This is a genomic window from Microbacterium sp. LWH13-1.2 (assembly GCF_038397735.1).
Lineage (GTDB): Bacteria > Actinomycetota > Actinomycetes > Actinomycetales > Microbacteriaceae > Microbacterium.
In genome coordinates, this window is record NZ_CP151635.1 from 454,926 (window position 1) to 907,839 (window position 452,914).

Below are 452,914 nucleotides of genomic sequence, written 5' to 3' on the forward strand. Positions count from 1 at the left end.
GTGACGCGCTCAACTCCACCGACCTCGCCCAGGGCGTCAGCGTCGAGGTCGGAGAGACCCAGGTCGCCGTCGACGTCACGATCGTCGCCGAGTACCCGGCCGCACTGCACAAGGTCGCTGACGACGTGAGAGCGGCGATCTCCCTCGCGATGGCCGAATACGTCGGCAAGCAGGCAGTCGAGGTGAACGTGACCATCAACGACGTGCACATCCCGGCTGACGACGAGACCACTGATGACGCGGCGGTCGACGGCGGTGCGGAGGCTCGTGTCCTGTGACTCCTCGAGGTCTGGACGAGTGATCGGATCAGCGCCTCATGAACCTGCGATCGGATCGGGCATCCCATCCGATCGCAGGTTCGCTCCGAATCTATTCGGGGGCATGGAAAAAGGAGTCGACGCATGGCTGGGGAACCATTTCGCTCTGCTCTCGAGCAGGCCGACGATCGAATCGTCGCCGGACGCGCGATGGACGGCGACGTCGGCGCGTTCGCGGTGCTCGTGCGCAGGTACACGCCGATGATGCGCGCCTACACGCACAGGATGCTGAACGCCTCCGCCGACGTCGACGACATCGTTCAGGAGACTTTCGTGACCGCGTGGCAGCGGTTCTCGGAACTCGACGACCCGGCGAAGGTCAAGAGCTGGCTGATGAGGATCGTGAGCCGCAAGGCGGTGGACCGCATCCGCGCGGTGCGCCCGACACTCGACGTGGATGACATGGAGCAGGCTGCTCCCTCGAAGGACTCGCCTGCGCGGGTCGTCGAGGCGCGCGAGGGAGTGGCGGCGCTGGGAGCAGCGCTGCAGGAGCTTCCTGCCGCGCAGCGCGAGTGCTGGGTGCTCCGCGAGATGGGCGGGTACTCCTACGACGAGATCGCCGCGGAACTGGGCATCTCGGTCTCGACCGCCCGCGGCCTTCTCGCCAGAGCCCGAAAGTTCATGATCGTGCGGATGGAGGCGTGGCGATGACTGAAGAGCAGGAGACTCCCGACGTGCGTCAGCTCGGTCTCGAGCCGAGCGATCTCGACGGGCACACGCTCGAAGAGCTGACCGACTATCTCGAGGCGGGCCGGCTGCCGGCCGACCCCGCCATCGAGGGCTCACCCGGATGCCAGCTCGCGCTCGACGCGCTCGAGCGTCTGCGCGGGCTGGGCGGGCAGCTGATGGAGGCGGATGCAGCGGCGATGCCGGAGGTCGACGACAGCTGGGTCGACCGCATCCTCAACGGGATCGCTCTGGACGCCCGTGCCGGTCGTCGCATCCCGTTCGACGAGCCGGAGGCGGGTATCGACTTCGGGATCACCGAGGGAGCCGTTCGTGGCCTGATCCGCTCTGCGGAGAACGCCGTGCCCGGCATCCTCGTCGGTCACTCGACCCTCGACGGCGACGTCACAACCGTGGGTGCGCCGATTCGGATCGCGATCGAGGTGAACGCGCTGTACGGCGCGTCGATCCCCGTGGCGGTCGAACGGCTGCGCCAGGAGGTGGGCGAGCGCGTGCACAGGCACACCGATCTCGTTCTGACCGGAATCGACATCACGGTGCGTGACGTCCAGAGGCTCAGCGACGCGACGGAGGAGAAGTCATGACGACCACAGCGCGGCACGAGGAGCTCGCGGAGCGTGTGGAGGCAGCGGTGCTCGCGACGCCGGGCGTCCGCAGCCTCTACCGCGCCGGTTCGCTGATCTCGAATCTCGTCGGAACGAGCGCGGTCGCGCTCGGAATAAACCGCTCCGACGAACCTCTCGTCGCGGTGCGGATCTCCGGCGACGCCGCGCAGGTCGAAGCGTCGCTCGGGATCGAATACTCGGCGGGCGCCGTCGACACGCTCCGCGAGGTGCGTGCGGTGGTCGAGCGGACCCTCACCGCTGACGGCCTGGCGCTCGCCGACATAGTGCTCACGATCGCGTATGTCCATCCTCGGGAGGCATCGTCGGACTGAGTCCGCGTGAGCACGGGAGGCGCCGATCTTGGGTGAAGATCGGCGCCTCTGGCGTGCGCGGGTGTGCCGCCTGTGCGCGTCAGGCGATGGCGCGCAGACCGTCGACGAGCGGTGTGGTCGGCCGGCCGATGAGACGGGCGAGAGTGCCGTCGGTGTCGGCGAGTGCGCCGGAACGGATGCCGGAGTCCAAGGCGACCACGAAGCCGGCCGTGCCCTCGTCGAGACCCGCAGCCAGAAGACCGGCGCGCTGCTCGTCCGCCGTCAAGGGCTGGTAGGACACGTCGCGCCCGGAGATCTCGGCGATCGCCGCGGCGAGGTCGTCGTAGCTCCAGGCGACGTCTCCGCCGAGCTCGTAGACCTCGCCGATGTGGCCGTCCTCGAGCAGCACGACGGCTGCGGCTTCAGCGAAGTCCTTGCGGCTCGCGGAGGCGACGCGGCCATCGCCGGCTCCGGATGCGAGAACGCCCGTCTCGGCGGCGCGGGCGAAGTCGGCGGCGTAGTTCTCGGTGTACCAGTTGTTGCGCAGGATCACGAAGGGAAGCCCCGAGGCCTGGATGAGCTCATCTGTCGCCTTGTGCTCGGGGGCGAGGACGAGGTCGCTCGTCGTCGCCTTCGGAGCGCTGGTGTAGACGAGCTTCGCGACTCCGGCGTGCGTGGCGGCGTCGATGACGGCCTTGTGCTGTGCGACGCGCTGTCCCACCTCCGAGCTCGAGATCAACAGGACGGAGTCGACGCCGTCGAGAGCCGCCGCGATCGAGGCAGGATCGGTGTAGTCGAGTCGCGCGACCGGCACGCCGAGATCCTGGGCCTTGGCGACATCGCGGACACCGGCGACGATCGACTGCGGGTCCGCGCCGCGCTCGAGGAGGCTGGCGATGACGAGGCGTCCGAGGTTTCCGGTGGCGCCGGTGACGAGGATGGTCATGGGGTGTCCTTTCGTAGGTGACATGACCCACAACCGCGGGGTGTGAGCGGAACATTCCGAAACGCCGGTACCCACTTTGAAGTAAGGTACATACATGACGGTTAGTTATGCGCAGATCCGGGAATCCATACCGCAGATCTTCGAGCCCGGCTGCAGCACTCGCGTGATCCTCGACCATGTCATGAGCAAGTGGGGTGTGCTCGTGCTCTCCTCTCTGTCAGACGGGACCCGTCGCTGGGGCGAGTTGCGCCGCGAGGTCGGCGGCATCAGCGAGAAGATGCTCGCCTCCACCCTGCGCACCCTGGCGGACGACGGGCTCGTGCGCCGCGAATCCTTCCCGACGGTGCCCCCGCACGTCGAGTACAGCCTGACTCCGCTCGGCCGTGACCTCATGCAGCGGATGCTGCCGCTCGTCGAGTGGGTCGCCGAGCACGCCGATGACATGATCGATCGGGGCTAGCTCGACGGATTCCGTCGCATCTCGGCGCAGGTGACCACGAAATCCGTCGGTGGAAGAAAAGGATTGACGCGATATACGTGGTGGCCGTATGTTCTGAGCATGTCAGCTACGACGCCGATCCATCTTGAACGCCCCGACGGCAAGGGGCTCGCATCCGGTTCGCTGGGGCTGTGGGGTTCCACCGTCATCGGGCTCGCATCCACCGCACCGGTGTACTCGCTCGTCGCCACGCTCGGCTTCGTGGTCCTGGCCGTCGGAGCGCAGGCGCCGATCGCCTTCATCATCGCCTTCGTGCCGATGCTGCTCATCGCTTTCGCCTATCGCGAGCTGAACAACGCCGTGCCCGACTGCGGGACCACGTTCACCTGGGGGACCAAGGCTTTCGGACCGTGGGTCGGCTGGATGGGTGGATGGGGCGTCGCGGTCGCCGGAATGGTCGTGCTCGCGAACCTCGCGCAGATCGCGTCGGTCTACTTCTGGTCGCTGATCGGATTCGATCTCGAGAACAACGACTGGCGGATCATCCTCGTCGCCGTGCTCTTCATCGCTGCCATGACCTGGGTGAGCTGGCGCGGCGTCGAGATCGGCGAGCGCATCCAGAACATCCTGCTCGGGATCCAGTATCTGGCTCTCGCCATCTTCGTGGTCGCCGCCCTCTGGCAGTTCTTCGCGGGCTCGGCGCCGAACCCGACTCCCTTCGACATGGAATGGCTCAACCCGTTCGGCTTCACCTCCTGGTCGGGGTTCACCGAGTCGATCCTGCTCGCCCTGTTCATCTATTGGGGCTGGGACACCTGCCTCGCGCTCAACGAGGAGACGAGAGACCCGAAGAGGATCCCGGGCCGTGCGGCCCTGCTGACCACCGTCATCCTTCTGTTCACCTACGTCGGCGTCACGATCGCCGCCATGATGTACGCGGGCCTGGGCGACACGGGCACCGGGCTCGGCAACGAGGCCAACGCCGACGACTTCTTCCTCGCGATCAAGGACGGGCTCCTCGGACCCTTCGGCTGGGTGCTGGTGGTCGCCGTGATCATCTCGGCGATCTCCTCGACGCAGACGACGATCCTGCCCACCGCGCGCGGCACCCTGGCGATGGGCGTCTACCGCGCGCTGCCCGCCAAGTTCAAGGACGTGCACCCGACCTACAAGACGCCGTCGTTCTCGACGATCGTCATGGGCGTCGTCGCGTCGGCGTACTACGTCGGCATGACCCTGATCAGCGACAACATCCTGCAGGACTCGATCCTGTCGCTGGGGCTTGCGATCGCGTTCTACTACGCCATCACCGGTTTCGCCTGCGTCTGGTACTTCCGCAAGGACCTCACCACCTCGGCGAGGGACTTCTTCTTCAAGGGACTGTTCCCGCTGCTCGGCGGTCTCATGCTGACGGGCGCGTTCGTGCAGTCGGCGATCGACATGTGGGACGTGGATTACGGCTACACGGTGCTCTTCGGCATCGGCGGCACCTTCGTGATCGGCATCGGATCGCTCGCCTTCGGTCTCGTGCTCATGTTCCTTTGGTACCTCTTCCCGCGGTCGAAGCGGTTCTTCCGAGGCGAGAGCCTGAACCGCGACACCCAGGTGATGGTGCCGGACGAGCCGGGCGACTTCATCCGCTCGATCGACGGCGGCATCTGATCGCTTCGAAGCGGCGCACGGGTACGCCCTAGGCTTTATCCGTGCGCATCCGGCTCGACATCGCCTACGACGGCACCCACTTCCGCGGGTGGGCCAAGCAGCCGACCCTGCGAACAGTGCAGGGGACTCTCGAAGCCGCGCTCGCCCGCATCGTCGGCTCCGACGTGCAGTTCGTCGTCGCGGGCCGCACGGATGCGGGCGTGCACGCGCAGGGACAGGTCGCCCACGTCGACCTCGATGACGAGCAGTGGGCGCGCATCGAATCGCGACAGGGACGCACGCCGCAGGACCCAGCGGCCTCCATCGCCCGCCGCATGCGCGGAGTCCTGGGTGCCTACCCCGACGCGACCGTGACGCGCTCATCGATCGCCCCTGAGGGATTCGACGCCCGCTTCTCCGCGGTCTGGCGTCGTTACCGCTACCGACTCGCAGACGAGGCTGCCGGGTTCGACCCGCTCCGTCGGCACGACACGACGACGCACCGAGGGATCCTCGACGAGCAGGCGATGGATGCTGCCGCACGCACGCTGATCGGACTTCACGACTTCGCGGCATACTGCAAACCGCGCGAAGAGGCGACGACCATCCGGACGCTGCTGGACTACCGCTGGGCTCGTGACGCCGACGGGGTGCTCGTCGCCGAGGTCAAAGCCGACGCCTTCTGCCACAGCATGGTCCGAGCGCTGGTGGGTGCATGTGCCGCGGTCGGCGAAGGCCGCCTCGACGTGGCCGACCTGGTCGTGCTTCGCGAGCAGCTCACGAGGACCAGCGACTTCAAGGTCCTCGCCGCCAGAGGGCTGACGCTCACCGAGGTCGGGTACCCCGCCGACGACCTGCTCTCGACCAGGGCCGAGCAGACGCGCGCTCGCCGCGACAGCACGAGCGCATGACGCGTCAGGGTGCGGGTGCGGTGTTCGTCGAGGTCTCCTCGAGGGCGTGGTCGTTCTGGCGTGCGCTGGTCGACACCTGCATCGGCCTGATCGTCGGCACGCTCTACGCATTCGTCGGCATCATCGTGGTCGGCATCGTGGGGGAGGAGGCGCTGTCTTCGCTCTACTGGCAGGTCGACCTCGACCCGCTGTTCAGGGCGAGCATGGGCGTCTTCCTGCTCGCGGCCGCGGTGCTGGCGGTCGTCGTGCCCTTCGTCGTCGTCGCAGAACGTTTCGCCGCCCTCCGCACCGTCGAAGCGGCGGCGCGTGAGAACCCGGATGCCGTGCCGCAGCGTTCCCTGCGCCTCGCGCTGCAGACGCCGCCCGCCGCGCTCCTGCAGACGACCGGCACGGTGCTGTTCTGGTGCCTGGCGGGGCTCGGCGGCATCTTCGCGCTGGGGGTGTTCTTCACCGAGGATCTCCGGGAGGACTGGGAGAGCTGGGTCGCACTCCTCGTCATCGCCGTGCTCGCCTCCGGCGCCGCAGCGGTGCGGCGGCTCGGCAGACGCCTCGTCGAGCGTGACGTGGCGCGCATGAACATGCAGTGGATCCGGTGGAAGAGGCTCGTCCCCGCCGCGGAGAAGAGCGATGCAGACCGCAGGGATGCCGCGATGCGCGCCGTCGTGCCCGGCTGGCTCACGGTTCCGAGCGCGCGGGCGCTCGGTCGGATCGCGAGCGTCCTGCTGACCGCGACCCTCATCTCACTCGCGGCGTTCATGCTCTCGGTCTTCATGCGGCAGCAATGCCGCACTTGCGACCCGGTCTACTGGGACGAGCCGATCGAGAACGGCATCGATGTATTGAGCCTGACCAGCGGCGCGGCGATCGCGGTGTGCGCGGCCCTCGGCATCCTCGCCTGGGTCGGAGGAGTCGTCCTGCAGTTCGCGCGGGAGCGCGCGTTGACAGGGTGGGTCGCGGATGGTGCGCCTCGTCGAATCGACGTGAGCCTGGTCGGGCCGCTGCTCTCGGGCAATCGGTCGATGGTCCGCCTGCAGCTCGGTCTGTCGGCCGCCGGCGCGGGGGCGCTGGTGGTGGGTACGGGCGCTGTGTGGGCGGACTGGACGGCCATGGACGCGCGTACGCTGCTCCTCGTCGCCGTCGTCCTGATCGCCGTCGGATTCCTCATCGGCTGCGCGGATGCGCCGCGCAGTCGCAGGGAGCGCCAGCTCGCGCGCGACGCCCTGTTCCCCGGCGATGTCGTTCGCGTCGGCGACGAGACGCGCAAGATCGCACGAGAGCGCCGACGGCGCCGATGACCGATTCGTGGCCGCCTTCCCCCGAAGGCGGCCACGATGCGGGAGCCGCCGCAGGGGCCCCAGTCCGTCCGCGGCGGTGACGACTCGTGCAGGCCGAGGGGGAGGCGCTGCTGAACCGTATGCTGATATTACGGACGGCGTCTTCACACTGCGGCGGGGGAACTGTGACGGAGCGGATCGATGATCAGGGCGGTGCTTTCGCCGCCGCCCTGCGAGCGGCGATCTCCGAAAGGGGCATCACCCTCGCGCGCCTGCGGGCTCAGCTGATCGATGACGGCAATCCGATCTCGATGGCGACGCTGAGCTACTGGCGTTCCGGCGATCGTCAGCCCGAAGGGGCGCAGTCGCTGAGCGTCGTCGACGGCATCGAGGATCGCCTCGGTCTGCATCGCGGTCATCTGGGCGGTCTGCTGCGCGCGCCCGCACGTCTGGGGACCGTGGCGCCGCCGCGTCTGCCCTTCGACGAGGAGCGGGAGCAGCGCGAGACCGAGGAGACATTGCGCGAGCTGCACGCTGCGCCGCAGGATGCCCTCCGCGACCTCTCCACGCAGGTCACCGTGTTCGTGGGTGCCGCGGGCTCCGTCGAGAAGGTGATCATGCGCTGCCTCGTCCAGTCGACAAAGGGGACGATCTCCGAGGTGCCGCTGATCGACGTCGCCCCGGTCGAGACAGACGTCATGTCGGTCATCTCCGAGGTCGTGGGCGGACGTGTCGACCGCGAGTACCTGCACCCGGGGCGACTGCTCTCCGGTGTGGTGATCGCGCTCGACGAGCCGATCGAGACGGGCGCGACCACTCTGTTCGAGTTCACCGAGACCTTCCCTGCCGGCTACCCGCCGCGGCAGTCCGCCTGGCATGCCACCTCGAGGCCGGCCCGGGAGAGTCTCGTCTGGGTGCGCTTCCATCCCGACGCACTGCCGAGCTGGTGCGAGGAGTACATCGAGACGGACGAGGAGTATTCATCATCGATGCGCTCCGTGCACAGCGGTTCGGTGCATCTCGTGCGTCACGGATTCGGCCCCGGTGTCCTGGGGATCCGCTGGGGCTATGACGAGTGACGAGGGCGGGGCGTTCGCGCACAGCATGGGCGATTGCCACCGGAATCCAAGCCTGACGGACTACCGTGAGGTGCGATGAAGGTCATCTCGTACAACCTGCAGAAGCACCGCGCCGTGGGAGAGCTCTCGGCGCTGACCTCGGAGCACGATCCCGACATCCTGTGCCTTCAGGAGTGCGATGTCGCCGATCTGCCCGAGACCATCGGCGACCTCACTCTCGCGGATGCCACGCAGGGGAACAGGCTCGGACTCGCGATGTTCTACCGTGCGAGCGAGTTCCACCTCCAGGGCATCCGGACGATCGAGTTGAAGAAGTCGCTGCACGATCGCATCGCGAAGCCCGCGCACGAGCGCGTGCTCGGTGCGCGGCTCCGGGACATCGACGCAGGCCGCGATTTCATCGCAGCGTCGTTCCACGCGGCGCCGCTCACCGCGCTGAACTCGCTCCGGCGCCATCAGATCCGCGCAGCTCTCACCGAGCTCGCGACCCTCGGCGAGGGGCTGCCGCAGCTGATGGTCGGGGATTACAACTATCCGGTGTTCAAAGAGAACCTCGGCAAGACCGTGCGCGAGCACGGCTACGCGCTCACGATGAGCGACGACCACACCTACACGCGTTACCGCGTCTTCCGCGGTCACTACGACTTCGCGACGTCGGCCGGCTTCGAGATCCAACGCGTCACGACCCTGCCCCAGGGGCTGAGCGACCATCGCCCTATCCTGGTGACCACGCGATTCGACTGACTGCCGCGGCCCGGATTGGGAATCCCGCTCCGAATGACGTAAGCTGTCACTTTGGTACTCGACTGCCGAGTACCGCGAACGTGAGCCCTCCACTGGCGTGTTCCTCCCTGTAGGGAAGAACCACCCCGGAGTGGGATTCACGAACTTCTCCGTTCGAACAAGAAAGCAGCACTATCGTGACGCGCACTTACACTCCGAAGGCCGGCGAGGTCCAGCGTGACTGGGTCGTCATCGACGCCACTGACGTCGTTCTCGGCCGCCTGGCTTCGCACGCCGCTACGCTCCTGCGTGGCAAGCACAAGCCCACCTTCGCCAACCACATCGACTCGGGTGACTTCGTCATCATCGTGAACGCCGACAAGGTCGCGCTCACCGGTCAGAAGCTCCAGAAGAAGCTGGCTTACCGCCACTCGGGTTACCCGGGCGGCCTCAAGTCGGTCACCTACGCCGAGCTCATGGAGAAGAACCCGGTCCGCGCTGTGGAGAAGGCCATCCGTGGCATGCTCCCCAAGAACAGCATCGGCCGTCAGCAGCTGTCGAAGCTCAAGGTCTACGTCGGTTCCGAGCACCCGCACGCCGCTCAGCAGCCGAAGACGTACACCCTCGACCAGGTCGCCCAGTAAGCGCCGTAAAGACTTAAGGACATACTCGTGGCTGACATCCAGGACACCACCGAAACCCCCCAGAACTTCTCGACGTCGACTCCCGAGACCGACGCAGTCGAGGCGGCTCCCCGCCCCGTGCTGAGCGTCCCGGGCGCCGCTGTCGGCCGTCGCAAGCAGGCCATCGCCCGCGTGCGTCTCGTCCCCGGCTCGGGAACGATCACGGTCAACGGCCGCACGCTCGAGGACTACTTCCCGAACAAGCTGCACCAGCAGCTGATCAACGACCCGTTCACGATCCTCAACCTCGCCGGTGGCTACGACGTCATCGCGCGCATCTCCGGCGGTGGCCCCTCGGGCCAGGCCGGTGCACTGCGCCTCGGCATCGCTCGCTCCCTCAACGGGATCGACGAGGAGAACAACCGTCCGACCCTGAAGAAGGCCGGCTTCCTGTCGCGCGACGCGCGCGTCAAGGAGCGCAAGAAGGCTGGACTCAAGAAGGCCCGTAAGGCGCCTCAGTACTCGAAGCGTTAAGGTCCACCGCTCCGATGCCGATCTTTGGCACGGACGGCGTGCGAGGGCTTGCCAATGGCATCCTCACCGCCGACCTCGCGCTCACCCTGGCCCAGGCGACTGCTGTCGTCCTGGGCCAGGGCCGTACTGCGGAGGCTCGCAAAGCCGAAGGCAAGCGACTCACCGCAGTCGTGGCCCGCGACCCCCGGGTCTCGGGTCACTTCCTGACCGCCGCGGTCTCGGCAGGCCTCGCGTCCTCCGGCGTCGACGTGCTCGAGGCCGGAGTCATCCCGACGCCGGCGCTCGCATTCCTCGTCGCCGACCGTGACGCCGACTTCGGCGTGATGATCTCGGCGTCGCACAATGCGGCGCCCGACAACGGCATCAAGATCTTCGCCCGTGGCGGTGTGAAGCTCCCGGACATCGTCGAGCAGCGCATCGAAGAGGCGATGGCGGGCGAGAAGCTTCGTCCGACCGGTGCCGGCGTCGGCCGGATCGACCGGTTCTCCGACGCCGAGGACCGCTATGTCGTGCACCTCCTTGGCTCATTGCCGAACCGCCTGGGCGGCATCAAGGTCGTCCTCGATTGCGCGCACGGCGCGGCCTCCGGCGTGTCTCCGGAGACCTTCCGCGATGCGGGTGCCGACGTCACCGTGATCGGTGCCGACCCCGACGGCTGGAACATCAACGACGGCGTCGGGTCCACGCACCTCGACCAGCTCGCAGAAGCGGTCGTCAGGCTCGGGGCCGACATCGGCATCGCGCACGACGGCGACGCCGACCGCTGTCTCGCCGTCGATGCGCAGGGCAACGTCATCGACGGCGATCAGATCATGGCGATCCTCGCCGTGTCGATGAAGCAGCGCGGTCATCTGACCGACGACACGCTGGTCGCCACCGTGATGAGCAACCTCGGTCTCCACGTCGCGATGCGCGAGCAGGGCATCACTGTGCGTCAGACCGCGGTCGGCGACCGCTATGTCCTCGAGGACATGAACGCGGGCGGCTACGCCCTCGGCGGCGAGCAGTCCGGCCACGTGATCATGAGCGAATACGCCACGACCGGTGACGGCCTGCTCACGGGTCTCCACCTGGTCGCTGAGATGGCACGCCAGAACAAGACGATCGCCGAGCTCGCGAGCGTGATGACCGTGTACCCGCAGGTCCTCATCAACGTGCGTGATGTCGACAAGGACGCGGTCGACTCCGATGAGGTCGTGCAGGCTGCGGTCCGCGAAGTCGTGGCCGAGCTCGGCGAGACAGGCCGGGTGCTGCTGCGCAAGTCCGGCACAGAGCCGCTCGTCCGCGTCATGGTCGAGGCGGCCGACGCCGATTCGGCTCAGGCGTATGCCGCTCGTCTGGTCGACGTCGTGCGCGAGCGCCTCGCGCTCTGACGCACCTCTCGCTCTGAACAGTCGAGCGCGCCGTGCGGCACCGTTGATCGGTCAGCCGCGCGGCGCGCTCCAGTTCAGCTGCTCGATGTATCGCAGCAGGACACCCTCGCGCAGGGCCCACGGCGAGACCTCGAGCTCGTCGACGTCCAGTGCGGTCATCGCGGCGTGCAGCGAGACCGCTGCGGCGACGATCTGGAACGTGCGGTCTGCGGTGATCCCGGGAAGCTCTTGCCGTGCGGATGCGGGGAGGCGAGCGAGCCGCGGGATCCACGATCCCAGCGAGGCGCGCGGCAGCACCATGCGCTGGATGCCCGACCACCCGGGAACCGGGTAGCCGGCGAGTCTCGCGAGCGAGCGGATCGCTTTCGACGAACCCACGACATGGTCAGGGCGGGGAAGCGCCGTGAACCGGGGGAGGACTTCGGCGAGCGTCGCGGTCGCATGCTCGCGGAGACGCTCGACATCGTCCTCGCCGGGAGGGTCGTGCGGGAGGAACTGCACGGTCATGCGTCCGGCACCCAGCGGGACGGATGCCGCGGCATCCGGCATCTCATCGCCTCCGGCGGCGACTTCGAGCGAACCACCGCCGATGTCGAGGAGCAGCAGCTGGCCGGCTGACCAGCCGAACCACCGGCGGACCGCGAGGAACGTCAGCTCCGCCTCGGTCTCACCGTCGAGAACCTGAAGCGGCTGTCCGAGGGCCGCCTCGATGCGGGCGATCACGTCGGCCCCGTTGCGGGCGTCGCGCACAGCGCTCGTGGCGGTGGCGAGAAGCTCGTCCACACGCTCGGCCTCGGCGACCTTCCGTGCCTGTGTCACGGCCGACTCGAGCGCGATCACACCTTCTTCCGAGATCGACCCGTCATCGGTGAGGTATCTCATCAGACGCAGAACCGTGCGGTCGCTGGTCTTCGCCAGAGGCCTGCCGCCGGGGCGGACGTCGGCGGCGAGCATATGGACGGTGTTGGAACCGATGTCGAGGACTCCGAGGCGCACGGGTAGAGACTACTCGCGCGCCGTTACGATGTATGCGTGACCACCGCCGACCCCACGCTGCCGCTGTCGCCGTATCGAGAGATCGGACGCGATGAATGGGCGCGACTTGCGGCAGGACTCGACCAGCCGCTCACCGAGACCGAGGTCGTGGAGCTCCGCGGCATCGGAGACCGCCTCGACCTGACCGAGGTGCGCGAGGTCTATCTCCCGCTGAGCCGGCTGCTCAGCCTCTACGCGACGGCCACGAAGCGACTGGGCGCCGCGACGAGCTCGTTCCTGCAGGAGGACGACACCACGACTCCGTTCGTCGTGGGTGTCGCCGGCTCCGTCGCGGTGGGAAAGTCGACGATCGCCCGTCTGCTGCGCGAGCTGATGAGCCGGTGGCCGGGCACACCGCGCGTCGAGCTCGTGACGACCGACGGCTTCCTCTACCCGAACGCCGAGCTCGAGCGCAGGGGACTCATGGAGCGCAAGGGCTTCCCCGAGTCGTACGACCGGCGCGCGCTGCTCGAGTTCCTCACCGAGGTGAAGAGCGGCGCGGCCGAGGTGCGGGCGCCCTTCTACTCGCACATGCGCTACGACATCGTTCCTGACGCGCATGTCGTCGTGCGCCGCCCGGATGTCGTGATCGTGGAGGGGCTGAACGTCCTCCAGCCTCCGCCCGCACCGAACGACGTCGCCGTGAGCGATCTGTTCGACTTCTCGATCTTCGTGGACGCCGACACGTCGCACATCGAGAAATGGTACGTGGATCGCTTCCTCGCGCTGCGGCAGGGAGCCTTCTCGAACCCGTCGTCGTACTTCAACGTCTTCGCGCACCTCACCGATGATGAGGCGATCACCACTGCTCTCGGATATTGGAACGAGATCAACATGCCGAACCTGGTCGAGAACGTCATGCCGACCAAGCACCGAGCGCGTCTGGTGCTCAACAAGGGCGTCGATCACAGCGTCGAGAGCGTACTGCTCCGCAAGCTCTGATCGGGCGGAGGGTTTCGTTCGGAACCTTCGCAAAAAGCCCGGCTTACTCTTGACCACATGTGTGGAATCGTCGGATACGTGGGCCCGCGGCCCAGCCAGGACATCCTGCTCGCCGGCCTCGCCCGCCTCGAGTACCGCGGCTATGACTCCGCTGGTGTCGCCGTCATCGACGGCGATGGAGCGCTCGGCATGCGCAAGAAGGCGGGAAAGCTCGCCGTGCTGCGCGATTCGCTCGCCGACTCGTCGCTTCCGGACGGCAACACCGGCATCGGGCACACGCGTTGGGCCACCCACGGCGGCCCCAGCGACGAGAACGCGCACCCGCACCTCGCGGACGACGATCGCCTCGCTCTGATCCACAACGGCATCATCGAGAACTTCGCCGCGCTGCGTGACGAGCTGCTCGCCGACGGCGTCAGCTTCCGCAGTGAGACCGATACCGAGGTCGCCGCAGCGCTCCTCGGTCGGGAGTACCGCAACAACGGCGGTGACCTGCAGCTCGCGTTCCGCGGCGTGGTCAATCGCCTCGAAGGTGCGTTCACCCTTCTCGCGATGCACCAGGACCACCCGGGGCTCGTCGTCGGAGCCCGCCGCAACTCGCCTCTGGTCATCGGCCTCGGTGAGGGAGAGAACTTCCTCGGGTCCGACGTCGCCGCGTTCATCGAGCACACCCGCAAGGCGCTCGCCATCGGGCAGGACCAGATCGTCTCGATCACCCCTGACGCTGTGACCGTCACCGACTTCGCCGGCACGCCGGTCGAGGCCGAGCCGTTCGACGTCTCGTGGGACGCCGCCGCCGCCGAGAAGGGCGGATGGTCGAGCTTCATGGCCAAGGAGGTCTCCGAGCAGCCCGAGGCCGTCGCCAACACGATCCGCGGTCGCATCCAGGGCGACCAGGTCGTCATTCCCGAGCTCGAGGGGCTCGACGAGCTGTTCCTCGGTATCAATCGCATCATCATCACCGCGTGCGGAACCGCCGCGTACTCGGCGCTCGTCGGCAAGTACGCGATCGAGCAGTGGGCCCGCATCCCCGTCGACGTCGAGCTCGCCCACGAGTTCCGCTACCGCGACCCGGTGATCGGCGCTGACACGCTTGTCGTCTCGATCAGCCAGTCGGGCGAGACCATGGACACCCTGATGGCCGTGAAGTACGCGAGCGAGCGCGGTGCGCGCACTCTCTCGATCTGCAACACACAGGGGGCCACGATCCCGCGCGAGTCGGATGCCGTCGTCTACACGCACGCGGGCCCCGAGGTCGCGGTCGCGTCGACCAAGGCGTTCTCGGCGCAGATCACCGCTCTCCTTCTGCTCGGTCTGCACATGGGGCGCGTGCGCGGATCCGTCGAGGATGCATCCGTCGACGTCGCCGAGCTCACGGCGCTTCCCGAGAAGATCGCGAAGGTCCTCGCGAGCGAGCAGGAGCACGTCACTCAGCTCGCCGGTTGGATGGCCGACACCCGCTCGGTGCTGTTCCTCGGTCGCCATGTGGGCTTCCCGATCGCGCTCGAGGGTGCGCTCAAGCTCAAGGAGATCTCGTACATCCACGCGGAGGGGTTCGCCGCGGGCGAGCTCAAGCACGGTCCGATCGCCTTGATCGAGCCGGGACAGCCCGTCTTCGTCCTCGTGCCCTCGCCGCGTCACTCGGCTGTCGTGCACTCGAAGGTCGTCTCCAACATCCAGGAGATCCGGGCGCGCGGCGCTCGCGTGATCGTGGTCGCCGAAGAGGGTGACGCGGCGGTTCTGCCGTTCGCCGACGAGGTCATCCGGATCCCTCTCGCGGGTGCGATGTTCGAGCCGCTGCTCGCTGTGGTGCCGCTGCAGATCTTCGCCATGGCGCTCGCCACCGCGAAGGGACTCGACGTCGACCAGCCCCGCAACCTCGCGAAGTCCGTCACCGTCGAGTAGTCCTCGTCGAGGGCCTCGAGCGGGCCTGATACACGGGGTCGCACCTGCGGGCTTTTGGGGCAGTTGGCTGGTGAATTCCCGCGTGGCTGCCCAAGAGTGCGCTCTGGGCCGGCCATCCGGGAATCCGTCAGCCATCCGGCTCAGGATCGGGAGCGAGCCACAGCGCCCAGGATCGCGGCGACCACGAGATCCCACTCGTGGATGATCATGGCGTAGTCGAATCGGAGCGTTTCGAATCCCAGACGGGATGCCGCGGCATCCCGAATCAGGTCCCTATGGCGTTCGGAACGGCCGGCGTGGTTGCCCTTGCCGTCTGCTTCGAGGATGACGCGTCTCTCCAGGACGAAGTCCACGCGACCGACACCGTCGATCGACACCGGAGTCTCCACTCGGATGCCGAGCAGGTGGAGCCGTAACCGGACGATGGACTCCAGCCCGCTGTCCGCGTCATGGCGCGCGAAGTCGACAAGCCAACGAGCACGTGCTGGAAGCGCAGCGCGGATGCGGCGCCGCACGCCCGCTCCGATCAGGCCCAGCGCCCACGCCGATTCATACGCCGCGAAGAAGAGCTCCTCACCGTGGCATCCGAACGACTGCACCAGCGCCTGTTCGACCGGGTCCAGTCCTAGACGCATCGATCCTGCGCGGTAGTGCTCGACGCACGTGCAGTCGGGATGAGCATGTGTTCGTCCGGCTTGGCCGAGCCAGACGTGGGGATGCTCTTCGTCGTCGAGAACCCAAATGCCGTGCGCACGGAGGGCACCGGCACAGGAGAGCGCGCCCCCATGCAGCGCAGCGGTGCGCACACTCCACCCGCACGACGGGGTCGCGAACACTCCGGCGCGCAGGCGGATCACATCGCCTCGACGCACCGCGTTCGAGAGGTCCTTGCGAGTGCATCCGAATCGCGCGAGCTGTGACCCGCGGGCGACTCCACCCTCCAGTTCGACGAGCATGAGAGGTGTGGGCATCCGCCGATCCTCGTAGATCCGTCGGCCCCTGGTTTCACCGCGGGCCGTATTCTGTGGATCAGTCTCTCCGCCTTGGGCATGGGGAGGAACAGTCGCGAGGGCCGAATGGCTGGGGGATCCCCACATGGCTGCCATGAGAGGTCGGCGGAGGCCGCCCACCGGGGAGATGCCAGCCATCCGGGCGTGGGAGAGGACGAGGCCACGGATTACGGAGGACGAGCGACGGACCACGGGCCAGCAGCCGACGGCCGACAGAGGATGCCGCGACTAGGCTGAACGGGTGATCATCGGGACCGGCATCGACCTCGTGGACATCCCGCGGTTCGAGCGCACACTCGAGCGCACGCCACGACTTCTCGAGCGACTCTTCGCGCCGGGGGAGCGGGCGCTGCGCCTTCCGTCCCTCGCCGCTCGGTATGCCGCGAAGGAGGCCCTGATCAAGACCCTCGGAGGATCCGACGGCGTCCATTGGATCGAGATCGAGATCGCCTCCGAGGCCTCAGGGCGCCCGCACTTCGTGTTGACGGGGACCACTGCGGAGGTGGTCGCCGAGCGAGGCATCACCCGACTGCATCTGACACTCACTCACGACGCGGGGCTCGCCGCCGCATTCGTCGTCGCCGAAGGAGAGCCGCTGTGACCGTACCGTTCCGTGAAGCGCGCATCGACCTGGATGCCATCACCGACAACGTCCGCCACTTCCGTCGGCTCACCGGCGTGCAGGTCATCGCCGTCGTCAAGGCGAACGCCTACGGCCACGGCGCCGCCGCGACGGCTGTCGCAGCGCTCGCGGGCGGTGCGACGCGTCTCGGCGTCGCCGAGATCCCCGAGGCTCTAGAGCTGCGACGACAGGGCATCACCGCGCCGATCGTGGCATGGCTGCACGCGCCGGGCGAGCGGTTCGAGCAGGCGGCTGAGCACAACGTCGAAGTCGGCATCTCGTCGTTCGACCAGCTCGAGGCCGCCGGGGCTGCGGCATCCGTCGACCGCCCGGTAGGGGTGCACCTCAAGTTCGAGACGGGACTCTCGCGCAACGGGATCGCACCCGCCGACTGGCGTCGTGTGCTCGCGGAGGCGGCTCGTCTCGAGCGCATCGGCCGCCTTCGCATCATCGGGCTGTTCAGCCATCTGTCGAACACCTCCGCGCAGGACGACCGTGACGCCCTGGCGAAGTTCGAGGAGGGTGTCGCGGCCGCGGCAACCTTCGGCATCCGTCCGGAGATCCGCCACATCGCTGCGACGGCTGCCGCGATCGACCTGCCGGAGATGCGTCTGGATGCGGTCCGCATCGGAGTCGGCATCTACGGACTCTCGCCGTTCGATGACCGCTCGTCCGCCGAACTGGGACTCCGACCCGCCATGACGCTGCGTGGCGCGATCGCCGCTGTGCGCAGGGTACCGGCCGGTGCGGGAGTCTCGTACGGCTACGACCACCGCGCGCCGCATGACACCACCCTCGTGCTCGTGCCGCTGGGCTATGCCGACGGCGTGCCCCGACACGCATCCGGCCGGCTGCCGGTGTCGATCGGCGGGCGTCGCTATACGAACGTCGGCCGCATCGCGATGGATCAGTTCGTGGTCGACGTGGGCGACGCACCCGTATCGATCGGTGACGAGGTCGTGCTGTTCGGCGACCCGACCCTCGGAGTCCCGTCGGCGGCGGAGTGGGCGAACGTCGCCTCGACCATCAACTACGAGATCGTGACCCGCATCGGCGCGCGCGTCGCCCGGCGGTCGGCATGAGCGTCCACCCCGCATTCCTCGGTCGCCTCGAGATCGAGACGTCGGAGGCGATGGAGCAGCTCGGCTTCCGTATCGGCGAGCAGCTCGAAGCGGGAGACCTGCTGATCCTCACCGGGCCCCTCGGTGCCGGCAAGACGACGTTCACGAGAGGGCTCGCCGAGGGCCTCGGCGTGCGCGGTCCGGTGCAGAGCCCGACCTTCGTGATCGCGCGGACGCACCCCTCGCTCGTCGGACGCGCGCCACTCGTGCATGTGGACGCCTACCGTCTCGGCTCGGGAGCGGAGCTCGACGACCTCGACCTCGATCTCGCGCGCTCGGTCGTCGTGATCGAATGGGGGCGCGGGATGGCCGAGGACCTCGCAGACACCTGGTGGGACATCGAGCTCGAACGTCCCGTCGGCGGCGACGACGATCTCGACCCCTCCGAGCTCGATGCCGACGCTCCTCGGCACGTGACGATCACGCGCGGCGGACGCTCAGCGATCACCGGTTGAACCCCGACTACCCTGGAGAGGTGATCCTCGCCGTCGACACCTCCCTGGGCACCGCCGTCGCCCTCATCGACGACGACGGCACCCGTCTCTCCGACGCCTCCGCCGCCGACCCCCTCGGGCACGCCGAGGTCATCGGAGATCTGCTGGTCCGAGCGATCAGCGAGACCGGACGCGGTGAGATCGCCCATGTGGTCGCCGGAATGGGGCCCGGCCCCTTCACCGGACTCCGCATCGGCATCGCGGCCGCGCGCGCGTTCGCGCTGGGGCGTGGAATCCCCGTCATCCCCGTGCCGAGCCACCTCGCTGCAGCATTCACCGCGATCGAGCGGGATGCCGTCATGGGGCCGTTCGCGATCGTCACCGACGCGCGTCGTCGTGAGGTCGCCATCACGGTGTTCGACGGGACGGATGCCGACGGCATCCCGCTCATGACCGTCGACACGAGGCTGGTGCCGAGCGTGGACGCGGATGAGTACCTCGACGGTGTCCGCCGCATCGACGTCGCGACCCTCTCGGCCGTGGACCTCGCCCGCGTGGGGGCCAGGGCTGTGGCCGCGGGGCGCACCCTCGCCGGTGACGAGCCGCTGTATCTGCGACACCCCGATGTGACCGTGCCCGGCGCGCCGAAGAAGGTGGGGCGATGACTCTGCGCGACGCGACGCCGGACGACCTCGACGCCATCATGGCGATAGAGCATCGTTCCTTCCCCACCGACGCGTGGAGTTCGTCTGCGATGGCGTTGGAGCTGGCCAGTCCGCACGGTCGCTACCTGGTCGACGAGCTCGACGGCGCGATCATCGGCTACGGGGGAGTCCGTGCACTCGAGGGGTCTCGCGATGCCGACATCCAGACGATCGCCCTGGACGCCGACCACCGAGGCGCGGGGCGAGGGCGTGCGCTGCTGCGCGCGTTGCTCGACGCAGCCGGGCAGAGGGGCGCTCGTGAGGTGTTCCTCGAGGTCCGCGCCGACAACCCGAGTGCCGAAGGACTGTACCTGTCCGAGGGGTTCGAGGAGATCGGCCGCCGCCCGCGGTACTACCAGCCCGATGACGTCGATGCGATCGTGATGCGCCTCGCCCTGCAGCATCCTCGTTCCGCACATCAGGGCGCGGCGATCACGGATGCCGCGAAGGAGGCCACCGCATGACCGAGCCGCTGGTGCTGGGCATCGAGACGAGCTGCGACGAGACCGGGATCGGGATCGTGCGCGGCCGCACCCTGCTGTCGAACACGATCGCCTCGAGCATGGACGAGCATGCCCGCTATGGAGGAGTCGTTCCGGAGGTCGCGGCACGTGCCCATCTCGAGGCGCTGCAGCCGTCGATCGACGCTGCGCTCGCCGAGGCAGGCGTGCGACTCGACGACCTCGATGCGGTGGCCGTGACGAGCGGCCCCGGCCTCGCGGGCGCGCTCATGGTCGGAGTGGGGGCCGCGAAGGGCCTGGCCGTGGCGCTCGACAAGCCTCTGTACGCGGTGAACCATCTCGTGGGCCACATCGCGGCCGACATCCTCACCCCGGACTCCGATCCCCTGGAGTATCCGACGATCGCGCTGCTCGTCTCGGGTGGACACACGTCGCTGCTCCACGTGCGCGACCTCACCACCGACGTCGAGATGCTCGGCGAGACCATGGACGACGCGGCCGGTGAGGCGTTCGACAAGGTCGCCCGTCTGCTGTCGCTGCCGTACCCCGGCGGACCGGAGATCGATCGGGCAGCCCTCGACGGCGATCCGAACGCGATCCGATTCCCGCGTGGTCTCTCGCGGGCATCCGACCTGGCGAAGCACCGTTATGACTTCTCGTTCTCGGGCCTCAAGACGGCCGTCGCACGCTGGGTGGAGCGCTGCGAGGCAGACGGCGTGCCCGTGCCCGTCGCCGATGTGGCTGCGAGCTTCCGCGAGGCCGTCGTGGATGTGCTGGTGACCAAGGCGCTCGCCGCCTGTGCCGACCTCGGCGTCCCCCGTCTGCTGCTCGGCGGTGGCGTGATCGCGAACCGTCGGCTGCGCGAGGTCGCCCTCGCCAGGGCCGAGGCCGCGGGAGTCACCGTCCGCATCCCCCCGCTGTCGCTGTGCACCGACAACGGGGCGATGATCGCCGCTCTCGCGGCCGAGCTGATCGCGTCGGGCCGCCGCCCGTCGACCTTCGCGTTCGGTGCGGACTCGACTCTTCCCGTCACCCAGATCCAGGTCGATGAGCGCGTCGCGGTGATGTGATGAGCGATGTTCCCCGCCTGCCCGCCCCGCACGGGGGCGATCCCGCTTCTGTGCCGGACCCAGCCCTCGCCCGTCCCCGGATCGAGGAGCCCAGCGGCGAGGTCGAGCACCCGGCCGGCTCGGCACGGATTCCGGGCGCACGGCGTGACGGCTACACCAAGCTGCCCACGGGACCGGTCGGAATCGAGCCCGTGGTCGTGAGCGGACCGGTCGCTGACGACATCGGTCACGATGCTGAGTGGCAGCCATCGACCGCGGATGCAGCCGTCGACGACACCAGGCTCGCGCCGTGGGCGCTGATGGCGGCGATCGTGGCCCTGGTGGCGTCCTTCTTCGTGGGCTGGGGCGTCCCGATCGCGGTCGTCGCGGTGATCGCGGCGATCATGTCGTTGCGGCGGCCGGTCGAGAGCCGCGCGATCGCGCGATGGGCGCTCGTCCTCGGCCTGTGCGCGACCGTGTACAGCCTCGGATGGCTGGTGTGGGCAGGCATGCAGTTCGAGAGGCTCGGCTAGCGGATGCTCGACGCACAGGAGGCCGTCGAGCTGCGTGCCCTGCACGCACGCGCCTACGGTCGTGCCGGTGCGCTGAGCGACGCCGAGGCGGCGCGCCTGGACGAGCTGGAGGCCGTGCGAACGTCGGAGAGCGAGTCGAAGCGCACGGAGCAGCCGCGGCAGCAGGTGTCGGAGCAGGTCATCGCGACTGCGGCGGCACCCTTCGCAGCCGAGGAGTCCGCGACGGCCACCTCGGCGAAGTCCCGCCTCGTCGAGACGGACGCCGACTCGCAGGGCGAGTCCCTCGCCACGGCCCTGCGACGGCATTGGACGCTCGCACTCGCCATCGCCGTGGGGGTCGCCGTCGTCGGAGTCGCGGCCGGGTGGCTGCTGTTCTCCGACCGAGGGACTGCCCCCGTCCAGCTCACGTCTGCGCAGTCGACGTCGATGTTCGCCAGTCAGGCCGAGGCTGAGGCTGCGGCGACCCTCGCCGAGAAGACCGGTCTCGACAGCCGCAGCATCATGGTCGCCGGCTACGACGACGACGTGCCGATCTGGACCGGGATCGACATGTCGACGCAGCGGTACTGCCTCGTCTACGACGGGTCGATGCCGGATCCCCCGATGGTATGCGACGACAGTCTGATGCTCGCCGATGCCGACCGTACGCTGGTGCTCGAGGTCACCGGCGTCGAGGACGGCGAGATCACGCGCTACGAGTACCGATTCGGCTACGGTCGGCAGTACCTCACCGTGACGAAGGGGACGGGTGTCGACGATGCTGCAGGAGAGTGACGCCGCCGAGCTGCGTGCCCTGCAGCTGAAGGCCTACGGACGTGACGGCGGTCTGACGCATGCGGATGCCGTGCGGTTGCAAGAACTCGAGGCGACCAGGGAGTCGACGCCGGCCGCGACTGCGGCACCGGATGCTGCCGCACCGGATACGGCCTCCCTGGAATCCGCGGAAGCGGAATCGACCGACGTGCCCGTCGCCGAAGAAGCCGCAGACGACGACTCGGCGAACGAGGCGGACACGAGCGCGCCGACCGGCGACGTGCACGCTTTCGAGACGACGACCCTGCGCGCCGCCCTCCGGCATCATTGGAAGGCGATCGCCACAGCCTCCGCGGTACTGCTGGTCATCGGTCTCGCGGCAGGGTGGGCTCTCTTCGGTCGAGCAGGAGGAATCGAGCTCACCGCAGCTCAACAGGAGCGCCGCGCCGAACTCCAGGCCGACGGCGGGTACGACCCCGGAAGTCTGAGGGCGATCGGACAGGAGGAGGGTGTCGTCGTCTGGCACGCCACCCAGCAGGACGGGGAGATGGTGTGCCTCGTCCTCGACACCCCGCAGGACTCAGCGACCCAGTGCCAGCGGAGCGAGGACGCTCAGAACGGCAACGGCATCGGGGTGTCCGTGAACCTCGATTCCGTCGAGGGTGAGGACGCCGAGCAGATCTGGGCGTCCGCAGTGCGGACCACCGAGGGCGAACTCGTGGCGATCATCCAGCGGTGGCCGAGCTCGCAGAACGACTGGCTGTCGCAGTTCGCGGGTGAGGAGCGCGTGCGCGCTGAAGAGCTTCTGGAAGAGGGCTTCCAGGACTACTCCTTCTCCGTCGTGGGCTATTTCCAGGACGCCCCCATCTGGTACGGACAGCGCCTTGTGGGAGCGACGGCCGAGGATTGTCTGGTTGTCGACGCAATCGACGGGATCGCGTGCGGGCCGCTGGGGGAAGCACAGTCCTCAGGTCTCAGCCTCGGCGGTATCACGGCAGATGTCTCAGGGAGCCTCGAGGAGTCCTGGAGCATCACCCTGGCTTTCACCTCGAACCAGACCCCGTACCTCGTCATCGCAGGAGACGTGGCGGCGGCTGACACCGCGAAGCCCGGTGCGACCGTGAAGCCCGGCGAGACGCTGGAGCTGGGTGGGGAATACCAGGATCCGATCCAGGTGGAGATACCGGCCGACGACACCGAAGGGTGAACGGTCAGTCCGCCGCGGGCACCCTGTCGGCGAGGATCGCGCGCCGCTGGTCGCCGATCCTGGTGAGGATCAACGTCGCCGACTGACTCCCCTTGAGCGTGAGCTTCTTGCGGAAGGCCGCCGGATCGACGTCCATGCCGCGTTTCTTGATCTCGAGAGTGCCGATTCCGTGAGTCTTGAGCACTGCGCTGACGGCCTTCGGATTCGCCGCCGTCGTCTCGCGCACCCGGAACGACTGCACGAACGGACTCGTCAGCGCGGCATCCGAGGTCAGATAGGCGATGCGCTCATCGAGCATGCCCGCATCGAGGCTCCGTCCGACGTCGCCGATCAGCCGTGCACGGATGACCGCTCCGTCCGGCTCGTGCAGAAAAGCCCCGAGGCCGCGCACGGGAACGTCCTCCGCGTCGGCCCCGGCCGTGAGCTCGTGTGAGCGCTCGCCGCGGATCACGAGTGCCGCGCGGCGGACATCCGCACGCGCGAGTGCTCCGGTCCACAGCACCAGCTCGACGACGCTGCCCTCGGCGCTCACCCACTGCGCCTCGGCGTCGGCGGGGAGGGACTCACGATCGTGTCCGGGGCCGAGCTTGATGCCCGTCGGTCGACGCGCTGCCAGGTCGAAGGCCCAGTCGAGCGGAGGTGAGTAGTCGTCGGACGACACCCGCCGCGTCTCGCTGTGCCCCGAGGTGCGCCGAGCAGGATCCATCCAGATCGCCCCGGTGTCGCTCGCAACGGAAGGCACGTTCTCCTGTGCCGTGCCGTGCCTCACGACCGCGCTCTCGCCGAAAGGTGCGAGGTTGTAGGCCGCGATCGCGGCTGTCACCTCGTCGGCATCCACCGCCTGTACGTCGAGGCCGGCACCGGCGAAGGCGAGGGAGTCTCCTCCGATTCCGCAGCCGAGGTCGGCGACGCTCATGATTCCGGCCCGACGCATCCGCTGCGCGTGGCGGGCGGCGACACCGAGACGTGTCGCCTGCTCGAGTCCTGCACGGGTGAACAGCATCCTCGCCGCGAAGTCTCCGAACTTGGCCTTCGCCTTGGCCCGCAGGTGCGCCTGCCCGACCACGGCCGAGACGAGATCGGGGGAGTGCCCGGCTGATCGAAGGCGCGATACCGCACGGGCCACATCGGCGACCTGATCGACGGGGCCGAGCGCATCCAGCAGTTCGAGGCCCTCGGGCGTGAGCAGGGCGCGCAGCTCGGAGATCTCCACCTGCCCAGCTTAGGCGGCGGCCCGATCAGCGCATTGGCACTCGCATTGCGTGAGTGCCAGCGGAGCGCATAGACTGGATTAGCACTCTCGGGTTGAGAGTGCGAAAAGTCTTCCTGTCAGCGTCAAGAAAGAAGAGGTAGACCGTGTCGGTTTCCATCAAGCCGCTCGAGGACCGCATCGTCATCAAGCAGGTCGAGGCCGAGCAGACCACCGCGAGTGGCCTGGTCATCCCCGACACCGCCAAGGAGAAGCCCCAGGAGGGCGAGGTCGTGGCCGTGGGCCCCGGTCGCATCGATGACAACGGCAACCGCGTTCCGCTCGACGTCGCCGTCGGTGACCGTGTCCTGTACAGCAAGTACGGCGGCACCGAGGTGAAGTTCGGCGCAGACGAGTTCCTCGTCCTGTCGGCGCGCGACGTGCTCGCAGTCGTCGTCCGCTGAGACAACGTCTTCGGAAGGCCCGGATGCATCACGCATCCGGGCCTTCCTGCATCCCGCCACGTGACCGCTGATTCCTGCCATTCTCCGACCGAGGCGGTCGCGCGGCGGGGAGCTTCTTCGCGTCGGGAATAGGGTTGTGCGGTGCCCCTGACGAACACCGCCACAGCCAGATCGACGCAGACCGCGGGTGTCGCCTATGCCGGTGGGGCGTACCTCCTCTGGGGCGTGCTGCCCCTCTACTTCCTTCTGCTCGCACCCACGGGGCCGTGGGAGGTCGTCGCGTGGCGAGTGCTGTTGTCGCTCGCCTTCTGTCTTCTGCTTCTCACCGTGACGCGCGGCTGGGCGGCGTTCGGCGCGATCATCCGGCAGCCGAGACTGCTGGCATGGACTGCTCTGGCCGGCGTCCTGATCTACGTCAACTGGCAGGTGTTCCTCATCGGCACCCTCTCGGAGAACATCGTCGAGACGAGCCTCGGGTACTTCATCAACCCGATCACCACTGTCCTGCTCGGGGTGTTCGTGCTCAAGGAGCGCATCCGCAGGCTGCAATGGGCCGCAATCGGCATCGCCGCTGTTGCAGTGATCGTGATCGTCCTCTTCTACGGCGAGTTCCCGTGGATCGCCCTCTCGCTGACGGCCTCGTTCGGGGTCTACGGCCTCATCAAGAAGAAGATCGGCCCCGCGGTCGATGCGATCAGCGGACTCACCCTCGAGTCGTTCTGGCTGATCCCGATCGCCGTCGTGCAGCTGATCCTCGTCGCCGCCACCCCCGACGGAATCACGATGGGCTCCCACGGTGTCTGGCACGCGGTGCTTCTCGCCTTCGCGGGAGTGGCGACGGCGGTGCCGCTGCTGCTGTTCGCCGCCGGCACCCGACGCATCAACCTGACCGTCATCGGGATGATCCAGTTCATCACGCCAGTCATGCAGTTCGTCATCGGCGCGGTCGTGCTGGGCGAGCCGATGCCGCCCGAGCGGTGGGCGGGGTTCATCATCGTCTGGGTCGCCATCCTGGTCTTCGTGATCGACCTGCTACTGGCAGCCCGCCGGGGGCGTCGGATCACTCAGCCCGAGCTGGTCTGAACCGGCGGATCGACAGCTGCGAAACCCGGTGTCGGATCGTTAACGCACCGAAACATCGGCGACCCCTACGCGAGACCTTTCAGTCCTAGTGTTAGAGCACCCGACCGTGGTCACAATCCACGGCCAGTCACGCAAGGGAGCATCATGACCGCATTCACGCGCTCGCGCAGCGCCAAGATCCTCGCCGGAGTCGCGCTGCTGAGCGTCTCGGCGATGGTCGTCGCAGGCTGCAGCAGCACGCCCTCGGACGAGCCGTCCGACGGTGGCGGATCGTCCGCCGACCTCACCCTCAAGCTGGGTTCGCTGCTGCCGCAGACCGGATCGCTGTCGTTCCTGGGCCCGCCCATGGAATCCGGCGTCGGACTCGCCGTCAAGGAGGTCAACGACGCTGCAGCAGGCGTCACGATCGACCTGACCGCAGAAGACGAGGGCGACACCGACACCAAGGCCTACGAGACCTCCATCACCAAGCTCCAGGGTGCAGGGGTCACCGCGATCGTCGGCGCCGCCGCATCCGGTGTCTCGCGCCTGATCCTCGACGGCAACGTCTCCGCAGGCATCCTGCAGATCTCCGCCTCGAACACCGGCCCCGACTTCACCGACTGGGACGACAACGGACTCTACTTCCGCACGGCTCCCAGCGACCTGCTGCAGGGCGAGGTGCTCGGCAACCTGATCGCCGAGGACGGCCACAAGACGCTGGGTGTCATCTACCAGAACGACGCCTACGGCACGGGTCTGTTCGAGAACATCAAGTCGACGTTCGAGGGCGCCGGTGGCGAGGTCGTCGCAGACGCGTCCTACAACGTCGGTGACGGTCAGTTCGACGCACAGGTCGAGACCATCAAGGCTCAGAACCCCGACGCCGTCGCGATCGTGTCGTTCGACCAGTTCAAGACCATCGCCCCCCTGCTGGTGAACGCGGGCATCTCGCCCGACAAGTTCTACCTGGTCGATGGAAACCTGTCGGACTACGGCTCGTCGCCCGACACGAACTTCCCGTTCTCGCTCGAGGGCGCTCAGGGCACCAAGCCGGGACCTGCGCTCGAGGACGACTTCACCGACCGTCTGCAGACGTTCTGGACGGGTGAGGGCAACCCCGAGGTCAACGACTTCACGTACGCGGCCGAGGCATACGACGCCGTCGTGCTCGTCGCACTCGCCTCGCTCGCGGCGGGTTCGACCGAGGGCGCGGACATCGCGGCCAAGATGGCCGAGGTCTCGGGCGGCACGGGCGACGGCGAGAAGTGCACCAGCTTCGCGGACTGCGCCAAGATCATCAACGACGGAGGCACCGCCGACTACGACGGCTACTCCGGCGAGATCACGTTCGACGAGAACGGCGACCCGCAGGGCGCCTCGATCGGCACGTACGTGTACGGCGCGGACAACCTGATCTCCCGCACCAACTGATCACGCGCGAAGGCCCCGGATGCTGTGCATCCGGGGCCTTCGTCGTCCCTGGTGACGCCGGTGCGCGCGAGAGCTGGGAGAGAGCGCAGTCGGCGCACGCAGAGACGACAGAGGGACGGATGCCGAAGCATCCGTCCCTCTGTCGTGGTGAGCGGTCAGGCCGCGTCGGTACCGAGCGTTCCGAGGTACAGGCCGATGACCTTCGGATCGTTCAGCAGGTCGCGTCCGGTGCCCTCGTAGGCGTCCTTGCCCTGGTCGAGCACATAGCCGCGATCGCAGATCTGCAGGCAACGGCGTGCGTTCTGCTCGACCATGATGGTGGTGACGCCCGCCTTGTTGATGTCGGAGACGCGGATGAACGCGTCGTCCTGACGCACGGGGGAGAGGCCGGCGGACGGTTCGTCGAGGAGCAGTACCGACGGATCCATCATGAGAGCCCGCGACATCGCCACCATCTGACGCTCACCGCCGGAGAGAGAGCCCGCGCGCTGCTTGAGGCGCTTGCCCAGCTCGGCGAAGATGCCGGTGACGAACTCGAGACGCTCCGTGTAGATCTTGGGGTTCTGGTAGAGCCCCATCTGCAGGTTCTCCTCGATCGAGAGCGACGGGAAGACGTTGTTCGTCTGCGGCACGAAGGCCACGCCGCGCTTGACGAGCTTGTCGGCCTTGAGCCCGACGATGCTCTCGCCGTTGACGGTGATGTCGCCGCTGCGCACGTTGACCATGCCGAAGATCGACTTCAACAGCGTCGACTTGCCCGCGCCGTTGGGCCCGATGATGCCGATCAGCTCGCCCTGGCGTGCGACGAGGTTGGCGCCGTTCAGGATGTTCACCCCCGGCAGGTATCCGGCGTGCACGTCCTTGAGTTCGACGACGACGTCGTCGGTCGGCGACGTTGCGGGGATCTCGGCGCTCATGCGTTGCCCTTCTGGTCGGGATCGGCGGTGCTCGTCGCTGCGAGCTCCGCCTCGGCCTCTGCTTCGATCTGCTCGCGGAGCTTCGCGGCGGCGGCGTTCTCGATCACGGGGATGCGACCGGTGACGGCTCCGAGATCGAGGTCCTGGTGGGCGCCGAGGTAGGCGTCGACCACCGCGGGATCTTCCATGACCTCATCGGGCGGACCTTCCGCGACGACGCGGCCCTCGGCCATCACGACGACCCAGTCGGCGATGTGGCGCACCATGTGCATGTCGTGCTCGACGAACAGCACCGTCATCCCGAGTCCCTTGAGATCGAGGATGTGGTCGAGGAGCGACTGCGTGAGAGCCGGGTTGACACCTGCCATCGGCTCGTCGAGCATCACCAGGGTCGGATCGCTCATGAGCGCCCTGGCCATCTCGAGGAGCTTGCGCTGGCCTCCCGAGAGCGAGGCCGCGAAGTCCTTCTCCTTGGCGTCGAGCTTGAATCGGGCGAGCAGCTCGCGCGCCTTCACCTCGATCTCCTGGTCCTGCTTGCGCCACAGGAACGGGAAGAGGCTCGACCAGAAGCCCTCTCCGCGCTGGCCGGGGGCTCCGAGCTTCATGTTCTCGAGCACCGTGAGCAGCGACAGCGACTTGGTCAGTTGGAACGTGCGCACCTGCCCCATGCGCGCCACCTTGAAGGAGGGGACGCCGGAGAGATTCTTCCCGTCGAACGACCAGGTGCCGCTGTTGGGCTTGTCGAATCCGCAGAGCAGGTTGAACAGCGTGGTCTTGCCCGCACCGTTCGGACCGATCAGAGCGGTGATCGCTCCGCGCGGGATCTCGACGTGGTCGACGTCGACGGCGGTCAGACCGCCGAAGCGCCGCTGCACGGCGTCGGCGACGAGGATCGGGTCCACCTTGGGCACTCCGGGGGCCGCAGGGCCCTTCGCGAGTCCCGTGGTCTTGGGGCGTCGGATGCTGCCGGTCTGGGGTGCAGCCTCGACGTTCTCGTCGGGGGTGGGTTCAATTGACAAAGGTCATCTCCCTCTTGTCTCCGAGGATGCCCTGAGGACGGAAGATCACGAGCAGCATCAGGGCGATGCCGACGAAGATGAACACCAGCGTCGAGGCCTGACTGTCGGACATCGGCAGGATGCCCGCCTTCGCCAGAGCCGGAAGCAGGTTCGCCATGAACGCGAACACGACCCAGAACAGGATCGCGCCGAGCGTGGGGCCGAAGACGGTCGCCGCGCCGCCGAGAAGCAGCACGGTCCACAGGAAGAAGGTGAGCGACGTGGTGTAGCTGCCGGGGACCACGGCGGAGGGGAGGACGAACACGATCCCACCCGCCGCGCCGATCATTCCACCGACCACGAGCGCCTGCATCTTGTAGGCGAAGACGTTCTTGCCGAGCGAGCGCACAGCGTCCTCGTCTTCGCGGATGCCCTTGAGCACCCGGCCCCACGGGCTGCGCATCAGCGCCCACACGAGCAGGATCGCGATGGCGAGGACGATGATCCCGAACACGCGGTTCCAGAGATCGTTGGCGCTGAACGTCCACGGACCGAAGCCGTAGGTGCCAGGGGGGAACGGGTTCGCGTCGCGGAATCCGCCGTTGAACTGCGCGAGTCCGTCGGCCGAATTGGTGTACTCGTCGAAGATCTGCGTCGTGAAGAGCAGACGCACGATCTCACCGGCCGCGATGGTCGCGATGGCGAGGTAGTCGGCACGCAGCCGCAGCGTCGGGATGCCGAGGAGTACAGCGAAGAACGCGCCGCCGAGGAGGCCGATCAACATGCCGATCCACCAGGGGAGGCCGAAGGTCAGCACCGAGATGGCGTAGCCGTAGCCGCCGATGGCCATGAACGCGGCCATACCGAAGTTCAGGAGGCCCGCATAGCCGAAGTGCACGGCCAGACCCGTCGCCGCCAGCGCATAGGCGATCGTGACCGGGCTGAGCAGATAGACCGCGGTGTTGGAGAGGATGCTTCCGAAGTCCATGGTCAGCCCAACCTTTCCTTGCGTCCGAGCAGACCTTGCGGCCTCACCAGGAGGATCACGATGAGCACGACGAGGGCGCTCGCGTACTTGAGGTCGGACGGGATCCACAGGGTGGAGACCTCGACCGCGATTCCGACGATGAGCGAGCCGACGAGGGCGCCGAACGCGGTTCCGAGACCACCGAGCGTGATGGCGGCGAAGATGAGCAGCAGCATCTGCATGCCCATGTCCCACTTCACACCGGGGCGGAAGTACGCCCACAGGATGCCCGAGATCGCGGCCAGCGTGCCGGCGAGGATCCAGACGTACCGGACCACCTTGTCGACATCGATACCGGAAGCCGCGGCGAGCTGCGGGTTGTCGGAGATGGCGCGGGTGGCCTTGCCGATGCGGGTGCGCGTGAGGAAGAACGCGACGCCGATGATCACGACGATGCTCACGACGATGCCGATCAGGTCGATGTACGACAGCGAGATCGGACCGAATCGGAAAGGCTCGGGGCTGGCTCCGGGGAGCTGCCGGGTGCCGCCGCCGATCAAGTACTGGAAGGCGTAGCGCAGTGCGAGCGAGAGTCCGATGCTGACGATCATCAGCTGCACGACTCCGAGGCCGCGTCGCCGCAGCGGACGCCAGATGCCGGCATCCAGGGCCCAGCCGAACAGACCGCCGCCGACCACGGCGGCCACGATGCCGACCCAGAGGTCGAGATGCCAGATGCTCGTGGTCACCAGGGCGACCAGGCCGCCCCAGGTGACCATCTCGGCGTGGGCGAAGTTCGACAGGCGGGTCGTGCCGTAGATCAGCGCCGCTCCCATCGAGGCGAGGGCCAGTAGGAGGCCGAAGTTGAGGCCGCCGACGAGGCGCGAGGCGAGCTGGTCGATGAACGAGGTCGTCATCCGCTCGCCCTCACCGAGGAAGAGGTTCATGATCTTCGTGCCGGTGAGTCCGAACTCCACCTCGAACGACGCCGTCGTCCCGGCGATCGGCTGCGTTCCCTCAGGCAGCAGCGCGGGATCCACGATCACTCCGTCGGGGAGGGTGTCCTCGTCGACCGTGAGCGTGTACGTCTCCTTCTCGGGAACGTACAGGCGCCACTTGCCCTCGGCGTCGGTCTCGGTCTCGCCCTCGAACCCGTTGCCCTTGATCGCCATGACGACGCCCTCGACAGGGTCGTCATCGAAGGTGATGACACCGGCGAAGTAGAAGTCGGTGATCTCCTGACCGTCGTCCGTCTCTTCGGCGGAGGCCGCTGCAGGAGGCTGCAACCACAGGAATGCGATGGCGAGCAGCGACGCGAGCAGGATGATGACCCACCGCATTCCGCTTCGATTCGCCGAGATCGTCGGACGCACAGAACCTCCAGCCCAGTACACAGGCCATGACGGAGTTGTTCATCGGCCTTGATGTACGACGGTATGAGCGTAATGTGTCGGCTCTGTTTCAACCAAGGCACGATCTGCTCACGGTGAGAACGATCCCATCACGAAGTTGCGAAATACCGATAGGTCACCCGTGTCGTCCTGCGCGCGATGTCAGCGGGCGCAGGGAATTTCCTCGGCCTCCTCGCGCTTAGAATTGGTACACCCTCGCCCCAGATCGCGCCCGCAGGAGGACAATCCATGGACCAGCACGACCCCTTCGGCTTCGTCGGACTCACGTACGACGATGTGCTGCTCCTCCCGGGGCACACCGACGTCATCCCCAGCGAGGCCGACACCTCGTCACGGATCACTCGCCGTATCTCGGTCGCGACTCCGCTGCTCTCCAGCGCGATGGACACCGTGACCGAGTCGCGCATGGCGATCGCGATGGCACGCGAGGGGGGCATCGGCATCCTGCACCGCAACCTGTCGATCGCCGATCAGGCAGCTCATGTCGACCGCGTCAAGCGCAGTGAATCGGGCATGATCACCGACCCGATCACGACGACGCCGGACGCGACCGTCGAAGAGGTCGACGCGCTCTGCGCCAAGTACCGCATCTCGGGGCTCCCCGTCGTCGACGCCGACGGACGCCTCGTCGGCATCATCACGAACCGCGACATGCGCTTCGTCTCAGGCTTCGAGCGCCAGACCACGTTCGTGAAAGACGTCATGACGTCTGAGGGACTCGTCACCGCGCCGGTGGGCGTCGCCGCAGGCGAGGTCATCGCCCTCTTCGCGCATCACCGCGTCGAGAAGCTTCCGCTCATCGATGAAGACGGCAAGCTCGCGGGCCTCATCACCATCAAGGACTTCGACAAGAGCGAGAAGTACCCGCTGGCCACGAAGGACGACCAGGGTCGTCTGCGCGTCGGTGCCGCGATCGGCTTCTTCGGGGATGCGTGGGAGCGTGCGGAGGCGCTGCGCGACGCGGGCGTCGACGTGCTCGTCGTGGACACCGCGAACGGTCAGTCCCAGGGCGTGATCGAACTGGTCAAGCGCATCAAGGCCGACGAGAGCTTCGCGCACATCGACGTCATCGGCGGCAACGTCGCGACCCGCGAGGGAGCTCAGGCACTCGTCGATGCGGGCGTCGACGCCGTCAAGGTCGGCGTGGGCCCGGGGTCGATCTGCACGACGCGCGTCGTCGCCGGAGTCGGTGTGCCGCAGGTCACCGCCGTGTACGAGGCGTCGCTCGCCGCCCGTCCCGCCGGTGTTCCGGTGATCGCCGACGGGGGGCTGCAGTACTCGGGTGACATCGCCAAGGCGCTCGTCGCCGGCGCCGATGCCGTCATGCTCGGCTCGCTGCTGGCCGGCACCGACGAGTCGCCGGGCGAGATCGTGTTCCAGTCGGGCAAGCAGTTCAAGCAGTACCGCGGCATGGGCTCGCTCGGAGCCATGCAGACCCGCGGCAAGCAGACCTCGTACTCGAAGGATCGCTACTTCCAGGCCGACGTGCCCAGCGACGACAAGCTGATCCCCGAGGGCATCGAGGGCCAGGTGCCCTACCGGGGCCCCGTGGCCGCTGTCGCATATCAGCTGGTCGGCGGGCTGCGCCAGTCGATGTTCTACGTCGGCGCTCGCACCATCGAAGAGCTCAAGCAGCGCGGCAAGTTCGTGCGCATCACGGCTGCGGGGCTCAAGGAGTCGCACCCGCATGACGTGCAGATCGTGGTCGAGGCGCCGAACTACAAGCGCTGAGACGAAAGAGAAGGGGCCGGATGCGAGAGCATCCGGCCCCTTCTTGTGCGCGTGCTCAGTTGCAGGTGTAGGTGACGCCGTCGACGCGCCAGACGCCCGGGCCGAGCTCGGCGCACATCGAGAACAGGTTCGCGAACACCGTCACGACCAGTACGACGCCGATGATCCACAGGATCGTGATCACCGCACCGACGATGATGCCCGCGACGGCGAGTCCCTTGGAGGCTCCCGCCTTGCCGAGCTTGACGGCGGCGACGATGCTGAGGATGAGACCGAGCGGGGCGACCACGAAAGCCAGGACGAGTCCGGCGATCGCGAGTCCGTTCCCTGCAGGTGCGGGCGGCGGGGTCGCATAGCCGGGGCCGGCGACCGGGTATGCGGCGGGGTTCGTGGCAGGGTCTGCGGCGGGGGCGTTGCCGTCCCATGCCGGCGGGGTGTACTGCGGGTCTCCGGGCGGTGGCGGGTTCGTCATGGTCGCTCCGTTCTGCATGGGCGGTCGCTGGGGTCGCCGCGCTCGTAGCCGAGCGTACTGAGGCGCGCGCCGTGCGCGCCATCCCTCGCACGAGCCTTTCGCATGTCCGCGAGGCGGCGTACCGTGCCGGTATGTGCCGCAACATCGTTCCCCTGAACAACCTCGAGCCCGCCGCCACAGACCACGAGTGTCATGACGCGGCGTTGCAGTTCGTGCGCAAGATCGCGGGAACCACGTCGCCGTCCCGAGCGAACCAGGAGGTGTTCGATCGCGCCGTCGAAGAGATCGCGCGCGCCACCAGAGCGCTCGTCGACGATCTGACGACCACCGCGCCGCGCAAGAATCGTGAAGCCGAGGCGACCAAACGGCGTGCGCGTTCGGCCGAGCGGTACGAGGCGATCCGTGTGTTCCAAGAGGAGAAGCGGGCTGCGCGCACCGCTTCCTGACGCGAGCGGAGGCCCGCGGGATCGAGTCACATCCGGTGGCGACTCGGTATGCCAGTATTTAGGGATACCCGCTCGATTTTCCTCGGGCTCGTGACGCGAAGGGCGTCGCGAGCCGCTTGCCGGAGCATGACCGGCAGGGAACCTCCCCATTGAGAGCTGCAGATATGCCTCAGGATGCACCCCGCGTCCTGGTCGTCGACGACGACCCGGACGTCGCCCTGCTCGTGAAGACCGTGCTCGAGAGGCGGGCCGGCTGCGAAGTCGTGGTGGCCGATGACGGCCTTGCAGCCGTCGAACGCCTCGCAGGCTTCAGCCCCGACGTGGTCGTCACCGACATCGAGATGCCCGGTCTCGACGGACTCGAGCTCCTCGCGGAACTCCGTCGGAAGGATCCGCTCGTCCCTGTGATCGTGATGACCGCGCATGTCTCGGTCGAGTACGCCGTCTCGGCGCTACGAGCGCAGGCTGACGAGTTCCTGACCAAGCCTCTCGACAACGCGCGACTGGTCGAGGCCGTCACGAGGCTCGCGGCCGAGGGGCGCGCCAGACGTGAGGCGAATCGCTCACCCGAGGTGGTTCTCGCGATCGGTGCGCACCCCGATGACGTCGAGATCGGCGTCGGGGGCATCCTCGCCGCCCACGCACGCGCGGGCGACTCGATCACGGTGCTCACTCTCTCTCGCGGCTCACGCGGGGGAGACGCGGAGAGCCGTCAGCATGAGTCACTGGCCTCGGCCGACATGCTGGGTGCCCGTCTCTTCCTCAAAGACCTCGTCGACACGGAGATCTCCGGAGGCGGCGCGACGGTGCGGCTGATCGAGGAGGTCGTCCAGGAGGTGCGACCGACGATCGTGTACACGCACTCCAGCCACGACCGTCATCAGGACCACCGAGCCGCGAGCGAGGCGACGATCGCCGCCACCAGGCGGGTGGGCACCGTCGCCTGCTACCAGAGCCCCTCGTCGACGATCGACTTCCGGCCGACGCGCTTCGTCCGCATCGACCAGGATCTCCCTCAGAAGCTGCGGCTGCTCGAGTGCTTCGTCTCGCAGACCGCGACGCGCGACTACCTCGAGCCCGACTTCGTGAGCGCCACCGCCCGATACTGGTCGCGTTTCGGCGGGGGAATGGCCGTGGAGCCGCTCGAGGTCGTGCGCGAGACCGCGGAGTTCATCGGTGCGCACGAACTCGCACGACGGGAGAGCTGATGACTGCACGCGTGCTGGTGACCGGTGCGGGCGGCCCCGCCGGAGTCGCGGTGATCCGCTCCCTCCTGCGTCGCTCCGACCTCGAGGTCTTCGCCGCCGACATGGACGGCTGGGCGAGCGGCATCTATCTGGTGCCCGCCACGCATCGACGGCTCGTGCCGCCGGGGCGAGACGAGGACTTCGTGCCGGCGATCTCGCGGATGGTGGCAGAGGACCGTCTCGACCTCGTGATCTCGACCGTCGACGTCGAGCTGATCGCGCTGGCCGGCCGCCGCGACGAACTCGCTCCCGCCGTGCTCGCCGCTCCTTCCCAGGACACGCTCTCGACGGCGCTCGACAAGCTCCTGCTCGCCGAGCGCTGCGAGTCCACCGGTCGCACTCCGCGCACGGTGCTCGCCGGGGCTGACGCTGCCGCCGTCGACTGGGAATTCCCGGTCTTCGCCAAGCCCCGTCAGGGCGCGGGCAGTCGGGGCATCCGCATGGTCGCCGATCGCGCGGCGCTCGAATCGCTGCCGCTGGATGAAGGACTCATCGTCCAGGACTACCTTCCGGGCGAGGAGTACTCGGTCGACGTGATCGCGGATGCCGCCGGAACCGTGGTCGCCGCCGTGCCCCGCACCCGCGCCAGAGTCGACTCGGGCGTGGCGATCGCCGGTCGCACCGTGCACGACCCTGAGCTCGAGGAGACTGCCGCCGCCATCGCGCGGGCGATCGGTCTCGTCGGCGTCGCGAACGTGCAGCTCCGCCGTGACCGCGAGGGGCGGGCCGTGCTGCTCGAAGTCAACCCGCGGTTCCCCGGAGCCCTTCCGCTCACCGTCGCAGCTGGGGTGGACATCCCCTCGCTCGTCGCGGACCTGTTCCTCGGGCGGAGCATCCCCGCGAGCATCCCCTTCCGTGAGGTCGCCTCCGTGCGCTTTCTCGAAGACATCATCGTCGAGGTCGACGAGGTGCTCGTGTCCGCGCACGCCGGACATCAGGAGGAGCTGTGACCCACGCCCTGCTGAGCGGCGATCATCACGTCCACTCGACGTTCTCGGACGATGCCGTGTCGACGCTGGCCGAGAACGTGACGGCGGCATCCGTCGCGGGCCTCGAGACGCTCCGCCTCGTCGACCACGTCCGCCGCACCACCACCTGGGTTCCCGAGTACCTCACCGCGGTGCGCGCTCTGCACGTTCCGGAGGGGCTCACGGTCCTGACCGGTGTGGAGGCGAAGATCCTGGATGCATCGGGTGAGCTCGACATCCCCGTGCTGCCTGCGGGGATCGACCGGATTCTGATCGCGGACCACCAGTTCCCGGGGGTCGATGGGCCGCTCAGCCCGAGCGCAGTGCGCGAGCGGATCGCCGCGGGCTGGGGTGCCGACGATGCACTGGACCAGCTGGTGTCCGCCCTGATCGCGGCCATGCGCCGCCACCCGGGCAATCAGCTGGCGCACTGCTTCTCCCTCCTCCCGAAGATCGGGCTGGGCGAAGACGATCTCGGCGCGGAACGGGCCGCCGCCTGGGCGACGGCCGCCGCAGAGACCGACACGATGGTCGAGGTGAACGAGAAGTGGGGGTGTCCCGGCATCCCCCTGCTCGATGCCCTGCGCGATGCAGGCGCCGAGCTCGTCGCCTCCACCGACAGCCACGTGGCGTCCGAGGTGGGGCGCTATTCGCGCGTCGCCGAGCTCCTGGGCGACCGAGCGGCGCAGCGCTGATGCCGGAGCTCACCTGGGTCGAGACCGTCGTGGTCGTCATTCTGCTGATCTGCGTTTTCGTCGGCACGCTGCCCGTCGTCAATACGGGCCTGCAGTTCCTCGTGCTGCCCCTGCACGCGTTCCGCAATCACTACAGCAAGGCCGCTCCGTATCACCCTCGCATCGCCGTGCTGATCCCCGCCTGGAACGAGGGCCTCGTGCTGGGCCAGGCGATCGACCGGCTGACGCAGCTCGAGTATCCGGCGGATCGCCTCCGGATCTTCGTGATCGATGACGCGTCGACCGACGACACCCCCGCGGTCGTGGCGGCGAAGGCCCAGGCGTATCCCGGTCGCGTCGTGCACCTGCGCCGCGAGCAGGGGGGACAGGGCAAGGCGCACACTCTCAATCACGGGCTCGAGATCGTCCTCGCGGACGAGTGGACCGAGGCCGTGCTCATCATGGATGCCGACGTGATCTTCGCGCGCGACTCGCTGCGCAAGATGAGCAGGCACCTCGCCGACGAGAAGGTCGGGGCGGTCACCGCGTACATCGCCGAGGGCAGCCGAGACCGCAACTATCTGACGCGCTTCATCGCGATCGAGTACGTGATCGGCCAGCTCTCCGCACGCCGTACCCAGAACGTGGGTGGCGCGATCGCCTGCCTCGCCGGAGGAGCACAGCTGCACTCGCGCGCGAACCTCGAGGCGATCGGCGGTCGAATCCCGACCGGCACGCTCGCCGAGGACACCATGACGACGTTCGAGGGACAGCTCGCCGGCCGGCGCATGGTCTTCGAACCGCACGCGGTCGTTCTCGCCGAAGAGCCCCGCACGATCGACAGCCTCTGGAAGCAGCGACTGCGATGGGCGCGAGGCAACGTGCAACTGACCTCGATCTATCGCAGCCTCTGGTTCCGCCCGAGCACGGTGCACAATCTGGGAAGCTTCTCGTTCGGACTCGCGTGGTTCACGATCCTGCTCCTCCCGGCGTTCATGCTCCTCGCGGCTGCGGCCCTTCTCACGCTGCTGCTCCTGCACAGCGACATCGCCGAGTTCGTGTTCCGCTTCATGTGGATCGCGGCCGCCTGCATCTACCTCTTCTCGATGCTGTATGCGGTTCAGCTGGATCCGCGGATCGGACGTCAGTCGTGGCGTGAGGCCCTGATGTTCCCGGGGCTCGGTGCTCTGCTGCTCATGGCGATCGCCCTCTTCCCCTGGCTGTTCGAGGCGGGGCTGAGCGAACTCGGACTCGCGGTCACCGACCAGACCCGATTCACGTGGGCGATCATCTTCTATCTCTGGGGTCCGATCTCGATGCTCGGCATCTGGCTCGCGCGCACCGTCGAGCCGCTCCCCGGCGGACGGTTCTTCGCCGGGCTGCTCCTGTACGTGTGCGGATACGGCTCCCTGCTCTGCGCCATCACCGTCGATTCGTACATCAAGGAATGGCGTCATGCCGACGCCGCGTGGATAAAGACCGAGAAGATCGGACGGGTCGACTCATGACCGAAGCACCTTCGCGCAGCGTCGAGGAGGAGGAGATCGCGACGGACGCCCGTCGCGAGAAGCGCCTCATCCCTCAGGCGCTCCTCGCTCTCGGCATCGTCGTCGTGATCGTCGTCGTGCGAGAGCTGTTCCTGCGATGAGCGCGCGGCCGCTGGCCCTCGTCGTCGAGGACAGCGCTGATCAGATGGATCTCCTGCGGCGGTATCTCGACCGTGAGGGATTCGATGTGTTCGCGGCGATGGACGCGGAGACCGCGATCGCCGCCTTCGCGGGGATGAACCCGGCCGTCGCGGTGATCGACCTCCTGCTCCCCGGCATCACCGGCGAGGAGTGCGCACGCCTCGTGCAGGCGAGATTTCCGGACTGCTTCCTCATCGTGAGCTCGGTGCTCGACGTGGCCGACTATCCGGATGCCGATGCGGCGCTGCCGAAGCCGATCGTCGGCGCCGACCTGCGCCGGCTGCTCCGAGGGGTGGCCCGGTGACCACGACGAACGTCGTGCAGGCGTCGATGGAGCGGGGATGGCGGAAGTACTTCGACAATCCGACGCCTCTGATCAAGCAGGGCCCCACGGCGATCGCCGTCGGGATCGCGGCACTCCTGATGTGGGCGATCCCCGGGGTGCCCGTCACCGACGGGGTCGTCGCGATCACCGGCATCCTCGCCGTGGCCGCGGTCACCGCGCTGGCGGCAGTCCTCTCCGCGCGCGGGGTGTACGACGGCTGGGCGGCGATGCTGATCCCGATCGTCAGCATCCTCGGTATCGGCGCGCTGCGCGCAGGCACCGGCGGAGCGACGTCGCTCTTCTCGTCCCTCGTGCTCCTGCCCGTGATCTGGATCGCCGCGGCTCCCGGTCGCAAGCAGGTCCTCATCGTCGGGATCTTCACGTCGATCGCCCTGCTGATGCCGAACATCATCGATCCGCCCGAGGATTCGGCCGCCTGGCTGCGCGGCATCATCGGGCCGCTCGTGTTCGCGACGGTGGGTGCGATCGTGAACGAGCTCTCCAGACTCCAGCGGCTGCGCACGTCGCAGGCCGAGGCGCTCGTCGCCGAGCGGACCGCCGCACTGGTCGCGAATCAGGCGATGCTCGAGAAGCTCAGCGCCAGCGAGCAGCAGTACCGCGGGCTGTCGGAATCGTTCGCCAGCCTCTGGAATTCGATCACCGGACAGGCGGTCATCGCGACCGACAACTGCGGCACGATCACGGCGTGGAACCCCGGAGCCGTGCGGCTTCTCGGCATGCCTGTGCGCGACGCCCTCGCGGGCGTGAGGGCCGACCGCTTCTTCGACTCGGCCATGCTCGCGCAGTTCGCACCGGCCTCGGCGGCGATGAGCAGCGAAGACCGGCTGCATCCCGGACTGCGGGCACTCTTCGACGAGGCCGACTCGGGACTGTCGGTCGACTCGCACATCGACGTCACGACGGTCGGCGGATCCTCCGTGCCGGCGCGTATGACGGTGTCGCCGTACCAGGACTCGGACGGCTCCAGACACGGCTACCTGCTCGTGATCACCGATGAGACCCGGGCGGTCGAGGTCGCGCGCATGAAGGACGAGTTCGTCGGCATGATCTCGCATGAGCTGCGCACACCGCTGAGCGCGATCATCGGATTCCTCGATCTGCTGCAGAACGACCCGGCGCAGCCGCTCACGACCGATCAGCAGGAGTTCGTCGGGATCATCGAGCGCAACGCGCAGAGACTGCTCAATCTCGTGGGCGACCTCCTCTTCACCGCTCAGGTCGAGTCCGGCAGGTTCCCGCTCGAGCGCCGAGAGGCGGACGTCGTCGAGCTCGTGCGCAACGCCGTGGAGTCCGCCGGACCCCATGCGCAGCGCGAGGGGATCGAGATCGTCGCGGAGGTGCCGACTGCTCCTGTGCGTCTGTCGATCGACTCGGGGCGGATCGGTCAGGCGCTCGACAACCTCCTCTCGAACGCGATCAAGTTCACGGGCTCCGGCGGGCGGGTCACGGCGAGCGTGCGGATGCTCGACGGAGCGGTCGAGCTCGCGGTCAGGGACACCGGCGTCGGGATCCCGGAAGACGAGCAGGGAATGCTGTTCACACGTTTCTTCCGCGCATCGACGGCGACGCAGAACGCGGTCCCCGGGGTGGGGCTCGGGCTCACGATCACCCGGGCGATCATGCTCGCCCACGGCGGATCCATGGACGTGACGAGCAAGGAGGGCGTCGGCACCGAGTTCCGGATGATCCTTCCCGCCGCCCCTCGCACGGAAGCCATCCAGGTCGTCCGGTAGGTGCGATCGACCACCGGCCTGCTTCCTGATAGCCTGGTCGGCTCGCCATGCGGGCGGAAGGACGGCCACGCACGGTGGGATATATCGATGTAGCTGGGGTCTCGCTGACCCTCCCCGACGGCAGACCGCTGTTGGACGAAGCGACGTTCCGCGTCGGTTCCGGTTCGACGAGCGCGCTGATCGGACCGAACGGTGCGGGCAAGACGACGTTGCTCCGAATCATCCGCGGCGATCAGGCAGCCGACTCCGGTGTCGTCACGATCGACGGCGGGCTCGGAGTCATGGATCAGTTCGTCGGACACGGCGAAGCAGGCCAGACCGTTCATGAGCTGCTGGTGCGCGTCGCGCCTCGACGGATCCGCCAGGCGGCCGAAGCACTCGAAGAAGCCGAGAACGCGCTGATCGAGCGGGACGAGCACGACACCCAGATGGCGTACGCGACGGCGATCGCCGAGTACGCGGACGCCGGCGGATACGAGCACGAGACGATCTGGGATCAGTGCACGGTGGAGGCCCTCGGGGTGCCCTACGAGCGAGCGCGCTTCCGCGAGCTGACCACGCTCTCGGGAGGGGAGCAGAAGCGTCTCGCGCTCGAGGCGCTGCTGCGCGGCCCCGACGAGGTGCTGCTTCTCGATGAGCCCGACAACTACCTCGACGTGCCGACCAAGCGCTGGCTCGAGGAGCAGCTGCGCCAGACCCCGAAGACCGTGCTTCTCGTGTCGCACGACCGCGAGCTCCTCGCACGCGCCGTCGACCGGCTCGTCACTCTCGAACCGGGAGGGGCAGGGGCGTCTGCGTGGGTGCACGGCGGCGGCTTCGCGACCTATCACCAGGCGCGCAGCGACCGGATGGACCGTCTCGACGAGCTGCGTCAGCGGTGGGACGAGCAGCACGAGAAGCTGCGCATCCTGGTCGCGAACCTCAAGGTGAAAGCCTCGGCGAACGACGGGTTCGCCTCGAGATACCAGGCGGTCCAGACCCGTCTCCGCAAGTTCGAAGATGCGGGTCCGCCGCAGGAGCGACCTCCTGCCCAGGAGTTCGACATGCGCCTACGCGGTTCGCGCACCGGCAAGCGCGCGGTCGTCGCGGAGCGGCTGGAGCTCACCGGGCTGATGCGCCCCTTCGACGCGGAGGTCTGGTACGGAGATCGCGTCGCCGTGCTGGGCTCCAACGGCTCGGGCAAGTCGCACTTCCTGCGCCTGCTGGCCCGCGGAGGGAGCGACCCGGACTCGACCCTCGGTCACGTGACCTCGACGGGGGAGCAGCTCTCCGAGGTGGCGCACTCCGGCCGAGCGGTCCTCGGTGCACGGGTGGTTCCCGGTCTGTTCGCGCAGACGCACGCGCACCCCGAGTTCGTGGGGCGCACGCTGCTCGAGATCCTGCACCGCGGTGACGAACGACGAGCGGGGATGCCGCGGGATGCCGCGAGCTCGGCGCTCGACCGCTACGGGCTCGTGCGCCAGGCGCAGCAGACCTTCGAATCGCTGTCGGGAGGGCAGCAGGCACGGTTCCAAGTGCTGCTTCTCGAGCTCTCCGGTGCGACGCTGCTTCTGCTCGACGAGCCGACCGACAACCTCGACATCGAGTCGGCCGAGGCGCTCGAAGACGCGCTGGCGCGATTCGAGGGCACCGTGCTCGTGGTCACCCACGACCGCTGGTTCGCGCGGTCGTTCGATCGGTTCCTCGTGTTCGGCTCGGACGGGGAGGTGTACGAGGCGGGCGCCCCCGTGTGGGATGAACGTCGCGTCGCGCGGTCCCGCTGAGGCCGACAGGTCACGGCAGGCGGAAGGGCTCGGCCGCGAGTGCGGTCGGGTCGAGCGCAAGGTCGGCGAGGGTGGCGCCCACTCCCGGTGCGAACTTGAATCCGTGCCCCGAGAAGCCCGCGCCCACCACGATCCGTCCCCGTCGATCGAGCACGAAGGCGCTGTCGTCCGTCGAGGTGTAGGTGCAGCTGATCGGGACGGCGGATGCCGCGTCGAGGCCGGGCATCCATTCGCGCACGTAGTCGGCGAGCGCATCGGCGTGGGTCGTCAGGTGCGGGCGCGCATCGGGGTCGACCGCATCGCCGACCCGGTGGAACCCGACCTTGACACCCTCGCCCGGAGTCGGCATGCCGTACACCGTCGCCGGATAGCGGTCGGGGTCGACGTAGTGGTTGAACGACGGCCAGGCCGACCCGTCGACGGGCCGGAAGTGGGCGGGCGTCTCCTCGGTGACGTCGAGCCGGGGGAGTCGGATGCCGGGGAGCATCCGCTCGGTCCAGGCACCCACTGTGACGACGGCGACCTCGGCGTGGATCCGCTCGTCGGCGAGCACGAGTTCGACACCGGCATCCGTTTCGTCGACCCGCGCGACCGGGGTCTCCCAGCGCACCTCACCTCCCGCGTCGACGATGCGTCGCTCGAGTTCCCGCAGGGCGGCGGATGCTCGAGCCACCCCCGCGTCTCGGGAGAACAGCACCGGATCGGCGAACCGCATGCCCGGCCAGCGGGACGACGCCTCGGCGGGGGACAGGATCTCGGCGTGGATGCCCCGCTCATGGAGGCGGTGCTCGACCGAGGACGCATCGAGATCGCCGTGCGTGACCAGGCCGTGCAGGCGCAGCAGTGGCTCGCCGTCGACCGTGCCGAGGGCGTCCCAGCCGTCCCGCGCACGGAGGAGCAGATCGAGGTAGTGCTCCTCGTCGTAGGCGTTGTTGAAGTTGCGCGTCGCCCCGTGCGAGGCTCCTTCGCGATGCCCGCGGGCGAAGCGCTCGAACACCACCGGTCGATGACCGCGTCTGGTCAGCTCCCACGCGGTGGCGAGCCCCATCACGCCGCCTCCGACGACGGCGATCTCCACGGCATCCACCGACATACTGCCTCCTGACCTCCCTCCCAGTGTCCCAGCCGTCGGTACCTCCGCGTGCGCCCGGTAGTCTGGAGTGGTGACCATGGAGATCGAGCTCGGCCGAGGCAAGCGCGCACGCCGCGCGTACACGTTCGACGACATCGCGGTGGTGCCGTCGAGGCGCACGCGCAACCCTGAGGATGTGTCGACCGCCTGGACGATCGACGCCTTCGGCTTCGGCATCCCGGTGCTGGGCGCCCCGATGGACTCCGTCGTGAGTCCGCAGACGGCGATCATGCTGGGGCAGCTCGGCGGTCTGGGTGTGCTCGACCTCGAGGGGCTGTGGACCCGGTACGAGAACCCCGAGCCGCTGCTCGCCGAGATCGCCGGTCTCGACGAGGGCCAGGCGACCGCGCGGATGCAGCAGCTCTACGCGGAGCCGATCAAGCCCGCCCTCATCACGCAGCGCCTCGCCGAGATCCGCGAGGCCGGTGTGACCGTCGCCGGCTCCCTGACCCCGCAGCGCACGCAGGAGTTCTACGACACCGTCGCCGCTGCAGGCGTCGATCTGTTCGTGATCCGCGGCACGACGGTCTCGGCCGAGCACGTGTCGAGCGTCGACGAGCCGCTGAACCTCAAGAAGTTCATCTACGACCTCGACGTGCCCGTGATCGTCGGCGGCGCAGCCACCTACACGGCCGCGCTGCATCTGATGCGCACGGGCGCTGCCGGCGTGCTCGTCGGCTTCGGCGGGGGAGCGGCATCGACCACCCGCGCCACGCTCGGCATCCACGCGCCGATGGCGACGGCCGTCTCGGACGTCGCGGCTGCTCGGCGCGACTACCTCGACGAGTCGGGCGGACGCTACGTGCACGTGATCGCCGACGGCGGAGTCGGCACGTCCGGCGACATCGTCAAGGCGCTCGCGATGGGAGCGGACGCCGTCATGCTCGGTGTCGCGCTCGCTCGCGCCACCGACGCACCCGGCCGTGGCTTCCACTGGGGCCCCGAGGCGCACCACCCGAAGCTCCCGCGCGGTCGCCGCGTCGAGGTCGGCGGCATCGGCACCCTCGAGGAGATCCTCTACGGTCCCGCACCCGTCGCCGACGGCACGGCGAACCTGATCGGCGCGCTCCGCAAGTCGATGGCCACCACCGGATACTCCGACCTCAAGGAGTTCCAGCGGGTCGAGGTCGTCCTCGCACCCTACGAGGCCTGAGGCTCCGCTCGTCACCGTGACTTCACCCGCACTGTTCCCACCGACCCTTCGCGAGGTCATGCTCCGGGGACGCTGGATCGGGATGCTCGTGCTGTGCCTGGTCGTCGCCGGCGTGTTCGCCTGGCTCGGTCAGTGGCAGCTCGAGCGTGCGATCGAGACCGACCCGCCGCCCGCCGGCGTGACCGAGGAGGTGCGTCCGCTGACCGATGTGGTCGAGCCGGGCGTCTACCTGCCTGAGCCGCTCGTCGGTCAGAAGGTCGAGACGTCGGGCACCTGGGTTCCGGATGACTTCCTCGTGGTGTCGAGCCGTTTCAACGACGACGTCGAGGGCTACTGGGTCACCGGCCAGCTGCGGGTCGCCGATCGCACCTCGATCGCCGTGGCGATCGGCTGGACGGCCGACCGTGCCGTCGCCGATGACGCCGTCGAGAAGCTGAACGCGGGAGAGGCGGAGGCCTCGATCACCGGACGCCTCATCTCGGATGAAGGCCCAGCGGTTCCGCCCAAGGATGACCCGCAGCGCATGGACAAGATGTCCACCGCCGCGCTGCTCAGCCACTGGCACGACATCGATCAGCTCGACGTGTATCGGCCGTACCTCGCATCGCAGACGGCTGCGGCCGGCCTGTCGGACATCTCCTCCCCGGCGCCCGACGAGATGTCGCCGGTGAACTGGCTCAACGTCTTCTACGCGGTCGAGTGGGCGATCTTCGCGGGCTTCGCGTTCTACCTCTGGTACCGACTCGCGAAGGATGCCTGGGAGCGCGAGGTCGAGGAGTTCGAAGACGCCGTGGCGGGCGAGTCGGCCTGATCCCGACGCGCTTCTGCGCGCGACCTCGTGCGCATCCGAGCGCGGATGCAGGCGATATTCCACCTTCGTCAGGGGTCGTTTCCGACGTTCGGTGAGGGCTTGGTTACCAATCGGAAAACTCCGTTGAGGTTGTCCGAGGGCCTCCGTATGCTCGCTCACATGTGCGTCAGCTGAGAGCGCGCAGCCACGGTTTCACGAGAGCCGTCGCCAGACGATACCCGAGGAGACAACACAGATGATGTCCGCTCCCGACGCCGTGAACCGCGAGGTTCCGGGGTCAGTTCGCAGAAGTCGGGGGCGTCTCGGCGTCCTCGCCGCCACCTGCGTCGCAGCTCTCGGCGCCAGCGCCCTGATCGCAGCGCCCGCATCCGCCGACGTCGCAGGGACGGGGGTGGTCATCAACGAGGCGTACCTCTCCGGAGGCAGCGCAGGCGCCGCGTTCACGAACAAGTTCGTCGAGCTCTACAACCCCACCGCGGCACCCGTCACTCTCGACGGACTCTCGCTGCAGTATCGATCGGCGACGGGTACGGGCGCCTCCAACGGGGTCGCGCCGCTGACCGGCGTCATCCCGGCAGGCGGCCACTACCTCGTGCAGGCCGGCAGCAACGGGGCCAACGGTGCCGCTCTGCCGACGGCCGACGCGGTGAGCACGCTCAACCCGAGCGGCACCAACGGCACGCTCGCCCTCGTGAACGGCACCGCGGCGGTCACGCTGACCCCCGGCTCGGTCACGGGTGTCGACGGAGTGATCGACGTTCTCGGCTACGGCACCTCGAACACCTTCGAGACCACGGCGGCGACGCCGCCCACCGGCAACACGGACGTCAAGTCGCTGAACCGCACAGACGGCAAGGACACCGACGACAACAGGGCGGACTTCAGCCTCTCGGCGACCATCACGCCGCAGAACACCGGTACCGGCACCGACCCCGACCCGGAGCCCGAACCCGACCCGACCGCGGTGTCCATCGCCGAGGTGCAGGGCACGACCGACGTGTCGCCGCTGAACGGACAGACCGTCACGGTCGAGGGCGTGGTCACGGCCGACTACCGCACCGGCGGCTACAAGGGCATCGTCATCCAGACCCAGGGATCCGGCGGCGAGACCGACGCGACGCCTGGTGCGTCCGACGGCGTCTTCGTCTTCCTCAACGCGCTGGCCCCGACCCTCGAGATCGGTGACCTCGTCTCGGTCACGGGGTCCGTGAGCGAGTACTTCGGCCAGACGCAGATCAACCCCGCGGCTCTGTCTGCGATCTCCGTGGTGCAGGCGGGCGTCGGGGTGCCCGCGCTCACGCCGCTCCCCGACACGGTCGAGGGAGCGGACCGCGAGCAGTACGAGAACATGTACGTCGCACCCGCTGGCACTTACCGCGTCGCATCCAGCCACCAGCTCTACAACTTCGGTTCGCTGTGGCTGAACGCCGGAGCCGATCTGAACGTGAAGAGCACCGAGCTCGTGCGTCCGGGAGCAGAGGCCGCGGCGATCGCCGCGGCGAACCGCGCCAACCGCATCCTCCTCGACGACGGCTGGTCGATCCAGGTCACGAACAGCGGTCACCCGAACGACCAGCCCTACTTCACGAAGGACCTCGTCGTCCGCAACGGCGACACGGTCGACTTCAGCGACAACGGATACGTGCTGCAGTACGGCTTCGACGACTGGCGTCTGCAGCCGGTCGTGCCGATCGACAGCACCTCGTCCGATGATCTGAAGGCGGGCTTCGCGGCGACGAACCCGCGCAGCGAGTCTGCACCGACGGTGGGCGGCGACGTGCAGGTCGCGTCGTTCAACGTCTTCAACTACTTCACGACGCTCAAGAGTGAGAACTCGAACGCTCGGGGCGCGGCGAACGCGGCTCAGTTCGAGATCCAGAAGTCCAAGATCGTCGCGGCGATCAACGGACTCGACGCCGAGATCGTCTCCCTCATGGAGATCGAGAACTCGATCAAGCTCGGCGGCTCGCTCGACGAGGCGCTGGCCGATCTGGTCGACGGGCTCAACGAGGCACTCGGCAGTGACGAGTGGGACTACGTCCGCACCCCCGACGAGCTGAACGACTCGGCCACGACCGACTTCATCACCAGCGCGATCATCTACAAGAAGGATGCCGTCGAGACGGTGGGCGAGAGCCTGACCGTGACCGATGAGACGGTGTGGGGCAACGCCCGCGAGCCGATCGCTCAGGCGTTCGACATCGACGGCCGCGTCGTCACGGTCGTGGCGAACCACTTCAAGTCGAAGTCGGCACCCGAGGGCGGCGGCGCGGAGCCGGCTGACGGCCAGGGCTTCTTCAACGCCGATCGGGTGAAGCAGGCGAACTCGCTCAAGGGCTTCACCGAGGAGATCGAGCAGGAGACCGGCAGCAGCGACATCCTGCTGATCGGCGACTTCAACGCCTACGCGAAGGAAGACCCGATCGAGGTCTTCACGACGGCGGGGTGGAGCGACGTCGCTCGCGAGAAGGCCCCCGAACAGCACACCTACACGTTCGACGGAGAGCTCGGCTCACTCGACCACGTGCTGGCGTCGCCGTCGCTGGCCGCATCGATCACGGGTGCGGGTGTGTGGAGCATCAACTCCCCGGAGTGGAGCGACCGCGGTTACGCGTTCGGCGCCACCGAGGCGGGCACGCCGTTCCGCTCCAGCGACCACGACCCGATCATCGTCGGCGTCTCGTCGGAGGTCCCGCCGGTGAGCATCGACATCGTCACGATGAACGACTTCCACGGCCGGATCGAGGCCGACGGCGCTGCCGCAGGCGCGGCTGTCGTCGCCGGAGCGGTGCAGCAGTTCCGCTCGGAGAACCCGAACACGATCTTCGCCGGTGTCGGTGACCTGATCGGCGCGTCGACGTTCACCTCGTTCATCAACGACGACAACCCCACGATCGACGCACTCAACGCAGCCGGCCTCGACGTCAGCGCAGCAGGAAACCACGAGTTCGACCAGGGCTGGGAGGACCTGCGCGACCGCGTGCAGGACCGAGCGGACTGGGAGTACATCTCGTCGAACGTGTTCGTGACCGAGACCGGCGAGCCCGCGCTCGCCCCGGCCTGGGTCAAGGAACTCGACGGCGTGCGCGTCGGCTTCGTCGGAGCGGTGACCGAGGACCTCGATTCGCTCGTGTCCCCTGAGGGCATCGCGGACCTCGAGGTGCGCAGCATCGTCGACTCGGTGAACGCCGTGGCCGACGACCTGCGCGATGGAGACCCCTCCAACGGTGAGGCGGATGTCGTCATCCTCCTGGTCCACGAGGGCGCATCCAGCGTCGAGCTGTCGAGCATCACTCCGGACTCGCCCCTGGGCGAGATCGTCTACGGGGTCGACGAGGATGTGAACGCCATCGTGTCGGCGCACACGCACCTCGCGTACAACCACGTCATCGACGGGCGTCCGGTCATCTCGGCCGGTCAGTACGGCGAGAACCTGGGTCTCATGAACCTGCAGGTCGATCCGAAGACCAAGGACCTGATCTCGATCACGAACGAGATCAAGCCGCTCACGTCCGCGGGTCAGCCGCTCTACCCGGCGGTTCCGGCGGTGGCTGACATCGTCGCGAAGGCGAAGGCCGACGCAGACGTTCTCGGGGCGGTGAAGGTCGGAGACATCACCGCCGACTTCAACCGCGCTCGCCAGACGAACGGGTCGGAGAACCGCGGTGGCGAGTCCACCATCGGCAACTTCGTGGCCGACGTGCAGAAGTGGTCCACCGGCGCGGACATCGCGCTGATGAACCCGGGCGGCATCCGCGCAAACCTCACGTACGCCTCGTCGAACGCGAACGACCCGAACGGCAACGTCACCTACCGCGAGGCGGCGACGGTGCAGCCGTTCGCCAACACGCTGGTGACGCTGACCCTCACCGGTGCGCAGCTGAAGGGCGTTCTCGAGGAGCAGTGGCAGCCGGCAGGCTCTGCTCGTCCGTTCCTCAAGCTCGGCGTCTCGGAGGGGCTCGTCTACACGTACGACCCCGCTGCGGCTGCGGGCTCGCGGGTCACGTCGATCACGCTCAACGGGACCGCGATCGATCCGGCGGCGAACTACACGGTCGCAGCCAACTCGTTCCTCGCCGCAGGTGGAGACAACTTCTTCACCTTCAAGGAGGGCACGGGCAAGCGCGACACCGGGAAGATCGATCTTCAGTCGATGGTCGACTGGTTCGACGCCAACAAGACCGCGACCCCCGACCTCGCACAGCGTGCCGTGGGTGTCTCGGTCAGCGCACCGGATGCCGACGGCTACAGCGCCGGCGACCAGGTGACGGTCGCGCTCTCGTCGCTGGCGTTCAGCGCGGGAGAGCAGGCACCCGGTGAAGTGACCCTGTCGCTCGGCGGCACGCAGGTCGCCGCAGGCGCCGTCGATCCGACGATCGTCGACACCACGGACGAGGTGGGGCGCGCGTCGCTCGGCTTCACGGTTCCCTCTGGTGTCTTCGGAGAGCAGCTGCTCACCGTCGCCGTCGCAGGTACCGGCACCACGGTGCAGGTGCCGTTCACGATCGCGGGTGAGGAGCCGGCGGAGTTCGCGGGCTCCATCGACCTCGGTTCCTCGAAGGTCGCCGCAGGAAAGAAGCTGACGATCACCGGTGAGGGCTACGAGCCGGGCGAGACCGTGACGGTCGAGCTGCGACCGAAGAAGGGTGCGGCCACCGAGGTCGGCACGGTTCAGGTCACGGCGGACGGCACTTTCTCGACCTCGGTCACCGTGCCGAAGAGCACGCAGCCGGGCAAGTACACGGTCGCGGTCGCTCAGGCCGACGGAGACGAGGCCACGGCCACCGTCACCGTGAACCGCGCAGGCGGGATCGGCGGCATCATCGGTGGCATCCTCGACTGGCTGTGGGACCTCCTGAACGGGTGGTTCTGACGCCCTGGGGCGTGTGACGCAGGCATGACAGAGGCGAAGGCCGTCGGGAACTCTCCCGGCGGCCTTCGTCGTGCGTCCGAGTGGTCCGACCCGGTCAGGCGGTGATGACCTCGACCTCGGCCTGCGCGAGAGCGGCCGCGAAAGCGGATTCCGGGGGAGTGTCCGTGACCAGGTAGTCCGCGCGGTCGAGGGTCGCGACCTGAGCGAACAGGCGGCGGCCGAACTTCGAGGAGTCGGCGAGGATCGCGGTGCGCTCGGCGCGCTGGATCATCTCGGACATCATGTTCGCATCCCCCATGTTCGACGTCGAGAACCCTGCGTCGTCGATCGCTCCGACGGCGATCAGCGCCAGATCGCACCGGATGTCGACCTCGGGCCCTCCGGGCGTCATCGTGAAGGTGACGGGCCCGGTCGTGGCCTGAGTGATCGCCCGCACGGCTCCGCCGAAGACATAGAGGTCGCGGAAGGCGGAGGGTGAGATCTCCGCAGGGATCCGCAGGTTGTTCGTCGCGATCGTGAGGTCGCGGTGGTTCCGCAGGGCACGGGCGAGAGCCAGGGTCGTGGTCCCGGCGTTGAGCATGACGACGGCCCCATCGTCGATCAGGCCCGCGGCGAGGCGCGCGATCTTCTCCTTCTCCTCGGTCTGCAGCCGAAGCCGGACGTCGAGTGCGCGGTCCTTGAGCTGCCCCTCGGCGCTGACCGCTCCGCCGTGCGTGCGGATGACGACGCCTTCGCGATCGAGCTGGTCGAGATCGCGGCGGATCGTGTCGATGGAGACGTGAAAGTGCTCGGCGAGACCGCCGACAGTCACTTCTCCCACCTGCTCGACGTAGGAGGCGAGATCCGCCTTCCGACCCGCCGGGAGGCGGCGCTTGGGCGAGGGTGCAGTTGCTTCCATGCACACATCTCTAGCACAGAGAAGCGGGAAAGTCGGCAGAGTTCAGCAGAAAACCGCAGATCGAATTCAGCGGCGATGTGCCGTGCGGCGCCCGCCGTGACGGAGATGCGCGGAGAGATCTGTGATTACATCCATCGAATAGCGCAAAGAAAGGCTTGACGTTCTTGCAAATGGCGGCATAATATTGCTCAAAACCGCACGAACAAGCATCGAAGCGCGTGTGCGGCACGATCTCGAAGAGGAGAAGTGATGATCACAGTGGGGCGAGGGCGACGCATTCTGAAGCTCGCCGGCGCAGCGACAGCAGCCGTGACAGTCCTGGCGGTGGCAGGGTGCGCGGCAGGCGACAGCGGAACCGATGGAGGAGACGGCGGAGACGTCACGATCGAGTTCGCACAGTGGTGGGAGCCCGAGCTCCCCGACGGTGAGTTCCGGGCACTCATCGACGAGTTCGAAGAAGCCAACCCGGGCATCACGGTCAAGCTCGTGAGCGGACCCTACGCATCGACCAAGGAGCAGCTGTTCGCCGGAGCGGCATCCGGCACCATGCCGGACGTCGTCGGACTCGACGGCGCGTGGGTCAACGACTTCGCCTCGCAGGGCGTCATCGCAGACCTGACCGCCCTGATGAAGGAGAACGACTACGACGACAGCGAACTGGCGAGTCAGATCCAGGTCGACGGCAGCACCTACATGATCCCGGTCGTGAACTTCGTCTACCCGATGTTCACGAACGACACCCTGCTGGCCGACGCGGGCGTCTCAGCCCCGCCGACCACCCGCACGGAGTTCGCGGATGCCGCATCGAAGGTCTCGGCCCTCGGCGGCGACGTCTCGGGCTGGGTGCTCCCGCTCTCCCTCGAAGCGCCGAACGGCGTGCAGAACGACGTCATGTCGTGGGTGTGGGCGTCGGGCGGATCGATGTTGAAGGACGGTCAGCCTGATCTGACCAACGGCGACGTCACGTCGGCAGTCGAGTTCATCGGCGGCATGTGGGATGACGGCTCGATCGCCTCCGGTTCCTTCACCATGAAGGAGCAGGACAAGGTCGAGGAGTTCACCAACGGTCGCGTCGGCATGATGATCGACTCGCTCGCGCACATCAACCTGATCCGTGAGACGAACCCCGACCTGACCTTCTCGATCTCGGCGCTCCCTGCCGAGGACGGGTACGACGGCGAGCGGGGCATCCCCTACGCATCCTGGGGCATCGGTGTGGCCGAGAACTCGGAGCACAAGGACGCCGCGTTCAAGCTGGTCGAGTTCCTGATGAGCGAGCAGACCAACTCGGAGCTCTCGACCATGGCCAAGGCCTTCCCCGGCAACTCGAAGTCGGTCCCCGACTTCGTGAACGATGACGAGCTGTTCAAGCAGGCGTTCGACATCTACCAGGCGGGATACCCGGCGAACGAGTTCACCGGACTCCCCGTCGCCGAGGAGCTGATGCGTCAGCTCGGCGAGCAGCTGCAGTCGGCCTTCGACGGGCAGCAGTCGATCGACGACGCGCTCAAGAAGGCGCAGGAGAGCTGGAAAGCGGAGTTCTGACCTCCCGCTTCCCGAATGAACGGGGTGCCGCATCGCGACCGATGCGATGCGGCACCCGACCAACCAAGGAGCCATGCTTCCCATGAGTCTGAGAACATCCGACGACACCGAGGTGATCGTCACCGGGGTCGCGATGTCGCGTCGCCGGCGGCAGCTGCGCAAGACCACCGAGTCGTACGCCTTCCTCTCGCCGACCATCATCCTGCTCTTCGTCCTGATGATCGTGCCGATCGTCATGGTGATCGGCTACTCGTTCCAGGACAACGTGATCCTGAACAAGTCGCCCGAGTTCGTCGGCATCGGCAACTACGTCGAGATCCTGTCGGACCCGCGCTTCTGGAAGGCCACCGGCAACACGATCCTCTTCACGGTGACCAGCGTCGTCGCGCACCTGGTGCTCGGACTCGCCTTCGCGATGATGCTGAACAGCCCGCTGCTCGGCCGCTTCTCGCGCTCCTTCTTCCGCGCGCTCTACGTGCTGCCGTGGCTCTTCACGGTCGCCGTCATCGCCGTTCTGTGGCGCATGCTCCTCGCCCCGAACGGCGTCGTGAACTTCCTGCTCAACACCGATATCGAATGGCTCGCCTCGCCGCAGCTCGCGCTCGGGACGATCATCTTCATCAACATCTGGGCCGGGTACCCCTTCTTCATGGTGAGCCTGCTGGCGGGTCTCCAGGGCATCCCGAACGAGCTGAACGAGGCCGCGACCGTTGACGGCGCGGGTGCGGTGCAGCGTTTCTGGAACGTCACCGTCCCGCAGCTCCGGCCGATCATCGTCAGCCTCGTGCTGCTCGATCTCATCTGGACCTCTCAGCAGTTCGCCCTCATCTGGATGACGACCGGCGGCGGACCGATCGATGTGACCGAGGTGCTCAGCACATTCACCTACAAGCTCGCCTTCGCCAAGTACGACTTCTCGCTCGCCGCGACTTCCGCGGTGCTGGTCCTGCTCATGTCGATGGTGCTCGCCGTCTTCTACGTCCGTCACCAGAAAGCGAGGGACTGATCATGGCTCTCACCGTTCAGAACCAGCGTCGCGTCGCCAAGACCGGCGTGATGATCGGCCTGATCCTCGGCGCCGTGTTCGCCGCGGGCCCGGTGCTCTGGATGCTCTCGAGCTCATTCAAGTCGAACACCCAGATCTTCGAGCTCCCGCCGCGACTCCTCACCGACACGTTCTCGTTCGACGCGTACATCGCGATCTTCACGAACCCCGAGACGATGCGGTTCTTCCTGAACAGCTACGTCGTCGCCGGTTCCGTCACGATCCTGACGCTCCTCGTCGCGATCCAGGCGGCATACGCGTTCAGCCGCTTCGACTTCCGGGGCAAGCGCATCCTGAACGTCGTGATCGTCAGCGTGCAGGCCGTTCCGCCGATCACCCTGCTGATCCCGTACTTCGGGCTGATGGTGGCGCTCGGGCTCTACAACTCGTACCTCGGGCTGATCCTGACCTACATGGTGTTCACGCTGCCCTACGCGATCATCATGATGACCGGCTACTTCAACACCCTCCCGAAGGAGCTCGACGAGGCCGTGCGTGTCGACGGTGCAGGATCGATGACCGCCCTGTGGCGCATCCTGGTGCCGATCTCGATCCCCGGCATCGTGTCCGTCGGCATCTACACCTTCATGATCGCGTGGAACGAATACCTCTTCGCGCTGACGCTCACCCGCACGATCGACATGCGCACGGTGCCCATCGGCATCCAGCTGCTCATGGGCCAGCACTCGTACGAGTGGAACCAGATCATGGCGATGAGCGTGCTCGGATCCATCCCCGTGCTCATCCTCTTCCTCTTCTTCCAGCGGTACTTCATCAGCGGTCTCACGGCGGGGTCCGTGAAGAGCTGACGTCGTGCCGACGGATCAACGACCACCACGAAACAGGAGAATCAAGTGCTCTACACCGGCAAATCCATCCTCGATGTCGCCAATGAGAACAACTTCGCCATCCCGGCGTTCAACATCAGCGACTGGGCGATGTTCAACGGGATCATGGACATCAGCGAAGAGAAGGCCGCTCCGGTCATCATCGCCATTCACCCCGATGAGGTGTCTCACATCACGACCGACCTGATCGCGGCGATGCACTCCCGTGCACACCGGTCGAGCGTGCCCGTCGCGATCCACTGGGACCACGGCGGAAGCTACGAGCAGATCATCACGGCCATCAAGGCGGGGTTCACCTCGGTCATGATCGATGCCTCGCTGCTGCCGTTCGACGAGAACGTCGCGCTGACCCGCAAGGTGGTCGACGCGGCTCACGCGGTGGGCATCCAGGTCGAGGGCGAACTCGGCACGATCGGCGCGAACGACAGCTACGGCGAGTCCGGAGCGGCAGAGATCATCTACACGAACCCCGCTGACGCGGTGCGCTTCGTCGAGGAGACCGGGGTCGACAGCCTCGCGATCGCGATCGGCACCTCGCACGGCCTCTACCCGAGCGACAAGAACCCCGAGCTGCGTCACGACCTGCTCGAGGAGATCAAGGCCGCGATCGGGATTCCGCTCGTGCTGCACGGCGGATCGTCCAACCCGGACGCCGAGCTGCGTCGCGCGGTCGACCTGGGCATAAACAAGATCAACATCTCGAGCGACATCAAGGTCTCGTACCACAACCGCATGCGCGAGATCCTCGGCACCGATCAGCGTCTGCGCGAGCCCAACGCGATCCAGCCGGCGGCACTCGAAGCCATGAAGGTGACGGCTGCTGAGAAGATCGACCTGTTCGGCGCAGACGGCAAGGCATCGCTGTACTGACACTGCGGACTCGGGAGGATGATCGGCGACGTGGACAGAACGCTCGTACTCGGACTCGGCGGCACCGTCGACTACGAGCTCATGTGGGACTCATCGGTGTTCGACAGGCTGGCGCTCGCGCACGACGTGCGGCGCCACGAGCTCACGACCACGGCGCCGATCACCGACGAGCGCTCGCTGCTGGTGGCAGTGCTGGCCTTCGTCGCCTCGGGCACCGGGGCGGAGCGATTCGTCGCCTCGTCCGAGGTGATCGAGGACTTCGTATCGCACTTCGAGTATGCGACCACGCTCGGCGGCACCGGTGTGCGGGCGGGCCTCGTGCTCGACGCCCTCGGCATTCCGAGCGTGCAGCACCTGGTGAGCATCGACGACAACGTGCGCCGGCTGCTGCCCGAGTCGATCTCGTACATCTGCTCGGCGACCGAGGACACCCTCGACCCGCACCTGATCGTGCAGTACCCGGTCGGCGCGCACGTGCGCCTCACGGACGGAGAGGTGCTGTCACCCGCGCCCAACCGGCTGATCTTCGCGAACGACCCGCCCAACCGGCGGATGCTTCTCTCCGCCGATCTGCCGGCATCTCTGTCGGACGCCGGCGTCTTCCTCGTCTCGGGCTTCAACACGATGCAGGATCACGACCTGCTCGAGCAGCGGCTCGTAGAGGTGCAACGGGCGATGTCGAGCCTGCCCGGCGACGCTCTCGTCTACTACGAGGACGCGGGTTTCTACACGCGAGGCTTCGCCGAGACCGTGCGAGCCCGGTTGCTGCCGCAGATCGACGTCTACGGCATGAACGAGGACGAGCTGCAGGAGTACCTCGGTCGGTCCGTGAACCTGCTCGACAAGTCCGACGTCATCCGCGCCCTGCGTGAGGCGCACATGATCATCCCGGCTCGCGCGCTCGTGGTGCACACGCGTTACTGGGCCATCGGCGTCGGACCTGATGCCGCTCGGCACCGTGCTGCTCTCGACAGTGCCGTCGTCGTCGCCGCCACCCGCTATCGCGTCGGTGACGGCGTGACGTCGGACGACGTCGAGCACACGTCGTCGATGCCCAGGCACGCGGGAGGGGAGGCACTCGTCTCGGCCATCGAGGCGGCGCTGCCGGATGCCGCGGGCGTCGCGGCATTCTCGCTCGACGTCCCCACCCCGACCACGGTCGGACTCGGCGACACGTTCGTCGGTGGTTTCCTCGCGGGGGCCGTGCGATCGAAGGAGACCGTATGAATCCCATCCTGCTGCCGTCGAACAGGCCCGCCGAGCGCTTCTACCGAGGTGGTGCACGCATCAGCGCCTTCCGCGGCGATGACGGCGCCGCGCCTCGGGAACCCGAGGACTGGATCGGCTCGACGACCACCGTCAACGGCGAGCCCGAGCTCGGTCTCACCACGCTCCCGGACGGGCGGGTGCTGCGCGATGCGATCGAGCGCGACCCGGTCGCCTGGCTCGGAGACGACCACGTCGCACGGTGGGGCGCGGACACCCGCCTGCTGGTGAAGCTGCTCGATGCCGGGCAGCGGCTGCCCGTGCACGCGCACCCGCACGACGACTTCGCAGCGATGCACCTCGGCCGAGCCCACGGCAAGGCCGAGGCCTGGTACATCCTGCAGGGCGGCACTGTGCACATCGGCCTGCGGCAGGACGTCGAGGCAGCCGATCTGGCCGCGCTCGTCGATCGACAGGACGCGACGACGCTGCTCGGTGTGCTGCACGAGGTCGAGGTCGCCGCGGGAGATGTGGTCTGGGTGCCGCCGGGCGAGCTGCACGCGATCGGCGCGGGCGTTCTGCTGCTCGAGCTGCAGCAGCCCGAAGACCTGTCGATCCTGCTCGAGTGGGGAGACTTCGCGATCGACGGTGCGGCGGTGGGCCATCTCGGCCTCGGGTTCGAGCTGGCGCTCGCCGCAGTGAACACGCGCGCACGATCGGCCGCCGGCCTCGCCGAACTCATCTCCGACGCCCCCGAGTCCGGTTCAGTCTTCCCCGAGGCCGCCGACGAGTACTTCCGACTCGAGAGGATTCCTGTGCGCGGAGCAGCGACCGTCGATCATGGCTTCTCGATCGTGATCGTGAACCACGGCGAGGTCGAGATCGGGGCGCAGCGACTCCGTAGCGGCTCGACGCTGCTCGTGCCCCACGCGGCCGGTGCGCTGGAGGCGACAGGCGCGGGTGAGCTGCTCGTGGCGCGTCCGCCCGCGCCCTGATGCCGGAATCGACGCGGATTCTCCCCGGCTAGACTGGAGTCATGCCCGAACCGAAAGTCGCCAGCTTTCCGGCGATCCGTGGTGCGCTGAAGTTCTACCAGGTCGCGTCGATCATCACCGGAGTCATGCTGCTCCTGCTGGTCGCCGAGATGGTGCTGAAGTACACGCCGATCCGACTCGAGCTCTTCGCGGGAGGTTCCGGCGGTCTGCTGTGGTTCGCTCCCGTCGTCGAGGGGCCCGAGGGTCTGGAGTCGACCGGTGACGGACTCAACATCTCGCTCTCGATCCTCGTCGCACACGGCTGGTTCTACGTCGTGTACCTCTTCGCGTGCTTCCGGATGTGGAGCCTGATGCGCTGGCCGTTCCTGCGCTTCATCCTGCTCGCGCTCGGTGGCGTCATCCCGCTGCTGTCGTTCTTCATGGAGGCCATCGTCGCCCGCGACGTCAAGGCCTACCTCGCTTCGAGGGAGGCCGCCTCGGCCCCCGCCCCTGCCACGGAAGGTGTCCGGTGACCGAACAGTCCGAGACCCAGCAGCGCCCCACGCTCGTCGTCGACTTCGGCGCGCAGTACGCGCAGCTGATCGCCCGTCGAGTGCGTGAGGCCGGTGTCTACAGCGAGATCGTGCCGCACACCGCGACGGCCGCCGAGATCGCCGAGAAGAACCCGGTCGCGATCATCCTCTCGGGTGGTCCGTCGTCGGTCTACGAAGAGGGCGCTCCGCGCCTGGACCCCGCGGTCTTCGAGCTCGGGGTGCCGACTCTCGGCATCTGCTACGGCTTCCAGTACATGGCGCAGACCCTCGGCGGCGAGGTCGCGAACACCGGCCTCCGCGAATACGGCGCGACGGATGCCGTCATCTCGGGTGACGGAGGCACGCTGCTCGGCGGCCAGCCGGCCGAGCAGAACGTCTGGATGAGCCACGGCGACCAGGTCGCCAAGGCACCCGAAGGCTTCGACGTGCTCGCCACGACCGACGCCACCAAGGTCGCGGCGTTCGCGAACGAGGAGCGCGGCTTCTACGGCGTGCAGTGGCACCCTGAGGTCAAGCACTCCGACCACGGGCAGCGTGTGATCGAGAACTTCCTGCACAAGGGCGCAGGTCTCGCGTCCGACTGGAACAGCGGCAACGTGATCGCCGAGCAGGTCGAACGCATCCGCGAGCAGGTGGGTGACGCACGCGTCATCTCGGCGCTCTCCGGTGGCGTCGACTCGGCGGTCTCGACCGCTCTCGTGCACAAGGCGATCGGCGACCAGCTGACCGCGGTCTTCGTCGATCACGGGCTCCTCCGCAAGGGCGAGCGCGAGCAGGTCGAGAAGGACTACGTCGAGTCCACGGGTGTGCGTCTGATCACGGTCGACGCGGCAGACGTCTTCCTCGGTCACCTCGCGGGCGTCACCGACCCCGAGGAGAAGCGCAAGATCATCGGTCGCGAGTTCATCCGCGCCTTCGAGAAGGTGCAGCTCGACCTCGTCGCCGAGGCGAAGGCGTCGGGCGGCGCCCCGGTCAAGTTCCTCGTGCAGGGCACGCTGTACCCCGACGTCGTCGAGTCCGGCGGCGGCGCCGGTACCGCGAACATCAAGTCGCACCACAACGTCGGCGGACTCCCCGATGACCTCGACTTCGAGCTCATCGAACCGCTGCGCGCCCTGTTCAAGGACGAAGTTCGTGCGATCGGCCGCGAGCTCGGCATCCCCGAGGCGATCGTCGGCCGTCAGCCCTTCCCCGGGCCGGGTCTTGGCATCCGCATCATCGGCGAGGTCACGCAGGACCGCCTCGAGATCCTCCGTGAGGCCGACGCGATCGCTCGCGAGGAGCTCACCAAGGCAGGCCTCGACCAGGACATCTGGCAGTGCCCCGTCGTGCTGCTCGCCGACGTCCGCTCGGTCGGCGTCCAGGGCGACGGCCGCACCTACGGGCATCCCATCGTGCTGCGCCCCGTCTCGAGCGAAGACGCGATGACCGCCGACTGGACGCGTCTGCCGTACGACGTGCTCTCGAAGATCTCCAACCGCATCACCAACGGCGTCCGCGACGTCAATCGCGTCGTGCTCGACGTGACGTCGAAGCCGCCGGGGACCATCGAGTGGGAGTGACGCAGGAGCTCCCACTCGCATAGGCGCTGGTGGCACTCGACCGCGCCAGCGGGCGAGTGGGAGTGACTCAGGAGCTCCCGCTCGCATAGGCGCTGGTGGCACTCGACCGCGCCAGCGGGCGAGTGGGAGTGACTTCGCTCTCGCGCCGGTGACATCGAACGGGCACGGACCATCAGGTCCGTGCCCGTTCGTGGTATTTCGGGCAGGATGAGCCTATGACCAAGGCACGGACGAAGATCACGGTTATCGGTGCAGGCAGCGTGGGGGTCAGCGTCGCCTATGCGGCGCTGATCCGGGGGAGTGCGGCCGAGGTCGCTCTCTACGACATCGCCACCGACAAGGTGGATGCCGAGGTGCTCGATCTCGCACACGGCACGCAGTTCACCTCTGCGGCGGTCGTCGGTGGCTCCGATCTCTCGGTCGTCGACGGCAGCGACGTGATCGTCGTGACGGCCGGTGCGAAGCAGCAGCCGGGGCAGACCCGAATGGAGCTCTCGGGCATCAACGCTCGTCTTCTCGAGAAGCTCATGCCGCAACTCGTCGAACGCGCGCCGTCCGCCGTGTTCATCATCGTCACGAACCCGGCCGACGTGATGACCGTCGTCGCGCAGCGAGTCTCGGGCCTCCCGCCCCACCGGGTATTCGGATCCGGCACCGTTCTCGACACCTCACGTCTGCGCTGGCGTCTCGCTCATCGGGCGAACGTGAGCACGGCGAGTGTCCATGCCGACATCGTGGGCGAGCACGGCGACACGGAGTTCCCCCTGTGGTCGAACGCGACGATCGGCTCCGTGCCGATCCTCGACTGGCCAGCCGATGAGCCGTTCACGGCCGAGGAGCTCGACCGGATCGCGATCGAGGTGCGCGATGCGGCGTACGCCGTCATCCGCGGCAAGGGAGCGACGAACCTCGCGATCGGCGTCAGCTGCGCCCGCATCGCTGAGGCGGTGCTGCATGACGAGCGGGCGGTGCTTCCGGTCGCGACAGTGCTCGACGGCGAATACGGGCTGCACGGGGTCGCGCTGTCGGTGCCGTCGGTGGTGGGGGCTGCGGGGGCGGTGCCGCTGGCCGAGACGCCGATGAACGAGCGTGAGCTGAGCCTGCTGCAGGCTTCCGCCGACGCGATCCGCGCGGCGATCGACGAGCTCGACTGACCCCTTCGGAAGAATCTTGAGAATCTTCGTCGACTGTGTCGATCCGAGTCGTTCCCGTTCGACGTCTTCGATGAGAGGGTCGAAAGACGGCCCCACCCACCAAGGAGAACATCATGAAGTACATGCTGATCATGCGCTCGAACGACGAAGCGGTCGAGGCCTACAAGGAGATGCCGTTCGAGCAGGTCATCGAGGCCATGGGGAAGTACAACGAGTCGATGATCAAGGCCGGCGTGCTGCTCGCGGGCGAGGGACTCAGCGACGCCGCGGAGGGCTTCGTGGTGGACTTCAGCGCTGAGAAGCCTCTGATCACCGACGGCCCCTACGGGGAGACGAAGGAGCTCTTCAACGGCTTCTGGATCATCGAGGCGTCGACGCGCGAGGAGGCTGCCGAGTGGGCGAGCCGTGCACCTCTCGGCGCAGGTTCGTTCCTCGAGGTGCGCCGGGTGACCGACGAGTCCGACTTCCCGGCCGACAACGAGTGGATCGAGAAGGAGAAGGGCTGGCGCGAAGAGGAAGAGGCGCGCCGCGCCCAGCAGTGACATGACCGACGACAGCGAGACGGCGCGCTCAGCCCCCGACACGGGTGCCGCGGAGCGCGCCGTCGCGGCCGTCTGGCGCATCGAGTCCGCGAAGATCGTCGGCACGCTGACGAGGGCGGTCGGCGACTTCGGTCTCGCTGAGGACCTGGCGCAGGAGGCGCTGGTGGATGCGCTGCGGCAGTGGCCGATCGACGGCGTGCCTCGCAACGGCGGAGCGTGGCTCACGGCGGTCGCGAAACGCAAGGCCGTCGACGGCTGGCGCCGCAGAGAGCGGCTGGACGAGCGCATGGCGGTGCTCGCCCACGACCTGGAGCGTGAGCAGGCCGAGGCTGCGGATGCACCGCCGTGGGATCCGGATGCCGTCGACGACGACGTGCTCCGGCTGATCTTCATCTCGTGCCACCCGGTTCTGTCGCGAGAGGCGCAGGTCGCTCTGACGCTGCGGGTGGTGGGCGGTCTGTCGAGCGAGGAGATCGCCAGGGCTTTCCTCGTTCCCACAGCGACCGTGCAGCAGCGCATCGTCCGTGCGAAGAAGACCCTCGCCGCAGCGCACGTGCCGTTCGAGATGCCTCCCCGCGACGAGCACACGGCTCGACTGGGCGCGATCCTCGGCGTGCTGTACCTGATCTTCAACGAGGGGCATGCGGCCAGCAGCGGCCCCGACTGGATGCGACCGGAGCTCAGCCTCGAGGTGATCCGGCTGACGCGCGTGCTCGCGGCGCTGATGCCGCGGGAGCGCGACGTGCACAGCCTCCTCGCCCTCATGGAGCTGACGGCCGCCCGGTTTCCGGCCAGGGTCGACGCGCACGGCGAACCCGTGCTGCTCGCCGATCAGGACCGGCGTCGCTGGGATCGAGGGCGCATCGCGCGCGGCCGCGCCGCGTTGGCGGCCGCGGACGCGCTCGGCTCGGGTCGCGGCCCGTACGGTCTGCAGGCGGCGATCGCCGAGTGCCACGCGCTCGCGGCGAGCGTCGACGCGACCGACTGGGACCGCATCGTGGTGCTCTACGAGGCTCTCGGCCGTATCGCTCCGTCGCCCGTGGTCGACCTCAACCGTGCGGCCGCGGTGGCGATGGCGACGGGTCCCGCATCCGCCCTGCAGATCATCGACCGGCTCTCGGCATCGGGCGCTCTGGCCGGCTACCACCTGCTGCCGGCGACGCGTGCCGAGATGCTCCTGCGTCTCGGTCGTGACGACGAGGCGCGCAGCGAGTTCGCCGTCGCCGCCGCGCTCGCGCGAAACGACAGGGAGCGGGCGCTGCTCGAGGCCAGGGCTGCGGAGCGCTGATGCCTTCACGCGCACGAAGAACCGCCCCCGTCCGAAGCAGTGCTTCCGACGAGGGCGGTTCCGTTCACCGCACGATGCGCGATGTGGTCAGCTGCGAGCCTTGCTGCCGCGGTTGACGACCAGGCCGTAGATCAGCAGCACGATGATCGAGCCGCCGATGGCGAGGAGCCACGTGCCGAGGTCCCAGAACTCCGTGAGGGGACGGTTCAGGATCAGGCTTCCGAGCCATCCACCGAGCAGTGCGCCCACGACGCCGAGCAGGAGGGTGATGAACCATCCGCCGCCCTGCTTGCCGGGAAGGATCAGCTTCGCGATGGCTCCGGCGATCAGGCCGAGAAGAAGGAATCCGAGAAAGCTCATGTTCAGCTCCTTTGTTTCGTGAGCCCCGGGGTGCCAGGGCTCGTGTGATCTACTGTGCCCTCTCAGCTGATTATCAGCCAACCCCTTGCGGCTGAGCCTCCGGGTATGCAAGGAGGCCCGCCTCCGGAAGGAGACGGGCCTCTTCGAGAGACGATGCGTCAGTTGTTGCCGCGAGCGATCGCGATGATCCGCAGGATCTCGACGTAGAGCCAGACGACCGTGACCATGATGCCGAAGGCGCCGAGCCAGCCGTACTTGCGGGGAGCGCCGTTGCGCACGCCCTGCTGGATCTGGTCGAAGTCGAGCACCAGCGAGTACGCCGCCATGATGACGACCAGGACGCCGATGATCAGGCCGAGCGGGATGCCGAGGATCTCGACCTTGCTGAGCAGACCGAACGCTGCGCCCTCGCCGAGGACGCCGGTCCAGGTGAGGACCACGTTGAGCAGCGAGAAGACGAGGTAGCCGATCATGGCGATCATGAAGATCTTGGTGGCCTTCTTCGAGGCGCGGATCTTTCCGCTCGCGAAGAGAGCCAGTGTCACGCCGACCACCGAGACGGTGGCGAGGGTGGCCTGGAAGACGATGCCGGGGTAGAGCACCTCGAAGAACGCCGAGATGCCACCGATGAAGAGACCCTCGAAGGCGGCGTACGCGAAGATCAGCGCGGGGCGGACCTTCTTGCGCGACGTGAAGGAGATCACCATGGCGAGCACGAAGCCGCCGAGCGCTCCGACGATCCACGGCAGCATGTTCGGCTGGAACTGGTCGTAGGGGTTCTGCTCGGGTGCGGCGACGCCGCCGAGCGTCACGAACCAGCCGATGGCCGCGGTGACGAGAAGGATGCCGAAGAGTCCGGCGGTCTTCCAGACGGTGTCCTCGACCGACATGCGGTCGGTCTCGATCGCGCCGGCCGGGGGAGCGGCGTACATTCCCTCGAGCTGCGCGTTGGCAGCGGCATCCATCGTGCCGTGCTGGAACGACGCGGCCTGCGCGCCCTGAGCGCCCTGCGGCGCACCCGGGTAGGTCGCGACGTTGCGCGGATCCTGCTGCTGGAACGCCGGGTTGTTGAAGGCGAAGTTGCTCATGTGGGCCTCACTCCAAAGTGGGTTGTGGGTCGCTTTCCTCCACGATACCCGGAATGTCGGGCCATCAGGGTGTCCTACGCTGAGAGCGTGCCCAGGAAATCGCCTCTCGTGATCGGGCACCGCGGTGCGCCCGGTTACCGTCCGGAACACAGTCGCTCCTCCTACGAGCTCGCGCTCGCGATGGGAGTCGATGCGGTCGAACCCGACGTCGTCGCGACGAAGGACGGTGTGCTCATCGTCCGTCACGAGAACGAGATCTCGGGCACGACCGATGTCGCAGAGCACCCGGAGTTCGCCGACCGCAAGACGACGAAGCGCGTCGACGGACAGGCTCTGACCGGCTGGTTCACCGAGGACTTCACATGGGAGGAGCTCTCGACTCTGCGCAGTCGCGAGCGCTTGCCCGAGGTGCGCCTCTCGAGCGCGAGCTTCAGCGGCTCGCAGGCCATACTCCGGCTGACCGACGTGCTCGACCTCGTGAGAGACGGCTCGGTCGAGCACGGCCGTGAGATCGGAGTCGTGCTCGAAGTCAAGCACGCAACGTACTTCGCAAGCATCGGACTCGATCTCGCTCCGCTGATCGAGCGCGACCTGCGCACGGCTGGTTGGGCCGACGGCGAGCTGCCGCTGATCATCGAGTGCTTCGAGTCGACGATCCTCGGGCAGCTGAGGGCTCGTGGCATCGCCGCCTCGTACATCTACCTGATCGAAGCGTCCGGTCGTCCCTATGACCTGCTCGTCGCGCAGGGCAAGAAGGCTCTGACCTACAAGGCGACCGTCACGCCGACAGGGCTCGACGGTCTGGTCGGGCAGGTCGACGGCATCAGCGTCAACAAGCGGATGCTGCTCGCGGCAGGCAACACGATCGTCCCCGACGCACACGCCAGAGGGCTCAAGGTCTTCACCTGGACGTGCCGCCCTGAAAACGCCTTCCTCTCCGCGGAGTTCCGCGGTTCCGGAGGCAAGGGCGCATACGGTGACTACGAGGCCGAGTGGGGCGTCATCGCTCGCACGGGCGTCGACGGGGTGTTCGTGGACCACCCGGACCTCGGGGTCGCCTTCTTCCGCGACTGAGCCCGGTTCAGAGCGGGCCGAGCACGTCCGGTACGGCGCGATCCAGGTGCAGTGCGCGCAGCGGCGCCAGGATCTCGCGCTCCTCGAAGCGGAAGTGCGATTCCATGATCGCGCCCACGCCGTCGAGGTGCCGTTCGATCGCCTCGGTGCTCTCGCCTCCCTCGACCGCGGTGCGGAGCGCGCCGAGAAGATGCGCGAGCATCGAGTGATCCTGCATGAGCTTGTCGATCACATCGCCGAGTTCGGGGTGCTCCTCGCGCAGGGCGGGGAACAGGACGCTGTCCTCGCTCAGATGATGTCCGTCGAGCGCCGAGCAGAATCCGATGCAGAACAGCGCGAGATCAGAGGCGGCATCCGGGGCGTCGGCGTCCGCGTCGAGCGCGGCCCTCGTCGCCTCCAGAGCCGCGCGGAGGCGGGTGTGCGCCCGGCGGAGCTCGTCATCCCAGGCGATCAGGCGGTCGGCATCCATCCCGGTCAGTCTAGGTCGGTCGTGCCGATCCGTCAGAGGGTGCGATCGAAGGCACCCTTGCGCGACACGATCTCCTTGCCGAGCGGCATCAGCGACACCGGCACCATCTTGAAGTCGGCGATGCCCATCGGGATGCCGATGATGGTGATGCACAGCGCGAGACCCGAGACGATGTGTCCGATGGCGAGCCACCAGCCCGCGAGGATCACCCAAAGCACGTTGCCGAGGAACGATCCGACGCCCGAGGTGGGCTTGCTGACGATCTCGCGTCCGAACGGCCAGATCGCGTACCGGGCGATCCGGAATGAGGCGATCGCCCAGGGGATCGTCACGATGGGGATGCACAGCAGGATGCCGGCGAGCATGTATCCGAGGAACAGAGCGAGCCCGGCGAAGATCAGCCAGATGATGTTGAGGATGGTGCGCACGACACGATCCTCGCATCGACGCCTGTACATCCGCCTTTCGGCGACGCCGGCCGAATGGCCACCGGCCGTTCACCATCCGTGCACCTGCGGGTCTTCGGTCAGCCATGCGGTGTGGGTGATGTGGGGTGATACCCGTCTGATTCCCTCAGGAGCCCCATGTCCCGCCTGCACTCCGCGGCTGCGGTCACGACGGTCTGCGCACTCAGCGCCGCCGCCCTGCTCGCCGTTCCGCTCGCCGCCACCGGCGCCGAATCCGGTGTCCGCATCAACGAAGTCGAATCCAGCGGGGGAGTGCCCGGCGACTGGATCGAGTTCGTCAACACGTCGGCCGTGGCCGTCGATCTGAGCGGCTACGTCGTCAAGGACAACGGCGAGGACGAGTCGTACACGTTCCCCGACGGCACGATCGTCGAGCCTGGCGCCTATCTCGTGATCGACGAAGGGGCTGCGGGCGTCGGCGACTTCGCCTTCGGACTCGGCAAGGAAGACCAGGTGCGTCTGTTCGACCCGAGCGCCGTGCTCGTCGACGAGACGTCGTGGGCGGCTCACGCTGCAGCGACCTGGGGTGCCCGCGACGTCGAGGGCGCCGTGGAATGGGCGGACACCTCCGAGCCCACGAAGGGCGCCGTCAACGTCTTCGCTGTCGATAACCCTCTGGGCGGCAGCATCGTCATCAACGAGGTCGACTCGCAGCCGGCCGACTGGGTCGAGTTCCACAACGCGGGCGATGCTCCTCTCGACATCTCGGGCTACGAGATCCGCGACAACTCCGACGACCACCGTTGGCAGTTCCTGCCGGGAACGGAGATCGCCGCGGGCGAGTTCCTCGTCGTCGCGGAAGGTTCGATCGGGCTCGTCGACGGCATCGAGACCGCGTTCCGCGATCCGATCGGCATCGGCAGCGCCGACCGCATCCGCCTCTTCGACGACACAGGACTCCTGGTCGACGACACGCTCCCGTGGAGCGGCCATGCCGCGATCGACGGCGACGTCATCGCCGCGACTCTCGCGCGCTGCCCCGACGGCCAGGGCGCCTTCGTGCTCGCCTATTCGACTCCGGGGGCGGCGAACGCGTGCGTCATGCCCGACGTCCTGATCAACGAGATCGAGTCCAACGGCGACACGACCGACTGGGTCGAGGTCGTCAACACGGGCAGCACCCCGGTCGACCTCTCGGGCTGGACCGTGATGGACGGCGACCCCGTGGGCCATGCAGCAGAGACCACGCCGCTACCCGCGGGAACGGTGCTCGCACCCGGCGCGTATCTCGTCTTCGACCAGCCGACCGATTTCGTGTTCGGTCTGGGCAACGGCGATACGGTCACGCTGCGCGATGCGAACCTCAACGTCGTCGACGAGCACGTGTACGCGGCACATGCGGCCGGCGTGCTCGCCCGCTGTGCGGACGGCAGCGGCGACTTCGTCGACATCGGAGTCTCGACCAAGGGCCTGCGCAACGCATGCGGCAATCCGGTGCGCATCAACGAGGTCGAGTCAGACGGCGGCTCACCGGGCGACTGGATCGAACTGGTCAACCCGACAGCATCCGCTCTCGACGTCTCGGGCGTCGTCGTGAAGGACGACGACGACACCCACTCGCACGTCATCCCGGCAGGGACCTCGATCGCAGCCGGCGGATACCTCGTCATCGAGGGCGCCGACCTCGGCTTCGGCCTCGGGGACGGCGACTCGGTGCGCGTCTTCGACGGTGACCTCCTCATCGACTCCACCACCTGGGGCGCAGGGCACGCGGCGACCACGTGGGGTCGCTGCCCTGACGTCACCGGCGCCTTCGCCGTCACCGCCGAGAGCACCAAGGGCGCGGCGAACCTCTGCGCCGGCGAGATCGCCGTCTCGCCGTGGCCGGGTTCTGCCGACGTCCGCGTGCTCGACACCGTTCCGACGTTCCTCGAGGACAGCTCGGGTCTCGACGTGCAGGAGACCGCTGACGGCACGTTCCTCTGGGCCGTCGACAACGGCGAGGGGCGCATCTGGAAGCTCGAGGCCCACGCCGACGGCTCGTTCACGCAGATCGACGGCTGGGAATCGGGCAAGCGCGTGCGATTCCAGAAGGATGCCGCGAACCCGGGTGCGGCGGGTCCCGACACCGAGGGCATCACGGTCGACGGCGCCGGCTCGGTCTACGTCGCTTCGGAGCGCGACAACAGCGCCAAGGGCGTGAACCAGAACACGGTGCTCAAGGTCGACCCCGAGGCCGCGTCCGGTGACCTCGTCGCGCAGCAGGAGTGGGATCTTACGACGCTGCTGCCCGCCGTGGGGGCGAACCTCGGCATGGAGGCCGTGCAGTGGGTGCCCGACAGTGCGCTCGACGGCGCGCTCTTCGACACCAACACCGGAGCGGCCTATGACTCGACGGACTACGCCGGTCACGGCGGCGGCCTGTTCTTCGTCGCGGTCGAGGACAACGGTCATGTCTACGCCTTCGCGCTCGGCGCGGACGGCACGGCGACGCTGGTGTCGGAGATCGCGCCGGGTCTCGCAGGGGTCATGGCGCTCGACTACGACAGCGTCCTCGACGTGCTGTGGGCCGTGTGCGACGACGGTTGCCACGGGCAGTCGGCGCAGATCACGCTGAACGGCACCGCACAGCCGGGGATCGCGCACTTCGCGCGCCCCGCAGGCATGCCCGACATCAACAACGAGGGCTTCGCCACTGCTCCGGCTTCACTGTCGGTCGACGGCCAGCGTCCCGTGTGGTGGTTCGCCGACGGCTTCGCCTCTGAGGCATTGCGAGTCGGGAGCCTTCCGGGCGCGACGGAGGAGAACCCGGGTGGGACCCCGGGAGGTACCCCCGGCGCTCAGAACCCTCCGCTTCCCGGCACGGCTCTCAGCGACGCCAACCGCAACGGCGTCACGGTGAACCCGGCGGTCGCGGCACGCGGCTCGCAGGTGACGGTGACGGCTGGCGGCGGCGTCGCCGGTGACCGGATCACGGTCTGGATGTACTCCGACCCCGTGCAGCTGGCCTCCGGTGCCGCGTCCGCGTCCGGTGCACTCACGGTGACTATTCCGACGGATGCCGCCCTCGGCGCCCACCGGATCGCGGTGTACTCGGCAGCCGGCGAGCTGATCGGATGGGCGGACATCCGCATCACGGACCCGAGCGGACTCGCCGCGACGGGCGCCGCGGTGCCCGTCGCCGTCATCGCGCTGGCTCTGATGCTGCTCATCGCCGGTGCGCTGATCGTCCGTCGGCGCCGCGGCACAGTCTGACACCCGCATCCCGAAACGACGAGAGGGAGGATGCGCGAGAACCCGCGCATCCTCTCTCTCGTCTGCGCTGCCGCGGCAGTGTTCGAAGCGGTGTCAGAAGCCGAGCACGGCGCGGGCGCCGTCGGAGTCCGCCTGGCGGTACTCCTCGGCGAGGCGTGCGGCACGTTCGGCGGAGAGACGCAGGGTGCCCGCGTGCAGGCGCCACTGCGAGTCGAGCGCCGAAGAACGCCGTGTGTACGCGTTCTGGGCCTCGCCCTCCCAGCGGCTGCGGAGGTCCTGCGAAGTGCCTGCGAGGGAGTCGAGCGATTCGACGATCGAGGCGGCGGACGCTGCGCAGCTCGCGGCCGCTTCGGCGAGCCGGTCGGGGTCGACCTTGAGATCCATGTCAGCGCTCCAGTCCGGGGGACGGGTACCCGCGGCGCGCATCCGACTTCAGGCTCGTCGCGATGTCGGAATCCTCGCCGAACAGCTCCGCGCTGCGATCGGCGAGCGTCGACATCGCGTTGTGCTGCGCCTGCGCGATCGTCTCGAGCGTCACCTGGGCCAGAGCCTGGAGCGTGAGCGCCTCGGCGGCGGGACCGAACTCGAGACCGGCGAGCTTTCCGCCGACCTTGGCACGGACGGTGACCTCGCCTCGCGGGCTGCGTGCCGACTCGACGAGCGTCTCGACATCGGTCGCCAGTGCCTGAGCGCGTGCCTGGTTCTGCTGCGCCTGCCGGTTGATGTCGTCGAGCTGCTTGCGGGCGGCCGCGAAACCCTCGTCGATGCCGGATGTGCTGTCGTCCATATCGTTCTCCCTCATTCCTGCACGGTCACGCCGGTCGGGACCTCGGGCACGTCTCCGGGCCAAGACCCGAGCCGCTCGCGGTTGCTGGCGCCCTGATCCTTGTCCTCCATCAGGTCGATGGCGGCCGTGCTGTACGGCTTCGGCGACGAGGTGGAGTCGCGCACCCACCCTGCCTGCGCCGCGGCGGCCCCCACATCGAAGCCCCCACTCGACGAGGTCCGCACCCTGATGTCGATGCGCGCATTCGGCATGTAGCCCTCGCGCACCGACCAGACCGAAGACACCACGAAATCGACCAGCGCTGCTCCGTCGGCGATCGCGAAGCCGGGCTCGACCTCGAGCCCGATCGCGTACCCCGTGTTGCCCTTCACGTTGGGCTTGTCGCCGCCCGCGATGTCGGAGACGGTGATGCCGGGGATCGACTCGAAGGACTCGCGCAGCTCGGCCAGGGTCTGCCCGCCCGAGGCGGCGTCGTGCGGAATCCCGCTGTCGGAGCCGCCACCCCCGAACGAGCATCCCGTGAGCGCGAGCACTCCCACGGCGACGACGGAGAGTGCGGACCAGCGCCTAGCGGCCATAGTTCATCATGTCCTCGAGTCGGTACTGCATGTCTGACCAGATGCTGACATCCGAGATGCCTGCGTATGCGGGGTTGGTGTTGCCGGAGAATCCCATGCTCTCGAGGATCGTCTCGTTGTAGGCCCCGGTGACCTCGAAGACTCCGCGGCCGTCGACGTTGCGCAGGCGGAAGGCGACCTCGCCCGGGTACTCGGGATGCCCGGGCTGGGCGGCGATCACGAAGCCGTCGTCGGTGATCTGCTGAACGGAGATGTCTCCCGCGGTGACGCCGGGGATGCCCATACCGAACAGAGAGGTCTGGATGGTCTGCCCCTCTCCGGTGAGCTGCATGTTGAGCTGCGAGTTGTCGCCCTCGCGGGAGGGGAGGAAGACGTGGCCGAACTCCTGCTGCAGCATCTGATTGAGCTGCTCGGTGGTCATATCCGTCTCTCCGAGGTCGAACTGGTGCGAATAGCCCAGGTCGTACTCGCCTTCGAACACGTGATCGGAGCCGGGGTAAGGCGTCGGGCCGGGGTTGTAGGTGTCGCCCATCCCGCCGGGCGGGATCGCTCCGGGCAGACCGCCGAGCGGGCCGAGGAGCTTGCCAGGGGGGAACTGCTCGAGGAGTTCGCCGAGCAGGTCTTCCAGACGCTGGTGGAACGGGATGATCGCGCGGTAGAGGTCGGTGGCCAGGCGAACCATCTCGCGCAGCGCCTGCAGCGCCCGATCGATGTTGGAGGTGACCTCGGCGATGACCTGTGCGCAGTTGTCGGCGAAATCCTGGATCACCTGCGCCTTCTTGTCGAGCTCCCAGGGCCAGCTGCCGAACAGGAGGTCCTTGATGCTGCCGCCGACGGTCGAGAGCAGCTCGAAGCCCGCACACACCAGGGAACGCATGATCTCGACCGCGCGCACGCACAGTTGAAGCGCCTGACTCATGACCTTCGACCAGTCGGCGATCGAGTGCGTCGCCGACTGGAGGACTCGCAGCGATCCCTCCACGACGACCGCGGTGATCCCCTGCACATGGCCGCTGATCTGGGTCAACGCCTGCTGGTAGAGCGCGGAGGTCGACTGCACGTCGCCGGCGTAGGTCTCCCAGGCATGGGAGGCCTGATAGAGCCCCGCCGGGTCTCCTGCCACCTGCTCGAGCAATTGCTCCAGAGGGCGGACGAACTGCATGATCTCGGACGCGAAACCGCTCAGTCCACCGCCGCAGTCGTCACCGGCCCCTCCGGCCGGAGGGAGCTGGCTGCTCCAGCTTCCGGAGGCGAGCGAGGATGCGGCGGCGTCAGCCTCGGGGAGGACAGCAGTGCTCATGTCATCCCTCCGCGGCGATGCGGTCGAGGTCGGCGCGACCGGTGTCGTCGACGGTGCGGAAACCCTCGACGGCCTTCTGCACGCCGTCGGCGGTGCGCTGCGACACGGTCCCGACGAATCCGGCTGCGCCCTCGACGGCGGCGCCGATCGAGTTGAGGATCGGAGGGATGAACGCCCCGATCGGGCCGAATGCCATGCCTGGAACGGCTGAGGTGATGCTGCCGCGCGACGACGCCAGCTGTGCTGCCGCCTCCGTCAACGCACTGCGTGCGGCCTCGTAGGCATCGCTGTGGACTTCGATCTCCGCCATCGGTCGAGCTCCCCCCGAAATCTGCGTGTCCACCCGTCGGAGCGGCGAGCAGACAGGCTCCACGATAGGTCGGGCGCCCGGCGTTGCCAAGCTCCCGCTCCGAAGGTCGCCCTCGCCCGCGGTCGGTGTCGGTGGAGCGGCTTAGACTCATAGGGCCATGACCGAAGCCCCCCTCATCGTCCCCGGATCCGTCGGCCCTCGCCCCGCAGGGGAGCAGGGGCAGGACGACCTCCTCGCCGGCCTCAACCCTCAGCAGCTCGAGGCTGTGACCTATCGCGGCCCCGCGCTTCTCATCGTCGCGGGAGCAGGGTCGGGCAAGACGAGCGTGCTCACCCGCCGCATCGCCTCGCTGCTGCGGTCACGCGAGGCCTGGCCGAGCCAGATCCTCGCCATCACCTTCACGAACAAGGCTGCGGGAGAGATGCGCGAGCGCGTCGAGGCGATCATCGGCGACGCGGCCAGGGGCATGTGGATCTCCACCTTCCACTCCGCCTGCGTGCGCATCCTGCGGCGAGAGGCCCAACAGTTCGGGTTCACGAAATCGTTCACGATCTACGACTCCGGCGACTCGCGCGCGCTGCTCAAGCGCCTCGTCAAGGAGCACGAGGCAGATGCCTACGGGTTGACCCCCGCATCCGTGCAGTCCCGCATCTCGAAGCTCAAGAACGAGCTGTCGGATGCCGACGCCTATGCGTGCCAGGCCAACATGAGCGACCCGGCGGAGCGGATCTTCGTCGAGCTGTTCGCCGACTACCAGCGACAGCTGCAGAAGGCCAACGCGTTCGACTTCGACGACCTCATCGGGCAGACGGTGTACCTGTTCCGTGCATTCCCGCAGGTCGCCGACACGTATCGCCGGCGCTTCCGTCACATCCTGGTCGACGAGTACCAGGACACCAACCACGCCCAGTACGCGCTCATCCACGAGCTCACCCGGCCGGTGTCCGGCGACGCCCCCGACCCTTATGCCTCGAACGGCATGATGATCTTCGAACCCGAAACCACGCCCGAGCTCGCGGGCGCGTCGCTCACCGTGGTCGGAGACTCCGATCAGTCGATCTACGCCTTCCGCGGCGCCGACATCCGCAACATCAGCGAGTTCGAGCGGGACTTCCCCGGCGCGCGCGTCGTGCTCCTCGAGCAGAACTACCGTTCGACCCAGAACATCCTGTCGGCCGCGAACTCGGTGATCGGCAACAACTTCGACCGCAAAGACAAGAAGCTCTGGAGCGACAAGGGCGCCGGCGACATGATCGTCGGCTTCACCGGATACTCGCAGCACGACGAGGCCCAGTTCGTCGCCGACGAGGTCGAGGCGCTGCGTCGTTCGGGCATGCCGTACTCAGAGATGGCCGTCTTCTATCGCACCAACTCGCAGTCCCGCGCGCTGGAGGAGATCTTCATCCGCTCGGCCGTGCCCTACAAGATCATGGGCGGCACCAAGTTCTACGATCGCGCCGAGATCAAGGATGCACTCGCCTACCTCGTCGCGGTGGCGAACCCCGCAGACGAGATGGCTGTGCGGCGCATCCTCAACAAGCCGAAACGCGGTATCGGCGACGTCAGCGAGACCGCGATCGCGCGCTTCGCCGAGGAGCACGGCATCACGTTCCGTCAGGCTCTGTCGGTGCCCGAGCAGCTCGGCTTCGGCCCGAAGATCCAGGCCGGGATCGCTCAGCTCGACGCGGTGCTCGCCGAGGCGACCGAGATCATGCTCCCCGCCTCCGGCGAGGTGCCTGCCCCGACGACGGTCGCCGACGGGCTGAACGTCCTTCTGTCCAAGAGCGGGTACCTCGACGCACTGCGCGCGAGCCGTGACCCTCAGGATGAGGCCAGGGTCGAGAACCTCGACGAGTTCGTCGCCGTCGCGCGCGACTTCGCTCGCAACAACCCCGACGGCACGCTCGTCGACTTCCTCACCGAGGTCGCCCTCGTCTCGGACGCCGACGACCTCGACGACGAGTCCGGGTCGGTCTCGATGATGACGATGCACACGGCGAAGGGTCTCGAGTACGACGCCGTCTTCGTCACGGGTGTCGAAGAAGATCTCATCCCGCACCGCATCTCGGCCGGGGAGCCCGGCGGCCCGCAGGAGGAGCGGCGACTCTTCTACGTGGGAATCACGCGTGCGCGCAAGCGCCTGCACCTCTCTCTTGCGATGACCCGCGCGCAGTTCGGCGAGGTCTCGGTCGCGATGCCCAGCCGCTTCCTGCAGGAGATCCCCGCGGGGCTCATCGACTGGCGCCAGTCGCCGGGTGATGTGAACTCGCGCGGAGGGATGCAGTCGCGTGCGCTCAACGCACGTCGGGCCGGCGGCTTCGGCGGTTCGGGCTCCGGCTCCGGTGCGGGCGACCGTTTCGCGGTCAAGCAGCTGCCGGGTCGCGACTCGCTCAAGCCGCTGTCGACCGCGATGGACAAGTTCCCCAACCGGGTGACGGCGAAGATGCGAGACAACGGCGACCTCGAGCTGGCCGCGGGCGATCGCATCCGTCACTCCGACTTCGGCGAGGGACGGGTCGACGCGGTCACGGGCGAGGGCGCGAAGCGCATCGCGCATGTGCGCTTCGATTCGGCCGGACAGAAGAAGCTCCTGATCAAGGTCGCGCCGATCGAGAAGATCTGAGCGGTTCCGCGGGTTAGGCTGGCTGATATGGCCCTGTTCTCCCGCCGCAAGAAGTCCGCTGACGACGTCGTCGCCGACCAGATCGAGACCCAGACAGAGACCGACGAGTCTGCCGTCGACGCTCCCGAAGAGGCAGAAGCAGCCTCTGAGGTGACCGAGGCCGCCCCGACCATCGGAATCTCCGTGCAGGCGTTCCGCGGTGTGGGAGCCCAGGCAGGCCCCGAGGTCGCGCTCCCCGACCCCGACGCGGCCCCCGCGTCTCCGGCGGCCACCGCCACTCCGGCCCCGGCAGCACCCGCAGCCGCACCCGCTCCCGAAGCCGAACGCCGTCTTCCGCTGGCCCCCGCGCTGCCGCCCGAGCAGACCGAGACGGTCGCGGGCATGAAGGACAACGTCCTCCTCCGCGAATCGCTCAAGCAGGTCGAGCAGGGTGCCACGAACGATCAGCTCCTCGGGGTGCTGCGCCAGGCACTGCAGGGGCACCTGTACATCCGGGTGAACGGCGACGCACGTGCCCAGATCAGCGAAGGCAAGCCCCTGGCCGTCGCCGTGGTCCGTGACGGCGACCGTCAGTTCATGCTCGCATTCAGCTCGGCCGCCGCTGTGCGCGACTCGGTGCAGCTCGAGAAGGACCCGACCGCGACGTCCGCCGTCGCCCAGCCGACGACCTCGGTGCTGCAGCAGGTCGTCTCGGGCGAGTTCGCGGGGCTCATCGTCGACAACGCCTCGGCTCCGCACCGTGTGGTCTTCCCGACCGAGCTGCTGCAGAAGGCGCTCGAGCAGGCCGACGTCGACATGACCGTCAAGTCGATCGTCGCTGCTCCGCGCGAGCAGGACACCGCAGCCAAGCTCGGTGAGGCGCTCGCCACCAAGCGCATGTGGGTCGCCGTCAACGAGGGCAACCCCAACGGGCAGGTCGGCATCGCCGAGGCGCAGACCCCAGACGGCAAGCGGTTCCTGCAGCTGTTCTCGCACCCGCTCGAGGTGCTCGCTCTCGGTCGAGGCGACCGCCCGCTGCCGTTCGAGCCCGAGCAGCTCGCCAAGCTCCTGTCGAGTCACATCGACATGGCAGGTGTCGTCGTCGACCCGGCCGGCCCCACCATGGTGGTCGAGCGAGACGCCCTCACGTCGGTGCTCATCCTGGCCGTCGACCTCGACGCCTGACGGTCTTCCGCGCGCCGCACGTGCGCTCTAGGGTCGGAGCATGGCCTCAGAACGCGTGACCCTGACCGTCGTCGATCCGGACGGTGAGCGCGAGGTCGTGCTCTCGAGCCCGAACAAGGTCGTGTGGCCGAAGGTCGGCATCACGAAAGCCGAGCTCGCGGAGTACTTCCAGCTCGTCGGCGCGCCCTTCCTCGAGGCGAACGGCAACCGACCGGTCTCTCTCGAGAGGTTCCGCGACGGCATGGGCAGCGAGGGGTTCTTCTCGAAGAACCCGCCCAAGGGCACACCCGACTACGTCGATGCGGTGACGGTCACGTACAACAGCGGCCGGCGGCATCCGCAGATCGTGCTGAACCGGCCGAGCGCGATCGTCTGGGCGGCGCAGATGAACACGATCGTGTTCCACCCGTGGGCGTCTCTCGCCTCCGACCCCGACAACCCCGTCGAGCTGCGGATCGACCTCGATCCTCAGCCTGGCACCGGGTTCTCCGACGCTATCCCGGCCGCGCACGCGCTGCGGGAGGTGCTGCGCGAAGTGGGGCTGAACGCATTCGTGAAAACCAGCGGCAACCGCGGATTGCATGTCTTCGCCCCGATCCAGCCGACGCACGAGTTCCTCGACGTCCGCCACGCGGTGATCGCGGCCGGGCGCGAGCTGGAGAGAAGGATGCCCGAGCAGGTCACGATGAACTGGTGGAAGGAGGAGCGCGGAGAGCGCATCTTCATCGACTTCAACCAGGCGAATCGCGATCGCACGATGGCCGGCGCCTACAGTCCCCGAGCACTCCCCGAGGCGACCGTGTCGACGCCCGTGCACTGGGACGAGCTCGACGGTCTCGACCCCCAGGCGTTCACGGTCCGCAGCATCCCGAAGCGCCTCGCGGAGGTCGGTGACCCGTGGGCGGGGAAGCAGAGTGCGCCGGGCCGCATCGACACCCTGCTCGAATGGTGGGAACGCGACAAGGAGGCGGGGCTCGGCGAGCTGCCGTTCCCGCCCGAGTTCCCCAAAATGCCGGGCGAGCCGCCGCGCGTGCAGCCCAGCAAGAAGGTCGCCGCGAACTGGGACGAGAACGGCGACCCGGTCGACGAGTGACCGTCAGGCGATGACGTCGGCGAGGTCGTAACCGGCGACGGTGTCGAGCTGGTCATAGGTGCACGAGCGTGCGTCGCGGTCGGGGCGCCAGCGCTCGAACTGCACGGTGTGGCGGAATCGCGCTCCTTCGAGCTGGTCGTAGCGCACCTCGAGCACGAGCTCGGGGCGCAGCCGCACGAACGACACGTCCTTCGAGCCGCTGAAGCGTGAGCGTTCTCCCGCACCGGTCACGGCGTCGCCTGCGTCGTCGCGTTCGACGAGCGGCGCGAGCTCGTCGACGAGCTCCCTGCGCCGGACGTCACTCCATGCCGCGACACCGCCGACCTGGCGCAGCGTGCCGTCGGAGTCGTACAGGCCGACGAGCAGCGATCCGACGCCGGAGCCGGACTTGTGGATGCGGTATCCGAGGGCCACGACGTCGGCGGTGCGCGCGTGCTTGATCTTGCTGAGTGTGCGCTTGCCCGGGGCGTACGGCTGATCGAGCGGCTTCGCGACGACGCCGTCGAGACCTGCCCCCTCGAACTCCGCGAGCCAGCGCACCGCGGCGTCGCGGTCACGGGTCGCGCGGGTGATGTGCAGCGGATGTTCGACGTCGGCCATGAGCGACTCCAGGCGTTCGCGCCGTTCGGCGAACGGCGCGCTCAGCAGATCCTCGTCGCCGAGGGCGAGCAGATCGAAGGCGATGAACATCGCCGGGGTCTCGTCGGCGAGCTTGGTCACGCGCGATGCCGCGGGGTGGATGCGCTGGCTCAGTGCCTCCCAGTCGAGCCGCTGTGCGCCGTCGGGTCCGGTGGCGACGACGATCTCGCCGTCGAGCAGGCACGGCCCCGGCAGCACCCGGGGGATCGCCTCGATGAGCTCGGGGAAGTAGCGGGTCAGGGGCTTCGCCCCGCGCGATCCGATCTGGACGGTGTCCCCGTCCCACGAGATCAGCCCGCGGAAGCCGTCCCACTTCGGCTCGAACAGCAGCCCACCCGTCGTCTTCGCGGGGTCGGGCACGGAGGCTGCCGCTTTCGCCAGCATGGGGGAGGGTATCTCGTAGCGCATGGGTCCATCCTGGCGGTGGTGGCGCTGCGGCAGAAGGGGTGTCGCTCGCGAACGCGCCTCAGTCGAACAGGTCGTCGAGGGTCACGCGGGTGCCCGCATCCCTCAGCGCGGTGCGGGCGGCGTGCCATCCGGCCATACCGTTCACGCCGGGGCCGGGCGGCGTCGAGGCCGAGGCGAGATACACGCCGCGCATCGGCGTGCGCCACGGTGCCGGGCCGAGCACCGGCCTGCGCAGGGCCTGTGGGATCGTGAACGCGCCGCCCAGGATGTCGCCGCCGATCTCCGACGGGTTGATCGCCTCGCGAGACGATGCGGGCACCGAGTGGTGCGCCAGGACCAGGTCGCGGAATCCGGGGGCGAAGCGCTCGACCTGACGGGTGATCAGTTCGGTGGCGTCGAGGTCGGAGTTCTGCGGCACGTGGATGTAGGCCCACAGCACAGCCTTGCCCTCAGGTGCCCTGCTCGGGTCGAAGACCGATGGCTGCACGGTGAGCGCATACGGCCGATCGCTGATCCGGCCACGCGCGACGGCGTTCTCGCTCTCCCAGACCTCGGCAGCGGTGCCGCCGATGTGGACGGTCGGCGCTTGGGCGACGTCAGGGTTCGTCCACGGGATGGGCCCGTCGAGCGCGAAATCGACCTTGGCGGCGGCCGGACCGTAGCGGTAGCCGCGGATGGCTCGTGCGTAAGCGGCGGGGATCTCGGGGTGGGTGAGTGCGAGACGCGGCGACGTGTTCAGCAGCAGCACGTCGCCCCGGTCGGGGTCGCCCCAGTCGAGCGCACTCAGGTCGGTGACGTGCACACCGGACTCGACGGACCCGCCGTGCGACTCGATGTCGGCGACCATGCTGTCCGCGATGCGCTGGGCTCCGCCGCGCGGGTACATCCAGCCACCGGCATGCGCCTGCGCAGCCAGCAGCAGGCCCGCCGCCGCTCCCGCGAGCGAGGGGAGAGGCGTGTTGGCGTGGGCGAGGACTCCCGACATCAGCCCCGCGGCCTCGTCGGTGCGGAACGAATGGTTGGCGAGCGGCGTGCCCTGGTCGAGCATCCGCAGTGCGAAGCGCAGCGCCGTGACCGGCTCGCGGGGGATCCGCAGCATCTGGTTGCCCGTGAAGTCGACGACTCCGTCGACGTGGGTGCTCAGCGGACGCAGCAGCGAGAGCCACGCGCGCTCGTCGACGCCGAGGCCCGCGGCGGTGCGCTCGATGTCGCGCCAGGCGATGCCGGCGCGTCCGTCGTCGAGAGGGTGCGCGTACGAGATGTCGGGGGTGATCCACTCGATCCGCTCGGCGAGGCCGAAAGCCTGGAAGAACGACGACGACAGCGCAGCCGGATGCACGGCGGCGCACACGTCGTGTCGGAAGCCGGAGAGAGTGGATTCGGCAGTGCGCACACCGCCGCCGATGGTGTCTGCGGCCTCGAGGACCTGCACCGCGTAGCCGGCGCGAGCGAGTGTCACGGCGGCGGCAAGGCCGTTCGGGCCGGAGCCGATGATCGTCGCGCGAGCCATTCGGCCAGTCTTCCATGCTCAGGCGTGAGATCCTTGAAGAAATGAATGAAGTTCAGGGCCCGACCCCCACAGGCAACTCCCGTCCGTACCGAACCCTCGCGGAGGCGCTTCGCGCGCACCGCATCGCCGAAGCGAACCACGAGTTCATCGCGGCGATCACGGATGCCATCGGCATCTCCTCCTACATCGACCGCGGCCGCTACATCGAGGCGATCCGCCGTGGTGAGGGCGCTGCGCTCCACATCGGCAAGACCTACACCAACGGCTTCACGGAAGACGAGGTCGTCGTGATCGGCTCGACGCCGCTGCGTCTGCAGCCGAGCGAGGGCCGCGCGCCGTTCTTCTATGTGACGCACCCGAGCGAGTTCCGCCCGATCGCGCCGGTCAAGGCCAAGCGGTCGACCACCCCGCGCGCCGCCGCGGCGCCGAAGGTCCAGCGCACCCCCAAGTTCGTCGAGCGCGACTATGGCGTGTGCGACGTCTGCTTCATGGTGAAGACGCCCGCCGGGGGCTGCGGCTGCGACTGATCACGCGAGGCGTGCCGTCACCCCGGTGAGCGCCTCGGAGATCTGCCAGATGCGGGCGGCTGCCGCGTCGTCGCGCAGCCGCGAGTAGAGCTTCTGCGGCCCTGGTCCGCCGCCCAGGTGGCCGAGGCCGGACGGGCCGTAGAAGCCTCCGCCGACGGCATCCGCAGCTGTTGCGGCGTACAGAGCCGGCAGGCCTGCGGTCTCGGCCGTCCCGAGGAGGATTCCGCGGCGTGACAGTGCGTCGATGACGCGCCGCGCTGTCGTCTGCGTCGCCCGTCCGAGCTCGGGTTGCGCAGCCAGCAGATTCGTCGGCGCGACCCCGGGGTGCGAGAGCATGCTGCGGATTCCCCACCCCTCTGCCCTGCTCCGCCGGTCGAGTTCGAGCCCGAACAGCCCGAAGGCGATCTTCGACTGGCTGTACGCGCGCATCCCGTTGTACGAGCGCTCCCACTGCAGATCGTCCCAGTTGATCGCGCCGCTGTCGGCCGCGACGCTGATCTGCGAGACGACGCGCGCCTTCCCCTCGACGAGGAGCGGCAGCAGCCCACCCGCGAGTGCGAAGTGTCCCAGGTGATTCGCGCCGAACTGCAGCTCGAATCCGTCCGACGTCGTGCGCCTGGTGGGCGGCGTCATCACTCCCGCATTGTTGATGAGGATGCTGATCGGCGTGCCCTCCTCGCGCAGGTTCGCAGCGAGGGAGGCGACCGACTCGAGGGATGCGAGGTCGAGATCACGCAGCGACAGGGACGCGTCCGGCACCGCACGGCGGATCCGTGCGATCGCCGCGTCGCCCTTCTCTCGGTTGCGCACGGGCAGGATGACCTCCGCGCCCGCAGCGGCGAGCCGGCGCGCGATGCCGAGGCCGATCCCGTCGCTGGCGCCGGTGACCACCGCTCTGGCACCGTGCTGCTCGGGGATGACCGGGTCTGTGTTGTTTCGCGGCATGTCCGCCCTATTCCCTGTCGACGACGATGCTCTCGCGAGGCACGGGTGGGCATCCAGGGATCGTCGATCCGTGGATCGATGACCGGTCCGCTGGTACAACGGATAAGACGACGGGAGGCGGCGCATGGCGATCGACAGACGGGGGCTCGCGGAGTTCCTGCGCGCACGCCGCGAGGCGCTGCAACCCGAGGATGTCGGGCTGACGCGTGGGGAGCGCCGCCGCACGAGCGGGCTCCGTCGGGAGGAGGCGGCCGCGCTGAGTCACATGTCGACCGACTACTACTCGCGGATCGAGCAGGAGCGAGGCCCTCAACCCTCCGAGCAGATGATCGCCTCTATCGCTCAGGGGCTCCACCTCTCGCTGGCCGAGCGCGACCACCTCTTCGCCCTGGCCGGCCACACGCCGCCACCGCGAGGTGCCGAGAGCGATCATGTGAGCCCGGGGATGCTGCGGATCTTCGACAGGCTGCAGGACGACACACCTGCCGAGGTGGTCACCGAACTCGGGGAGACGCTGCGCCAGAGCGCGCTCGGCGTCGCTCTCGTCGGGGATCTGACCCGTCTGCAGGGGCCCGCCCGCAGCATCGGGTACCGCTGGTTCACCGACCCGACGGCACGGCAGGGATACGACCCCGACGACCATGAGTTCCTCTCACGACTGTGGGTGTCGGGACTGCGAGAGATCGCCACCCTTCGGGGGCCGGGTTCACGTGCCGCCCGGTACGTCGAGCTTCTGCTGTCCCGGAGCGAGGAGTTCGTGCTGCTCTGGGAGCGACATGAGGTCGGTCTCCGTCCGCCGGGCACCAAGCGGTTCATCCACCCCGAGCTGGGCCGCCTGGACCTCTCATGCCAGACGCTCGTCGACCCGGAGCAGTCGCACGCGCTTCTGGTCTACACGGCTGCACCGGGAAGCGAGAGCCAGGAGAAGCTGAGGCTCCTCTCGGTGATCGGCGCCCAGAGGTTCACGCCCGAGTCCGATGCCGTCGGGGCCGCCGAGCACCCCGACACCTGATGGTCGGATTCGCCCAGCCGGTCAGGCGAAGGCGCTCATGCCGGTGATGTCGCGTCCGAGCAGCAGAGCCTGCACGCTCTCCGTGCCCTCGTAGGTGTGGATCGCTTCGATGTCGGCCATGTGCTGCATCACGCCGTTCTCGAGCAGGATGCCGTTGCCGCCCAGCAGATCGCGGGCGACGGACGCCACACGCCGTGCGGCACGCGTGTTGTGGAACTTCGCCAGCGATGCCTGGGTCGGACGGAGCTCGCCCGCGGTTTCCAGGTCGGCGAGGCGACGGCAGTAGAGCTGCATCGCGGTGAGGTCCTCGAGCATGTGGGTGAGTCGCTCCTGCACCATCTGGAACTTCGCGAGCGGCTTGCCGAACTGGATGCGCTCCTTCGAATACGCGAGGGCGGCCTCGTAGCAGGCGGTGGCATGACCGAGCGCAGACCAGGCCACGCCTGAGCGGGTCGCATAGAGCACGATCGAGGCGTCCTTGAAGCTCTTCGTCCCAGGGAGCACCGCGTCGAGCGGCACGCGAACGTCGTCGAGCACGATGTGCGCCTGGTGGATGGCGCGCAGCGACGCCTTGCCGCGGATCGGCGTCCCCGTGTATCCGGGTGTCTCCTGCTCGACGAGGAAGCAGCGCACGGCACCGTGCTCGGGGGCTTTCTCGTCATCGACGCGCGCCCACACGAAGGTGATGCCGCCCGAGGCGCCGTTTCCGATCCACTTCTTCGCGCCGCGGATGACCCATTCGTCGCCGTCGCGCCTGGCCACCGTCTCGAGCGAGACGGAGTCCGACCCGTGGTCGGGCTCGGTGAGGGCGAAGGAGCCGAAGACCGATCCGTCGGCGAGAGAGGTCAGCCACTTCTCCTGCTGCTCATCCGAGCCGAAGAGCGCGAGGGTCCGCAGCGCCAGACCGCCCTGCACGGCGAGCACGGTGCCGAGCGACCCGTCGCCGCGCGAGATCTCCATGTTCACGAGGCCGGCGGCGAGGGGGGAGAGTCGGGTGAGCGACGGATGCTCGATGCCGTCGACGACGAGATCCATCTCGCCCATGCGGCGGGCGGCGTCGAGAGGGTACTCGGCGCGGTCCCAGGCATCCGCCATCTGCGGCCCGACCTCGTCGATGTACGCCTTCGCGCGGTCCCAGGCAGAGCGGTCGGCGTCGGGGATGTCGGCGAAGACGGCGTAGTAGTCGCTGTCCTGTCGTCCGGTGATGTCGTACGACGAGACGCGCTCGCCGGGGAAGGGGGAGACTGCGGTGCTCATGGTGACTCCTTCGTGGCACCAAGTATCGTACTCCTCGATACTCGGTTCCACGACTCGGGATGCGTCGGAGCCCCGTGCGCGGTCAGAAGACCTCTTGGTCAGTCCGGTTGCGAGTCAGTCGAGTTGCGTGCGCAGGCGCCGGGTGACCTCGGCGATCGGCATCGAACGAGGGAACACCGCGACGACGACATCGTCCGGCGCCTCGGCGACTGCGTCGGAGGGCACGCCGTATCGGCGGCGGACGTCGGCGAGAGCGGTCTGCAGCGTCGAGAGCGGCACCTTCTTCTTGCCGCGCAGCAGCTGGCGCAGAACGTGGTTGTGCACGGCGGTGACGAGGGCCGAGAACCCGACCGCGTCGAGAGGATCGATGCCGGGAAGCGAGCTGCGCAGATAGTCGTCGAACAGCCGCTCGTAGCGGAACACCGTGATGATCTCGCGCTCGCGGAGCACCGGCACCTGACGGACGATCTGATAGCGGCGACGCGCGAGCTCGGGGTCGTGAGCGAAGTGGGCGAAGACCGACTCGGATGCCGCGCACACCGCGCCCCAGGGGTCGTCGTGGCCCTCGGCGAGGAATGACCGCAGCTGCTCGAGCAGCACCTCGTGGTCGGCGAAGACGACATCCTCCTTGCCGCCGAACTGTCGGAAGAACGTCGAACGCGAGACCCCCGCGGCCTTCGCGATCTGCTCGACGGAGGTCTGGTCGAAGCCCTGCGATGCGAAGAGCTCGAGTGCAGCGGCCACAACGCCGGTGCGCAGTTCTGCGGATTCGTGCATGGGACGAGCCTAGACCTCGGCTTCGAGCACCGCAGACGCTGCGTCTACGATGAGCGGGTATGCGTCCAGGGGGGATGAACGATGATGGTGCTGCGTAGATGGACGGCTCGTGTTGCTGCGGTGGCGTGTGCGCTGGGGGTGGTGCTGGTGCCGAGTGCGGCGGCGGCGCAGGACTTCTCGGGCGGTGGGCCGCTCTGGTACATGGATGCTATGAAGATTCAGGCGATCCACGACGCGGGGATCACAGCGGAGGGCGTGACGATCGCGGTGCTCGATGGGGCGCTCAACCCGAACGTTGCGACACTTCAGGGCGCTGACATCGAAGTGCGCGACCTTCTGCAGTGCCCGGACCCGACTGATCCTGCTCCATCGGCGTTCGAGTCACTGCAGCACGGGAGCTCGGTCACTTCTTTGATCGTGGGTAAGGGGACGTCGGAAACCGGCTCCGGCCCGGTGGGGATCGCTCCGGATGCGAAGATCCTCTACTACGGCGCACTGCAGACCGACTGCGATGTCGATGCCTTCCCCGCAGCCCTCGCGGATGCCGTGGCGCAGGGTGCCGACATCGTGTCGATGTCGGGTGGATACCGACGTCTGGACGATGAACTGTCTGCGCCCGCTGCCGCCGCAGTCGCGGACGCGCTCAGGGCAGGGGTTCTGGTCGTGGCCAGCCTCCCGAACGCCGACTCGGTGTGGGAGAACGAGCTCGGAGACATCAATGGCGTGGTGAATGTGGCAGCGGTCGATGCCATGGCACAGGCGGCCAAGAAGCGCGATGGATCTGACATGGCCAACGAAGATGTCGATGTGGTCGCTCCCGGAGTGGATGTCGCGGGCGTCGGGTGGGACGGCACATGGGGCATGTCAGCATGGTCGGGCAGTTCCGCCGCCACCCCGATCGTCGCTGGAGTGCTCGCCCTCGGAGTGCAGAAGTGGCCCGACGCCACAGCCTCGCAGCTGCTGCAGTCGATGATCCGCAATACGGGGTCGACTCCGCACGAGCTTGAGTGGTCGAACAAGTTCGGCCACGGGATCGTCAACGCCACTCGACTGGTGCAGGAGGACCCATCGCAGTACGCGGATGAGAACCCGCTTTTCACCGACGGCCAGGCCCCGACGTTCGACGAGGTCTACTCAGCGCCGGAGTCTGCAACATCCGAGGTGCCGGACGCGCAGGCCGACGCAGGGCCAGGAGCGCTGCCGTGGGTGCTCGCAGGGGGTGGGGCGGTGGTGGCCCTCGTGACGGTGACGCTCATCACGGTCATCCGCAGAAGACGAGGAGGTGTTGCCGATGCGTGAACCCGGGAGAGAAAACTTCGATCTCGGCAACGTGTTATGGGCAGTGTCGACGCCGTCGACTATCATGGGTCGCCGGAGGGTGGGACGCGCTGGCGTCCCTGACGGAGGGGAAGATCATGGCAGCGCAGATCGGTGCTGACTTCGAGCAGATGCTCGAGAACATCCACACGCTCGTGAAGGGCATCGAAGCGGCCGGAGTGGGGTCGCGCGGTACGGAAATCGACGGGTTGAGAACCAACACCACAGCCACCTATCTCGACTCCGCCTCGGGCTTCGCGGCCGAGATCGAGCGGATGATCGGTCAGCTCGCAGCAGACGTCGCGGCGTTCCGTGACGCTCTCAAGTCGACTGTGGAGGAGAAGCAGCAGTCCGAAGAGAACCTTTCCGCCACTCTGTCCCAGATTGCGCAGGTCGTGGACGACCCGTCGCTCACTTCGACGACTCAGCTGGAGGCTGGCACATCGACGTCCGCTGCTCCGGTCGTGGATCCGTCGGGCGACGGTTCCTCGACGGATGACGGCGGTAGCAAATCGGGCGGATACTGATGCGGCTTCGCCGGTGGCCGGTGGCGCTGTTCAGCGCGGCGCTGCTGCTCGGAGGGTCGAGTCCCTCGCCCGCCGCTGCTGCCGATGATTTCAGCACGGAAGGGCCGCTCTGGTACCTCGACGCGATGAGGATCCCGGCGATCCACGATGCAGGGATCACCGGTGAGGGCGTCACGGTAGCGGTGTTCGATGGGGCGCTGAATGCCGACGTCCCCACGCTGCAGGATGCGGACATCGAGGTGCGCCCGATCGATGGATGCCCTGACCCGCTGGCGACCTCCGCCGTCGAGGCAACGAAGCACGGTACATCCGCGACCTCACTGATAGTGGGCAACGGGACTTCCGCTAGTGGAGCCGGTCCGGTCGGCCTAGCGCCGGGCAGCCGCGTGCTCTACTACGGGGTCCTCCAAGAGTCATGCGATGTCAAGAACATCGCCGCCGCGATCGACGACGCTGTAGCGCAGGGGGCGGATATCGTCTCGATGTCCGGCGGGTATGGGCGACTCGCCGACGAACTCTCCGAAGACACCGTCGACAGCGTCGCAGCCGCACTTCGTGCGGGGGTCATGATCGTGACGGCGCTGCCGAACAGCGATTCGACCTCGATCCCCGAGCTCATGACGGTAAACGGGGTCGTCAACGTCGCCGCGGTCGACGGAGCCGCGCAGCCGGCGACGCAGCGCGACGGTTCCGGCATGACCAACGCGGACGTCGACGTCGTCGCCCCAGGCATCGACGTAGCGGGCCTGGGGTGGGACGGCACCTGGGGCATGTCGGCGTGGTCCGGTACTTCCGCATCGACCCCGGTCGTCGCCGGCCTGCTCGCGTTGGCGAAGGACAAGTGGCCGGATGCGACCTCGTCTCAGTTGCTGCAGTCATTGATCCGGAACACCGGGTCTGAACCGCACGAGCTCGAGTGGTCCAGCAGCATAGGTCACGGCGTCGTTAACGCCACAAGGCTCATCGCGGAGGACCCCACCCAATATCCGGATGAGAATCCGCTCTTCAAGGAGGAGCAGTCGCCGACGTTGGACGAGGTCTACGCCGCGCCCGATCCGACGGAGGTTCCCGTCCCGGCGCCAGGGGAGGAATCGTCAGCAGTGCCCTGGTTGATCGGCGGTGGAGCTGTTGTCGTCATTGCGATCGTGGTGGTCGCCGTGGTGGTTTCGAGGAAGAAGAACGTAGGAGGTCGTCGAGATGTATAACCCCAATGTATGTACACCCACCATGTTCGAAGACGAGTTGCGCGCTTTGTCCTCGACGCTCACCTTCGCTGATCCCCAGCTCGAGGAAAGATTGAGAGCCGTCGACGAGTTGCGTCGCGCACTCTCGGCAGTGCGCGAGATTCCCGGCTGGAGCGGAGACTCGGCTGAGGGTGCCGAGGGCCTGCTCATGCGGATGGAGTCGAACACGAACCAGATCAAGTCGACGCTCAACCTGCTGAAGAGTTCTCTCGACGCGTCGACTCACGCCACGGCTGCGAGTGCCGCAGCGGCGCTCCGCGACCTCCCGTCCGCGTCGGCGGAAGGATTCCTCGCGGACCTCGGTCGCAATTTGTCGGGGCTCACGGACGGATGGGGTGCAGCTGACACGGGCGAACTGGTCGCGCAGGAGGAAGCGAGGCTCGCGGCTGAGCGAGAGAATGCCGCTATGGTCGCGCTGAAGGCGATCCGTGGCGATCTCGTCACGGGAGCGACGACGTCGTTCGACAGCCCCGAGATGCGGGCGGTCGATGTTGGCTCGATTCCCCCGCCCGTGATCGATGTCGAGGGCATCGACTCGCGCGTGCCTCCCGTCGGCAGCAACGGACCCTCCGGCGGTCCCGGCACGTCGCCGGGCGGAACCGGCGTCGGCAGCGTGCCTCCGCCGCAGGTCGGCACGTGGGTCCCCGGCGGTGGCGGCGACGGCGGCTGGGTCAACGGCGGCAATGGCGGCTCGGGTGGCGGCAACACCGGCACCATCGGGGACAACGGCTGGGACAACGGTGACAACGGCGGTTCGGGCGGCAACGGCGGCTCCAACCCCAGCGTCGACTCGCCGAACGGCGGCACACTGCCGGGATACCCCGGCATCGGTGGCGGCGGAGGCGGCGGAGGTCTGCTCGCCGGCGGATCCGGCGGTTCGGGCACGCTCGGCGCGGCGGTCGTGGGCGGCGCAGGCGCCGCGGCGCTCATGGGTGCACGCTCGGCGTCGCTCAATGGCGCGGGCGGCGCAGGTCTGTTCGGCGGTGGCGGAAGCGGTGCCGGCGCAGGTGCGGCCACGGCCGGACGCGGACTGCTCGGCATGGGCGGTGCGACCGGACCCGGCGGGCTCGGAGCAGCAGGCTCGGCATCCGGCTCGGCGACCGGTGCTGCCGGCGGAACGACGGCGGGCGCGGGCGGCCGCTCGATGGCGCCGGGCATGATGGGCGGAGCGGCCGGAGACGACGAGAAGCGTCGCGACCGCTCCGGTCTCGGTGGCCCGATCGCCCCCAAGCTCGAAGACGACGAGGAAGCCGGACCCCGGTCGCGATCCGCCCAGGCGGGCAGCCGCGACACGCTCGGCTGACCCCGTCTCCATACCGATATGCGCTCCCGGCGGCCCTTGGGCCGCCGGGAGCGTTCAGTTCGAGGTAGTAGGCTGGGCGACTGGTCGATGTCTCGACATCGAGAGAATTACCAGACAGCAGCCCAGTGAAGGAACCACAGTGGATCTGTACGAGTACCAGGCACGAGACGTTTTCGAGAAGTACGGAGTGCCGGTCCTCGCCGGCATCGTCGCCGACACCCCCGAGGAGGTGAAGGCAGCCGCTGAGAAGATCGGCGGCGTCGTCGTCGTCAAGGCCCAGGTCAAGACCGGTGGTCGCGGCAAGGCCGGCGGCGTCAAGGTCGCGAAGACCCCCGAAGAGGCATACGAGGCCGCGAAGGCGATCCTCGGTCTCGACATCAAGGGCCACATCGTCAAGCGCGTCATGGTCGCGCAGGGTGCGCGCATCGCCGAGGAGTTCTACTTCTCCGTGCTGCTCGATCGCGCCAACCGTTCGTACCTGAGCCTCTGCTCGGTCGAGGGCGGCATGGAGATCGAAGAGCTCGCGGTCGAGCGTCCCGAGGCGCTCGCGCGCGTCGAGGTCAACCCGCTGACCGGCATCGACAAGCAGAAGGCGGTCGAGATCGCTCGCGCCGCCAACTTCCCCGAAGACCTGATCGAGAAGGTCTCCGACGTCTTCGTCAAGCTCTTCGACGTCTACAAGGGCGAAGACGCGACTCTCGTCGAGGTCAACCCGCTGGTCCGCACCGAAGAGGGCGACATCATCGCCCTCGACGGCAAGGTCACGCTCGACGACAATGCCTCCGAGATCCGCCACCCGGAGCACGAGGCGCTCGAAGACAAGGACGCCGCCGACCCGCTCGAGGCCAAGGCCAAGAAGAGCGGCCTGAACTACGTCAAGCTCGACGGCGAGGTCGGAATCATCGGCAACGGCGCAGGACTCGTCATGTCGACGCTCGACGTCGTCGCCTACGCCGGTGAGAACCACAACGGTGTCAAGCCCGCCAACTTCCTCGACATCGGCGGCGGCGCCTCGGCTGAGGTCATGGCCGCAGGCCTCGACGTCATCCTCGGCGACCCGCAGGTCAAGAGCGTGTTCGTCAACGTCTTCGGCGGCATCACGGCCTGCGACGCCGTCGCCAACGGGATCAAGGGCGCTCTCGAGACCCTCGGCAGCGCGGCCTCCAAGCCGCTCGTCGTGCGCCTCGACGGCAACCGCGTCGACGAGGGCCGCGCGATCCTCGCCGAGTACGCGCACCCGCTCGTCACGCTCGCCAGCACCATGGACGAGGGCGCCGACAAGGCCGCCGAGCTCGCAAACGCCTGAGACACAAGGACTAGAGAAATGTCGATCTACCTCAACAAGGACTCCAAGGTCATCGTCCAGGGCATCACCGGCGGCGAGGGCACCAAGCACACGGCACTCATGCTGAAGGCCGGCACCCAGGTCGTCGGTGGCGTGAACGCCCGCAAGGCCGGCACCACGGTCTCGCACACCGACAAGGACGGCAACGCCGTCGAGCTCCCCGTCTTCGCCTCCGTCGCCGAGGCCATGAAGGAGACCGGCGCAGACGTGTCGATCGCCTTCGTGCCGGGTGCGTTCACGAAGGACGCGATGATCGAGGCCATCGACGCCGAGATCCCGCTTCTCGTCGTCATCACCGAGGGCGTGCCCGTCGGCGACTCGGCCGAGGCATGGGCCTACGCGCAGAGCAAGGGCAACACGACCCGCATCATCGGACCGAACTGCCCCGGCATCATCACCCCCGGTGAGGCGCTCGTCGGCATCACCCCGGCGAACATCACCGGCAAGGGCCCGATCGGCCTCGTGTCGAAGTCGGGCACCCTGACGTACCAGATGATGTTCGAGCTGCGCGACCTGGGCTTCTCGACCGCCATCGGCATCGGCGGCGACCCCGTCATCGGCACGACGCACATCGACGCGCTCGCCGCATTCGAGGCCGACCCCGAGACCAAGGCGATCGTGATGATCGGTGAGATCGGTGGCGACGCCGAAGAGCGCGCGGCCGACTACATCAAGGCACATGTCACCAAGCCGGTCGTCGGCTACGTCGCGGGCTTCACGGCCCCCGAGGGCAAGACCATGGGTCACGCCGGTGCGATCGTCTCCGGCTCCGCCGGTACCGCTCAGGCGAAGAAGGAGGCCCTCGAGGCCGCCGGTGTCAAGGTCGGCAAGACGCCGTCCGAGACCGCCGCTCTGATGCGTGAGATCGTCGAGTCGCTCTAAGCGCTATAATCGAGGAGAAGGCCCTGGACTCCACTCCGGGGCCTTCTTCTATGCCCGGAAGGGGTCTCTGCCGAGCCGCTCCCAGATCGCCGCGACGTGCCGTGAGTCGGTTCCGCAGCATCCTCCGATGACCCGCACCGACGGCATCCGCTCGAGGAGCGCGGTCACGCGCTCGGCCAGTTCGACGGGGTCGCCATCATCGAGTGTCTCGGACTCGTCTAGCTCTGCGTGCGAGAGGCGGGACGCATTGGGACGGATGCCGATGACGCGCCGAGCCGTATGGGCATCCAGAGCCCGGTCGAAGTGGTCGGGGTGCGCGCAGTTGAGGAAGAAACCGTCCGGGGCCCCGGCCGTATCGACCTCGGCGACCGTCGCGGCGAGCGTACGACCCGATGCGAGCAGCCCGTCGGTCTCGACGGTGAACGAGATCTCGACGTCCACGCCGGCCGCACGCGCCGCGCGGACGACGCCACGCGCCTCGGCAGCATCGGTGAGCGTGTAGGCCGCGATCACATCCACGCCTGCGTCGGCGAGAGCGCGGACCTGGTCACGGTGATAGCGATAGGCGTCGTCGGGTCCGGTGATCGGGTCCCACGCTCCCGAACGGTAGCCGTCGCCCCGAGGGCCGAGCATCCCCACGATCCTCACTGCAGTCAGACCGGATTCCGCGGCGATCTGCTGCAGCAGCCTCACCGCATCGATGTTGACCCGGCGCAGCGCGTCGATATCGTAGCCGAGCCGAGCACCCCAGTCGGCGCTCGCTCGCCACGTGGGCGTCTCGAGGCGAAGCGCGGCGTGATGCGCCCGGGCGATCTCGACGTAGCCGAGGTAGTACTCTCTCAGCGTTCGGCGGCCATCGTCATCATCGAGCAGCACGAAAGCGGCGAAGTCGGGAAGATCGATGCCGTGGTGGAAGATCAGATCGGTCTCCAGGCCGCCGTCTGTGACGTGCCGGACAGGAGCGGTGGGTGCGGACATCGGTGCCTGCTCTCCTCGGGTGCTTCCGGTCTAGCACTGCGCGACGGGCGACGCCACGGGTTCCGCACACGACAGAGGGGCGGATGCGATTCGCATCCGCCCCTCCGATGTCCACTCGTCGCTCAGGCGACGCCGAACAGTGCTTCGATCGGCCCGCGGGCGAAGAAGATCACGAAGCCGACGGCAACGATCCACAGCAGCGGGCTGATCTTGCGAGCCTTGCCGGAGAGCGCCTGGATGAGCACCCAGCTGACGAAGCCGGCGCCGATTCCGTTGGCGATCGAGTAGGTCAGCGGCATCACGGTCACGGTCAGGAACACGGGCAGCAGTACATCGAACTCGGTGAGGTCGATGTACTTGATCTGCGCCATCATCATCGCGCCGACGATCACGAGCGCGGCGGCCGCGATCTCAGTCGGGACGATTGACGTGAGTGGCGTGAGGAACATCGCGAGCAGGAACATGCCACCCGTGATCAGGTTGGCGAAACCGGTGCGTGCACCCTCTCCGATACCCGCTCCGGACTCGATGAACACGGTGCTCGACGACGACGAGGTGCCACCACCGACGATCGCGCCGACACCTTCGACGACCAGTGCGGACTTGATGCGCGGGAAGTCGCCGTTCTCGTTCGCAAGATCGGCTTCCTTGGCAAGGCCGGTCATCGTGCCCATGGCGTCGAAGAAGTTCGAGAAGACGAGGGTGAAGACGATCATCACGATCGCGACGAGGCTGACCTTGCTGAAGTCGAAGCTGAAGTCGACCGCGCCGACCAGGCTCAGGTCGGGCAGGCCGAACGGCGAGCCGGTGAGCGTGGGGACCGTCAGCCCCCAGCCTCCGGCGTTTCCGTCTGCTGCGGCCCCGAGGTGCCAGATCGCCTCGACGATCACCGCGAGCACCGTGCCCGAGACGAGGCCGATGAGCAGCCCGCCCTTGACCTTGCGGGCGACCAGGATGCCGGTGACGATGAGCGTGACGATGAACAGCACGGTCGGCACGGTCGCGACGGATCCGCCGACCCCGAGGCCCACGGGCGGGGACGCGCTGCCGGTGGCGGTGACGAAGCCCGAGTTGACGAAGCCGATGAAGGCGATGAACAGGCCGATTCCGACCGTGATCGCGATCTTCAGCTGGAACGGCACGGCGTCGAAGATCATCTTCCGAAGGCCCGTGGCTGCGAGGAGCACGATCACGAGACCGTTGATCATGACGAGCGCCATGGCCTCGGGCCAGGTGACCTGGCCGACGACCGAGAACGCGACGAAGGCGTTGATGCCGAGGCCGGCTGCGAAGCCGAAGGGCAGGCGGGTGATGAGACCGAACAGGATCGTCATCACGCCGGCGGTCAGCGCGGTCGCGGCGCCGACGGCGCTGAAGTCGAGGGTGTCGCCTGCGACATCGGCCGAGCCGGACAGGATGATCGGGTTGAGGATCACGATGTAGGCCATCGTGACGAAGGTCACCAGACCCCCTCGGATCTCGGTGCCGATCGTGGATCCGCGCTTGCTGATCTCGAAGAAGCGGTCCAGGGCGTTCGTGGGTTCGGCCGTGGAGCGGGTGGGGGACGGGGCAGTTGTCATCGGGAAACCTCCGCAGGCGACGATATCGTGTCGCGCGAGTCGCGCGCGCCCCCAGGCGACGACAGGGTTCTCGTCGTAGTCTCGATTCGATATGCAACGCCTCCTCGTCGCGCTCCTCGCCGCCTTCGATGCCGCCATCGCTGCGGCGGTCGGTCTCGTGGTCCTGCTGGCGCCGCTCACGCTCCTGTGGACGCTCGCGTTCGGCGTGAGCGCCGACTGGGGTGCCCTCTGGCCCCTCACGGGCACGCTCTGGCAGTTCGGACACGGAGTGCCTCTGAACGTCGATGTCGCGACCGACGTCCTGCGCGCGACGGGCATCGCTCCGGAGGCCGCGACGTTCACCCTCTCGGTGACGCCCCTCGCATTCCTGCTCTTCACGCTGTTGTTCGCGGCTCGGTCCGGCGCGCGTGCGGCGCGCGCCGGAGCGTGGCTGCTCGGTGCGCTCTCGGGGGTTCTGGCGTACGGGGTGGTGGCGACCGCCGTCGCTTTCACCTCGAACCTCTCGGCTGCCCAGACCGACGTCGCGCCGGCGATCCTGCTGCCGACCGCCGTCTACCTCGTAGGCGCCGTCAGTGGGGCTGTGCGCATCGCGTGGGAGGACGGCGACGGCGGGCTGCTCGACCGGGTGCACGATGTCGTCGACTCGTGGGGCGACTGGGGGCCCGTGCCGAGTTCCGCTGTCCGTGGCGCGGCGTTCGCCGTCGTCGGTGTGACCGCGGTCGCCGCCCTCGCAGTCGCTGTCATGACGCTGACTCGCGGGGGAGAGGTGGTCGCGCTGTTCCAGGCCGCTCGCGTCGATACCCTCGGCGCGGCGGTCATCACGCTCGGGCACCTCGCGTACCTCCCCACGATGATCGTCTGGGCGGCGTCGTGGCTCGCGGGTCCGGGCTTCGCCGTGGGCGTGGGAACCGCTGTCTCTCCGGCCGGGACCGAGCTCGGGGTCGTGCCAGGCATCCCCGTGCTGGGACTGCTGCCCGAGAGCACCTCGATGTGGATGCTGATCGTGATCCTCCTCCCGATCGGCGCCGGAGCCTTCGCCGGATGGGCCGTGCGGTCCCGCCTCGTGTGGGAGGGCACCCCTCTCGGCGCCGGACCACGGGCGGCGATCGCCGGCGGCATCGGGGTGCTGACGGCTGTGGTCGCCGCGCTGGCGGCCCTGCTGGCGGGCGGATCGATGGGGCCGGGGCGGCTCGCCGAAGCGGGACCCGCCGTACTGCCGTTCGCTCTCGCACTGGGCGGTGAGGTGCTGCTCGGTGCAGCGATCCTGTTGCTCTCACCGCGACACCGCGACGAGCTCGCCGAAGAGCGCACCGATCGATGGGTCGCCGAGATGACCGCATCCGACCTCTCCTTCGACGACTCGACGGAGCGTGTGCCCGCCGCGACGACGTGGCCCGGGGCGCCCTCCGCATTCGACACCGCACCGCTCGGCGACGACGGCGGCTTCCGGCTGCCGAAGCGCGACCCCGACGATCCGCTGCGCTGACACACGGGTCGGGGCGTCGCCTGGGCCCCGGTAGACTGGGCGCGTGCTCACGGTCGCCGTTCTCATCTCGGGCACCGGCTCGAACCTTCGCGCCCTCCTCGAGGCCGCTCGTCACCCCGATTTTCCTGCGCGGGTGGTGGTCGTCGGTGCCGATCGCGAAGCCGACGGACTGGCTCACGCCGAGGAGTTCGGCATCCCGAGCTTCACGGTGCCGTGGCATGAGCACGAGTCGCGCGACGCGTGGGGTGAAGAACTCGGACGTCAGCTCGCCGTCTGGAACGCTGACCTCGTGGTGCTCAGCGGCCTGATGCGGCTGCTGCCGGCATCGCTGGTCGCGAGCCTCGCGCCGCGCCTGATCAACACGCATCCCGCGTACCTGCCGGAGTTCCCCGGCGCTCACGGCGTGCGGGACGCGCTCGCCGCAGGCGTCTCCGAGACGGGCGCGAGCGTGATCGTCGTCGACGACGGCGTCGACACCGGTCCGATCCTGGCGCAGGAGCGGGTGCCGGTGCTCGACGGCGACACCGAGCACACCCTGCACGAGCGCATCAAGCCCGTCGAACGCCGTCTGCTCATCGATGTGGTGCGCCGCATCGCGACCGGCGAGCTCTCGCTGTCCTCCGCAACCTGAACCGAACCACGCACGCCACCCTCGCACGAAGGAGCCCATCATGGCCGGCCCCCGCCACGACCACTCGCTGTACCGCGATCGCGACACCGTCCCGGTGCGCCGCGCACTCGTCTCGGTCAGCGACAAGACCGATCTGCTCGTGCTCGCCAAGTCCCTGTCGGAGGCCGGCGTGCAGATCGTTTCGACCGGTTCGACCGCGTCGACCATCCGCGAGGCCGGGTTCGAGGTCACCGACGTCGCCGCCGTCACCGGCGTCGCCGAGATGCTCGACGGCCGGGTGAAGACGCTGCACCCGAAGATCCACGGCGGTCTGCTCGCCGACTTGCGTCTCGAGGACCACGAGCGCCAGCTCGCCGACCTCGACATCGCTCCGTTCGAGCTCGTCGTCGTGAACCTCTACCCCTTCGTCGAGACGGTCGCCTCGGGTGCCGAGGGCGACGACGTCGTCGAGCAGATCGACATCGGCGGGCCCGCCATGGTGCGCGCTGCGGCCAAGAACCACGCGAACGTCGCGATCGTCGTGTCGCCGCAGTCGTACGGCGGCATCATCAGCGCCATCGAGAACGGCGGCACCACGCTGACGCAGCGCCGCGAGCTCGCAGCGCGCGCGTTCGCGCACACGGCCGCGTACGACACGGCGGTGGCATCCTGGTTCGCGGAGGGCACGCTCGGTGAGGGGGAGGACCTGCCCACCCACCTGACGATCCAGGCCGAGCTTCTCAACACGCTGCGCTACGGCGAGAACTCGCACCAGCGCGGCGCGATCTACACGCGCGTCGGCGGTCACGGCATCGCCCAGGCCACGCAGCTCCAGGGCAAGGAGATGTCGTACAACAACTACGTCGATGCGGATGCCGCGCTGCGCGCCGCCTACGACATGGTCAAGCCCGCCGTCGCGATCATCAAGCACGCGAACCCCTGCGGCATCGCGACCACCGCGCCCAACGCCCTCGACCCGATCGCGAGCGCGCACATCCGCGCCCACGAGTGCGACCCGGTGTCGGCGTATGGCGGAGTCATCGCCGCGAACGGCACCGTGACGCTCAAGATGGCCGAGAACCTGAAGGACATCTTCACCGAGGTGATCGTCGCGCCGTCGTTCGAGCCGGCAGCCCTCGAGGTCTTCAAGGCGAAGAAGAACCTGCGTCTGCTGCAGCTGCCCGAGGACTGGCAGCAGGAGCGCATGGACGTTCGCCTGGTCTCCGGCGGCCTCCTGCTGCAGGATGCCGACCGGTTCCCCGACGACATCGTCTCGGTCGCGAAGAACTGGGAGCTCGTCTCGGGTGAGCGCCCGAGCGACGAGGAGATGGAGAACCTGATCTTCGCGTGGAAGGCGTGCCGCGCTGTGAAGTCGAACGCGATCGTCCTCGCGAAGGACAACGCCACGGTGGGCGTCGGCATGGGCCAGGTCAATCGCGTCGACTCGTGCCGCCTCGCGGTCGAGCGTGCAGGCGACCGGGCCGCAGGCTCCGTCGCAGCATCCGATGCGTTCTTCCCGTTCGCCGACGGCGCCCAGGTGCTGATCGATGCGGGCGTCACGGCCATCGTGCAGCCCGGCGGATCGGTGCGCGATGAAGAGGTCGTGGACGCTGCGCGCAAGGCCGGCGTCACGATGTTCTTCACGGGAGAGCGTCACTTCTTCCACTGAGTCGCGCTCCGTCGCGAGCCCTTCATCGACGAGACCCTCTCCTGCCGGCTCAGCGGGAGGGGGTCTCGTCGTTCGGTATCCGGTCCCCTCCGAGAGCGGGGAGCGAGTGCTCCGCTGCGATGTCCGATTTCCGCCAGTCGAGGTCGGAGGCGCATGACAGAGTGGAGGCATGAGCTTCCCCGTGACCGACTTCGATGAGCGGTATCGTGCCATCAGCGCGCGCGACACCCGCTTCGACGGCCAGTTCGTGACGGCCGTCAGCTCCACCGGCATCTACTGCCGTCCGAGCTGCCCCGCGCGCACACCCAAGCCGCAGAACGTCACGTTCTATCCGACCAGTGCCGCGGCCCACGAAGCCGGATTCCGCGCCTGCAAGCGCTGCCTCCCCGAGGCGGCTCCCGGCTCGCCGGCCTGGGATCTGCGCGGCGACGTCGCCGCCCGCGCGATGCGCCTGATCGCCTCTGGCGTGGTCGAGCGCGAGGGGGTGTCGGGTCTCGCGCAGCGCCTCGGATACTCCACGCGCCACCTCACCCGGCTGCTGTCCACCGAGCTGGGAGCGGGCCCGCTCGCCCTCGCCCGCGCACACCGTGCTCACACAGCGCGGATGCTGCTCGTCGGCACCGAGATGCCCGTCTCCGACGTCGCCTTCTCGGCCGGATTCGCGAGCATCCGGCAGTGCAACGACACGATCCGTGAGGTCTTCGGGCTGACGCCGGGTGAGCTCAGGGCTCGGCGGCGGATGCCGGCATCCGTCGCTCCGGGGTCGATCGACCTCGTCCTGCCGTACCGGGGGCCACTCGATGCATCCGGGATCTTCCAGTGGATGGCCGCGCGAGCGGTGTCGGGCGTCGAAGAGGCGACGGCGACGTCGTTCTCGCGGCACCTGCGGATGGCCGGTGGCCCCGCCTGGTTCGAGGTGCGGCAGGAGCCCTCAACGCGCCTGCATCTGCGCGCACGGGTGACCCAGCTCGGCGACCTCGCGCCGCTCGTCTCCACCGCGCGACGCATCTTCGATCTCGATGCCGACCCCCTCGCAGTCGACGAGGCGCTGAGTGCGCACCCCGAGCTCGCTCCTCTCGTCGCCCGCACGCCAGGCATCCGCGTGCCCGGGGCCGCGAATCCGCACGAGATGCTGATCCGCGCGATGATCGGCCAGCAGATCACTGTCGTCGCCGCACGGACGGCACTCACGGCTCTCGCCGACGCATTGGGGGAGCGGACCGAGCACGGTCTGCTGTTCCCCACGATGTCGGCGATCGCCGAACACGGCGACGAGGTTCTCCGCGGCCCGGGAGCGCGCATCCGCGCCATCGTAGGCGCCGCGTCCGCCCTCGCCGACGGAACCCTGAAGCTCACGGTCGGAGACGACGGGGTCGAGCAGCGTGCGGCCCTGCTCGCGATGCCGGGCATCGGCCCGTGGACGGCCGATTACGTGCGGATGCGCGTGCTCGGAGACCCCGACATCCTGCTCCCCGGCGACGTCGCACTGCGTGCGGGGGCTGCCGCCTCCGGACTGCCCGGCGATCCGCTGCCGCTCGTCGCGTGGGCGGAGCGCGCAGCTCCATGGCGCAGCTATCTCAGTGCACACCTCTGGCGCGCGGCGCCGGCACGGCCCTCGCGACGCACGCGCGCGTCCCAGACCACCATCCTTGCGAAGGAGACCTCATGAACGCCATCATCCAGACCATCGATACTCCCGACGGCCCCTTCACGATCCTCGCCGATAGCCGGCAGCGCGTGCTCTCCTCCGGGTGGACCAGCGACCAGGAAGCGATCGTCGGGCGTCTCTCGGCCGCCGCGCGCCCGACGGAGGTCAGCGAGGGCGAGACTGATGCGGCAGCCGCAGTGCGCGCCTTCTACGAGGGAGACCTGTCGGCGATCGACGCGGTCGCGGTCACGCAGACGGGCACGCCTCTGCAGCTCGCCGGATGGTCGGCGCTGCGTGCGATCGAGCCGGGGGAGCCGTTGACCTACACCTCGTTCGCAGCGCGCCTCGGCAACCCCCGTGCGGTGCGGGCGGCTGCCTCGATCTGCGCCCGCAACGCGCCCGCGCTGTTCGTGCCGTGCCACCGGGTGCTGCGATCCGACGGAACTCTCGGCGGCTTCGCCTGGGGCCTCGAGGTCAAGGCGAGTCTGCTGGCGCGAGAAGCAGGAGTTCGCTGAATCGGGAATCTCTCTTGCGGTCAGCTGGTTCACAGGAATAGGCTGGTGGGCTGTCGCACCGACCGGACGACATAGCCGAGCCCCTGAGGAGGACACCATGACATCGATCGCCGCTGTGCAGATCGCCGCTCTCGGCTCGACCCCGGTGCGCCCGCTCCGCTAGAGCCTTTCCGATACGCACGACCTCACCGGATGCCGGACTCCGAGAGTCCGTTCGCGCGTCCGTCCCCTTCAGCAACCGCTTCCCGATACGAAACTCGTCTGAGAGACATGTCTTCCTCGCCTTCATCGCAGAACGCCTCACCGTCCTCCACGCTCTCCACACCCGCGGCACTCTGGCGCCTGAAGCCCTTCGTTAAGCCGGTCATCTGGCGGCTCGCCGGTGGCGCCGCGAGCGCTCTCGTCGCCGCGATCATCGCCCTGATGATCCCGATCGTGCTCGAGCAGATCATCCGGGGCCCCGTGCAGACCGGCTCGATCAGCGCCATCGCCTGGGGCGCCCTCGCCGTCTTCGGCCTCGCCCTCGGTGAAGCCCTGATGGTGTGGCTGCGTCGTCAGTTCGTGCTCAACCCTGCGACGCAGGTCGAGTACAAGATGCGCACCGAGCTGTACTCGCGCCTGCAGACCCTCCCGGTCTCGTTCCACGACCGCTGGCAGTCGGGTCAGCTGCTGAGCCGCATGATGCAGGACATCGGCCTCATCCGCCGGTGGCTGGCGTTCGGGCTCGTGCTGCTGGTCGTCAACATCCTCACGATCGTGATCGGCTCGGTGCTGCTGTTCCGCTGGCACTGGCTGCTGGGTGTCATCTTCATCGTGACCGCGATCCCGCTGTGGATCCGCGGATACCTGTTCGAGAAGCGCTACGGCGCGCTCACCCGTCGCAGCCAGGACCAGGCCGGCGACCTCGCGACCAGCGTCGAGGAGAGCGTTCACGGCATCCGCGTGCTCAAGGCGTTCGGTCGCGGCAAGCACGCGCTCAGTCGCTTCAGCCGCCAGGCCGAGACGCTGCGAGAGACCGAGATGAGCAAGGCCGGCGCGATCGCGTCGATCTGGTTCTGGCTCGACCTCATGCCGCAGATCGCCTTCGGCCTCAGCCTGATGTCGGGCATCTGGCTGATCTCGCAGGGCGAGATCGATCAGGCGCAGCTGTTCGCGTTCTTCGCGATGGCGGTCGTGCTGCGGTGGCCGATCGAGTCGATCGGATTCCTCTTCTCGTTCATGCTCGACGCGCGCACGGCGACCGACCGCGTGTTCGACATCTACTCGGAGACGAACTCGATCACCGACCCCGAGAACCCCGTGCACATCGCGGAGCCCCGTGGCGAGCTCGCGTTCGAGGGAGCGCACTTCCGCTACCAGGATGCGGGAGCGCACGAACGCGACCTGCTCGACGGCATCGACCTGGTGCTGCGCCCCGGCGAGACCATGGCGCTCGTCGGCCTCACCGGCAGCGGCAAGACCACGCTGACCACTCTGCCCACGCGTCTGTACGACGTCACCGGCGGCGGCGTCACGCTCGACGGCGTCGACGTGCGCGACCTGCCGCTCGCCGAGCTGCGTCAGCACATCGCCATGGCCTTCGAGGACGCGACGCTGTTCTCGGCGACCGTGCGCGAGAACGTGCTGCTCGGACGGGCCGACCTCGACGTGCACAGCGACGAGGCCGAGCGCGTGCTCCGCGAAGCCCTCGACGTCGCCCAGGCGGCGTTCGTGGACTCGCTCCCCGACGGCGTCGAGACGATCATCGGTGAAGAAGGACTCAGCCTCTCCGGCGGTCAGCGTCAGCGTCTGGCGCTCGCGCGCGCCGTCGCGGCGAACCCCAAGGTGCTCGTTCTCGACGACCCGCTGTCGGCGCTCGACGTCGACACCGAGGCGCTCGTCGAAGAGGCGCTGCGTCACGTCCTGGCCGACACCACGGCCATGATCGTGGCACACCGCCCGTCGACCGTGGCTCTCGCCGACCGCGTAGCGCTGCTCGAAGCGGGCCGCGTCACCGCAGTCGGCACCCATACCGAGCTGCTCAAGACGAGCCGCCACTACCGGCACGTCATCTCGAGCCTCGAGGCCGAGGAGGCCGCACGTACCGGCGCGATCCCGATCATCCGCGAGGAGGACGACGAGATCGACGAGGTCGAGGCCGTAGTGCGACAGGGGATCCGCGAGGAATCCGCCGACGAAGACATCATCACCGAGAAGGAGGTGCAGCGATGAGCTCCGCCATCACCGGAACGCAGGACGAAGACCGCTCCCGCTACACCAAGGAGGAGAGCAGGGCGATCCGTCGCCGGTCGCTGCACCTTCTGGGCTCGCTCGTCCAGCCGCTGAAGCCGAGGATCGCACTCGCCGCGGTCGTGCTGGTGATCTCGACCGCCCTGCAGGTGGCGGGGCCCATCCTGATCAGCATCGGCCTCGACCGTGCGCTGCCCGCCGTGCTCGAGCGCGCCGACTGGATGCCGACCTTCATGATCGGCGGCGTCTACCTGCTCGCGGGTGCCGTCGCCGCGGCGATGATCGCCTGGTACGTGATCATCGCGGCCAAGCTCACACAGGCCGTGCTGCTGGACCTGCGCAAGAGGATCTTCCTGCACACCCAGCGCCTGAGCCTGGAGTTCCACGAGTCGTACACCTCAGGGCGCATCATCTCGCGTCAGACGAGCGACCTCGACTCGATCAAGGAGCTCCTCGACGGCGGCCTCAATGAGCTCGTATCGGGCGTTCTCTTCGGACTCTTCACCTTCATCGCCCTGTGTGTGTGGGACTGGCAGTCCGGGCTCATCCTGGCGATCGGCGGCGTGCCGCTGTTCTTCCTGATGCGCTGGTTCTACTCGCGCTCGCAGCTCGTCTACCGCGAGTCCCGCGTGATCAGCGCCAAGGTGATCGTCCAGTTCGTCGAGACCATGACGGGTATCCGCGCGGTGAAGGCGTTCCGCAAGGAGCCTCGTAACGACGCGGCCTTCGAGAAGATCGCCGGGGAGTACCGCGACGTCAACCGACGCTCGATGCTGCTGTTCGGCACGTTCGAGCCCGGGCTGATGGGTGTCGCAGCCCTCGTCCTCGGCATCGTGGTGATGTGGGGAGGCATCCGTGTCTCCGAAGGTGCTCTCACGGTCGGTGTGCTGCTGTCGGCGGTGCTGTACGTGCGCAACTTCTTCGCGCCGATGCAGGAGATCGCGATGTTCCTGAACTCCTACCAGTCGGCCACCGCGGCGCTCGAGAAGGTGTCGGGCGTGCTCGAGGAGGTGCCCACGGTTCCGGACCCCGAGAAGCCGGTGGATCTCTGGGAGTCTCGCGGGCACATCGAGTTCGACGAGGTGACGTTCGGGTACAACGGCGAGAAGACGATCCTGCCGAACTTCTCGCTCGACATCCCCGCGGGGCAGACGATCGCCCTCGTCGGCACGACCGGCGCGGGCAAGTCGACACTGGCGAAGCTCATCTCGCGGTTCTACGACCCCTCGATCGGAAAGGTGACGCTCGACGGCGTCGACCTGCGCAACCTGCATCCGAAGGATCTTCGCCGCGCCATCGTGATGGTGACGCAGGAGGCCTACCTGTTCAGCGGCACGGTCGCCGACAACATCGCCCTCGGAAAGCCCGACGCCTCGCTCGACGAGATCAGGGCGGCGGCGCGCGCGGTGGGCGCCGACGAGTTCATCTCGTCGCTGCCCGACGGCTACGGCACCGACGTGAACAAGCGCGGCGGTCGCGTCTCGGCGGGTCAGCGTCAGCTGATCTCGTTCGCCCGCGCCTTCCTCGCCGATCCGGCGGTGCTGATCCTCGACGAGGCCACGGCGTCGCTCGACATCCCGTCGGAGCGCCTGATCCAGGACGCTCTGCAGACGCTGCTGAAGGACCGCACGGCTATCATCATCGCGCACCGCCTGTCGACGGTCGCGATCGCCGATCGGGTGCTGGTGATGGAGCACGGCAAGATCATCGAGGACGACACACCCGAGGCGCTGATCAGCGGCACGGGCAAGTTCGCCCAGCTGCACGCCGCCTGGCAGCAGACCCTGGTCTGAACGGACCACGTCCCGAGCCTGGCGCGTGACACCGAGGCCGCGACCGATCATCGGTCGCGGCCTCGGACTTTCCCGGTGGGCGTTCTGTCGGGCCGCCGGAGCAGAGGCGCGTCAGCCTGGGTAGCATCGGAGTATGGACCCGCTGCTGCTCGCCGTCGAGTTGTGGTGGATCGCGCCCGTCGCCGCGGGTGGCGCGGTCGCCGGAGCGGTCGGACTCCGTCGCCGCAGCACGAAGAGCGGCCGCAGGCTCGAGTACGACGCGGCTCGGCATGATCTCAAGGCTGCCCAGCAGACGGCAGTCGAACGACGGATGGCGGTCAAGCTCGCCCGGGCCGACGTCGCTCGCATCTCGGCCGAGCGCAGTGCGCGCCGCGCGACACCTGAACAGGTCGCCGGCGCCAAGCGGATGCTGCGCGCCAAGGAGAACGACGCCAAGGCGGCCGCTGCAGACGTGCGTGCCAAGCAGGTTCGTCTCAGCGCCGCCCGTGCGGCGATCCCTGCGGCATCCGCACCGCGTCCGCTCGAACGACTGCAGGCGCAGCATGACGCGATCGTCGTGCGCTGGATGCAGTACGAGACCGACGCCGGGCTCCAGATCGCCTACCCGGCTATGACCGACGTCAAGCAGCCGGCCACGGCTGAGTACCTTCGCGCTGCGGGGCACGCGGTCGAGGCCCGCAGGACGGCCACCGGGCGCGTCAGCGCCGAGGACTACGCCGCGTATCGAGACGCGGTCGCCGATCTCGAGCGCGCCTTCGAAGCCGCAGAGCACTCGGCGCGGGTCCAGGCGGGCGAAGCGCCGCAGCCGGCATCGGCCTGGCAGGATGCCGCTCAGGACATGATCAGCCGCTCTGCCGACGCCATCGATCGTGCAGCGGGCGCTGCAGCATCCGCGCTCGCCGCCTGGAATGCACGCAAGCGCCCCGACAAGCACTGACCGCCGTCTCGGAAGAGACGACGGTCAGTCCTGCTCGTGACCGGGCGTCAGGCGCCGATCGTGCGTGAGGCGATGAGCTCGCGGTACCAGCGGCCCGAGTCCTTCACGGTGCGCTCGAGCGTGTCGAAGTCGACGCGCACGATGCCGAACCGCTTGGCGTACCCGTATCCCCATTCGAAGTTGTCGAGCAGCGACCACACGAAGTAGCCCCGCAGGTCGACGCCGCGTTCGAGTGCTCGGTGCGCCGCGGTGAAGTGCCGCCGCAGATAGTCGGTGCGCTCGGGATCGCGGACGGAGCCGTCTTCGGCGACCGCGTCATCGAACGCGGCGCCGTTCTCGGTGACCATCAGCGGCTGCCCGGGGAACTGCTCGGACAGCGAGACGAGAAGCTCCTCGAGGCCCTCGGGCGCGATGTTCCAGCCCATCGCGGTGTACGGACCCGGCTGCTCGACGAATTCCACGAGCCGATCGCTTCCCGGCCACGCGGTTCCGCCTGCCGCGCCCTTGTGGCCGTCGTTCTGCTGCTTCTCCGATACCCCATCCCACAACCGCACCGTGGCGGTGGAGTAGTAGTTCACCCCCAGCACGTCGATCGGCTGATTGATCGCGGCGAGGTCTCCGTCCTGCACGAACGACCAGTCGGTGACGGATGCTGTGTCGTCGAGAAGATCCGTCGGGTACTCGCCGCGGAGCATCGGGTGCGTGAAGGCGCGATTCGCCAGAGCATCGATCCGGCGCGTGGCTTCGTCTGCGCCGTCCCCGACACCGCGCAGTACATGGAAGTTCAGCGTCACCGAGTAGTCGGGGTCGCCGGTCGACGTGGCGCGCAGCGCCTGCAGCGCGCGCCCGTGAGCGAGGTTGAGATGATGGACCGCAGCGAGAGCGGATGCCGGTTCGTGGCGCCCCGGCGCATGGCCCCCCTGACCGTAACCCAGGTAGGCCGAGCACCACGGCTCGTTGAGCGTCGTCCAGGTCTGCACGCGATCGCCGAGCGCCGCGCCCATGATCGAGGCGTACTGCTCGAAGGCGTCGGTCGTCGCTCGCGAGGTCCACCCGCCTGCATCCTCCAGATACTGCGGCAGATCCCAGTGATACAGGGTCGCCACCGGCTTGATGCCGCGCTCGAGCAGACCGTCGACGAGCCGCGAGTAGAAGTCGATCCCGGCCTGGTTGACCGCCCCGCCGGACGCCGGAACGATCCGCGGCCAGGCGATGGAGAAGCGGTAGGCCTCGAGCCCCAGGTCCGCCATCAGGTCGAGATCCTCGTCGACGCGGTGGTAGTGGTCGCAGGCCACGTCGCCGGTGTCGCCGTTCCACACCTTCCCCGGTGTCTTGCTGAACGTGTCCCAGATCGACGGCGTGCGCCCGTCTTCGTCGGCCGCCCCCTCGATCTGGTACGAGGCGGTAGCCGATCCGAACGTGAACCCCTCGGGCAGCACGAGTCCGGATCCGCGGTAGTCATCGGCAGGAGAGAGAGTCACCGGGTCACCTCGGTCAGGTCGGTTTCGTAGATCTTCTCACGGCCGTCCGGGCTCGTCACGGTCACGGACGCCGAGCCCGATCCGCCAGGGAACACCCGGAGCTTCAGGCCGTCGTGATAGTCATAGTCGGGTCTGTCGGTGCGGGCACCCCAGGGGAGTGCCGTGCCTGGTCGCACGTACAGCGGGAGCGAGTCGAACGAGTGGGTCTCTCGGCGCCAGCCCCCGCCCGAGACGGTCTCGCCGCTCAGCAGCGACGTCCATTCGCCCTCAGGCAGATAGAACTCGACACTCCCGTCTTCCGAGAACACCGGTGCGACGAGCAGACTCGACCCGAGCATGTACTGCCGATCGAGGTAGCCGACCGCCGGGTCGCCGGGGAACTCCAGTTGCATCGGTCGCATCAAGGGAATGCCTGAGCGTGAGGCGTCGATGCCCTGCTGATAGAGGTACGGCATCAACTGCATCTTGAGGTGTGTGAATCGACGCGTCACGTCGACGGCCTCCTCATCGAAGGCCCACGGAACCCGATACGAGCTCGATCCGTGGAACCGCGAGTGCGAGCCGAGCAGGCCGAAGGCCGTCCAGCGCTTGAACACACCGGCATCCGGCGTCCCCTCGAATCCGCCGATGTCGTGACTCCAGAACGCGAAGCCGCTCAGGGCGAGCGAGAGTCCGCCGCGCAGCGTCTCCGCCATCGAGGTGTACGTCGAGGTCGAGTCGCCGCCCCAGTGCACCGGCATGCTCTGTCCGCCGGCCGTCGCCGAACGGGCGAAGAGCACCGCATCCTCCGCCCCGCGTGCATCGGTCAGCACGTCGTGCACCGCCCGGTTGTACAGGTCGGTGTACAGATTGTGCATCCGCACGGGGTCCGAGCCGTCCGCCCAGACGACCTCTGTGGGGATGCGCTCGCCGAAGTCGGTCTTGAAGCAGTCGACGCCCTGGTCGAGCAGCCGACGAAGGTGCCCCTGGTACCAGGCCGTCGCAGCCGGGTTCGTGAAGTCGACGAGTCCCATCCCCGCCTGCCAGAGATCCCACTGCCAGACGGTGCCATCGGGCCGCGTGACCAGGAATCCCTGATCGGCGGCCTCGCGGAACAGGGGCGAGCGCTGCGCGATATACGGGTTGATCCACACGCAGACCCGCAGATCCTTCTCGTGCAGCCGCGAGAGCATGCCCTCGGGGTCGGGGAACACCCGCGGGTCCCATTCGAAGTCGCACCATTGGAACTCGCGCATCCAGAAGCAGTCGAAGTGGAACACCGACACCGGCAGCTCACGCGCCGCCATCTCGTCGATGAACGAGTTCACGGTCTGCTCGTCGTAGTCGGTCGTGAAGCTCGTCGATAGCCACAGGCCGTACGACCAGGCGGGCACCACCGGCGGTCGTCCTGTGAGGGCCGTATAGCGCCCGAGCACCTCTTTGGGGGTGGGGCCCGCGATCACGAAGTACTCGAGCACTTCGCCCGACACCGAGAACTGCACCCGCTCGACCGATTCCGAGCCGATCTCGTATGAGACGTGACCGGGGTCGTTCACCAGAACGCCGTAGCCGCGACTCGACAGATGGAACGGGATGCTCTTGTATGCCTGCTCGCTGGATGTCCCGCCGTCGGCGTTCCAGATGTCGACAGACTGGCCGTTCTTCACCAGCGGGCCGAAGCGCTCGCCGAGGCCGTAGATCAGCTCGCCGACCCCGAGGTCCAGCTGCTCGTGCAGGAAAGTCGATCCGCCCGGCGCACTTCCGCCCTCTCGCGCGTTGTCGACGATCCCCGCGTCCACCTGTGCGCCGGACGCCAGACGCACGTAGCCCTGCGCCTTGTGGCCGCTTCCGGTGACGCGTCGCCCGTCGACCTCGAAGGCGAGATCCCAGGGTGCCCCGGGGATGATCCGTGCGACGAGAGATCCGGCGTCGAGGACGCCGCCGGATTCCGCGGTCGACACGGTCGGTTCACCAGAACCAGAACCGGGAAGGTCGAAGCCTCCGTGCCAGCGGCCGCCCTCATGATGGGCGACCCGCACGCGGATGACGCCTTCGGCGGGGGAGGAGAGCGTCGTCGTCAGCACCGCGCGGTTCAGCGTGTCACCGCGTTTCGCGATGACCATGGTGGGTGCCGTGATGACGATGCCGGGTCCGTCGGGGGTGTCGCTGGTCTCGGCGATGTCGTAGGCCTCCTGCGCGTAGAGCGCGGTGACGCCTGGACGCAGTTGCCAGAACCCGTCGGTGAACTTCATTACTTGACTGCTCCTGCCGTGATGCCGCGTGTGAGGGTGCGCTGGAAGATGAGGAAGAAGATGAGCGTGGGGATGATGCCGAGGAGCGCCGAGGCGCTCGTCGTCGTGACGTCCATCAGTCGGTCGCCCTGCAGCACGCTGATCGCGACCGGGACGGTCTGGTTCGCGTTCGAGGCGAGGAACGTCAGCGGGATCAGGAACTCGTTCCACGTCCAGATGAAGAAGAAGATGAGCAGCACCGACAGGGTCGGGCGGCTGATGGGGAAGACGACGCGCCAGAGGATCTGCCAGCGGCTCGCCCCATCGAGCGAGGCGGCCTCGAGGATCTCCTTCGGGAAGGTGCCGTAGACCGACGACAGCAGGTAGGTGCCGAATGCCGCCTGGATGACGGTGAAGACGATGATGACCGACCACACGTTGTCGTACAGACCGACGGATTTGAACATGTAGTACAGCGGGTAGAGCAGCGCCTCCTGAGGGAGCAGGTTCGCGAGAAGGAACAGCAGCACGATCCAGCTGCGTCCGCGCACACGGCCGATGCCGATCGCGAACGCGTTCAGCATCGAGATCACCACGGCGAGCACCGAGACGATGCCGGCGATGAAGATCGAGTTCCACACCTTCTCGGGGAAGTTCACGCGCTCCCAGAACTTGATGATCCCGCCGAAGTCGAGAGTCTCGGGCAAGGCGAGGGGGCCAGACGTCGCGTAGTCGACGGGCGACTTGAACGAGTTGACGAGCACGAGGTAGAAGGGCGCGATGACCAGGAGGGCGCCGATCACGACGAGGGCGAGCATCAGCCAGTCGATCGGACGCTTCTTGGTCATGCCGCCGCGGGGACGGGTCTTGGACGGCTTTCCGGTGACGATGGCGGTGGTGGCGTGCATCACAGACCTGCCCTTTCCTTGCGCTCGAGGGAGTTCTGGACGCGGATGAAGATGATCGACACGATCACCACGACGATGGTCAGCACCGTCGCGATCGTCGCGCCGTAGCCCACGTTCCGCTTGGTGAAGAACTCCTGGTACGCGTAATAGGCAGGGACGAGCGTCGCGCCGGCCGGGCCGCCGCGCGTGATGATGTACACGGGGCCGAAGACCTTCAGTGCGGCGATCGTGCAGGTCAGCGTCACGACGAAGATCTCGGGGCGGATGATGCTCATCGTTATCGAAGAGAACCGCTGGAACCAATTCGCGCCGTCGAGCTCGGCCGCCTCGTAGAGTTCGGGGTCCACCCGCTGCAGCGCCGCCATGAAGACGACGACGGGGTAGCCGAGCTGCACCCACACCATGACGACCATCAGCACGATGAGGGCTGAGGGCATCTGGCCGAGCCAATCGTAGGCGGGGATGCCGAACCACGCGAGGATCTGGTTGAGCGCGCCGTCGCCGCCGGGACGGACGATCCAGCCGATCACGATACCGGCGACCGCGATGGGGAGGATCTGCGGGAGGTAGTACGTGGCACGCAGGAAGCTGCCGACCTTGCCGCCGAACTTGCGTCCGACCACGTCGAAGAGCAGAGCGGCGACGATCAGGCCCACGATGGTCGGAACGACGACCATCGCGATGATCATCCACACCGAGTTCGTGAACGACGTCCAGAAGTCGCTGTCGGTGAGGATCTTCTGCCAGTTCTCGAGACCGATGAACTCCGGTGCGCGCACGCCCTTCCACTTGGTGAAGGTCAGGTACACGTTCCAGATCAGCGGGACGATGACGACGACGAGCAGCAGCACGAAGCCGGGCAGCAGATACATCCAGTAGGCCCCGGTCCCGCCGCTGCGCTGCGGGATGGACGGCTCTTCGGGCGGCAGCTTCGCGCGGCCCTCGCGGCGTGTGACGAGTGACATTGTTCACCTCCAGGAGGATGCGGGGGCGGAGCCGTGCGGCCGCCGCCCCCGCGAGTGGATCAACGGAATTCCGAGGTGCCCTCGTCGTACTGCTCGCCGAGGTTCTTGTTCGTGGTCTCGGCATCCTGCGACCCGGTGATCAGACCCTGCAGCTCCTGCACGATCACGTCGTAGAAGCCGGGGGCGGGCCAGTCCGGGTAGAACGAGAGCCCATCGGCATCGAGCACGCCGTTGAATGTCTCGATCAGGGCTGCGCTCTTCTCGTCGGTGATGTCCGCGGTCTCTGCGGCGACGGGAAGGCCGCCGTTGTTGCCGATGATCGCCTGGATCTCCGGGCGCATCGTGATGTCGATGAACTCATAGGCGAGATCCTTGTTCGCAGCGTTCTCGGGGACGACCCAGAGGTTGCCGGATGAGCCGAGCGACAGATCCGCCCCGGGGAAGGCCTCCATCGTCCAGTCGAAGCCCGTGGCCTCCGAGACGAAGCGACCGAACCACCACGAACCCGACACGAAGATCGGTGAAGTGCCGTTGATGAACGAGACGCCGGCGTCTTCGGCCTTCACCGACGAGACGTCCGAGGCGATGTATCCCTTATCCATGTACTCCTGAAGAGTCTCGGTCGCCGAGGTGATCTCGGGGCCCTGCCAGTCGACCTCTCCGTCATAGAGCTGGTACGAATCGACGAAGCTGCGGTCGCCCTCGAGCAGCGCGAGCTGATACCAGAGCTGGCCGAGGGGATACTCCGCGCCGGCCTCCGCAAGCGGTGTGACGCCCTGCGCGACGAATGCGTCGAGCACATCGACGAACTCCTCGTAGGTGGTCGGGATCTCGAGTCCTGCCGCAGCGAATGCGTCCTGGTTGTAGTACACGCCGACGAACTCGCCGTAGTTCGGGATGCCGAACCAGGTGTCGCCGCCCATGACGCCGTCTTCCGAATACTTCGCCGTGGTCTGCAGCGACGGCGCGAGCTTCTCGTCCCAGCCGAACTCGTCGACAGCGTCCGAGATGTCGGCGATCAGTCCGGTGGAGGCGAGGAAGCCGGCTGTCGCGTTGCCCTTGTTGAACTCCATGAGGTCGGGTGCGGCGTCGGTGTCGAGCACCTGGCTGGCGGTCTTCTGGATCTGTTCGAAGGACTTCTCCTCGAACTCGACCGTCGCCCCGGTCTCCTCCTCGAAGATGGCGATCGCCTCGGCCCAGGCCTTGCCCATCGCGCTGTCGGCGCCCTCGTAGTGCCAGAGCTTGAGGGTCTGCCCGTCACCGCCCTCGCCTTCCGATCCTGAGGTGCAGCCGCTCAGCGCGATACCGGTCACGGTGAGGGCGGCGAGAGCCGCCAACGTCTTCGTCCTGCGGATGTTGCGTGCCATCGTCGGCACTCCTTTCTCGGTGGCCCTGGGGCCGGACACATCGGTGGGTCGGGTGTTCAGTTATGAGGACGACGTCGTCGAAGCGTTTCGATGACGACGGTGCGGAAGTCTGTTCGGTCCGCGGTCACTCGCGTGCGCGAGTCACGGAACCGGCGGGGTGATACTCGGGAGGGATGAGATGCACCTGCGCGGGCGTGCCCGGCTCCTCGAGGTGTCTGACGGCGAGATCCACCGCGAGTTCGCACGACTGCTGCGGCACGAGCGGGATGGTGTCTATCGGCACCGGGAGAGCCGAGGTGTCGAAGGACGCCGCCGCGGAGATCACCGAGACGTCGTCCCCGACGTTCAGTCCGCGGGCGGAGAGAGTCTCGAGAAGCGTTTCATGCACGTCGCCGACGGCGTGGACGATGAACGCGCGGTCGCCTCGATCGAGCGCCTGCTCGACGGCGGCGCGCACGGCCGATGCATCAGTCGTGGTCAGTCCGGTCGTCGCCCACTCGAGGGTGAGGCCTCGCTCGCTCGCGCGGCTCTGCACTCCACGCAGGAGGCGACGGGGGAAGTTCGACTTGCGATAGGACACCTCGGTCTGCCCGAGCAGTGTGACGGCGGTGTGGCCGGCATCCGCGAGCCGATCCACGGCGAGGTGTCCCGCGGCCTCGAAGTCGAGGTCGACGCACGTCAGGCCCTGCGCGTCGTCAGGGATCCCGATGAAGACCGTGGGGGAGTGCACCGAACGGGCGATATCGGCCCGTTCGTCGTCCGGGGCGACGTCGAGCACGAGGATGGCGTCGACGAGGTTGCTCGCGGCCACGCGATTCATGCCCTCAGACGCCTGCTCATCGGTGAGCAGGAGGATGTCGTAGCCGCGGCGACGAGCAGCGACGGCGGTCGCGAGCACGAAGGCCATGTGCGTCGGTGCGTGCGTGTCGGCGCGCAGCGGCTCGGTCAGGCCGAAGATGTGAGTGCGGCGCCCTGCGAGCATCCGTGCTCCCGCATCCGGCTCGTACCCCAGCGTGCGCACGGCGTCTTCGATGCGGCGCCGGGTCTTCTCCGACACCGGGCGCTTGCCGCTCAGCGCATAGGAGACCGTGCTGATCGATACGCCGGCGGCCTCGGCCACCTGGTGGATCGTCGTCATCAGGACTCCATCGTCGCTCGTCGTGTGAATCGTCGAAGCGTTTCGCTAACGTCTCTGGAGCGATGATAGACATTCCCGCTCGCCGAAAGCAAGACTTTTGTGGTTGCTCGCAACAAATTGATGACGGACGGCGCGGGAGCGTTCCCACGAAGAGACCGGACAGGGCGACGGGGCCTCGATGGGGGAGGGGATTCGAGACCCCGCCGCCGGTCTACGACGTGATGCGGATCTGGGCGATGACTTCCGAGTACTCGGTCTCGCCGACCGGCGTGAATCCGACGCGCAGGAAGAACGCCTCCGGGCCGTCTTCGCCGGCCTCATAGATGACGTTGACGTGGTCGAAGCCGCGGGCACGGGCCTCTTCGAGGAGGCTCTCCACCGCGAAGCGCCCTACGCCCTTGCCCTGGCCCTCAGCGTCTACGTTGATACGCCAGAGGACCGAGCGGAAGTGCTCCTCGGGAGCCTCCGCATCGAAGTTGGCGCTGACGAACCCGACGACGTGGTCGCCGTCGAGCACGACCCGCTGCCAGGAGGTCTGCGGATTGATGACGGTCGCCGCGATGCCGTAGGACACCGGAGCGAGGAACTGCTCCTGTCCGGGCTTGAGCGACAGGTTGTTCACGGCGACGATCGTCGCAGCGGAGAGTTCGACCATGCGCAGTTCGGACATGAACACAGGCTAACCCCTCCCGAGGCATCCCACGCAGAAACAGGGAGTATTCGTCGGTTGTGACCCGGAATGACGGAGTGCTGCGCCCCGGGGCACCGTCGTGCGCCCACGCGCCCGGGGGTGCTCAGGTATCTTGGTATCGAGACAAATATGCCCTCGCGAACGGAGAACCTCCTGGTGACCGACGACGCCATCATCTACACCTACACGGACGAGGCACCGGCACTCGCCACTGCTTCCTTCCTGCCGATCATCAAGGCCTACACGGGTCAGGCGGGCATCGAGGTCGAGACCCGCGACATCTCGCTCGGCGGCCGCATCCTCGCCGCGTTCCCGCAGAAGCTCACGCCCGAGCAGCAGGTCGGCGATTCGCTCGCCGAACTCGGTGGCCTCGCCACGCTGCCCGAGGCGAACATCATCAAGCTCCCGAACATCTCGGCCTCGATCCCCCAGCTCAAGGGTGCGATCGCCGAGCTGCAGTCGCAGGGGTACGACATCCCCGACTTCCCCGACGAGCCGTCCTCGCTCGAGGAGAAGGACGTCCGTGCGCGCTACGACCGCATCAAGGGATCCGCGGTCAACCCGGTGCTCCGTGAGGGCAACAGCGACCGCCGTGCTCCCCTGGCAGTGAAGAACTACGCCAAGAAGCACCCGCACCGCAACAAGCCGTTCGCGGAGGGATCGAAGACCCGCGTCGCGACGCTCGGTCACGACGACTTCAAGCACAACGAGCGCTCCTGGGTCGCCGCGCACGACGACGTCCTGAGCTTCCGTCACACTGCCGCTGACGGCACCGTGACGGTCCTGAAAGAGGGGCTGAAGGTCCTGCCGCGCGAGATCATCGACGCGACGTTCCTCTCTGCCGCGCATCTCGACGCGTTCCTCGCCGAGACGCTGGAGACGGCCAAGAACGACGACATCCTGTACTCGGTGCACCTCAAGGCCACGATGATGAAGGTCAGCGACCCGATCATCTTCGGTCACGTCGTCCGCGCCTTCTTCAAGGACGTGTTCGCGCAGTACGGCGACAAGCTCGCCGCTGCGGGTCTGAACGCGAACGACGGCCTCGGCTCGATCCTCGCGGGCCTCGGCGACATCGCCGGCGGCGACGAGATCGCGGCCGCCTTCGACAAGGCCATCGCCGAGGGGCCGCGCCTGTCGTATGTGAACTCCGACAAGGGCACGACGAACCTGCACGTCCCGAGCGACGTGATCGTCGACGCGTCGATGCCCGCACTCGTGCGCAACGGCGGCAAGCTGTGGGGCAAGGACGGCGGCGAGGCCGACACACTCGCGGTCATCCCCGACTCCTCGTATGCGAGCGTCTACCAGGCGGTCATCGACGACGTGATCGCGAACGGCCCGCTCGATCCCGCCACCATCGGAACGGTCCCGAACGTGGGCCTCATGGCGCAGGCAGCCGAAGAGTACGGCAGCCACGACAAGACGTTCGAGATCGCCGCCGCGGGCACCGTCCAGGTGCTCGACAGCGAGGGCACCGTGCTGATCGAGCACGAGGTCGGCGCCGGCGACATCTGGCGCGCCACCCAGACCAAGCACATCCCTGTCATGGACTGGGTGAGGCTGGCCGTCTCCCGTGCTCGTGCGACCGGCGACCCCGCCGTGTTCTGGCTCGACGCCAACCGTTCGCACGACGCGCAGATCATCGCCAAGGTGCACCAGGGGCTCGCCACGCTCGACATCAAGGGTCTGACGATCACGATCCTCGCTCCCGAGGAGGCCACTCGCTACACGCTCGCGCGCATGCGCCACGGTCTCGACACCATCTCGGTGACGGGCAACGTGCTGCGTGACTACCTGACCGACCTGTTCCCGATCCTCGAGGTCGGCACGAGTGCCAAGATGCTCTCGATCGTGCCGCTTCTCGCGGGTGGCGGCCTGTTCGAGACCGGCGCCGGTGGCTCCGCTCCCAAGCACGTGCAGCAGCTCGTCGAGGAGAACTACCTGCGTTGGGACTCGCTGGGCGAGTTCTTCGCTCTCGCGGCGTCGCTCGAGCACTTCGCCGACCGCACCGGCAACGAGAAGGCACGTGTCCTCGCGGAGACGCTGGATGCGGCGACCGGAACCTTCCTCGAAGAGGACCGTTCACCGGGTCGCGCGCTCGGAACGATCGACAACCGCGGCAGCCACTTCTACCTCGGCCTGTACTGGGCGCAGGAGCTGGCGAAGCAGACGAAGGATGCCGACCTCGCAGCGGCGTTCACTCCGATCGCCGCGACGCTCGCCGAGAACGAGGAGACGATCGTCTCCGAGCTCAACGCCGTACAGGGCAAGCCCGTCGAGATCGGCGGGTACTACCGCCCCGACGACGCACTGGTCGAAGCCGTCATGCGCCCGTCCACGACGCTGAACGGCATCGTCGACGCCCTGAGCTGACGACAGCAGAAAGGGCCGGATGCGGGAGCATCCGGCCCTTTTTCGCGTCCTCTCGGAGGAGACTCGGTCCCGCGTGAGAAGATTCCTGCGCGGGCCGCGGGGCCACGCGGTCGAGGAATCGCCGAGCGCGCGTCGATACTGAGAAGAGCCGATGCCCCGGCTCAGTGGAGCTCGGTGATCAGTTGTGGACCGAGACCTCGAGGCCGACCGGTGACCACTCGTACACGAACTTGGCGACGTCGATCGGCATGTTCACGCAACCGTGGCTGCGCGGAGATCCGAAGGCGTTGTGCCAGTAGGTGCCGTGGAAGCCCTCGTCGCCGTTGAAGTACGTGACCCACGGGACGTTCGGCGTCTCGGTGATCGAGCCGTCCGGTTCGCGGCTCTTCATCGTCTGCATCCGCACGTGAGCGTAGACCTTGAAGTTTCCGGTGTCGGTGGGTGTCGCGCTCTTGCCCGACGAGATCTTCCACGATCGCACGACGGCGCCGTTCTCGATGAGAGTCGCCGTCTGAGAGCTCAGATCGACATCGATCTTGCGCACCAGGTTGACGGACTCGAACGGGGTCTCGGAGACCGTGATCGGGATGACGCCGTCTCCGGCTTCCAGCTTCGACGCGACCTCGGAGGCGAGGTTCGACGTGTCGCCGAGCGCGCGTCCGTTGATGCCCTCGGCTTCGGTGCGGAGGATCTTTCCCGCGGAGTCGACGATGTTCGTCGCGTTGACGGGAGCGCGGTCGACCGCCGCGGGAAGCCCGGCGATCGTGGCCTGGATCGCCGTCTCGTCGGCGACGATGCGAAGCTCGCCGTCTTCGTCGACGACCGAGAACCACGTCGAGGCGGTCGCTGCATCGACCGGGACCGTACGCTCTTCGCCGATGTAGAAGCCGATCGTGCCGAGCATCGTGTTAAGCGACGTCGCGACGGTCGTGGCGTCTTCATCGGTGACCGCCGGTGCGGCCTCGGCAGGGTCGCCAGGGAACTCGACGCTGCTGCCGCCGTCGGCGATGGTGTCGACCATGGCGGCAGCGAGCGCGTCGACGTCGACGGCCGTGCCGGTGGCGGACGGTGTGATCACGTAGGCGCCTGTCGCCGCGTCGAACACGACGCCGGCGTCGAGCGGATCTTCGAAGCTCGACGGGACCGCCTCACGGAGTGCGGAGTCCGCCTTCGCCGGGTCGAGCGTGATCTCGGCGGGGACGGGGTCGCCCATCCACATGCTGACGTTCCAGAGCGGTCGTTCGGCGAACGCCTGATCGGCGAGAGCGGTCGCGTCGATGGTGGCGCCGAGATCCGCCCCGGTGAGCACGGCGTCATCGCCTGCGCCGGTGAGCGTGATCTCGGTCTGGGAGACGTGAGCCTGGATGGTGTCCGCTGCGGCGCCGGGCGTGAGCCAGCCCACGGGGATTCCGGCGACGGTCGTGCCCGGTGCGATGAGGATCATCGACGCAGCGCCTGCCCCGAGAGCCAGGACGCCGACCCCGAGGCCGATCCACAGGCCGAGGCGCTTCTTCTTGGGAGCTGGCTCGATGGGTGCCCAGGCGAGTTCCGGGTCACCGCCGCTCGGCGGCATCGAGTCGGTGGGCGTATCGCCGGCTGAGTGCGTAGGCGCTGCAACGGTCGGCCGGTCGCCGGAGGCGGTCGCCTCGGTCAGCTTCTCGGTCTTCGCATCCTGCGCTGAGATCAGATCGGTCACGAACTTCACCCCCCGGTTTCTCACGTGTCCTTAGCGATATGCTACGCGATCGCAGGTAACGGGGAGGCAACGGTCCACAGGTCGGTGCGAATCCCGGGTCGCTCAGTCCGTGACGACGGCGAGTCCGTCGATCTCGACGAGCATCTCTTCGCGGGGGAGCCCGGTGAAGACCGTGGTCCGTGACGGCAGCGGCACGCCGCCGGTGGTGTGAGCCGTGACGAAGTCGCCGTACGCATCGTTCATGATCGAGAAGTCCTCGCGCTTGGTGAGGTACACGCGCAGCATCACGACGTCGTCGAACGTGGCACCGGAGGCCTCGACGATGGCCTTGACGTTCTCGAGGGTGCGAGTGGTCTGCGCGGCGACATCGCCGGGGAAGAGGTACTCGTTGGTCTGGGGGTCGACGGGGCCCTGACCGGAGACCTGCACGATCGGACCCTTGCGGATGCCCTGGGAGAACGTGTGGGCGGGAGCGGGGGCGGCATCGGTCGAAACACGGATCTTCGCAGTCATGTGACCAGCCTAGTAGCCTTGTTAGATGCCTCTACAAATCCCGGATCCTGTACTCGGCCCCTGGACCAAAGGTTTTCCCGCGCACGCCTCGGGCCTGCGCCTCTCGGAGGTTCCGGGCGCGGATCTGCGCCTCTCGGACCTCGTGACACCCGTTCTGACGGTCCATGAGGCGGCACTCGCGCACAACGAGTCGACCGTGTTCGGCTGGGCGGCGACGCAGGGCGTGCTTCTGGCTCCGCACGGCAAGACCACCATGGCCCCGGCGCTCTGGCAGCGACTGCTCGATGCGGGGGCGTGGGGCATCTCGGTCGCGACGCCGTGGCAGGCCGAGGTCGCCGTCGACGCCGGGGTCAGAACCGTCCTGATCGCGAACGCCGTCACCGATGCCGCGGCCTCTCTCCACCTCGGCGACCTGCTCGCCGCAGACGACGACCTCCGCATCCTCTGCTGGGCGGACTCCGTGGTGACCGTCGAGATCCTCGCCGGCGCGCTCGCTGATGCGCCCCGGCCCCTCGACGTCCTCGTGGAGCTCGGCGGGGCCGGGGGGCGCACGGGGGCCCGCACCCTGGAGGAGGGTGAGCGCATAGCACGGGCGATCACCGCATCGCCGGGCCTCCGACTCGCGGGAGTCACGGGCTATGAGGGACCGTTCGGTCCGGATCGCAGTGACGCGTCAGTCACGTCGGTCGACGCGTATCTGTCGAGCCTCGTGCAACTGCACGAGCGGCTGACCTACCCGAGCGGCATACGCCCCGTGCTCAGCGCCGGCGGAAGCTCGTTCCCCGATCGCGCGGCCGCGATCCTGGCTCCGCACCGCGGCGACGCCGACATCGTGCTGCGGTCGGGGGCGTTCCAGATCCACGACGACGGTTTCTACTCGCGGATGTCTCCGTTCGGCGCGCTGACCTCGACTGACCCGCTCCGCTCGGCCATGCACGCCTGGTCGAGGGTCGTGTCTCAGCCCGAAGAGGGACTCGCCCTGCTCGACGCCGGGCGCCGCGACGTGCCGTTCGATCTCGACCTGCCGGTGCCGCAGAGCGTCGAGGGTGAGATCACGGCGCTCAACGACCAGCACGCCTTCCTGAGCCTTGCGCACGGCGCGTCGGTCACCCAGGGCGACGTGGTGCGCCTCGGACTCTCGCACCCGTGCACCGCCTTCGACAAATGGCGAGTGGTCGCGATCATCGATGATCCGGATGCGGCGGATCCGCGCGTCATCGGGGCGGTGGCGACATGCTTCTGAGCGGCGAGAAGCCGGTCAGGGTGTACCGGAACGCCACGGTGGTCGACGGGACGGGAGCCGACCGTTTCGTCGCCGATGTCGCCGTCGAGGGCGCGCGCGTCGTCGCGGTCCTCCGCGAGGGCGATGAAAGAGAGCTCGAACTCCCCGCCGACGCTGTCGAGATTCCGGCGACGGGGCTGGTGCTCGCACCCGGTTTCATCGACATGCACGCGCACAGCGAACTGGCGGTCCTCCGGGGCGCGAGTCACGAGGCGAAGATCCGTCAGGGAGTGACGACCGAGGTCCTCGGGCAGGACGGCCTGGGTTACGCGCCCCTCGACGACGCCACCGCGGCGGTCGTCCCCGCGCAGATCGCTGGCTGGAACGGCCTTCCCGATGACGTCCCGTGGCGGTCGATGGATGACCTGCTCGCCGCGATCGACGCCGTCTCCGTCGCGAATGCCGCGGTACTCGTGCCCCAGGGCAATCTCCGGATGATGGTGGTCGGACACGAGAACCGTGCGGCGACCTCGGGCGAGATCGCCGAGATGTCCGACATCCTGGGCGCGGCGATGGATGCCGGCGCCTTCGGGATGTCGAGCGGGCTGACCTACACGCCGGGGATGTACGCCGACACCGCCGAACTCGAAGCGCTCTGCCGCATCGTCGCCGAGCGGGGCGGGTACTGGGCGCCCCACACCCGCAGCTACGGCGGGGCGGCACTCGAGGCCTACCGTGAGGCACTGGACATCGGCCGACGGACCGGATGCCCCATCCACCTCACGCACGCGACGATGAACTTCGCGCCGAACCGCGGTCGTGCGGCAGAGCTGCTGGCCCTCGTCGACCTCGCCGTCGACGACGGGGTGGACGTCACCCTCGACACCTATCCGTATCTCCCCGGTGCCACGACCCTCGCGGCACTGCTGCCGAGCAGGCTCGCGGAGAGCGGCGATCTGCTGGGTACGATCGCCGCGCTCGACGACGCCGGGCGAGAGAGCGTGCGGGTGGAGCTCGAAGAGATCGGATGCGACGGGTTCCACGGCGAGCGTGCCGACTGGGATGCCATCCAGATCTCCGGGACTGCCGATCCACGGCTGTCGGACCTGGTGGGACGCACGGTCGCCGATATCGCCTCATCGTCGGGGAAGCGTGCCGTGGATGTGGTGCTCGACACGATCCTTGCGGATGCCGGGGCGACAGGCATCCTGATGCACATCGGCGACGAGGACAACGTCCGCGCCATCATGCGTCACCCGCGCCACAGCGGCGGCAGCGACGGGATTCTGATCGGCGCGCGGCCTCACCCCCGGGGTCGAGGCACCTTCCCGCGCTACCTCGGCCACTACGTGCGAGAGCTCGGGGTGCTCACCCTCGAAGAGGCGGTCCGTCACCTGTCCGGCACGCCCGCTTCGCGTCTGGGGCTCGACCGGGGCGATGCGCCGCGGGGGATCATCCGCGAAGGGGCGACCGCGGATCTGGTGCTGTTCGACCCGGAGACCATCGCCGCCGGGGCGACGTTCGAGTCGCCGCACGACACCCCGCGCGGGATAGCCGAAGTGCTCGTCGCGGGAGTGCCCGTGGTCACCGATGAGTCGGTCACGGGATCGACCCCGGGTCGTGCTCTGCGCATGATCCCGCCCGCGCACCGCGCCACCGTTCCGCTCGCGTCGTTCGAGATCGACGCGACCGCACCGCCGTTCCGCTGGACGGCGCGCACCCGGGTCGTCGCGCCGGCGCCGCTCGCCTCGACCGCTGCCCGCCTGAGCGCCCTCCGGGAGAGCGACGGATCGGATCCCGCGATCACACTCCGCGTCGACGAGTCCCTGGCAGGGGAGTCGTTCGCGAGCGGACGCATCGGCGAGGAGGCCTTCCGGGTGGAGGTCTCGGCGTCGGGGATCGATGTCAGCGGCGCGAGCCCGGTCGGCGTCTTCCGGGGCGTCACGGTGCTGCGGCAGCTGCGCGAACCCGGTGCGGAGCAGTCGCGCATCCCCGCAGGCTCGTGGCAGGGCGCGCCCGCCTACGGCTGGCGCGGTGTGATGCTCGATGTCGCCAGGCACTTCCGCCCGATCGACGACGTGCGCCGGCTCGTCGACCTGCTCGCCGACCACCACCTCACCGTGCTCCACCTGCATCTGACCGATGATCAGGGCTGGCGCTTCGAGGTGCCCGGATTTCCGAGGCTCACCGAGATCGGCGCTCGTCGGGAGTCGACGCAACGGGGCCACGGCCCGCTCGCCACCGTCGAACCGGGCGTGCACGAGGGGCATTACACGGATGCCGAGCTGCGCGAACTGGTCACGTACGCCGCCGAGCGCTTCGTCACGATCGTGCCGGAGGTCGAGCTGCCGGGGCACATCCAGGCGGGCTTGGCCGCCTACCCGGAGCTCGGCAACACCGACGTGGGGGAACCGATCACGGCCCCGTGGGAGCGGTTCGGTGTGAATCCTCGGACCCTCGCGCCGACGGAGGAGGCTCTCGCGTTCGGACGAGCCGCGATCGACGCGCTGTGCGACCTCTTCGACTCGCCGTGGATCGGGATCGGCGGGGACGAGGTGCCGGTGGCCGAGTGGGCGCAGAGCGCGGCTGCGGGGGAGCGGATGCGAGAGCTGGGTCTTGCGACACCTCACGACGTTCAACCGTGGTTCACGTCGCACTTCGTCGCACACGTGCGAGCCCGTGGCCGCACGGCCCTGGCGTGGGACGAAGTGCTGGAGGGCGAGGTTCCCGACGGCGTCGAGATCCTCGCCTGGCGCGGTCCGGTCGCGATGCGCGCGGCGCTGCGGCGGGGCATCCCGGTCATCGCGTGTCCCGACCTCGAGGTGTACCTCGACTACCCCCAGTCCGAGTCGGCGGAAGAGCCGATCCGCGTCGGGCCGCCGCTTCCGATCGAGCGTGCGTACACGCTTCGCATCGAGGATGGCGCGTCCGGTGGCCAGGCGAATGTCTGGACCGAGCATCTGCCGACCAGGGACCGAGTCGACTTCGCGATGTTCCCCAGGCTCGCGGCGATCGCGGAGCGGCTCTGGGACGGCGGCGATCCTCCGCCGTTCGAGGGGTTCGCCCGTCGCCTGCCTGCCCACCTCCGGCGGCTCGCCGACGCAGGGGTGCGGTATCGTCCTCTCGACGGGCCGATGCCCCTGCAACGGCGTCCCGGAGTGCCGGGAAAGCCACTCACGCGGGAGGCACGGGAGGAGATCGTGGCGGGGCTCGTGACTCGTCTGATCGACCGCTCCACAAGCGCCGACGAGTCGCTCTCGGCATAATGTAACGTTTTCGTAACCCTCCCTGTGCTACGCGAGGCAGGGGTTGCGCAATTTTTGTTCGTAAGGTCTACTAACAAACATGTCCGTATCGGATGATCCTCGTCCAGCGACGTCGTCAGACTACGTCGCTGCGAGCGCACACGCCTTCGGCCCCGGGCGCCACCTGCGCTCGCGCTCAAAGGTGCTCCCGGAGCACGCACGCGGCCACAATCGCGCGCTCGTCCTGCAGACGCTCTACCACTCCGGTGCCATGAGCCGAGCGGATCTCTCACGGGAGACAGGGCTGACGAGAGTCACCATCTCCGACCTCGTCGCCGAGTTCATCGCCGACGGCATCGTGATCGAGATGGGCGTGCGCGAGACCGTGGGTCCGGGCAAGCCTCCGATCCTGATCGACATCGATCGCGTGGGGCACCAGATCATCGGCCTCGATCTGTCGGGTCCGAACGCCTTCGTAGGCGCGCTGCTCAGCCTCGACGGCGATGTGCTCGAACGCCGAGAGGTTCCTCGTCCGGAGACCGCAGACGGGGATGCCGCCTACGCCGCCACGCTCGAGCTCGCGCGTGCCCTGGCGGCGACCGCGACGCAGCCGATCCTCGGCGTCGGCATCGGCTCGCCGGGTGTCGTCCGCCCCGACGGCGTCGTTCTCAGCTCTCCGAACCTCGGGTGGAGCAACCTCCCGCTCGAGGCCAAGCTCGGGATCGACCTCGATCTTCCCGTGCTCGTGCGCAACGATGCCAACGCCGCCGTCCTCGCCGAGTACACGTTCGGCGAGGCCAAGGCCGACTTCATGCTCATCAAGATCGGTCGAGGAGTGGGCGCGGGAGTCATCACGGGCAGCCAGCCGCTCCTCGGCAGTCGGTTCGCCGCGGGTGAGATCGGTCATGTCGTGGTCGGCACCGACGGCGGCCCGCGTTGCGCCTGCGGCAAGGACGGCTGCCTCGAAGCGTGGCTCAGCGAGACACGCCTGCGCCCGGCCATCGAGGCCGCACCCGGATCACGCGACGAGATCCTCCGCGACGCCGGCACCCGCATGGGCATCGCGATCGCCCCGATCGTCGCGGCTCTCGACCTCTCGGAGGTCGTGCTCTCGGGGCCAGGAGACCTGCTCGACGGTGTGCTGATCGATGCCGCCGTCGAGACCCTCCACGCCCGCACGCTCGAGGGTGTCTTCGAAGACGCTCTCATCCGTCGCACGCAGCAGGACGACATCGTCCTGCGAGGCGCTGCCGTGATGGTGCTGTCCAGTCAGCTGGGCGTCTCGTGATGCGCGTGGGGGACTCGAAGACGAGCAGGAGCGACATCCGATGACGGATGCATTCGCCGCCGACCTCTCCGGTCGGCGGATTCGAGTGGGCCTGGATGTCGGCGGAACCAAGATCGACGCGGTGGCGGTGTCGCCCGAGGGGGAGATCCTCGCGCGCCTCCGCCGTCCGACGGGATGGGGCGAGGATGCGGTCGTCGTCAGTGTCGTCGACGCCGTGGAGGCGCTGGCCGCGGAGGGCGGCTTCGCACGGTCCTCCGTCGAATCGGTGGGCGTCGGCATCCCCGGACTCGTCGACGCCGACACGGGGCGTGTGCTGCACGCGGTGAACCTCGGGGTCGAATCGCTCGACCTCGCAGGGCTCGCAGGTCGCCGGCTCGGCATCCCGGTCCGGGTCGAGAACGACGTGAAAGCGGCAGCACTCGGCGCCGCCGTGCTCCGCGGCATCGAAGGATCCATGGCCTACCTCAACCTCGGCACGGGAGTGGCCGCAGGGATCGTCGTCGACGGCAGCATCTGGCGCGGAGCACGAGGGACGGCCGGCGAGGTCGGCCATCTCTCGGTCGATCCGCGCGGACGCCTGTGCGGCTGCGGCCAGCGCGGGTGCATCGAGACGTTCTGCGGCGGAGGTGCACTGGCACGCGCGTGGGATCGCCCCGGCGCGCTGCCGGTGCGCGACATCCTGGACGCCGCGGACGCCGGAGACGAACTCGCCACGGATCTCCGCGCCGATCTCTTCCACGGCGCGGCGGCCGCGGTGCGCGCGCTCGTGCTCTCGGCCGATGTCGAACGCGTGATCATCGGCGGAGGCCTCACCTCCCTCGGCGATCGCCTGTACGCGGGCGTGCGCACTGCCCTCCAGGCGGGCGCCGAGGCTTCGGCGTTCATGCGTTCGCTGCACCTCGACGAGCGGATCGAGCTGCTCCCGGCGGGTTCTCCCGCAGCGGCCCTCGGTGCCGCCCTCGTCGGATCATCCACCCCCACCAAGGAGACCGTTTCCCATGGCTGAAGTCGTCATAGTCGAGAACGCCGAAGCGGCAGGCGCACTGGTCGCCGCCGAGATCGTCGAGCTGATCGACGGTCGCCCGGATGCCGTGCTCGGACTCGCGACAGGCTCGACCCCGCTTCCCGTGTACCAGGCGCTGCGCGCCAGCCTCGCGGGTCGCGACGTGTCGCAGGTCCGCGGCTTCGCACTCGACGAGTACGTCGGCCTCGACCCGGCGCACCCCGAGAGCTACCGTTCGGTGATCACCCGCGAGGTCGTCGAGCCGCTCGGACTCGACCCCCGGCGCATCCACGTGCCGAACGGCGCTCAGGCCACCATCCAGCACGCAGGCGAAGACTACGAGACCGCCATCGACGCGGCCGGGGGCGTCGACCTGCAGATCCTCGGCATCGGCACCGACGGACACATCGGCTTCAATGAGCCGGGCTCGTCGTTCGCATCGCGCACACGCGTGAAGACCCTGACCGAGCAGACCCGGGAGGACAACGCACGCTTCTTCGATTCGATCGACGACGTGCCGATGCACTGCATCACGCAGGGGCTCGGCACGATCCTGCGCGCTCGTCATCTCGTGCTGCTCGCCTTCGGCGAGGGCAAGGCGCAGGCCGTCGCGGATGCCGTCGAGGGGCCGCTCTCGGCCATCCTCCCCGGCTCCGCGATCCAGCTGCACCCGCACGCGACGGTCGTGGTCGACGAGGCTGCGGCATCGCGTCTGAAGCTCGCCGACTACTACCGCTACACCTATGCGAACAAGCCCGCCTGGCAGGGCATCTGAGGTCTCGGCCTCAGCGCCCTGACGAGGGCCATGCGAGGGGGAGCAGGTGCTCCACGCTGAGCGGGGCGAGAGGCAGCGTCTCGGCGTCGTCCGGGGTGATCCAGCGGAGCTCGGCGAGTTCGGCCTGCACCGTGACCTCTGCTGCCGCGATCGACACGGAGAACGCCTCCGCGACGACGCGGTGACCCGGTTCGTTCGCGGCCTCGGAGACGAACGTGCCCAACGGCTCGAGGTCGCCCTCGTCAAGTCGCAGCCCGAGCTCCTCGTGCAGCTCGCGGATCAACGTCTGCGACGGAGTCTCGCCCGGTTCGGGCTTGCCTCCCGGTTGCATGAACCGCGTCGTGCCCTGTTTGCGCACGACCAGCACCCGGCCCGCGTCGTCGACGATCACCGCTGCGCTGACGTGGATGTCAGGCATCGACCGCGAAGACCTTGCCGGGGTTCAGGATGCCGAGCGGGTCGAACACGCGGGTGATCTGCCGCTGCAGCTCCCACTGGTCGTCGCCGAGCTCGTCGGCCAGCCAGCGGCTCTTCAGCGTCCCGATCCCGTGCTCGCCGGTGAGGGTGCCGCCGAGAGCGATCGCGGCGCGGAACAGCTCGTCTGCGGCCGCCCACACCTCGGCGGGAGGCTCTGCACCTTCGAAGATGAAGTTGGGGTGCAGGTTGCCGTCACCGGCATGCGCCACGGTCGGGATGCTCATCGAGTAGGCCTTCTCGATTCGGGCGATCTCGTCGAACATCGCCGGCATGGCGCTGCGGGGCACCGACACGTCCTCGATGAGGGTCGTGCCGAGAGCGGACATGGCCGGATGCATGGCACGGCGGATGGCCAGCAGGCGCTCGCCCTCTTCACGGTCGTGGGAGACCTGCGTCACACCGTGGTGTGCCGAGAGGATCGCCTCGATCGTCGTGGCCTCGGCTTCGGCCGCGGGCCCGTCGGTCTGGATGGTCAGCTGGGCGCTGCCGGCAGCGGGGGAGGGGAGATCGAGCAGGGCGGCGACGGCATCCAGGCTCGCCGCATCCATGAGCTCCATGATCGCGGGCTGCACGCCCGAAGCGGTCACGGCGGCAGAGGCGGCTGCGGCGGAGCGGACATCGGGGAAGGTCGCGGTGACGGTGCAGGTCGTGCCCTCGACGAGCCGACGCAGCTTCAGGGTCGCGCCGACGACGACGCCGAGCGTGCCCTCGGAGCCGATCACGAGCGAGGTGAGATCGAGTCCGGTCACACCCTTGACGCTGCGATGGCCGAGGTGCAGCAGACGTCCGTCTGCGAGCACCAGGTCGAGGCCGAGCACCGCATCGCGAACCACACCGTACTTCGCGCACAGGAGACCGCCCGCACCGGTGGCGATGTTGCCGCCCACGGTCGAGATCGCTCGGCTCGCGGGGTCGGGCGCCCACCACAGGCCGTGCTCGGCGAGCACGTCGTTGAGGTCGGCATTGAGGATGCCGGGTTCGACCACCGCGAGCAGATCGTCGGCGCGGATCTCGTGGATCGCGGTCATGCGCCGGGTGGAGAGGACGATCTCGCCCTCACCGCCGTTCGCAGCACCGGCGAGGCCTGTTCCTGCTCCGCGAACGACGACGGGCGTGCGAGTCTCGGTCGCGATGCGCATCACACTCTGGACATGCTCGACGGTCTCGGCGTGCACGACCGCCAGCGGGCGGCCGGGGGCGGCATGTCCGGACCTGTCGGCGCGAGCGTCATCGAGTGTGGCCGAGGTCGTGTCGACGAGCTCGCCGAGAGCAGCGGTCAGCTGATCGAGCGCGCTCATGCGATGCGGCGCCGACCGCTCACCACGCCGGCTCCGACGGCGACCACGGCGAAGGCGATGCCGATGATCGGCTGCTCCATCAGCCACCAGGCGATCGTCACTCCGACGTAGATCAGCAGTTCGGCTGCCGCACGGAGGAACGGGTGCAGCCGCAGCACCGGACGAGGCGACAGGAAGAGCGCCCAGACCAGGATCACGACGACGGGAGCGCCGATGCCGATCACGATGTTCCAGGGGAACGACCACAGGGCGAAGCCCCACAGAGCGAGAGTGCCGATGGCGACGACCAGGACGATCGAGCGGACGATGTCGAGGGCAGTGAAGTTCGGGCGGTCGACGCCGGGTACTGAGGCGGGATCCTGTGGCATGGATCCAGTCTATTCGCCGCGGACAGCGGGTCAGAGCGCGGGTGCGGCCTCGTCTACGACGGCGACGAGCTCGTTCACGACGGCGACGTTCTCTTCCGGAACCGGTGCGGGTGCAGGCGCCTCGACCGGCGAGGGCGCCTCGACCGGAGCCTCTTCCACGACCGGAGCCGGTGCCGCGGCCTCGACCGGAGCCGGTGCCGCGGCCTCGACCGGAGTCGCGGCCTCTGCGGGCTCAGACACCGGCTCGATCGGGGGCGTGGCGTCAGCGGGGGCCGTGTCGACATCGATCGCGACGAAACAGATGAGTTCGAAGGCGATGGAGCCGCGGGGGTCCCAGAGGTCCCAGAGCGTCGTGCTCACTGTGGGCCCGTTCTCGGTATCGGTCGAGAAGAAGAAGTCGACGGTGGCGTTGCTGCAGAGCTGCGAGAGCGACGGACGCAGGTCGATCACTCCGTACCCCAGATTCGGGTTCTCGCCGTCCGCGTCGAGGACGTCGGTTCCGCTGTGGTCGGTGCTCCCGTCGACGAGCGAGCTCACTCGAGCTCCCGGGACGCCTGACACGGACACGGAGTAATGGGTGACGGTGCCGACCAGCGAGACGACGGTCTCGCCGACGGTGGGCGTGCCCTCGGGCAGGCCGGGATCGGTGGGGTCGGTCGGATCGGTCGGCTCTTCCGGATCCGTCGGCTCTTCCGGAGTGCCAGGATCCACGGGCGGTGCGGGCTTCGTCGTCTCGACCGGAGCGACAGGCGTGACCGGGGTCACGAGCGCAGGAGCGGTGTCCTCTGCGGGTTCCGGAGTCACGGGCGCCTCGACCGGCGGCAGCTCGGGCTGCTTCTCGGGCTCGGTGCCGTCGACGGTCACGGGCTTGTCCTCGGCCATCGCGTCGTCAGGACCGACATCGGAGCTGATCGACGACGAATCGCTGTCACCGGCGCTCGGCAGAGACGCGGCCGGGTTCGCTCCGGCGAGTCCCGGGATGATCGTGGCCGCAGCGACGACGCCTGCGACGACGAGCGCGGCCGATCCGGCTCCGACCAGCGCGCCCACTCCGCTGAAGATGCCCCCGCTGGTGGCACCCCCGGCGCCTCCTGACGCACTTCCACCGGCGGAGCCGCCGGTCGAGCCGCCAGCACCGCCGGCGACGCCTCCGGATGTGGATCCCCCGCCCGCGACGACTGCTGCGCCCTGGGTGACGCCCGAAGGCATCGCCGCGAGTGCGACGATCGGGGTGCCGCCGCCCTGGAGCGTGGCGAGGTATCCGGCGGAACCGGCCACGCCGAGTACGAGGGGGAGCAGCACGAGCGCCAGCCGCTTCGACACGTCCTTCGCTTCAGCGGCGACGATCATGCACCGAGCGCACTCGTCGAGATGCAGTTCGAGTCGCTTGTGGTCGCGGGTGCTCAGATTTCCGCGGGAGTATGCGCCGAGGTGTTCGATGGTCCACTGGCAGTCGGAGCCGGCTGCTGCACTGCGCAGGTGAGCCTGGATCCAGGCCTCGCGGAGGCCTTCGCGCGCGCGGAACGCGAGCTGGGAGACGGCGCCGGCCTTCATGCCGAGCAGCGGGCCCGCCTCCTGCGGCTTCATCTGCTCGATCTCGGTGTACCAGAGCACTTCCTGCCACCGGGAAGGGAGACTGCGGAACGCCTGCGCGGTCAGGCTGCGGTCGAGGGCCTCGTTGGCTGCCTGCTCGGTGCTGTCGGGGTCGGCGACGGTGTCGAGCTCGTCGATCGCCGACTCGCGGCGAGACCGCCCCCAGGCGGCTGCAGTGTTGCGGATGCTCGTGAACAGGTAGGCCCGGAACGAGCCATTCGGACCGCCGCCTTTGATGATCGCCTGATAGATGCGGGTGTACGACTCCTGCACGAGGTCGTCCGGGTCGATCGACGACGTGATCGACCGCGCGACGGACATCCCCGACGGGTAGTGGCGCCTCCAGAGCTCTCCGAACGCCGCCGCGTCACCCGAACGGGTGCGCAGGACGAGATCGGCGTCTGCGATCGATTCCTCGTGCGAAATGCTGTCCTGGTCCACTGTCATCCATCTGTCGTGGAGCGCGAGTGCGCCTCCACATGAAGAGACGCGTGAACCCCATTTCCATCACGCGTCTTTTCCATTCTCTCTCCAATCTCCCAGGGTCGCCACCCCTTGCCGGAAACTTTGCCCGGGCGAGTCTTCTCGACTAAATCCCCGTTCAGAGGGGAATCAGGTGCTTGGCGACGAGAACTTCGGAAAAAAATCTGAGAAGTCGCGTAATGAATCGGGGTCGCCTTCGTCTCATCACATAGAGACAGCCATGGAGCTCCACCGGGGGGCGGAGCTCAGGCGCTGGTGCAAGGGGTAAGTGCACCGGCATGGTGGGTCGGGCACCTCGGGGGAGGAGCGCTCGGCCCACCAGCTCTCGACGTGGGGGGAATGTGACGGGGCCGCCGCTCTGGGGAACGGCGGCCCCTCACCCACGCAGAGCGCGACCGGAGAACGCAGAGCTGCGCGTCGATGCGCGTGGCGTTCGCCTATGGTCGGTCGCCCACCCACACGCGCACGACGCGCAGCTGCGCATCCAGCAGCACCGCGTCTCCCACGAAGCCGTCGACGAGGCGCCCGAGCCTGTCGTCGTATCCGATCGCCCGGGCGGGGGTCGCGGTCAGCGCGCGCACCGCCTCGGGCAGCGCGACTCCCGCAGCTGTCGCCCGCTGCAGAGCGACATCCTGCGTGAGGGTGGAACCCGCGATCGAGCCGGTGTCGTCGGCGCGGGCGATGCCATCCTTCACGGTCACACTGACCGCTCCCAGGTCGTAGTGGCCGTCGGCGCTGCCCGCTGCTGCCATCGCATCGGTGATGAGCGCGACGCGCCCCGGTGCGGAGTCGAACACGAGCTTGATCACGTGCGGATCGAGGTGCACATCGTCGGCGATCGCCTCGAGCACCACGCGGTGGTCGGCCGCCGCGGCGAGAACGGGACCCGGCGCGCGATGGTGAATGCCGGGCATCGCGTTGAACGCATGCGTCAGCACCGAGGCACCGGCCCCGAAAGCGGCCACAGCGGTCGCCGCATCCGCGCTCGTGTGGCCGACGGCGGCAACGGCGCCGGCGTCGACGATCAGCCGGATGGCGTCGAGGCCGCCGGCGAGTTCCGGAGCGATCGTCACCTGTCGGATCGTGCCCCGCCCCGCCTCGAGCAGGCGCGAGGCATCGGTGCCGACGGGATCCCGGAGCAGAGTCGGCTCGTGGGCACCATGGTGAGCGGGGTCGAGGAACGGACCCTCGAGGTGGGACCCGAGGATGTCGGCATCCGTCTGCATGAGGTCCGCGATGTCGCTGACGCGCAGCGCGAGGTCGTCGAGGGGTGCGGTCACCAGCGAGACGACCGCACGCGTCGTACCGTGCTCGCGGTGCAGGGCACGAGCGGTGCGGATCGCCTCGACGCCGTCGTCGAACGACGCTCCGGCGCCTCCGTGGCCGTGGATGTCGATGAATCCGGGGGTGAGTACCGCACCCGGCCCTGCGACCGCCGTCGCATCGACCACCTGATCCGCGGGCGTCCAGGTGTCGCCGACGCCGCGGGTCGCGACTCGACCGTGCTCGATCCGCACCCAGGCGTCGTCGACGATCGCGCCGTCGTCGACCAGCCGGGCCGAGTGGATGACGAGCGAACCGGTCGCGGAGGAATCGGGTGTCATCGCGTGCTCCAGGGGATCTCTTCTGCGGGATGGAAATCGACGCGACCAGCCTTCCACAGCGGCGCCATCGATCCGAGACGGACGCGGAAGGACTCCCAGGCGCGCTCGGGGGCGAAGCGCGGGGACCACGCGACCTCGGCCTGTGCTGCTGCCCGCGGGAAGACCAGTCGCTCGACCTCGTCGATCGTGCGGGTGGTCTCGCTCCACAGCGGAGCCTCGACGCCGAGGATCGCCGTGTCGGGGACGTCCAGCACCTCGGTGGGCTCCCACTCGTATGCGGAGCGGACGTCGATGATCGCCGCCCACGTGAGTCCGAGCGGGTAGTCGGCCGAGTACTTCATGTCGAGATAGGCGACGTCGGCGGCCGACATGATGAGCGAGCCGCCGCGCTCGACGAAATGCGCGGCCTCTGCGGCGTGCGTGCCTTCCGGGGTCGTCTTGCCCCAGTACTGTCCGACGGTGCCCTCGGCGATGTCCTTCGCAGCGCCGACCTCGTGCCAGGCGAGGGGGATCTTGCCCTCGTCGACGACGATCGCGGTCGCGCGCTCGACGAAGAGATCGAAGTCCGCCTGCGGCGTGCCGAGCGACTCGTCTCCGCCGATGTGGATGTACGGGCCAGGGGTCAGCTCGGCCAGCTCGCGCACGACATCCCTCACGAACTCGTAGGTGCGCTCCTCATGGATGCGGACGCTCGAATGTCCGACTCCCCACCCGAGGTACGGTTCACCGGCGACGGGAAGCGGCTGCCCGAGACGCTCCGACTCCGCGAGCAGGCTGTCGTTCATGACCGGGTCCTCGACGAGCTCGGGGTAGGCGACACCGATGGCGTGTGTATGCCCGGGCAGATCGATCTCGGGGATCACCAGCATGTGATGCTCCGCGGCGTAGGCGACGATCTCGCGGTAGTCGTCCTTCGAGTAGAAGCCGCCGGGGGCGCCGAGCGAAGCGGTGGACGACGCGAGCTCCGTGAGCTTCGGCCACGAGTCGATGTGGATGCGCCAGCCCTGATCGTCGCTGAGGTGCAGGTGCAGGTGATTGAACTTGAGGGCGCTCGTGCTGTCGATGAACTTCTTGACCTCGTCGACGGAGAAGAAGTGGCGTGTGACGTCGAGCATCACGCCGCGACGCGCGAATCGGGGTGCGTCGGTGATCTCCGCCCGGAGGAAAGCCCAGCCGTCGTCGTCCTCGCGGAGCAGCTGCAGCAGCGTCTGCACGCCGTAGAACAGTCCCGCCTCGTCGCCTCCGATGATCTCGACCGAGTCGGCGACCGTGAGGGTGTAGCCCTCGGGCGCTGCTGTCTCTGCATCGATGCGGAGGCGGATCTCTCCCATCGCGTCGGAGGAACGGGTGAGGCGGATGCCGCTGCGACGAGCGATCGCATCGATCAGGTGAGCTGCCACAGCGGAGTCGCCGACGATTCGCGCTGTCTGGGCGAGGGGCATCCGGCCATCGCCGACGATGACGGAAACGGGCAGGGGGACGAGAGGCATGGAATGGGGAAGGACCATGAACAAAACCTACCCTGCGCCGCGCCGGGAGCGCAGGGAAATCGGCTATGCTTTGTCACGTCGCGACTGGCGTCTGGGTGGACTACCACCGGGGAGCGACTGACCACGGAATTCGACCGCGCGCCTGGGCCGATAGGTATACCCCTTCGAATCCGTCGTCAGAGGAGCAAGTCATGACCGATCGTTACTTCAACGCCCCGCTCGCCGAGGTCGACCCCGAGATCGCTCAGGTTCTCGACCGCGAGCTGAAGCGTCAGCAGACGTTCCTCGAGATGATCGCATCCGAGAACTTCGTCCCCGTCTCGGTGCTTCAGGCGCAGGGTTCGGTGCTCACCAACAAGTACGCCGAGGGCTACCCCGGACGCCGCTACTACGGCGGCTGCGAAGAGGTCGACGTCGCCGAGTCGCTGGCGATCCAGCGTGCCAAGGACCTCTTCGGCTCGGAGTTCGCCAACGTCCAGCCGCACTCGGGAGCATCGGCCAACGCCGCCGTGCTGCATGCGATCGCCCGCCCCGGCGACACACTGCTCGGCCTCGCCCTCGACCAGGGCGGTCATCTGACGCACGGCATGAAGATCAACTTCTCGGGCCGCCTCTACGACATCGTCGCCTACGGAGTGGACCCCGAGACCTCGACGATCGACATGGACGAGGTGCGTCGCCTCGCGGTCGAGCACAAGCCCAAGGTCATCATCGCCGGCTGGTCGGCCTACCCCCGCACTCTCGACTTCGCCGCCTTCCGCACGATCGCCGACGAGGTCGGCGCCCTGCTCTGGGTCGACATGGCGCACTTCGCCGGCCTCGTCGCCGCAGGCCTGCACCCGAACCCGGTGCCGCACGCACACGTCGTCTCCTCGACCGTGCACAAGACCATCGGCGGCCCCCGTTCGGGCTTCATCCTGACGAACGACCCCGAGATCGCGAAGAAGATCAACACGGCAGTCTTCCCCGGACAGCAGGGCGGCCCCCTGATGCACGTGATCGCCGCCAAGGCGACCGCGTTCAAGCTCGCCGGCACCCCCGAGTTCAAGGAACGCCAGGAGCGCACGCTGCGCGGAGCAGCGATCCTCGCCGAGCGTCTGTCGCAGCAGGATGTGAAGGATGCCGGCATCGGAGTGCGCTCCGGCGGCACCGACGTGCACCTGGTGCTGGTCGACCTGCGTGACGCCGAGGTCGACGGCAAGCAGGCGGAAGACCTGCTGCACGACATCCACATCACCGTGAACCGCAACGCGGTGCCCAACGACCCGCGTCCGCCGATGGTCACCTCGGGCCTGCGCATCGGAACCCCTGCGCTCGCGACCCGCGGCTTCGGCGACGCCGAGTTCACCGAGGTCGCCGACGTGATCGCGCTCGCACTGCTTCCCGGCGCCGACGTCGAGGCCCTCCGTGCACGTGTCGACGCGCTCGCCGCAGGCTTCCCGCTCTACCCGGACTTGCAGCAGTGACCGCGAAGATCCTCGACGGCAAGGCGGCGTCGGCCGCGATCAAGGCCGAGCTCACCGAGCGTGTCGCCGCGCTGAAGGAGAAGGGCGTCGTCCCGGGCATCGCGACCGTGCTCGTCGGCGCCGACCCCGCATCTCAGCTCTACGTCGGCATGAAGCACCGTCAGTCCGAGGCGATCGGAATGAACTCGATCCAGCGCGAGCTGTCGGCCGACGCCACCCAGGCCGACGTCGAGGCGCTGATCGACGAGCTCAACGCCGACCCCGACTGCCACGGGTACATCGTGCAGCTGCCGCTGCCGAAGCACATCGACACGGATGCGATCCTCGAGCGGATCGACCCCGCGAAGGATGCCGACGGTCTGCACCCGACCAACCTCGGCAGGCTCGTGCTCAACGTCAACAACCCGATCCACACCCCGTTGCCGTGCACGCCGCGCGGTGTGATCGAGCTGCTGCTGCGCAACGGCTACGACCTCACGGGCAAGCACGTCGTGGTGGTCGGACGCGGGGTGACCATCGGTCGTTCGATCGGGTTGCTGCTGACGAGGCGCGACCTGAACGCGACGGTCACTCTGACGCACACCGGCACGGTCGACATGCCGCGCTACCTGCGCGAGGCCGATGTCATCGTCGCCGCGGCCGGGGTCAAGCACCTCATCCGTGCGGAGGACGTCAAGCCCGGTGCTGCCGTGCTCGATGTGGGCGTTACTCGCGAGGTGGACCCCGAGACGGGCAAGAACCTGGTCTTCGGAGACGTGCATCCCGATGTCGCAGAGGTCGCGGGCTGGGTCTCGCCCAACCCCGGCGGCGTCGGCCCGATGACGGTCGCGCTTCTCATGACCAATGTCGTCGAGGCGGCGGAACGCCTCCTCTGAGCCTCATCGGTCCCGATCTGCGCATCCGGTCCCGATCTGCTGATCTCTCCCGCCGGTTCGTCCGCGAACCGGCGGGAGGCCCGCAGATCGGGACCGTCTGCGATCAGCCGAGTTCGTCGAGCATCCGGCGCTGCTCGGGAGTCAGGCCATCGTCGAGCTCCGCGCGCGCCTCGGCGGTGGCGGGTGCGGCGGGGGAGCCGGGCGCTGCGGCGGCAGGCGCGGACTTCTTGCCGGACACCCTGCCCTGAACCGCGTCGTAGAGCTCGCCCGCCTTCGCCCGCAGCTTGTCGTCGACCTGGTCGTAGATCATCCAGCCGAAGAGCAGGAAGAGCGGGGGAAGCGCGTAGCTCCAGAATCCGGAGGCTCGGACGCCGCTCAGCCACACGACGGCCATCCAGATGATGAGCTCGACGAGGTAGACGAGGACGTACTGCACGACCTTCTCTCCGGTCTTCGTGCGGTCGGCGGCGGACTTGGCCGCCGCCTTGCGGAACGCGCCGGTGAGCAGCGGCTTCACGAACAGCGCTGCGAGAGTCAGCACGACCGCGGCCCAGAGGGCGTGGAACCCGACGGAGACGCCCGAGGACAGCAGGCCGATGAGCAGCAGCACCGCGACATTGAACACATAGAGGGCGGCGAACCGGACGATTCCGTTCTTCATGCGACCAGAATTCCACACTCCCCGATGCTGCGGCACCTCTCAGGCGAGACGGGGCGCTCAGCGGGCGGGGAAAGCCCGCTCGACCGCATCCACCACCGCGTCGTAGACGGAGTCCCACGGGGCGAGCGGGGGAGTGACGCCGCCGACCTCGAGGCGGTGTACGTCGACATGCCCGTGTTCGGGCTCGCCGCGGCCATCGCGCATGCACCGGTCGGCCCCGGAACGAAGACAGCGCGCCAGCGGCTGGGTCGCTGACGCGCTGTCTTCGGTGGGAGATCAGCCCTGGGGGTGCAGGCTGCTCTCGATGTTCGTGATGCGCGCCTGCTCGTCGAAGCGGAAGGTCGCCGTTCCCGAGGCGTCGGCGACCGTCGCGCCGGAGAACGACTCGTCGGTCCAGGTGAGGTTCCAGCCGGCGAGGCGGGCCGCGTCCCACACGGCGGTGCGCGCGTCGGACATCGCGAGGCCGGAGAGGATGCGGGGAAGCACGATCGCCGCGGATGCGACGGTGAGCGGGGGGAGTGGGGCGTCGAGCAGGAACACCGCGTACGTGCCGCCGCCGACCGGAGCGAGGTAGTACGGCGCGCGACCGGTGAGCTCGACGGCCACGGCGCCGACCGTGTGGGCGGCCCGCGTGATCCACCCGGCATCACCCGCAGCGTCTTCGGGGAAGGGCAGCTCGGTCTGGCTCAGCTCGGCGATGCCGTGCTCGGTGCCGTAGTCGCGCAGCTGCGCGGCGACACCGGCGGAGTCTCCCTGCGGGTGCACCCACGCCCAGAGCAGCGAGCGCGGGCCGGGCGCGATCGTCGCGACGAGGTGCGCTCGCGTCACGATCTGGCGGGTGGCGTCGGCATTCGAGGTGAAGGTGAGGGTGCCAGCCGCCATGTCGGCATCCCAGCGGTTGTCGCCGAGGCTCTCGAGCGCGGTGGCCAGGGCATCCTGGCGAAGGGCGGTGAACAGTGCGGCACGGTCTGCGAGCGGCTGAAGCGCGGCGAAGGTCATGCCCCCAGTCTCACCCGGATTGCTATGAATCCGCCAACGCCTGGCGCGCGGACACCGCATCCGCAGGGCGGCCCATGCGCCAGACGCTCGGCACCAGCAGGGTCACCGCCGCGATCGATGCGTAGAGGATCCCCGAGGTGATCAGGACCGTCTCGACGTCGCTGTGCGTGATGAGCCAGCCGTAGACGAGGGTGCCGATGGGCATCACGACGTAGCTTCCGAGCATGTCGTAGCTCGAGACGCGCGAGAGCTTGTCGCCCGGCACGTTCTCCATCATCGCGAGGTTCCACCCGGTGCTGAAGACCTCGGCTCCGGCCCCGGCGATGAAGGCGGCGATGGCCAGCAGGATCACGGCGGGGTGGATGCCGAGCACGGTCAGTGGTATCGCGAACGCGGCCATGCCGATCATCCCGTAGCGCAGCGGCCGCTTGAGCGGGAACCACATCAGGATGAGAGTCATCAGCAGGATGCCGACGCCTTCGGCGCTGACCACCCACCCCCACCCGGCGATCCCGAGGCGCTCGTCGTTCTTCGCGATGTAGGGACCGACGACACCCCAGGCGCCGATGTGGATCGCGTTCATCACCATGAAGGCGAGCACGATCACCCACAGCCAGGTGCGACCCCAGAACTCCTGCCAGCCGACTCGGAGGTCGTGGAACATCGTGGTGCCACCCGCATGATCCGGAGGAGGGAGCCTGACCAGTGCGAGCACGGGGATCGCGATGACCCAGCCGATCCCCTGCACGACCATCGCCCAGGCCGGACCGGCGGAAGCGACCACGATGCCGGCGATGATCGGGCCGCCGATCGTGGTCGCGGAGCGCACGAACGACAGCATCGCGTTGGCCTGCTGCAGATGCTCGGGGGAGGTGAGCTGCGGGATGATCCCCTGCATCGCCGGCAGCACGAACGCGGTGGAGGCGCCGTTGACGACCGACAGCAGCGCGAGCAGGGGGACCGTAGCGGTGCCGCTGAACAGGAGCGCCGCCATCGCCCCGACGGTGAGGATGTCGATCACGTAGCAGGACTGGATGATGAGCGCGCGCGGCAGCCGGTCGGCGATCACTCCGCCGAACAGCAGGAAGACGATGTTGCTGACCGTGAAGGCGGCGAGCACGAGCGACAGGGAACGGGCGTCGTTGTCGATCTCGAGCACCGCGAAGGCCAGGGCGATCGACGACATCGACCCGGCGATCAGCGTGATCGCGCGGGCGAGGAAGAACCAGCGGAATCCCTTGTCCTGCATCGCGGCGAGAGCGCGGATCATGACGGTGCCTCGCTTCGCTGCATCCGTCAATCCTGCCACCACACCGGGCGGCGCCGGCGTCAGTAGCTGGCGCGGGTCGCGTCGTCGGATGCCGGGATGAAACGGGCGGCGAGCGCCTCGGATGCCCGCGCGAGCATCGCCACGTCGGCGCCGACCGCCACGAAGTCCGCGCCAGCGGCGATGTAGGCATCGGCGGCTGACGGGTCGAAGGCGTTGACGCCTACAGGCGTGCCTGCGGTCTTCACTGCGGCGAAGACCCGCTCGACAGCGCTGACCACGTCGGGGTGGGTCTGCTGTCCGAGGAGTCCCATCGACGCCGAGAGGTCGGAGGGCCCCACGAACACCGCATCCACGCCGTCGACGGCCGCGATCCCGGCTGCGGCCTCGACTCCCGCGGCCGTCTCGATCTGCACGGTCAGCGAGGTGTGCCGAGCCGAGTCCTGCAGGTATCCGTCGACCCTGTTCCAGCGGGCGCTGCGCGCGAGCGCGCTGCCGACACCGCGCACGCCCTCGGGCGGATACCGGGTCGCGGCGACGGCCGCACGTGCCTCCTCGGCCGACGAGACCATCGGCACGATGAGGTTCTGCGCGCCGAGATCGAGGACCTGCTTGATCACCACCGTGTCGTTGGACGGCACGCGCACGACCGGGGTGATCGGGTACGCGGCGACGACCTGCAGCTGCAGCAGCGTCGACTCGAGTGTGTTCGAGGAGTGCTCCATGTCGATCAACAGCCAGTCGAGGCCTGACCCTGCGGCGACCTCGGTCACCAGCGGGCTGCCGGAGCAGGCCCACATGCCGATCAACGCACGGTCGGCGGAGGCGAGCTGCTCGCGAAAGGAGGGGCTCAGATGAAGCGGCATTCGATCGTTCCCATCGGTCCGTAGTCGCACAGCACCTGATCGCCGCGCGACACCCACATCGGGCGTGTGAACGATCCTGCCAGGATGATCTCCCCGGCCTCCAGACGTGCGCCGTGCTGGTGGAACTTGTTCGCCAGCCACGCGACGCCGGTGGCGGGGTGTCCGAGAACGCCGGCGGCCACACCCGTCTCCTCGATCTCTCCGTTGCGCGAGAGCACCCCCGGCACCCAGCGCAGGTCGATCTCGTCGGGACGCTTGTGCACGGTGCCGAGCACCATCGCACCGTATGCGGCGTTGTCGCTGATCGTGTCGACGATCGTGCGCCCCTCGAGCTCGATGTGCGAGTTCAGCACCTCGAGCGAGGGCACCGCGTAGTCGATCGCCGCGAGCGCGTCATCGAGGGTGCAGTCGGGGCCCTCCAGCGGACGCTTGAGCACGAAGGCGAGTTCGACCTCGATGCGCACGTTCGAGAAGTGGTCTACGGGGATATCGGCGCCCGATTCGTAGACCGTGTCGTCGAACATGACGCCGTAGTCGGGCTCGGTGATGCCCGTGGCCTGCTGCATCGCCTTGGACGTCAGCCCGATCTTGCGGCCGACGAGGCGGCGACCTGCGGCGATCTGCGAATCGCGCCACACGCCCTGGATCGCGTACGAGTCCTCGACCGTCGCCTCCGGATACCGCGCGGTGATGCGTGGGATCACGGAGTGGTGCCGGTCGGCGTCGGCGAGCTGTGCGGCGATCTGCGCGATGGTGTCTGCGGACAGCATCCGTGTCTCCTCTGTGGCTGAACCTGCGGGCGGATCGATCAGAGCTGGTGGCCGAGCTTGTACTCGCCCTGCTTGTACTCGGGCATGTCCTTGTCGTCGTCCGGGCGGGTGTACGAGAACCCGTCCGCCCCGATCGTCACGGCCATCTCGGAGTCGTCGGTGCGAGCCACGACGGGCTGAGGGTTGCCGTCGAGGTCGAGCACGAGCGATGCCTCCGTGTACCAGGAGGGCACGACCGGGTTGCCCCACCAGTCCCGACGCTGGTTGTCGTGCACGTCCCACGTGATGACGGGGTTGTCGGGGTCGCCGGTGTAGTAGTCCTGCGTGTACACCTCGACGCGGTGGCCGTCGGGGTCGCGCAGGTACAGGTAGAACGCGTTCGAGACGCCGTGGCGACCGGGGCCGCGCTCGATGGCGTCGGAGCGGCGCAGAGCACCGAGCTTGTCGCAGATCGCGAGGATGTTGTGCTTCTCGTGTGTCGCGAAGCACACATGGTGCATGCGGGGCCCGTCGCCGCCGGTCATCGCGGTGTCGTGCACGGTGGGCTTGCGGCGCATCCAGGCGGCGTACACGGTGCCCTCGTCGTCCTGGATGTCCTCGGTCACGCGGAAGCCCAGGTCCTGCATGAACTTGACGGCGCGAGGCACATCGGGGGTGACCTGGTTGAAGTGGTCGAGACGCACGAGCTCGCCGGGGATGTGCAGGTCGTAGCGCCACGACATCCGCTCGACGTGGTCGGACTGGTGGAAGAACTCGATGGGGAAGCCCAGCGGATCGACCACGCGCACCGAGTCGCCGACGCCCTTGACGAAGCCGTCGGGGTTGCGGCGCACGTCGCAGCCGAGCTCGGTGTAGAACTCCACCGCCCGGTCGAGGTCGGAGGTGTCGCGGACGCGGTACGAGAACGCGGCGACCGCGGCGATCGGACCCTTGCGCAGCACGAGGTTGTGGTGGATGAACTCCTCGGTCGAGCGGAGGTAGATCGCCTCGTCGTCCTCCTCCGTGACGTACAGGCCGAGCACGTCGACGTAGAACACCCGCGAGGCTGCGAGGTCGGTGACGACCAGTTCCATGTAGGCGCAGCGCAGCACGTCGGGCGGCGTGCTCTCGGGGGTCGGGACGGGGTCGTCGGTCTGGATCGGAGCCTCCTGGCTCACGTAGTAGCCCGATGAGGTCAGCGTCTTCGCAGTCTTGTCGGTCACCGCAGGGTCCTTGCTCAGTTCTTGCCGAAGGTCGGGTTGTGGGCGCCGCCGAGCGTGATGTGCACGCTCTGCTGGTCGGTGTAGAAGTCGATCGACCGGTAGCCGCCCTCGTGGCCGAGGCCCGAGGCCTTGACGCCGCCGAACGGGGTACGCAGGTCGCGCACGTTGTTGCTGTTGAGCCACACCATGCCGGCCTCGACGGACTGCGCGAAGTTGTGGGCGCGCTTCAGATCGTTGGTCCAGATGTAGGCGGCGAGGCCGTACTTCGTGTTGTTCGCGAGCGAGAGCGCCTCCTCGTCGGAGTCGAACGGCGTGATCGCGACGACCGGACCGAAGATCTCCTCCTGGAAGATGCGGGCGTCGGGGGAGACGTCGGCGAACACGGTCGGGGCGACGAAGTTGCCCTCGTCGAACCCCTCGGGGCGGCCTCCTCCGGCGACGAGGCGCCCCTCGGTCTTGCCGATCTCGACGTAGCTCATCACCTTGTCGTAGTGCTCGGGGTGCACGAGCGCGCCGACCTCGGTCGCGGGGTCGTGCGGGTAGCCGACCTTGACGCGCTTCGCCTGCGCGGCGTACCTCTCGACGAACTCCTCGTAGATCGAGCGCTCGACGAGGATGCGGGATCCTGCGGTGCAGCGCTCGCCGTTGAGCGAGAAGACACCGAAGATCGTGGCGTCGACCGCGGCCTCGAGGTCGGCGTCGGCGAAGACGACGGCGGGCGACTTGCCGCCGAGTTCCATCGACAGGCCCTTGAGGAACGGAGCCGCGTTGCCGAAGATCAGCTGCCCGGTCGAGCTCTCGCCGGTGAACGAGATGAGGGGCACGTCCGGGTGCTTCACGAGGGCGTCTCCGGCGTCCTCGCCGAGGCCGTTCACGAGGTTGAAGACGCCCTGGGGAAGCCCTGCCTCTTCGAAGATCCCCGCCCACAGCGAGGCCGAGAGCGGTGTGAACTCGGCGGGCTTCAGCACCACGGTGTTGCCGGTCGCGAGTGCGGGGCCGAGCTTCCACGACTCGAGCATGAACGGCGTGTTCCACGGCGTGATGAGGCCGGCGACCCCGATCGGCTTGCGGTTGACGTAGTTCATCTGCTTGCCGGGCACCTTGAACGCGTCGTCGGACTGCGCGACGATCAGGTCGGCGAAGAAGCGGAAGTTCTCGGCGGCACGGCGGGCCTGGCCGAGGGCCTGCGTGATCGGCAGACCGGAGTCGTACGACTCGAGCTCTGCCAGGCGGGCGTCGCGCGACTCGACGATGTCGGCGATCCTGTGCAGCACGCGCGAACGCTCGCGGGGGAGCATGCGCGGCCAGGGGCCCTCGTCGAAGGCGCGCTTCGCGGCCGCGACGGCGAGCTCGATGTCGGCCTTCTTGCCCGCCGCGGCCGTCGTGTACGTCTTGTTCGTCACGGGGTCGAGCACATCGAACGTGTCACCGTCGACCGAATCGACGAACGCGCCGTCGATGTAGTGCTGGATGTGATCGGGGAGGTCTGCGGGGATGCGGGAATCGGTCATGACTCGTCTCCTGAGTTGTGGTGAGAACGGGCGTGCAGCGCGTCGAGGAAGGCGTCTCTCGTGCGCAGGCGGTGGTTGCGGGCGGCGAGCTCGATCTCGAGCGGGTCGGCCCCCGCACGGATCAGTTCGATGATCTGCGTGTGCTCCTCGACGGAGTGCTGAGCTCTGCCGGGGACATAGGCGAACGTGGAATCCCGGATGCCCGAGAGTCGCGCCCACCCGCGGTGGACGAGGTCGAGCAGATGCGGATTGGGGCACGGTTCGAACAGCAGCGAGTGGAACTGCCGGTTGAGCTCGGTGAACGCGTGGGCGTCGAGGTGGCCGAGCATCTGCGTCATCCGCTCGTTGACGGCTTCGGCAGCGTCGAGCATCGTGTCGTCGAGCAGGGGAGCGGAGAGCGCGGTCGCCGCTCCCTCGACCAGCCCGAGCGTCTGCATGGTGTGTGCGTATTCGCTCTCGTCGACCAGGGTGACGCGGGCGCCGACGTTGCGCTCGAAGGTCACGAGACCCTCGGCCTCGAGGCGGCGGATGGCCTCGCGCACCGGCACGACGCTCATGCCGAGTTCCTCGGCCAGCGACCCCAGCACGAGCCGGTAACCGGGCCCGAATGTGTGTCCCGAGATGCGCGAGCGGATCCATGTGTAGGCCTGCTCGGATTTGCTGGCGTTCGCGATCGTGCTCATGACCGAGCTCCCGCGTCGGACCCTGCGCCCGTCGCGGCTTCGTATCTGGCGCGCCATTCCGCATTTAGCGGGAACAGCCCGTCGACGGGGTGCCCGGCCGCGACCTGCTCGGCGATCCAGGCGTCTTCGACCTCCTGGGCGAGCGCGTCGTCCGCGACCTGCGCGGCGAGAGCGGGCGGGATCACGATGACCCCGTCGCTGTCGCCCACGATGATGTCGCCAGGCTGCACGGTCGCGCCGCCGCAGGAGATGGTGATGTCGAAGTCCCACGGCACGTGCTTGCGGCCGAGGACCGAGGGGTGCGCGCCCCGCGAGAACACCGGGAGTCCGATCTCGGCGACCGCGTCGAAGTCGCGCACACCTCCGTCGGTGACGACGCCGGCGGCGCCGCGGGCGACGGCGCGCAGGGCGAGGATGTCGCCGAGGGTTCCCGTCGTCGCGTCGCCCCTGGCCTCGATCACGATGATCTCGCCCGCCTCGACGGCATCGAACGTGCGCTTCTGCGCGTTGTAGCCGCCTCCGTGGGCCTTGAAGAGGTCTTCACGGAAGGGGACGAAGCGCAGCGTCTTGGCCGTGCCGACGATCTTGCTGCCCGGGATGTTCGCGGCCACCCCGTCGATGAAGCACGAATGATGCCCCCTCTTGCGCAGCTGCGCCGAGAGGCCGGCAGTCGGCGCCTCGAGCAGCTTGGCGCGCAGCTCGGGGGAGAGGGCGGGTTCGGTCGACTCGGCAGGAAGACCCGCCTCTTCGCGGGATCCCCATGCTTCGGTGCGCTGCAGGTCGTCGACAGTCGGGAGCGACCCGAGGTCCGCGTCGAAGGGCACGTCGCCCTGTGTCACCGTCGTGACGAGCCGACCGGAGGACGGCGCGCCCGGGGCATCCGGAGCATCGACCTCGATCTCGACCACGTCGCCCGGGACGATCACGGAGGACCCTGCGGGGGTTCCGGTGAGGATGACGTCGCCGGGCTCGAGCGTGAAGTGCTGGGAGAGGTCGGCGACCAGCTGCGCGAGCGGGAAGATCAGCCCGGCAGTCGTGTCGTCCTGGCGGAGCTCACCGTTGACCCAGGAGCGCACGCGCAGGGCGGCGGGATCGACGGTGCGGGCGTCGATGAGCTCCGGGCCGAGAGGCGTGTAGCCGTCGCCGCCCTTGGAGCGGACGTTGGAGCCCTTGTCGTTGGCGCGCAGGTCGTAGAGCCCCAGGTCGTTCGACGCGGTGACCCCGCTGACGTGGGCCCAGGCGTCTTCGAGGGAGACGTTCCGCGCTGCGGTGCCGATCACCAGAGCGATCTCGCCCTCGAACGCGAGCAGCTCGGTGCCGGCCGGGCGTTCGACCGTGCCACCGGAGACGCCGACGGAGCTGGACGGCTTGAAGAAGTAGGAGGGGGCTGCGGGCCTGCGTCCTCGCTGATCCGCACGGGAGGCGTAGCTCAGGTGGATCGCGATGATCTTGCCGGGGCGGGTCATGGATGCCGTCACGGGGCGCCTCCTCGCGCTTTCATCGACGCCTTGTGCGTCGTATTCGAAATCATATATCATCGTGTCACCCCTCGGCAAGCAACTCGAATCACCTCGCGAGCGAGCCGTGACAATGCGGTCACAATCAAAGGAGACACCCCTATGAGCGGGCAGTCACAGGCTGGGTTCACACCCACCGGAACCATCGCGACAACGGCCGATCGGCGCCGGGTCGTGTTCGCCACAGTCGTCGGCACCACGGTCGAGTGGTACGACTTCTTCATCTACGCCACGGCCGTCGGCCTGGTGTTCGGACAGCTGTTCTTCGAGCCCCTCGGAGCGAACAGCGCCATCGTCGCGTTCGCCACGGTCGGCGTCAGCTTCCTCTTCCGCCCGCTCGGGGCCTTCCTCGCCGGCCATTACGGCGACAAGCTCGGACGCAAGACCGTGCTGATGTGGACGCTGATCCTGATGGGTGCCGCGACCGCCCTCATCGGTGTGCTGCCGACCTATGAGGCGATCGGAATCGCCGCACCCATCATGCTGGTGCTGCTGCGCATCCTGCAGGGCATCTCGGCCGGCGGCGAGTGGGGCGGGGCGGTGCTGATGGCCGTCGAGCACGCGCCCAAGTCGAAGCGCGGGATCTTCGGCGCATCGCCGCAGATCGGCGTGCCGCTCGGCCTGCTGCTCGCGTCGGGAGTGATGGCGCTGATGACGGCGATCGCACCGGGAGATCAGTTCCTGCAGTGGGGCTGGCGCATCCCGTTCCTCCTGAGCGTCGTCCTGATCCTCGTCGGCTACTACGTGCGCCGGAAGGTCGAGGAGAGCCCGGTCTTCATCGAGCTCGCGGAGCGCAAGGAGAAGGCGAGCATGCCGATCGTGCAGCTGTTCCGCAAGCACCTCCTGCTCGTGATCGTCGCTGCACTCGTCTTCGCCGGCAACAACGCGGTCGGCTACATGACGACCGGTGGATACATCCAGGGATACGCCACCAACCCCGAGGGGCCGATCGGCCTCGAGCGCGGACCCGTGCTGTGGGCGGTCACCGGTTCCGCCGTCACCTGGCTCATCACGACGCTGATCGCCGGATGGCTGTCGGACCGCATCGGTCGACGCACCACCTACATCATCGGCTGGGTGATGCAGCTCGTCGGTGTGTTCACGCTGTTCCCGCTCGTCAACACCGGCGATGTCGGGCTGCTCTTCGCAGGGCTCGCGATCCTGACGATCGGTCTCGGCTTCACGTACGGACCTCAGGCGGCTCTGTACACCGAGCTCTTCCCTGCGAGCATCCGCTTCTCGGGCGTCTCGATCTCGTACGCGATCGGGGCGATCGCCGGCGGGGCGTTCGCGCCGACCATCGCGACCGCCATCGTGCAGGCCACCGGTTCGACGCAGGCCGTCACCTGGTACCTCGCCGGCATGACGCTGCTCGGCCTCATCGCGACGCTGCTGCTGCGCGATCGCTCCGGGATCCCGCTGGGACCGGACCACGAGGAGGAGCAGTCCGTGAGTCCGATCCGTGGGCTCGCCAAGGTCTGATCCACATCAGCCGTCCACAATTCAGCATCGATGATGGTGCAGGCGATGCGTCGCTCCGGTTCTTCGGGGGCGACGCATCTGCCGTCTCCCATTCATGCTGAATTGTGAACGACGTCAACCGTCGAGGGCTTCTCGGATCGCCGACGCAGAGCGCCGCAGACGCGCCGCGATCTCGGCGTCGTCGAGGTCGGTGGCCACGTGCACGACCGCGATCGCCGCAGGGCGCTGACCACGAAGCGCGAGCGGCACGGCGACGGACTGCACGGTGGGGATGACCTCGTCGTGACTCGTCGCGAATCCGCGCACGCGCGCCTCGTCGACCTCCGCGTGCAGGGCCGGGCGCGCATCACCCGGCCATTGCGAGATCGGGAGCTGCGTGAGGATCGCCTTGCCCGGTGCCCCCACCGTGACCGGATGCCTGGCGCCAGGCCGCTGGGCGACGCTCGCGATCGTATGACGAGGTTCGATGCTCGCGAGCGTGATGCAGTCGTCTCCGTCGAGCACGCCGAGGAAGCAGGTCATGCCGAGTTCGTTCGCGATCGCGGTCAGCTCGGGGATCGCCTCGGCCTGCAGGTCGTGGGCGACGCCGGCAGCCAGCGCCGCCATGCGCGGGCCCAGTGTCACGGCCCCTGACGCGTCTCTCCCGATGAGCCGGTGGTCTTCCAGTGTTCGCAGCAGCCGGTAGGCGACCGAGCGATGGACCTCGATTCTGGCGGCGATCGCGTCGATCGTGAGCGGGATCCGCGCATCGGCGAGTACCTCGAGGATCCGGATGCCGCGGCTGAGGGTCTGTGAGGCCGGAGTGCCTTCGGGCATGCGTGCGCTCCCTTGCGTTTCGAGACGGGCGTCCCTAAGCTGTGTTCAATAGTAGAACATCGTGTTCGAATATAGAACACACGTGGTTCGAAGGCAACACCCGACAGTGACGTCCGGAAGGAATCGACGACGATGCAGTTCCACCACCACGGCTATGTCTCGGGAGACCCGCGTGTGAAGGATGCCGCGGGCATCGGCACCGAGCGGCCCGCAGACCTCCCCGACGAGATCGATGTCCTGATCGTCGGCTCCGGCCCCGCCGGCATGCTGCTCGCCGCGCAGATGTCGCAGTACCCCGATGTCTCCACTCGTATCATCGAGAAGCGTGACGGTCGTCTGGTGCTCGGGCAGGCCGACGGCATCCAGCCGCGGAGCGTCGAGACGTTCCAGGCCTTCGGGTTCGCCGAGCGCATCATCGCCGAGGCCTACAACATCGGGTGGATGAACTTCTGGGGACCGAACCCCGAGCGTCCGAACGAGATCGTGCGCACTTCGAGGACCGCCGACTACGCCTACGACATCTGCGAGTTCCCGCACCTGATCGTCAACCAGGCGCGCGTGCTGGACTACTTCGCAGAGGCCGCGGCGAACGGCCCCGGTCGCATCGTCCCCGACTACGGCGTCGAGTTCATGCGGCTGACCGTGCACGACGAGGGCGAGTACCCGGTCGAGGTCGCGCTGCGATACGTCGCGGGGGAGCGGGCGGGTGAGGAACGCACGATCCGAGCCAAGTACGTCGCGGGCTGCGACGGTGCGCGCAGCGGCGTGCGCCAGGCGATCGGGCGAACGCACGTCGGGGGCAGCGCTGCCCACGCCTGGGGCGTCATGGATGTGCTCGTGAACACGGACTTCCCCGACTGGCGCACCAAGTGCGCGATCAACTCGGAGGCGGGAAACATCCTGCACATCCCGCGCGAGGGCGGATACCTCAGCCGGATGTACATCGACCTCGGCGAGGTCGCCGAAGACGATGACCACCGAGTGCGGCAGACGCCGATCGAGGACATCATCGCCAAGGCGAACGCGATCCTCAGCCCCTACACGCTCGACGTCAAGGAGGTCGCCTGGCACAGCGTCTACGAGGTGGGGCACCGGGTGACCGACGGGTTCGACGACGTGATCGACGGGTCGGGCCGCACGCCGCGGGTGTTCCTCACGGGCGATGCCTGCCACACGCACAGCGCCAAGGCGGGTCAGGGCATGAACGTGTCGATGCAGGACGGCTTCAACCTCGGGTGGAAGCTCGGCTCCGTCCTCACCGGGCGGGCGCCCGAGGCGCTGCTCGCGACGTACGGCGCCGAGCGCCGACCGGTGGCCCAGCAGCTCATCGACTTCGACCGGGAGTGGTCGACGCTCATGGCGCGCAGGCCCTCGGAGATCACCGACCCCAGCGACCTCGCGACCTACTACCTCGCGACCGCGGAGTTCCCCTCCGGATTCATGACCCAGTACACCTCGTCGATGATCACGGGTTCCGACGCGCACCAGGCGCTCGCCGCAGGGTTCCCCCTCGGCAAGCGCTTCAAGTCGGCAGAGGTCGTGCGGGTGGGCGACGGCAACGTCGTGCACCTCGGCCACCACGCCAAGGCCGACGGACGGTGGCGCGTCTACGCATTCGGAGGTCGGGATGCCGCGACGCTCGACGCGTGGGCGTCGCAGGCGGAGCCTGTGCTGGCGCGCTTCACGCCGGCGGATGCCGATCAGGACGCCGTCTTCGACGTCAAGGCGATCTACCAGCAGCCGTACGAAGAGGTCGAGGTCACGTCGGCTCCCGCGCTGTTCCAGCCGAGGACCGGTCCGCTCGGTCTCACCGACTGGGAGAAGGTCTACGCCGCCGGGCCGTCGAAGTGGACGGAGATCGACATCTTCGAGGCGCGGGGACTGTCGCGAGACGGCGTCGTGGTCGTGGTGCGCCCCGATCAGTACGTCTCCGCGATCCTGCCGTTGGATGCCGTCGATGAGCTGGCGGCGTTCTTCGAGGGAGCGTTGCTGCCCGCGTCCTGACATCTCCTCGGCATGACACGTGTCATGCCGAGGAGATGACACCGCCCTCCGGCGCCGTCGTCGCCCCTCCGCGAGGCTGGAGGCATGAACAACACCTCCAGGGGTCGTCCGGTGGCGCAGGCTGCCGCTCGTCCGGCATCCAACGCCTCGAACGATGATCCGGTCGTGCTCGACCTGCGCGGCGTCACGCGCCATTTCGGCTCGGGCGACCGTCGCGTGCAGGCCGTGGCCGGAGTCGATCTGTCGATCCGCCGGGGAGAGGTCGTGGCCTTGCTGGGGCCGAACGGCGCAGGCAAGACGACCACCCTCGACATGCTCCTGGGGCTCACACAGCCCAGCACCGGCACCGTGCAGGTGCTCGGGGTCACGCCGGAGCGGGCCACGTCGAGCGGCGCGATCGGCGCGGTGCTGCAGACCGGCGGTCTGCTGGGCGACCTGACCGTGGGCGAGACCGTGCGCCTCATCGCCTCGCTGTACGGAGCAGAAGCCATCGCACGCGTGCCCGAGGTCATGGCCCGTGCCGATCTCGAAAACCTCGCCCGCCGTCGGGTGTCGAAGTGCTCCGGTGGAGAGCAGCAGCGGGTGAAGTTCGCGCTCGCCATGGTCTCCGACCCCGACATCCTCGTGCTCGATGAGCCGACGGCAGGTATGGATGTCACCGCCCGGCGGCACTTCTGGGACGTCATGCGGGCGGATGCGGATGCCGGGCGCACGATCGTCTTCGCCACCCACTACCTGGAAGAGGCGGAGCAGTTCGCGCGCCGGACGGTGGTGATGCACCGCGGCGCGATCGTCGCGGACGCCCCCACCGCGCTGCTGCGCGCGAGTCTCGGGGAGCGGAGCCTCTCCGCGACCGTCGACTCGGCCGATGCGGTGCTCGTTGCGACGTTGGAAGACACGGACGGCGTCGTGGACGTGCGACTGGACGGGAACCGGCTGAGCCTGCGCGCAGCGGACTCGGACGCCGCCGCCCGGATCCTCCTCGACTACGGCGCCCACGACCTCGAGATCGCCGCCGCCACCCTCGAAACCGCCTTCACGGCCCTGACGGAGAACTGACATGCTCGTCTCACCCACCATGCTGCGCATTGAAGGCATCCGTCAGCTGCGCAACCCGTACACGCTCGCGTTCACGCTGGCGATGCCGGTCGCGATGTACCTGCTATTCGGCGCGGGGATGGGCTACGGCTCGCTCTCTGCCGGCCATGGCAACGTGTCCTTCTACGTGATGACGTCGATGGCCGCCTACGGCACGGCGGTCGCGATGAGCTCGTTGACCTCGCTCGCGGCGACGGAGGCGAAGCAGGGCTGGGGTCGTCAGCTCGCGATGACCCCGCTGACGACCGCAGGCTACGCACTCACGAAGCTGCTCACATCGGTCGCCTTCGCTGCGCTGGCACTGGTCGCCGTCTTCTCCGCCGGCATGATGACCGGCGCACAGGTCGAGGATGCCTGGCGCTGGGTGGCCACTGCGGCCCTCATCCTCGGGATCGGCCTGATGTACGGGCTGTTCGGACTCGGCGTCGGCCTGTTCTTCAGCTCGGACTCCGCCGCGGCGCTGGCCTCGATCTCGATGACGTTCTTCGCATTCTTCGGCAATGTCTTCATGCCGCTCGACGGGATGATGCTCGACATCGCCCGCTTCACGCCCCTGTACGGTTTCGTCGCCCTCAGTCGCTGGCCGTTGACCGACGGTGTCCTCACGACGGGGCAGACGGACGAGCCGTGGATGCTGCTCCTGAACATCGTCGTGTGGCTGGGACTGTTCGGGCTGCTGGTGACCATGGGTATGCAGCGCTCCCGGTCGCGGCAGTAGGAACCCGGCATCACTCGGCGTCGATAGGTTGGACGGATGATGCAGGACTCGAAGCGGGCATCCTCGGACGCATCCGGGGACGCCCGGCGGCTCGCCGCCCTGGGAGCACCGCCGGCCGCATGGTCGGCCCCGGGAGCGCGCGCCCCACGTGGACCGGTGGGGAAGGATCCCTGGGCGCGGTTCGGCTGGCTGATGGCCGTGATCTGGCTGGTCTTCCTCGTCTACCCGGTGCTGTCGCTCCTGCGCTCCGAGGCGCCGCCCCCGTGGATCGTCGTGGGCTGGATCGCGCTGATCGCCTTCGTGCTGCTGTACGTCACCGGCTTCGTGCACGGGATGCGCGGCGGGGGCGGGTTGGGGCGACCGCCGTCTGTACGGCAGTGGGTCACGTTCGCGCTCCTCATCGTCTGCGCACTGATCTCCGTGCCGGCAGAAGGCGGGTCCGCGCTCAGCTTCCTTCCGTTCATCATGTCGTTCGCCTCCTACGGGCTGACGCGTGTGTGGCACTGGATCACGACGGTCGCCGCCCTGACGTTCGCGGCGCTGTGCGTCTTCCTCCTCCCCGGAGGCCTCAGCTACCTGTCGGTGCTGGCGATCATCGGACTGCTGGGCGTCGTCAACACGGTGTCGACCTGGCTCATCATCCGCTCGGGAGAGGCTGAGCAGCTCGGGCTCGAATTGGCGACGAGTGAGGGGCGCGAAGCCGTCGCCCGCGACGTGCACGACCTGATCGGCCACTCGCTGACGGTCGTCGGTCTCAAGGCGCAGCTCGTGCGCCGCCTCATGGATTCCGATCCGGAGCGCGCGAAGGCCGAGCTCGCCGACATCGAGCGGCTGACGGCGGAGGCGCTCGCCGGGGTGAGGTCATCGGTGTCCGGTGCGCGCGCGGCCACGCTCGTCGAGCAGCTCGCCTCGTCTCGGGACTCGCTCCGCGCTGCCGACATCGAGCTGCGGGTCGACGGCGAGGTCGATGCCCTCTCGCCGGTGCAGGCGATCACCGCGAGTTGGATCCTGCGTGAGGCGACGACCAATGCGCTGCGTCATTCGCGGGCGCGTATGGTGCGTGTGCTGCTGGCGCCCGGACGGCTGGTGGTCGACGACGACGGGGTCGGCATGCCTGAAGGTGCAGGTGAAGGCGCGGGCAACGGCATCCGTGGCATGCGCGAGCGTGCGGCGGCAGCAGGAGCAGGCTTCGCGATCGCCGGAGTGCGTGCCCCCGAGCGCTCGGGGACCAGGGTGGAGGTGACCTGGTGACGGCCGCGAGTGAGGGTGCGCGCATCCGTCTGCTCATCGCCGACGATCAGGCGCTGGTGCGCGGCGCACTGGGGGCACTGCTCGAGCTCGAGCCCGACCTCACCGTGGTCGGCATGGCATCGGACGGTGCAGAGGCGCTGCGGCTCGCGGAGGAGCTGCGACCGGATGTGTGTCTGATGGACATCCAGATGCCGGGCATGGACGGCGTGGAGGCGACGCGTCGGGTACGCGCGGCGAGCCCGACGACGCAGATCCTCATCGTGACCACCTTCGCGCGCCCCGGATATCTGCGGTCGGCGCTGGACGCCGGAGCCAGCGGGTTCATCGTGAAGGACACCCCTGCCGAGCAGCTGGCGGAGGCGGTGCGTCGGGTGCATAGGGGCGTGCGCGTGCTCGATCCGGTGCTCGCCGCGGACAGCCTGTTCGACGGTGCGAACCCACTGAGCGAGCGGGAGCGTCAGGTGCTCCGTCTCGCTGAGGACGGCCGATCGGCCGCTGCCGTCGCGGCCGAGGTGTTCCTGTCTGCGGGCACGGTGCGAAATCACCTCTCCGCGGCGATCGGGAAGACGGGCGCGGCGAACCGTGCGCAGGCCGTGCGGATCGCGCTCGACAAGGGCTGGATCTGACGCTCATTCCGCAGCGGATGCGATGCGCGCCCGCTGCGCCGCTGCGTGCTTCTGCCGGGCGAGCCAGGTGTGGTTGGCGATCGCAGCTCGGAGTTCGGTGGTGTAGTCCTTTCCGGCGTCGGGGTATCGGCGGAGATTCCGCAGATGGAAGGGTGATTCTTCCCGATGGGGCCCGGTGCCGTCGATGCGCCTGGCGAGGTCGGTGAGGCTGTCGCGGCCCGCTTCGCGGTACTGGCGGCGCTCGGTATCATCCAGGCGGATCAGGCACGAGTCGTCGATCATCGAGCTGATCGTGTATCGGGAGTCGAGGTACAGGTCGCCGTGCTGTTCGACCAGGAACCACGAGCCGGGCTCGTGGTCGACGTAGCGCATCGCCTCTCGCGTCGCGGCGATGCGAGCGGCGTCGCCCCACTGCTCTACGGGAGGGACCGCCTCGTGTGGTCGTCGCAGTGCGGCATCCAGAGGGTGATGGCCGAACGTCGGCGAGGAGTCGCGATACAGGGTGAGACATGCGACCCGACCGCACGCGGTGCAGGTGACCTGGCTCTCCACTCGCTCCAACAGGGCGGATGCGTGCAGGGGGCGGAGGTCGCTGAGGGGCACTGGCCCGTCTCTGCTCGTGAGCGCTCCTGCCTCGACGCCGTCGACGAGACGGCGGATCGTGCCGTCCAGATCGAAAAGACCGTCCTCGGTGCGTGCGATCAGCTCGCGGCACACCGGGCAGCCGTCGTGGACCGGACGGCACGTGTCCTTCGGGTCATCCACGGTGAAGGCCACCCGCTGCAGGTCACCGGCTCGGCGGCCTCCGTGCTTCACGAACTCCGGGCGCAGATACGCGGCCTCGAGCACGAAGTAGCGGTCGCCCTCTGCGAACCTCCACGGGGCGTCGAAGATCGCCGTGAAGTCCGAGAACGTGGCGCTGTTGTCGATCCCGGGGACCCACTCGGCCACATCGAGTCCCCGCGGGGCGAACGACGTGGGTGTGAGGTGGAGGATCACGGCGATGACCGCGTCGTCATGCAGCACGATCTCACCACCGGATCCGAATCTCAGGTGCCGCGAGAGCACGGCCGGTTCTCCGATGCGATATGCATCGGTCTCTGCCGGGCTGGTACCGAACGCAGCCATCAGGTCTCTCGCGGCGACGTCGCCCTGGGGCTCGCCGAGTGCCTGGAAGATCAGCTGCATCCGGTCATGCTCTCGTCGTCGCGTCACCGGACCAGTATCCGTCACCGATGACCGCACGCGCGGCCAGTCGGCGGGGTTAGGGGATGCGCCCTCTCTCTGGCGGGTGTCGGAAGCCCCGCGTAGCCTGAGGGCCGATGGGCGCTGACGCCCACAGTGAGGAGCGCATGATGACCTGGAAGATCGAGCTCATCTTCGTGCCGGTGACCGACGTCGACCGCTCGAAGGAGTTCTACACGAAGATCGGATTCAACCCCGACCACGATCAGGTGCCGTACGAGGGGCTCCGCTTCGTGCAGATGACTCCGCCGGGGTCCGCCTGCTCGATCGCCTTCGGCACGGGACTCGAGATTCCTCTCGAGCCGGGGCAGCAGAAGACGATCCAGGTGGTGGTGCCGAACGCCGACGAGGCGAAGGCACAGCTCGAGGCCGTGGGCGTGACGACCAAGGGCGTCGAAGACCTGGGCTGGGGGCGTTTCGTCTGGTTCGACGACCCCGACGGCAACACCTGGACTCTTCAGGAACTGCCCGACTACAGCGCGCAGGCCTGACGCAGCCGGAGCCCCGAGGCAACGGCAGGCTGAGGTCAGCGTGCGGAGATCGTGCGCAGGGCCGCTGGCGCGCCCTCCGGAAAGAGCACGCGGACGCCGGTCTCGATGTCGGCGATGGGCACCCAGCGCACAGGGCTGCCCTCGTCGAGTATCCGGAGTTCGGCGTCGAGCGGCACGGCATCGAGCGCTGCGGACGACACTGCGAAGACGTGCGCGATCTCATGCCCGGGTGCGCCCTCGTACGTGAAGATGTTCTCGAAGACGCCGAGCGGCTCGGCGCCGTCGAGCTCGACGCCGAGTTCTTCCATGAACTCTCGCCGGAGCGCCTCCACAGCTGTCTCGCCGAACTCGATCCCCCCGCCGATCGCGCGGAGGAAGTCGAGTCCGCGTGAGCGGTCGTGTCCTTCGAGGGCGAGCAGATGCCCGTCCTTCACGGGGAGGCCGACGGCGATGTTGCGGATGGCAGGCACCACGGAAGGCTAACGCAGGAGGACGGGCGCGCGGCTCAGGGTAGTCGGAACGCCCCGCCGGACACCACGATGCCGCCGGTCGGCGGGATCGTCACGGTGAGCAGACTCGGGCGACGAACGTGCGCGCCCTGGTGGATGCGGACGGCCTGCTCCGTATGGCCGAGATCCCGCAGGTATGCGCCGACGGATGCCGCCGCTGATCCCGTCGCCGGGTCTTCGGTGATGCGGCCGACCGGGAACAGGTTGCGCGCGTCGAAGTCCGCAGGACCCACCGCGTGCAGCACCGTCACGGTGCCGAGCCACCCCTGTTCGCGCATGAGCGCAGCGACATCGGCGGGGAAGAAGCGGAACTGATCGAACAGCTCTCGGTCACGGAGAGTGATGACCGGATGCCAGTTGCCGGCGAACGCCTCCTTCGGAGGGAATCGCTCGTCGAGATCCGTGACCTCGACGCTCAACAGGCTCAAGAGCCTCTCGAGCACCGATGCGTCGAGATCGCGCACCTGAGGCTCGACGCTCGTGAACGACACGATGATCCGTCCGTCCGCGTCTGCGACCGACCGTAGCGTGACGGCGCCGGCATCGGTGTCGAAGACCACATCTCCGACACCGTCGCTCTCGGCGAGGGCGACGGCGGTGGCGACCGTCGCATGGCCGCAGAACGGCACTTCGGCAGCAGGCGACCAATAGCGCACCCGATAACGCGGAACCGGTGCATCCGCGGCCCGGCCGACGACGAACGCGGTCTCGGAGTATCCGACGTCCGCGGCGATGCGCTGCATCCGCTCGTCGGACGTCCCGCCGGCATCGAGCACCACCCCTGCGGGGTTCCCCCCGGTGGGGGTCGCAGCGAACGCGCTGTAGCGCAGGATATCGAGGTCATCGGTCATGACGAGGAGCCTAGCGATCCCGCAGGGTCACGAGTTCACACGGATGATCTCCTGCTGGTACGGCGCGATGACGTCGCCCGAGATGCGGAGGTCGAGCAGCAGGAAGCGTCGCGTCGCGGCATCCTCGAGTGCCCAGGTGCCGAGCCGATCGAGATCCGCGAGGGTCTTCACGACGACGCCCTCTGCGCCGACAGCGGCACCGAACGCGGCGAAGTCGACCTCGGGGATCCGCATCGGCCCCTCAGCCAGTCCCTTGAGACCGTACAGGTTGACCTCGGCGCCGTACGCGGCGTCGTTCCAGATCACGGCGACGCCACGGCCCTGGGCGGCACGGACGGCTGACTCGAGGTCGGCGATCGCCATCAGGCCCCCGCCGTCGCCCGACGTCAGCACGACGGTCGACTCGCGGCGGGCGAGAGCCGCGCCGACGACACTCGGCCAGCCCTGTCCGATCGACTGGAAAGCGGTGCCGACCATCATCATGCGGTCGGGGGCCTCGACCGGCCAGTACATGTTCGCCCAGCCGATGAAGTGTCCGCCGTCGGAGACGACGACACGGTCGCTGGGCAGCAGCTCGGCGATGCGGCGTGCGGCCGACCGGGGGTCCAGGCGCCCGTCTGAGGCGAGGTCGTCGCCCTCGTCGTACGTGCGTGCCGCGGCGACGTCGACGGACTCGCGCCAGGGCATCCCGAGCACAGATTCGGATGCCCGGTGCGACGCGCCGTCCGTGAGTCCCGACGTCTCGGCGCGGCGTGCCTCAGCTCCGAAGCTGTGCTCGGCAGCGTCGATCTCGGGAGCGGCGCCGGAGACGAGGGAGCCGACCCGCGCGACGAGCTCCTCGGCTGCGAGGCGGGCGTCCGCACGGACGAAGCCGCCGACATGAGGATGCGTGGCAGCCGGGGCGATGTCGATCTGGAAAACGCGGGTGCCGGGCGCGAAGAGCTCGCCGAAGCGCATCGTGAACTGGTTGAGGGAGGCGCCGAAAACGACCGCGACGTCAGCGCTGCGCACGAGCTCCATGGCGCCGTCGGCACCGAATCCGCCGGTGACGCCGAGGTCGTACTGCGACTCGGGGAACACGCCGCGACCGAGTGCGGACGATGCGGTGAGGGCACCGGTCAGGCCGGCGAGCTCGCCCAGCGCACCACCCGCGCCGGCCAGCCAGGCACCACGACCGGCGAGCAGGAACGGGCGGGATGCTCCGGCCAGGGCCGCGGCGATCTCACCCAGCGTGCCTTCGGAGAACTCCCCGCGAGGGGCGAGCGGCGCGGGGAGTCGCGGCGCCGGCGCCTCGGGCACTGCACCCGCCTCGAGCGCGGCCACGTCGTAGGGGATGGCCAGCACGACCGGCACGCGGTAGGTCAGCGCGTGCTCGATCGCGATCACGGTGGTCGCGGCGGCATCCGCGCGACCGACCGTATAGGTGCGGGCGCCGACGGCCGAGGCGAGCGCGATCTGATCGACGTCCCACGGGCGAGGACCGGAGGTCGGCTCATCGCCGACCACGAGCACGAGCGGCACGTGGGCCTGCACGGCCTCGGCGAGCGCCGTGAGCGTGTTCGTGAAGCCCGCGCCGTAGGTCGAGGTGCCGGCCGCGATGCGTCCGGAGGCGCGGAAGTGCGCGTCCGCGGCGACGACCGCGCCCTGCTCGTGGCGGACGGCCGTGAATACCGCATCCGTCTGCGTCTCGATCGCGTCGAGGAAGTAGGCGTTGCCGTTGCCCATCACGCCGAAGACGGCGTCGATGTGCTGGGCGAGGGTGTGTGCGACGTGCGCGGAGACGGTGGGCATGGGGAAGCCTTTCGAGACAGGGACGGAGAACGTGCGATTCCGTATGTGTCTCGCCCCCGCGTCATCGTGGGGTGCTTCGTGCCTCTTTTTCAGGCACCGGCGGCAGAGGTCGCCGGACGTCTAGATCCTACAGCCGTGGTCGATGTCGCGGCTCCGTCTCGTGCGCGTAACACCGCCGAAACGGTGGCAGGGAAACATGCGGTCATGGAGTCGCTGTTCAACGGATACACCTCGCGTCGATCACCGCAGCGGGCGGGAGCAGCCCCGTGGGATGAGATGTTTCCTGCGGATGCCCCTCCGGGAGGCGAGGGAGTTCGCATTCCCTATAAGGACATGTATCCGGCGCTCGCGGGCATGGACGACGCCGAGCTGCGCGCCCGCACGGATGCACTCGCGAGTTCGTATCTCGCGCAGGGCGTGACATTCGACTTCGCAGGCGAGGAGCGCCCGTTCCCTCTCGACGTGGTGCCTCGAGTGATCGCCGCGGACGACTGGACGCTGGTCGAATCCGGGGTGAAGCAGCGCGTCCGGGCGCTCGAGGCCTTCCTGGCCGACGCCTACGGGCCACAGCTCGCGGTGCAGGACGGAGTGATCCCCGCGCCGTTGATCAGTTCGTCCTCGCACTTCCATCGTCAGGCGGCGGGGATCGTGGGGGCGAACGGCGTCCGCATCCACGTCGCGGGCATCGACGTCATCCGTGATGAGGCGGGAGCCTGGCGGGTGCTCGAAGACAACGTGCGCGTGCCCAGCGGGGTCAGTTACGTGCTCGCCAACCGGAGAGTGATGGCGCAGACGCTCCCCGAACTCTTCACGAGTCTGCGGGTGCGTCCGGTCGTCGACTATCCCGGGCGATTGCTGCAGGCCCTGCGCGCGGCAGCGCCCGCGGGTGTCGACGATCCGACGGTGGTGGTGCTGACCCCCGGTGTGCACAACTCGGCCTATTACGAGCACACGCTGCTGGCCCGCATGATGGGCATCGAGCTGGTGGAGGGTCGCGACCTCTTCTGCTCTGGTGGGCGCGTGTGGATGCACACCACAGCGGGGCCCACCCGCGTCGACGTGATCTACCGACGGGTCGATGACGAGTTCCTCGACCCGCAGCAGTTCCGACCGGATTCGGTGCTCGGGGCGCCGGGGCTGATGCTCGCCGCCAGACTCGGCAACGTGACCCTCGCAAACGCCGTCGGCAACGGGGTCGCCGACGACAAGCTGGTCTACACGTACGTGCCCGACCTGATCCGCTACTACCTGGGCGAGGAGCCGGTGCTCCCGAACGTCGACACCTGGCGGCTCGAGGAGCCGGATGCCCTCGAGGAGGTGCTCGATCGGCTCGACGAACTGGTCGTGAAGCCGGTCGACGGCTCAGGCGGCAAAGGGCTCGTCGTCGGACCGGATGCATCGCGCGAGACGCTCGACGAGCTCCGCAAGACACTGCTCGCGGATCCGCGAGGGTGGATCGCGCAGCCCGTCGTGCAGCTGTCGACCATCCCCACTCTCGTCGAGGACGGGTTCCGGCCGCGGCACGTCGATCTGCGCCCGTTCGCCGTCAACGACGGACAGGACATCTGGGTGCTCCCCGGCGGACTCACGAGGGTGGCGCTGCCCGAGGGGCAGCTGGTCGTGAACTCCAGTCAGGGCGGAGGATCGAAGGACACCTGGGTGCTGGACCCGTCTCTGTTCACAGGACCGACGACGACCGTGACGGGAGAGCCCGACCCTGCCGCCGATGAGGTCTCTCTCGCCACCGGGGCGATCGCGGTCGTGTCGACGAATAGGGAGGAGTCGCATCAGCCGTTCCTCTCCTCTCCGCAGGACGAGGATCTCGAGCTGCGTCATCACCAGCAACAGCAACAGCAACAGCAACAGCAACAGCAACAGCAACAGCAACAGCAGCAGCAACAGCAGGGGGGTGCGTCGTGCTGAGTCGTATCGCGGAAGCGCTTTTCTGGATCGGACGATACGTCGAGCGGGCGGACGGCACCGCGCGCATCCTCGACGTGCACCTGCAGCTGCTGCTCGAGGACCCGTGGGTCGAGGAGGACACCGCCTGCCGTGCGCTGCTCTCGGTCATGGGCACGACCGCCGATGACGACGCGGTGTTGAGCCGCGACGACGTGGTGCGGCTGCTCGCGCTGGATCGGGATCACTCCGCCTCGATCGCTCATTCGATCGCCTCCGCGAGGGAGAACGCGCGCCGTGCGCGCGAGATCATCTCGACGGATCTCTGGGAGACGCTCAACGAGTCGAACGCGCGGATGCCGCGACGGATCGCCTCGGACAAGACGCACCCGTTCTTCCGGTGGGTGCGCGATCGGTCGGCGCTCGCCTTCGGGGTCGTGGACTCGTCGACGAGCAGGGACGAGGCGTGGCACTTCTTCGTGCTCGGCCGCTCGATCGAGCGCGCCGACATGACGGCCCGTCTGCTGGCGACGCGGTCGCTCACAGAGGCCGGTGGACCCAGCTGGACGACACTGCTGCGCAGCTGCGGCGCATACGAGGCCCACCTGCGCAGTCATCGGGCCGTGCCGACCGGGGCCTCCGCGGTGGAGTTCCTGCTCGTCGATCGGCTGTTCCCACGGTCGGTGCTCTCCAGCATCCTCCAGGCCGAGGAGTGCCTGCGCGGGATCGATCCGGCAGGGGCCTTCGGAACCCCGGATCGCGCCCACAGGGTGCTGGGTCGCATGCGATCCGAGTTGGAGTACCGACCGATCGGCGACACCGTGCATCGTCTGTCCGAGAGCATGGAGGAGGTCCAGGTGGGCATGTCGATGGCGAGTGATGCGATCAGAGAGCGGTACTTCCCGTCGATCGCGATGCCCGTGTGGATCGGAGAGGCGCTGTGAGCCGGCTTCGGATCGTGCACCGCACGGGATTCCGCTACGAGCAGCCGGCGACGGCGTCGTACAACGAGGCGCGGATGCTGCCGCACTCGCGTGACGGGCAGTTCGTGCTGCAGGCGACTCTCGACATCTCGCCGACGGCGACGCAGCACTCGTACGCGGACTACTGGGACACGCGGGTTTCGACCTTCGAAGTGCTCACCCCGCATCAGGAGCTCTCGGTCACGGCGACCAGCGTGGTCGACGTCCGACCGCTGCCCCAGACGGGGGTCGGCATCGACTGGGATGAGCTCGCGGCTCGGATCCCGCAGTCGCTCGCGCTCGCCGAGTGCGTGACGCAGACGCCGGCGACCGAGCCGGACGAGGAGATGCACGAGCTCGCGCTGCGGATCGAGGCCGAGGGGGGCGGAGTCGACGAGACGGCCTTCGAGATCTGCAAGACCGTGGGGGAGGCGATGGAGTATCGGAGCGGCGTGACGGGGGTGAGCTCGACGGCGCGCGACGCGTGGCCGACGCGCTCGGGTGTCTGTCAGGACATCGCGCATGTCGCGCTCGGAGTGCTCCGGGCGGCGGGGATCCCGGCGCGGTACGTCTCCGGCTACCTCCACCCCGACCCCACGGCGGCGATCGGGCAGCCGGTGACGGGGGAGTCGCACGCCTGGGTGGAGTGGTACTCCGGCGAGTGGCGCGGCTACGATCCGACCAACCTCGTCGAGGTCGGGGAATCGCACGTCTACGTCGGTCACGGCCGCGACTACGCCGATGTCCCCCCTCTTCGGGGTGTGTACGCGGGGCCCAGTGCATCCGAGCTCTTCGTCTCGGTCGAGATCACTCGCCTGGGATGATCCGAACGACGTGGACGGACGGCGGGCGGCAGTGGGGAAGAATGAGACGATGACGGATGCTTCGATCGAGCGCGAGACGCTCACCTGGGACGGCTTCGGATCGGCGACGCGAGACCTCGCGCGCAGCATCCTCGACAGCGGCTTCATGCCCGAGGTCGTCGTGGCGATCGCCCGAGGAGGCCTGCTGCCCGCCGGCGCGATCGCCTATGGCCTGGGTGCGAAGAACTGCGGCGCGATCAACGTCGAGTTCTACACCGGCATCGGGACGGTTCTGGATGCACCCGAGGTGCTGCCGCCCGAGCTCGACATGGCGTATCTCGACGGGCGGCGCGTGCTGCTCGTCGACGACGTCGCCGACTCGGGGCGCACCCTCGCGCTGGCCGTGCAGCTGCTGAAGGACAAGGGCGCCGATGTGCGCTCGGTCACGATCTACACGAAGCCCTCGACGATCATCCAGCCCGACTACGCCTGGAAGGACACGGATCTCTGGATCGACTTCCCGTGGTCGTTCCAGGGCACCGTCCGCGAAGAGGACCTCGGGCTCGCGCCGAGCGCCTGACCTCGCCTCACCCTCGCAGCAGTGCGCGCAGCGTCTGGATCGTGTCGGCACCGGACGGCGTCTTGTCGGCTCGGTAGGCCTTCACGCGGGCGAAGCGCAGGGCGATGCCGCCGGGGTAGCGGGGCGATCGCTGCACGCCGTCGATGGCGATCTCGACCACGAACTCGGGGCGCAGGAACACCGTGCTCTGGGTGCGCCTCGTCTCGAGTGGTGGAAAGTTCTCGGTCTGCCAGCGCAGAAGTTCGTCGGTGAGTCCCTTGAAGGTCTTGCCGACCATGACGAACCCGCCCGGCTCGCCGAACTCTCCGTCGGGATCGAGCGCGCCGAGGTGGAGATTCGACAGCCACCCCTGGCGACGACCCGAACCCCACTCGGCGGCGAGAACGACGAGGTCGTACGTCAGCACGGGCTTGACCTTCACCCAGGACTTGCCGCGGCGCCCGGCAGAATAAGGAGCGTCGATGCCCTTGACGAGCACTCCCTCGTGCCCGGCCGCCAGAGCATCACGCGACAGCTGCTCGGCGGCTGCGGGATCGTCGGTCACGATGCCCGGCATGCGCCACTCGCCGACAGTCTTCTCGAGTTCGGCCAGGCGGGTCGAGAGCGGCTCGTCGAGCAGGTCGCGCCCGTCGACGTGCAGCACGTCGAAGAACCAGGGGCGCAGCACGAGATCGCGCGAGACGTCGGCTCCGAAGCGCGACATGGTCTCCTGGAACGGGCGGGGGCCGCCGTCCTCGTCGAGCGAGAGCGTCTCGCCGTCGAGGATCAGGTCGTGAGCGGGGAGGCTTCGCACGATCTCCACGATCTCGGGCACACGGTGCGTGATGTCGGCGAGGCTGCGGGTGTAGACGCTCACGGCGTCGCCGCTGCGGTGCACCTGGATGCGCGCTCCATCGAGCTTGTATTCGACCGAGGCGCGGCCCGTGACCTCGAGCGCAGCGGTCGGGGTGGCGGCCGTCGAGGCGAGCATCGGGAGCACCGGGCGCCCGACCTGCAGGCCGACGGCCTCGAGCTCCGACGCGGTGCCGGCGAGGGCGAGCACGGCGGTCGCGCCCAGGTCGCCGGACAGCATCGCGGCACGGCGCACGCTGGCGACGGGACGGTCCGCAGCCTTCGCGATCGCGTCGAGCAGCACGCCGGACAGCGCACCCGTTCGGAGCTCGCCGAGCATCGCGCGCGACAGGAAGTCCCACTCGGTCGAGGTGGCCCGGGAAGCGAGCGCCGTGAGGAGCCCGGTGCGCGTCGCCGCCGACCCCGAACCCGAGGCGGCGACCAACTCGTCGAACGCCGCATCGATGTCGCCGATCGACAGTGACGACTCATCGGCGTGCTGTACGTCGAGGGCAGTGATGCCGCGCCAGCCCACGCCGAGGCGCCCCTGGCGAGGTGTCGCGAGAAGCAGGCCGACCAGGGCGGGGACGTCGTTCGCGCCGGCGCGCGCGAGCAGCTGCGACAGCGCATCGATCTTGGCGAGCCGCGACGAGGTCGCGGTGACGGTGTCTGCGGTGGTGACGAGCTCCGAGAGCAACATGGATGCAGTCTCGCACCGGCATGCGACATCGGCGACTGCCTTGCTTTCGCCCGACCTGCCGCACTATGCGAATGGGGTCAGCGCCCGCGGAACTCCGGCGTGCGCTTCTCCTGGAACGCCGCGAACCCCTCGCGGTAGTCGTCGGTGTCGCAGAGCGCGGCCTGCGCGGCGTTCTCGACCTCGACCGAGTCCCACAGCGCGAGCCGCTCGTCGCGGATCCGGGTGACCAGCTGCTTGCTCGCGAGGAAGGCGGCGGTGGCTCCGTGTGCTGCGGTCGCTGCGGCATCGGTCGTCGTCTGCAGCACCTCGTCGTCGGGCAGGACGCGTGAGAACAGCCCCGACGCCACAGCCTCGGCGCCGCTCATCAGTCGACCCGTATAGATGAGGTCGAGCGTCTTGTGCGCGCCGAGCCGCTCGACGAAGAGCGCATGGCCTCCGGAGTCGAGCGTGGCGCCCAGCGCGGCGAACGGCGACCCGATCTTCGCCGACTCCGCGACGTAGACGACGTCGGTGGCGATCAGGAGTCCGAGTCCGACGCCCAGGCAGGCACCGTGCGCGACCGCGAAGGTCGGCGCGGGGAAGCGCGACATCCTCTGCAGCAGGGGCGTGACGAGGCCGCCGAGATAGCCCATCACGTCATCGTCGCGCGGGTCCACCGCCGAGATGTCGCGGCCGGCGCAGAAAGCCCGGCCCTCGCCGCGCAGCACGAGCGCGCGCACGCCGGCGGCATCCGCCTCGTCGTACGCGCGTCCGAGCTCGCGGACCGCCTGCTCGTCGAGCGCGTTCAGCTTCGCCGGCGCGTTCAGGACGACCGTCGCGACGTCGTCGTCGATGGTGAGATCGATCATCGGATGCTCCTCAGACGTCGTAGTCGACCACGACGCGGTCGCTCGTCGGGTGGGACTGACAGGTCAGCACGTAGCCGCGGTCGAGCTCGTCGGGCTCGAGGGCGTAGTTCTCCGTCATCGTCACGCTGCCCTCGAGGACTCGTGCGCGACAGGTGCCGCAGACGCCGCCCGCGCATGCGAACGGGGCATCGGGGCGCACCCGCAGTGCGGCGTTCAGCACGGACTCGTGAGCGTCGACCGGACTCTCGACGGTCGAGGAGACGCCGTCGAGGTTGACCTCGATGCGGATCGTCTTCTCGCCGGCGCGCACCTCGACCGGGCGGGCCGTGCGCACCGGTTCGTCGCCGGTCGTGAAGAGCTCGAACCGGATGTGATCCCGTGACACACCCACGTCGGCGAGCACCTCTCGGCACAGATCCACGAGCGAGAGCGGCCCGCAGAGGAACCATTCGTCGACGTCGGTCGGGTCGATCAGCATCCGCAGGATCGTCCGCAGCTTCTCCTCGTCGATCCGCCCCGACAGCACCGGTGCCGTGCGCTGCTCGCGGGAGAGCACATGGTGCAGCGTCAGGCGAGTCGGGTATCGGTCCTTCAGATCGGCGAGGTCCTCGAGGAACATCACGTCGAGTGTCGAGCGGTTCGTGTACAGAAGCGTGAAACGCGAGGTGTCGGAGCGCGTCAGCACGGTGTGCGCGAGAGCCATGAGCGGTGTGATGCCCGAGCCTGCGGCGATGCCGACGACATGGCGCTGATCGAGGTCATCCAGGCCCGAGGTGAACGTGCCCTGCGGACTCATCACGTCGATCTCGAAGCCCGGGTGCAGGCCGGTCTGCGCCCAGGTGGAGAAGAGCCCGCCCTCGTCGCGCTTCACGGCGATGCTCAGCCGGGTCGGCATCCCGGCCGCGATCTGCTCGTCCGTGCGATGCTCTGGGGCCCGACAGAGAGAGTACGACCGGCGCACCTCGGCGCCCTCGAGCGTGGTGCGCAGCGCCACGTACTGGCCGGGCAGGTGGTCGTAGTCGTCGGCGAGCTCGGCGGGGACGGTGAAGGTCACCTCGACCGAGTCCTCGGTGAGCGGCCGTACCTCTTCGACGGCCAGCGTATGGAAGCGTGCCCGCTTCTTCGTCGTCGACGCGGAACGGTGTGCGGCGGTCGAAGGAGCGATACCGGGGGACGCGAACAGCGACATCAGTGCACCTTGAAGTGGTCGAAGGGCTCGAGGCAGGCGCGGCATTCGAACAGCGCCTTGCACGAGGTGGAACCGAAACGCGAGACCTCGCGGGTGTCGAGCGATCCGCATCGGGGGCAGCGCACGCTGATCGCGAGGCGGATCGGGCCGGATGAGATCGCCGAGCGTCCGGAAGGCGGGGCGATGCCGTACTGCGACAGCTTCTGTCTGCCGGCATCCGACATCCAGTCCGTCGTCCACGCGGGGGAGAGCACGAGTCGCACTTCGACGTTCTCGTAGCCGGCCAAGGTCAGGGCCAGGATGACGTCGTCGCGGATCGTGTCCATCGCCGGGCATCCGCTGTAGGTCGGGGTGATGTCGACCGTGACCGTGTCGCCGTCGACCGCGACGGCGCGGAGTACACCGAGATCCTCGATCGTGAGCACCGGCACCTCGGGGTCGGCCACGGCCGCGGCGATCCGCCAGGCCGTCGCCTGGTCGGTCTCGGAGAGGTCGGCGCGTTTCCTCTCGGTGCGCTCGCTCAACGACCTGCGGTCCTCAGCAGTCACCATGATGCTCCCGGATGGCGCCTGGCGAGCACCTGCATCTCGGCGAGCAGATGGCCGAGCGGCGTCGCGTGAGCGCCGCGCCGTCCGCCTGCCGAGGATGCCGAGACGACAGGCGTCTCGAGCTCCGCCTCGGCGAGCACGGTGTCGACGACCGCGTCGAAACCGGGGCGCAGCGTCGACGGTCGCACAGCGGCGTCGCCGAGTCGATCGATCAGGGGCTCGTCGCGGAAGAGCTCGTCGACGTAGGGCCAGACGTCGCCCAGCGCGCGGACGATACGCCGCCTCGACTCGTCGGTGCCGCCGGCCAGGCGAAGCACCCACTGCACCGCGTGGTCACGGTGGTAGTCGACCTCTTTGAGCGACTTCTCGGCGATCGCCGCGAAGGTCGGGTCGGTGCTCTCCCGCAGGGCGGAGTAGAGCTCGAACATGTAGGTCGACACGATGAACTGACGCGCGATCGTCTGAGCGAAGTCGCCGTTGGGCTGCTCGACGATCCACGCGCTGCGGAAGTCGGGCTCATCGCGGAAGTACGCGAGGTCGTCTTCGGAGCGGCCGTCGTACGATCCTGCGAAGTGCAGCAACGAGCGGGCATGCCCGAGCAGGTCGAGGGCGATGTTGCCGAGTGCGACGTCCTCTTCGAGCTCCGGTGCGCGGGCGATCCACTCGCCGAGCTGCTGAGAGAGGATCAGCGCGTCGTCGCCGAGCCAGAGCGCGTATTCGGCGATGTCGGCGGATGCCGCGGCGGAGCCGTCTCCGGTGAGCTCCTCGCTCAGCCGCAGCGCGTCGACCGAGACATCGCCGTGCACGTCGCCGTGAATGTCCGCATGGATATCGTTCACAGGTGCGGCACCCCTTCGGAGGCCGTGTAGTACACGGCGTGCCGGTAGTTCTTACCGGCGGGGCTCTCGAAGTAGGCGCCCTTGGCATCGGGGTCGCTCGTCGTGATCGCGTCCGCGGGAACGGCCCAGATCGAGACACCCTCGCCTCGGCGCGTGTAGAGGTCGCGGGCGTTGCGGATCGCCATGTCGGCATCCGGAGCATGCAGGGACCCGACGTGCACATGGCTCAGGCCGCGGTTCGCGCGGACGAAGACCTCCCAGAGGGGCCACGGCTCGCGTTCATCGGCTCCCGGCGTCGCCATCACGCCACCGCCTTCGTCTTCACTGCCTGCTTGCGGGCGTACTCAGCTGCGGCCTCGCGCACCCATGCGCCCTCCTCGTGTGCCGTGCGGCGGCGCTCGAGACGTTCGGCGTTGCACGGGCCGTTGCCACGCAGCACCTCGAAGAACTCGTCCCAGTCGATCTCGCCGATCACGTACTGCCCGGTCTCGTCGTCGAATCGCAGATCGGGGTCGGGAAGGGTCACGCCGAGGATCTCGGCCTGCGGCACGAGCATTCCGACGAAGCGCTGGCGGAGCTCGTCGTTGGTGAAGCGCTTGATCTTCCATTTCATCGACTGGGCGGAGTTGGGGGACTGGTCATCCGGCGGCCCGAACATCGCCAGGCTCGGCCAGTACCAGCGGTTCACGGCATCCTGCGCCATCTGCCTCTGCTCGTCGGTGCCCTGCATCAGGGAGAGCAGGATCTCGAAACCCTGGCGCTGGTGGAACGACTCCTCTTTGCAGACGCGCACCATCGCGCGTCCGTAGGGGCCGTACGACGCACGGCACAGCGGCACCTGGTTGCAGATCGCGGCGCCGTCGACGAGCCATCCGATCGCGCCCATGTCGGCCCAGGTGGGGGTGGGGTAGTTGAAGATCGACGAGTACTTCGCCTTGCCGCTGATGAGCTGGTCCATCATCTCGTCCCGCGTGATCCCGAGGGTCTGCGCGGCGGAGTAGAGGTAGAGCCCGTGACCGGCCTCGTCCTGCACCTTCGCCATCAGGATCGCCTTGCGCTTGAGGCTCGGGGCCCGGGTGATCCAGTTGCCCTCCGGCTGCATTCCGATGATCTCGGAGTGCGCGTGCTGCGAGATCTGACGGATCAGCGTCTTTCGATAGGCCTCGGGCATCCAGTCTCGCGGCTCGATGCGCTGCTCGTTCGCGATGAGCTCGTCGAACAGGCGCTCGTCATCGGAGAGCTCGTCAGCGACGAGGGAAAGGTCTGCGGGGCTGGTCATCATCGACTCCTCGGTATCCGATCGGCTTTACTGACCGGTCGTTAGGTAATTCTGACACGGAGGTCGTCGGTGCGCAAGGTGAGGGGCTCAGCGAGAGCGTGAGACGAGGTCGAGAAGCGCTCGACCGTAGGCCTCAGAGGGATCCGGATGCTCGAATCTCAGCGTCTCTCCGGCGATCTCGACCTCGACCACGAAGGCGTCGGGAAGGCGGGTCAGGGCGCGGAAGGTGCCCCGCAGCAGCTCGCGCAGCTGGTCCTCGCGCGGAAGCCAGACCGCATCGGCGAGGGTGACGGCATCGAGTGCCCACTCGGTCGTGCCGTTGAACGCGAGATCCGTGCCGCTGGGTGTCTGGCGAGCCTCGATCGTCATCTCGCTGACCGTGAAGACGTCGGCCTCGGCTTCGAGTTCGACCTCGTCCGGCAGATCGAGCTGGAAGCGATCGCCCTCCGCCGGGTGCCACACGAGACCGGCATCGCGCAGGGATACGGCCAGTTCGCGGGTGATCATCGTTCCACGCTAGACGACACGATCGGGCGTCGGGCCGTTCCGCGCGTGTATGAACGGTCCCGGGTGCCGGCGGCTTGGGGGCTCGACGTCGGTGGCATGAGGCCCTGACGTCGGCGGCATGAGGGCCTGACGTCGGTGGCATGAGGCACAGTGGAGACATGACTTCTCCCGCCGCTGTCGACACCCGCACCGCTGCGCTCTCGGCGCTCCGCGAGCTGGTCGGTCGTCCCGACGCCGACTTCCACGACGGCCAGTTCGAGGCGATCGAGGCACTCGTCGAGGGGCGCCGCCGCGCGCTCGTGGTGCAGCGAACGGGCTGGGGCAAGTCCGCGGTCTACTTCGTCGCGACCCTCCTGCTGAGACGGCAGGGTGCCGGCCCCACAGTGCTCGTCTCGCCGCTGCTGGCGCTGATGCGCGACCAGATCGCCGCGGCCGAACGGGCGGGCGTGCGCGCCGTCGCGATCAACTCGACCAACGCGCACGAGTGGTCGGAGGTGATGGAGCAGCTCGACCGTGACGAGGTGGACGTGCTGCTCGTGTCTCCCGAGCGGCTCAACAATCCCGCGTTCCGCGAGCAGCAGCTGCCGGCGCTCGTGCGACGGATCGGAATGCTGGTGGTCGACGAGGCGCACTGCATCAGCGACTGGGGGCACGACTTCCGCCCCGACTATCGTCGGCTGCGCGATCTGATCGAGCAGATGCCGCCTCAGGTTCCGGTGCTCGCCACCACGGCGACGGCGAACAGCAGAGTGGTCGCAGACGTCGCCGAGCAGCTTGGCACCGGCGGCGCGGAATCCGCAGGTGACCGACCTGAGGTGTTGACGATCCGAGGCCCGCTCGCCCGCACATCGCTGCGGTTGGGGGTGCTGCGCCTGCGCGATTCGGCGAGCCGACTGGCGTGGTTGCTGAGCCACATCGACGACCTCCCGGGCTCCGGCATCATCTACACGCTCACCGTCGCCGCCGCGGTCGACACGGCGCGGCTGCTGCGCGATCACGGCCACGAGGTGCGTGCGTACACGGGGCAGACCGACACCGACGAGCGCACCGAGTCCGAGGGGATGCTGAAGCGCAATGAGGTCAAGGCGCTCGTCGCCACGAGCGCGCTCGGCATGGGATTCGACAAGCCCGACCTCGGATTCGTCCTGCACCTCGGAGCGCCGTCCTCACCGGTCGCGTATTACCAGCAGGTCGGTCGTGCCGGTCGTGCGAGTGAGAGTGCCGATGTGCTTCTGCTGCCCGGCGCCGAAGACCGAGACATCTGGCACTACTTCGCGACGGCCTCGATGCCCGACCGTGAGCGTGCCGAGCGCGTGATCGGGGCGCTCGGCGACCAGCCGATCTCGACTCCTGCGCTGGAGGCGATGGTCGACATCCGGCGCACACCCCTCGAACTTCTGCTCAAGGTGCTCGACGTCGACGGTGCGGTGCGCCGGGTGGAGGGCGGTTGGGTCGCGACCGGTCAGCCGTGGACGTACGACGCCGAGCGCTATGAGCGCATCGCGGCCGAGCGCCGAGCCGAGCAGCAGCACATGATCGACTACGAGCAGGCCGACGGCTGCCGGATGGAGTTCCTGCAGCGCTCTCTCGACGACGACACCGCTGCACCCTGTGGCAGGTGCGACAACTGCGCGGGCATCTGGTTCCCGAGCGAGATCGGCGAGGCAGCGACCACGCAGGCTGCGGAGTCGCTCGATCGGGTCGGCGTCCCGGTCGAACCGCGACGCGCCTGGCCGACGGGAGCCGACAAGCTCGACGTGCCGGTCAAGGGTCGCATCCCTGCAGCGGATCAGGCAGGGGAGGGGCGCGCTCTCGCGCGATTGACCGACCTCGGCTGGGGTGGCACCCTGCGGGAGCTCTTCGCCGCAGGAGCGCCCGACGCCGCAGTGTCTCCCCAGGTGCTCGGCGGGTGTGTGCGGGTCCTCGCCGGCTGGGGCTGGACAGAGCGCCCGGTCGCGGTGGTCGCCATGCCGTCGCGTTCGCGTCCGCTGCTCGTCGACTCGCTCGCCCGCGGGATCTCGGAGATCGGGCGGCTTCCGTACCTCGGTGCGCTCGACCTGGTGAACGGGGGGCCCACGGGGCAGCCCGGCGGCAACAGCGTCTTCCGTCTCGGCGGTCTGTGGGACAGGTTCAGCGCGCAGGGCGTCGACATCCCCGAGGGGCCGGTGCTCCTCGTCGACGACATGGCCGACAGCCGGTGGACTCTCACGGTCGCCGCGCGCACACTGCGTCAGGCCGGCGCAACGGAGGTTCTTCCGTTCGTGCTCGCGCTCCGCGGCTGAGGCAGGCGATCCACCTCCGATCGGAGCACCTCAGCGCAGGTCGTACACGCGCTTGTACTTGCCCTCGCTGCGGGGCAGCGTGCCGGGCTCCTCGACCTTGACGTCGACGCTCGTGCCGATGTGCATCTTGATCCGGTGGTGGAGCACCGCGGCCGCGGCATCGCACTCCTCGGCACTCAACGACGGGTGCCGCTCGATGCGCACGGTCATGGTGTCGAGCTGCGCGACGTGGTGCAGCTCGAGCACGAAGTGCGGCGTCAGCGTCTCGATCCCCATCACGAGCTCCTCGATCTGCGTGGGGAACAGGTTCACGCCGCGCAGGATGATCATGTCGTCGTTGCGTCCGGTGATCTTCTCCATGCGCCGCAGAGCCGGGTAGGTCGTGCCGGGAAGAAGTCGCGTCAGATCGCGTGTGCGGTATCGGATGACAGGGAACGCCTCCTTGGTGAGAGACGTGAACACGAGTTCGCCCAGCGCTCCGTCCGGCAGTCGATCGCCCGTGTCGCCGTCGATGATCTCGGGCAGGAAGTGGTCCTCCCAGATGTGCGGCCCGTCTTTCGTGAGCACGCTCTCGCTTGCGACACCTGGTCCCATGACCTCGCTGAGCCCGTAGATGTCGACCGCGTCGATGTTCAGTCGTCGCTCGATCTCCCGCCGCATCTCGTTCGTCCAGGGCTCTGCGCCGAGCACCGCCACTCGCAGCGATGTCTTCGTCGGATCGATCCCCGCCGTCTCCATGGCATCCGCGATCGTGAGCAGGTAGCTGGGGGTGCAGAGGATCGCGTCCGGCTCGAAATCGGCGATCAGCTGCACCTGCCGCGCGGTCTGTCCTCCCGACACGGGGATCACCGTGGCGCCGAGCCGCTCGATGCCCGCATGCGCACCGAGGCCGCCGGTGAAGAGTCCGTAGCCGTAGGCGTTGTGGACCTTCATCCCCGCGCGGATGCCGGCCGCGTGCAGCGACCTCGCGATCAGATCGCTCCATCGGTCGAGGTCGCCCTCGGTGTAGCCGACGACGGTCGGACGCCCCGTCGTGCCGGAGGACGCGTGGATGCGACGGACGTCGGGCATGGGAACGGCGAACATCCCGAACGGGTAGCTCTCGCGCAGATCGGCCTTGGTGGTGAAGGGCAGCTTCTGCACGTCGTCGAGCGTGCGGATGTCGTCGGGGTGCACGCCGTGCTCATCGAACTTGCGGCGATAGACCGGCACATTCGCGTACGCATGGTGCACCGTCCACTGCAGACGCTCCAGCTGCAGGCGGGCGAGCGCCTCGGGTGCGTGCAGCTCCGGCTCGGTTCCGATCTCAGCACGGTCATCGATGTCGGTGCGGTGTTCGGTCTCGGTGCTGTGTGAGGTCATAGTCGACTCCTTCGTCGCAGGGGGGCGTATTCCATCAGATCGCGGATCTCGAGGGCTCGATCTGCCCGAGGCGTACGAACCTGTGCAGAGTGTGCACGATGGATCCTCGGGTCTGTACCGGCCGGCGTCCGCGCTCGTAGGCTCCGGATACCGGACGAAGGAGTCCGCCATCAAGGAGGAAGCTGTGACCACGACGACGACGATCCTGGAGTCCATCACCGCCCCGGAGGGCGTCGGACGCCCCATCCCGGATGCCGCGACGCGCGAGGTGATCGGCCATGCGCCCGTGCACTCGGTCGATGACCTGAACCGCACCATCGCGAACGCCCGCGCCGCGCAGCCCGCGTGGGCCGCTCTCGGTCACGCCGAGCGCAGCCGCATCCTCCGCACGATCGCCGACGACCTCGACGCGAACGCCGAGGAGCTGGCCGTGCTGCTCTCGCGCGAGCAGGGCAAGCCGCTGAACGGTCCGAACGCACGCTTCGAAGTCGGGGCGTGCTCGGCCTGGACCCGCGCCGCCGCAGACACCCCGCTCGAACCGGAGGTCGTCTTCGAAGCCGGCGATTCCCGCGCGGAGGTCCACTACGACCCGCTCGGTGTCGTCGGGGCGATCGGCCCGTGGAACTGGCCGATGATGATCACGGTCTGGCAGATCGCGCCGTCGCTGCGGATGGGCAACACGGTGGTCGTCAAGCCGAGCGAGTTCACGCCGCTGTCGGTGCTCGCGCTCGCGGAGATCTTCAACCGGCACCTTCCCGAGGGCGTGCTGACGGTGATCTCGGGGGATCGGGAGGTGGGAGCGGCGATCGCCGCGCACCCCGACCTCGACAAGATCATGTTCACAGGGTCGACGGCCACGGGTCGCAGGATCGTCGAGGCGTCCGCTCACAGCCTCGCTCGCCTGACCCTCGAGCTCGGAGGCAACGACGCCGGCATCATCCTTCCCGGCACCGACATCGACGCGATCGCCGAGAACCTGTTCTGGGGCATCTTCATCAACACGGGTCAGACGTGCGCCGCCCTCAAGCGCCTTTACGTGCACGAGTCGCAGTACGAGCAGGTGGTCGAGACGCTCGCGAAGCTCGCCGACGCCATGCCGCTCGGCAACGGTCTGGATGAGGCGAACGTTCTCGGGCCGCTGCAGAACGAGAAGCAGTTCGACATCGTGTCCCGACTCGTCGACGACGCGAGGGAGCAGGGGGCGCGAATCGTCGCCGGAGGCGAGCCCGCTCCCGAGCACGGGCCGCTGTTCTACCGCACCACGGTCGTCGCCGACATCGATGACGGCACCGCGCTCGTCGACGAGGAGCAGTTCGGTCCGGTCATCCCGGTCATCCGCTACTCCGACGTCGACGACGCCGTCCGCCGGGCGAACGACTCGACCCAAGGGCTCGGCGCGTCGGTCTGGTCGAACGATCCGGATGCGGCGAGTGAGGTGGCCCGCCGCGTGCAGGCCGGAACCGTGTGGATCAACCAACACGGGGCGATCAACCCGCACGTGCCGTTCGGCGGAATCAAGGCGAGCGGCTACGGGCAGGAGTTCGGCGTTGCCGGGCTCAAGGCGGTCGCGGCCCCCAAGGTCATCCAGCGCTGAGGTCCGGCCGCAGCGCGGCGCCAGGCCGGGGCCGGAATCGTGACGACACCGATTCCGGCCCTCACCATGCAGGGTGCCGCGCACCGTCTCACCCCGCCTGCGAACGGTTCGTCGTGAGCGAGCGGCCACGGACCTCGGCGACGACATCGCCCGACTCATCGGTCACGGTCACGTCGTAGAGCCCGTTCCGGCCGCTGACGACCCGGCGAACGGCGCGTGCCGTGAGCCGCTGCCCCGCAGTCGTCGACTTCAGGAACGTGATGTCGGCGCCACCGGCGACGGTGACCCGCTCGTCTTCATTGCAGGCGATCGCGAAAGCGGTGTCTGCGAGAGTGAAGACCAGTCCGCCGTGCGTGATCGCGAAGCCGTTCAGCATGTCCTCTCGCACCGTCATGGACACCACGGCCTCTCCCGGTGCATCGAGTTCGACGACCATGCCGAGCATCGCCGACGCCGCATCGCGCTGCATCATCGGCCTCATGCGGCGACGACCTCGGACGCCGGCTCCTTGTTGACGAGGGTGAGCACGTCGTACGTCGCCACGAGCTCGTCGCTCTGGTTGCGGATCACGGCATCCCAGCGCACCTCGCCGTACTCGTCGGTCTCGCGCGGGGTGATCTGCTTGGCGGTGAGCTCGACCCGGATCGTGTCGCCGGGGGACACCGGCGTGATGAAGCGCAGGTTCTCCAGCCCGTAGTTCGCGAGCACGGGCCCTGGTTCCGGGTCGACGAAGAGACCGGCGGCCCACGAGACGAGCAGGTAGCCGTGCGCCACGCGTCCGGGGAAGAACGGGTTCGCCGCGGCGGCCGTCTCGTCCATGTGCGCATAGAAGGTGTCACCCGTGAAGTGGGCGAATGTCTCGATGTCGGCAAGCGTCACCTCTCGCGAAGCAGAGACGATCTGGTCGCCGATGCGGAGCTCGGCGAGCGACTTGCGGAACGGATGCCGTCCGTCGCTGTGGGCGGCTGCCCCCGCATGCCACACCCCGGTCAGCGCCGTGAGCATCTCGGGCGAACCCTGCACGGCGGTGCGCTGCATGTGGTGGAGCACCGCACGGATGCCGCCGAGCTCCTCGCCGCCTCCGGCACGACCGGGGCCGCCGTGCACGAGGTTCGGCAGCGGCGAGCCGTGCCCGGTCGACGACCGTGCGTCGTCGCGGTCGAGCAGCAGCATCCGGCCGTTGAACGGCGCGATGCGCGCGGCGAGATCCACAGCCTGCACCGGGTCGTGCGTCGCGATGCTGGTGACGAGTGAGCCGCCGCCTCGGGCGACGAGCGCGGCCGCGTCGGCGGTGGTGTCATAGGTGAGCAGCGACGACACAGGACCGAAGGCCTCGATCGAGTGCGCTGCGTCTGTCTGCGAGTCGTCGAAGCGCAGCAGCAGAGGCGAGACGAACGCGCCCTCGGGAGCGAGGCCCGTGGCGCTGTCGGTCAGGCGCACCTCGGGAGCATCCGTCGTTCCGACGACGATCCGTCCTCCTGCCTCCTGCAGCCTGCCCACCTGTCGCAGCACCTCGTCGCGCTGTGCGGTCGACGCGAGAGGGCCCATGGTGACACCCTCCGCGCGTGGGTCGCCCAGCACGGTCTTGTCGGCGATGCGCGCCCGCACAGCGGCGATCACCGCATCCGCAGACCCGGTGGGCACGATCGCGCGACGGATGGCCGTGCACTTCTGACCGGCTTTGGTCGTCATCTCGGTGACGAGCTGGCGCACATACGCGTCGAACTCGGGGGTGCCCTCGACAGCGTCGGTGCCGAGCACCGACGCGTTGATCGAGTCGGTCTCGGCGGTGAATCGCACGCCGCCCGTCTGCACCGCAGGGTGGGCCTTGAGGCTCTCCGCCGTCGACGCGCTTCCGGTGAAGCCGACGATGTCTCCCAGTCGGAGGTTCTCGAAGAGGTCGGGAACGCTGCCGCTGACGAGCTGGAGCGATCCGTCGGGCAGCAGACCGGACTCGACCAGGATGCGCACCATCGCCTCGGCGAGGTAGCCCGTGGGCGTCGCGGGCTTCACGACGGTCGGCATGCCGGCGAGGAACGCCGGTGCGAACTTCTCGAGCGAGCCCCAGACCGGGAAGTTGAAGGCGTTGATCTGCACGGCGACGCCGGGAAGCGTCGTGTAGACGTGGCGCCCGAGGAAGGACCCGTCCTTCGAGAGCGGCTCGACAGGACCGTCGACGTGCACGCGGCTGTTCGGCAGCTCACGTCGGCCCTTGCCGGAGTAGGAGAAGAGCACCCCGATGCCGCCGTCGATGTCGACCCACGAATCGTTCTTCGTCGCCCCGGTGCGGGAGGACAGCGCATACAGCTCGTCCTTGCGCTCGGTCAGGGCGAGGGCGAACTGCTTGAGCAGCACGGCCCGCTGATGGAACGTGAGCGCACCGACGCTCTTCTGCCCCACTGAGCGAGCGTGCTCCAGCGCCCCCGCGAGATCGAGGCCCTCGGTGGAGACGAGGGTGACGACATCGCCGGTCGACGCGTCGCGGACCTCGGTGGAACGTTCAGGCGACGACGGCGTCCACCACTCGCCCTGGACGTAACTCGGCAGATACTCGGTCATCTCTCCTCATTCCATGCGTAGAACCCTTCGCCGCTCTTGCGGCCGAGCTTTCCTTCGGCGACCATCCGTCGCAGCAGATCCGGCGGGGCGAACCGCGCGCCGAGCGTGCGCTCCAGCTCTTCGGCGATGCCCAGGCGCACATCCAGACCGACCACGTCGGTCGTGCGCAGCGGGCCCACCGGATGCCGGTATCCCAGAGTCATGGCCGCATCGATGTCGGCGGCTGACGCGACCCCCTCTTCGAGCATCCGGATCGCTTCCAGGCCGAGCATCACGCCGAGTCGAGACGATGCGAACCCGGGGGAGTCGCGGACGACGATCGGCGTCTTGCCCAGGGCGGTCACCCAACCCGTCGCGCTCTCGACGATCGCTTCATCGGTCGCCGCGCCGCGCACGATCTCGACGAGCGCCGATGCGGGCACGGGGTTGAAGAAATGAAGACCGAGGAACCGCTCGGGGCGCAGGCGACCCGCAGCCAGGTCATCGATCGAGATCGACGAGGTGTTGCTGGCCAGCGTCGCGCGCTCGGGCAGGGCCGCCTCGACGCGCGCGAGTGCATCATCCTTGAGAGCACGGTCCTCGGGCACCGCCTCGATCGCGAGGTCGACCACGGTGAAGGCTGCGAGATCGTCGCCCGTCATGAGGCGGCCGGCGAGCTCCGCTTCGTCCAGGGAGGAATCGCGTTCGACGGATCGGCGGATGCTGTCGCCGATGCGGGCGCGCGCCGCGTCAGCGCTCGCCGCGTCGCGCTCGACCACGGCGACCCGCGAGCCAGCGAGCAGGAACGCATGCGCGATGCCGGCCCCCATGCGCCCGCCGCCCAGCACGCCGACTCTGCGCGGTGCCTTCTCGGTGTCGCTCATCGGCTCTTCCTCTCCAGGAACGCGGTCATACGGCGGTGCTTCTCGGGCGACTCGAAGAGCTCGGCCTGCAGCTCGAGCTCGATCGCCGGGTGCTGCGCTCGCGGAGTGCGCAGCGCGCTCTTCGTGTACTGCGTCGCCAGCGGATCGTTCGCCGCGATCCGGTCGACGATCCCGTGCGCGGCCGCGAGCAGTTCCTCGGCCGGATGCAGTGACGAGACCAGCCCCCAGCGCAGCGCCTCCTCGGCATCGAGCGCTCGCCCGGTGAGCAGCAGCTCGCTCGCGCGGGCGTCGCCGACGATCTCGGGAAGTCGCCAGGTCGCACCGGCCGCCGCGATGATGCCGAGACCGGTCTCGGGGTTGCCGATGCGCAGGGACGGAGCCGCGATGCGGATGTCCGCGGCGTAGGCGAGCTCGGCCCCGCCGCCGAGAGCGTAGCCGTCGATCGCCGCGATCACCGGCATCGGGAGCTCGTGGATGCGGATGAACGCGGTCGCGTTGATGCCTCGCCTGGCGTCGTCCGCGGTGCGATCGCGCAGCTGGGCGATGTCCGCACCGGCGGCGAAGACGCCGCCCGACCCCGTGAGGATCAGCGTGCGCGGAGCCTCTTCGAGCATCGCGCACAGCTCGTGCAGCGCGTCGACCATCGCCTGGTCGATGGCATTGCGCTTCTCGGGGCGGTCGAGCGTGGCGACGACGCGATCGTCTCGCTCCTCGATGTGCAGGGTCACGTCAGACGCTCCACGATCATGGCCGTGCCCTGCCCGACGCCGACGCACATCGTGGCCAGTCCGTAGCGTGCGTTCTCGCGCTCGAGTCGACCGAGCAGTGTCACGATCAGACGAGACCCGCTGGATCCGAGCGGATGGCCGAGCGCGATGGCTCCGCCGTCGGCATTCACGATCGCCGGGTCGAGCCCGAGTCGGCGGATGCAGGCGAGGGACTGCGACGCGAACGCTTCGTTCAGCTCGACCGCTCCGAGGTCGCTCACCTGCAGTCCCGCCTTCGCGAGCGCCTTCTGCGTGGCCGGCACCGGACCGAGTCCCATGATCTCGGGAGCGAGTGCGGCTGTCGCGGACGCGACGATCCGCGCGCGCGGACGCAGGCCGTGCCGCGCGACGGCATCCGCGCTCGCCACGACGATCGCGGAGGCTCCGTCGTTCAGCGAGCTGGAGTTGCCAGCCGTGACGACCTCGCCGCCCGCAACCACGGCGCGCAGCCTCGCGAGCGCGTCGAGGGTGGTGTCCCGACGCGGTCCCTCGTCGGTGTCGACGATTCCGCGGCCCGTCTCGACTCCGACGATCTCGGAGGCTAATCGTCCTGCGTCGATCGCCGCGATGGCCCGCCGATGGCTCTGCAGCGCGAAGGCGTCGGCGTCCGTCCGGCTGATGGCGTCGACGCGGGCGACCTCCTCCGCAGTCTCCGGCATCGAGAACGTCGCCTTGTCGCGCTCGCTCATCCGAGGGTTCGTGAAGCGCCAGCCGATGGAGGTGTCGAAGGCCGCGCCGGGCTTTGCCCACGCACGCTCGGGCTTCGCCTGCACCCAGGGCGCTCTGGTCATGGACTCGACGCCGCCGGCGACTATGAGGTCGGCGTCTCCGGCGCGCACGGCGTTCGCGGCGAGGGCGATGGCCGACATCCCCGAAGCGCAGAGCCGGTTGACGGTCAAGCCGGGGATCGAATCGGGGAGGCCCGCGAGCAGCACGGCCATGCGTGCGACGTTGCGGTTGTCCTCACCCGCCTGGTTCGCGGCTCCGAGGATCACCTCGTCGATCTCCTCCAGGGGCACCGTGGATCTGCGGACCGTCTCGCCCACCACGAGGGCGGCGAGATCGTCGGGGCGGACGGACGCGAGTGTGCCTCCGTAGCGGCCGACGGGGGTGCGGACGCCATCGACGAGATAGGCCTCGGACATCGTCATCCTCTCGATCACCAACGCTGGCGATAATTTCAGACCGATCGGTCAGGAATACGATCTCAGATCGGTGGACGAATGGCAACTCATGGGGAATGACAGACTGGGCCCATGGCGCAGCTCGGATTCGACGCGCCGGCCCCCAAGCGAGGCCGGCCAGGTTATGACCGCGAGCAGGTGCTCGCGGTCGCCGTGAAGGTGTTCAACGAGCAGGGCTACGACGCGACCAGCGTCGCCGACCTCAGCGCCACCCTCGGGCTCACCAAGTCCGCGCTCTACCATCACTTCGAATCCAAATCGGCGATCCTCGAGCTCGCGCTGACCGATGCCCTCGACGCTCTCGAGGCCGTCGTGGACGACGCGACGGCACGGCATCCTCTGGCCTCCGACCGCCTGCGGTCGATCATCCGCGGGGCGGTGCGCGTGCTCACCGAGAAGCTCCCGTCGGTCACGCTGCTGCTGCGGGTCCGGGGAAATGGCGATGTCGAGACGGCAGCCCTCGTGCGCCGGCGCGCATTCGACCAGCGGGTCACCGCGATCGTCACCGAGGCTCAGGCCGAGGGGCTGATCCGCGACGACGTCGATGCCGCGGTCGCGACCAGGCTGATCTTCGGCATGATCAACTCTGTCGTCGAGTGGTATCGGCCCGGCGGGCCGGTCGACCCCGACGAGCTGGGCGAGGACATCCTGCGGGTGAGCCTGGACGGTCTGCAGTCGCGCTGACGCCCTCCGCGCCGAGGTAGTGCGCGTATGCTGTCCGACACGCGACGAGGCGAGGAGTGACGAATGGACGATCGCACACCCGAGGCGGTCGCTGGCAGAGTCGTCGTCGACTGCGGTGCGGTGCCCTCCGCCGAGCGGTTCGACATGTGGACCGATGCCGTGAACCGCAGCTTCGTTCCTTTGCGCGCCTGGTCGACCGACGGTGCCGTGCGTTCGGGGTTCGAAGGCAAGCTGGTCGCTCAGCCCGTGGGTCCGCTGTCGGTCTCGAGCGTCGCGGGCTCCGCCGTGCGCGTGAGCCGGACGAGAGCGGAGATCGCCCGCGACGACCCCGGACACATCAAGCTGGGCGTGCAGCTGCGGGGGCGCAGCGTGATCGGTCAGGACGGTCGGGAAGCGATTCTGATGCCCGGTGACTTCGCCGTCTACGACACGACGCGGCCGTACGCGCTCGACTTCGACGGCCCGTTCCGGATGCTCGTGGTGATGTTCCCCCTCGAGACGCTGCGCATAGATCGGGCGCGGCTTCGCGCGCTCACCGCCTCGCGATTCTCCGGACGTGAGGGCGTCGGAGCGATCGCCTCGTCGATGCTGCGAGCCTATGACGCGACGCTCGAGGACGGCACGCTGCAGAATCGGATGCCGCTGTCCGATGCCGTTCTCGACCTGCTCACCGCCGCGCTGGGCGAGCGGCTCGAACTGGAGCTGGACGGCGGCGAGGAGGTCGGCCGCCGCGCTCTGCTCACGCGGATCGAGCTGTACATCGCCGCGCATCTCGGCGACGCGGAGCTCACCGTCACGCAGATCGCGGTCGCCCACCACATCTCGGTGCGGTACCTGCAGAAGCTGTTCGAGGGTAAGAACGACACCGTCAGCGCCTGGATCAGGCACCGCCGGCTCGACGCCACGCGGCGCGACCTGAGCAACCCGACGCAGAGCGGACAGCAGATCTCGGCGATCGGCGCGCGCTGGGGCTTCACGGACGCGACCGCCTTCACCCGCGCGTTCCGCACCCGGTTCGGCATCACTCCCAGCGAGTACCGCGCGCAGACCCTCAGCGTCGCTCACTGAGCTCTCGCGCGCTGAGTCGTCGCTCACGAGCCGCCCTCCACTGCGCGCCGGCTCCGCAGTCCGCCGAATATCCGTGCGCATCCGGCATATCGCTGTTCGTCGGTGGCCGGTCGGGAACGCCCGGCGCGAGTGATCCTGATCGGAGAGCAGACGACGACGTCTGTCGTTCAGAGAGGAACGAGTGATGACCGAGCTCACAGAGGGTGCCGACTACATCGTGATCGGCGCGGGGTCCGCAGGCAGTGCGATCGCACGTCGACTCGTCGATGCGGGGCACAGCGTGCACGTGATCGAAGCAGGCTCCGTCGACAGCGATCCGAACATCCACTCGCCGCAGGGGTGGCCGGGGCTGCTGATGTCGCCGAACGACTGGGCGGTCATGACGACACCGCAGGAGCACCTCGGCGGGCGGGTCCTCTACTGGCCTCGGGGCAAGACGCTCGGCGGATCGAGCTCTCTGAACGGCATGATCTACATGCGCGGTGACCGTCGTGACTACGACGGCTGGGCGGCGCAGGGCGCGAGCGGCTGGTCATGGGAGGACGTCCTCCCGTACTTCCGCCGATCGGAGGATCATGTCGACGGCGCCGACGAGTTCCATGGAGCCGGTGGTCCGCTGCCTGTGGAGCGGATCCCTGCAGACAAGCGGCATCCGCTCGCGGCGGCGTTCGTCGAGGCGTCGGTGGCGAGCGGCATCCCGCGCACCGAGGACTTCAACCGCGAGAGCCTCGACGGGGCCGGGTTCAACCACACGACGACCAAGGACGGCAGGCGGGCATCGGCGTGGCAGTCGTTCGTGGCGCCGATCCTGGGGCACGAGGCACTGGCCGTGACCCCGAACGCGCTGGTCGACAGGATTCTCGTCGAGGACGGCAGAGCGGTCGGCGTCGAGTACGAGGTCGACGGGGTCCGTCACCTCGCGAAAGCGCGGCGCGAGATCGTGCTGTCCGGCGGAGCGATAGGCTCGCCGGCCGTGCTGCTGCGCTCGGGCATCGGACCCCGGGGTGATCTCGAGCAGCTGGGAATCGAGGTCGTCGCCGACATCCCGGGCGTGGGGGAGAACCTCCACGACCACCTGCTCGTCAGCGTGCTGTACGACGCCCTCGACGCGGTGGCCCCGCCGCAGTGGAACCTGCTCGAGAGTCAGCTGTATGCCCGCTCGAGTGTCGTGGCCGGCGATGACGCTCCCGACCTGCAGCCGCTGTTCATCCATGTGCCGTATCCGACGGACGGCGGAGCCGCACCCGCGCAGGGGTACACGATCGCCGCCGGAATCGTCCGGCCCCACTCGCGAGGCACTGTGCGATTGGCGGCTGCAGAGCCCTCGGTCGCGCCTCTCGTCGATCCGAACGTGTTCGCCGACGAGCGGGATCTCGAGGCGATGGTCGACGCGATCGAGTTGGTCCGCGCGATCGGCGGTCGCGACGAGTTCGCGCCCTTCCGGGCCTCCGAGTTCGCTCCGGGGGAGAACGTCACGACCCGCGACGAGCTGCGCGATTTCGCCCGGCGCACCGTCGGGACCTATCACCACCAGGTCGGGACGTGCCGGATGGGGGTCGATGAGCTCGCGGTCGTCGACCCGCAGCTGCGGGTCAGGGGCATCGCCGGGCTCCGAGTGGCCGACGCGTCGGTGATGCCGTCCGTTCCGAGCGCGAACACGAACGCACCCTCGATCATGATCGGCGAGCGCGCGGCGGACCTGCTGCTTGCCGAGTAGGTCAGTCGTCCGCGGGGGCGACGCGCGGCGGCCATGACGTCGCGCCGAGCTCCCGCGAGATGTTCCGCGCGGTCTCTCGCAGCGCGTGGAGCACGGCATCCGAGGCGGGAGCGTGCGACGTCGGCATCACGACCGCGACCGCCGCGACGATGTCGTTCGAGGAGTCGGCCACGGGCGCCGCGATCGACGACTCGCCGAGCACGGCCTCGTCGACCTCGGTGGCGCTGCCGCGTTCGGCGATCACCGGCAGCTCCATGATCAGACGGGCGACATCGGTGATGGTGTCTCCGGTGAGGCTGGGCAGCGGGCGCTCGAAGACCGTGCGCTGGAAGCCGAGATCGTGCGCGAGCAGAACCTTCCCCATCGCGGAGGCGTGAGCGGGGATGGCGACGCCGGTCTCGAGCATCTGCTGGCTGTCGTCGGGGCGTAGGTCGTGGTGGATGACGAGGACCTCATGGAAATGCGGCGCACCGAGTCGCACGGGCAGGTTCGTCCGGCGCGCGAGCTCCTGCGTCCACCGCATGGCGCGCGCCCTGACATCGAGGGTGTCGAGGTACACGTTGCTCAGGCGCAGCAGCGTCGGGCCGAGCATGTAGCGCTGCCCTCCGCGCTCCTTCGCGACAAGTCCATGCTCGCGCAGGGACTTGACGATGCCGTGCACGGTCGACGGAGGGAGATTCAGTGCGAGAGCGAGATCGGTGATGCCGAGGTGACGCGCTCCCTGCAGCAGTTCGAGCACTTTGGCTGCGCGATCGATGGCCTGGATCACAGCGGCTCCTCCCTCCGGTCGTCGTCGAGCCGGGCGGTCTCGTCGGCCGCCAGGTAGATCTTGACAACTCGACTGCGCCCGAGCATATTCGACATTGACGAACAACTTTCCAATATTGCGAAAGATCGCCACCGCAGAGATCAAGGGAGATCGAACGATGAAGAAGCTCATCAACAACCCCGCCGATGTGCTGGCCGAATCGCTGCGGGGCGTCGCCCTCGCGCATCCGGAGCTGTCGGTGGACTTCGAGAACCACGTGATCACGCGCGCAACGCCGAAGGACGCAGGCAAGGTGGCGGTGGTCTCGGGCGGGGGCTCCGGGCACGAGCCGCTTCACGGTGGCTACGTGGGCGTCGGGATGCTCGACGCCGCCGTCGCGGGCGAGGTCTTCACCTCGCCGACTCCCGATCGTGTGCAGGCTGCGACCAAGGCCGTGGACCGAGGTGCCGGAGTGCTGCACATCGTGAAGAACTACACGGGAGACGTGCTGAACTTCGAGATGGCCGCCGAGCTCGCCCAGATGGAGGGCATCGAGGTCGGCACCGTGATCGTCGATGACGACGTCGCCGTGCAGGACTCGCTCTACACGGCCGGCCGACGGGGCGTCGGACTCACCGTGCTGCTCGAGAAGCTCGTCGGCGCCGCCGCCGAAGAGGGGCAGGACCTCGCCACGATCGTCGAGCTCGCGCAGCGCATCAACAGCCAGGGGCGTTCGATGGGCATGGCGCTCACGAGCTGCACCGTGCCCGCCGCCGGAAAGCCGACGTTCGACCTGCCCGAGGATCAGATGGAGATCGGCATCGGCATCCACGGCGAGCCCGGTCGTCACCGGGAGCCGCTGGCACCGGCATCCGAGATCGCCCGCCAGCTCGTCGAGCCGATCCTCGCCGACCTCGACGCCGCGGGGCCCGCGATCGTGATGCTCAACGGCATGGGCGGATCGCCCCTGATCGAGCTGTATCTCATGTACGGGGAGGTCGCATCGCTGCTCGAGAAGGCCGGCGTGCAGATCGCCCGCAACCTGGTAGGCGACTACATCACCTCGCTCGACATGGCAGGCTGCTCGCTCACAGTGCTGAAGGCCGACGACGAGCTGCTGCGGCTGTGGGATGCTCCGGTCAACACTCCGGGCCTCCGGTGGGGAGCATGATGGCGGGCGTCGACACGGCAGCACTCATCGACTGGATGCACCGCTTCCGCGACGTGATCGCGGAGAAGCGCGGGTGGCTCACCGAACTCGACTCGGCGATCGGTGACGCCGATCACGGCGCGAACATGTCGAGAGGAATGGATGCGGTCGTCGCGAAGCTCGCCTCGGGAGCTCCGGACACAGTGGACGAGCTGCTCAAAGCGGTGGGCATGACACTGGTGAGCTCCGTCGGCGGCGCGAGCGGCCCGCTCTACGGAACGCTGTTCCTGCGCATGGGGATGGCCGCGGGGCCCCTGACCGAGCTCGACGCCTCGGCGCTCGCCGCCTCGATACGGGCCGGACTCGACGGGATCGTCGCTCGCGGCAAGGCCGAGGCCGGAGACAAGACCATGTTCGACGCGATGGCTCCGGCGGTCGACGCTCTCGATGAGGCGCTCGCCGGTGGAGCAGACCTCGGGGCGGCGACGGCGGCCGCGGCGACGGCTGCTGCTGCGGGCCGGGATGCCACCGAACCTCTCGTCGCCCGCAAGGGACGCGCGAGCTACCTGGGCGAGCGCAGTGCGGGGCACCTCGACCCGGGCGCCGCATCGACCACGCTGCTGTTCGAGACGCTCGCGCAGACCACCGCGCAGAGTGCCTCACAGGCCGCGGAATCGTCCTGATGATCGGTATCGTCGCCGTCTCCCACAGCGCTCGACTCGGGGAGGCGGCGCTGGAGCTCGCCCTGCAGATGGTTCAGGGCGGGGGAGTGCGCGTACAGGTCGCGGCCGGTGCGGGATCGGATGCCGACGGCACGCCCGTCCTCGGCACGGACGCGGTCGCAGTGGCCGCGGCGATCGACGACCTCGCGGCGGACTGCGACGGGGTGCTCGTGCTGATGGACCTGGGGTCTGCGGTGCTCAGCGCCGAGCTCGCGCTCGAGCTGCGGATGAGCGACGTGCCGGTGCGCCTGGCGCCAGCGCCCTTCGTGGAAGGACTGCTCGCGGCGGTCGTGTCGGCTGCGGCGGGAGGATCGCTCGACGTCGTCGCGCAGGAGGCCTCGGCCTCACTCGGGGCGAAGACCGGTCAGCTCGGCGACGCGAACGCCGGTGACGAGGATCACACTCCTTCTGCGCGCGGTGCCAGCGAGCACGGCACCGATGCATTCTCCGTCGAGTCGGGTGCGTCTGGCCGGCCGGGTGCCGTCGTGCGCGTGGTGACCGTGAGGAATCCCCTCGGCATCCACGCACGTCCGGCCGCGCTCATCGCCGAGACGTCGGCGGGCGCCGATGTGCGACTTCGCAAGCTGCCGGACGGACCCGATGCCGCCGCTGCGAGCCTCTCCCGACTTCTGATCCTCGGTGCTCGCCAGGGCGACGACGTCGAGCTGTCTGCGACCGGGGTCGGCGCAGACGGTGTCGTCGAGCGTCTCGCGGCTCTCTTCGACGACGGGTTCGGCGAGGGATCCACCGAGGTTCCGGAGTCTCCGGTGGCGGCAACGACGCCGTCGGTCGAGACGGAGACCCAGGCTTCATCGCCGATCGCGCCGGGAACCGTGCTGCGCGGGAGGGGAGTGAGCGGCGGACGGGTCGCGGCCCCGGCGGTGCTCCTCGCCGCTCCACTCGACGAGCCCGATGCGAGCGAGATCGTCGCGCCGGATGACCGTGAGAGCGAGGTGTCCGCGATCGAGTGGGCCGCTGTGGCGGTGGCCGATCAGCTGCGTGCGCGCACGTCGACCGCGACCGGGGAAGCGCGGGCGATCCTCGATGCGTCGCGTCTGCTCGCCTCCGACCCGGAGCTCGTGGCGGAGGCCTCGGCGCTCGTCCGGATCAAGGGGCGCACAGCGGCGCGCGCAGTGTGGGAGACCGCGGTCTCGCACGAGCAGGGCCTCGCGGCACTCGGCGGGCGGATGGCCGAGCGGGCGGCAGACATCCGCGACGTCCGTGATCGCATCATCGCGGAGATCCTCGAGGTCGACGTCCCCGGCGTCCCTGAGCGTGAGGAGCCGTTCGTGCTGGTGGCCGTCGATCTCGCCCCGGCTGACACCGCCGCCCTCGAGGGAGGCCGCTGCGTCGGGTTGGTGACCGAGCAGGGTGGTCCCACCTCGCACACCGCGATCATCGCGCGCTCTCTGGGAATACCTGCCGTGGTCGGGGTGGTCGGTGCGGCCGGGATCACCCCCGATGCCGTCGTGCTGGTCGACGGCGACCGTGGCACCGTGGAGGTCGAACCTGACCCGGCACGCGCCGAGGCGGCGAAGGGCGAAGCGGTCGTCGTGCCTTTCCACGGAGAGGGCATGCTCGCCGACGGGCACCGCATCCGTCTGCTCGCGAACGTCGGGGGAGCCGCCGAGGCGGTGACCGCCTCGGCCGCCGGAGCGGAGGGCATCGGGCTGTTCCGCACCGAGTTCTGCTTCCTCGACCGGGCCGATGCGCCATCGATCGATGAACAGGTGGCGGCCTACCGCGGTGTCCTCGCAGCGTTCCCCGGTCGTCGGGTCGTCGTGCGCACGCTCGATGCGGGCAGCGACAAGCCCCTGCCGTTCGCGAACGCGGATCACGAGGACAATCCCGCTCTGGGAGTTCGCGGCCTGCGCATCGCCCGACGGTCGCCCGCGCTGCTCGACGATCAGCTGCAGGCGCTGGCACGGGCAGCCGAGGCGGAATCGGCGATCGTCGAGGTCATGGCGCCGATGGTGGCCACGGTCGATGAGGCGCGTGCCTTCGCCGAGAGCGCCCGTGCTGTCGGGCTCATGACGGTCGGCGTGATGATCGAGACGCCCTCGGCGGCGCTGCTCGCCTCGGAGCTGCTCGAGGTCGTCGACTTCGTCAGTCTCGGCACCAACGACCTCGCCCAGTACACGCTGGCGGCGGATCGCCTGCTCGCCGAGCTCGGTGACCTGAACGATCCGTGGCAGCCTGCCGTCCTGCGCCTCATCGGAGCGGTCGGTGCAGCCGGGCGCACGTGGGACCTTCCGGTCGGAGTGTGCGGCGAGGCCGCTGCGGACCCCGCGCTCGCAGCGGTGCTCGTCGGCCTCGGCGTCACCTCGCTCTCGATGACGCCGCGGGCGCTGGGTCGTGTGGCCGCAGCACTCGAGGCCGTCACCGACGCGCAGTGTCGGGCGGTGGCGGAGGCGGTGCTGAAGGCGGCGACCGCTGCGGACGCGCGCGCGGCGGCGGTCATGATCCTCGGATCCGAGAGCGTCGGCGGGCCGGTCGCGTGAGCGACCGGCCCGCCGACGGGATCTGTCGAGGTGCCGCTCAGGCGTGCAGGTCGATGCCCTTCGTCTCCTTCACGATCGATACGGCGATGAGGGAGATCACCGCCGTGATGGCGATGTAGACGCCGATGGTCCACGCCGCCTGGAACTGGTTCATCAGAGCCTCCGCGATCATCGGTGCGAACGCTCCGCCGAGGATGGCACCGAGCGCGTATCCGATCGAGACGCCCGAGTAACGGACGTTGGCGGGGAACATCTCGGCGTAGAGGGCCGCCTGCGGACCGTACGAGAGTCCGAGGGCGAACGTCATGACGAACAGCGCGACGAAGTACCAGAGGATGTTCGCCGTGTCGATCAGGAACCACATCGGAACCGCCCAGAGCGCGAGCGCGACATACCCGATCTGGAAGGTGCGTACCCGACCGAGGCGATCGGAGAGGTGGCCGCCCCACAGAGTGAAGATGAGCCATCCGAAGGATGCGAGGGTCGTGGCCAGCAGCACGGGAGGACGCTCCATGCCGAGGGCTGTGACGGCGTAGGTGGCGAAGAACGCGATGAGCAGGTAGCCGGCGGCGTTGTTGCCGATGAAGATGAGTGCGGTGAGCACGACCTGCTTGGTGTTCTTTCGGAACAGACGCCCGAGCGGTGCCGACGCCTCCTGCCGGCGACGGCGGAGATCCTCGAAGACCGGGCTCTCATCGACCGCGCGCCTGATCACGTAGCCGACGGCGATCAGCACGATCGAGAGCAGGAACGGGATGCGCCATCCCCAGGCGAGGAATGCTTCGGGTGACATCGAGCTCGTCAGCACCCAGAGCGTCGCTGTGGCGAGGATCATGCCGATCGGGACGCCGATCTGCGGGAACGCGCCGAAGAGCCCCCGACGGGTGGTCGGGGCGTGCTCGACGGCCATCAGTGCTGCCCCGCCCCATTCACCACCGGCCGAGAAGCCCTGCAGGATGCGGAGCACGATGAGCAGGATCGGCGCGGCGACGCCGATCGCCGCGTAGGTCGGAAGCAGGCCGATCAGGGAGGTGGAGAGCCCCATCATCACGAGGGTGAACACCAGCATCCTCTTGCGACCCAGCTTGTCGCCCAGGTGCCCGGCGACGATGGCTCCGAGTGGACGGAAGAGGAAGGAGATCCCGATGGTGGCGAATGACAGGATCTGCGCGAAGCCCTTGTTCTCCTCGGCGATAGGGGCGAGGAACAACGGGGCGAGCACGAGGCCGGCGGCTTGCGCGTAGATGAAGAAGTCGTACCACTCGATCGAGGTGCCGACGAGAGTGCTGGCGAGAACCCGCCGTTCCTCTGCGGGCATCCGGGTGGTCGAGCTGCGTGCGGATACTGCTGACGTCATGCGAACTCCATTGTTCTGCGGTGGGGGAGAGCGACTAACCATCGCCCGGGTCACTTACCGAATGATCGGTCAGTAAAGCGAGAGTAGCGCACGCAGGAAGACAGTCCAAGACCCGGGACTCACGGCGGTTGTCCCGATTCTCGGCGCTGGGAGGTGAGATCTGTGGCCTGAGATGGGGATGTATGCAGTGTGCGGCATGTGATTGCTCACATTCTGATATCGACATGCATGCATCGCTCGTCAGGGCGATCGGAGCGCCCCTAGGCTCCTCGCAGGGGCATCGGATCTCGATGTGAAAAGCCAAGCGGAGGGTGTGTCATGCGTGTTCTGAATCAAGGTCGGGGGCGGGTCGTTCTCGGGGTCGTCGGTGTCGGAGCGCTCCTCGCCGGGCTGACCGCCTGTGCGCCCTCGCCGGAGCCGTCATCATCGTCGTCACCCGCGCCCGAGGCCTCCGCGCCGGAGCCGTACTCGGGACCCGTGGCATTTGTCGGCGACGAGCTCTCGTGGCTCCTGCCCTCCGCGGACGACATCACCGCCTTGATTCCGTCGGCGAGTGAGGTGAGTACACCCTCCGATGCCCTCGAGCAGACTTCTGACGGCGGCGGGCCCGAGTTCGCTCCGGCGATCTGCGGCGTGCTCTTCATGGAGCAGAGCCTGGATTCCCTGGGAGCCCGGACGTCATCGTGGTCCATGCCGAGCGACACCGAGTACTCGTTCAACAGCATCATCGCCATGCAGTTCGCAGACGAGGCGCACGTCGCCGCGCGGATGGATCAGATAGAGCGGGCAGCGGCGGAATGCGGCGAGTTCGACTACGACGGGCTCAACACCTTCGAGGCGATCGTCGCGGATGAGCAGGACGGCGTACGTGCGCTGGCGGGAACGATGAACGCCGACCCGGCCTCTGAGGGGTGGCGGGTCTTCCACGGGTTCGCCGCAGTCGGCAACACGCTCGTGCACCTGAGGACGTCGCTCCCCGATGCCGCGCCGATCGACGCGGCGGCCGCGGCCGAGCTGCTGCAGGCGACCGCGATCGATGCGAAGTCCGATCTCATCGAGAGTCTGACCGAGACCCCTCCGACAGGGGCCACCGAGCCGGTCGGCGATGCGTCCACTCCCTGGGCCGAGTGGTCGATCACGGGCCAGGGCGTCGGCCCGATCCGCCTCGGTGAGACGTATGACGACATCGTGGCGACACTGCCGGATGCTGCGGTGACACCGCCCGCGTACGACGGCGGGCCGTGGGTCTTCGCGAGCCCCGACGGCGCCTCGTCGTTCTCTGCGACAGCGGTCGACAGCGGATCGGTGGCCGAGATCACCGTCGGGGCCGTATCGGACGAAGAGGACTCCGGAGCGGACGGCGCGACGTCGCCGCACGCGCTCGACGCGCGGATCGGCGACCCGGTCTCCTCAGCCGTCGCCGCGTTCCCGACCGGGACCCGCGTGCACGTCGTCTCGTCGGGGCAATGGGCCTACTTCGTCGCCGACAGAGAGGGGCGTCTCCTGATCTTCCACACCACGCGTGAGGACACCGACTCCACGGAGGCCCGGATCATCGGGATCACGACCGCCGACACCACCCTGCGAAGAGACCTCACCGTGGAGTGAGGTGGGAGGGCGCCGGATCCCGGCGGCCCTCACACCCTCCCGAAAGCGCGAAGCGGGTGCTCGATGAGCTCCGTCACTCGGCGGAGAAAGCTCGCCGCGTAGCCGCCGTCGCACACCCGGTGGTCGAACACGAGCGACAGCTGCACGATGCGGCGCGCGACGACCTGTCCGTCGAGCACCCAGGGACGCTCGATGATGCGTCCGATTCCGAGGATCGCCACGTCGGGGTGGTTGATGATCGCCGCGGAGCCGTCGACGCCGAGCCCGCCGTAGTTGTTCAGAGTGAACGTCGATCCGCGCAGGCGGTCGGCGGGTATGGACCCGGATCGGGCCCTCGTCGACAGCTCGCGCAGGGCGGTGTCGAGCTGCTCGATGCTGAGTTCGTGTGCTCGTGGGATGACCGGCACCATCAGGCCGCGTGCGGTGTCGGTCGCCACGCCCATGTTCACGCCGTCGAAGGAGATGAGCTCGGAGGCATCGTCGCTCAGACGGGACGCCAGCACCGGGTGATCCTCGAGAGCGAGCAGCACGAAGCGCGCGAGGAGCGCGGTGACGGAAGGCGCCTTGCCGCCCTCGGGAGCCATCTGCGAGCGCAGGTTCCACAGCTCGGTCGCGTCGACATCGACCCAGACGGTCGCTTCGGGGATCTCGGAGCGGCTGCGGGCGAGCTTCGTGCTGACGGCCTTGCGCAGCGGAGACAGGCGCTCGCGCGAGGCGACGGACAGACCGTCGAGGACGTCGCGATCGGCGCTCGCGTCTGTGCCTCTGCCTGCGCCCGCACCGGCGCCGCGATGCTGGGCGGCGACGCCGTCGACCGCGACGTCGACCGCCGCGGCGAGGACGTCGGCGCGAGTCACCGCACCGTCGTGTCCTGTCGGGGCGATCGTGTGCACGTCGAGACCGAGGTCGCGTGCCAGACGCCGCACGAGGGGTGAGCGGACAGCCACGGGGCGTCGTACCGACGCATCCGATTCGGGTGCGATCGGTGCCGGTCCGATCGCCGCGGGCGGTGCTGATGGGGAGTCGACCTGCGCGCCGGCACGGGGCCTCCTCCTGCCGGATGGTGCCCGCTCGGACGTGCCGTAGCCGATCAGCACGTTGCCGGATCCCGCACGCTCCTCCTCGCGGTAGGCGTCGCGCTCGACGGACTCGGGGGCAACAGGACCCGAACCTGCGCGTTCGCCATCGTCCACTTCGAGCACCGGGGATCCGACGTCGATGGTCTCGCCCGGCTCTCCGTGCAAGGCGGTGACGACTCCCGCGAACGGCGAGGGCAGCTCGACGATGCTCTTCGCGGTCTCGACCTCGGCGATCGCCTGATCCGTGACGATGGTGTCGCCGACCGCGACGAGCCACTGCACGAGGCCCGCTTCGGTCAGCCCTTCACCGAGGTCCGGCAGACGGAAGACCCGGGTGGTCAGGGCGGTCATGACTCGTCCTCTCCGCACTCGTCTTCCCAGTGCAGCGAGTCGATCGCGTCGAGGACGCGGTCGACATCCGGCAGATACCAGTGCTCGAGCTTCGGTGGTGCGAAGGGGGTGTCGAAGCCGGTCACGCAGCGAACGGGCGCCTCTAGGTATTCGAAGCAGCGCTCGAAGACCCTCGCCTGGATCTCCGATGCCACGCTGGCGTAGCCGGGCGCCTCGGCGATGACGACGGCGCGACCGGTCGCGCGCACGGCGGCCGTGACGGTGTCATCGTCGAAGGGCGACAGCGATCGGATGTCGACGACCTGCACACTGCGGCCCTCGGATGCGGCGACTTCGGCCGCCTCCAGAGCGAGCGGCACGGACGCGCCGTAGGCGAGGAGCGTGATATCGGTACCCTCGCGAGCGATGCGGGCGGTGCCGATCTCGGCCGTGACGGAGGTGTCCACCTCGCCCTTGGCCCAGTAGAGCTTCTTCGGCTCGAGGAAGATCACCGGATCCGGCGAGGCGATGGCTGCTCGCAGCATCGAATACGCGTCCTGCGGCGTCGACGGGCTGAGGACCGTGAGTCCCGGCGTGTGCGCGTAGTAGGCCTCGGACGAGTCGCAGTGATGCTCGACCCCGCCGATGCCGCCGCCGAACGGGATGCGGATCACGAGCGGCATCCGCACGCCCCCGCGAGTGCGGTTGCCGAGCTTCGCCACATGGCTGACGATCTGTTCGAACGCCGGCAGGGCGAACGCGTCGAACTGCAGCTCGACGACGGGGCGCATGCCGTTCATGGCCATGCCGACCGCGGTGCCGACGATGCCGGACTCGGCCAGCGGGGTGTCGAAGCAGCGCTCCTCGCCGAACCGTGCGGTGAGCCCGTCGGTGATGCGAAAGACTCCGCCCAGGGCTCCGACGTCCTCACCGAAGACCACGACCTCGGGGTCGGCCTGGATGGCGTCTGCGAGGGCGAGGTTCAACGCAGCGGCCATACTCATGGTCGACACTGTCGCTGAGCGCTCGTCGATGCGGATGTCGTCGTGTGCGATGGTCATCGGGCACCTCCGGGGGTCGCCTGAGCGGTCGATCCGGCCTCCGCGGCACGGGTCCGTTCGATCTCGCCTCGAAGCATCTGCCACTGCTCCTCGAGCTGCGGGGAGCGCGTCTCGGTCACGAAACGGAACAGATCTTCGGGGTCGATGTCGGAGTCCGTGTTGAGCGCCTCTCGCATCGCTGCCGCGATGTCCTCGGCCCCGGCCGCATACTCGGCCTCGAGCTCGGACGTGAGCGCGCCGGTATCGGTCAGGTGCGCTCGGAGACGGGTCAGCGGGTCTCGGGCGACCCATGCCTGCACCTCGGCGCGCTCGCGGTAGCGGGTGTCGTCGTCGGCGTTCGTGTGCGCCTGCATCCGATAGGTGTGCGCCTCGACCAGAGTGGGGCCGCCCTCGGAGCGCGCACGGTCGACGGCCTCGCCGAGCACAGCCAGTACCGCGGCGACGTCATTGCCGTCGACGCGCCGACCGGGCATTCCGTAGCCGATCGCCTTATGCGCGAGAGAGGGTGCCGCGGTCTGTCGACTGAGGGGAACGGAGATCGCGAACTCGTTGTTCTGCACGAAGAAGACGACAGGCACGTGGAAGACCGCGGCGAAGTTCATGGCCTCGTGGAAGTCGCCCTCGCTGGTCGCGCCGTCTCCGCACAGAGCGATGACGACGATGTGCTCCCCTCGCTGTTTCGCGGCGTACGCGAAACCCACGGCGTGCAGCAGCTGCGTGGCCAGGGGAGTGGCCTGCGGAGCGACGTGGTGGGCGCGCACGTCGTAGCCCGAATGCCAGTCGCCCTTCAGCAGCACCATCGCCTCGGCAGGCGCCACGCCTCGCGCGATCACGGCCACAGAGTCGCGGTAGGTCGGGAAGAGCCAGTCGTCGGCGGTCATGGCGAGTGCGGCACCGATCTGGCAGGCCTCCTGGCCGTGCGATGACGGGTAGACGGCGAGGCGTCCCTGACGCACGAGGGCACTGGCCTGGTCGTTGATGCGGCGTCCTTCGACGAGGCCGCGATACGCGGCCAGCAACATGTCGGTGCCGGGCATCGCGTAGTGCCCGTCGACGACGATCGCACCGTCGGCATCGACCAGCTGCACCGCCGCGTCGCGCGGAAGCAGATCTGCGTGTTCCATCCGTTCGCCCTCCTTGCCGAACCTGATGTGGACAGCTTGCCCCGCACGCGACAATCATCCAAGAGCATTCAGTGGATCATGGACGAATGCGCGATCCCTGCCGTCACCTGTGCCAAAATGTCAGAATTCCGTGACCGGACGAAGGGGTGCCATGATCACGCTGGACGAGACCGATGACGCGATCCTCGCCGAGCTGAGACGGGACGCCCGAGCCTCGATGACGGCGATAGCCGAGACGGTGCACATCTCGCGGGCAGGAGCCCACGCGCGCATCAAGCGACTCACCGAAGCGGGCATCATCACCGGCTACTCGGTGCGCACAGACCCGGTGCTGCTCGGCCACCACGCGAGCGCGTACGTCACGCTGGCGATCGAGCAGGCCACCTGGCAGGACGTCAGCGCGCGACTGCGAGCGATCCCCGAGATCGAGCACATGGCGCTCGTCGGCGGTGACTTCGATGTGATCCTGCTCGTGCGGGCGAGTGATGCCCGGGATCTCCGGCGCATCGTCCTCGAGGACATCCAGGCGATCCCCTCGATCCGCTCGACACGGACGACGTTGATCTTCGAGGACTTCACCCTGATCTGAGCGCCTGCGGGAGCATCCTTTCGCACTCGGACATCTGCGGCGCACTCCTCGACAAGTGCGGTGCTGCGACCCATTCGAGAATGAGACGAGCGCGCCGGATCCTTGGCACGCATCCGCTCGAAGGAGAGTTCCGATGTCCGAATCCGCCGCATCCGCAGCCGCCGCGCTGCTCGACCGCATCCAGGCTCCGGAGGGTGGTGGTCGAGAGATCCCGGATGCCGCGACGCGTGACGTCATCGGTCGCGCACCCGTGCACTCGGTGAGCGATCTGGATGACGCGATCGCGCGCGCGAAGCTCGCCCAACCCTCCTGGGAGGCGCTCGGTCACGAGAAGCGCAGCGCCCTGCTCGTCGCCGCGGCTGACGCGATCGACGCCAACGCGGAGAGCCTCGCATACCTGCTCTCGCGTGAGCAGGGCAAGCCGCTGAACGGCCCCAACGCGCGCTTCGAGCTGGGCGCCTGCTCGGCCTGGCTGCGCACGAATGCGGCGACCGTGCTCGACCCGCAGGTGGTGGTCGACGACGAGACGCTGCACGCCGAGCTCGTCTACAAGGCGGCGGGCGTCGTCGGGGCGATCGGCCCGTGGAACTGGCCGCTGATGATCACGATCTGGCAGATCGGCCCGTCGCTGCGCATGGGCAACACCGTGGTCGCGAAGCCGAGCGAGTACACGCCGCTCAGCGTGCTCGCGCTGCTGGCGGTGATGAACGACGTGCTCCCGGCGGACGTTCTCATCGGTGTATCCGGCGACCGCGAGGTGGGTGCGCGTCTGGCATCTCACCCCGACATCGACAAGATCATGTTCACCGGGTCGACCGCCACCGGGCGTCGGATCATCGAGAGCTCGGCCGGCAACCTCGCCAGACTGACTCTCGAGCTCGGCGGCAACGACGCCGGGATCGTGCTCCCGGGCACCGACGTGGCAGCCATCGCCGAGGATCTCTTCTGGGGCGCCTTCATCAACACCGGTCAGACGTGTGCGGCGCTGAAGCGCCTCTACGTGCACGACTCGGTCTACGACGAGGTCGTGGACGCGCTCGCCGGGATCGCGGCATCCGTACCGATCGGCAACGGGCTCGACGAGAACAACGTGCTCGGACCGCTGCAGAACCGGGCGCAGTTCGACATCGTCTCCCGCCTCGTCGAAGAGGCGAAGAGCCGCGGTGCTCGCGTCGCGACCGGCGGCGAAGCGGCTCCCGAACTCGGCGAGCTGTTCTATCGCCCGACGATCATCGCCGACATCGACAACGACGCAGCCCTCGTGCAGGAGGAGCAGTTCGGCCCCGCACTGCCGGTGATCCGCTACACCGACGTCGACGAGGCTTTCGAGCTCGCCAACGCGGTCGAGGTCGGTCTCGGCGCCTCGGTGTGGTCGAGCGATCCGGATGCCGCGCGCGAGGCGGCGACCCGCATGGAGTCGGGGACCGTGTGGATCAACTCCCATGGCGGCCTGCACCCGATGGTGCCCTTCGGCGGGGTGAAGAGCTCGGGCTACGGCCTGGAGTTCGGAGTCGAGGGACTCAAGTCCGTCGCGGTGTCGCAGGTCGTGTCGGGCCCCGGACGAAAGGCTCCGGTGCTCGAGGGGTGACCCCGGCGCCCGACACTCGAAGAAGCCCCCTCCCGATCGTGGGAGGGGGCTCCTTCATGTCGGGAGGATCCAGATCAGAGCGCTCCGAACAGCGCGGGCTCGAGTCCCGCCGCGTGGTGGGTGGTGGAGAGCAGACGGCCGTGGGCGCCGAAGGTGAAGTGCGTCGGCACCTCACCCGACTCGTCGAGGCCGAAGAGCACCCCGTGCGAGCGGATCGCGTTCGCGTCACGGTGATCGGCGATCGTCACGGACGCGCACGGGATGACCTTCTCGCGCCACGCGAAGATGTAGATGCCGGGGCGCACCTCCCACACACTGTTCTCGTCGGTGTCTGCGAGGCCGCGCTCGGGGCCGGCGAGGCACTGCCACGAGTACCAGCGCTCCGAGAGATAGACGTGCTCGTATGCGTGCTCCTCGCTGTACACCCACTCGACCCGGCGACCGATGAGGGTCGTGGTGGGTGCCGGCTCGGCTCCTGTCACCGCAGCGCCCTCGATCACCGACGGGGCGAAGACGTGCTGCACGCGGGTGCGGCCCTGCTCGGGTGCAGGCAGGATAACCGAGATGATCGCGAGCGCCCGACCGTGACGCAGATCGACGACCAGCGACACAGCCTCATTCGGCAGATAGTCGTGATGGAACTGCACGAAGTACAGGTCGTCGTCGACTTCGAAAGCCTCGTAGTCGTCGGTGTCGGAGGCGGCTTCCGTGGCGTCCTCCGCGCCCGGGTGGTAGTCCCAGGTCACCGTAGTGTCGGCGAACCGGTGCGAGATGCGGGTTCCTCGTGCGTCGACGACGGTGATCGTCTGACCGCTGAGGGCCGTGGAGTGCGGTGCCTTGTTCGCGTCGAAACCGGGCGCGAGGCCTTCGAGGGGCAGCCAGGTGGAGGTGTCTGCGGGGTTCAGAGTCGTCATCTCTCTCCTTGACGGTGGGGTCTGTGGGGCGTCAGCGGTCGCTGAAGCGCTCGAGGTCGGAGGCGAGTCCTTCGTAGACGGCCGGCTTTGATCGCTTCAGGTAGGCGCCGTAGACGATGCCGCCGATCAACGCGAGCACGAGCAGCAACGGCATGAGTCGGATCGCGAGCTCTTCGGAGCCGGCGACGATGTTGAAGTTCACGACGGCGAGCACCGAGATCGCGGCGATGCCGAGGAACCCGATCCCGGGAGCGATGAACGTGCTCCACCAGCGGGGGTCGCCCTTGCGCCGGAAGTACACGACGATCGAGATCGCCGCGAGTCCCTGCAGGATCAGCACGCTCAGCGTTCCGAACCCCAGCATCGCGGGTACCAGGGTGAGGATCGGGTCGGCTCCGGCGATCGCGAAGATGATAGCGACGAGCGCGGCGAACGAGGCCTGCACGATGCCGGCGAGCTGCGGGGCGCCGTTGGCGCGAGTGCGGGCGAGGGCCTGAGGCAGGATGCGCGAGCGGCCGAGCGAGTAGAGGTAGCGCGTGGCGGAGTTGTGGAACGCGAGCATGGCCGCGAACAGGCTGACCAGCAGCAGAACCATCATGACCGTCGTGAGCGGCCCGCCGAGGTACTGCTGGGACAGCATGAAGATCAGGTCTCCGGTGGGCAGGTGCTCGAGAGCTGTGGCCTGTGCCTGCGCGACGCCGGTCGCGCTGACGACGGCCCAGGTGGTGACGCCCAGGATCACACCGATCGCGATGATCGAGGTGTAGGTGGCGCGGGGGATGGTGCGCAGCGGTTGCTTCGCCTCTTCGCTGAACAGCGCGGTCGCCTCGAAGCCGAGGAACCCGGTGGCGGCGAGCAGCAGACCGATCGGCAAAGATCCCGAGAACACGGCCTCGGGGCTGAATGCGCCGAGGTCGTACCCGGTCTGCACGAGCACCGATACGTCGAAGACGACCAGCATCAGCACCTCGAGCACGAGGCAGACGCCGAGGATCTTCGACGAGAAGTCGACGCCGACCCTCGCGAGGAGGAAGCAGACGGCGATCGACGCCAGACCCCAGATCAACCAGTGGATGTCGAGACCGGTGAGGTCGCGGATGATGTTCTGCATGAAGAAGCCGCTGGTGCCGATGGTGCCGACGACGAAGAAGTTGTAGCCGAGGGTCGCGATGAGCCCGGCGATCAGTCCGCCCGTGCGGCCGAGACCCTTCACGACGAAGGCGTAGAAGCCTCCTGCGTTGACGAGCTGCTTCGACATCTGCGCGTAGCCCACCGCGAACAGCAGCAGGATCACGGCCACGAGGAAGAACGACATCGGTGTGCCGCCTCCGTTGCCGAGCGCGATCGCGAGGGAGGCGACCACCACGATGCCGGTCAGAGGCGCGACGGCCGCGAGGACGAGGAAGACGATCCCGGCGACGCCCAGTGCGCCGGGTCGGAGAGAAGTGTGGTCCTGCTGCGTCGTGGACGCAGATGTCGGGTCTGCCACGTCGGCTCCTTTGCTCGGTGACGGCCGTGGGTGACGGCCTCGACGACGAGAGACGTCGTCGATAGAGCGATTCTGCTCGGGTGGTGCCCGTGGCGGTTGACGCTGAGCGAAGGACGATGGTTCCAGCGCGCACAGCACCCTTCGTCGCATTCACGGAGCGGAGGAGCCGGAGCAGGATGACGGTGAAGACACCGCCGTCCTCGCCGCGTGATCTGGCAGGCGACGGCATCCGAGTGTCGCCGAGCAGCCGCGCGATCAACGGCTCGATCTTCGTCAGTGACTTCGGATTCTCAGCCCGGTCAGGCCCCCCGCCTGATCCCCATCGACCGGATTATCGCGACCAGCGCGGAGCACCGCGCGGGAGCGCAGAAGAACAGGAGCAGACATGGGACTTGCAGTCGGATCCACCGTCTCCGGACGGGTCGTCGTCATCACCGGAGGAGGCACAGGCATCGGTGCGGCGATCGCCGAGCGGTACGCCGCCGAGGGTGCGCACGTCGTCGTCGTCGGGCGCCGCGCCGAACCCCTGCGCGCGGTGGAAGCCGCGGCGGGGGCGCTCCCGATCGTGGCGGATGCCGCCGACACGATGTCTGCTCGCGCCGCCGTCGCCGAGGTGCTCGCCACGTTCGGACGCCTCGACGTGCTCGTCGCCAACGCTGGAGGACACGGGTTCTCGCCCGTCGCCGACACCGATGACGACAGCTGGGATGCTGCCATCCGCGCCAACCTCACGACGGCGTTCATCATGGCCAGGGAGGCGCTCCCCGCGTTGATCGAGGCGAAGGGGCAGATCGTGATCGTCTCGTCGTTGGCGGGGCTGTTCGCGGGGCCATCTGTGGCCGGCTACACCGTGGGGAAGCATGCGCTCATCGGACTCACGCGAACCCTTGCTCGTGATTACGGACGCCAGGGTGTGCGGGTCAACGCGATCTGCCCCGGGTGGGTGCAGACGCCGATGGCCGACGACGAGATGGACGAGTTCGCCACCCACGCCGGGCTGGGATCTCGCGAGGAGGCATACGCCACGGTGACGGCAGACGTGCCGCTGCGTCGACCGGCGCGTCCCGCCGAGATCGCGTCGGTGGTGCGGTTCCTCGGATCGGGGGAGTCGTCCTACGTCACCGGGGCGGTGATTGTGGCTGATGGCGGATCGCATGTCGTGGATGTGCCGACCATCGCCTTCGACCACGCGGGTATGTAGAGGCGTTCTGTCGTTGTCGGCTCTTGATCGTGGTGAGCCCGATCGATCGCTCTTGTCTGGTGATCGTTGTCGACCCTCCCGCGGCCTCTGCCGCGGTTCCTCTCGCTTTCCCTCCGCGGTTCCTCTCGCCGTCCACCGGCATCATTCTGGGAGATTGGAATACGCCGCTGATCTGGGGTAATTCGGCGTGGTTTCGGGTCGTGAATGTCGGTGGTCCCGTGTTGACTTACGGGTATGAACAGCACCGTGGAGCTTCTGGATCGGGTCATCGCCGACCTCGACACGGTGCTGTCCGATGACGCGCTCGCCGGGTTGTCGGATGCGGATCGGGTCACGGTTCTGCAGGGTGCGGGGGCTGTCTTCCGGCGTGCGGAGGCGGTGATCGTCGAGACCGTCGCGACGGGTGATGCGGGTGACCTTCCGCATTCGGTGGGGTGTCGGGGTGTGAATGAGTTGTTGCAGCGGACGGTGCGGGTGGATGTGCGGGGTGCGTCCCGGGTCGACACGGTCGTCGATCTGGTGCGGCGGCCGGTGAGTCTGGCGGGGGAGCGGATGCCGGCGCGGTGGTCGGAGTTGCGGCTCGCGCTGTTGGATGGGGTGGTCGGGGTGGCGGGGTTTCTCGCGGCGACGGGTCCGATCGAGCGGGTGTGGGATCGTCTCAGCGTGGATCAACGGTTGGCGGCGGATGTCGCGTTGGCGGGGTGCGCGCGCGGGCACGGGGTCGACACGGGCGTCGAAGAGGGCGAATCGGGTCCGGCGCCGACGGCGCAGGATTTGAAGGCTCTTGCGGAGGATCTCGCGTCGATGTTCGACCCGGACGGGGAAGAACCGAAGGATGAGGACTCCCGCCGTCGCCGAGGCATCACGATCGGCCGGTTGACGGACGGTGTGCATGCGATCCGGGGGTATCTGACCCCGGACGTCGCGGCACAGCTGCAGCTGATCATGGACGCGATCCTCAACCCCAAGGGTGATGGCCCGCCGATGCCCGGAGTGCACTTCGCCCCCAGCGACGGCGCGGATGCTGGCTCTGGCTCTGGCTGTGACCCTGGCTCTGACGTCGATGCGGATGCGGATCCGTTCAACTCGGATCCGCGGTGCGTGCTCGATGACCGCACCGCGTCGCAGAAACGCCACGACGCTCTGGCGATGGTGTTCGCGATCGCGGCCCGCCACAACGACATGCCCACCCTCGGTGGGGCATCACCGGTGCTCGTCGTCACCGTCGAGGCGAAAGACCTCGCCGGCGGCACGGGCGGCAACGGCGGCTGGGCGACGATCCCCGGATCCGGTGCCCACATCCCTGTCTCGGTCGCCGCGCACGTCGCCTGCGCCGGTTCGATCCAGCGGGTGCTGATGGAGGAGGGCCGGATCATCGGCATCACCACCACCGACCGGGTCTTCACCGTGCACCAACGCCGAGCGATCATCGCCCGCGACAAGGAATGCCTGATCCCCGGCTGTCATGTTCCCGCGTCATGGTGCGAGATCCACCACGTCACCGAACATGCGAGGGGCGGGCCGACGCACACGGACAACGGTGTGCCGTTGTGCTGGTGGCACCACCGATCCCTCGGCACCTCCGGGTGGGAGATCCGCATGGACGAGGGCCTCCCGCAGGTGCGGGGACCGCGATGGTGGGACCCCGACCAACGCTGGCGCACCCCGAGACTCAGCGCTGCCCGACTGACACTCCCCGCGCACCTCGCCCGCGCTGGGTGATGCGGACGAGACCGACGGTCACCGCATCACCGAACCGTGAGCTCGAATCCGTCGGCCGTCGGCACGACAGCCACCTGGGTGAGGTCATCGACATGGAAGGTCGGTTCATGGGAGATCGCGTGAGAGCCCACGCCGATCACCCGCATCCCTGCGGCATGGGCGGCCTGGATGCCTGCGCCCGAGTCCTCGAACACGACACAGTCGGCAGGGTCGACGCCGAGCATCTTCGCGCCCAGCAGGAAGCCCTCAGGATCCGGCTTCGACGCCGACACGTTTTCCGCGGTCACAGTCAGCGAGGGAACGGCGAGACCCGCCTGCCCCATGCGCGCATTCATCAGCGTGAGATCGGCCGAGGTCACGATCGCGTGCGGGTAGGGGAGCAGCGCCGAAAGAAGCTCATCCGCGCCCTCGATCGCGACCACTCCGTCGACGTCCTGGCTCTCGTTCGCCAGCATCACGGCGTTCTCCCGGATGTTGATCTCGTGATCGCGCTCCGGCAGCATGATTGCCATACTCTGATGTCCCTGACGGCCGTGCACGACGCTCAGCACCGTCGCGGGGTCGATCCCGTGCGGCGCGGCCCAGGCCAGCCACAGGCGCTCCACGACGGCCGTCGAATCGACGAGGGTGCCGTCCATGTCGAGCAGGACGGCGCGGGCGCTGATGGTCTCGGTCATCTCCCCAGGCTAGCGCCGCGGCGTCATGTGCTCGTCGACGACCGAGGCCGAGGCGCTGCGGAATCGCCTGTTCGTGCTTCGAATCATCGTCGAGAACCGCGCGTTCAGTGCGCCGCGCGGTACTCGCTGGGGGAGATGCCGAAGGCCGTCTTGAACGCGCGGCTGAAGTGCGCGGCGTCCACGAACCCCCAGCGTGCGGCGATGGCCGCGACGGGGCGGTCGGCGAGCATCGGGTCGAGCAGATCGCGTCGGCACTGCTCGAGGCGCCGCGTGCGGATCCACGTCGAGACCGTCACACCCTGCTCCTGGAACAGCCCGTGCAGGTGTCTCGTCGAGATGAAGTGCGCCGACGCGATCGAGGCGGGCCCGAGGTCGGTCGAGGCGAGGTTGCGGTCGATGTACGAGCGGATGCGCTGCACGAGCGCGCGGTGCGGATCGGCCGACACCTCGTCGAGCCCGAGTTCTCGCGTGAAGACGGTCGTGACGAGGTCGAGGGCGCTGTGCGCCAGTCGTGCGCCGGTGGTTCCGGCGAGCTGATCGAGGTTGCCGGCGAGCTGTGTGAGGTAGGGCACGACCATTCCGCCGAGCCCGCCCTGCCCCGAGATCCGCACGGCCGTGAGTTGACCGACCATGTCGGCCGGAAGGCTGATCAGGTGCTTGGGGAACATCACGACCATGGTGCGGAAGTCGTCGTCGAACACGAGGGAGTACGGGCGATCGGTGTCGTACACGGCCAGGTCGCCCGCCTGCAGCACGGCTTCGCGGTCGTCCTGGATCAGCATCCCGGTTCCGGCGAGCATCAGGCTGAGCTTGAAGTAGGACCTGTCGCTGCGGGCGATCAGCTCTGGGGTGCGTTCGACGACATGCGAGGTCGCGCGCACCTCGTTCACGTGCACCTCGTCGACGGATGCTCCGCGGATCACCCCTCGGAAGTGGTCGGGACCGTTGGTCGAGACCTGAAGGGGGACGAACGACTCCGACACCGCGGCCCGGAACTCGCTGATATTGCGCGCGATGAGCGTGGATACCGACTCGGCGGGGGCTGCGGGCACACCGTTCATGACTGATCACCTCGGGTGGTGGAACGACGACGTTGTATACGATCCGTTCCGTGATGCTATCACCGGCGTGGCCGCGCAGCGAGGCTTCTATGATGTGCTCGGAGGCTGACGATGCGATATCTCGGTGAGAAGGTCATGCAGATCCTGCGTCAGCTGCGCGGTCCCGACACATCGGATGCCGTGTTCGAGGCGACAGCACTGATCGTCGGCGCCGTCTTCTTCGTGCTCGGCTTCGTGATCGGGTGGCCGGTCTTCTGGGGTCGGGAGATGGCGATCAGCGGGGCGGGATCCATCGGGATCTTCGCCGCAATCGGTGGGGCCGTCACTGCTCTGCTGGCATTCGGTCTAGGGCGGCTCGTCGTCCGCCCGGCGGTCGTGGCGCCCGACGGCACGAGAGACGGATTCAGCGTGCCCGGCGATCGGCTTCGCTGGTACGACCTCGCCGCGATCGCCTTCGCGCACGTGGCGATCGCGTACCTGGGCTGGCTCGGCATCGCCGAGCTTCTCGAGCGCAGCTTCACGGACGCGCCGGTCTTCGCCTTCCCCGGAGCAGTCCTGGTCGCGGTGGCGTTCGCACTCACCGCTTACGTGACGTTCCTCAGCGCCGTCGCGCTCACGCCGACCGTCCTGTCGCTGGTGCTCGCGGTGTTCCTCGTGGTCGGCGCGTTCGCCGCGATGCTCGCGTCCAGCGACGTGCACTGGTGGCGCGACAACCTCTCGGCTCTGGGCATGAGCACGAACAGCGCCTCCGTCGCCTTCAACGTGACGCTGGTGATCGCCGGTGTCATGGTCACCACGATCTCGCGCTACGCGACGGCGGGGCTGCCGATCGACGACCCCATCGATCGGCGGGGCCGGTTCGTCGTGCGGGGCGGTCTGATCCTGATGGGCATCTTCCTCGCCTGCGTCGGGATCTTCCCCGTCGACGAGTTCTTCCTCGTGCACAACACGGTGGCCACCGGGATGGTGGTGGTGTTCGCCGTCGTCGTCGTGGGGCTGCCGTGGTTCCTCCGAGCGATCCCGCGGGTCTTCGTCGCGTTCGGGTGGGCCTACGTGCTGGTGATCGTCCTGCTCGCCGCGTTCTTCGCCGTGGGCTATTACAACCTCACCGCGGTCGAGCTGATCGCCGCCGTGCTGATCTTCAGCTGGATCATCGTGTTCCTGCGCACCGCGGGTTCGGTCGGCACCGAGCACCGCGGCGACCCCGTGCCCGCCTGAGGCCCGCGCGTCAACGCAGCGTCTGCGTGGCCTCGGCCGTGCGCTGCAACGCGTGCACGGAGTGGGCGTGGCGTTTCTGGGCCACGCCCACGAACAGGCAGTCGACCAGAGCGAGCTGGGCGATCCTGCTGACCATGGCGCCCGCCCGGAAGCGCGGTTCGCGGGCGTGGCTGAGCAGCGAATGGTCGACCTCGGCCGCGATCGGGGAATCGGATGCTCCGGTGATGCCGATCGTGGTGCTCGCCGCGGATCGTGCCGTCTGCACGAAGTGCAGCGTCTCGCGCGTCGTGCCCGAGTGGGAGAAGGCGATCGCGACCGTCTTCCTGGCTCCGAGCGCGGCCGCTGCGCTCGCCTCGTGCGCGTCGGTGAGGACGATCGCGGTATGCCCGATGCGCAGCAGCTTGTGGCCGAGGTCCGCCGCGACCAGACCGCTCGCACCGATGCCGAAGAGCAGGATGCGATCGGCCTCGTCTACCGCGTCGACGGCGGCTGCGAGCACGTCGTAGTCGAGGCCGGCGATCGTCTCCTCGATCGACAGGAGCTCGAGCGCGGCGACCTTGGCGGTGGCCTCGCGGAGCGAGTCCGCCGAGGAGATCTCCGAGCCGAACCCCGACGAGGCGGGGAACTGCGCGGACTCCCGGCCGAGTTCGGTGGCCAGGGCCATCCGGAGAGCCGCATAGCCGTTCACGCCGATCGCTCGACAGAAACGTACGACGGAGGCGACCGAGGTGGCGCACACGGACGCGATCTCGGTGATCGTGCTGTCGACGACGATGCGCGGATCATCGGAGATCGTGCGGGCGATGCGGGCGAGCGACGGTGGCAGCGTCTCGGCCGCCGTGGCGATCGTCGTCTGGATGCTCATTGCTCTCCTGCGTCGAGGCTGGTCCCGGTCTGAACAATTCTTTCATGACTGTCTCTACATGCGTAGACTATTTCCATGCCTTCTCCGCGCGCCGTCATCGCCGTCGATCTCGGCAAGTCGCGGTGCCGCGCAGTGCTCTTCGAACCGAGCGCTCATGCTGCGGACCAGAAGGGGCAGGGTCCTCGCCGCCCCCTCTACGACGGTGTCGGAGCGCCCGGTCTCGCGTCCTCCGACGGCGTGGACGCCGCGCTCGAGGCCATTCTTCCGCTGAGCGCTCATCTCGATCAGTCGGTCGCCGCCGTGTCGATCGGCGCGGCCGGTGCGTGGACGGCGCCGACTGCGGCAGCCGCGCTCGCCCGGCGACTCCGCGCCGAGCTCCACGCACCGGTAGTCGTGACGTCTGACGTGGTGTCGGCTCACGCCGGCGCGCTCGGCGGGTCGCCCGGGGTGCTCCTCATCGCCGGTACAGGAGCCGCGGCGCTCGGCCTCGGCGCGGAAGACGGCGCCGACAGCGATGGCGATGGGGTCGACCGCCGTGAGGGTGCCAGGCTCGTCGACGGCTGGGGGCCCGAGCTCGGTGACCTCGGCAGCGGCTCCTGGCTCGGGCGAGAGGCGCTGCGCGCGGTGCTGCGAGCCTCCGTCGATCTGGGGCCGTCGACGGTGCTGACCGATGCCGTGAAGAGTCCGGTGGGTACCCCGTCGGCGATTCCTGCGTGGCTGGCGAGCACCGCTCCGCTCGCACGACGCCTCGCGACACTCGCGCCCCTCGTGCTCGACGCTGCGGAATCGGGTGATCGCACCGCCGGTGAGATCGTCGCCGAGGGCATCCGTCTTCTCGTCGCCTCGGCCGTCGCGGCCGGCCCCGCGTCTCGTCCGGTCGCGCTGCATGGCGGACTGACCGACCACCTCTGGTTCCGCGCGGGTCTCGAGGCCGCCCTGTGTTCGGGCGGGCGCGACGTCGTGCCGCCCGCGGGTGACGCTCTCGACGGCGCACTCCTGCTCGCCGAGCGCACCGATCTTCCCCATGAAAGGTTCGTCCACCGTGCCGAATGACCCCTCCAGATTGAACGACCTCCTCGACGTGCTGTCGACGCTCGGAACCGAAGCATCCTCGCCCGAGCGCGGCGATCTCGACCTGCTCGACACGATCGAACTCGTGAACCGGATGAACGCCGAGGACCGCCGCGTCCCTGAAGCGGTCGCCGAATGCAGCGGCGAGATCGCTGCTGCCGTCGACGGCATCACGGCGCGCTTCCGCGAAGGAGGACGCCTGATCTACATCGGTGCCGGTACAGCCGGACGCATAGGGGTGCTCGACGCCAGCGAGTGCCCTCCCACCTTCGGCACGGATCCGTCGATGGTCGTCGGGCTCATCGCCGGAGGCGAGACGGCCATCCGATCCGCGGTCGAGAACGCCGAGGACGACGCCGAGGCCGCGGGCCTGTCACTGCGTGAGATCGGGCTGACCGAGCGCGACACGGTCGTCGGGATCTCCGCCTCCGGGCGCACACCGTATGTCGTGGGAGGGCTGGAGTTCGCCCGTGGTGTCGGCGCGCTCACCGTAGCGATCGCCTCGAACGCGGCGTCCGACATCGGCGCGGAGGCGGACATCGCAATCGAGGTGGTCACGGGCCCCGAGTTCATCTCGGGCTCGACGCGTCTGAAGTCGGGAACGGCGCAGAAGCTCGTCGTGAACATGCTGACCACGCTGTCGATGATCAAGCTCGGCAAGACGCATCGCGGGGTGATGGTCGACCTGCTCGCGACGAACGAGAAGCTTCACGCTCGTTCGATCCGCACGGTCACCGAACTCACCGGTTCCACGGTCGAGGAGGCCGCCGCCGCCCTGGTCTCGGCGGACGGGTCGGTCAAGCTCGCGATCCTGATGCTGTCGACCGGGGCACCGGCGGATCGCTCGGCTCAGGCACTCCGTGATGCGGACGGCGTCCTGCGCGTCGCGATCGCCGAGCTCTCGTGAGGGGCACCCTCGATGCGTGCTTCCGCCGGGGAGCGCCCGACGAGAGCGACGCCGCGCACCCGGGCTCGGGTCAATGGTCGCAGGTGCAGGATCCGCCACCACCGCAGCATCCGGGCGCTGTCGAGCCGTGCGCCTGAGATGACGGGGGCACGTCCATGGCGGGGTTCTGGTCGAGGAAGCCGTTCGGCGTGAACCGGAACCCGGCATAGTCGACGGGCATGATCGGCCAATCCTCGGTGCGGGGGAAGTGGGTCAGTCCGAACGTGTGCCACAGCACGATGTCCTCGCCGTCGAGCGAGCGGTCACCGGCCGAGTACTCGGGCAGACCGGATCCGCCCTGGTGCGCGTTGGGGTACCGACCGGCCGGCCAGTTCTGCCCCTGCTCGTGCTGCGTCGCCCACAGATGCTTGGTCGCGAACGTCGCGCGCGCCGCGACGGACGACGCGGGATCCGCCATCAGCAGCGCCGTCGGCTCGGGGATCAGGTGGTACGCGGTAGGGCGTCCGACGTGGTTCGTGCGGGTCGTGCTCTGCACCTCCCAGGCGCGTGCGACCGAGGTGTCGGCCTCGCGCTGGGCCTCGAGCTCCGTGCGGAGCTGCGTCTCGGACCAGGTGAACGCGTTGCCGAACGGATTGTCCGGACCCATCGGGATGCGCTGCGCGTCGATCTCGAAGAGACGGTTCTCGTCGCCGTCGATCGCGACGTCGAGTCGAGCGCAGAACAGGTGCTGATGCACGGGGGCGAACACGCCGGGCGCGAGCTCGGTCGCGTGCTTCTGCCGCACGCCGGGCTCGCCGGCTCCGGCGAACACGATGCCGGTCGCCTTAGCCACGACCTCGATCGAGCCGTCGAGCGAGAAGTTCCAGTAGAAGCCGTAGTCGTAGTTGCCGATCGTCGAGAAGTACGAGATCACGAAACGGCGCGAGCGGCGAACGTCCGAGCGCCCGGCGAGGTCGGTGTGCTTCCAGAGGATTCCGTAGTCCTCCTCGTGCATGCAGACGACATTCGGGATGCGCACGGGGTTGCCGTGGTCGTCGGCGACGTAGCCGTCGAGGTAGCGGATCACCCCCAGGCAGTCGCAGCCCAGCTCGAGATGGTTCGCGTTCTTGCCGAGCAGGTACTCGCCGGCGTCGAAGTAGCTGATCCAGAATCGGCCCGGAGCGGTGTCGCCGTATGGCACGACCATCTCGGGCACGCTCGCCCGGCTGAGCACCGACCGGCCGTCGAAGGCGACGTCGTGCAGCACGAGTCCCTCGCGGGCGTTGAAGCTCACTCGCATCGACCAGTTCTCCCACTCGACGAGGGAACCGGTGACCGCGAAGCTCGGTCCCTCCGGCTGCGTGATCTCGATCGGCTTGAGGGTCGTCCGCGCCGCGCCCTGCACCTCGGGGTAGTAGTTGCCGTGGCCGGCGGGCACCGGCACGTCGCCCTCGTCGTCGATACGGATCACGCTGCCCGCGGTCAGATCGATGTGCACCACGAGGCCTTCGACCGGATGCGCCCAGGGTGAGTCGTTCTCGTCGTACTTCAGGAAGGTGAGCGAGCGGATCACTCGGCGCCCCACCTCGTCTGCCCGGCCGGTGTATCCCGGCGCGAGGGGCCCGCAGAAGGCGAGCTCCATGTGCTCTGCGAGACCGCGCCGCGTCATCGCGGCCTGCCATTCGGGGGATGCCTTGACGATCTCCTCGGCACGGCCGTACTCCTCGAACAGGTACTGCGGTTGTCCGTACGGCGGGGCATCGTTCGGCACTCGCTCGGTGCGAAGAACCTCGCCGCGGGTGATCGAGACGATGACCTCGGTCGCGGTGCCCGTCGCCATGTCGAGCAGCGTGGCGTCGATGCGTCGGTCGATGGGCGCGCCGGGCTTCCACGTAGCGAGCTCCTGCTTGGTGGGCTCGTCCGGCAGGAGCATCGGCACACGCACGGTCTCGCCGAGCAGGCCGGCGGACTCGAGCACGGCTCGGGCCGCGGCGATCTCGTCGCCGGTGAGCGGGTCGAGCGGGTGCGGTGTGGCGATCCGGTCGATCGTGACGGGCTGGGGGTGGGACATCGTCGTACCTCACTATTTCGAGCGAGTGCTCAATAAACGGGTTGGCAAGATGGTACGCCGATGGGGTCGACGCGCACAAGAGCGTCGGCAAGAGGATTCCGGTGCGAGACGAGCGGGTGGCCGGCTGCGGGCGGAGGCGAATGCTCAGGCGCGCCAGGGGGAGAGGATGCTGTCGAGCACTGCGAGGTGCGCTTCGGCGCCGTGGGGCTCGGTGACCTCGAGCACCTGCTGCCCGTAGGTGATCGAACGCAGCAGCGACATGAGCGCGTGCTTCGGCGTCGCGGGCGACAGCTCGCCGTCGGCGACGGCTTCATCGAGGGACTCGCTGATGCCGTCCTGCCAGGTGGCGAATGTCGGCGAGCCGGCATCCGGGCTGGAGGCGAGTGCGGCGAGGCGGCCCCAGAAGCCGACCACCACGTGGGCCTCGGTACGCGTGCCGTCATCGACGGGAAGGACCTCGCGCATCAGGGCGTCGAGTCTGTCGAGCCCGCGCAGCCCGGTGGTCGCCGACCTGATCCGCTCGTCGGTGCGGCGGGTGATCTCGGCCGCCGCGGCGCGCACGACGTCGTCGAATCCGTCGAAGTAATGCCAGAGCGACCCCGTCGCCACGCCGAGCTCTTTGGCCACGGCGCGAGACGACACCGCCTCGTGTCCGTCGCGTGCTGCCACGGCGAGCAGCGCCTCGGCGATCTGCCGTCGGCGCTCATCGTGATCTACGACGCGGGGCACCAGCCCATCCTGCCGTATCGCAGCGGGCCTAGCTATTTTGAGCGAGTGATCAATATAATCCGAGTCGTGGATCACATCATCCCCGCAGGTTCGTGGCTGACGGCTCTTGCCGCCGTCGTCTCGGCCGCGGCCTGCGTGGCCGCCTGGCGTGCGGTGCCCTGGCAGGGGAGGCAGAGCTCGCTGGTCATGGCGGCGGCGATGATCGTGATCGCGGGCGTCGGCGGCGGCGTGGGGACCGCCCTGGTGCTCGGTGCAGTGCTGCTGCTCTCGGCGATGCTCGGCACCGTCGGTGTGCGTGGCACTCCTTCTGCGGCGTCGTGCTGTCATCGGGCGCTGGTGTCGCTCGTCATGGCCCTCTGCGCTTTCGACGGCGCGTCGACAGGTGAAGCGGTCGCGGGTGGCACGGGCCACGGCGGGCACGGGGCGGATGGACTCCTCTCGGGCCTCACGATCGTCGGTGTCATCGGCGTCGTGCTCTGGACGGTAGCGGCGGAGTGGCTTGTCGAACCGGCGCATCGCGGCCGGACCGCGCGACTGCTCACCGTCGAGTCCTGGGCGATGGCGGCCGGCGTCGCGGTCATGGCGGTGGGGTTCTGAATCGTCATCGCCGACCTCGAGGCAGGCGGGGGAGGACGGTGGCTCAGTGCGTTCCACCGAACTCGATCAGCACCACCCCCAGGGCGATCAGCGCGACGCCGATCGCCATCAGCACCGAGAAGTGGTCCTTGAAGATCGCGCGGCCGAGGATCGCCGTGATCGCGACACCGGCGGCGGCCCACACGCCGTAGGCGACGCCCACAGGCATCCCCATCGCGAGGATCGTGCCGAGCAAGGTGAACGCGGCGAGGTAGCCGACGACGATCACCGGGATCCACCGCCTGCGACGGAGACCTTCGGATGCGCGCAGGCTGAGAGTGGCGGTCACCTCGCTCGCGATCGCGAGGGCGAGGAGCACCCAGGTCATGACGCCACCTCGGCCGGTGCCTCGCGCGTGTGGGATCCGAGTTCGACGAGCAGCACCCCTACGACGATCGCCCCGATCCCGATGATCTGCACCGGTCCGAGCAGCTCGCCGAAGAGCGCCGTGCCCATGATCGCGGTGAGCACGACGCCGATGGCCGACCAGATGCCGTAGGCCACGCCCACCGGCATCCCGCGATCCAGCACGATCGACAGCAGCCACAACGACCCCGCGTAGCCGATCACGACCGGGATCAGCCAGAGCGGATGGGCGAACCCCTCAGCGGCGCGCAACGACAGAGTGGCGCTGACCTCGAGCACGATCGCGAGCAGCAGCGGGGGCCAGGCCGATCGGCGAGGGCGATCTGTCATCGGGGGCCTTTCGACGAGGTGTGCGCGGGGATGCGTGGGAGAGAACGCGTCGGATGCTCGCACGATTCCCTGTCTCGTCGGTGAACGACGGGCGGGAGGCCGCGATTTCAGAACCCTCGCGCACGGCGCGTACCCTGGATGCATCCCCCGAAGCACACCCGGCCATCTCGCGCGCCGGCGACCTCGGCGCGCTCACACATGCAAGGACGCAGATGAACGTTACCGCCGCACCCCACGACGACTGGACGGCGAGAGAAGAGCTGGCCGAGCGGATGATCCCGCTCATCGGCGCACTCAAACGCGAACGTGACGTGGTCACCTCGCTGCACGGACACCGACTGCTGGGGCTCTCCGCCACGGGCATCGTCGAAGTGCACGACCGGGTCGCGCAGCTCGGGCACGAACGACTCGAGGTCGATGAGACCCTCGCGGTACTCGAGGGCGTCCACGAGCTCGCACCCGGCGCTTCCTCTCTCGACCTCGCCCGCCTCGTCGCAGGGCACGGTGACAGCGACCTGCCGCTCGACGCCTACCTGGCCGAGGCGCTCGCGCCCGCTGTCGGCGCAGTCGCCGCGGCTCCCACCGACGTCGTGCTCTACGGTTTCGGCCGCATCGGCCGGCTGCTCGCGCGCATCCTGATCGCCCACAACGGCGGGGGCAGCGGTCTGCGCCTGCGAGCGATCGTCGTGCGACGCGGCTCGGACAACGACCTCGTCAAGCGCGCCTCGCTGCTGCTGCGAGACTCGGTGCACGGCCGGTTCGCCGGGTCCGTCACCGTCGACGAAGACGCCGAGCAGATCATCGCGAACGGCACCCGCATCCAGGTCATCTACTCCGACGACCCCTCGACGATCGACTACACGGCATACGACATCCACGACGCGATCGTCGTCGACAACACCGGGCGCTGGCGCGACGAGGCAGGGCTCAGCCGCCACCTCGAATCCACGGGTGTCGCACGAGTGCTGCTCACAGCCCCGGGCAAGGGGGCATTGAAGAACATCGTGCACGGCATCAACGACGGCACGATCGAACCCGACGACCGAATCGTCACCGCGGCGTCGTGCACCACGAACGCGATCACGCCCGTGCTCAAGGCGATCGACGAGGCGTACGGCATCGTGCGCGGTCACGTCGAGACGGTGCACTCGTTCACCAACGATCAGAACCTGATCGACAACTTCCACAGCGGTGACAGGCGGGGTCGCTCCGCGGTGCTGAACATGGTGATCACCGAGACCGGAGCCGCGAAGGCCGTCGCACGGGCTCTCCCCGAACTCGAGGGCAAGCTCACCGGATCCGCGATCCGCGTGCCCACTCCCGACGTCTCGCTGGCCGTGCTGCACCTGAGCCTCGAGCGCCCCGCGGTCAAGGACGAGCTCAACGACTACCTTCGCCGTGTCTCGCTGCACTCGAAGCTGCGTCAGCAGATCGATTACGTCGAGAGCCCTGAGGTGGTCTCGACGGACTTCGTCGGATCGCATCGCGCCGGGATCGTCGACGGGCTCGCGACCATCGCGAACGGCACCGACATCGTTCTCTACGTCTGGTACGACAACGAGTACGGATACTCCTGCCAGGTGATCCGGGTGCTCGAGGTCATGGCGGGGTCGCACCCCGTCGTGCTCCCGGAGCGTCGTGAGGTCACACTGCACGGATGAGTGCACGACGTCGGTCCTGCCCGGCATGATGAGGGCATGACGTCCGCATCACTGCTGTCCGAGCGTCTGCGCTCGCATCGACTCACGGCACCCGCACGCGCGGTGTCCGACGCCGCGGCGCACATGCTCGCGGTGCAGAGCCAGGACTTCACCGCCGGACGCTGGGCTCTCGCGGCGCGCACACGCAACGGGCCGACGCTGAGCGTGGTCGATCGCGCCTTCGACCGGGGGGAGCTGGTGCGCGCGTGGACGATGCGCGGAACCCTGCACATCATCCCGGCCCGCGATCTGCGCTGGGTGCTGTCGGTGACCGGCGACCGACAGCGCCAGCAGGCGGCAGGAAGGCGACGCGATCTCGGGATCGACCGGACGATGGTCGACGCCGCCGTGGCTGCCGTGGTCCCGCGGCTGAGCGACGGCGGCCTCACGCGCACCGAGATGTTCGAGGTCTTCTCCGGTATCGGCATCGACCCGGGCGGGCAGTGCGGCATCCACCTGCTGAGCGAACTGACCCTCGACGGCCTGATCTGCCAGGGACCGGTCGTCACTCGAGAGCGGGTGAGCCGCGAGCAGCGCTTCGTGCTCGTCGAACAGCACATACCCGAGCATGCGGCGCCGGACGACCCACTCGCAGAGCTCTTCGTTCGCTACGTCGACGGGCACGGGCCGGTCGGGGTCGCCGACTTCGCCTGGTGGTCGGGGCTCACGCTCGGCCAGTCACGAGAAGCGCGCGACAGAGCCGCGGGCAGGGTGGTCGAGATCGAGGAGGGCCTGTTCGTGTCGGGCGCTCGCCCCCGTCGCTCGTCCCCCGTCGCCGACGTGCTCGCGCTCGGAGCCTTCGACGAGTACTACATCTCGTATGCCGACCGCACGGCGGTCTGCGCGCCCGAGCATCTCGCGTTGGTCGGACCGGGCAAGAACGGCATGGTGCGGGCGACGATCATCGCCGACGGCCGGGTGATCGGATGCTGGACGCACGCGAGTGCCTCACTCGGCTCGGCCCCCGAACTCTTCGTGGCGGACGCCGACGACGAAGCGGTGCGCAGCGCTCTCGCCCGATTCACGCGCTTCCTCGACGGCTGATCCGGTCTGCCGCGGCTCAGGTCACTCGCTCGCGTGTCGCCCGAGGAAGTTGTAGACCTCGTTGTCGTCGACACCCGGGAAGGCGCCGCGGGGGAGCGGCGAGAACATATGCGTGTGCACGCGCGCGCTCGGCCAGGCCTTGCCGTTCCAGCGCTCGGTGAGATCGGCCGAGGGGCGCCGGCAGCAGGCCTCATCAGGACACGTCGATACGGCGCGGTCCGTCGTCTCGCGTCCGCGCCACCAGCGGGCGTCATCGAAGGGCACGCCCACCGTGATCGAGAACTCGCCGTCGGTCGCGGCGCCGGTCTGGGTGGAGCACCAGAAGGTGCCGGAGGGCGTGTCGGTGTACTGGTGGTGCTCGTTCGTGCGGTTCTGCTGGGTGAATGCCGCCCGCGCCTGGAACTTCCGGCATACGCGCTGACCCTCCACGGCGCCGGTGACATCCATGGGCAGGGGGAGGTCGTCGTTCTCGTACACCCGTGTGATCGCGCCGGTGCCGTCGACGCGGAGGAAGTGCAGCGACATGCCCAGGTGCTGCGTGAGCAGGTTCGTCATGCGCATGCCCGCGGCCTCGTGCGTGACGCCGAACGCGTCGCGGAAGTCCTCCACAGCGAGGTTGCGGTCCTTCTTGGCCTGCTGCAGGAAAGCCACGGATGCCGTCTCGGGCATCAGGCAGGATGCGGCGAAGTAGTTGATCTCGAGTCGCTGCTGCAGGAAGTCGGCGTAATCGGTGGGAGGGGTGTGTCCGAGCAGGCGGTGCGCCATGGCCTGCAGGGCCATCGACCGGAGGCCGTGTCCACCGGGGATCGACGCCGGCGGCAGGTAGATGCGGCCGTTCTCGAGATCGGTCACCGACCTGGTCGAGTGCGGCAGGTCGTTGACATAGATCAGCTCGAAACCGAGCTTCTCGGCCATGATGCTCACGGTGCGGTGCGTGAGCGCACCCTGCACGTGTCCGGCCGAGCGGAGCTGCTTCTCGGCGAGTCTCTCGATGTCCCCGAGGTAGTTGTGCTGCGCGCGCATGCGCAGCCGAAGCTCGGTGTTGGCCCGTCGCGCCTCTTCGGGTGTCGCGATCGCCTCACGTTCTCGTCGCTGCAGCTCACGATGCAGACCGAGCATGGATTCGATCGTCTCATCGCTCATTCCCTTGGTGACGCGCACGGGCGCGACACCGAGCTGGCGGAACACCGGGCTCTCCTGCGCGCGTTCGAGCTCGATCTCCAACGCGGCCCGGCGGTTCGGCGGCTCGCCCGAGATGAGATCCGTGACCTGAGTGTCGGTGGCCTGCGCGATGGCCTGGAGCAGCGACAGCTTCGGCTCGCGCTTGCCGTTCTCGATCAGGCTCAGCTGCGATCCCGCGACCCCGACGAGTGCGCCGAGCTCATCGAGCGTGAACCCCTTCTCGAGGCGGTGATGCCTGATGCGGTGACCGAGAGTCGCGAGGTGGATGCCGGAAGGAGCCATTCCTTGATCTTAGCGAAAGAAAGACGATTCTTAATGGCATGAATGACCGAAAGTCACCCTCGGAGCGGAAGAAGATGGGACAAACGCCCCTCACTTCAAAGGAGTAGTCATGGCGATCGCCGAAGTCTTCACCCCCCGAGCCGCATCCGTCGCACCGGTGCGCACCTTCGGGACGGCTCCGACGTATGACACCCCTGCGATGGCCGAGCTCTCCGCATGGGTCCATGAGATCGCCACCCTCACACAACCCGCCTCGATCCACTGGGTCGACGGTTCGCGTGCCGAGAACGACTGGCTGCTGCGAGGCCTCGTCGACGAGGGCAAGCTCATCAAGCTCAACCCGGAGTGGCGCCCCGGCTCGTACCTCGCCCGCTCGCACCCCAGCGACGTGGCCCGCACCGAGGGCCGTACCTTCATCTCGTCGGAGAGCGAAGAGGATGCAGGGCCCACCAACAACTGGGCGCCGCCCGCCGAGATGCGCGAGAAGATGACCGAGATCTTCGAGGGGTCGATGCGCGGTCGCACGATGTTCGTCGTCCCGTTCTCGATGGGTCCCGTCGGAGGCCCGCTCTCGCACATCGGAGTCCAGGTCACGGACAGCGCCTACGCCGTCGCCTCCATCGGCATCATGACCCGTGTCGGCGATGCCGTCACGCGTCAGATCGCCGACGGAGCGCCGTGGGTGAAGACGGTCCACTCTGTCGGGGCCCCGCTCGCCGCGGGTGAGGCCGACGTCGAATGGCCGTGCAACGACGACAAATACATCGTGCACTTTCCCGAGACTCTCGAGGTCTACTCGTTCGGTTCCGGCTACGGTGGCAACGCGATCCTCGCCAAGAAGTGCTTCGCGCTGCGCATCGCCTCGGTGATCGCCCGCGACGAAGGCTGGCTCGCCGAGCACATGCTGCTCATCCGCGTGATCGACCCTGCGGGCAAGGCCTACCACGTCGCTGCGGCATTCCCCTCGGCGTGCGGCAAGACGAATCTCGCCATGCTGCGACCGACCATCCCCGGCTGGCGCGTCGAGACGCTCGGCGACGACATCGCGTGGATCCGTCCGGGTGAGGACGGCCGCCTCTGGGCGATCAACCCCGAGGCCGGCTTCTTCGGCGTCGCGCCGGGAACCGGCGAGTCGACCAACGTGACGGCCGTCGAGACGCTGTGGGGCAACACGATCTTCACGAACGTCGCGCTGCGCCCCGACGGAGACGTGTGGTGGGAGGGCCTGACCGATCAGGCGCCCGCGCACCTCGTCGACTGGGAGGGCAACGACTGGACGCCGGACTCCGACCGCCCCGCCGCACACCCGAACTCGCGCTTCACCGTCTCGGCCGCGCAGTGCCCGCAGATCTCCGAGGACTGGGAGGAGGCGGTGCCGCTCGACGTCATCCTCTTCGGCGGACGCCGGGCGACCAACGTTCCACTGGTCGTCGAGGCGACCGACTGGACGCACGGCGTGTTCCTCGGGTCGAACATCTCGTCGGAGCGCACGGCCGCGGCCGAGGGCAAAGTCGGCGAGCTGCGCCGCGATCCGTTCGCGATGCTCCCGTTCTGCGGCTACAACATGGCCGACTACTTCGGCCACTGGCTGACGGTCGGACGAGGTCTGCGGTTCGATCGCGCACCCCGCATCTTCCAGGTCAACTGGTTCCGTCGGGGCTCCGACGGCCGGTTCCTGTGGCCCGGGTTCGGCGACAACTCGCGCGTCGTCGACTGGATCATCCGCCGCATCTCCGGTGAGGTGTCCACCGTCGACAGCCCGATCGGTCGCCTGCCTCTCGTCTCGGACCTCAACCTCGACGGCATCGATGTTCCCGAGGCTGATCTCGACGAGTTGTTCTCGGTCGACACCGAGGCGTGGAAGACCGAGGCCGACCTCACCGAGGAGTTCTACGACACTTTCGGTGACAAGGTTCCGGCCGCGCTCCGCGCCGAGCTGGCGTCGCTGCGCTACAGGCTCGACAAGGCCTGACACAGACCGGGCGCCGGTTCGGGGGAGCCGGCGCTCTATGACCCCAGATCCCCCTACCCCCAGACCGCGAAGGCGGGATGGCTGAGGCGAACCCATGGCTGAGTGGTCTCTGACATCCCGCCTTCGCGCATTTCTCTGGGGCGTTGACCCCGTTCAGGCGAGCAGCTGGTGGCGTGCGAGGTCGCGGTAGAGCGGCGTCGACTCGATCAGCTCGGAATGTGTGCCCTGGCCGACGACAGCGCCGTCCTGCAGCACCACGATGAGGTCGCTGTCGATGACGGTCGACAGCCGGTGCGCGATCACGATCAGCGTGCGGTCGGTGGAGACCGCATCGATCGCCTCGCGCATGCGCTGCTCGTTCACGCCGTCGAGAGACGACGTCGACTCGTCGAGCAACAGGATCGGCGCATCGGTGAGCAGCGCGCGGGCGATCGCCAGGCGCTGACGCTCTCCGCCCGAGAGCATCACGCCGTCCTCGCCGACGGGGGCCTCGAGGCCCAGAGGGTCGCGTTCGAGCACGTCGCCCAGGTTCACGGCGCGCAGCACTCGCCGGCAGGCCTCGTCCGAGGCGTTCGGCGAGGCGAGGCGCAGGTTGTCGCCGAGGGTTCCGGCGAGCGTGGGGGCGTCCTGCTCGACATAGCCGAACTGCGCGCGCAGCTCGTCGCGCGGATAGGTGCGCGAGTCGTGGCCGTAGAGACGGATCGATCCGCCCGTCGGATCGTAGAAACGCTCGACGAGAGACAGGATCGTGCTCTTGCCTGCTCCACTGGGGCCGACGAGTGCGACGCGCGCGCCGCGGGGTACGCCGAACGAGACTCCGCGCAGGACCTCGCGCTCAGCCGGGGCGGCCGGGTCGTCGGTCGGCTCGAGGTGAGCGTCGGCGAGTAGCGTCTGCGCCTCCTTCGCCGCGGCCAGCCGTGCCGCGACCACGTTCTCGGGGTAGCGGAAGCGGACGTCGCGGAATTCGATCGCGGGGGCGTGAGGGTCCGCCTCGTCGCGAGGGAAGGAGGCGGCGATCTCGGCGTCGTGCTCGGTCTCGACCGGCAGGTTCAGCACCTCCTGGATGCGGCCGAGTGCTCCGAGCGCCTGGTTCACAGAGGTGATCGCTCCGAACGTGGTCGCGAGCGGCATCACGAGCATGAACAGGAACAGGATGAACGTGATCAGCGACGCGATCGTGATGGTGCCCGCGGCGACCCTGAGGCCGCCCACGCCGAGGACGACGAGGAGCGAGACCTGCAGCGCCACTCCGGCGATCGGAACCACGAGCGACGAGATCTTCGCGATGCGCACGCCGATGCCGTAGGCCTCGGAGGCGAGGACGGACACCGTCTGGGTCTCGCGTTCGGTCGCCCCTGAGGCGCGCACGGTGCGGATCGAGCTCACGGCGCGCTCGACGCCGGAGGCGAGTTCTCCGACCTTCTCCTGCTGCGCGGTGGATGCCGTGCGGATGCGGCCGCTGAGCGCTGTGACGACGACGACCGAGGCGCCGATCACGACGACGATCAGCAGCAGCAGCACGGGGTCGATCACGAGCATCGCGATCAGCGCGCCGAGGAACAGGATCGCGCTGCCGACGGCATCCGCCAGCCCCTGGGTGAGCACGGCGTACAGCAGCGTGGTGTCGGTCCCGACACGCGAGACCAGGTCGCCGGTGCGACGGGCGTCGAACTCGCTGATCGGCAGGTGCAGGATGCGGGAGATCAGCTTGCGTCTGCTGGAGTACACGACCGCGGTGCCGGTGCGCTGCAGCAGATAGTGCTGGTAGCCCGAGATGATCGACGACACGATCACGAGACCGACGAGGGCCCAGACGAGGATGCCGAGACCCTGATCGGACTGCACGGTCTCGATGAGCTGGCCGACCAGCAGGGGCTGTGCGAGCGACGTGGCCGCTCCGAACACGCTGAGCACAGCGACGACGATGAGCGTGCGCTTGTGCTCGAACAGGAAGGGGAGGAGCTGGCGGAAGGTGGCGCGCGGACCGTCGTGATGCGCGCCGCGTCCGCGTCGGCGTGATGTCGCCGTGCTGGACATGCGGAACCTCGTTCTGAAAGGGGGGGTGGTTCGACCGTACTTCGTGCAGGGCCGAATTCTGTGGATGGGCTGTATGCGCCTCAGCGCTTGCCGAATCGGCGGTGCGCCGCCTGCTTGGTCACGCCGAGTGCGCTCGCGATCGCCTGCCACGAGTACCCGAGGTTGCGCGCGCGGCGCACTTGGGTCTCCTCAGAGCGGGCGAGCTCGGTGCGGAGTGCCGCGAGGCGGTGGAGCTCGGAGAGCGGCTCGCCGCCGTCATCATGGGCGATCGCGGTCTTCATGGTCATCGTGAACCTCCTGCGTCAATATTGGTTGACGCTGCGGGAGATGTCAACATGAATTGACGGATCTCGCGGCGTGTGCGATGCGAGACTGGACCGATGCTGTCCGCATCGAAACCTGTCCCCGGCGACCGAGTCGCCGTCCTGTCGCCCGCCTTCGCCGCTCCTGCGGTCGCGCCTGAGATCCACGAGCAGGCTCTCCGACGACTCGAGCAGCTGACCGGACTGATCCCGGTGGAGTATCCGACCACCAGGCAGCTCGACGCGAGCCCTGAAGCCCGGGCCACCGACGTCAACGCGGCCTTCGCCGACCCCGGCATCCGCGCGATCCTCGCGACGATCGGGGGCGATGACCAGATCCTGGTGGTGCCGCACCTCGAGGCCGCACTCGCTCAGGCCGATCCCAAGCCGTTCCTGGGCTACAGCGACAACACCAATATCCTCAACTGGCTGTGGGGGCTCGGCATCCGCGGCTACTACGGAGGGTCCACGGCGGTGCACCTGGGGCCGGGGCCGGCGGTCGACGACGTGCATCTGCGCTCACTGCGCGCTGCGCTGCTCGACGGCGGCACGATCGAGATCACCGAGCCAGGCGAGTCGGAGGACGTGGGAAGGCGCTGGACAGACCCCCTATCGCTCACCGAGTACGGCGACCGGATCTCGACCGATGAGTGGGCCTGGGCCGGGCCGGCATCGCGCGTCGAGGGACGCACGTGGGGCGGGTGCCTCGAGAGCATCGACGCGCTCGCGCTCGCAGACCGGCTGCCCACGACATACGACCTGCGCGGCGGGATCCTGCTGCTGGAGACCAGCGAGGAGCGTCCCCCGGCGAGCTGGGTGGCACGCTGGATCCGCGGGTTGGGAGAGCGCGGGATCCTCGATGCCGTCGCGGGCGTGGTCGTCGCGCGTCCGCCGGTGAGCGACTTCGAATTCCTTCCGTCGCCGGCAGAGGCCGATGCGCTTCGCGCGGCGCAGCGAGACGCCGTCATCGAGACGGTCTCGCGGTATAACCCCGACGCGGTCGTCTGCGTGGGCGTACCGTTCGGTCACACGCGGCCCCAGTGGATCGTTCCCTACGGGGGGACGATGGTGCTCGACGGGGCGACGCGGACGGTCACCGCCTCCTACTGAGCCCGACGACCACCCCGAGCACCCGAAAGGGCGGTACCCCCGAGGAGGTGCCGCCCTTTCGCGTGAGGTGACGTGTCAGAGTTCGACGGCCGCCGCGACGCCGAGGTCTTCGTCGTAGTCGTTGTCTTTGGTCTCCTTCGACAGCAGCAGTGCGACGAACGTCAGCACTCCCATCGCCGACAGATACAGGCCGACGAGCCAGGGAGCGCCGTCGCCGAGCTCCCAGAGCCAGAGGGCGATGAGCGGGGCCACGGCGGCGCCGAGGATCGACGACACGTTGTACGAGATCGCGGATCCCGTGTATCGGACGTTCGTCGGGAAGAGCTCCGGAAGCAGCGCGCCCATCGGGCCGAACGTCGCGCCCATGAGCATGAAGCCGAACACGAGGAATGCCTGTGCCAGCGCACCGGTGAACTTCGGGTCCATCGCCGGGAGCAGGAAGGCGTTGAACGTGAAGCCGAACACGATGATGAGCCCGGTGACCCACAGCAGCAGCTTGCGACGACCGATCGAGTCGGCGATCGGACCGGAGAGCAGGGTGAAGATGCCGAAGAACACGACGCCTACGATCTGCATGAGAACGAAGTCCGTGTAGCCGAAGCCCAGCCCCGGATAGAACTGGGCGGCGAAGGCTGACGCGTCGAAGTCCTTGCCCGTCGCCTCCGCGGCCGCCTGTGCGGCAGCGGATGCGGTCTCGAGCGTGGCCGGCTTCGTACCGTACGCCAGGGTGAAGTTCGTCATGAGGTAGAAGAGGACGTACGTCGCCAGCATGATGAACGTGCCGAGGATCAGCTGCTTCCAGTGATGACGGAAGACTGTCGCCAGCGGCAGCTTGCGGATCGCGCCCTTCTCCTCCGCCTTCTTGAACGTGTCGGACTCGACGAGCTTCAGACGCACCCACAGGCCGATGATGACCATCACCGCGGAGAACAGGAACGGGATGCGCCAGCCCCACGACAGGAACGCCTCGGACTTGAGGGCCGGGTTCTCGGCGTGCGGCAGCAGCCAGTTGATTCCGAGGAAGAGGAAGTTGGCGATGATGAAGCCCAGCGGTGCGCCGAGCTGCGGGAACGTGCCGTACCAGGCGCGCTTGCCCGCCGGAGCGTTCTCGGTCGCGACGAGAGCTGCACCCGACCACTCTCCACCGAGCGCGAAGCCCTGCGCCAGACGCATGATCAGCAGCAGCAGAGCGGCCCACCAGCCGATCTGCTGGAACGTGGGCAGAAGCCCGATGATGAACGTCGCGATGCCCATCGTGAGCAGAGAGGCGACGAGCGTGGCCTTGCGACCGAACTTGTCGCCGAAGTGACCGAAGACCACCGCGCCGATCGGGCGGGCGACCATCGCCGCACCGAACACCGCGAACGACGACAGCAGCGAGGTGGTGTCGTTGCCCGTGGGGAAGAAGAGCACCGGGAATACGAGCACGGCCGCTGTCGCATAGGCGTAGAAGTCGTAGAACTCGATCGTTGTGCCGACGAGGCTCGCCGTGATGACGCGCGAGCGCGGATTCGCGGGCGCTGTGGTCGTACTCATGCTGCTCCTTAGATCCATGGCCCGGTATACCAAGGCACCGAGAGATCCTACGCCTTCCTGAACGTTTGCTGGGTGCGTGTGACGTCCGCGGGGCGCGCGTGCGTAGAGTCGGAGACGGACTCTGATGTCCGGGGGAGAGGGGGAGACCGTGACGACCAGACTGCTGCTGATCGCCGACACCCACGTTCCGAAGCGGGCCAAGCGGCTCCCCGACGCGGTGCTGCGGGCGGTCGACGACGCCGACATCGTGATCCACGCGGGGGACTGGGTCGACCTCGCGACGCTGGATCTGCTCGAAACCCGCTCGCGGGTCCTGCATGGCGTCTACGGCAACAACGACGGCCCCGAGCTGCGCGAGCGCCTGCCCGAGATCGCTCGCTTCACCGTCGAACAGGTCGAGGTGGCGGTGGTGCACGAGACCGGCCAGCGGCAGAAGCGCGAGGAGCGGATGGATGTCGCGTTCCCCGACGTGGATCTGCTCGTGTTCGGGCACTCGCACATCCCCTGGGACACCGTCGCCCCTTCCGGGCTGCGCCTGGTGAATCCCGGGTCTCCGACCGATCGGCGCCGTCAGCCGTTCTGCACGATGATGGGGGTCACGATCGACGAGCGACGGATCGATGCCACCCTGGTGCCGCTCGTATGAGCGCCACACCTCGCGGAAGCGACGACGCAGAGGTGCCCTCGGCATACCGCGCTCCGATGCGCTCGCGCGACGACGACGTGAGCGACGGCCCGGCTGTCGAGCGGGCACTGAAGCTCGGCGTGTGCGGAATGGGCGGCAGGCTCGACGAGGCACCGCACTCGATCGCCGATGCGCTCGCCGCGGTGGATGCGGTGCACGGAGAACGGATGGCACGCCGACTCGAGCGGTTCGCGTCGGTCACCGAGGGCGTGTTCGTCTGGACGCGCGACGCCGATGGCCTCCTGTGGCTGGGACGGATCACCGGGCCGTGGCGCTACGACGCCTCGGCCGACGCCCGGGATGTCGACCTCGTGCACGTGCGCGCGTGCGACTGGCTCGATCGTCCGGTCGAGGCGGCCGCGGTGCCTCCCGGCGTGCACGAGGCCTTCTCACGCGGCGGTCGCAACTGGCAGAGCATCACCCGAGCCGACGCCGCTCGTCTCACGGCAGCCGTCTGGAAGTCCCGACGCAGCCGGCAGTGAGCCGTTCAGTCGGCCTGGCGCAGGTCGCGGAGGATCGCGTCGTATCGGGTGAGGAACGCCCGTTCGTCGAGTCGCTTGCGTCTCATCCACGACGTGACCTCGTCGTTGCGCTTGCTCGCGTTGCACGACCCGCATGCAGGAACGACGTTCTCGACGGTGTATCGCCCGCCTCGCGAGATCGGCATCACGCAATCGCGTTGCAGTGCGATGTCGCCCGCTCCGCAATACGCGCATCCTCCCCAGGCCTCTCGCAGCGAAGCCCACTGCTCGACGGTGAGGTCGTTGTCCGCCCGCGCCACGCGGCCCTGACGTCGCTTCGCATAACGGGCGCGCGCAGCGGGCGTGGGGGTGGAGAACCTTCTGCGCGGCACAGACACACGGTACTGGGCGGATGCCCGTGCCTGCGCTCAATTCCTCTGTGTCGTCCTATTCCCCTGGGCCGCTCTATTCCTCGGCGTCGCCGAGAGCGAGCGCCGAGACGAAGTCGGCGGTCGGGTCGAGCAGGTGCTCGAGCTCGAGCACAACGAGCCTGTTCGCCCCGGCGAGGGTCGCGGGGGCGGGCACGAAGAGGGTGCGCTGCGGGCCGTTTCGCCAGTAACGCCCGAGGAAGAACCCGTTGACGAACGCGTAGCCCTTGCTCCAGGACGCGGTGTCGAGGAAGAGGTCTGCGGGGGAGTCGAGGTCGAAGTCCGCGACCCACGCCGACGGACCAGTCGTCGCCGCGACCGACGACTCCGCGGCGCGCGAACCGATCTCCGCAGCCAGGGCCGCGACGTCGAGCGGTGTCGAGTGCCAGCCGGTCAGCGAAACACCGTCGAGCACAGGAGTGCCGATGAGGCCCTTCTGCTCGCCGAGCCGGTGGTCGTAGTTCACACGGCCCTGCTCTTCGACCAGGATGCTGAGCGTACGCCCCGACGGGATGCGCAGAGAACGGTCATGACGGGTGCGCGAGAGCGTGCCGACGGGCTGACCGTCGACGCTCACCCAGGCGAGGTCGCGAACCTCTTCGAGAACGAGCTGCCCGCCCCGGCCCTCGGGCAGGGAGACGTCGTAGCGGACCAGGGCGCTCAGGTGCTCCAACTGGTCGAACGTGACGGGCTGTGATGATGAGGGAGCGCTCGCCGCAGCATCCGTCCATGCACCCGCCGCACTCAATGGCACCGAGAAGGCCGGCGCGGGGTCGGCCGCGGCCGGAAGCTCATCCGGCACGGGCGCGTACTTCGCGATGACGTCGCGGAATGCGAAGAACTTCGCGGTCGGGTTCCCGGCTTCGTCCAGAGGCGCGTCGTAGTCGTACGACGTGACGATCGGCAGGTAGCGGCCCTTGTGGTTGGCTCCGTTCGTGAGTCCGAAGTTCGTGCCGCCGTGGAACATGTAGATGTTGACCGAGGCACCGGCGGCAAGCAGCTCATCGAGGTCGGCGGCGGCCGCTGCGACGTCTGTCGTGTGATGCACGCCGCCCCACCAGTCGAACCATCCGTCCCAGAACTCCGAGCACATCAGCGGACCCGTGGGCTGGTGGCTGCGCAGCGTCGCGAGGCGCTCGGCGCTGCGTGAGCCGAACGAACCGGTCTTGTGCAGCTCGGGAAGGCTGCCGTCTGCAAGCATCTGGTCGGTGGGCTGGTCGACGGTGGTGAGCGGGACGGTGATCCCTGCCTCACGCGTCAGTGCGACGAGGGCCTCGAGGTAGGCCTTGTCGGAGCCGTACGCGCCGTATTCGTTCTCGATCTGCACGAGCACGACCGGGCCGCCGCGGTCGATCTGCCGCGGAGCGACGATCTCGTAGACCCGACGGAGGTACTCGCTCACCTCGGCGAGGTAGGTGGGCTCGGACGAGCGCAGCTCGCGCTCGCCCGCGGTGAGCCAGTTCGGCAGACCGCCGTTGTGCCATTCGGCGCAGATGTAGGGGCCTGGGCGGACGATCGCGTCCATGCCCTCGGCCTGGATCAGGTCGAGGAAGCGCCCCAGGTCGTTCCACCCCGCGGCATCCCACTCGCCCCTGCGGGGTTCGTGAGCGTTCCAGGCGACGTACGTCTCGATCGTGTTGAGCCCCATCAGGCGGGCCTTGCGGATGCGGTCCTGCCACTGGTCGGGGTGCACCCGGAAGTAGTGGATGGCGCCGGCGATCACCCGGTGGGGGATTCCGGCGCGGAGGAAGTCTGTCTCGCCGATGGAGAAGGAGGTCACGATGCGGTGCTTTCGATGGGAGGGCGGGACGGGGAGCGAGTCCCCGTCCCGCCCGGACGTGCAATTACTTGTTGACGGCGAAGCCCTGCGAGTTGCCGTACTCGACCAGCGCGTCCTGCCAGGTCACCAGCCCCTCGTTCAGGTCGGTGCCGTTCTGGTACGACTGGCCCACGGTGTCACCGAAGATGCTGTTGCCGTAGACCTGGTAGGGCAGGTAGCTCCAGCCTTCGACGACGTCGTCGGCCGCAGCGGCGAGGACCTCGTTGATCTTCTGGCCGCCGAAGTACTCGGGTGCATCGGCGAGGAACTCCTCGCTCGAGAGCTCGGCGGTGGTCGACGGGAAGCCGCCCGACTCGAGGAAGGTCGAGATGCTGTCCTCCGAGTTGTTCAGCCACCACAGGAATCCGGCAGCGAGTTCCGGGTTCTTGCTCTGCGTCGTGACGGCCTGGCCGCCGCCGCCGTTCTCGGCGGTCGCCGGGGTGCCGTCGTAGGTCGGCATCGGGGCGACGCGCCAGTCACCGGCTCCGTCGGGCGCTCCGGTGATCAGGTTTCCGGGCATCCAGGCGCCGATCACGAGCGTCGCGAGGCTGCCGTCGCCGAGGGCGCGGAACCACTCGTCGCTCCAGCTGCCGTACGGGGCGAGCAGGTCTTCCTCGACGAGGCGGTTCCAGTTCTCGGTCCACTTCTTGGAGCCGTCGTCCTGCAGGTCGATCGTGACGTCGGTGCCCGAGGTGGCGAACGGCTTGCCGCCCGCCTGCCAGATCATCGACGTCGCGAAACCCGCGTCGCCGGTGTCGTTGGTGATGTAGGCGTCGGGGTTCGCAGTGTGGATCGCCTTGGCGGCCTCGTAGTACTCGTCCCACGTGGTCGGCACGGCGACACCGGCGGCGTCGAAGACAGCCTTGTTGTAGAAGAGGGCCATGGGGCCCGAGTCCTGCGGCAGGCCGTAGATCGCGTCGCCGTCGGTGACGGAGTTCCACGTCGAGGCGGTGTAGTCGTCCTCGAAGTCGGCGAAGCCGTACTGCGAGAGGTCGACGAACGCGTCGGTGAGCGCGAACTGGGGGAAGGCGTAGTACTCGATCTGCACGACGTCGGGGGCACCCGAGCCTGCCTTGATCGCGTTCTGCAGCTTGGTGTACTCCTCGTTGTTGGTGCCCGCGTTGACCACGTTCACCTTCACATTCGGGTACTCCTTCTCGAACGCCTCGACCTGAGCCTCGGCAGAGGGCGTCCACGACCAGTACGTGATCTCGCCGCCCTTCTCGAGAGCCGCTTCGACCGAGTCGAACGAGCCGTCGCCGGCGGCCGAGCCTGAGCCTGCGTCGCCGGTGCTGCAACCGGCCAGCGCCAGCGCTGCCACGGTTCCGGCCGCGAGCACCGCGAGGGTGCGCCGTGCGGCGGGTGAGGGAAGGTGCTTCATTGCTGTGTCCTTTCGGGGGTGCGGTCCTTCATCGGACCGACGTGTGCGGTGCGGAGGGATGCCGGGAGCTACTGCTTGACGCTTCCGGCGGTGAGACCTGACTGCCAGAACCTCTGCAGCAGCAGGAAAGCGATGACGATCGGGATGATGGTGAGGAGCGAGCCCATGATCACGAGGTTGTAGATCGGCTGAGACCCTGCGCCGATCGCCTGGTTGCTCCACTGGTTGAGGCCGACGGTGAGCGGGTACCAGTCGGGGTCGGACAGCATGATCAGCGGCAGGAAGTAGTTGTTCCAGGTCGCCACCACGGTGAAGAGGGTGACCGTCACGATTCCGGGTGCGAGCAGTCGCATCGAGATCGTGAAGAAGGTGCGGAACTCGCCGGCGCCGTCGATGCGCGCGGCCTCGAGCAGCTCGGTCGGCACCGAATCCGAGGCGAAGACCCAGATCAGGTACAGGCCGAACGGGCTGATGAGCGAGGGGATGATGACAGCCCACGGGGTGTTGGTGAGTCCCAACTCGCTGAACAGCAGGAAGGTCGGCACGGCGAGAGCGGTGCCCGGGACGGCGACCGCTCCGAGCACGACGGCGAACACCGCGCGGCGGCCGGGGAAGCGGTACTTCGCGAGTCCGTAGCCGGCCATGGTCGCGAGCAGGGTCGCGCCGCCGGCTCCGACGACCACGTACAGCAGCGTGTTGCCGAGCCAGCGCAGGAAGATGCCGTCCTGGTACGAGAAGGTCTCGACGAGGTTGTCGAAGAACGCGAAGTCGTCGGAGAACCACAGACCGAACGAGCTGAACAGGCCCGCCTGGGTCTTCGTCGAGCTGAACAGCAGCCAGACGAGCGGCACGAGCGTGTACAGCGCATACGCGACCATCACGATGAGCAGAGTCTTGGACTTGCGCGGATTCAGCAGATCGTGGCGCTTCTGGGACGGGCGAGCGAGGGGGAGTGCCATGTCAGCGCACCTCCGACTTCGAGCCGCGCAGCTGCACGACGTAGGCGATCACTGCGGTGATGACGCCCATGATGATGGCGATCGTCGCGGCGTAGTTGAACTGCTGTCCGGCGAACGAGAGGTTGTACGCGTACATGTTGGGTGTGAAGTACGTCGTGATCACGTTCGGTGCCAGAGGTCGCAGGATGTTGGGTTCGTTGAAGAGCTGGAAGCTGCCGATGATCGAGAAGATCGTCGCGATCACGAGGGCACCGCGGACGTTGGGGATCTTGATCGAGAAGATCGTGCGCCACGCCCCGGCGCCGTCGAGGGAAGCCGCCTCGTACATGTCCGTCGGGATCGTCTTCAGCGAGGAGTAGAAGATCAGCATGTTGTAGCCGACGAACTGCCACGTCACGATGTTTCCGATCGAGACGAGGATCCATTCGCGAGCGAACGGGGTGATCAGGTCGCTGCCGAGGAAGTCGTTGAGGTTCGACGTCAGACCGAACTGGTCGCCGTAGATGTATCCCCACATGAGCACGGCGACGACAGCCGGCACCGCATACGGCAGGAAGATCAGGATGCGGAAGAAGGATGCTCCGCGCAGCCGTGCGCTGTCGAGGGCGAGCGCTGCCGCGAGGGCGAGGACGAGCATGATCGGCACCTGCACCACGAGGAACAGGACGACGCGGCCGAACGCCTCCCAGAACTGGGGGTCGGTGAGCGCGCGCACGTAGTTGTCGATTCCCACGAACGCGGTGCCGCCGATCAGCTTCTCCTGGAAGAAGCTGAGGTACAGCGCATAGGCGAGAGGTGTCAGGAACACCAGCGCGAACACGACCATGAACGGGCCGACGAAGGCCCAGCCCTTCCAGTCGCGCTTCTCGCGCCGGCGGATGCCGTTGCCCGCAAGGATTGCGGAATCTTGAGTCGTCATTGACGAGAACCTTCTTAGAGATCGAGCGCTCACCGCGCCGTGTGTCAACGTCAACATATGCGACCCACTGCTAGTGTGTCAACGTCAACATATGAATGGATGGTTGATCGTGACCTCGGAGCAGTCGGCAGAGCCGCCGCAGCGGCGGAGAGACCCGTCGATGGAAGACGTGGCGCGTGAGGCCGGTGTCTCCGGGCAGACCGTCTCCCGCGTCGTGAACGCCCGAGGGTATGTCGGAGCTGCGACCAGAGTGCGCGTCGAAGACGCCATGCAGCGGCTCGGCTACCGGCCGAACAGCGCCGCCAGGGCCCTTCGCTCCGGTCGATTCCGGGCGATCGGCGTCATCATGTTCTCGTTCAGCTCCTACGGGAATCAGCGCACTCTCGACGCGATCGCCGTCCGCGCCTCGCAGATGGGGTACGCGCTGACGCTGATCCCGGTCGAGTCGAGTGCGCGCGACACCGTGGCGGGAGCCTTCCGCCGTCTCGAGGAGCACGCGGTCGACGGCATCATCATCGTGATCGAGGCTCACCAGCTCGATGAGGCCGAGGTCGAGATCCCCGACGGACTGCCCGTCGTGCTGGTCGATTCGAACCGCGGAGACACGCATCCGTTCGTCGACACGGATCAGGCTCAGGGGGCCCGACTCGCGACCGAGCATCTGCTCGACCTCGGGCACAGTACCGTGTGGCACATCGCGGGCCCGGCGAAGTCGTACTCGGCGGAGCGTCGACGCGAGTCGTGGCGGCGGACGCTCGAGTCCCGTGGGGTCACCGCGCCCGAGCCGCTGCAGGGGGACTGGTCGGCCGAGTCCGGCTACCGGGCGGGGCTCCGACTCCGTGACGACGACACGGTCACGGCGGTCTTCGCAGCGAACGACCAGATGGCGATCGGCGTCGTGCGGGCGTTCCGCGAAGCGGGACGAGACATCCCGACCGACGTCAGCGTGGTCGGCTTCGACGGACTGCCGGATGCCGCGCAGCTCTGGCCTCCGCTCACCACCGTGCAGCAGCACCCCGAGAAGGTCGGCGCGCTGGCCGTCGACGCGCTGCTCGCCGAACTCGACGGGGGAGAGCGCACGCAGACTCCGCTCGTCGGCACCGAACTCGTGGTGCGCGCGAGCACGGCATCCCCTCGGATCTGAGTTCACACGGCGAGGGACGCGCCGATCAGGCCTCCTCCGTCACCTCGGCGCCGTCTTTGCGCCGGATCGGCAACCCTGCCGGGATACCCCGGGAGAACAGGATCGACAGCAGGCTTATCAGGATCAGCCCGACGAAGGACACACGGAGTGACGAGAGCTGGGATTCGCGGTAGATGTCGGCGAGTTCGCTCGAGTCGTCGTCGCTGAGGCCGGCCGCCTCGCCGATCCCGGCGACATCCGCCGCGGGCACCACCGTGACGCCGCGGTCCGTCGCAGCGCTCACGGTCTCGCGCACGTCGCTCGGAAGATCGCTCACGGCGACCCCCGACGCGAACGAGGTCGACAGCGCTCCGATCAGGAGCGATCCGATAAGCGCGGTTCCGAGCGATGAGCCCAGATTCTGGAAGACGCCCTGCAGCCCGCCGACCTCGCTCGTGTCCTTCTCACTGACGCTCGACATGTTGACATTGCCGAGCTGCGAGGCGAGGAGCCCCAGGGCGCTGCCGGCGAGGAACATGCCGGCCGCGAACAGAACGCCGCGAAGATCCTCGGTCACCGCACCGAGCAGCAGCACGGCGCTGAGCACGAGGGTCGACTGCCCGACTCTGACGATGCGGCGAGGCGACCACCGCCGCGACAGGGCGGTGCCGACGATCGAGAAGAGGATCAGCGAGACCGAGAGCGGGAAGATCTTGAGGCCCGTCTCGAGCGCGTCGTATCCGAGCGTCATCTGCAGGTACACCGGGACCATGAAGAACAGCCCGGCGGTCACGGCGTACTGGGCGCCGAGCACCGAGAGCCCGCTGCGCAGAGTCGTGATGGAGAACAGATCCGGCTGCATGAGAGGAGATCGGCCGTCGTGTATCAGCCGTCGCTGCCAGCTGATGAAGAGCGCGATCAGAGCGGCTCCGAGCGCGATGCACCAGGTCGTCAGAGAGACTCCGAGGGGCGCGATGGGGACGCCCGCGATTTCTGGCGTGTACAGGGGGACCACCCATCCCCAGGTCTTGCTCTGCAGCATGCCGAAGACGATCAGGACGAGGCCGGCCGACGAGAGCAGGACGCTGCCGATGTCGATGCGGATGCTCTGCCGCGGGGTGGAGTCGGTGATGATGCGAGCACACAGGACGACGCCCAGCATGATCACCACCTCGGCGACGAAGACGAACCGCCAGCTGGAGTACGTGGTCACCGCCCCGCCGATGAGCGGACCGGCCGCGACCGCCGCACCCGACACGGCGCCGATGACGGCGAAGGCGGTGACGCGCTCGGCACCTCGGTAGTTGTCGGCGACGAGGGCGGCGATCGCGGGGATCACCAGCACCGCACCCAGCCCCTCGATGATCGACCACCCGAGGAAGAGGAACCCCACGGACGGACTCAGCGCCGTGATGAGGGAGCCTGCGGCATAGACGCACGAACCGATCACGAAGGCGCGGCGTCGACCCCACACATCGCCGAGCTTCGCCCCGAGGAGCATGAACGCCGCCATGGTCAGGGTGTAGAACGTGATCGCCGCCTGCATCGCCGTCACGGAGGTGTCGAGATCGCTCACGACCGTCGAGATCGAGACATTCATGACCGTGCCGTCGAGCACCATGACGAACTGCGCGGCACCGAGCACGATGACGACGTTCCACTTCTTCACGAGGTCTCCTCGGGCGCGGGTGCGGGTGCGGGCGCGGGTGCAGGTGCAGGTGCGGGAGCTGTCTCGTACGCGGGCCGGCGGTTGCCGCGCATGATCCGCGCCACGGCCGTGATCAGGAACAGCTGACCGGTGATCGCCTCGGCGACGGCGATCCCCTGCACAGTGGGGCTCGCCGGCACGATGTTGCCGTAGCCGGTGGTCGTGAGGGTGGTGAACGAGAAGAACAGCTGGCTCGAGAGCGAGTCGACGACCGTCGGGCCGAAGGTCGGCGCGACGGTCAGAAGTGCGACGAGGTTGTAGACCAGGGCGAAGAACATGCCCACCAGGGCGTACGCCGAGATCGCGGCGAGCAGAGCCTCGGCGTCCAGGCCCCGGCGCCGCACCTGGTGTCGGATGATCGCGACCGGCGCGATGAGGAAGGCGAGCATCGATGCGGCGGACAGCGAGATGTCGAGGGCGTGTCCTTTGAGGTCGAACACCGACACCACGACCGCGGCGATGCCTGCCGCCGCGAGCACGATCCAGGCGGTGCGCTGCACCTGAGTATGCGCCTCGGTCACTCGAAGCACGACGGCGACGGCGACCAGCTGCAGCACGAACGCCGGTGGGCTCGGGTCGGTCGTCCCCTGAGCGGCGCACAGCACATAGGTGAGCACGAGGAGTGCGAGCACGAGCCAGTACCCGGACGGCCGGCCGACCACCTGTCTCGCGACGTGTGAGCCGAGGGTCGAGCGCTCACGCATCGTGTCTCCGGATCTCCTGATGCCACTCATACGTGTCCGTGCTCGTTCGGCAGACGCCCCGACGCCAGAGCTGCCTTCAGCGCCAGGAAGTCACGGTGGTTCTGATCCGCGTAGGCGACGGCGAAGTCCGCGATCGCCTCCTCGAACGTGTCGCTCCGCCCCAGATACCCCGCGATCTGCACCCGGTCTCCGGATCGGGAGTGGGCTCGCGCCAGCGTCTCGCCGCAGATCCGCGCATACAGGGTCGCACCCCGCACGGTCATCGTCTCCGGATCGATGCCTCCTTTCCCGTCCTGCAGCTGCCGGATGTAGAAGTCACGGTGCTGCCCGTCGAGGCCGACCACGGATTGCCACCCGAGGAAGATGTCGCTGGACGCCTGCATCAGCCGCTGCCCCCGCACCACGCGCTCTGCGTGGTCGTCGAACTCGCTCGGACCGAGGAAGCGCTCGAGGACGGACGCCTGAGCCTCCTTGGCCTGAAGGAGCAGCGGGTCGTCGTCGTCCCGTCCGCTGAAGAGGATCACCCAGGCTCGCGTCCCGACGCTTCCGACACCGACCACCTTTCGCGCCATATGACGGTACCGGTACTCGGCGAACGGATGCCGTTCGCCGACGAGCGTCGTCCGATACGCGCCGAGCACCTGATGCATGACATCCGCTTCGTCTGCGGCACGCCCCGCTTCGCGCAGGAGTTCCTCGACGGGGACGATCAACGGCGGCGCCGCGACGATGCGCAGGTGGCCGTCGACGACGCGCACCAGCTTCTTGAAGGCCTTCCGATGATCGCGTCTTCGCGCCTTGTCGATCGTCGCGTCCAGGCGACGTACCTCCTCGTCACCCACCCGCTGGTCGAGCTGCGCCTGGCGGATCGACAGCCTCGCGCGCTCCGCGTCGAGTCGGTCGTACCAGGCATCCAGCACTGTCGACTTCGCCGCCGCCCTCATCGCCGACCGATAGCCGTGCGCCGCGGCCACGACGCAGGCGCGCTCCTCGTCAGCGCTGAAACCCCGCTGTCTGCTGGCCACCGCGAAGCTCGCCGCGAGTCGTTTCACATCCCACTCGAACGGCCCGGGAAGCGTCTCATCGAAGTCGTTGATGTCGAAGATCAGGTGCCGCTCCGGGGTGCTGAACAGTCCGAAGTTCGACAGGTGCGCGTCTCCGCAGAGCTGCGCGATGATGCCGGTGTGCTCGGACGAGGCGAGGTCCGATGCCATGTGCAGGGCCGCCCCCCGGTAGAAGGCGAGCGGCGACACGGCCATGCGCGCATACCGCACCGGTGTGAGTTCCCGCACCCGTGATCGTCCCTGCTCCTCGAGCAGATCGATGGGATCCGGCCGGTCCGGGGCCGGTGACCACGCTGCGAGCTGCGATCGGGGCATCCGCGATCGAGCGGCGCGTCCTTCATCGCGCCGCTCAGCGAACGGCTTCGCCACCTCCGGTGACCGAGTCATGAGCTGGCTCGGCCGAGGGAGTCGGTGGAGGCGAGGGCCGCCTTCTCACGAGCGATGTCGTCCAGCGCGTCGTCCTCAGCCGCCACGGCATCGATGACATCGGCATCGGCATCGGCATCGGCATCGGCATCGGCATCGCCGGTCGGCGGACGTTCGACGACCTCCAGGACGAGGACGACGAGCAGCGACAGGGCCAGAGTCCACAGCACGAGCGCGGGGCTGAGCGGACGCACGAGCAGCACGACCGCCGCGCCGGCCACGATGATCGCGCCCCTCAGGAGAGAGCGTCGCGAGTACAGCCATCCGCCGACGCGCCCGCTGCTCAGGCCGCGCCGTTCCAGGGCTCCGCGCAGCGAGGCGGCGCCACCGTTCACAACGGCGCGAAGTCGTCGTGGAACCTCGAAGGGGCCCGCGAACCACGCGACCACGGCGGTGACGAGCGCGAGCACGAGCACAGCCACGGCGGTGTCGCGCATGGCGCCGCCGACCAGTTCGTAGATCGCGCCCCCGGCATCCGCGGGAATGCCGTTGCTGCGGAGGGCCGCGTCGAAGAGCACCCTGCCGATGGCGAGGGCCGCGAGCACGATCAGCATCACGAGACCGAGGGAGAGCGCTGCGGTGATCAGCGCGACCGAGCGTCGTCGCGCGACGACCACGCCGGCGGCGAGGAACACGATCGCCACCCACGGCAACCAGAGTCCGGCCGCCACCACCAGCTCGTAGGCGAGCTGGACGGAGGCGAGGGAGTCGACCTGCGCGACGGTGATCGTGCGATCGACCGTCGGAATCGATGCCGCGAACCCGACGCCCTGGTCGACGAGCACTTCTTTCGCGGCGTCGATGATCGGCGACAGCTGAATCCCGATCGTGCCGTCGGACCCGAGTGCGATGGCTGCATCCGGATCGTTCTGCAACGCGGACACCACCTGCGAGTGGCTGATGCGGAGCGCCGACGCCCAGACGTTCGCGAACGCTTCGGACTCGACGAAGCGCTCGACCAGGCTTCCCACGAGCGATTGCAGCCCCTGCGCGGCGGGTCCCTTCAGCAGCTCCAGTGCACGAGTCGCCGCGGGGCCGGTGCCGAGCTCGATGACGCCGTCGATCACGTCCGTGGTGAGGGTGGGTATGTCCACCTGTCCCTCGATCGCCTCGACGACCTGGTCGGTGACCGCTGCCTGCACGGCAGGATCGTTCGCGAGCACGCTGTAGCTCGCGACGAACCGGTCGGTGTCGGTGAGCTGCACGTTGGCCCAGGCGGCGACGAGGGCGAGGGGGGCGATGAGCGTCCCCAGCACGATCAGGACGGTGGCCGAGAGGGTGCGTCCCCACCCGCGGGATCGGCGGCGCGGCTCGACCGGACCGGGCGTCGGCGTGGGGGTGACCGCCGGGATGCCACCACGGAGGGCGCTGTTCTCGGCTTCGAGGGCGGCGAGGCGTCGCTGCAGCTCTTGGACCGTGGACCGTGCCATGGCGTTCTCCTTCCTCAGACTTTCGCGTTCTGACGCGGGATGTGGACCTGCGTGATGATCAGCAGGATCGCTGCGGTGATCGGGATCGACACCGGAGCGCCGAGCAGGGCCTCGCCGATGAGCGCCCCGATGATGAGGGGTGACTCCTCAGGCACGCTCGCATCGCTCACGGTGCCACTCTCGGGCTCAGGGCGTACGGCCGCGTCACCCTTTCAGGGGGATATACCGCGGCGTCAGATCAGTCCGAGATCCTGAGCGCGCGCGACGGCGGAGTTGCGGTTGGGAACCGCCAGCTTTCGGTAGATGTGAGCCATGTGGGTCTTGATCGTGTTGGGCGACACGTAGCAGCGGGCAGCGAGCTCGATGTTGGTCATCCGGGTCGGCAGGTACGCGAGTATCTCGAGTTCGCGATCCGTGAGCTGCTCGGCCAGCTCGGGCGAGGATGCGCGGGCGCGACGGAGCAGGCTCACCCGTTCCAGCACGGTGGCGCGGAACGGCGTCGGGGTGCCGGGGAGGTCGGCGATCAGACGCGTGACTTCGGGGCCCGCGCGCACGAAGACGGCGACCAGATCGTGCTGTGAGGCCAGTTCGAGGGCCCTGTGCATGGCGTCCGCGCCCCCGCCCGCGCCGCCCTCTCGGTCGTCGAGCCAGGAGCGGAGGATGAGCTGCTCCACGCCGGCGCGAGGCACCGACTCAGGCGGCTCCGGGGAGGCAGCATCGAGGTGGGCGCGAGCGAGGTCGAGACGGTTGCGGGTGAGTGCGGCGGCGGTCGCCTCGAACACCAGAGGCGACCAGCGTCCTGCCGACGGATGACGCAATCCACCGTTCGACGCATGCGCGAGGCGCAGCGCGCGAGCCTCCTCGGCTTCGAGCGCCTCCGCGACGATCGGCGGCGGCGTCGACGGAAGAGGATCGACCGGGTCGACGACGTCTCCCTCGCTGAGAACCCTCGTGAGGTGCGCGATCCACATGAGCTGAGTGCGGTGGTTCGCGACGGCGCGGAGCGCACCCTCGTGCAGGGGTGTGGCGGCGGCGGACGGGGTGCCCCGCTCGATCGATGCGAGCGCCGCCGCGAGGAAGGCATCCGCGGGCGACGGATGTGCGAGCAGCCCGGTCTCGGCGGCCAGGTCCAGTGCTTCCTCCGAGAATGCCGTGGCGACGCGCAGCCGTCCTGCCCACGCCTCCAGCAGCGCGAGCGAGCCGAGGAGATGGATGCGGTACAGGCTGTACTGGGCGCCCGGCTCGGCGAGCGCCTCGTCGAATCGTCGTCGCGCCGCGGCGAGATCGCCGGCGAGGAAGAGCGCGCGGCCCGCCGAAGTCAGCGAACTCGTGCGCAGCAGGTGCGGGTGGGTGAGGCCCAGCAGCTCGGGTGGGTGCAGATCCGGATGCTCGCGGAGCAGCACTGCAGCCGATTCGGCAGCCTGCAGTGCGACGCGGGGATCAGACCGGAACTGCACCCGCGCGGCGAGATACGTGTGGATGATCGCCGATCGGTCCGGCGTGAGAGTCGGCCGATCGGCCTGTTCGCGCAGCACGTCCTCGGCTCGGGCCGCGTCTCCGTTCATCATCAGCAGCATCCCGCGCAGGATCTCGACGTCAGGTCGGGTCGCACGGAACTCTGCCGGCAACGCATCGAGCCACCGGCTGACAGACACGGTGTCGTTGCGTTCGAGCACCTCGCGGCCGTGTCCGGAGATGACGGTCGCCGCCCGGTCCCACGATCCGGCCCCGAGGAGGTAGTCGATGGCAGAAGGCGCATCGCCCCGGGCGAGGTGCCAATCGGCCGCGGCCCTGCGGATCTCGGTCGCAGCTCCCGGGTGCTCGGCCTTCAACCGGTAGCGCAGGAGCTCTCGGAACATCGGGTGGAAGCGGAACCACTCCCGATTCCGATCGAGTGCGACGAGGAACATCGACTCTCTCTCGAGCTCCTCGAAGAGCGACGTCGAGTCGTCGACGGAGAGGATCGACTCGACGAGTTCTGCGGACATCCGGTCGAGGACCGACAGGCGCAGCAGCAGCGATCGGCGCTCGGGAGGCTGCTGGGCCAGAGCCTGTTCGCTCAGATACTCGGAGATGAGGCGATCGGTGCCGCGCAGCTCCCTCGCGAACTGCTCCGGATCAGCTTCGCTGCGCAGACCGAGACCGGTCAGCACCACGCCGGCGGCCCACCCCTCGGTGCGCTCCATGACCGCTGAGAGAGTGCGGGGGCTGACGGGAGCGCCGATGATCCGTTCGAGCAGCGTCGCACTCGCGGCCTCATCGAGCGCAAGGTCGCTCTGTCGCAGCTCGATCAGCGAGTGGCTCAGCCGGTGACGCCCCCAGCCGAGGCCGTAGTCGATACGTGACGAGAAGATGAGGTGGGTGTGCTCGGGAACGTTGTCGGCGAGCCACCAGAGGTCTGGCAGCAGCGGCGACCCGGCGAGGTGCTGCAGGTCGTCGAGCACGAGCACGACGGGGGGATGCTCGCGGAAGACGCCGACGAGAGACTCGAGGACAGGACGCCCCAAGGCGCGCGCGTTGACGGCATGGGGCCGTCCGAGGTCTCTCGTCCCGCGGCCGGGGGGCAGCACCGCGCTCAGCAGGTGATCGAGGAGGCGGCGCGGATCGCTGTCGGCCTGCTCCAGCCCGATCCAGATGACACGCACGTCGGGGTGCGATGCCGCCCACTGCGACAGCAGCACCGTCTTGCCGGAGCCGGCCGGGGCGACGACGACGCTGAGGGGCGCGTTCAGCGTCGCGTCGAGTCGGCTACGCAATCGTGGTCGCTCGACGGCGTGGGCCGGCGGGGGAGGTATGGCTGTCATCGGCGATTCCGCTGTCAGTATGGCAGGGCGCGGTCGCATCATCCACAGCCGGTTCAGATCATCCGCAGAGGATGAGGACGGCTCCGATGCGCGCGTGCATCATGGGACGATCGCGCTCGCGCCGATGTTGCTCGTGCTCCAGAGAGGCTGTCGTCATGACCCGGGTCTTCGAAGTGCTCGTCCGAGGACGGATGAGCCCGCAGCTCGCACAGGCGCTGGACGGCTTCACGGTGCAGGACAGACCAGGCGGACTCACGAGCATCCTCGGACCGGTCGACGATCAGCCGCGCCTGCTGGGTCTTCTCGGAGCCTTCGACGACCTCCACATCGAGGTCATCTCGGTGAATCCCGTCCCCGCGGTGCAGGACGCGTCACCCGCGCAGGGTGACGCGGGCGCATCCGCACGTGGCTAGCTTCGGAGCTGGTACTCACCACCTCCGACCGAAAGGCATCGCGCATGTCCATCTGGGATCTCGTGGCCTGGTTCTTCTGGGCCTTCGTCTTCATCTCGTACCTCATGGTCGTCTTCACGATCATCGGCGACATCTTCCGAGACAGCTCTCTGAACGGCTGGCTGAAGGCGGTGTGGATCATCTTCCTCGTCTTCCTCCCGTTCCTGACATCACTCGTGTATCTCATCGCCCGCGGGCAGGGGATGGCGCAGCGGCGCGGCGAGCAGATCGCCGAACTGCACGCCGCTCAGACCGCCTACATCCGGGAGACCGCGGGGTCTTCTCCGGCCGACGACATCACGAAGGCACGAGGACTTCTCGATTCGGGCGTGATCACCCAGGCCGAGTTCGAGACGCTCAAGGCGAAGGCGCTCGCGTCCTAGCCGATCCGGGGAGCGGCCGACGGGCGGAGGACGTCCGTCGACCACCTGGACGGGCGAGCCGAGTCACCCGAGAAGTGTGATGACCCCGTCGGGAGTCCGAGGCAAGCTGGAGGCCGACGAAGGGCGGGAGGCCGGGCATGACCGAACTGACCATAGGCATGATGACGGATGATGCGGAGACGTCCGTGCAGCTGGACGCACGCCGCTTCAACCGGCACACGTTCTGGTGCGGCCAGAGCGGCAGCGGCAAGACATACGCGCTCGGCGTCGTGCTCGAGCAGCTCCTGCTGCACACCGAACTGCCGATGCTCATCCTTGATCCGAATGCCGACTTCGTGAGGCTGGCGGAGACGAGAGCGGGCGCTTCGACCGAGCATGCGGCCGCCATCGCGCAGACCGACATCCGCGTGTTCCGATCGGGTCACGGAGAGGGCGACAAGCTGCACGCCCGATACATCGATCTGTCTCCGGCCGCCAAGGCCGCGGTTCTGCAGATCGACCCGATCGCCGATGCCGAGGAGTACAACGTCCTGCTCCACTGGCCCGTCAGCACCACGGACTTCGACGCCGACGACATGCTGAGACAGTTCCGCGCGACAGGAGACCCGGCGCATATCCGGCTCGCGAATCGCATGGAGAACCTGCAGGTGCTCGAGTGGGACCTCTGGTCCAGAGGAGCCGGATCCGTCGTCGATGTGATCGCTGAACGGCCGAGGGCCACCGTCCTCGACCTCGGGGGATTCGACCACCCTGCGGAGCCGAAGGTGGCAGCGCTCGCCGTGCTCGAGGCGCTGTGGATGCAGCGAGAGAGCCGTCGGCCGCTCCTCATCGTGATCGACGAGGCGCACAACCTCTGCTCACCCGAGCCGCGCACCGCCGTCGAGAAGGCTGTCACCGAGAGGCTCGTGCAGATCGCGGCGGAGGGACGCAAGTTCGGTCTCTGGCTCTTCCTGTCGACGCAGCGGCCCACCAAGATCCACCCCAACGTGCTCTCGCAGTGCGACAACCTCGGCCTCATGCGCGTGAACGCCCCGAGGGACATCGCCGAGCTGGCCGACGTGTTCGGCTTCGTGGGAGAGGACGACATCCGCCGGGCCCAGGGATTCGCTCAGGGGCAGGCGCTGTTCGCCGGTGGCTTCATCGCGCAGCCGACGTTCGCGCAGATGGGGGAGCGGCTGACCGAGGAAGCGGGCGCAGACGTGCGAGTACCGCTGCGCTCGTGACCGAGTGATCCGCGGTTCAGCGCCAGATGACTGCGATGCCGGCGTTGAGCGCCGTCAGGATGCCGACCAGCCAGAACATCGCGACGGGCACGGATCCGGACTTGCGCTGCCTCGAGGCGCCGATGCCGAGAAGCGCGCCGATCGCGAGCAGCACCACGAGCTTCGTGCCGATCTTGGCGTAGTTCATCTCGACGCCGTCGGGCAGACCCCACGGAGCGGCGAGGGCGAGACCTGCGACCGCGGCGATCGTCATGCCGATGCTCATCAGCCGGGTGAACTCGCGCTTTCCGCCGAACGCCTGCACCGCCCAGGCCCCGAACAGCACGGCGAAGCCGATGAGGTGGACGAACAGAACGACGTGGCGCAGAGTCTCCATGCCCTCACGGTACGAGCACGCGGGGCGTGCGCGCCAGCAAGGGCAGGCTGACCTCTCAGCCGCGCAGCTCGCGCACGAGGAGGGCGGTGCGCAGCGCGGCATCCGCAGCCTCCGCACCCTTGTCCTCCTTCGATCCTTCGAGCCCTGCGCGGTCGAGGCCCTGCTTCTCGTCGTCGAGCGTCAGCACGCCGAAGCCGACAGGTTTGCCCGCATCGAGCGAGACGCGGGTCAGTCCGTCGGTCGTCGCGGCCGAGACGTACTCGAAGTGCGGGGTGCCGCCTCGGATGATCACGCCGAGGGCCACCACGGCGTCGGCGCCGCCGGCGAACGCCGCCTGCGCGGCGAGGGCCAGCTCGAACGAACCGGGCACGCGCACGAGTCGGTAGGCGGCGTCGGCGTCGTCGAGGACGCGCTGCGCACCGGCGATCAGGCCGTCGGTGATCACGTCATGCCACGTGCCGGCCACGATGACGACCTTCAATCCGCGTCCGTCGATCTTCTCGGTCTTGGGTGCTCCTGCGCCGCTCATGTGTGGTCCTTCTTTCCGTCGGCGAGAGCCTCTGCGAGCTCCGCCTCTCCGATGATGTGACCCATCCGGTCACGTTTGGTCTCGAGGTACTGGTGGTTGTTCGGTCCGACGCCGACGATCAGCGGGACCTGCTCGACGACGTCGAGCCCGAGGCCGCGCAGCTGGTTCACCTTGTCGGTGTTGTTCGTCAGCAGGCGCACCTTCGATACACCGAGGTCGGCGAGGATGCCGGCAGCCGCTGCGTAGTCGCGGGCATCGGCCGGCAGCCCGAGTGCGAGGTTGGCGTCGACCGTGTCGAGGCCTTCCTCCTGCAGGCTGTAGGCACGGAGCTTGTTGATGAGGCCGATGCCTCGACCCTCGTGTCCGCGCATGTAGATGACGATGCCGCCGTCCTGCTCGATCGCGTCGAGAGCCGCATCGAGTTGAGGGCCGCACTCACACTTCAGCGAGCCGAAGGCCTCGCCCGTCAGACACTCCGAGTGCACCCTCACGAGAGCGGTCTCGCCGGGCTCGCCCGAGACGACGGCGATGTGGTCAGTGCCGGTCACCCTGTCTTTGTACGCCAGGAAGCGGAACGTGCCGTGCGTGGTGGGCACGGTCGCATCCGCGCGGAGGCTCACGCGCCTGCTGGCGCGTTCAGGAGACCAGCCGGTGGGGTCGATCTCGTTGAGATGGGCGATGAGCTGTTCGATCGTGATGACCGGCACCCCATCGCGCGCGCCGAGCTCGATGAGTCCGGGAAGCCTCATCATGCTGCCGTCCTCGGCGACGACCTCGGCGATCGCGCCGACCGGGCGGAGTCCCGCGAGCTTCATCAGATCGACGGCAGCCTCGGTGTGACCGCTGCGTTCGCGGACTCCGCCGTCGACCGCACGGAGGGGGAGGACGTGTCCGGGGCGGATGATGCTGGTGGCCGTCGACGCAGGGTTCGCCAGGACGTTCAGCGTGTGGGCGCGGTCGTGCGCACTGATGCCGGTGGTGACGCCCTCGGCCGCGTCGACGCTGACCGTGTACGCCGTCGAGCGCGCGTCCTCGGAGGCGGCGACCATCGGCTGCAGGTTCAGGTTGTCTGCGAGGTCGGCAGGCATCGGCGCGCAGATGAACCCGGACGACCAGCGGACGGTCCAGGCGACCCACTCGGGGGTCGCGAGCTCGGCGGAGAGCACGACATCGCCCTCGTTCTCGCGGTTCTCGTCGTCGGCGACGAGCACGGGACGCCCAGCGCGGAGGGCCTCGAGGGCCTCGGGGATGGTGGAAAGGCTCATCGTGAGCCTCCTTCCGGTGCTGCCCTGAACGCCAGCAGGCGTTCGACGTGACGGGCGAGGATGTCGGTCTCCAGGTTCACACGGTCGCCGACCGCGCGCGAGCCGAGGGTGGTGGCGGCGAGTGTCTCGGGGATCAGGGAGATCTCGAACCAGTGGCTCGCCGCATCCGCCGCGCTCACCGCGCTGACGGTGAGGGACGTGCCGTCGACCGAGATCGAGCCCTTGTCGACCACGAGCGGGGCGAGGTCGCCCGGCAGCGAGACGCGCAGCACGCTCCACTGCTCGCCCGGCCGCACGTCGACGACACTGCCGACGCCGTCGACGTGTCCCTGCACGATGTGGCCGCCGAGGCGTGCGCCGACCGGCATCGCCTTCTCGATGTTCACGCGCGTCCCGACGGATGCTCCGCCGAGGGCTGCGACGTCGAGCGTCTGCTTCATCACGTCGGCGTCGAAGGTGTCGGCCGTCGTGCCCACGACCGTCAGGCAGACTCCCGAGACGGCGATCGACTCGCCGTGGATTGCGTCGGAGGCGGCCTTCGGTGCGCGCACGGTCAGTCGCCACCCGTCTCCTGAGGGCGAGATCGCGGTGATCTCGCCGATCTCCTCGATGATTCCGGTGAACATCAGGCGACTCCTTCTTCGAGGTCGAGTGCAGGGGTGGCGATCGCGAGCAGGTCGGCGCCGAGAGGCACCCACTCCTCGACCGTGAGACGGCGGGCGGCGTCGATCGATGCGACGCCGATGTCTGTCAGCGCGAGCCGTTCGCCGCCGATCAGCACCGGGGCGATGTAGGCGAGCACCCGATCGACGAGGCCCTGGGCGATGAACGCACTCGCGAGTGTGGGGCCACCTTCGACGAACACGCTCTGGATGCCGCGCGCGTGCAGATCTGCGAGCACGGTGTGCAGATCGTGCGTGTCGTAGAAGAGCGGCGTCTGCGGATGACGACGGATCGCGGCCGCGTCAGGGGTGGGCCGCGAGCCGATGACGACCGGGACCGGCTGCGTCTCGTACAGTGAGTCGCCGTCGCGCGCTGTCAGGGAGGGGTCGTCGGAGAGCACGGTGCCGGTGCCGACGACGATCGCATCCGCTGCGGCTCGACGTCGGTGCACGTCGGCGCGTGCCTCGGGCCCGGTGATCCACTGGCTGCTGCCGTCGGATGCCGCGGCGCGGCCGTCGAGCGACTGGGCCCACTTCACCGTGACGTGCGGGCGCCCCAGACGCTGCGCGGTGAGCCAGCCGTCGATGATCCCCTGAGCGACGTCGGCCTGCTCGCCCGAGTCGACGCTCACTCCCGCGGCACGGAGGCGGTCCGCGCCGCCGCCCGACACCGCGCCGGGGTCGTCGAGCGCGTAGACGACACGGGCCACGCCCGCCTCGATGAGCGCGACCGCGCAGGGGCCGGTGCGGCCCGTGTGGTTGCAGGGCTCGAGGGTGACGATCGCGGTGGCCCCTCGCGCTGCCTCTGGCGCGAGCTTCGAGAGCGCGTCGACCTCGGCGTGCGGCGTTCCGGCACCGTGGTGCCATCCTTCGGCGAGGACCGTCCCGTCGGGGGAGAGGATGACGGCACCGACCTGCGGGTTGACGCCCCGCGGGCCGAGGGCCGCGAGCTCGAGCGCACGGGTCATCGCCCGGCGCTCCGTCTCGTTCACTGCCATCCGTGGTCCTCTCTGAGGCTCCAGGGGATCTCCTCGAGGGGAGACACAGGCAGAACGCGCGCACGGCGGCGCACCGTGCTGCCTCCCTTCCGGACTAGCGAGGCTGCGCCTCGCACCACCGTCGGTCCCGGAATTCCACCGGATCGGCACCTCGGAGAACCGAGACGCTCGCGGACTGTCACCGCCGGTTCGGATTCTCACCGACCCCGGAGCACGTTGATGCTCTGAGTGTACTCAACGCGTCTGACGACATTTCATTCCGCGTCGAAGTGCTACTTCAGCAGCCGTGACAGGCGGCGATCGGCGAGGGGCTTTCCTCCGGTCTGGCACGTCGGGCAGTACTCGAGAGAGCGGTCGGCGAAGAAGACGCTGCGCACGGTGTCGCCGCACACCGGACAGGTCTCGCCGCGACGGGCGTGCACCTGCATCCCCCGGCGCTTCGCGTCTTTGAGGTCGGCCGGCGGCTTGCCCGACGCCTCGGCGACGGCATCCGTCAGCGTCGTCTGCATCGCCGCGAACAGCCGGTCGACCTCTTCGTCGCCGAGCTTGTCGGCGATCGCGTAGGGGGACATGCGGGCCGCGTGCAGGATCTCGTCGGAGTAGGCGTTGCCGATGCCGGCGATGATGCTCTGATCGCGCAGCAGACCTTTGATCTGCGTGCGCCGCCCACTGAGCAGGCTGCCGAAGACCTCGCGCGTGAAGGTCGATTCGAGCGGATCGGGTCCGAGGCGAGCGATTCCCGGCACTTCCTGGGGATCGCGCACCACGTAGACGGCCAGAGACTTCTTCGTACCGGCTTCGGTGAGGTCGAACCCGCTCTCGTCGTCGAGTGCGACCCGCAGCGCGATCGGCGACTTGCCCGGCTTGATCAGGGTCGTCGGCAGAGTCTCGTACCAGCGCAGCCACCCGGCCTTGGCCAGATGGAAGACGAGATGCAGGTCGGCGCCGCAGGAGAGCACGATGAACTTGCCTCGTCGCGACGCCGCCGTGATCTCGGCACCGTGCAACGCGGTGTTCGGCGGGTCGTAGGTCTTCAGCGCAGCGATCGCGCCCACGGCCGTGCGGACGATCGTTCGCCCTACGGCGCGCTCCGTCAGGAATGTCGTCAGGCCCTGGACTTCCGGCATCTCAGGCATGCGCTCATCCTGCCACCCAGGTCCGACACCGGGCTAGGGTCCGACACCGGGCTAGAGGATCGGCCATTCCACAGGCGTGCGGTCATCCGTCGCCAGAAGGCCGCCGAACCACCCGTCGTCGCGGCCGCGTGCGCTGGTGAGCGCCTGGCGGCCCAGCCCCTCGTACCGGAACCCGAGCGCGCGGGCGGCTCGGGCCGAAGCGACGTTGCCGGCGACCGCACGCCAGCCCAAGCGCGCGAGCCCGAGCTCGTCGAAGCTCCAGTCGACCACGGCGCGCGCTGCCTCGACGAGGTAGCCCTGGCCGCGAGCCGGCGCCGCGACCCAGAACCCGATCTCCGCATCCCCGCCGGTGTGGTGCTCGGAGACGCGGTGCAGCCCGATCGAGGCCACCAGCTCGCCGTCGCGATAGGCGCACCAGATGGTCTGGCTGCCGTCGGCCCACCGCTCACCGATCAGACGCACGTAGTCCTCGGCATCCGTGCGCCGGTACGGGCTCGGCACGGTGGTCCACCGGGGTATCTCGGGGTCCTGACAGGCCGCGGTGATCGCGTCGATGTCAGTCTCGTCCGGCACATGCAGGACGAGGCGCTCGGTGGTGAGGGTGACCGGTTCCATCCGTGCATCCTATGGGTGGCCGAGTCCCCGCCCGCAGACCCGCGAGCCCGTGTCTGTGGCCGCGGCTAGGCTTATCCGGTGACTGTGCCGGGGATTCTGCGCGCCTTGGAAGAGGCATCTCTTTTTCGTGACGCCCTGACGTGGGCCCAGACCGATGCCGATCTCGGCCTGGTCGACGGACTCGATGCCCCGGCGCTCGCCGGGCTGCTGGCGAAGCGGCGAGCGGCCGGGCAGCCGCCGGCACTTCTCACCGTGGTGCCGACCGGTCGACGTGCCGAGAGCCTGGCCGCGGCACTGAACGCCTACATACCCGACGCCGAGGTCGTGACCTTCCCGGCCTGGGAGACTCTTCCCCACGAACGGCTCAGCCCGAGCCCCGACACCGTCGGACAGAGACTCCAGACCCTCCGCCGCATCGCCGAGTGGTCGGGTGATCATCCGCTCGTCGTGGTCGCGTCCGTGCGGGCCGCGCTGCAGCCGATCGCAGGCAACCTCGGTGAGATCGCGCCGCTCGAGCTGCGCGCGGGAACCCGTGGTCACGAGCTCGATCACGTGGTCGAACAGCTCGTCGAGCGCGCCTACTCCCGCGTCGACATGGTGTCGCGACGGGGTGAGTTCGCGGTGCGCGGCGGAATTCTCGACGTCTTCCCTGCGATCTCCGAGCATCCGTTCCGTGTCGAGTTCTTCGGCGACGAGGTCGATCAGATCCGGGCGTTCTCGGTCGCCGATCAGCGTTCCCTTCCCGGCGACGTCGACGGGGTCGACCTTCCGCCGAGCCGTGAGCTGCTGCTGACCCCCGACGTCCGCGACCGCGCGAGAGCGCTGATCGGCGGGTTCCCCGCGATCGCCGGGATGCTCGAGAAGATGTCCGAGGGCATCCCCGTCGAAGGCATGGAATCGCTGCTCCCGGCGGTCTCGGGGCCGCTCAAATCGCTCGCCGAATACCTGCCTGAGGGCAGCGCGACGGCCGTCGTCGATCCCGAGCGATCGAGCGCGCGCGCGATCACCCTGGGCGAGACGAACCGCGAGTTCCTCGACGCGGCCTGGAGCGCGGCGACCTCCGGCGCGTCCGCGCCGATCGATCTCGGTGCCGGCGACTTCCTCACCATCGCCCGGCTGCGCGAGGTCGTGCGCGATCGCGGCGGTGTCTGGTGGCGCCTGAGCCCGTTCTCGATGGGGGGTGAGGATGCCGAGACCATCGACGCGTCGGTCATCCCGTCGTTCCACGGCAACGTCGACGGTGCGATCTCGTTCGTCGAGGCGAAGGTCGCAGACGGCTGGCGGGTCGTCGTGATCGCCGCCGGAGCGGGCCTCGTCGACCGCGCGCGCGACGTGCTCTCCGACCGGGGGATCGCCGCTCGCATCGTGTCCGAGCTGACCGATGCGCCCGACACCGGCGTCGCGACCCTCGTGACCGGCTCGGTCGAGGCCGGATTCCAGATCCCCGAGGCCAGGCTCGCTGTCCTCACCGACAACGAGTTCTACGGGCGCACGATCGGCGGCGACCAGCGCGTCGTCAAGAAGCTCGCGTCGCGCCGCAAGAACGTCGTCGATCCGCTGCAGCTCAAGCAGGGCGACTACGTCGTGCACAACACGCACGGCATCGGCCGCTTCGTCGAGATGACGCAGCGGGAGGTGTCGACCGGCGGGCGCAACGCGACGAAGTCAGTGCGCGACTATCTCGTGCTCGAGTACGCGCCGTCGAAGCGCGGTTATCCCGGCGACAAGCTCTACGTGCCCACCGATCAGCTCGATCTGCTCTCGAAGTACGTCGGCGGTGAGGGGCCGACCCTCTCGAAGATGGGCGGCAGCGACTGGTCGCAGGCGAAGGGCAAGGCTCGCAAGGCGGTGCGCGATATCGCCGTCGAGCTGGTCAAGCTGTACTCGGCGCGGATGAGCGCCAAGGGTCATGCGTTCGGCCCCGACACGCCCTGGCAGCGCGAGCTCGAAGAGGCCTTCCCGTTCGCCGAGACGCTCGATCAGCTGCAGACCATCGACGAGATCAAGGCCGACATGGAGCGGCCGATCCCGATGGACAGGCTGCTCTCGGGCGATGTCGGCTTCGGCAAGACCGAGGTGGCCGTCCGCGCGGCGTTCAAGGCGATCCAGGACGGCAAGCAGGTCGCGATGCTCGTGCCGACGACGCTGCTCGTGAAGCAGCACCTCGAGACCTTCACCGAGCGCTTCGCCGGGTTCCCCGTGAAGGTGCGTCCGCTTTCGCGTTTCCAGAGTGACAAAGAGGCGCGTCTGACGCTCGAGGGGCTGCTCGACGGCACGGTCGACATGGTCATCGGCACGCACCGCATCCTCACCGACCAGGTCATGTTCAAAGACCTCGGTCTGATGATCATCGACGAGGAGCAGCGCTTCGGGGTCGAGCACAAGGACACCCTCAAGAAGATGAAGACCAATGTCGACATCCTCGCGATGAGCGCGACGCCGATCCCTCGCACGCTCGAGATGGCGGTCACCGGCATCCGCGAGATGTCGACCCTGGCGACTCCGCCGGAAGACCGGCATCCGATCCTGTCCTTCGTGGGACCCCGCAGCGACAAGCAGATCACCGCGGCGATCCGGCGTGAGATCCTCCGTGAGGGGCAGGTGTTCTTCGTGCACAACCGCGTGCAGTCGATCCAGCGGGTGGCGGCGCAGCTCGCGGAGCTCGTGCCCGAGGCGCGCATCGCGGTGGCTCACGGCCAGATGGGCGAACACGCGCTCGAGCAGGTCGTCGACGACTTCTGGGAGCGCAAGTTCGACGTGCTCGTCTCGACGACGATCATCGAGACCGGACTCGACATCGCGAACGCGAACACCATCATCATCGACCGTGCCGACAAATACGGATTGAGCCAGCTGCATCAGCTGCGTGGCCGCGTCGGCCGCGGTCGCGAGCGGGCGTACGCCTACTTCCTGTACGACGAGATGAAGCCGCTCAGCGAGACCGCGGCCGACCGTCTGCAGACGATCGCGGTCAACAACGATCTCGGTTCCGGCATGCAGGTCGCGCTCAAGGACCTCGAGCTGCGAGGAGCCGGAAACCTGCTCGGCGGCGAGCAGGCGGGCCACATCGCCGGCGTCGGCTTCGACCTGTACCTCCGGATGATCGGCGAGGCCGTCGCGACCTTCCGCGGCGAAGACGTCGAATCCGGCCAGGAGCTGCGCCTCGAGCTCCCGCTGGATGCGCGCATCCCCGAGTACTACATCGACAGCGAGCGGCTGCGGCTCGAGGCCTATCAGAAGCTCTCCGCGGCGTCAGCCGCGACGGCGAAGGACGACGCGATCGATCTCGTGATCGAGGAGCTCACCGACCGCTACGGCACGCCGCCCGACGAGGTCGAGGGTCTGATCGCGGTCGCCCGACTGCGACGCCGCGCGGCCAGGGCGGGGCTCGCCGATGTCGTCGTGATGGGGTCGAACCTGCGCATCGCGCCCGCTCACCTCGAGGAATCGATCAAGGTGCGTCTGCAGCGGCTGTATCCGAAGGCGAAGCTGGTCGCGGGTGGCGACGCTCTCGTGGTGCCGATGCCGACGATCTCCGCAGCAGTGGGCGTCGGACTCGAGCCGCTGCCGAACGCGGAACTGCTCGAGTGGGTCGGCCAGCTGCTCACGGCGATCTTCCCCGAGCCGGCGAAGGTCGAGTGAGGGGAACCGGCTACAGCGAGAATCCGCCGTCGGTGGTCAGCACCTGACCGACCACCCACGAGCCGGCGTCCGTGCACAGCCAGCCGATCAGGCGGGCAGGGTCGTCGGGGCGACCGACACGGCCGAACGGTGTGCCCGCGATCCAGTCCTCGACGCCCGACAGATCGCGATCCGTCGTGTCGGCATCGAGGTAGCCCGTGTTCACCGGACCCGGATTGACGGTGTTCAGCACGATTCCGACATCGAGCAGCTCGACGGCAGTCGTACGGGTGATCCCCGCGAGCGCGGCCTTGCTCGTCGCGTACGAGATCTCGCCGCGCATCGCCCCGTGCCCCTGACCCGAGGTCATCCAGACGACGTGAGCGGTCGGCTTCTCGAAGGGGCCGAGCGGCGGGATGCTGTCGCCGGGGCGACCGACCGGAGTCTCTGCACCGCCGAGTTCTCGGCGTACTCGATTCGCCAGCCCGGCTGTGAGCAGCAGCGAGGCGCGGGTGTTGGCCTGCCAGTGCGCGTCGAGTCGGTCGGCGGTCATGTCGAAGATCGTGCCGTCGCCGCCGCTCATCGCCTGGTTGCAGATGACGATGTCGAGCCGACCCGAGAGCGCTGATGCCGCGTCGAGCAGCGGTTCGATGCCTGCAGGGTCTCGCAGGTCAGCCTGAGCGTCGCCCATCACGGCCCCGGATGCGAGGGCGTCGTGGATGCCGGCGCGAACCGCGTCGAGGTCGTCCCCGCCCCACGGGTGGTCGAGATCATGGGGGCGGAAGTGGTGGAAGAACACGTTCGCGCCGAGGGACGCGAGCGTCGTCGCGGTCGCGAATCCGATGCCGCGTCTGCGGGAGACGCCGGTCACCAGAGCAGTGCGTCCGAACAGGGGAAGGTCGTGGGAGTGCATGGCGATTCGCCTTTCGATCGATGGAGCCCCGGGCGCGCCGAATGGCGGTCGGAGGCGGGGGAGGGATCGAGTCAGCTGCACTTCATGGGCGTCAGCGTAGCAGGAGGCTCGATCAGCCTTCTCGACACGTATGCGGCGGCGCTACGCTGGCGTCATGTTGTACGAGCACCTCGGGGCTCGGCCCCGGATCCATGACACCGCCGTCGTCGCTCCCACCGCCGTGATCTCCGGAGACGTGACCATCGGCCCTGACTGCCAGGTGCTCCATGGCGCCGTGATCACCGCAGAGGGAGGACCGATCACGATCGGCGAGCACGTGATCGTGATGGAGAATGCGCTCATCAGAGCCACGGCCGCGAACGCCGTGCACATCGGTTCGCACACCCTCGTGGGAACCCTCGCGAGCATCGCCGGCGCGACCGTGGGCGAAGAGGTCTTCTTCGCGTCCGGCGCACGGATCTTCAACGGCGCGCTGGTGGGCGATCGATGCGAGGTCCGGGTGAACGCCATCGTGCACCGACGAGCCGTGCTTCCGGCCGGAACGGTCGTGCCGATCGGCTGGGTCGCGGTCGGAGATCCCGTGCAGCTCCTGTCTCCTGACAGGGAGGAGGAGATCTCCGCCGCACAACCCGAACTCGACTTCCCTGGGCACGTCTTCGGCGTGGATCGCGACACCCCCGACCTCATGGTGCAGCTGACCGAGCGCTACGGCAGCTCGCTGGCCCGGCACGCCGACGACGTGCGTCTCGACGCCGACGGCCGCGCGGCGGGTCGCGGGTGAGTGACGGCGCGGGGCTCGTCCGACCGGACATCAGCACGGACGACGCCGCGCTGATCGCTCGCGAATGCTACGGAGTCGAGGCAGTGGCGACCGAGCTCGGCAGCAATCAGGACCGCAACTTCGTGCTGGTCGAGCCGGACGGATCGCGCAGCGTGCTGCGCGTCGACAACCCCGTCTTCGGTGACGACGCGAGAGCCGCGCAGCATGCGGCGCTCGACGCCTATCGCGCGGCCGGCGTGCGGGTTCCCGCCGTGCTCCCCGGACTCGACGGTCAGCTCACGCAGCGCTGGCGGGGATTCGCGGTGCGCCGCAGTGAGTTCGCCGCGGGTGAGCCGATGGTCGATGCGGGGTATCTGGCTCCCGTCGTCCTCGCCGAGTTCGGCGCGCTGGCGGCGGCATCCGTGAACGCGCTCGCGGGTCTCGCGCATCCGGGGCTCGAGCGCGACCAGATGTGGGACATGCGCGTCGCCTATGCCCAGATCAGCGCGCTCGCCCCGGCGGTGACGGAGGCCGAGTTGCGCTCCCGCGTGCGCACGGCCGCGGAGGACGCGCACAAGGCACTGTCGATCGTGGCTGCTGCGTTGCCGGTGCAGCCGATCCACGGCGACCTCACCGACGACAACGTCACCGGTCGGCGAGGCGCGGACTCTCGGCTCCATCCGCACGTCGTGCTCGATCTCGGCGACCTCGGTCTCGGCTGGCGCGTCGCCGAACTCGCGGTGTGCGTCTCGTCGATGCTCCACCACGAACCCGAGCGCCCTCTGCGCGCGCTCGACACGATCGCCGCGTTCCACGCGGATGCGCCCCTCAGCCGTGACGAGGCGCTCGCCGTCTGGCCGCTGGTCGTGCTGCGAGCGGCTCTCCTCGTCGCGAGCGGCTGGAGACAGCTCGAGATCGACGGCGACAACGAGTACGCGCGAGAGCGGATCGCGGGGGAGCAGGCCATCTTCGATGCCGCGACCGCCGTACCGCTCGCCGAGGCGACGGAGCTCGTGCTCGACCGACTGGGATTCGACGCGCCCGTCTTCGAGATTCCCGTCGTCGCCGCGCCGGAGGACGGCACCCCGGAGCCCGAGATCCCGGGGGCTGAGACGCCGGAGGCGGACACCTCGGGCGGGGAGGATTCCGCGCACGAGGAGCCGGAGCAGGAAGCACCGCGCCCGGACGGGCCTGGCCCGATCTCCGAGCTCGCTCCGCTGCTGCCTGAGCTCGACGGTCGCATCGTCGTGGTCGATCCGGGCGTGGAGTCCGACGAACTGGATGCCGGACGCTGGACGGCGCCTGATGCAGAGGCGGCGCTCATCGCCGGGGCGCATGCCCAGGGCGCGCGTGCTGCCGTGGTTCCCTACGGGATGTACCGCCTCACACGCACGACCATCGACACTCCGCATGCCGCGGCCACCTGGCCGGTCGAGACCGAGGTGCACGTCGCTCCCGGGCCGTCGTCGCGCATGATCGCCCCTGTCGAGGGTGACCTGAAGATCACCGACGGCAGTGTGCGCATCACGATCGACGGCGGGTGGGAACTCGACCTCCGCGGCCCCGACTTCGAGCCGACGCGCAACGGCCGGGTCGAGAAGGGCGAGAGCATCGGTCGGCTCGCGGCGTCGTTCGAGATCAGGACGCTGGTCGTCGGACTTCGCAGAGCGGATGCTCCGTCGCTGCCCGCCGTAGCCACCGCCGCGCACCTGGTCACCCCGGATCGGGTCGACGCCTGGCGTCGCTTCACCGCCGACCCCGCGGCTCTGCTCGGTCTCGCCTCGCACGCGCAGCACGACGGCGCGGACGACGAGCTGCGCCGTCGTGAGCGGATCTTCGCCGAGGCGCAGGAGCGCTACTACGAGCACCCGCCGCAGATCGAGCGCGGCTGGCGGCACCATCTCGTCGACACCACCGGTCGAAGCTACATCGACATGGTGAACAACGTCGCCGGCCTCGGCCACGGGCATCCGAAGGTCGCGGCCGCGGCGAACCGACAGCTGAAGACCCTCGCCACGAACTCGCGCTTCCTGTTCCGCGACCTCGCCGAGTACAGCGAGCGCCTGATCGCGTTGATGCCCGAGGGGAGCGGACTCGACACGGTGCTGCTGGTGAACAGCGGCTCAGAGGCGGTGGATCTCGGCATCCGACTCGCGCAGGCGGCGACCGACCGGCGCTCCGTGGTGGCGCTCCGCGAGGCCTATCACGGCTGGACCATGGCGAGCGATGCCGTCACGACGAGTGCCTACGACAACCCCCAGGCGCTCGAGACGCGACCCGACTGGGTGCACGTGGCCGATGCGCCGAACTCCTTCCGTGGAACGTACCGCGGAGACGACACGGCCGAGCGGTATCTCGCCGACCTCGCCGAGGATCTCGACGGTCTCGCTGCGGACGGCCGCGACGTGGCGGCGTTCCTGTGCGAATCCGTGCTCGGGAACGCCGGCGGTGTGCTGCTGCCCGACGGATATCTGGCGGGCGCCTACGATCTGGTGCGCGCTCGCGGCGGTCTCTGCATCGCCGACGAGGTGCAGGTGGGCTTCGGTCGCATGGGCTCGAGCTTCTGGGGATTCGAGCAGTCCCGCGTCGTGCCCGACATCGTCACGATCGCGAAGCCCATGGGCAACGGGTTCCCTATCGGGGGAGTGATCACCTCGCGACGGATCGCCGATGCCCTCAGCAGCCAGGGGCAGTTCTTCTCCTCGGCAGGCGGCAGCACCCTCAGCTGCCGCGTCGGGCTGGCCGTGCTCGACGCCATGGTCGAGGACGATCTGCAGGCCAACGCCCGCGAGGTCGGTGCCCGCCTGGCCGCGTCGCTTCGGGCTCTGGCGCACCGGCATCCGCTCGTCGGCCCTGTGCATGGTGAAGGTCTCTATCTCGGAGTCGAGCTCGTGCGCGACCGCGACAGCATGGAGCCGGCCTCTGCCGAGGCCGCCGCGATCTGCGAGCGGATGCGCGAGCTCGGTGTGATCGTGCTCACCACCTCGGAGCGTTCGAACGTGCTGAAGATCAAGCCGCCGCTCTGTCTGACGGTCGAGAGCGCCGATCATGTTGTCGCGGTGCTGGATCGAGTGCTCTCCGAAGGATGGTGATCGCGGTGGTCTTCGAATCCCGTGAGGATTCGGCATGTTAAATGCGTATTTCGAATCAGATCCGCTCTTCCGCTGACGATTATCCCGGGTACATACTGAGCGTCAGCGTCGGATCGCCCGAAGTCCGACCCATGCGCTGTTCCCGAAGGAGTACTCATGGCCACGCCCGTCAAGACGAAGCCCCTCGCGCAGGGTGGGGGAACCCTTCGCCGCAACCTCGGCCTCTGGGCGATCGTCGGTCTCGGACTCGGCTACATGACGCCGACCGTCGTCTTCGACACGTTCGGCATGGTGGCTCGCGACACGGACAACGTCGTCCCCGCCGCGTACCTGGTCGCTCTCGTCGTGATGGTCTTCACCGCGATCAGCTACGGCAAGATCTCCAGCGCCATCCCGAGCGCGGGATCGGCCTACACCTACGTCCGCGAATCCATCCACCCGAACCTCGGTTTCATGGTCGGCTGGACCTCGCTGATCGACTACGTGCTGCTCCCGATGGTCAACTGCCTCATCATCCGCAGCTACCTCGAGGCGCTGTTCCCCGACATCCCCGGCTGGATCTGGGTGGTGCTCTACTGCATCCTCGTGACGAGCATCATCTACATGACCATGCGCGGTACATCGAACATGAACATGATCCTGCTCGTGTTCTCGATCGTCGTGATGGTCGTGTTCGTCGTGATGGTCGTCGCCCAGCTCCTGCGCGGCGAAGGAGCGGCCACGATCGCCTCGGCCGCCCCGTTCATCCACGACGGTGCGACGATCAGCGCGGTGCTTATGGGAGCCACGATCGTCTGCTTCTCCTTCATCGGCTTCGATGCGGTGACGATGTACGCCGAGGAGGCGAAGGACCCGAAGATCATGCCGAAGGCGATCCTGCTCACGGTGCTGCTCGGCGGAGCGATCTTCCTCGTGGCCGCGTACGTGACGCAGCTGCGGTTCCCGGACTGGAACGAGTTCGCCCCCGGTGGCGACATGCAGTACGTCGAGGACTCCACGCTGCCGATCATCGGCAACCTCGTCGGGGGCGACGTGCTCATGGCCGTCCTGACGGCGGCCGGCTTCTGCGCGACCCTGGCGTCCGGTCTCGCCTCGCACGCATCGGTGTCGCGCATGCTGCTGGTGATGGGACGCAACAACGTGCTTCCGCAGAAGGCGTTCGGCTACATCAACCCGCGCACCCACACGCCGACCTTCAACATCGTGCTGGTGGGAGCCATCTCACTGCTGGCGATCCCGTTCACCCTCGAGCTGATCGCGGCCTGGATCAACTACGGCGCACTGATCGCCTTCACCTTCGTGAACATCTCGGTGATCGCCTGGTTCGCGATCCGCAAGGGGCGGCGCCACACACCGCGCGACATCTTCTCGTACATCGTGATGCCGGGCATCGGCATGCTGCTGACGGGACTCCTGTGGGTGAACCTGCACGCCGATGCCCTCACCGGAGGCCTCATCTGGACGGCTATCGGCCTGATCTACCTCGCCGTGATCACGAAGGGCTTCCGCAAGAGGGTGGTCGCGTTCGACGAGAACCAGCCGGTGACCGGTTTCAACAAGGTCGTGAGGGCACCTGTCGACGAGAGCTGAGCGCCGCGAGCGCAGAACGCGGGATGCAGAAGAGCCGCCTACCCCGGGAGGGAGGCGGCTCTTCCGTCATGTGCGGCAGGTGAGCGGGAGTCAGATGACACCCTGCGCGAGCATCGCGCCCGCGACGCGCTCGAAGCCTGAGATGTTCGCACCCGCCACGTAGTCACCCGCGACGTCGTAGCGCTCGGCGGCCTCGAACGCGGCGGCGTGGATGTCGCCCATGATCTCGCGCAGCTTGTTCTCGCTGGCGTCGAAGCTCCACCGCTGACGGGACGCGTTCTGGCTCATCTCGAGAGCGGAAGTCGCGACACCACCGGCGTTCGCGGCCTTCCCGGGAGCGAAGAGCACGCCGGCGGCCTGGAACGCGTCGACGGCGGCGGGCACGCAGGGCATGTTCGCGCCCTCGGAGACCGCCCGCACGCCGCCCGCGATGAGAGCCTCCGCCGCGGCGAGGTCGAGCTCGTTCTGCGTCGCGGAGGGCACCGCGATGTCGACGGGCACCTCCCAGACGCTGCCGCCTTCGATGAAGCGCGCACCGGGACGACGATCGGCGTATTCGACGATACGAGCGCGCTCGACCTCCTTGATCTGGCGGAGCAGATCGACGTCGATGCCGGCGTCGTCGACGACATAGCCGGATGAGTCCGATGCGGTCACGGCGGTCGCACCGAGCTGGGTGGCCTTCTGGATCGCATAGATCGCGACGTTGCCCGAGCCCGAGACGCCGACGCGCTTGCCGTCGAGCGAGTCGTTGTGCACGCCGAGCATCTCCTGCGCGAAGAACACCGCGCCGTAGCCGGTGGCCTCCGTGCGCACCTCGGCGCCGCCCCAGCCGGTGCCCTTGCCCGTGAACATGCCGGACTCGTGGCGGTTGGTGATCTTGCGGTACTGGCCGAAGAGGTAGCCGATCTCGCGGCCGCCGACACCGATGTCACCCGCGGGGACGTCGGTGTGCTCGCCCAGGTGGCGGTAGAGCTCGTTCATGAACGACTGGCAGAAGCGCATGATCTCGCCGTCCGACCGGCCGTGAGGATCGAAGTCCGAGCCGCCCTTGCCCCCGCCGATGCCCTGTCCGGTGAGCGCGTTCTTGAAGATCTGCTCGAAGCCGAGGAACTTGATGATCGACAGGTTGACCGACGGGTGGAAGCGGAGTCCACCCTTGTACGGGCCGAGCACCGAGGAGAACTGGATGCGGTAGCCGCGGTTGACCTGGAGGCGACCCGCATCGTCGACCCACGGAACCCGGAACAGGATCTGGCGCTCCGGCTCGACCAGACGCTCGAGGATGCCGCCGTCGACGAACTGCGGATTGCGCGCGAGCACGGGAGCGATCGAGTTCAGCACCTCGTGCACGGCCTGCTGGAATTCGGGCTCGTTCGGGCTGCGGTGAAGGACCGTGTCGAAGACGGGCTGCACGGATTCTGCGAGCGGGTGGAAGTCGGCGGAAGACGAAGAGGTCACGCGAAAGAGCTTTCTGAACGGGGGAAGAAGGTGATGCGTGCGATCGTGTCGCGTGAGTGGCCGCCGGATCGGGCAGAAACCTCACTCTAGCGGGCACGCCGATGTGAGGGATCTCACACCGGAATGCACGCGATGACGACGACGAGGTGGCTCACCCGGTGTTCTGCAGACCCGCTGCGACGCCGCTCACGGAGAGCAGGAGCAGGCGCCGCTGTTCCTCATCGGCACCGGATCCGGTCGCCTCCGCCGGGTCGCGCAGCGCACGCAGGGCGCGCAGCTGCAGCAGCGACAGCGCGTCGACGTAAGGGGTGCGCAGCTGCACGGCGCGCTGCAGGATCGGCTTGTTCTCGAGCAGTCCGACACCGCCGGTGAGGCGGATCACCCATTTGCGCGTGAGTGTCATCTCGTCGAGCACGAGCTGGGCGAGGTCGTCGCGGTCGCCCAGCGCCAGATACTGGCGGGCGATGCGCTCGTCGGTCTTCGCGAGACTCATCGCGACGTTGTCGATCATGGTGCGAAGCAGCGGCCAGTCGCGGTACGCCTCGATGAGACGGGCCTCGTCGCCGACGGCGGCCAGCGCCGTGCCGAGACCGAACCAGCCGGCGAGGTTGATGCGCGCCTGCGTCCACGCGAACACCCACGGGATGGCCCGGAGGTCTTCGAGCGACTCGACGGAGAGTCCTCGTCGCGCGGGCCGCGAGCCGAGCGCGAGCAGACCGATCTCCTCCATCGGGGTGACCGTTGCGAACCAGGGCGCGAAGCCCTCGGCCTTCACGAGCGAGAAGAAGCGCTCACGCGAGGAGCGGTCCATCACCGAGGCGATGTCCGCGAACCGCGCTGCGGCATCGCTGGTGTGCTTCTCGACCGTCGGCGACGACGCGAGCAGGGTCGCTGCGGCGACCTGGTCGATGTGGCGCATCGCGATCGCGGGCTCGCCGTAGCGGGCGAAGATGACCTCGCCCTGCTCGGTGAGCTTGAAGCGACCGTCGACCGAGTGCGGCGGCTGCGCGAGGATCGCCGAGTTGGCGGGTCCGCCACCGCGACCGAGGGCACCGCCGCGGCCGTGGAACAGGGTCAGCTCGATGTCCGACTCCTGCGCCCACAGGGCGATCTTCTCCTGCGCCTCGTACAGGGCGAGGTTGGCGGCGACGGGGCCGACGTCCTTCGACGAGTCGGAGTACCCGAGCATCACCTCGAGGCGGTTGCCGGTGGCGGCCATCCTCTCCTGGAACTCGGGGAACGTGACCGCCTCGGCGAGGATATCGGGAGCGGCCTGGAGGTCGGCGAAGGTCTCGAACAGCGGGACGACGTCGAGCACCGGTGCGTCGTCGCCGAGTGCATGCCGCGCGAGCGCGTAGACGTTCGCGAGGTCTGAGGCCGCCTGTGTGAACGACACGACGTAGCGGCCGGCAGCTCGGAGGCCTCGGTCGCGCTGGATCTCGGCGATCGCACGGAAGACCTCGAGCACCTCCTCGGTCTGCGCGCTGATGGCCTCGCCGCTCGCGAGCTCCGCCAGAGCCTTCGCATGCACCTGCGAATGCTGACGCACCTCGAGCTCGGTGAGGTGGAAGCCGTACGTCTCCACCTGCCAGATCAGGTGCTGCACGCCTCCGAAGGCGTGGCGCTTCGCACCCGCGTCCGACAGCGACGACTGCACGGCGCGGAGGTCGGCGAGGAGCTCTTCGGGGCGGGCATATCGCTGCTCCTCGCCTCGGCGGGTCGCGGCGACGCGGTGGGCGAGCGCGAGCAGTACCCGTCGGTGCGGCTCGCCGGGGGAGCGGGCTCCGAGCTCCGCGGCGCTGCGCGGGTCCGCGGCGGCGAAGTCGTCCCACAGCGCCGACACGGCCGCGCTCGCAGGAGTGTCCTCGGCGTCGAGCGTGAGCGTGCGGCCGATGCGGTCGAGCGCACGCTCGAGACCGCGCAGCACATGATCCGAGGCGATCTGAGAGGCCTCGCGCGTGACGGATGCCGTGACGAAGGGGTTTCCGTCGCGGTCGCCGCCGACCCACGAGCCGATCCGCACGAAGGCGGGTACCACGGGCTCGGTGGCACCCGAGTCATCGCCGCGCAGAGCGTCGTCGATGCGGCGGTACACGTGGGGAACCGTGGTGAACAGGGTCTCGTCGAACACGCCCATGACCGTGCGGACCTCATCGGTCGGCGACGGCTTCTCGGCGCGCAGCGGGGCGGTGCGCCAGAGGGTGTCGATCTCCTCCAGCATCCGACGGCGGGCGCGGTGCTCCTCGGAGCCGCCCTCGCTCGCGGAGTCGTGCTGTGTGAGCAGCTCGGACAGGCGACGGATGCTCGACGACACCGCCCGGCGACGGGCTTCGGTCGGGTGAGCGGTGAAGACGGGGTGGAAGCGCAGGCCCTGCAGGCGACGGAGTGCCTCGTCATCGCCGACCTCGGTCTTCAGACGGGCGTATGCCGTGGCGACCGTGTCGGCGGCATCTTCACGGCCGGGCTGGCCCGCGCGCTCGCGGAGGACTCGCACGCGCTGATGCTCCTCGGCGAGGTTGACCAGGTGGAAGTAGCACGTGAACGCCCGTGCGACCTCGTCGGCGCGGGCGATGCTGAAGGATCCGGCGATCGCTGCAGCACGCTCGAACGCGTCGGACGTCTCTTCGTCGTAGGCCTGGATGGTGGCCAGGCGCAGCTTCTCGACGTCCTCGAAGAGGTCATCGCCGCCGGCTTCTCGCAGCACCTGGCCGAGAAGGGCGCCGAGCATCCTGACGTCGGAGCGCATCGCGTCCGGGATGCCGCGGCCCGCTTCGAAACGGCCGATGATGCGGATGGCCGAGGTGTCGGTGGGCTCGGGGAAGGTGTGTTCGGGGGTCACCGTTCGAGAGTATCCCGGGTCGGGGTGGTGCTCGGAACGCATGACGATCCGAGACGCTCGCGGCGACCGGCGAACTACCATGGAGGGGATGCGAATCTCCGCGAACCCCCTCCGCGGGCAGCAGTTCCCTGCTGTCCTCCTCCTCGTCGCCGCAGGCCTCGGTCTGCTGCTGGCGAATCTCCCCACGCATGACGCGCTCGCCGCGGTGCTCGACTTCCACATCGCGGTGCCCGGCACCTCTCTCGACCTCTCGATCGAGCACTGGGTGTCCGACGGGCTCCTCGCGGTGTTCTTCCTCGTGGTCGCGATCGAGCTGCGTCACGAACTCACGCACGGAGAGCTGGATTCGCCGCGCAAGGCCGTGCAGCCGGCGATCGCCGCCGCGGGCGGTGTGCTGGTGCCGATCGCGGTCTACCTGCTCATCGCCGGAGACTCGGCGACCGCCACCGGATGGCCGATCCCCACTGCGACCGACATCGCCTTCGCACTCGGTGTGCTCGCGATGTTCGGCAAGGGGCTGCCCTCGACCGTGCGGGTGTTCCTGTTGGCGCTGGCGATCCTCGACGACATCATCGGCATCATCTTCATCGCCGTGCTCTTCGCGCACGACGTGCAGTGGCTGCTGCTCGTCCTCGCCGTGGTCGCGGTCGCGCTGTTCTGGGTCCTCAGCCGCGCACTGCATGCGAAGGGGCACGCCGCGATCGCCGTCGCGATGGTCGTCGTCGGAGTCGTGGTCTGGGGATTGGTCGCCGCGTCCGGCATCCATGCCACGATCGCGGGAGTCATGCTGGGCCTCGTGATGTCGCCGGTTCCCGCCGCGCGCACCCGTCACGCCCTCGAGCCCACCGTCAACGGGGCGATCCTGCCGGTGTTCGCGTTCGTCGCCGCGTTCGTGGTGATTCCCGCCCTCGCACCCTCCGAGCTCTCGCCGGCTTTCTGGGGCATCGTGGTCGCCCTTCCGGTCGGCAAGATCCTCGGCATCTCGCTGTTCGGCTGGATCGCGATGCGTATCCGACCCCGGGGGTCGGCTCCCGCGCTGCCGTTCGGCGACATCCTGGCGGCCGGTGCCCTGGGCGGGATCGGATTCACGGTCTCGCTGCTTCTCGCCAATCTCGCCTTCGCGTCGGATGCGGGCGTCCGCGACCAGGCGATCCTCGGCGTGCTCGTCGGCTCGCTCATCGCGCTCGTCCTGTCCGGGGTGATCGTGTCGCTTCGCGCCCGCTCCTATCGTCGGCTGAGCGCCGCGACATCCTGACGACGTTCGAGGAGGAACAGTGACCGCAGACCAGGAACGCGATCCGCTGCGCGAGGCCGCAGAGACCATGCGCGCGGTGCGCGAACGGTGCGTCTGGTCGCAGCGGATCACCCATCACGACCTCGTGCCGTACCTGATCGAGGAGTCGCACGAGGTCATCGACGCCGTCGAGACCGGCACGCGGGCCGACCTGCGTGAAGAACTCGGCGACCTGCTGTGGCAGGTGCTGTTCCATGCGGCCATCGCCGCACAGGATCCCGACGACCCGTTCGACATCGACGACGTCGCCGACACGCTGACCGAGAAGATGGTCCGTCGGCACCCGCACGTCTTCGCGGGTGAGACCGCGACCACCCCCGACGAGGTGCTCGTGCACTGGAACGCGGCGAAGGCGGCCGAGAAGCGCACGAGGAAGAGCGTGCTCGACGGAGTTCCGCGAGGGATGCCGGCGCTGGCACTCGCGCAGAAGATCGTCGGACGAGCGGCAGGAGCGGGCGTGGAGGTCGGAGGGCCGACCGACGGCGCCGTGACCGCACCCACGACCGAGGCGGAGCTCGGCGACGCTCTGCTCGGGCTCGTCGCTGTGGCGCGAACCGAGGGGTGGGACGCCGAGAGGGCGCTGCGCGAGCGGCTCCGCGGGCTCGAAGCCGACGTCCGCGACGCCGAATCCGGCGCCTGACGCCACGGGCCACCCTTCCGACCTGGAAAGATGGGGGCGTGGCTACTGTGAACCCGCCGCGCGGCATGCGCGACATCCTCCCCGCCGACAAGGCCCGCCGCGAGCGCGTCCTCTCCGTCATCCGCGATCGGTACCGGTCGCACGGATTCGACGAGATCGAGACTCCCGCGCTCGAGGAGTACTCGCGACTGCACGCCGGCATCGGCGGCGACAATGAGAAGCTCGCCTACAACGTCCTGCGCCGTGGCCTCGACGCCGAGGCGATCCGGGAGGCGGCCGACGACCAGGGCGCACTCGCAGACCTCGGACTCCGCTATGACCTCACCGTGCCGCTCGCGCGGTTCTACGCGAGCAACCGCGCTCAGCTGCCCGGTGTCTTCCGCGCCATCCAGATCGGCCCGGTGTGGCGTGCGGAGCGCCCGCAGAAGGGCCGCTACCGCCAGTTCGTGCAGTGCGACATCGACATCATCGGCGATGACTCCGCGCGCGCCGAGGCAGAGCTCATGGTCGCCTCGCTCGACGCCGTCGACGCGCTCGGACTCGAGGGCGCGACCGTGCGCATCAACGACCGGCGCGCGCTTGACTGGATGCTCGACAGCTTCGGCTTCACCGCCGACGAGCGGCCCGGCGTGCTGATCACGATCGACAAGCTCGACAAGATCGGCCCGGAGGGGGTCGCGACGGAGCTGCGCGAGCGCGGTGCCGCCGCATCCGCCGTCGACGCGTTCGAGGAGTTCCTGCGCCGCCCGCAGACCATGGAGTACAACCCGTTCGGCGAGCGCCAGATCCGCAAGGCGCTGCCCGAGAATGCGCCGGATGAGCTCGTCGGGCACCTGGTCGGCATCGGCGAGGCCGTCGCCGCCGGACGCGGGGCGACCGACATCCCGCTGGTTTTCGATCCCTTCCTCGTTCGCGGCATGGGCTACTACACCGGCACGATCTTCGAGCTCGCGCACCCCTCGGTCTCGTACTCGCTGGGCGGGGGAGGGCGTTACGACGGCATGATCGGGCGCTTCCTCGGCCAGCAGGTTCCCGCTGTCGGGTTCTCGCTCGGCTTCGAGAGGCTCGTCGATCTCGTGACGGCGGGAGCGGATGCCGCCGAGCGCGCCGTGGTGCTGATCCACGACGCGGACGTGCCGGTCGTCGAGCTCGTGACCCATAAGGCCGCGCTCGTGGCGACAGGTGCCAGGGTCCGGGTGGAACGGCGCACGAAGAACGTCAAGGCGCTGCTCGAGCGCTCGGCCGCCGACGGGTACACGGAGTTCGCGACCGTCTCCGCGGGTGCGTCTCAGCTGGAGCTGAAGCCCCTGTCATGAGGTTCAGGGAGCTCGGACGCCGTTCACGCGGCGTTCACGCCGGTCGGGTCGAATCGGCGCATGAGACGACAGCATCTCGTCGCCGTCGCCGGGGTCGGCGTCGCGGCGGTGGGGGTGGCCACCGGCATCCGGTTCGTGCTCGCCCATCAGGCGGCCATCGCACGTCGACGCATCGGCAAGCCGCTCGGTGAGAGGTCGATCGACGCCGACCGAGTCTGGCGTCCCTCTCTCGCCGGCGAGCCGATCGAGCTGCTCGTGCTCGGCGACTCGCTCGCGGCGGGGCTCGGCGCCGAGCGCCGCAAGCAGACGCTCGGCGGTCGCCTCGCCAAAGGCATGGGGCGGCGCATGGGGCGGCCGGTGCACCTGCGCACTGCCGCGGTCGTCGGCTCGGAGTCGCCCGACCTCGCCGCCCAGCTCGCCGACCTCCCGGAAGGCTATGCGCCGCACGTCGCCGTGATCGTGGTGGGCGGGAACGACGTCACGCACCGGATCCCCGTCGCCGTCTCGACACAGCACCTGCGTGACGCGATCCTGCGTCTGCGTCGTCGTGGCGCTGAAGTCGTCGTCGGGACCTGCCCCGACCTCGGCGCGCTGCGCCCCGTGCCTCAGCCGCTGCGCTGTCTGGTCTCCAGCCTGTCGCGCAGGCTCGCGGAGGCGCAGACAGAGACCGCGCTCGCCGCAGGGGCGCGCCCTGTCGATCTCCGTCGCGCCGTCGGCCCGATGTTCTTCGACGATCCGGATGCGATGTTCAGCATGGACCGCTTCCATCCGAGCGCTCTGGGGTACCGGCGCACGGCAGAGGCGCTCCTTCCGACCGTGTGCCTCGCCGCGGGGGCCGCGCTCAGCTCGCGTCGTCAGGCGCCGCGCTGAACGACGCCGCCCACTCGGCCACACGTCGAGCACTCTCCTCGTCCGACAGGTCTTCGACACGGGTCATCACCGACCATCGGACGCCGAAGGGATCCCGGATGCTCGCGAACCGGTCTCCCGACACGAATGCCGACGGAGCCTCCCGCACGGTCGCCCCGGCGGCGACAGCACGCTCGACGACAGCGTCGACGTCGGGGACGTACAGCCCCATCGAGTAGCAGTCGTCGTCGCCCGAGGGCGCGGGAACGAGATGGTATTCGGGGCTCGGCTCGCCCAGCTGCAGACGTCCGACACCGAAGTCGAGGTCGGCGTGGGCGACGACGCCCCCCAGCTCCGTGACATCGACGACGCGGGCGCCGAACACATCGCTGTAGAAGTCGATCGCCTCGCGCGCCCCGGGGATCGCGAGGAAAGGGGTGAGCGAGGTCGCGCTGTGCGGACGTCCGTCCGTCGTGTGTGCGCCGGTCGCGCCGGTCGCTCCGCTCGTGTTCTCGGTGGTCATATCGCCACCGTACGCAGCGGCAGTCATCGTGCGCTTGAACATTCGCGACAGACTGCGAGTGCGGTTCGCGGGATCGATGTTCCCCCGCCGCGCGAATCCGACGACGAGTTCCGACCCCGCACCGGGACCCCGGACGTCTCGTCGTAGGGTCGAGGGCATGGATGTCGAATACCTCGGACCCACAGTGTCCGCGATGTGGCTGACCGTGGCGCTCCTTGCCGGCGGGTTCGCGCGCACCCGGAACCGTTCGGCGTTGGCGTGGTTCGTGCTGACGGTGTTCCTCGGCCCGATCGCAGCGTTCCTGCTCGTGGTGTGGCCCCCGGCTGACCCGATTCCGTCGCCATCTCCGCGCGGGGTCGACTCCTCACCGGCTCGTCCGAGCGACGAGTAGACGTGAGCCGGACGCGTGGGGTGCTGTATCCGGCACGACTGCCGGAGTTCCATCGTCTGCCGCCCGAGGCCCACGCTCGGGAGCTCGCCGTGTGGTTCTGGATTCCCGAGTGGGACATCGAGCCCGGCAGATCGTCGCGGCAGGACATCGTGGGCTATCCGGCGTTGAACCTCGTGGTCGAGCAGGGTGCGGTCACATTGTCGGGTGCGACGACCCGCGCATCGCATCGCGACCTCAGCGGTGCCGGGTGGGCGGTGGGCGCTCTGCTGCGGCCGGCCGCCGTCGCGACGCTCACCGATGACCCTGCGGCGCTCATCGACGCCGAGACGACCGTCGATGCGCCCGACCTGGCGGATGCGATCGGCGCCTCCATGAGCACGGGCGACGGGCGCCGTGAGCGCGCCGTCGCAGTCTTCTCCGACTGGCTCGTGCGCCGGGTCGGGCCCGTCGATGATGCCGCGATGCGCGCGAACGCGCTCGTCGACGTGCTCATGGGCGACGACACCGTGGACACGGTCGAAGAGGCGGCGATGCGTCTGGCCGTCTCGACCCGCACCCTGCAGCGCCTGTGCCACAGGCACGTGGGCGTCTCACCGGCGGCGATGATCCGCCGACGACGTCTTCAGGTGGCCGCCGAGCGGCTGCGCCTCGACCCAGGGCTCGAGTTGTCGGGCCTCGCAGCCGACCTGGGATACGCCGATCACGCGCACCTCACGCGTGATTTCCGCAGCATCCTCGGCATGGCCCCTCGCACGTACCGTGCAGGAGCGTCTGAGAAGTCGCCAGACGAGAGTGCGAAGATCTGATCACCGCGACAGTCTGAGGCGTGTCATCCGGTAGAGCACTCCGATGAGCACGACCACGGTTCCGATCGCCGAGGCGACGACGGGCAGCGTGTTCACGAGCAGAAGGCAGCCCAGAGCTCCGATGACCTGCAACGTGCGGGGATAGCGACGAGCCGCCGCCTGCTGCCGGAACGCCGCGGCATTCGCGATGAGATAGTACAACAGCACCCCGAACGAGGAGAATCCGATCACGTCGCGAAGGTCGGCGACGAGCACGATGCCGACGACGATGAGCGCGATCGCGATCTCTGCGCGACGTGGTACCTGCCAGCGCTCGTCGATCTTCGCGAGCAGCTGCGGCAGGTCCTGCTCCCGGGCCATGGCCAGGGTCGTGCGACCGATGCCGGTGAGCAGTGCGAGCAGAGCGCCCAGCGAGGCTGCCGCCGCTGCGACGCGGATGACCGGGGTGAGAGCCTGCCACCCGGTGGCCGTGGCGACATCGGCCAGCGGCGTCGTGCTCGTCGCCGCGTCGCCACCGAGGACGAGGATGACCGTGATCGCGACGAGCGTGTAGACGGCGACCGCACCGCCCAGCGCGAGGGCGATGGCGCGGGGGATCGTCCTGGTCGGGTCGACGACCTCTTCGCCCATGGTCGCGATGCGCGCATACCCTGCGAACGCGAAGAAGAGCAGCCCCGCCCCCTGCAGCACGCCGTAGGCGCTGGCATCAGGGAGAGGGGCAGGGGATGCCGCACTCGATCCGCCGAGTCCGGTCACGACGACGAGGGCGAGCCCCAGCAGCGAGCACACCACGAGAATCCTGGTGACCAGAGCCGTGCGGGTCACTCCGAAGCAGTTGACGGCTGCGAGCGCGATTACCGCCGCCACGGCCACCGGCACCTGCCAGCCCTCGGGTGCCGCGTACGCGGCGAAGGTCATGGCCATAGCCGCGCAGCTCGCGATCTTGCCGATCACGAAGCTCCAGCCGGCGACGAAGCCCCACCACGGACCGATCTCGGCTCTGGCGTACGCGTAGGTGCCGCCGGCGACGGGGTGAGCCGCGGCGAGCTGCGCCGACGCGGTGGCGTTGCAGTAGGCGACGATCGCGGCGATCGCCAGGGCGATCAGGATGCCGCTGCCGGCGACGCCGATCGCGGGAGCCCACACCGAGAACACGCCCGCGCCGATCATCGAGCCGAGGCCGATGGCGACGGCGTCGCCGAGTCTCAGGCGGCGTGCGAGGGGCATTCCGTCATCGTCGCACGCCGGAGTGAACGACAGGTGTCGTCGTCCCGGATCACTCTCGCGCCGCAGTGACGCGTTTCTTCTCACGGACGTAGACCTCGCGGCGCACCCTGGCGACCACATCGCCGTCGCGATCGGTGATCTCGGTCTCGAACCACTCGAGTACTTTCGCCCCGCCATGGGCGCGTTCGCGGATCTCCGCGGCACGCTCCCTGCTGACCTCGAACTCGGCGGTGAGCACGCCGCGGCCGGGCTTGAGGAACTCGATCTCGCCGCGGGTGTCCCAGACCACGTAATCACGTCCGAGCTGGTGCATGACGAGCATGAAGAAATACGGATCGGTCATCGCCGACATCGAGCCGCCGAACGCCGTCTTGACGTAGTTGCGGGTGAAGACGTTCACATGAAGCTCGACGGTCGCGTGGGTCCAGTCCTCGCTGAAGCGGCGGATGCGGATGCCGCTGAAGAGATTCGGGATCCACAGGCTCATGCCCGTGGCGAGGCGGCGGGGAGTGATGCGCATGAGGTCAGTGTGGATGCTGCGGACAGGGAGACGAAGCTTGCTGGAGGGTTTCGACAGTTGTTATAGTTCTCCTATAACTAATAGAACTGAGGAGAACGATGCTGATTCGAATCGACGCCGACAGTGCTCGGCCGCTCTTCGATCAGGTCGCGGCGTCCGTCAGGGCCGACGTCCTGACCGGGCGGCTCGGACCCGGCGATCGACTGCCGGCCGCGCGAGAGCTGGCAGACGCCCTCGAGATCAATCTGCACACGGTGCTCCGCGCCTACCAGCAGCTCAGGGATGAGGGCCTGATCGATCTGCGTCGCGGCAGGGGAGCGGTGGTCGCCGCCTCCGCCTCGCCTCTCGCGGAGCTCTCGCAGGACATCATCGCTCTCGTCGCCCGCGCCGCCTCGCTCGGCGTCTCTTCCACGACCCTGGCCGCCCTCATCAAGGAGACCGACGCATGACCCCCGAGATCCGCAGAGCCCGCACCGCCTTCTGGTGGGTGGGGGTGATCGTCCCGCTGGTGCTGATCGCGCTCGCGAGCATCGTCGTACTCGCCTGGCTCCCCGATCTGCCGGAACCCGCAGCGATCCACTGGGGTCTCGACGGTGCCGACGGCTTCGGTCCGCGGTGGACCCCTCTCGTCCTGCTGGTCGGTCTCGGCGGAGGCACCGTGCTGCTGTTCGCACTCATCGCGCTGCTCTCTCACCGACTCCCGAAGCGGGGCGCTGCCGCGCCGATCCCTCGGCCGCAGTGGTCCGCGACCGCGCGTCTGCTGGGAGCTGCGAGCCTCGGCATGGCGGGCATGATGTCGATGCTCGCGATCGCCTCGACCGCCGCGCAGCGCGGTCTCGCCGACGCCGCGGATGCGGCTGACATCACGCCGTGGGTTGCGGTCTTCCTCCTGGTGATGGTCGGCCTCGGAGCAGCGGGGTGGTTCCTGCAGCCCGCGGTGCCGATCTCGACGGGGTCGTCGACTGCCACGGCGACTCCGCTGCCGCTGACCGATCACGAGCGCGCGGTGTGGATCAAGACCGTGACGGTCGCCACCGCGGGTCAGATCGTGCTCGGCATCGGCGTCTTCGTCGTGATCGCGATGAGTGTGCTCCTGCTTGCGCAGGGCATCGCCGCGGGCTGGATCACGGCCGCGGTCGCCGTGGTGCTACTCGTGCTCGTCACGACCAGCCTCACCTTCCGCGTCCGCGCGAGCGCCGCGGGGCTGCGGGTGCGATCCGTCGCCGGCTGGCCGCGCGTGGAGATCCCCGCTGCGGAGATCGCGAGCACCCGTGCCGTGCAGGTCGACCCCTTCGCCGAGTTCGGCGGCTGGGGATATCGGTTCGGTGTGGACGGACGACGCGGAATCGTGCTCCGCAAAGGAGACGCGGTCGAGGTGACCCGCACGAACGGGCGGGTGTTCCTCGTCACGGTCGACGACGCGGCCACTGCCGCCTCCGTCCTCGCAGCGGCCGCGCAGCGCTGACCCGTCGCCGACCGCGCACTCAGAGCAATCGATCGAGGAGAACCATCATGACCCGCATCCGCATCGCCGCCATCATCGCTTTCACCGTGCTCGCGTGCGGGCTCGCATGGCTCGTGGCCCTGCCGCTGTGGCTGGGCGACGGCCTGGCCGAGCCGAGTGCGGGAGTGCTGCTGCCGGTGATGATGTTCACGCCGGCGATCGCCGCGCTCGTGATCACGTTCACCATGCGCATCCCCGCCGCGGGTGAGAGGGTGCGCTTCCTCGGCCTGTGGCCGCTGCGCCCTGCCAAGCGCGTGGTCTGGCTCATGGTCGTCGGCTGGCTCGCCCCTCCGCTCCTCGTGGGTCTCAGCATCCTGCTCGCGGCAGCTCTCGGGTTCATCCGGCTCGATCCGACTTTCGCGGGGTTCGCGACCGAGATCGCGAACCTCCTGCCGGAGGGCACTCCGATGCCGCCGATCGAGCTGCTCGTGTTCTCGCAGATCGCCATGATCCCGCTCGGCGCCCTCGTCAACAGTGTGGTGGCGTTCGGCGAGGAGCTCGGGTGGCGCGGATGGCTGGTTCCCGCGCTTCGGCCGCTCGGCACCTGGCCGACGCTGCTCATCAGCGGGGCCATCTGGGGACTCTGGCACAGTCCGGTGATCCTGCTCGGCTACAACTTCGGCCGCACGGACATCACCGGGGTGCTCTTCATGATCGGAGGGTGCGTCGCCTGGGGCATCCTGCTGGGTTGGCTGCGTCTGCGCTCCGCCTCGATCTGGCCCGCGGTGCTCGCCCACGGAGCCCTGAACGCGGCCGGCGGGCTCGTGATCCTCTTCGCCGCATCGCAGCCGGACCTCGCGCTCGCCGGCCCTCTGGGCATCGCCGGATGGATCGTGGCGGCCGTCGCGATCGCGGCGCTCGCCCTGACCGGACAGTTCCGGGAGCAGCCCGAACTCGCGGGCGCGCCCGGTCGGCTGCTGTCCGCGCCCCGTGACGGCGGTGGCTCCGCCACCTCTTGACGCTCCCGGTGCCGGGCGGTTTGCTGAGGGCATGGATTCCACTCCCGCTGCCTGGTCCGACGCCGATGTCTACCTCTCCGAACTGCTCGTCGGAGACGACCCTGACCTGGAGAGGGCTCTCGCGGCCCAGCGCGACGCAGGGCTGCCTGCCATCGAGGTGGCGCCGGTCTCGGGCAAGCTGCTCAATCTGATCGCGCGCATCAGCGGCGCTCGCCGCGTGCTCGAGATCGGCACGCTCGGGGGATACTCGACGATCTGGCTCGCTCGGGCCGTGGGGTCGGAAGGCCGCGTCGTCACGGTCGAGGCCGAAGCCGGCAACGCCGCCGTCGCCCGTGCGAGCATCGATGCCGCCGGGGTCGGAGAGCGCGTGGACATCAGGATCGGCCGAGGTGCCGACGTGCTGCCCACGCTCGTCGGCGGCTTCGATCTGGTCTTCATCGACGCCGACAAGGAGTCGAACACGATCTACCTCGACTGGGCGGCGAAGCTGGGCCATCCTGGCACCGTGGTCATCCTCGACAACATCGGGCGCGAGGGCGAGATCGTCCGAGGCGACTCCACGGACTCCAAGGTCGTCGGCACCAGGGAAGGACTGCAGATGCTGGGGGAGGACCCCCGCTTCGATGCCACCGCCCTGCAGACCGTGGGGGTCAAGGGGTGGGACGGCTTCGCGCTCGCCGTCGTGGTGTGAGCCTCCGACGCGAGCCAGGGGCATGAGCCGCAGGCGGGCTAGACTGGGCGCGGATCGACGACGCTCCACACACCTTTTCTCTGAGCAAGGAGCACATCAGTGGCACTGATCGAGGCTGTAGGCGCACGCGAGATTCTCGACTCGCGCGGAAACCCGACCGTGGAGGTGGAGGTGCTCCTCGACGACGGTGTCGTCCAGCGCGCCGCCGTCCCCTCCGGCGCATCCACCGGCGCATTCGAGGCGTACGAGCTGCGCGACGGCGACAAGAGCCGCTACGGCGGCAAGGGCGTGCTCAAGGCCGTCGACGCGATCATCGACGAACTCGGCCCGGCGCTCGAGGGCGTCGAGGCGAGCGAGCAGCGCATCGTCGACGAGATCCTCATCGAGACCGACGGCACCGAGAACAAGCAGCGCACCGGCGCAAACGCGATCCTCGGCGTCAGCCTGGCCGTCGCGAAGGCCGCGGCCGACTCGGCCGACCTGCCGCTGTTCCGCTACCTGGGCGGTCCGAACGCGCACGTGCTGCCCGTTCCGCTCTTCAACGTCATCAACGGCGGCGAGCACGCGGACAACGGCATCGACATGCAGGAGTTCTTCCTCGCGCCGATCGGCGCCGAGACCTACTCCGAGGCGCTCCGCTGGGGCGTCGAGACCTACCACGTGCTGCGCGGCGAGCTGAAGGCCGCCGGCTACGCGACCGGCCTCGGCGACGAGGGCGGCTTCGCCCCCGACCTGCCCAGCAACCGTGAGGGCCTCGACTTCCTCGTCAAGGCGATCGAGAAGGCCGGCTTCACCCCCGGCACCGACATCGCGCTGGGCCTCGACGTGGCTGCCACCGAGTTCTTCAAGGACGGCGTCTACCGCCTCGACAACAAGGACTGGACCGGCCCCGAGCTGATCGAGTACTACGAGGGTCTGGTCAAGGACTTCCCGATCGTCACGATCGAGGACGCACTCGCCGAGGACGACTGGGACAACTGGAAGCTCCTCACGGATGCTCTCGGCTCGAAGGTCCAGCTCGTCGGCGACGACCTGTTCGTCACCAACCCGACGCGTCTCGCCGACGGCATCAAGCGCGGCGTCGCCAACTCGCTGCTCGTCAAGGTCAACCAGATCGGAACGCTCACCGAGACGTTCGACGCGGTCAGCCTCGCGCAGCGCTCCGGCTACACGGCGATGCTGTCGCACCGCTCGGGTGAGACCGAGGACACCACGATCGCCGACCTCGTCGTCGCCACGAACGCGGGTCAGATCAAGGCGGGTGCGCCTGCTCGCAGCGAGCGCGTCGCGAAGTACAATCAGCTTCTGCGAATCGAAGAGGAGCTGGGTGACGCGGCGGTCTTCGCCGGACGCTCGGCGTTCCCGCGTTACCAGGGCTGAATTCAGCTGAGACAGACACACGCCGCCTGAGCGGCACGTACGGAGGAGGAGCCGTGGCACGACGACCGGCTCCTCCTTCGGCGTCTCCGGGCTCCTCCCGCCAGGGCTCGGCCGCGAAGTCCGCCCCACGCAACGGCAGTTCCCGACCGCCGCGTGGTGCGGCGAGCAGGGGAGGCCAGGAGCGCCGGGTCGATGTGCGCGAATGGGCGTCCGGAATTCGACTCTCCGCCTTCTCGGTCATCATGCTGTCGCTCGTCGTCCTGGGCGCGTGGGTTCTCGTCCCCACGCTCGGCACCTTCATCGACCAGCGTCAGAAGATCGCCGCTCTCGAGCAGTCGATAAAGGTCTCCGAAGACGAGATCACCGCGCTCGAGAAGGAGCGCGAGCGCTGGAACGATCCGGCTTACATCACCACCCAGGCGCGCGAGCGCCTCTACTACGTCAAGCCGGGCGAGGTCGTCTACCTGATCGACAACGACCTCGACCCCGCGGCCCTTCCGCAGGAGCAGGGCCCTGTCAGCGACACGCTCGAAGAGACGCCGTCCGACTGGATGGCGCAGTTGCTGCGCACCCTGACCGCCGCCGGTCTGAGCGACACGGCCGTGGTCGCCCGCTGAACGCTGGGGCTCGCGCCGCGGCTGCCTCCGAGCATCCTCCCCGGCGTCTCCCGTACGCTGGAGGAGTGACCACGCCTCCCTTCCCCGCCCCCACGACCGCCGAGCTCGCCGTGGTGTCGTCCCAGTTGGGGCGCCAGGCGCGAGGCGTCGTCGGCATCGCGGCGCGTTGCGCATGCGGTAACCCCACGGTGGTCGCCACGACACCGCGGCTGCCCGACGGTACACCGTTCCCCACGTTCTACTACCTGACGCACCCGGCCGCGACCGCGGCGATGTCGACGCTCGAGGCGACCCAGGTCATGCCCGAGCTCGCCGCGCTGCTCGCCGACGATGAAGGCGTCGCGGCAGCGTACCTCGCCGCGCACCAGGCATACCTGAGCGACCGCGCGCAGTTCGGCGAGGTGAGCGAGATCGACGGGATCTCCGCCGGTGGCATGCCCACACGCGTGAAATGCCTCCATGCTCTCGCCGGCCACGCACTCGCCGCAGGTCGTGGCGTGAACCCGATCGGTGACCTGGCGCTCGAGCGCTCGAGCTGGTCTCCTGAGAAGTGCCGGTGCGATGATCCGGGTGCTGCCGTGCGCGACGCCGAGGCATCGTCGGCATGAGGCCGCATCGGATGCTGCGCAACGGCGTCGCGCTGGCGACCGTCGTGGCATCCGTTCTGCTCCTCGGGGCGGCGGCCACGCCGCCTCCCGTCCCCGACGACCCCGCAGATCCCGTGCGTGCGTCGGAGTACTGGCTCGACGGTGCCGGTATCCGTGACGCGTGGCAGACGACGAGGGGCGACGGGGTGACGATCGCGGTGATCGACACCGGCATCGGCAAGGTCCCCGGGGTCTTCGATGAAGCCGTCACGGGCGGCACCGATGTGTCCGGCACCGGATCTCCCGACGGGCGCACCCCTGTCGGTGCTGTCGACGGCAACCACGGCTCCTGGGTGGCGTCGCTCGCCGCCGGCCGGGGCGCGGCCGACGGCAAGGGCATGATCGGAGTCGCCCCGGAGGCGGACCTCCTCTCGATCTCCGTGGGCTTCGGAGCGGCGGCCGCGGTGCCGTTCACCGAGCAGGTGGCCAAGGCCATGCGCTGGGCCGTCGACCATGGTGCAGACATCATCAATCTCTCGTTCACGACCAACACCCTCGACTGGGACCGGAGCTGGGACGAAGCGTTCCTCTACGCGTTCGACCATGACGTCGTCGTCGTCGTCGCCGCGGGCAACCGGGGAAGCGGGACCAACATCATCGGTGCCCCCGCGACGATCCCCGGAGTCCTCACCGTCGGCGGCGTCGATCAGACGGGTACAGCGAGCATCGAGGCATCAACGCAGGGGATCACGATCGGCATCGCCGCCCCGAGTGAGGGTCTACGGGGCGTATCGGCCGACGGGACTCTCGTGTCGTGGAGCGGGACCAGCGGTGCGGCCCCGATCGTCGCGGGCGTCGCGGCCCTCATCCGATCGGCGCACCCCGACCTCGATGCCGCGAACGTGATCAATCGCATCATCAAGACGGCGATCCCGGTGCCGGGCGCGGCCAGGCTGCCCGACCCCCTCTACGGCTATGGCCTGATCGATGCCGGGGCCGCGGTCAGCGCTGACGTCGCGAACGTCGACGAGAACCCGATGGGCGATCTCGCCGAGTGGGTGCGGCTGTACCGAAGGGCCGAGACCGTTCCGGAGCCCGAGCCCACAGTCGCGCCTGTCGAGATCCCCCCGCTTCCCGCAGCCGACGCGCCGACGGATCCCGGTTCACCGCTGCTTCCCAGCGCTGATTCACTGCGCTACGGTACCCTGCCGCTCATCGCACTCACAGTCCCTGGTATCCTGGTAGCGCTTGGCGTCACCGCAGCTGCCCGGCGCATCCGATCGGCGCGCGCTCGCACGCCACATCCCTGACTCCCGAGGAGTTGTTCCCCTGTGCCTCAGAACAGCACTGTGCCCAAGATTCTGATCGTCGGTGGAGGCTACGCAGGCTTCTACACGGCGTGGAAGCTGGAGAAGCACCTTCGCAAGGGTGAAGCAGACGTCACCATGGTCGATCCGCTGCCGTACATGACGTACCAGCCGTTCCTCCCCGAGGTGGCCGCCGGCTCGATCGAAGCCCGCCACTCGGTGGTGGCCCACCGTCGTCACCTCAAGCGCACGAACGTGCTCACCGCCAAGGTGACCGGCATCAACCACGCCGAGAAGGTCGCGACGATCACCCCGCCGGTGGGCGAGCCGTACGAGTTCGCCTACGACCAGATCGTCGTCACCGCCGGTGCGGTCTCGCGCACGTTCCCGATCCCGGGGATCGCCGACAACGCGATCGGCCTGAAGACGATCGAGGAGGCCGTCGCGATCCGCGACCGCCTGATGTCGAACTTCGACAAGGCAGCGTCGCTGCCCGCAGGTCCCGAGCGCGACCGCCTGCTGTCCGTCGTGGTCGTCGGTGGCGGCTTCGCCGGCATCGAGGTCTTCGCGGAACTGCGTTCGCTGGCCTCGTCGCTCGTGGGCAAGTACCCGCAGCTGCGCTTCGAGGACACGCACTTCCACCTCATCGAGGCGATGGGTCGCATCATGCCCGAGGTCTCGCTGCCCACGAGCGAGTGGGTCCTCAAGGATCTCGCCAAGCGCGGTGCCAACGTGCACCTCGACACGCAGCTCACCAGTGCGGTCGACGGCAACGTCGAGCTCTCGACGGGCGAGGTCATCCCGACCGACCTCATCGTCTGGACCGCCGGTGTCATGGCCAACCCGACCGTCGTCCGCGGTGGTGACCTCCCGATCGAAGAGCGTGGCCGCATCCAGACCCGCGCCGACCTCCGGGTCGGCACCCCCGAGGCGTTCGTCGACGGCGCCTGGGCAGCCGGTGACGTCTCGGCCGTCCCCGACCTCTCGGGTGGTGGCGTCGGCGGCTTCTGCGTGCCGAACGCCCAGCACGCCGTGCGTCAGGCCAAGCTCCTCGCGAAGAACATCGTCGCCGTTCTGCGCGGTGAGGACCCCAAGGAGTACTTCCACAAGAACCTCGGCGCCGTCGCGGGCCTCGGTCTCTACAATGGCGTCTTCCAGTCCGGCAAGATCGCGCTCAAGGGCTTCGTCGCCTGGGTCGCTCACCGCGGCTACCACGGCCTCGCGATGCCCACGTGGGAGCGCAAGTTCCGTGTCGTCTGGGGCTGGTGGAACAACCTGTGGCTCGGCCGCGACCTGGTGAACCTCGAGACGGTGCAGAACCCGCGCTACGTCTTCGAGGAGTTCGCCGCACGCCCGCGTCCTGCTGCCCCCGCGACCACGGCCCCGGCCGCTCAGGCTGCCGTGTCCGACAAGGCAGCAGACGAGACGCCTGCCGGCCAGAAGACCGCCGCCAAGAAGCCCGCAGCGAAGAAGCCTGCCTCGAAGAAGCCCGCCGCCGAGAAGGCGGCCGAGACGGCTGCAGCCAAGTAGCCTCGCTCCACGAACGCCCCGATTCCTGCGGAGTCGGGGCGTTCGTCGTCTCCGGTTCCTGATGGATCCTCGCACCGGGCTCATAGGAGCGACCGATAGCGTCGGTCGAGCAAGGGGAGTACTCCCGTCTGCGGTGGTGTCGTCATTACGGACATGATGTCGTGTCCCGGCCCACCGGCCCGTGAGGGTGGAGGAGACCTGGCGTCCGTATCCGCGGACGACCATGGATCCTCGTCGCCCCGCTGTCGAATCCCGTGGTCGTCCACATGCCACGAAGGAAATCGACACCATGGGAAAACTGACCAAGCTCATCGGCATGGCCGCTCGCGCGCTCGATCTCGACGACGGCGGACGCGAAGGGCGCAGCGAACGGCGGTCGGCGCAGCCGCAGGCAGCTTCGCGGCAGCCGACCGTATCTCCCGTCCCCCCGCACCGGTCCGACCGCGACTCGTACTCGCCGCCTCCCGCGCGCCAGACAGTGCAGGGCGCGTATACGCCCTCGTCGGCACGGACAGAACGCAGTGCCACGGTCTCGGACGCCGATCGCGCCGCCATCGCCCGATACGACTATCTTCTCGAGACAGCCGACCCCCGCAGCGTCGAACAGATCCACCGTGAGGCGTTCGCACGTCTCACGCCCGCGCAGCGTGCACAGGTGCAGGAGCGCATGAACGTGGAGCTCTCGCCAGGAGAACGCCCCGCGTCGTCGTCGGCTGAGGATCTGGCCCGAGCGGCAGGGCGCACAGAGGCCGCGCGACCGGGGCTGATGCGCGGACTGCTCTCACGCGTCCGTGGCGGCGGTGCCGCGGGAATGGTGGGCGGCGCAGCCGTGGGTGTGCTCGGTGTCGTCGCCGTCGGTGCTGTGGGGAGCGCGGTCGCCGGCCCTCTCCTAGAACAGGCGAGCGGACTCGTCGACTTCGACGCCATCGCCCAGGGCCTCGACATCGAGGCGATCGCGAGCGGCTTCGGTGGCGAAGAGCTCGCGGGTGCGGCGGAGGGACTTCTCGGTTCGGCGGGGGAGACCGTGTCGGGCCTGGGAGACACGGCTGGCGAGTGGGGCCAGCGTCTCGGTGACCTCGGTATCCCCGGCATCGGCGACCTGTTCGGCCGATGAACGTGGCGAGTTCCGTCATCGCCGCCACGCAGGCGGATCATGGCTTCTCCGGCCTCACCGGCTTCGCAGCTGATGTCCTCACCGCACTCGGCGACGTCGGAGTCGGCGTGCTGGTGTTCGTCGAAGTGCTGATCCCGCCCATCCCGAGCGAGGTGATCCTTCCTTTCGCCGGATATCTGAGTCAGAGCGGAGACCTCGACCTCGGCTGGCTCATCGTCTGGAGCACCCTCGCGTCGTGGATCGGCGCGCTGCTGCTGTACTGGCTCGGCGCGGCAGTGGGGGTGGAGCGAGCCGTGCGATTCCTCGCGGCGACCAAGCTCGTGAGTCGTTCGGACCTCGACCGCGGAGCACGGTGGTTTCTGCGCAGCGGAGGGTGGACTGTGCTCGTCGGACGGCTGGTGCCGGGCGTCCGGAGCCTGATCTCGATCCCGGCCGGGGCGACCAGGATGAACCTCGCCCGCTTCAGTCTGTACACGATCGCAGGGAGCGGCTTGTGGAATTCGTTCCTGATCGGCGTGGGTGCCGCCCTCGGCACTCAGCACGAGCAGCTCGAGGGTGTTCTGGGGTACATCGACTACGTCGTCTATGCGGCGATCGCGATCGCCGTCGGCATCCTCGTCGTCCGTCGAGTCCGCGAGGCGCGTGGATCGGGCTCGATGGGAGCGTCTCGAGGTGCCGACCGGCGCGAAGCGCTCGAGTGATGGAGCGCCGCGTGCCCCCGCTGGGACTCGAACCCAGACTGAAGCGATTTTAAGTCGCCTGCCTCTGCCATTGGGCTACGGGGGCGGTCGGCCATGACTCTGGATCAGAGTACATGGGGGTCAGAGGTGGGCGCCGTCAGGGGGCGCCCACCTCTCCAGCACGCGAACTGACCACCGGCGACCACGGGGAGGCGGGTCGACGGCCGCGGTGCTGCGGACCGCTCCGGAACGGTCCATCAAGCAAGACCCCTCCGGAGCCGGAACGTGACGCTGTCTTCCGAAATCTCCGAGGAGGGACTCGACGCCCAGGTGAGGGAAGCGCAAGAGAGACGGGCGTCTCAGCGCCCGTCTCTCTCCTGATGCTGCTGAGACAGCATCGCCACCCCCCGGCAACCGACCGAACCCCGGCCGGTGAGCCCGTCTGAACGACGGCCCCGGAGATCAAGACGATGATCGTCGACGTTCATGACGCCACTTCGGGCCAAAGTATCGGGATTCCGACGCGCGCTGAGCGACGCGACTCGATTCCGGAAAGAATGAATCCGAGTTCGTCCACGCCGTAGGGTGGGGGAGTGCTCGACCTCACCGCCGATCTGAGCCCTGAAAAGGGACCCTCCGCCGTCTCCCCGGAGTGGCAGGACCCGTCTCGATTCTGGCCGCGCCTCTCGGCGGCCACCGGCCATCTGCCGGCTCCCGTGGCGGTGATCGATCGCGAGGCTCTGCGCCACAACGCGATGGACCTCCTCGTCCGCGCGGGAGGGCTCCCGATCCGAGTCGCCTCGAAGTCCGTGCGTGTGCGCTCGGTGCTCGACGCCGTGCTGCAGCTGCCCGGCTACCGGGGGATCCTGGCGTTCACCCTCGCCGAGGCTCTGTGGCTCGCGGAGACCCATGACGACATCGTGCTCGGCTATCCGACGGTCGACCGCAGCGGTCTCGCCCAGCTGTTCGCGTCCGAGGAAGCCTCCCGTCGCATCACGCTGATGGTCGACGATCCCGCGCATCTCGACGTCATCGACAGTGTCGCGCCCGCGGGAAGCCGGCCCGACATCCGGGTGGCCATCGATGCCGACGCATCACTGCGTTCAGCCGCGCTCGGTCACATCGGGGTGCGCAGGTCGGCACTGTTCACCGCCGGCGAGGTCGCCGCGTTCGCTCGCACGATCGTCCGTCGCCCCGGCTTCACGCTGGTCGGGCTGCAGATGTACGAGGCGCAGATCGCCGGCCAAGGCGACAACGCCGGAGCGGATGCGCCGGTCATCCGTCTCGTCCAGGCTCGATCGCGCGCCGAACTGCGCGATCGGCGAGCGGCCATCGTCGACGCTCTGACGGACATCGCACATCTCGAGTTCCTCAATGGCGGGGGCACCGGTTCGCTCGAGTTCACCGGCAGTGACGAGTCACTGACGGAGGCGAGTGCGGGCAGCGGGCTGCTGGGCGGCCACCTCTTCGACGGCTACCGCTCGTTCCGCCCCGCTCCGGCATCCGCCTTCGCATTCGACGTGGTGCGTCGACCGACCGCCGACATCGCGACGGTGCTCGGCGGCGGCTGGATCGCCTCTGGACCCGCACTGGCGTCCCGCCAACCTCTTCCGGTGTGGCCGTCGGGGTTGCGCACGCTCCCTCGTGAAGCTGCGGGGGAGGTGCAGACGCCGTTGCAGGGTCGCGCGGCGGGTCGCCTCGGCGTCGGAGACCGCGTCTGGTTCCGCCATGCGAAGAGCGGCGAACCCGCCGAGCGCACCCTGAGCTATCAGCTCGTCTCCGGCGACGAGATCGTCGACGAGCTGCCGACGTACCGCGGCGAGGGAAAGGCGTTCCTGTGACGAGGATCGGTGGCACCTGGCAGAACTGGGGGCGATCGGCGCAGGTGAAGCCGCTTCGGGTGGAGCGACCTCGGACGCCGGAAGGGGTGCAACGCGCCGTCAAGGCGGCCGTGGCACAAGGGCTCACCATCAAGGCGGTCGGCGCCGGCCACAGCTTCACCGGAATCGCCGTGGCACCCGGGGTGCTGCTCGAGCTCGATGACCTCCAGGGTCTGGTGTCGGCCGATGCCGCCACCGGGCGGGTCACGCTGCTCGCGGGCACGCGGCTGCACCGCATCCCCGGCCTGCTCGCGCCGTTCGGGCTGGCGATGGAGAATCTCGGCGATATCGATCGGCAGTCCATCTCCGGCGCGATCTCAACGGGGACGCACGGCACCGGCGCGAGGTTCGGCGGACTCGCGACGCAGGTGGCGGGCGTCACGCTGGTGACGGCGGCGGGCGAGTTCCTGCGCATCGACGCGGAGCAGAACGCCGAGATGCTGCCTGCCGTCGCGCTGGGTCTCGGTGCGCTCGGCATCATCGTCGACGTCACGCTCCAATGCGTGCCGGTGTTCGTGATGAAGGCGATCGATGAGCCCGCGCCGCTCGATGACGTCCTCGCGACCCTGACGCACCGTCTCGCAGCCTCGGATCACTACGAGTTCTATTGGTTTCCGCACACCGACGTCGCGCTGACCAAACGTCAGACCCGCGTGCCGGAGTCGACTCGACGCCAGCCTCTCCCGGTGGTGGGCAGGTGGATCGATGAGACGCTGCTGTCGAACGGTGTGTACCGAGCCGTCTGCGCGGCAGGGCAGGTCGTGCCCGCGGTCACTCCGCCTTTCAGTCGACTCGCGGTGAAGCTGACGGGCGACCGCCAATACACCGATCTGTCGCATCGAGTGCTCACGCAGAGCCGCACAGTGCGGTTCCGCGAGATGGAATACGCGCTGCCGGCCGAGAACGTGGTCTCCGCCTTCCGCGCCGTGCGGGCGCTCATCGAGAAGCGCGGGTGGCGGATCGAATTCCCGATCGAGGTGCGGTTCGCGGCGGAGGACGACCGGTGGCTCTCGACCGCATACGGGAGAGCGACCGGATACATCGCCGTGCACCGATACTGGCGAGCCGACCCGACGACGTACTTCGAGGCTGTCGAGCAGATCATGATCGAGCACGGCGGGCGCCCGCATTGGGGCAAGCTGCACACTCTGGGCTCCGAGCAGCTGCGCGAACGCTATCCGCGATTCGGCGACTTCACGGCGCTTCGGGATCAGCTCGATCCTGATCGTCGATTCACGAACCGGTATCTGGATCGCGTCCTCGGTGGATGATCGGGAAATCCGGCGGCCGTGCGGCCGCACCCAGTCGACGCGCAGACTGCGCCGATAGGATGAGACAAACACGAGGAAGGGTGGGCCTCTGATGGAATGGCTCGTGCCGGTACTGATCGTCGTCGGTGTGATTCTGCTCATCGGAATCTACCTGTGGGCGACCTACAACTCGCTGGTGCAGCTGAACGTGCGCGTCGACGAGGCATGGAGTGGCATCACCGTGCAGCTGAAGCGCAGGGCTGACCTGATACCCAACCTCATCGAGACGGTGAAGGGCTACGCCTCGCACGAGAAGGCGGTATTCGAGAACGTCACCCGTGCGCGCGCCGAGACGCTGTCCGCCGGAAGCCCCGGAGAAGCGGGAATCGCAGAAGGACACCTGCAACAGGCCCTTCGCAGCCTCTTCGCGGTCGCCGAAGCGTATCCGCAGCTGCAGGCGAGCCAGAACTTCCTGCAGGTTCAGCAGGCGCTCGTCGACACCGAAGACAAGATCCAGGCGGCCCGCCGGTTCTACAACGGCGGCGTCCGAGAGCTGAACACGAAGATCAAGGTGTTCCCCAACAACCTGTTCGCCAAGGGGCTCGGATTCACCGAGCGCGAGTTCTTCGAGGTCGCGGACAGCGGGGCGATCTCCGAACCGCCACGCGTGCAGTTCTGACGTCCGAAGGCCCGATGCGCACCGCGCATCGGGCATTTTGCGTACCCGGGCGGAGGAGTCGGGTGCGGTACTTCACCAGACGTCGAGATCGACTCTGTCTCCGTCGAGCGCGACGTCGCCGCGGACGCTCCACGATTCGGTGCGGTAGGTCTCGGTTCTCGCGGCTCCGTCCTGCCCGGTGCCCGACACCGTCGCGACGAGAACTCCGCCGTCGGCGACGAATCCGTCATCGGTCAGCTCCAGCACGGGCATCCGATCGATTCGGAAGCGCACGCTCTCGACCGCGGCGAACTCGGTACCCCAAGGGATCCGGATGCCGCACCCCTCGGGGACGGCCGCGCCGGCGACCTTCTCCGCCGTGCAGCTCTCGAGATGCTCGTCGAGCTGCTGCTGGGCGAGCGACTGTGGGTCGGTGGTGGGTGCGACGGTCGCGGCGGGCGATGCCGGGGTCGACCGGGGGACGCTCGTCGACTGCCACAGCCACACTGCCGCCCCGGCGATGATGAGGGCAGCGACCCCCGCGCCCATCGTCCACGCGAGGCGACGAGTCATGTCACCGTCTCCCGGGCATGCACATGGCGGCGGACGGAGGCCTCCGGCCGGCCGGAGAGGGCAGAGTGCAGGCTTTCGGCAGCGGTGCCCCACCCGGAGACGGAGATGTGGGCGAGCCCCTGCCACGACGCGGCGAGTGACAGCTCGGCAGCGATCCGCTCCGCATCTTCGTGGGGTCGCGACTGTGGCTCCCACCACGCCGACTGCACCTGCAGGGTCGAACTCGCCCGGTCGGACTTCAGATCGACCCTGGCGACGATACGGTCGCCGACCAGCACCGGTAACGAGTAGTAGCCGTAGCGCCGCTTCTCGGCGGGGACGTAGATCTCGATGCGGTAGTCGAGCTCGAACGCGCGCAGCGCCCGGTCGCGGAACCAGACGACCGGGTCGAACGGCGTCAGCAGTGCCGCGGCGTCGACCTTGCGCGGGAGAACGGCCTCGTGGTGTCGCCACGCGGGAAGCGGGCGCCCCGCTCGCTCCCAGCCTCGCACCGCGACCGGGTGGAGCTCTCCGGCATCGACGAGGTCGGAGATGGACTGCGACACCGCCGCGCGATCGCGGATGCGGTGATAGTCGGCGAGATCGGACTGCGTGGCGACTCCGGAGGACCGTGCCGCACGGCGTGTGAGCTCGCGGATCGCCTGGTCGCGAGGGATCTGCTGAGAGAGCACGGCGTCGGGAATCACGTGCTCCGCGAGGGCGTAGCTGCGCTCGAACCCCTTGCGGCCGCTGATCGCCACGTCGCCCGTGCGCCACAGGTGCTCGAGGGCGAGCTTCACGTCGTCCCAGTCCCACCAGGTGCCGCGCTCTCGGGGAGCATCCGCTCTGAGGTCGGCGGGACGCAGGGAGCCACGGTCGCGCAGTTCGTCCCGCACCCAGCGCAGGGTGCGGGCATTGGCGCTCATCCAGGAGTCCGGCCCCGACCAGCGTGCGCGGAAGTCGTCCATGCGGAACCGCCAGAGCGGCCAGTCCTGGACCGGGATGAATGTCGCCTCGTGAGCCATGTACTCGACGTAGTGGGTCGTGCGAGAGTGGAACACCCGGTCGAGCAACGTGGGGTCGTACGAACCCAGACGCGAGAACAGCGGCATGTAGTGCGAGCGCGCGAACACGTTGACCGAGTCGATCTGCAGCACGCCGAGCCGATCCATCACACGGTGCACGTGCCGAGCCGACACGGAACCCGGGCGGGCACGGGTGAATCCCTGAGCGGCCAGCGCGATTCGACGCGCCTGGGCGGAGCTGAGAGTGTCGGTCACGTCGCCAGCGTATCGCCGGCGTCGGACATCGTGACCCCGTCGTCATGCCGCCCGCAGCAGCGCCGTAGACTTGGGCGATGAGCGAAGAGCAGCGTCCGCGGCTGAGGGATCTCTTCCGTCCGCGCCCGGCGACGTCGGATCGCATTCCGGCCGTCGACGCCGATGCGACAGTGCCCGTCGGGCTGCGTGTCACCGCAGCATACGCGTGGCGGGTGCTGCTGATCGCCGCGGTCGTCGCAGGCTTCATCTGGCTCGTGATCGAACTCAAGCTGCTCGTCATCCCGCTCATGGTCGGCATCCTGATCACCGCGCTGCTCTGGCCGGGGTTCCAGTGGATGCTGCGCCACCGGTTCCCGCGGTGGCTCGCCGTCGCGCTCTCGATCATCGGCACGCTGGCGATCGTGTCGTTGCTGCTGTGGCTCGTGATCTGGCAGATCCGTGCGCAGCTCCCCGATGTCCAGGCGCGCAGCTCCCAAGCTGTCGACGAGTTCCGCACGTTCCTGCTCGACGGTCCTCTGCACCTGAGCGAATCGCAGATCCAGGGATACATCGATCAGGGCCTGCAGATCATCAACGAGCAGACGCAGGCGCTCCTCAACGGCGCTCTCGCCGTCGGCACCACGGCCGCGCATGTCGTGACCGGCGCCGTGCTCTCGCTCTTCATCCTCATCTGCCTGCTCGCCGACGGGCGCGGCATCTGGAAGTGGACGCTGCGCCTCTTCCCGCGCGCCGCGCGTCCCGCTGCCGACGCCGCGGCGAGCAACGGGTTCGCCACGATCGTCAACTACGCGCGCACGCAGATGCTCGTGGCGGCGATCGACGCCGTCGGCATCGGCATCGGCGCCGCACTCCTCGGAGTCCCGCTCGCGATTCCCGTGGCGGTGCTCGTCTTCCTTGGATCCTTCATCCCGATCGTGGGTGCCGTCGTCACCGGCGCGATCGCCGTGCTGCTCGCGCTCGTGTACAACGGCCCCTGGATCGCGCTCGCGATGCTGGCCGTGGTGCTCGGAGTGCAGCAGCTCGAGGGCCACATCCTCCAGCCGATCCTGATGGGGTCGGCCGTGAAGGTGCATCCGCTCGCTGTCGTGCTGGTCGTCGCCGGCGGCTCGATGGTCGGCGGCATCCCCGGCGCGCTGTTCGCGGTGCCGCTCGCGGCATTCGTCAACGTCGCAGCCGTCACCGTCAGCACCGGGTCGTGGCGCACCGGTGACCAACCCGACGCAGACCTTATCTGGAGTACAGTTCCGCGCGAGCGGAGACGGAGGAATCGATGAGCGCAGTCCCCAGCCTGACCGAGTTCGAGAGCGCTGCTCAGAGTCTGGCTGAGGTGATCACGCACACACCGACGCTTCCGTCGCGGGCGCTTTCCGACATTCTCGGCGCACCCGTGCTGCTCAAGATGGAGAACCTGCAGCGCACCGGTTCGTTCAAGATCCGCGGCGCGGCCTATCGCCTGTCCCGGTTGAGCGCCGAAGAGCGTTCTCGTGGCGTCGTGGCGGCTTCCGCCGGGAATCACGCCCAGGGCGTCGCGCTGGCGGCCCAGGCGCTCGGCATCCCCGCCACGATCTTCATGCCCATCGGGGTGCCGGTGCCGAAGCTGCTCGCCACGCGGGGGTACGGCGCGGAGGTCGTGCTCGAGGGTGAGACCGTGGCGACGTCACTCCGCCTCGCCTCGGAGTTCTCCGAGCGCACCGGTGCGATGCTCATCCACCCGTTCGACCACCGCGACGTCGTCGTGGGTCAGGGAACTCTCGGCCTCGAGCTGCTCGACGATGCTCCCGAGGTCGACACGATCGTGCTCGGGATCGGTGGCGGCGGTCTGATCGCGGGAGTCGCGGCGGCGGTCAAGGCCAGGGCCGCTCAGCTCGGACGCACGGTTCGCATCATCGGGGTGCAGGCCGAGAATGCGGCGGCGGTGCCGCCGTCGCTCGATGCGGGGCATCCGGTCGACATCGAGACCAAGCCGACCATCGCCGACGGCATCCTCGTGGCCCGCCCTGGCGCGATCCCGTTCGACATCATCAAGGATCTCGTCGACGAGGTGGTCACCGTATCCGACGACGATCTGGCTCGTGCGATCCTGATCCTGCTCGAGCAGGCCAAGGTCGTCGTCGAGCCTGCAGGAGCCGCGGGAGTCGCCGCGATCCTTGCGGGCAAGGTATCGGCGACGGGTACGACCATGGCTGTGCTGTCGGGCGGCAACATCGACCCGCTGCTGCTGCAGCGCGTGGTCTCGCACGGCCTCGCGGCATCCGGCAGGTACCTGACGATCCGCATCCCGCTGCCCGACCGCCCGGGTCAGCTCGCGCGCGTCTCCGAGCTGATCGCAGAGGCGGGAGCCAACGTGATCGAGGCCATGCACACCCGCCATGGCCACGGGCTGCAGATCAGCGAGGTGTTCCTCGAGCTCAGTGTCGAGACGCGCGGCGCCGAGCACTCCGAGCACACCCTCGACACGCTGCGTCGAGCGGGCTTCCACCCGATGATCGTCCCGGACTGAGCACCCGAGCATACGAAGAGGCCCCGTCCGAGCAGACGGGGCCTCTTCGTACGGCGGGCATGATCGCCCGGGCTGCGTGTCAGCCTGTGTAGGTCTCGACGTTGACGATCTCGACGGCGATGGAGCGACCGTTCGGAGCTTCGTACGACGACTTCTCACCGACCTTGAGACCGAGGATCGCCTGCCCGAGAGGGCTGGCCTCGCTGTACACGTCGAGGTCGCTGCCGCCGGCCGCGATCTCGCGGCTTCCGAGGAGGAAGACTTCTTCGCCTCCGGCGACCACCGCGGTGACGACGGTGCCCGGCTCGACGATGCCGCGGCTGGCAGGAGCCTCGCCGACCTTCGCCGTCTTGAGCAGGTTCTCCAGGGTGCGGATGCGCGCCTCCTGCTTGCCCTGCTCGTCCTTGGCCGCGTGGTAGCCGCCGTTCTCCTTGAGGTCGCCCTCTTCGCGGGCCGCTTCGATGCGCTTGGCGATCTCGTCGCGTCCCGTCGTGGACAGGTGGTCCAGCTCGGAGACGAGCCGGTCGTATGCTTCCTGCGTGAGGAAGGGAACCTGAGCGTCAGTAGACATGACGAAGCTCCTTCGGTAGGTACCCGCCGACGATGTGCGGGGGATATGCCAAGACGCCCCGGCAGGTTGCCAGGGCGTCGTCTTGCTGCGATGAGTCTAGGCGACCCAGCAGCTGTTCACCAAACCTGTCGTGGCCTCAGAGACGGTGGGAACGGTGGCCGACAGAGCCTGGGAATGGGTGTCGCCGGCGGGGATCTCGACGACCTTCCACCCCACGACACCGAACTCCTCGTCGAGCGCTTCGACGATGCAGGCCACGTCCTTGCCCTGCACTCCCGTGATCTGGAACCGCACGTTCACGGTGTGCTCGTCGACCAGATCGAAACCGAGATCGTCGGAGTCGACCGCGTTCATCTGCGTGGTCACGGTCATCCATCCGAAGGCTCCGACGAGCAGCACGGCGATCGCGATGACCACGATCCACGGACCTCGTCGCCGGCGGGTGCGGCCGTATCGGTCATCGAGCTGTTCTGCGGTTGTCACGGCGTGGCGCTTCCGGTCGTTAGGCTGGTAACTCCAGGTTATGCGACCTGCGCATGAAAGGCCGACTCCGTGCTTGCTCTGACCGAGACCCCGATGCCGACGCCCACGATGACGGTCGACCCCCAGCTGGTCACGCCCGGCTTCGTCGGCTTCGCCGCTGTGGTGATCATCCTGGTCGCCGTGATCCTTCTGATCCTCGACATGAACCGACGGATCCGCCGCGTCCGCTACCGGGAAGAGGTCAGAGAAGAGCTCGATGCCGAAGAGGCCGCGCTCCAGGCCGATGAGGCGACCGAGACGGATGCCGACCTGCCGATCGTCCGCGAGGGCGACGACGATCCCGAGAAGCGCTGATCGCTCGCTGAGCCGCTCAGGCTCCGAGTGACGGCGACAGCGGTGCCAGGGCGATGAGCAGGCATGCTGTCCAGTGACACAGGAACGCCAGCACCGTGCACACATGGAAGATCTCGTGGAAGCCGAAATGGCCGGGCCACGGGTTGGGCCTCTTGAGCGCGTAGACGATCGCCCCGCCGGTGTACAGCAGGCCTCCGACGATGACGAGCACCATCATCGCGACGTTCGCGACGAGCAGGTCGGCCATGTACATGACGGCTGCCCAGCCGAGCACGAGGTACAGCGCGACGTAGAGCCAGCGTGGTGCGTTTATCCAGAACACCCGGAAGAGGATGCCGAGCAAAGCACCGCTCCAGACGAGCACGAGGAGCAGCGCACCCTTCTCGGGCGGCAGGGCGAGCACGGCGAGTGGCGTATAGGTGCCGGCGATGAGCAGCAGGATGTTCGCATGGTCGATCCGCTTGAGGACGACTTTGACCTTCGGACTCCAGTCGAACCGGTGATAGAGCGCGGAGTTGCCGAAGAGCAGCAGCGACGTCGCCATGAAGACCGCCGCCGCCCATTTCGCAGCGCCGCCCTGGGCGACGATGATGAGCACTGCACCGGCGACGATCGCGATCGGGAAGGTGGCAGCGTGGATCCAGCCGCGCCAGGTGGGCTTGATCTCGACTGCCGCATCGTGCGCCGCCTCCTCCAGGAGGGGCAGCTGGGGGACGTCAGGTACCGAGGAGTCGGGTGTGCTCACGCCCTCACTCTATGCGGGCCGCCATTCCACCAGGCGTACATATCCTGAGCGTCAGCCCACTCGCTCAGGCCTCGGCACGATAGCGTAGGGAGGTGATGTCACGTGATGGTCAGGGGCGGGGGCCGCTGTACCGGCTCTACACCAGCAGGCTGCGCCGCCACCTCGACCCGGCGTCCGTTCCTCACCATGTCGCGATGATGATCGACGGGAATCGGCGATGGGCCCGACAGCTCGGATACGAGACCCCGGCAGAGGGACACCGAGCAGGTGCCGCCAAAATGCGGGAGTTCCTCGGATGGTGCGACGAGCTCGGCGTGCGCGTCGTCTCGCTGTATCTGCTCTCCAGCGACAATCTGCTCAAACGCGACTCCGCAGAGCTGGCAGACCTCATCGAGATCATCGCGGAGCTCGCTGAGGCGCTGTCGCAGGAGCCCAACTGGCGTGTCAAGCACGTCGGGCGATCCGATATTCTGCCGCCGGAGCTCGCCAGGGTGCTCGACGACGCGCAGGAGCGCACGCGCGATCACACCGGACTCCATGTGAATCTCGCGGTCGGCTACGGCGGACGCAACGAGATCGTCGACGCGGTACGCAGCATCGTCACGTCGCATCAGGCCTCGGGCGGAACGATCGAGGATCTCGCCGCGCACCTCACGCCCGAGATGATCGGCGAGCACCTCTACACGGGCGGACAGCCTGATCCGGACCTCGTCATCCGCACGAGCGGTGAGCAGCGCCTGAGCGACTTCCTGCTCTGGCAGAGCGCCCACAGCGAGTTCTACTTCGTCGAGGCTCTCGGTCCGGATCTCAGGCAGGTCGACTTCCTGCGAGCGATCCGCGACTTCGCCGACCGCGATCGGCGTTTCGGGCGCTGATCCGAGGCCTCTGCACCGTCGTGCCAGAATTGGTCGGTGAGTGCTTTCGACGCCTACCTCGCCTCTTTCGAGGGTGAGCCGGGATATCTGAACTGGGCTGCCTTCGGGCCGCTGTCTCCTTCCGTCCGCGAGGAGGTGTTCGCCGACGCGGATCTGCTCGCGAGCGGTCGTCCCTCGTCGCTCGCGCTCGTGGCAGAGCGGGTCGGACAGGCACAGGATCTCGTCGCGGAGATGCTCGGGGCTGAGCCCGCGGATATCACCCTTCAGCCGTCCTCGACTCACGGCCTGATGCACGCCCTGTACGGGTTGAGCGGATCGGTCATCGCGGGTGGCGCCGAGTTCCCGAGCGTCAGCCTCACCCTCGAGCGTGCTGCCGCGGCATCGCGCGGATCGCTCGACCCGCGTTGGCTCACGCCGGCGGACGGACGCATCACGCCGGATGCCGTCGCCGACGCGCTCGACGCGGATGTCTCCGCTCTGGTGCTGAGCCACGTGGATTTCCGCACCGGCTATCGCGCCGACCTCGCGGCGCTGCGAGAGCTGATCGGTCCCGACCGTCTGCTGATCGTCGACGCCGTGCAGTCCTTCGGTGTGCTGGACGTCGACTACTCCGCAGCCGATGTCGTGGTCGGCCACGGATACAAGTGGCTCCGCGCCGGGCGCGGCAGCGGTTTCGCGTGGTTCTCGCCCCGCGCGCGGGAGAGGATCGCGCCGCTGCTCAGCGGCATCACAGGCTCATCGTCCGCGGGCCTTCCCGTCGACGAGCTCCCGGCTCCGGCACCGACAGCACAGGCCTACACGGTCAGCGGCCCCGACACGCTCGCGGCCGGTCGGCTCGCGATCGGCCTTCGAGACATGCGCGACGCCGGCGTGGCGACGATCGAGGCACGTCTCGCCGAGCAGGTCGACGAGGTCCTCGAGATCGCCGACCGGCACGGCATCCCGGTGATCTCCCCCCGCGCGCGAGAGCACCGTGCCGGCATCGTGTCGCTGCTGCCCGCCGAGCCCGCGCATCTCGCCGCGGCGCTGGCGAACGCGGGTCTCGTGGTCACCGCGCGCGGCTCATCTATCCGGGTGGCGCCCCACGCAGGCACGGATGCCGCCACGCTGGCGATGCTCGACGAGGCGCTTCAGGGACACGGCACCACCCGTTAATCAACACGTAACGAAGTGGTGGCGTGTCGAGTCGCGTTAATGTCGGCACCTGGTCGTAGCTTCTAGGCATCGGGCAAGGTGCCCGTCGGGTCGGCCTCAGGTTGACGACTCGTGACCCCCTGGTCGACTCGTTCGAAAAACCGGGATTCTCCCCGGGTCGGGAGTGGGTCGTGACCTCACGTACAGCGCAGCAGTCCGCAAGCACCGCGCAGCAGTCCACCCGTAAGACGACGACGCGAGCGGCGTCCGCTGATCCTGATCAGGATCTCCGGACCTACGTGCTCGACACGTCCGTCCTGCTGAGCGATCCGCAGGCGTTCTTCCGGTTCGCCGAGCATTCGGTCGTGCTCCCGGTGGTCGTCATCACCGAGCTCGAGGGCAAGCGCCACGACCCGGAGATCGGCTACTTCGCCCGGCAGGCGCTGCGTCACCTCGACGACCTGCGCGTCGAGCACGGTCGACTGGACTTCCCGGTCGAGGTCGGAGAGGGCGGCACGCTTCGCGTCGAGCTCGCCAACACCGATGCCTCCGTGCTTCCGGCAGGTATCCGGCTCAGCGACAACGACACCCGCATCCTCTCGGTCGCCATGCATCTGGCGCAGGACGGGCAGGACGTCACGATCGTCTCGAAGGACCTCCCGATGCGCGTGAAGGCCGCGTCCCTCGGTCTCCGTGCCGAGGAGTACCTGGCCGAGCAGGCGATCGACTCCGGCTGGACCGGCATCACGACCTTGAACCTCTCGGGCGACGAGATCAGCGACCTCTATGAGAGCGAGGTCGGCATCAGCGAGGACGCCAGGGGGCTTCCGGTGAACACCGGCCTCATCATCCACTCCGAGCGCGGCTCCGCCCTGGGGCGGATGACCGGCGACGGCGAGTACAAGCTCGTACGAGGCGATCGCGACATCTTCGGCATGCACGGCCGCTCGGCCGAGCAGCGCATCGCGATCGATCTGCTGACGGACCCCGACGTGGGCATCGTCTCTCTCGGCGGACGAGCGGGCACCGGCAAGTCGGCGCTCGCGCTGTGCGCCGGACTCGAGGCGGTGCTCGAACGGCAGCAGCAGAAGAAGATCATCGTCTTCCGCCCGCTGTTCGCGGTCGGCGGCCAGGAGCTCGGGTACCTTCCCGGAGACCAGGGCGAGAAGATGGGGCCCTGGGGGCAGGCCGTCTTCGACACCCTCGGCTCTGTGGTCTCGGGCAACGTCATGGAAGAGGTCGTCGAACGAGGCATCCTCGAAGTGCTGCCGCTGACGCACATCCGTGGCCGGTCGCTCCACGACGCTTTCGTGATCGTCGACGAGGCGCAGTCGCTCGAACGCAACGTACTGCTCACGGTCCTCAGCCGGATGGGACAGAACTCCCGGGTCGTGCTCACTCACGACGTCGGCCAGCGTGACAACCTGCGCGTCGGCCGCCACGATGGCATCGCCAGTGTGATCGAGACGCTCAAGGGACACGACCTGTTCGCACACGTGACGCTGATGCGGTCCGAGCGCTCTGCGATCGCCGCCCTCGTCACCGAACTCCTGGAGGGTGGCGAACTCAGCTGAGCTCGCCCGGAAGCGGATGCCGTGGGTTCGCGGCATCCGCTTCTGTATGTCCGCGATATGCCGCGACATACCGCGGCGATCCGCACTCCCGATCGTCGGACCCGGGATTAGGCTCGTCGCATCAACCGCAGACGATGGAGTGATGCGCGATGAGTGATGCGACGAAGACGGTCGAAGACGCCCAGCTGCCACCGGTGGCGGTGGATCAGAGACCTCGGTGGACGCCGCTCAAGATCGTCCTGTGGGCGGCGATAGCCCTGCTGGGCGGCATCGCCTGGACGATGCTCGCAATCGTCCGGGGAGAGACGGTGAACGCGATCTGGTTCGTCTTCGCCGCTGTGTGCACGTACCTCGTCTTCTACCGCTTCTATTCGAAGTTCATCGAGCGGAACCTCGTGAAGCCGAACGATCGGCGAGCGACCCCTGCCGAGTACAAGGCCGACGGCAAGGACTACGTCGCCACCGACCGCCGGGTGCTGTTCGGCCATCACTTCGCCGCCATCGCCGGAGCCGGCCCCCTCGTAGGACCTGTGCTGGCCGCGCAGATGGGCTACCTGCCCGGCACCATCTGGATCATCGTGGGTGTCGTTCTGGCCGGTGCCGTGCAGGACTACCTCGTGATGTTCTTCTCGATGCGACGAGGCGGACGCTCGCTGGGGCAGATGGCGCGTGACGAGCTCGGCCGATTCGGCGGCACGGCGGCCATCATCGCGACGCTCCTCATCATGATCATCATCACGGCGATCCTCGCGCTCGTGGTCGTGAACGCCCTCGGCGAGAGCCCCTGGGGCGTCTTCTCCGTGGCGATGACCATCCCGATCGCTCTCTTCATGGGTGCGTACCTCCGGTGGATCCGCCCCGGCAAGATCACCGAGGTGTCGCTCATCGGATTCGTGCTGCTGATGGCCGCCATCATCGGCGGCGGCATGGTCGCGGAGACCGACTGGGGTCAGGCGATCTTCACCCTCGACCGCACGACGATCGCATGGGGGATCATCGTCTACGGCTTCATCGCCGCGGTGCTGCCGGTATGGATGCTGCTGGCTCCACGTGACTACCTCTCGACCTTCATGAAGATCGGTGTGATCGTCGCGCTCGCCGTCGCGATCCTGTTCGTGCGTCCTGAGATCACCGTTCCGGCGTTCAGCGAGTTCGCCGCAGGTGAGACCGGGCCCGTCTGGGCGGGAGCGCTGTTCCCGTTCCTCTTCGTCACGATCGCCTGTGGAGCGCTGAGCGGATTCCACGCACTCATCGCGTCGGGCACGACGCCGAAGATGATCGAGAAGGAGAAGCAGACCCGCTTCATCGGTTATGGCGGCATGCTCATGGAGTCTTTCGTGGCGATCATGGCTCTGGTCGCAGCCATCTCGATCGACCGCGGTCTGTACTTCGCGATGAACTCGTCTCCGGCGGCCACTCTCGGCACGGTGGAGGGTGCTGTGCAGTTCGTCAACAGCCTCGGCTTGACCGGGGTGAACCTCACGCCCGAGATGCTCACGAGCACGGCGGAGGCGGTGGGTGAGGAATCGATCGTCTCACGCGCGGGCGGCGCGCCGACACTCGCTCTCGGCCTCGCGAACATCATGCAGCAGTGGATCGGCGGCACCGGGATGATGGCGTTCTGGTACCACTTCGCCATCATGTTCGAGGCGCTGTTCATCCTGACGGCGGTGGATGCGGGCACTCGGGTCGCGCGCTTCATGCTGCAGGACTCTGTGGGCAACGTCATCCCTCGTTTCAAGGACACATCGTGGCGAGTGGGGGCGTGGATCTGCACCGCGGTGATGGTCGCAGGATGGGGCGCGGTGCTGATCATGGGGGTGACAGATCCCCTCGGAGGCATCAACACCCTGTTCCCGCTGTTCGGCATCGCGAACCAACTGCTCGCAGCGATCGCGCTCGCCGTGGTCCTTGTGATCGTGGCCCGCAGGCGCACCTTCAAGGTGCTGTGGGTCGTCGCACTGCCTCTGGCCTTCGTGACCGTCGTCACCGTCACAGCCTCGTTGCAGAAGATCTTCTCGACCGTGCCCCAGGTGGGGTACTTCGCGAATCACGTCGCGTTCCGCGACGCGCTCGCGGCGGGGGAGACCTCGTTCGGAACCGCCACGAGCGTCGCAGCCATGGAGGCGGTCGTGCGCAACACCATGATCCAGGGGGTGCTGTCGGTGACCTTCCTGGTGCTCTCGGTGATCGTCATCACCATCTCGCTCATCAAGGTGATCCGGGCCGTGCGCCCCGGCCCTGTCGTCGATCACGAGGATCCTGAGGTGCCGTCGCGCCGCTTCGCGCCGGCCGGTCTCATCGCGTCGTCGGAAGAGCGCGCCGTCGAGAAGCAATGGGCTGCTCTGCCTGCATCCGCTCAACCGACGAGAGGGCACTGATGACCGCGGTCGTCACGGATGCCGCTCGACGGGTCTGGCAAGCGGTCGCCTGGTATGTGAATGGGGTGACCGGGCAATCCCGGTATACGGCGTACGTCACCCATGAGCGCGAGCGGCATCCGGACCGCGAGCCCCTCACGGAGCGCGAGTTCTGGCGAGCGCACTACGCCCAGCAGGACGCCGATCCGGGGGCGCGCTGCTGCTGAGGGCCCGAAGACGACGGATGCCGCAGGGACCGAGTCCCTGCGGCATCCGTGTGTCAGTGCCTGACGATCAACCCGGGTGGGTCATCGACAGCAGGTCGAGCTTCTCGTCGAGCTGCGCGAGGGTCAGGTCGCCGCGCTCGACGTATCCGAGGTCGATGACCGCGTCGCGCACCGTGATGCCCTTCGCGACGGCGTGCTTGGCGATCTTCGCCGCAGCCTCGTATCCGATGAGCTTGTTCAGCGGGGTGACGATCGACGGGCTCATCCCGGCGAAGGCGGCAGCGCGCTCGAGATTGGCCTGCAGGCCATCGACGGTCTTGTCGGCGAGCACGCGTGAGGCGTTCGCGAGCAGGCGGATCGACTCGAGCAGTGCGGTGCCCATGACCGGGATGGCGACGTTGAGCTCGAACGAACCGGAGGCACCGGCCCAGGCGACGGTCGCGTCATTGCCGATCACGCGCGCGCAGACCATGAGCACGGCCTCGGGGACGACCGGGTTGACCTTGCCGGGCATGATCGAGGATCCGGGCTGGAGGTCGGGGATGTGCAGCTCGCCGAGACCCGTGTTCGGGCCGGAACCCATCCAGCGGAGGTCGTTGTTGATCTTGGTCAGCGAGACGGCGATGGTGCGCAGCGCACCGGATGCCTCGACGAGGCCGTCGCGGTTGGCCTGCGCCTCGAAGTGGTCCTTCGCCTCGGTGATCGGCAGTTCGGTCTCTGCCGCGAGCAGCGCGATGACCTTCTGCGGGAAGCCGAGCGGCGTGTTGATGCCCGTGCCGGTGGCCGTCCCACCGAGGGGGACCTCGGAGACGCGGGGGAGCGCCGACTGCACGCGCTCGATGCCGAGGCGGATCTGACGGGCGTAGCCGCCGAACTCCTGGCCGAGGGTGACCGGGGTCGCATCCATGAGGTGCGTGCGTCCGGACTTCACCGCGTCCTTCCACAGCGCAGCCTTCGCCTCGAGGGCGACGGCGAGGTGGTCGAGCGCCGGGATCAGGGTGTCGATCAGGGCCTGTGTGACGGCGATGTGCACGGAGGTCGGGAACACGTCGTTCGACGACTGCGAGGCGTTCACGTGATCGTTGGGGTGCACGTTCGCACCGAGGATGCGGGTGGCGAGGGTCGCGAGGACCTCGTTCATGTTCATGTTCGACGACGTGCCGGAGCCCGTCTGATACGTGTCGACCGGGAACTCCCCGTCGTGTGCGCCCGAGGCGACCTGATCGGCGGCCTGGGCGATCGCGTCGGCGATGGCGCCGTCGAGGGTTCCCAGCTCCTTGTTCGCGAGCGCAGCTGCCTTCTTGATGCGCGCGAGAGCGGCGATCTGCGTCGACTCGAGGCCCTTGCCCGAGATCGGGAAGTTCTCTACAGCGCGCTGCGTCTGAGCGCCGTAGAGCGCGTTCACGGGAACCCGCACCTCGCCCATGGTGTCGTGCTCGATGCGGTAGCCCTGCGAGTTCTCGCCGCTGAGCTGGTCGGTGTCGGTCATTCCGAACCCTCCTTGGTTGCGGGGCCGTGCCCCTCGGTGTCGATTCCGTCTGTGTCGATTCCGACCGTGATGATGGGCACCGCGGTGCCCTCGGCCAGACGGTAGTTGGCGCCGACGATGCCCAGGCGGCCTTCGGCGACCGCGTGGGAGATCACTTCGGACGACTGCAGCAGATCGCTGACGGTGTTGCGCAGGTGCTCCTGGCCGACGAGGTCGGCGTCGATCTCGTCGACGGTGGTTCCGCCGTTCTCGACGAGCACCTTGCGGGCGGCGGGGACGATCGGCGCGATGAGCTTCCAGATGTGCGGAGGCAGGGGAGCGGCGTCGATCGCGGTCCCGTCGATGGCAGCGCGCACGGCACCGCACGAGTCGTGCGCGAGGACGACGATCAGGGGCACGTTCAGCACGGCGACCGCATACTCGAGGCTGGCCACGATCGACTCGCCGATCACCTGACCGGCGTTGCGGACGACGAAGAGGTCACCGAGGCCGAGATCGAAGATGATCTCCGCGGCGAGGCGCGAGTCCGAGCATCCGAACAGCGTCGCGACCGGATGCTGCGCGGCCGCCAGGTGCTTCCGTCGCGCGACGTCCTGGTTCGGGTGCCGAGGGGCGTCATCGACGAATCGCTGGTTGCCTTCCTGCATCTGCTTCCAGGCGGCGGCGGGCGTGAGCGTATCTGTCATGAGGGCTACTCCGAGAGGTCGCGGATCTGCGGGACGAGGGATTCGGCGAGTTCAGCCGTGGAGTCGGCCGAACGCGAGCCGTAGAGCAGAAGGTAGTCGTCACCCGCCTGGGTGCCGATCGCGTAGGTGATGTTCTGCTTCGCACCGGCATCGCCCGGCTCGTAGACATCCCACTCGAGGCCGCCGATCGACGTCGTGTCCGTGGGCGCGATTCCGTTCAGGCGCTGCGGAGCCCACGATGAATCGGCGCCGAAGGCTTGCGCGAGCTTCACGAAGCCGCGCTCGTTCTCGGCAGCCGGGGCGAGCGTCACATCCCACACCGCGGTCGCGCCGCTCGTGAGGCCGGCCTCGTTCACGCGCCAGAAGTCGTCGAGATCGGGAACGATCACCGGGCTGTCGACGGTGGACTCCACGTCGGCGGCGATGCCGACCATGTCGATGGTGGTGCTCGTCGCTGGTTCGCCGCGGGGCACGGCGAACACGATCACCGCGACGATGGCCAGGGTGGCGATCAGCGCGGCGATCAGGCTGCGCACCGTCTGGCTCGAGCGATAGGCCTTGCTCGATGCGGCCTTGCGGGCCGCCGTCTCAGCGGGGGTCTCGGGGCGGCCGAGCTCCGCGACGATGGGTGCGGGCTTGTTCACGACTCGTCCTCGTCGGAGTCGTCGGCGGCGGCACGGGCCGCCTCGAGTCGACGCTTGGCGCCGAGCAGCCACTCCTCGCACCGCGCGGCGAGAGCCTCGCCGCGCTCCCAGAGGGCGAGCGACTGCTCGAGGGTCGGAGCGCCCTGTTCCAGCTCGGAGACGACCTTCACGAGCTCGTCGCGAGCGGCCTCGAACGACAGCGTGTCCACAGGGGTGTCGTTCAGCGCACTCACGCCTCCATCCTACGCGGTGCGCAGGGTGTGCTCATCCGGAGCGAGGCGCCGGTCCCTCCGCGATCTCACCTTCGGAACGCGCCGCGACCGACCCGCGGTCGACCGTGATCGTCAGGGCGCTGCCGGCCGGTGCATCCGCCGCATCGCGAAGGATCACGCCGCCCTCGAGGTGGGCGATCGCGTAGCCGCGAGCGAGCGTGGCGGCGGGGGAGAGGGCACGAAGTGACGCGCGCAGCTCGCTGGTCGCCCGCCCTGCCGCATCGTGCTGGCGCGTGATCGTGTCGCGGCCGCGCGACAGCAGCAACCACACCTCGTGCGAGCGCGAGTCGATGATGGGGTCGGGTGAGCGCAGCGCGGGGCGGGAGCGCAGCTGCTCGAGCTGGGCGATGTCGTGAGACAGCCTCTGCGTGAGGCGTGAGGTCGCGCGAGACCGCAATTGCGCGATCAGCGCGCGTTGCTCGCTGACATCGGGAACGACGCGCTTCGCCGCGTCGGTCGGAGTCGAGGCGCGGAGGTCTGCGACGTCGTCGAGGAGCGGGCGGTCGTTCTCGTGTCCGATCGCGCTCACGACAGGGGTGGATGCTGCGGCCACTGCGCGGACGAGTCGCTCGTCGCTGAATCCGAGGAGGGTCTGCGGGTCTCCGCCGCCGCGGGCGATGACGATCACATCGACATCGGGGTCGGCGTCGAGTCGGGCGAGGGCTGCAAGGGTGTCGGGCACGCACCGGTCGCCCTGGACGGCGGCGTACTCGGTGCGGAAGCGGACCTGCGGCCAGCGCAGCTCCGCGTTGCGGTGCACGTCCTTCTCGGCATCGGAGCGCTCGCCCGTGATCAGACCGATCACGTGCGGGAGGAACGGGAGGCGCTTCTTGCGGGAGGAGTCGAACAATCCCTCCTGGCGCAGCTGCAGTCGGAGCTTCTCGAGGCGCTCGAGCTGATCGCCGAGCCCGACGTGCTTCATCGCCGAGACGGTGAAGCTGAAGTCGCCGGCCTTGACGAAGTAGTCGGCTTTGACGGCTGCGACGACGTGGTCGCCCACGGCCAGATCGCCGGGGATGCGGGGGCGGACGCTCGACCACACCCGGATCGAGATCTGGGCGTCCGAGCGGGTGTCCTTCAATCGGGCGAAGATGTTGCCACCGCGGACGTTCCAGGAGGTGATCTCCCCCTCGACCCAGACGGTGTTCCACCGGGCGATGAAGTCTCGGATCGTGCCGTTCAGACGGGCGACGGAGGTCGGGGCATCCGCGGACGAATCGCGCGGAGCGACCGCATCGGCCGGGGGAGTCTCGCCCGGACGCGTCGAGGCTTCGAAGACCGTCATCCGCTCAGTGCACCTTCCCGCTCCTGCTCAGGTTCTCGGCGGTAGAATTCCAGTGTGACCTCGACTGCCGTTCATCTGCCTCTGCCGCGCATCCCACGAGTACGTGGGGCGGCCGGGCGGCTTCAGGATAACCCGGTGGCGGGGAACAAGCGCGTTCTGCTCGCCGCTCCGCGCGGATATTGCGCCGGCGTCGATCGCGCGGTCGTCGCGGTCGAGAAGGCGCTCGAGCGCTACGGCGCACCCGTCTACGTGCGCAAGCAGATCGTGCACAACATCCACGTGGTGTCCGAACTCGAAGAGAAGGGCGCGGTCTTCGTCGAGGAGGTCGACGAGGTGCCTGAGGGTGCTCACGTCGTCTTCAGCGCACACGGAGTCTCGCCCGCTGTCGTGGAGGCTGCCTCCGATCGCGGCCTGCACGCGATCGATGCGACCTGCCCGCTCGTCACCAAGGTCCACCGCGAGGCCGTCCGCTTCGCTCGGGACGACTTCGAGATCCTGCTGATCGGCCACGAGGGGCACGAAGAGGTCGAGGGCACCGCCGGTGAGGCGCCCGATCACGTGACCATCGTCAACTCTCCCGCTGAGGCCGACACCGTGCAGGTGAAGGACCCGTCGAAGGTCGTCTGGCTCTCGCAGACCACTCTCTCGGTCGACGAGACCATGGAGACGGTCAACCGCCTGCGGACGCGCTTCCCGGAGATGCACAATCCTCCGTCCGACGACATCTGCTACGCGACTCAGAACCGTCAGGTGGCGATCAAGAAGGTCGCGGCGAACGCCGATCTCGTGATCGTCGTGGGCTCGTCGAACTCCTCGAACTCCGTGCGCCTGGTTGAGGTCGCCCTGGAGTACGGCGCGAAGGCCGCCTACCGCGTGGACTACGCCGAAGAGGTCAAGCAGGAGTGGCTCGACGGCGTCGCCACCGTAGGCGTCACCAGCGGAGCGTCCGTTCCGGAGGTGCTCGTGCGGGAGGTGCTCGAGGCCCTCGACGGTGCGGGCTACCGCGACGTCGAAGAGGTCAAGACGGCAGAGGAGGACCTCATGTTCTCGCTGCCGAAGGAGCTCCGACACGATGCCTCGGGCCAGCGCGATGGTCGTGCGCTGGGGGGCCGCGCCTCCGGCGGAAACGCCTGACGATGCCGACCGCGGAGGTCGCGCCGACGCTCATCGGATCGGTTCAGCGGGCTCTGCGGCTGGTCGATATCGTGGCGAACTCGGCCCGCCCCGTGCCCGTCAAGGGGCTCGCAGCGCTCACGGGTCTCACACTCGGCACCACCTACAACCTCGTTCGCACGCTGATCCACGAGGGATACCTTGCCAACGAGCCGGACGGTCTCGTTCTGGGAGCCAGCTTCCCGGTTTTCCGGGCGGCTCCGGATGCCGGCGGAGTGCTCCTCGCGCGTGTGCGATCCGCGCTGCGCGAGGTCACGGAAGCAGTGGGAGAGACGGCGTATCTGTCTCGGTACCTCGATGGCGAGATGCACGTCGTCGACATCGTCGATGCGGCACGGACTCCGCGGATCGACCTGACGGTGGCACTCGAATCGAGTGCGCACGCGACGGCGCTCGGCAAGCAGATCCTCACCGATCTCACCTGTGGCGAGCGTCTCGACTATCTGTCACGCCATCGCCTGGAGGAGCTCACGCCGCGCACCATCAGCGACCGAGGCGCACTGCTGGCGGAGCTGGAGAGGTCTCGGGGCTTCGCCCTCGACCGTGAGGAGTACGCGATCGGCAACATGTGTGTGGCCGTTCCCGTGATCGCTCCGAACTTCGTGGCGTCGTTGGCGATCTCCCTCCCCTCCGACCGTGCACACGTCGACCGGGCTCTCGTCTCGAAGCTCGAGCAGAGCGCGTCGCGGTTGTCGCTGCAGCTGGGCGCGGATGTGCTGACGGATGGCGAGGCGGGTCTCCGAACGGCGCTGTGACGACGGCGCCCGATTGGTTCACTATCTGAAGAAATGCCACTAGCGAGTCGGCACGCGCTTTCCTAACATGTGAGTTGTAGTCGCATGTGCAAACGGCACTACAGGTGGTGGAACGTCCCCAGCGTTCCTCGACCCACTTGGATGACGAGCGTCCCCAGCGTTCCGAATCCGCGGCCCCGAGGAGTCCCCATTTCTCCGGGGCCGCCATCATGTTCGGGCGGCTCAGTCTGAGAGCCGCGCAGAGACGGTGCGGATAGCATGGCGGCATGACCGACCAGCGGCCTCAGTACGGCGAAATCGCGACCCTCGAAGAGCAGCGCAAGGCAGCAGGCCTGCCGCCGCTCGACGAGACGCCGCCCCCAGCCGCCGCAGCGCCGGTCCGCGAGGCCGCGCCCTCGGGTGCACCGGCTCCTGTCCGGCCGCGTCCGGTCGACAGGTTCGTCACGATCGCGTTGCTCGCCTACGGACTCGTCAACGTCGTGGTGACCGGGATGTCGTACCTCGACTTCCCCACCGCGATGAACCGGATGATGAGCGTTCTCGGGGTCGATGGCGAGTTCACGAACTTCGCTCAGGGCAAGGTCTGGGGAACGGTCGCCGCGATCGTGCTCGCCGCAGGGTGGTCGATCACCGCGTACTTCTCGATCCGTCGGCTCCGCAGCGGCAAGGCATCGTGGTGGGTACCGCTCGCAGGAGCCGCTGTGACGCTTCTTGCGGCGTCGATCTGCGCCGCCATCCCGCTGATGAACGACCCGGCTTTCATCGATTTCGTCGCCAAGACCGCCGGCCAGTAAGCGGCCGAGACGCACAGATGCCCCCGACCTCAGCGGTCGGGGGCATCTCTCGGTCAGGGCTGAGTCAGCTCTTCGACTGTCCGTACGAGCCGAGCTGACGCGTCGACTCGACGACGCGGGCGGCCATCGCCGTCTCCGCGATCTTGCCCCAGGCGCGCGGGTCGTACTGCTTCTTGTTGCCGACCTCGCCGTCGACCTTGAGGACGCCGTCGTAGTTCTTGAACATGTAGTCGGCGATCGCACGGGTGTATGCGTACTGCGTGTCGGTGTCGATGTTCATCTTGATGACGCCGTTGGCGACCGCGAGGGCGATCTCTTCGTCGGTCGAGCCGGAGCCGCCGTGGAAGACGAGGTCGAGCGGCTTCGCGCCCGTGTTGTACTTCGCGGCGACCTGCTGCTGGATCTCGCCGAGGAGCTCCGGGCGCAGCTTGACGCCACCGGGCTTGTAGACACCGTGCACGTTGCCGAACGTGAGCGCGGCGATGTAGCGACCCTGCTCGCCGAGGCCGAGCGCCTGGACGGCCTGGTCGACGTCAGCGAACGTCGTGTAGAGGGCATCGTTGGATCCCTCGTGCGCGACGCCGTCCTCTTCGCCGCCGACGACGCCGATCTCGACCTCGAGAATGGCGTTGATGTTCTTCATGCGGGGGAGGAGATCCTGAGCGATCTCGATGTTCTCTGCGAGCGGCACGGCCGAGCCGTCCCACATGTGCGACTGGAAGATCGGGTTGCGTCCGGCCTTGACCTCTTCTTCAGAGGCCGCGATCAGCGGCTCGACGAAGCCGCCGAGGGCGTCCTTCGGGCAGTGGTCGGTGTGCAGCGCGACGGTGATCGGGTAGTTCTTGGCGACCTCGGTCGCGAAGCGTGCGAAGGCGAGTGCGCCGGTCGCGCGTGCCTTGACGGTGTGGCCGGCGAAGTAGTCCGCGCCACCGGTGGTGACCTGGATGATTCCGTCGGAACCTGCCTCGGTCAGGCCCTGGAGGACCGAGTTGATCGTCTGCGAGCTCGAGACGTTGAATGCGGGGTACGCGAAGCCGCCGGCCTTCGCGCGGTCGAGCATTTCGGCGTACTGATCCGGGGTGGCGACGGGCATGAGAACTCCTGCGATTTTGGGAAGCCGGGACAGCAGTCACTCTATCGGGGCTGGCTCTCGGTTTCCGGCGGGGAGGCGCGGTGAGCATCCCGCTCCTGCGCTCACGTTAAGAATCGCATTTCCTTCGGCCTCTGCTGCACGAAAACACTCCGATTGACAGCGTCTCGATGGCTAGGCTGACCGCATGGTTAGTCTTACAGCGGATCTCAGCCCCCTTCGTCCCGATCGAAACCTCGCGATGGAGCTGGTGCGGGCCACTGAGGCAGCCGCGATCCGCGCCGTGCCGTTCATCGGTCGGGGTGCGAAGGAAGCGGCAGACGGCGCTGCGGTCGATGCGATGCGCGCGTTCCTCGGCACCGTCGCGTTCCAGGGACGTGTCGTGATCGGTGAAGGCGAGAAGGACAACGCGCCGATGCTGTTCAACGGTGAAGAGGTAGGCACCGGCACCGGGCCGCAGTGCGACATCGCCGTGGACCCCATCGACGGCACCTCGCTCACCGCGGCGGGCCGCCAGAACGCTCTCTCCGTGATCGCCGTCTCCGACCGCGGGTCGATGCTCGACGCCTCCAGCGTGTTCTACATGGACAAGCTCGTGACCGGACCCGCGGGCGTCGGAGTGGTCGACATCCGCCTTCCGATCGGTGAGAACATCCGCAAGCTCGCCGGTGCACTCGGCAAGCCCGTCGACGAGATCGTCGTCTCGGTGCTCAATCGGCCTCGTCACGAGAAGCTGATCCAGGAGATCCGGGATGCCGGAGCGGGAACGCGTCTGATGAGCGACGGCGACGTCGCCGGCGGCATCAACGCCGCGCGTCACGCCGCACGCACCGACATGTGCGTCGGCGTCGGAGGCAGCCCGGAGGGCATCGTCACGGCCTGTGCCATCAAGGCGCTCGGCGGTCACATTCAGGGGCGCCTCTGGCCGCGCGACGACGACGAGCGTCAGCGCGGTATCGACGCGGGGCTCGACATGGACAAGGTCTACGAGGCCGACGATCTGGTGCGAGGCGACAACACGATCTTCGTCGCGACCGGTGTCACGGACGGGCAGCTCGTCGCCGGCGTGCGTCGTGAGGGCGGCTACATCTATACCGAGAGCGTCGTGCTGCGTGGTGCCTCGGGAACACTGCGCAGGATCGCCTCGGAGCACCTGGTCTCGAAGTGGCTCTGACGCCGGTCGGGTGAGCGGCTGCGGGCCATCGTTACCGACCCGGTACCGCTCTGCGGAGCGCTGGGCCGGGCATTCGCGCGTCGCCGTGTCACAATTGTCACTGGATTTGTCGCCGTCGACGGAGCCGCCAGGCACCGCAGGCACAGGAGGGCAGACCGATGACAACGCAGCACACGAGTGGCTCCAAAGCCGCGCCGACCAAGATCGTCACGACGAGCACGGGCCGCATCATGCGTGTCAAGGTCGACGAGGCGGGTATGCCGATCGCATCCGGAGCGCCGGCTGTGCCGGTGGCGAAGGCGCCTGCTGTCGCGGACCCGGCTCGCCGCGCAGACGTGCTCTTCCGCAAGCGCCGCGACGAAGGGCACGAACTCAGCTCCTGGTGGATGATCGGCGCTTTCGTCGTGACGAGCGGCCTGGTCATCCTGCTGCTCAGCGGCGTGCCCGGTATCGCCTGAGCTCAGCCTCTCAGCCTCTCGGTTCCATTCGATGCGGAGTTCGTAGGGTCCGCTGCGTCGTGACCGGTGAGGCGTGACCGGATCTCGCCGACGTCTGCCAGAAGCCCTGAGTCCTGCTGTTCGGCATTCTCGACGAGCTCCGTCTTTTCGACGAGCTCCTCGGCCGTGAACCTGCGCGCCTGAGCTGTGATCGTCGGGGGAGCGGAGTCGAGCGTCGTCGCGCTGATGCCGGGGAACTGCCGCGCCGTCACGAGCACTCTGCTCTCGAGCGATCCTGCGAAGCGGTTGTAGCTGTCGACGGTGCGTTCGAGCGCTCGACGGAGGTCATCGGCGTGGCCGGCGAGCACGCCCAGTCGGTCGTACAGCTGGGTGCCGAGGTTCAGAAGCGCCCGCGCCTCGGTGGAGACCTCTTGCTGCGTCCACGTGTAGGCGACGGTCTTCAGCACTGCCCACAGGTTCACGGGAGACGCGAGGGCGACCCGCTTGCTGAAGGCGTAATCGAGCAGGGTCGGATCCTCGTCGATGGCCGCGGCGAGCAGCGACTCGCTCGGCAGGAAGCAGATGACGAACTCGGGGCTCGCGTCGAGCCCCGACCAGTACGCCTTCTTGGCGAGCGCATCGATATGGGCACGCACCGCCTTGACGTGCTTCTGCATGTACAGCCGGCGCTGCGCTTCATGGGCGTCACCGATCGGCAGCGCGGAGGCCTCGAGATAGGCGTCCAGCGGGACCTTCGCGTCGACCGCGATCGACGTGCCGCCCGCCAGCCGGATAACCATGTCGGGACGGCCCTGGCCGCGGTCGGAGGAGATGGTCGACTGGAGATCGAAATCGACGTGCCTGGTCAGTCCCGCGGCCTCGACCACGCGGCGAAGCTGAGTCTCGCCCCACACGCCGCGCGTGGCGGTCGACTTGAGCGCGCCGGCGAGGGATTCCGTCGTCGCCCGCAGCGCTTCATCCGACTCCTGTGCGCGCCTCAGCTGCTCGGCGAGCGACCCGAACTGCGCATGGCGCTCCTGCTCGATCGCCGACACCTTCTGCTGCATCTGCTGCAGGCTCTCGCGCACCGGCGCGAGAGCCGTGAGCACGGCGTTCTGCTGCTGCACCCGCTGGGCCTCGGCACGCTGCTCTATTCGGGCGTGCTCCACGGCATCCCGATACAGGTCGTACTGCCGATCGCGGTCGTCCCTCGCGGCGGCCAACTCGGCCTGCGCTCGGGCGAGATCGGCAGCGCCACGCGAGGCACGGAGGAACCATCCCACCGCAGCACCGGCCACCAGGGCGACCAGCAGCAGAACCATCGTCAGAGCATCCATGGCTCCATGATGCGCTCGGCCTCGGACATTCGTCCGTTGCGACTCAGGCGACAGCGCGCTCCGGGGCGGCGATGACAGGTTCGGTCACACGCAGCCGTAGCGCTGCGGCCAGGGCGAACACGTCCGGGGCGTCGTGTCGTCGCGCGGCATCCATGATGATGTGGGCGCAGGCGAGGGCGTCTGCGAGCGCATCGTGGTGAGCGAAACCCGTGAAGCCCGCGGCCTCTGCGGCCTTCGGGAGACGGTAGGACTCGAGCTCGTAGGTCTTGCGCGCAACCTGCAGGCTGCACAGCGAGCGGTACGGCGGGCAGTCTCCGCCGGTGACCTCCGAAGCCCGGCGCAGGACGTTCAGGTCGAAACCCGCGTTGTGGGCGACCAGCACGTCGGCGCCGGCGAAGGCGCACAGACGATCGAACTGGTCTGCCCAGGCGGCGGCCGTGACGACATCCTGCGCGCGGATGCCGTGGATCTTGGTGTTCCACTCCTGGAACTCGTCGTGGCCGACGGGCGGACGGATCAGCCACCCTGCCGTGGCGACGACCTGGCCGTCGCGCACACGCACGAGCCCGACGGAGCACGCGGAGGCAGGGCTGGAGTTCGCGGTTTCGAAGTCGATCGCGGTGAAGTCCAGTGGCACGGTTCCACTCTCTCCCGGTGTCGATGACGCCCGAGGAGGACTCGCCGTAGGCTGGCGATATGAGTGCAGACAGGGCGACATCCTTCGGCGCGGAGGCCGCGAATTACGAGGCCGGAAGGCCGGAGTATCCGTTCGAGGCTGTCGCATGGATGCTCGAGCGGATGCCGGCCGATTCGCGCCGCATCGCCGACGTCGGCGCCGGCACCGGAAAGCTCACTCGGGTGCTCGGTCATGCGCCGGGTGCGGAGATCGTCGCCGTGGACCCGGATGCGGCGATGCTCGCCGCGCTGCGACAGAGCGTTCCGGGAGTGCCCACCTTCCAGGGGTCGGCGGAGCGGATGCCCCTGCCCGACGCGAGCCTCGACGCGGCGGTCCTCGGTCAGGCATGGCACTGGGTGGAGCCGATCGCCGCATCCGAGGAGCTGGGTCGGGTCGTCCGCAGCGGTGGAGTGCTGGGGCTCATCTGGAACATCCGCGACGAGCGCACAGAGTGGGTGCGGCGGCTCACCGACGTGATGCACAGCAGCCCGGCCGAGAACATGGTCAACGGTCCCGAATCCGAGGGCCCGCGCATCGCCGCGCCCTTCGGTCGGGTCGAGACGCAGCGCTGGGAGTGGAACCGTCCGATCACGCGCACTCAACTGCACCAGATGGCGCGCTCGCGCAGCTACCTGATCGCTGCGTCCGCTGACGAGCGTGCGCAGATCACACGCCAGATGGACGCGCTGTTCGACGAGCTCGGGCTCGATGGGGACTCGACGATCGATCTTCCCTACGTCACGCACGTGTTCCGCGCTGCGCGCGATTGAACGGCTGCTCCCGGCCTTCCGCAGGGGCGGAGCATCTGCGACAGGTAGACTCGACGCCCGTGGCTCTCACTATCGGAATCGTCGGCCTGCCCAATGTCGGCAAGTCCACCCTCTTCAACGCTCTGACCAAGAACGACGTGCTCGCGGCGAACTACCCGTTCGCGACGATCGAGCCGAACGTCGGGGTGGTGAACCTGCCCGATCCGCGTCTCGACAAGCTCGCCGAGATCTTCGGCAGCGAGCGCATCCTCCCCGCCGCCGTGTCGTTCGTCGACATCGCCGGCATCGTGCGCGGCGCGAGCGAGGGGGAGGGCCTCGGCAACAAGTTCCTCGCGAACATCCGTGAGGCCGATGCCATCGCACAGGTCGTCCGCGGCTTCGCCGATGACGACGTCGTGCACGTCGACGGCGCCGTCAACCCGGCATCCGACATGGAGACGATCAACGCGGAGCTGATGCTCGCAGACCTCGAGACAGTCGACAGGGCGATCACCCGTTACGAGAAGGAAGTACGCGGCAAGAAGATCGAGCCGGTCGTGCTCGAGACCGCGACCGCGGCGAAGGATGCTCTGGAGCGCGGCGTGCTGCTGTCGGTCGCCGGCATCGACCTGACGCCGATCCGCGAGCTGGGCCTGCTCACGGCCAAGCCCGTCATCTTCGTCTTCAACGTCGACGAGGCTGTTCTCACGGACGACGCCCGCAAAGCGGAGCTCGCGGCACTCGTCGCCCCGGCCAAGGCGATCTTCCTCGACGCGAAGATCGAGTCCGAGCTGATCGACCTCGACCCCGAGGATGCCGCTGAGCTTCTCGCGTCGACGGGACAGGACGAGTCGGGCCTCGACCAGCTCGCCCGCATCGGCTTCGACACGCTCGGTCTCCAGACATACCTCACCGCAGGCCCCAAGGAAGCCCGCGCCTGGACGATCCCCAAGGGTTCGAAGGCTCCGCAGGCCGCCGGTGTCATCCACACCGACTTCGAGAAGGGCTTCATCAAGGCCGAGATCGTGTCTTTCGACGACCTGGTCGAGACCGGCTCGGTCGTCGAAGCCCGCTCCAAGGGCAAGGCACGCCTCGAGGGCAAGGACTACGTCATGAAGGACGGCGACGTCGTGGAGTTCCGCTTCAACAACTGAGCGATGGTTCCGGTGCGATGTACTGGGTCCTCTCCGATCCCACCTCACCGGCGGTGGTCGGGCGACGACAGTCGGAAACGCGTGTGGGGAGTTCTGTGATGACTGCCGACATGCGGTGGAAGAACGAGGCCGCGTTCGAATCGGACCTGTGCACGGCGGATGAGGATCGTCTCAGGGAGATCCTTCATTGGGCGGCCTCGGGCGAGGCTCGCACATCCAGCAACGGCAGGCACAACAGCCCAAGTACGCGTCGCGGTTGGAAAGCGCGCCGGCAGGCCGTCCAAGGCGAATGATCAGACGTGGGATGGGCGTCTGATGTCCGCGCGAGACATCGCGGAGCTCCCCTTCGGAAACACATCTGACGGGCCCAAGTAAGCTCGCGCCATGATCCAGAGCAACAGAGCCTCGCTCAGCATCCGCAGCGATAGGTTGATCGATGATCGGGTCCGTCGGAAAGAAGGGCATTTCTGATGGCTAGGCGTGTCATGTTCGTTCAGCAAAAGTCTGGGTTCAACACCGATGCCGGGCCATGCTGGATTGGCTGGGTCGACTTCAACCGCTCATGGAAGACGGCACGGTTCCACGGTCGCGAGCTCCGCAGACTTCAGGGCCCCGACGCGAATTTCTACGACGTCGAAACCGACGAGTGGTTCTGGCTCTCGGGTCCGAAGCGAGACCAGACGGATGCGCGATACAGGAACACCGACCCGCTCGTGGATCCGGACGCACTGGACCACTACCGCGCGTTTCTTGCCGGAGAGCCACTTCCCGGACGCGAGCAAGGATGAACGGCGACGTCGTGGAGTTCCGTTTCAATAACCGAGCGAATCGGCGCGCGTGCGGGATGCGCGCTTGCGCTGATCGGCGACGTCGAGCGTCACCACGAACTCCAGCTTCTCTTCGATAGACGGATCGATTAACTCCTCGGAGTAGACCGTGATGATCTCGGCGTCATCGTGCGGATCGTTTCCGCTGACGGCATCGCCACTCGGGATGCGTTCGACTCTGACGCGCGAGCCATCCGCCCGGATGAATTCGATGTCGATGACCGTGCCTTCTACCTCAGAAACCGGCTCCTCGGCAGAATGAACGACCTGGAAGAACTGCCCATCAGGGGTGGTGAGGTACGTCCACTGCACACGCTGATACCGCGTGACCTCGGGCCCACAGCAACTGTGCTCTCCGCCGGCGTCGATGATGATCTGCATCCGCTCACGTTACCGGGCGATGCCTGGGGCGTCGCCCACGTCGTTTTCCCCGAGGAAGCGTCGAGCCGACGGCGAGGTCACGGTGAGGGGACCGGCGCACCCAGGCGTCGATCTGCGGCGCAGACCGGGCGGAGTTCCGCTTCAACAACTAGAGCGAATCAGCGTGACCAGCCGGCCTAGCCACGACGCTCGACGTCGCGGCGCAAGACCTCGGGCCACGCTTCGACGTCTTGAGGCGTACGGGCGACCGTCAGGGTCGCGTGCGGGAGCAGCTGGGCGAGGTGCTCCGCGGTCGACAGCGGGTGGCCCGGATCATCCACCCACGCCAAGATCGTCGTCGGCACACTGATTCGCGCGATGAGGTCAGGGACGGGCAGGTCGCTGAGCCCTGCACCGCGAAGGACTGACGGCAGAAGAGCATCGGCGATGTCGGGCCAGGTCTCCGGTGCGGCGACAGTGGCAGGGGGCGGTGTCGACCCGCGCGTTCCGGCGAGGAATGCCTCCACACCGTCGGATTCGATGAGCGCCGCGGCTGCTCGGTAGATGTCGGCTTGATCGAGTCTGGTCTCCCACGCCGTGGGCGGCACCATGAGTGTCAGCCCGGAGAAGCGGTCCGGATCGATCGTCGCCGCGTGCAGGAGCGTCGCGGTGCCCATCGACGGTCCCACGCCGTGGACGCGCTCGCCGGGGAACCACTGATCGAGTACTCGCAGAAGATCGTCGGCGAGATTCTCCCAGCGATAGTCCTCGGGGGCCTTCCTCCCGGTCGACCGACCGTGGCCGCGTGCGTCGTAGCGCAGCAGACGAGTGCCGCTGAGCCCTCGGCCGAGGTCGAGATTGAGCACCCGGTCGCGGGCGCGGCTAGATGTGAGGCCATGCAGCTGGACAACCGGGTGTCCGCCTTCATCGCTCAAGGACACAGCCAGCTCGGCTCCGGGCACCTCGAAAGTGGGCATCAGGCTCCTCGATCGGTGACTGACCGCATCGGGTCGGGCAGTCGTGGAGTTTTCAGGTTATCCGGGGCCGATAAGGTGCTACCCATGCGACTGACCAACGTCACGCACCTCCGCCTCCCGTTCGGACGGCTCTGGGGGTACGACGTGAGCGCGTCTGCGCTCGGGCGGCGCCTCCCCGTGTCGTTCGATCAGCGACTCCATGTCGGTGCGGGCGATCGACCCGGCTCGTGGATGGCATTGTCCTTCCGGTTGCCTGCACAGACTCGTCGTGAGTCGATCGCCGATGCCTGGTTGGCTGTCGTCGCTCGCCATGGCACGCTGCGATCCGCATTCGCGCTCGGCGCGGATGGCGAACCGGAGCTTCACGAGATCGAGGTCGGCCCCGGAAGCTGGGTCGAACACGAGGTGGGCCCCGGCCAGGCGGTCAACGACGCGTTGCGGGACATCCTCGATGCCGCGTGTTCGCCGTACCGACGTCCTTCGCATCGGCTGTGCGTGTTGGAGACTGCTGCGGGGCTCACGGTCGTGATCGCGGCTGATCATGCGCACGTCGACATGTGGTCGATGCTGGTGATCGCGCGCGACCTGCTGTCTGCGCTCGATGCGGGAAGGGCCGGCGCGAAGCCGATGCCCGGACCGGCGCCCGCCTTCGTCGAACACACGCAAGCGCTGCTGGATCGGGATGCTGCGCCGGATCGCATACGTCGGCGATGGGAGGCCATCATCGCGGACAGCGGCGGTGTCATGCCGCAGTTCCCGTTGTCACTGGGGTCTCCCGAGCCGCATCGTGAGCGCGTGGAAGTGCGCGATGTGTTCGACGTCGACGATGCCGCGGCGTTCGCTGCACAAGCCCGCGACGACGGCGTCTCGACCCTCGCGCGCGCAGTCGTCGCGATGACTGCGGTGACCCGCGAGCTGGCAGGCACGGCGCTGCGAGCCGTCTTTCCCGTGCACAGCCGCTTCGAGGACAACTGGCACGACTCGGTCGGCTGGTTCATCACCAACTCCGTCCTCGAATCGGAGCTCGCCGAACCGCACGCGGCGGCGGCAGCGGTGAAGGAGGCGGTGCAGCTCGGAGGGTGGCCGCTCGCAGACGTGCTCGCTCCGTGGGGCGGGATGCCCGTGGCCCCCGGAATGTTCGCGATCTCGTGGCTGGACCTGCGCAGGCTCCCCGTGCGGATCGATTCCGTCGGGCTCGACGCGCAATACGTCAGCGCGGCGACCGACACCGACGGTGTCATGCTGTGGTTCATCCTGGACGAGTCCGGTCTGCACCTGAGATGCCGTTATCCCGACACCGCCGAGGCTCGCGCCAACGTCGGTGGCTGGCTCGATCTGCTCGTCGCCAGGTTGCAGGCGGACGCGCGGTCCTCGGTGCGCGGGCGATTGCAGGCGGCGGGCCGCACCTTCCGGCTCGAGCGCGCGAGCCGCGATGACATCGAGGCCATCGCAGCGCTGCTGTCCGACGATCAATTCGGTCCGGACCGGGAGGGCGTCGAGCTCGAACGGTACGAGGCGGGCTTCAGCGCGGTCGCTCGCGATGCATCCAACTATCTGGGGGTCGTCCGCGACAGCGCCGACCACATCGTCGCCACCATGCAGCTGACCGTCATCCCGGGGTTGTCCCGCGGTGGTTCGACCCGACTGCAGATCGAGGGGTTGCGAGTCGCGCCAGCGGAACGATCACAGGGCCTGGGCGCGGCGATGCTCGAGTGGGCACACGACTTCGGGCGTGCACGGGGAGCGCGACTGTCACAGATCACCACCGACGAAGCGCGGGATCGGACTCGCGCCTTCTACACCCGACTCGGGTATGAGACTGCCCATGTCGGGTTGAAGCGGCACCTCTAGCGATGTACGGGGTGCCTGCCTGCCCGCGGCAGCGCGTCGAGCGCGACGACCGATCGACGGCTCAATCCCCGGACCGCGGCCTGACATACTGGTGCCGTGGACGGCCGTGGAACTCGCCTCAGAGCCGGCAGGGAGGTCATCCCCGCCGTCGCAGTACTGCTCGTCACCTGGCTTCTGTTGTGGTGGGCTCAGAGCATCCCCACGATCTGCGCCCTGGCGCACCCGTGCCCTGCTCCGGATGTCAGGGTCGCGCCCGCCCTTCTCTTCGGCGGGCTGATGCTCATCCCGGTGGTCGCGATCGTGCCGGCCTCCGGCTTCGGTCGGCGCGGCCACACCCGGTTGCTCATCGCGAGCTACATCGTTCTGGTCGCGCTCGCGCTCGTCGGCCTGCTGGCTGTCCTGTTCTCCGGCGGCTTCGGCTTTCCCCTGTTGTAGGCCTCCGGCGCGGAGCGCGACAGTCTCGATGAGATGCGCTCGACTACGCTGGAACACGATCCCTGAACGCTGAACGAGGAGCCGCGCGCGCATGACCGACACCCAGATCTTCGAGCCAGAAGGCCGCGCCATCCCCTTCGTGGATGAGGGCGACGGGCCGGTCAAGCTCGTGCTGATCCAGGAGCAGGGGCTCGCGGCCGATGTTCTGGGCGTCGCCGCGCACTACCTCGCCGAGGAAGCGGGCTTCCATGTGCTGCGCATCGGCCATCGTGCCGGCGAGGCGACGCTCGACGAGCGCGTCGAAGACGTCGTCGCTGTGATCGACCACGTCGGTATCGAAGACACCTGGGTCGGGGGCCACGGATTCGGTGGCACCATCGCTCGGGCGCTGGTCGCCGCACACGCCGACCGCGCGAACGGACTCCTGCTGCTGGGCGTCGAGGACGTCGACATCGAGGTGGCCCCCGCGATCCCCGTGCTGATCGTGCAGGGAACCGAGGACACCGACACTCCCGCCGCGAACGCCGAGGCACTGCAGTCCACGATCCCCGACCGCTCGAGCATCAAGACGATCGCCGGCGATCACCTGTTCCCGATGCATCACCCGATCGAGACCGGCGTGATCATCGAGGAATACCTGGACTGGGACTGACCCCGATGGCCTCGGGCGAGCGCACCGTCGTCCTCGCGATCGACCTGCAGGCCGGGGTGATGCCCGGATGCCACGACGAGCACGGCGTGCTCTCGCGCGCTGCGGCGCTGGTCGATCGCGCTCGGGCTGCTGACGTTCCCGTGGTCTGGGTGCATCACGACCCCGTCGGGGTGGGCACACCCGAGTGGGAGCTCGCGGCGCCGATGAACCGAGCCGAGGGGGAGCCGCTGGTGCGCAAGAGCTACCGCGACTCCTTCGCCGACACGACGCTGAGGGAGACCCTCGACGAGCTCGGTGCGACGCACCTGGTGATCACCGGGGCGCAGTCGGATTTCTGCGTGCGCACCACGATGCAGCGTGCTGCGGCGGAGGGCTACGACGTCACGCTCGTGAGCGACGCGCACACCACCGTCGACACCGAGTGGGACGACGTGCCGATCACGGGGGAGCAGATCGTCGCACACACGAACATGTACTTCTCAGGACTGCGGTACCCGGGCCAGCGGTTCGCGATCGCCACGCACGACGAGGTCGCGCTCTGAGGACGGGTCGCGCTCTATCCTGATCCCGTGACCCAGTACGCCGCACCGGCCAAGACGAATGTGCTCGCCCTCGTCGGCTTCATCGCCGCATTCATGATCCCGCTCGCGGGCGTGATCCTGTCCGTGTTCGCCCGGCGTCAGCTCGATGCGCCGGGCAACGCCGAATCCGGCCGCGGACTCGCCCGCTGGGCGATGGTGATCGGCGTCCTCGGCACGCTCGCTCAGATCGGCTTCTTCATCATCTGGTTCTCGCTGTTCTTCCGTGCGGTCGGCGCAATGGCTTCCTGACAGACTGGTCTGATGACCGCAACGCTCGTCGCCCAGAATCTGGCAGGTGGCTACGGTCACCGCATCCTCTTCGAGGGCCTCGACCTGACCGTCGCTCCCGGAGACGTCATCGGGGTCGTCGGTGCGAACGGCGCGGGCAAGTCCACGCTGCTCCGAATCCTCGCGGGGGTTCTCGCTCCCGCTGACGGCACGGTGTCTCTCGCTCCGACCGACGCCTTCGTCGGCTGGCTGCCGCAGGAGCACGAGCGCGTCGAGGATGAGACGGTCGCCGAGTACATCGCGCGCCGCACGGGGTGCGCTGCGGCCACGCGAGAGATGGATGCCGCCGCTGCCGCGCTGGGAGACCCTTCCCTCGCACCCGCGGGAACGGATCCCGCGGACACATACTCGCAGGCCCTCGACCGGTGGCTCGCCAGCGGCGCGGCCGACCTCGATGAGCGCATCCCCGCAGTGCTGGCGGACCTCGGCCTCCCGAACGGCGGACGCGTGGCCGAGAACGCCCTCATGACGGGACTGTCCGGAGGTCAGGCCGCACGCGTCGGGCTGGCCGCCCTGCTGCTGTCGCGCTTCGACATCGTCTTCCTCGACGAGCCGACGAACGACCTCGACCTCGACGGCCTCGATCGGCTGGAGGCTTTCGTTCGCGGACTCCGCGGTGGCGTCGTGCTGGTCAGTCACGACCGGGAGTTCCTTGCGCGAAGCGTCACCCGGGTTCTCGAGCTCGATCTCGCGCAGAACTCCTATCGCGTCTATGGCGGCGGGTACGACGCGTACATCGAGGAACGCGCGGTCGTCCGCCGTCACCTGCGGGAGAAGTACGACGAGTTCGCCGACAAGAAGGCGGATCTCGTCGCCCGTGCCCGCACGCAACGGGAGTGGTCGAGCCAGGGCGTGCGCAACGCGATGAAGAAGTCTCCGGACAACGACAAGATCAAGCGCAAGGCGTCGACGGAGTCCAGCGAGAAGCAGGCACAGAAGGTGCGTCAGATGGAGAGCCGGATCGCACGCCTCGACGAGGTCGAGGAGCCTCGAAAGGAGTGGCAGCTCGAGTTCACGATCGGGTCTGCGCCTCGCTCGAGCACCGTCGTGTCGACGTTGAACTCCGCGGTCTTCCGGCAGGGCGAATTCACGCTCGGTCCGCTGTCGCTGCAGGTCGACGCAGGCGATCGCATCGGCATCACCGGCCCGAACGGAGCGGGGAAGTCCACTCTGCTGCGCGCGCTCCTCGGGCGACAGGCGCCCGTCGAGGGTACCTCGACGCTCGGAGGCAGCGTGCTGATCGGAGAGATCGACCAGGCGCGCTCGCTCCTGGTCGGTGAGACTGCGCTCGCCGATGCGTTCGAGGCGCTCGTACCCGAGATGGCGTCGGCCGAGGTGCGGACTCTGCTGGCCAAGTTCGGTCTCAGGGCCGACCACGTGACGCGGCCGGTGGACGATCTCTCACCGGGGGAGCGCACGAGGGCGGCACTCGCCCTGCTGCAGGCGCGCGGGATCAACCTTCTGGTGCTCGACGAGCCCACCAACCACCTAGATCTTCCCGCGATCGAACAGCTCGAGCAGGCCCTCGAGGCCTATACGGGCACGCTTCTGCTCGTCACGCACGACCGTCGGATGCTGGAGGCGGTGCAGACGAACCGCCACTGGAGCGTCGAGAACGGACAGGTCGAAGAACGCTGAGTCTCGGTGCCTCGGAAGCTCAGCGACCCTGACGCTTCTTGTACGGCTTGGGCTGCCCCTTGACGATGGGCGCGCGTCCCTTGCCCTTGGACGCCTTGGCCTTCCCGCCCGCCGGAGCCGCGGTCTTCGGTGCGGGCGGGGGAGCAGCCGCGACAGTGGCCTGAGCCTCGACGAGGAACAGTTCTCCGACGCTCGTCAGGCGAGGTGTGCCCTCGCGGTTGATGAGCGTGTGGCCCACCTCTGCTTCGAGCTTGTCGAGCGAGGTGTAGAGCGACGCCAGCGGGATGCCCAGCTCCTTCGCGGCTCGGGGGAAGTGCAACGTCTCGGCGAGGACGACGTAGCGACGGAGCAGTGCCAACTTCATGCGCGTGAACGGTCCTTCTCGAACCGCGACGATCGCGGCTCTGGTTCTAACCTACGCGAGCCGGGGGCGCACACACCCCGGACGCACGGATGCCGCGGCTCGATGAGCCGCGGCATCCGGGGAGTCTTCGTCAGGCGACCTTCGGGAGAACGGCGAAGGACACCGAGCCCTCGTCGTCGACCCCGGCATCGAGGACCTTGTCGTCGAGCGCGGCGGCGGCCGTCTCATCGAGGAACAGACGGGTGCCTGAGACCTCGACGACCTGATCCTCAGGCTCGGGATCGGGCGTCACCAGGACGGCGAGACGCGCACCGCCGTCCGGCCCGGGCGCGGGCGTGGAGTGAATGCGGAGCCCTGCGTCGGTGGCATCGGTCTGACGGCTGACGAGGGTGTTCACGATTGCGGTGGCGTTATCGGTGAGGGTGAGCACGAGACTCTCCTTCCGGTTGCGGACACGACGCGGGTGCGGCGTGTCCGGGCCACGATTCCCCACCCGGTGACGCGTTTCAACCCGGCGCGCCCGGTTCGGAGGGGTCTCCCACCTGATGCAGAGGTTTTCTCAGGAAGACCTGTTCCGTCCCGTCGCCATCGGGCACTCGCACGGTCTCTCGGTAGCCGCACGCTTCGTAGAGGCGGATGTTCGCCTCGCTCAGGCTGCCTGTGAAGAGTTCTGCCTCCGCCGCCGTGGACGAGCGCTCCGCCGCGTCGAGGAGAGTTCGGCCGATGCCCTCGCCCTGCATGTCAGGCGCGATCGCGATGCGACCGATGAGCAGTACGCCGTCGTCCTCGACATACCGGATCGCGCCCACCATACGTCCGTCGACGCGGGCGGTCAGACCGCTGCCTGCGCGAAGCTCCGCCTCGACCTCGGCGAGCGTCTGCGTCAGCGGCGGCATGTCGGCACTGCCATAGATCTGCGCCTCCGAGACGAAGGCCGCTCGTTGCAGGGTGAGCACCTCACCGGCATCTGCTTCGGTCATCGGCGCGATAGCCAACTCTGGGTCGTCGCCGCCGGTCTGGTCACGGGATGTCTCTGGTTCGTTCACTGCGCCACGATCAGCCCTGCACCGGGGGACTGTCAACCCCCTCGAACATGAGGGCCTCGGAGGCTACCGTCGCAGACCACACCCGAGGAGGATTTCATGGCGGAGAACACCAAGTCCAAGACAGGCAGCACGTCCACGCGTGGAGCGAAGACGACCAGGCGACAGAACGCCGAGAAGGGCTTCACGGCCACTTCGACGCTGGCCGCCAACCTGCAGCTCGTGCTCGTCGACCTGATCGAGCTCTCATTGCAGGGCAAGCAGGCTCATTGGAACGTCGTCGGACGCAACTTCCGCGACACCCACCGTCAGCTCGACGAGATCATCGATGCGGCGCGCACTTTCAGCGACACGGTCGCCGAGCGCATGCGGGCGCTGCACGCCGTTCCCGACGGCCGCACCGACACGATCGCCGAGACGACATCGCTTCCCGCGTTCCCCATGGGTGAGGTGTCGACCACCGACACGATCGACCTCATCACCGCGCGCCTCGAAGCCGCGATCGGCACCGTCCGAGACGTCCACGATGCCGTCGATGAGGAGGACCCGACCTCTGCGGACATCCTGCACGCCGTCCTCGAGAGCCTCGAGCAGTTCGCCTGGATGGTCAGCGCCGAGAACCGGACCCCCGCCGGGCGCTGAGCGCTCGGGGGCTGTCTCTCAGCTCCGGTCGTCCGCCCCGCCCCGCTCGCCCTCGCGACGAACGAGGCGAGGGAGGACGATCCAGAGAAGGAGAACGCCCACCAGGGACGCGACGAGAGCGATGAGGCCCGCAGCGCGATTCACTGTGAAGTCGATGATGAGGGTCGTGACACCGATCGTGAGGGCGGCGATCGCCACGAGATCGATCTTCACGATGCGCGCGGCCACCCGCACGAGCTCGGGTTTGCGGCGCCGGCCGAACAGCGCCCTGTGCATACCGACCGGGGCGAGTGCCAGAATGGTGGCCACCGCGGCCAGGGCCACGAGCACCACATACACGTCCCGCTGGAACTCGTCCATGTCCTCGAACCGGGGGGTGAACGCGACGGCGAGGAGGAAACCAGTGAGGATCTGCGTTCCGGTCTGCATCACCCGCAGCTCTTGGAGCAGCTCTTCCCAGTTGCGGTCGGCGCGTTCGTTGCGGGTCTCATCGCGTCCGTCGATCAGGTCATCGCGTTCGGCGGCGGGCAGCGGCGCTTCGGGTTCCATGTGGTCAGTCTCGCGGGGGAGGCAGGATGCTGTCCAGGCTCTTGCACGACGAGCGATGAGGAGGCTCGGATGACGATTCCACCCATCCGCGAATGGTGGTCGGAGCTGTCCCTCGACGCGCAGGTCGAGGTGCTCGGCGACACCGCACCTCACCTCGGCGAGAAGGCTCGCGAGGAGATCCGCACCATCACGGGAGCCGTGGTCGGGATGGCCGAGAGACTGTCCGACGATGACCTCGCCTTTGCGCGCCAGGAGGCTCGGGCGGAGGTCGATGCGGCGGGCGATGATTGATCCGGGCCGCGCTCAGCTGCCGCTCGACGGGTGCTCTTCCCGCAGGCGCGGTTCCGTGCGGCGCTCGGGGCGCACCCCCGCCTTGTCTGCGTAGAAGGCACGGATCCGGTCCATGTCGGCGGGAATGTCGCCGGTCAGGTCGATCGTGGGTCCGAGGCCGGTCGTCATGGTGGTGCGATCGACGAACCCGAGCGTGATCGGCATCCCCGTCTCGCGGGCGATGCGGTAGAAGCCCGACTTCCAGTACTCGTTGCCACCGCGGGTGCCGTCGGGGGTGATGACCAGGCCGAACACGCTTCCTGAGTGGACCTGTGCGACCACATCGGTGACGACGCGGGCCGGGTCTGCTCGGTCGACGGGGATGCCCCCGAGGTGGCGCATGACCGGGCCCCGCCATCCCTTGAAGAGGCTGCTCTTGCCGAGCCAGTGCACCTCGATGTCCAGACGCCAGGCGATGGCGAGCATCAGCACGAAGTCCCAATTGGAGGTGTGCGGCGCGCCGATCAGGATCGTCGGGCGCGTCGGCGTGCCCTCAGCGGTGAGGGTCCAGCGGCTGAGCGTCCAGTACAGGCGGGCGATGAGTCGTTTGAGCACTCGTCAACCGTAGGGGAGCGCGGCTGTCCATCCGCTGTCGATTTCGGCGCCACCCGGTCGGAGCAGGCGTAGCATCTAATGATGGCCAAGACACAGGACTCCGTCGAGCAGGACGCTCCCAGCGCGCTCCAGCCGCTTCCGGACGCTCTGAACCTGCTCGAGAACGACTCCGCCGGGTATTGCAGCGGCGGCGTCTGCCACTTCCCCGCGCCGAAGACGCAGTAGCCAGTCAGACGCCGCCGCGGCGGTGATCAGTGTCCGCCGTGCACTCCGCCGGCGATGTCATCTGCGGGCTTGCGCACGAAGGCGCTGAGCGCAACGGCGGCGAGCGAGATGATCGCGGCGATCAGGAACGCCATGCGCGCACCCGGTGCGCCGGCAGCTGCTGTCTCCAGTCCTTCTGCCTCGCCGGCGTGCAGGATCGCCGAGTAGGTCACGGTGAGTACGGCCACGCCGGCCGCTCCGCCGACCTGCTGGAGCGTGTTGAGCACCGCCGATCCGTGCGAGTACAGCGATCGCTGAAGGGATCCGAGCGAGGCGGAGAACAGCGGCGTGAACGACATCGCCAGTCCGACCGACATCGCGGCCTGCACGATGATCAGCACCCACCACACGGTGTGCTCGCCCACGGTCGAGTAGTAGAACAGCGCCGCCGACACGAGGATCGTTCCGGGGATGAGAAGCGGGCGGGTGCCGCGTGCGTCGTACACCCGGCCCATGATCGGGCCCAGCAGACCCATCAGCACGGAGCCGGGCAGCAGGATGAGGCCGGACTCGAGGGCGTTGAGGCCGGCGACGTTCTGCAGGTACTGAGGGAGGAGCGTCAGCGTGCCGAACATCGACAGCGCGAGGATCGTCATGATGACGACCGAGAACGTGAAGTTCACGGAGCGGAACACGCGCAGGTCGAGCAGTGCGTCGTCGATGCGCTGCAGGACGAGTTGACGCCACACGAACAGCGCAAGCGCGACGGCGCCCACGACGAGCGCGACGATGCCTGCGGTCTCGCCGGACCCGCCCTCGCCGCCGAACTGGCTGAGGCCGAAGACGATGCCACCGAATCCGAGGGCTGCGAGCGGGATGGAGAGCACGTCGAGAGGGACCTTGCGGGTCTCGCCGAGGTTCGTCATCCACTTGGCGCCGATGAGAAGAGAGACGAGCGCGATCGGAAGGATGATCGCGAACAGCGCGCGCCAGTTGAGCGTTTCGAGGACGGCACCGGCGAGCGTCGGGCCGATCGCGGGAGCCAGCGAGATGACGAGACCGACACGGCCCATCATCCGGCCGCGGGACTGAGGCGGCACCACGTTCATGATCGTCGTCATGAGCAGCGGCATCATGATTCCGGTGCCTGCGGCCTGGATGACGCGACCGGCGAGCAGCACCTCGAAGCCGGGAGCGATCAGCGCGACCAGTGTTCCGAGTGAGAACGAGATCATCGCGGCGATGAAGACCTGGCGCGTCGTGAAGCGCTGCAGGATGAAACCGGTTGTCGGGATGACCACGGCCATGGTGAGCATGAACGCGCTCGTCAGCCACTGCCCGAGTTCGGGCGGGATTCCGAGATCCGCGTTCAGGTGCGGGATCGCGATTCCCATCGTCGTCTCGTTGAGGATGGCGACGAACGCAGCGACGAGAAGGAGCCAGATCACACGCATGTCGCTGCGAGAGATCTCCCCTCCTGACGACGCAGGGGGCGTGGTGATCGAACCGGTGTCGACGGCAGACATACGGCCTCCTAGGCACTGAAGAGGGGGGAGATCGCGCGAGTGCGCGGGGACCACTCAGCGTAACCACAGGTTCGGACATTTCATTCCGGATCCGCTCGGATCCGCTCTCAGCGGAGCTGGGGGCTGCCGCGAGCGGCCCGGCGTCCGCCACCCTGACTACGCTGGCGACATGAGCATGGGTGGCGGACGCGGCGGATTCCGCGGCGTGGACGAGAGCGCACAGCGTCGACTCAATGCCGAGGCGCCGCGGATCAGCGGACTCGGAGCGAGGGTCATCACCCTGTTCCGGCCGTACCGGTGGCGCATCTTCTGGACGGGCGTGCTGGTCGTCATCGGCGCCGGCATCGCGGTCATCCCGCCGCTGATCGTGCAGCGCATCTTCGATGATGCGCTGTTCCCCGTCGACGGCGGCGGTCCGCAGCTGCAGCTGCTCATCTGGCTCGTGTCGGCGATGGTCGGCCTGTTCCTCGTCTCCGCAGTTCTCGGCGTCGCCCAGACGTGGCTCACCTCGACGGTCGGCAACAGCGTCACCGGCGATCTGCGAGTACGGCTCTTCGAGCACCTGCAGGCGATGGAGCTCGGGTTCTTCACCCGCACGAAGACCGGGGTGATCCAGTCGAGGCTGCAGAACGACGTCGGCGGCGTCTCCGGCGTGCTGACGAACACGGTCACGAGCATCCTGGGCAACGTCGTCACGGTGATCGCCTCGCTGGTCGCGATGATCCTGATCGATTGGCGTCTGACCCTGATCGCTGTCGTGCTGATGCCGTTCCTGATCATCGTGCAGCGACGCGTCGGCCAGGTCCGCGCGCGCATCGCCGGGGAGACGCAGGAGTCGCTGTCGGAGCTCACCTCGATCACGCAGGAGACGCTGAGCGTGTCGGGGATGCTGCTGTCCAAGGCGTTCAACAGGCAGCGCACCGAATCCCAGCGCTACCAGGCGGAGAACCGCAACCAGGTGAAGCTGCAGGTTCGGAGGGCGATGAGCGGCCAGGGCTTCTTCGCCGTCGTCCAGGTGCTCATGGCGAGCGTGCCGGCTGTCATCTATCTCGTCTCGGGATACCTGATCGCGGGCGGTACCGGCGCGATCACCGCCGGTACCGTCGTCGCGTTCACGACGGTCCAGGCGCGTCTGCTCCAGCCGCTGATGGGCCTCATGCGGGTCTCGTTGGATCTGCAGACCTCGTCCGCGCTGTTCGCGCGCATCTTCGAGTACCTCGACCTCGTCCCCGAGATCCGGGACGCACCGGATGCGATCACCGTCGCCGAGGCGCCGGGGCCGCGCGGGCGGATCGAGTTCGACGACGTCGTCTTCCGCTATCCCGATGCCGCGCCGGACGCGCGCCCCACGCTCCAGGGTGTCTCGTTCGTCGCGGAACCGGGGAAGCACGTCGCGTTCGTGGGTCCTTCGGGGGCGGGCAAGACGACCGTGCTCTACCTCGCTCCGCGCCTGTACGAGGCTCACGGCGGGGCCGTGCTGTTCGCGGGGGCCGATGTCCGCACGCTCACGCAGGAGTCGATCATCGATCAGGTCGGGATCGTGTCGCAGGAGACCTATCTGTTCCACGCGACGATCCGCGAGAACCTCCTGTACGCGAAGCCGGGTGCGACGGAGGACGAGGTGATCGCCGCGTGCGTCGCGGCGAACATCCACCACATCATCGCCGGATTCGAAGACGGCTACGACACGGTCGTCGGAGAGCGCGGCTACCGGCTCTCGGGCGGCGAGAAGCAGCGCATCGCGATCGCCCGCGTGCTGCTCAAGGACCCGCCGGTGCTGCTGCTCGACGAGGCCACCTCGGCTCTCGACACCGTCTCCGAGCGCGTCGTTCAGGAGGCACTGGACGAGGCAGCCAAGGGACGCACGACCCTGACGATCGCGCACCGGCTGTCGACGGTGATCGGTGCGGACGTCATCCACGTGCTCGAGGCGGGGCGGATCGTCGAGTCCGGCACCCATGCCGAGCTCATCGCTCGTGGCGGGCTCTACGCCGAGCTCGCCGCGCAGCAGGTCGCGGCGTCTCGGGTGATCGAGACCGAGACCGTCATCGAGGAGGCCGTGGCCGGGGGAGTGAGTGCGGCGCTCGCCGACCGGCGGGCCGACCGTGCGCCGGAGGACTCCGCCGGAGCGGATGCGGTCGCGACCCTCACGGCGTCGGTGCCGCTGCTCGACGCTCCGCGCGCCGACGAGAGGGTATACCCGGCAGAGGGCTGAGCCGCTGTCAGGGCACCGAGCTGGTGTCAGTGCGCGGAGAGGCCACCGTCGATGAACAGCGACTGACCGGTGACGTAGCTCGATCCCGCACCAGCCAGGAAGACGGCGGCTGCCGCGAAATCCGAAGGCAGGCCGTTGCGACCGATCATCGTTCGGGCGGCAAGGGCGGCGATCTGGGCGGGGTCCTCCTGCAGTCGGGCGTTCAGCGGCGTGAGCACGAACCCGGGGACGAGCGTGTTGCTCGTGACGCCGGTGCCGCCCCAGGCCTCGGCCTCGGACCGCATCAGCGACTCCACCGCACCCTTGGACACGCCATAGATCCCGCTGCCGACGAAGGCACGGTGCGCCTGCTGAGAGCTGATGTGGATCAGCCGACCGTATCCGCGCTCGGCCATACCCACGCCGTAACGCTGCCCGAGCAGGAACGGCGCGAGGGCGTTCACGGTCATCGTCGCGTCCCAGTCGTGCTCGGTGATCTCGGCGAAGGGCGGACGGATGTTGACGCCGGCGGAGTTCACCAGGATGTCCGGCTCTCCGAAGGGCACGGCGGCAGCTTCCGCCACGGCACGGATCCCCTCGCGGGTGCTGAGATCGCCGACGACGCCTACCGCACGGCATCCGGCATCCGCGAGCTCGGCGACGGTCTCTTCGACTCTGGTCTCGCCGCGAGCGACGATCACGGTCGAGGCGCCCGCCTTCGCGAGTGCCGTGGCGATACCGCGGCCGATGCCGGAGCTGCCTCCGGTCACGACCGCCGTGCGGCCGTCGAGCGAGAAGAGGTCGGCGAGATAGCCGTTCATGTGTCTCCTGGGGAGTGCGCTCACCACGCCAGGGCAGCGGTGAGAGCTGGGTCGGGGCGGGCATCGGCGTACTCGGGCAGCGCCTGGATCTCGGCGGCGAACGAGGCCACGTCCTCGGCGTAGCGCGGATCGGCGTGCGTGGCGGCGATCTCGAGGAGCGGCGGCAGATCCATCGCCAGGATCAGTTCGAGGCGTGCGGTGACGGCGGCATGCGCACCGGCGTCGCGCAGCACGCGGATGCCTCCCCGGAGGGCCTGGAGATAGTCGCGGAGCACCGGCAGCTGCGCGCGGCCCTGGGTGATCGAGGTGCCGTCCGCTCGCAGCCGCCACCGGACCACCGTGTCGGGGATCACGTCGAAGGCCCGTGCACTGGTGTACATCTGCTGCGCGACCACCTGATCCTCGTAGGCGACCCCTTCGGGGAACCGCAGATCGCTCCAGAGGTCGGTGCGGCTGACCTTCGACCACGCGACGATGTTGGCGCTCGCGCGGGGGTGATCGATGATCGTGGTCCCGAGCCTTGCCGGGGAGGTGGCGGCCTCGACCCAGGGCTGCACGCGCCCAGGGACGTAGCGTTCTCCGTCGAAGCGCGAGCGCACATAGGCACCGGCGACGAAGTCGCTCCCCGTCTCGGTGAGGGTTCCGATGAGACGCTCGAGCGCGGTGGGGGTCAGTTCGTCGTCGCCGTCGAGGAAGCCGACCAGAGGGGTGTCGACGAGATCCACCCCCACGTTCCGTGCAGCACCGAGGCCGCGCGACGCCTCATGTCGCACCGCACGGAAGCGCGGATCGGATGCCGCGGCCGCGGCGAAGATCTCGGCTGTATCGTCGGTCGAGCCGTCGTCGATGAGGATCGCATGCCACCGATTCTCGGTCTGCGCACGCACCGAATCGAGTGCGGCCGGGGCGAATCCGGCGATGTCGCGGCCGGGGACGATCAGGGTCACGATCGGGGCGGATGCGGTCACCAGGCGAGTCTATGGCCGCGTGCGGAAGTCGCGCTCTCGGGCGTCTCGCCTCTCAGACGCCGACGACGGCACGCACGGACGCCGCCACGAGAGCTGCGAGCCGGTCCGGCAGATCGTCGGGCAGCGGGGCGTGGCCGAAGGTGAACCGCACAGAGCTCTGCGCGACGGAGGGGGCGATGCCGCAGGAGAGCAGCACGTGCGACGGGTCGTCGCTCCCGGCGGCGCACGCCGAACCGCTCGACGACACCACGCCCCTGCGCTCCAGCTCGAGCAGCACGGCCTCGCCGCTCATTCCCGCGAACGTGAAGCTCGCGGTTCCCGGGAGGCGCCGGATCGGATCTCCCGTGAGCGCCGCCTGGGGGACGGCTGCGAGCACGGCGGATACGAAACGCTGCGTCGCCGCTCCGACGACCGAGTTGACGGTGTCGCGTTCCGCCTCGGCGAGCTCCAGCGCCACGGCGAGGCCGACCGCTCCGGCGACGTTCTCCGTCCCCGATCGACGTCCTCTCTCCTGACCGCCCCCGTGCAGGAGAGGTTCGAGGGGGACCCGGCCGCGCACGGCGAGGGCGCCGATCCCCTTGGGCGCTCCGAGCTTGTGCCCGGCGATCGCGATCGCATCCGCCCCGAGTCCGGCGAGCGGCAGCCACCCCGCGGACTGCACCGCGTCGACGTGCAGCGGCACGCCGGCCGCGCGGGTCACCTCCGCGAGCGAGGGCATGTCCTGGACCGTGCCGATCTCGTTGTTGGCATGTCCGAGGGCGACCAGCGCGGTGTCGCGGCGCACCACCGCTCGCAGGGATGCATCGGAGACCCGGCCGTGCGTGTCGACGGCCGCCGCCGTGACCTCCACGCCGTGGAAGCGTCGCAAGTAGTCCGCGGACTCCAGGATCGACTCGTGCTCGATCGGCGAGATCACCAGATGACGGCGGCCGTCCGCGAGGGCGGCGAGCACGATCCCTTTGACCGCGAGGTTGTTCGCCTCGGTGCCGCCTGCGGTGAACACGACATCGCCGGTGCGCATCCCCAGGACACGCGCGATCCGCGATCTCGCATCGTCGAGTGCGCTCGCCGCAGCCTCGCCGTAGGTGTGGTGGCTGGAGGGATTGCCGAACGCGCCGGTGAGATACGGATGCATCGCGTCGAGCACCTCCGGTCGTACCGGAGAAGTCGCAGCATGGTCGAGGTAGAGCATCGGGGTCAGTCGATCCGCACGTCCAGGCCGAGATCGAGAGCGCGCGCCGAATGGGTGAGCGCGCCGACCGAGATCACGTCGACTCCGGTCCTGGCGATGTCGCCGACCGTGTCGAGGCTCACGCCACCGGAGGCCTCGACCTGTGCACGGTCGCCGATCAACCCCACACCCGCCCGGAGATCCTCGAATGAGAAGTTGTCGAGCAGCACGGTGTGCGCTCCGCCGTCGAGCACGGCCGGGATCTGATCGAGCCGGTCGACCTCGACGACCACGTGGGTCGTATGGGGCAGGCGGGAGAGCGCCTGGCGCAGGGCCGTGGCGAGGTCGACACCCGAGCGCTGCAGCACGGCGAGATGGTTGTCCTTGGCCATCACTGCGTCCGACAGCGAGTAGCGGTGATTGTGCCCCCGGCCGGAGATCACGGCGTGACGCTCGAAGGCGCGCAGGCCCGGGGTGGTCTTGCGGGTGTCGGCGATGCGAGCCGAGGTACCCTCGATCGCCCGCACATAGGCATCGGTCAGGGTCGCGATGCCGCTCATCCGCTGTGCGAAGTTCAGGGCGATGCGCTCCGCGGTGAGGATGCCGCGGGCCGAACCCGAGACCGAGGCCAGCACGTCGCCGGGCGCGAAGCGATCGCCGTCGCCGACGTGCACGTCGATCGTGATCGACGGATCCGTGAGAGCGAAGGCAGCTGCGAAGACCTCGCCGCCGCTGAATATCCCGGCTTCCCTGGCGACCAGATCAGCGGTGGCGGTGGCGTCTGAGGGAAGCAGTGTCGTGCTGGTGAGATCGCCCCACGGTGCGTCCTCCTCGAGGGCTGCGCCGACGACGCGGGCGATGAGTGCGTGAGTGAGCATCAGACGGTCTCCAGGAGGTGCGAGGCGAAGGGTTCGCGGTAGTGGGCGCCGACCGATTCGGTACGGGCGAGCGCAGCGGATGCCGTGGCCTCGGCGAGCAGGAGCAGATTCGCGTCCTCGCGTTCCGCGACCGTGGCGGGTGCCGGTGTGGTGGACCGCCAGCGGATGACGGCGTCGAGAGCGCGCTCGAGCCCCTCGTCCGTGCGGAGGAGCCCGACGTCATCCCACATCAGCCGCTGCAGGGCGGAGCGACTGAACGGGCTGCTGTCCGGGTGCGGTCGATCGCCGGCGGCACCGGCGATCGTGACGCTGCGAGTGTCCGCGGGCAGGGGAGCGGGGGACGGCTTCCCGGGCATGCCCACAGCAGCGGCCGCGCGTGCGCCGAACACGGCGCCCTCCAGCAGCGAGTTGGAGGCGAGGCGGTTCGCCCCGTGCACGCCGGTGCGGGCGACCTCGCCGACGGCGAAGAGTCCGGGGATCGACGTGCGCCCGTCGAGGTCGGTGACGACTCCGCCCATCAGGTAGTGCGCGGCCGGGGTCACCGGGATGGGGTGCGTCGCCCAGTCGAACCCGCGCTCGCGTGTCACCCTGTCGATCGTCGGGAAGCGGTGCGCCAGCACGCGTGCGCCCAGCATTGTGGCGTCGAGACGAACCGGGGAACCCTGAGCTGCGGCCTGTCGCGCGATCGCCCGGGACACGACGTCGCGGGGAGCCAGCTCGCCGTCGGGGTGGGTGTCGAACACGAATCGTCGACCGTCGACATCGATGAGTGTCGCGCCCTCGCCGCGCACCGCCTCGGAGACCAGGAACGCCGGTCCCTCGGCGAGGATCGTCGGATGGAACTGCATGAACTCGAGATCCGCGACCGCCGCGCCGGCGCGCAGGGCCGCCGCGATCCCGTCGCCCGTGGTTCCCACCGGATTCGTCGTGTGCGCGTAGAGGTGGCCGGCGCCGCCGGTGGCGAGGATCACCGCGTCGGCCTCGAGGTCGGAGAGGGCGCCGTCGACGAGCACGCGGATGCCGCGCGCGACGCCGTCGTCGATCACGAGGTCGACGAGGAACGCGGCCTCGACGACGGTGATGTCCGCGCGCCGGGTGGCGGCGACCAGGGCACTCGCGATCGCGGCGCCGGTCGCATCCCCGCCGGCATGCACGATGCGGGCATGGGTGTGCGCGGCCTCGCGCCCGAGCAGCAGGTCGCCGTCAGGGCCGCGGTCGAAGGCGACTCCTCGCGCGATCAGCTCGGCGATCCGCTCGGCGGCGTCCCGGACGAGCACATCGACCGCAGCCGCGTCGGACAGCCCCGCACCCGCATCGATCGTGTCTGCGGCGTGCTGGGCCGCCGAGTCCGCCGGGCCGTAGATTCCGGCGACTCCGCCCTGCGCGAATCCGGTGCATCCGTCGCCGAGCGCACCCTTCGTGACGACCGTGACCGCGTGCCCCGCCTCGTGGGCATGCAGCGCGGCGGTGAGGCCGGCGATTCCCGATCCGACGACGACGACGTTCATCGCGCGCTCGCCACCACCGGCGGCTTCGCCGCCAGCATCCGCTCCAGGGCGATCCGCGCGGGGTCGGCCACGTCTGCCGTCACCGTGATCCGGTTGGGAGTGCGGCCCGCCACGAGCTCCTCCAGCACCCACGCCAGGTATCCGGGGTGGATGCGGTACATCGTCGAGCACGGGCACACCACGGGGTCGAGGCAGAAGATCTCGTGCTGGGGGAACTGCGCGGCCAGCCGGCGTACGAGGTTGATCTCGGTGCCGATCGCGAAGGTCGTGGGCTCTGTCGCGGCGGCGATCGCCCGGCGGATGTAATCGGTGGAGCCTGCCTCGTCGGCAGCGTCCACGACGTCCATCGGGCATTCCGGGTGCACGATGACGCGCACGTCGGGGTGCTCCGCCCTCGCCTGGTCGATCTGGGCCACCGTGAAGCGTCGGTGCACCGAGCAGAAGCCGTGCCACAGGATGACGCGCGAGTCGACCAGTTCGGATGCCGTGGAGCCGCCGAGCGCCTTGCGCGGGTTCCACATCGGCATCTGCTCGAGCGGCACGCCCATCGCCTTCGCGGTGTTGCGGCCCAGGTGCTGATCGGGGAAGAACAGCACCCGCCTGCCGCGCTCGAACGCCCACTCGAGCACGGTCTGCGCGTTCGAGGAGGTGCACACGATCCCGCCGTGCCTGCCGACGAAGCCCTTGATCGCGGCAGAGGAGTTCATGTACGTGACGGGGACCACCGGCACTCGGCCGTTCTCGTCCTGAGCGTCGAGATCGCCGAGGACCTCGGCGAGCTGCTCCCAGCAGTCCTCGACCTGATCGATGTCGGCCATGTCGGCCATCGAGCATCCGGCAGCGAGGTTCGGCAGGATGACCGCCTGGTCGGGGCCGGAGAGCAGGTCGGCGGTCTCGGCCATGAAGTGCACGCCGCAGAAGACGATGGCCTCGGCATCCGGTCGCTCCTTCGCCGCGGTCGCGAGCTGGAAAGAGTCGCCCACGTAGTCGGCGTGACGCACGACCTCCTCGCGCTGATAGAAGTGGCCGAGCACGACGGCCCGGTCGCCGAGGGTGGCCTTCGCCGCTCGGATGCGCTCGTCGAGCTCGCCTTCGCTCGCCTCGCGATACGCAGCTGGGAGCTCGCCTTGGCGCGGTGCCCCCGTCGGGATGACGTCGCCCATCGACGACCCGGGTCCGTAGCCGGGGCGCGTGTCGAAGTCCCAGGGGCCGGCCGCGAGATCGGTCGTGCAGGTCGCGTCGGTCGAGGCACCCGCCACGATCGACTGGATCGCGTGGTCGACGGAGGCGTCGAGGGGCTGGACTGCCGGGGTCGGAACGAAGGTGATGCTCATCGGGTGCTCGTTTCCTCGGGGCCGAGGGGGCCGTGATCGGCCAGCTCGACGTCGGTGTTGTAGCGGTACAGGCGGGCGGGGCGGTGACTGCCGGTGCGGAACTGGTCGGTGGGGAGGAGGTTGCCGGCGGACTCGACCTGTCGGCGGAAGTTGGCCGGGTCGAGATGCTTGCCGAGGATCGCCTCGTAGGCCTCTCGAAGGTCGGCCAGAGTGAACTCGGCCGGCAGGAAGCCGTGTGCGACGCGGCTGTAGCCGACCTTGCTGCGCAGGCGCCAGAGCGCGTAGTCGACGATCTTGCGGTGATCGAAGGCGAGCGGCGGCAGGTCGTCGAGATCGAACCAGCGCACGTTCTCGGGAGCGAGACCGGATGCCCGATGCGCGGCGCTCTGCGCGTCGACCTCGTCCTGCCGGAGCAGCGCCCAGTAGACGATCGACACGACGCGGGTGGGGGAGCGGTCGACGGCTCCGAAGGCGTAGAGCTGCTCGAGGTAGCTGGGAGTGAGGCCCGTGGTCTCGGCGAGTGTGCGGGCGGCGGCGTCGACCGGCGATTCGGCCGGAGTCAGCCAACCACCCGGAAGCGCCCACTGATCGGCGAACGGCTCGCGGGTGCGCAGGACCAGCGGAAGCGCGAGCACAGCAGCGCCGTCCTCGGTGCGACGCAGCGTGAGGATCACCGTCGACACGGCGACGTCGATGCCCCTGGTTTGAGTCATGTGTACCTTAACCTCCGAGATCGATCTTAGTGTCATCGCGACTCTTAGTGCGCGTGTGTGACGGACCGGACCCTGAGGCCGAAACGTTATATACCAGCGTTCTGGCCTCTTGTCGCCCGGATGGCTATTTGTTAGGTTACTGTCCTAACAAATCCCTTTCATAGGGATCTGTCGCGAGTTCCACTCTGGAGCTCGGCTCCATCCCGGAGATCCCTCCTGCAGTGCAGCACCGAGAGGAAATACAGAATGATCCGTAACGGAAGGCGCAAGATCGCGCTCACCGCTGTGGCGGGGGCATCCGTCCTCGCCCTGGGTTTGACGGCCTGTGGCGCAGGCGGCGGCAATGAGGGGAGCGGTGGCGATGGCGACCGGGCTCTTCGCGTGTGGGCCGGCAGCCAGACCCCCATCACCGCGAACTACAACCCGTTCGCCCCGACCGTGCTCCATGGTGCGCTGGGCCCCATCTACGAGCCGCTGTTCTTCTTCAACAAGACGGCGGACTCCGAGCCCGTCGGTCTTATCGGCGACTCCTACGAATACAACGAGGACGGCACGGTGATCACGATCGCCATCAAGCCCGACCTCAAGTGGAGCGACGGCGAGCCCCTCACGGCTGCCGATGTGGCGTTCTCCTTCACCTACGAGGCGAACAACCCCGAGGGCAACGGCCTCGTCTCGGCCGAGGCGACCGATGACACCACGGTCGTCCTCACCTACACCACCGCGCAGTACACGACCGAGTTCCAGCGACTCGGCTCGACCTACATCCTGCCTGAGCACGTGTGGTCCGAGGTCACGGACTTCGCGAACTTCGCCAACGAAGACCCGGTCGGTTCGGGCGCCTACGTCGTCGACAAGACGACGAGCGAGTCGTACACGCTCGTCGCCAACGAGAACTTCCGCGACGCCGACGAGCTCGGAGTCAAGAAGGTCCAGTACATCGCCGTCGACAACAACCAGACCGCACAGGATCTGCTCGCTGCCGGCAAGCTCGACTGGACGGGCATGTTCATCCCGAACCCGGATGACGTCACGGGCAACGGCGCGATCGACTGGATCAACACGCCGCAGGACCCGACGGTGCTGTACACCTGCTCGAACGCCGAGCTCGGTTGCTCCGGTCCGCAGACCGATGTCGCCGTGCGTCAGGCGCTGAACGTCGCGATCGACCGCGCCGCGATCAAGGACAAGGCATTCGTCGGTCTGACGGGCGACATCTCGCCGACGTTCGCTCTGCTTCCGCGTGACGAGAAGTGGGTGGCCGATCCCGCCAACGAGGTCAGCCCGCAGGAGGCGAACGCCGCAGAGGCGGGCGAGATCCTCGAGGCCGCCGGTTACACCAAGGACGGCGACTTCTACTCCAAGGACGGGAAGCCGCTCGAGCTCAGCCTGATCTCGGTCGACGGCTGGACCGACTACAACGACGCCGCGAAGCTGATCGCAGAGCAGGCTGAGGCGGCCGGCATCAAGGTCACCGCGTCGACCGTGCAGTGGCAGGAATTCTCCGACGCCCGTCAGGGCGGGGACTTCCAGCTGATCGTCGGCGGTGTCATCGGCACGTCGGTGGCCGACCCGTTCCAGATCTACCGCGACTGGTTCGGCGGCACGACCGTCGGCTCCACCGCAGCCGTGGGCTCTGAGGTCCCTGCCGGACGCTGGAACTTCAGCCGCTACAGCAACCCCGTCGTCGACGAGGCGGTCCAGGCCGCGATCAGCACGAACGACGAGGCAGAGAAGAAGGAGCTGTACGGCACGATCCAGACCGAGATCGTCCGCGACCTGCCCTACATCCCGCTCGTGATCAATGCGACCCAGACCTTCTACAACACGAAGGACTTCACGGGTTGGCCGACGGAGGAGGACCTCTACGCCTTCCCGCCGTCCTGGGGCGCGATCGCGGCAGGTTACGTCCTGACGCAGCTCGAGCCGGCGAACTAAGAACATGAGGTCGGGGGAGCAGGAAGCACGGTCAGTGACATGAAGTTCTATGCACGAAGAATCGGGTTCTATGCGTTCACGCTGTGGGCCGCGATCTCACTCAACTTCCTGCTTCCCCGGCTCATGCCGGGGAACCCGGCGGACATCATGATCGCCAAGATGCAGCGCGCGGGTGGCGAGGTCTCCGAGACCACGATCCGCAACATCAAGCTGCTGCTCGGCGGTGATGACTCCTCCCTCTGGGATCAGTACATCGCGTACTGGGGGCGCATGTTCCAAGGCGACCTGGGCATCTCCGTCACCAAGTTCCCCGCCCCGGTGAGCGAGCTGATCGGGCAGGCGCTGCCGTGGACGCTCATCCTCGTCGGTACGGTGACCGTGATCTCCTTCATCCTCGGCGTCGTGCTCGGCGCCTGGGCCGGATGGAAGCGCGGTACTTGGGTCGATCACCTGATCCCGGCCACCACCGTGCTGCAGTCCATCCCCTACTTCTGGATGGCGCTGCTCCTCGTCTCGGTGTTCGCGGTCGGACTCGGCTGGTTCCCGATCTTCGGCGGTTACGACGTCTTCGACTTCCCCGACGGCCCAGAGCCGACCTGGGCGTTCTTCGTGGATGCGCTCTCGCATGCGATCCTTCCCGCGGTGACCATCGTGATCTCGTCGGTGGGCGGCTGGATGTTCGGGATGCGCAACATGATGGTGCAGACCATGGCCGAGGACTACGTGCTGACGGCTGAGGCGAAGGGGCTCCGTCCGCGTCGCATCATGACGACATACGCCGCCCGCAATGCCGCGATCCCGTCGATCGCGGGGTTCTCGATCACCCTGGGGTTCGTGGTCGCCGGCTCCATCGTCATGGAGCAGGTGTTCACCTACCCGGGCATCGGCAAGCTGATGTTCCAGGCGGTGACGAACAACGACTACGCGCTCATGCAGGGGCTCTTCCTCGTCATCACCATCACGGTGCTCGCCGCCAACTTCATCATGGACCTCGTCTATGGCTTCATCGACCCGAGGGCGCGCCAGAATGTCTGACACCGAGAACACAGTGCTGATCACGAAGGATCAGCCCATGACCCAGCCCGCGAGCACGATCTCGCTGGCCACGCAGCGGGGACGCAAGCGCCGCACCATCCTCCCCACCTCCTCGTCGAAGTTCATCATCGGCGCGAGCATCGTGATCGCGATCGTGCTGTTCGCGATCATCGCGCCGATCTTCTCGCAGGACCCGCGGAGCACCGACAATCCGGCCCTGTTGCCGCCATCGCCCGAGCACTGGCTCGGCACCACCAAGCTCGGGAACGACATGTTCGCCCAGCTCGCGATCGGCGCGCAGGGCTCGCTCCTGGTCGGTGTGGTCGCCGGTGGCATCGCCATCATCCTGTCGCTCCTCTTCGGTGTCCTCGCCGGCTACCTCGGCGGCTGGCGCGAGGACACCCTCGCGCTGCTGACCAACGTGATGATCGTGATCCCCGGCCTGCCGCTGGTGATGGTGATCTCGTCCTTCGTCCCGCAGCGCAGCTGGCAGCTCGTGGCGTTCGTGCTGGGCATCACCTCCTGGGCCGGTGCGGCCTACGTGCTGCGGCTGCAGACACGATCGCTGCGCACCCGCGACTACGTCTACGCGTCCAAGGTCGCGGGGGAGCGATCCTTCCGCGTCATCCTGGTCGAGATCATGCCGAACCTGCTGCCGCTGCTCACGGCGCAGTTCCTCTTCGCGATCATCTTCGCGATCCTCGGAGAGGCCGGTCTCTCCTACCTGGGCCTCGGCCCGAACTCCTCGATCACCTGGGGCACCATCCTCAACGACGCGCAGTCGGGCCAGGCGCTCGGGCGAGGGGCCTGGTGGTGGTTCGTGCCGCCGGGAATCATGATCGCCATGCTCGGCGCGGGGCTCTCCCTGATCAACTTCGCGATCGACGAGGTCATCAACCCCAAGCTGCGCAATGCGCCGGACGCCGCTCGGCGTGTGCGCAAGGCCGCCAAGACGAAGGGGGTCGCCGCATGAGCGCTCCGGATGCCGTGCTCACCGCACGAGACGTGTCGATCGAGTACGAGGTGGACCCGCCTGTGAAGGCCGTCCGCAATGTGTCCCTCACCCTCAACCGAGGCGAGATCCTCGGGCTGGCCGGCGAATCGGGCTGCGGCAAGACCACCCTCGCCTACGGCATGAACCGGCTGCTCAAGGCGCCAGCGCTCATGACGAGCGGCGAGATCGTGTTCCACGACCGCGACGGGCACGACATCGACATCGTCGCGCTCGACGGCGACGGTCTGCGCGCGTTCCGCTGGGACAAGATCTCGATGGTGTTCCAGGGGGCGATGAACTCGCTCAACCCGGTGATCAGCGTCAGGGCGCAGATCTTCGACATCTTCGACACGCATCGTCCCGGAATGTCCAAGAAGGACAAGCAGGCTCGGGCCGAAGAGCTGCTGACTCTGGTCGGGGTCGACCCGTCGAGGCTCACGAGCTTCCCGCATGAGCTCTCCGGCGGCATGCGTCAGCGCATGATGATCGCCATGGCGCTCGCGCTGGACCCGCAGGTCATGATCATGGACGAGCCCACCACCGCGCTCGACGTCGTGGTGCAGCGCGGGATCATCCGCGAGATCATGCGGCTGCGCGAGCGGCTCGGGTTCGCAGTGATCTTCATCACGCACGACCTGCCGATGCTGATCGAGATCAGCGACCGGATCGCCGTGATGCTGCAGGGCCAGATCGTGGAGGAGGGCACAGCGGAGGAGATCTACCGCACGCCTCAGCACGAGTACACGAAGAAGCTGCTGTCGAGCTTCCCGAGTCTGACCGGCGAGCGCGGCGACTTCGTCCGCACCGGCAACCAGCCCAGTCAGGAGGAGATCCGATGAGTGCTCCCACCCTCGAAGCCCGCAACCTGGTGAAGGACTTCACCCTGCGATCAGGCCTCAAGACGTCCATCCTGCATGCGGTCAAGGACGTCTCGTTCACGATCGAAGCGGGCAAGACGGTCGCCCTCGTCGGCGAATCAGGGTCGGGCAAGTCGACGATCGCCCGGATGCTGATGAAGCTCGAGACACCGACGAGCGGGCAGATCCTGCTCGACGGGAAGGACTCGGGGATGCGGGGCCGCGCGGTCGAGGAGTACCGATCGCAGGTGCAGATGGTGTTTCAGGATCCGTTCGCCTCGCTGAACCCGTTCCACACGATCATCCACCACCTGGAGCGACCGATCAGGCTCCACCACCCCAAGCTCTCGGGCGCCGAGGTGCGGGCGCGCGCGATACAGCTGCTCGAGCGCGTGCGACTGTCCCCGGGCGAGACATTCGCCGAACGGCGACCGCATGAGCTGTCCGGTGGTCAGCGGCAGAGAGTGGCCATCGCGCGGGCGCTCGCCCCGGGAGCGCGGTTCATCGTCGCAGATGAGCCCGTCTCGATGCTCGATGTCTCGATCCGGCTCGGGGTGCTCAACCTGCTGGCCGATCTGCAGCGGGAGGAGAATCTCGGCGTGCTCTACATCACGCACGATCTCGCGACGGCCCGGCACTTCAGCGACGAGATCATGGTCCTCTACAAGGGCGACGTCGTCGAGCGGGGGCCTGCAGACGACGTCATCCTCAATCCGCAGCATGAGTACACGAAGACACTGCTGGGCGCGGCGCCGGAGCCTGAGAACCTCGGTCGCCTCCGCGACGAGGTGCGGGCCGAACTCGCCGGCCGCTGAGCATCCCTCCGGTCGCGCTTCCGCTCGACCGCGACGCATGGCGCGCGGAGCGAAGCGCGACCGGAGGATCGCCCGTCTCTGCGGGGGTGACCCGCTAGACTGAACGCACAAGTGAAGACAGGCCGAATGACCCACGCGGGAGAGCCCCGGCGAACGCAGCCGGGCACCGAAGGAGCAAGCCTCCCCGCCAATCTCTCAGGTACGCGTACCGCGCGGTTCCGGCCACTCTGAAAAGCGAGATCGAGCGATGCTGTAGCGCTCGGCTCCGCCGACGGTGAAAGCCCAGTCCCTGGGCGAAGCTCTCAGGCCCATGACAGAGGGGGAGTTCCGAGGAACGGCGACGCCGCTGTTCCGCCCGACCCAGCCCGGGAGAACTCCATGTCCGACCCTCGCTACACCCCGCTCCGCGAACGCCACGAGGCGCTCGGCGCCTCGTTCACCGACTTCGGCGGCTGGCAGATGCCGGTGCGCTACACCTCCGACCTCGCCGAGCACCACGCCGTGCGTCAGGCCGCCGGGATCTTCGACATCTCGCACATGGCGGAGTTCATGATCGCCGGAGACTTCGCAGGGGCCTTCCTCGACTACTCTCTCGCCGGTCGTCTGTCGGCGATGTCCGTCGGCAAGGCGAAGTACTCGCTGATGCTGGCCGACGACGGCGGGATCATCGACGACGTCATCGTCTACCGCCTCGCCGAGGATCGGTTCCTGGTGATCGCGAACGCCGGGAACCGCGGATTCGTCGACGCGGCGTTCGCCTCGCGGATCCGTTCGTTCCCCTCGCGGATCGAGCGTGAACGCCCGACGCTCGCCGCGGGCGAGGAGCGCACCTTCGAGGGCTTCCTCGGAGATCGCGGAGTCGACGTCGAGGACGTTTCCGACGAGTACGCGCTGCTCGCCGTCCAGGGCCCGGCATCCGAGGCCATCCTCGCCACGACTGCGGGCATCACCGACGTCGGTACGCCCTGGGCCGAGCAGAAGTACTACGCCTGGGCCGACGCCTCGTTCCTCGGCGGTCCGCTGCTCCTCGCCCGCACCGGCTACACGGGGGAGGACGGCTTCGAGCTTCTCGTACGCGTCGCCGACGCCCCGGCGCTCTGGGACGCGCTCGTCGATGCCGGCCAGGCGCACGGTCTCGTCCCCGCCGGTCTCGCCGCGCGCGACACGCTTCGGCTCGAGGCGGGAATGCCCCTCTACGGCCATGAGCTCTCCCGCGAGACGAAGCCGTCGCAGGCAGGTCTCGGCCGGGTCGTCGTGTCCGACAAGGAGAGCTTCATCGGCAAGGGTGCGGTGGATGCCGCATCCGATGCCCCGGTGCTCGTGGGCCTCGTCGCTGAAGGCAAGCGCGCCGGCCGTGCCGGATACCCCGTCGTCGATCAGGACGGCGGTGTGCTCGGCGAGATCACCAGCGGTGCACTCAGCCCGACGCTCGGCCACCCGATCGCCATGGCCTACGTCGAGCCGTCTTCCGCTGCGGAGGGAACCGCAGTATTCCTTGATGTGCGGGGGACCAGGATCCCCGCGACCGTGACCGCCCTGCCTTTCTACCGGAGGACCAAATGACCGACCTCAACGCCCTCAGCTACACCGACGAGCACGAGTGGATCGCCGCTGACGGCGACACCGTGACGATCGGCATCACCGACTACGCGGCCGACAAGCTCGGCGACGTCGTGTTCGTCGAGCTCCCCGCCGTCGGCACCGAGATCGCCGCAGGCTCCGTCGTCGGCGAGATCGAGTCGACCAAGTCGGTCGGCGAGCTCTATGCACCCGTCACCGGCACGGTCGTCGAGATCAACGACACCGTGGTCGACGATCCCTCGCTCGTGAACGCCGAGCCGTTCGCCGGAGGCTGGCTCATCAAGGTCGCCGTGGCCGCGGGGGCGCTCGAGGGTCTGATGGACCGCGACGCGTACGTCGCTCTGACGGAGGGCTGATCGACCAGTGGTCTCCTTCGCCGATCGTCACATCGGAACCACCGAATCCACGCAGCGCCAGATGCTCGACGCGCTGGGTGTCGAGTCCGCGCTCGAGGACTGGAGCCCGGTCGAGGCGCTGATGCGCCAGGCGGTGCCGTCCTCGATCTTCACCGCAGCCTCCACGGACTCGGTCATCCCTCGCGCGGCGAGCGAGACCGAGGCGCTCGCCGAGCTGCGGGCCATCGCCGCTCGCAACACGGTGAACCGGCCGATGATCGGCCTCGGGTACTACGGCACGATCACCCCGCAGGTGATCCAGCGCAACGTCCTCGAGAACCCCTCCTGGTACACGGCCTACACGCCCTACCAGCCGGAGATTTCGCAGGGGCGGCTCGAGGCGCTGATCAACTTCCAGACGATGGTGGCCGAGCTCACCGGACTCACCACGGCCAATGCGTCGATGCTCGACGAGTCGACCGCGGTCGTCGAGGGGATGCTGTTGGCGCGCCGCGCGTCGAAGAAGCCGTCGAACGTGTTCGCCGTCGACGCCGACGCCTTCCCGCAGACGAAGGCGCTGCTCGAGACCCGCGCCGACGCGGTGGGCATCGAGCTCGTGACGGTCGACTTCGCCGCAGGGGAAGAGCTCCCCGCAGAGCTGTTCGGTGTCTTCGTGCAGTATCCGGGCGCATCCGGTCGAGTGTGGAACCCCAGCGCCGTGATCGATGCCGCGCACCTCGCCGGCGGACTCGCCGTAGTCGCGGCCGATCTGCTCGCGCTCACCCTGATCGCTTCGCCCGGTTCGCTCGGTGCGGATGTCGCGGTCGGCACCACCCAGCGCTTCGGCGTGCCCATCGGCTTCGGAGGACCGCACGCCGGCTACATGGCCGTGCGCGCAGGGCTCGAGCGACAGCTGCCCGGACGCCTCGTCGGCGTCTCGGTCGATGCGGACGGCAAGCCGGCGTACCGGCTGTCCCTGCAGACGCGCGAGCAGCACATCCGCCGGGAGAAGGCGACCAGCAACATCTGCACCGCCCAGGTGCTGCTCGCGGTGATGGCGTCGATGTACGCGGTCTACCACGGTCCGGATGGACTCAAGGCGATCGCCCGGGAGGTCGCGGCCAAGACCGCGATGCTGCGCGACTGGCTCGCCGATGCGGGCGCCGACGTCGTGCACGACTCGTTCTTCGACACACTCCAGGTGCGAGTCCCTGGCCGCGCGGCCGAATACGCGGAGCAGGCTCATCACGGCTTCGGCATCCTGCTGCACGCCGCCGACGCCGACACGATCGGCATCTCGGTCGACGAGACCACCACGGTCGGCGAGCTCCACCAGGTCGCCCGTGTGTTCGGCGGGGCGCAGGAGCGCGCCTTCGGGTTCTACGGCTCGGGGTCGCACGGCTCACTTCCCGCTGATCTGCTCCGTCAGGACGAGTACCTCACGCACCCTGTGTTCCACGCGCACCGCAGCGAGACCGCCATGATGCGCTACCTGAAGAGCCTCGCCGATCGCGACTACGCGCTCGACCGCGGAATGATCCCGCTCGGCTCCTGCACGATGAAGCTCAACGCCGCCACCGAGATGGCATCGATCACGTGGCCCGAGTTCGCGGGCATCCACCCGTTCGCACCGGCATCCGACGTCGAGGGCTACCTCGACATGATCACTCAGCTCGAGGCGTGGCTTGCCGAGGTCACCGGGTACGACGCCGTGTCGCTGCAGCCGAACGCGGGTTCGCAGGGCGAGCTCGCAGGGCTCCTCGCGATCCGCGGCTACCACCTGGCGAACGGCGACACCCAGCGCACGGTGTGTCTGATCCCGTCCTCCGCACACGGGACGAACGCCGCTTCGGCGGTGCTCGCCGGAATGAAGGTCGTCGTCGTCGCCTGCGACGAGCTCGGAAACGTCGATCTCGACGACCTGCGGGCGAAGATCGCGGCGCACGCCGACGAGCTCTCCGCGCTCATGATCACCTACCCGTCGACCCACGGTGTCTACGAGCAGGACGTGGTGGAGATCACGACCGCCGTGCACGACGCCGGTGGACAGGTGTACGTCGACGGCGCGAACCTCAACGCGCTGCTCGGCTACGCCCGCTTCGGCGATCTGGGCGGCGACGTCTCGCACCTCAACCTGCACAAGACGTTCGCGATCCCGCACGGCGGCGGCGGCCCCGGTGTGGGCCCTGTCGCGGCCAAGGCGCACCTCGCGCCGTACCTGCCGTCGCACCCGCTCGCGCAGCGGGCGGAGCACGCGGGCGGATTCGTCTTCGAGGGCGGCGCCGTCTCGGCGGCTCCCTACGGCTCGGCGGGCATCCTCCCGATCTCCTGGTCGTACGTGCGGATGATGGGGGCCGACGGTCTGCGCCATGCGACGGCCGCAGCGGTGCTCTCGGCGAACTACATCGCCGCGCGTCTCGGCGAGCACTACCCGGTGCTGTACGCGGGCGAGAACGGCCGCGTCGCCCACGAGTGCATCCTCGACCTGCGTCCGCTGAAGGAGGCGACAGGGATCACGGTCGACGATGTCGCCAAGCGCCTCATCGACTACGGCTTCCACGCTCCGACCATGTCGTTCCCCGTCGCGGGCACGCTGATGGTCGAGCCGACGGAGTCGGAGGATCTCGGCGAGATCGAGCGCTTCATCGAGGCCATGATCATGATCAAGGCCGAGGCGGACGCGGTGGCGGCAGGCCGCTGGCCCGCGGACGACAACCCGCTGGTCCACGCGCCGCACACCGCGGTCTCGCTGATCGCGGGGGAGTGGAACCACGCGTACACCCGCGAGGACGCCGCCTACCCGGTGCACGCTCTGGTCGCCGGCAAGTACTGGCCGCCGGTGCGCCGCATCGACCAGGCGTACGGCGATCGCAACCTCGTCTGCGCCTGCCCGCCGATCGAGGCCTTCGCCTGAGACGAGCACGCATCTGAGCAGACGGTGCAGCGCTCCAACAGTGGTGCGCGGCACCGTCTGCCGTCTTGTGACGTTTCGAGAGTGTTACGGATGGTCACCACTCAGTAACAGTTCGTTAGCTGAGAGCGGCTGTTGACGAAGGGGCGGGTTACGCTCAGGTATCCCTGCGTGCTCGCTCGTCAGCGCGCAGACTCGGCATTGTCCACAGGAGGACGAAAAGTGAAAAGAAACAGGATTGCCCTCGCGGGCAGCGCTCTGCTCGTGATCGGCGCCTTGGCGCTGGCCGGTTGTGCAGGCGGGAACGACTCGGGGGACGAAGGTTCCCAGGGTTCGACGTCGGCCATCATCTCGGCGAACGGCAGTGAGCCGGAGAACGCCCTGATCCCGACGAACACCAACGAGGTCGGCGGTGGCAAGATCCTCGACTCGATCTTCGCCGGTCTCGCCTTCTACGATGGCGAGGGCGCTCTCGTCAACGACATGGCGGAGTCGATCACGGTCGACGCACCCAACAAGGTCACTGTGAAGCTGAAGGAGGGCCACAAGTTCACCAACGGTGAGGATGTCGTCGCTCACAACTTCATCGACGCGTGGAACTACGGCGCGCAGCTCTCCAACGCGCAGCTGAACCAGTCCTGGTTCGCCGACATCGTTGGCTTCAACCCGGACGCCGATTCCGAGCTCACCGGCCTCACCGAGGTCGACGACCAGACCTTCACCATCGACCTGAGCAGCGATGTCGCATCCGACTTCGTGACCCGTCTGGGCTACTCGGCGTTCTACCCGCTGCCCGACGTGGCATTCGAGGACATGGACGCCTTCGGTGAGAACCCGATCGGCAACGGCCCGTACATGCTCGCCGAGGACGGTGCCTGGCAGCACGATGTCCAGATCGACATGGTGAAGAACGAGGACTACAAGGGCGAGCGCGTCGCGCAGAACGGCGGCCTCACCCTGAAGTTCTACACGGCTCCTGAGGGCGCTTACGCCGACCTGCTCGGTGGCAACATCGACGTCATCGACCAGATCCCCGAGGCTTCCCTCGCGGTCTTCGAGGACGAGCTCGGCGAGCGGGCGACCAACCAGCCCGCCGCGATCTTCCAGTCGTTCACCATCGGTGGCCAGCTCGCCCACTTCTCTGGCGAAGAGGGCACCCTGCGTCGCCAGGCCATCTCGCTGGCGATCAACCGCGACGAGATCACCAGCAAGATCTTCGCCGACACCCGTACCCCTGCGAGCGACTTCACCACGCCCGTCATCGACGGCTGGAGCGACAGCGTCCCCGGGGCCGACGTCCTGAAGTTCGACCCGGAGAAGGCCAAGGAGCTGTGGGCCGAGGCTGACGCCATCTCCCCGTGGTCCGGCACCTTCCAGATCGCCTACAACTCCGATGGCGGACACCAGGTGTGGGTCGACGCGGTCTCGAACTCGCTGAAGAACACGCTCGGCATCGAGGCGTCGGGTGCACCGTACGTCGACCTCGCCACGCTCCGCGCAGCGGTCAACGCTCGTGACGACGCCGGCAAGCGCACGATCCAGACGGCGAACCGTTCCGGATGGCAGGGCGACTACCCCGCCGTCTACAACTTCCTGCAGCCGCTGTACGGCACGGACGCATCGTCGAACGACGGTGACTACTCCAACCCCGAGGTCGACGCACTGCTCGCAGAGGGCGCAGCGGCGACGAGCCCTGACGACGCCAACGCGGCGTACGAGAAGGTCCAGGAGATCCTCTTCAATGACCTCCCCGTCATTCCGCTCTGGTACCAGAACTCCATCGGCGGCTTCGGCGACTCGGTCGACAACGTCACCGTCGGCTGGAACTCTGTTCCGCTCTACTACGAGATCACCAAGGCCGAGTAGGTCCTCGGGGTGAACGGCAGCGAGGCGGTGGCGGCGACGTCACCGCCTCGCGTCGTGCACTCCGGTTGACTCCGACTCCACGAAAGGAGCAAGGATGCTCGCCTATACCCTGCGGCGACTTCTTCAGCTGATCCCGGTCTTCTTCGGTGCGACGCTTCTCATCTACGCGCTCGTCTTCCTCATGCCGGGCGACCCGATCGCGGCGCTCTTCGGTGACAAACCGCCGAGCCCGCAGCTGCTCGCCACGATCCGAGCGCAGTACCACCTGGACGAACCGTTCCTGGTCCAGTACTTCTACTACATCACCGGCGTCTTCAAGGGCGACATGGGAACGACGTTCTCCGGTGAGTCCGTGAGCACCGTGCTCGCGCGCACCCTTCCGATCACGGGGCGCCTGGCCATCATGGCGATCGCGATCGAGTTCACACTCGCGATCATCGTCGGAACGCTTTCCGCGCTCCGCAAGGGAAAGTTCTTCGATCACGCATCGCTGATCGTCTCGCTCGTGTTCCTCTCGATGCCGATCTTCGTCGTCGCCTTCCTCGCGCAGTACTTCCTCGCCATCAAGCTGGGCTGGTTCCGTCCGACGGTCGGTGGTCAGAACGACTGGGGAGATCTGTGGCTGCCCGCCATCGTGCTGGGGCTGAGCCTGTATGCGACGAGCATGCGTCTGATGCGAGGCTCCGTGCTCGACACGCTCAACCAGGACTGGGTGCGCACGGCCTACGGCAAGGGGCTGTCACGCAACCGCGTGATCCCCGTGCACGTGCTGCGCAACTCCCTGATCCCGGTGATCACCAACTCGGCGACGAACTTCGGTGTGCTCCTCGTCGGAGCGACCGTGACGGAGTACATCTTCAACATTCCCGGCGTGGGGCAGACCCTGTTCCAGGCGACGTTGAGGCACGAAGGACCGACTATCGTGTCGTTCGTGACGGTGTTCGTCATCATCTACGTTCTCGTCAACCTGCTCGTGGACCTGCTCTACGGGCTGCTCGACCCGAGGATTCGCTATGTCAAGTGACCGTTCCACCCACTACGTCGCACCGATGGTGGCCGAACAGCCGCCGACGGATGCCATCAACGTCAAAGGTAAGCCCGCCAGCCTCTGGCGGGATGCGTGGACCGATCTGCGCCGCCGCCCGTCGTTCTGGATCTCTCTCGGAATCGTCGCGCTCATCCTGCTGATGGCCCTGTGGCCGACGCTCTTCACGCAGACGCCTCCGAACAACCAGTGCGAGCTCGCGAACTCCAACGCGGGACCGGCTGCCGGACACCCTCTCGGGTTCACGTTCCAGGGCTGCGACATCTGGTCGCGCATCGTCTGGGGCTCGCGCACGTCCATCAGCGTCGGCCTGCTGGCCACCATCATCAGCTCGACTCTCGGACTGATCATGGGCGCATTCGCCGGCTATTACGGCGGATGGCTCGACGCGGTGCTCTCCCGCATCGGAGACATCTTCTTCTCGATCCCCTACATCCTCGCGGCTGTCGTCGTGATGACGGTGTTCGCGCAGTACCGCAACGTCTTCACGCTCGCTCTCGCGATCGGCGGGTTCGCCTGGGCTGCCACGGCGCGCGTCGTGAGGGCGGAAGTGCTCAGAGTGAAGCAGGCGGACTTCGTGATGGCCTCGGCCGCGCTCGGCAAGGGGCGCTTCGGCACCCTCCTGGCGCACGTGATCCCGAACGCCTTCGCTCCGCTGCTCGTGCTGGCGACGCTGGCTCTGGCCGGCGGTATCGTCGCCGAGGCGACACTGAGCTTCCTCGGTGTCGGGCTCGGCAGCGACGTCATGTCATGGGGCAACGACATCAGCCAGGCTCAGCGCTCCCTGCGCGTCGCGCCGATGGCGCTGATCTATCCGTCGATCGCGCTCACCATCACGGTGCTCGCGTTCATCCTCCTGGGCGAGCTCATCCGAGACGCCCTCGACCCGAGGGCGAGGGCACGCCGATGAACGAATCGACAGCTCCGCTGCTGAGCGTTCGCGATCTCACGGTCGCGTTCGACACGCAGAACGGCACACGACAGGTCCTGCATGGCATCAGCTTCGATGTCATGGCGGGAGAGACGGTGGCGATCGTCGGCGAGTCCGGTTCGGGCAAGTCGACGGCTGCGACGTCGATCATCAAGCTCCTCGCTGGCACCGGGCGGATCACCTCCGGCAGCATCGCCCTGGAGGGGCAGGAGCTCACCACTCTCTCCGAGCGGGAGATGGAGAGGGTGCGCGGCAAGGCGATCGGCTACGTCCCGCAGGACCCGATGTCGAACCTGAATCCGGTCTGGAGCATCGGCTTCCAGGTGGAGGAGGCGGTGCGTGCGAATGGTCTCGCCCAGGGCCGTGCCGCGGTCCGTGCACGCGCGATCGAGGTGCTCCAGCAGGCGGGGCTCGCAGACGCCGCCAAGCGGCTGCGTCAGTTCCCCCATCAGTTCTCCGGGGGAATGCGTCAGCGTGCGCTCATCGGCATCGGATTGGCTGCGGACCCGCGGCTCCTGATCGCGGATGAGCCGACGTCGGCGCTCGATGTCACCGTGCAGCGCGTGATCCTCGACCACATGGCGAGCCTGACGCGCGATCGCGGCACCTCGATGCTGCTGATCACCCACGACCTCGGTCTCGCGGCCGAGCGCGCGGAGCGGCTGATCGTGATGCAGAACGGCTCGATCGTGGAGTCGGGACCGAGCAAGGAGATCCTGCAGAACCCGCAGCATCCCTACACGAAGCGTCTGGTCGCCGCAGCGCCGAGCGTGGCATCGCAGCGCATCCAGGCCGTGGTCGAGGACCGCGGTGTGGAGACGCTCGACGACCTCGCCGACATCCCGCCCACCGTGCGGGTGGCGGGTCTCACGAAGGACTACCGCATCCGCCAGGGTGGGTTCCGCAGCGAGATGTTCCGTGCCGTCGATGATGTGTCGTTCGAGATCCCGCGGGGAAAGACGCTGGCTCTGGTCGGTGAGTCCGGTTCGGGCAAGTCGACCGTCGCGAAGATGGTCCTCAAGCTCGAGGACCCCACGTCGGGGACGATCGAGATCGACGGCATGGACGTGTCCGGGTTCTCCCGTGCACAGTCGTTCGGCCTTCGTCGTCGCATGCAGCCGGTGTTCCAGGATCCGTATGGTTCCCTGGATCCGCTGCGCAACCTCGAGAACACGATCGCGGAACCCCTCGAGATTCACGGGGTGGGCGACCGCACGTCTCGTCGTGAGCGTGTGCGCGAGCTGCTCGATCAGGTGTCACTGCCGCAGGATCTGGCTACTCGCTATCCGAGCGAGCTGTCGGGCGGACAGCGTCAGCGCGTCGCGATCGCGCGCGCTCTGGCGCTGAAGCCCGACATCGTCGTTCTCGACGAGGCGGTCTCGGCTCTGGACGTGCTCGTCCAGGCCCAGATTCTCAAGCTGCTGGCCGACCTGCAGACCGAGCTGGGGCTCACCTACCTGTTCATCACGCACGATCTCGCGGTGGTGCGTGTCTCGAGCGACCTGGTCTGCGTCATGGAGCGCGGCCGGATCGTCGAGCAGGGCACGGTCGACGAGACATTCGCGAACCCGAAGCAGGAGTACACGAGTCGCCTGCTCGAGGCGATCCCCGGTGCCTCGATCCCTCTGGGTGGCCTCTGATCGTGGCGACGCCGAAATCTCCCGAGGGCGAGCGGACTCTCCGCTCGCCCTCGGGCTCGATCGTGATGATCGTGAGCCTCCTGCTGGCTCTGTTCCTGCTCGGAGATGCCGTCGTGCGGGGAGGATGGGCGCAGACGCTGCTGCTCGCTCCGTGGGTGCTTCTCGGACTGTGGGTCGTCTACGAGATCAGCTACGTCTCGATGGTTCGTATCAGCGACAGCGGGGCGCTCGTGCAGAACATGCTGCGACGAACCGAGTTCGGCTGGCACCGGGTTCGAGACATCGATCTCCAATGGCAGCTGAAGTTCTCCTTCGACGACGGCACGGAGCTCACCTGCTGGAGCGGACCGGCACACGCGCGGCCCAAACGCAGCAAGATGCGGGACGAGGAGACCAGCGTCTCGACATCGCTGCGCGACTTCACTGACGTTCATGACCGCTGGCAGGCGGCGGCAGGACATGGCGCGAGTGCGCCGATTCTCCGTTCCTGGGACACCAGGGCCCTGCTGGCGCTCGTGGTGATCGTGGTCTGGGCGGCCGCCGCCGTCTTCTTCAGCCAGATGGGGTGAGCGTTCCCGAGAGAATTCTGCCGCTCGTGCACCGTGCCCCCTGCCCTCGTGCAGAGAGAGCAGGGGGGACGGTGGTCACACCTGGACGCTGGCTCAGGAATACGAGAACCAGAGGCCCGGCTGGTTTGCGCGATGAACGCACGCACCGACCTTGTAACCCTCCTGCATGAAGATCCGGCGCTCGGCCTGGCAGTACGTCATGTCGGTGAACGGACCGAACCAGGCAGCTGCTTGCGCTGCAGCGGCTCCGCCGAACACCATTCCTGCGACGAGGACGACGCCTGCGGCTGTTGCGGACAGTTTCTTCTTCATCTGGATCCCCCCGGATTTGTCTTCCCCACGTCGTCGTGGGTAGCCCGATCCTAAAATGAGCGCCCCTGCCTGTCAACGCGCGGGCGGGCGAGAGGGTGATCCCCTCGCCCGCCCGGCTCACGGTGCCGCTCAGTAGGTCTGGAAGTACCAACCCCCGGTGCCGGGGATGCAGGGGGCTGCTTTCCCGCCGCCTCGGACATAGTCGGTTCGATCGGCGTTGCATTGCGCCGCTGACGAGTACGGCCCGAAAACGCTGGCCGACGCCGGCGTGACGCTGAGCAGCGTGACTGCTGCTGCGATCGCGATGGTGGCCCCGCCTTGGTCAGTGTGTTCATCTTCATGGCACTTTCCTCCTGATTCGCGTGGATGGAGGCCCATGCTAAACACTGCCGATGAAGACGGGCGGAGGCGGTCCCAGTTCTCGCGATTCAGCCGGGCAGCCCGAAGAGCATCGGCCACGCGTTCGCCGCCCACGGGTAGCCGACGAACACGGTCGCGTCGATCAGGAAGTGCGCCACGAGGAACGGCATGAGCCGACCACTGCGCTGGAACAGCCAGCCGAACAGCAGGCCCATCGCGAGGTTTCCGATGAAGGCGCCGGGGCCCTGATAGAGGTGGTAGCTCGCGCGAAGCAGCGAGGTCGTCAGGATGATGGCCCACGGACCCCAACCGAGCTGCTTCAGACGGGCGAACAGATATCCCAGCACCACGAACTCCTCCTGCAGCGACGCGCGGGCTGCCGCGAGCAGGAGGATCGGCACGGTCCACCAGTGGGAGCCCTGGCCCGAGGGGTCGACCGCGACGAAGATCCCCATGGCCCTTCCGGCCAGATAGAGCCCGATGCCCGGGATGCCGATCGCCGCGACGAGCAGAACGCCCCGCCCGATGTCGGGTGCCGTCTTCGTGCCGTCGAGACCGAGTCTTCCCAGATGCGGCCTCGAGGGCTGCCAGAGCAGATAGCAGACCAGCAGAACCGGGACGATCGAGAACCCGATCGACAGGACCTGATAGATCAGGTCGAAGATCTCCCTATCGCTCCGCGAAGGATTGAGGGTGGCGGTCTGATCGGCGAGCGGCACGTCGGCGGTGAGCAGGTCCGCCAGCTCGACGATCGCGTAGACCGCTGACTTGCCGAGACCGAGGGCCAGCACGATCGCGATCTCCCACCACAGACGACTGCGAGAGGGGGCGGGGGAGAGGTCGACATCGGTCACGCACACGATCGTACTTCGGCGTTCAGGAACGACTCGCCCGAATACGATAGTCTGGAACGTCGGCTTCTCGGCAAAACCCCACACTCTTTAGGACATATGCATGGCGCACGCCCTTCGCTCTGACCTCCGCAACGTCGCAATCGTCGCGCACGTCGACCACGGCAAGACCACTCTCGTCGACGCCATGCTGCGTCAGACGGGCTCGTTCGGCGAACACGCCCACGTCGATGAGCGTGCCATGGACTCGAACGACCTCGAGCGTGAAAAGGGCATCACGATCCTCGCCAAGAACACGGCGATCACCTACAAGGGAAAGCACGCTCAGGGCAAGGAGATCACGATCAACGTGATCGACACCCCCGGCCACGCCGACTTCGGCGGTGAGGTCGAGCGCGGCCTGTCGATGGTCGACGGTGTCGTCCTGCTCGTCGACGCGAGCGAGGGCCCGCTTCCGCAGACCCGGTTCGTGCTGCGCAAGGCTCTCGAGTCGAAGCTGCCCGTCATCCTCCTGGTCAACAAGACCGACCGTCCCGATGCTCGCATCGCCGAGGTCGAGGAGGAAGCTCACGACCTGCTTCTGGGCCTCGCATCCGACCTCGTCGACGACGTGCCCGACCTCGACGTCGACGCGCTGCTCGACGTGCCGGTGGTCTACGCATCCGGTCGTGCGGGCGCGGCATCGCAGAACCGTCCCGCCGACGGTTCGCTGCCCGACAACGACGACCTCGAGCCGCTCTTCGAGGCCATCCTCGAACACGTCCCCGCTCCGGCGTACGACGACGAGGCTCCTCTCCAGGCCTGGGTCACCAACCTCGACTCCAGCCCCTTCCTCGGCCGCCTCGCGCTGCTGCGCGTGTTCAACGGCACGCTCAAGAAGGGCCAGACCGTCGCCTGGGTCCGTTCAGACGGCACGCACCAGAACGCACGCATCACCGAGCTGCTCAAGACCCGTGCGCTCGAGCGCTACCCCGCCGAGTCGGCAGGCCCCGGCGACATCGTCGCCATCGCAGGCTTCGAGAACATCACGATCGGCGAGACCATCGCCGACCCGGAGGATGTCCGCCCTCTCCCCGCGATCACCGTCGACGACCCCGCCATCTCGATGACGATCGGCACCAACACCTCGCCGCTCATGGGCAAGGTCAAGGGTCACAAGCTCACCGCTCGCATGGTCAAGGACCGTCTCGACAAAGAGCTGATCGGTAACGTCTCGCTCAAGGTCGTCGACATCGGGCGTCCCGACGCATGGGAGGTGCAGGGCCGCGGCGAGCTGGCTCTGGCGATCCTCGTCGAGAACATGCGCCGTGAGGGCTTCGAGCTCACCGTCGGCAAGCCGCAGGTGGTCACGAAGAAGATCGACGGCAAGACCTACGAGCCCTTCGAGCACCTCACGATCGACACGCCGGAGGAGCACCTCGGCGCGATCACGCAGCTTCTCGCGAACCGCAAGGGCCGCATGGAGAACATGACCAACCACGGCACCGGCTGGGTGCGCATGGAGTTCATCGTCCCCTCGCGCGGTCTGATCGGCTTCCGCAGCGAGTTCCTCACCACGACCCGCGGCACGGGTATCGCCAACGCGATCTCACACGGGTACGAGCCGTGGGCGGGATCCATCACGACCCGTCAGAACGGTTCGATCGTCGCCGACCGCCAGGGTGTCGTCACCCCGTTCGCGATGATCGCCCTGCAGGAGCGCATGTCCTTCTTCGTGCAGCCCACGCAGGAGGTCTACGAGGGCATGGTCATCGGCGAGAACTCCCGCGCCGACGACATGGACGTCAACATCACCAAGGAGAAGAAGCTCACCAACATGCGTGCGGCGAGCTCCGACACCTTCGAGTCGATGACTCCTCCGCGCCAGCTGACGCTCGAGGAGAGCCTCGAGTTCGCTCGTGACGACGAATGCGTCGAGGTCACGCCCGAGGTCGTCCGCATCCGCAAGGTGAACCTCGACGCCAACACCCGTGCGCGTGAGACCGCTCGCCTGAAGCGCCAGGACGCCAACGTCTGAGAATCGTCTAAGAAAAGGGGCCCTGCATCGCCGGAAACGGCGGTGCAGGGTCCCTTTCTCACGAAACGTCCAGGTGCTCCGTTGCAGAATCGTTACCTTGCGCCTGGGACGATCTCCCGATGAGTGTCCTGTGACGGGCGTACGACGACCCGAAAGTCGAACCCATGCTTCACACCTCCCGTGCGCTTCGGCGCGCCCACGCGGCGGCGTCCGCCCGCAACGCGATCACGGCACGTCGCCCCAAGCTGATTCTCGGAACGATCACCGGCGGGATGCTCGGCCTCGCCTTGACCGTCGGCATGGTGTCGGCACCCGCGGCTGGTGCCGAGGTGCCGGACGCCGTCGCCGGCGTCACGTCCTTCGTCACCGGCGAGACCGAGCAGCCGGCGAAGAGCGCCGACGACTCAGCCCTGACGATGGTCGCCGCTCAGGACGCCATTGCTGCGGCCGAGGCGCTGAACGCCGAGGTCGCGGCATCGGGCCTCGACCTCGGCGCGGCACCCTCCGCGGTCGATACCTCCGACGTGACCGCCTGGGTCGATCAGCTCGCCGACCGCGACGACTTCTCGAACAGGCAGCTCACGAGCCTCACTGCGTATGCGGTCACCGGCACGGACGAGATCGTCGCTGAGACCGCCGCCCTGCAGGAATCCTACGTAGCGGCTCAGCAGGCCAAAGCCGCTGCGGATGCGGCTGCCGTGCAGGCGGCCGCTGAAGCCGCCGCACTCGCTCAGACGAACACCGTCGATGGCGCGAAGGCCGCGGCGCGCGACATCGCGTCAAGTCAGTACGGGTGGGGCGACGACCAGTTCTCCTGCCTGGATTCGCTGTGGACCAAGGAATCCGGGTGGAACTACCAGGCGTACAACGCCTCGGGCGGCGCGACGGGGATTCCGCAGGCTCTGCCCGGAAGCAAGATGGCGTCTGCCGGATCCGACTGGCAGACGAATGCGGCCACGCAGATCCGCTGGGGTCTCGGATACATCTCATCCGTGTACGGCACCCCCTGCAGCGCGTGGGGGCACTCCCAGTCCGTGAACTGGTACTGAGCCGCCGCCACCCGACCGGCACCACCGAGACCCACCCCGCATGCGTGCGGCGGTGGGTCTTGGCGTTCAGGGCGCAGCCTGACACCGGCGCTCTGCGCTCTAGGCAGGGCGAGGCATTGCCACTACGGTGAGCGGTGACGGCTGGGGGGTCGTGGACTCGGAGGAGAACGCATGGACGTCGCGGCACTGACAGACATCCCGCAGCAGGTGTCGACCGGCGCCCTGCCGGGGTGGGACCGCGTCGACGAGCTCGTGCGCGAAGCCCACCGCCGCTATGCGGACGACCGCACGGGTGCAGTCGCCGATTACATCCCCGTGCTCGCGGAGGCCGACCCCGAGCTGTTCGGTCTCGCGGTCATCGAGGTCGATGGCGGCCTGCATGACGCCGGAGACGCGCTGCATCCGTTCTCGATCCAGTCGATCTCGAAGATGTTCGTGTATGCGCTGGCCATCCAGGAGCACGGCCACGAGCGCGTGCGCGAGATCGTCGGTGTCAACAACACAGGTCTCGCCTTCAACTCGCTGATGGCTCTGGAGCTCAACAGCGGGCACCCCATGAACCCGATGGTCAACGCCGGCGCGATCGCGACGACGGGGCTCATGCCCGGGGCCACCGCGGTGGAGCAGTGGGAGCGCGTCAGGGAGGGACTGTCGGCATTCGCCGGTCGTCCGCTGGGTCTCGACGGCGTGGTGTATGCCTCCGAGGCGGAGACGAACGAGCGCAACCGCGCGATGGGCTGGCTTCTGCGCAGCTACGGGCGGCTCGACGGCGACCCCGACGAGGTCGTCGACGTCTACACACGGCAGTGCGCGTTGAGCGTGACGGCGCATGATCTGGCGGTCATGGGGGCGACCCTCGCCGACGGCGGAGTGAACCCCGTCACGGGCGAGCGGGTCGTCTCCGCAGATGTCTGCCGCGACACCCTCGCCGTCACCGCATCGACAGGACTCTACGAGACGTCGGGGGAGTGGCTGTTCGAGATCGGGCTCCCGGCCAAGTCCGGAGTGGCGGGCGGCATCGTCGCGGTCGCCCCCGGCAAGGGCGCTGTCGCCGGCTTCTCGCCGAGACTCGACCGAGCGGGGAACTCGATCCGCTCGCAGTTGGCGATCGGTCACCTGTCCCGCGCTCTGGGCCTGAACCTGTTCGCCTCCGCCCCGGCGGCGGTGCGAACCGCGGACTGAGCTCGACGCATCCCCATCACGATCAGAGGACACTCCCATGACACACACCGCACCGGCGTCCACCAAGACATCGTGGATGCCACTGGTCAGCCTCTTCCTCGCCCAGGTGCTCATGTCGTTCAACGTGGCGGCACTGCCGATCTCGCTGGGCGGCATGGTGAGCGAGTTCGGCGTTCCTCCGACGGTCGCGAGCACGACGATCGTCATGTACGGTCTCGCTGTCGCCGCTCTGGTGATGACCGGCGCGAAACTCGGCCAGCGCGTCGGATGGGTGCTCATCTTCCGAGTGGTGATCGCTCTGTTCGCCGCGTCGTCAGTGCTGATGATCATGTCACCGACCGTGGGATGGGCCATCGCAGGTCAGGCTGTGGCCGGAGCGGCCGCAGCGATCATCGTGCCCTCGATCGTGGCGCTGATCGCCGAGAACTATCGAGGCGCCCAGCAGGCAACGGCGATCGGCGCCATCGGCTCTGCTCGGGCGATCTCGGGTGTGACGGCGTTCCTGATCGGCGGCACCCTGGGCACGCTCGTCGGCTGGCGTCCGATGTTCTTCATCGTCTTCGGCATCGCGGTCGTCGTCTTCGCCTTCAGCTTCACCCTTCGAGGCGACCGAGGTGATGCGTCGATCCGCATCGACCTCGTCGCCTCGCTCCTGATCGGCGCGGCGATCGTGCTGCTCACGCTCGGCTTCAACAACCTCAACGGCTGGGGTGCGGTGGCTGCCACCGAGGCTGCGCCGTTCAGCATCTTGGGGCTGTCGCCCGCTCCGGCATTCATCGTCGTGGGCATCGTGCTCGGCCAGGCGTTCTTCGTCTGGACCCGCAGGCGGATGGCCGAGGGCAAGGTGCCGTTGATCGATCTCAGCGTGCTGGGGTCGTCGAAGGAGCGGGCGGCCGTCTACGCGATGTTCATCGTCGTCGCACTCGAGGCATGTGTGAATTTTACGATCCCGCTGTACATCCAGATCGTGCAGGGACGCACGCCGTTCGACACGTCACTCGCGATGATGCCGTTCAACCTCACCGTCTTCATCACCGCGACCCTCGTGGTGCGCTTCTACAAGCGCTACCCGCCCCGCGTGATCGGCGTCTTCGGGTTCATCCTGACGACGGTCGCGCTCGTGTGGCTCTCCTTCGTGGTGAACAACAACTGGGAGACCCTGCCCACGATCCTCGGTCTAATCGTGTTCGGCATCGGCCAGGGTGCGCTCGTGACCCTGGTCTTCAACGTGCTGGTCACGGCCGCCCCGGCCGAGCTCGCGGGCGACGTCGGCTCGCTTCGCGGAACCACCCAGAACCTCGCGTCGGCGGTCGGAACCGCCCTGGCGGGGGCGCTGCTCGTCTCTCTGCTCGGCCTGAGCATCGGTCGCGCGGTGGTGGAGCATCCCGAGCTGCCGCCCAGGCTCGTGGCGCAGGTCGACATGGACAACCTGAACTTCATCAGCAACGACGATCTCCGCACCGCTCTCGAACAGACGGATGCGACTCCCGAGCAGATCGACGCCGCGGTGGCGGTCAACGAGGAGTCGCGCCTGGGCACCCTTCGCCTCGGGCTGCTGCTGCTCGCGGGACTCAGTGCTGTGGCGATCCTTCCGGCGTCTCGCCTGCCGAAGTACAAGCCCGACGAGATCCCCGATCCGTCACCGGTCGCGGGTTCGGACTGACCTCAGCGGAGCTCCGAGATGAGGACAGCGCTCGTGCCGGGCAGAATGGCCTCGAACACATGCGGCGCATCGCCGGCGTAGGAGAGGTAGTCGCCGGGGTTCAGCAGCACGGGTTCGCCCGCCGGTCCGATCTGCGCCTGTCCGGAGATGAGGATCACGTGCTCCGTCGTGCCGGCATGATGCGGGTCCGAGCGTCGCGGGTCCCCGGGCTCCGCCTGGATCAGGTAGACGTCCCGACGCGCCCCGGGCGGGCTGGCGGAGAGCAGGGTCGCGCTGTAGGCCGCGGCAGACGAGGGCACACCGGCGAGATCCTCGGCGCGGATCAGGGTGGGGGCGTTGGTCTGCTGATCGACGAGGACGGCGAAGGGCACGCCCAGCGCGACGCCCAGCGCCCAGAGGGTCTCGACGCTGGGGTTGCCCGAACCTGACTCGAGCTGCGAGACCGTGGCCTTCGAGATCCCCGCGCGACGGGCGAGCTCGGACACGGACAATCCGGCAGCCTCTCGCTCTCGGCGCAGGGTACGGGCGATACGGGTGCGGAGATCCTCCATCTGTTCATCATGTCAAACGATCGTTCGCTTGACTATCCATCGAACGATGTTCAGAATGATGATCGTGTGTTCACTGAATCGAACGGTCCTCTCGTGAGCGCCGAGCGCGAGGTCTGGCGCGAGGCTCTCGGCGTCGTGCTTGCCACCAGTGCCTACGGCATCTCGTTCGGAGCGCTCGCCGTGGCATCCGGTCTCGATGTCTGGCAATCCTGCGTCCTCAGCCTGCTGATGTTCACCGGCGGGTCGCAGTTCGCCTTCGTCGGCGTGTTCGCCGCCGGGGGAGTCGCCGCGCTTCCATCGGCCATCGCCTCGGCCGCGCTGCTCGGGGTGCGAAACATCGCCTACGGGATGCGGATGTCTCCGATCGTCGGCACGACCCCTGCGCGGCGGATCGCCGCGGCGCACTTCACGATCGACGAGTCGACGGCGGTCGCCGTCTCGCAGAGCGACCCGCGGCTCCGCCAGGTGGGTTTCTGGGTCACGGGCATCGGCATCTTCGTCGGATGGAACGCCACGACCCTGGTCGGCGCGCTGCTCGGCGACGTGCTCGGCGATCCGAAGACCTGGGGGCTGGACGCCGCCGCGGCTGCGGCCTTCCTCGCTCTGCTGTGGCCGCGGCTCGAGCAGCGGCAGGCGATCGCCGTCGGCGTTGCGGCAGCGGTCGTGGCGGCGGCGCTCACGCCGTTCATCATGCCGGGACTCCCGGTGCTGGTCGCTGCGGTCGTGGCGATCTTCGTCGGTTGGTTCAACTGGCTCGGTCGGGACGCTCGGGTCGACCTCGAGGATTCGGAGGTGCGGAGATGAGCGTCTGGAGCGCGATCCTGCTGGCCGCGGTGATCTGCCTGGCTCTCAAGGCGGTCGGATACCTCGTGCCGTCGAAGGTGCTGGAGGCTCCTCGCCCGGCGCGCATCTCGGATCTGCTCACCGTCGCCCTGCTCGCCGCGCTCGTGGCCGTGCAGACCCTGGGAGCCGGTCAGGCCGTCGTCGTGGATGCGAGAGTGCCCGCGCTGCTCGTCGCGGCGGGGCTTCTGTGGTTGCGGCAGTCGTTCCTGGTCGTGGTCTTCGCTGCGGCCGCGGTAGCCGCTCTGCTGCGTCTGCTCGGCCTCGCGGCCTGATCTCACCCCCCCGGGGCCTGGGCGCGCGGTGACCGCGCGTAGGATCGACTCGTGCGTATCGGATGGATCTCTCGGGTGCTCTCCTGGATCGCCGCGGCTCTCGTCGGCGGCGTCTTCGGCATCGCCGGCACCATCGGTCACAGCCTGATGTGGGGACCGATCCCCGTGGGGCTCATCGTCGGCGCCATCGCCTGCGGCGCGATCCTCGTGGCGATCCGGGCGCTCACCCACGATCGGGGTGCGACTCTCGCCGCCGGTCTCGGGATGGTGGGGATGCTCGTCATCATCTCCGGCGTCGGCCCCGGCGGATCCGTCGTGGTCGAAGACACGCTCAGCGGTCGCATCTGGATCTATCTGGTCGCAGGCCTCGTGCTGCTCGCAGTCGCGTGGCCGTCGTTCTCTCGGCTGCCTGTCCGCACGGATGCCGTGGCGGAGCCCGCTGCACCGCAGGCCGGACCGCCCGACGACGACACGCGTTCGCCCACTCGAGGACCCGTGCTGGGCGATCGGACAGGTCGCGAGTCGTAGACTGAGGGAGTGACGTATGTGATCGCCCTTCCGTGCGTCGATGTCAAGGATCGCGCCTGCATCGACGAGTGCCCCGTTGACTGTATCTACGAGGGCGAACGCTCGCTGTACATCCACCCCGACGAGTGCGTCGACTGCGGCGCCTGCGAGCCGGTCTGCCCCGTCGAGGCGATCTACTACGAAGACGACCTGCCCGATGAGTGGCAGGACTACTACAAGGCCAACGTCGAGTTCTTCGACGAGGTCGGCTCGCCCGGTGGTGCGGCGAAGGTCGGCGTCATCGCGCACGACCACCCGATCATCACAGCCCTCCCTCCCCAGGGCGAGTAGCGCGTGAGCGTACGCGACCTCGCCGACTACCCCTGGGACGCGGTCGTCCCGTACCGTGAGCGCGCCGCCCTTCACCCCCGGGGAATCGTAGATCTCTCCGTCGGGTCGCCCGTCGATCCGACACCCGAGCTGATCCGTCGGGCGCTGTCAGACGCGACCGACGCGCACGCCTACCCGCAGACCGTCGGAACGCCGGCGCTCCGCGAGGCGATCGTCGACTGGTACGCGCGGCGCAGGGGAGTGCCCGACCTCACGGTGGCCAACGTCCTTCCGACGATCGGCTCGAAGGAACTCGTCGCGCTGCTGCCGACACTCCTGGGTCTCGGTGAGGGTGACATCGTGGTGCACCCGCGCATCGCGTACCCGACCTACGAGGTGGGTGCTCGTGTCGTCGGCGCCACGCCTCTCGCCGCCGACGATCCGGCTGAGTGGCCCGAGGGCGCGAAGCTGATCTGGATCAACACCCCGGGGAACCCGGACGGACGCACGTGGACGGTCGATGAGCTCTCGGCAGCGGTGCGTCGTGCGCGTGAGATCGGCGCCGTGCTCGCCAGCGACGAGTGCTACGCGGAACTCGGCTGGGACGGCCGCTGGGCGAATGAGCCGATCCCCTCGATCCTCGATCCTCGTGTGACGGACGGCAACAGGGCGAATCTGCTCAGCGTGTACTCGCTGAGCAAGCAGTCCAACCTCGCCGGCTACCGGGCGGCGTTCGTGGCCGGATGCGCGCGCATCGTCGGCGAGCTGCTCACGGCACGCAAGCACCTCGGCCTGATGCCGCCCGAGCCCGTGCAGCATGCGATGGCCGTCGCGCTCGGCGATGACGAGCATGTCGCGGCGCAGAAGGAGCTCTATCGCCACCGGCGCGACACCCTGCGCCCTGCGCTCGAAACCGCAGGGTTCCGAATCGACGGCTCCGAGGCGGGGTTGTACCTGTGGGCGACCGAGGGGCAGGACGCCTGGGCCAGTATCGCGAGGCTCGCCGATCTCGGCATCCTCGCAGGCCCTGGACCCTTCTACGGCCCGCACTCCACGCAACACGTGCGTCTCGCTCTGACGGCTCCGTCCGAGCGGATCGCTGAGGGCGCGCGTCGCCTGCAGGAGCAGGCGCTGTAGGTTTCCTCCTCAGCGCCCATTTTCTTTTGTCCGATGTCACAGTAGGCCGGTGTGCCTACTAGGCTGTAAAGGCGATTCGGTCATGTATCGATGATCTCGATCCGACCTGGTGCACAGCGCCGTGACATCGCCACATCCGACTTGATGAAGATCCATGAGGAGGCCCGCGTGAGCGCAGCGGCAGAGCAGCAGGCGACGGCGAAGCTGACGATCGGCGAGACCACCGCGGAGTTCCCGCTCGTGCGCGGCACGGCGGGAACCGACAGCATCGACTTCTCGACGCTGACGCGCCAGACCGGGTACACGGGGCTCGATTACGGATTCGTCAACACGGCGTCGACGAAGTCCGCGATCACGTTCATCGACGGTGACAAGGGGATCCTGCGCTACCGCGGGTACCCGATCGAGCAGCTCGCGGGCTCGACAAGCTACCTCGAGGTCGCCTGGCTCCTGATCTACGGCGAGCTGCCCTCCGCCGCCGAGCTCGCGGAGTTCGACGAGAAGATCCGTCGGCACACGCTGCTGCACGAAGACCTCAAGCGCTTCTTCTCGGCGCTCCCGCACACGGCGCACCCGATGTCGGTGCTGTCGTCGGCGGTCGCCGCCCTGTCGACCTATTACGAGGGTCAGACCGACCCGCACAACCCCGAGCACGTCGAGCTCAATATGATCCGCATGCTCGCCAAGCTGCCGGTCATCGCGGCGTACGCGCACAAGAAGAGCGTCGGCCAGGCGTTCCTCTACCCCGACAACTCTCTCGGGTTCGTGGAGAACTTCCTCAAGCTCAACTTCGGTGTGCACTCCGAGGAGTACCAGGTCAACCCGGTCATGTCGAAGGCTCTCGAGCTCCTGCTGATCCTGCATGAGGACCACGAGCAGAACGCCTCGACGTCGACCGTGCGCCTCGTCGGGTCGACCGGTGCGAACCAGTTCGCGTCCATCTCGGCGGGTATCCAGGCTCTCTCGGGCCCCCTGCACGGTGGTGCGAACGAAGCCGTGCTCACCATGCTCGGTCAGATCCGCGACTCCGGTCAGAGCGTGTCGCGCTTCGTCGAGCGGGTGAAGAACAAGGAAGAGGGCGTGAAGCTGATGGGCTTCGGGCACCGGGTGTACAAGAACTACGACCCCCGTGCCAAGCTCGTCAAGGAAGCTGCCGGCGAAGTCCTCGCAGAGCTCGGCGTCACCGATCCGCTGCTCGACCTCGCTCAGGAGCTCGAGGAGCTCGCCCTCGCCGACGACTACTTCAAGGAGCGTCGTCTGTACCCGAACGTCGACTTCTACACCGGCGTGATCTATAAGGCGATGGGCTTCCCGACGCGCATGTTCACCGTGCTGTTCGCGATCGGCCGCCTGCCGGGCTGGCTCGCGCAGTGGCGCGAGTTGCAGCTCGACCCGCAGACCAAGATCGGCCGCCCGCAGCAGCTCTACACGGGATCCCCCGAGCGCACCTTCCAGACCCGCTGATCCGATGCGCGATGCCCGTCGTCACCGCTGAGGCCGTCGTGCCGGTCGACCCGGCGACGGCCTTCGCGGTCTCGCAGACGACCGGATCCGTGCGTCGGCGCTGGGATCCGTTCATCAGCGAGCAGCACTTCCTCGACGGTGCGGATGCCGCGGCCAAGGACGTGCGCACCTACACGCGCCAGCGATTCGGCTTCTCGATGGTGAGCCGGTACGTGTCTTACGCCCCGCCGCGGAACGTCGGCATGGTCATGGAGACGGGTCCGTGGTTCTTCACCAAGCTCGGCGGGGGCTGGCGATTCACGGAGGTGTCAGGGGGCACGCTCGCCGTCTGGAAGTACAACTTCTCGTGCCGCCCGGCGTGGATCGCTCCGATCGCCGAATGGATCGGCGTGCGCGTGCTCGGCTTCGAGATCAGGCGCCGTCTGGCAGGCTTCGTTCGAGGGTGCTCCGACCCGCAGGTGCTGGACGCCGTTCGTCGCTGAGGAGCGACGAGGTCACGCCTCATCCGAGCATCGGGAGCAGGGCACGAAAAGGCGGGTGCCCCGACGCCTGAGCATCGGCGCACCCGCCTCGACATGTCTGAGGGTCAGCGACCCTGTGAGCCGCGACCGCGTCCGCCCTGGCCACCTGAGCGGGATCCGCCCTGGCCGCCCTGACGGGATCCGGCCGTTGCGCCCTGGCCGCCCTGACCACCCGAGCGGGGGCGACGGCTGCGGCGCGACGGCGGGTTGGCGGCTGAACTGCGCTCGCCACCGGCCGGGCGCTGCTTCGACGACTGACGCTGCTGCTGCTGCTGCACAGGAGCCGGACGAACGTGCGGCGCGCGCTCGGGCACGAGCTCGGTGACGGCGTCCGACGTGAGCGGCTCGAGGGCGGCCGTGATGGCCGCCTTGCGCAGGAGGTCCTTCACATCGCGACGCTGCTCGGGCAGCACGACCGTGACGACCGTTCCGGCGGCTCCCGCACGAGCGGTGCGACCGGAGCGGTGCAGGTATGCCTTGTGCTCCATGGGCGGGTCGACGTGGACGACGAGGTCGACGTTGTCGACGTGCACGCCGCGGGCGGCGACGTCGGTCGCGACGAGAACGCGCACTCCGCCGTCTTCGGGGTCGGACGAGAACGCGCCGAGGTTGCGCTCTCGCGCGTTCTGCGACAGGTTCCCGTGCAGGTCGACGGCAGGGATGCCCGCGGCGGTGAGCTGCTTCGCGAGCTTCTTGGCCTGGTGCTTGGTGCGGGTGAAGAGGATGCGGCGGCCGGTGCCCGAGGCGAGGTCGCGCACGAGCGTGGTCTTGTTGTCGGTCGAGTCGACCACGAGCACGCGGTGCGTCATCTCGCCGACGGGCACGCTCTCTTCATCGACCTCGTGGCTCACGGCGTTCGAGAGGAAGCGACGCGCGAGCGTGTCGATGCCGCGGTCGAGGGTCGCGCTGAACAGCAGGCGCTGGCCACCGGTGGGGGTGGCGGTGAGGATGCGGGTGACGCCGGGCAGGAACCCGAGGTCGGCCATGTGGTCGGCCTCGTCGAGCACGGTCACCTCGACGGCGTCGAGCTGCACGACCCGCTGCTTCATGAGGTCTTCCAGGCGGCCGGGGCACGCTACGACGATGTCGACGCCGTTGCGCATAGCCTGCTCCTGCGGGCGCTGGCTCACGCCGCCGAAGACGGTGGTGACGCGCAGGCCCTTGGCCTCGGCGAGGGGAGCGATGGTCGCGGCGATCTGCGTCGCGAGCTCACGGGTCGGAGCGAGGACGAGTCCTCGGGGGTGTCCGGGACGGCTCTTGCGCGACGAGGAGGCGAGGCGGGCGACCAGGGGGAGTGCGAAGGCGATCGTCTTGCCGCTGCCGGTGCGGCCGCGGCCGAGGAGGTCACGTCCGCTCAGGGAATCGGGAAGCGTGTCGCGCTGAATAGCGAACGCCTCGGTCTTGCCGTCCTTTGCGAGGACGGCGGCGAGGTCGGCGGGCACGCCGAGATCGAGGAAGGAAGTCATGAAGTATCTCCGAGAATGCACGCACGAACCATCGGGCCGGGTGCGGGAAGGTGGGCGACGGCGCGGGATCGCGCATCGTTTCGCCGTTCGAAATGGCCAGAACCAGGCAAGTGGCGCGGGAGCGTGTCGACGACGCAGACGTCTCGCATCGCGAGGAGCGTCGCCTTGACACTATCACGCGTCAGGCAGAGAAGCCTGGGACGTCGCCCGCCCCAGCGAGTCGCGTCAGGCGTGAAGCGCGTCGTTGAGGGTCACGCCGACGCCGGCGCGGCGAACCGCCTCGACCGCTCCGCTGAGCGAATTGCGACGGAACAGCAGACCGTCCTGCCCCGAGAGCTCAGCGGCCTTGACGGTCTTCTTGCCACCGTCGGCCGTGGCGGGGCCGTCGACGAGGACGACCTTGGTGCCCGCCGTGACGTAGAGACCGGCCTCCACCACGCAGTCGTCGCCGAGCGAGATGCCGATGCCGGCGTTCGCCCCGAGCAGCGTGCGAGAACCGATCGAGACGCGGTGTGCGCCGCCCCCGGACAGGGTGCCCATGATCGAGGAGCCTCCGCCGATGTCGCTGCCGTCGCCGACGACGACGCCCTGCGAGATCCGGCCCTCGACCATCGATGATCCGAGCGTGCCGGCGTTGAAGTTCACGAAGCCCTCGTGCATGACGGTGGTACCGGGAGAGAGATGGGCGCCGAGACGGACGCGCGAGGCGTCGGCGATCCGGACGCCGGCGGGCTGCACATAGTCGCTGAGCCGGGGGAACTTGTCGAGCCCCTGCACCTGGATGCCGGCACGCTGCAGCAGCGGACGGAGTCGGGCCGCGTCATCGGGGTGCACGGGGCCGGCGTTCGTCCACGCCACATTCGGGAGATGGCCGAAGATGCCGTCGAGGTTGAGCTGGTTCGGACGCACCACCAGGTGCGACAGTGCGTGCAGGCGCAGGTAGGCGTCGACGGTCGATGCCGGTGCGGCATCCAGGTCGATCTGCAGCTGGACGGTCTCCACCGTGACGTTGCGGCGCTCGTCGGGCCCGGCCAGGGCCTCGAGGGAGGCGAGCGCGGCCGCGGCGTCTCCTGCCGACGGGGCTTCGGTGTGCACCTCGGGGAACCAGGCATCGAGAACGGTGCCGTTGCCGGAGATCGTCGAAAGTCCAGTACCCCACACGGTGCGCGCCTCAGTCATGACTCCACGCTATCGCGAGGAGATATGCGCGATCGCACAGATGTCGGGGTAAGTAGGCTGGAGACATGGTGCTCGATCTGACAGCGTCCTCCGTCGACCTGACCCGCGCGATCTGCGACATCCCGAGTGTCTCGGGTGACGAGAAGACCCTCGCGGATGCCATCGAGGAGGCGATCTCGGCCTTCGATCACCTCGAGGTGATCCGTCACGGCAACACGATCGTCGCCCGCACGAACCTCGGACGCTCACAGCGGGTCGCGATCGCCGGTCATATCGACACGGTGCCGATCAACGACAACGTGCCGACGAAGGACATCGAGATCGACGGCGTCGCCTACCTCTGGGGGCGCGGAACCGTCGACATGAAGAGCGGCACCGCCGTGCAGCTCAAGCTCGCCGCCGAGCTCACCGAGCCCTCGGTCGACATCACCTGGATGTGGTACGACAACGAGGAGGTCGAGGCGTCGAAGAACGGCCTGGCGCTTCTCGCCGCGGTGCGCCCCGATCTCTTCCAGGCCGACTTCGCGATCCTCGGCGAGCCGTCGAACGGCGAGGTCGAGGGGGGCTGCAACGGCACGATGCGCGCCATCGTGCGCACCACGGGAGTCCGCGCCCACGCGGCGCGCGCCTGGATCGGCGAGAACGCGATCCATCGCGCGGCCCCGATCCTCGCTCGTCTCGCCGAGTACCGCGCGAGAGAGATCCCGGTCGACGGACTGCTCTACCGAGAGAGCATGAGTGCTGTGCGCATCGCCGGGGGAGTCGCGGGCAACGTGATCCCCGACGCCTGCGAGGTCGAGGTCAACTACCGGTTCGCGCCGAGCAAGTCCGCCGCCGACGCCGAGGCCCACATCCGCAACCTCCTCGCCGGATTCGACGTCGAGATCACGGATGCCGCAGAGGGCGCCCGCCCGGGGCTCGACGCCCCCATCGCGCAGGAGTTCGTGACCGCCGTCGGCGCCGAACCGCGCCCGAAGTACGGCTGGACCGACGTGGCGCGCTTCTCGGCCCTCGGCATCCCCGCCGTCAACTACGGCCCCGGCGACCCCCACCTCGCGCACCACGACGAGGAGCGGGTGCCGCTCTCGCAGATCGACGCGGTCGAGCGAGGACTGCGCACGTGGCTCAGCTCGCGCTGACCGTCACCCGTCGTTGGGCGAGTGCTCCGCTCCCGCTGCGGATCGCGCTCGTCTATCTGACCGCTCGTGCGGTGACCACCGCTCTCATGATCGCCGCGGCGCTGCAGTCGACGTCGCTGTCGCGATTCGGCGCGGATCCCGGCCTCGCCGACTTCATCGTCGCCTGGGACGCGCAGTGGTACTGGCTCGTGGCGGAGGAGGGATACCCGTCCGACCTGCCGCTCACCGAGTCCGGCGACGTCGCCGAGAACGCCTGGGCGTTCATGCCCGTGTTCGCCTTCGCGGCCAAAGGGGTCGGCTTCCTGTTCGGGTCGTGGGGGATGGGCGCCTTCCTGCTGTCCTTCGTCGCCGGATACTTCGCGTGCCTCGCTCTGCACCGCCTGCTGCGCGATCGCCTCGGGCAGCAGGCCGCGATGTGGTCGGTCGTGTTCTTCGCGTCGGGGCCGATCGCTGCGATGTTCCAGGTCGGCTACGCGGAGACGCTCTTCCTCCTCCTGCTCTTCCTCGCACTCGACGCCACGATCCGCCGTCGATACACGTGGCTGTACCTGCTGATCCCGATCATGGCGTTCACGCGTCCGGGCATCCTGGCCTTCGCGCTCTACCTGGGCCTGCACGGCATCCTCCGCTGGTGGCACCGGCGCGAGGACCCGCTCGCGACTCGCGAGGTCGTGCACATCGTCGCCCTCGGCGCTCTGGCCACGGTGGCCGGATTCTCGTGGCAGGTGATCGCCGGCGTCGTCACCGGAGACCCAGGGGCCTACCTCGCGACCGAGCTCTCCTGGCGTCGGAACTGGCTCGTCGGCGGGGTCGAGGGCTTCATCCCCTTCGAGGGATGGCTCCAGGCATCCCAGTTCTGGTTCGGACAGTGGGGGCTCGCGACGTCCTGGGGGCCGGTCGTGCTCGCTCTCCTCGTGGTGACGGCCGGCGCCGCGCTGATCTACCTGCCGCAGATGCGCGCACTCGGTCCGGATCTGCGTCTGTGGAGCGCGAGCTACCTGCTCTACCTGCTCGCGGTGTTCTTCCCGCAGTCGAGCACGTTCCGGCTGCTGCTTCCCCTGAGCCCTGCCTGGGGAGCGCTCGCGGTGCCGCGGTCGCGCCTCTGGAGGGTGGGCGTCCTGGCCGCCTGTCTGGGGGGCCAGTGGGTCTGGATCTACCACGTCTATGCGCTCGGCAACACGTTCTGGCAGGTGCCGTGAATGTTAAGGCTTGATGCATTTCTTCATAGGGGACGTCCAGGTTCGGGTAACACCCGATAAACTGATCGCATACCACCGGAGGAAAAGGAGCCCACGATGGCAGCGATGAAGCCGAGGACCGGAGACGGACCCATGGAGGCCGTGAAAGAAGGGCGACTCATCATCGTGCGCGTCCCGCTCGAAGGAGGCGGCCGTCTGGTCGTCTCCGTGAACGACGCAGAGGCGAAGGAACTTCACGACGTGCTGGCAGCCGTCGTGGCTCCCGCCTGATAGAACTCGAATTCGCGCACGCGGATTCACGAAGAGGGCGACGGATCGATGATCCGTCGCCCTCTTTCCATCTTGGTGGTCCGATCGCTCAGGACTCTCCGACGCTGATCAGCTGCAGCAGGCCCTCGCCGGTCGTCGACACGGTGGCGAGCACGGCGGACGACTCCTGCGTCTCCTGGATGAGCGAGCGATAGGCCGAGGTGACTTCGTCCCGCTGCACGGGGTCGGCGACGCGGCCCCCGCCGAGCACGCGGGGGACCAGCACCATTCCGCCGGTGCGCACGAGCCGCAGCCCGTGCTCGACGTAGTCGATGACGTTCTCGGGGTCTGCGTCGACGAGCACGATGTCGTACGATGCCTCGTTCATGCGCGGAAGCACGTCGGCCGCGCGCCCGGTGATGAATCGCGCCTTGGTCGCCGGGATGCGCGCATCCGCGAACGCCTGACGAGCGGCGGCCAGATGCTCCGGCTCGTTGTCGATCGAGGTCAGGACGGCCTGCGGTGCACCGCGCAGCAGCCAGAGTCCCGAGACGCCCGCTCCGGTACCGATCTCGACGATCGATCGAGCGCCTGTCGCGGCGGCCAGCACGGCGATCTGCGAACCGACGGCCGCGCTGATCGGCGACGCGCCGAGTTCGACGGCGTGCGCACGGGCGCGGGCGATCGGCGACGGCTCCACGACGGATTCGCGGATGAAACGTGCGTTCGCATCGTTCTCGCTCATTGCCTGATTCTCCCGACTGAGATGTGTGTTCTCCCAGGGTATGCGCTCGGTGCGCGGCGCACGGGCAGGCGCGGCGGTAGCCTGGACAGATGCAGTTCGGGATCACCTTCGAAAAGCTGCTGCTTATCGGTCTGATCGCTGTGCTGCTCATCGGACCGGAGCGGCTGCCGCGCTACGCCGAGAGCGTCGCCAAGCTCGCTCGACGTGCCGGCGAGTTCCTGCGGGACACCAAGTCGCGCGTCCGTGACGAGATGGGCCCCGAGATCGACGACGTCGACTGGCGCAAGCTCGATCCCCGGCAGTACGACCCGCGGCGGATCATCCGGGATGCGCTCTTCGAGGACGACCCCGCACCTGGGCAGGCTCGCGCGGAGACCGTCGTCGCGGAGCCCGCGGTGAAGCCCGTGCACACGCCCAGGGTGCGACCGGAGTTCTCGAACTCGAGTCCTCCGCCGTACGACCCCGAAGCCACCTGAACCCGAAGCCGTCTGAACCCCGATCCTGAACCGGGCCCTGAACTGAGGGCTGCGCTCAGCCGATCCGTGTGCGCAGCCGCGCGATGTCGGCGTCACTCAGCAGCGCCCGCGGTATCGCCGTGATCGCCGACGCGCCGCGCAGTTTGAGCAGCACCGCATCCGTACCTGCGCGCATGCTCTGGAAGGTGCGGTACTCGATGTCCGACGAACGGCTGCCTGCGCCGATGTGCAGAGCGCTCTCGCCGAGGCGCACCCAGACCACGGTTCCCGGGGGTGTGGCGGCTCGTACCGCGCGTCGTGCTCCCACGATCGTCATCACGACGGCATACACCATCAGGGCGATGCTCGCGACGGGAAGCAGCCCCGAGAGCCCGACGCTTCCTCCGGACGCGCTCAGGTTCAGGATGCTCAGCGCGAGCGCTGCGGTGAGAGCGATCCACATGACGATCGCCGCAGGGCGGGTGAGAGCGTAGACCGCGGCGTCACGGGCCATACCTTTCAGCAGCCGCTCATCGACGGTGAGTGCCATCTGCCGCACCTATCCGAGGGTCATCGGGAGCGAGCGGCCGGCGAGTCCGCGTCCCTGGGCGGCGAGGGTGCGAGCGAGGTCGCGGATCGCCATCGCCGCGGCATCGGTGCTGTCGCTGAGGACGATCGGGACGCCCATGTCTCCTCCGGTGCGCAGCGCAGTGCTGAGCGGGATCGAGGCGAGCAGCGGAACGGGGTGCGACTCGGACAGGGCCTCGGCCACGGCCGCACCTCCACCTGAGCCGAACAGGTCGATCACCGTGCCGTCCGGCAGGGTGAAGGCACCCATGTTCTCGACGACGCCGATGACCCGCTGACCGGTCTGGCGGGCGACGAGCCCGCTGCGGATCGCCACGTCGGATGCGGCGGCCTGCGGCGTCGTGACGACGAGGACCTCGGCGTGGGGAAGCAGCTGGCCGATCGAGATGGCGATGTCGCCGGTGCCCGGGGGCATGTCGATCAGCAGGATGTCGAGGTCGCCGAAGAAAACGTCGGTCAGGAACTGCTGCACCGTGCGGTGCAGCATCGGCCCGCGCCAGGCGACCACGGCCTCGCCGTCGCGGAGGAACATGCCGATCGAGATGGTCTTCACCCCGTGCGCCACAGGCGGAAGCATGAGGTCGTCGATGCGGGTCGGCTGAGTTCCGGCCGGGATGCCGAGCAGACCCGGGATCGAGAACCCATGCACGTCGGCGTCCATCAGGCCCACGGCCAGTCCCTGATCGGCGAGGGAGGCCGCGAGATTCGCGGTCACGGTGGACTTGCCCACTCCGCCCTTGCCGCTGGAGACGAGGATCACACGAGTGAGCGAATCCGGGCCGAACGGCATCTGGCGAGCGGGGCGTCCGTCGCGGAGCTTCTCGGTGAGGGCCTTGCGCTCGGTCGGGGTCATCACGCCGACCTCGACGTCGACCTCGGTGACACCGGGTACGGATGCCGCGGCGGCGCGCACATCGGACTCGATGCGGGCCGCTGCGGGGCACCCCACGATCGTGAGCACGATGGCGACGTGCGCGTGACCGCCCTCGACCGCGATCTCCCTCACCATGTCGAGGTCGCCGATCGGCCGCCGCAGTTCAGGGTCGCTGACGGCCGCGACCGCAGCGCGGACGGACTCGGCGGAACTCATGATGCGGATCGCCCGCCGGAGCGTCGTTCGGCGGTCGGCGCGTCGTCGCTCTCGCCGAGCTCGGCCATAAGGGCCTTGAGCTCCTGGCGGAGGACATCGCGCGTCACGACCTGGTTGGTGCGCTCCTCGAGCGCCATGCGCAGAGCGACGATCTCACGGGCGAGGTACTCGGTGTCGGCGAGGTTGCGCTCGGCGCGCTGACGGTCCTGCTCGATCTGCACGCGGTCGCGGTCGTCCTGGCGGTTCTGCGCGAGCAGGATCAGGGGAGCGGCGTACGACGCCTGCAGCGAGAGCATCAGGGTGAGGGCCGTGAAGCCGAGCGCCGCGTCATCGAAGCGCAGGTGATCGGGCAGCAGCGTGTTCCAGCAGATCCAGAGCACGCAGAACAGCGTGAGGATCAGCAGGAACGCGGGGGTGCCCATGGCGCGGGCGACCCATTCGGTGAAGCGCCCGAAACGGTCGCGCGACGTCGACCGCTGGCGAGAGGTGCCGCGGCCCAGAGGAGCGTCGAGCTGAGGCGAGCGGGAGCGGGAGCGTGCCATCAGCGCACCTCCTTCGGGACAGTCGGCTCGTCGCTGTCGTGCGTGCGCCAGTCGTCGGGGAGCAGGTAATCGAGGACGTCGTCGATGCTGATCGCGCCGACCAGACGGTGCGCGGTGTCGATCACCGGCAGAGAGACGAGGTCGTAGCTGGCGAGCATGCGGGCGACCTCAGCGGCGGAGGCCGTGACGTGCACCGGCTCGAGGCTGTCGTCCATGATGGCGCCGAGTCGCTCATGAGGGGGGTAGCGCAGCATCCGCTGGAAGTGCACCATACCGAGCAGGCGGCCGGTCGGCGTCTCGAAGGGTGGCAGAGTCACGAAGACCGCCGCCGCGAGGGCAGGGTGCAGCTCGTGTCGGCGGATGAGAGCGAGGGCCTCCGCCACCGTGGCATCGGCGGAGAGGATGATCGGCTCCGGGGTCATCAGACCACCCGCGGTATCGGGGCCGTAGCGGAGCAGCATCCTGACATCTTCTGCCTCTTCCGGCTCCATCAGCTCGAGCAGCTGCTCGAGCCGGTTGGGCGGAAGCTGGGCGAGGAGGTCGGCCGCGTCGTCGGGCTCCATCTGGTCGAGGATGTCGGCGGCGCGCTCGTCGCCCAGGCGATCGAGGATGTGCACCTGCTCGTCCTCGGGCATCTCCTCGAGGGCGTCGGCGAGGCGGTCGTCGGAGAGCTCCTCGGCGACCTCGATCATGCGCTGCTGCGGCAGATCGAGCAGGGTGTTCGCGAGGTCGGCTGCGTGCAGCTCGGAGTAGGACGCGACGAGCTGCTCTGCCGACTGCGCCTCTCCGGGTGAATGCTGCTCCGCGACCTCGCTCCAGGCGGCGAACGTGGTCGGGCCCTTCGCGAACGGCGACGCGCTGGTCTTCGGTCGGCGGAGGAAGAGCTGGCTGACGGCCCACTCGCCGAGGCGGTTGGGCTCGATCGCCACGTCTTCGATCACGGCGGTGCCGGTCCCGTCGACGAGGCTCACCCGTCGGCCGAGCAGCTCGGCCAGGACGCGCACCTCGCCGGCACGCGGCGAGAACCGCCGCACGTTGATGAGACCCGTGCTGATGACCTGGCCGGCGCGGATCGACGTCACACGTCCGATCGAGAGGAAGACGTGTCGACGCCCGGGGATCTCGACCACGAGGCCGATCACGCGCGGGGCCGCCGTACTTCGGTACACGATGACGACATCACGGACTTTGCCGAGCCGGTCGCCCACGGGGTCGAAGACGGCGCACCCTGCAAGACGCGCGGCGAATACCCGTTGTGTGCTCACTCATCCAGCGTAGTGCGCAGGGCCTGTCCGGGTGCTGCCCGGAGCGTCGCGCCGACGCCTCGGCCCGACACGCGCCCGGCCCGCGCATCGGCAGGCATGGAACAATGGCGGGATGAGCATGCTGAACCGTCCAGCTGACAGCCGCGATGAAGGCGAGATCGTCGCCTCCACCCGCGATTACGAAGGCGCCCAGAAGACGGTGTCGAAACTGATCGCCCAGGAGGTGCCAGCCAGAGACATCGCGATCATCGGGCAGAGCGTCCGCACGGTCGAGCGCATCACCGGTCGCCTCGGCTACGCGGCCGCGGCCCGGTCGGGCGCCATCAACGGCGTGCTCATCGGTCTCTTCCTCTCGGCGATCCTCGTGATCGGCAACCCGGAGGTGCCGATCCAGCTGTTCGTCGGGTTCGTGTTCATCGGTGTCGCCCTCGGAATGCTGCTGAGCCTGGTCACCTATGCGATCGTTCGGCGCCGCCGCGATTTCGCGAGCGTCACGCAGTTCGCGGCCGACCACTACGAGGTCCGCGTGCAGGCGGCATCACTGGCGAAGGCACGTCTGGCCCTCGGCGCAGCCAAGCCCGCTCCGGTGCGCGCACCTGTGGACCTCGACGAGCCGCCCCGATACGGCGAACGCATCACCCCCGGCGGCCACACGGCGCCGACTCCGCCCGCGACCCCCGTCGAGCCGACGCCCGGCCCCGATCAGGCCCCCGGATCCGAGCCGACACCGCCTCTGGGAGGCGGCCAGAACCCCCCGGCAGAGCCCGCGATCCCGCCGCGGCCGGCAGATCCGGCCGGGCCGCCCGCCGAGGCTCCGGGTTCCGGTGCAGCCGGTATTCCGCCGAAGTCGGCGGAGCCCGCCTGATGACGAACCCGAACAGCGAGACGAACCCGCTCTCCGATTCGACCACAGAGGCGCAGACGCCGGCTCCGTCGCCGTACGAGTCCGTTCCGCCTGCACCGCCGGTACCGCCTGCGCCGACAGAAGGACCGCTGCCTCCGGTCCCGCCGCAGACGCCGGTCTACGGCGATGCCCCGCCGCTGGCGCCCGCGTACGCACCGCCGCAAGCTCCCGGGCACTCACTGCCGCAAGCTCCCCCCTACGCCCAACCGCAGGGGCCCGCGTACGGATACCCGCAGCAGCACCCCGGTCACCCCGCTCCCGGGTACCCCGCAGGGGGCTACCCGGTCGGCACCTATCCGGCTGCCGTCCCGCCGCGTGGCCTGCTGCCGTGGGCGCTGGGCCTGCTGATCCTCATCCCCTTCCCATTCCTCGGCGGACTCGCGTCCGGGATCGCGATGGCGGTCAGTGGCGGAGCCTCCCGTCGCTTCGGGGGAGTAGCGCGGGATAACGCGCGGGCAGCACTGAACTGGGGCCTGACCTACCTGCTCGTCTCGACGGTCCTTCTGGTCTCGCATTTCGTTCTGCTGTTCTCGTTGACGGCTGACTCTCCGACCTCGGGCTTCTACCCGATCGGGATCCCGATCACGATCTACTTCGCGCTCTCGGTGCTGCACCTCGTCCTCGTGATCGTCGGCATGGTCCGAGCAGCGGGTGGCAAGGTCATGAGGGTGCCCTTCGCGATCCCGTATCTCCGCCGCTGATGACGGTCATCCCGGTCGAGCTGCCCACGGGGACGGCGACGGTCTCCGCGGACTGGGCTCCCGGGACGAACGGTGCGACCGTCGTCATCGCGCACGGCGCGGGCACGGGCAAGGACCATCCCTTCCTCACGGGCTTCGCCGACGCGCTCGGGGCGCTCGGATTCTCGACGTTGCGGTTCAACTTCCCGTACGTGGAGCAGGGCCGCAGGATGCCTGGACCGGCAGCGCACGCGATCGCGACGTGGAACGCGGTCGTCGCCTTCGCCCGCGAACAGGACCCCGCGGCGACGATCTGGGCCACCGGCAAGTCCTACGGCGGGCGCATGGCCTCCATGGCGGTGTCCGAGGGACTCACCGTCGACGGCCTCGCCTACCTCGGCTATCCTCTGCACGCGCCGGGCAAGCCCGAGAAGCCGCGCGCGGAGCACCTGCCGCCGATCCTCGTCCCTCAGCTCTTCATCGAGGGCACGAACGATCCGTTCATCCAGCCGGTGGCACAGTTCGACGACGTCATCGCCACCTGCCAGGACGCGCGGGTCATCTGGATCGAGGGCGGCGGCCACACCTTCGAGGTGAAGGGCCGCAAGCGCCCGGCATCCGACATCGGCGCGTCGCTCGCGCCTTTCGTCGCGGAGTTCGCCCGGCCCTGACAGCATGGCAGGGTGAGCCTCGAACGAATCGCCCTGATCTCGGATGTGCACGGCAACCTGACCGCTCTCGAGGCGGTGCTCGCCGACATCGCGCGTCGCGGGATCACCCGCATCGTCAATCTCGGGGATACAGCGGGCAAGGGGCCGCGAGGAGAGGATGCGGTGCAGCGCTGCCGCGCCGTGTGCGAGCTGAATGTCCGTGGCAACTGGGACGACTTCCTCCCCACGATCCCCGACGACGGACCGCTCGAGATGGTCTGGTGGCGTGACGAGCTGTCGCCGTCGAGCAGGGAATGGCTCGCGGCGCTTCCGCTGAGCGCCGATCTCGAGCTCAGCGGTCGTCGGATCCGGCTGTTCCATGCATCGGCGCAGAGCCCTCATGTCAGGGTGCACTTCCACCACACGCCCGAGCAGTTCTCCGCGATGTTCGAGGCGACCGAGATGACGGGTGATGGCCCCGCTCCCGACGTCGTGGGCTACGCCGACATCCACGACGCCTACATCGAATCGAATGACGGACGCACGCTGTTCAACGTCGGCAGCGTCGGCAACCCGCTCGACACTCCGGTTCCGTCCTACGTGATCCTCGAAGGCGGGGCATCGTCCGACGATCCTTTCGGCGTGCAGTTCGTGCGGGTGCCGTATGACGTCGAGGCCGAGATCGCGGTGGCTGAGTCGCTCGACATGCCCACCGCCGATGTCTGGTCGGTCGAGCTCCGCACCGCCGTGTACCGGGGGCGGCAGTCATGAAAGGGCTGCATCACGTCGAGATCTGGGTGCCCGACATCGATGAGGCAGTGACCAGCTGGGGGTGGCTGCTCGCACGACTGGGTCTCGAGTTCACGAGTGAGTGGTCGGATGGCCGCACGTGGGATTCCGGGAGTGCCTATGTGACGCTCACTACCTCGCCGAACCTCACGTCTGCCGCACATGACCGGCGTCGTGCGGGGGTGAACCACCTGGCCTTCTGGGGCGGGACCCGCTACGAGGTCGATGCCGTGCTGGCGGACGCGGAGGCGCACGGGTGGCATCCGCTGTACCACGAGAGGTATCCGCACGCCGGCGGACCGGACCACTATGCGGGATGGGTGGAGAACGCGCAGGGGTTCAAGGTCGAGATCGTCGCGGAGTCACACGACGAGGCATCACCCGAGGGATGAGAGCTCGGCGTCGTCGAGCAGCCGCTGCACGGTCGACAGCCCGAGGTCGCTCATGGCGGGGTTGGAGTCCTCGTAGTACCAGCCGAGCCCCATCGCCTGCTGCAGAGCCCATGCCGCCCCCGCATCCATTCGACGTCTTCCGAGCCCAGCCGGTCTCGGACGACCCGGCGACGACGGGCGTCGAACAGATGCCAGGCGGCGACGAGGTCGAGCGCAGGATCCGCCGCTCCGAAGCCGCCTCCGTCGCGCACGCCGACCAGGCGATCCTCTGAGACCAGGAGGTTGAAAGGTGTGAGGTCCCGATGGCTCATGACATCAGGACCCGAGGAGGGGAGGGAGCGCAGAGCATCCCAGAGCGTCCGCACGCGATCGGTGTCCAGCAGGTGCCCGCTCCGCTCGACGCACAGCGCGATCCACTCGTCGTGGTCGGTGAGGATGCTTCCGCGACCGTGGCCGTCGAAGACGCATCCGCGCACATCCGTCGCCCGGAGAGCTCTGATCAGCCCGGCGACGTCGAACGCCAGCGAATCGGATGTCGCGTGGCGATGGTGGCTCGCAGTCTCTCCCGGCACCCAGGTCTGTGCCGACCACGACGACGGATAGTCCGGGGATGCCGTGGCGATACCGACAGGCCGTGGCGCCGCCACCGGGCACACCGCAGCGAACGCCGACATCGCGTCGGCCTCGGCGGTCAGCGCCGCCTCGGTCTCTCCGGTGAGCGGAAATCGCGCCGCGAGATCGTCGCCGATGCGGAAGATCGCGTTCACCGTCCCCGCCGTGGGGACCCGCCGCAGCGGCATCAGGGCGAACTCGGGAAACCGCCGGGCGATCAGACGCCCGGCGGTCTCGTCGGTGAGCTCGAGCTCGCCCTCATGCATCGGGCAGATTCAGCCCTGGACCCGAGCGATCCACGCCTCGACCTCGTCGGCCGTGCGGGGGATGTCTGCCGACAGGTTGACCGGGCCGTCCTCCGTCATCAGGATGTCGTCCTCGATGCGCACTCCGATGCCGCGGTACTCCGCTGGCACGGTGAGGTCGTCGATCTGGAAGTACAGGCCAGGCTCGATCGTGAACACCATGCCCGGGGCAAGGATGCCGTCGTAGTACATCTCACGGCGGGCCTGAGCGCAATCGTGCACGTCGATGCCGAGGTGGTGCGACGTGCCGTGCACCATGTAGCGGCGGTGCTGTCCTCCCGCGTCGCCGTCGAGGGCCTCCTGGGCGGTCACGGGCAGCAGACCCCATTCGGCGACACGTGCGGCGATCACCCGCATGGCGGCTTCGTGCACCTCGCGGAAGCGCACTCCGATCCGTGCTGCGGCGAAGGCGGCGTCCGCAGCCTCGCGGACGGTCTCGTAGACGCGACGCTGGACCTCGGTGAAAGTGCCGGAGACCGGCAGAGTACGGGTGATGTCGGCGGTGTACAGGCTGTCGGCCTCGACACCCGCATCGACGAGGATCAGATCCCCGGGGACGACGGTGCCGTCGTTGCGCGTCCAGTGCAGGTAGCACGCGTGAGGGCCGGAGGCGGCGATCGTGTCGTAGCCCTCGCCGTTGCCGTCCTCCCGGGCTCGGCGGTGGAACACGCCCTCGACGACGCGCTCGCCGCGTGGGTGCGCGATCGCCTCGGGGAGCGAGCGGATCACGTCCTCGAAGCCCTGAGCGGTGATGTCGACCGCGCGGCGCATCTCGGCGATCTCGAACTCGTCCTTGACCAGACGCAGCTCGGAGACGAAGCGGGTGAGGTCGTCATCCTCGTCGAGCACCAGCTCGCCGTCGACTGCGGCGAACCGGTCGAGGTGCTGCGTCTCGACCGCGAGGTCGGCGGCGACTCCTGCGAGTGAGGGACGGGGGCCGATCCAGAACTCCCCGACCGTGGCGTCCGCGTAGAACTCGGTCGTCGTGCGGTCCGCCCGCTCACGGAAGTAGAGGGTGACGTCATGACCGGCGTCGGTGGGGTCGAAGACGAGGATCGAATCGGGTTCGGAATCCGAGGCCCACCCTGTGAGGTGCGCGAATGCCGAATGCGCGCGGTACGGGTAGTCGGTGTCGTTGCTGCGCTGCTTCAGAGAACCTGCGGGGATGACGAGGCGCTTGCCGGGGAACGCGGCCGAGACGGCTGCCCGGCGGGTCGCCGCGTACGAGGCCTGTGCGCGAGGTGCGGGGATCGACTCAGGGCGCTCCGCCCAACCGGTCGAGATCGTGTCGAGGAAGCCGCGGGGGAAGGGCTGCTTGCGGTTCGTCGTCGTCGCCTCGACGGGGGTCTCTGCGGTGGGCTCTGCGATCGTGTCGCGCTCTGCGGTGCTCATCCCTCCAGTCTGTCACCTGCGCGACGGACGCGGGATGTCAGCCTGCGGGCTCGAGCTGCACCACGAGGCCGCGGTGATCGCTGCCGGCGGCGTCGTCGATGACGACAGACCCGGTGGCGGTCCAGCTCGGGGACGCCATGACGTGGTCGATCGGAGTGCTGAGGATCGCCGGAAGGGAGCTCGGCCAGGTGCCGCTGTAGCCGTTCCCGGTGCGTGTCGCGGCATCTCGGCAGTACCCCATGTCGCCGCCGTCGACACCGAGGCCGGCCATATGGTCGATCGTCGCGTTGAAGTCGCCGGCGAGGATGAAGTTCCCCTCGGGGCACTGATCGGCGATCCAGCGCAGATCGCTCTGCCACTGCGCCATGTCCTCCATGCGGGGCGCGACGGCGTGCACGGCCACGATCGCGGGGCCGCCGGCGTTCCCGCCGACCGGCATCAGCACGACACTCGGCACGGAACCCGTGTTGCTCGTGCCGTCCTCCGAGGACTCGATGACCGAGTACTCGCCGAGATCGGGGGAGACGAGGACCGTCGTGTGCCAGGACTTCGGACCATCGACGACATCCGGCTTGAACTGCACGTGGTGCACCCACATCGGGTGGTCCTGCTCGCGCAGCAGCACCGCGATCTGCTCGCCGACCTCCTCGGTTGTCTCCGGGAGCGCGACGATGTCGGCACCCCTATCGAGGATCTGCCCGGCGATCTCCTCGGCGGAGACCTCGTCGCCGGCCGTGTTCCACGTGAGAACGCGGATGCTGGAGTCCGTCGCGGCAGGAAGGGTGTCTCCACCGAACCCGCGCTGGAATCCGATGGCACCGGTCGCGCCGGCGCCGAGCAGGGCGACGATCAGGACGGATGCGGCGAAGCCACGCAGCGGCCTGGCGAGGAGGAGCAGCAGGGCGAGAGCTGCGACGACGAGGAACGCGGCGAGCACGACCCCACGAGCCGCGACGACCTGCGCGAACGGATACGTCTGCTCGAGATGGAAGAACTGCGGCCACACCACCACAGCCGTCGCGATCGCGAACAGCACGGTGACGAGGATCCCCAGTAGTCGAAACATCCCATCCAGCCTAGAAGGCGTCTCTGTGAAGTCCCTGCCGCGACGGGCTGCGCGTCCGGCATCGCCCGTCGTCGGTACGCTCGGAGGATGGCCACCGCTCGTTCCCCTCGCTTCGCAGGTCCCGCCGACCTGCACATGCACTCCAACCAGTCCGACGGCACCGAGTCGCCGGCTGAGGTGGTGCGCCAGGCGCAGAGGTTCGGGGTGCGCACGATGGCACTGACCGATCATGATCGGACCACCGGGTGGGATGAAGCGGCGGCGACCACCGCTGAACTCGGAATGACGTTCATCCCCGGTATGGAGCTGTCGGCGAAGCACGAGTGGCGCAGCGTCCACGTGCTCGGGTACCTCTTCGACCCGCTCGACGAAGCACTCAGGGCCGAGACCGACCGGATCCGCGGTGACCGGATCGGGCGCGCGGAGCGGATCGTCCGCAGCATCGGGCGTGACTACGACCTCAGCTGGGAGGACGTCCTCGCGCAGACCACCCTGGATGCGACCGTCGGACGCCCGCACATCGCCGATGCCCTGGTCGCGTGCGGCATCGTCAGAGACCGCACGGAGGCCTTCGACGGTATCCTGCACCCGCGCGAGGGCTACTACGAGCCTCACTACGCTCCCGACCCGCTCACGGCCGTGCGTCTGATCACGGATGCCGGGGGAGTCGCGATCATCGCGCACCCCGTCACGGTCGGTCGGGACCGGATGATGCCGGTTCCGTTCATCGAGAAGCTGATCGCCGCGGGCCTCGGCGGCTTCGAGATCGATCACCGCGAGAACACCGAATCCGGCAAGAAGACGTTGCGCGCGATCGTCGAGAAGCACGATCTGATCGTGACCGGCTCGAGCGACTATCACGGCACGGGCAAACCCAACCTGCCGGGGGAGAACACGACATCGGACGAGATGGTGGCCCGGCTCATCGAACGGGCGACGGGTGCCGCGCCGCGCTACGCCTGATCACGAAGGGTGCAGTGCCGCGGTCTCGCGGAGACGACAGAGGGGGCGGACGCCGCTGATGCGGCATCCGCCCCCTCTGGGGTCGATCAGATCGAGGTGTGTCAGGCTCCGACGACCGGGGCTGCACCCGCGCCGCCCGAGCCGCCGCGGCGGCGGCGGCGACGGCGTGCCGGGGCGGGCTTGCCGTCGTGGTGCTCCTTGCCTGCGCCGTCGTGGGTGCCGGCGCCTTCGGCGCTGCGGTCACCCGACGGAGCGGACTGCGAGTCGCCGGACGCCGAGTCGCTGGTGCCCTCTGCGAACGTCGAACCCACCGGGTTCGAGCCTCCGCGGCGGCGGCGACGACGACGGGTGCCGCCCTCTTCCGTTCCTTCGGCGGCGGCGTCCGCTGCGCGCTCCGGCCGAGGCGCGCGCTCGGTCTTCACCGACTGCGTCTTCGGGGCCGAGATGAGGCGGCCCTTGGTGCCGGCCGGGATGTCGAGGTCCTCGAAGAGATGCGGGCTCGACGAGTAGGTCTCTACGGGCTCGGGCTGGCCGAATTCGAGGGCTCGGTTGATGAGCGCCCACTTGTGCAGGTCCTCCCAGTCGACGAAGGTCACGGCGATGCCGGTCTTGCCCGCGCGGCCGGTACGACCGGCACGGTGCAGATACGTCTTGTCCTCGTCAGGGATGGTGTGGTTGATCACGTGCGTGACGTCGTCGACATCGATGCCTCGGGCGGCGACGTCGGTCGCGACCAGCACATCGCGCTTACCCGCCTTGAAGGCGGCCATCGAGCGCTCGCGCTGGTCCTGGCCCATGTCGCCATGGACGCCGCCGACGTTGAAGCCGCGGTCGCCGAGCTCGTCGACGAGACGCTGCGCCGCACGCTTGGTGCGGGTGAAGATCACGGTCTTGCCACGGCCCTCGGCCTGCAGGATGCGGGCGATGATCTCGTCCTTGTCGAGCGAGTGGGCGCGGTAGACGAGGTGCTTGATGTTGGCCTGCGTGAGGCCCTCGTCGGGGTCGTTGGCCCGGATGTGGATCGGGTTCGACATGAATCGGCGGGCGAGCGCGACGATCGGCCCGGGCATGGTCGCCGAGAAGAGCTGCGTGTGCCGCACGGCGGGGACGCGCTGGAAGATCTTCTCGATGTCGGCCAGGAAGCCGAGGTCGAGCATCTTGTCGGCCTCGTCGAGCACGACCTCGGTCGCGTTCGAGAGGTCGAGCAGGCGCTGGCCCGCGAGGTCGATGAGGCGACCGGGCGTGCCGACGACGATCTGCGCTCCGGCCTTGAGCTGGTCGATCTGACCCTCATAGGCCTTGCCGCCGTAGATCGCGACGACGCTGGTCGAGCGGTTGCTGGTGAGCAGGTCGATGTCCTCGTACACCTGCACCGCGAGCTCGCGAGTGGGAACCACGATCAGCGCCTTGACGCCGTGCTCCGGGTTCAGACCCAGCCGCTGCACGACGGGGATGCCGAAGCCGAAGGTCTTTCCGGTTCCGGTCTTGGCCTGGCCGATGATGTCCTGGCCGGGAAGGCCGAGGGGGATGGTCTGCTCCTGGATCGGGAATGCGTCGACGATGCCTTTGGAGGCGAGTGCGTCGACGATGTCCTGATCGATTCCGAGATCAGCGAAGGTTGTCAATGTTCAGATGCCTGTCCGGCGACCTGCGAGGATCGCCATGTTTCACGGATCCACGCCGTCTCATGTGCCACAGGCGCGGGCCCCGCTCCGACGGCGGGGACAGCACAAGCCTACCCGAGGGGGTGGTCGCGCCCGGAAGTACCGCGTCTCCCGAGTATTGTGAACCCCGTGGTGAACTGGTTCTGGAAGCGTAGGACGCCCCGGCGCACGATGACGTTGCGCAGTCGCGGGGAGCAGAGCGCATCGACGCGCGTCGACTTCGCCGAACTCGCCCCTGAGCTCACCCGATTCCTCGGACAGGCGGCGTATCTGCAGCTCGGCTACTTCGAGACGCTGACACGACTGATCAGAGCGACTCCGGAGCTGTCCGAGAAGGAGTCGCTGTCCCGTGCCGCGGGCGCGGCGCTGACGAAGCACAGGGCGATCGTCGATCTGATCGCCGAGCGCGGGGACGATCCCACGCAGCTGATGCTCCCGTTCCGGGAGAACCTCGATGCATTCCGCCGTAAGACGATCGGCGCACGCCCGCGCGAGACCCTCCTGGCCGTCTACATCACGGCGGGGATGCTCGACGACTTCTACTTCGCGCTCGCATCGAGCTATGGGGAGACGGGCGAACGGGTGGCGGAGATCCTCAGCGAGGACGATGCTCGTCACGAGATCGTCGCCATCATCCAGGAGACGATCGACGGTGACGGCGAGTGGCGCTCGCTGCTCTCGATGTGGGCTCGTCGCCTGGTCGGCGACACGATCCTCGTCTGTCGTTCGGCTCTGCGTCAGCCCGAGCTCGCCGCCATGAGCGAGGACCGCGTCGAGCTGGTCTACACCGAGCTCATGGGAGCCCATGCCCGCCGCATGGATGCGATGGGTCTGGCCTCCTAGAGCGCGACCGCTGCTCGCGCATCCGCTCGAGGCGACGCGTCAGGCGCCAGGCGTGATCACAGCCGAGGCTCCGGTCACGCCGAAGGAGATGCCGATCAGCTGATCGCTCGTGAGTGAGCGGTCAGATGCCGAGCGCGGCCTTGGCCGTGGCGTCGGACCTGCGACGGAGAGCCACGATCGCAACGGTCAGCGCAGCGGCCACCGCGACCGAGCCCAGAACGCTGGCGAGCCAGAGCCAGACGCTGTCCTCGCCGACACCCAGCCACTGCAGCCCGGTGTAGACGACAGCGGCCAGAGCCGTGGCGATCGCGGGCGTCAGTGCGACTCCGCGCAGTTCTCGGCCACCGATCATGAAGTGGGCGGCGATGCCGAGCGCGCACGCCCCGATGAGTGCGAGAAGGATGTACATCGCGGTGTCAGGCGAAGAAGCCGACGCGACGGGACTCCTCGGTGCCCAGCTCGATGTACGCCAGGTTCGCGGTGGGAACCAGGTACGAGTTCCCCTTGACATCGGAGAAGTTCAGGTGCGAGGTGTTCTGCTCGAGGGCCGAGGCGACCTGCGTGCGGACCTCGTCCGCGCTCGATGCGGTCTCGAAGCTGAGCTCGCGGCCGGTGTTGATGATGCCGATGCGGATTTCCACGCGTACTCCTGTTTTTCAGTCGACGATGCTGTGGTCGAATCGACCGCGGAGGTCGACGACTGCGCCCAACTCTACCGGGCGGCGACGCCCTCGGATCGGCCGAGCGGCCGGTTTCGCCTTGAGCGCACAGCACGTGCGGCACCGCCTCGGCCGATGATGTCCGTGCGCCCCAGTAGCGTGGAGGACATGACAGAGGATGCCGCGCAGGACGCCGTGATCGGCGCTGACGTCACAGCATCCGGAGTCATCATCGGCGCACCGGGAACGGGCAAGACCCGCACCCTCACCGAGCGCGTCGTGCATCTGCTCGACTCCCGCGGGGTCCGCCCCGAAGAGCTCCTCGTGCTCACGCCCAGCAGGCAGGCCGCGACGGCTCTGCGCGACCGGATCGGCGTGCGGATCGGTCAGGCGACTCCCGGCCCGCTGGCCCGCTCCCTCGGGTCGTTCGCCTTCCAGGTCGTTCGTGGAGCGATGGTCCGTGCAGGAGCCGAACCTCCGGCGCTGCTGACCGGCGCCGATCAGGATCGCATCATCGCCGAGCTGCTCGCGGGCGACGCCGAAGACGAGCACATCGCCTGGCCCGACGTGCTCAGCCCGTCGGTCCGTGCCTCGAAGGGGTTCCGGTCCGAGCTCCGGGCCTTCCTCGCGGAGTGCGTCGAGCTCGGCGCGCAGCCGTCAGACCTCCGTGCGGCCGGCGACCCGGCGTGGGCCGCCGTGGCCGACTTCTTCGTCGAATATCGGGCGGTTCTCGATCTGGCGCGATCCGCGCATCGGGACACCGCCGACCTGCTCGCCGAGGCCAGTGCGATCCTGCGCACGGCAGATGCAGCGGTCCTCGGCCCTCTCGCCCACCTCAGAGCCGTTCTGATCGACGACGCTCAGGAGCTCACGCGGGGCGGCATCGCGGTGGTCGAGTCCCTCCGAGCGCGCGGTATCGCCGTTCTCGCGTTCGGTGATCCCGACATCTCGTCCGGGGCGTTCCGCGGGGCGAGCCCTGAGCTGTTCGCCCGCCTCGCGACCGGGCTCGGCGAGGTGCATGTGCTCGACGGTCCGCATCGGCAGGCCGCAGCACTCACGGCGCTGACACGGACGGTCACGCAGGCGATCGGCGTATCCGGTCGTGTCGATCATCGACGTGCCCCGGTCCCTCCCGAGGCGGAGGAGCGGGGAGCGACAGCCGCCGTCAGCACCTTCGTGGCGCCGTCGCCGCATGAGGAGCTCGATCGAATCGCGGGGGTGATGCGCGAGTGGCACCTGACGCACGATGTCCCGTGGGATCGCATGGCGGTCATCGCGCACGATACCCGCCAGGTGACCCAGCTCGAGACGGAGCTGGCGGCCCGTGAGATCCCGACGCGTGCCGCCGGAGTGCAGCGACCGCTCGGCAGCGAGTCGATCGTCCGCGACATCGTCGGCATCGTGAGGCTGGCCCTCACCGCACCCGACGAGCGCTCCTCACAGGATTGGGAGGAGTCGCTGCGCACGCCGTTCGGCGGGCTGGACGCCATCGGTCTGCGGCGTCTTCGGGCACGCCTGCGCCACATCGAGCTCGAGCACGGCGGCTCCACGCCCGCCCGAGAGCTGCTGCGTCAGGCGCTGACCTCGCCCGCGCATCTCGACCTGATCGACGCGCAGGAGTCCCGCAGGGCCGCGCGCTTCGCACAGACGGTCGCCGAGGTGTCCCATGGGGCCGCAGCGGGCGAGACGATCCACGACCTCCTCTGGCGGGTCTGGGATCAGTCCCGCGCGGTCGACGGGCGGAAGCTGCAGGTCGCCTGGCGCGAGATGTCGCTGCAGGCGAGCGGGTCGGAGACGGCGAGGGCGCTCGACGCCCTCGTGTCGCTGTTCGGTGCCGCGAAGCGGTTCGTCGAGCGAACGCCCAACGAGAAGCCGGAGGTGTTCGTCCGCGACATCCTCGACAGCGAGGTGCCGGAGGACTCCCTCTCGAGTCCCGATCGACCGGGACGGGTGACTCTGCTCACGCCCGCGACGGCTCTCGGCACGGAGTTCGATGCGGTGGTGGTCGCGGGGGTTCAGGACGGCGTCTGGCCCAATGTGCGGCTCCGCGGAGGGATGCTGCAGACCTGGCGGCTCGCCGACGCGCTGTTTTCGGCCCGCACCGGAGCAGCCGAGCAGACGCCCGATGTGCTCGATCGACGGCGAGGTGCGCTGCACGACGAGCTGCGCCTCTTCGTGCGCGCGATCTCGCGGGCACGTCGACGACTCCTGATCACCGCCGTCGACGACGACGATATGACCCCGAGCCCGTTCTTCGCCTTCCTCCCGGTGCCCGATCCGCCCGAGAAGCATGCATCGGCCGAGCATCCCCTCACTCTGCGCGGCCTCGTCGCCCGCCACCGTCGCGTGCTGACATCGTCGACCTCCGCGCACGCGCGAGAGCATGCGGCCTCCCAGCTGGCAGTGCTCGCGAACGAGCGCGTGCCCGGCGCGAATCCTGCCGAATGGTACGGCGTGACACCGCCGTCGACCGATGCGCCTCTGCATGATCTCGCCGTCGAAGCCGCGCGGGTGTCGCCCTCGCGGATGGAGTCCTTCGAGGAGTGCGAGCTGAACTGGGCCGTATCCGCGCTCGGGGGCGACAGTGTGATGCCCCCTTCTGCAGGGATCGGAACGATCATCCACGAGGCGATGGAGCAGGTACCCGACGGTGAGCTGGAGCGCCTGCGCGACGTCCTCGCCGAGCATTGGCCCGAGCTCGATTTCGAGACGGCGTGGATCGGGCGGAAGGAGCGCCGTCGGGCGGATCTCTATATCGATCGGCTGCACAGCTACCTCTCGGACGTCGCGGCCGACGGCGGCCGGGTGATCGCCGGTGAGGTCGAGTTCCGCTTCGCTGTCGACGTCCCCGAGGAGGCCACTGGGGTGCCGACCGCGCGAGCGGTGAGCGCCGAGGGGGAATCCCACCCCCACGAGGCGATCGTGCACGGCTTCATCGACAGGGTCGAGGCGTACGCGCCAGGCGGTGGCGAGCATGCGAAGGCCCGAGGGCAGAAGTGGACCCGCATGGCAGACGCACAGAACGGAGAGCGCGTCGTGGTGGTCGATCTGAAGACGGGCAAGTACGAGCCCGAGAGCGAGCAGAAGGTCGCAGACCACGCCCAACTCGCGGCCTACCAGGTGGCCGTGCAGGAAGGACTCATCGAGGGAGCGGACCCGGCGGCGCTCGCTGGAGCTCGCCTCGTCCTGGTGGCGAAGACCCTCGCAGGCAGCGACTTCCGCGTCGCGCACCAGCACACTCTCGCCGGAGACGAGCGCGTGCACTTCCTCGGCCGGATCGCGGAGGCCGCTCGCGGCATGTCGGCGTCGAGCTTCACCGCACACGTCGAATCGCACTGCGCGGATACGCAGTGGCGAGTGCAGCCATGCCGGATCCACACGGTCGCCGCGGTGAGCGCATGACCGCGTGGACGGGGGCGGGGAACGGCATCTCCGCGCTCGACGTCGCGGCAGCGCTCGGGCTCCCGGCGCCGACCGAGGCGCAGCAGCGCGTGATCGAGTCGCCGCCCGCGCCCGCGCTCGTCGTCGCAGGTGCGGGGAGCGGCAAGACCGAGACGATGTCCGGTCGTGTCGTCTGGCTCGTGGCGAACGGACATGTGCGGCGCGACGAGATCCTCGGACTGACCTTCACCCGAAAGGCCGCCGGCGAGCTCGCGGAGCGGATCGGCGTCCGGCTCGCGCTCATCGACGAGTACGGCAGGCGGGGGCTCCTGCCGCACCTGCCGGAGATCGTGGCGAGCGGCGCGCTCGATCGCGTGTCCAGAGCGGCGAACGTCCGTCAGCGGGAGATCGTCAGATCGCAGGTGCTCGACGAGCTCGCAGAACGCTATGGAACCGCGGGAGACGCGACCCCGCCCGCGGTCGAGGATCTGCTGATCCGCCCCAAGGTCTCGACGTACAACGCGTTCGCAGACGGCATCGTGCGGGAGCACGCGGCACGCATCGGCCGTGACTCGGACGTCGCCATGCTGAGCCAGGCAGCGTCGTGGATGCTGGCGCGGGACATCGTTCTCCGCGCCGACCTGCCGGACCTGGAGGAGATCGACCGATCCGTGGCCGGCGTGGTCGACGCGGTCCAGCGGCTGGCCGGCGACTCGCTCGATCACCGAGCGGACCTGGATCGTGCGGATCGGATCGCGCTGCGTCAGGCCGAGGCCTTCGATCCGTATCGGAGCAATGCGGAGATCGCGACCGTCACGGCGAACCTGCGCGCTCTCCCCGCGCTCTCGGTCCTGGTGCGCGAATACATCGCCGAGAAGGAGCGCCGCGGCGTGCTGGACTTCGCGGATCAGGTCAGCGGCGCCTTCGACATCGTCGAGTCGTCGCCCGACGTGCGCGACGAGCTGCGACAGCAGCATCGGGTGGTGCTCCTGGACGAGTACCAGGACACCTCGGTGATCCAGACGCAGTTCCTCGCACGGCTCTTCCGCGACTCCGCCGTGATGGCGGTCGGAGACCCGCACCAGTCGATCTACGGATGGCGAGGTGCCAGTGCGGACAACCTGCACGCCTTCGCGCGGACGTTCTCCGAGAATGAGGCGGTCGGAAACTACAGCCTGATGACGAGCTGGCGCAACGACCGAAGCATCCTCGGCATCGCGAATCGGGTCCTCGGTCCGCTGCGCCGACCGGGGCTGGACGTGCCACCGCTCGAGGCTCGCCCCGACGCGGGTGAGGGTGCGGTGGAGATCCGGTTCCCGCTCACGGTCGACGACGAGGCGCGCGAGGTCGCCGAGTGGTTCGCCGCGCGCCGTGCGGCGCACGACGATGCGGCGAAGCCGCACACCGGAGCCATTCTGTTCCGATCGAAGCGACACATGCAGACGTTCGCCGCGGCGCTCGCCGCGCAGGGGATCCCGCACCGGATTCTCGGGCTCGGCGGACTTCTCGCGACACCCGAGGTCGTCGACGTCGTCTCGACGCTGCGGGTGCTGCACGACCCCGCCGCCGGCTCTGCGCTGATCCGCCTCCTCGTCGGACCTCGATTCGCGGTGGGCGTCGCCGACATGGCAGCCCTGCAGGAGCTCGCTGCCGAGCTGTCCCGACGTGACAGCGGGCTGCTGCCGCTCGATGACGAGCTCCGGCAGCGCATTCGCGCATCACGCGGTGCCGACGAGGCGCTCTCGATCGTCGACGCCGTCGACGTGCTTCGCGGTCTCAGCGACGACTACCGCCTTCTGGCACGGATCACTCCCGACGGACGGGCCCGCATACGCGCGGCGGGGGAGATGCTCGAACGCCTCCGTCGAGCCTCGTCGCTTCCGCTTCCCGACGTCCTGCGGCTCATCGAGCTCGAGCTGCGTCTCGACATCGAGCTCGCCGCGAATGAGACGAGGGGCCCCGCGCGTATCGCGGCGACGCAACTGCGGGCGTTCACCGACGAGGTGCGGACCTTCCTCGCAGCCGACGAGCGGGGGACCGTCTCCAGCCTCCTGGCCTGGCTCGACAAGGCCGAGAGCACCGACGAGCTGGTGCCGCGACCGGAGCCACCCGAGCCGGGTGTGGTCCAGCTGCTCACTGTTCACGGATCCAAGGGCCTCGAATGGGATGCCGTCGCTGTCGTCCGCATGGTCGAGGGCGAACTCCCGTCGCGTCCGACCGACACTGCGGGGTGGTTCGGCTTCGGGGTGCTGCCGTTCGCTCTGCGCGGCGACAGCGCGGCGCTGCCGACCTTCACCTGGATCCCACCCTCCGACGAGGAGCTCGACCCGGCCAAGCGACTGAAGGCCGGGATCGCATCGCTCACGAGCCGCAGCAAGACGGCGCCGGGCGCGCTCACGGTGTTCAAGGATTCCTACCGGGACTATCAGCAGGAGGAGGAGCGACGGCTCGCCTACGTCGCCGTCACCCGGGCGCGCAGCGACCTGCTCCTGACCGGCGCTCACTGGGCGGGGCAGAAGCAGCCGAAAGCACCGAGTCCGTACCTGATCGAGGCGATCGAGGCCACCGGTGCTCGGACGATCGACGATGTCGACCCTGAGATCAATCCCTACGACGGCCCCGGCGCGACCCTCTCCTGGCCCATCGATCCGCTCGGCGCGCGTCGAGCGGTGGTCGAGAAGGCCGCAGAATCCGTTCGCGCGGCGTCCGAGAGCGACCCGGTGGCCTCTCCCGAGTTGACTCGGCTGCTCGCCGAACGGGCGGCGCGGTTGCGGGGGACGGACGCACCGCCTCCCACGCGCGTGCCCGCCTCTCGCTTCAAGGACTACGTCACGGACTTCGGCGGCACGCTCTCATCGATAGTGCGACCGATGCCTGAGCGCCCCTATCGCCAGACCCGCCTGGGCACGCTGTTCCACGCATGGGTGGAGCGGCGCAGCGAACTCGTGGGGGTCGGGCATCGAGTCGATGAGGCGCTCTGGGAGATCGATGAGGACGACCCCGCGTTCGGAGCGGAGGGCAGCAGTGCGGAGCTCTCCCCGGCTGACGCCGAAGATCTCGACGGTCTCCAGCAGATCTTCGAGCGCAGCGAATGGGGTGGTCTGAAACCGATCGCCGTCGAGATCGAGATCGACTTCGCCCTGGGCGGAGGCACGAGTTCCGGCGACGGTCACATCGTCATCTGCAAGCTCGATGCGGTCTACCGGCGAGAAGACCGAGGCGGTCGTATCGAGATCGTCGACTGGAAGACGGGAAAGGCTCCCCGCACGGCGCAGGAGCGAGAAGAGCGGATGCTCCAGCTCGCGCTCTACCGCCTCGCGTATCACCGCCGCTTCGGAGTGCCGCTCGACGACATCGACGTCGCGCTGTACTACGTCGCGGACGACCTCGTCATCCGAGGTGACCGTGTCTACTCGGAGTCGGAGCTCTTCCAGCGCTGGAGCGCCGCCCGCGCTGCGCGCTGAGCCTCGTCTTCCGGCGAGCCGGCGTCGGTCGTTCCCGCGCGCTGAGAGCCACGATCCCGGTCGCCGTCGTCGTCGCGACTTGCATCCGTCGCACGGTCTGCTGGCGCACGGTCGGCCGACGCACGGTCGTCGGAGGCCGCCGAGCGCACCGACGTGAGATCCTCCGTCTCGAGCCCGCCCACCTGCAGGCGATGAGCGGCATCCGCGGCGGCGTCACTGAGATCGCTCGTGCTGTCGCCGTCGGCATCCTCATCGCGCCACAGCTCATTGGGGTTGTATGCGTCGGTCTGCATCGACGTGTCGACGCCCGAGAGCGTGCTCGCCGGAACGCGGTCGAGAGCGTCCAGGGCGGAATCGACTCCCTCGCTGCGCGAGGCGATGACTCCCAAGTCATCGTCGTGGAGTCCGTCGGCGAGTGCCTCGAGCAGAGCTGCGGCGTCATCGACGATGTCGGGTCGGCGCAGCGAATCGCCGTGCACCAGCCAGCGCGCGAACTCGAGCTCCGCAAGCAGCCGGGCACGCACCTCGAGCGCAGGGTCGGGAACGCGGTCCGCGGCTCGTGCATAGGACGCATGCACGTCGGCAGAGGCATCCGGTGCGGCAGAGAGCCAGGAGAGATCGACCGCAGGGTCGCCGACGGACAGCGAGTGCCATCCGATGACCCCCGTGACCTCCGGCCCGAGCTCGGGGTCGTCGCGGAAGATGAAGGATGTGGCCTGCACTCCGCCCAGCACGACGGTGGACTCGAAACGCCAGAGATCGTCGTCGGCGACGGCCTCACGCCATCGCACGGTGAGCCTGGCGGGCACGCGTCCGGTCGATGCGGCGGAATCCACGAGTCGGGCGAGTTCGTCGCGGCTCTCCTCGGCCGACCGCGTGATCAGACCTGCGCCGCGGACGACCGACGTGGGGAGGGCATGCACGGCGGCGATCGCCGCACCCATCGACTCTGCGGCGCCGCGGCCGCCCGGCACCATCGCCGCCTCGATCTGGAATCCGGGCAGCAGCTCGGTCACCAGCGCGCGTGCGTCTCCCAGCCGCGTCTCGCCGATGTACTCGGGAGCCCGGAAAGGGAGCATCGCTCGCGCTCCGGCCGTGAGGGCGCGCAGGGCGAGTGCCTCGCCGGCGAGCTCACGAGCGGTCTCGTCGTCGTCGGCCACCCGGATCGCGAGTTCGCGTCCGTCGGCGAGCGAGGCCACCGCGGAGTCGAAGCGTCCGTCGCCGTCGGCGCTGAGGATGCGGGCTCCGGTGACCTCCGCGCCGGGCAGTGCGGCAGTCACCGCCGCGGCTAGAGTGAATGGAGAGCGTCCCATACCCCCAGGGTAGGTGGACGCGGGGGCGGTCCCGCTTCCGCCACGCCCGTGAGAGAGGGAGCCGATGACCGCGAAGAGCACGTCCTTCGACCGAGCCGCCGACCTCAGGACCGAGCCGGGGGTGATCGACCGGCTCCGCTCAGACGAGACCACGCGTGTCATCGCCGTGCGTGACGGGCGGGTGCGCATCGCCGGGGGCGACCTCGACGCGGCCAGCCTGCTCAGGGTGCCGCCGTCCGAGACCCCGGACGCCACGTGGGCGCTTCTCGGACGCGACGCGCATGGTGTCGCGGTCCTGCTCGCCGTCCTGCCGCCTGAAGGCGACACCGTCGACACGACTCCGGACGAGACCTGGCTCGGGCTCCGCGACCTCGGTGCGCGTCTGAGCGCCGAAGACACCGAGCTCCTCATCGAAGCGCTGGCTCTCGGCGGCTGGCTGCGCGACGCGCCGTTTTGTCCCACCTGCGGTGGAGCGACGGAGCTTCGCCAGGCCGGATGGTCCAGGCATTGTCTCGTATGCGGACGCGAGCATTTCCCGCGCACGGACCCCGCAGTGATCGTGGCGGTCGAGAGCTCCGACGGCGAGCGACTGCTGCTTGGTGCGAACGCGAACTGGGGCGGGCGGATGTACTCCTGCTTCGCGGGTTTCACCGAGGCGGGGGAGTCCCTCGAGTCCACGGTCCACCGTGAGCTCGAGGAGGAGTCCGGAGTCCGTCTGGCGTCCCTCCGGTACGTGTCGTCGCAGCCGTGGCCGTTCCCGCGGTCGCTGATGCTCGGCTTCCGCGCAGTGGCCGTCGACGACCACGAGCTGCGTCCGGACGGTGAGGAGATCATCGACGTGCGCTGGTTCACCCGAGACGAGATCGGGTCCGCCCTCGCCGGAGACGGTCCCATCGGTCTGCCGGGCCCCGCATCCATCGCCCGCGCCCTCATCGTGTCGTGGTTCGAGGAGCGCGCGTGAGCGCGCTCGAAGCCCTCGACGATCGACAGCGCGAAGCGGCATCCGTCCTCCGAGGACCCGTCGCCGTTCTTGCCGGCGCCGGCACCGGCAAGACCAGGGTGATCACCCACCGCATCGCGCACGGCGTGGACACCGGCGCGTACTCGCCGTCGCGCGTCATGGCGGTGACCTTCACGGCCAAGGCCGCGGGGGAACTCCGAGGCCGCCTGCGCGCGCTCGGTGTCGAAGGCGTCGCCGCGCGCACCTTCCATGCTGCGGCACTCGCGCAGCTGAACTTCTTCTGGCCGACTCTCGCCGGTTCCCCCGCACCGTCGATCATCGACAACAAGGTGCGGATGCTCGGTCAGGCCGCCGATGCTATGCGTCTGCGTCCGAGCACCGCCACTCTCCGGGACATCGCCTCAGAGATCGAATGGCGCAAGGTCTCCATGCTCTCGGTCGAGCAGCACGCGTCACTCGGCCGTTCCATGAGCGGAATCGACACGGAGCAGCTCATGGAGCTCCAGCAGCGCTACGAATCCCTCAAGGATGAGCGTCGTCAGCTCGACTTCGAGGACGTGCTGCTGGCGTGCGCAGGCATGCTCGAGGCGGAACCGCGGGTCGCCGCGTCCGTGCACGAGCAGTACCGCCACTTCACGGTCGATGAGTACCAGGACGTCTCGCCGCTGCAGAACCGGCTGCTCGAGCTCTGGCTCGGCGATCGCAAAGACATCTGCGTCGTCGGCGACGCGAGCCAGACCATCTACTCGTTCGCCGGCGCCGAGCAGCGCTTCCTGCTCGAGTTCGAACGACGCCATCCGGATGCGACGGTGGTGCGACTCGAGACCAATTACCGCTCGCAGGCGCCGATCCTCGAAGCGGCCAACGCCCTCATGAAGGGGAGGCCGGGGGCGCTCGAACTCGTCCCGGCGCGCGAGACCTTCAACGCGGACTCGCCCACGGTGACCGCCTACGACACCGAGCGGGAGGAGGCCGAGGGCATCGCCGCCGCCGTGTCGGCGCGGATCGAAGCCGGAGCGTCGCCTGCAGACATCGCGCTGCTGTACCGTGCCCATGCGCAGTCCGCCGTGCTGCAGCAGGCGCTCGCTGCCGAGGGCATCGCGACATCGGTGCTGGGCGGCACCCGGTTCTTCGCCATGCCGGAGGTGCGTCAGGCGATCCTCGCGCTGCGGGCCGCCGCCGTGGCGCCGACCGAGCACGGGTTCCTCCCCGGTGTGCAGCGGGTGCTGCGGGAACTCGGACTCACCGATGAGCCACCGGAAGCCGGCGGAGCCCAGCGCGACGGGTGGGAGGCGCGACGGGCGATCCTCCGACTGGCGGAGGATGCAGGTCCCGACGAGAACCTCCGCAGCTTCAGCGATGCGCTCATGGCGCGCGCAAAGGACCAGCACGAGCCCACGATGCGCACTGTGACCCTGTCCACGCTCCATGCGGCCAAGGGCCTCGAGTGGCCGCACGTGTACCTCGCGGGGTGGGCGGAGGGCGCGCTGCCGATCTCGTACGCCACCGGCTTCGAGGCGATCGACGAGGAGCGCCGTCTCGCCTACGTGGGTGTCACGCGCGCCGCGCGTACGCTCTCGCTGTCGTGGTCTCGTTCAGCGGGACGGGGGGAGCGGGCGCCGTCGCGGTTCCTGGCAGAGATAGGAACGACTGCTCGCGGCACCGGCATTCTCCGTGAAACGTCAGTGAACGCCACGCGCGCCGACCGTCGCCGCTGACCTCGACGAAAGACCCGGGTGGAGTCGTCGTCGCGAGCAGACGCGCGACCAGGGTCGCCGCCTCCGCGATCCGGGAGACGCTGATCGAACCGGATTGCCTGCCGATGAGCTGCGCGTGCATCCGTGGCCATGCCGAGTCGCGGTCGCGCTCGTGCTCATCCCTGCACGTCAGACAGGGAGAGTCGCCGGGCACGATCAGAGGCCCGATCGTCGTTCGACCGCGCTCCAGCGACACGGGCAGATGGGCGATGTCCTCGCGGAGGTAGCGCGCGAAGTGGAGGGCCGCAGCAGCCCCCTCGACGAGTACGACACCGATGTCCGCCGGTTCCTCTCGCACACCTGAGGCCACGCCCTCGTCGAGCAGCGCGTCGCGCATCCGGTACTCGCAGCGTCCGTCGAGGACGTCGATGCTCTCGACCCAGGCCGCGCGGGGTGCAGCGGAGTCCTCCACGAGCAGCGGCTCGAGGCGGGCCAGGAGCATCCGTGCGTCGGCGCGGGGAGCACCCGACGCGTGTGCGATGACATCGAAGGCCGAGCGTCGGAACCCTGCGGCCATCCGTGCGACAAGGCGCTCGACCCACGGCTCCGCCGCCGAGATGCGGAGGGTGCCCTCGATCCCGATCTGCAGGGTGTCTCCGTCGCGCCAGAGCAACGGCACGGAGGGATCCAGGCGAGTGGTGATCTGAGGAGTCAGCGGAGACATCCCTCGATTCTGCGGACTCCGCAGCTTCCGATGTGGTCGTCGCCGGCATCCGTGGACAAGTCGTCGGGTGTCGTGCTCATCGAAGGGAGACCGGCGAGCAGAACACCGTCGATCACGCCGTCGATCACACCGGGCGGTCGCCGCCCGGACCGTCGTCGCCGTCGCGATCCCGGGCGTCGTCATCCGGGGTATCGGTTCCTGCGGAGTCGTCCGTCTCCTCCGACTTCTCGCCCGAGAAGTCGTCGCCGTCGAGCAGACGGGCGAGTGCTTCGTCGAACTCATCGGCGACGGGCTGCTCGCCACGCGCCGTCGCCTGGAGGCGCGCGACGAGCTTCGAGGGGTCGTCGATGTCGTCGGACGTCGGCATGAGGTCGGGATAGTCCCAGAGCGCATCGCGTCCGGCGATGCCCACGGCATCGGTGACCGCCTGCCACATGGCCGAGGCCTCGCGGAGGCGGCGAGGCCGCAGCTTCAGGCCGACGAGCGCACCGAGCGCATCCTCCGCGGGCCCGCCCACAGCGCGACGGCGACGCGCCGCCTCGGCGATCCGGGCGCCGTCGGGAAGGCGGGATGTCGCCTGCGCGGTGACCACATCGACCCAGCCGTCGATCGTCGCGACGAGGTTCTCCAGACGTGCAAGCGCCTCGCGCTGAGCGTCCGTCTGGGTGGGGAGCAGGGCTCCGCCTTCGATCGCCGCTCGGAGCTCCTCGGGGTTGGAGGGGTCGAGGCGGCTGGCGACGTCCTCGAGGGCATCGACGTCGACGGTGACTCCGCGCGCGAAGTCGGTGATCTGCGCCATGACGTGCAGGTGCAGCCACTTGGCGTGGCGATACAGGCGTGCGTATGCGAGCTCGCGGGTCGCGAGATACAGCGTGATCTGGTCTTCGGGGATCTCCAGACCCTCGCCGAAGGCGGTGAGGTTCTGCGGGATCACGGCCGCGGTACCGGCGGGGAGCACGGGGATGCCGACGTCTCCGCCCGACACGACCTCGAGCGAGAGGTTGCCGAGCACCTGGCCGAACTGCGCGGCGAACACCGATCCTCCGAGTCCGCGCATGAGCTTTCCCGCCCCCTGCACGACCTCGCGCATGTCTTCGGGCACCTGGGTGTCGAGCGCGCTGGTGAGTGCGTCGGCGATGCTCGTCGACACGGGGTCGGCGATCTCCTTCCACACGGGCAGGGTCGCTTCGACCCATTCGCCCCTGGTCATCGCTCGGGGAGCCTCGGCGAGTTCGGAGATCGTCGTCGCCTCACCGAGCCAGAGGTTGGCGAGTGCGAAGGAGTCGACGAGCGATGTGCGCGAGCCGTCTGTGATTCCGAGCCCGTCGCGGTTCGCGATGTGCAGCGCCTGACGGAGCGCGTTCTCCCACGCGTCGCCGCCGAAGGCGCCCTGGAGCTGCGACATGATCGTCTGCATCATCGCCGGGTCCAGCTGGATGCCCTCCATGCCCGCGAACGCGTTCTGCAGCGCCTCGGGGTCGATGTCGCCGGCGCCCTGGCCGGACATCATTCGTCGGAGGAACTCCTGGAAGTCCTCGGGGGTCGGGTCGTTGTCTGACATGTCGCTCGCCTCTCAGCACGCCTAAAGCCGTGGCATCTACGCTAGTCACAGGATCGGCCGCGAGACCCCGAAGCGGGCAGATCGCTGTACGCCGCCCGCGAACGACGGAGGAACACTGTGGATCGAACACGGTCTGTGAAGCTCGGACTCGGTGTCTGGGCGCTGATCGTCGCCTTGATCGCGCTCGTCGTGCTGACCTTCCTTCCGACGCCGTATGTCATCCAGCGGCCCGGTCCCGTGTACGACACTCTCGGCACCGCCGCGGGCGCCGACGGTGAACAGGTGCCTCTCATCCAGATCGAGGGCGCCGAGACCTTCGAGACCGCGGGCACGCTCGACCTCACGACCGTCCAGGTCGTCGGCAACCGCGAGCGCACGCCGAGCTGGTTCGAGCTGGCCCTCGCATGGATGGACTCCTCCCGCGCCGTCGTGCCGCTCGATTCGGTCTTCCCCGAGGGAGTCACCACCGAGCAGCGGGACGAGCGCAATGCGACCCTGATGGTCGATTCTCAGCACGAGGCGACCGCGGCGGCACTGAACGAACTCGGTTACGACACGGGCGCCGAGGTGGCGGTGGTCGACGTCGTCGACGGCGCACCCGCCGAAGGGAGCCTCGAGCCCGAGGACGTCATCACCGCGATCGACGGCACGGCGGTGGCGTCGGCGAAGCAGCTGCGACAGGCGATCCAGGATGCCGGGGGAGCCCCTGTCGCGCTCACGGTGCAGCGCGGAGGCGAGGAGACGGTCGTCGAGGTGACCCCGGAGAAGCAGGTCGACGCAGGCGTCACCACCTGGTTGATCGGTGTCACCCTGCGCACCGACTACGACTTCGAGATCGATGTCACCCTCCAACTCGACAACGTCGGCGGACCGAGCGCCGGGATGATGTTCGCGCTCGGGATCATCGACACCCTCACCGAGGGCGAGCTCAACGGCGGTGAGAACGTCGCGGGGACCGGCACGATCGAGGCCGACGGCACGGTCGGGCCGATCGGCGGCATCCGCCAGAAGCTCTACGGTGCCCGTGATGCGGGAGCCGAGTACTTCCTCGCACCCCGCACGAACTGCGACGAAGTCACCGGTCACGTGCCGGACGGCCTCACCGTGGTCAGCACCTCGACTCTGGAGGAATCACTCGATGCGCTCGAGGTGATCGCGAACGGCGGCGATGTGGGATCGCTCCCGACCTGCGACGTCGTGACCTCCCCGTGATAGGTATGACAGCCGCAGCACAGTAAGGCGTGCCTAGGATGGGAGGGTGACCTCGACTTCTGCACCGAACCCGGCCACTCCCCGAACCTCGCGAAGAATCTTCGGTATCTCGTTGGCGATCATCGCCGCGCTGATCGCCGTCTTCTTCGTCTTCGCGTCGCTCTACACCGAATTCCTCTGGTTCGACCAGGTGGGCTTCGCGGGAGTGCTCACCACCCAATGGTTCGCCACGGCGGTGATGTTCGTCGTCGGGTTCCTCGGCATGGCCGTTCCGCTCTTCGTGGCCATCCAGCTCGCGTACCGACTGCGTCCCGTCTACGTGCGGCTCAGCTCGCAGCTCGACCGGTATCAGGAGGTCATCGAGCCGCTGCGTCGCCTCGCGATGTGGGGCATGCCGATCTTCTTCGGCCTGTTCGCCGGCTTCTCGGCCGCGAGCCAGTGGAAGACCGTGTGGCTCTGGGCCAACGGCGTCGCCACCGACACGACCGACCCGCAGTTCGGCGTGGACACGGGCTTCTACATGTTCGCGATGCCGTTCTACTCGATCCTGCTGGCCTTCGTGTCGGCCGTGCTGCTGCTCACGCTCATCGTGACGGCGCTCGTGTCGTACCTCTACGGTTCGGTCCGGATCGGCCAGGGAGAGCTGCGCATCTCGAAGCCCGCCCGCATCCAGCTCGCGATCATCGCCGGCCTCTATCTGCTGGTGCAGGCCGCGAGTCTGTGGCTCGACCGCTACAAGACCCTCGTCGCCCAGGACGACCGCATCGTCGGCCCCGCGTACACGGGTGTCAATGCGACCATCCCCGGCCTCGCGATCCTGACGATCATCGCCGCGATCGTGGCGATCCTCTTCTTCGTGACGGCCGTGATCGGCCGCTGGCGCTTCCCCCTCGCCGCGACCGCTCTGCTGATCGTCGCCTCGCTCGTGATCGGCGTCGGCTTCCCGTGGGCCGTGACCACCTTCCAGGTGCGCCCGAACCAGAACGCCTATCAGGCGGAGTTCTATCAGCGGAACATCGACGGCACCAAAGAGGCGTACGGGGTCGCCGATCTCGAGACGACGCCCTTCGAGGCCGAGACCGACGCCGAGGCGGGGCAGCTGCGTGAGGATGCCGAGACCACGGCATCCATCCGCATCGTGGACCCGAACGTGATCAGTCCGGCCGTACGTCAGCTCGAGCAGTACCGCGGGTACTACCAGTTCCAGGAGAAGCTCGACGTCGACCGCTACGAGATCGACGGGGAGATGCAGGACACAGTCGTGTCCGTCCGCGACCTCGACATGAACGGTGTCGACGTCACGAACTGGAACAACCGCGCTGCGGTCTACACCCACGGCTACGGACTCGTGGCGGCCGCCGGCAACCAGCGCACCAGCGACGGCGAGCCGGTGTTCCTCGAGCGAGGCATCCCTTCGTCGGGATTCCTCACCGATCAGGAGAACTTCGAGCCTCGCGTGTACTTCGGTGAGAACTCTCCCGAGTACTCGATCGTCGGCGCTCCCGAGGGAACCGATCCCGTCGAGATCGACTACCCGCGAGGCAAGGACGGCGCGAGCGAGACGAAGACGACGTTCGAGGGCGATGGCGGGCCGCAGATCGGCAACACCTTCACCAAGCTCCTGTACGCGCTGAAGTTCCAGTCGGAGCAGATCCTCTTCTCGAACCTCGTGAACGACGACTCGCAGATCCTGTACGACCGCGATCCTAAGACGCGCGTACAGAAGGTCGCACCGTACCTCGAACTCGACAGCGACCCGTACCCGAGCGTCGTGGACGGCAAGATCGTCTGGATCGTCGACGGGTACACGACGAGTTCCACGTATCCGTACTCGACGAACGTGAGCCTGTCGGACGCGATCGCGGATTCGAACCTCCCGTCGCCGACCATCGCGATCGACGAGATCAACTACATCCGCAACTCGGTCAAGGCCACCGTCGACGCCTACGACGGTTCGGTCACCCTGTACGCGTGGGATGACCAGGATCCGGTGCTGCAGACGTGGCAGAACATCTACCCGTCGACGTTGAAGTCCGTCAGCGACATGTCGGCAGACCTGATGAGTCACGTCCGCTACCCGACGGACCTGTTCAAGGTGCAGCGCGACATCCTCGGCACGTATCACATCGACACCGCCGGTTCGTTCGCTCAGCAGGACAACCGCTGGCAGACGCCGAACGATCCGCGCAGCGACTCGGTCCTGCAGCCGCCGTACTACCTGACGATGCAGATGCCGGGGCAGGAGTCGCCGCGGTTCTCGATGTTCTCGACGTTCATCCCGTCCGCTCAGGGCGGCAGCAACCGTGACGTCCTGATGGGATATCTGGCCGTCGACTCGGACGCAGGTTCCGAGGCCGGCGTGAAGGCCGAGGGGTACGGGCAGCTGCGAATGCTCGAGATCGATACCGATACGACGGTGCCCGGCCCCGGACAGGTGCAGAACACCTACAACTCGGACACGGCCGTGGTGCCGCAGCTCAACCTGCTGCAGCAGGGTGAGTCCGAGGTGCTGTACGGAAACCTGCTCACTCTGCCCGTCGGCGGCGGTCTGCTCTATGTGCAGCCGGTCTACGTGCAGTCGTCCGAGGGGACCAAGCTGCCTCGTCTGCAGAAGGTCCTCGTGGCCTTCGGAGACAAGGTCGCGTTCGAGGACACCCTGACCGCGGCGCTCGACACTCTGTTCGGCGGCGACGCCGGTGCGACGGGTGGAGACGACCAGGTCGAGCCCACCGAGCCGGATCCCGACACGGGGGAGGTTCCCACCGAGCCGACCACGCCGACCGATGCCGAAGCTGAGGCTCTCGCCGCGGCGCAGCAGGCGCTCACCGACCGTGAGGCGGCTCTCAAGGAGGGCGACCTGACCAAGTTCGCCGAGGCGGACAAGCGCCTCACCGACGCGGTGAACACGCTTCTCGGGCTGGAGAGCTCGTCGGGGGAGTGATCCCGCAGTGACATCGTCGAATGGGCGCCCGAGAGGGCGTCCATTCGCGTTTCCGGGGCTTCTCGCCGCAGGTCTGCACGCTCGGCCGTTCCGCGCAACCCCCGCGCCGTGGGCGCCGACTCTGTCTAGCGTCGATTGCAGAGGCGGTATCGCGTCTCCCGATCGAAGGGGAGCAGATGAGCACCATCACCCGCATAGTGTTCGACGACGAGGAGTTCGTGCTCACGGCCGCGCAGGATCTGGTCGACCTCATGGGGAGGATCGAGACGGCTGCCCGCACGCGCCCCACCTTCGTCGGCTTCTCCGCCCGTACCGGCATGATGAGCGTCCTTGTCTGCGCCGCCACCCGGGTCAAGGTCGCCGTGGAACCGCGGCAGGAGAGGGATGACCGGCCCCTCGTCCCTGCCGACCCCTCGCTCGAGTGGGACTACTGAGGTTCACGAGGGAAAGCGAAAGGCCCTCTGACCTGGATTTCTCCGAGTCAGAGGGCCTTTCATTTGTTGCGGGGACAGGATTTGAACCTGCGACCTCCGGGTTATGAGCCCGGCGAGCTACCGAACTGCTCCACCCCGCGGCACAAGAAGAAACTTATCACGGATTCTGAGAGCGCGCGAATCGAGGCCGGGAACGGTGCCCGGTCCGACACGATGCGGGAGGATGGGGAGCATGCCAGAGACCTCCGCCGCCGTCCCCGTCGCCGTCTGCCAGTTCGCGCCGACGGCGTCGCGCGCGGACAATCGCGAGCGCATCGCGCAGTTGACTGCGGATGCGGCCGCGCGGGGCGCCACGCTGATCGTCTTCCCCGAGTACTCGAGCTACTTCGTGGATCCGATGGATGCGACCCTCGCGCAGAACGCCGAGACGCTGGACGGCGAGTTCGTGTCGACGCTGACGGCGCTGGCCGCCGATTACGGCGTCGTGATCGTCGCGGGGCTCGCCGAGCGCGCCTCCGACTCGACTCACGTGCGCAACACGGTCGTGGCGGTGCGCGGCGACGGGATCCTCGCGACCTACCGCAAGCAGCATCTGTACGACGCGTTCGGTCAGACCGAGTCCGACTGGGTCGAGGCGGGGGAGACCGGGATCGCTGCGACGTTCGAGCTCGCCGGCATCCGGTTCGGTCTGATGACCTGCTACGACCTGCGGTTCCCCGAGGTGTCGCGCACGCTCGTAGACGCCGGCGCGGACGCCCTCGTCGTGCCTGCCGAATGGGTGCGCGGCCCGCTCAAGGAGCATCACTGGACGACGCTTCTCGCCGCCCGGGCGATCGAGAACACCACCTACGTGATCGCCGCCGACCACCCGACGCCGATCGGCGTCGGACATTCACAGATCGTGGATCCTCAGGGCGTGGTGCTGGCAGGGGTCGGAACGGAGGAGGGCATCGCCATCGCCGGCGTCGCGCGCGCGGCGATCGAAAGGGTCCGCGCGGTCAATCCGTCGCTGCGTGTGCGTCGCTACGCGGTCGCTCCGCGCTGATCCGGCCTGTGCGCGGCTCGGCGGCCGCTCAGAAGCTCGAGGCGAGGCGTGAGGCCGCCTGTTCGAGCACGGCCACCTGCTTGCACGCGGCGAAGCGCACGAGACCCGCGTAATCACCCTGCCGGTCCTCGGAGACGAAGGCCGTGAGCGGGATGGCCACGACTCCGGCCCGCTCAGGGAGATCGCGACAGAACTGTGCCGCATCCACTCCTCCGAGGGCCGACGCATCGGCCACGGTGAAGTAGCCGCCCTGCGGCGGATGCACTGTGAAGCCGGCGGCTCGGAGGCCCGATCCCAGGATCTCGTGTTTCGCCGCCAGCGCCGCGGCCGCCCCGGTGAAGTAGTCGTCGGAGAGGCGCAGCCCCACCGCGATCGCCGGCTGGAACGGCGAGCCGTTCACGTACGTCAGATACTGCTTCACCGTGAGCACGGCGGTGATGAGGTCCGCGGGGCCGTGCACCCAGCCGATCTTCCAGCCGGTCGCCGAGAAGGTCTTCCCCGCGGACGAGATCGTGAGCGTGCGCTCGGCGCCCCCGGGGAGCGTGGCCACGGGCGTATGGGGGGCGTGGAAGGCGAGGTGCTCATAGACCTCGTCCGTGACGATGATGGCGTCGTGCAGTTCGGCGAGCCGGACCACCTCGGTGAGCACCGCACGGTCGAAGACCGCCCCGGTCGGATTGTGCGGATCGTTGATCAGGATGATCCTGGTGCGATCCGTGACTGCTGCGGTGAGCTGATCGAGGTCCGGCTGGAAGTCGGGGGCGCGCAGCGGCACGGTGCGCAGCCGAGCGCCGGCGAGGGCGACCGCCGCCGCGTAGGAGTCGTAGTAGGGCTCGAACACGACGACCTCGTCGTCCGGACCGTCGATCAGGGCGAGCAGCGTCGCCGTCAGCGCCTCGGTGGCACCGGCCGTCACGATCACCTCACGAGCCGGATCCACCTCGAGTCCGTAGAAGCGCCGCTGGTGCTCGCTGATCGCCGCCAGCAGGTCCGGGGTGCCTCGCCCCGGCGGATACTGGTTGGCTCCGCGGGCGATGGCCTCACGAGCGGCGTCGAGCACCTCGGAGGGACCGTCCTCATCGGGGAAACCCTGGCCGAGATTGATCGCTCCGGTACGGGCCGCGGCAGCGGACATCTCTGCGAAGATGGTGGGCGCGACGCTTCCGTCGGGTGCGAGCAGACCGGCTCCCGCTGCCGTGCGCCGCCATGCGCCTGGGATGACACTCATGAAGAACAGGCTAAGGGCATAGCCGAAACTCATCTCCGCCATACGAAACGCACAGATACACGCGCCACTCTGAAGGGGCGTCGTTGAAGGAGCACACCATGAACGAAGACAACACCCAGGACCACTCGGTACCCGCGTCGAACGACGCGGTGCCGTCCACCGAGGCAGCAGAGGTCGTCGACCGTTCGACGACGGATGCCGCCGCTCAGACCCCCGGCCCCGCGGCCGCGTCAGTACCGAACCAGGGACATGAGGTTCCGCAGACGTTCGCGTCGACGCCCGCGCCGCACCAGGGTGCGCCGACCGTGACCGGCACACCGGAGGCGCCCCTCGTGTCGCAGGCGCCGGCCGCCGCGGGCCCGCAGATTCCCGCGCCGGTGTTCGAGGCCCCCGCGGCTCACGTGTCGCCGGCCGCGCAGACGGTTCCGCAGCCCTACTTCGGAGCACCCGGCCACCAGGCGCCCGTTCACCCCGGTGCGACCACCGCCACGGCGCCCGGAGCGGCGTTCGGCATCCACACCGCTCAGTCGGACCAGCCCGGCGACGGCGCGACCAAGGTCAAGGGCCAGAAGCCTCGGGCCGGCGTCAAGTTCGCCGCGATCGTGGTCGCGGCAGCTCTCGTCGGCGGTGTCGCCGGCTTCGGCGGAGGAGCGCTCCTCAACGGCATCTCGAACCAGAACTCGACAGGTGTCGCCCAGGGCCCCGACACGGTCACCGTGAACAACCCCGGTTCGGTCAACGAGACCACCGCGGTCGCGACCGCGGCCCTGCCGTCGGTCGTCACGATCGAGGTCGCGGGCTCGGACCAGGCCGGCAGCGGCTCCGGCGTCATCATCAGCGACGACGGCTACGTGCTGACGAACACGCACGTCGTGACCCTCGGCGGGGCCGTCGCCGACCCGACGATCCGCGTCACCACCTCGGACGGACGCATCTTCACGGCGACCGTCGTGGGGACGGACCCGATCTACGACCTCGCGGTCATCAAGCTCGAGGGGGCGTCGGATCTGACTCCCATCGACTTCGCCGACTCGTCGAAGCTCAACGTCGGCGACACGGCCGTGGCGCTCGGCGCTCCTCTCGGACTGTCGAATTCGGTCACGACGGGCATCGTCAGCGCGCTGAACCGCAGCATCCAGATCGCGTCGTCCGCCCTTCCCGACTCGTCGTCCGAGGATGCCCCGCAGGAGGAGCAGACGCCGGACGAGGGCGAGGGTCAGGGCCCGTTCCAGTTCGATCTGCCGGGCAACACCTCGCAGCAGAGCTCGGAATCCATCTCGATCGCTGTGATCCAGACGGACGCGGCCATCAACCACGGCAACTCCGGCGGTGCTCTCGTGAACAGCAAGGGCGAGCTGATCGGCATCAACGTGGCGATCGCGAGCTCGGGCAGCTCGGAGGAGTCCGGCTCCATCGGCATCGGATTCGCGATCCCGGCGAACATCGCCCAGCGCGTCTCGGAGGAGATCATCGCCGGTGGCGTGGCGAGCCACGGTCTGCTGGGCGCATCGGTCCGCGACGCGGCCTCGGTCGAGAACGCCGAGGTCGCGGGTGCGTACATCGCCGATGTCACCGACGGTGGCGCCGCCGCGGCCGGCGGTCTCAAGGCCGATGACATCGTCACCGCCTTCAACGGTGTGCCGATCACGAGCGCCAGCGACCTGACCGCTCAGGTTCGTGCGGCCGCCGCCGGCAGCGAGGCGAAGGTCACCTACATCCGCGGTGGCAAGGAGTACGAGATCGATGTGACGCTCGGAGAGCTCGCAGGCTGACCTCGGCACCCGGCTCCGAGAGAAGGACGCCACCCCGCGATAGGCTCGCGGGGTGGCGTCCTTCTCTTTCGGCTCCGGCAATGCGGCCAAGCTGCTCCGGATCCCTCTCTACCTCGCCGGACGCGTCGGCACGCTCCTCGTGCCTCGGGGTGGCCGCTGGGTCTTCGGCTGCGGCGCAGGCGTCGGCGACGGTGCACTGGCGCTGCAGCGTCACGCTGCAGCGCAGGGCCACGAAACGCTGTGGCTGACCTCCTCTGAGCGCGAGGACCGCGACGCCGCGGATCTGGGCCTCCGGACCGTTCGCAAGGGCAGTCTGCGCGGGTGGTGGGCCACGGCGCGTGCCGGGGTCGTCGTGGTGACACACGGTCTCGGCGACGTGAACCGCTATGCCATCTCCGGCGCCTTCGTCGTGCAGCTCTGGCACGGCATCCCGCTCAAGCGGATCGGACTCGATTCCCCGGCCACGACCCAGGTTCCCGATGTCCCAGGGGCGCCGGTGCTCCGACGTCTGATCGGCATCCTGTATCGACGTGCTGCTCAGCGGATCCGAGTGCTCCCCGCGGCCTCGCACCGCTCCAGGGGACGCCTGGAGTCCGCATTCGCTCTCGGCGATGCGCGCGTCGTCGTCACCGGAGAGCCCCGCGTCGACGTCCTGTCCGCCGGTGAAGCGCACGAGCGGCGAGCCACCGCGTCCACGCTGCTGGGCCGCGTGCTGGACGATCTGCCGCCCGGTTCGCGGATGATTCTGTACGCCCCGACCTGGCGTGACGGCGCGGTCGATCCTGCGGTGCCGGATGCCGCGCAATGGGTGCAGATCATCCGTGTGCTGGAAGAGCATGACGCGGTGCTGCTGGTGCGCTCGCACCCTCTCGGCGAGGGCGGATACGCGCCGTCGTTGCCGAGCAGACGGGTGCGGATGCTCGGGGCAGGCCTCCTGCCCGACGTCACGCCGGCGCTCCCGGCGATCGACGTCCTGATCACCGACTACTCCTCGCTCGCCTACGACGTGGGACTTCTCGGGATGCCCGTGCTCTTCCTGGCACCCGACGCCGAGCAGTACGCCCGCACGCGGGGCTTCTACGGTCGCTTCCAGGACGTGGCAGGCGATGACGCCGCGAAGGACTGGGATTCCGTTCTCGTGCAGCTGTCCGCGCTGCTGGACGATGACGGCGTGTTCGCCGCGAGATCGCAGCATTCCGCTACGCTCAGCGCGGAGATGCACGCGTTCCGCGACGGACGCAACACCCGGCGCGTGTACGAGACGATCCGTGCGCGAGGCATCCCCGCGCCGAAGGGAGCAGCATGACCACGGCCCGCATCGATGAGGCGGCAGAGACGCTGATCATCGCAGGGGCAGGTCGCCGTCCCTCGGCGGCGCAGCTGATCGGGCCGCGGGCTCGAGTCGACGCCCGCATCACCGGTGGCGGCAAGACCTGGAAGGCCACATTCCCCCTGAGCGCATCGCGATGGGGTGGCCCCGAGCTGCCTCTTCCGGCGGGCGACTACGAGATCCGCATCCCCGATGTCGATCTCGACGGCCTGCGTGTCGGCACTGAGGTGCTGACAGGCGTCCGTGTGGCCGTCGACGGGGCGACGGCGCGGATCGGCGCACCGGTCGACCCCGCATACGAGTCGCCCGAGGGGCAGGCCACGCTCGAGGGGCGCTACCTCTCGCACCAGGGCGCCACGGAGAACGCGGTCTTCTTCGAGAGCTTCTACGGGCGCAGCGTCGGCTGCAATCCCCAGGCGATCGACCGGGCGCTCTCGGTGCAGGCACCCGACGTCGTCCGCTACTGGAGCGTCGTCGACCTGTCCGTGGCGATCCCCGACGGTGCGATCGCCGTCGTCGAGGGGAGCCCCGAGTGGTGGCGCGCCCGCGCGGCGTCACGACTGCTGATCGTGAACGACTGGCTGCGGCGACGGTTCGCGCGCAAGCCCGGACAGAGGGTGCTGCAGACCTGGCACGGAACGCCGCTCAAGCGCCTGGCGCTGCATCGACCCGGATTCGATCCTCGTCGTATGGCCGCCGTCGTCAAGGAGTCCCGTCGCTGGGACGTGCTGCTCGCGCAGAACACCTACTCCGAGCGCATTCTCCGAAAGGCGTACGCGTTCCTCGGGCGGCCGGTCTGGGTCGAGGGGTATCCGCGCAACGATGCGCTGGTGACCGGGGATCCCGCGGCGATCCGGGCTGCCCTCGGCATCGCGGACGGCGAGCGCGTGCTGCTGTACGCGCCGACGTGGCGCGACGACCGTACGGAGATGGTCGACTTCATCGACCCCGAAGAGCTCGCCAGGAAGACCGACTCCGTGGTGCTCGTGCGGGGGCACTCGCGCACGATCGACACCGGCCGTGACCGCGCCGGCGCGCGGGTGATAGACGTCACCGGATATCCCGAGACCTCGCAGCTGCTCCTGGCTGCGGACGCCCTGATCACCGACTACTCGTCTGTCATGTTCGACTTCAGCGTCACGGGCAAGCCGATGTTCTTCCTCGTCCCCGACCTCGATCACTATCGCGGGAAGCTCCGCGGGTTCTACTTCGATCTCGAGACACGCGCACCGGGCCCACTGGTGCATACGCAGGACGAACTCGTCGCCGCACTGGCAGACCGCGGACACGAGAGTGCCTTCGCGGAGCGTTACGCCGCGTGGAAGGCCCAGTTCAACGCCAGGGACGACGGTCATGCGGCCGAGCGGGTCGTCGCGCGCATCCTCGACCAGGGGTACGTCACCCGCTGACCGGACCGGACCGGCGGATCGGAGCGGCGGATCGGAGCCCGGACTAGGGGAGAGGCGTGTTGCGCGTGCCCAGCCTCGAGGCATCGACAGTGTCACCGGCGCCTCGCAGCACTCCGCCGAGGAAGCCCAGCCCCCAGGAGAGGTGCATGGTCGGCAGCACGGCGAGCGTCCAGATCCGCTGACGGAGACGTCCGCCGCCCGGCAGCGACGCGACGGCGATCACCAGCAGCGCGTATGCCAGGAGGGGCAGGTAGACGACGGCTGAGAGGATCGCGGAGATCAGCCCGGAGATCGCCCCGGTCAGCTGCAGCGCCCCCACGATCAGGGCCGTCGCGACGAGCACCACCAGAGCCGGGGGAGCGAAGAAGCGGATGCCGTTGCGGCGGCCGTACCGGCGCACGAGCTCTCCGCGCCAGGCGCCGGTGGCCCGGAACTGCCGCGCCAGGCGCAACCAGCTCTCGCGTGGCCAGTAGGTGACGGAGAGGCTCGGATCGAACCAGACCAGGTGACCGGCCTGACGGATGCGCAGATTGAGCTCCCAGTCCTCGCCGCGACGGATCGACTCGTCGAAGAGCCCGACCTCCTCGATCACGGTGCGGCGCATCACCCCGAGATAGGCGGACTCCGCCTCGCCCTCCTGGGTCCCGCCGTGGTACGCGCCGCCGCCGAGTCCGACGGGGGAGTTGTACAGGCGTGCGACCGCCTTCTGGAAGGGCGTCCGTCCGTCGGCGTGCATGACGCCTCCGACGTTGGCTGCGCCGGTGCGCTCGAGCGTGTCCAACGCGCGCGCCGCGTACCCGGGCGACAGCTCCGAGTGCGCATCGACGCGGACGATCGTGTCGTAACGACTGGCGCGGATCGCGGCGTTCAACCCGACGGGGATGTGCGCCGCGGGGTTGTCGACGAGACGGATCCTGTCGTCGTCGGCGGCGAGACGCTGCGCGAGTTCGGTCGTACCGTCCGTGGAGGGGCCGAGCGCGAGCACGAGCTCGGCCGGCACCGTCAGCTCCTGCGTGAGCACCGACCGGATCGCATGCTCCAGATAGGCGCGTTCGTTGAGCACGGGCATGACGAACGACACCCCGGTCTCGGGAACGTCGATGTCGTAGTCAGGCACATGACGATCATGGCATGTGCTCCTCGGACGTTCGCTGATTCGCTTCGCCGTGCGATGCGACGACATCCGTCGGGCGCGGCGCGGGCACTCGGTATCCTGGAGGGATGGGTGCAGTGTCCGATGCGAAGAAGGCCTACCGTCTGCTGAAGCGCGCGCTCGCCTCGCGCAAGGCCGTGCAGCGGGTCAGGCGTCGCCTGGCCGACCAGGAGCCGCACCCGGCCGAGCATTACAAGATCGCCGTCTACTTCGCGGACGGCGCGGTCAACATGTATCAGATGAGGCAGTGGTACCGCCCGCTCAGCGAGCTGGCGAAGCGCTGGCCCGTGGTCGTGCTGTCGCGCTCCGCCACCGGAGCCGACAAACTGCTCGACGAGGACGGTCCGCCTGTCGCGTTCGTTCCGACCGTGCGCGACCTCGAACGGTTCATCACCGCGCAGGACATCCGGATCGTGCTCTACGTGAACCAGAACACCCGCAATTTCCAGATGTTCCGCTACGGGCGGCGCTGGCATGTGTTCATCAACCACGGCGAGTCCGACAAGATGTACATGACCACGAACCAGTACAAGGCGTACGACTACGCCTTCGTCGCAGGTCAGGCCGCGCGTGATCGTCTGTCCCGCACTCTCTGGGACTGGGACATCGACCACCGTACGATCGAGATCGGTCGGCCACAGGCGGATCATTACTCCGGCACATTGCCCTATACGCCGGACGCGCGGACCGTGGTGCTGTATGCGCCGACCTGGGAGGGCGACCGCCCGAGCGCCCACTACGGCTCGATCGCGACGCACGGCGAGTCGTTGGTGACGGCGTTGCTCGCCTCGGGCACCCACCGTGTGATCTATCGCCCGCATCCGCGAAGCGGCGTGGTCGACGATGCGTACGGCGCAGCGCATCGACGGATCATCGCCGACATCGCCGCGGCGAATACCGCCGATCCGACGGCGCAGCACGTGTACGACGACGGTGCGGAGCTCGGGTGGCAGCTCGCTGCGGCCGATGTCGCGATCGTCGACATCTCGGCCATGGTCTACGACCGTCTGGCCGTCGGGAAGCCGTTGATGATCACGCGTCCCGCCGATGAGCGCGCATCGATCGACACCAACGGATATCTCTCGGACTGCGAGTGGCTGAGCGCCGACGCCGCGTCCGACATCGTGGCGGAGGTCGAGCGCGTCCGCGCCGACGAGGTGGCCATCGCCCGGCTCCGCATGTGGGTGCAGCACTATTTCGGCGATACGACACCCGGCGTCGCCACCGCGAAGTTCCACGCCGCGATCGAGCAGCTCATGCAGAAGTGGGATCACTGGCAGGCGCACGAGATCGGCTCTGTGCGCACTGACGAGGACGACGACGACGAAGAGGCCGACGAGGAAGAGGTCTGACGGTGGAGCTTCCCGTCTCTCGTTCGGTCGCCTCCCGTCTTGACGTGCTCTCCGAAGCCGGCTCGACGAATGCCGTCCTTCGCGAGCGGTCTGTCGACGCGCGGGCCTGGCCGCACCTCTCCGTGCTGCTCACCGACAATCAGACGGCGGGCCGCGGACGACTCGATCGAACATGGACGGCGCCGGCCGGGGCCTCCCTTGCCGTTTCGGTGCTGCTGCGGCGGCTCCCGTCCGCTGTCGATGCCCGAGGATGGATCCCCCTCGCCGCCGGTGTCGCGATGGCCGATGCCATCGCCGAGCAGCTTCCCGGGCATGAGGTGGCGGTCAAATGGCCGAACGATGTGCTCGTCGACGGTCACAAGATCTGCGGCATCCTCGCTGAGGCCACGCACGACGCGGTGATCGTCGGCAGCGGCGTGAACACGGCGATGACGGCATCCGACCTGCCTGTGTCCACCGCGACGTCCTTCGCGGTCCTGGGCGCGGAGGTCGATGCCGACCGCCTGCTCTCGGCGTATCTGGGAGAGCTCGATACCCTGGTCGCCACGCTCGCCGCGGCGGGAGACGCGGTGTCGAGCGGACTGCATGCGGCGGCAGGCGACCGCTGCGCGACGATCGGCCTCGAGGTGCGAGTGTCGCTTCCCGGGGACCGAGTCCTCGTCGGGACGGCCACGGCGCTGGATCCCGACGGGCGGCTTCTCGTGCGCCACGACGGCATCGACACCGCCGTGTCGGCGGGCGACGTGGTGCACGTCCGACCCGCGTGACTCTGACACGCCCGGGCGCGCAGACGCCGATGTCTGCAGTTGCGGGCACAATGGAGGAGTGACCCAGCCCGTGACTCTCGGCGGAAGGCCGACGATGCCACCGCCAGGCGTGCCCACCGAAGAACTGCTCATCGCGCGGTTCCGAGCCCACGCGCGACGGCTGTTCTGGTCGGCGCTGGTTCTGATCGCGGTGTTCGGCGCCACCGCATATTTCTACGACAATCTGCCGTCGCCGTTCGAGAACTGGATGCTGCTCGCTTCGGCGGGCGCGCTCGTGCTGCTCGTCGTGGTCGTGCCCTATGTCATCTGGTATTCGCGATCGGTGACGGTCACCACGCGGCGGGTCATCGTCAACCACGGCATCGGCGCGCGCAACCGGCAGGAGATGTCGCATGCCCGCGGCTACACGATCGGTGTGCGACGCGGTGTGCTCCAGCGCATGTGGGGTGTCGGGACGATCACGCTCGCGAACGGCGTCGACGCGCCTCTGCGGCTCGCGAACGTGCCCAATGTCACGCTCGTGCACGAGACCCTGGCCGATCAGATCGAAGTGAGTCAGATCCTCGCTCACCGCGACGCGCAGTCGGGCCCGGACGGATACTCCGGATCCTGAGCGCGGACAGACGCCTCGGCGATCAGCGTGAGACGTGTGATCCGTGCTCGCGCCGATGCGCGAGAATGGTCAGGACGAATGGAGGCGGCACATGGCGCTGCGCGTTGGCGTGATCGGTGGAGGCCAGCTGGCCAGGATGATGATCGCACCGGCGGTCGAGCTCGGACTCGACCTGCGGGTGCTCGCTGAAGACGAGGGCATGTCGGCGCAGCTCGCCGCGACCGCGGTCGGCGACTACCACGACCTCGAGGTGGTGCGCGCGTTCGTGAAGGACGTCGACGTCGTCACCTTCGATCACGAGCACGTCCCACAGGAGATCTTGAAAGCCCTGGTCGCCGACGGTGTCGCCGTGCACCCGGGCCCTGATGCACTGCAGTTCGCTCAGGACAAGCTCGCCATGCGTGCTCGCCTCGCCGACCTCGGCGTGCCGCAGCCTGAATGGGCGCCGGTGCGCAACGCTCCGGAGTTGCAGGCCTTCCTCGACGAGCACGAGGGTCAGGGCGTCGTCAAGACCCCGCGTGGCGGGTATGACGGCAAGGGCGTCCGCGTCGTCCGCGCCGCTGCAGAGGCCCAGGACTGGTTCGACGGTCTCGCCGACGGCGAAGCGCTGCTGGTCGAGGAGCTCGTCGGCTTCGTGCGGGAGCTCGCGCAGCAGGTGGCGCGGCGTCCCAGTGGTCAGATCGTCGCCTACCCGGTCGTCGAGACCGTGCAGCGTGACGGTGTGTGCGCCGAGGTCATCGCACCCGCGCCGCAGGCCGGCGAGCGTCTGGTCCAGGTGGCCGGCGAGATCGGCCGCTCGATCGCCGAGGGGCTCGGAGTCACGGGCATGCTCGCTGTCGAGCTGTTCGAGACCGACGACGAGCGGATCCTCGTGAACGAACTGGCGATGCGTCCTCACAACAGCGGCCACTGGAGCCAGGACGGTGCCGTGACCGGACAGTTCGAGCAGCACCTGCGCGCCGTTGCGGATCTGCCACTCGGAGACACGACCGGGCGTGCTGCGTGGTCGGTCATGGTGAACATCCTCGGAGGTCCGAAAGAGGGGTCGCTCGGCGACCGCTTCGCCGGTGCGATGAGGGAGCACCCGACCGCCAAGATCCACACCTACGGCAAGGCTCCGCGCCCTGGTCGCAAGGTCGGCCACGTGAACGTGACCGGTGATGATCTCGATGACGCCGTGTACGTCGCGAGAGCTGCAGCGGCTCACTTCGACTGAGGCTGTTCCAGAGGTGTGCCGTTCGGGGTTTCTCCCAGCAGTAGACCGTAGCCTGAGTGGGTGACTGAGCCATTGCACTCCTCCGCAGCGCCCCTCGTCGGTGTCGTCATGGGTTCCGACTCCGACTGGCGCGTGATGAGCGATGCCTCTCAGTCGCTGACAGACTTCGGGATCCCGCACGAGGTGGAGGTCGTCTCGGCGCACCGCACGCCCGACAAGCTGATGAAGTACGCGCGGGAGGCGCGTGACCGTGGCATCCGGGTGATCATCGCCGGCGCCGGTGGCGCCGCGCATCTTCCGGGCATGCTCGCGTCGATGACGGCGCTGCCGGTCATCGGCGTCCCGGTGCCGCTGGCCTATCTCGACGGTATGGACTCGCTCCTGTCGATCGTCCAGATGCCCGCCGGGATCCCGGTGGCCACCGTGTCGATCGGGGGAGCGCGCAACGCCGGCATCCTCGCCGCGCGGATCCTGGGAACATCCGACGGCGACCTCGCCGACCGCGTCGAAGCCTATGCACTCGACCTCGAAGCTCAGGTCGAGGAGAAGAACGAACGGTTGAAGGGGTCGCTGTGACCCTTGCCCCGCCGCGCGGGTCGGCGCGACCGCTGATCGAGACGCGCCCTCTGCGGAATCCGGATCCGGCCGATGCCGGGACGATGACGAAGCGCGGCTGGTGGCTGGTGCTGATGAACGTGCTCGTTCCGGGGTCGGCCCAGGTGCTCGCGGGCAACCGCAGGCTCGGGCGCTTCGGTCTGGGGGCGACGCTTCTCGCGTGGTTCCTGGTGATCGTCGGCGCAGGCCTCGCTCTGTTCGCGCGCCCGGTGCTGCTGTGGCTCACCGTCGGCGGCGGCTGGTTCTCGGCCGTGATCCTCACGCTGGTGCAGGTGCTGTTGATCGCCTACATCGTGCTGTGGCTCGTTCTCACCTTCGACGTGCTCCGGCTCGTGCGGATCGTCAGGATCCCCGCGCCGTCGAAGTTCGCCATTCCGCTCGTCGCGCTGCTGCTGCTCGGTCTCGTCGGCACGGGCATGGGCTACGCGGCGTCGTACGTCGGCACCGCCCGCGGCACCATCAGCACGATCTTCGGGCAGAGCGGGCCCAGCCTGCCGCCGAGCGAGGGGTACTACAACATCCTCCTGCTCGGTGCCGACAGCGGCGACGGCCGCGACTCCATGCGCTTCGACAGCATCTCGGTCGTCTCGGTGAACGCGACGACCGGCGCCGTCACCATCACCGGCATTCCGCGCGAGCTCCCGAACGCGCCGTTCAGCGAGGGCAGCCCGATGCAGGCGCTGTATCCGAACGGGTTCGAGGGGCACGGCTCGAGCTCCTGCGGGTGGAACGGCTGGATGAACCACGTGCGCAACGCCGCGGAGATCTGCCGCGAGGACAACGGTCAAGGGCTCTACCCCGACGCCGCTGCACACGGATCCGACCCGGGCATCGAGGCCACGAAGGATGCCGCAGAGGGCGTTCTCGGCATCGAGATCCCGTATTACGTCTTCGTGGACATGCACGGCTTCGCGGCCCTCGTCGATGCACTCGGCGGTGTGGACATCAACGTCACCGAGCGACTGCCGATGGGCGGCCCGCCCGAGGGCACGGATCCGTATGACGTCGATGCCTGGGCGATCGGCTGGATCGAGGTCGGCCAGCAGCACATGAACGGTGACACCGCGCAGTGGTACGCGCGATCGCGGTACACGACGAGCGACTGGGACCGCATGAAGCGCCAGCGCGAGCTGCAGGAGGCGATCCTCGCGCAGTTCACGCCGCAGACCGTGCTCACCCGCTTCAACGAAGTGGCTGCCGCCGGAACCGCACTCATCAGCACCGACCTGCCTCAGGACAAGCTGCCGGAGTTCTTCGATCTGATGACGAAGGCCAAGGAACAGACGATCACGACGATCGAGCTCACCCCCGAGAACGGCGTGGATGAGCACACACCTGATTACGCGTACATCCACGACCTGATGCAGCAGACACTGCACCCGCCGACGGAGACGCCGACCCCGACGCCCTGACGGGTGCGACCGCTTCACCCAGAGGGCGCGAATAAGCCCACGACCGCCACCTGAGAGTGAGAGTGACGGTCGTGGGCCTCCGGTACGAGACCGGATTCACCAGACGACGGTGATCGGAGGGGGAGGGATCACCGTCGTCCAGTCGATCCCCGCACGAAGCGAGGATCTGACCTAGGCGCGCTTGCGGCGCACGACTCCTGTCGCGACGAGGGCTCCACCAGCCACGAGGGCTGCGGCTCCGCCGCCGAGGACCCACGGCGACACACTGCCGCCGGTGAGGGCGAGCTCGAGTCCGCCGCCCGTGAGCGGAAGCTCGGTACCTGCGCTCGCGACACCAGGGTCATGATCGCAGCTCGAGGCATTGTCGTGTCCCCCCGAGACCGTGATGGTCGCGGTGTATGAACGCGAACCGGTGAAGGCGAGCGAGTACGAACCGTTGCCGTCGGACGGCGGGCGGAAGGTGACGAGGAGGCTGCCGTCGGCAGCCGCCGTGTTTCCGGACACCGCGGAGTCGCCGGCGTTGAGCCCCGAGACGGACACTCCGACGTTCTCGGACGGCAGGAAGTATCCTGCGCCGAACGCGACGGTCGATACGTCGCAGATGTCGATGATCGGATCATCGACGCCCACGCGCGGTGTGCCCGAGTACGAGTCGGATTCGGCCGGAATGACCGGCGCGGCAGAGGCGACAGCAGGTGCCATGAGCACGAGTGCGCCAGCGGTAAGGCTGATTGCAGCCAGTTTCTTCAGCATGATTCTCCCCAGAATTTCATGCGGAATCGCCCTCGGATACACCCCTGCATCCGACTGCGTGAGTTCTTCCTGTCCCCACGACAGAATTGCAGAACTCAGATATTCCCCAGTGAGAATGACCCTACATCATCGGATCGGGAAAGTCACGATGCGCAACGCAGTTGTTCCCGAGACGTTTCCGGCGTCCGGATCATCGGCGTGTGATCGACGACCGTGAGCCGTTCGCCCGCGCCCGTTCCCCGGAACTCGACCGTGATCGTCGAGGTCTCACCCGGCGCCAGCAGCACCTCGTGCTGCACGGCCGAGCGCGAGCCGAGGAGCGCCGTCTGCACGCTCTCCTCCGCCCCGTCGCGATCGATGTGCGAGGAGGTGGCGCCCTCGGGCCCGTACACGGTGATCAGCGTGCGGGTCGAGCCGGCCGGCACGCCGTAGAAGCCGTCGGCCGTGACGTACGGCGGCAGCGACGTGGCGGCGTCTGCCGGGGCATCGTTCGTCCACGTCACCGTCACCTGAGTGGTCGGCTGGCCGTCGCACGTGCCGACCGAGGTCGAGATGGCGGCCTCTGTGTAATAGTCCATCTTGCCGCCGGTGGTGTCGTTGAACAGCACACCCACGTGGGTCTCGGTGTCGTCGGTAGGAATCGCGCCGCCGAGGGAAGATCCTGACAGAAGCTCCTCTTCATCTTCGTGCGCGCTCCAGATTCGGATGCGGCCCTGGTCCGCCGACGTCGCCAGTGCGGAGACCAGGTCCTTCGGGTCGGCAGTCGACAGAGCGGCGGACAGCAGCGCAGCCGCCGCCTGCGAGAAGATCTCGTCCTGCGCCCTCGGATCGGGGACCGCGGCGTAGATCTCCGAGAGGAGCAGGCTCACGACCGTCTCCTTCGTGACGCTGAACGGACCGAAGGTCAGCGGCCCCGTGGCCTCGAGCAGGTTCTCCGTCATGACCGCGTCCACCGCGATGACACCGTCGACGGGCTGCCCGAAGCGATCCTGCCAGCGGGTGGCGATCGCGGGGCCGGCCTCGGTGAAGTCCGGGATGCTGGTCAGATTCTGCATGTAGCGGCCGGGTCGGTCCTCGAACAGCGCCACGGTCGATTCGCTGAGCGGGATCGGGGCGTCCAGCGCGGGGAAGTCCGGGACGGAGGCCTGCTGGACCAGCGTGATGCGGCCGTTCTCTGCATGGAGCAGAGCGATCGCGCCGATGATTCCGCCGGATGAACGCAGTTCCGCGTTGTTCTGCATCGCCAGCACGTAGTTCCGTGGGCCCTCCGCGCCGAGCATGGTGGGCAGCAGAGCTGCGGCGCCGTGCAGCGAACCCACGACGGTCGCGGCCTGCGTGACGGTGGATCGCATCTCGCGGACGGCATCCGCGAGCGGGGGGAGCGTCGCGTCCGCATCGATGCCGAGGGCGCGGTCCTCTGCGGAGCTCAGCGTGGCGCTGGCATCGGCGAGCGAGGGCTCGATCTGCGCGAAGGGTGCGAGGTCGATCACGCCGCCCGACAGCCCCAGGCTCGCGAGGTCGAGTTCCCCTGCGGCCTCGAGCACGGGCACGAGCGCATCGGCGGCGACATCGTCGGCGATTTCGGCGACGTCGCTCACGGCCGTGAAGTTCGGTCCCAGCCATGGAACGAACCCGAAGCCCTGCCAGATCGGATCGGATGTCAGCTCGTGGGCGGACTTCGCGTGATGCGCGATGCGGGCCGAGAGCGAGGCGGCCTTGTCGAGGTCTCCCTGGCCGATCGCCTCCTTGAGCTTGGACGACGACGTCGCGACCTGCTGCAGATCGTTCACGGCGCCGATGCCACGGATCGTCACCCACCCGATCGCGAGCACGAGCAACGTCACGATCACGCCGATGGTCCACCGCAACCACCGACGACGTACAGGCAGGCGTCCGTCACTCACCCCTGCATTCAAGCACGAAGCGGCATATCAGCGGTGGCGACGCCGAATCGGGTCTCGTACGGTCATGCTCCCGGGTTCTTCAGCCTCTGACGACTACTGTTGTCGCATGGGTGCTCGGCTGCGTGTTGTTCTGGATCAACTGACGCATGTGGTAGATCCGGATCACGCATCGGCGGCGTCGGATCTCGCGACGGCGCTCGTGTCGACGGCCCCGTCCGGCTGCGCTGTGGAGGCGATCGTTCCCGCAGGCTCCGAAGTGCGCATCCCCGGCCTCGCCGATGTGCGCAGACTCTCTCTCGCGAGGCGGGAGCTCGCGGCATCCTGGCAGCTCGGGATCGCTCCGGGCGTCGGTGGCGGCCTCATCCACTCGGCCACGCTCATGGCACCTCTGGTGCGCCACGATCGAGTGCACGACCATGACCAGACGACGGTCACCCTGTGGGATCTGCACGCGTGGGAGTCGCCCGAGGCGCTGCCCAAGGCCGCGGTCGCCTGGCAGCGCGCGATGGTGAAACGCGCGGTCAAGCACGCCGATGCGGTCGTCGTGCCCTCGCACGCCGTGGGGGAGCGGCTCGCCGAGATCGTGAAGCTCAAGGGGCGCATCCGGGTCATCTCGGGCGCCGCTCCCTCGGGTTTCGTCGTCCCGCTCGATGCCGTCGCGCGACGCGCCTCCCTGTCGCTGCCTTCCGGCTACGTGGTGCTGACCGGTGCCGCGGAGTCGCTGGATGCCGGATTCCGCGCCGCGGTCGCATCCGGCAAGGACGCGGTCGTCCTCGATTCGCCGGAGGGAGCCGAGCCGCGGTTCGCAGAGATCGCAGCAGCCGCCGGGCTGCCCGAATCACGTGCGCACGTGCGCGGGTCGCTGTCTGCGGATGACCGGGCTGCGGTCTTCGCGGGTGCCTCGGCGCTGGTGGCGACGAGCGCGCTCACCGCGTGGCCGTGGAGGGTCCTCGAGGCGATGACCCTCGGTGTGCCGGTGGTCGCCGTCGAGAGCGGAGTGCACCGTGACGTGATCGCGGACGGCGGGGTGATCGTCGATCCCTCGGACGTCCCCGCTGCGGTCGAGGGTGCCCTCGGCGCGGACAGCAGGCATCTCAGTGTGCTGGGTGCGGATCGGTCGCGATCGTTCTCGTGGCTCGGCGCCGCCGAGCGTGTATGGGGCCTGCACGCGGACTTGTAATGGGCTGAATGCGAGCTGTGTCTTCTCGGACACGCCGACACGCCCATAGCCAAAATCAAGTAACAGTGGCATCATCGCGCAACTTCCGTCACACTGGTCACATGTCTCGACGTGCCCCACGCTCTCGAAACACCCTGAGGATGCCCCGGGTCCTCGCCACGTTCGTCGCAGTCATTGCGCTCGTGGTCGGTGTGTTTGTCCCTGTCGCCTCCGTCTCGGCTGCGCCGAACGCGACCATCAGTGCGGCTCAGGGCCGGGACATCAAGACGACATTGGCAGGCTTCAATCCCGGCAACATCATCAGCGACGCGGTGTTCACCAACCGGAACACCATGACCGAGGCCCAGATCCAGGCCTTCTTCAACAGCAAGGTCTCGCGGTGCCAGGGCGGATCGGACAGGTACGGTCCGATCATCTGCCTCAAGGACTTCACCATCACCTCGGTGAACCGGCCGGCCGACAGGTACTGCCAGGGCTACTCGGGTGCCCCCAACGAGTCGGCGGCGCGAATCATCGCCCGCGTCGCGCAGTCCTGCGGTATCAATCCTCAGGTGCTGATCGTCATGCTCCAGAAGGAGCAGGGCCTGGTCACTCACACCTGGCCGAGCATGAACCGCTACAACGCCGCACTCGGGCAGGGGTGCCCCGACGGCGGCGTGGCCTGCGATCCGAACTACGTCGGCTTCTTCCATCAGATCTACGGCGCTGCTCGTCAGATGCAGATCTACATGGAGGGGCGCTACTTCACGTATTACGCGCCCGGTAAGACCTGGAACATCCTCTACAACCCGAATCGGAACTGCGGCAGCGCGCCCGTCTACGTGGCGAACATGGCCACCTCGGCTCTCTACTACTACACGCCGTATCAGCCCAACGCGGCTGCGATGCGCTCCGGGTACGGCGAGGGCGACGCCTGCTCCGCGTACGGCAACCGGAATTTCTATAACTACTTCACGGACTGGTTCGGGTCCACTCAGGCCACGGCGGCCATGGTGTTGAAGGATTCGAGCACCGGCGCGACGTTCCTCGTCACCGAGGGAAAGAAGTACAGCTTCCCCACGGGCGAGCGTGCGGCGCAGTTCACCTGGGTCGCACCGGTGCACGTCGTTTCGACTGCTCAGCTTGCGGCGTATCAGGATGCGGGGCCGGCGCCCAGGGCGGTCCGCACAGATGCCGGGCACGTGTACCTCCTCGACAGCGGCCGCCGTATCTGGGTACCGTCGTGCGCGCGTGCGGCTGACTACGGGTGGAACTGCATGGCGCTCCCGCTCGTCGGGCAAGGACAGGTCACGATCTACGGAGAAGGTGGCGTGCTGGAGCCGTCGATTGCCGCTCTGGGAACATCGTGGTTGCTCCAAGGAGCGATCCGACGGGAGACTCCCGACCGGTCCCTGCTTCTGCAGTACGGGATCACGAGCGGGGCGACTGTGCTGTCCGACGCGATGACGAGCGAGTACGCGGTCGGCGACCCCGTGCTGGGAGCCGGCGTCTTCGCGGACGGCTCTGGGGCGATGCGCACCCTTCTGCAGAACGGCCTCGTCTACGACATCTCTACCCAGGGGCAGGTACCGGCCGTCACCGCGGCGGCCAAGCGAGTCACCAAAGAGACGTGGGCCCGACTGAAGAGCTCCGGGAGCCTGCCTCTCACCGTCAACGCGGGAGGACGCTCATATGTGCTGACAGTCGACGGATGGCTCCAGGTCGACGCCTACGGTTCGCTCATCCCCTTCACGAGCGTCACCGCGACCTCGTTGGCGGGCATGCCCTCCGCAGGAGCGGTCCTGGGGCCGCACTTCGTCCGCGCGCAGTCCGGTGTCCAGGTTTTCCTGGTCTCCGGCGGAACCATCCAGACCGCGACTCCCGAGCAGCAGCGATCGATCTCGGCTGCCTTCGGAGTGTCTCCGACGGTGCGCGTCGTGGCCGACGGCGTGCTCGGTGACCGGGTCGCACCTGCGCAGCGCATGGTCCGCACAGCGGACGGCACGGCGTACCTGCTCGACGGTACGAGCCGCTACAGGTTCCGTGACTGCGCGCAGGTAACGGACTGGGGTTCCGCGTGCGGTCAGCTGGCCACGACGACGGCATCGGACGTGTCGCAGTACACCGACCGCGGTCTGCTGGAGCGGCTGGTGCGTCAGAGCGATGGCACGACGTGGCTGATCCAGTCCGGAACGCGACGTGAAGTCGTGGACACGGGTGTGCTCGCCCCCTTCGGCATCGGGGGAGCGACGAGCCCGGTCTCCGCTGCGTTCCTGAAGACCTTGGCGGTCGGCGTGCCGGTCCTCGCGCCCGGCACGTACACCGATGCCGCCGGAGGTTACTTCCTGGTCAACCAAGCGGGCACATTCCGTGTGCCGTCGGGGGCCCAGGTCGCGATCGTGACGCAGAGTGCTCGCAAGCTCACTGCCGAGACCATCGCACTGATGCCCCCGCGGGCGGACCTGGGGACCCGTATCCTCAGTGACAGTCGTTCTCTGCTGCTGACCGATCAGGGGTGGCTACAGGTCGCGCCGGAACTGTACGGCGGCGCGAAAGCGTTCGCGGCAGCCGACGCCGGTTCGTGGACGGGGATCCCGCTCGCGTCCACAGAGACGCGACCGCATTTCGTCAAGGACCGGACGTCCACGCAGACGTTCCTGGTCTCGGGCGGAATGCTGCAGCCGGTGGATGGCGACAGTGCGCGGACATGGCTCGCAGCCTACTTCGGCCTCTCCTCGCGTCTGTGGTCGGTCGCGGACGGAACCCTTCGCGGCGTAACGCTCGCGCCGGGGCTCGTTTTCAAGACGACGGATTCTCGGATCATGATCACGGATGGCGCGACGTCCTATCAGCTCAGCGACTGCGCCGTCGTGGCGGCGTTCGGCAAGGACTGCGCGGCGCTTCAGACTGTGAGACTCGACGCACTGGGTTTGAAGGAAGGTGGAATCCTGGGCGCGCTGCTTCGTGGGCCGGGGGGCGATGTCTGGCTCATCCAGTCGGCCAAGAGGCGAGAAGTTCCTGATCCCTCCATCCTCGCGGCGTATGGCATCGGTACGACGTCGACGGCCGTGTCGTCAGAGCTGCTGAAGACCGTTCCGCTCGGCAGCCCGGTGATCGGAGCGGGTGTCTACCGCAGCACGTCCGGCGCGATGAAGCTTCTGGTGGGAGCAGAGGCGATCGAAATCTCTGCGGCAGCGCAGGTCGATGCCATCAAGACGTATGCGAAGCCGATGACGGAGGAATCGTTCGCGCTCTTCAAGACCACGGGGACGCTGCCGGTGCGTGCCGTCAACGAAGGCGTCAGTTACGTGCTTTCCGTTCAGGGATGGGCGAAGGTCGATCCGTCGAACTACGGGGGACTGACGTTCTCTCCCGTCTCGCTCGACGCCATCAGGGTGCTGTCCATGGCACCCGTGGCCACGGGTGCCCGGTTCGTTCGTGAGGCGAGCAGCACACAGGTGTACCTCGCGTCCGGGGGACTCACGCCAATGACCGCGGAACAGCAGGCGTGGGCGACCGCGACCTACGGCGTCCCCGCGACCGTCGTCGTGGTCGCGGACGGAGCGCTCCGCTGAGCTGACCGGACACGAGAAGAGCCTTGCCGATCGGCAAGGCTCTTCTCGTTCATCCGAGGTCGGATGAGGTGTGCGAGGTCAGTTGAATCGCATCGGCGCGACGTCGCGCAGACGCGGGTGCTGCTCGTCCTTCGCAGACAGCTCGGCCTGATCGAGCGGCACGGGCCAATCGATCCCGACGGTCTCATCCGCGAGATTCAGGAACGTGTACTCGGCCTCGGGAGACCAGTGCTCGTTGACGAGGTACGAGTATGCCGTGGCGTCCTCGAGCGTCTGGAAGGCGTTGCCCACGCCCTTCGGGACGAAGATCGCGACCGCGGGCGTGATCACCGTGGAGTAGACCGTGCCGAATCCCGCACCTTCACGAAGATCGACCCACGCCCCGAACACGCTGCCTGTGGCGACGGAGATGAACTTGTCCCACGGCTCCGCGTGGATGCCGCGTGTCGTCCCCCGGCTCTTGTTGAACGAGACGTTGTTCTGCACGGGGCCGAGATCAGGCAGACCGAGGTCGACCATCTTCTGGCGCTGCCAGTTCTCCTTGAACCATCCGCGGTTGTCGCCGTGGACGGGGATGTCCCAGCGCTGGAGGCCGTCGATCGACGTCGCGTGTCGCGCGAGCGGGAGACCGAAACGAAGTTCTTCGCTCACTGACCGGCCTCCGCGTACTTCGCTTCGGTGGCAGCCTTCTGAGGTCGCCACCAGGCCTCGTTGTCGCGGTACCACTCGACCGTGTCCACGATTCCGGTCGAGAAGTCCGAGAAGCGCGGGGTCCAGTCCAGCTCATCGCGGAGCTTCGACCAGTCGATCGCGTAGCGGCGGTCGTGACCGGGGCGGTCCGCGACGAGGTCATAGTCGTCGGACGGTCGTCCCATGGCAGCGAGGATCAGCTCGATCACCTGACGATTGTTCTTCTCGCCGTCGGCGCCGATCAGGTAGGTGTCGCCGATGCGTCCGGCGTCCAGGATCCGCAGCACTGCCGAGGAGTGGTCGTCGGCGTGGATCCAGTCGCGGACGTTCAGGCCGTCGCCGTACAGGCGCGGACGCACACCGTCGATCAGGTTCGTGATCTGTCGGGGGATGAACTTCTCAACGTGCTGACGCGGGCCGTAGTTGTTCGAGCAGTTGCTGATCGTGGCGTTCACGCCGAACGAGCGCACCCATGCCCGGACGAGGAGGTCGGAGCCTGCCTTCGTGGACGAATACGGACTCGACGGGTTGTAGGGCGTGTCCTCGGTGAAGCGGGCGGGGTCGTCGAGTTCGAGGTCGCCGTACACCTCGTCGGTGGAGATGTGGTGGAACCGGATGCCCGTGCGGCGCGCGGCCTCGAGGAGCGTGAACGTCCCGATGAGGTTGGTCTCGACGAACGGCGCCGGGCCGGTCAGTGAGTTGTCGTTGTGGGATTCTGCCGCATAGTGCACGACCGCATCGTGGTCGGCGAACAGGTCGCCGACCAGGTCCGCGTCGCAGATGTCCCCCTCGACGAGGGTGAAGCGATCCTCGGGCAGGCCGCTCAACGAGGCCCGATCGCCGGCGTAGGTCAGCTTGTCGAGCACCGTCACGGTGTCGTCGGTGTTGTCAAGAACGTAGTGGACGAAGTTGGAGCCGATGAACCCGGCGCCTCCGGTAACCAAGAGCTTTCGCATCCGCCAATACTACTGGTCGTCGCCGTGACAGATTTGGCAGGAGATGGCGACATGGCGGACACTAGACAGCATGCGTGGCATTATTCTCGCCGGAGGCACAGGCTCCCGGCTGCACCCGATCACTCTCGGCGTCTCCAAGCAGCTGGTCCCGGTGTACGACAAGCCGATGATCTACTACCCGCTGACCACGCTCATGCTGGCGGGGATCCGCGACATCCTCATCATCACCACGCCGCACGACGCCGATCAGTTCCAGCGTCTCCTCGGCGACGGGTCGAGGTTCGGCGTGTCGATCACCTACGTGCAGCAGCACTCTCCCGACGGGCTCGCGCAGGCATTCACGCTCGGCGCGGATCACATCGGAAACGACACGGCCGCGCTCGTGCTCGGAGACAACATCTTCTACGGGCAGGGGATGGGCTCGCACCTGCGCGAGTACACGAACCTCAGTGGAGCGGCGGTCTTCGGCTACTGGGTGGCCGACCCCACCGCGTACGGCGTCGTCGAGTTCGATGCTCAGGGGCGTGCACTGTCCATCGAGGAGAAGCCGACAGTGCCGAAGAGCAACTACGCGATTCCCGGGCTCTACTTCTACGACAACGATGTCGTCGAGATCGCGAAGGATCTGAAGCCCTCCGCCCGTGGCGAGCTCGAGATCACGGACCTGAACCGCGTCTACCTGGATCGCGGCGATCTGAAGGTTCAGATCCTCCCGCGCGGAACCGCCTGGCTCGACACCGGGACCTTCGATTCGCTCAGCGAGGCCACGGAGTTCATCCGCACCGTGCAGAAGCGTCAGGGGCTCTCCATCGGCTGCCCCGAAGAGGTGGCGTGGCGAATGGGGTTCCTCACCGACGACGAGCTGCGCGAGCGGGCCGAACCGCTGGTGAAGAGCGGCTATGGCAAGTACCTGCTCGAGGTCCTCGAGCACGGCGCGATCCGCTGATCGGACGTCGCGGGTGGCGCGCGCCGATCAGCGGATGCTGGGGCCGTGCTGCCGGCTTCAGGCTCGCGCCATCACCTCTCGGATGACGGTGGAGTCTCCCCACACCCCGGGGGAGTCGTAGGGGCGGTCGGGGAATGCGCCGTACTCGAGCGAGATCGGAAGCGCGTTCTCAGCGATGAAGCTCTCGACCTGGTCTGCGAGCGACCGCGGCTCTCCGCTGCTGCAGTTGAGCGTCCCCGTGACGTCCTCGGCATCCGTCAGCGCAGCGAGCTGGCGTCCGAGCTCCTCGACGCGGATGAAGTCGAACAGATTCTTGCCGCTCGTGAACGGGAAGACCGTCTTGCCCGCGTCGACCGCTTCGAGGAGCTTGCGGAAGATCGAGTTGCTGCGGCGATCGTCGCCGTAGATGTAGTAGGCCCGCGCCCACGCGAGGGACACGGTGTCGGGGAGCGCGAGGGGGAGTGCTCGCCGGAGTGCCTCTTTCGCGATTCCGTAGAGGGACTTCGGGTTCGTGGGGGTGTCGGCGGTGATCGCGCCTTCCCAGTACCCGACCTCGTGCATCGTGCCGAGGGCGACGATCCGTGTGACCCCGGCCGCGGCGGCCTCCGTCAGAAGCCGGTAGTGCGCCGAGAGCTGACCCATGTGCGCGGGTGAGTTGTGGACGAATCCGTCCTTCCAGGCGAGGTGGACGAGGCTCCGGGCATCGCCCCACGCGTCCACGTCGAAATCGTCTGCGAGGATGTCTGCCTCGAGGCGAATCGCGCGGGGATCGGTCTTCGACTGCGATCCGGGACGCACGACGGCGACGACCTCGTGGCCGCGGTCCGCCAACGCGGCCACGACGTGCGGGCCCAGGTACCCGCCGGCACCTGTGACGACCACTCGCGAGGGGGATTCCGTCATGTTCTCACCGTTTTCCTGTCCTCGTCCGCTGAGCTGCGGACGCTCCGATCGAGGCTACCGGATCGCATCGGGAGCGCCGCGGTCAGCAGGCCGGCAGGACGCCTACGGTAGAGTGGGCAAGTTGGTTTGACGAATGTGGAGCAAGGTGGATACGGAAGCTCGATACAGGCTGCTTGCTGCCACTCCCTTCTCCCGCGCAGACTCATCGGGTGTAGCCACGGATGCGCGTGGGGGAAAGCTGCGCGAGCTGTTCCATCGCAGGGAACTGCTCGGCCTGCTCGTCCGCCGCGATCTCCAGGCGCGCTATCGCGACAGCGTTCTCGGCTTTCTGTGGACGGTCATCCGGCCGATCATCGTCTTCCTCATGTACTTCATCGTTCTCGGGAAGTTCCTCCGCGCTGCCGAAGGGATTCCCGACTTCGCGGTGTACCTGTTCTCCGGACTCACGCTCTACAGCTTCTTCAGTGAGATGGTCGTCGGCTCGGCCAGCTCGATCATCGCCAACTCCGGGTTGGTGAAGAAGATCTATCTCCCGAGGGAGATCTTCCCGCTGGCCAGCGTCGGCGGCGCCGGGGTGATGTTCCTCATCCAGTGCGGTGTGCTGCTCGCCGCCGCGTTCGTGTTCGGCGCGCTCCCGGACGATCTGCTGCAGATGCTCTGGTTCTTCCCCTCGGTCGCTCTGATCCTGGTGTACGGCCTCGCGCTCGGGATCTTCCTCGCGGCCGTCAACGTGTACCTGCGTGACGTCCAGTACCTTCTCGAGCTGCTCGTCATGCTCGCGATGTGGGCATCGCCCATCGTGTATTCGTGGCACATGGCGGCCGATGCGTTCAAGAGCTTCGATCTGCCGTCGTGGGTGCTCGAGGTGTATCTGAACAGCCCGATCACGCTCGGAGTCTTCGGATTTCATCGTGCGTTCTGGGGAAGCGGCACCGAGGCCGACTATCCACCCGAACTCGGGCTGCGCATCCTCATCGCGTTCCTCATCGGTCTTGTACTCGTCTTCTTCGCCCACCGCGTCTTCAAGCGGCTGCAGGGCAACTTCGCTCAGGAGCTGTGATGGTCGTATCCGCAGAACCCGGTCCCGTCGTTGTCCGCGTGGAGAACGTCTCCAAGTCCTTCCAGATCCGCAAGGACAACACGCTGAAAGACCGTGTCTTCCACCTCGGAAAGCTCGGACGCGAGCACCGCGAGCGCTTCACCGCGGTCGACGACGTGACTCTTGACATCCAGGCGGGGACGACCGTCGGGCTGCTGGGAGCGAACGGCTCGGGCAAGAGCACGCTGCTCAAGCTCATCGGCGGCATCCTCGCGCCCACGAGCGGGGCGATCTTCGCGCGCGGTCGGATGGCCGCGCTTCTGGAGCTCGGTGCCGGCTTCCACCCCGACCTCAGCGGACGTGAGAACGTCTACCTGAATGCGGCCATCCTCGGACTGAGCAAAGAAGAGGTCGACAAGCAGTTCGATGCGATCCACGAATTCAGCGGTATCGGGGAGTTCATCGACTCCCAGGTGAAGTTCTACTCCTCGGGGATGTTCGTCCGACTCGCGTTCGCCGTCGCCGTGCACACCGATCCCGATGTGCTGCTCGTCGATGAGGTCTTGGCCGTGGGCGACGAAGCGTTCCAGCGCAAGTGCATGGAGCGTATCGCGCAGTTCCGTGCCGAGGGGCGCACCATCGTTTTGGTCTCGCACTCTGCGTCGCAGGTGCAGGAGCTGTGCGACCGGGCCGTCGTCCTCAAAGACGGCGAGGTGGTGTTCGACGGCGACGTCAATGACGGCGTCGCAGTGTTGCGACAGGTGCTGGAAGGTCGTCGGCTCGGCGACGTGCACGATGAGGACTCAGGGCTTCCCATCGAGGTGACCGGCATAACTCTCTTCGACGCAGAGGGGGTCGAGACCGACTCGGTCCGAGTCGGCGATCCACTCGTGCTCCGCATCAACGTCAGAGCGAATCAGCCGATGGCGCGCTGGGCGACGGGATTCAGCATCGACACGACTCTCGGGCAGATGACGATCGCCTCGAACACCGAGCGCCTCGGCGTCACACTGCCGGCGATCCCCGCGGGCGACACGCACTTCGACTTCCGAATCGAACAGGTCTTCCTCGGCGCAGGGCAGTACTACATCAATGCCAACGTCTCTGAAGTGATCGACATCAACTCCGACGTCCTCATGCAGGGGAAGATGTTCTCAGTTCAGGACACGACTACGACTCTCGGTTCCGTCGCGGCCCGGATCACCGCTGCGGCCTGAGGTCAGTTGCGGCGCAGTACGCGCCCCAGTGCGCGGATCGGCGCAGTAGCCCGCCACGAGGTGCTGTGGTGGATGCGATCGATCTCGCCGAGCGCGTTCGCCCTATCGTTGTGCGTCGTGCCGAGTTCCTGTGCCATCTCCAAGATCTTCGCCTCGAGCGCCTCGATGTGGCGCAATCTGTTGGCATCCAACGACTGGTTGAGCGAGAGAGGGTAGTCCGCAGCGTGCCTCGGTGCCTGCACGAAGTCGAAGAGCGGGACGAGTGCGTGGTCCCAGGTTACCTCTCGCGCGAAGGCGCGGACATTGTCGCGGATCGCCTCGCTGTCGCGTTCGTACAGGATCTCTTCGAGCGCCTCTGCCAGTGCCCCGACCTCCTCCGCCGGAACCACCGCTCCCAGAACGTTGTCGCGGATGATGGGAGCGAATCCGTCTCCGTCGGTCGCGACGACGGGCAACCCGGCCCAGAGGTAGTCGAGAATCCTGGTCCGGAAGCTGAACGCCGTCTCGATGTGGTTGCTGTGAGTGCTGACCGCCACGTCGGCATCCAGCAGGTAGTTGATGCGGTCGTCGTAGTCGACCCAGTCCATATTGAAGAAGACATGCGAATCGGTGAGCCCAAGCTCGTCGGAGAGGCGCACCGTGGCTGCGGCCATCTGGGACTCATGGACATCAGGGTTCGGGTACTTCATCCCCAGGAAGTACAGCTTCACGTCCGCGTGACGCTTCGAGAGCACCTGCACCGCCTTGACGAGCGTGAGCGGATCGAACCAGTTGTAGACGCCGCCTCCCCAGATGATGACCTTGTCGTCGGCGCCGATGCCGTCGATCTCATCACGGATGCCGTGCCTCGTCTGCACCGCCTCGTCGTCGGAGACGCCGAACGGCACGACATCGATGAATGAGCGCAGGCTGTGATCGGCATCGTAGTTCTCGGGGGAGATGCGACCGAGGGCGCCGAGATGGCCCAGCCAGAAGTCGCGCTGCTTCTCGGAGGCGCAGATCACGTAGTCAGCCCGTCGAAGCTGCATAGTGAGCATGTCAATGCAATAGTCGACGAGGAACCGGCGCGATTCTTCGCCCTCATCTTTCCCCGACTCGAGTACCTCGAGGTGTAGCGGATCGTATGCATCCACGACGATGATCGCATCGGACTCGACGAGCCACGGATTGAGAGCGAAGACCTCACCCTGCCCGATGATGACGTCCGACCACGCGACATGCCCCCGAAGCTCATCAGCATCGGCGGTGAACACTCGGAAGGAATCGTGCGACAGCGACGCCTGCTTGATCGAGACCAGTCTGACGTCCGCGACGTGCGCGAGTCTCTTTGCGATCTCCCACGCCCTGATGGCGGGCCCGCCCATCTTCTTTCCGAGGGTGTCGGGCGTGACAATGAGCACTCGGTGCGCGTCAGCGGGCGTGCCGGTGCGAGGGGTATCTGTCATCGGTGCGTTCTCAGCTCGGGTCGTGATGTAGTCGGGTCACAGGCGAGAAGATCATCGCCGCGTCGCTCAATCGGCCAATCCTAACCCGAGTCCTCGCACGGGATCGAGAGCTCGCGGCAGGCGAGTCGTCGAGATCTCGGGCCGGTGCGTCCACAGGGGAGTGCGGTGTGCTGCGGCTATACTCGTCAGGATTGTCTACCCCCACCAAGGAGCCCCGTGAAGCGCATCGCTTTCTATCTTTTCTGGGAGAAGGACGGGGGAGTCGACGGCTACGTCCCCTACTGCCTGGAGAAGTTGCGCGAGCACGTCGAGCACATCGTGGTCGTCTCCAACGGCCCCCTCGACTCTGCCGGTCGTGCTGCGCTCGAGGAGGTCGCCGACGAGGTCTGGGAGCGCGAGAACGTCGGTTTCGACGTCTGGGGTTACAAAGAGGGGCTCGAGCGATTCGGTTTCGATCGACTCGCTGAGTACGACGAGCTGATCCTGCTCAACTACACGTTCTTCGGGCCGATGTACCCGTTCTCTGAGATGTTCGAGCGGTCGGACTCCTGGAAAGCCGACTTCTGGGGCATTACGGAGCATGGTGAAGTGCGTCCGCACCCGTTCGCCGCGAAGGGGGTGTTGCCCCGCCACATCCAGTCGCACTGGATCGCCGTGCGCAATGCGATGTTCACGTCTCCCGCCTTCCGCGAGTACTGGGCCAGCATGCCGATGATCACGAGCTACGAGCAGTCCGTGGACATGCACGAGGCCCGCTTCACCCAGCATTTCGAAGAGCGCGGCTTCTCCTCGGAGGTGCTCTTCCGCGGCGCCGACTACTCCAGCCTCAATCCGATCCTCGATGAAGTGGTGCAGCTCACCGCAGAGCGCTGCCCGATCCTCAAGCGACGCACCTTCTTCCACAGCCCGCTGTACTTCTCCGACTACGCCATCATCGGGCGCGACGTCATCGACGAGCTCGAGCGGACGTCCGACTACCCGCTGGAACTCGTGTGGCAGAACATTGCTCGGACATCCGAGCCGCGCGTGGCGGCGACGAACTTCTCCCTGTATCGCATCTACTCGGACGCGCTCGAGATAGATGAGGCGCAGCTCGAGCGTGCCCGAGGAATGCGCGCGCTGGTCGCGATCCACTGCTACTACGAGGACATGATCGACGAGCTCATGGGGTACGCCGAGCGGCTCCCCTGTGAGAGGCATGTCGTCGTCACCACCGACACCGAGCAGAAGAAGAGCTACATCAAGGCCGCGTTGGCGCGGAGAGGTGAATCCTCGTACGAGGTCCGCGTGACCGAGTCCAACGCGGGGCGCGACGTGTCGGCGTTCCTACTCGGTTGCGCCGATCTGCTGCGAGACGACAGCTTCGACATCGTGGTCAAACTGCATTCGAAGCGCTCGCCTCAGGATGGCGCCGTCGCAGGCGGATGGTTCAAGCGGCACCTGTTCGGCAACCTTCTGCATTCTGAGAACTACGCCGCGAACGTCGTGAACCTGTTCGCGGAGCGCCCGGAGATCGGCATGGTGATCCCTCCGATCATCCATATCGGGTTCCCGACTCTCGGCAAGTCCTGGTATCTCAACAAAGCACCGGCTGAGCGTCTGTGTCAGAAGCTCGGGATCACGACGCCGCTCGACGAATCCACGCCACTGTCGGCATACGGCTCGATGTTCATCGCCCGGCCGCGTGCGTTGCGCACACTGGTCGACGCAGGTCTGACGTGGGCAGACTTCGACGACGAGGCGTACGGCGACGGCTCCCTGGCGCATGTCCTCGAGCGGCTGTTCACCTACTCATCCCTCGGAGCGGGCATGCCTGTCTACACGGTGCAGAGCACGGAGCTCGCTTCGATCAATTACCCCTCACTGGAGTTCAAGCTCCAGAACTTCAGTCAGGGCCTCCCGGGGACAGTGATGCAGCAGCGCGCCTACCTCGATCGGCTCGAGCGCGGTCCGAGCATGCTCAGCGTCAGCAAGCGCGTCGTGCATACGCGGCTTCCGCGCCTCGCCCGGTTGCTCTATCCCGTCTATGACGCGAGCCGAAGAACCTACGTCCGGTGGCGCACGCGCCGTGGCGGACGGGGGAACGCAGCGTGAGCGATGTCCGTGGGCCGCTGACCGTCGCAGAGGCTTTCAACCCCCGAGCGAACTCTCTCGATTTCCTCCGCTGGCTACTGGCATTCCTCGTCATCTTCTCGCACTCCGGCCCCGTCGCCGGGTTCTACGGGGGCGAGGACCTCGGAATCCAGATCTCCGACGAGCAGTCCCTCGGCGGCGTCGCGGTCGCCGGCTTCTTCTTCTTCTCGGGCTTCCTCATCACGAAGTCCCGGATGGGACGCTCGACGATCTGGCGATACTTCTGGCGACGATGCCTCCGCATCTTCCCGGCGTTCTGGGCCGCACTCATCCTCACCGTGGCCGTCCTCGCGCCAATCGCCTGGCATCTCGAGAAGGGCACGTTCGACGGCTACTGGGGTGCCGTCGTCGAGTCTCCGAAGACGTACTTCGTCGACAACATGTTCCTCACTCTGGGACAGCGGAACATCGCTGGGCTCGGCGAGACCGTGCCATACTTCCTCAATCACGGGGTGCGGGACTGGAACGGATCCGCCTGGACCCTCTCGTACGAGTTCCTCTGCTATATCGTCGTAGGGCTTCTCGGCCTGTTCGGTGCGTTGGCATCCAAGCGATTCGCGACCGCGTTCGCCGTCGTCGTCATCGGCCTGAACGCGCTGCAGTGGCTGGGCGCGGGCAACATCGGCGGACTCAACCGCGTGCTCGCCGATCCGTTCATCCTCATGTTCTTCGCGCCGTTCGCATTCGGAATGATCTTCGCGCTCCACGGCGACAAGATCATCATCGACGACCGCATAGCGATAGGAATGCTGGGGCTCGGACTCTTCACCTATGCATTCGGTGGCTGGAATGTCGTGGGCCAGTTCGGCTTCCTCTACTTCCTCATGTGGGTGGGTGTGCGATTCCGCCTGACGAACTGGGCTCGATTCGGCGACTTCTCCTACGGCATCTACATCTATGCGTGGCCGCTGATGACGCTCGCGACGTACTTCGGGTTGCAGAAGTACGGTTGGTTCGCCTACCACCTGGTGATCGTGGTCGTCGTCCACATCGTCGCGATCGCATCGTGGCATCTGATCGAGAAGCCGGCGATGTCGCTCAAGGACTGGACACCCGGATGGCTGGCGGCCCTGATGCGTCGCGCCGCGCCGGTCACGACAGGGGTCAAGCGACGGATCGTCAATCCCGACTTCTCGTCGACGCGTTTCGCGGAGTCGATGCGCTCGAACAACGGAGCACAGTCGTGAGCGCCGGGCCTTCGTTGCACTCGATGCACGGCGTCGAGAAGGAGAGGCCTCGCTCACGCGCCCAGCGCATCGCGTACTACATTCCCCTCAGCCTCCTGATGGTCGCGGTGATCGTGATGTCTGTCATCGGAGTGGGAACTCGCCAGGCCGACCAGGCGGCGACGGCACAGCAGCGAAAGGAAGCCCTCGCGCAGGCGTCGCAGCAGAGCTCTCTGCCAGGCAGCTGCATCTCGGAGGACTTCGCCGCCCACTCTCCGGAGATCTGGACGGGAGAGCGCAATGCGGAGTCGGAAGCCGAGTTCGCCGCGCATCCGGAGGCGTTCGGGATGCGCGTCGAAGGACGCGACGGCTTCGAATTCTGGGGTGACGAGCAGTCGGCCAACTTCTCGCAGGCGCTCGGCCGCGCGCCGTGGCTCGATGATCAGCTCGGTCAGTGGCTCGCCTACTTCAGCGAGCTCGACGAGAAGCTCGCCGAGGATGACCGTGAACTCGTGATCGTGGTGGCGCCGGCGAAGTGGGAACTCTACCGGGAGAAACTCCCTGAGTGGGCGGACGAGCTTCAGGGGGAGACCCACTTGGAGCAGTTCCTGGAGCGCTCTGGGGACCTGCCCATCGTCGATGTGCGTGGCGCGATGCAGGCGGCTAAACAGGATGCGCCCGTCTACTCGGCCGTGAACACCCACTGGAACCCTTACGGCGCATACGCGGCGTGGAAGCAGACGGTGAGCTGCGCGTCGGACCTGTACCCCGACTCGGTGTGGCCGCAGGTGGAGGTCCCGGAGCCCGCCGGTATCACGATGTCCACCGCACCGAACGAGTTCACCCCGTACGGGAATTCGGCGACCGTCGAGGACTGGGCAACGCCCGTCCTGCCCGAGTCGGAGCCCGTGCAGTCCACCATCACCGGTGCCGACGGGACAGCTCAGGAGGGGCCGTCGGACGGCGCGGTGGGACTTCTCGACATGCCCGCCCGTACCGAGTCCTCCTCAGGCGCCGGTCGTGCGCTGATCATGCGAGACTCGACCGGCGAAGCGCTTGCGCCGGTATGGGCCCAGGCGTTCGAACAGACTTGCCAGGCGCGGCACAACCTCGACTACCCCGACCAGAGGCCCGACATCGTGGCGCAGGCAGCCGAATGCGACGCCGACACCGTCCTCTACGTCTTCACCGAGCGATACTTCGCGCAGGTGCCCCCGACTCTGGCGGTGGGCTGACCCTCGCCACCTGTGAGACGGGGGCCGTCTTTCAGACTGCGGTAGATCGCACGGCGAGAGCGATTTCGGGGCGCCTGCGTGTGACGACCCCGGTCACGATTAACAGAAGTCCGGCGAATGCCACGGTGCCGAGGAACCAGACGACGCCGGGCGGAATCGGCATGCTGGTCCACCACCAGTCGACACCTTGATTCAGGTCGACCCCCGAGTGCTCGGTGCCGGTGAGGTATCGACGCATGGTCGTGTACAGGGCGACGCTGTTCGCGCCGGCGAGCCCAAGGAATATCACCCATCGCTGGAGGCGCGACAGGGCGATTCGAGGATCACCCGCACCGACGAGGAGCAGCCCGATGAGAAGCACCTGCAGAGGGAGGACGTACCGAGGTTGCACCAGAACTCCGACTTCGACACCGTTTTGGACGATAATCCAGCTCGGCACCAGCACTAGAGCGAGGCCGGCGAGAGCGATGGCCACGTACGTGCGTGCATCGCGGCGACGGGACAAGCCCCAGAACGCGACGGCACTATAGAGGACGAGGGAGGTGAACCAGACGATTCCGGGCAGCTCCACGTCTCCCCAACCGAGTGCCTGAGCACCGAAGTTCCCGACCCAGAGCTGGGGGATGTTCAATACGGTGCGGATCAGACCGCCGACGACGTCGATGTTCTCAGGCCGGCCGGGAGCCATCTCTCCACCGAGCGCGGCCCCCACCTGATTCGAGCCGAGGTAGAACGCCGCTGCCATTATCGCGGTGACCACTGGGAGGGCGAGCAGATACAGGAATCGGCGACTCCGCTCGAAGGAGATGATCGTCGCGACGACAGCGCCAAATGCGACGTACACAGCCGAGTCGCCTCGGGATCCCGCTCCCATCGCCGCGGCCACGAGGGCGAGCCCTCCGAGAGCGATGCGTCGAGTCAGGTTCGGCGCACGGAAATATCCCGCAATCGCCACCCACATCGTGCTGGCCGACATGATCGCCCAACCGCTCGGATTGACGCTGGCGATGAGAAAGATGCCGGTAGGGATGGTCGTGAGCAGCAGGCCCCACAGCATAGGTGCTCGGAGCCGTCGCTCGACGAGGAGGTAGACCGAAGTGACCAGTGAGACAGCGAGAAGCGAGTTGAATATGCGCATCAGCAGGACCGATGTCTGCACGTCTGCCGATGAGAAGATGCTCATCGTGGCGTAGAAGACCGGGGGATACAGCCCTTCGAAGTTGCCATGGGCTGTGCCGACCATGCCGGACATTGCGGGATCGCAGCGGCCGCTGTGCTCGGGTACTGTCGCGTAGCAGGCTGAGGTGAACGCGACCTCTGCGAGAACCGCCATCTCGTCAGGGTTCGATGTGCTTTCGCACAGTCCGGGACGCTCACCTGCGGCGCACCAGATGCTCGTCATATGGAAGTTGTCATCGGGACTGGCCCCGACCGGGGACGCGAAGCTCCAACCGAGCAATGCCGCGAAGCCGAGCAGCGCGACCAGAAGCACGCGCAAAATGCGAGGGCGATCACCGGGTTCGGCGGGATCCTCAGTGTGGGAGCGCACGCTGACAGGACTCGTCGAGAAAGCCATGAGGGCTAGTCTATTCGGCTCCTCAGGGAGAACCGGAACTCGAGGCCGCAAGCAGCGGAGATTCTGACGTGAGGTCCCGGCCCGTCATGGACGGGGCCGTCGATGTCGATCAGCGTCGGCGATGCACCGTTCGATCGTAGACGAACACCTCGGCCCTCCTGATCAGCCGCAGCATCGCGCAGCGTGCTCGCTGGCTGACAGTCAGGCGCGACAACAGGGATCTCACCAGCGCCTTGTCCGATTTGTACAGCTCGGCATCGGACGGGCTGCGCACACTGTGGCGCTCGAGGCGGAGCGCCGTGAGGCCGTAGTACGCCCGTGCGGGCAGGATGCCGCGAGATAGCGCGGCGTCGAACGATCGTGCGTGTGCACGCACGATGTCGTGATAGTAGGCGGCGGAGCGGAGGGAGTGGGAGACGCTGTCGCCTCGCTGGAGCCAGAAATACAGTCTGTCGCCGCACGACGCCACCCTACGCATGCGCACGTACAGATCCATCGCGACAGCGACGTCCTGTGCATAGCGCCCGTCGGGGAAGCGAAGGCCGTCGAAGAGTGCGGAGCGATAGAGCTTGCCCCAGTTCGCCTCGCTGAAATATCGCAGCTCGTCCTTTCTCAGACGCCGCAGTGCGACGCTGAACACGGTCTGGTAGCTGCGGGCGGCGTCGTCGAAGACGAGGACGTCACCGGGGGAGTCGTTTCGATGCTCCTCCAGAGATTCCAGGGCTGCGCTCGCGCCGACGTTCCACCAGCGGCAGCAGCTCATGTCGGCGTCGGCGTCGAGGAGAATCGTCAACAGCCGCTCGATGAGGTGCGGGCTCATCAGGTCGTCGTTGTCGCAGAATGTGATGAAGGCGCCGCGCGCAGCATCCAAGCCCGCGTTCTGGGCGGCGCCGATGCCGCCGTTCTGCTGATGGACGACCCGGACCCGTGAGTCGCGCGAAGCGATATCGTCGCATAATGCGCCGGACCCGTCGGTCGAACCGTCGTCGACGAGGATGACGTCGAGATCCACGTGCGTCTGCGACAGTATCGACGCCACACACGCGCCGAGATGGGTGACGGCGTTGTAGACCGGGACGATGACGGACACCGTGCGCTCGGACGGCAGGGGATCAGTGAACATCAGGAACGATCCTATCCGTTGAGACACTCGGTGGAATCGGCGCCTTGGGCACAGGATCTGATCACCGAGCCCCCGGTAGGATTGGACGACCTTTCCGGCCACAGCGAGCTGGCGACCTCAATCAAGAGTCCCGTAGACGGAGCCAATACGATGACCTCAGAGATCTTTGTTCCGTTCTGGGGCGAACCCGCTCTGCTGTTCGAGACGATCGACTCGGTTCGTGCCCAGAGCATCGAGGACTGGTCGATGACGGTTCTCGACGACTGCTATCCGGATGAGTCGGTAGCCGCGTACTTCGCGTCGCTCGACGACCCTCGCGTGACCTATGTGCGCAACGAGACGAACCTCGGAATCACCGAGAACTACCGGGAAGCGATTCGTCGGGCCCGCGGAGAGTACGTCACGATCCTCGGCTGCGATGATCTCATGCACCCGAACTACCTCGAGGTCGTGAGGACGACTTCGCGCGCGGTTCCCTCCGCCGATGTGATCCAGCCCGGTGTCGTCGTCATCGACGAGAGCGGCGCGCCCATCTCACCACTCGTGGATCGAGTCAAGCAGCGAGTGCTGGCTCCGCGAGGGGGAAGCGGGATCGCCGTGCTGCAGGGTGAGCAGATGGCGACGAGTCTCATCAGAGGAGACTGGCTCTATTGGCCGTCCCTCACGTTCAAGACCTCCACCCTGAACCGGATCGACTTCCGCGACGGGTTGCCCATCATCCAGGATCTGGCGCTCCTCATGGATATCGCCTTCGAGAACGGCACGCTCGCCTACAACCCGGAGATCGCGTTCTCCTACCGGCGACACGGCGCGAGCGCATCGCAAAAGACGCTGATGGACGGTCGTCGTTTCAACGATGAGCGGACGTACTATCACCAGGCCGCGGAGCTCGCAGCGGCTCGCGGTTGGTCTCGCACCCGTCGCACGGCCAGAACGAGGCTGATGTCGCGCCTTCACGCCGTGTCGGAGCTGCCCGGCGTTCTGAGGCACGGAACGCGCGCCGGGCTAGTATCGACGCTGGCCCACATCTTCCACCTCTGACTGTGCCGCTGTTGTTTCATCAGCCGCACATCAACCACTCAGGAGCATCCACCATGTCCGAACACATCCTGATCACCGGGGGCGCCGGATTCATCGGGAGCCGACTCGCTCGCCGCTTTGCGGACGATGGACATACGGTGACCGTGCTGGATTCGCTGATCTCGCAGGTCCACGGTGAGGATCCGGATAACGACTCGCCGCTGCTGAGGTCGCTCGACGGCGTCGCCACGGTCATCCGCGGAACGGTCACCTCGACCGATGATCTTCGTCGCGCTCTTGTCGACGCGACGGTCATCGTGCACCTTGCGGCGGAGACGGGCACGGGACAATCCATGTACGAGATCGATCGGTACGTGGCAGCGAATGTGGGCGGCACTGCGAAGCTCCTCGATCTGCTGGCCAACGAGCCTCACACTGTTCGACGTATCGTCATCGCCTCCTCGCGCTCGATCTACGGCGAAGGGGCGTACCGGACGGACGACGGACGCGTCGTCTTCCCCGCACATCGTTCGGATGCGCACATGGCGTCCGGAGATTTCAGCGTTCATCACCCAGGTGAGAAGAACCTGACGGTGATCCCGACGGATGAGGACGCCAAGCTGCACCCCTCGTCCGTCTACGGAATCACGAAGCAGATGCAGGAGTCGTTGGTGATGACCGTGGCGCCGACCATCGGCATAGAGGGCGTCGCGTTGCGTTACCAGAACGTCTACGGCCCGGGACAGTCGTTGAAGAACCCGTACACCGGAATTCTTTCGATCTTCTCCACGCTGATCCGCCAGGGTAAGGCGATCAACATCTTCGAGGACGGACTCGAGAGCCGTGACTTCGTGTACATCGACGATGTCGTCGAGGCGACGTTCCTCGGGGCGACCCATCCCGCCGCTGGCGGCAACACCTTCAACGTGGGTTCCGGCGTCGCGACGTCGGTGAACGCGGTGGTCGGGGGCCTGTTCGCGGCGTTCGGACTGGACGTCCCAACGCACATCTCCGGCAACTACCGGCTCGGCGACATCCGTCACAACGTGGCGGACACCTCGCGCCTCAAAGAGATACTGGGCTTCGAGCCGGAGACACCCTTCGAGGTCGGAGTCCAGCGCTTCGTCGATTGGGTGAAGAACGAACCGGAAGAGGGCGACTCGTATCAGAAGTCGCTGGACGAGATGGCAGCGCGGAACCTGCTGAAATGACGCTGCCCGCCTTCCTCAGCGGTAGCCCCTATCCCTACCGAGAAAACAGCCTGAACATGTTCAGGCTCGTCCTCGCAGCGCTCGTGCTGTTCGCGCACAGTTGGTACATCGCGGGGCGCGGGGTAGGTCCTCAGATACAGGGGGAAAACCTCGGTGGCTGGGCCGTCGCGGGGTTCTTCGTCCTGAGTGGATTCCTCATCACACGAAGCCGATTCCGCACTGGGGCCGGCGACTATCTTCTGCATCGTGTCGCGCGGATCTATCCCGCTTTCGTCGTGTGCCTCGTCGTGACGGCTGTGCTCTTCGGCCCGATCGCCGCTCTCATCGAGAACGGCACGCTGGCCGGCTACGTCAGCACACCGGTCACGCCGCTGCAGTACATCTGGGGCAACCTCGGGCTGAAGGTCACGAGCTATGACATCGGCGCGACGCTGAACACCGTGCCCTATCCGGATGCCTGGAACGGATCGCTCTGGACTCTCTACTACGAGTTCCTGTGCTATCTGATCGTCTGGATCCTCGGGTCGTGGGCGCTGTTCCGGAGATCGTTGATTCCCGCGGCCGTCGCCTTCCTCGGCTCAGTCCTCGTGTGGGTCAACATCGGGCTGGCGGACCGCGTCGGACTCGACGCAAGCTTCGTGCTGCTCTTCAAGCTGTTGCCGTTCTTCCTGGGCGGTGCTCTGGTCTTCCTGATCATCGAGCGCTTCGGCGTCAACATGTGGGTGGCGGTCGCCTCGCTGGCGATCGCCGTCGCTGCGATCGTGCTGATTCCGCACTGGGGCGGGCAGATATCCGCTCCGTTCCTCGCTTACGGCCTTCTCTTCCTATCGACGGTGATCCGCCAACCGCAATGGATCGCACGCAACGACATCTCCTACGGCTTCTACATCTACGCGTGGCCGGTGCAGCAGCTGACGGTGCTGTTCGGCGGTGACCGATGGGGCATGCCCGTCTACATCCTCATCACGATCATCGGTACGGTCGTTCTCGCGGCGCTGAGCTGGTTCCTCATCGAGCGCCCGTGCATGCGCCGTGTGCGCAGCCGCGGTTCGAGCCCGCGATCGGCCATCGTCGCACCCTCTGCGTGACCACACCCGAAAAGGACACTCCGCAATGGCACGAATCTTCGTCGACCTCCTCTCGCTCACCGGAAAGAAGGGCGGCATGGAGACATACGCCCGAGAGCTCTACACGCAGCTCGGACGTCTCGCACCGGAGCACGAGTACATCGGCTACTTCAGCAAGGAAGGCTGGGAGCTCGACCGGAGTTGGTTCCCTGGCGAGGGGATCGCTTCCGGTATCAGCGGCGAGAACAGGTTCTCGTGGGCGTGGGGAGAGCTGCGCTGCGGTCGCGCTGCTGCTGCTGCCGGCGCGGATCTCCTGCACTCTCCGATGACGCTCGGGCCGGCCAAGACGAAGATGCCTGCTGTCATCAGCATGCATGACATGCTCTATTGGAGCCACCCGCAGTACATGTCGACACCGATGTACACCCTGCCGGTGAAGGTGATGGAGAGGCTCGCGGCGCGCAACGCCTCTCGCATTCTCACCATCAGCGAGGTGTCCCGACAGGCGATCGTCCGCTACCTCAAGGTCGAGGCCGAGCGTATCGATCTCGTCCCGCTCGCGGGGACAGCTCTGGAAGGCGTCGACCGTTCGCGAGCATCGAGTGAGGGGGCGATGATCCTCGCCACGGGCAACCGTCGACCTCACAAGAACTGGCCGTCTCTGATCCGCGCGCTTCCGCTGATCGACGAAGCGATCCGCCCCCGTGTGGTGGTGACGGGCAGCCACGGCGACGACCCTCTCATCGAGATCGTCGCCGAGACGCGAATGCAGGATTGGGTCGACCTGCGCTCGTGGGTCGACACCGACGAGATGCGAGAGCTGTACTCGACGGCGACTGCCCTCGCGATGCCATCCTTCGCGGACGGTTTCTCCCTGCCGGCCCTCGAGGCGATGATGGCAGGGCTTCCCGTGATGATCAGCGATATCCCGGTCTACCGGGAGGTCGTCGGCGACGTCGCGCTCTTCATCGACCCGAACGACCTGGACTCGATCGCGAGGGCGATGACGACCGCGGCGACCGATCCGGAGCGGATGCTCGACCTGACCCGCCGCGGCTATGAGCGCGCCGAGCTCTTCTCTTGGGAGAAGACGGCGAAGGGCACGCTCGAGTCGTTCGAACGTGCCCTCCGCGACGGCAAGCGCTGAGCCCTCAGGACCGCGCGACCCGCTCCACGGTCTCGGCGACGAGGTCGATCCCGTCGCGGACCGGGTAATGGTGGTTGCCGACGAAAAGTCCGTCCGAGTGCACCTTGTCGGCTGCCGGCAGCGCATCGGGAACGATAGCGTCGAGGTGTGCCATGACGGGGTTGCGCGTGAAGTTGCCCGCGACGATCGGCCGTGACTCGATGCGCGCCTCGGCGAAGGCGTTCACCAGATCCGAGCGGCGGCCCGCCAGCGGTCCCTCCAAAACCAGAGAGAAGCCGAACCAGCTGCTCTCGCCGGTCTCCTTCTGGAGGCGCACTGCAGAGATGTCCGCGAACCGCTCGGCGAAGTATGCGGCGTTCTCCCGGCGGCCGGCGATGAGCGAGGGGATCTTCTTGAGCTGCTCGATCCCGAGAGCGCCCTCCATCTCGAGCGGGCGCACGTTGTAGCCGGGGAGCACGAACCGGAACAGGTCATCCCAGGTGTTCCCGGTCTTGTCGTGCACGTGGTTCTCGTTCGGCAGATCGCGTGTCCATCCGTGAGAGCGCAGGGAGAGCATCTCCTGGTAGATCTGCTCGTCATCGGTGAGGATGACACCACCCTCCATCGTCGCGATGTGGTGGGAGAAGAACGAGCTGAATGTCCCGACGAGACCAGCGGTTCCCGCGTTGATCCCGTCGCTCACCGCACCCAGCGACTCGCAGTTGTCCTCCATGAGGATGAGTCCATGACGCCGGCAGATGTCCTTCAGACGCGTGAAGTCATTGGGATTACCCAGGAGATTGACCGCGAACACGGCCTTGGTCTTCGGGCCGATAGCCTCCTCGAGAAGGTCGAGATCGACGTTCAGGGTGTCGAGGTCGATGTCCACGAACCGCGGGCGGAGACCGTACTGAGTCAGCGGGTAGTAAGTCGTGGGCCAGGAGACCGCCGGGACGAGTACCTCGTCGCCGCGGTTGAGGTCGATCCGAGGATCCAGGACCGCCGCCGCGACGGCGATCAGGTTGGCGGAGCTGCCCGAGTTGACCATGACGCCGTACTTCGCGCCGAAGTGGGCAGCGAATCCTGCCTCGAACTCCCGCACCAGGGGGCCCATCGTGAAGCGTCCGCTTTCGGTGACGCGGCGGATCGCCTCGTACTCCGCGTCATCCCAGGTGGTCGTCGCCAGGGGGTAGGCCGGTTCGGCAGAGGTCATCGAAGTTCTCCGTTCGCAATGTATCTCAGGTAGGAGTCGTAGCAGGCGCGCATGCCGTCGATCATCGTCGTCGTCGGAGCCCAGCCGTGGGATCGCGCGACTGATGAGTCGATCAGGCGCTGCGGAACGCCGCTGGGTCGTGTGACGTCGAACTCCAGGTCGCCGTCGTAGTCCACGACCTCACGCGCGAACTCGTAGAACTCGCGGATGCTGTGGTCTGTGCCTGCGCCGACGTTCATGGTGGACGGCCAGTTCGCGAGGTCATCGATCGCACCCACGAGCCAGTCCGCCAGGTCGGGCGCATAGGTGAACTCCCGCCGCGCGGTGCCGTCACCCCACACCGATACGGAGGACGAGCCGGAGGTCTTCGCCTCGTGTGTCTTGCGGATCGTGGAGGCGATCAGGTGAGCCCGATCGGCCGCGAAGGTGTCGTTCGGCCCGTACAGGTTCGACGGCAGGAGCGACCGATAGGCGAGCCCCGTCTGCTGCGCGGCGTAGCGGACTGCCGTCAGCCCGGTGAGCTTCGCGAGACCGTACCCCTCGTTGGCGGACTCCAAGGCGCCGTCGAAGAGGCGAGACTCGTCGATGGGGCTCTCCGCCGAGGCCGGGTAGGCCGCGGCGCTCGCGACGTAGACCAGACCGGGCACCTCGTTCGACACGGCGGCTTCGATCACGGAGCGATCGACGGCCAGGTTGTCGAGCAGGTAGGGGAGGGGGCGGGCGATCTTGTCAGCGATGCCGCCGACCACGGCTGCGGCGTGGACGATCACGTCCGGTCGCGCCGATCGCACCGCGCGACCGGTCGCCTCGGTGTCGCGGAGGTCGGCATCGGCGCGCCGGAGCGCGACGATCTCATCGTCCGGGCGACGTGATGTCCACCGCTCGGCGATACTGGAGCCGAGCATCCCGCCCGCCCCGGTGATCAGAACGCGCACGTGTCAGCTCTGGACCTGATCGACGTAGTGCCGGCCCTCGACTTCGAGGCTCGCGGCGTCGGCATCCACCATGATCTGGGCGAGACGCGGGGTGAGCACCTTCGGCTCCCAGCCGAGGAGGTCCTTCGCGCGGCCGAAGTCGCCGACGAGCGCGTCTACCTCGGTCGGGCGCAGGTAGCGCTCATCGAACTTCACGTACTTCTCCCAGTCGAGGCCGACGTGCTCGAACGAGAACTGCAGGAAGTCCTTGACCGTGTACGCCGTGTTCGTGGCGAGGACGTAGTCGGTGGGCTCGTCGTGCTGAAGCATGCGCCACATGCCCTCGACGTACTCGGGAGCGTATCCCCAGTCTCGGACCGAGTCGAGGTTGCCGAGGTACAGCTCGTCCTGAAGACCGGCCGCGATGCGCGCGACGGCGCGCGTGATCTTGCGCGTCACGAAGGTGCCGCCACGGCGGGGCGACTCGTGGTTGAACAGGATGCCGTTGACCGCGAAGAGGTCGTACGCTTCGCGGTAGTTACGCGTGATCCAGTAGGAGTAGACCTTGGCGACGCCGTAGGGCGAGCGCGGATAGAACGGCGTCTCCTCGTTCTGGGGCGGAGGCGTCGCGCCGAACATCTCGGAGCTGGATGCCTGGTAGAAACGGCAGTCCACGTGAGCCGCGCGGATGGCCTCGAGCAGTCGCGTCGTAGCGAGACCGGTGACGTCGCCTGTGTACTCAGGCTCGTCGAAGCTCACGCGCACGTGCGACTGCGCTGCGAGGTTGTAGACCTCGTGCGGCTGGATCTCGTTCAGCAGCGTCACCAGACGCGATCCGTCCGCGAGGTCTGCGAAATGCAGGAAGAGCCTGTGGTTCTCGGACTGCGCCGGCTGGTAGATGTGGTCGATTCGCTGCGTGTTGAAAGAAGACGATCGGCGGATCAAGCCGTGCACCTCGTACCCCTTGGAGAGGAGAAGCTCGGCGAGATAGCTGCCGTCCTGTCCAGTGATTCCGGTGATGAGTGCGCGCTTCGTCGCAGTCGTTTCGCTCATTGTGAAGGGCTCCTGGTTCGGGAGGACGGTGGGGCTTGACGGCCGCACGACAGTCTACCGGAGGGGTTTCGCGACTGTGGCTGATGTGGGCGTGGCGGTGAGGGTCTAGTCGGTGCTGACGCCGCGACCGAGGAGGGTGAAGAGGTGCACGGCGAGTCCCACCACCACGGGCAGGATCAGCGCGATCCCGACCTTCAGATGGAGCTCGAGAGGAACGAGCAGACAGGCGACGGTGAGCACCGCCGCCAGAACCCAGCCGATCAGATTGACGGTGTGCCGCCGCGCGGCGACGAGAGCGGGACCGGTGACGCACATCATCGCCACCAGTCCGGCACTGAGGACAATGACCGCCATCATCATGGAGTCGATCTGGAATTTGCCGGCCGAGACGAGCACGATGATCGGCGGGCCGATGAATGCCGCCAGAACCGCCAGGACGGAGATGATCCCGCTGGCGATCAGCAGCAACCGAGCCACGGTCTTCCGATCGATTCCCGCCCGCTCTCGGAACACGGCCGATATGAGGAAGCTCTGGAGAGCTATGACAGGGATCACGATCGGCGCGCGAGAGAGCGTGATCGCCAGGATCACCGCTCCGATCGCCGACGCCTGTTCGGAACTTCCCGTCAAACCGATGAGCAGCGGCAGACCGCTGATCATCGCTCCCATGCAGATCGCGGCACCCACCGTGCTCGTCACATTCCTCGCGAGGGCCGGGAAGGTGACGTCCAGCGCGAACTTGCCGACGACGTGACGACGAACAGCGATCCAGACGACTGCCGCGGTGAGGCCGAACGGGAACGCTATCCCGAAGGCAATGACGACGCTCGGCAGCTGCAATGCGAAGGCGACGGTCAGTGCGATGGCGCGAATCACAGCGTCGAGGATGGTCAGCATCGCGACGGCGCGCCAGAGACTGAGGCCGTACATCACCCCGCTCAGCACGGCGATCAGGAGATAGCCGGCGAGGGCGATGCACAGAGCGGCGGCGAGCGCCCAGGCGGACCCCGGGAGCACGGATGACGCGAGCGTGAATCCGAGGACGATGCCCACGACCATGATGACGCCCGCTGCGGCGATCGTGAACGTGCGCAGCACGGTGTTCGGAGCATGCGCGGTAGAGGGGCGCGCCGCACGCGTCACCTCCTGCTGGACGCCGGACATGGCCGAGACGCAGAGGTAGACAGCAGACCAGAGGACCGAGAAGGTGACGTACGACGCCTCCTGCTCAAGGAGAACCGGTGCGAGGAGCTGGATGACGTAGCCGAGGATCCCCGCGATCACAGTCGCGAAGAGGATCCACCGCAGTCCTCCGGCGGTGGATTCAGTCTTCGTCATCGGTGACGTCGGCCTGCGCCTGCGCAGCGCGGATCTCTTCGACATCCGTGCGCAGGATCGCGACTTCTTCTGCCACACGGCGAACTTCGTCCTCCGCCTGGGACAACTCCCATGACAGGTGCAGCGTGACACCGACGAGCAGGAAGATGGCCAACGAGAAGATCAGGTTGGACGGTATCTCCACGCCGAGCACATCGGCCAAGCCGACGAGCAGCCCGGGGAACAGAGCGAGCACGAGGATGGCGACACCGACGAGCAGCCACAGCACGGCGTACTTCTCTCGCAGCTGCCGGCGCAGCAGCAGGGAGACGATGAGCACCATGACCACCAGCGCGAAGATGATGCCTACGGCGACGATCACGATGAGACCTCCGAGGCGAGTCGACGGCGTCCACGCATCAGCGCGAGCGAAAGCGCGAAGGTCGCGCGAAGCAGATAGATGGCGGCGCCCAGCGGATTCTGGCTGGGGCGACCGTGGGCACGCGGCCGCATCGCTACAGGCACCTGGGTCACGGTGAGGCCTGCGTGGAGTGCACTGACCAGAGAATCGATGGTGTCCCCGAGGTACTCGGCGGGGTAGTAGTGCACGTACTGATCGATCGCCCGACGGTTCGCCGCGCGAAACCCGGATGTGACGTCGGTGAGTCGAGTGCGTCCGACATGCGAGAGCACTCCGGCGAGCATGGTCATCGCCCATCGGCGCGGACCGCGGACTTTGTAGTCCCCGACCTCGGCGAATCGTGCGCCGATGGAGATGTCAGCGATGTCCAACCCGCCGAGCACGGCAGAGATCTCATTGGGGTTGTGCTGTCCGTCGGCGTCGACCTGGATCGCTCGTGCGTATCCATGCCGTTGGGCATAGCTGAACCCCGTCCGCATCGCGCCGCCGACGCCCATGTTGAAGGGCAGCACGATGACGCGTGCGCCGGCCAGGCGCGCCTCCGCTGCAGTGCCGTCGGTGGAGCCGTCGTCGATCACGAGGACGTCGTAACCCTCGTCCACCGCGAGGATCTCGCGGACGGTGTTGCCGACGTTCTTGGCCTCATTCCAGGCCGGAACGATGATGAGCGTGGGCTCCAGCTGTTGTGGCATAGTGACACCGATCTTAGCGGGAGAGTCCGATATCCTCTCGCACGTTGGACAGCCGACCCCGGGTAAGGTCTCTTCGAGTGTCGTCGCGCCGGGTGCGCGTCAGAACACTGTGATGCGCGTCGGCCAACAGAAAGTCTCAAACATGGATCTCCTCGTCGTGGGTTCGGGCTTCTTCGGCCTGACCATCGCAGAACGGGCCGCGAACGCCGGCCGCAAGGTCACGGTCATCGACCGTCGTCATCACATCGGCGGCAACGCGTACAGCGAGGCGGAGCCCGAGACGGGCATCGAGGTGCACCGTTACGGCGCGCATCTCTTCCACACCTCGAACGCCACCGTGTGGGAGTACGTCAACCGTTTCACCACGTTCACGAACTACGTGCACCGCGTCTACACGACGCACAAGGGCACCGTGTTCCCGATGCCGGTCACCCTCGGCACCATCAACCAGTTCTTCCAGTCGGCGTACACGCCCGATCAGGCGCGAGCCCTCGTGCGCGAGCAGGCGGGGGAGTTCGACGTGAAGACGGCGGCGAACTTCGAGGAGAAGGGCATCGCGCTCGTCGGACGCCCGCTGTTCGAGGCCTTCTTCCGCGACTACACAGCCAAGCAGTGGCAGACCGACCCGCAGAAGCTGTCCGGCGACATCGTCAGCCGCCTGCCCGTCCGCTACACCTACGACAACCGCTACTTCAACGACACGTGGGAGGGCCTGCCGACCGACGGCTACACCGCGTGGCTCGAGCGGATGGCGGACCACCCCAACATCGAGGTGAAGCTGAACGTCGACTACTTCGACGAGGCGCAGCCGCTCAGCAAGAAGGCGACCGTCGGCCAGGTGCCCGTCGTCTACACGGGCCCCGTCGACCGGTACTTCGACTACGCGGAGGGCGCGCTCAGCTGGCGGACGCTCGACTTCGAGCAGGAGGTCCTGAACATCGGGGACTTCCAGGGCACGACCGTGATGAACTATCCCGACATGGACGTGCCCTACACGCGGATCCACGAGTTCAAGCACTTCCACCCGGAGCGCAAGGACGTCTACGAGTCCGACAAGACCGTCATCATGCGCGAGTTCTCGCGGTTCGCGGGCCGCGACGACGAGCCGTACTACCCGGTGAACACCCCGACTGACCGTGACGGGCTGCTGGCGTACCGCGAACTCGCGAAGGGCGAGAAGGACGTGCATTTCGGCGGACGCCTCGGCACGTATCAGTACCTCGACATGCACATGGCGATCGGCTCGGCGCTGTCGCTGTGGAACAACACGCTCTCGTAGACTCGACCCTATGAGTCACGCTGCTGTCGGGGCGCCCGGGACGCCCCGGCGCTATCTGCATTCCCTGTGGCTGCTGTCGGCCCGAGACCTCAAGGTGCGGTACTCGACGAGCTTCCTCGGATACCTGTGGTCGGTGCTGGATCCGCTCGTGATGAGCGCGATCTACTGGTTCGTCTTCACGCAGATCTTCCATCGTGATGTCGGCGAGGAGCCGTACATCGTGTTCCTCATCAGCGCGCTCCTGCCGTGGGTGTGGTTCAACTCCTCGGTGTCGGACTTCACGAGAGCCTTCAAGAAGGACTCCCGGCTGGTCCGCTCCACGGCCATCCCTCGTTCGATCTGGGTGAACCGCATCGTTCTCAGCAAGGGCATGGAGTATCTGTTCTCCCTGCCGGTGCTGGCCGCGTTCGTCATCATCAACCTGCTCGTCGAGCAGAACCCGGCGAACACCGTCCAGGTCGGGTGGGGCATCCTCTGGATGCCGGTCGCGATGATCCTTCAGACCGTCCTGCTCGTGGGACTCGGTCTACTCGTCGCGCCGCTGTGCGTCCTCTACGTCGACCTGGAGCGGACGACCGCTCTGATCCTGCGAGCGATGTTCTACGCAACCCCGATCATCTACAACGTCACGGATCTGCCGGGGATGTTCCAGACCCTCGGAGCCTTCAACCCGCTCGCCGGGATCTTCATGCTCTACCGCATGCCCTTCTTCCCCGATCAGTGGAACCTCTTCACCCTGCTGATCAGCATCGGCATGACTCTCGTGATCCTGGCCCTCGGGATCTGGACGTTCCGCTCGCTGGAGCGACCCGTGCTGAAGGAGCTGTGATGTCGAACGCCATAGAGGTGAAGGGGCTCGGGGTCCACTTCCGCCGCAACCGCCGCGGACGACGCAGCTTCAAGGATCTGTTCGCCGGAGCATCCCGGCGCTCGCGCCCGGGTGAGTTCTGGGCGCTGCGCGACGTCTCGTTCACCGTGCAGCAGGGGGAGTCGATCGGCGTGGTCGGTCGCAACGGCCAGGGCAAGTCCACGCTGCTGCGTCTCGTCGCGAAGGTCCTGCTGTCCGACGAGGGGACGGTGACGGTGAACGGGGGAGTCGCCCCGCTGATCGAGATCACCGGCGGTTTCGTCGGCGATCTGACGGTACGAGAGAACGTACGACTGACGGCCGGCCTTCACGGCATGTCGCGCGACGAGGTCTCGCGTCGATACGACGACATCATCGAGTTCGCCGAGCTCGCCGGTTTCGAGGACACTCCCTACAAGCACCTCTCGAACGGCATGAAGGTGCGGCTCGCGTTCTCCGTCGTCTCGCAGCTCGACGAGCCGATCCTGCTCGTCGACGAGGTTCTCGCAGTGGGAGACAAGGCCTTCCGCGAGAAGTGCTACAAGCGCATCGACGAGCTGCTCGCCGAGGGGCGCACGCTGTTCTTCGTCAGCCACAACGAGCGCGATCTCCGCCGTTTCTGCACGCGCGGCCTCTACCTCGACAAGGGCACCCTCGTGCTCGATGCGCCGATCGCCGAGGTGCTCGACCGCTACAACAAGGACTACAACGCCGGCTGAGCCCGGCGGCAGCGATGCATCAGGCTGCGACGAGGTCGGTCAGCACGTGCAGCGAGGTGCGTGCCGCATCGACCGCGCTCGTCGTGTCGGATCCCTCGCTCGCTGCGGTCTTCAGATCGGCGAGCTTCTGGGCGTAGTCGGCCACTCCGTCACTCCACTCCGTCGCGATCGACGACGGCGGCAGAATGTCGGAAAGACGCTGTGCGTCCTCCTGCAGCGTCTCGACGACCTGCACGGCATCCGGGCCGCTGTTGGCTGCGGCGATGTCGAGGCCGCGCTCGGCGTCCTCCAGCCAGAAGCCGACCTGGTCGCGGAACGTGTCGATGGAGGGATCCACCGGCTCGGGTGCGGTGGTCACCGGCGGATCGGTCGGATCGCCAGGCATGCTCTCTGATGGTGACGGTGATCCGCCGGCACCGGGCTCCGGGGACTCGCCCCGAGGCAGGAGGAAGAACAGCAGCACGCCGACGACGACGAGGCCGGCAACGATGAGTGTCACGATGAGCGCGATGCGACCGCGGTTGCTCTGCTGGGGTTCCATCGGGGCCCAGCGGGCATCAGGCTGCTGTTCGTCGGTCATGCCGGTCATTCCTCCAGTGCGGGCATCGGCTTCCAGGAGCGGTCGCGGCCGAGCTTGCCGCCCTCCTTGAGCCCACGGAACAGATTGCTCGTTCCCCGCACCGTCCGCTCGACGAACAGCAGGCGGATGAGCTCCTTCGCGAACGTCATCGACGTTCCGAGACCGAAGAGCACCGGGTTGTAGTTGTCGTGGATGCGGTAGTACTGCTTGATGTACGCACGGTTGCGCATGATGTAGAAGCGGTAGGCGTTGCTCGACGCGTTCATGTGGCGGATGCCCATGTCCCACTGCTTGATCTCGCGGGTGCGCCGCAGAACGAACTCATCGACGATCACCGCCGTGGTCTTACGGGAGGCGAGCCACCCGTACATCTGGTCGTCCCAGTAGATGAAGAAGCGGTGGTCGGGCAGGCCGATCTGCGTCACGATCGAGCGGTGGATGAACATGCCCTCGAAGCATCCGCTGTTCATCTCCTTGTAGCCCGAGGCGTCGAACCCCGAGGGAGCGAAGGGGATCGGGATTCCCATGCGCTCGGCGATCCGGTACTGCCAGTAGAACTCGCTGCCGTCGTAGTCGTAGCGGCGTCCCTGGATGCTCTTGAAGCGAGGAGCCCACTTGCCCATCTTCGCGAGACCGTCGGGGACGACCTCCACGTCGTCGTCCATCATCCAGATCCACTCGGATCCGATCTCGTAGGCCGTGCGCATCCCCTCGCTGAAGCCGCCGGATCCGCCGGTGTTGGTCTCGAGTCGACGGTAGACGAGCTCGGTGCCCAGGCGCGGGTGGAACGACTCCACGACGTCGGTGGTGTCGTCGGACGAGGCGTTGTCGATGATCACGACGTGGCCGGGCTTCGGCTCCATCGCGGTGATGCTCTCGAGCAGACCGGTCAGCAGGTGCGATCGGTTGAAGGTGACGATGACGATCGTCGCGGACGCCGGGTCGAAGGGGGCGTGTGTCACGAGGTGATTTCTCCGGTGGCTGGGTGCCCGCAGGGCGCCGCGAGCAGATCCCACACTACCCGGAAGACCTGCGGAAACCCCCGAGGGCGCGTCGGTGCGCTCAGGCCTGAGGGCGCAGCGTCGGGATCGCGCCCGTGTGCGCCGCGTCGATGCTCTCTCGCCACGACCGTGTCTGGCCCGCGCGCAGGGCGCACAGCACCAGCATGAACCACCCGGCGCCGACCAGGGTGAAGCTCTCGAACATCGACTCCACGGCGAGCGTGACCAGCATCAGAGGCGTCCATGCGTACACGACGGAGCGCCGCACGCTCGCGACGAGCCAGGAGCGGATGGTGGCGATGCCGCCGAACAACAGGAAGAGCACGAGTCCTGCTGCGCCCAGCTGCAGCATCACGTCGAAGTACGCGTTGAGCGCGCTCTGATGGTGGTCGTCGAGCAGGAAGTTGATGTAGGTGAACGGATACTCTCCGCGTGCCCAGGATCCGAACCAGCCCCACCCCTCGACCGGCTTGAGGGCGACGAAGTCGAGGATCGTGTTCCACAGGGTCGCTCTGGACGAGAAGTCGGACCCCGCATCGAGCAGCGCGATGATGACGTGCCGAAGAGCGAATGCCGCGGCCAGCGCCAGCGCGACGAGCACACCGAGCACCCATTGCACGAGCGTCCTTCGTTCGGCGGGTGCATGTCGCACGATCGTGAGCGCCACGGCGACGACGCCGACGGCCGCAGCGAGGACGAGCACCATGGGAGAGGAGGAGAAGAAGGCGAGGAGGCCAGCCAACGCGATCGACGGGATCGCGATGCGTGCGGTCAGGGACTGCGACCGCCACTCGACGACGAACGTGATCAGCGCGATCACGGTGACGAAGCCGAGCATGTTGCGGCTGCCGAAGAGGCCCTGCACGGGCCCGCCGACCGCCAGCTGCCCCTGGATCCCGAGGAAGGTGAACGGGGTGTCCAGCAGCACACCCGAGAGGATCTCGAGGGCGAGAGAGACGATCAGGAGCAGTCGCAGCGTGTCGCCGAGCGCCCGAACGGTCTGCAGCGTGTCGCGGATGTGTCCCACCGTGATGGCGAGGAACGCGAAGCCGAAAAGCTCCATCCATCCGAGTGCGGTGTCAGACCTGTCGGTCGACCACAGGACGCTGACGGCCGCCCAGACGAGGAATGCCAGCAGCGACGACGGCGCGATCCGGAGCAGGGAGAGCTCTTCGCGTCGCACCCACAGGATGCAGGCGCCGAGCGCGCAGAGCACGCCGATGACGGTGGCGAGCGTCACCGGCGACGCCGCGCGCTCTATCGTGAAGGCCGCGAAGACCGCCGTCAGCACGGCGACCGTGTAGGCCCGAGCGAACTCGGCCGAGCCGAGCAGATCCGTCACACGGCGTCCGAAGGTCACGGAACCCGCCGACTTCTCTCGCCGCGCTCGATCACTCGCTCGCGCTCGCCGACCCCGACGAGCGGTACGGCCTTGATCTTGAACGACAGCAGCACGAGCAGCATCCAACCCCACAGCATGATGGGCGTCGACTCCGTGAGTCCCTGCACGAGCAGGACGACGGTGAAGAGGCTCGGCAGCAGGGTGACAGCCGAGTACGGGCGGTCGGATTGCAGATCCCACCGCGGCCGGTCGATGGCGAAGAACCAGGAGCGCCACAGCAGGCCGAGGTAGGCGAGTGCGACCAGAACCAGTCCGAGCACGCCCAGCTGCATCAGCACGTCGAGCCACATGTTGTGCGCGTGGAACACCGTGATCCCGTGGTCTTCGATCCACCCGGCGAACGCGGGGTCGAACGGCACCCAGGGGCTCGAGAAACCATTGCCGAAGAGCGGATGCTGGGCCGCGCGCTCGAGGACCTTCTCCCAGATCTTGTCGGAGCGGCCCGTCAGATCCGCACTGCGACCGAGCAGAGCGAACAGCGGCTCGCGCAGCAGCCATGCAGCGGTGCCGATGACCGCGGCGCCGCCGATGAAGAGCACGTAGAGCCTGGTGCGTCCGCCGGGCGTCTTCGTTCGGCGCATCAGCAGGGCGACGACGAGCACGACTCCCGCCGCGGCCGCACAGGCGTATGCAGTGGCGGACCCGGCCCTGAGCAGGAAGTACGCGGCGAGCAGGGCCCAGAGCGCGAGCGTCGTCCGCCAGCGCGTGCGTGCAGCGAACAGCACTCCGAAGGTGAGGATCGCGAACAGGCAGATGATCGCGAGCAGGTTGGAGTTGCCTACGATGCCCTGGATGCGGCCGCCGTCGAGCAGGTTGCCACGCACCCAGTACCAGTGCGCGTTCGTCTCTCCCTCGGGGCGCACGAAGAAGTTCGGCAGGATCGGTCCGTGCACGACGAGAGCCACCCACAGCTCGATCGCGAGCGACAGGCCGAGGATCCACTTGAACGCCGAAGCGAGGGCCCGAACGATCTCGTGCCAGGTGAGGACGTGCACGATGAACAGCGCGTTCACAGTCACTGTCGCCAGCAGCACCCAGGTGATGATCGTGGCCCCGGGCCACTGCGACCAGGTGACCGAGAGCAGCGCGACGACGGTGTACGCCGTCGCAGCCCAGGGCAGACGCCGCCAGGCGAAGGGGTGCGGGCGTCTGCGGGCGATCATCGGGACGCCGATGCCGAGCGTGGCGAGCAGGAACACGACCAGCGTGATCGCTGCGCCGATCTCTCCCAGCAGGTTGTACACCGCCGAGTGCGCGAACGTCACGAACAGGACGAGGATGATGTATCCGCGCAGCAGAAGATGCCCCGTCGACTCGCGCTCGGGCGCGGTGGGCGGGGCGGCCACCGGATGCTTCGTGTAGTGCGCCATCGCGTTCAGGCTACAGCGCGCAGCTCGCAGAGCACCTGAGCGTCGCGCTCGTGGCACGGCGGGTTCCGGTGCCAATACTCTGGTGGCATGCTGCTCAGTCTCTCCAACGTGCCCCGCGACTACGCCTGGGGATCCCCGACGCTCCTCGCCGACCTCGAAGGTCGCGCTCCCGCAGGCGGCCCAGAAGCCGAGGTCTGGTTCGGAGACCACCCGGGGGATCCGGCGGACGTGCGGAGCGGCGGGACGCTGGACGCCGTCACAGGCGGATCGCTGCCCTACCTGCTCAAGCTGCTTGCTGCCGCCTCTCCGCTGTCGATCCAGGTGCACCCGACCATCGAGCAGGCCAGGGCCGGATGGGCGCGAGAGGCCCAGCTCGGCGCCGACGACCCGAAGCGCAACTATCGCGACGACAACCACAAGCCCGAGTTGATCGTCGCGCTGAGTGAGCGCTTCGAGTC

414 protein-coding genes, 2 tRNA genes, 1 pseudogene and 2 riboswitches (2 of these 419 only partly in view) are annotated in these 452,914 nt (G+C 68.1%); of the genes and pseudogenes, 236 read left to right on the forward strand and 181 right to left on the reverse strand.

What is annotated here, in order from left to right; translation table 11 throughout:
• The 4 genes from MRBLWH13_RS02025 to MRBLWH13_RS02040 all read left to right on the forward strand — a co-directional run.
• A protein-coding gene (locus tag MRBLWH13_RS02025; protein WP_341956673.1) for an Asp23/Gls24 family envelope stress response protein crosses the window boundary here: on the forward strand, window positions 1–278 show its 3' portion. The gene continues 175 nt to the left of window position 1, outside the view; 278 of the gene's 453 nt are visible here — the last part of the coding sequence; its start codon lies off the left edge, out of view; its stop codon occupies window positions 276–278.
• Between the two features lie 123 nt (window positions 279–401).
• Window positions 402–968, forward strand: a complete 567-nt coding sequence (locus tag MRBLWH13_RS02030; protein WP_341956674.1) for a sigma-70 family RNA polymerase sigma factor — start codon at window positions 402–404, stop codon at window positions 966–968.
• Window positions 965–1,588 (forward strand): hypothetical protein, encoded by a 624-nt coding sequence (locus MRBLWH13_RS02035; protein ID WP_341956675.1) that lies wholly within the window; start codon window positions 965–967, stop codon window positions 1,586–1,588. The genes MRBLWH13_RS02030 and MRBLWH13_RS02035 overlap by 4 nt, the downstream gene beginning before the upstream one ends.
• On the forward strand, window positions 1,585–1,941 hold the full coding sequence (locus tag MRBLWH13_RS02040; RefSeq protein ID WP_341956676.1) for a hypothetical protein: 357 nt from the start codon (window positions 1,585–1,587) through the stop codon (window positions 1,939–1,941). The genes MRBLWH13_RS02035 and MRBLWH13_RS02040 overlap by 4 nt, the downstream gene beginning before the upstream one ends.
• 79 nt (window positions 1,942–2,020) lie before the next feature.
• Here the strand turns inward: MRBLWH13_RS02040 and MRBLWH13_RS02045 are convergent, their stop codons facing one another.
• Window positions 2,021–2,866, reverse strand: a complete 846-nt coding sequence (locus MRBLWH13_RS02045; RefSeq protein WP_341956677.1) for an SDR family oxidoreductase — start codon at window positions 2,864–2,866, stop codon at window positions 2,021–2,023.
• Window positions 2,867–2,960: 94 nt separating this feature from the next.
• Between MRBLWH13_RS02045 and MRBLWH13_RS02050 the strand changes: the two genes are divergently transcribed.
• From MRBLWH13_RS02050 to glmM, 9 genes are all read left to right on the forward strand, one after another.
• Complete coding sequence (locus MRBLWH13_RS02050; protein WP_341956678.1) at window positions 2,961–3,326, forward strand: helix-turn-helix domain-containing protein; 366 nt, start codon at window positions 2,961–2,963, stop codon at window positions 3,324–3,326.
• 99 nt (window positions 3,327–3,425) lie between these two features.
• Window positions 3,426–4,967 (forward strand): APC family permease, encoded by a 1,542-nt coding sequence (locus MRBLWH13_RS02055; RefSeq protein ID WP_341956679.1) that lies wholly within the window; start codon window positions 3,426–3,428, stop codon window positions 4,965–4,967.
• 41 nt (window positions 4,968–5,008) lie between these two features.
• Window positions 5,009–5,857 carry a tRNA pseudouridine(38-40) synthase TruA gene (gene truA / locus MRBLWH13_RS02060; protein ID WP_341956680.1) on the forward strand — a complete coding sequence of 283 codons (849 nt, stop codon included), beginning with the start codon at window positions 5,009–5,011 and terminating at the stop codon, window positions 5,855–5,857.
• The gene (locus tag MRBLWH13_RS02065; protein WP_341956681.1) at window positions 5,854–7,152 is read left to right on the forward strand and encodes a hypothetical protein; all 1,299 of its coding nucleotides are present in this window, start codon (window positions 5,854–5,856) and stop codon (window positions 7,150–7,152) included. Before truA ends, MRBLWH13_RS02065 begins: the two co-directional genes overlap by 4 nt.
• A 164-nt stretch (window positions 7,153–7,316) precedes the next feature.
• On the forward strand, window positions 7,317–8,210 hold the full coding sequence (locus tag MRBLWH13_RS02070; RefSeq protein ID WP_341956682.1) for a hypothetical protein: 894 nt from the start codon (window positions 7,317–7,319) through the stop codon (window positions 8,208–8,210).
• 75 nt (window positions 8,211–8,285) lie between these two features.
• Window positions 8,286–8,954 carry an endonuclease/exonuclease/phosphatase family protein gene (locus MRBLWH13_RS02075; RefSeq protein ID WP_341956683.1) on the forward strand — a complete coding sequence of 223 codons (669 nt, stop codon included), beginning with the start codon at window positions 8,286–8,288 and terminating at the stop codon, window positions 8,952–8,954.
• Window positions 8,955–9,130: 176 nt separating this feature from the next.
• Window positions 9,131–9,577 carry a 50S ribosomal protein L13 gene (rplM, locus tag MRBLWH13_RS02080; RefSeq protein ID WP_056508304.1) on the forward strand — a complete coding sequence of 149 codons (447 nt, stop codon included), beginning with the start codon at window positions 9,131–9,133 and terminating at the stop codon, window positions 9,575–9,577.
• Between the two features lie 27 nt (window positions 9,578–9,604).
• A complete protein-coding gene (gene rpsI, locus MRBLWH13_RS02085; RefSeq protein ID WP_056412286.1) occupies window positions 9,605–10,090 on the forward strand; it encodes a 30S ribosomal protein S9 in 486 nt (161 codons plus the stop codon).
• Window positions 10,091–10,104: 14 nt separating this feature from the next.
• On the forward strand, window positions 10,105–11,463 hold the full coding sequence (gene glmM, locus MRBLWH13_RS02090) for a phosphoglucosamine mutase (RefSeq protein ID WP_341956684.1): 1,359 nt from the start codon (window positions 10,105–10,107) through the stop codon (window positions 11,461–11,463).
• 51 nt (window positions 11,464–11,514) lie between these two features.
• On the opposite strand, the gene MRBLWH13_RS02095 is transcribed toward glmM, so the two are convergent.
• Window positions 11,515–12,459: a Ppx/GppA family phosphatase gene (locus tag MRBLWH13_RS02095; RefSeq protein WP_341956685.1), complete on the reverse strand. Its 945-nt coding sequence runs from the start codon at window positions 12,457–12,459 to the stop codon at window positions 11,515–11,517.
• A gap of 36 nt (window positions 12,460–12,495) precedes the next feature.
• Here MRBLWH13_RS02095 and coaA point away from each other — a divergent pair, with 36 nt between their 5' ends.
• Both coaA and glmS read left to right on the forward strand, forming a co-directional pair.
• Entirely contained in the window at window positions 12,496–13,440 is a 945-nt protein-coding gene (gene coaA / locus MRBLWH13_RS02100; protein WP_341956686.1) for a type I pantothenate kinase, read from the forward strand.
• A gap of 57 nt (window positions 13,441–13,497) precedes the next feature.
• Entirely contained in the window at window positions 13,498–15,345 is a 1,848-nt protein-coding gene (gene glmS, locus MRBLWH13_RS02105; protein ID WP_341956687.1) for a glutamine--fructose-6-phosphate transaminase (isomerizing), read from the forward strand.
• 140 nt (window positions 15,346–15,485) lie between these two features.
• On the opposite strand, the gene MRBLWH13_RS02110 is transcribed toward glmS, so the two are convergent.
• Complete coding sequence (locus MRBLWH13_RS02110) at window positions 15,486–16,316, reverse strand: type IV toxin-antitoxin system AbiEi family antitoxin domain-containing protein (protein ID WP_341956688.1); 831 nt, start codon at window positions 16,314–16,316, stop codon at window positions 15,486–15,488.
• A gap of 280 nt (window positions 16,317–16,596) precedes the next feature.
• On the opposite strand from MRBLWH13_RS02110, the gene MRBLWH13_RS02115 reads away from it, so the two are divergent.
• The 9 genes from MRBLWH13_RS02115 to MRBLWH13_RS02155 are packed head-to-tail and all read left to right on the forward strand — an operon-like array spanning window position 16,597 to window position 23,239.
• Window positions 16,597–16,956: a holo-ACP synthase gene (locus tag MRBLWH13_RS02115; protein ID WP_056309248.1), complete on the forward strand. Its 360-nt coding sequence runs from the start codon at window positions 16,597–16,599 to the stop codon at window positions 16,954–16,956.
• Window positions 16,953–18,059 carry an alanine racemase gene (gene alr / locus MRBLWH13_RS02120; protein WP_341956689.1) on the forward strand — a complete coding sequence of 369 codons (1,107 nt, stop codon included), beginning with the start codon at window positions 16,953–16,955 and terminating at the stop codon, window positions 18,057–18,059. The genes MRBLWH13_RS02115 and alr overlap by 4 nt, the downstream gene beginning before the upstream one ends.
• Window positions 18,056–18,553, forward strand: a complete 498-nt coding sequence (gene tsaE, locus MRBLWH13_RS02125) for a tRNA (adenosine(37)-N6)-threonylcarbamoyltransferase complex ATPase subunit type 1 TsaE (protein ID WP_341956690.1) — start codon at window positions 18,056–18,058, stop codon at window positions 18,551–18,553. The genes alr and tsaE overlap by 4 nt, the downstream gene beginning before the upstream one ends.
• A gap of 20 nt (window positions 18,554–18,573) precedes the next feature.
• Window positions 18,574–19,197, forward strand: a complete 624-nt coding sequence (gene tsaB, locus MRBLWH13_RS02130; RefSeq protein ID WP_341956691.1) for a tRNA (adenosine(37)-N6)-threonylcarbamoyltransferase complex dimerization subunit type 1 TsaB — start codon at window positions 18,574–18,576, stop codon at window positions 19,195–19,197.
• The gene (gene rimI, locus MRBLWH13_RS02135) at window positions 19,194–19,700 is read left to right on the forward strand and encodes a ribosomal protein S18-alanine N-acetyltransferase (protein WP_341956692.1); all 507 of its coding nucleotides are present in this window, start codon (window positions 19,194–19,196) and stop codon (window positions 19,698–19,700) included. Before tsaB ends, rimI begins: the two co-directional genes overlap by 4 nt.
• A complete protein-coding gene (gene tsaD / locus MRBLWH13_RS02140; protein ID WP_341956693.1) occupies window positions 19,697–20,767 on the forward strand; it encodes a tRNA (adenosine(37)-N6)-threonylcarbamoyltransferase complex transferase subunit TsaD in 1,071 nt (356 codons plus the stop codon). The genes rimI and tsaD overlap by 4 nt, the downstream gene beginning before the upstream one ends.
• Window positions 20,767–21,279: a hypothetical protein gene (locus tag MRBLWH13_RS02145; protein ID WP_341956694.1), complete on the forward strand. Its 513-nt coding sequence runs from the start codon at window positions 20,767–20,769 to the stop codon at window positions 21,277–21,279. The genes tsaD and MRBLWH13_RS02145 overlap by 1 nt, the downstream gene beginning before the upstream one ends.
• Before the next feature lie 3 nt (window positions 21,280–21,282).
• Window positions 21,283–22,053, forward strand: coding sequence for a hypothetical protein (locus tag MRBLWH13_RS02150; protein ID WP_341956695.1), 771 nt, complete (start codon window positions 21,283–21,285; stop codon window positions 22,051–22,053).
• The gene (locus MRBLWH13_RS02155) at window positions 22,028–23,239 is read left to right on the forward strand and encodes a hypothetical protein (RefSeq protein ID WP_341956696.1); all 1,212 of its coding nucleotides are present in this window, start codon (window positions 22,028–22,030) and stop codon (window positions 23,237–23,239) included. Before MRBLWH13_RS02150 ends, MRBLWH13_RS02155 begins: the two co-directional genes overlap by 26 nt.
• Before the next feature lie 4 nt (window positions 23,240–23,243).
• Here the strand turns inward: MRBLWH13_RS02155 and MRBLWH13_RS02160 are convergent, their stop codons facing one another.
• Window positions 23,244–24,452, reverse strand: coding sequence for a class I SAM-dependent methyltransferase (locus MRBLWH13_RS02160; RefSeq protein WP_341956697.1), 1,209 nt, complete (start codon window positions 24,450–24,452; stop codon window positions 23,244–23,246).
• A gap of 143 nt (window positions 24,453–24,595) precedes the next feature.
• On the opposite strand from MRBLWH13_RS02160, the gene groES reads away from it, so the two are divergent.
• The 3 genes from groES to MRBLWH13_RS02175 all read left to right on the forward strand — a co-directional run bounded on the left by groES (window position 24,596) and on the right by MRBLWH13_RS02175 (window position 27,388).
• Window positions 24,596–24,892 (forward strand): co-chaperone GroES, encoded by a 297-nt coding sequence (gene groES, locus MRBLWH13_RS02165; RefSeq protein ID WP_017203655.1) that lies wholly within the window; start codon window positions 24,596–24,598, stop codon window positions 24,890–24,892.
• A 147-nt stretch (window positions 24,893–25,039) separates the two neighbouring features.
• Window positions 25,040–25,975 carry an EamA family transporter RarD gene (gene rarD, locus MRBLWH13_RS02170; RefSeq protein ID WP_341958367.1) on the forward strand — a complete coding sequence of 312 codons (936 nt, stop codon included), beginning with the start codon at window positions 25,040–25,042 and terminating at the stop codon, window positions 25,973–25,975.
• A 144-nt stretch (window positions 25,976–26,119) separates the two neighbouring features.
• Entirely contained in the window at window positions 26,120–27,388 is a 1,269-nt protein-coding gene (locus MRBLWH13_RS02175) for an ABC transporter substrate-binding protein (RefSeq protein ID WP_056309229.1), read from the forward strand.
• 155 nt (window positions 27,389–27,543) lie between these two features.
• Here MRBLWH13_RS02175 and MRBLWH13_RS02180 read toward each other — a convergent pair whose 3' ends face one another.
• From MRBLWH13_RS02180 to MRBLWH13_RS02195, 4 genes are read right to left on the reverse strand one after another with little or no spacing between them, the layout of a single operon-like run.
• Window positions 27,544–28,305: an ABC transporter ATP-binding protein gene (locus MRBLWH13_RS02180; RefSeq protein ID WP_341956698.1), complete on the reverse strand. Its 762-nt coding sequence runs from the start codon at window positions 28,303–28,305 to the stop codon at window positions 27,544–27,546.
• Window positions 28,302–29,267: an ABC transporter ATP-binding protein gene (locus MRBLWH13_RS02185; RefSeq protein WP_341958368.1), complete on the reverse strand. Its 966-nt coding sequence runs from the start codon at window positions 29,265–29,267 to the stop codon at window positions 28,302–28,304. The genes MRBLWH13_RS02180 and MRBLWH13_RS02185 overlap by 4 nt, the downstream gene beginning before the upstream one ends.
• A gap of 46 nt (window positions 29,268–29,313) precedes the next feature.
• Window positions 29,314–30,291 carry a branched-chain amino acid ABC transporter permease gene (locus MRBLWH13_RS02190; RefSeq protein ID WP_056508340.1) on the reverse strand — a complete coding sequence of 326 codons (978 nt, stop codon included), beginning with the start codon at window positions 30,289–30,291 and terminating at the stop codon, window positions 29,314–29,316.
• 2 nt (window positions 30,292–30,293) lie between these two features.
• On the reverse strand, window positions 30,294–31,610 hold the full coding sequence (locus tag MRBLWH13_RS02195) for a branched-chain amino acid ABC transporter permease (RefSeq protein WP_341956699.1): 1,317 nt from the start codon (window positions 31,608–31,610) through the stop codon (window positions 30,294–30,296).
• A 300-nt stretch (window positions 31,611–31,910) separates the two neighbouring features.
• On the opposite strand from MRBLWH13_RS02195, the gene guaB reads away from it, so the two are divergent.
• Window positions 31,911–33,413, forward strand: a complete 1,503-nt coding sequence (guaB, locus tag MRBLWH13_RS02200) for an IMP dehydrogenase (protein WP_056309221.1) — start codon at window positions 31,911–31,913, stop codon at window positions 33,411–33,413.
• 55 nt (window positions 33,414–33,468) lie between these two features.
• Here the strand turns inward: guaB and MRBLWH13_RS02205 are convergent, their stop codons facing one another.
• Window positions 33,469–33,885, reverse strand: a complete 417-nt coding sequence (locus MRBLWH13_RS02205; RefSeq protein WP_341956700.1) for a DUF4190 domain-containing protein — start codon at window positions 33,883–33,885, stop codon at window positions 33,469–33,471.
• A 131-nt stretch (window positions 33,886–34,016) separates the two neighbouring features.
• Between MRBLWH13_RS02205 and MRBLWH13_RS02210 the strand changes: the two genes are divergently transcribed.
• The 9 genes from MRBLWH13_RS02210 (at window position 34,017) to MRBLWH13_RS02250 (ending at window position 42,750) form a co-directional block, all read left to right on the forward strand.
• A complete protein-coding gene (locus MRBLWH13_RS02210) occupies window positions 34,017–34,331 on the forward strand; it encodes a DUF2277 domain-containing protein (RefSeq protein WP_341958370.1) in 315 nt (104 codons plus the stop codon).
• 164 nt (window positions 34,332–34,495) lie between these two features.
• Complete coding sequence (locus tag MRBLWH13_RS02215) at window positions 34,496–35,539, forward strand: response regulator (protein ID WP_341956701.1); 1,044 nt, start codon at window positions 34,496–34,498, stop codon at window positions 35,537–35,539.
• The gene (locus MRBLWH13_RS02220) at window positions 35,539–36,528 is read left to right on the forward strand and encodes an ATP-grasp domain-containing protein (protein WP_341956702.1); all 990 of its coding nucleotides are present in this window, start codon (window positions 35,539–35,541) and stop codon (window positions 36,526–36,528) included. Before MRBLWH13_RS02215 ends, MRBLWH13_RS02220 begins: the two co-directional genes overlap by 1 nt.
• Entirely contained in the window at window positions 36,525–37,241 is a 717-nt protein-coding gene (locus MRBLWH13_RS02225) for a PHP domain-containing protein (protein ID WP_341956703.1), read from the forward strand. The genes MRBLWH13_RS02220 and MRBLWH13_RS02225 overlap by 4 nt, the downstream gene beginning before the upstream one ends.
• Window positions 37,241–38,728 carry a glycosyltransferase family 2 protein gene (locus MRBLWH13_RS02230; RefSeq protein WP_341956704.1) on the forward strand — a complete coding sequence of 496 codons (1,488 nt, stop codon included), beginning with the start codon at window positions 37,241–37,243 and terminating at the stop codon, window positions 38,726–38,728. Before MRBLWH13_RS02225 ends, MRBLWH13_RS02230 begins: the two co-directional genes overlap by 1 nt.
• Window positions 38,725–38,868 carry a hypothetical protein gene (locus MRBLWH13_RS02235; protein WP_341956705.1) on the forward strand — a complete coding sequence of 48 codons (144 nt, stop codon included), beginning with the start codon at window positions 38,725–38,727 and terminating at the stop codon, window positions 38,866–38,868. Before MRBLWH13_RS02230 ends, MRBLWH13_RS02235 begins: the two co-directional genes overlap by 4 nt.
• Window positions 38,865–39,212 carry a response regulator gene (locus MRBLWH13_RS02240; protein ID WP_341956706.1) on the forward strand — a complete coding sequence of 116 codons (348 nt, stop codon included), beginning with the start codon at window positions 38,865–38,867 and terminating at the stop codon, window positions 39,210–39,212. The genes MRBLWH13_RS02235 and MRBLWH13_RS02240 overlap by 4 nt, the downstream gene beginning before the upstream one ends.
• Window positions 39,209–40,987 carry an ATP-binding protein gene (locus tag MRBLWH13_RS02245; protein ID WP_341956707.1) on the forward strand — a complete coding sequence of 593 codons (1,779 nt, stop codon included), beginning with the start codon at window positions 39,209–39,211 and terminating at the stop codon, window positions 40,985–40,987. The genes MRBLWH13_RS02240 and MRBLWH13_RS02245 overlap by 4 nt, the downstream gene beginning before the upstream one ends.
• 74 nt (window positions 40,988–41,061) lie before the next feature.
• Window positions 41,062–42,750: an ATP-binding cassette domain-containing protein gene (locus MRBLWH13_RS02250; RefSeq protein ID WP_341956708.1), complete on the forward strand. Its 1,689-nt coding sequence runs from the start codon at window positions 41,062–41,064 to the stop codon at window positions 42,748–42,750.
• Window positions 42,751–42,760: 10 nt separating this feature from the next.
• Here MRBLWH13_RS02250 and MRBLWH13_RS02255 read toward each other — a convergent pair whose 3' ends face one another.
• On the reverse strand, window positions 42,761–43,843 hold the full coding sequence (locus MRBLWH13_RS02255) for an FAD-dependent oxidoreductase (RefSeq protein WP_341956709.1): 1,083 nt from the start codon (window positions 43,841–43,843) through the stop codon (window positions 42,761–42,763).
• 76 nt (window positions 43,844–43,919) lie between these two features.
• On the opposite strand from MRBLWH13_RS02255, the gene MRBLWH13_RS02260 reads away from it, so the two are divergent.
• The 3 genes from MRBLWH13_RS02260 to MRBLWH13_RS02270 all read left to right on the forward strand — a co-directional run bounded on the left by MRBLWH13_RS02260 (window position 43,920) and on the right by MRBLWH13_RS02270 (window position 50,719).
• Window positions 43,920–45,035: a GuaB3 family IMP dehydrogenase-related protein gene (locus MRBLWH13_RS02260; protein ID WP_056508361.1), complete on the forward strand. Its 1,116-nt coding sequence runs from the start codon at window positions 43,920–43,922 to the stop codon at window positions 45,033–45,035.
• Between the two features lie 58 nt (window positions 45,036–45,093).
• Complete coding sequence (locus MRBLWH13_RS02265) at window positions 45,094–45,846, forward strand: SURF1 family cytochrome oxidase biogenesis protein (RefSeq protein ID WP_341958373.1); 753 nt, start codon at window positions 45,094–45,096, stop codon at window positions 45,844–45,846.
• Between the two features lie 235 nt (window positions 45,847–46,081).
• Complete coding sequence (locus MRBLWH13_RS02270) at window positions 46,082–50,719, forward strand: ExeM/NucH family extracellular endonuclease (RefSeq protein WP_341956710.1); 4,638 nt, start codon at window positions 46,082–46,084, stop codon at window positions 50,717–50,719.
• Window positions 50,720–50,813: 94 nt separating this feature from the next.
• Here the strand turns inward: MRBLWH13_RS02270 and MRBLWH13_RS02275 are convergent, their stop codons facing one another.
• Entirely contained in the window at window positions 50,814–51,617 is an 804-nt protein-coding gene (locus tag MRBLWH13_RS02275) for a DeoR/GlpR family DNA-binding transcription regulator (RefSeq protein ID WP_341956711.1), read from the reverse strand.
• A 249-nt stretch (window positions 51,618–51,866) separates the two neighbouring features.
• On the opposite strand from MRBLWH13_RS02275, the gene MRBLWH13_RS02280 reads away from it, so the two are divergent.
• The 11 genes from MRBLWH13_RS02280 (at window position 51,867) to MRBLWH13_RS02330 (ending at window position 63,205) form a co-directional block, all read left to right on the forward strand.
• Window positions 51,867–53,162 carry a sugar ABC transporter substrate-binding protein gene (locus MRBLWH13_RS02280; RefSeq protein WP_341956712.1) on the forward strand — a complete coding sequence of 432 codons (1,296 nt, stop codon included), beginning with the start codon at window positions 51,867–51,869 and terminating at the stop codon, window positions 53,160–53,162.
• An 82-nt stretch (window positions 53,163–53,244) separates the two neighbouring features.
• A complete protein-coding gene (locus MRBLWH13_RS02285; RefSeq protein ID WP_341956713.1) occupies window positions 53,245–54,168 on the forward strand; it encodes a sugar ABC transporter permease in 924 nt (307 codons plus the stop codon).
• Window positions 54,169–54,170: 2 nt separating this feature from the next.
• The gene (locus MRBLWH13_RS02290) at window positions 54,171–55,016 is read left to right on the forward strand and encodes a carbohydrate ABC transporter permease (RefSeq protein ID WP_311242875.1); all 846 of its coding nucleotides are present in this window, start codon (window positions 54,171–54,173) and stop codon (window positions 55,014–55,016) included.
• Window positions 55,017–55,061: 45 nt separating this feature from the next.
• Entirely contained in the window at window positions 55,062–55,925 is an 864-nt protein-coding gene (locus MRBLWH13_RS02295) for a ketose-bisphosphate aldolase (RefSeq protein WP_056508375.1), read from the forward strand.
• 30 nt (window positions 55,926–55,955) lie between these two features.
• Complete coding sequence (locus MRBLWH13_RS02300) at window positions 55,956–57,152, forward strand: ADP-dependent glucokinase/phosphofructokinase (RefSeq protein WP_341956714.1); 1,197 nt, start codon at window positions 55,956–55,958, stop codon at window positions 57,150–57,152.
• The gene (locus MRBLWH13_RS02305) at window positions 57,149–58,126 is read left to right on the forward strand and encodes a carbohydrate kinase (RefSeq protein WP_341956715.1); all 978 of its coding nucleotides are present in this window, start codon (window positions 57,149–57,151) and stop codon (window positions 58,124–58,126) included. The genes MRBLWH13_RS02300 and MRBLWH13_RS02305 overlap by 4 nt, the downstream gene beginning before the upstream one ends.
• Window positions 58,127–58,167: 41 nt before the next feature.
• Complete coding sequence (locus MRBLWH13_RS02310) at window positions 58,168–58,638, forward strand: DUF3817 domain-containing protein (protein WP_311242879.1); 471 nt, start codon at window positions 58,168–58,170, stop codon at window positions 58,636–58,638.
• Window positions 58,635–60,221, forward strand: coding sequence for a glutamine-hydrolyzing GMP synthase (guaA, locus tag MRBLWH13_RS02315; protein WP_056508382.1), 1,587 nt, complete (start codon window positions 58,635–58,637; stop codon window positions 60,219–60,221). Before MRBLWH13_RS02310 ends, guaA begins: the two co-directional genes overlap by 4 nt.
• Before the next feature lie 215 nt (window positions 60,222–60,436).
• Window positions 60,437–61,375 (forward strand): L-lactate dehydrogenase, encoded by a 939-nt coding sequence (locus MRBLWH13_RS02320; RefSeq protein WP_341956716.1) that lies wholly within the window; start codon window positions 60,437–60,439, stop codon window positions 61,373–61,375.
• A gap of 113 nt (window positions 61,376–61,488) precedes the next feature.
• Window positions 61,489–61,917 (forward strand): YciI family protein, encoded by a 429-nt coding sequence (locus tag MRBLWH13_RS02325; RefSeq protein WP_341956717.1) that lies wholly within the window; start codon window positions 61,489–61,491, stop codon window positions 61,915–61,917.
• Between the two features lies 1 nt (window position 61,918).
• A complete protein-coding gene (locus MRBLWH13_RS02330) occupies window positions 61,919–63,205 on the forward strand; it encodes an RNA polymerase sigma factor (protein ID WP_341956718.1) in 1,287 nt (428 codons plus the stop codon).
• A gap of 87 nt (window positions 63,206–63,292) precedes the next feature.
• Here the strand turns inward: MRBLWH13_RS02330 and MRBLWH13_RS02335 are convergent, their stop codons facing one another.
• Both MRBLWH13_RS02335 and MRBLWH13_RS02340 read right to left on the reverse strand, forming a co-directional pair.
• A complete protein-coding gene (locus MRBLWH13_RS02335; RefSeq protein ID WP_210097234.1) occupies window positions 63,293–63,565 on the reverse strand; it encodes a GlsB/YeaQ/YmgE family stress response membrane protein in 273 nt (90 codons plus the stop codon).
• Window positions 63,566–63,723: 158 nt separating this feature from the next.
• Window positions 63,724–64,653, reverse strand: coding sequence for a Bax inhibitor-1/YccA family protein (locus MRBLWH13_RS02340; protein ID WP_056309164.1), 930 nt, complete (start codon window positions 64,651–64,653; stop codon window positions 63,724–63,726).
• Window positions 64,654–64,740: 87 nt separating this feature from the next.
• Here MRBLWH13_RS02340 and MRBLWH13_RS02345 point away from each other — a divergent pair, with 87 nt between their 5' ends.
• Window positions 64,741–65,727 carry a glycerophosphodiester phosphodiesterase family protein gene (locus MRBLWH13_RS02345; RefSeq protein ID WP_341956719.1) on the forward strand — a complete coding sequence of 329 codons (987 nt, stop codon included), beginning with the start codon at window positions 64,741–64,743 and terminating at the stop codon, window positions 65,725–65,727.
• A 7-nt stretch (window positions 65,728–65,734) separates the two neighbouring features.
• Here MRBLWH13_RS02345 and MRBLWH13_RS02350 read toward each other — a convergent pair whose 3' ends face one another.
• Together MRBLWH13_RS02350 and MRBLWH13_RS02355 are read right to left on the reverse strand one after the other, a co-directional pair.
• Window positions 65,735–66,196, reverse strand: a complete 462-nt coding sequence (locus MRBLWH13_RS02350; RefSeq protein ID WP_341956720.1) for a hemerythrin domain-containing protein — start codon at window positions 66,194–66,196, stop codon at window positions 65,735–65,737.
• A 32-nt stretch (window positions 66,197–66,228) separates the two neighbouring features.
• Entirely contained in the window at window positions 66,229–66,624 is a 396-nt protein-coding gene (locus tag MRBLWH13_RS02355) for a YccF domain-containing protein (protein ID WP_056311882.1), read from the reverse strand.
• 156 nt (window positions 66,625–66,780) lie between these two features.
• On the opposite strand from MRBLWH13_RS02355, the gene MRBLWH13_RS02360 reads away from it, so the two are divergent.
• Window positions 66,781–69,858 (forward strand): lamin tail domain-containing protein, encoded by a 3,078-nt coding sequence (locus MRBLWH13_RS02360; protein ID WP_341956721.1) that lies wholly within the window; start codon window positions 66,781–66,783, stop codon window positions 69,856–69,858.
• 93 nt (window positions 69,859–69,951) lie between these two features.
• Here MRBLWH13_RS02360 and MRBLWH13_RS02365 read toward each other — a convergent pair whose 3' ends face one another.
• From MRBLWH13_RS02365 to MRBLWH13_RS02385, 5 genes are read right to left on the reverse strand one after another with little or no spacing between them, the layout of a single operon-like run.
• A complete protein-coding gene (locus tag MRBLWH13_RS02365; protein ID WP_341956722.1) occupies window positions 69,952–70,242 on the reverse strand; it encodes a WXG100 family type VII secretion target in 291 nt (96 codons plus the stop codon).
• Window position 70,243: 1 nt separating this feature from the next.
• A complete protein-coding gene (locus tag MRBLWH13_RS02370) occupies window positions 70,244–70,645 on the reverse strand; it encodes a YbaB/EbfC family nucleoid-associated protein (RefSeq protein WP_341956723.1) in 402 nt (133 codons plus the stop codon).
• A gap of 11 nt (window positions 70,646–70,656) precedes the next feature.
• A complete protein-coding gene (locus MRBLWH13_RS02375) occupies window positions 70,657–71,223 on the reverse strand; it encodes a hypothetical protein (protein ID WP_341956724.1) in 567 nt (188 codons plus the stop codon).
• Window positions 71,213–72,523, reverse strand: a complete 1,311-nt coding sequence (locus tag MRBLWH13_RS02380) for a hypothetical protein (protein WP_341956725.1) — start codon at window positions 72,521–72,523, stop codon at window positions 71,213–71,215. The genes MRBLWH13_RS02375 and MRBLWH13_RS02380 overlap by 11 nt, the downstream gene beginning before the upstream one ends.
• 1 nt (window position 72,524) lies before the next feature.
• Window positions 72,525–72,833, reverse strand: coding sequence for a hypothetical protein (locus MRBLWH13_RS02385; RefSeq protein ID WP_341956726.1), 309 nt, complete (start codon window positions 72,831–72,833; stop codon window positions 72,525–72,527).
• A gap of 157 nt (window positions 72,834–72,990) precedes the next feature.
• On the opposite strand from MRBLWH13_RS02385, the gene MRBLWH13_RS02390 reads away from it, so the two are divergent.
• Genes MRBLWH13_RS02390 through ligD form a run of 3 tightly spaced genes read left to right on the forward strand, consistent with a single transcriptional unit; the run spans window position 72,991 to window position 77,713 of the window.
• A complete protein-coding gene (locus tag MRBLWH13_RS02390; RefSeq protein WP_341956727.1) occupies window positions 72,991–75,456 on the forward strand; it encodes a UvrD-helicase domain-containing protein in 2,466 nt (821 codons plus the stop codon).
• Between the two features lie 27 nt (window positions 75,457–75,483).
• Window positions 75,484–76,620 (forward strand): SseB family protein, encoded by a 1,137-nt coding sequence (locus MRBLWH13_RS02395; protein WP_341956728.1) that lies wholly within the window; start codon window positions 75,484–75,486, stop codon window positions 76,618–76,620.
• 40 nt (window positions 76,621–76,660) lie between these two features.
• Window positions 76,661–77,713: a non-homologous end-joining DNA ligase gene (gene ligD, locus MRBLWH13_RS02400; RefSeq protein WP_341956729.1), complete on the forward strand. Its 1,053-nt coding sequence runs from the start codon at window positions 76,661–76,663 to the stop codon at window positions 77,711–77,713.
• Window positions 77,714–77,716: 3 nt separating this feature from the next.
• Here the strand turns inward: ligD and MRBLWH13_RS02405 are convergent, their stop codons facing one another.
• Window positions 77,717–78,760, reverse strand: coding sequence for an ATP-dependent DNA ligase (locus MRBLWH13_RS02405; RefSeq protein ID WP_341956730.1), 1,044 nt, complete (start codon window positions 78,758–78,760; stop codon window positions 77,717–77,719).
• A gap of 58 nt (window positions 78,761–78,818) precedes the next feature.
• The gene (locus tag MRBLWH13_RS02410) at window positions 78,819–80,270 is read right to left on the reverse strand and encodes an NAD(P)/FAD-dependent oxidoreductase (RefSeq protein WP_341956731.1); all 1,452 of its coding nucleotides are present in this window, start codon (window positions 80,268–80,270) and stop codon (window positions 78,819–78,821) included.
• A 41-nt stretch (window positions 80,271–80,311) separates the two neighbouring features.
• Between MRBLWH13_RS02410 and MRBLWH13_RS02415 the strand changes: the two genes are divergently transcribed.
• The gene (locus tag MRBLWH13_RS02415; protein ID WP_341956732.1) at window positions 80,312–80,797 is read left to right on the forward strand and encodes a hypothetical protein; all 486 of its coding nucleotides are present in this window, start codon (window positions 80,312–80,314) and stop codon (window positions 80,795–80,797) included.
• On the opposite strand, the gene MRBLWH13_RS02420 is transcribed toward MRBLWH13_RS02415, so the two are convergent.
• Window positions 80,798–81,742, reverse strand: coding sequence for an SDR family oxidoreductase (locus MRBLWH13_RS02420; protein ID WP_341956733.1), 945 nt, complete (start codon window positions 81,740–81,742; stop codon window positions 80,798–80,800).
• Window positions 81,743–81,866: 124 nt separating this feature from the next.
• Between MRBLWH13_RS02420 and MRBLWH13_RS02425 the strand changes: the two genes are divergently transcribed.
• Complete coding sequence (locus MRBLWH13_RS02425; RefSeq protein WP_341956734.1) at window positions 81,867–82,754, forward strand: helix-turn-helix transcriptional regulator; 888 nt, start codon at window positions 81,867–81,869, stop codon at window positions 82,752–82,754.
• Window positions 82,755–82,775: 21 nt separating this feature from the next.
• Here MRBLWH13_RS02425 and MRBLWH13_RS02430 read toward each other — a convergent pair whose 3' ends face one another.
• Window positions 82,776–84,011 (reverse strand): acyl-CoA dehydrogenase family protein, encoded by a 1,236-nt coding sequence (locus MRBLWH13_RS02430; protein ID WP_341956735.1) that lies wholly within the window; start codon window positions 84,009–84,011, stop codon window positions 82,776–82,778.
• Between the two features lie 114 nt (window positions 84,012–84,125).
• The gene (locus MRBLWH13_RS02435; RefSeq protein ID WP_341956736.1) at window positions 84,126–84,788 is read right to left on the reverse strand and encodes a TetR family transcriptional regulator; all 663 of its coding nucleotides are present in this window, start codon (window positions 84,786–84,788) and stop codon (window positions 84,126–84,128) included.
• A gap of 81 nt (window positions 84,789–84,869) precedes the next feature.
• On the opposite strand from MRBLWH13_RS02435, the gene MRBLWH13_RS02440 reads away from it, so the two are divergent.
• The 6 genes from MRBLWH13_RS02440 to sucD all read left to right on the forward strand — a co-directional run bounded on the left by MRBLWH13_RS02440 (window position 84,870) and on the right by sucD (window position 91,406).
• On the forward strand, window positions 84,870–86,087 hold the full coding sequence (locus MRBLWH13_RS02440) for a S8/S53 family peptidase (protein ID WP_341956737.1): 1,218 nt from the start codon (window positions 84,870–84,872) through the stop codon (window positions 86,085–86,087).
• Between the two features lie 116 nt (window positions 86,088–86,203).
• Window positions 86,204–86,632 (forward strand): hypothetical protein, encoded by a 429-nt coding sequence (locus tag MRBLWH13_RS02445; RefSeq protein WP_341956738.1) that lies wholly within the window; start codon window positions 86,204–86,206, stop codon window positions 86,630–86,632.
• Entirely contained in the window at window positions 86,632–87,837 is a 1,206-nt protein-coding gene (locus MRBLWH13_RS02450) for a S8/S53 family peptidase (RefSeq protein WP_341956739.1), read from the forward strand. Before MRBLWH13_RS02445 ends, MRBLWH13_RS02450 begins: the two co-directional genes overlap by 1 nt.
• A gap of 22 nt (window positions 87,838–87,859) precedes the next feature.
• Window positions 87,860–89,179: a hypothetical protein gene (locus MRBLWH13_RS02455; protein WP_341956740.1), complete on the forward strand. Its 1,320-nt coding sequence runs from the start codon at window positions 87,860–87,862 to the stop codon at window positions 89,177–89,179.
• 139 nt (window positions 89,180–89,318) lie between these two features.
• Window positions 89,319–90,485, forward strand: a complete 1,167-nt coding sequence (sucC, locus tag MRBLWH13_RS02460; RefSeq protein ID WP_056309122.1) for an ADP-forming succinate--CoA ligase subunit beta — start codon at window positions 89,319–89,321, stop codon at window positions 90,483–90,485.
• An 18-nt stretch (window positions 90,486–90,503) separates the two neighbouring features.
• Window positions 90,504–91,406 carry a succinate--CoA ligase subunit alpha gene (gene sucD / locus MRBLWH13_RS02465; RefSeq protein ID WP_056309120.1) on the forward strand — a complete coding sequence of 301 codons (903 nt, stop codon included), beginning with the start codon at window positions 90,504–90,506 and terminating at the stop codon, window positions 91,404–91,406.
• A 48-nt stretch (window positions 91,407–91,454) separates the two neighbouring features.
• Here the strand turns inward: sucD and MRBLWH13_RS02470 are convergent, their stop codons facing one another.
• Together MRBLWH13_RS02470 and MRBLWH13_RS02475 are read right to left on the reverse strand one after the other, a co-directional pair.
• Window positions 91,455–92,384, reverse strand: a complete 930-nt coding sequence (locus MRBLWH13_RS02470) for a homocysteine S-methyltransferase family protein (protein ID WP_341956741.1) — start codon at window positions 92,382–92,384, stop codon at window positions 91,455–91,457.
• A 122-nt stretch (window positions 92,385–92,506) separates the two neighbouring features.
• On the reverse strand, window positions 92,507–93,964 hold the full coding sequence (locus tag MRBLWH13_RS02475; RefSeq protein WP_341956742.1) for an NCS2 family permease: 1,458 nt from the start codon (window positions 93,962–93,964) through the stop codon (window positions 92,507–92,509).
• Between the two features lie 91 nt (window positions 93,965–94,055).
• On the opposite strand from MRBLWH13_RS02475, the gene MRBLWH13_RS02480 reads away from it, so the two are divergent.
• From MRBLWH13_RS02480 to MRBLWH13_RS02515, 8 genes are all read left to right on the forward strand, one after another.
• Window positions 94,056–95,450, forward strand: coding sequence for a DUF6350 family protein (locus MRBLWH13_RS02480; RefSeq protein ID WP_341956743.1), 1,395 nt, complete (start codon window positions 94,056–94,058; stop codon window positions 95,448–95,450).
• Between the two features lie 43 nt (window positions 95,451–95,493).
• A complete protein-coding gene (gene purN / locus MRBLWH13_RS02485) occupies window positions 95,494–96,081 on the forward strand; it encodes a phosphoribosylglycinamide formyltransferase (RefSeq protein WP_056309102.1) in 588 nt (195 codons plus the stop codon).
• 40 nt (window positions 96,082–96,121) lie between these two features.
• Window positions 96,122–97,729 carry a bifunctional phosphoribosylaminoimidazolecarboxamide formyltransferase/IMP cyclohydrolase gene (gene purH, locus MRBLWH13_RS02490; protein WP_056508444.1) on the forward strand — a complete coding sequence of 536 codons (1,608 nt, stop codon included), beginning with the start codon at window positions 96,122–96,124 and terminating at the stop codon, window positions 97,727–97,729.
• A gap of 169 nt (window positions 97,730–97,898) precedes the next feature.
• Window positions 97,899–99,398, forward strand: a complete 1,500-nt coding sequence (locus MRBLWH13_RS02495; RefSeq protein ID WP_341956744.1) for an AlkA N-terminal domain-containing protein — start codon at window positions 97,899–97,901, stop codon at window positions 99,396–99,398.
• A complete protein-coding gene (locus MRBLWH13_RS02500; RefSeq protein ID WP_341956745.1) occupies window positions 99,395–99,892 on the forward strand; it encodes a methylated-DNA--[protein]-cysteine S-methyltransferase in 498 nt (165 codons plus the stop codon). The genes MRBLWH13_RS02495 and MRBLWH13_RS02500 overlap by 4 nt, the downstream gene beginning before the upstream one ends.
• Window positions 99,893–100,162: 270 nt before the next feature.
• On the forward strand, window positions 100,163–102,103 hold the full coding sequence (locus MRBLWH13_RS02505) for an ABC transporter ATP-binding protein (protein ID WP_341956746.1): 1,941 nt from the start codon (window positions 100,163–100,165) through the stop codon (window positions 102,101–102,103).
• Complete coding sequence (locus MRBLWH13_RS02510) at window positions 102,100–103,914, forward strand: ABC transporter ATP-binding protein (protein WP_341956747.1); 1,815 nt, start codon at window positions 102,100–102,102, stop codon at window positions 103,912–103,914. Before MRBLWH13_RS02505 ends, MRBLWH13_RS02510 begins: the two co-directional genes overlap by 4 nt.
• A 133-nt stretch (window positions 103,915–104,047) precedes the next feature.
• Window positions 104,048–104,851: a hypothetical protein gene (locus MRBLWH13_RS02515; RefSeq protein WP_341956748.1), complete on the forward strand. Its 804-nt coding sequence runs from the start codon at window positions 104,048–104,050 to the stop codon at window positions 104,849–104,851.
• Between the two features lie 47 nt (window positions 104,852–104,898).
• On the opposite strand, the gene MRBLWH13_RS02520 is transcribed toward MRBLWH13_RS02515, so the two are convergent.
• The 7 genes from MRBLWH13_RS02520 to MRBLWH13_RS02550 all read right to left on the reverse strand — a co-directional run bounded on the left by MRBLWH13_RS02520 (window position 104,899) and on the right by MRBLWH13_RS02550 (window position 113,590).
• On the reverse strand, window positions 104,899–106,332 hold the full coding sequence (locus MRBLWH13_RS02520; protein ID WP_341956749.1) for a GH1 family beta-glucosidase: 1,434 nt from the start codon (window positions 106,330–106,332) through the stop codon (window positions 104,899–104,901).
• The gene (gene yicI, locus MRBLWH13_RS02525) at window positions 106,329–108,563 is read right to left on the reverse strand and encodes an alpha-xylosidase (protein ID WP_341956750.1); all 2,235 of its coding nucleotides are present in this window, start codon (window positions 108,561–108,563) and stop codon (window positions 106,329–106,331) included. Before yicI ends, MRBLWH13_RS02520 begins: the two co-directional genes overlap by 4 nt.
• Window positions 108,563–109,450, reverse strand: coding sequence for a carbohydrate ABC transporter permease (locus MRBLWH13_RS02530; RefSeq protein WP_341956751.1), 888 nt, complete (start codon window positions 109,448–109,450; stop codon window positions 108,563–108,565). Before MRBLWH13_RS02530 ends, yicI begins: the two co-directional genes overlap by 1 nt.
• Window positions 109,450–110,415, reverse strand: a complete 966-nt coding sequence (locus MRBLWH13_RS02535) for a sugar ABC transporter permease (RefSeq protein ID WP_341956752.1) — start codon at window positions 110,413–110,415, stop codon at window positions 109,450–109,452. The genes MRBLWH13_RS02530 and MRBLWH13_RS02535 overlap by 1 nt, the downstream gene beginning before the upstream one ends.
• Window positions 110,416–110,474: 59 nt before the next feature.
• Window positions 110,475–111,782, reverse strand: coding sequence for an extracellular solute-binding protein (locus MRBLWH13_RS02540; protein WP_341956753.1), 1,308 nt, complete (start codon window positions 111,780–111,782; stop codon window positions 110,475–110,477).
• Between the two features lie 124 nt (window positions 111,783–111,906).
• A complete protein-coding gene (locus tag MRBLWH13_RS02545) occupies window positions 111,907–112,920 on the reverse strand; it encodes a LacI family DNA-binding transcriptional regulator (protein WP_341956754.1) in 1,014 nt (337 codons plus the stop codon).
• Window positions 112,921–113,131: 211 nt separating this feature from the next.
• Window positions 113,132–113,590: a GNAT family N-acetyltransferase gene (locus tag MRBLWH13_RS02550; RefSeq protein ID WP_341956755.1), complete on the reverse strand. Its 459-nt coding sequence runs from the start codon at window positions 113,588–113,590 to the stop codon at window positions 113,132–113,134.
• 177 nt (window positions 113,591–113,767) lie between these two features.
• Between MRBLWH13_RS02550 and MRBLWH13_RS02555 the strand changes: the two genes are divergently transcribed.
• Window positions 113,768–115,987, forward strand: a complete 2,220-nt coding sequence (locus MRBLWH13_RS02555; RefSeq protein WP_341958375.1) for an NADP-dependent isocitrate dehydrogenase — start codon at window positions 113,768–113,770, stop codon at window positions 115,985–115,987.
• Window positions 115,988–116,165: 178 nt separating this feature from the next.
• Here MRBLWH13_RS02555 and MRBLWH13_RS02560 read toward each other — a convergent pair whose 3' ends face one another.
• Together MRBLWH13_RS02560 and MRBLWH13_RS02565 are read right to left on the reverse strand one after the other, a co-directional pair.
• The gene (locus MRBLWH13_RS02560) at window positions 116,166–117,692 is read right to left on the reverse strand and encodes a L,D-transpeptidase family protein (RefSeq protein WP_341956756.1); all 1,527 of its coding nucleotides are present in this window, start codon (window positions 117,690–117,692) and stop codon (window positions 116,166–116,168) included.
• A 93-nt stretch (window positions 117,693–117,785) separates the two neighbouring features.
• A complete protein-coding gene (locus tag MRBLWH13_RS02565; protein ID WP_056508469.1) occupies window positions 117,786–118,196 on the reverse strand; it encodes a RidA family protein in 411 nt (136 codons plus the stop codon).
• Between the two features lie 25 nt (window positions 118,197–118,221).
• Between MRBLWH13_RS02565 and MRBLWH13_RS02570 the strand changes: the two genes are divergently transcribed.
• The 5 genes from MRBLWH13_RS02570 (at window position 118,222) to nagB (ending at window position 125,729) form a co-directional block, all read left to right on the forward strand.
• Complete coding sequence (locus MRBLWH13_RS02570; RefSeq protein WP_341956757.1) at window positions 118,222–119,439, forward strand: alanine racemase; 1,218 nt, start codon at window positions 118,222–118,224, stop codon at window positions 119,437–119,439.
• The gene (locus MRBLWH13_RS02575; protein ID WP_341956758.1) at window positions 119,430–122,684 is read left to right on the forward strand and encodes a family 20 glycosylhydrolase; all 3,255 of its coding nucleotides are present in this window, start codon (window positions 119,430–119,432) and stop codon (window positions 122,682–122,684) included. Before MRBLWH13_RS02570 ends, MRBLWH13_RS02575 begins: the two co-directional genes overlap by 10 nt.
• 79 nt (window positions 122,685–122,763) lie before the next feature.
• A complete protein-coding gene (locus MRBLWH13_RS02580; RefSeq protein WP_341956759.1) occupies window positions 122,764–123,951 on the forward strand; it encodes an ROK family transcriptional regulator in 1,188 nt (395 codons plus the stop codon).
• A gap of 40 nt (window positions 123,952–123,991) precedes the next feature.
• Window positions 123,992–124,957, forward strand: coding sequence for an ROK family protein (locus MRBLWH13_RS02585; RefSeq protein WP_341956760.1), 966 nt, complete (start codon window positions 123,992–123,994; stop codon window positions 124,955–124,957).
• Window positions 124,950–125,729: a glucosamine-6-phosphate deaminase gene (nagB, locus tag MRBLWH13_RS02590; RefSeq protein ID WP_341956761.1), complete on the forward strand. Its 780-nt coding sequence runs from the start codon at window positions 124,950–124,952 to the stop codon at window positions 125,727–125,729. Before MRBLWH13_RS02585 ends, nagB begins: the two co-directional genes overlap by 8 nt.
• 10 nt (window positions 125,730–125,739) lie before the next feature.
• On the opposite strand, the gene MRBLWH13_RS02595 is transcribed toward nagB, so the two are convergent.
• From MRBLWH13_RS02595 to MRBLWH13_RS02620, 6 genes are all read right to left on the reverse strand, one after another.
• A complete protein-coding gene (locus MRBLWH13_RS02595) occupies window positions 125,740–126,147 on the reverse strand; it encodes an NUDIX domain-containing protein (RefSeq protein WP_341956762.1) in 408 nt (135 codons plus the stop codon).
• Window positions 126,140–127,504 (reverse strand): FAD-linked oxidase C-terminal domain-containing protein, encoded by a 1,365-nt coding sequence (locus MRBLWH13_RS02600; RefSeq protein ID WP_341956763.1) that lies wholly within the window; start codon window positions 127,502–127,504, stop codon window positions 126,140–126,142. The genes MRBLWH13_RS02595 and MRBLWH13_RS02600 overlap by 8 nt, the downstream gene beginning before the upstream one ends.
• Entirely contained in the window at window positions 127,501–127,872 is a 372-nt protein-coding gene (locus tag MRBLWH13_RS02605) for a YrdB family protein (RefSeq protein ID WP_341956764.1), read from the reverse strand. The genes MRBLWH13_RS02600 and MRBLWH13_RS02605 overlap by 4 nt, the downstream gene beginning before the upstream one ends.
• Window positions 127,873–127,902: 30 nt before the next feature.
• Window positions 127,903–129,912 (reverse strand): sigma-70 family RNA polymerase sigma factor, encoded by a 2,010-nt coding sequence (locus MRBLWH13_RS02610; RefSeq protein ID WP_341956765.1) that lies wholly within the window; start codon window positions 129,910–129,912, stop codon window positions 127,903–127,905.
• A gap of 473 nt (window positions 129,913–130,385) precedes the next feature.
• Window positions 130,386–131,552, reverse strand: coding sequence for an N-acetylglucosamine-6-phosphate deacetylase (gene nagA / locus MRBLWH13_RS02615; RefSeq protein ID WP_341956766.1), 1,167 nt, complete (start codon window positions 131,550–131,552; stop codon window positions 130,386–130,388).
• Window positions 131,549–133,060, reverse strand: coding sequence for a beta-N-acetylhexosaminidase (locus tag MRBLWH13_RS02620; RefSeq protein WP_341956767.1), 1,512 nt, complete (start codon window positions 133,058–133,060; stop codon window positions 131,549–131,551). The genes nagA and MRBLWH13_RS02620 overlap by 4 nt, the downstream gene beginning before the upstream one ends.
• A gap of 52 nt (window positions 133,061–133,112) precedes the next feature.
• Window positions 133,113–133,197, forward strand: a riboswitch (ZMP/ZTP riboswitch).
• Window positions 133,198–133,233: 36 nt separating this feature from the next.
• Between MRBLWH13_RS02620 and glyA the strand changes: the two genes are divergently transcribed.
• Together glyA and MRBLWH13_RS02630 are read left to right on the forward strand one after the other, a co-directional pair.
• Entirely contained in the window at window positions 133,234–134,508 is a 1,275-nt protein-coding gene (glyA, locus tag MRBLWH13_RS02625; protein WP_341956768.1) for a serine hydroxymethyltransferase, read from the forward strand.
• On the forward strand, window positions 134,505–135,383 hold the full coding sequence (locus MRBLWH13_RS02630) for a bifunctional methylenetetrahydrofolate dehydrogenase/methenyltetrahydrofolate cyclohydrolase (protein ID WP_341956769.1): 879 nt from the start codon (window positions 134,505–134,507) through the stop codon (window positions 135,381–135,383). Before glyA ends, MRBLWH13_RS02630 begins: the two co-directional genes overlap by 4 nt.
• A gap of 103 nt (window positions 135,384–135,486) precedes the next feature.
• Here the strand turns inward: MRBLWH13_RS02630 and MRBLWH13_RS02635 are convergent, their stop codons facing one another.
• The 10 genes from MRBLWH13_RS02635 to MRBLWH13_RS02680 all read right to left on the reverse strand — a co-directional run bounded on the left by MRBLWH13_RS02635 (window position 135,487) and on the right by MRBLWH13_RS02680 (window position 144,808).
• On the reverse strand, window positions 135,487–136,044 hold the full coding sequence (locus tag MRBLWH13_RS02635) for a hypothetical protein (protein ID WP_341956770.1): 558 nt from the start codon (window positions 136,042–136,044) through the stop codon (window positions 135,487–135,489).
• Window positions 136,045–136,101: 57 nt separating this feature from the next.
• Window positions 136,102–136,248, reverse strand: a complete 147-nt coding sequence (locus tag MRBLWH13_RS02640; protein ID WP_341956771.1) for a hypothetical protein — start codon at window positions 136,246–136,248, stop codon at window positions 136,102–136,104.
• Between the two features lie 72 nt (window positions 136,249–136,320).
• The gene (locus MRBLWH13_RS02645) at window positions 136,321–137,043 is read right to left on the reverse strand and encodes a DUF6882 domain-containing protein (RefSeq protein WP_341956772.1); all 723 of its coding nucleotides are present in this window, start codon (window positions 137,041–137,043) and stop codon (window positions 136,321–136,323) included.
• 22 nt (window positions 137,044–137,065) lie between these two features.
• The gene (locus tag MRBLWH13_RS02650; RefSeq protein ID WP_341956773.1) at window positions 137,066–138,313 is read right to left on the reverse strand and encodes an MFS transporter; all 1,248 of its coding nucleotides are present in this window, start codon (window positions 138,311–138,313) and stop codon (window positions 137,066–137,068) included.
• Window positions 138,314–138,372: 59 nt separating this feature from the next.
• The gene (locus tag MRBLWH13_RS02655; RefSeq protein WP_341956774.1) at window positions 138,373–139,176 is read right to left on the reverse strand and encodes an HpcH/HpaI aldolase/citrate lyase family protein; all 804 of its coding nucleotides are present in this window, start codon (window positions 139,174–139,176) and stop codon (window positions 138,373–138,375) included.
• A complete protein-coding gene (locus tag MRBLWH13_RS02660) occupies window positions 139,161–139,946 on the reverse strand; it encodes a fumarylacetoacetate hydrolase family protein (RefSeq protein WP_341956775.1) in 786 nt (261 codons plus the stop codon). The genes MRBLWH13_RS02655 and MRBLWH13_RS02660 overlap by 16 nt, the downstream gene beginning before the upstream one ends.
• Window positions 139,947–139,984: 38 nt before the next feature.
• Window positions 139,985–141,148, reverse strand: coding sequence for a 3,4-dihydroxyphenylacetate 2,3-dioxygenase (gene hpaD, locus MRBLWH13_RS02665; protein WP_341956776.1), 1,164 nt, complete (start codon window positions 141,146–141,148; stop codon window positions 139,985–139,987).
• A 14-nt stretch (window positions 141,149–141,162) separates the two neighbouring features.
• On the reverse strand, window positions 141,163–142,659 hold the full coding sequence (gene hpaE, locus MRBLWH13_RS02670) for a 5-carboxymethyl-2-hydroxymuconate semialdehyde dehydrogenase (protein ID WP_341956777.1): 1,497 nt from the start codon (window positions 142,657–142,659) through the stop codon (window positions 141,163–141,165).
• Window positions 142,656–143,342, reverse strand: a complete 687-nt coding sequence (locus MRBLWH13_RS02675; RefSeq protein WP_341956778.1) for a GntR family transcriptional regulator — start codon at window positions 143,340–143,342, stop codon at window positions 142,656–142,658. The genes hpaE and MRBLWH13_RS02675 overlap by 4 nt, the downstream gene beginning before the upstream one ends.
• On the reverse strand, window positions 143,339–144,808 hold the full coding sequence (locus MRBLWH13_RS02680) for a fumarylacetoacetate hydrolase family protein (protein WP_341958377.1): 1,470 nt from the start codon (window positions 144,806–144,808) through the stop codon (window positions 143,339–143,341). The genes MRBLWH13_RS02675 and MRBLWH13_RS02680 overlap by 4 nt, the downstream gene beginning before the upstream one ends.
• Before the next feature lie 153 nt (window positions 144,809–144,961).
• Here MRBLWH13_RS02680 and MRBLWH13_RS02685 point away from each other — a divergent pair, with 153 nt between their 5' ends.
• Window positions 144,962–146,341, forward strand: a complete 1,380-nt coding sequence (locus tag MRBLWH13_RS02685) for an MFS transporter (protein WP_341956779.1) — start codon at window positions 144,962–144,964, stop codon at window positions 146,339–146,341.
• A 114-nt stretch (window positions 146,342–146,455) separates the two neighbouring features.
• Here the strand turns inward: MRBLWH13_RS02685 and MRBLWH13_RS02690 are convergent, their stop codons facing one another.
• Window positions 146,456–147,157 (reverse strand): IclR family transcriptional regulator, encoded by a 702-nt coding sequence (locus MRBLWH13_RS02690; protein WP_341956780.1) that lies wholly within the window; start codon window positions 147,155–147,157, stop codon window positions 146,456–146,458.
• Between the two features lie 132 nt (window positions 147,158–147,289).
• Between MRBLWH13_RS02690 and MRBLWH13_RS02695 the strand changes: the two genes are divergently transcribed.
• The 5 genes from MRBLWH13_RS02695 (at window position 147,290) to MRBLWH13_RS02715 (ending at window position 152,854) form a co-directional block, all read left to right on the forward strand.
• A complete protein-coding gene (locus tag MRBLWH13_RS02695) occupies window positions 147,290–149,161 on the forward strand; it encodes an FAD-dependent monooxygenase (RefSeq protein WP_341956781.1) in 1,872 nt (623 codons plus the stop codon).
• Window positions 149,162–149,245: 84 nt separating this feature from the next.
• On the forward strand, window positions 149,246–150,220 hold the full coding sequence (locus tag MRBLWH13_RS02700; protein WP_341956782.1) for an ABC transporter ATP-binding protein: 975 nt from the start codon (window positions 149,246–149,248) through the stop codon (window positions 150,218–150,220).
• Between the two features lies 1 nt (window position 150,221).
• Window positions 150,222–150,977, forward strand: coding sequence for an ABC transporter permease (locus MRBLWH13_RS02705; RefSeq protein ID WP_341956783.1), 756 nt, complete (start codon window positions 150,222–150,224; stop codon window positions 150,975–150,977).
• A gap of 36 nt (window positions 150,978–151,013) precedes the next feature.
• Entirely contained in the window at window positions 151,014–152,228 is a 1,215-nt protein-coding gene (locus tag MRBLWH13_RS02710; protein ID WP_341956784.1) for a histidine kinase, read from the forward strand.
• Window positions 152,225–152,854 (forward strand): response regulator transcription factor, encoded by a 630-nt coding sequence (locus MRBLWH13_RS02715; protein WP_341956785.1) that lies wholly within the window; start codon window positions 152,225–152,227, stop codon window positions 152,852–152,854. Before MRBLWH13_RS02710 ends, MRBLWH13_RS02715 begins: the two co-directional genes overlap by 4 nt.
• A 3-nt stretch (window positions 152,855–152,857) precedes the next feature.
• Here the strand turns inward: MRBLWH13_RS02715 and MRBLWH13_RS02720 are convergent, their stop codons facing one another.
• Entirely contained in the window at window positions 152,858–154,069 is a 1,212-nt protein-coding gene (locus MRBLWH13_RS02720; protein WP_341956786.1) for a hypothetical protein, read from the reverse strand.
• A 140-nt stretch (window positions 154,070–154,209) separates the two neighbouring features.
• Here MRBLWH13_RS02720 and MRBLWH13_RS02725 point away from each other — a divergent pair, with 140 nt between their 5' ends.
• Complete coding sequence (locus MRBLWH13_RS02725) at window positions 154,210–154,590, forward strand: VOC family protein (protein ID WP_056311863.1); 381 nt, start codon at window positions 154,210–154,212, stop codon at window positions 154,588–154,590.
• A 35-nt stretch (window positions 154,591–154,625) separates the two neighbouring features.
• On the opposite strand, the gene MRBLWH13_RS02730 is transcribed toward MRBLWH13_RS02725, so the two are convergent.
• Genes MRBLWH13_RS02730 through MRBLWH13_RS02740 form a run of 3 tightly spaced genes read right to left on the reverse strand, consistent with a single transcriptional unit; the run spans window position 154,626 to window position 157,741 of the window.
• Window positions 154,626–155,060 (reverse strand): NUDIX domain-containing protein, encoded by a 435-nt coding sequence (locus tag MRBLWH13_RS02730; protein WP_341956787.1) that lies wholly within the window; start codon window positions 155,058–155,060, stop codon window positions 154,626–154,628.
• A 35-nt stretch (window positions 155,061–155,095) separates the two neighbouring features.
• On the reverse strand, window positions 155,096–155,950 hold the full coding sequence (locus tag MRBLWH13_RS02735; RefSeq protein ID WP_341956788.1) for a PhzF family phenazine biosynthesis isomerase: 855 nt from the start codon (window positions 155,948–155,950) through the stop codon (window positions 155,096–155,098).
• A gap of 27 nt (window positions 155,951–155,977) precedes the next feature.
• On the reverse strand, window positions 155,978–157,741 hold the full coding sequence (locus MRBLWH13_RS02740; RefSeq protein ID WP_341956789.1) for a thiamine pyrophosphate-binding protein: 1,764 nt from the start codon (window positions 157,739–157,741) through the stop codon (window positions 155,978–155,980).
• Window positions 157,742–157,945: 204 nt separating this feature from the next.
• Between MRBLWH13_RS02740 and MRBLWH13_RS02745 the strand changes: the two genes are divergently transcribed.
• From MRBLWH13_RS02745 to MRBLWH13_RS02760, 4 genes are read left to right on the forward strand one after another with little or no spacing between them, the layout of a single operon-like run.
• On the forward strand, window positions 157,946–159,664 hold the full coding sequence (locus MRBLWH13_RS02745; protein ID WP_341956790.1) for a circularly permuted type 2 ATP-grasp protein: 1,719 nt from the start codon (window positions 157,946–157,948) through the stop codon (window positions 159,662–159,664).
• Window positions 159,658–160,584 carry an alpha-E domain-containing protein gene (locus MRBLWH13_RS02750; RefSeq protein WP_341956791.1) on the forward strand — a complete coding sequence of 309 codons (927 nt, stop codon included), beginning with the start codon at window positions 159,658–159,660 and terminating at the stop codon, window positions 160,582–160,584. Before MRBLWH13_RS02745 ends, MRBLWH13_RS02750 begins: the two co-directional genes overlap by 7 nt.
• The gene (locus tag MRBLWH13_RS02755) at window positions 160,581–161,426 is read left to right on the forward strand and encodes a transglutaminase family protein (RefSeq protein WP_341956792.1); all 846 of its coding nucleotides are present in this window, start codon (window positions 160,581–160,583) and stop codon (window positions 161,424–161,426) included. The genes MRBLWH13_RS02750 and MRBLWH13_RS02755 overlap by 4 nt, the downstream gene beginning before the upstream one ends.
• Before the next feature lie 49 nt (window positions 161,427–161,475).
• Window positions 161,476–161,985 carry a phosphoribosyltransferase gene (locus tag MRBLWH13_RS02760; RefSeq protein ID WP_341956793.1) on the forward strand — a complete coding sequence of 170 codons (510 nt, stop codon included), beginning with the start codon at window positions 161,476–161,478 and terminating at the stop codon, window positions 161,983–161,985.
• A gap of 7 nt (window positions 161,986–161,992) precedes the next feature.
• Here MRBLWH13_RS02760 and MRBLWH13_RS02765 read toward each other — a convergent pair whose 3' ends face one another.
• The 8 genes from MRBLWH13_RS02765 to MRBLWH13_RS02800 all read right to left on the reverse strand — a co-directional run bounded on the left by MRBLWH13_RS02765 (window position 161,993) and on the right by MRBLWH13_RS02800 (window position 168,726).
• Window positions 161,993–163,516 (reverse strand): ATP-dependent DNA ligase, encoded by a 1,524-nt coding sequence (locus tag MRBLWH13_RS02765; RefSeq protein WP_341956794.1) that lies wholly within the window; start codon window positions 163,514–163,516, stop codon window positions 161,993–161,995.
• A gap of 77 nt (window positions 163,517–163,593) precedes the next feature.
• Window positions 163,594–164,364, reverse strand: coding sequence for an enoyl-CoA hydratase/isomerase family protein (locus MRBLWH13_RS02770; RefSeq protein WP_341956795.1), 771 nt, complete (start codon window positions 164,362–164,364; stop codon window positions 163,594–163,596).
• Window positions 164,365–164,374: 10 nt separating this feature from the next.
• A complete protein-coding gene (paaE, locus tag MRBLWH13_RS02775) occupies window positions 164,375–165,553 on the reverse strand; it encodes a 1,2-phenylacetyl-CoA epoxidase subunit PaaE (RefSeq protein ID WP_341956796.1) in 1,179 nt (392 codons plus the stop codon).
• Window positions 165,553–166,104 (reverse strand): 1,2-phenylacetyl-CoA epoxidase subunit PaaD, encoded by a 552-nt coding sequence (gene paaD / locus MRBLWH13_RS02780; RefSeq protein ID WP_341956797.1) that lies wholly within the window; start codon window positions 166,102–166,104, stop codon window positions 165,553–165,555. Before paaD ends, paaE begins: the two co-directional genes overlap by 1 nt.
• Complete coding sequence (paaC, locus tag MRBLWH13_RS02785) at window positions 166,098–166,940, reverse strand: 1,2-phenylacetyl-CoA epoxidase subunit PaaC (RefSeq protein WP_341956798.1); 843 nt, start codon at window positions 166,938–166,940, stop codon at window positions 166,098–166,100. Before paaC ends, paaD begins: the two co-directional genes overlap by 7 nt.
• Complete coding sequence (gene paaB / locus MRBLWH13_RS02790) at window positions 166,937–167,242, reverse strand: 1,2-phenylacetyl-CoA epoxidase subunit PaaB (protein WP_056308954.1); 306 nt, start codon at window positions 167,240–167,242, stop codon at window positions 166,937–166,939. Before paaB ends, paaC begins: the two co-directional genes overlap by 4 nt.
• On the reverse strand, window positions 167,242–168,219 hold the full coding sequence (gene paaA / locus MRBLWH13_RS02795) for a 1,2-phenylacetyl-CoA epoxidase subunit PaaA (protein ID WP_341956799.1): 978 nt from the start codon (window positions 168,217–168,219) through the stop codon (window positions 167,242–167,244). The genes paaB and paaA overlap by 1 nt, the downstream gene beginning before the upstream one ends.
• A gap of 87 nt (window positions 168,220–168,306) precedes the next feature.
• Window positions 168,307–168,726 carry a pilus assembly protein CpaE gene (locus tag MRBLWH13_RS02800; protein WP_341956800.1) on the reverse strand — a complete coding sequence of 140 codons (420 nt, stop codon included), beginning with the start codon at window positions 168,724–168,726 and terminating at the stop codon, window positions 168,307–168,309.
• 158 nt (window positions 168,727–168,884) lie between these two features.
• Between MRBLWH13_RS02800 and MRBLWH13_RS02805 the strand changes: the two genes are divergently transcribed.
• Window positions 168,885–171,008 (forward strand): RecQ family ATP-dependent DNA helicase, encoded by a 2,124-nt coding sequence (locus tag MRBLWH13_RS02805; RefSeq protein WP_341956801.1) that lies wholly within the window; start codon window positions 168,885–168,887, stop codon window positions 171,006–171,008.
• A gap of 30 nt (window positions 171,009–171,038) precedes the next feature.
• Here MRBLWH13_RS02805 and paaK read toward each other — a convergent pair whose 3' ends face one another.
• Entirely contained in the window at window positions 171,039–172,370 is a 1,332-nt protein-coding gene (gene paaK, locus MRBLWH13_RS02810) for a phenylacetate--CoA ligase PaaK (RefSeq protein WP_341956802.1), read from the reverse strand.
• A 184-nt stretch (window positions 172,371–172,554) separates the two neighbouring features.
• On the opposite strand from paaK, the gene MRBLWH13_RS02815 reads away from it, so the two are divergent.
• Window positions 172,555–173,964: an aldehyde dehydrogenase family protein gene (locus MRBLWH13_RS02815; RefSeq protein WP_341956803.1), complete on the forward strand. Its 1,410-nt coding sequence runs from the start codon at window positions 172,555–172,557 to the stop codon at window positions 173,962–173,964.
• Window positions 173,965–174,052: 88 nt separating this feature from the next.
• Here MRBLWH13_RS02815 and paaI read toward each other — a convergent pair whose 3' ends face one another.
• Genes paaI through MRBLWH13_RS02840 form a run of 5 tightly spaced genes read right to left on the reverse strand, consistent with a single transcriptional unit; the run spans window position 174,053 to window position 179,298 of the window.
• Window positions 174,053–174,436, reverse strand: coding sequence for a hydroxyphenylacetyl-CoA thioesterase PaaI (gene paaI, locus MRBLWH13_RS02820; protein WP_341956804.1), 384 nt, complete (start codon window positions 174,434–174,436; stop codon window positions 174,053–174,055).
• Window positions 174,437–174,441: 5 nt separating this feature from the next.
• Window positions 174,442–176,523 carry a phenylacetic acid degradation bifunctional protein PaaZ gene (paaZ, locus tag MRBLWH13_RS02825; protein ID WP_341956805.1) on the reverse strand — a complete coding sequence of 694 codons (2,082 nt, stop codon included), beginning with the start codon at window positions 176,521–176,523 and terminating at the stop codon, window positions 174,442–174,444.
• Window positions 176,520–177,386 (reverse strand): 3-hydroxyacyl-CoA dehydrogenase family protein, encoded by an 867-nt coding sequence (locus MRBLWH13_RS02830; RefSeq protein ID WP_341956806.1) that lies wholly within the window; start codon window positions 177,384–177,386, stop codon window positions 176,520–176,522. The genes paaZ and MRBLWH13_RS02830 overlap by 4 nt, the downstream gene beginning before the upstream one ends.
• A complete protein-coding gene (locus MRBLWH13_RS02835) occupies window positions 177,383–178,114 on the reverse strand; it encodes an enoyl-CoA hydratase/isomerase family protein (protein ID WP_341956807.1) in 732 nt (243 codons plus the stop codon). Before MRBLWH13_RS02835 ends, MRBLWH13_RS02830 begins: the two co-directional genes overlap by 4 nt.
• A complete protein-coding gene (locus MRBLWH13_RS02840) occupies window positions 178,111–179,298 on the reverse strand; it encodes an acetyl-CoA C-acyltransferase (protein ID WP_341956808.1) in 1,188 nt (395 codons plus the stop codon). Before MRBLWH13_RS02840 ends, MRBLWH13_RS02835 begins: the two co-directional genes overlap by 4 nt.
• A 111-nt stretch (window positions 179,299–179,409) precedes the next feature.
• Here MRBLWH13_RS02840 and MRBLWH13_RS02845 point away from each other — a divergent pair, with 111 nt between their 5' ends.
• The 3 genes from MRBLWH13_RS02845 to MRBLWH13_RS02855 all read left to right on the forward strand — a co-directional run bounded on the left by MRBLWH13_RS02845 (window position 179,410) and on the right by MRBLWH13_RS02855 (window position 182,806).
• A complete protein-coding gene (locus tag MRBLWH13_RS02845) occupies window positions 179,410–180,021 on the forward strand; it encodes a TetR/AcrR family transcriptional regulator (protein ID WP_341956809.1) in 612 nt (203 codons plus the stop codon).
• Window positions 180,022–180,084: 63 nt separating this feature from the next.
• Window positions 180,085–181,089 carry a helix-turn-helix domain-containing protein gene (locus MRBLWH13_RS02850; RefSeq protein WP_341956810.1) on the forward strand — a complete coding sequence of 335 codons (1,005 nt, stop codon included), beginning with the start codon at window positions 180,085–180,087 and terminating at the stop codon, window positions 181,087–181,089.
• A 184-nt stretch (window positions 181,090–181,273) separates the two neighbouring features.
• Entirely contained in the window at window positions 181,274–182,806 is a 1,533-nt protein-coding gene (locus MRBLWH13_RS02855; protein WP_341956811.1) for a GMC family oxidoreductase N-terminal domain-containing protein, read from the forward strand.
• A 1-nt stretch (window position 182,807) separates the two neighbouring features.
• On the opposite strand, the gene MRBLWH13_RS02860 is transcribed toward MRBLWH13_RS02855, so the two are convergent.
• Window positions 182,808–183,575 (reverse strand): IclR family transcriptional regulator, encoded by a 768-nt coding sequence (locus MRBLWH13_RS02860; RefSeq protein ID WP_341956812.1) that lies wholly within the window; start codon window positions 183,573–183,575, stop codon window positions 182,808–182,810.
• 157 nt (window positions 183,576–183,732) lie between these two features.
• Here MRBLWH13_RS02860 and dhaK point away from each other — a divergent pair, with 157 nt between their 5' ends.
• From dhaK to ptsP, 3 genes are read left to right on the forward strand one after another with little or no spacing between them, the layout of a single operon-like run.
• Window positions 183,733–184,725 carry a dihydroxyacetone kinase subunit DhaK gene (gene dhaK / locus MRBLWH13_RS02865; RefSeq protein WP_341956813.1) on the forward strand — a complete coding sequence of 331 codons (993 nt, stop codon included), beginning with the start codon at window positions 183,733–183,735 and terminating at the stop codon, window positions 184,723–184,725.
• Complete coding sequence (gene dhaL / locus MRBLWH13_RS02870; protein WP_341958379.1) at window positions 184,725–185,387, forward strand: dihydroxyacetone kinase subunit DhaL; 663 nt, start codon at window positions 184,725–184,727, stop codon at window positions 185,385–185,387. The genes dhaK and dhaL overlap by 1 nt, the downstream gene beginning before the upstream one ends.
• The gene (gene ptsP / locus MRBLWH13_RS02875) at window positions 185,387–187,927 is read left to right on the forward strand and encodes a phosphoenolpyruvate--protein phosphotransferase (protein ID WP_341956814.1); all 2,541 of its coding nucleotides are present in this window, start codon (window positions 185,387–185,389) and stop codon (window positions 187,925–187,927) included. Before dhaL ends, ptsP begins: the two co-directional genes overlap by 1 nt.
• Before the next feature lie 37 nt (window positions 187,928–187,964).
• Here the strand turns inward: ptsP and MRBLWH13_RS02880 are convergent, their stop codons facing one another.
• Window positions 187,965–189,284, reverse strand: a complete 1,320-nt coding sequence (locus tag MRBLWH13_RS02880) for an MFS transporter (RefSeq protein WP_341956815.1) — start codon at window positions 189,282–189,284, stop codon at window positions 187,965–187,967.
• Window positions 189,285–189,602: 318 nt separating this feature from the next.
• On the opposite strand from MRBLWH13_RS02880, the gene MRBLWH13_RS02885 reads away from it, so the two are divergent.
• Window positions 189,603–190,892 (forward strand): hypothetical protein, encoded by a 1,290-nt coding sequence (locus tag MRBLWH13_RS02885; RefSeq protein ID WP_341956816.1) that lies wholly within the window; start codon window positions 189,603–189,605, stop codon window positions 190,890–190,892.
• Window positions 190,893–190,921: 29 nt separating this feature from the next.
• Here MRBLWH13_RS02885 and MRBLWH13_RS02890 read toward each other — a convergent pair whose 3' ends face one another.
• Genes MRBLWH13_RS02890 through pdhA form a run of 3 tightly spaced genes read right to left on the reverse strand, consistent with a single transcriptional unit; the run spans window position 190,922 to window position 194,486 of the window.
• Window positions 190,922–192,322, reverse strand: coding sequence for a dihydrolipoamide acetyltransferase family protein (locus MRBLWH13_RS02890; protein ID WP_341956817.1), 1,401 nt, complete (start codon window positions 192,320–192,322; stop codon window positions 190,922–190,924).
• Window positions 192,319–193,362 (reverse strand): transketolase C-terminal domain-containing protein, encoded by a 1,044-nt coding sequence (locus MRBLWH13_RS02895; RefSeq protein ID WP_341956818.1) that lies wholly within the window; start codon window positions 193,360–193,362, stop codon window positions 192,319–192,321. The genes MRBLWH13_RS02890 and MRBLWH13_RS02895 overlap by 4 nt, the downstream gene beginning before the upstream one ends.
• A complete protein-coding gene (pdhA, locus tag MRBLWH13_RS02900) occupies window positions 193,359–194,486 on the reverse strand; it encodes a pyruvate dehydrogenase (acetyl-transferring) E1 component subunit alpha (RefSeq protein ID WP_341956819.1) in 1,128 nt (375 codons plus the stop codon). Before pdhA ends, MRBLWH13_RS02895 begins: the two co-directional genes overlap by 4 nt.
• Before the next feature lie 151 nt (window positions 194,487–194,637).
• On the opposite strand from pdhA, the gene MRBLWH13_RS02905 reads away from it, so the two are divergent.
• Together MRBLWH13_RS02905 and MRBLWH13_RS02910 are read left to right on the forward strand one after the other, a co-directional pair.
• Complete coding sequence (locus tag MRBLWH13_RS02905) at window positions 194,638–195,075, forward strand: Lrp/AsnC family transcriptional regulator (protein ID WP_341956820.1); 438 nt, start codon at window positions 194,638–194,640, stop codon at window positions 195,073–195,075.
• 133 nt (window positions 195,076–195,208) lie between these two features.
• Window positions 195,209–196,663: an aldehyde dehydrogenase family protein gene (locus MRBLWH13_RS02910; RefSeq protein ID WP_341956821.1), complete on the forward strand. Its 1,455-nt coding sequence runs from the start codon at window positions 195,209–195,211 to the stop codon at window positions 196,661–196,663.
• A 74-nt stretch (window positions 196,664–196,737) separates the two neighbouring features.
• On the opposite strand, the gene MRBLWH13_RS02915 is transcribed toward MRBLWH13_RS02910, so the two are convergent.
• Both MRBLWH13_RS02915 and MRBLWH13_RS02920 read right to left on the reverse strand, forming a co-directional pair.
• Window positions 196,738–197,577 (reverse strand): molybdenum cofactor biosynthesis F family protein, encoded by an 840-nt coding sequence (locus MRBLWH13_RS02915; RefSeq protein WP_341956822.1) that lies wholly within the window; start codon window positions 197,575–197,577, stop codon window positions 196,738–196,740.
• Between the two features lie 31 nt (window positions 197,578–197,608).
• Window positions 197,609–199,066, reverse strand: coding sequence for an APC family permease (locus tag MRBLWH13_RS02920; protein ID WP_341956823.1), 1,458 nt, complete (start codon window positions 199,064–199,066; stop codon window positions 197,609–197,611).
• A 385-nt stretch (window positions 199,067–199,451) separates the two neighbouring features.
• On the opposite strand from MRBLWH13_RS02920, the gene MRBLWH13_RS02925 reads away from it, so the two are divergent.
• Window positions 199,452–200,267, forward strand: a complete 816-nt coding sequence (locus tag MRBLWH13_RS02925; RefSeq protein ID WP_341956824.1) for an SDR family oxidoreductase — start codon at window positions 199,452–199,454, stop codon at window positions 200,265–200,267.
• A gap of 234 nt (window positions 200,268–200,501) precedes the next feature.
• Window positions 200,502–201,989: a DUF222 domain-containing protein gene (locus MRBLWH13_RS02930; RefSeq protein WP_341956825.1), complete on the forward strand. Its 1,488-nt coding sequence runs from the start codon at window positions 200,502–200,504 to the stop codon at window positions 201,987–201,989.
• Between the two features lie 26 nt (window positions 201,990–202,015).
• Here MRBLWH13_RS02930 and MRBLWH13_RS02935 read toward each other — a convergent pair whose 3' ends face one another.
• Window positions 202,016–202,666, reverse strand: a complete 651-nt coding sequence (locus MRBLWH13_RS02935) for an HAD-IA family hydrolase (RefSeq protein WP_341956826.1) — start codon at window positions 202,664–202,666, stop codon at window positions 202,016–202,018.
• Window positions 202,667–202,770: 104 nt separating this feature from the next.
• Window positions 202,771–203,727 carry a helix-turn-helix domain-containing protein gene (locus MRBLWH13_RS02940; protein WP_259160041.1) on the reverse strand — a complete coding sequence of 319 codons (957 nt, stop codon included), beginning with the start codon at window positions 203,725–203,727 and terminating at the stop codon, window positions 202,771–202,773.
• A 111-nt stretch (window positions 203,728–203,838) separates the two neighbouring features.
• Here MRBLWH13_RS02940 and MRBLWH13_RS02945 point away from each other — a divergent pair, with 111 nt between their 5' ends.
• Window positions 203,839–204,945 (forward strand): DUF998 domain-containing protein, encoded by a 1,107-nt coding sequence (locus tag MRBLWH13_RS02945; RefSeq protein WP_341956827.1) that lies wholly within the window; start codon window positions 203,839–203,841, stop codon window positions 204,943–204,945.
• A 10-nt stretch (window positions 204,946–204,955) separates the two neighbouring features.
• On the opposite strand, the gene MRBLWH13_RS02950 is transcribed toward MRBLWH13_RS02945, so the two are convergent.
• Entirely contained in the window at window positions 204,956–205,810 is an 855-nt protein-coding gene (locus MRBLWH13_RS02950; protein ID WP_341956828.1) for a MurR/RpiR family transcriptional regulator, read from the reverse strand.
• Window positions 205,811–205,885: 75 nt separating this feature from the next.
• Here MRBLWH13_RS02950 and MRBLWH13_RS02955 point away from each other — a divergent pair, with 75 nt between their 5' ends.
• Entirely contained in the window at window positions 205,886–206,863 is a 978-nt protein-coding gene (locus tag MRBLWH13_RS02955; RefSeq protein WP_341956829.1) for a BadF/BadG/BcrA/BcrD ATPase family protein, read from the forward strand.
• A complete protein-coding gene (gene murQ / locus MRBLWH13_RS02960) occupies window positions 206,853–207,788 on the forward strand; it encodes an N-acetylmuramic acid 6-phosphate etherase (RefSeq protein ID WP_341956830.1) in 936 nt (311 codons plus the stop codon). The genes MRBLWH13_RS02955 and murQ overlap by 11 nt, the downstream gene beginning before the upstream one ends.
• 70 nt (window positions 207,789–207,858) lie before the next feature.
• Here the strand turns inward: murQ and MRBLWH13_RS02965 are convergent, their stop codons facing one another.
• Window positions 207,859–209,838, reverse strand: coding sequence for a primary-amine oxidase (locus MRBLWH13_RS02965; RefSeq protein WP_341956831.1), 1,980 nt, complete (start codon window positions 209,836–209,838; stop codon window positions 207,859–207,861).
• A gap of 144 nt (window positions 209,839–209,982) precedes the next feature.
• On the reverse strand, window positions 209,983–210,567 hold the full coding sequence (locus MRBLWH13_RS02970) for a TetR/AcrR family transcriptional regulator (RefSeq protein ID WP_341956832.1): 585 nt from the start codon (window positions 210,565–210,567) through the stop codon (window positions 209,983–209,985).
• 66 nt (window positions 210,568–210,633) lie between these two features.
• On the opposite strand from MRBLWH13_RS02970, the gene MRBLWH13_RS02975 reads away from it, so the two are divergent.
• A complete protein-coding gene (locus tag MRBLWH13_RS02975; protein WP_341956833.1) occupies window positions 210,634–211,164 on the forward strand; it encodes a hypothetical protein in 531 nt (176 codons plus the stop codon).
• A 43-nt stretch (window positions 211,165–211,207) separates the two neighbouring features.
• Here the strand turns inward: MRBLWH13_RS02975 and MRBLWH13_RS02980 are convergent, their stop codons facing one another.
• Entirely contained in the window at window positions 211,208–211,531 is a 324-nt protein-coding gene (locus MRBLWH13_RS02980) for an SMR family transporter (RefSeq protein ID WP_341956834.1), read from the reverse strand.
• On the reverse strand, window positions 211,528–211,899 hold the full coding sequence (locus tag MRBLWH13_RS02985; RefSeq protein WP_341956835.1) for a multidrug efflux SMR transporter: 372 nt from the start codon (window positions 211,897–211,899) through the stop codon (window positions 211,528–211,530). The genes MRBLWH13_RS02980 and MRBLWH13_RS02985 overlap by 4 nt, the downstream gene beginning before the upstream one ends.
• Window positions 211,900–212,111: 212 nt before the next feature.
• Between MRBLWH13_RS02985 and MRBLWH13_RS02990 the strand changes: the two genes are divergently transcribed.
• Both MRBLWH13_RS02990 and MRBLWH13_RS02995 read left to right on the forward strand, forming a co-directional pair.
• On the forward strand, window positions 212,112–213,560 hold the full coding sequence (locus MRBLWH13_RS02990) for a glyceraldehyde-3-phosphate dehydrogenase (protein ID WP_341956836.1): 1,449 nt from the start codon (window positions 212,112–212,114) through the stop codon (window positions 213,558–213,560).
• A 36-nt stretch (window positions 213,561–213,596) separates the two neighbouring features.
• Window positions 213,597–214,643 carry a winged helix DNA-binding domain-containing protein gene (locus tag MRBLWH13_RS02995; RefSeq protein WP_341956837.1) on the forward strand — a complete coding sequence of 349 codons (1,047 nt, stop codon included), beginning with the start codon at window positions 213,597–213,599 and terminating at the stop codon, window positions 214,641–214,643.
• 21 nt (window positions 214,644–214,664) lie between these two features.
• On the opposite strand, the gene MRBLWH13_RS03000 is transcribed toward MRBLWH13_RS02995, so the two are convergent.
• Window positions 214,665–216,107 (reverse strand): helix-turn-helix domain-containing protein, encoded by a 1,443-nt coding sequence (locus tag MRBLWH13_RS03000; RefSeq protein ID WP_341956838.1) that lies wholly within the window; start codon window positions 216,105–216,107, stop codon window positions 214,665–214,667.
• A gap of 109 nt (window positions 216,108–216,216) precedes the next feature.
• Here MRBLWH13_RS03000 and MRBLWH13_RS03005 point away from each other — a divergent pair, with 109 nt between their 5' ends.
• Complete coding sequence (locus tag MRBLWH13_RS03005; protein ID WP_341956839.1) at window positions 216,217–218,079, forward strand: phosphoenolpyruvate carboxykinase (GTP); 1,863 nt, start codon at window positions 216,217–216,219, stop codon at window positions 218,077–218,079.
• A 153-nt stretch (window positions 218,080–218,232) separates the two neighbouring features.
• On the opposite strand, the gene MRBLWH13_RS03010 is transcribed toward MRBLWH13_RS03005, so the two are convergent.
• Together MRBLWH13_RS03010 and MRBLWH13_RS03015 are read right to left on the reverse strand one after the other, a co-directional pair.
• Window positions 218,233–220,116, reverse strand: a complete 1,884-nt coding sequence (locus MRBLWH13_RS03010) for an ABC transporter ATP-binding protein (protein ID WP_341956840.1) — start codon at window positions 220,114–220,116, stop codon at window positions 218,233–218,235.
• Between the two features lie 80 nt (window positions 220,117–220,196).
• The gene (locus MRBLWH13_RS03015; protein ID WP_341956841.1) at window positions 220,197–220,403 is read right to left on the reverse strand and encodes an AsnC family protein; all 207 of its coding nucleotides are present in this window, start codon (window positions 220,401–220,403) and stop codon (window positions 220,197–220,199) included.
• A 93-nt stretch (window positions 220,404–220,496) separates the two neighbouring features.
• On the opposite strand from MRBLWH13_RS03015, the gene MRBLWH13_RS03020 reads away from it, so the two are divergent.
• Window positions 220,497–221,528: a S66 peptidase family protein gene (locus MRBLWH13_RS03020; RefSeq protein ID WP_341956842.1), complete on the forward strand. Its 1,032-nt coding sequence runs from the start codon at window positions 220,497–220,499 to the stop codon at window positions 221,526–221,528.
• A gap of 75 nt (window positions 221,529–221,603) precedes the next feature.
• Here MRBLWH13_RS03020 and MRBLWH13_RS03025 read toward each other — a convergent pair whose 3' ends face one another.
• Complete coding sequence (locus MRBLWH13_RS03025; RefSeq protein WP_341956843.1) at window positions 221,604–223,064, reverse strand: MFS transporter; 1,461 nt, start codon at window positions 223,062–223,064, stop codon at window positions 221,604–221,606.
• 148 nt (window positions 223,065–223,212) lie between these two features.
• On the opposite strand from MRBLWH13_RS03025, the gene MRBLWH13_RS03030 reads away from it, so the two are divergent.
• Together MRBLWH13_RS03030 and MRBLWH13_RS03035 are read left to right on the forward strand one after the other, a co-directional pair.
• Entirely contained in the window at window positions 223,213–223,710 is a 498-nt protein-coding gene (locus MRBLWH13_RS03030) for a metallophosphoesterase (RefSeq protein ID WP_341956844.1), read from the forward strand.
• On the forward strand, window positions 223,707–224,231 hold the full coding sequence (locus MRBLWH13_RS03035) for a GAF domain-containing protein (protein WP_341956845.1): 525 nt from the start codon (window positions 223,707–223,709) through the stop codon (window positions 224,229–224,231). The genes MRBLWH13_RS03030 and MRBLWH13_RS03035 overlap by 4 nt, the downstream gene beginning before the upstream one ends.
• Window positions 224,232–224,236: 5 nt before the next feature.
• Here MRBLWH13_RS03035 and MRBLWH13_RS03040 read toward each other — a convergent pair whose 3' ends face one another.
• From MRBLWH13_RS03040 to MRBLWH13_RS03060, 5 genes are all read right to left on the reverse strand, one after another.
• The gene (locus tag MRBLWH13_RS03040; RefSeq protein WP_341956846.1) at window positions 224,237–224,602 is read right to left on the reverse strand and encodes an HNH endonuclease; all 366 of its coding nucleotides are present in this window, start codon (window positions 224,600–224,602) and stop codon (window positions 224,237–224,239) included.
• Window positions 224,603–224,675: 73 nt separating this feature from the next.
• Window positions 224,676–226,418 carry a beta-galactosidase family protein gene (locus MRBLWH13_RS03045; RefSeq protein WP_341956847.1) on the reverse strand — a complete coding sequence of 581 codons (1,743 nt, stop codon included), beginning with the start codon at window positions 226,416–226,418 and terminating at the stop codon, window positions 224,676–224,678.
• A 64-nt stretch (window positions 226,419–226,482) separates the two neighbouring features.
• Window positions 226,483–227,838, reverse strand: coding sequence for a sugar ABC transporter substrate-binding protein (locus tag MRBLWH13_RS03050; RefSeq protein WP_341956848.1), 1,356 nt, complete (start codon window positions 227,836–227,838; stop codon window positions 226,483–226,485).
• 68 nt (window positions 227,839–227,906) lie between these two features.
• A complete protein-coding gene (locus MRBLWH13_RS03055) occupies window positions 227,907–228,797 on the reverse strand; it encodes a carbohydrate ABC transporter permease (RefSeq protein ID WP_341956849.1) in 891 nt (296 codons plus the stop codon).
• Between the two features lies 1 nt (window position 228,798).
• Window positions 228,799–229,716, reverse strand: a complete 918-nt coding sequence (locus tag MRBLWH13_RS03060) for a sugar ABC transporter permease (RefSeq protein ID WP_056508607.1) — start codon at window positions 229,714–229,716, stop codon at window positions 228,799–228,801.
• 109 nt (window positions 229,717–229,825) lie between these two features.
• Between MRBLWH13_RS03060 and MRBLWH13_RS03065 the strand changes: the two genes are divergently transcribed.
• Window positions 229,826–230,860, forward strand: a complete 1,035-nt coding sequence (locus MRBLWH13_RS03065) for a LacI family DNA-binding transcriptional regulator (RefSeq protein ID WP_341956850.1) — start codon at window positions 229,826–229,828, stop codon at window positions 230,858–230,860.
• A gap of 25 nt (window positions 230,861–230,885) precedes the next feature.
• Here the strand turns inward: MRBLWH13_RS03065 and MRBLWH13_RS03070 are convergent, their stop codons facing one another.
• The 6 genes from MRBLWH13_RS03070 to MRBLWH13_RS03095 form a co-directional block, all read right to left on the reverse strand.
• On the reverse strand, window positions 230,886–232,508 hold the full coding sequence (locus MRBLWH13_RS03070) for an MFS transporter (RefSeq protein ID WP_341956851.1): 1,623 nt from the start codon (window positions 232,506–232,508) through the stop codon (window positions 230,886–230,888).
• On the reverse strand, window positions 232,505–233,251 hold the full coding sequence (locus tag MRBLWH13_RS03075) for an ion channel (protein WP_341956852.1): 747 nt from the start codon (window positions 233,249–233,251) through the stop codon (window positions 232,505–232,507). Before MRBLWH13_RS03075 ends, MRBLWH13_RS03070 begins: the two co-directional genes overlap by 4 nt.
• A 26-nt stretch (window positions 233,252–233,277) precedes the next feature.
• Window positions 233,278–234,543, reverse strand: a complete 1,266-nt coding sequence (locus MRBLWH13_RS03080; protein ID WP_341956853.1) for a DUF2252 domain-containing protein — start codon at window positions 234,541–234,543, stop codon at window positions 233,278–233,280.
• A gap of 155 nt (window positions 234,544–234,698) precedes the next feature.
• A complete protein-coding gene (locus MRBLWH13_RS03085) occupies window positions 234,699–236,171 on the reverse strand; it encodes a hypothetical protein (RefSeq protein WP_341956854.1) in 1,473 nt (490 codons plus the stop codon).
• 14 nt (window positions 236,172–236,185) lie between these two features.
• A complete protein-coding gene (locus tag MRBLWH13_RS03090; RefSeq protein ID WP_341956855.1) occupies window positions 236,186–236,341 on the reverse strand; it encodes a hypothetical protein in 156 nt (51 codons plus the stop codon).
• A 63-nt stretch (window positions 236,342–236,404) separates the two neighbouring features.
• On the reverse strand, window positions 236,405–238,927 hold the full coding sequence (locus tag MRBLWH13_RS03095) for a LuxR C-terminal-related transcriptional regulator (protein WP_341956856.1): 2,523 nt from the start codon (window positions 238,925–238,927) through the stop codon (window positions 236,405–236,407).
• 203 nt (window positions 238,928–239,130) lie between these two features.
• Between MRBLWH13_RS03095 and MRBLWH13_RS03100 the strand changes: the two genes are divergently transcribed.
• The 3 genes from MRBLWH13_RS03100 (at window position 239,131) to MRBLWH13_RS03110 (ending at window position 241,033) form a co-directional block, all read left to right on the forward strand.
• Window positions 239,131–239,388, forward strand: coding sequence for a hypothetical protein (locus tag MRBLWH13_RS03100; protein WP_341956857.1), 258 nt, complete (start codon window positions 239,131–239,133; stop codon window positions 239,386–239,388).
• A 44-nt stretch (window positions 239,389–239,432) separates the two neighbouring features.
• Window positions 239,433–239,810, forward strand: a complete 378-nt coding sequence (locus MRBLWH13_RS03105) for an SHOCT domain-containing protein (protein WP_341956858.1) — start codon at window positions 239,433–239,435, stop codon at window positions 239,808–239,810.
• A gap of 137 nt (window positions 239,811–239,947) precedes the next feature.
• Entirely contained in the window at window positions 239,948–241,033 is a 1,086-nt protein-coding gene (locus MRBLWH13_RS03110) for an ATP-binding protein (protein WP_341956859.1), read from the forward strand.
• A 16-nt stretch (window positions 241,034–241,049) separates the two neighbouring features.
• On the opposite strand, the gene MRBLWH13_RS03115 is transcribed toward MRBLWH13_RS03110, so the two are convergent.
• The 7 genes from MRBLWH13_RS03115 to MRBLWH13_RS03145 all read right to left on the reverse strand — a co-directional run bounded on the left by MRBLWH13_RS03115 (window position 241,050) and on the right by MRBLWH13_RS03145 (window position 246,614).
• Window positions 241,050–241,409, reverse strand: coding sequence for a Fe-S protein (locus tag MRBLWH13_RS03115; RefSeq protein ID WP_341956860.1), 360 nt, complete (start codon window positions 241,407–241,409; stop codon window positions 241,050–241,052).
• 55 nt (window positions 241,410–241,464) lie between these two features.
• Window positions 241,465–241,938 (reverse strand): 6,7-dimethyl-8-ribityllumazine synthase, encoded by a 474-nt coding sequence (gene ribH / locus MRBLWH13_RS03120; protein WP_210097384.1) that lies wholly within the window; start codon window positions 241,936–241,938, stop codon window positions 241,465–241,467.
• Window positions 241,935–243,203, reverse strand: coding sequence for a GTP cyclohydrolase II (gene ribA, locus MRBLWH13_RS03125; protein ID WP_341956861.1), 1,269 nt, complete (start codon window positions 243,201–243,203; stop codon window positions 241,935–241,937). The genes ribH and ribA overlap by 4 nt, the downstream gene beginning before the upstream one ends.
• The gene (locus tag MRBLWH13_RS03130) at window positions 243,200–243,829 is read right to left on the reverse strand and encodes a riboflavin synthase (protein WP_341956862.1); all 630 of its coding nucleotides are present in this window, start codon (window positions 243,827–243,829) and stop codon (window positions 243,200–243,202) included. Before MRBLWH13_RS03130 ends, ribA begins: the two co-directional genes overlap by 4 nt.
• Entirely contained in the window at window positions 243,829–244,863 is a 1,035-nt protein-coding gene (ribD, locus tag MRBLWH13_RS03135) for a bifunctional diaminohydroxyphosphoribosylaminopyrimidine deaminase/5-amino-6-(5-phosphoribosylamino)uracil reductase RibD (RefSeq protein ID WP_341956863.1), read from the reverse strand. Before ribD ends, MRBLWH13_RS03130 begins: the two co-directional genes overlap by 1 nt.
• Before the next feature lie 272 nt (window positions 244,864–245,135).
• Entirely contained in the window at window positions 245,136–245,999 is an 864-nt protein-coding gene (locus tag MRBLWH13_RS03140; RefSeq protein ID WP_341956864.1) for a DNA-formamidopyrimidine glycosylase family protein, read from the reverse strand.
• A gap of 51 nt (window positions 246,000–246,050) precedes the next feature.
• The gene (locus MRBLWH13_RS03145) at window positions 246,051–246,614 is read right to left on the reverse strand and encodes a GNAT family protein (RefSeq protein WP_341956865.1); all 564 of its coding nucleotides are present in this window, start codon (window positions 246,612–246,614) and stop codon (window positions 246,051–246,053) included.
• Between the two features lie 78 nt (window positions 246,615–246,692).
• Between MRBLWH13_RS03145 and mfd the strand changes: the two genes are divergently transcribed.
• Entirely contained in the window at window positions 246,693–250,256 is a 3,564-nt protein-coding gene (gene mfd / locus MRBLWH13_RS03150) for a transcription-repair coupling factor (protein WP_341956866.1), read from the forward strand.
• A gap of 10 nt (window positions 250,257–250,266) precedes the next feature.
• Here the strand turns inward: mfd and MRBLWH13_RS03155 are convergent, their stop codons facing one another.
• A complete protein-coding gene (locus tag MRBLWH13_RS03155) occupies window positions 250,267–251,148 on the reverse strand; it encodes an SDR family oxidoreductase (RefSeq protein ID WP_341956867.1) in 882 nt (293 codons plus the stop codon).
• Window positions 251,149–251,302: 154 nt separating this feature from the next.
• Here MRBLWH13_RS03155 and MRBLWH13_RS03160 point away from each other — a divergent pair, with 154 nt between their 5' ends.
• From MRBLWH13_RS03160 to MRBLWH13_RS03170, 3 genes are all read left to right on the forward strand, one after another.
• Window positions 251,303–251,929 (forward strand): gamma carbonic anhydrase family protein, encoded by a 627-nt coding sequence (locus tag MRBLWH13_RS03160; RefSeq protein ID WP_341956868.1) that lies wholly within the window; start codon window positions 251,303–251,305, stop codon window positions 251,927–251,929.
• Complete coding sequence (locus tag MRBLWH13_RS03165) at window positions 251,926–255,000, forward strand: aminotransferase (RefSeq protein ID WP_341956869.1); 3,075 nt, start codon at window positions 251,926–251,928, stop codon at window positions 254,998–255,000. The genes MRBLWH13_RS03160 and MRBLWH13_RS03165 overlap by 4 nt, the downstream gene beginning before the upstream one ends.
• Before the next feature lie 255 nt (window positions 255,001–255,255).
• On the forward strand, window positions 255,256–256,590 hold the full coding sequence (locus tag MRBLWH13_RS03170) for an APC family permease (protein ID WP_341958381.1): 1,335 nt from the start codon (window positions 255,256–255,258) through the stop codon (window positions 256,588–256,590).
• Window positions 256,591–256,680: 90 nt separating this feature from the next.
• On the opposite strand, the gene gdhA is transcribed toward MRBLWH13_RS03170, so the two are convergent.
• Window positions 256,681–258,051: an NADP-specific glutamate dehydrogenase gene (gdhA, locus tag MRBLWH13_RS03175; protein ID WP_341956870.1), complete on the reverse strand. Its 1,371-nt coding sequence runs from the start codon at window positions 258,049–258,051 to the stop codon at window positions 256,681–256,683.
• A gap of 151 nt (window positions 258,052–258,202) precedes the next feature.
• Window positions 258,203–260,890, reverse strand: a complete 2,688-nt coding sequence (locus MRBLWH13_RS03180) for a phosphoenolpyruvate carboxylase (protein WP_341956871.1) — start codon at window positions 260,888–260,890, stop codon at window positions 258,203–258,205.
• 88 nt (window positions 260,891–260,978) lie between these two features.
• Here MRBLWH13_RS03180 and nhaA point away from each other — a divergent pair, with 88 nt between their 5' ends.
• The 4 genes from nhaA (at window position 260,979) to MRBLWH13_RS03200 (ending at window position 265,010) form a co-directional block, all read left to right on the forward strand.
• On the forward strand, window positions 260,979–262,145 hold the full coding sequence (gene nhaA, locus MRBLWH13_RS03185) for a Na+/H+ antiporter NhaA (RefSeq protein ID WP_341956872.1): 1,167 nt from the start codon (window positions 260,979–260,981) through the stop codon (window positions 262,143–262,145).
• 67 nt (window positions 262,146–262,212) lie between these two features.
• Window positions 262,213–262,824 (forward strand): MazG family protein, encoded by a 612-nt coding sequence (locus MRBLWH13_RS03190; RefSeq protein WP_341958383.1) that lies wholly within the window; start codon window positions 262,213–262,215, stop codon window positions 262,822–262,824.
• 65 nt (window positions 262,825–262,889) lie between these two features.
• Complete coding sequence (locus MRBLWH13_RS03195) at window positions 262,890–264,140, forward strand: ATP phosphoribosyltransferase regulatory subunit (protein WP_341958385.1); 1,251 nt, start codon at window positions 262,890–262,892, stop codon at window positions 264,138–264,140.
• Between the two features lie 60 nt (window positions 264,141–264,200).
• Complete coding sequence (locus MRBLWH13_RS03200; protein WP_341956873.1) at window positions 264,201–265,010, forward strand: SGNH/GDSL hydrolase family protein; 810 nt, start codon at window positions 264,201–264,203, stop codon at window positions 265,008–265,010.
• Here the strand turns inward: MRBLWH13_RS03200 and MRBLWH13_RS03205 are convergent.
• On the reverse strand, window positions 264,982–265,512 hold the full coding sequence (locus MRBLWH13_RS03205; protein WP_341956874.1) for a VOC family protein: 531 nt from the start codon (window positions 265,510–265,512) through the stop codon (window positions 264,982–264,984). The genes MRBLWH13_RS03200 and MRBLWH13_RS03205 overlap by 29 nt on opposite strands.
• A gap of 157 nt (window positions 265,513–265,669) precedes the next feature.
• Between MRBLWH13_RS03205 and MRBLWH13_RS03210 the strand changes: the two genes are divergently transcribed.
• Window positions 265,670–265,903: a hypothetical protein gene (locus tag MRBLWH13_RS03210; protein WP_341956875.1), complete on the forward strand. Its 234-nt coding sequence runs from the start codon at window positions 265,670–265,672 to the stop codon at window positions 265,901–265,903.
• Between the two features lie 2 nt (window positions 265,904–265,905).
• Complete coding sequence (locus tag MRBLWH13_RS03215) at window positions 265,906–266,709, forward strand: helix-turn-helix domain-containing protein (RefSeq protein ID WP_341956876.1); 804 nt, start codon at window positions 265,906–265,908, stop codon at window positions 266,707–266,709.
• Here the strand turns inward: MRBLWH13_RS03215 and MRBLWH13_RS03220 are convergent, their stop codons facing one another.
• Window positions 266,710–267,936, reverse strand: coding sequence for an APC family permease (locus tag MRBLWH13_RS03220; RefSeq protein ID WP_341956877.1), 1,227 nt, complete (start codon window positions 267,934–267,936; stop codon window positions 266,710–266,712).
• A 49-nt stretch (window positions 267,937–267,985) separates the two neighbouring features.
• Entirely contained in the window at window positions 267,986–268,456 is a 471-nt protein-coding gene (locus tag MRBLWH13_RS03225; RefSeq protein WP_341956878.1) for a DUF4442 domain-containing protein, read from the reverse strand.
• A gap of 98 nt (window positions 268,457–268,554) precedes the next feature.
• Between MRBLWH13_RS03225 and MRBLWH13_RS03230 the strand changes: the two genes are divergently transcribed.
• From MRBLWH13_RS03230 to MRBLWH13_RS03280, 11 genes are all read left to right on the forward strand, one after another.
• Window positions 268,555–268,905 (forward strand): GntR family transcriptional regulator, encoded by a 351-nt coding sequence (locus MRBLWH13_RS03230; RefSeq protein ID WP_341956879.1) that lies wholly within the window; start codon window positions 268,555–268,557, stop codon window positions 268,903–268,905.
• The gene (locus tag MRBLWH13_RS03235; RefSeq protein ID WP_341956880.1) at window positions 268,902–269,921 is read left to right on the forward strand and encodes a DUF1648 domain-containing protein; all 1,020 of its coding nucleotides are present in this window, start codon (window positions 268,902–268,904) and stop codon (window positions 269,919–269,921) included. Before MRBLWH13_RS03230 ends, MRBLWH13_RS03235 begins: the two co-directional genes overlap by 4 nt.
• A 47-nt stretch (window positions 269,922–269,968) precedes the next feature.
• Window positions 269,969–270,919 (forward strand): type II CAAX endopeptidase family protein, encoded by a 951-nt coding sequence (locus tag MRBLWH13_RS03240; protein WP_341956881.1) that lies wholly within the window; start codon window positions 269,969–269,971, stop codon window positions 270,917–270,919.
• A gap of 31 nt (window positions 270,920–270,950) precedes the next feature.
• On the forward strand, window positions 270,951–271,610 hold the full coding sequence (locus MRBLWH13_RS03245) for an O-methyltransferase (RefSeq protein ID WP_341956882.1): 660 nt from the start codon (window positions 270,951–270,953) through the stop codon (window positions 271,608–271,610).
• 99 nt (window positions 271,611–271,709) lie between these two features.
• A complete protein-coding gene (gene eno / locus MRBLWH13_RS03250) occupies window positions 271,710–272,990 on the forward strand; it encodes a phosphopyruvate hydratase (protein WP_056308775.1) in 1,281 nt (426 codons plus the stop codon).
• A gap of 53 nt (window positions 272,991–273,043) precedes the next feature.
• Complete coding sequence (locus MRBLWH13_RS03255; protein WP_341956883.1) at window positions 273,044–273,607, forward strand: septum formation initiator family protein; 564 nt, start codon at window positions 273,044–273,046, stop codon at window positions 273,605–273,607.
• 65 nt (window positions 273,608–273,672) lie between these two features.
• Window positions 273,673–274,215: a DUF501 domain-containing protein gene (locus MRBLWH13_RS03260; RefSeq protein WP_341956884.1), complete on the forward strand. Its 543-nt coding sequence runs from the start codon at window positions 273,673–273,675 to the stop codon at window positions 274,213–274,215.
• A complete protein-coding gene (locus MRBLWH13_RS03265) occupies window positions 274,212–275,504 on the forward strand; it encodes a S8 family serine peptidase (RefSeq protein ID WP_341956885.1) in 1,293 nt (430 codons plus the stop codon). Before MRBLWH13_RS03260 ends, MRBLWH13_RS03265 begins: the two co-directional genes overlap by 4 nt.
• A 39-nt stretch (window positions 275,505–275,543) precedes the next feature.
• The gene (locus MRBLWH13_RS03270) at window positions 275,544–277,031 is read left to right on the forward strand and encodes an FAD-dependent oxidoreductase (protein ID WP_341956886.1); all 1,488 of its coding nucleotides are present in this window, start codon (window positions 275,544–275,546) and stop codon (window positions 277,029–277,031) included.
• A gap of 289 nt (window positions 277,032–277,320) precedes the next feature.
• Complete coding sequence (locus MRBLWH13_RS03275; RefSeq protein ID WP_341956887.1) at window positions 277,321–278,145, forward strand: cation-transporting ATPase; 825 nt, start codon at window positions 277,321–277,323, stop codon at window positions 278,143–278,145.
• Window positions 278,142–278,846, forward strand: coding sequence for a DedA family protein (locus MRBLWH13_RS03280; RefSeq protein ID WP_341956888.1), 705 nt, complete (start codon window positions 278,142–278,144; stop codon window positions 278,844–278,846). Before MRBLWH13_RS03275 ends, MRBLWH13_RS03280 begins: the two co-directional genes overlap by 4 nt.
• A 12-nt stretch (window positions 278,847–278,858) precedes the next feature.
• Here MRBLWH13_RS03280 and MRBLWH13_RS03285 read toward each other — a convergent pair.
• Window positions 278,859–278,931: transfer RNA gene (locus tag MRBLWH13_RS03285), tRNA-Leu, on the reverse strand.
• 487 nt (window positions 278,932–279,418) lie between these two features.
• Here MRBLWH13_RS03285 and MRBLWH13_RS03290 point away from each other — a divergent pair.
• The 3 genes from MRBLWH13_RS03290 to MRBLWH13_RS03300 all read left to right on the forward strand — a co-directional run bounded on the left by MRBLWH13_RS03290 (window position 279,419) and on the right by MRBLWH13_RS03300 (window position 282,634).
• Window positions 279,419–280,666, forward strand: a complete 1,248-nt coding sequence (locus MRBLWH13_RS03290) for an amino acid deaminase/aldolase (RefSeq protein ID WP_341956889.1) — start codon at window positions 279,419–279,421, stop codon at window positions 280,664–280,666.
• A complete protein-coding gene (locus MRBLWH13_RS03295) occupies window positions 280,663–281,976 on the forward strand; it encodes a D-arabinono-1,4-lactone oxidase (protein WP_341956890.1) in 1,314 nt (437 codons plus the stop codon). Before MRBLWH13_RS03290 ends, MRBLWH13_RS03295 begins: the two co-directional genes overlap by 4 nt.
• Window positions 281,977–282,067: 91 nt before the next feature.
• A complete protein-coding gene (locus MRBLWH13_RS03300) occupies window positions 282,068–282,634 on the forward strand; it encodes a LemA family protein (RefSeq protein WP_042542063.1) in 567 nt (188 codons plus the stop codon).
• Between the two features lie 72 nt (window positions 282,635–282,706).
• Here MRBLWH13_RS03300 and MRBLWH13_RS03305 read toward each other — a convergent pair whose 3' ends face one another.
• Together MRBLWH13_RS03305 and MRBLWH13_RS03310 are read right to left on the reverse strand one after the other, a co-directional pair.
• Complete coding sequence (locus MRBLWH13_RS03305) at window positions 282,707–283,186, reverse strand: hypothetical protein (protein WP_341956891.1); 480 nt, start codon at window positions 283,184–283,186, stop codon at window positions 282,707–282,709.
• Window positions 283,183–284,445 carry a crosslink repair DNA glycosylase YcaQ family protein gene (locus MRBLWH13_RS03310; protein ID WP_341956892.1) on the reverse strand — a complete coding sequence of 421 codons (1,263 nt, stop codon included), beginning with the start codon at window positions 284,443–284,445 and terminating at the stop codon, window positions 283,183–283,185. The genes MRBLWH13_RS03305 and MRBLWH13_RS03310 overlap by 4 nt, the downstream gene beginning before the upstream one ends.
• A 77-nt stretch (window positions 284,446–284,522) precedes the next feature.
• On the opposite strand from MRBLWH13_RS03310, the gene MRBLWH13_RS03315 reads away from it, so the two are divergent.
• Together MRBLWH13_RS03315 and ilvA are read left to right on the forward strand one after the other, a co-directional pair.
• Window positions 284,523–285,719 (forward strand): AI-2E family transporter, encoded by a 1,197-nt coding sequence (locus MRBLWH13_RS03315; RefSeq protein WP_341956893.1) that lies wholly within the window; start codon window positions 284,523–284,525, stop codon window positions 285,717–285,719.
• Entirely contained in the window at window positions 285,716–286,945 is a 1,230-nt protein-coding gene (gene ilvA, locus MRBLWH13_RS03320; RefSeq protein WP_341956894.1) for a threonine ammonia-lyase, read from the forward strand. The genes MRBLWH13_RS03315 and ilvA overlap by 4 nt, the downstream gene beginning before the upstream one ends.
• A 79-nt stretch (window positions 286,946–287,024) precedes the next feature.
• Here the strand turns inward: ilvA and greA are convergent, their stop codons facing one another.
• Window positions 287,025–287,516: a transcription elongation factor GreA gene (gene greA / locus MRBLWH13_RS03325; RefSeq protein WP_056508676.1), complete on the reverse strand. Its 492-nt coding sequence runs from the start codon at window positions 287,514–287,516 to the stop codon at window positions 287,025–287,027.
• 96 nt (window positions 287,517–287,612) lie between these two features.
• A complete protein-coding gene (locus MRBLWH13_RS03330) occupies window positions 287,613–287,999 on the reverse strand; it encodes a DUF4307 domain-containing protein (RefSeq protein WP_341956896.1) in 387 nt (128 codons plus the stop codon).
• 69 nt (window positions 288,000–288,068) lie between these two features.
• On the opposite strand from MRBLWH13_RS03330, the gene MRBLWH13_RS03335 reads away from it, so the two are divergent.
• Window positions 288,069–288,353: a hypothetical protein gene (locus tag MRBLWH13_RS03335; RefSeq protein WP_235560660.1), complete on the forward strand. Its 285-nt coding sequence runs from the start codon at window positions 288,069–288,071 to the stop codon at window positions 288,351–288,353.
• 16 nt (window positions 288,354–288,369) lie between these two features.
• Here MRBLWH13_RS03335 and MRBLWH13_RS03340 read toward each other — a convergent pair whose 3' ends face one another.
• Window positions 288,370–289,098 carry a hemolysin III family protein gene (locus MRBLWH13_RS03340; protein ID WP_341956897.1) on the reverse strand — a complete coding sequence of 243 codons (729 nt, stop codon included), beginning with the start codon at window positions 289,096–289,098 and terminating at the stop codon, window positions 288,370–288,372.
• Between the two features lie 95 nt (window positions 289,099–289,193).
• On the opposite strand from MRBLWH13_RS03340, the gene MRBLWH13_RS03345 reads away from it, so the two are divergent.
• The 5 genes from MRBLWH13_RS03345 to MRBLWH13_RS03365 all read left to right on the forward strand — a co-directional run bounded on the left by MRBLWH13_RS03345 (window position 289,194) and on the right by MRBLWH13_RS03365 (window position 295,268).
• Window positions 289,194–289,973, forward strand: a complete 780-nt coding sequence (locus MRBLWH13_RS03345) for an isoprenyl transferase (protein ID WP_056508681.1) — start codon at window positions 289,194–289,196, stop codon at window positions 289,971–289,973.
• A 36-nt stretch (window positions 289,974–290,009) separates the two neighbouring features.
• Complete coding sequence (locus MRBLWH13_RS03350) at window positions 290,010–291,128, forward strand: aminotransferase class V-fold PLP-dependent enzyme (RefSeq protein ID WP_341956898.1); 1,119 nt, start codon at window positions 290,010–290,012, stop codon at window positions 291,126–291,128.
• A 278-nt stretch (window positions 291,129–291,406) separates the two neighbouring features.
• Window positions 291,407–292,681: a PhoH family protein gene (locus MRBLWH13_RS03355; RefSeq protein ID WP_341958387.1), complete on the forward strand. Its 1,275-nt coding sequence runs from the start codon at window positions 291,407–291,409 to the stop codon at window positions 292,679–292,681.
• 149 nt (window positions 292,682–292,830) lie between these two features.
• Window positions 292,831–295,062, forward strand: a complete 2,232-nt coding sequence (locus tag MRBLWH13_RS03360) for a carbon starvation CstA family protein (protein WP_341956899.1) — start codon at window positions 292,831–292,833, stop codon at window positions 295,060–295,062.
• Window positions 295,062–295,268 carry a YbdD/YjiX family protein gene (locus MRBLWH13_RS03365; RefSeq protein ID WP_341956900.1) on the forward strand — a complete coding sequence of 69 codons (207 nt, stop codon included), beginning with the start codon at window positions 295,062–295,064 and terminating at the stop codon, window positions 295,266–295,268. The genes MRBLWH13_RS03360 and MRBLWH13_RS03365 overlap by 1 nt, the downstream gene beginning before the upstream one ends.
• A 67-nt stretch (window positions 295,269–295,335) precedes the next feature.
• Here MRBLWH13_RS03365 and MRBLWH13_RS03370 read toward each other — a convergent pair whose 3' ends face one another.
• The 5 genes from MRBLWH13_RS03370 to xseA are packed head-to-tail and all read right to left on the reverse strand — an operon-like array spanning window position 295,336 to window position 299,644.
• Window positions 295,336–296,757, reverse strand: a complete 1,422-nt coding sequence (locus tag MRBLWH13_RS03370) for a class II fumarate hydratase (RefSeq protein ID WP_341956901.1) — start codon at window positions 296,755–296,757, stop codon at window positions 295,336–295,338.
• The gene (locus MRBLWH13_RS03375; protein ID WP_341956902.1) at window positions 296,754–297,443 is read right to left on the reverse strand and encodes a carbonic anhydrase; all 690 of its coding nucleotides are present in this window, start codon (window positions 297,441–297,443) and stop codon (window positions 296,754–296,756) included. Before MRBLWH13_RS03375 ends, MRBLWH13_RS03370 begins: the two co-directional genes overlap by 4 nt.
• Window positions 297,444–297,448: 5 nt before the next feature.
• Window positions 297,449–298,087, reverse strand: a complete 639-nt coding sequence (locus MRBLWH13_RS03380) for a DUF4245 family protein (RefSeq protein ID WP_341956903.1) — start codon at window positions 298,085–298,087, stop codon at window positions 297,449–297,451.
• On the reverse strand, window positions 298,084–298,320 hold the full coding sequence (locus MRBLWH13_RS03385) for an exodeoxyribonuclease VII small subunit (protein WP_341956904.1): 237 nt from the start codon (window positions 298,318–298,320) through the stop codon (window positions 298,084–298,086). Before MRBLWH13_RS03385 ends, MRBLWH13_RS03380 begins: the two co-directional genes overlap by 4 nt.
• Window positions 298,321–298,351: 31 nt before the next feature.
• Window positions 298,352–299,644 carry an exodeoxyribonuclease VII large subunit gene (xseA, locus tag MRBLWH13_RS03390; RefSeq protein ID WP_341956905.1) on the reverse strand — a complete coding sequence of 431 codons (1,293 nt, stop codon included), beginning with the start codon at window positions 299,642–299,644 and terminating at the stop codon, window positions 298,352–298,354.
• A 90-nt stretch (window positions 299,645–299,734) separates the two neighbouring features.
• On the opposite strand from xseA, the gene MRBLWH13_RS03395 reads away from it, so the two are divergent.
• The 3 genes from MRBLWH13_RS03395 to MRBLWH13_RS03405 all read left to right on the forward strand — a co-directional run bounded on the left by MRBLWH13_RS03395 (window position 299,735) and on the right by MRBLWH13_RS03405 (window position 302,366).
• Window positions 299,735–300,778, forward strand: coding sequence for a 4-hydroxy-3-methylbut-2-enyl diphosphate reductase (locus MRBLWH13_RS03395; protein ID WP_341958389.1), 1,044 nt, complete (start codon window positions 299,735–299,737; stop codon window positions 300,776–300,778).
• 2 nt (window positions 300,779–300,780) lie between these two features.
• Window positions 300,781–301,572, forward strand: coding sequence for an IclR family transcriptional regulator (locus MRBLWH13_RS03400; RefSeq protein ID WP_341956906.1), 792 nt, complete (start codon window positions 300,781–300,783; stop codon window positions 301,570–301,572).
• A 266-nt stretch (window positions 301,573–301,838) separates the two neighbouring features.
• A complete protein-coding gene (locus tag MRBLWH13_RS03405; RefSeq protein WP_341956908.1) occupies window positions 301,839–302,366 on the forward strand; it encodes a DUF6264 family protein in 528 nt (175 codons plus the stop codon).
• A 64-nt stretch (window positions 302,367–302,430) separates the two neighbouring features.
• Here the strand turns inward: MRBLWH13_RS03405 and fbaA are convergent, their stop codons facing one another.
• On the reverse strand, window positions 302,431–303,459 hold the full coding sequence (gene fbaA / locus MRBLWH13_RS03410; protein WP_056508705.1) for a class II fructose-bisphosphate aldolase: 1,029 nt from the start codon (window positions 303,457–303,459) through the stop codon (window positions 302,431–302,433).
• 184 nt (window positions 303,460–303,643) lie between these two features.
• Here fbaA and glpX point away from each other — a divergent pair, with 184 nt between their 5' ends.
• Both glpX and MRBLWH13_RS03420 read left to right on the forward strand, forming a co-directional pair.
• Window positions 303,644–304,630, forward strand: coding sequence for a class II fructose-bisphosphatase (gene glpX / locus MRBLWH13_RS03415; protein ID WP_056308721.1), 987 nt, complete (start codon window positions 303,644–303,646; stop codon window positions 304,628–304,630).
• Between the two features lie 158 nt (window positions 304,631–304,788).
• Window positions 304,789–305,088 carry a hypothetical protein gene (locus tag MRBLWH13_RS03420; protein WP_341956909.1) on the forward strand — a complete coding sequence of 100 codons (300 nt, stop codon included), beginning with the start codon at window positions 304,789–304,791 and terminating at the stop codon, window positions 305,086–305,088.
• A 2-nt stretch (window positions 305,089–305,090) separates the two neighbouring features.
• On the opposite strand, the gene MRBLWH13_RS03425 is transcribed toward MRBLWH13_RS03420, so the two are convergent.
• Both MRBLWH13_RS03425 and MRBLWH13_RS03430 read right to left on the reverse strand, forming a co-directional pair.
• Window positions 305,091–306,404 (reverse strand): DNA recombination protein RmuC, encoded by a 1,314-nt coding sequence (locus tag MRBLWH13_RS03425; protein WP_341956910.1) that lies wholly within the window; start codon window positions 306,402–306,404, stop codon window positions 305,091–305,093.
• A 43-nt stretch (window positions 306,405–306,447) separates the two neighbouring features.
• Window positions 306,448–307,041: an exonuclease domain-containing protein gene (locus MRBLWH13_RS03430; RefSeq protein WP_341956911.1), complete on the reverse strand. Its 594-nt coding sequence runs from the start codon at window positions 307,039–307,041 to the stop codon at window positions 306,448–306,450.
• 59 nt (window positions 307,042–307,100) lie between these two features.
• Here MRBLWH13_RS03430 and MRBLWH13_RS03435 point away from each other — a divergent pair, with 59 nt between their 5' ends.
• From MRBLWH13_RS03435 to MRBLWH13_RS03445, 3 genes are all read left to right on the forward strand, one after another.
• Window positions 307,101–307,850: a class I SAM-dependent methyltransferase gene (locus tag MRBLWH13_RS03435; protein ID WP_341956912.1), complete on the forward strand. Its 750-nt coding sequence runs from the start codon at window positions 307,101–307,103 to the stop codon at window positions 307,848–307,850.
• A 59-nt stretch (window positions 307,851–307,909) separates the two neighbouring features.
• A complete protein-coding gene (gene ychF, locus MRBLWH13_RS03440) occupies window positions 307,910–308,983 on the forward strand; it encodes a redox-regulated ATPase YchF (protein WP_341956913.1) in 1,074 nt (357 codons plus the stop codon).
• A 485-nt stretch (window positions 308,984–309,468) separates the two neighbouring features.
• Complete coding sequence (locus tag MRBLWH13_RS03445) at window positions 309,469–309,771, forward strand: hypothetical protein (protein WP_341956914.1); 303 nt, start codon at window positions 309,469–309,471, stop codon at window positions 309,769–309,771.
• A 24-nt stretch (window positions 309,772–309,795) separates the two neighbouring features.
• Here the strand turns inward: MRBLWH13_RS03445 and MRBLWH13_RS03450 are convergent, their stop codons facing one another.
• Together MRBLWH13_RS03450 and MRBLWH13_RS03455 are read right to left on the reverse strand one after the other, a co-directional pair.
• Window positions 309,796–310,191: a hypothetical protein gene (locus tag MRBLWH13_RS03450; RefSeq protein WP_341956915.1), complete on the reverse strand. Its 396-nt coding sequence runs from the start codon at window positions 310,189–310,191 to the stop codon at window positions 309,796–309,798.
• 176 nt (window positions 310,192–310,367) lie between these two features.
• Window positions 310,368–311,147: an alpha/beta fold hydrolase gene (locus MRBLWH13_RS03455; RefSeq protein WP_341956916.1), complete on the reverse strand. Its 780-nt coding sequence runs from the start codon at window positions 311,145–311,147 to the stop codon at window positions 310,368–310,370.
• Between the two features lie 15 nt (window positions 311,148–311,162).
• Between MRBLWH13_RS03455 and MRBLWH13_RS03460 the strand changes: the two genes are divergently transcribed.
• From MRBLWH13_RS03460 to MRBLWH13_RS03485, 6 genes are all read left to right on the forward strand, one after another.
• Complete coding sequence (locus MRBLWH13_RS03460) at window positions 311,163–312,998, forward strand: GNAT family N-acetyltransferase (RefSeq protein WP_341956917.1); 1,836 nt, start codon at window positions 311,163–311,165, stop codon at window positions 312,996–312,998.
• Window positions 312,999–313,094: 96 nt separating this feature from the next.
• Window positions 313,095–313,433: a hypothetical protein gene (locus MRBLWH13_RS03465; protein ID WP_341956918.1), complete on the forward strand. Its 339-nt coding sequence runs from the start codon at window positions 313,095–313,097 to the stop codon at window positions 313,431–313,433.
• Between the two features lie 91 nt (window positions 313,434–313,524).
• Entirely contained in the window at window positions 313,525–314,085 is a 561-nt protein-coding gene (locus tag MRBLWH13_RS03470) for an alpha/beta hydrolase (protein ID WP_341956919.1), read from the forward strand.
• Window positions 314,086–314,090: 5 nt separating this feature from the next.
• Window positions 314,091–314,627 (forward strand): isochorismatase family protein, encoded by a 537-nt coding sequence (locus MRBLWH13_RS03475; protein ID WP_341956920.1) that lies wholly within the window; start codon window positions 314,091–314,093, stop codon window positions 314,625–314,627.
• Window positions 314,628–314,654: 27 nt separating this feature from the next.
• Entirely contained in the window at window positions 314,655–314,915 is a 261-nt protein-coding gene (locus MRBLWH13_RS03480; protein ID WP_341956921.1) for a DUF4190 domain-containing protein, read from the forward strand.
• Between the two features lie 12 nt (window positions 314,916–314,927).
• Window positions 314,928–316,592, forward strand: a complete 1,665-nt coding sequence (locus MRBLWH13_RS03485; RefSeq protein ID WP_341956922.1) for an ABC-F family ATP-binding cassette domain-containing protein — start codon at window positions 314,928–314,930, stop codon at window positions 316,590–316,592.
• A gap of 19 nt (window positions 316,593–316,611) precedes the next feature.
• On the opposite strand, the gene MRBLWH13_RS03490 is transcribed toward MRBLWH13_RS03485, so the two are convergent.
• The 3 genes from MRBLWH13_RS03490 to MRBLWH13_RS03500 all read right to left on the reverse strand — a co-directional run bounded on the left by MRBLWH13_RS03490 (window position 316,612) and on the right by MRBLWH13_RS03500 (window position 317,936).
• Window positions 316,612–316,956 (reverse strand): LysR family transcriptional regulator, encoded by a 345-nt coding sequence (locus tag MRBLWH13_RS03490; protein WP_341956923.1) that lies wholly within the window; start codon window positions 316,954–316,956, stop codon window positions 316,612–316,614.
• Window positions 316,957–317,086: 130 nt separating this feature from the next.
• A complete protein-coding gene (locus MRBLWH13_RS03495) occupies window positions 317,087–317,386 on the reverse strand; it encodes a hypothetical protein (RefSeq protein WP_056508735.1) in 300 nt (99 codons plus the stop codon).
• Between the two features lie 76 nt (window positions 317,387–317,462).
• Window positions 317,463–317,936: a GNAT family N-acetyltransferase gene (locus MRBLWH13_RS03500; RefSeq protein ID WP_341956924.1), complete on the reverse strand. Its 474-nt coding sequence runs from the start codon at window positions 317,934–317,936 to the stop codon at window positions 317,463–317,465.
• A 162-nt stretch (window positions 317,937–318,098) separates the two neighbouring features.
• On the opposite strand from MRBLWH13_RS03500, the gene MRBLWH13_RS03505 reads away from it, so the two are divergent.
• Window positions 318,099–318,641 carry a DNA starvation/stationary phase protection protein gene (locus tag MRBLWH13_RS03505; RefSeq protein ID WP_341956925.1) on the forward strand — a complete coding sequence of 181 codons (543 nt, stop codon included), beginning with the start codon at window positions 318,099–318,101 and terminating at the stop codon, window positions 318,639–318,641.
• 18 nt (window positions 318,642–318,659) lie between these two features.
• On the opposite strand, the gene MRBLWH13_RS03510 is transcribed toward MRBLWH13_RS03505, so the two are convergent.
• Window positions 318,660–319,190 carry a DUF6328 family protein gene (locus MRBLWH13_RS03510; protein WP_341956926.1) on the reverse strand — a complete coding sequence of 177 codons (531 nt, stop codon included), beginning with the start codon at window positions 319,188–319,190 and terminating at the stop codon, window positions 318,660–318,662.
• A 69-nt stretch (window positions 319,191–319,259) separates the two neighbouring features.
• Here MRBLWH13_RS03510 and MRBLWH13_RS03515 point away from each other — a divergent pair, with 69 nt between their 5' ends.
• A complete protein-coding gene (locus tag MRBLWH13_RS03515; RefSeq protein ID WP_341956927.1) occupies window positions 319,260–319,481 on the forward strand; it encodes a hypothetical protein in 222 nt (73 codons plus the stop codon).
• 12 nt (window positions 319,482–319,493) lie between these two features.
• Here MRBLWH13_RS03515 and MRBLWH13_RS03520 read toward each other — a convergent pair whose 3' ends face one another.
• Window positions 319,494–320,075: a 1-acyl-sn-glycerol-3-phosphate acyltransferase gene (locus tag MRBLWH13_RS03520; RefSeq protein WP_341956928.1), complete on the reverse strand. Its 582-nt coding sequence runs from the start codon at window positions 320,073–320,075 to the stop codon at window positions 319,494–319,496.
• An 81-nt stretch (window positions 320,076–320,156) separates the two neighbouring features.
• On the opposite strand from MRBLWH13_RS03520, the gene MRBLWH13_RS03525 reads away from it, so the two are divergent.
• A complete protein-coding gene (locus MRBLWH13_RS03525) occupies window positions 320,157–320,300 on the forward strand; it encodes a hypothetical protein (protein ID WP_341956929.1) in 144 nt (47 codons plus the stop codon).
• Between the two features lie 26 nt (window positions 320,301–320,326).
• On the opposite strand, the gene MRBLWH13_RS03530 is transcribed toward MRBLWH13_RS03525, so the two are convergent.
• A complete protein-coding gene (locus tag MRBLWH13_RS03530) occupies window positions 320,327–321,805 on the reverse strand; it encodes an MDR family MFS transporter (protein WP_341956930.1) in 1,479 nt (492 codons plus the stop codon).
• Between the two features lie 169 nt (window positions 321,806–321,974).
• Between MRBLWH13_RS03530 and MRBLWH13_RS03535 the strand changes: the two genes are divergently transcribed.
• A complete protein-coding gene (locus MRBLWH13_RS03535) occupies window positions 321,975–324,020 on the forward strand; it encodes an ABC transporter ATP-binding protein (protein ID WP_341956931.1) in 2,046 nt (681 codons plus the stop codon).
• 26 nt (window positions 324,021–324,046) lie between these two features.
• Here the strand turns inward: MRBLWH13_RS03535 and MRBLWH13_RS03540 are convergent, their stop codons facing one another.
• Genes MRBLWH13_RS03540 through MRBLWH13_RS03570 form a run of 7 tightly spaced genes read right to left on the reverse strand, consistent with a single transcriptional unit; the run spans window position 324,047 to window position 331,392 of the window.
• A complete protein-coding gene (locus tag MRBLWH13_RS03540; protein ID WP_341956932.1) occupies window positions 324,047–324,820 on the reverse strand; it encodes an SDR family oxidoreductase in 774 nt (257 codons plus the stop codon).
• A gap of 20 nt (window positions 324,821–324,840) precedes the next feature.
• Window positions 324,841–325,788 (reverse strand): glycosyltransferase family 2 protein, encoded by a 948-nt coding sequence (locus tag MRBLWH13_RS03545; protein ID WP_341956933.1) that lies wholly within the window; start codon window positions 325,786–325,788, stop codon window positions 324,841–324,843.
• 52 nt (window positions 325,789–325,840) lie between these two features.
• The gene (locus MRBLWH13_RS03550) at window positions 325,841–326,980 is read right to left on the reverse strand and encodes a cysteine desulfurase family protein (RefSeq protein WP_341956934.1); all 1,140 of its coding nucleotides are present in this window, start codon (window positions 326,978–326,980) and stop codon (window positions 325,841–325,843) included.
• A gap of 5 nt (window positions 326,981–326,985) precedes the next feature.
• Window positions 326,986–327,837 carry a carboxylating nicotinate-nucleotide diphosphorylase gene (gene nadC, locus MRBLWH13_RS03555; RefSeq protein WP_341956935.1) on the reverse strand — a complete coding sequence of 284 codons (852 nt, stop codon included), beginning with the start codon at window positions 327,835–327,837 and terminating at the stop codon, window positions 326,986–326,988.
• Window positions 327,837–329,345 carry an L-aspartate oxidase gene (gene nadB, locus MRBLWH13_RS03560; protein WP_341956936.1) on the reverse strand — a complete coding sequence of 503 codons (1,509 nt, stop codon included), beginning with the start codon at window positions 329,343–329,345 and terminating at the stop codon, window positions 327,837–327,839. The genes nadC and nadB overlap by 1 nt, the downstream gene beginning before the upstream one ends.
• Window positions 329,342–330,679 (reverse strand): quinolinate synthase NadA, encoded by a 1,338-nt coding sequence (gene nadA / locus MRBLWH13_RS03565; protein ID WP_341956937.1) that lies wholly within the window; start codon window positions 330,677–330,679, stop codon window positions 329,342–329,344. Before nadA ends, nadB begins: the two co-directional genes overlap by 4 nt.
• On the reverse strand, window positions 330,676–331,392 hold the full coding sequence (locus MRBLWH13_RS03570) for an NUDIX domain-containing protein (RefSeq protein WP_341956938.1): 717 nt from the start codon (window positions 331,390–331,392) through the stop codon (window positions 330,676–330,678). Before MRBLWH13_RS03570 ends, nadA begins: the two co-directional genes overlap by 4 nt.
• A 246-nt stretch (window positions 331,393–331,638) precedes the next feature.
• Here MRBLWH13_RS03570 and MRBLWH13_RS03575 point away from each other — a divergent pair, with 246 nt between their 5' ends.
• The 13 genes from MRBLWH13_RS03575 (at window position 331,639) to MRBLWH13_RS03635 (ending at window position 347,909) form a co-directional block, all read left to right on the forward strand.
• Window positions 331,639–333,330 carry an ABC transporter substrate-binding protein gene (locus MRBLWH13_RS03575; protein WP_341956939.1) on the forward strand — a complete coding sequence of 564 codons (1,692 nt, stop codon included), beginning with the start codon at window positions 331,639–331,641 and terminating at the stop codon, window positions 333,328–333,330.
• Window positions 333,331–333,369: 39 nt separating this feature from the next.
• Window positions 333,370–334,365, forward strand: coding sequence for an ABC transporter permease (locus MRBLWH13_RS03580; protein ID WP_341956940.1), 996 nt, complete (start codon window positions 333,370–333,372; stop codon window positions 334,363–334,365).
• A 37-nt stretch (window positions 334,366–334,402) separates the two neighbouring features.
• Window positions 334,403–335,338, forward strand: a complete 936-nt coding sequence (locus tag MRBLWH13_RS03585) for an ABC transporter permease (protein ID WP_341956941.1) — start codon at window positions 334,403–334,405, stop codon at window positions 335,336–335,338.
• Entirely contained in the window at window positions 335,335–336,198 is an 864-nt protein-coding gene (locus MRBLWH13_RS03590) for an ABC transporter ATP-binding protein (RefSeq protein ID WP_341956942.1), read from the forward strand. Before MRBLWH13_RS03585 ends, MRBLWH13_RS03590 begins: the two co-directional genes overlap by 4 nt.
• The gene (locus tag MRBLWH13_RS03595) at window positions 336,195–337,031 is read left to right on the forward strand and encodes an ATP-binding cassette domain-containing protein (RefSeq protein ID WP_341956943.1); all 837 of its coding nucleotides are present in this window, start codon (window positions 336,195–336,197) and stop codon (window positions 337,029–337,031) included. Before MRBLWH13_RS03590 ends, MRBLWH13_RS03595 begins: the two co-directional genes overlap by 4 nt.
• Window positions 337,032–337,157: 126 nt before the next feature.
• Window positions 337,158–337,252: riboswitch (glycine riboswitch) on the forward strand.
• Between the two features lie 157 nt (window positions 337,253–337,409).
• Complete coding sequence (locus MRBLWH13_RS03600; protein ID WP_341956944.1) at window positions 337,410–338,594, forward strand: glycine cleavage system aminomethyltransferase GcvT; 1,185 nt, start codon at window positions 337,410–337,412, stop codon at window positions 338,592–338,594.
• Window positions 338,591–338,968, forward strand: coding sequence for a glycine cleavage system protein GcvH (gene gcvH / locus MRBLWH13_RS03605; RefSeq protein WP_056508773.1), 378 nt, complete (start codon window positions 338,591–338,593; stop codon window positions 338,966–338,968). The genes MRBLWH13_RS03600 and gcvH overlap by 4 nt, the downstream gene beginning before the upstream one ends.
• A gap of 61 nt (window positions 338,969–339,029) precedes the next feature.
• Window positions 339,030–341,861: an aminomethyl-transferring glycine dehydrogenase gene (gene gcvP / locus MRBLWH13_RS03610; protein WP_341958201.1), complete on the forward strand. Its 2,832-nt coding sequence runs from the start codon at window positions 339,030–339,032 to the stop codon at window positions 341,859–341,861.
• 219 nt (window positions 341,862–342,080) lie between these two features.
• Window positions 342,081–343,724: an ABC transporter substrate-binding protein gene (locus MRBLWH13_RS03615; RefSeq protein ID WP_341956945.1), complete on the forward strand. Its 1,644-nt coding sequence runs from the start codon at window positions 342,081–342,083 to the stop codon at window positions 343,722–343,724.
• Between the two features lie 94 nt (window positions 343,725–343,818).
• Window positions 343,819–344,748 (forward strand): ABC transporter permease, encoded by a 930-nt coding sequence (locus MRBLWH13_RS03620; RefSeq protein ID WP_341956946.1) that lies wholly within the window; start codon window positions 343,819–343,821, stop codon window positions 344,746–344,748.
• Complete coding sequence (locus MRBLWH13_RS03625; protein WP_341956947.1) at window positions 344,738–345,679, forward strand: ABC transporter permease; 942 nt, start codon at window positions 344,738–344,740, stop codon at window positions 345,677–345,679. The genes MRBLWH13_RS03620 and MRBLWH13_RS03625 overlap by 11 nt, the downstream gene beginning before the upstream one ends.
• A complete protein-coding gene (locus MRBLWH13_RS03630) occupies window positions 345,676–347,340 on the forward strand; it encodes an ABC transporter ATP-binding protein (RefSeq protein WP_341956948.1) in 1,665 nt (554 codons plus the stop codon). The genes MRBLWH13_RS03625 and MRBLWH13_RS03630 overlap by 4 nt, the downstream gene beginning before the upstream one ends.
• 2 nt (window positions 347,341–347,342) lie before the next feature.
• The gene (locus tag MRBLWH13_RS03635) at window positions 347,343–347,909 is read left to right on the forward strand and encodes a PH domain-containing protein (RefSeq protein WP_341956949.1); all 567 of its coding nucleotides are present in this window, start codon (window positions 347,343–347,345) and stop codon (window positions 347,907–347,909) included.
• 93 nt (window positions 347,910–348,002) lie between these two features.
• Here the strand turns inward: MRBLWH13_RS03635 and MRBLWH13_RS03640 are convergent, their stop codons facing one another.
• Together MRBLWH13_RS03640 and MRBLWH13_RS03645 are read right to left on the reverse strand one after the other, a co-directional pair.
• A complete protein-coding gene (locus tag MRBLWH13_RS03640) occupies window positions 348,003–348,221 on the reverse strand; it encodes a DUF3693 domain-containing protein (RefSeq protein ID WP_341956950.1) in 219 nt (72 codons plus the stop codon).
• Between the two features lie 428 nt (window positions 348,222–348,649).
• Window positions 348,650–349,435, reverse strand: coding sequence for a CPBP family intramembrane glutamic endopeptidase (locus MRBLWH13_RS03645; RefSeq protein ID WP_341956951.1), 786 nt, complete (start codon window positions 349,433–349,435; stop codon window positions 348,650–348,652).
• Window positions 349,436–349,535: 100 nt separating this feature from the next.
• On the opposite strand from MRBLWH13_RS03645, the gene typA reads away from it, so the two are divergent.
• From typA to MRBLWH13_RS03665, 4 genes are all read left to right on the forward strand, one after another.
• On the forward strand, window positions 349,536–351,449 hold the full coding sequence (typA, locus tag MRBLWH13_RS03650; RefSeq protein WP_341956952.1) for a translational GTPase TypA: 1,914 nt from the start codon (window positions 349,536–349,538) through the stop codon (window positions 351,447–351,449).
• A 164-nt stretch (window positions 351,450–351,613) separates the two neighbouring features.
• Window positions 351,614–352,498, forward strand: coding sequence for a phospholipase (locus tag MRBLWH13_RS03655; RefSeq protein ID WP_341956953.1), 885 nt, complete (start codon window positions 351,614–351,616; stop codon window positions 352,496–352,498).
• A 171-nt stretch (window positions 352,499–352,669) separates the two neighbouring features.
• Window positions 352,670–353,680, forward strand: coding sequence for a glutaminase A (gene glsA / locus MRBLWH13_RS03660; protein WP_341956954.1), 1,011 nt, complete (start codon window positions 352,670–352,672; stop codon window positions 353,678–353,680).
• A 37-nt stretch (window positions 353,681–353,717) separates the two neighbouring features.
• Complete coding sequence (locus tag MRBLWH13_RS03665; protein WP_341956955.1) at window positions 353,718–355,343, forward strand: MFS transporter; 1,626 nt, start codon at window positions 353,718–353,720, stop codon at window positions 355,341–355,343.
• Between the two features lie 2 nt (window positions 355,344–355,345).
• Here the strand turns inward: MRBLWH13_RS03665 and MRBLWH13_RS03670 are convergent, their stop codons facing one another.
• Entirely contained in the window at window positions 355,346–355,894 is a 549-nt protein-coding gene (locus MRBLWH13_RS03670; protein ID WP_341956957.1) for an XRE family transcriptional regulator, read from the reverse strand.
• A gap of 93 nt (window positions 355,895–355,987) precedes the next feature.
• Between MRBLWH13_RS03670 and MRBLWH13_RS03675 the strand changes: the two genes are divergently transcribed.
• The 7 genes from MRBLWH13_RS03675 (at window position 355,988) to MRBLWH13_RS03705 (ending at window position 360,929) form a co-directional block, all read left to right on the forward strand.
• Window positions 355,988–356,698: an AzlC family ABC transporter permease gene (locus tag MRBLWH13_RS03675; RefSeq protein WP_341958202.1), complete on the forward strand. Its 711-nt coding sequence runs from the start codon at window positions 355,988–355,990 to the stop codon at window positions 356,696–356,698.
• A complete protein-coding gene (locus MRBLWH13_RS03680; RefSeq protein WP_341956959.1) occupies window positions 356,695–357,009 on the forward strand; it encodes an AzlD domain-containing protein in 315 nt (104 codons plus the stop codon). The genes MRBLWH13_RS03675 and MRBLWH13_RS03680 overlap by 4 nt, the downstream gene beginning before the upstream one ends.
• A 51-nt stretch (window positions 357,010–357,060) precedes the next feature.
• The gene (locus MRBLWH13_RS03685; protein WP_341956960.1) at window positions 357,061–357,537 is read left to right on the forward strand and encodes a histidinol dehydrogenase; all 477 of its coding nucleotides are present in this window, start codon (window positions 357,061–357,063) and stop codon (window positions 357,535–357,537) included.
• Window positions 357,538–357,546: 9 nt separating this feature from the next.
• Window positions 357,547–357,867 carry a ferredoxin gene (fdxA, locus tag MRBLWH13_RS03690; RefSeq protein WP_341956961.1) on the forward strand — a complete coding sequence of 107 codons (321 nt, stop codon included), beginning with the start codon at window positions 357,547–357,549 and terminating at the stop codon, window positions 357,865–357,867.
• Between the two features lie 3 nt (window positions 357,868–357,870).
• Complete coding sequence (gene dapC, locus MRBLWH13_RS03695) at window positions 357,871–358,983, forward strand: succinyldiaminopimelate transaminase (RefSeq protein WP_341956962.1); 1,113 nt, start codon at window positions 357,871–357,873, stop codon at window positions 358,981–358,983.
• A gap of 168 nt (window positions 358,984–359,151) precedes the next feature.
• Complete coding sequence (locus MRBLWH13_RS03700) at window positions 359,152–360,447, forward strand: citrate synthase (protein ID WP_082477828.1); 1,296 nt, start codon at window positions 359,152–359,154, stop codon at window positions 360,445–360,447.
• An 11-nt stretch (window positions 360,448–360,458) separates the two neighbouring features.
• A complete protein-coding gene (locus MRBLWH13_RS03705; protein ID WP_341956963.1) occupies window positions 360,459–360,929 on the forward strand; it encodes an SRPBCC family protein in 471 nt (156 codons plus the stop codon).
• Window positions 360,930–361,033: 104 nt separating this feature from the next.
• Here MRBLWH13_RS03705 and MRBLWH13_RS03710 read toward each other — a convergent pair whose 3' ends face one another.
• Both MRBLWH13_RS03710 and dapD read right to left on the reverse strand, forming a co-directional pair.
• Window positions 361,034–362,434 (reverse strand): DEAD/DEAH box helicase, encoded by a 1,401-nt coding sequence (locus tag MRBLWH13_RS03710; protein WP_341956964.1) that lies wholly within the window; start codon window positions 362,432–362,434, stop codon window positions 361,034–361,036.
• A 225-nt stretch (window positions 362,435–362,659) separates the two neighbouring features.
• A complete protein-coding gene (dapD, locus tag MRBLWH13_RS03715) occupies window positions 362,660–363,613 on the reverse strand; it encodes a 2,3,4,5-tetrahydropyridine-2,6-dicarboxylate N-succinyltransferase (protein WP_341956965.1) in 954 nt (317 codons plus the stop codon).
• A gap of 65 nt (window positions 363,614–363,678) precedes the next feature.
• Here dapD and dapE point away from each other — a divergent pair, with 65 nt between their 5' ends.
• The 3 genes from dapE (at window position 363,679) to MRBLWH13_RS03730 (ending at window position 366,221) form a co-directional block, all read left to right on the forward strand.
• A complete protein-coding gene (dapE, locus tag MRBLWH13_RS03720; RefSeq protein WP_341956966.1) occupies window positions 363,679–364,752 on the forward strand; it encodes a succinyl-diaminopimelate desuccinylase in 1,074 nt (357 codons plus the stop codon).
• Window positions 364,734–365,951 (forward strand): hypothetical protein, encoded by a 1,218-nt coding sequence (locus tag MRBLWH13_RS03725; RefSeq protein ID WP_341956967.1) that lies wholly within the window; start codon window positions 364,734–364,736, stop codon window positions 365,949–365,951. Before dapE ends, MRBLWH13_RS03725 begins: the two co-directional genes overlap by 19 nt.
• Window positions 365,952–366,047: 96 nt before the next feature.
• Window positions 366,048–366,221 (forward strand): DUF3117 domain-containing protein, encoded by a 174-nt coding sequence (locus MRBLWH13_RS03730; RefSeq protein WP_017203323.1) that lies wholly within the window; start codon window positions 366,048–366,050, stop codon window positions 366,219–366,221.
• Between the two features lie 88 nt (window positions 366,222–366,309).
• On the opposite strand, the gene MRBLWH13_RS03735 is transcribed toward MRBLWH13_RS03730, so the two are convergent.
• The gene (locus MRBLWH13_RS03735) at window positions 366,310–366,945 is read right to left on the reverse strand and encodes a class I SAM-dependent methyltransferase (RefSeq protein WP_341956969.1); all 636 of its coding nucleotides are present in this window, start codon (window positions 366,943–366,945) and stop codon (window positions 366,310–366,312) included.
• 89 nt (window positions 366,946–367,034) lie between these two features.
• Here MRBLWH13_RS03735 and MRBLWH13_RS03740 point away from each other — a divergent pair, with 89 nt between their 5' ends.
• Window positions 367,035–367,421 carry a Sec-independent protein translocase TatB gene (locus tag MRBLWH13_RS03740; RefSeq protein ID WP_341956970.1) on the forward strand — a complete coding sequence of 129 codons (387 nt, stop codon included), beginning with the start codon at window positions 367,035–367,037 and terminating at the stop codon, window positions 367,419–367,421.
• A 55-nt stretch (window positions 367,422–367,476) separates the two neighbouring features.
• Here the strand turns inward: MRBLWH13_RS03740 and MRBLWH13_RS03745 are convergent, their stop codons facing one another.
• From MRBLWH13_RS03745 to MRBLWH13_RS03760, 4 genes are read right to left on the reverse strand one after another with little or no spacing between them, the layout of a single operon-like run.
• Complete coding sequence (locus MRBLWH13_RS03745) at window positions 367,477–367,950, reverse strand: YcxB family protein (protein WP_341956971.1); 474 nt, start codon at window positions 367,948–367,950, stop codon at window positions 367,477–367,479.
• Between the two features lie 9 nt (window positions 367,951–367,959).
• The gene (locus MRBLWH13_RS03750) at window positions 367,960–369,078 is read right to left on the reverse strand and encodes an Mrp/NBP35 family ATP-binding protein (protein ID WP_341956972.1); all 1,119 of its coding nucleotides are present in this window, start codon (window positions 369,076–369,078) and stop codon (window positions 367,960–367,962) included.
• On the reverse strand, window positions 369,075–369,620 hold the full coding sequence (locus MRBLWH13_RS03755; protein WP_341956973.1) for a DUF1003 domain-containing protein: 546 nt from the start codon (window positions 369,618–369,620) through the stop codon (window positions 369,075–369,077). Before MRBLWH13_RS03755 ends, MRBLWH13_RS03750 begins: the two co-directional genes overlap by 4 nt.
• On the reverse strand, window positions 369,620–370,885 hold the full coding sequence (locus MRBLWH13_RS03760; protein ID WP_341956974.1) for a CBS domain-containing protein: 1,266 nt from the start codon (window positions 370,883–370,885) through the stop codon (window positions 369,620–369,622). The genes MRBLWH13_RS03755 and MRBLWH13_RS03760 overlap by 1 nt, the downstream gene beginning before the upstream one ends.
• A gap of 112 nt (window positions 370,886–370,997) precedes the next feature.
• Here MRBLWH13_RS03760 and MRBLWH13_RS03765 point away from each other — a divergent pair, with 112 nt between their 5' ends.
• The 5 genes from MRBLWH13_RS03765 to MRBLWH13_RS03785 are packed head-to-tail and all read left to right on the forward strand — an operon-like array spanning window position 370,998 to window position 374,300.
• Complete coding sequence (locus MRBLWH13_RS03765; protein WP_341956976.1) at window positions 370,998–371,750, forward strand: general stress protein; 753 nt, start codon at window positions 370,998–371,000, stop codon at window positions 371,748–371,750.
• A complete protein-coding gene (locus MRBLWH13_RS03770) occupies window positions 371,750–372,490 on the forward strand; it encodes a DUF4870 domain-containing protein (protein WP_341956977.1) in 741 nt (246 codons plus the stop codon). Before MRBLWH13_RS03765 ends, MRBLWH13_RS03770 begins: the two co-directional genes overlap by 1 nt.
• On the forward strand, window positions 372,490–373,140 hold the full coding sequence (locus MRBLWH13_RS03775) for an alpha/beta family hydrolase (protein ID WP_341956978.1): 651 nt from the start codon (window positions 372,490–372,492) through the stop codon (window positions 373,138–373,140). The genes MRBLWH13_RS03770 and MRBLWH13_RS03775 overlap by 1 nt, the downstream gene beginning before the upstream one ends.
• Before the next feature lie 12 nt (window positions 373,141–373,152).
• Complete coding sequence (locus MRBLWH13_RS03780; RefSeq protein ID WP_341956979.1) at window positions 373,153–373,890, forward strand: metallophosphoesterase family protein; 738 nt, start codon at window positions 373,153–373,155, stop codon at window positions 373,888–373,890.
• Window positions 373,887–374,300 carry a VOC family protein gene (locus MRBLWH13_RS03785; protein ID WP_341956980.1) on the forward strand — a complete coding sequence of 138 codons (414 nt, stop codon included), beginning with the start codon at window positions 373,887–373,889 and terminating at the stop codon, window positions 374,298–374,300. Before MRBLWH13_RS03780 ends, MRBLWH13_RS03785 begins: the two co-directional genes overlap by 4 nt.
• 50 nt (window positions 374,301–374,350) lie before the next feature.
• On the opposite strand, the gene MRBLWH13_RS03790 is transcribed toward MRBLWH13_RS03785, so the two are convergent.
• Genes MRBLWH13_RS03790 through MRBLWH13_RS03800 form a run of 3 tightly spaced genes read right to left on the reverse strand, consistent with a single transcriptional unit; the run spans window position 374,351 to window position 377,675 of the window.
• A complete protein-coding gene (locus MRBLWH13_RS03790; protein WP_341956981.1) occupies window positions 374,351–375,178 on the reverse strand; it encodes a phosphotransferase in 828 nt (275 codons plus the stop codon).
• A gap of 9 nt (window positions 375,179–375,187) precedes the next feature.
• A complete protein-coding gene (locus MRBLWH13_RS03795; RefSeq protein WP_341956982.1) occupies window positions 375,188–376,609 on the reverse strand; it encodes an aminopeptidase P family protein in 1,422 nt (473 codons plus the stop codon).
• A 37-nt stretch (window positions 376,610–376,646) separates the two neighbouring features.
• A complete protein-coding gene (locus MRBLWH13_RS03800; protein WP_341956983.1) occupies window positions 376,647–377,675 on the reverse strand; it encodes an endonuclease/exonuclease/phosphatase family protein in 1,029 nt (342 codons plus the stop codon).
• 87 nt (window positions 377,676–377,762) lie between these two features.
• Between MRBLWH13_RS03800 and MRBLWH13_RS03805 the strand changes: the two genes are divergently transcribed.
• Entirely contained in the window at window positions 377,763–378,638 is an 876-nt protein-coding gene (locus MRBLWH13_RS03805) for a PHP domain-containing protein (RefSeq protein ID WP_341956984.1), read from the forward strand.
• Between the two features lie 101 nt (window positions 378,639–378,739).
• On the opposite strand, the gene MRBLWH13_RS03810 is transcribed toward MRBLWH13_RS03805, so the two are convergent.
• Complete coding sequence (locus MRBLWH13_RS03810) at window positions 378,740–380,263, reverse strand: DEAD/DEAH box helicase (protein WP_341956986.1); 1,524 nt, start codon at window positions 380,261–380,263, stop codon at window positions 378,740–378,742.
• Between the two features lie 168 nt (window positions 380,264–380,431).
• On the opposite strand from MRBLWH13_RS03810, the gene MRBLWH13_RS03815 reads away from it, so the two are divergent.
• The gene (locus tag MRBLWH13_RS03815) at window positions 380,432–381,145 is read left to right on the forward strand and encodes a ferritin-like fold-containing protein (RefSeq protein WP_056508846.1); all 714 of its coding nucleotides are present in this window, start codon (window positions 380,432–380,434) and stop codon (window positions 381,143–381,145) included.
• Between the two features lie 121 nt (window positions 381,146–381,266).
• Here MRBLWH13_RS03815 and MRBLWH13_RS03820 read toward each other — a convergent pair whose 3' ends face one another.
• Window positions 381,267–381,554 (reverse strand): hypothetical protein, encoded by a 288-nt coding sequence (locus MRBLWH13_RS03820; RefSeq protein ID WP_056508852.1) that lies wholly within the window; start codon window positions 381,552–381,554, stop codon window positions 381,267–381,269.
• A 7-nt stretch (window positions 381,555–381,561) separates the two neighbouring features.
• Window positions 381,562–381,786: a DUF3107 domain-containing protein gene (locus MRBLWH13_RS03825; protein ID WP_056308584.1), complete on the reverse strand. Its 225-nt coding sequence runs from the start codon at window positions 381,784–381,786 to the stop codon at window positions 381,562–381,564.
• Window positions 381,787–381,972: 186 nt separating this feature from the next.
• On the opposite strand from MRBLWH13_RS03825, the gene MRBLWH13_RS03830 reads away from it, so the two are divergent.
• Together MRBLWH13_RS03830 and MRBLWH13_RS03835 are read left to right on the forward strand one after the other, a co-directional pair.
• Window positions 381,973–385,206, forward strand: a complete 3,234-nt coding sequence (locus tag MRBLWH13_RS03830; RefSeq protein WP_341956987.1) for an ATP-dependent DNA helicase — start codon at window positions 381,973–381,975, stop codon at window positions 385,204–385,206.
• Window positions 385,170–388,649 (forward strand): ATP-dependent DNA helicase, encoded by a 3,480-nt coding sequence (locus tag MRBLWH13_RS03835; RefSeq protein WP_341956988.1) that lies wholly within the window; start codon window positions 385,170–385,172, stop codon window positions 388,647–388,649. Before MRBLWH13_RS03830 ends, MRBLWH13_RS03835 begins: the two co-directional genes overlap by 37 nt.
• On the opposite strand, the gene MRBLWH13_RS03840 is transcribed toward MRBLWH13_RS03835, so the two are convergent.
• Window positions 388,595–389,929: a phosphotransferase gene (locus MRBLWH13_RS03840; protein ID WP_341956989.1), complete on the reverse strand. Its 1,335-nt coding sequence runs from the start codon at window positions 389,927–389,929 to the stop codon at window positions 388,595–388,597. The two genes, MRBLWH13_RS03835 and MRBLWH13_RS03840, sit on opposite strands and share 55 nt — an antisense overlap.
• A 97-nt stretch (window positions 389,930–390,026) precedes the next feature.
• Here MRBLWH13_RS03840 and nudC point away from each other — a divergent pair, with 97 nt between their 5' ends.
• Together nudC and MRBLWH13_RS03850 are read left to right on the forward strand one after the other, a co-directional pair.
• Entirely contained in the window at window positions 390,027–390,923 is an 897-nt protein-coding gene (gene nudC / locus MRBLWH13_RS03845; RefSeq protein WP_341956990.1) for an NAD(+) diphosphatase, read from the forward strand.
• A complete protein-coding gene (locus MRBLWH13_RS03850) occupies window positions 390,920–392,641 on the forward strand; it encodes an ATP-dependent helicase (protein WP_341956991.1) in 1,722 nt (573 codons plus the stop codon). Before nudC ends, MRBLWH13_RS03850 begins: the two co-directional genes overlap by 4 nt.
• 827 nt (window positions 392,642–393,468) lie before the next feature.
• Here MRBLWH13_RS03850 and MRBLWH13_RS03855 read toward each other — a convergent pair.
• Window positions 393,469–394,905 (reverse strand): zinc-dependent metalloprotease, encoded by a 1,437-nt coding sequence (locus MRBLWH13_RS03855; RefSeq protein ID WP_341956992.1) that lies wholly within the window; start codon window positions 394,903–394,905, stop codon window positions 393,469–393,471.
• 117 nt (window positions 394,906–395,022) lie between these two features.
• Here MRBLWH13_RS03855 and MRBLWH13_RS03860 point away from each other — a divergent pair, with 117 nt between their 5' ends.
• The 3 genes from MRBLWH13_RS03860 to MRBLWH13_RS03870 all read left to right on the forward strand — a co-directional run bounded on the left by MRBLWH13_RS03860 (window position 395,023) and on the right by MRBLWH13_RS03870 (window position 399,492).
• Window positions 395,023–396,117, forward strand: coding sequence for a S16 family serine protease (locus MRBLWH13_RS03860; RefSeq protein ID WP_341956993.1), 1,095 nt, complete (start codon window positions 395,023–395,025; stop codon window positions 396,115–396,117).
• A 46-nt stretch (window positions 396,118–396,163) separates the two neighbouring features.
• Entirely contained in the window at window positions 396,164–399,058 is a 2,895-nt protein-coding gene (locus MRBLWH13_RS03865) for a UPF0182 family protein (RefSeq protein WP_341956995.1), read from the forward strand.
• Between the two features lie 176 nt (window positions 399,059–399,234).
• Window positions 399,235–399,492, forward strand: coding sequence for a hypothetical protein (locus MRBLWH13_RS03870; RefSeq protein ID WP_341956996.1), 258 nt, complete (start codon window positions 399,235–399,237; stop codon window positions 399,490–399,492).
• Between the two features lie 66 nt (window positions 399,493–399,558).
• Here MRBLWH13_RS03870 and MRBLWH13_RS03875 read toward each other — a convergent pair.
• Window positions 399,559–399,632 (reverse strand) — tRNA-Met (locus MRBLWH13_RS03875).
• Window positions 399,633–399,724: 92 nt separating this feature from the next.
• On the opposite strand from MRBLWH13_RS03875, the gene MRBLWH13_RS03880 reads away from it, so the two are divergent.
• A complete protein-coding gene (locus MRBLWH13_RS03880) occupies window positions 399,725–400,537 on the forward strand; it encodes a carbon-nitrogen hydrolase family protein (RefSeq protein WP_341956997.1) in 813 nt (270 codons plus the stop codon).
• 28 nt (window positions 400,538–400,565) lie between these two features.
• On the opposite strand, the gene MRBLWH13_RS03885 is transcribed toward MRBLWH13_RS03880, so the two are convergent.
• Complete coding sequence (locus MRBLWH13_RS03885; RefSeq protein WP_341956998.1) at window positions 400,566–401,765, reverse strand: aminotransferase class I/II-fold pyridoxal phosphate-dependent enzyme; 1,200 nt, start codon at window positions 401,763–401,765, stop codon at window positions 400,566–400,568.
• A gap of 98 nt (window positions 401,766–401,863) precedes the next feature.
• On the opposite strand from MRBLWH13_RS03885, the gene MRBLWH13_RS03890 reads away from it, so the two are divergent.
• Genes MRBLWH13_RS03890 through MRBLWH13_RS03900 form a run of 3 tightly spaced genes read left to right on the forward strand, consistent with a single transcriptional unit; the run spans window position 401,864 to window position 406,276 of the window.
• Window positions 401,864–403,537 (forward strand): trypsin-like peptidase domain-containing protein, encoded by a 1,674-nt coding sequence (locus MRBLWH13_RS03890; protein WP_341956999.1) that lies wholly within the window; start codon window positions 401,864–401,866, stop codon window positions 403,535–403,537.
• A 52-nt stretch (window positions 403,538–403,589) separates the two neighbouring features.
• Window positions 403,590–404,843, forward strand: a complete 1,254-nt coding sequence (locus MRBLWH13_RS03895; protein ID WP_341957000.1) for a CDP-glycerol glycerophosphotransferase family protein — start codon at window positions 403,590–403,592, stop codon at window positions 404,841–404,843.
• The gene (locus MRBLWH13_RS03900; RefSeq protein WP_341957001.1) at window positions 404,840–406,276 is read left to right on the forward strand and encodes a CDP-glycerol glycerophosphotransferase family protein; all 1,437 of its coding nucleotides are present in this window, start codon (window positions 404,840–404,842) and stop codon (window positions 406,274–406,276) included. Before MRBLWH13_RS03895 ends, MRBLWH13_RS03900 begins: the two co-directional genes overlap by 4 nt.
• Window positions 406,277–406,319: 43 nt before the next feature.
• Here the strand turns inward: MRBLWH13_RS03900 and MRBLWH13_RS03905 are convergent, their stop codons facing one another.
• Window positions 406,320–407,345 carry a glycosyltransferase family 2 protein gene (locus tag MRBLWH13_RS03905; protein ID WP_341958203.1) on the reverse strand — a complete coding sequence of 342 codons (1,026 nt, stop codon included), beginning with the start codon at window positions 407,343–407,345 and terminating at the stop codon, window positions 406,320–406,322.
• Between the two features lie 152 nt (window positions 407,346–407,497).
• Between MRBLWH13_RS03905 and MRBLWH13_RS03910 the strand changes: the two genes are divergently transcribed.
• The 6 genes from MRBLWH13_RS03910 to MRBLWH13_RS03935 all read left to right on the forward strand — a co-directional run bounded on the left by MRBLWH13_RS03910 (window position 407,498) and on the right by MRBLWH13_RS03935 (window position 413,404).
• On the forward strand, window positions 407,498–408,781 hold the full coding sequence (locus MRBLWH13_RS03910; RefSeq protein WP_341957002.1) for a CDP-glycerol glycerophosphotransferase family protein: 1,284 nt from the start codon (window positions 407,498–407,500) through the stop codon (window positions 408,779–408,781).
• A gap of 44 nt (window positions 408,782–408,825) precedes the next feature.
• Window positions 408,826–409,548 carry a biotin--[acetyl-CoA-carboxylase] ligase gene (locus MRBLWH13_RS03915; RefSeq protein WP_341957003.1) on the forward strand — a complete coding sequence of 241 codons (723 nt, stop codon included), beginning with the start codon at window positions 408,826–408,828 and terminating at the stop codon, window positions 409,546–409,548.
• 94 nt (window positions 409,549–409,642) lie between these two features.
• Window positions 409,643–410,161 (forward strand): PH domain-containing protein, encoded by a 519-nt coding sequence (locus MRBLWH13_RS03920; protein WP_341958205.1) that lies wholly within the window; start codon window positions 409,643–409,645, stop codon window positions 410,159–410,161.
• 91 nt (window positions 410,162–410,252) lie between these two features.
• The gene (locus MRBLWH13_RS03925; protein ID WP_341957005.1) at window positions 410,253–411,377 is read left to right on the forward strand and encodes a 5-(carboxyamino)imidazole ribonucleotide synthase; all 1,125 of its coding nucleotides are present in this window, start codon (window positions 410,253–410,255) and stop codon (window positions 411,375–411,377) included.
• A gap of 108 nt (window positions 411,378–411,485) precedes the next feature.
• Entirely contained in the window at window positions 411,486–411,953 is a 468-nt protein-coding gene (gene purE, locus MRBLWH13_RS03930; RefSeq protein WP_341958207.1) for a 5-(carboxyamino)imidazole ribonucleotide mutase, read from the forward strand.
• Entirely contained in the window at window positions 411,950–413,404 is a 1,455-nt protein-coding gene (locus MRBLWH13_RS03935; protein ID WP_341957006.1) for an LCP family protein, read from the forward strand. The genes purE and MRBLWH13_RS03935 overlap by 4 nt, the downstream gene beginning before the upstream one ends.
• A 171-nt stretch (window positions 413,405–413,575) precedes the next feature.
• On the opposite strand, the gene MRBLWH13_RS03940 is transcribed toward MRBLWH13_RS03935, so the two are convergent.
• Window positions 413,576–414,157: a hypothetical protein gene (locus MRBLWH13_RS03940; RefSeq protein WP_341957007.1), complete on the reverse strand. Its 582-nt coding sequence runs from the start codon at window positions 414,155–414,157 to the stop codon at window positions 413,576–413,578.
• Window positions 414,158–414,300: 143 nt separating this feature from the next.
• Window positions 414,301–416,061 (reverse strand): DUF4012 domain-containing protein, encoded by a 1,761-nt coding sequence (locus MRBLWH13_RS03945; RefSeq protein WP_341957008.1) that lies wholly within the window; start codon window positions 416,059–416,061, stop codon window positions 414,301–414,303.
• Window positions 416,062–416,209: 148 nt separating this feature from the next.
• Here MRBLWH13_RS03945 and MRBLWH13_RS03950 point away from each other — a divergent pair, with 148 nt between their 5' ends.
• Together MRBLWH13_RS03950 and MRBLWH13_RS03955 are read left to right on the forward strand one after the other, a co-directional pair.
• Window positions 416,210–417,241, forward strand: a complete 1,032-nt coding sequence (locus tag MRBLWH13_RS03950; protein WP_341957009.1) for a glycosyltransferase — start codon at window positions 416,210–416,212, stop codon at window positions 417,239–417,241.
• 140 nt (window positions 417,242–417,381) lie between these two features.
• Entirely contained in the window at window positions 417,382–420,795 is a 3,414-nt protein-coding gene (locus MRBLWH13_RS03955; protein WP_341957010.1) for a hypothetical protein, read from the forward strand.
• A gap of 93 nt (window positions 420,796–420,888) precedes the next feature.
• On the opposite strand, the pseudogene rfbC reads toward MRBLWH13_RS03955, so the two are convergent.
• Together rfbC and rfbB are read right to left on the reverse strand one after the other, a co-directional pair.
• A pseudogene (gene rfbC / locus MRBLWH13_RS03960) lies at window positions 420,889–421,395 on the reverse strand (dTDP-4-dehydrorhamnose 3,5-epimerase); the annotation flags it as partial.
• A gap of 47 nt (window positions 421,396–421,442) precedes the next feature.
• The gene (gene rfbB, locus MRBLWH13_RS03965) at window positions 421,443–422,441 is read right to left on the reverse strand and encodes a dTDP-glucose 4,6-dehydratase (protein ID WP_341957011.1); all 999 of its coding nucleotides are present in this window, start codon (window positions 422,439–422,441) and stop codon (window positions 421,443–421,445) included.
• A 70-nt stretch (window positions 422,442–422,511) separates the two neighbouring features.
• Between rfbB and rfbA the strand changes: the two genes are divergently transcribed.
• Window positions 422,512–423,387 (forward strand): glucose-1-phosphate thymidylyltransferase RfbA, encoded by an 876-nt coding sequence (gene rfbA / locus MRBLWH13_RS03970; RefSeq protein ID WP_341957012.1) that lies wholly within the window; start codon window positions 422,512–422,514, stop codon window positions 423,385–423,387.
• Between the two features lie 57 nt (window positions 423,388–423,444).
• On the opposite strand, the gene MRBLWH13_RS03975 is transcribed toward rfbA, so the two are convergent.
• Window positions 423,445–424,290: an NAD-dependent epimerase/dehydratase family protein gene (locus MRBLWH13_RS03975; protein ID WP_341957013.1), complete on the reverse strand. Its 846-nt coding sequence runs from the start codon at window positions 424,288–424,290 to the stop codon at window positions 423,445–423,447.
• A 145-nt stretch (window positions 424,291–424,435) separates the two neighbouring features.
• Here MRBLWH13_RS03975 and MRBLWH13_RS03980 point away from each other — a divergent pair, with 145 nt between their 5' ends.
• Complete coding sequence (locus MRBLWH13_RS03980; RefSeq protein WP_341957014.1) at window positions 424,436–425,350, forward strand: ABC transporter permease; 915 nt, start codon at window positions 424,436–424,438, stop codon at window positions 425,348–425,350.
• The gene (locus MRBLWH13_RS03985) at window positions 425,350–426,546 is read left to right on the forward strand and encodes an ABC transporter ATP-binding protein (protein ID WP_341957015.1); all 1,197 of its coding nucleotides are present in this window, start codon (window positions 425,350–425,352) and stop codon (window positions 426,544–426,546) included. The genes MRBLWH13_RS03980 and MRBLWH13_RS03985 overlap by 1 nt, the downstream gene beginning before the upstream one ends.
• Before the next feature lie 2 nt (window positions 426,547–426,548).
• Here MRBLWH13_RS03985 and MRBLWH13_RS03990 read toward each other — a convergent pair whose 3' ends face one another.
• Window positions 426,549–427,991, reverse strand: coding sequence for a glycosyltransferase (locus tag MRBLWH13_RS03990; RefSeq protein ID WP_341957016.1), 1,443 nt, complete (start codon window positions 427,989–427,991; stop codon window positions 426,549–426,551).
• A gap of 216 nt (window positions 427,992–428,207) precedes the next feature.
• Between MRBLWH13_RS03990 and MRBLWH13_RS03995 the strand changes: the two genes are divergently transcribed.
• From MRBLWH13_RS03995 to MRBLWH13_RS04005, 3 genes are read left to right on the forward strand one after another with little or no spacing between them, the layout of a single operon-like run.
• Window positions 428,208–430,085, forward strand: coding sequence for a rhamnan synthesis F family protein (locus MRBLWH13_RS03995; protein ID WP_341957017.1), 1,878 nt, complete (start codon window positions 428,208–428,210; stop codon window positions 430,083–430,085).
• Window positions 430,082–431,311, forward strand: a complete 1,230-nt coding sequence (locus tag MRBLWH13_RS04000; RefSeq protein ID WP_341957018.1) for an acyltransferase — start codon at window positions 430,082–430,084, stop codon at window positions 431,309–431,311. The genes MRBLWH13_RS03995 and MRBLWH13_RS04000 overlap by 4 nt, the downstream gene beginning before the upstream one ends.
• Window positions 431,308–432,525: a hypothetical protein gene (locus tag MRBLWH13_RS04005; RefSeq protein WP_341957019.1), complete on the forward strand. Its 1,218-nt coding sequence runs from the start codon at window positions 431,308–431,310 to the stop codon at window positions 432,523–432,525. Before MRBLWH13_RS04000 ends, MRBLWH13_RS04005 begins: the two co-directional genes overlap by 4 nt.
• 31 nt (window positions 432,526–432,556) lie before the next feature.
• Here the strand turns inward: MRBLWH13_RS04005 and MRBLWH13_RS04010 are convergent, their stop codons facing one another.
• Together MRBLWH13_RS04010 and MRBLWH13_RS04015 are read right to left on the reverse strand one after the other, a co-directional pair.
• Entirely contained in the window at window positions 432,557–434,101 is a 1,545-nt protein-coding gene (locus tag MRBLWH13_RS04010; protein ID WP_341957020.1) for a DUF2142 domain-containing protein, read from the reverse strand.
• A gap of 109 nt (window positions 434,102–434,210) precedes the next feature.
• Window positions 434,211–435,224, reverse strand: coding sequence for a glycosyltransferase (locus tag MRBLWH13_RS04015; RefSeq protein WP_341957021.1), 1,014 nt, complete (start codon window positions 435,222–435,224; stop codon window positions 434,211–434,213).
• 150 nt (window positions 435,225–435,374) lie between these two features.
• Here MRBLWH13_RS04015 and MRBLWH13_RS04020 point away from each other — a divergent pair, with 150 nt between their 5' ends.
• Genes MRBLWH13_RS04020 through MRBLWH13_RS04035 form a run of 4 tightly spaced genes read left to right on the forward strand, consistent with a single transcriptional unit; the run spans window position 435,375 to window position 439,669 of the window.
• Window positions 435,375–436,265: a glycosyltransferase gene (locus tag MRBLWH13_RS04020; protein WP_341957023.1), complete on the forward strand. Its 891-nt coding sequence runs from the start codon at window positions 435,375–435,377 to the stop codon at window positions 436,263–436,265.
• Between the two features lie 53 nt (window positions 436,266–436,318).
• A complete protein-coding gene (locus tag MRBLWH13_RS04025; protein WP_341958209.1) occupies window positions 436,319–437,455 on the forward strand; it encodes an NAD-dependent epimerase/dehydratase family protein in 1,137 nt (378 codons plus the stop codon).
• Window positions 437,456–437,511: 56 nt separating this feature from the next.
• Window positions 437,512–438,543 carry an acyltransferase gene (locus MRBLWH13_RS04030; protein WP_341957024.1) on the forward strand — a complete coding sequence of 344 codons (1,032 nt, stop codon included), beginning with the start codon at window positions 437,512–437,514 and terminating at the stop codon, window positions 438,541–438,543.
• Window positions 438,544–438,568: 25 nt separating this feature from the next.
• The gene (locus MRBLWH13_RS04035; protein WP_341957025.1) at window positions 438,569–439,669 is read left to right on the forward strand and encodes a glycosyltransferase family 1 protein; all 1,101 of its coding nucleotides are present in this window, start codon (window positions 438,569–438,571) and stop codon (window positions 439,667–439,669) included.
• 4 nt (window positions 439,670–439,673) lie between these two features.
• Here MRBLWH13_RS04035 and MRBLWH13_RS04040 read toward each other — a convergent pair whose 3' ends face one another.
• From MRBLWH13_RS04040 to MRBLWH13_RS04065, 6 genes are all read right to left on the reverse strand, one after another.
• Window positions 439,674–440,861, reverse strand: a complete 1,188-nt coding sequence (locus MRBLWH13_RS04040) for a DegT/DnrJ/EryC1/StrS family aminotransferase (protein ID WP_341957026.1) — start codon at window positions 440,859–440,861, stop codon at window positions 439,674–439,676.
• The gene (locus tag MRBLWH13_RS04045) at window positions 440,858–441,796 is read right to left on the reverse strand and encodes an NAD-dependent epimerase/dehydratase family protein (RefSeq protein ID WP_341957027.1); all 939 of its coding nucleotides are present in this window, start codon (window positions 441,794–441,796) and stop codon (window positions 440,858–440,860) included. Before MRBLWH13_RS04045 ends, MRBLWH13_RS04040 begins: the two co-directional genes overlap by 4 nt.
• A gap of 3 nt (window positions 441,797–441,799) precedes the next feature.
• The gene (gmd, locus tag MRBLWH13_RS04050) at window positions 441,800–442,828 is read right to left on the reverse strand and encodes a GDP-mannose 4,6-dehydratase (RefSeq protein ID WP_341957028.1); all 1,029 of its coding nucleotides are present in this window, start codon (window positions 442,826–442,828) and stop codon (window positions 441,800–441,802) included.
• A gap of 105 nt (window positions 442,829–442,933) precedes the next feature.
• Window positions 442,934–444,166 carry a hypothetical protein gene (locus MRBLWH13_RS04055; RefSeq protein WP_341957029.1) on the reverse strand — a complete coding sequence of 411 codons (1,233 nt, stop codon included), beginning with the start codon at window positions 444,164–444,166 and terminating at the stop codon, window positions 442,934–442,936.
• Window positions 444,153–444,527, reverse strand: a complete 375-nt coding sequence (locus tag MRBLWH13_RS04060; RefSeq protein ID WP_341957030.1) for a DUF2304 domain-containing protein — start codon at window positions 444,525–444,527, stop codon at window positions 444,153–444,155. Before MRBLWH13_RS04060 ends, MRBLWH13_RS04055 begins: the two co-directional genes overlap by 14 nt.
• Entirely contained in the window at window positions 444,524–445,258 is a 735-nt protein-coding gene (locus tag MRBLWH13_RS04065; RefSeq protein WP_341957031.1) for a glycosyltransferase family 2 protein, read from the reverse strand. The genes MRBLWH13_RS04060 and MRBLWH13_RS04065 overlap by 4 nt, the downstream gene beginning before the upstream one ends.
• 142 nt (window positions 445,259–445,400) lie before the next feature.
• On the opposite strand from MRBLWH13_RS04065, the gene glf reads away from it, so the two are divergent.
• The 3 genes from glf to MRBLWH13_RS04080 are packed head-to-tail and all read left to right on the forward strand — an operon-like array spanning window position 445,401 to window position 448,103.
• Window positions 445,401–446,537: a UDP-galactopyranose mutase gene (glf, locus tag MRBLWH13_RS04070; RefSeq protein WP_341957032.1), complete on the forward strand. Its 1,137-nt coding sequence runs from the start codon at window positions 445,401–445,403 to the stop codon at window positions 446,535–446,537.
• A gap of 10 nt (window positions 446,538–446,547) precedes the next feature.
• Window positions 446,548–447,366, forward strand: a complete 819-nt coding sequence (locus tag MRBLWH13_RS04075) for an ABC transporter permease (protein WP_341957033.1) — start codon at window positions 446,548–446,550, stop codon at window positions 447,364–447,366.
• Window positions 447,366–448,103 carry an ABC transporter ATP-binding protein gene (locus MRBLWH13_RS04080; protein ID WP_341957034.1) on the forward strand — a complete coding sequence of 246 codons (738 nt, stop codon included), beginning with the start codon at window positions 447,366–447,368 and terminating at the stop codon, window positions 448,101–448,103. Before MRBLWH13_RS04075 ends, MRBLWH13_RS04080 begins: the two co-directional genes overlap by 1 nt.
• A gap of 19 nt (window positions 448,104–448,122) precedes the next feature.
• Here the strand turns inward: MRBLWH13_RS04080 and MRBLWH13_RS04085 are convergent, their stop codons facing one another.
• From MRBLWH13_RS04085 to MRBLWH13_RS04100, 4 genes are all read right to left on the reverse strand, one after another.
• Window positions 448,123–448,683 (reverse strand): hypothetical protein, encoded by a 561-nt coding sequence (locus MRBLWH13_RS04085; protein ID WP_341957035.1) that lies wholly within the window; start codon window positions 448,681–448,683, stop codon window positions 448,123–448,125.
• Between the two features lie 5 nt (window positions 448,684–448,688).
• Window positions 448,689–449,645, reverse strand: coding sequence for a glycosyltransferase family 2 protein (locus MRBLWH13_RS04090; RefSeq protein WP_341957036.1), 957 nt, complete (start codon window positions 449,643–449,645; stop codon window positions 448,689–448,691).
• Window positions 449,646–449,745: 100 nt separating this feature from the next.
• Entirely contained in the window at window positions 449,746–451,044 is a 1,299-nt protein-coding gene (locus MRBLWH13_RS04095) for an O-antigen ligase family protein (RefSeq protein WP_341957037.1), read from the reverse strand.
• Window positions 451,041–452,456 carry an O-antigen ligase family protein gene (locus tag MRBLWH13_RS04100; RefSeq protein ID WP_341957038.1) on the reverse strand — a complete coding sequence of 472 codons (1,416 nt, stop codon included), beginning with the start codon at window positions 452,454–452,456 and terminating at the stop codon, window positions 451,041–451,043. Before MRBLWH13_RS04100 ends, MRBLWH13_RS04095 begins: the two co-directional genes overlap by 4 nt.
• An 87-nt stretch (window positions 452,457–452,543) precedes the next feature.
• On the opposite strand from MRBLWH13_RS04100, the gene manA reads away from it, so the two are divergent.
• A protein-coding gene (gene manA, locus MRBLWH13_RS04105) for a mannose-6-phosphate isomerase, class I (RefSeq protein WP_341957039.1) crosses the window boundary here: on the forward strand, window positions 452,544–452,914 show its 5' end (the start). The gene runs 766 nt beyond the window's last position; the window shows 371 of its 1,137 coding nt (coding positions 1–371); the start codon lies at window positions 452,544–452,546; the stop codon falls past the right edge of the window.

What these genes read in the sequence shown, in the direction of transcription:
- MRBLWH13_RS02030 (WP_341956674.1), top strand. Translation starts at nt 402, where the DNA reads ATGGCTGGGGAACCATTTCGCTCTGCTCTCGAGCAGGCCGACGATCGA.
- MRBLWH13_RS02035 (WP_341956675.1), top strand. Translation starts at nt 965, where the DNA reads ATGACTGAAGAGCAGGAGACTCCCGACGTGCGTCAGCTCGGTCTCGAG.
- MRBLWH13_RS02040 (WP_341956676.1), top strand. Translation starts at nt 1,585, where the DNA reads ATGACGACCACAGCGCGGCACGAGGAGCTCGCGGAGCGTGTGGAGGCA.
- MRBLWH13_RS02045 (WP_341956677.1), bottom strand. Translation starts at nt 2,866, where the DNA reads ATGACCATCCTCGTCACCGGCGCCACCGGAAACCTCGGACGCCTCGTC.
- MRBLWH13_RS02050 (WP_341956678.1), top strand. Translation starts at nt 2,961, where the DNA reads ATGACGGTTAGTTATGCGCAGATCCGGGAATCCATACCGCAGATCTTC.
- MRBLWH13_RS02055 (WP_341956679.1), top strand. Translation starts at nt 3,426, where the DNA reads ATGTCAGCTACGACGCCGATCCATCTTGAACGCCCCGACGGCAAGGGG.
- MRBLWH13_RS02065 (WP_341956681.1), top strand. Translation starts at nt 5,854, where the DNA reads ATGACGCGTCAGGGTGCGGGTGCGGTGTTCGTCGAGGTCTCCTCGAGG.
- MRBLWH13_RS02075 (WP_341956683.1), top strand. Translation starts at nt 8,286, where the DNA reads ATGAAGGTCATCTCGTACAACCTGCAGAAGCACCGCGCCGTGGGAGAG.
- glmM (WP_341956684.1), top strand. Translation starts at nt 10,105, where the DNA reads ATGCCGATCTTTGGCACGGACGGCGTGCGAGGGCTTGCCAATGGCATC.
- glmS (WP_341956687.1), top strand. Translation starts at nt 13,498, where the DNA reads ATGTGTGGAATCGTCGGATACGTGGGCCCGCGGCCCAGCCAGGACATC.
- MRBLWH13_RS02110 (WP_341956688.1), bottom strand. Translation starts at nt 16,316, where the DNA reads ATGCCCACACCTCTCATGCTCGTCGAACTGGAGGGTGGAGTCGCCCGC.
- tsaE (WP_341956690.1), top strand. Translation starts at nt 18,056, where the DNA reads ATGAGCGTCCACCCCGCATTCCTCGGTCGCCTCGAGATCGAGACGTCG.
- rimI (WP_341956692.1), top strand. Translation starts at nt 19,194, where the DNA reads ATGACTCTGCGCGACGCGACGCCGGACGACCTCGACGCCATCATGGCG.
- tsaD (WP_341956693.1), top strand. Translation starts at nt 19,697, where the DNA reads ATGACCGAGCCGCTGGTGCTGGGCATCGAGACGAGCTGCGACGAGACC.
- MRBLWH13_RS02145 (WP_341956694.1), top strand. Translation starts at nt 20,767, where the DNA reads ATGAGCGATGTTCCCCGCCTGCCCGCCCCGCACGGGGGCGATCCCGCT.
- MRBLWH13_RS02150 (WP_341956695.1), top strand. Translation starts at nt 21,283, where the DNA reads ATGCTCGACGCACAGGAGGCCGTCGAGCTGCGTGCCCTGCACGCACGC.
- MRBLWH13_RS02175 (WP_056309229.1), top strand. Translation starts at nt 26,120, where the DNA reads ATGACCGCATTCACGCGCTCGCGCAGCGCCAAGATCCTCGCCGGAGTC.
- MRBLWH13_RS02180 (WP_341956698.1), bottom strand. Translation starts at nt 28,305, where the DNA reads ATGAGCGCCGAGATCCCCGCAACGTCGCCGACCGACGACGTCGTCGTC.
- MRBLWH13_RS02190 (WP_056508340.1), bottom strand. Translation starts at nt 30,291, where the DNA reads ATGGACTTCGGAAGCATCCTCTCCAACACCGCGGTCTATCTGCTCAGC.
- MRBLWH13_RS02195 (WP_341956699.1), bottom strand. Translation starts at nt 31,610, where the DNA reads ATGCGGTGGGTCATCATCCTGCTCGCGTCGCTGCTCGCCATCGCATTC.
- guaB (WP_056309221.1), top strand. Translation starts at nt 31,911, where the DNA reads ATGGACCAGCACGACCCCTTCGGCTTCGTCGGACTCACGTACGACGAT.
- MRBLWH13_RS02205 (WP_341956700.1), bottom strand. Translation starts at nt 33,885, where the DNA reads ATGACGAACCCGCCACCGCCCGGAGACCCGCAGTACACCCCGCCGGCA.
- MRBLWH13_RS02210 (WP_341958370.1), top strand. Translation starts at nt 34,017, where the DNA reads ATGTGCCGCAACATCGTTCCCCTGAACAACCTCGAGCCCGCCGCCACA.
- MRBLWH13_RS02215 (WP_341956701.1), top strand. Translation starts at nt 34,496, where the DNA reads ATGCCTCAGGATGCACCCCGCGTCCTGGTCGTCGACGACGACCCGGAC.
- MRBLWH13_RS02220 (WP_341956702.1), top strand. Translation starts at nt 35,539, where the DNA reads ATGACTGCACGCGTGCTGGTGACCGGTGCGGGCGGCCCCGCCGGAGTC.
- MRBLWH13_RS02230 (WP_341956704.1), top strand. Translation starts at nt 37,241, where the DNA reads ATGCCGGAGCTCACCTGGGTCGAGACCGTCGTGGTCGTCATTCTGCTG.
- MRBLWH13_RS02235 (WP_341956705.1), top strand. Translation starts at nt 38,725, where the DNA reads ATGACCGAAGCACCTTCGCGCAGCGTCGAGGAGGAGGAGATCGCGACG.
- MRBLWH13_RS02240 (WP_341956706.1), top strand. Translation starts at nt 38,865, where the DNA reads ATGAGCGCGCGGCCGCTGGCCCTCGTCGTCGAGGACAGCGCTGATCAG.
- MRBLWH13_RS02255 (WP_341956709.1), bottom strand. Translation starts at nt 43,843, where the DNA reads ATGTCGGTGGATGCCGTGGAGATCGCCGTCGTCGGAGGCGGCGTGATG.
- MRBLWH13_RS02260 (WP_056508361.1), top strand. Translation starts at nt 43,920, where the DNA reads ATGGAGATCGAGCTCGGCCGAGGCAAGCGCGCACGCCGCGCGTACACG.
- MRBLWH13_RS02265 (WP_341958373.1), top strand. Translation starts at nt 45,094, where the DNA reads ATGCTCCGGGGACGCTGGATCGGGATGCTCGTGCTGTGCCTGGTCGTC.
- MRBLWH13_RS02270 (WP_341956710.1), top strand. Translation starts at nt 46,082, where the DNA reads ATGATGTCCGCTCCCGACGCCGTGAACCGCGAGGTTCCGGGGTCAGTT.
- MRBLWH13_RS02275 (WP_341956711.1), bottom strand. Translation starts at nt 51,617, where the DNA reads ATGGAAGCAACTGCACCCTCGCCCAAGCGCCGCCTCCCGGCGGGTCGG.
- MRBLWH13_RS02280 (WP_341956712.1), top strand. Translation starts at nt 51,867, where the DNA reads ATGATCACAGTGGGGCGAGGGCGACGCATTCTGAAGCTCGCCGGCGCA.
- MRBLWH13_RS02285 (WP_341956713.1), top strand. Translation starts at nt 53,245, where the DNA reads ATGAGTCTGAGAACATCCGACGACACCGAGGTGATCGTCACCGGGGTC.
- MRBLWH13_RS02290 (WP_311242875.1), top strand. Translation starts at nt 54,171, where the DNA reads ATGGCTCTCACCGTTCAGAACCAGCGTCGCGTCGCCAAGACCGGCGTG.
- MRBLWH13_RS02305 (WP_341956715.1), top strand. Translation starts at nt 57,149, where the DNA reads ATGAATCCCATCCTGCTGCCGTCGAACAGGCCCGCCGAGCGCTTCTAC.
- MRBLWH13_RS02310 (WP_311242879.1), top strand. Translation starts at nt 58,168, where the DNA reads ATGCCCGAACCGAAAGTCGCCAGCTTTCCGGCGATCCGTGGTGCGCTG.
- MRBLWH13_RS02320 (WP_341956716.1), top strand. Translation starts at nt 60,437, where the DNA reads ATGACCAAGGCACGGACGAAGATCACGGTTATCGGTGCAGGCAGCGTG.
- MRBLWH13_RS02325 (WP_341956717.1), top strand. Translation starts at nt 61,489, where the DNA reads ATGAAGTACATGCTGATCATGCGCTCGAACGACGAAGCGGTCGAGGCC.
- MRBLWH13_RS02330 (WP_341956718.1), top strand. Translation starts at nt 61,919, where the DNA reads ATGACCGACGACAGCGAGACGGCGCGCTCAGCCCCCGACACGGGTGCC.
- MRBLWH13_RS02335 (WP_210097234.1), bottom strand. Translation starts at nt 63,565, where the DNA reads ATGAGCTTTCTCGGATTCCTTCTTCTCGGCCTGATCGCCGGAGCCATC.
- MRBLWH13_RS02340 (WP_056309164.1), bottom strand. Translation starts at nt 64,653, where the DNA reads ATGAGCAACTTCGCCTTCAACAACCCGGCGTTCCAGCAGCAGGATCCG.
- MRBLWH13_RS02350 (WP_341956720.1), bottom strand. Translation starts at nt 66,196, where the DNA reads ATGGATGCCGACCGCCTGATCGCCTGGGATGACGAGCTCCGCCGGGCG.
- MRBLWH13_RS02360 (WP_341956721.1), top strand. Translation starts at nt 66,781, where the DNA reads ATGTCCCGCCTGCACTCCGCGGCTGCGGTCACGACGGTCTGCGCACTC.
- MRBLWH13_RS02365 (WP_341956722.1), bottom strand. Translation starts at nt 70,242, where the DNA reads ATGGATCTCAAGGTCGACCCCGACCGGCTCGCCGAAGCGGCCGCGAGC.
- MRBLWH13_RS02370 (WP_341956723.1), bottom strand. Translation starts at nt 70,645, where the DNA reads ATGGACGACAGCACATCCGGCATCGACGAGGGTTTCGCGGCCGCCCGC.
- MRBLWH13_RS02375 (WP_341956724.1), bottom strand. Translation starts at nt 71,223, where the DNA reads ATGGCCGCTAGGCGCTGGTCCGCACTCTCCGTCGTCGCCGTGGGAGTG.
- MRBLWH13_RS02380 (WP_341956725.1), bottom strand. Translation starts at nt 72,523, where the DNA reads ATGAGCACTGCTGTCCTCCCCGAGGCTGACGCCGCCGCATCCTCGCTC.
- MRBLWH13_RS02385 (WP_341956726.1), bottom strand. Translation starts at nt 72,833, where the DNA reads ATGGCGGAGATCGAAGTCCACAGCGATGCCTACGAGGCCGCACGCAGT.
- MRBLWH13_RS02390 (WP_341956727.1), top strand. Translation starts at nt 72,991, where the DNA reads ATGACCGAAGCCCCCCTCATCGTCCCCGGATCCGTCGGCCCTCGCCCC.
- MRBLWH13_RS02395 (WP_341956728.1), top strand. Translation starts at nt 75,484, where the DNA reads ATGGCCCTGTTCTCCCGCCGCAAGAAGTCCGCTGACGACGTCGTCGCC.
- ligD (WP_341956729.1), top strand. Translation starts at nt 76,661, where the DNA reads ATGGCCTCAGAACGCGTGACCCTGACCGTCGTCGATCCGGACGGTGAG.
- MRBLWH13_RS02405 (WP_341956730.1), bottom strand. Translation starts at nt 78,760, where the DNA reads ATGCGCTACGAGATACCCTCCCCCATGCTGGCGAAAGCGGCAGCCTCC.
- MRBLWH13_RS02410 (WP_341956731.1), bottom strand. Translation starts at nt 80,270, where the DNA reads ATGGCTCGCGCGACGATCATCGGCTCCGGCCCGAACGGCCTTGCCGCC.
- MRBLWH13_RS02415 (WP_341956732.1), top strand. Translation starts at nt 80,312, where the DNA reads ATGAATGAAGTTCAGGGCCCGACCCCCACAGGCAACTCCCGTCCGTAC.
- MRBLWH13_RS02420 (WP_341956733.1), bottom strand. Translation starts at nt 81,742, where the DNA reads ATGCCGCGAAACAACACAGACCCGGTCATCCCCGAGCAGCACGGTGCC.
- MRBLWH13_RS02425 (WP_341956734.1), top strand. Translation starts at nt 81,867, where the DNA reads ATGGCGATCGACAGACGGGGGCTCGCGGAGTTCCTGCGCGCACGCCGC.
- MRBLWH13_RS02430 (WP_341956735.1), bottom strand. Translation starts at nt 84,011, where the DNA reads ATGAGCACCGCAGTCTCCCCCTTCCCCGGCGAGCGCGTCTCGTCGTAC.
- MRBLWH13_RS02435 (WP_341956736.1), bottom strand. Translation starts at nt 84,788, where the DNA reads ATGCACGAATCCGCAGAACTGCGCACCGGCGTTGTGGCCGCTGCACTC.
- MRBLWH13_RS02440 (WP_341956737.1), top strand. Translation starts at nt 84,870, where the DNA reads ATGATGGTGCTGCGTAGATGGACGGCTCGTGTTGCTGCGGTGGCGTGT.
- MRBLWH13_RS02445 (WP_341956738.1), top strand. Translation starts at nt 86,204, where the DNA reads ATGGCAGCGCAGATCGGTGCTGACTTCGAGCAGATGCTCGAGAACATC.
- MRBLWH13_RS02450 (WP_341956739.1), top strand. Translation starts at nt 86,632, where the DNA reads ATGCGGCTTCGCCGGTGGCCGGTGGCGCTGTTCAGCGCGGCGCTGCTG.
- MRBLWH13_RS02455 (WP_341956740.1), top strand. Translation starts at nt 87,860, where the DNA reads ATGTTCGAAGACGAGTTGCGCGCTTTGTCCTCGACGCTCACCTTCGCT.
- sucD (WP_056309120.1), top strand. Translation starts at nt 90,504, where the DNA reads ATGTCGATCTACCTCAACAAGGACTCCAAGGTCATCGTCCAGGGCATC.
- MRBLWH13_RS02470 (WP_341956741.1), bottom strand. Translation starts at nt 92,384, where the DNA reads ATGTCCGCACCCACCGCTCCTGTCCGGCACGTCACAGACGGCGGCCTG.
- MRBLWH13_RS02475 (WP_341956742.1), bottom strand. Translation starts at nt 93,964, where the DNA reads ATGACAACTGCCCCGTCCCCCACCCGCTCCACGGCCGAACCCACGAAC.
- MRBLWH13_RS02480 (WP_341956743.1), top strand. Translation starts at nt 94,056, where the DNA reads ATGCAACGCCTCCTCGTCGCGCTCCTCGCCGCCTTCGATGCCGCCATC.
- purH (WP_056508444.1), top strand. Translation starts at nt 96,122, where the DNA reads ATGGCCGGCCCCCGCCACGACCACTCGCTGTACCGCGATCGCGACACC.
- MRBLWH13_RS02495 (WP_341956744.1), top strand. Translation starts at nt 97,899, where the DNA reads ATGAGCTTCCCCGTGACCGACTTCGATGAGCGGTATCGTGCCATCAGC.
- MRBLWH13_RS02500 (WP_341956745.1), top strand. Translation starts at nt 99,395, where the DNA reads ATGAACGCCATCATCCAGACCATCGATACTCCCGACGGCCCCTTCACG.
- MRBLWH13_RS02505 (WP_341956746.1), top strand. Translation starts at nt 100,163, where the DNA reads ATGTCTTCCTCGCCTTCATCGCAGAACGCCTCACCGTCCTCCACGCTC.
- MRBLWH13_RS02510 (WP_341956747.1), top strand. Translation starts at nt 102,100, where the DNA reads ATGAGCTCCGCCATCACCGGAACGCAGGACGAAGACCGCTCCCGCTAC.
- MRBLWH13_RS02515 (WP_341956748.1), top strand. Translation starts at nt 104,048, where the DNA reads ATGGACCCGCTGCTGCTCGCCGTCGAGTTGTGGTGGATCGCGCCCGTC.
- yicI (WP_341956750.1), bottom strand. Translation starts at nt 108,563, where the DNA reads ATGAAGTTCACCGACGGGTTCTGGCAACTGCGTCCAGGCGTCACCGCG.
- MRBLWH13_RS02530 (WP_341956751.1), bottom strand. Translation starts at nt 109,450, where the DNA reads ATGCACGCCACCACCGCCATCGTCACCGGAAAGCCGTCCAAGACCCGT.
- MRBLWH13_RS02535 (WP_341956752.1), bottom strand. Translation starts at nt 110,415, where the DNA reads ATGTCACTCGTCACACGCCGCGAGGGCCGCGCGAAGCTGCCGCCCGAA.
- MRBLWH13_RS02540 (WP_341956753.1), bottom strand. Translation starts at nt 111,782, where the DNA reads ATGGCACGCAACATCCGCAGGACGAAGACGTTGGCGGCTCTCGCCGCC.
- MRBLWH13_RS02545 (WP_341956754.1), bottom strand. Translation starts at nt 112,920, where the DNA reads ATGACGACGATCCACCAGGTGGCCGAGGCCGCCGGCGTATCGATCAGC.
- MRBLWH13_RS02550 (WP_341956755.1), bottom strand. Translation starts at nt 113,590, where the DNA reads ATGTCCGAACTGCGCATGGTCGAACTCTCCGCTGCGACGATCGTCGCC.
- MRBLWH13_RS02565 (WP_056508469.1), bottom strand. Translation starts at nt 118,196, where the DNA reads ATGACTGCGAAGATCCGTGTTTCGACCGATGCCGCCCCCGCTCCCGCC.
- MRBLWH13_RS02570 (WP_341956757.1), top strand. Translation starts at nt 118,222, where the DNA reads ATGCCTCTACAAATCCCGGATCCTGTACTCGGCCCCTGGACCAAAGGT.
- MRBLWH13_RS02575 (WP_341956758.1), top strand. Translation starts at nt 119,430, where the DNA reads ATGCTTCTGAGCGGCGAGAAGCCGGTCAGGGTGTACCGGAACGCCACG.
- MRBLWH13_RS02580 (WP_341956759.1), top strand. Translation starts at nt 122,764, where the DNA reads ATGTCCGTATCGGATGATCCTCGTCCAGCGACGTCGTCAGACTACGTC.
- MRBLWH13_RS02585 (WP_341956760.1), top strand. Translation starts at nt 123,992, where the DNA reads ATGACGGATGCATTCGCCGCCGACCTCTCCGGTCGGCGGATTCGAGTG.
- nagB (WP_341956761.1), top strand. Translation starts at nt 124,950, where the DNA reads ATGGCTGAAGTCGTCATAGTCGAGAACGCCGAAGCGGCAGGCGCACTG.
- MRBLWH13_RS02595 (WP_341956762.1), bottom strand. Translation starts at nt 126,147, where the DNA reads ATGCCTGACATCCACGTCAGCGCAGCGGTGATCGTCGACGACGCGGGC.
- MRBLWH13_RS02600 (WP_341956763.1), bottom strand. Translation starts at nt 127,504, where the DNA reads ATGAGCGCGCTCGATCAGCTGACCGCTGCTCTCGGCGAGCTCGTCGAC.
- MRBLWH13_RS02605 (WP_341956764.1), bottom strand. Translation starts at nt 127,872, where the DNA reads ATGCCACAGGATCCCGCCTCAGTACCCGGCGTCGACCGCCCGAACTTC.
- MRBLWH13_RS02610 (WP_341956765.1), bottom strand. Translation starts at nt 129,912, where the DNA reads ATGACAGTGGACCAGGACAGCATTTCGCACGAGGAATCGATCGCAGAC.
- nagA (WP_341956766.1), bottom strand. Translation starts at nt 131,552, where the DNA reads ATGACACCCGATTCCTCCGCGACCGGTTCGCTCGTCATCCACTCGGCC.
- MRBLWH13_RS02620 (WP_341956767.1), bottom strand. Translation starts at nt 133,060, where the DNA reads ATGGTCCTTCCCCATTCCATGCCTCTCGTCCCCCTGCCCGTTTCCGTC.
- glyA (WP_341956768.1), top strand. Translation starts at nt 133,234, where the DNA reads ATGACCGATCGTTACTTCAACGCCCCGCTCGCCGAGGTCGACCCCGAG.
- MRBLWH13_RS02635 (WP_341956770.1), bottom strand. Translation starts at nt 136,044, where the DNA reads ATGAAGAACGGAATCGTCCGGTTCGCCGCCCTCTATGTGTTCAATGTC.
- MRBLWH13_RS02640 (WP_341956771.1), bottom strand. Translation starts at nt 136,248, where the DNA reads ATGCGCGATGGCCGCGGCGAGCCCGAACACGGGCATGTCGACGTACAC.
- MRBLWH13_RS02645 (WP_341956772.1), bottom strand. Translation starts at nt 137,043, where the DNA reads ATGACCTTCGCCGCGCTTCAGCCGCTCGCAGACCGTGCCGCACTGTTC.
- MRBLWH13_RS02650 (WP_341956773.1), bottom strand. Translation starts at nt 138,313, where the DNA reads ATGATCCGCGCTCTCGCCGCGATGCAGGACAAGGGATTCCGCTGGTTC.
- MRBLWH13_RS02655 (WP_341956774.1), bottom strand. Translation starts at nt 139,176, where the DNA reads ATGCCGCTTCATCTGAGCCCCTCCTTTCGCGAGCAGCTCGCCTCCGCC.
- MRBLWH13_RS02660 (WP_341956775.1), bottom strand. Translation starts at nt 139,946, where the DNA reads ATGCTGTCCGCAGACACCATCGCGCAGATCGCCGCACAGCTCGCCGAC.
- hpaE (WP_341956777.1), bottom strand. Translation starts at nt 142,659, where the DNA reads ATGACCGATTCCCGCATCCCCGCAGACCTCCCCGATCACATCCAGCAC.
- MRBLWH13_RS02675 (WP_341956778.1), bottom strand. Translation starts at nt 143,342, where the DNA reads ATGAGCACGATCGCGAACGCCAGCAAATCCGAGCAGGCCTACACATGG.
- MRBLWH13_RS02680 (WP_341958377.1), bottom strand. Translation starts at nt 144,808, where the DNA reads ATGACCCGCCCCGGCAAGATCATCGCGATCCACCTGAGCTACGCCTCC.
- MRBLWH13_RS02685 (WP_341956779.1), top strand. Translation starts at nt 144,962, where the DNA reads ATGAGCGGGCAGTCACAGGCTGGGTTCACACCCACCGGAACCATCGCG.
- MRBLWH13_RS02690 (WP_341956780.1), bottom strand. Translation starts at nt 147,157, where the DNA reads ATGCCCGAAGGCACTCCGGCCTCACAGACCCTCAGCCGCGGCATCCGG.
- MRBLWH13_RS02695 (WP_341956781.1), top strand. Translation starts at nt 147,290, where the DNA reads ATGCAGTTCCACCACCACGGCTATGTCTCGGGAGACCCGCGTGTGAAG.
- MRBLWH13_RS02700 (WP_341956782.1), top strand. Translation starts at nt 149,246, where the DNA reads ATGAACAACACCTCCAGGGGTCGTCCGGTGGCGCAGGCTGCCGCTCGT.
- MRBLWH13_RS02705 (WP_341956783.1), top strand. Translation starts at nt 150,222, where the DNA reads ATGCTCGTCTCACCCACCATGCTGCGCATTGAAGGCATCCGTCAGCTG.
- MRBLWH13_RS02710 (WP_341956784.1), top strand. Translation starts at nt 151,014, where the DNA reads ATGATGCAGGACTCGAAGCGGGCATCCTCGGACGCATCCGGGGACGCC.
- MRBLWH13_RS02725 (WP_056311863.1), top strand. Translation starts at nt 154,210, where the DNA reads ATGACCTGGAAGATCGAGCTCATCTTCGTGCCGGTGACCGACGTCGAC.
- MRBLWH13_RS02735 (WP_341956788.1), bottom strand. Translation starts at nt 155,950, where the DNA reads ATGACCGATGACCTCGATATCCTGCGCTACAGCGCGTTCGCTGCGACC.
- MRBLWH13_RS02740 (WP_341956789.1), bottom strand. Translation starts at nt 157,741, where the DNA reads ATGCCCACCGTCTCCGCGCACGTCGCACACACCCTCGCCCAGCACATC.
- MRBLWH13_RS02745 (WP_341956790.1), top strand. Translation starts at nt 157,946, where the DNA reads ATGGAGTCGCTGTTCAACGGATACACCTCGCGTCGATCACCGCAGCGG.
- MRBLWH13_RS02760 (WP_341956793.1), top strand. Translation starts at nt 161,476, where the DNA reads ATGACGGATGCTTCGATCGAGCGCGAGACGCTCACCTGGGACGGCTTC.
- MRBLWH13_RS02765 (WP_341956794.1), bottom strand. Translation starts at nt 163,516, where the DNA reads ATGTTGCTCTCGGAGCTCGTCACCACCGCAGACACCGTCACCGCGACC.
- MRBLWH13_RS02770 (WP_341956795.1), bottom strand. Translation starts at nt 164,364, where the DNA reads ATGATCGATCTCACCATCGACGACGACGTCGCGACGGTCGTCCTGAAC.
- paaE (WP_341956796.1), bottom strand. Translation starts at nt 165,553, where the DNA reads ATGTCGCTGTTCGCGTCCCCCGGTATCGCTCCTTCGACCGCCGCACAC.
- paaD (WP_341956797.1), bottom strand. Translation starts at nt 166,104, where the DNA reads ATGGTGACTGCTGAGGACCGCAGGTCGTTGAGCGAGCGCACCGAGAGG.
- paaB (WP_056308954.1), bottom strand. Translation starts at nt 167,242, where the DNA reads ATGGCGACGCCGGGAGCCGATGAACGCGAGCCGTGGCCCCTCTGGGAG.
- paaA (WP_341956799.1), bottom strand. Translation starts at nt 168,219, where the DNA reads ATGACCAGCCCCGCAGACCTTTCCCTCGTCGCTGACGAGCTCTCCGAT.
- MRBLWH13_RS02800 (WP_341956800.1), bottom strand. Translation starts at nt 168,726, where the DNA reads ATGATCACCCGCGAACTGGCCGTATCCCTGCGCGATGCCGGTCTCGTG.
- MRBLWH13_RS02805 (WP_341956801.1), top strand. Translation starts at nt 168,885, where the DNA reads ATGACTTCTCCCGCCGCTGTCGACACCCGCACCGCTGCGCTCTCGGCG.
- paaK (WP_341956802.1), bottom strand. Translation starts at nt 172,370, where the DNA reads ATGACCTCACACAGCACCGAGACCGAACACCGCACCGACATCGATGAC.
- paaI (WP_341956804.1), bottom strand. Translation starts at nt 174,436, where the DNA reads ATGATGCAGCGCGATGCGGCGTCGGCGATGCTCGGCATGGTCGTCGAA.
- paaZ (WP_341956805.1), bottom strand. Translation starts at nt 176,523, where the DNA reads ATGACCGAGTATCTGCCGAGTTACGTCCAGGGCGAGTGGTGGACGCCG.
- MRBLWH13_RS02830 (WP_341956806.1), bottom strand. Translation starts at nt 177,386, where the DNA reads ATGAGCGACACCGAGAAGGCACCGCGCAGAGTCGGCGTGCTGGGCGGC.
- MRBLWH13_RS02840 (WP_341956808.1), bottom strand. Translation starts at nt 179,298, where the DNA reads ATGTCCGAGGCCTATCTCGTCGATGGCGTCCGCACCCCCGTCGGCCGC.
- MRBLWH13_RS02845 (WP_341956809.1), top strand. Translation starts at nt 179,410, where the DNA reads ATGGCGCAGCTCGGATTCGACGCGCCGGCCCCCAAGCGAGGCCGGCCA.
- MRBLWH13_RS02850 (WP_341956810.1), top strand. Translation starts at nt 180,085, where the DNA reads ATGGACGATCGCACACCCGAGGCGGTCGCTGGCAGAGTCGTCGTCGAC.
- MRBLWH13_RS02855 (WP_341956811.1), top strand. Translation starts at nt 181,274, where the DNA reads ATGACCGAGCTCACAGAGGGTGCCGACTACATCGTGATCGGCGCGGGG.
- dhaK (WP_341956813.1), top strand. Translation starts at nt 183,733, where the DNA reads ATGAAGAAGCTCATCAACAACCCCGCCGATGTGCTGGCCGAATCGCTG.
- dhaL (WP_341958379.1), top strand. Translation starts at nt 184,725, where the DNA reads ATGGCGGGCGTCGACACGGCAGCACTCATCGACTGGATGCACCGCTTC.
- ptsP (WP_341956814.1), top strand. Translation starts at nt 185,387, where the DNA reads ATGATCGGTATCGTCGCCGTCTCCCACAGCGCTCGACTCGGGGAGGCG.
- MRBLWH13_RS02880 (WP_341956815.1), bottom strand. Translation starts at nt 189,284, where the DNA reads ATGACGTCAGCAGTATCCGCACGCAGCTCGACCACCCGGATGCCCGCA.
- MRBLWH13_RS02885 (WP_341956816.1), top strand. Translation starts at nt 189,603, where the DNA reads ATGCGTGTTCTGAATCAAGGTCGGGGGCGGGTCGTTCTCGGGGTCGTC.
- MRBLWH13_RS02890 (WP_341956817.1), bottom strand. Translation starts at nt 192,322, where the DNA reads ATGACCGCCCTGACCACCCGGGTCTTCCGTCTGCCGGACCTCGGTGAA.
- MRBLWH13_RS02895 (WP_341956818.1), bottom strand. Translation starts at nt 193,362, where the DNA reads ATGACCATCGCACACGACGACATCCGCATCGACGAGCGCTCAGCGACA.
- pdhA (WP_341956819.1), bottom strand. Translation starts at nt 194,486, where the DNA reads ATGGAACACGCAGATCTGCTTCCGCGCGACGCGGCGGTGCAGCTGGTC.
- MRBLWH13_RS02905 (WP_341956820.1), top strand. Translation starts at nt 194,638, where the DNA reads ATGATCACGCTGGACGAGACCGATGACGCGATCCTCGCCGAGCTGAGA.
- MRBLWH13_RS02910 (WP_341956821.1), top strand. Translation starts at nt 195,209, where the DNA reads ATGTCCGAATCCGCCGCATCCGCAGCCGCCGCGCTGCTCGACCGCATC.
- MRBLWH13_RS02915 (WP_341956822.1), bottom strand. Translation starts at nt 197,577, where the DNA reads ATGACGACTCTGAACCCCGCAGACACCTCCACCTGGCTGCCCCTCGAA.
- MRBLWH13_RS02925 (WP_341956824.1), top strand. Translation starts at nt 199,452, where the DNA reads ATGGGACTTGCAGTCGGATCCACCGTCTCCGGACGGGTCGTCGTCATC.
- MRBLWH13_RS02930 (WP_341956825.1), top strand. Translation starts at nt 200,502, where the DNA reads ATGAACAGCACCGTGGAGCTTCTGGATCGGGTCATCGCCGACCTCGAC.
- MRBLWH13_RS02935 (WP_341956826.1), bottom strand. Translation starts at nt 202,666, where the DNA reads ATGACCGAGACCATCAGCGCCCGCGCCGTCCTGCTCGACATGGACGGC.
- MRBLWH13_RS02940 (WP_259160041.1), bottom strand. Translation starts at nt 203,727, where the DNA reads ATGAACGGTGTGCCCGCAGCCCCCGCCGAGTCGGTATCCACGCTCATC.
- MRBLWH13_RS02945 (WP_341956827.1), top strand. Translation starts at nt 203,839, where the DNA reads ATGCGATATCTCGGTGAGAAGGTCATGCAGATCCTGCGTCAGCTGCGC.
- MRBLWH13_RS02950 (WP_341956828.1), bottom strand. Translation starts at nt 205,810, where the DNA reads ATGAGCATCCAGACGACGATCGCCACGGCGGCCGAGACGCTGCCACCG.
- MRBLWH13_RS02955 (WP_341956829.1), top strand. Translation starts at nt 205,886, where the DNA reads ATGCCTTCTCCGCGCGCCGTCATCGCCGTCGATCTCGGCAAGTCGCGG.
- MRBLWH13_RS02965 (WP_341956831.1), bottom strand. Translation starts at nt 209,838, where the DNA reads ATGTCCCACCCCCAGCCCGTCACGATCGACCGGATCGCCACACCGCAC.
- MRBLWH13_RS02980 (WP_341956834.1), bottom strand. Translation starts at nt 211,531, where the DNA reads ATGACCTGGGTGCTCCTCGCCCTCGCGATCGCGAGCGAGGTGACCGCC.
- MRBLWH13_RS02985 (WP_341956835.1), bottom strand. Translation starts at nt 211,899, where the DNA reads ATGACAGATCGCCCTCGCCGATCGGCCTGGCCCCCGCTGCTGCTCGCG.
- MRBLWH13_RS02990 (WP_341956836.1), top strand. Translation starts at nt 212,112, where the DNA reads ATGAACGTTACCGCCGCACCCCACGACGACTGGACGGCGAGAGAAGAG.
- MRBLWH13_RS02995 (WP_341956837.1), top strand. Translation starts at nt 213,597, where the DNA reads ATGACGTCCGCATCACTGCTGTCCGAGCGTCTGCGCTCGCATCGACTC.
- MRBLWH13_RS03000 (WP_341956838.1), bottom strand. Translation starts at nt 216,107, where the DNA reads ATGGCTCCTTCCGGCATCCACCTCGCGACTCTCGGTCACCGCATCAGG.
- MRBLWH13_RS03005 (WP_341956839.1), top strand. Translation starts at nt 216,217, where the DNA reads ATGGCGATCGCCGAAGTCTTCACCCCCCGAGCCGCATCCGTCGCACCG.
- MRBLWH13_RS03010 (WP_341956840.1), bottom strand. Translation starts at nt 220,116, where the DNA reads ATGTCCAGCACGGCGACATCACGCCGACGCGGACGCGGCGCGCATCAC.
- MRBLWH13_RS03015 (WP_341956841.1), bottom strand. Translation starts at nt 220,403, where the DNA reads ATGACCATGAAGACCGCGATCGCCCATGATGACGGCGGCGAGCCGCTC.
- MRBLWH13_RS03020 (WP_341956842.1), top strand. Translation starts at nt 220,497, where the DNA reads ATGCTGTCCGCATCGAAACCTGTCCCCGGCGACCGAGTCGCCGTCCTG.
- MRBLWH13_RS03025 (WP_341956843.1), bottom strand. Translation starts at nt 223,064, where the DNA reads ATGAGTACGACCACAGCGCCCGCGAATCCGCGCTCGCGCGTCATCACG.
- MRBLWH13_RS03035 (WP_341956845.1), top strand. Translation starts at nt 223,707, where the DNA reads ATGAGCGCCACACCTCGCGGAAGCGACGACGCAGAGGTGCCCTCGGCA.
- MRBLWH13_RS03050 (WP_341956848.1), bottom strand. Translation starts at nt 227,838, where the DNA reads ATGAAGCACCTTCCCTCACCCGCCGCACGGCGCACCCTCGCGGTGCTC.
- MRBLWH13_RS03055 (WP_341956849.1), bottom strand. Translation starts at nt 228,797, where the DNA reads ATGGCACTCCCCCTCGCTCGCCCGTCCCAGAAGCGCCACGATCTGCTG.
- MRBLWH13_RS03060 (WP_056508607.1), bottom strand. Translation starts at nt 229,716, where the DNA reads ATGACGACTCAAGATTCCGCAATCCTTGCGGGCAACGGCATCCGCCGG.
- MRBLWH13_RS03075 (WP_341956852.1), bottom strand. Translation starts at nt 233,251, where the DNA reads ATGCGTGAGCGCTCGACCCTCGGCTCACACGTCGCGAGACAGGTGGTC.
- MRBLWH13_RS03085 (WP_341956854.1), bottom strand. Translation starts at nt 236,171, where the DNA reads ATGGCACGGTCCACGGTCCAAGAGCTGCAGCGACGCCTCGCCGCCCTC.
- MRBLWH13_RS03100 (WP_341956857.1), top strand. Translation starts at nt 239,131, where the DNA reads ATGACCCGGGTCTTCGAAGTGCTCGTCCGAGGACGGATGAGCCCGCAG.
- MRBLWH13_RS03105 (WP_341956858.1), top strand. Translation starts at nt 239,433, where the DNA reads ATGTCCATCTGGGATCTCGTGGCCTGGTTCTTCTGGGCCTTCGTCTTC.
- MRBLWH13_RS03110 (WP_341956859.1), top strand. Translation starts at nt 239,948, where the DNA reads ATGACCGAACTGACCATAGGCATGATGACGGATGATGCGGAGACGTCC.
- MRBLWH13_RS03115 (WP_341956860.1), bottom strand. Translation starts at nt 241,409, where the DNA reads ATGGAGACTCTGCGCCACGTCGTTCTGTTCGTCCACCTCATCGGCTTC.
- ribH (WP_210097384.1), bottom strand. Translation starts at nt 241,938, where the DNA reads ATGAGCGGCGCAGGAGCACCCAAGACCGAGAAGATCGACGGACGCGGA.
- ribA (WP_341956861.1), bottom strand. Translation starts at nt 243,203, where the DNA reads ATGAGCCTTTCCACCATCCCCGAGGCCCTCGAGGCCCTCCGCGCTGGG.
- MRBLWH13_RS03130 (WP_341956862.1), bottom strand. Translation starts at nt 243,829, where the DNA reads ATGTTCACCGGAATCATCGAGGAGATCGGCGAGATCACCGCGATCTCG.
- ribD (WP_341956863.1), bottom strand. Translation starts at nt 244,863, where the DNA reads ATGGCAGTGAACGAGACGGAGCGCCGGGCGATGACCCGTGCGCTCGAG.
- MRBLWH13_RS03140 (WP_341956864.1), bottom strand. Translation starts at nt 245,999, where the DNA reads ATGCCTGAGATGCCGGAAGTCCAGGGCCTGACGACATTCCTGACGGAG.
- MRBLWH13_RS03145 (WP_341956865.1), bottom strand. Translation starts at nt 246,614, where the DNA reads ATGGAACCGGTCACCCTCACCACCGAGCGCCTCGTCCTGCATGTGCCG.
- MRBLWH13_RS03155 (WP_341956867.1), bottom strand. Translation starts at nt 251,148, where the DNA reads ATGCACTCCCACGACCTTCCCCTGTTCGGACGCACTGCTCTGGTGACC.
- MRBLWH13_RS03160 (WP_341956868.1), top strand. Translation starts at nt 251,303, where the DNA reads ATGTTGTACGAGCACCTCGGGGCTCGGCCCCGGATCCATGACACCGCC.
- MRBLWH13_RS03170 (WP_341958381.1), top strand. Translation starts at nt 255,256, where the DNA reads ATGACGCCGACCGTCGTCTTCGACACGTTCGGCATGGTGGCTCGCGAC.
- nhaA (WP_341956872.1), top strand. Translation starts at nt 260,979, where the DNA reads ATGCGAATCTCCGCGAACCCCCTCCGCGGGCAGCAGTTCCCTGCTGTC.
- MRBLWH13_RS03190 (WP_341958383.1), top strand. Translation starts at nt 262,213, where the DNA reads ATGCGCGCGGTGCGCGAACGGTGCGTCTGGTCGCAGCGGATCACCCAT.
- MRBLWH13_RS03195 (WP_341958385.1), top strand. Translation starts at nt 262,890, where the DNA reads ATGCGCGACATCCTCCCCGCCGACAAGGCCCGCCGCGAGCGCGTCCTC.
- MRBLWH13_RS03200 (WP_341956873.1), top strand. Translation starts at nt 264,201, where the DNA reads ATGAGACGACAGCATCTCGTCGCCGTCGCCGGGGTCGGCGTCGCGGCG.
- MRBLWH13_RS03205 (WP_341956874.1), bottom strand. Translation starts at nt 265,512, where the DNA reads ATGACCACCGAGAACACGAGCGGAGCGACCGGCGCGACCGGCGCACAC.
- MRBLWH13_RS03210 (WP_341956875.1), top strand. Translation starts at nt 265,670, where the DNA reads ATGGATGTCGAATACCTCGGACCCACAGTGTCCGCGATGTGGCTGACC.
- MRBLWH13_RS03220 (WP_341956877.1), bottom strand. Translation starts at nt 267,936, where the DNA reads ATGCCCCTCGCACGCCGCCTGAGACTCGGCGACGCCGTCGCCATCGGC.
- MRBLWH13_RS03225 (WP_341956878.1), bottom strand. Translation starts at nt 268,456, where the DNA reads ATGCGCATCACTCCCCGCCGCCTCGCCACGGGCATGAGCCTGTGGATC.
- MRBLWH13_RS03230 (WP_341956879.1), top strand. Translation starts at nt 268,555, where the DNA reads ATGCTGATTCGAATCGACGCCGACAGTGCTCGGCCGCTCTTCGATCAG.
- MRBLWH13_RS03235 (WP_341956880.1), top strand. Translation starts at nt 268,902, where the DNA reads ATGACCCCCGAGATCCGCAGAGCCCGCACCGCCTTCTGGTGGGTGGGG.
- MRBLWH13_RS03240 (WP_341956881.1), top strand. Translation starts at nt 269,969, where the DNA reads ATGACCCGCATCCGCATCGCCGCCATCATCGCTTTCACCGTGCTCGCG.
- MRBLWH13_RS03245 (WP_341956882.1), top strand. Translation starts at nt 270,951, where the DNA reads ATGGATTCCACTCCCGCTGCCTGGTCCGACGCCGATGTCTACCTCTCC.
- MRBLWH13_RS03265 (WP_341956885.1), top strand. Translation starts at nt 274,212, where the DNA reads ATGAGGCCGCATCGGATGCTGCGCAACGGCGTCGCGCTGGCGACCGTC.
- MRBLWH13_RS03275 (WP_341956887.1), top strand. Translation starts at nt 277,321, where the DNA reads ATGGGAAAACTGACCAAGCTCATCGGCATGGCCGCTCGCGCGCTCGAT.
- MRBLWH13_RS03280 (WP_341956888.1), top strand. Translation starts at nt 278,142, where the DNA reads ATGAACGTGGCGAGTTCCGTCATCGCCGCCACGCAGGCGGATCATGGC.
- MRBLWH13_RS03300 (WP_042542063.1), top strand. Translation starts at nt 282,068, where the DNA reads ATGGAATGGCTCGTGCCGGTACTGATCGTCGTCGGTGTGATTCTGCTC.
- MRBLWH13_RS03305 (WP_341956891.1), bottom strand. Translation starts at nt 283,186, where the DNA reads ATGACTCGTCGCCTCGCGTGGACGATGGGCGCGGGGGTCGCTGCCCTC.
- MRBLWH13_RS03315 (WP_341956893.1), top strand. Translation starts at nt 284,523, where the DNA reads ATGAGCGAAGAGCAGCGTCCGCGGCTGAGGGATCTCTTCCGTCCGCGC.
- ilvA (WP_341956894.1), top strand. Translation starts at nt 285,716, where the DNA reads ATGAGCGCAGTCCCCAGCCTGACCGAGTTCGAGAGCGCTGCTCAGAGT.
- greA (WP_056508676.1), bottom strand. Translation starts at nt 287,516, where the DNA reads ATGTCTACTGACGCTCAGGTTCCCTTCCTCACGCAGGAAGCATACGAC.
- MRBLWH13_RS03345 (WP_056508681.1), top strand. Translation starts at nt 289,194, where the DNA reads ATGTCACGTGATGGTCAGGGGCGGGGGCCGCTGTACCGGCTCTACACC.
- MRBLWH13_RS03360 (WP_341956899.1), top strand. Translation starts at nt 292,831, where the DNA reads ATGAGTGATGCGACGAAGACGGTCGAAGACGCCCAGCTGCCACCGGTG.
- MRBLWH13_RS03365 (WP_341956900.1), top strand. Translation starts at nt 295,062, where the DNA reads ATGACCGCGGTCGTCACGGATGCCGCTCGACGGGTCTGGCAAGCGGTC.
- MRBLWH13_RS03370 (WP_341956901.1), bottom strand. Translation starts at nt 296,757, where the DNA reads ATGACCGACACCGACCAGCTCAGCGGCGAGAACTCGCAGGGCTACCGC.
- MRBLWH13_RS03375 (WP_341956902.1), bottom strand. Translation starts at nt 297,443, where the DNA reads ATGACAGATACGCTCACGCCCGCCGCCGCCTGGAAGCAGATGCAGGAA.
- xseA (WP_341956905.1), bottom strand. Translation starts at nt 299,644, where the DNA reads ATGACGGTCTTCGAAGCCTCGACGCGTCCGGGCGAGACTCCCCCGGCC.
- MRBLWH13_RS03400 (WP_341956906.1), top strand. Translation starts at nt 300,781, where the DNA reads ATGCCGACCGCGGAGGTCGCGCCGACGCTCATCGGATCGGTTCAGCGG.
- MRBLWH13_RS03405 (WP_341956908.1), top strand. Translation starts at nt 301,839, where the DNA reads ATGACCGACCAGCGGCCTCAGTACGGCGAAATCGCGACCCTCGAAGAG.
- fbaA (WP_056508705.1), bottom strand. Translation starts at nt 303,459, where the DNA reads ATGCCCGTCGCCACCCCGGATCAGTACGCCGAAATGCTCGACCGCGCG.
- glpX (WP_056308721.1), top strand. Translation starts at nt 303,644, where the DNA reads ATGGTTAGTCTTACAGCGGATCTCAGCCCCCTTCGTCCCGATCGAAAC.
- MRBLWH13_RS03420 (WP_341956909.1), top strand. Translation starts at nt 304,789, where the DNA reads ATGACAACGCAGCACACGAGTGGCTCCAAAGCCGCGCCGACCAAGATC.
- MRBLWH13_RS03425 (WP_341956910.1), bottom strand. Translation starts at nt 306,404, where the DNA reads ATGGATGCTCTGACGATGGTTCTGCTGCTGGTCGCCCTGGTGGCCGGT.
- MRBLWH13_RS03435 (WP_341956912.1), top strand. Translation starts at nt 307,101, where the DNA reads ATGAGTGCAGACAGGGCGACATCCTTCGGCGCGGAGGCCGCGAATTAC.
- MRBLWH13_RS03445 (WP_341956914.1), top strand. Translation starts at nt 309,469, where the DNA reads ATGTTCGTTCAGCAAAAGTCTGGGTTCAACACCGATGCCGGGCCATGC.
- MRBLWH13_RS03450 (WP_341956915.1), bottom strand. Translation starts at nt 310,191, where the DNA reads ATGCAGATCATCATCGACGCCGGCGGAGAGCACAGTTGCTGTGGGCCC.
- MRBLWH13_RS03455 (WP_341956916.1), bottom strand. Translation starts at nt 311,147, where the DNA reads ATGCCCACTTTCGAGGTGCCCGGAGCCGAGCTGGCTGTGTCCTTGAGC.
- MRBLWH13_RS03470 (WP_341956919.1), top strand. Translation starts at nt 313,525, where the DNA reads ATGACCGACACCCAGATCTTCGAGCCAGAAGGCCGCGCCATCCCCTTC.
- MRBLWH13_RS03475 (WP_341956920.1), top strand. Translation starts at nt 314,091, where the DNA reads ATGGCCTCGGGCGAGCGCACCGTCGTCCTCGCGATCGACCTGCAGGCC.
- MRBLWH13_RS03485 (WP_341956922.1), top strand. Translation starts at nt 314,928, where the DNA reads ATGACCGCAACGCTCGTCGCCCAGAATCTGGCAGGTGGCTACGGTCAC.
- MRBLWH13_RS03490 (WP_341956923.1), bottom strand. Translation starts at nt 316,956, where the DNA reads ATGAAGTTGGCACTGCTCCGTCGCTACGTCGTCCTCGCCGAGACGTTG.
- MRBLWH13_RS03500 (WP_341956924.1), bottom strand. Translation starts at nt 317,936, where the DNA reads ATGACCGAAGCAGATGCCGGTGAGGTGCTCACCCTGCAACGAGCGGCC.
- MRBLWH13_RS03505 (WP_341956925.1), top strand. Translation starts at nt 318,099, where the DNA reads ATGGCGGAGAACACCAAGTCCAAGACAGGCAGCACGTCCACGCGTGGA.
- MRBLWH13_RS03510 (WP_341956926.1), bottom strand. Translation starts at nt 319,190, where the DNA reads ATGGAACCCGAAGCGCCGCTGCCCGCCGCCGAACGCGATGACCTGATC.
- MRBLWH13_RS03515 (WP_341956927.1), top strand. Translation starts at nt 319,260, where the DNA reads ATGACGATTCCACCCATCCGCGAATGGTGGTCGGAGCTGTCCCTCGAC.
- MRBLWH13_RS03525 (WP_341956929.1), top strand. Translation starts at nt 320,157, where the DNA reads ATGGCCAAGACACAGGACTCCGTCGAGCAGGACGCTCCCAGCGCGCTC.
- MRBLWH13_RS03530 (WP_341956930.1), bottom strand. Translation starts at nt 321,805, where the DNA reads ATGTCTGCCGTCGACACCGGTTCGATCACCACGCCCCCTGCGTCGTCA.
- MRBLWH13_RS03535 (WP_341956931.1), top strand. Translation starts at nt 321,975, where the DNA reads ATGAGCATGGGTGGCGGACGCGGCGGATTCCGCGGCGTGGACGAGAGC.
- MRBLWH13_RS03540 (WP_341956932.1), bottom strand. Translation starts at nt 324,820, where the DNA reads ATGAACGGCTATCTCGCCGACCTCTTCTCGCTCGACGGCCGCACGGCG.
- MRBLWH13_RS03550 (WP_341956934.1), bottom strand. Translation starts at nt 326,980, where the DNA reads ATGCTCTACCTCGACCATGCTGCGACTTCTCCGGTACGACCGGAGGTG.
- nadC (WP_341956935.1), bottom strand. Translation starts at nt 327,837, where the DNA reads ATGCTCACTCACGCACTCATCGCCCGCGTCGTCGGCGCAGCCCTCGAG.
- nadB (WP_341956936.1), bottom strand. Translation starts at nt 329,345, where the DNA reads ATGAACGTCGTCGTCGTCGGATCGGGAATCGCCGGCCTCACCGCCGCG.
- nadA (WP_341956937.1), bottom strand. Translation starts at nt 330,679, where the DNA reads ATGAGCATCACCTTCGTTCCGACCCCGGCAGTCCAGCCCCTCGACGCC.
- MRBLWH13_RS03570 (WP_341956938.1), bottom strand. Translation starts at nt 331,392, where the DNA reads ATGACTCAAACCAGGGGCATCGACGTCGCCGTGTCGACGGTGATCCTC.
- MRBLWH13_RS03575 (WP_341956939.1), top strand. Translation starts at nt 331,639, where the DNA reads ATGATCCGTAACGGAAGGCGCAAGATCGCGCTCACCGCTGTGGCGGGG.
- MRBLWH13_RS03580 (WP_341956940.1), top strand. Translation starts at nt 333,370, where the DNA reads ATGAAGTTCTATGCACGAAGAATCGGGTTCTATGCGTTCACGCTGTGG.
- MRBLWH13_RS03585 (WP_341956941.1), top strand. Translation starts at nt 334,403, where the DNA reads ATGACCCAGCCCGCGAGCACGATCTCGCTGGCCACGCAGCGGGGACGC.
- MRBLWH13_RS03590 (WP_341956942.1), top strand. Translation starts at nt 335,335, where the DNA reads ATGAGCGCTCCGGATGCCGTGCTCACCGCACGAGACGTGTCGATCGAG.
- MRBLWH13_RS03595 (WP_341956943.1), top strand. Translation starts at nt 336,195, where the DNA reads ATGAGTGCTCCCACCCTCGAAGCCCGCAACCTGGTGAAGGACTTCACC.
- MRBLWH13_RS03600 (WP_341956944.1), top strand. Translation starts at nt 337,410, where the DNA reads ATGTCCGACCCTCGCTACACCCCGCTCCGCGAACGCCACGAGGCGCTC.
- gcvH (WP_056508773.1), top strand. Translation starts at nt 338,591, where the DNA reads ATGACCGACCTCAACGCCCTCAGCTACACCGACGAGCACGAGTGGATC.
- gcvP (WP_341958201.1), top strand. Translation starts at nt 339,030, where the DNA reads ATGCTCGACGCGCTGGGTGTCGAGTCCGCGCTCGAGGACTGGAGCCCG.
- MRBLWH13_RS03620 (WP_341956946.1), top strand. Translation starts at nt 343,819, where the DNA reads ATGCTCGCCTATACCCTGCGGCGACTTCTTCAGCTGATCCCGGTCTTC.
- MRBLWH13_RS03625 (WP_341956947.1), top strand. Translation starts at nt 344,738, where the DNA reads ATGTCAAGTGACCGTTCCACCCACTACGTCGCACCGATGGTGGCCGAA.
- MRBLWH13_RS03630 (WP_341956948.1), top strand. Translation starts at nt 345,676, where the DNA reads ATGAACGAATCGACAGCTCCGCTGCTGAGCGTTCGCGATCTCACGGTC.
- MRBLWH13_RS03640 (WP_341956950.1), bottom strand. Translation starts at nt 348,221, where the DNA reads ATGAAGAAGAAACTGTCCGCAACAGCCGCAGGCGTCGTCCTCGTCGCA.
- typA (WP_341956952.1), top strand. Translation starts at nt 349,536, where the DNA reads ATGGCGCACGCCCTTCGCTCTGACCTCCGCAACGTCGCAATCGTCGCG.
- MRBLWH13_RS03655 (WP_341956953.1), top strand. Translation starts at nt 351,614, where the DNA reads ATGCTTCACACCTCCCGTGCGCTTCGGCGCGCCCACGCGGCGGCGTCC.
- glsA (WP_341956954.1), top strand. Translation starts at nt 352,670, where the DNA reads ATGGACGTCGCGGCACTGACAGACATCCCGCAGCAGGTGTCGACCGGC.
- MRBLWH13_RS03665 (WP_341956955.1), top strand. Translation starts at nt 353,718, where the DNA reads ATGACACACACCGCACCGGCGTCCACCAAGACATCGTGGATGCCACTG.
- MRBLWH13_RS03670 (WP_341956957.1), bottom strand. Translation starts at nt 355,894, where the DNA reads ATGGAGGATCTCCGCACCCGTATCGCCCGTACCCTGCGCCGAGAGCGA.
- MRBLWH13_RS03680 (WP_341956959.1), top strand. Translation starts at nt 356,695, where the DNA reads ATGAGCGTCTGGAGCGCGATCCTGCTGGCCGCGGTGATCTGCCTGGCT.
- MRBLWH13_RS03705 (WP_341956963.1), top strand. Translation starts at nt 360,459, where the DNA reads ATGCCCGTCGTCACCGCTGAGGCCGTCGTGCCGGTCGACCCGGCGACG.
- MRBLWH13_RS03710 (WP_341956964.1), bottom strand. Translation starts at nt 362,434, where the DNA reads ATGACTTCCTTCCTCGATCTCGGCGTGCCCGCCGACCTCGCCGCCGTC.
- dapD (WP_341956965.1), bottom strand. Translation starts at nt 363,613, where the DNA reads ATGACTGAGGCGCGCACCGTGTGGGGTACTGGACTTTCGACGATCTCC.
- dapE (WP_341956966.1), top strand. Translation starts at nt 363,679, where the DNA reads ATGGTGCTCGATCTGACAGCGTCCTCCGTCGACCTGACCCGCGCGATC.
- MRBLWH13_RS03730 (WP_017203323.1), top strand. Translation starts at nt 366,048, where the DNA reads ATGGCAGCGATGAAGCCGAGGACCGGAGACGGACCCATGGAGGCCGTG.
- MRBLWH13_RS03735 (WP_341956969.1), bottom strand. Translation starts at nt 366,945, where the DNA reads ATGAGCGAGAACGATGCGAACGCACGTTTCATCCGCGAATCCGTCGTG.
- MRBLWH13_RS03740 (WP_341956970.1), top strand. Translation starts at nt 367,035, where the DNA reads ATGCAGTTCGGGATCACCTTCGAAAAGCTGCTGCTTATCGGTCTGATC.
- MRBLWH13_RS03745 (WP_341956971.1), bottom strand. Translation starts at nt 367,950, where the DNA reads ATGGCACTCACCGTCGATGAGCGGCTGCTGAAAGGTATGGCCCGTGAC.
- MRBLWH13_RS03750 (WP_341956972.1), bottom strand. Translation starts at nt 369,078, where the DNA reads ATGAGTTCCGCCGAGTCCGTCCGCGCTGCGGTCGCGGCCGTCAGCGAC.
- MRBLWH13_RS03755 (WP_341956973.1), bottom strand. Translation starts at nt 369,620, where the DNA reads ATGGCACGCTCCCGCTCCCGCTCGCCTCAGCTCGACGCTCCTCTGGGC.
- MRBLWH13_RS03765 (WP_341956976.1), top strand. Translation starts at nt 370,998, where the DNA reads ATGAGCATGCTGAACCGTCCAGCTGACAGCCGCGATGAAGGCGAGATC.
- MRBLWH13_RS03770 (WP_341956977.1), top strand. Translation starts at nt 371,750, where the DNA reads ATGACGAACCCGAACAGCGAGACGAACCCGCTCTCCGATTCGACCACA.
- MRBLWH13_RS03775 (WP_341956978.1), top strand. Translation starts at nt 372,490, where the DNA reads ATGACGGTCATCCCGGTCGAGCTGCCCACGGGGACGGCGACGGTCTCC.
- MRBLWH13_RS03785 (WP_341956980.1), top strand. Translation starts at nt 373,887, where the DNA reads ATGAAAGGGCTGCATCACGTCGAGATCTGGGTGCCCGACATCGATGAG.
- MRBLWH13_RS03790 (WP_341956981.1), bottom strand. Translation starts at nt 375,178, where the DNA reads ATGCATGAGGGCGAGCTCGAGCTCACCGACGAGACCGCCGGGCGTCTG.
- MRBLWH13_RS03795 (WP_341956982.1), bottom strand. Translation starts at nt 376,609, where the DNA reads ATGAGCACCGCAGAGCGCGACACGATCGCAGAGCCCACCGCAGAGACC.
- MRBLWH13_RS03800 (WP_341956983.1), bottom strand. Translation starts at nt 377,675, where the DNA reads ATGTTTCGACTACTGGGGATCCTCGTCACCGTGCTGTTCGCGATCGCG.
- MRBLWH13_RS03805 (WP_341956984.1), top strand. Translation starts at nt 377,763, where the DNA reads ATGGCCACCGCTCGTTCCCCTCGCTTCGCAGGTCCCGCCGACCTGCAC.
- MRBLWH13_RS03820 (WP_056508852.1), bottom strand. Translation starts at nt 381,554, where the DNA reads ATGTACATCCTTCTCGCACTCATCGGGGCGTGCGCGCTCGGCATCGCC.
- MRBLWH13_RS03830 (WP_341956987.1), top strand. Translation starts at nt 381,973, where the DNA reads ATGACAGAGGATGCCGCGCAGGACGCCGTGATCGGCGCTGACGTCACA.
- MRBLWH13_RS03835 (WP_341956988.1), top strand. Translation starts at nt 385,170, where the DNA reads ATGCCGGATCCACACGGTCGCCGCGGTGAGCGCATGACCGCGTGGACG.
- nudC (WP_341956990.1), top strand. Translation starts at nt 390,027, where the DNA reads ATGACCGCGAAGAGCACGTCCTTCGACCGAGCCGCCGACCTCAGGACC.
- MRBLWH13_RS03855 (WP_341956992.1), bottom strand. Translation starts at nt 394,905, where the DNA reads ATGTCAGACAACGACCCGACCCCCGAGGACTTCCAGGAGTTCCTCCGA.
- MRBLWH13_RS03870 (WP_341956996.1), top strand. Translation starts at nt 399,235, where the DNA reads ATGAGCACCATCACCCGCATAGTGTTCGACGACGAGGAGTTCGTGCTC.
- MRBLWH13_RS03880 (WP_341956997.1), top strand. Translation starts at nt 399,725, where the DNA reads ATGCCAGAGACCTCCGCCGCCGTCCCCGTCGCCGTCTGCCAGTTCGCG.
- MRBLWH13_RS03885 (WP_341956998.1), bottom strand. Translation starts at nt 401,765, where the DNA reads ATGAGTGTCATCCCAGGCGCATGGCGGCGCACGGCAGCGGGAGCCGGT.
- MRBLWH13_RS03890 (WP_341956999.1), top strand. Translation starts at nt 401,864, where the DNA reads ATGAACGAAGACAACACCCAGGACCACTCGGTACCCGCGTCGAACGAC.
- MRBLWH13_RS03900 (WP_341957001.1), top strand. Translation starts at nt 404,840, where the DNA reads ATGACCACGGCCCGCATCGATGAGGCGGCAGAGACGCTGATCATCGCA.
- MRBLWH13_RS03905 (WP_341958203.1), bottom strand. Translation starts at nt 407,345, where the DNA reads ATGCCCGTGCTCAACGAACGCGCCTATCTGGAGCATGCGATCCGGTCG.
- MRBLWH13_RS03910 (WP_341957002.1), top strand. Translation starts at nt 407,498, where the DNA reads ATGGGTGCAGTGTCCGATGCGAAGAAGGCCTACCGTCTGCTGAAGCGC.
- MRBLWH13_RS03920 (WP_341958205.1), top strand. Translation starts at nt 409,643, where the DNA reads ATGCCACCGCCAGGCGTGCCCACCGAAGAACTGCTCATCGCGCGGTTC.
- MRBLWH13_RS03925 (WP_341957005.1), top strand. Translation starts at nt 410,253, where the DNA reads ATGGCGCTGCGCGTTGGCGTGATCGGTGGAGGCCAGCTGGCCAGGATG.
- purE (WP_341958207.1), top strand. Translation starts at nt 411,486, where the DNA reads ATGGGTTCCGACTCCGACTGGCGCGTGATGAGCGATGCCTCTCAGTCG.
- MRBLWH13_RS03940 (WP_341957007.1), bottom strand. Translation starts at nt 414,157, where the DNA reads ATGCTGAAGAAACTGGCTGCAATCAGCCTTACCGCTGGCGCACTCGTG.
- MRBLWH13_RS03955 (WP_341957010.1), top strand. Translation starts at nt 417,382, where the DNA reads ATGCCCCGGGTCCTCGCCACGTTCGTCGCAGTCATTGCGCTCGTGGTC.
- rfbB (WP_341957011.1), bottom strand. Translation starts at nt 422,441, where the DNA reads ATGCGAAAGCTCTTGGTTACCGGAGGCGCCGGGTTCATCGGCTCCAAC.
- rfbA (WP_341957012.1), top strand. Translation starts at nt 422,512, where the DNA reads ATGCGTGGCATTATTCTCGCCGGAGGCACAGGCTCCCGGCTGCACCCG.
- MRBLWH13_RS03975 (WP_341957013.1), bottom strand. Translation starts at nt 424,290, where the DNA reads ATGACGGAATCCCCCTCGCGAGTGGTCGTCACAGGTGCCGGCGGGTAC.
- MRBLWH13_RS03985 (WP_341957015.1), top strand. Translation starts at nt 425,350, where the DNA reads ATGGTCGTATCCGCAGAACCCGGTCCCGTCGTTGTCCGCGTGGAGAAC.
- MRBLWH13_RS03990 (WP_341957016.1), bottom strand. Translation starts at nt 427,991, where the DNA reads ATGACAGATACCCCTCGCACCGGCACGCCCGCTGACGCGCACCGAGTG.
- MRBLWH13_RS04010 (WP_341957020.1), bottom strand. Translation starts at nt 434,101, where the DNA reads ATGGCTTTCTCGACGAGTCCTGTCAGCGTGCGCTCCCACACTGAGGAT.
- MRBLWH13_RS04015 (WP_341957021.1), bottom strand. Translation starts at nt 435,224, where the DNA reads ATGTTCACTGATCCCCTGCCGTCCGAGCGCACGGTGTCCGTCATCGTC.
- MRBLWH13_RS04020 (WP_341957023.1), top strand. Translation starts at nt 435,375, where the DNA reads ATGACCTCAGAGATCTTTGTTCCGTTCTGGGGCGAACCCGCTCTGCTG.
- MRBLWH13_RS04025 (WP_341958209.1), top strand. Translation starts at nt 436,319, where the DNA reads ATGTCCGAACACATCCTGATCACCGGGGGCGCCGGATTCATCGGGAGC.
- MRBLWH13_RS04030 (WP_341957024.1), top strand. Translation starts at nt 437,512, where the DNA reads ATGTTCAGGCTCGTCCTCGCAGCGCTCGTGCTGTTCGCGCACAGTTGG.
- MRBLWH13_RS04035 (WP_341957025.1), top strand. Translation starts at nt 438,569, where the DNA reads ATGGCACGAATCTTCGTCGACCTCCTCTCGCTCACCGGAAAGAAGGGC.
- MRBLWH13_RS04040 (WP_341957026.1), bottom strand. Translation starts at nt 440,861, where the DNA reads ATGACCTCTGCCGAACCGGCCTACCCCCTGGCGACGACCACCTGGGAT.
- gmd (WP_341957028.1), bottom strand. Translation starts at nt 442,828, where the DNA reads ATGAGCGAAACGACTGCGACGAAGCGCGCACTCATCACCGGAATCACT.
- MRBLWH13_RS04055 (WP_341957029.1), bottom strand. Translation starts at nt 444,166, where the DNA reads ATGACGAAGACTGAATCCACCGCCGGAGGACTGCGGTGGATCCTCTTC.
- MRBLWH13_RS04065 (WP_341957031.1), bottom strand. Translation starts at nt 445,258, where the DNA reads ATGCCACAACAGCTGGAGCCCACGCTCATCATCGTTCCGGCCTGGAAT.
- glf (WP_341957032.1), top strand. Translation starts at nt 445,401, where the DNA reads ATGGATCTCCTCGTCGTGGGTTCGGGCTTCTTCGGCCTGACCATCGCA.
- MRBLWH13_RS04075 (WP_341957033.1), top strand. Translation starts at nt 446,548, where the DNA reads ATGAGTCACGCTGCTGTCGGGGCGCCCGGGACGCCCCGGCGCTATCTG.
- MRBLWH13_RS04080 (WP_341957034.1), top strand. Translation starts at nt 447,366, where the DNA reads ATGTCGAACGCCATAGAGGTGAAGGGGCTCGGGGTCCACTTCCGCCGC.
- MRBLWH13_RS04085 (WP_341957035.1), bottom strand. Translation starts at nt 448,683, where the DNA reads ATGACCGACGAACAGCAGCCTGATGCCCGCTGGGCCCCGATGGAACCC.
- MRBLWH13_RS04100 (WP_341957038.1), bottom strand. Translation starts at nt 452,456, where the DNA reads ATGGCGCACTACACGAAGCATCCGGTGGCCGCCCCGCCCACCGCGCCC.